This window comes from Agrobacterium radiobacter (assembly GCF_040801995.1).
GTDB lineage: Bacteria > Pseudomonadota > Alphaproteobacteria > Rhizobiales > Rhizobiaceae > Agrobacterium > Agrobacterium radiobacter.
In genome coordinates, this window is record NZ_JBEGHX010000001.1 from 112,568 (window position 1) to 551,730 (window position 439,163).

433 protein-coding genes, 6 tRNA genes, 2 pseudogenes and 2 riboswitches (2 of these 443 running past the window's edge) are annotated in these 439,163 nt (G+C 60.2%); of the genes and pseudogenes, 248 read left to right on the forward strand and 193 right to left on the reverse strand.

What is annotated here, in order from left to right:
• The 5 genes from pstC to phoB all read left to right on the forward strand — a co-directional run.
• On the forward strand, positions 1-95 hold the 3' end of the coding sequence (pstC, locus tag MRBLRC7O_RS00530) for a phosphate ABC transporter permease subunit PstC (RefSeq protein ID WP_003503565.1). Its footprint begins 1,390 nt before the window's first position; 95 of the gene's 1,485 nt are visible here — the last part of the coding sequence; its start codon lies off the left edge, out of view; the stop codon is at positions 93-95.
• The gene (gene pstA, locus MRBLRC7O_RS00535; protein WP_003503558.1) at positions 92-1,414 is read left to right on the forward strand and encodes a phosphate ABC transporter permease PstA; all 1,323 of its coding nucleotides are present in this window, start codon (positions 92-94) and stop codon (positions 1,412-1,414) included. Before pstC ends, pstA begins: the two co-directional genes overlap by 4 nt.
• 14 nt (positions 1,415-1,428) lie before the next feature.
• Positions 1,429-2,244: a phosphate ABC transporter ATP-binding protein PstB gene (gene pstB, locus MRBLRC7O_RS00540; RefSeq protein WP_003503557.1), complete on the forward strand. Its 816-nt coding sequence runs from the start codon at positions 1,429-1,431 to the stop codon at positions 2,242-2,244.
• Between the two features lie 96 nt (positions 2,245-2,340).
• Positions 2,341-3,066 (forward strand): phosphate signaling complex protein PhoU, encoded by a 726-nt coding sequence (gene phoU / locus MRBLRC7O_RS00545; RefSeq protein WP_003503555.1) that lies wholly within the window; start codon positions 2,341-2,343, stop codon positions 3,064-3,066.
• A 30-nt stretch (positions 3,067-3,096) separates the two neighbouring features.
• Positions 3,097-3,780, forward strand: a complete 684-nt coding sequence (phoB, locus tag MRBLRC7O_RS00550) for a phosphate regulon transcriptional regulator PhoB (protein ID WP_003493692.1) — start codon at positions 3,097-3,099, stop codon at positions 3,778-3,780.
• A 315-nt stretch (positions 3,781-4,095) separates the two neighbouring features.
• On the opposite strand, the gene MRBLRC7O_RS00555 is transcribed toward phoB, so the two are convergent.
• Positions 4,096-4,629 (reverse strand): GcrA family cell cycle regulator, encoded by a 534-nt coding sequence (locus tag MRBLRC7O_RS00555; RefSeq protein WP_003503553.1) that lies wholly within the window; start codon positions 4,627-4,629, stop codon positions 4,096-4,098.
• 431 nt (positions 4,630-5,060) lie between these two features.
• On the opposite strand from MRBLRC7O_RS00555, the gene MRBLRC7O_RS00560 reads away from it, so the two are divergent.
• The 3 genes from MRBLRC7O_RS00560 to MRBLRC7O_RS00570 all read left to right on the forward strand — a co-directional run bounded on the left by MRBLRC7O_RS00560 (position 5,061) and on the right by MRBLRC7O_RS00570 (position 8,463).
• Positions 5,061-6,260: an aspartate aminotransferase family protein gene (locus MRBLRC7O_RS00560; RefSeq protein ID WP_003503552.1), complete on the forward strand. Its 1,200-nt coding sequence runs from the start codon at positions 5,061-5,063 to the stop codon at positions 6,258-6,260.
• A gap of 56 nt (positions 6,261-6,316) precedes the next feature.
• Positions 6,317-7,234, forward strand: a complete 918-nt coding sequence (argF, locus tag MRBLRC7O_RS00565; protein ID WP_003503550.1) for an ornithine carbamoyltransferase — start codon at positions 6,317-6,319, stop codon at positions 7,232-7,234.
• Positions 7,235-7,473: 239 nt separating this feature from the next.
• Positions 7,474-8,463 (forward strand): Hsp33 family molecular chaperone, encoded by a 990-nt coding sequence (locus MRBLRC7O_RS00570; RefSeq protein WP_031234114.1) that lies wholly within the window; start codon positions 7,474-7,476, stop codon positions 8,461-8,463.
• A 53-nt stretch (positions 8,464-8,516) separates the two neighbouring features.
• On the opposite strand, the gene apaG is transcribed toward MRBLRC7O_RS00570, so the two are convergent.
• Both apaG and MRBLRC7O_RS00580 read right to left on the reverse strand, forming a co-directional pair.
• Positions 8,517-8,909 carry a Co2+/Mg2+ efflux facilitator ApaG/CorD gene (gene apaG / locus MRBLRC7O_RS00575; protein ID WP_003503545.1) on the reverse strand — a complete coding sequence of 131 codons (393 nt, stop codon included), beginning with the start codon at positions 8,907-8,909 and terminating at the stop codon, positions 8,517-8,519.
• A 233-nt stretch (positions 8,910-9,142) separates the two neighbouring features.
• Entirely contained in the window at positions 9,143-10,327 is a 1,185-nt protein-coding gene (locus MRBLRC7O_RS00580) for an O-succinylhomoserine sulfhydrylase (protein WP_080865796.1), read from the reverse strand.
• A 43-nt stretch (positions 10,328-10,370) separates the two neighbouring features.
• A riboswitch (SAM riboswitch) is annotated at positions 10,371-10,449 on the reverse strand.
• Positions 10,450-10,522: 73 nt separating this feature from the next.
• On the opposite strand from MRBLRC7O_RS00580, the gene MRBLRC7O_RS00585 reads away from it, so the two are divergent.
• The 5 genes from MRBLRC7O_RS00585 to MRBLRC7O_RS00605 all read left to right on the forward strand — a co-directional run bounded on the left by MRBLRC7O_RS00585 (position 10,523) and on the right by MRBLRC7O_RS00605 (position 13,581).
• Positions 10,523-11,620 (forward strand): 2'-deoxycytidine 5'-triphosphate deaminase, encoded by a 1,098-nt coding sequence (locus MRBLRC7O_RS00585; protein WP_080866518.1) that lies wholly within the window; start codon positions 10,523-10,525, stop codon positions 11,618-11,620.
• A gap of 55 nt (positions 11,621-11,675) precedes the next feature.
• Positions 11,676-11,749: transfer RNA gene (locus tag MRBLRC7O_RS00590), tRNA-Gly, on the forward strand.
• A gap of 58 nt (positions 11,750-11,807) precedes the next feature.
• A complete protein-coding gene (locus tag MRBLRC7O_RS00595) occupies positions 11,808-12,356 on the forward strand; it encodes an RNA 2'-phosphotransferase (protein WP_111820546.1) in 549 nt (182 codons plus the stop codon).
• A 153-nt stretch (positions 12,357-12,509) separates the two neighbouring features.
• Complete coding sequence (aqpZ, locus tag MRBLRC7O_RS00600) at positions 12,510-13,235, forward strand: aquaporin Z (protein WP_080865799.1); 726 nt, start codon at positions 12,510-12,512, stop codon at positions 13,233-13,235.
• A 52-nt stretch (positions 13,236-13,287) separates the two neighbouring features.
• Positions 13,288-13,581 (forward strand): hypothetical protein, encoded by a 294-nt coding sequence (locus MRBLRC7O_RS00605; RefSeq protein ID WP_035212595.1) that lies wholly within the window; start codon positions 13,288-13,290, stop codon positions 13,579-13,581.
• A gap of 212 nt (positions 13,582-13,793) precedes the next feature.
• Here the strand turns inward: MRBLRC7O_RS00605 and MRBLRC7O_RS00610 are convergent, their stop codons facing one another.
• Positions 13,794-15,725, reverse strand: coding sequence for a glycosyltransferase (locus tag MRBLRC7O_RS00610; RefSeq protein WP_162690770.1), 1,932 nt, complete (start codon positions 15,723-15,725; stop codon positions 13,794-13,796).
• Between the two features lie 170 nt (positions 15,726-15,895).
• On the opposite strand from MRBLRC7O_RS00610, the gene MRBLRC7O_RS00615 reads away from it, so the two are divergent.
• On the forward strand, positions 15,896-16,657 hold the full coding sequence (locus MRBLRC7O_RS00615) for a transporter substrate-binding domain-containing protein (protein WP_080865801.1): 762 nt from the start codon (positions 15,896-15,898) through the stop codon (positions 16,655-16,657).
• Positions 16,658-16,694: 37 nt separating this feature from the next.
• Here the strand turns inward: MRBLRC7O_RS00615 and uppX are convergent, their stop codons facing one another.
• Positions 16,695-17,987, reverse strand: coding sequence for a Wzx-type polysaccharide biosynthesis protein UppX (uppX, locus tag MRBLRC7O_RS00620; protein WP_161973993.1), 1,293 nt, complete (start codon positions 17,985-17,987; stop codon positions 16,695-16,697).
• Positions 17,988-18,273: 286 nt separating this feature from the next.
• Here uppX and uppY point away from each other — a divergent pair, with 286 nt between their 5' ends.
• Complete coding sequence (gene uppY / locus MRBLRC7O_RS00625; RefSeq protein WP_080865803.1) at positions 18,274-19,569, forward strand: Wzy-type polysaccharide biosynthesis protein UppY; 1,296 nt, start codon at positions 18,274-18,276, stop codon at positions 19,567-19,569.
• Positions 19,570-19,595: 26 nt separating this feature from the next.
• The gene (locus MRBLRC7O_RS00630; protein ID WP_003503529.1) at positions 19,596-20,348 is read left to right on the forward strand and encodes a polysaccharide deacetylase family protein; all 753 of its coding nucleotides are present in this window, start codon (positions 19,596-19,598) and stop codon (positions 20,346-20,348) included.
• Between the two features lie 68 nt (positions 20,349-20,416).
• Here MRBLRC7O_RS00630 and MRBLRC7O_RS00635 read toward each other — a convergent pair whose 3' ends face one another.
• Complete coding sequence (locus MRBLRC7O_RS00635; protein WP_003503527.1) at positions 20,417-21,067, reverse strand: S24 family peptidase; 651 nt, start codon at positions 21,065-21,067, stop codon at positions 20,417-20,419.
• 112 nt (positions 21,068-21,179) lie between these two features.
• Positions 21,180-21,830: a response regulator gene (locus MRBLRC7O_RS00640; RefSeq protein WP_003503525.1), complete on the reverse strand. Its 651-nt coding sequence runs from the start codon at positions 21,828-21,830 to the stop codon at positions 21,180-21,182.
• Between the two features lie 251 nt (positions 21,831-22,081).
• Here MRBLRC7O_RS00640 and MRBLRC7O_RS00645 point away from each other — a divergent pair, with 251 nt between their 5' ends.
• On the forward strand, positions 22,082-22,435 hold the full coding sequence (locus tag MRBLRC7O_RS00645; RefSeq protein ID WP_003503523.1) for a DUF952 domain-containing protein: 354 nt from the start codon (positions 22,082-22,084) through the stop codon (positions 22,433-22,435).
• Complete coding sequence (locus MRBLRC7O_RS00650; RefSeq protein ID WP_367727272.1) at positions 22,435-23,526, forward strand: quinone-dependent dihydroorotate dehydrogenase; 1,092 nt, start codon at positions 22,435-22,437, stop codon at positions 23,524-23,526. Before MRBLRC7O_RS00645 ends, MRBLRC7O_RS00650 begins: the two co-directional genes overlap by 1 nt.
• A gap of 173 nt (positions 23,527-23,699) precedes the next feature.
• Here the strand turns inward: MRBLRC7O_RS00650 and MRBLRC7O_RS00655 are convergent, their stop codons facing one another.
• Positions 23,700-24,197: a CAP domain-containing protein gene (locus MRBLRC7O_RS00655; protein ID WP_003503518.1), complete on the reverse strand. Its 498-nt coding sequence runs from the start codon at positions 24,195-24,197 to the stop codon at positions 23,700-23,702.
• 1 nt (position 24,198) lies between these two features.
• Positions 24,199-24,465, reverse strand: a complete 267-nt coding sequence (locus MRBLRC7O_RS00660; protein ID WP_003493739.1) for a DUF6460 domain-containing protein — start codon at positions 24,463-24,465, stop codon at positions 24,199-24,201.
• A gap of 169 nt (positions 24,466-24,634) precedes the next feature.
• Between MRBLRC7O_RS00660 and MRBLRC7O_RS00665 the strand changes: the two genes are divergently transcribed.
• From MRBLRC7O_RS00665 to MRBLRC7O_RS00675, 3 genes are all read left to right on the forward strand, one after another.
• Positions 24,635-25,576: a class I SAM-dependent DNA methyltransferase gene (locus MRBLRC7O_RS00665; protein ID WP_003503516.1), complete on the forward strand. Its 942-nt coding sequence runs from the start codon at positions 24,635-24,637 to the stop codon at positions 25,574-25,576.
• 134 nt (positions 25,577-25,710) lie between these two features.
• Positions 25,711-26,322, forward strand: coding sequence for a YitT family protein (locus MRBLRC7O_RS00670; protein ID WP_003503514.1), 612 nt, complete (start codon positions 25,711-25,713; stop codon positions 26,320-26,322).
• Positions 26,323-26,394: 72 nt separating this feature from the next.
• Positions 26,395-27,036, forward strand: coding sequence for a YitT family protein (locus tag MRBLRC7O_RS00675; protein WP_003503513.1), 642 nt, complete (start codon positions 26,395-26,397; stop codon positions 27,034-27,036).
• 26 nt (positions 27,037-27,062) lie between these two features.
• On the opposite strand, the gene MRBLRC7O_RS00680 is transcribed toward MRBLRC7O_RS00675, so the two are convergent.
• A complete protein-coding gene (locus MRBLRC7O_RS00680; RefSeq protein WP_003503512.1) occupies positions 27,063-27,524 on the reverse strand; it encodes a carboxymuconolactone decarboxylase family protein in 462 nt (153 codons plus the stop codon).
• A gap of 99 nt (positions 27,525-27,623) precedes the next feature.
• Positions 27,624-28,127 (reverse strand): RrF2 family transcriptional regulator, encoded by a 504-nt coding sequence (locus MRBLRC7O_RS00685; RefSeq protein WP_003503511.1) that lies wholly within the window; start codon positions 28,125-28,127, stop codon positions 27,624-27,626.
• A gap of 50 nt (positions 28,128-28,177) precedes the next feature.
• On the opposite strand from MRBLRC7O_RS00685, the gene MRBLRC7O_RS00690 reads away from it, so the two are divergent.
• Both MRBLRC7O_RS00690 and pdeM read left to right on the forward strand, forming a co-directional pair.
• Positions 28,178-30,769 (forward strand): ligase-associated DNA damage response DEXH box helicase, encoded by a 2,592-nt coding sequence (locus tag MRBLRC7O_RS00690; RefSeq protein WP_233284480.1) that lies wholly within the window; start codon positions 28,178-28,180, stop codon positions 30,767-30,769.
• 28 nt (positions 30,770-30,797) lie between these two features.
• Entirely contained in the window at positions 30,798-31,526 is a 729-nt protein-coding gene (pdeM, locus tag MRBLRC7O_RS00695) for a ligase-associated DNA damage response endonuclease PdeM (protein WP_003503509.1), read from the forward strand.
• A gap of 78 nt (positions 31,527-31,604) precedes the next feature.
• Here pdeM and MRBLRC7O_RS00700 read toward each other — a convergent pair whose 3' ends face one another.
• The 4 genes from MRBLRC7O_RS00700 to podJ all read right to left on the reverse strand — a co-directional run bounded on the left by MRBLRC7O_RS00700 (position 31,605) and on the right by podJ (position 37,967).
• A complete protein-coding gene (locus MRBLRC7O_RS00700; RefSeq protein WP_003503507.1) occupies positions 31,605-32,042 on the reverse strand; it encodes a universal stress protein in 438 nt (145 codons plus the stop codon).
• Positions 32,043-32,201: 159 nt separating this feature from the next.
• Entirely contained in the window at positions 32,202-33,029 is an 828-nt protein-coding gene (locus MRBLRC7O_RS00705) for a TIGR02186 family protein (RefSeq protein WP_060727028.1), read from the reverse strand.
• Positions 33,026-33,952 (reverse strand): sulfite exporter TauE/SafE family protein, encoded by a 927-nt coding sequence (locus tag MRBLRC7O_RS00710; RefSeq protein ID WP_035212569.1) that lies wholly within the window; start codon positions 33,950-33,952, stop codon positions 33,026-33,028. Before MRBLRC7O_RS00710 ends, MRBLRC7O_RS00705 begins: the two co-directional genes overlap by 4 nt.
• Positions 33,953-34,217: 265 nt before the next feature.
• Positions 34,218-37,967 carry a cell division protein PodJ gene (podJ, locus tag MRBLRC7O_RS00715; RefSeq protein WP_080865805.1) on the reverse strand — a complete coding sequence of 1,250 codons (3,750 nt, stop codon included), beginning with the start codon at positions 37,965-37,967 and terminating at the stop codon, positions 34,218-34,220.
• Between the two features lie 377 nt (positions 37,968-38,344).
• Between podJ and MRBLRC7O_RS00720 the strand changes: the two genes are divergently transcribed.
• The 10 genes from MRBLRC7O_RS00720 (at position 38,345) to MRBLRC7O_RS00765 (ending at position 46,854) form a co-directional block, all read left to right on the forward strand.
• Complete coding sequence (locus MRBLRC7O_RS00720; protein WP_080865806.1) at positions 38,345-40,141, forward strand: acyl-CoA dehydrogenase C-terminal domain-containing protein; 1,797 nt, start codon at positions 38,345-38,347, stop codon at positions 40,139-40,141.
• 15 nt (positions 40,142-40,156) lie between these two features.
• Positions 40,157-40,396, forward strand: a complete 240-nt coding sequence (locus tag MRBLRC7O_RS00725; protein WP_035212568.1) for a hypothetical protein — start codon at positions 40,157-40,159, stop codon at positions 40,394-40,396.
• A gap of 40 nt (positions 40,397-40,436) precedes the next feature.
• Entirely contained in the window at positions 40,437-41,645 is a 1,209-nt protein-coding gene (locus MRBLRC7O_RS00730; RefSeq protein ID WP_003503497.1) for an acetyl-CoA C-acetyltransferase, read from the forward strand.
• A 147-nt stretch (positions 41,646-41,792) separates the two neighbouring features.
• The gene (locus MRBLRC7O_RS00735; RefSeq protein ID WP_112540216.1) at positions 41,793-44,009 is read left to right on the forward strand and encodes a 3-hydroxyacyl-CoA dehydrogenase NAD-binding domain-containing protein; all 2,217 of its coding nucleotides are present in this window, start codon (positions 41,793-41,795) and stop codon (positions 44,007-44,009) included.
• A 157-nt stretch (positions 44,010-44,166) separates the two neighbouring features.
• Entirely contained in the window at positions 44,167-44,598 is a 432-nt protein-coding gene (locus MRBLRC7O_RS00740; protein ID WP_003503494.1) for a hypothetical protein, read from the forward strand.
• A 282-nt stretch (positions 44,599-44,880) separates the two neighbouring features.
• A tRNA-Phe gene (locus tag MRBLRC7O_RS00745) sits at positions 44,881-44,956 on the forward strand.
• 134 nt (positions 44,957-45,090) lie between these two features.
• The gene (locus MRBLRC7O_RS00750; protein WP_409338799.1) at positions 45,091-45,375 is read left to right on the forward strand and encodes a pyocin activator PrtN family protein; all 285 of its coding nucleotides are present in this window, start codon (positions 45,091-45,093) and stop codon (positions 45,373-45,375) included.
• A 44-nt stretch (positions 45,376-45,419) separates the two neighbouring features.
• Complete coding sequence (locus MRBLRC7O_RS00755) at positions 45,420-45,659, forward strand: hypothetical protein (RefSeq protein ID WP_162690768.1); 240 nt, start codon at positions 45,420-45,422, stop codon at positions 45,657-45,659.
• 85 nt (positions 45,660-45,744) lie between these two features.
• Positions 45,745-46,422 (forward strand): hypothetical protein, encoded by a 678-nt coding sequence (locus MRBLRC7O_RS00760; RefSeq protein WP_111820543.1) that lies wholly within the window; start codon positions 45,745-45,747, stop codon positions 46,420-46,422.
• A gap of 6 nt (positions 46,423-46,428) precedes the next feature.
• Positions 46,429-46,854 (forward strand): PIN-like domain-containing protein, encoded by a 426-nt coding sequence (locus MRBLRC7O_RS00765; RefSeq protein WP_367727274.1) that lies wholly within the window; start codon positions 46,429-46,431, stop codon positions 46,852-46,854.
• Between the two features lie 26 nt (positions 46,855-46,880).
• Here the strand turns inward: MRBLRC7O_RS00765 and MRBLRC7O_RS00770 are convergent, their stop codons facing one another.
• The 5 genes from MRBLRC7O_RS00770 to MRBLRC7O_RS00790 all read right to left on the reverse strand — a co-directional run bounded on the left by MRBLRC7O_RS00770 (position 46,881) and on the right by MRBLRC7O_RS00790 (position 51,344).
• Positions 46,881-48,914 carry a terminase gpA endonuclease subunit gene (locus MRBLRC7O_RS00770; protein ID WP_112540215.1) on the reverse strand — a complete coding sequence of 678 codons (2,034 nt, stop codon included), beginning with the start codon at positions 48,912-48,914 and terminating at the stop codon, positions 46,881-46,883.
• Positions 48,820-49,320, reverse strand: coding sequence for a hypothetical protein (locus MRBLRC7O_RS00775; protein ID WP_111820541.1), 501 nt, complete (start codon positions 49,318-49,320; stop codon positions 48,820-48,822). Before MRBLRC7O_RS00775 ends, MRBLRC7O_RS00770 begins: the two co-directional genes overlap by 95 nt.
• A gap of 170 nt (positions 49,321-49,490) precedes the next feature.
• Positions 49,491-49,961 carry a hypothetical protein gene (locus tag MRBLRC7O_RS00780; protein ID WP_111820540.1) on the reverse strand — a complete coding sequence of 157 codons (471 nt, stop codon included), beginning with the start codon at positions 49,959-49,961 and terminating at the stop codon, positions 49,491-49,493.
• A gap of 278 nt (positions 49,962-50,239) precedes the next feature.
• Complete coding sequence (locus tag MRBLRC7O_RS00785) at positions 50,240-51,055, reverse strand: helix-turn-helix domain-containing protein (protein WP_111820539.1); 816 nt, start codon at positions 51,053-51,055, stop codon at positions 50,240-50,242.
• A gap of 1 nt (position 51,056) precedes the next feature.
• Positions 51,057-51,344: a hypothetical protein gene (locus MRBLRC7O_RS00790; protein ID WP_111820538.1), complete on the reverse strand. Its 288-nt coding sequence runs from the start codon at positions 51,342-51,344 to the stop codon at positions 51,057-51,059.
• 181 nt (positions 51,345-51,525) lie between these two features.
• Between MRBLRC7O_RS00790 and MRBLRC7O_RS00795 the strand changes: the two genes are divergently transcribed.
• Entirely contained in the window at positions 51,526-52,113 is a 588-nt protein-coding gene (locus MRBLRC7O_RS00795) for an alpha-ketoglutarate-dependent dioxygenase AlkB (protein ID WP_080570178.1), read from the forward strand.
• Positions 52,114-52,123: 10 nt separating this feature from the next.
• Here the strand turns inward: MRBLRC7O_RS00795 and mnhG are convergent, their stop codons facing one another.
• The 7 genes from mnhG to MRBLRC7O_RS00830 form a co-directional block, all read right to left on the reverse strand.
• Positions 52,124-52,468, reverse strand: a complete 345-nt coding sequence (mnhG, locus tag MRBLRC7O_RS00800; RefSeq protein WP_003503491.1) for a monovalent cation/H(+) antiporter subunit G — start codon at positions 52,466-52,468, stop codon at positions 52,124-52,126.
• Positions 52,465-52,746, reverse strand: coding sequence for a K+/H+ antiporter subunit F (locus MRBLRC7O_RS00805; RefSeq protein ID WP_003503490.1), 282 nt, complete (start codon positions 52,744-52,746; stop codon positions 52,465-52,467). The genes mnhG and MRBLRC7O_RS00805 overlap by 4 nt, the downstream gene beginning before the upstream one ends.
• The gene (locus MRBLRC7O_RS00810) at positions 52,743-53,231 is read right to left on the reverse strand and encodes a Na+/H+ antiporter subunit E (protein ID WP_003503489.1); all 489 of its coding nucleotides are present in this window, start codon (positions 53,229-53,231) and stop codon (positions 52,743-52,745) included. The genes MRBLRC7O_RS00805 and MRBLRC7O_RS00810 overlap by 4 nt, the downstream gene beginning before the upstream one ends.
• The gene (locus MRBLRC7O_RS00815; RefSeq protein WP_003503488.1) at positions 53,228-54,874 is read right to left on the reverse strand and encodes a monovalent cation/H+ antiporter subunit D; all 1,647 of its coding nucleotides are present in this window, start codon (positions 54,872-54,874) and stop codon (positions 53,228-53,230) included. Before MRBLRC7O_RS00815 ends, MRBLRC7O_RS00810 begins: the two co-directional genes overlap by 4 nt.
• Entirely contained in the window at positions 54,871-55,206 is a 336-nt protein-coding gene (locus MRBLRC7O_RS00820) for a Na+/H+ antiporter subunit C (protein ID WP_003503487.1), read from the reverse strand. Before MRBLRC7O_RS00820 ends, MRBLRC7O_RS00815 begins: the two co-directional genes overlap by 4 nt.
• On the reverse strand, positions 55,206-58,124 hold the full coding sequence (locus tag MRBLRC7O_RS00825) for a monovalent cation/H+ antiporter subunit A (protein WP_003503486.1): 2,919 nt from the start codon (positions 58,122-58,124) through the stop codon (positions 55,206-55,208). Before MRBLRC7O_RS00825 ends, MRBLRC7O_RS00820 begins: the two co-directional genes overlap by 1 nt.
• Positions 58,125-58,230: 106 nt before the next feature.
• A complete protein-coding gene (locus MRBLRC7O_RS00830) occupies positions 58,231-58,608 on the reverse strand; it encodes a hypothetical protein (RefSeq protein ID WP_080865807.1) in 378 nt (125 codons plus the stop codon).
• A 518-nt stretch (positions 58,609-59,126) separates the two neighbouring features.
• Here MRBLRC7O_RS00830 and MRBLRC7O_RS00835 point away from each other — a divergent pair.
• The 13 genes from MRBLRC7O_RS00835 to MRBLRC7O_RS00895 all read left to right on the forward strand — a co-directional run bounded on the left by MRBLRC7O_RS00835 (position 59,127) and on the right by MRBLRC7O_RS00895 (position 72,625).
• Positions 59,127-60,722, forward strand: coding sequence for a globin-coupled sensor protein (locus MRBLRC7O_RS00835; RefSeq protein WP_223564832.1), 1,596 nt, complete (start codon positions 59,127-59,129; stop codon positions 60,720-60,722).
• Complete coding sequence (locus MRBLRC7O_RS00840; RefSeq protein WP_003503483.1) at positions 60,722-61,021, forward strand: STAS domain-containing protein; 300 nt, start codon at positions 60,722-60,724, stop codon at positions 61,019-61,021. Before MRBLRC7O_RS00835 ends, MRBLRC7O_RS00840 begins: the two co-directional genes overlap by 1 nt.
• Positions 61,018-61,383: a chemotaxis response regulator CheY1 gene (gene cheY1 / locus MRBLRC7O_RS00845; protein WP_003493773.1), complete on the forward strand. Its 366-nt coding sequence runs from the start codon at positions 61,018-61,020 to the stop codon at positions 61,381-61,383. Before MRBLRC7O_RS00840 ends, cheY1 begins: the two co-directional genes overlap by 4 nt.
• Positions 61,384-61,399: 16 nt before the next feature.
• Positions 61,400-63,661: a chemotaxis protein CheA gene (locus MRBLRC7O_RS00850; RefSeq protein WP_003503479.1), complete on the forward strand. Its 2,262-nt coding sequence runs from the start codon at positions 61,400-61,402 to the stop codon at positions 63,659-63,661.
• Positions 63,662-63,674: 13 nt separating this feature from the next.
• Complete coding sequence (cheR, locus tag MRBLRC7O_RS00855; protein WP_003503478.1) at positions 63,675-64,583, forward strand: protein-glutamate O-methyltransferase CheR; 909 nt, start codon at positions 63,675-63,677, stop codon at positions 64,581-64,583.
• Entirely contained in the window at positions 64,580-65,635 is a 1,056-nt protein-coding gene (gene cheB, locus MRBLRC7O_RS00860; RefSeq protein ID WP_003503472.1) for a protein-glutamate O-methylesterase CheB, read from the forward strand. The genes cheR and cheB overlap by 4 nt, the downstream gene beginning before the upstream one ends.
• Entirely contained in the window at positions 65,635-66,024 is a 390-nt protein-coding gene (cheY2, locus tag MRBLRC7O_RS00865) for a chemotaxis response regulator CheY2 (RefSeq protein WP_003503467.1), read from the forward strand. Before cheB ends, cheY2 begins: the two co-directional genes overlap by 1 nt.
• Entirely contained in the window at positions 66,021-66,566 is a 546-nt protein-coding gene (cheD, locus tag MRBLRC7O_RS00870) for a chemoreceptor glutamine deamidase CheD (RefSeq protein WP_003503466.1), read from the forward strand. Before cheY2 ends, cheD begins: the two co-directional genes overlap by 4 nt.
• 14 nt (positions 66,567-66,580) lie before the next feature.
• Positions 66,581-66,964, forward strand: coding sequence for a chemotaxis protein CheT (gene cheT / locus MRBLRC7O_RS00875; RefSeq protein WP_003503465.1), 384 nt, complete (start codon positions 66,581-66,583; stop codon positions 66,962-66,964).
• A gap of 128 nt (positions 66,965-67,092) precedes the next feature.
• The gene (gene fliF, locus MRBLRC7O_RS00880) at positions 67,093-68,775 is read left to right on the forward strand and encodes a flagellar basal-body MS-ring/collar protein FliF (protein WP_003503464.1); all 1,683 of its coding nucleotides are present in this window, start codon (positions 67,093-67,095) and stop codon (positions 68,773-68,775) included.
• A 370-nt stretch (positions 68,776-69,145) separates the two neighbouring features.
• The gene (gene visN / locus MRBLRC7O_RS00885) at positions 69,146-69,877 is read left to right on the forward strand and encodes a transcriptional regulator VisN (RefSeq protein ID WP_003503463.1); all 732 of its coding nucleotides are present in this window, start codon (positions 69,146-69,148) and stop codon (positions 69,875-69,877) included.
• 53 nt (positions 69,878-69,930) lie between these two features.
• Positions 69,931-70,632, forward strand: coding sequence for a transcriptional regulator VisR (gene visR, locus MRBLRC7O_RS00890; protein WP_034496317.1), 702 nt, complete (start codon positions 69,931-69,933; stop codon positions 70,630-70,632).
• A gap of 145 nt (positions 70,633-70,777) precedes the next feature.
• Positions 70,778-72,625: a methyl-accepting chemotaxis protein gene (locus MRBLRC7O_RS00895; protein WP_003503461.1), complete on the forward strand. Its 1,848-nt coding sequence runs from the start codon at positions 70,778-70,780 to the stop codon at positions 72,623-72,625.
• Between the two features lie 51 nt (positions 72,626-72,676).
• Here the strand turns inward: MRBLRC7O_RS00895 and MRBLRC7O_RS00900 are convergent, their stop codons facing one another.
• The gene (locus MRBLRC7O_RS00900; protein ID WP_003503460.1) at positions 72,677-76,186 is read right to left on the reverse strand and encodes a PAS domain-containing hybrid sensor histidine kinase/response regulator; all 3,510 of its coding nucleotides are present in this window, start codon (positions 76,184-76,186) and stop codon (positions 72,677-72,679) included.
• A 218-nt stretch (positions 76,187-76,404) separates the two neighbouring features.
• On the opposite strand from MRBLRC7O_RS00900, the gene mscL reads away from it, so the two are divergent.
• From mscL to galE, 3 genes are all read left to right on the forward strand, one after another.
• Positions 76,405-76,833 carry a large conductance mechanosensitive channel protein MscL gene (gene mscL, locus MRBLRC7O_RS00905; RefSeq protein ID WP_003503459.1) on the forward strand — a complete coding sequence of 143 codons (429 nt, stop codon included), beginning with the start codon at positions 76,405-76,407 and terminating at the stop codon, positions 76,831-76,833.
• Between the two features lie 154 nt (positions 76,834-76,987).
• Positions 76,988-78,154 carry a pyridoxal phosphate-dependent aminotransferase gene (locus MRBLRC7O_RS00910; protein ID WP_003503458.1) on the forward strand — a complete coding sequence of 389 codons (1,167 nt, stop codon included), beginning with the start codon at positions 76,988-76,990 and terminating at the stop codon, positions 78,152-78,154.
• A 328-nt stretch (positions 78,155-78,482) separates the two neighbouring features.
• Positions 78,483-79,514, forward strand: coding sequence for a UDP-glucose 4-epimerase GalE (gene galE, locus MRBLRC7O_RS00915; RefSeq protein WP_060722890.1), 1,032 nt, complete (start codon positions 78,483-78,485; stop codon positions 79,512-79,514).
• 12 nt (positions 79,515-79,526) lie between these two features.
• Here the strand turns inward: galE and MRBLRC7O_RS00920 are convergent, their stop codons facing one another.
• The 10 genes from MRBLRC7O_RS00920 to MRBLRC7O_RS00965 all read right to left on the reverse strand — a co-directional run bounded on the left by MRBLRC7O_RS00920 (position 79,527) and on the right by MRBLRC7O_RS00965 (position 86,374).
• On the reverse strand, positions 79,527-80,363 hold the full coding sequence (locus MRBLRC7O_RS00920) for a DUF6030 family protein (protein ID WP_162690767.1): 837 nt from the start codon (positions 80,361-80,363) through the stop codon (positions 79,527-79,529).
• Between the two features lie 147 nt (positions 80,364-80,510).
• A complete protein-coding gene (yacG, locus tag MRBLRC7O_RS00925) occupies positions 80,511-80,735 on the reverse strand; it encodes a DNA gyrase inhibitor YacG (RefSeq protein WP_003503455.1) in 225 nt (74 codons plus the stop codon).
• A gap of 3 nt (positions 80,736-80,738) precedes the next feature.
• Positions 80,739-81,362 carry a Maf-like protein gene (locus tag MRBLRC7O_RS00930; RefSeq protein WP_060727005.1) on the reverse strand — a complete coding sequence of 208 codons (624 nt, stop codon included), beginning with the start codon at positions 81,360-81,362 and terminating at the stop codon, positions 80,739-80,741.
• A 33-nt stretch (positions 81,363-81,395) separates the two neighbouring features.
• Positions 81,396-81,614 carry a translation initiation factor IF-1 gene (infA, locus tag MRBLRC7O_RS00935; protein WP_003503453.1) on the reverse strand — a complete coding sequence of 73 codons (219 nt, stop codon included), beginning with the start codon at positions 81,612-81,614 and terminating at the stop codon, positions 81,396-81,398.
• A 143-nt stretch (positions 81,615-81,757) separates the two neighbouring features.
• Positions 81,758-82,246 carry an arsenate-mycothiol transferase ArsC gene (locus MRBLRC7O_RS00940; RefSeq protein ID WP_003503450.1) on the reverse strand — a complete coding sequence of 163 codons (489 nt, stop codon included), beginning with the start codon at positions 82,244-82,246 and terminating at the stop codon, positions 81,758-81,760.
• Between the two features lie 2 nt (positions 82,247-82,248).
• Positions 82,249-82,722, reverse strand: a complete 474-nt coding sequence (locus tag MRBLRC7O_RS00945) for a UPF0262 family protein (protein ID WP_080865808.1) — start codon at positions 82,720-82,722, stop codon at positions 82,249-82,251.
• A 3-nt stretch (positions 82,723-82,725) separates the two neighbouring features.
• On the reverse strand, positions 82,726-84,024 hold the full coding sequence (gene hisD / locus MRBLRC7O_RS00950; protein ID WP_080865810.1) for a histidinol dehydrogenase: 1,299 nt from the start codon (positions 84,022-84,024) through the stop codon (positions 82,726-82,728).
• A gap of 133 nt (positions 84,025-84,157) precedes the next feature.
• Complete coding sequence (locus MRBLRC7O_RS00955) at positions 84,158-84,598, reverse strand: DUF2948 family protein (RefSeq protein ID WP_003503446.1); 441 nt, start codon at positions 84,596-84,598, stop codon at positions 84,158-84,160.
• Between the two features lie 114 nt (positions 84,599-84,712).
• Positions 84,713-86,005: a UDP-N-acetylglucosamine 1-carboxyvinyltransferase gene (murA, locus tag MRBLRC7O_RS00960; protein ID WP_003503445.1), complete on the reverse strand. Its 1,293-nt coding sequence runs from the start codon at positions 86,003-86,005 to the stop codon at positions 84,713-84,715.
• Between the two features lie 102 nt (positions 86,006-86,107).
• Positions 86,108-86,374: a hypothetical protein gene (locus tag MRBLRC7O_RS00965; protein WP_060722894.1), complete on the reverse strand. Its 267-nt coding sequence runs from the start codon at positions 86,372-86,374 to the stop codon at positions 86,108-86,110.
• Between the two features lie 155 nt (positions 86,375-86,529).
• Between MRBLRC7O_RS00965 and MRBLRC7O_RS00970 the strand changes: the two genes are divergently transcribed.
• Positions 86,530-86,604: transfer RNA gene (locus MRBLRC7O_RS00970), tRNA-Thr, on the forward strand.
• 186 nt (positions 86,605-86,790) lie between these two features.
• Here the strand turns inward: MRBLRC7O_RS00970 and MRBLRC7O_RS00975 are convergent.
• From MRBLRC7O_RS00975 to MRBLRC7O_RS01055, 17 genes and pseudogenes are all read right to left on the reverse strand, one after another.
• A complete protein-coding gene (locus MRBLRC7O_RS00975) occupies positions 86,791-87,732 on the reverse strand; it encodes a flagellin N-terminal helical domain-containing protein (RefSeq protein WP_003503441.1) in 942 nt (313 codons plus the stop codon).
• A gap of 238 nt (positions 87,733-87,970) precedes the next feature.
• Positions 87,971-88,936, reverse strand: a complete 966-nt coding sequence (locus MRBLRC7O_RS00980) for a flagellin N-terminal helical domain-containing protein (protein ID WP_003503440.1) — start codon at positions 88,934-88,936, stop codon at positions 87,971-87,973.
• A gap of 407 nt (positions 88,937-89,343) precedes the next feature.
• Positions 89,344-90,264, reverse strand: coding sequence for a flagellin N-terminal helical domain-containing protein (locus MRBLRC7O_RS00985; protein WP_003503439.1), 921 nt, complete (start codon positions 90,262-90,264; stop codon positions 89,344-89,346).
• 372 nt (positions 90,265-90,636) lie between these two features.
• Positions 90,637-91,374 carry a flagellar type III secretion system pore protein FliP gene (gene fliP, locus MRBLRC7O_RS00990; protein WP_003493833.1) on the reverse strand — a complete coding sequence of 246 codons (738 nt, stop codon included), beginning with the start codon at positions 91,372-91,374 and terminating at the stop codon, positions 90,637-90,639.
• Entirely contained in the window at positions 91,371-91,871 is a 501-nt protein-coding gene (locus tag MRBLRC7O_RS00995) for a flagellar basal body-associated FliL family protein (RefSeq protein ID WP_003503435.1), read from the reverse strand. Before MRBLRC7O_RS00995 ends, fliP begins: the two co-directional genes overlap by 4 nt.
• Before the next feature lie 27 nt (positions 91,872-91,898).
• Positions 91,899-92,618 carry a flagellar basal body L-ring protein FlgH gene (flgH, locus tag MRBLRC7O_RS01000; RefSeq protein WP_003503434.1) on the reverse strand — a complete coding sequence of 240 codons (720 nt, stop codon included), beginning with the start codon at positions 92,616-92,618 and terminating at the stop codon, positions 91,899-91,901.
• On the reverse strand, positions 92,615-93,151 hold the full coding sequence (locus tag MRBLRC7O_RS01005; RefSeq protein WP_003503433.1) for a MotE family protein: 537 nt from the start codon (positions 93,149-93,151) through the stop codon (positions 92,615-92,617). The genes flgH and MRBLRC7O_RS01005 overlap by 4 nt, the downstream gene beginning before the upstream one ends.
• A pseudogene (locus tag MRBLRC7O_RS01010) lies at positions 93,148-94,200 on the reverse strand (flagellar basal body P-ring protein FlgI); the annotation flags it as partial. The pseudogene MRBLRC7O_RS01010 and the gene MRBLRC7O_RS01005, both read right to left, overlap by 4 nt.
• A gap of 65 nt (positions 94,201-94,265) precedes the next feature.
• Positions 94,266-94,754, reverse strand: a complete 489-nt coding sequence (gene flgA / locus MRBLRC7O_RS01015; RefSeq protein WP_020811270.1) for a flagellar basal body P-ring formation chaperone FlgA — start codon at positions 94,752-94,754, stop codon at positions 94,266-94,268.
• A 20-nt stretch (positions 94,755-94,774) separates the two neighbouring features.
• Positions 94,775-95,563 (reverse strand): flagellar basal-body rod protein FlgG, encoded by a 789-nt coding sequence (gene flgG / locus MRBLRC7O_RS01020; RefSeq protein WP_003503427.1) that lies wholly within the window; start codon positions 95,561-95,563, stop codon positions 94,775-94,777.
• An 18-nt stretch (positions 95,564-95,581) separates the two neighbouring features.
• Entirely contained in the window at positions 95,582-95,920 is a 339-nt protein-coding gene (gene fliE / locus MRBLRC7O_RS01025; RefSeq protein ID WP_003503424.1) for a flagellar hook-basal body complex protein FliE, read from the reverse strand.
• On the reverse strand, positions 95,917-96,336 hold the full coding sequence (flgC, locus tag MRBLRC7O_RS01030; protein ID WP_003503422.1) for a flagellar basal body rod protein FlgC: 420 nt from the start codon (positions 96,334-96,336) through the stop codon (positions 95,917-95,919). Before flgC ends, fliE begins: the two co-directional genes overlap by 4 nt.
• Before the next feature lie 3 nt (positions 96,337-96,339).
• The gene (gene flgB / locus MRBLRC7O_RS01035; RefSeq protein ID WP_003503414.1) at positions 96,340-96,732 is read right to left on the reverse strand and encodes a flagellar basal body rod protein FlgB; all 393 of its coding nucleotides are present in this window, start codon (positions 96,730-96,732) and stop codon (positions 96,340-96,342) included.
• A 171-nt stretch (positions 96,733-96,903) separates the two neighbouring features.
• Positions 96,904-97,464 (reverse strand): hypothetical protein, encoded by a 561-nt coding sequence (locus MRBLRC7O_RS01040; RefSeq protein WP_003503413.1) that lies wholly within the window; start codon positions 97,462-97,464, stop codon positions 96,904-96,906.
• A 3-nt stretch (positions 97,465-97,467) separates the two neighbouring features.
• Positions 97,468-98,874, reverse strand: a complete 1,407-nt coding sequence (gene fliI, locus MRBLRC7O_RS01045) for a flagellar protein export ATPase FliI (RefSeq protein ID WP_003503412.1) — start codon at positions 98,872-98,874, stop codon at positions 97,468-97,470.
• Between the two features lie 11 nt (positions 98,875-98,885).
• Positions 98,886-99,620 carry a flagellar basal-body rod protein FlgF gene (flgF, locus tag MRBLRC7O_RS01050; RefSeq protein ID WP_003503411.1) on the reverse strand — a complete coding sequence of 245 codons (735 nt, stop codon included), beginning with the start codon at positions 99,618-99,620 and terminating at the stop codon, positions 98,886-98,888.
• Position 99,621: 1 nt separating this feature from the next.
• Positions 99,622-100,401: a DUF1217 domain-containing protein gene (locus tag MRBLRC7O_RS01055; RefSeq protein WP_060722896.1), complete on the reverse strand. Its 780-nt coding sequence runs from the start codon at positions 100,399-100,401 to the stop codon at positions 99,622-99,624.
• A gap of 185 nt (positions 100,402-100,586) precedes the next feature.
• Here MRBLRC7O_RS01055 and motA point away from each other — a divergent pair, with 185 nt between their 5' ends.
• From motA to MRBLRC7O_RS01200, 29 genes are all read left to right on the forward strand, one after another.
• Positions 100,587-101,459, forward strand: coding sequence for a flagellar motor stator protein MotA (gene motA, locus MRBLRC7O_RS01060; protein ID WP_003503407.1), 873 nt, complete (start codon positions 100,587-100,589; stop codon positions 101,457-101,459).
• The gene (locus MRBLRC7O_RS01065; RefSeq protein WP_003503405.1) at positions 101,456-102,415 is read left to right on the forward strand and encodes a FliM/FliN family flagellar motor switch protein; all 960 of its coding nucleotides are present in this window, start codon (positions 101,456-101,458) and stop codon (positions 102,413-102,415) included. The genes motA and MRBLRC7O_RS01065 overlap by 4 nt, the downstream gene beginning before the upstream one ends.
• 63 nt (positions 102,416-102,478) lie before the next feature.
• Complete coding sequence (fliN, locus tag MRBLRC7O_RS01070) at positions 102,479-103,018, forward strand: flagellar motor switch protein FliN (protein WP_003503403.1); 540 nt, start codon at positions 102,479-102,481, stop codon at positions 103,016-103,018.
• Positions 103,019-103,045: 27 nt separating this feature from the next.
• Positions 103,046-104,089 carry a flagellar motor switch protein FliG gene (gene fliG, locus MRBLRC7O_RS01075; protein WP_003503398.1) on the forward strand — a complete coding sequence of 348 codons (1,044 nt, stop codon included), beginning with the start codon at positions 103,046-103,048 and terminating at the stop codon, positions 104,087-104,089.
• 129 nt (positions 104,090-104,218) lie between these two features.
• On the forward strand, positions 104,219-105,301 hold the full coding sequence (flhB, locus tag MRBLRC7O_RS01080) for a flagellar biosynthesis protein FlhB (protein WP_003503396.1): 1,083 nt from the start codon (positions 104,219-104,221) through the stop codon (positions 105,299-105,301).
• A 5-nt stretch (positions 105,302-105,306) separates the two neighbouring features.
• Positions 105,307-105,744, forward strand: coding sequence for a BspJ family T4SS effector nucleomodulin (locus MRBLRC7O_RS01085; protein WP_003503394.1), 438 nt, complete (start codon positions 105,307-105,309; stop codon positions 105,742-105,744).
• A 309-nt stretch (positions 105,745-106,053) separates the two neighbouring features.
• A complete protein-coding gene (locus MRBLRC7O_RS01090; RefSeq protein WP_003503391.1) occupies positions 106,054-107,346 on the forward strand; it encodes a flagellin N-terminal helical domain-containing protein in 1,293 nt (430 codons plus the stop codon).
• Between the two features lie 313 nt (positions 107,347-107,659).
• Positions 107,660-108,316, forward strand: coding sequence for a hypothetical protein (locus MRBLRC7O_RS01095; protein ID WP_080865813.1), 657 nt, complete (start codon positions 107,660-107,662; stop codon positions 108,314-108,316).
• Positions 108,313-109,596, forward strand: a complete 1,284-nt coding sequence (locus tag MRBLRC7O_RS01100; RefSeq protein WP_003503388.1) for a MotB family protein — start codon at positions 108,313-108,315, stop codon at positions 109,594-109,596. Before MRBLRC7O_RS01095 ends, MRBLRC7O_RS01100 begins: the two co-directional genes overlap by 4 nt.
• Entirely contained in the window at positions 109,593-110,870 is a 1,278-nt protein-coding gene (motC, locus tag MRBLRC7O_RS01105; RefSeq protein WP_003503386.1) for a chemotaxis protein MotC, read from the forward strand. Before MRBLRC7O_RS01100 ends, motC begins: the two co-directional genes overlap by 4 nt.
• A complete protein-coding gene (gene fliK, locus MRBLRC7O_RS01110) occupies positions 110,867-112,225 on the forward strand; it encodes a flagellar hook-length control protein FliK (RefSeq protein ID WP_003503385.1) in 1,359 nt (452 codons plus the stop codon). The genes motC and fliK overlap by 4 nt, the downstream gene beginning before the upstream one ends.
• The gene (locus MRBLRC7O_RS01115; protein ID WP_003503383.1) at positions 112,173-112,739 is read left to right on the forward strand and encodes a lytic transglycosylase domain-containing protein; all 567 of its coding nucleotides are present in this window, start codon (positions 112,173-112,175) and stop codon (positions 112,737-112,739) included. The genes fliK and MRBLRC7O_RS01115 overlap by 53 nt, the downstream gene beginning before the upstream one ends.
• 282 nt (positions 112,740-113,021) lie before the next feature.
• Positions 113,022-113,693 (forward strand): response regulator transcription factor, encoded by a 672-nt coding sequence (locus MRBLRC7O_RS01120; RefSeq protein WP_003503381.1) that lies wholly within the window; start codon positions 113,022-113,024, stop codon positions 113,691-113,693.
• Between the two features lie 105 nt (positions 113,694-113,798).
• Positions 113,799-115,079: a flagellar hook protein FlgE gene (locus MRBLRC7O_RS01125; protein WP_003503378.1), complete on the forward strand. Its 1,281-nt coding sequence runs from the start codon at positions 113,799-113,801 to the stop codon at positions 115,077-115,079.
• A 22-nt stretch (positions 115,080-115,101) separates the two neighbouring features.
• On the forward strand, positions 115,102-116,580 hold the full coding sequence (gene flgK / locus MRBLRC7O_RS01130) for a flagellar hook-associated protein FlgK (protein ID WP_003503368.1): 1,479 nt from the start codon (positions 115,102-115,104) through the stop codon (positions 116,578-116,580).
• Positions 116,581-116,583: 3 nt separating this feature from the next.
• Positions 116,584-117,687, forward strand: a complete 1,104-nt coding sequence (locus tag MRBLRC7O_RS01135) for a flagellar hook-associated family protein (protein WP_020010439.1) — start codon at positions 116,584-116,586, stop codon at positions 117,685-117,687.
• A 34-nt stretch (positions 117,688-117,721) separates the two neighbouring features.
• A complete protein-coding gene (gene flaF / locus MRBLRC7O_RS01140; protein WP_003503365.1) occupies positions 117,722-118,066 on the forward strand; it encodes a flagellar biosynthesis regulator FlaF in 345 nt (114 codons plus the stop codon).
• Positions 118,063-118,512, forward strand: coding sequence for a flagellar biosynthesis repressor FlbT (gene flbT, locus MRBLRC7O_RS01145; RefSeq protein ID WP_003503362.1), 450 nt, complete (start codon positions 118,063-118,065; stop codon positions 118,510-118,512). The genes flaF and flbT overlap by 4 nt, the downstream gene beginning before the upstream one ends.
• A complete protein-coding gene (gene flgD, locus MRBLRC7O_RS01150; protein WP_003503359.1) occupies positions 118,503-118,973 on the forward strand; it encodes a flagellar hook assembly protein FlgD in 471 nt (156 codons plus the stop codon). Before flbT ends, flgD begins: the two co-directional genes overlap by 10 nt.
• Before the next feature lie 48 nt (positions 118,974-119,021).
• Positions 119,022-119,288 (forward strand): flagellar biosynthesis protein FliQ, encoded by a 267-nt coding sequence (gene fliQ, locus MRBLRC7O_RS01155; RefSeq protein WP_003503352.1) that lies wholly within the window; start codon positions 119,022-119,024, stop codon positions 119,286-119,288.
• Between the two features lie 157 nt (positions 119,289-119,445).
• Entirely contained in the window at positions 119,446-121,533 is a 2,088-nt protein-coding gene (gene flhA, locus MRBLRC7O_RS01160; RefSeq protein WP_003503351.1) for a flagellar biosynthesis protein FlhA, read from the forward strand.
• A complete protein-coding gene (fliR, locus tag MRBLRC7O_RS01165; RefSeq protein WP_003503350.1) occupies positions 121,530-122,285 on the forward strand; it encodes a flagellar biosynthetic protein FliR in 756 nt (251 codons plus the stop codon). The genes flhA and fliR overlap by 4 nt, the downstream gene beginning before the upstream one ends.
• 14 nt (positions 122,286-122,299) lie before the next feature.
• Positions 122,300-122,719, forward strand: a complete 420-nt coding sequence (locus tag MRBLRC7O_RS01170) for a hypothetical protein (RefSeq protein ID WP_003503349.1) — start codon at positions 122,300-122,302, stop codon at positions 122,717-122,719.
• A gap of 115 nt (positions 122,720-122,834) precedes the next feature.
• A complete protein-coding gene (locus MRBLRC7O_RS01175) occupies positions 122,835-123,392 on the forward strand; it encodes a rod-binding protein (protein ID WP_003503348.1) in 558 nt (185 codons plus the stop codon).
• A 29-nt stretch (positions 123,393-123,421) separates the two neighbouring features.
• Positions 123,422-123,790, forward strand: a complete 369-nt coding sequence (locus MRBLRC7O_RS01180) for a hypothetical protein (RefSeq protein ID WP_003503347.1) — start codon at positions 123,422-123,424, stop codon at positions 123,788-123,790.
• Positions 123,790-124,329 (forward strand): flagellar basal body-associated FliL family protein, encoded by a 540-nt coding sequence (locus MRBLRC7O_RS01185; protein WP_003503346.1) that lies wholly within the window; start codon positions 123,790-123,792, stop codon positions 124,327-124,329. The genes MRBLRC7O_RS01180 and MRBLRC7O_RS01185 overlap by 1 nt, the downstream gene beginning before the upstream one ends.
• A gap of 202 nt (positions 124,330-124,531) precedes the next feature.
• Positions 124,532-125,206 carry a WecB/TagA/CpsF family glycosyltransferase gene (locus MRBLRC7O_RS01190; protein WP_080865815.1) on the forward strand — a complete coding sequence of 225 codons (675 nt, stop codon included), beginning with the start codon at positions 124,532-124,534 and terminating at the stop codon, positions 125,204-125,206.
• Between the two features lie 114 nt (positions 125,207-125,320).
• Positions 125,321-127,096, forward strand: a complete 1,776-nt coding sequence (locus tag MRBLRC7O_RS01195; RefSeq protein ID WP_080866523.1) for a GumC domain-containing protein — start codon at positions 125,321-125,323, stop codon at positions 127,094-127,096.
• Positions 127,097-127,173: 77 nt separating this feature from the next.
• Positions 127,174-128,073 (forward strand): bifunctional methylenetetrahydrofolate dehydrogenase/methenyltetrahydrofolate cyclohydrolase, encoded by a 900-nt coding sequence (locus MRBLRC7O_RS01200; protein WP_003503342.1) that lies wholly within the window; start codon positions 127,174-127,176, stop codon positions 128,071-128,073.
• Between the two features lie 18 nt (positions 128,074-128,091).
• Here MRBLRC7O_RS01200 and MRBLRC7O_RS01205 read toward each other — a convergent pair whose 3' ends face one another.
• Positions 128,092-129,117: a LacI family DNA-binding transcriptional regulator gene (locus MRBLRC7O_RS01205; RefSeq protein ID WP_003503341.1), complete on the reverse strand. Its 1,026-nt coding sequence runs from the start codon at positions 129,115-129,117 to the stop codon at positions 128,092-128,094.
• A 273-nt stretch (positions 129,118-129,390) separates the two neighbouring features.
• Between MRBLRC7O_RS01205 and MRBLRC7O_RS01210 the strand changes: the two genes are divergently transcribed.
• From MRBLRC7O_RS01210 to MRBLRC7O_RS01235, 6 genes are all read left to right on the forward strand, one after another.
• Positions 129,391-130,752, forward strand: coding sequence for an ABC transporter substrate-binding protein (locus MRBLRC7O_RS01210; protein ID WP_080865816.1), 1,362 nt, complete (start codon positions 129,391-129,393; stop codon positions 130,750-130,752).
• 154 nt (positions 130,753-130,906) lie between these two features.
• On the forward strand, positions 130,907-131,920 hold the full coding sequence (locus MRBLRC7O_RS01215; RefSeq protein ID WP_080865818.1) for a carbohydrate ABC transporter permease: 1,014 nt from the start codon (positions 130,907-130,909) through the stop codon (positions 131,918-131,920).
• 1 nt (position 131,921) lies between these two features.
• Positions 131,922-133,082, forward strand: a complete 1,161-nt coding sequence (locus tag MRBLRC7O_RS01220) for a carbohydrate ABC transporter permease (RefSeq protein WP_080865820.1) — start codon at positions 131,922-131,924, stop codon at positions 133,080-133,082.
• Between the two features lie 37 nt (positions 133,083-133,119).
• Positions 133,120-134,775: a beta-galactosidase BglA gene (gene bglA, locus MRBLRC7O_RS01225; RefSeq protein WP_065703832.1), complete on the forward strand. Its 1,656-nt coding sequence runs from the start codon at positions 133,120-133,122 to the stop codon at positions 134,773-134,775.
• 21 nt (positions 134,776-134,796) lie between these two features.
• Entirely contained in the window at positions 134,797-135,885 is a 1,089-nt protein-coding gene (locus tag MRBLRC7O_RS01230; protein WP_003503332.1) for an ABC transporter ATP-binding protein, read from the forward strand.
• 238 nt (positions 135,886-136,123) lie between these two features.
• On the forward strand, positions 136,124-136,480 hold the full coding sequence (locus MRBLRC7O_RS01235) for a hypothetical protein (RefSeq protein ID WP_034501163.1): 357 nt from the start codon (positions 136,124-136,126) through the stop codon (positions 136,478-136,480).
• Between the two features lie 19 nt (positions 136,481-136,499).
• On the opposite strand, the gene MRBLRC7O_RS01240 is transcribed toward MRBLRC7O_RS01235, so the two are convergent.
• The 7 genes from MRBLRC7O_RS01240 to MRBLRC7O_RS01270 all read right to left on the reverse strand — a co-directional run bounded on the left by MRBLRC7O_RS01240 (position 136,500) and on the right by MRBLRC7O_RS01270 (position 145,453).
• Entirely contained in the window at positions 136,500-137,864 is a 1,365-nt protein-coding gene (locus tag MRBLRC7O_RS01240; RefSeq protein WP_003503328.1) for a metallophosphoesterase, read from the reverse strand.
• A gap of 196 nt (positions 137,865-138,060) precedes the next feature.
• Entirely contained in the window at positions 138,061-139,881 is a 1,821-nt protein-coding gene (edd, locus tag MRBLRC7O_RS01245) for a phosphogluconate dehydratase (protein WP_003503326.1), read from the reverse strand.
• 125 nt (positions 139,882-140,006) lie between these two features.
• On the reverse strand, positions 140,007-140,705 hold the full coding sequence (gene pgl, locus MRBLRC7O_RS01250) for a 6-phosphogluconolactonase (RefSeq protein WP_035212559.1): 699 nt from the start codon (positions 140,703-140,705) through the stop codon (positions 140,007-140,009).
• Between the two features lie 10 nt (positions 140,706-140,715).
• Complete coding sequence (zwf, locus tag MRBLRC7O_RS01255; RefSeq protein WP_003503322.1) at positions 140,716-142,191, reverse strand: glucose-6-phosphate dehydrogenase; 1,476 nt, start codon at positions 142,189-142,191, stop codon at positions 140,716-140,718.
• 113 nt (positions 142,192-142,304) lie between these two features.
• Positions 142,305-142,691, reverse strand: a complete 387-nt coding sequence (locus MRBLRC7O_RS01260; RefSeq protein ID WP_003503320.1) for a hypothetical protein — start codon at positions 142,689-142,691, stop codon at positions 142,305-142,307.
• A 26-nt stretch (positions 142,692-142,717) separates the two neighbouring features.
• On the reverse strand, positions 142,718-144,004 hold the full coding sequence (locus tag MRBLRC7O_RS01265; RefSeq protein WP_080865822.1) for an NAD(P)/FAD-dependent oxidoreductase: 1,287 nt from the start codon (positions 144,002-144,004) through the stop codon (positions 142,718-142,720).
• Between the two features lie 12 nt (positions 144,005-144,016).
• Positions 144,017-145,453 (reverse strand): glutamine synthetase family protein, encoded by a 1,437-nt coding sequence (locus MRBLRC7O_RS01270; protein WP_020010462.1) that lies wholly within the window; start codon positions 145,451-145,453, stop codon positions 144,017-144,019.
• A gap of 123 nt (positions 145,454-145,576) precedes the next feature.
• Here MRBLRC7O_RS01270 and MRBLRC7O_RS01275 point away from each other — a divergent pair, with 123 nt between their 5' ends.
• On the forward strand, positions 145,577-146,761 hold the full coding sequence (locus MRBLRC7O_RS01275; protein ID WP_080865824.1) for a BaiN/RdsA family NAD(P)/FAD-dependent oxidoreductase: 1,185 nt from the start codon (positions 145,577-145,579) through the stop codon (positions 146,759-146,761).
• A gap of 312 nt (positions 146,762-147,073) precedes the next feature.
• On the opposite strand, the gene MRBLRC7O_RS01280 is transcribed toward MRBLRC7O_RS01275, so the two are convergent.
• Positions 147,074-147,421: a hypothetical protein gene (locus MRBLRC7O_RS01280; protein WP_080865826.1), complete on the reverse strand. Its 348-nt coding sequence runs from the start codon at positions 147,419-147,421 to the stop codon at positions 147,074-147,076.
• An 85-nt stretch (positions 147,422-147,506) separates the two neighbouring features.
• Here MRBLRC7O_RS01280 and MRBLRC7O_RS01285 point away from each other — a divergent pair, with 85 nt between their 5' ends.
• On the forward strand, positions 147,507-148,379 hold the full coding sequence (locus tag MRBLRC7O_RS01285; protein WP_020812629.1) for a LysR family transcriptional regulator: 873 nt from the start codon (positions 147,507-147,509) through the stop codon (positions 148,377-148,379).
• A 16-nt stretch (positions 148,380-148,395) separates the two neighbouring features.
• Here the strand turns inward: MRBLRC7O_RS01285 and MRBLRC7O_RS01290 are convergent, their stop codons facing one another.
• Together MRBLRC7O_RS01290 and aceA are read right to left on the reverse strand one after the other, a co-directional pair.
• The gene (locus MRBLRC7O_RS01290; protein WP_004432604.1) at positions 148,396-148,653 is read right to left on the reverse strand and encodes an SMc00767 family acetate metabolism repressor; all 258 of its coding nucleotides are present in this window, start codon (positions 148,651-148,653) and stop codon (positions 148,396-148,398) included.
• An 83-nt stretch (positions 148,654-148,736) separates the two neighbouring features.
• Positions 148,737-150,026, reverse strand: coding sequence for an isocitrate lyase (gene aceA, locus MRBLRC7O_RS01295; RefSeq protein ID WP_020812628.1), 1,290 nt, complete (start codon positions 150,024-150,026; stop codon positions 148,737-148,739).
• Between the two features lie 255 nt (positions 150,027-150,281).
• Here aceA and MRBLRC7O_RS01300 point away from each other — a divergent pair, with 255 nt between their 5' ends.
• From MRBLRC7O_RS01300 to MRBLRC7O_RS01320, 5 genes are all read left to right on the forward strand, one after another.
• Complete coding sequence (locus MRBLRC7O_RS01300; protein WP_080864313.1) at positions 150,282-151,697, forward strand: helix-turn-helix domain-containing protein; 1,416 nt, start codon at positions 150,282-150,284, stop codon at positions 151,695-151,697.
• 152 nt (positions 151,698-151,849) lie between these two features.
• Positions 151,850-152,947, forward strand: coding sequence for a polyamine ABC transporter substrate-binding protein (locus MRBLRC7O_RS01305; protein ID WP_003503300.1), 1,098 nt, complete (start codon positions 151,850-151,852; stop codon positions 152,945-152,947).
• Between the two features lie 134 nt (positions 152,948-153,081).
• Positions 153,082-154,239 carry an ABC transporter ATP-binding protein gene (locus tag MRBLRC7O_RS01310; RefSeq protein WP_003503297.1) on the forward strand — a complete coding sequence of 386 codons (1,158 nt, stop codon included), beginning with the start codon at positions 153,082-153,084 and terminating at the stop codon, positions 154,237-154,239.
• An 11-nt stretch (positions 154,240-154,250) separates the two neighbouring features.
• Positions 154,251-155,159 (forward strand): ABC transporter permease subunit, encoded by a 909-nt coding sequence (locus MRBLRC7O_RS01315; protein WP_003503296.1) that lies wholly within the window; start codon positions 154,251-154,253, stop codon positions 155,157-155,159.
• A gap of 4 nt (positions 155,160-155,163) precedes the next feature.
• Positions 155,164-155,976, forward strand: coding sequence for an ABC transporter permease (locus MRBLRC7O_RS01320; RefSeq protein WP_020010469.1), 813 nt, complete (start codon positions 155,164-155,166; stop codon positions 155,974-155,976).
• Positions 155,977-156,289: 313 nt separating this feature from the next.
• Here the strand turns inward: MRBLRC7O_RS01320 and MRBLRC7O_RS01325 are convergent, their stop codons facing one another.
• A complete protein-coding gene (locus MRBLRC7O_RS01325; protein WP_162686163.1) occupies positions 156,290-157,954 on the reverse strand; it encodes an ABC transporter permease in 1,665 nt (554 codons plus the stop codon).
• Between the two features lie 79 nt (positions 157,955-158,033).
• On the reverse strand, positions 158,034-161,816 hold the full coding sequence (locus MRBLRC7O_RS01330) for an ATP-binding protein (RefSeq protein ID WP_080865828.1): 3,783 nt from the start codon (positions 161,814-161,816) through the stop codon (positions 158,034-158,036).
• Positions 161,817-162,131: 315 nt separating this feature from the next.
• On the opposite strand from MRBLRC7O_RS01330, the gene MRBLRC7O_RS01335 reads away from it, so the two are divergent.
• From MRBLRC7O_RS01335 to MRBLRC7O_RS01345, 3 genes are all read left to right on the forward strand, one after another.
• A tRNA-His gene (locus MRBLRC7O_RS01335) sits at positions 162,132-162,208 on the forward strand.
• A 271-nt stretch (positions 162,209-162,479) separates the two neighbouring features.
• On the forward strand, positions 162,480-164,108 hold the full coding sequence (locus MRBLRC7O_RS01340; RefSeq protein ID WP_003503289.1) for a Ppx/GppA phosphatase family protein: 1,629 nt from the start codon (positions 162,480-162,482) through the stop codon (positions 164,106-164,108).
• The gene (locus tag MRBLRC7O_RS01345; protein WP_003503282.1) at positions 164,105-164,845 is read left to right on the forward strand and encodes an RlmE family RNA methyltransferase; all 741 of its coding nucleotides are present in this window, start codon (positions 164,105-164,107) and stop codon (positions 164,843-164,845) included. Before MRBLRC7O_RS01340 ends, MRBLRC7O_RS01345 begins: the two co-directional genes overlap by 4 nt.
• Here the strand turns inward: MRBLRC7O_RS01345 and MRBLRC7O_RS01350 are convergent, their stop codons facing one another.
• The gene (locus tag MRBLRC7O_RS01350; RefSeq protein ID WP_003503280.1) at positions 164,846-166,243 is read right to left on the reverse strand and encodes an MDR family MFS transporter; all 1,398 of its coding nucleotides are present in this window, start codon (positions 166,241-166,243) and stop codon (positions 164,846-164,848) included. It abuts the gene before it with no gap.
• A gap of 209 nt (positions 166,244-166,452) precedes the next feature.
• On the opposite strand from MRBLRC7O_RS01350, the gene MRBLRC7O_RS01355 reads away from it, so the two are divergent.
• The 5 genes from MRBLRC7O_RS01355 to MRBLRC7O_RS01375 all read left to right on the forward strand — a co-directional run bounded on the left by MRBLRC7O_RS01355 (position 166,453) and on the right by MRBLRC7O_RS01375 (position 171,825).
• On the forward strand, positions 166,453-167,454 hold the full coding sequence (locus MRBLRC7O_RS01355) for an MBL fold metallo-hydrolase (RefSeq protein ID WP_003503278.1): 1,002 nt from the start codon (positions 166,453-166,455) through the stop codon (positions 167,452-167,454).
• A 179-nt stretch (positions 167,455-167,633) separates the two neighbouring features.
• A complete protein-coding gene (gene guaB, locus MRBLRC7O_RS01360; protein WP_020812622.1) occupies positions 167,634-169,139 on the forward strand; it encodes an IMP dehydrogenase in 1,506 nt (501 codons plus the stop codon).
• Between the two features lie 115 nt (positions 169,140-169,254).
• On the forward strand, positions 169,255-169,656 hold the full coding sequence (locus MRBLRC7O_RS01365; RefSeq protein ID WP_162690774.1) for an MAPEG family protein: 402 nt from the start codon (positions 169,255-169,257) through the stop codon (positions 169,654-169,656).
• A 149-nt stretch (positions 169,657-169,805) separates the two neighbouring features.
• A complete protein-coding gene (adhP, locus tag MRBLRC7O_RS01370; RefSeq protein ID WP_020812620.1) occupies positions 169,806-170,834 on the forward strand; it encodes an alcohol dehydrogenase AdhP in 1,029 nt (342 codons plus the stop codon).
• Positions 170,835-170,949: 115 nt separating this feature from the next.
• A complete protein-coding gene (locus tag MRBLRC7O_RS01375; RefSeq protein WP_080865839.1) occupies positions 170,950-171,825 on the forward strand; it encodes a dienelactone hydrolase family protein in 876 nt (291 codons plus the stop codon).
• 226 nt (positions 171,826-172,051) lie between these two features.
• Here the strand turns inward: MRBLRC7O_RS01375 and moaB are convergent, their stop codons facing one another.
• The 4 genes from moaB to MRBLRC7O_RS01395 form a co-directional block, all read right to left on the reverse strand.
• Positions 172,052-172,597 (reverse strand): molybdenum cofactor biosynthesis protein B, encoded by a 546-nt coding sequence (gene moaB, locus MRBLRC7O_RS01380; protein WP_031234388.1) that lies wholly within the window; start codon positions 172,595-172,597, stop codon positions 172,052-172,054.
• 10 nt (positions 172,598-172,607) lie between these two features.
• Complete coding sequence (locus MRBLRC7O_RS01385) at positions 172,608-173,492, reverse strand: 4-(cytidine 5'-diphospho)-2-C-methyl-D-erythritol kinase (protein WP_060722927.1); 885 nt, start codon at positions 173,490-173,492, stop codon at positions 172,608-172,610.
• A 6-nt stretch (positions 173,493-173,498) separates the two neighbouring features.
• Complete coding sequence (locus MRBLRC7O_RS01390; RefSeq protein ID WP_162690852.1) at positions 173,499-175,400, reverse strand: tetratricopeptide repeat protein; 1,902 nt, start codon at positions 175,398-175,400, stop codon at positions 173,499-173,501.
• 141 nt (positions 175,401-175,541) lie between these two features.
• Complete coding sequence (locus tag MRBLRC7O_RS01395; protein WP_003503263.1) at positions 175,542-176,558, reverse strand: polyprenyl synthetase family protein; 1,017 nt, start codon at positions 176,556-176,558, stop codon at positions 175,542-175,544.
• Positions 176,559-176,669: 111 nt separating this feature from the next.
• On the opposite strand from MRBLRC7O_RS01395, the gene MRBLRC7O_RS01400 reads away from it, so the two are divergent.
• The 11 genes from MRBLRC7O_RS01400 to MRBLRC7O_RS01450 all read left to right on the forward strand — a co-directional run bounded on the left by MRBLRC7O_RS01400 (position 176,670) and on the right by MRBLRC7O_RS01450 (position 187,414).
• On the forward strand, positions 176,670-176,900 hold the full coding sequence (locus MRBLRC7O_RS01400; protein ID WP_003503261.1) for a putative signal transducing protein: 231 nt from the start codon (positions 176,670-176,672) through the stop codon (positions 176,898-176,900).
• Between the two features lie 6 nt (positions 176,901-176,906).
• Positions 176,907-177,707, forward strand: a complete 801-nt coding sequence (locus tag MRBLRC7O_RS01405) for a tRNA1(Val) (adenine(37)-N6)-methyltransferase (RefSeq protein WP_003503259.1) — start codon at positions 176,907-176,909, stop codon at positions 177,705-177,707.
• Between the two features lie 88 nt (positions 177,708-177,795).
• Positions 177,796-178,665: a S49 family peptidase gene (locus MRBLRC7O_RS01410; RefSeq protein ID WP_035212555.1), complete on the forward strand. Its 870-nt coding sequence runs from the start codon at positions 177,796-177,798 to the stop codon at positions 178,663-178,665.
• Between the two features lie 20 nt (positions 178,666-178,685).
• Positions 178,686-178,880: an NfeD family protein gene (locus MRBLRC7O_RS01415; protein WP_080865841.1), complete on the forward strand. Its 195-nt coding sequence runs from the start codon at positions 178,686-178,688 to the stop codon at positions 178,878-178,880.
• Between the two features lie 101 nt (positions 178,881-178,981).
• On the forward strand, positions 178,982-179,944 hold the full coding sequence (locus MRBLRC7O_RS01420) for a glycine--tRNA ligase subunit alpha (protein WP_026372527.1): 963 nt from the start codon (positions 178,982-178,984) through the stop codon (positions 179,942-179,944).
• Positions 179,945-180,086: 142 nt separating this feature from the next.
• Positions 180,087-180,437, forward strand: coding sequence for a hypothetical protein (locus MRBLRC7O_RS01425; RefSeq protein WP_233284481.1), 351 nt, complete (start codon positions 180,087-180,089; stop codon positions 180,435-180,437).
• 120 nt (positions 180,438-180,557) lie between these two features.
• On the forward strand, positions 180,558-181,109 hold the full coding sequence (locus tag MRBLRC7O_RS01430) for a LemA family protein (protein WP_003503249.1): 552 nt from the start codon (positions 180,558-180,560) through the stop codon (positions 181,107-181,109).
• Between the two features lie 87 nt (positions 181,110-181,196).
• A complete protein-coding gene (locus MRBLRC7O_RS01435) occupies positions 181,197-182,474 on the forward strand; it encodes a 3-phosphoshikimate 1-carboxyvinyltransferase (RefSeq protein WP_003503247.1) in 1,278 nt (425 codons plus the stop codon).
• Between the two features lie 22 nt (positions 182,475-182,496).
• Positions 182,497-184,434 carry a DUF2207 domain-containing protein gene (locus MRBLRC7O_RS01440; protein ID WP_080865842.1) on the forward strand — a complete coding sequence of 646 codons (1,938 nt, stop codon included), beginning with the start codon at positions 182,497-182,499 and terminating at the stop codon, positions 184,432-184,434.
• Between the two features lie 100 nt (positions 184,435-184,534).
• Entirely contained in the window at positions 184,535-186,688 is a 2,154-nt protein-coding gene (gene glyS, locus MRBLRC7O_RS01445) for a glycine--tRNA ligase subunit beta (protein ID WP_080865844.1), read from the forward strand.
• Between the two features lie 231 nt (positions 186,689-186,919).
• Positions 186,920-187,414, forward strand: coding sequence for a 2-thiouracil desulfurase family protein (locus MRBLRC7O_RS01450; RefSeq protein ID WP_080866527.1), 495 nt, complete (start codon positions 186,920-186,922; stop codon positions 187,412-187,414).
• Between the two features lie 221 nt (positions 187,415-187,635).
• Here MRBLRC7O_RS01450 and MRBLRC7O_RS01455 read toward each other — a convergent pair whose 3' ends face one another.
• The 3 genes from MRBLRC7O_RS01455 to purD form a co-directional block, all read right to left on the reverse strand.
• Positions 187,636-189,459, reverse strand: a complete 1,824-nt coding sequence (locus tag MRBLRC7O_RS01455) for a methyl-accepting chemotaxis protein (RefSeq protein WP_003503241.1) — start codon at positions 189,457-189,459, stop codon at positions 187,636-187,638.
• 326 nt (positions 189,460-189,785) lie between these two features.
• Positions 189,786-190,295 carry a plant virulence effector HPE1-like domain-containing protein gene (locus MRBLRC7O_RS01460; RefSeq protein WP_003503240.1) on the reverse strand — a complete coding sequence of 170 codons (510 nt, stop codon included), beginning with the start codon at positions 190,293-190,295 and terminating at the stop codon, positions 189,786-189,788.
• Positions 190,296-190,451: 156 nt separating this feature from the next.
• Entirely contained in the window at positions 190,452-191,723 is a 1,272-nt protein-coding gene (purD, locus tag MRBLRC7O_RS01465) for a phosphoribosylamine--glycine ligase (protein WP_080865848.1), read from the reverse strand.
• A gap of 201 nt (positions 191,724-191,924) precedes the next feature.
• Here purD and MRBLRC7O_RS01470 point away from each other — a divergent pair, with 201 nt between their 5' ends.
• The 4 genes from MRBLRC7O_RS01470 to ubiA all read left to right on the forward strand — a co-directional run bounded on the left by MRBLRC7O_RS01470 (position 191,925) and on the right by ubiA (position 197,923).
• Positions 191,925-194,249 (forward strand): Tex family protein, encoded by a 2,325-nt coding sequence (locus tag MRBLRC7O_RS01470; protein WP_080866528.1) that lies wholly within the window; start codon positions 191,925-191,927, stop codon positions 194,247-194,249.
• Positions 194,250-194,417: 168 nt separating this feature from the next.
• The gene (locus MRBLRC7O_RS01475; protein ID WP_060722936.1) at positions 194,418-195,674 is read left to right on the forward strand and encodes a cyclopropane fatty acid synthase; all 1,257 of its coding nucleotides are present in this window, start codon (positions 194,418-194,420) and stop codon (positions 195,672-195,674) included.
• 229 nt (positions 195,675-195,903) lie between these two features.
• A complete protein-coding gene (locus MRBLRC7O_RS01480) occupies positions 195,904-196,701 on the forward strand; it encodes a MipA/OmpV family protein (protein ID WP_080866529.1) in 798 nt (265 codons plus the stop codon).
• A 268-nt stretch (positions 196,702-196,969) separates the two neighbouring features.
• Complete coding sequence (gene ubiA / locus MRBLRC7O_RS01485) at positions 196,970-197,923, forward strand: 4-hydroxybenzoate octaprenyltransferase (protein WP_080865853.1); 954 nt, start codon at positions 196,970-196,972, stop codon at positions 197,921-197,923.
• Between the two features lie 77 nt (positions 197,924-198,000).
• On the opposite strand, the gene MRBLRC7O_RS01490 is transcribed toward ubiA, so the two are convergent.
• Positions 198,001-198,567 carry a DUF6101 family protein gene (locus tag MRBLRC7O_RS01490; RefSeq protein WP_003503226.1) on the reverse strand — a complete coding sequence of 189 codons (567 nt, stop codon included), beginning with the start codon at positions 198,565-198,567 and terminating at the stop codon, positions 198,001-198,003.
• Positions 198,568-198,935: 368 nt separating this feature from the next.
• Here MRBLRC7O_RS01490 and MRBLRC7O_RS01495 point away from each other — a divergent pair, with 368 nt between their 5' ends.
• Complete coding sequence (locus MRBLRC7O_RS01495; RefSeq protein WP_060722938.1) at positions 198,936-201,374, forward strand: DUF1217 domain-containing protein; 2,439 nt, start codon at positions 198,936-198,938, stop codon at positions 201,372-201,374.
• Between the two features lie 53 nt (positions 201,375-201,427).
• Here MRBLRC7O_RS01495 and MRBLRC7O_RS01500 read toward each other — a convergent pair whose 3' ends face one another.
• Positions 201,428-202,378 carry a LysR substrate-binding domain-containing protein gene (locus MRBLRC7O_RS01500; protein ID WP_020010502.1) on the reverse strand — a complete coding sequence of 317 codons (951 nt, stop codon included), beginning with the start codon at positions 202,376-202,378 and terminating at the stop codon, positions 201,428-201,430.
• Positions 202,379-202,581: 203 nt separating this feature from the next.
• Between MRBLRC7O_RS01500 and MRBLRC7O_RS01505 the strand changes: the two genes are divergently transcribed.
• Positions 202,582-202,875 (forward strand): YjiS-like domain-containing protein, encoded by a 294-nt coding sequence (locus MRBLRC7O_RS01505; RefSeq protein ID WP_035212551.1) that lies wholly within the window; start codon positions 202,582-202,584, stop codon positions 202,873-202,875.
• Between the two features lie 164 nt (positions 202,876-203,039).
• Here the strand turns inward: MRBLRC7O_RS01505 and MRBLRC7O_RS01510 are convergent, their stop codons facing one another.
• The 7 genes from MRBLRC7O_RS01510 to MRBLRC7O_RS01540 form a co-directional block, all read right to left on the reverse strand.
• Positions 203,040-204,413 (reverse strand): glutamate--cysteine ligase, encoded by a 1,374-nt coding sequence (locus MRBLRC7O_RS01510; protein WP_080865855.1) that lies wholly within the window; start codon positions 204,411-204,413, stop codon positions 203,040-203,042.
• Positions 204,414-204,531: 118 nt separating this feature from the next.
• A complete protein-coding gene (locus MRBLRC7O_RS01515; protein ID WP_003503215.1) occupies positions 204,532-205,269 on the reverse strand; it encodes a 16S rRNA (uracil(1498)-N(3))-methyltransferase in 738 nt (245 codons plus the stop codon).
• 14 nt (positions 205,270-205,283) lie between these two features.
• Positions 205,284-206,792 (reverse strand): inorganic phosphate transporter, encoded by a 1,509-nt coding sequence (locus MRBLRC7O_RS01520; RefSeq protein ID WP_060726040.1) that lies wholly within the window; start codon positions 206,790-206,792, stop codon positions 205,284-205,286.
• 161 nt (positions 206,793-206,953) lie between these two features.
• Positions 206,954-207,394: an NUDIX hydrolase gene (locus tag MRBLRC7O_RS01525; protein WP_035212549.1), complete on the reverse strand. Its 441-nt coding sequence runs from the start codon at positions 207,392-207,394 to the stop codon at positions 206,954-206,956.
• A gap of 299 nt (positions 207,395-207,693) precedes the next feature.
• Positions 207,694-208,440, reverse strand: a complete 747-nt coding sequence (locus MRBLRC7O_RS01530) for an HAD family hydrolase (protein ID WP_080865864.1) — start codon at positions 208,438-208,440, stop codon at positions 207,694-207,696.
• A complete protein-coding gene (locus tag MRBLRC7O_RS01535) occupies positions 208,437-209,783 on the reverse strand; it encodes a glycosyltransferase family 4 protein (protein ID WP_162690853.1) in 1,347 nt (448 codons plus the stop codon). Before MRBLRC7O_RS01535 ends, MRBLRC7O_RS01530 begins: the two co-directional genes overlap by 4 nt.
• A 103-nt stretch (positions 209,784-209,886) precedes the next feature.
• Positions 209,887-210,660: a FadR/GntR family transcriptional regulator gene (locus MRBLRC7O_RS01540; protein WP_060722944.1), complete on the reverse strand. Its 774-nt coding sequence runs from the start codon at positions 210,658-210,660 to the stop codon at positions 209,887-209,889.
• A 36-nt stretch (positions 210,661-210,696) separates the two neighbouring features.
• On the opposite strand from MRBLRC7O_RS01540, the gene MRBLRC7O_RS01545 reads away from it, so the two are divergent.
• Together MRBLRC7O_RS01545 and MRBLRC7O_RS01550 are read left to right on the forward strand one after the other, a co-directional pair.
• A complete protein-coding gene (locus tag MRBLRC7O_RS01545) occupies positions 210,697-210,966 on the forward strand; it encodes a hypothetical protein (RefSeq protein ID WP_080865866.1) in 270 nt (89 codons plus the stop codon).
• Positions 210,953-212,227 (forward strand): DUF3422 family protein, encoded by a 1,275-nt coding sequence (locus MRBLRC7O_RS01550; RefSeq protein ID WP_003503204.1) that lies wholly within the window; start codon positions 210,953-210,955, stop codon positions 212,225-212,227. Before MRBLRC7O_RS01545 ends, MRBLRC7O_RS01550 begins: the two co-directional genes overlap by 14 nt.
• Positions 212,228-212,393: 166 nt before the next feature.
• Here the strand turns inward: MRBLRC7O_RS01550 and MRBLRC7O_RS01555 are convergent, their stop codons facing one another.
• Positions 212,394-213,293: a LysR family transcriptional regulator gene (locus MRBLRC7O_RS01555; protein WP_003503202.1), complete on the reverse strand. Its 900-nt coding sequence runs from the start codon at positions 213,291-213,293 to the stop codon at positions 212,394-212,396.
• A 110-nt stretch (positions 213,294-213,403) separates the two neighbouring features.
• Here MRBLRC7O_RS01555 and MRBLRC7O_RS01560 point away from each other — a divergent pair, with 110 nt between their 5' ends.
• The 3 genes from MRBLRC7O_RS01560 to glcF all read left to right on the forward strand — a co-directional run bounded on the left by MRBLRC7O_RS01560 (position 213,404) and on the right by glcF (position 217,598).
• Complete coding sequence (locus tag MRBLRC7O_RS01560; protein WP_080865868.1) at positions 213,404-214,837, forward strand: FAD-linked oxidase C-terminal domain-containing protein; 1,434 nt, start codon at positions 213,404-213,406, stop codon at positions 214,835-214,837.
• A gap of 241 nt (positions 214,838-215,078) precedes the next feature.
• Positions 215,079-216,293, forward strand: a complete 1,215-nt coding sequence (glcE, locus tag MRBLRC7O_RS01565; protein ID WP_080866531.1) for a glycolate oxidase subunit GlcE — start codon at positions 215,079-215,081, stop codon at positions 216,291-216,293.
• Positions 216,294-216,296: 3 nt separating this feature from the next.
• Entirely contained in the window at positions 216,297-217,598 is a 1,302-nt protein-coding gene (gene glcF, locus MRBLRC7O_RS01570) for a glycolate oxidase subunit GlcF (protein ID WP_080865870.1), read from the forward strand.
• Between the two features lie 224 nt (positions 217,599-217,822).
• Here glcF and MRBLRC7O_RS01575 read toward each other — a convergent pair whose 3' ends face one another.
• Positions 217,823-218,482 (reverse strand): outer membrane beta-barrel protein, encoded by a 660-nt coding sequence (locus MRBLRC7O_RS01575; protein WP_080865871.1) that lies wholly within the window; start codon positions 218,480-218,482, stop codon positions 217,823-217,825.
• A 264-nt stretch (positions 218,483-218,746) separates the two neighbouring features.
• A complete protein-coding gene (locus MRBLRC7O_RS01580) occupies positions 218,747-219,526 on the reverse strand; it encodes a L,D-transpeptidase (protein WP_080865873.1) in 780 nt (259 codons plus the stop codon).
• A 237-nt stretch (positions 219,527-219,763) separates the two neighbouring features.
• Between MRBLRC7O_RS01580 and MRBLRC7O_RS01585 the strand changes: the two genes are divergently transcribed.
• Both MRBLRC7O_RS01585 and MRBLRC7O_RS01590 read left to right on the forward strand, forming a co-directional pair.
• Positions 219,764-220,393 carry a DNA-3-methyladenine glycosylase I gene (locus tag MRBLRC7O_RS01585; RefSeq protein WP_003503196.1) on the forward strand — a complete coding sequence of 210 codons (630 nt, stop codon included), beginning with the start codon at positions 219,764-219,766 and terminating at the stop codon, positions 220,391-220,393.
• The gene (locus MRBLRC7O_RS01590) at positions 220,390-220,836 is read left to right on the forward strand and encodes a hypothetical protein (protein ID WP_080865875.1); all 447 of its coding nucleotides are present in this window, start codon (positions 220,390-220,392) and stop codon (positions 220,834-220,836) included. Before MRBLRC7O_RS01585 ends, MRBLRC7O_RS01590 begins: the two co-directional genes overlap by 4 nt.
• Before the next feature lie 15 nt (positions 220,837-220,851).
• Here MRBLRC7O_RS01590 and MRBLRC7O_RS01595 read toward each other — a convergent pair whose 3' ends face one another.
• A complete protein-coding gene (locus MRBLRC7O_RS01595) occupies positions 220,852-221,895 on the reverse strand; it encodes a YeiH family protein (RefSeq protein ID WP_065694890.1) in 1,044 nt (347 codons plus the stop codon).
• 81 nt (positions 221,896-221,976) lie between these two features.
• Here MRBLRC7O_RS01595 and MRBLRC7O_RS01600 point away from each other — a divergent pair, with 81 nt between their 5' ends.
• Positions 221,977-222,894, forward strand: a complete 918-nt coding sequence (locus MRBLRC7O_RS01600; RefSeq protein ID WP_026363679.1) for a LysR substrate-binding domain-containing protein — start codon at positions 221,977-221,979, stop codon at positions 222,892-222,894.
• A gap of 170 nt (positions 222,895-223,064) precedes the next feature.
• Here MRBLRC7O_RS01600 and copM read toward each other — a convergent pair whose 3' ends face one another.
• Genes copM through relB form a run of 5 tightly spaced genes read right to left on the reverse strand, consistent with a single transcriptional unit; the run spans position 223,065 to position 225,188 of the window.
• Positions 223,065-223,439: a CopM family metallochaperone gene (gene copM / locus MRBLRC7O_RS01605; RefSeq protein WP_080865877.1), complete on the reverse strand. Its 375-nt coding sequence runs from the start codon at positions 223,437-223,439 to the stop codon at positions 223,065-223,067.
• A gap of 57 nt (positions 223,440-223,496) precedes the next feature.
• Positions 223,497-223,889: a hypothetical protein gene (locus tag MRBLRC7O_RS01610; protein WP_233284482.1), complete on the reverse strand. Its 393-nt coding sequence runs from the start codon at positions 223,887-223,889 to the stop codon at positions 223,497-223,499.
• A gap of 41 nt (positions 223,890-223,930) precedes the next feature.
• Positions 223,931-224,695, reverse strand: coding sequence for a hypothetical protein (locus MRBLRC7O_RS01615; RefSeq protein ID WP_080865879.1), 765 nt, complete (start codon positions 224,693-224,695; stop codon positions 223,931-223,933).
• Between the two features lie 6 nt (positions 224,696-224,701).
• Positions 224,702-224,971: a type II toxin-antitoxin system RelE family toxin gene (locus MRBLRC7O_RS01620; RefSeq protein WP_003503189.1), complete on the reverse strand. Its 270-nt coding sequence runs from the start codon at positions 224,969-224,971 to the stop codon at positions 224,702-224,704.
• Positions 224,955-225,188, reverse strand: coding sequence for a type II toxin-antitoxin system RelB family antitoxin (gene relB, locus MRBLRC7O_RS01625; RefSeq protein ID WP_003503188.1), 234 nt, complete (start codon positions 225,186-225,188; stop codon positions 224,955-224,957). The genes MRBLRC7O_RS01620 and relB overlap by 17 nt, the downstream gene beginning before the upstream one ends.
• Before the next feature lie 157 nt (positions 225,189-225,345).
• Here relB and hisS point away from each other — a divergent pair, with 157 nt between their 5' ends.
• The 4 genes from hisS to hisG are packed head-to-tail and all read left to right on the forward strand — an operon-like array spanning position 225,346 to position 229,075.
• A complete protein-coding gene (gene hisS, locus MRBLRC7O_RS01630; RefSeq protein WP_080865881.1) occupies positions 225,346-226,869 on the forward strand; it encodes a histidine--tRNA ligase in 1,524 nt (507 codons plus the stop codon).
• A 4-nt stretch (positions 226,870-226,873) separates the two neighbouring features.
• Positions 226,874-227,242: a VOC family protein gene (locus MRBLRC7O_RS01635; protein ID WP_080865883.1), complete on the forward strand. Its 369-nt coding sequence runs from the start codon at positions 226,874-226,876 to the stop codon at positions 227,240-227,242.
• A 16-nt stretch (positions 227,243-227,258) separates the two neighbouring features.
• On the forward strand, positions 227,259-228,386 hold the full coding sequence (locus tag MRBLRC7O_RS01640; protein WP_003503185.1) for an ATP phosphoribosyltransferase regulatory subunit: 1,128 nt from the start codon (positions 227,259-227,261) through the stop codon (positions 228,384-228,386).
• Positions 228,383-229,075, forward strand: a complete 693-nt coding sequence (gene hisG / locus MRBLRC7O_RS01645; protein WP_003503184.1) for an ATP phosphoribosyltransferase — start codon at positions 228,383-228,385, stop codon at positions 229,073-229,075. The genes MRBLRC7O_RS01640 and hisG overlap by 4 nt, the downstream gene beginning before the upstream one ends.
• A 62-nt stretch (positions 229,076-229,137) precedes the next feature.
• Here the strand turns inward: hisG and MRBLRC7O_RS01650 are convergent, their stop codons facing one another.
• From MRBLRC7O_RS01650 to groES, 4 genes are all read right to left on the reverse strand, one after another.
• Positions 229,138-229,584: a DoxX family protein gene (locus tag MRBLRC7O_RS01650; RefSeq protein WP_003503183.1), complete on the reverse strand. Its 447-nt coding sequence runs from the start codon at positions 229,582-229,584 to the stop codon at positions 229,138-229,140.
• A 156-nt stretch (positions 229,585-229,740) separates the two neighbouring features.
• The gene (locus MRBLRC7O_RS01655; protein WP_003503182.1) at positions 229,741-230,175 is read right to left on the reverse strand and encodes a hypothetical protein; all 435 of its coding nucleotides are present in this window, start codon (positions 230,173-230,175) and stop codon (positions 229,741-229,743) included.
• A 633-nt stretch (positions 230,176-230,808) separates the two neighbouring features.
• Positions 230,809-232,443: a chaperonin GroEL gene (groL, locus tag MRBLRC7O_RS01660; RefSeq protein WP_003503181.1), complete on the reverse strand. Its 1,635-nt coding sequence runs from the start codon at positions 232,441-232,443 to the stop codon at positions 230,809-230,811.
• Between the two features lie 74 nt (positions 232,444-232,517).
• Positions 232,518-232,814: a co-chaperone GroES gene (gene groES, locus MRBLRC7O_RS01665; protein ID WP_003494080.1), complete on the reverse strand. Its 297-nt coding sequence runs from the start codon at positions 232,812-232,814 to the stop codon at positions 232,518-232,520.
• Between the two features lie 369 nt (positions 232,815-233,183).
• Here groES and MRBLRC7O_RS01670 point away from each other — a divergent pair, with 369 nt between their 5' ends.
• The 4 genes from MRBLRC7O_RS01670 (at position 233,184) to MRBLRC7O_RS01685 (ending at position 239,029) form a co-directional block, all read left to right on the forward strand.
• Entirely contained in the window at positions 233,184-234,032 is an 849-nt protein-coding gene (locus MRBLRC7O_RS01670) for a TIGR01459 family HAD-type hydrolase (RefSeq protein WP_031234240.1), read from the forward strand.
• A gap of 47 nt (positions 234,033-234,079) precedes the next feature.
• Entirely contained in the window at positions 234,080-235,060 is a 981-nt protein-coding gene (locus MRBLRC7O_RS01675) for a bifunctional riboflavin kinase/FAD synthetase (RefSeq protein ID WP_060726054.1), read from the forward strand.
• Between the two features lie 281 nt (positions 235,061-235,341).
• Entirely contained in the window at positions 235,342-238,245 is a 2,904-nt protein-coding gene (gene ileS / locus MRBLRC7O_RS01680; protein ID WP_060722956.1) for an isoleucine--tRNA ligase, read from the forward strand.
• Positions 238,246-238,387: 142 nt separating this feature from the next.
• Entirely contained in the window at positions 238,388-239,029 is a 642-nt protein-coding gene (locus MRBLRC7O_RS01685) for a hypothetical protein (protein WP_003503172.1), read from the forward strand.
• Positions 239,030-239,079: 50 nt separating this feature from the next.
• On the opposite strand, the gene MRBLRC7O_RS01690 is transcribed toward MRBLRC7O_RS01685, so the two are convergent.
• A complete protein-coding gene (locus tag MRBLRC7O_RS01690; protein WP_003503170.1) occupies positions 239,080-239,538 on the reverse strand; it encodes a nucleoside deaminase in 459 nt (152 codons plus the stop codon).
• A 71-nt stretch (positions 239,539-239,609) separates the two neighbouring features.
• On the opposite strand from MRBLRC7O_RS01690, the gene MRBLRC7O_RS01695 reads away from it, so the two are divergent.
• The 3 genes from MRBLRC7O_RS01695 to MRBLRC7O_RS01705 all read left to right on the forward strand — a co-directional run bounded on the left by MRBLRC7O_RS01695 (position 239,610) and on the right by MRBLRC7O_RS01705 (position 243,220).
• A complete protein-coding gene (locus tag MRBLRC7O_RS01695) occupies positions 239,610-241,568 on the forward strand; it encodes a pseudouridine synthase (protein WP_003503168.1) in 1,959 nt (652 codons plus the stop codon).
• Positions 241,549-242,106: a 16S rRNA (guanine(966)-N(2))-methyltransferase RsmD gene (rsmD, locus tag MRBLRC7O_RS01700; protein ID WP_003503166.1), complete on the forward strand. Its 558-nt coding sequence runs from the start codon at positions 241,549-241,551 to the stop codon at positions 242,104-242,106. The genes MRBLRC7O_RS01695 and rsmD overlap by 20 nt, the downstream gene beginning before the upstream one ends.
• A 187-nt stretch (positions 242,107-242,293) precedes the next feature.
• A complete protein-coding gene (locus MRBLRC7O_RS01705; protein WP_003503164.1) occupies positions 242,294-243,220 on the forward strand; it encodes a patatin-like phospholipase family protein in 927 nt (308 codons plus the stop codon).
• 61 nt (positions 243,221-243,281) lie between these two features.
• Here MRBLRC7O_RS01705 and MRBLRC7O_RS01710 read toward each other — a convergent pair whose 3' ends face one another.
• On the reverse strand, positions 243,282-245,111 hold the full coding sequence (locus MRBLRC7O_RS01710; RefSeq protein ID WP_003503162.1) for a monovalent cation:proton antiporter-2 (CPA2) family protein: 1,830 nt from the start codon (positions 245,109-245,111) through the stop codon (positions 243,282-243,284).
• 116 nt (positions 245,112-245,227) lie between these two features.
• On the opposite strand from MRBLRC7O_RS01710, the gene MRBLRC7O_RS01715 reads away from it, so the two are divergent.
• The 6 genes from MRBLRC7O_RS01715 (at position 245,228) to lpxK (ending at position 251,240) form a co-directional block, all read left to right on the forward strand.
• A complete protein-coding gene (locus MRBLRC7O_RS01715) occupies positions 245,228-246,574 on the forward strand; it encodes a TldD/PmbA family protein (protein WP_003503159.1) in 1,347 nt (448 codons plus the stop codon).
• 93 nt (positions 246,575-246,667) lie between these two features.
• Positions 246,668-247,474, forward strand: a complete 807-nt coding sequence (locus MRBLRC7O_RS01720) for a 3'(2'),5'-bisphosphate nucleotidase CysQ (RefSeq protein WP_080865885.1) — start codon at positions 246,668-246,670, stop codon at positions 247,472-247,474.
• A gap of 61 nt (positions 247,475-247,535) precedes the next feature.
• On the forward strand, positions 247,536-247,775 hold the full coding sequence (locus MRBLRC7O_RS01725; protein WP_003503155.1) for a DUF4170 domain-containing protein: 240 nt from the start codon (positions 247,536-247,538) through the stop codon (positions 247,773-247,775).
• 215 nt (positions 247,776-247,990) lie between these two features.
• Complete coding sequence (gene waaA / locus MRBLRC7O_RS01730) at positions 247,991-249,313, forward strand: lipid IV(A) 3-deoxy-D-manno-octulosonic acid transferase (RefSeq protein WP_080865886.1); 1,323 nt, start codon at positions 247,991-247,993, stop codon at positions 249,311-249,313.
• The gene (locus tag MRBLRC7O_RS01735; RefSeq protein ID WP_003503151.1) at positions 249,307-250,044 is read left to right on the forward strand and encodes an HAD family hydrolase; all 738 of its coding nucleotides are present in this window, start codon (positions 249,307-249,309) and stop codon (positions 250,042-250,044) included. The genes waaA and MRBLRC7O_RS01735 overlap by 7 nt, the downstream gene beginning before the upstream one ends.
• 149 nt (positions 250,045-250,193) lie before the next feature.
• Positions 250,194-251,240, forward strand: a complete 1,047-nt coding sequence (gene lpxK / locus MRBLRC7O_RS01740) for a tetraacyldisaccharide 4'-kinase (RefSeq protein ID WP_080865888.1) — start codon at positions 250,194-250,196, stop codon at positions 251,238-251,240.
• 233 nt (positions 251,241-251,473) lie between these two features.
• Here the strand turns inward: lpxK and MRBLRC7O_RS01745 are convergent, their stop codons facing one another.
• Together MRBLRC7O_RS01745 and mutL are read right to left on the reverse strand one after the other, a co-directional pair.
• Positions 251,474-251,695 carry a DUF2093 domain-containing protein gene (locus MRBLRC7O_RS01745; RefSeq protein WP_003503147.1) on the reverse strand — a complete coding sequence of 74 codons (222 nt, stop codon included), beginning with the start codon at positions 251,693-251,695 and terminating at the stop codon, positions 251,474-251,476.
• A 151-nt stretch (positions 251,696-251,846) separates the two neighbouring features.
• A complete protein-coding gene (mutL, locus tag MRBLRC7O_RS01750; protein WP_080865890.1) occupies positions 251,847-253,679 on the reverse strand; it encodes a DNA mismatch repair endonuclease MutL in 1,833 nt (610 codons plus the stop codon).
• Between the two features lie 409 nt (positions 253,680-254,088).
• Here mutL and MRBLRC7O_RS01755 point away from each other — a divergent pair, with 409 nt between their 5' ends.
• Together MRBLRC7O_RS01755 and MRBLRC7O_RS01760 are read left to right on the forward strand one after the other, a co-directional pair.
• Positions 254,089-255,708, forward strand: a complete 1,620-nt coding sequence (locus tag MRBLRC7O_RS01755) for a response regulator (protein ID WP_162690772.1) — start codon at positions 254,089-254,091, stop codon at positions 255,706-255,708.
• 86 nt (positions 255,709-255,794) lie between these two features.
• Entirely contained in the window at positions 255,795-257,147 is a 1,353-nt protein-coding gene (locus MRBLRC7O_RS01760) for a putative bifunctional diguanylate cyclase/phosphodiesterase (protein ID WP_003503140.1), read from the forward strand.
• Between the two features lie 184 nt (positions 257,148-257,331).
• On the opposite strand, the gene MRBLRC7O_RS01765 is transcribed toward MRBLRC7O_RS01760, so the two are convergent.
• The 4 genes from MRBLRC7O_RS01765 to MRBLRC7O_RS01780 are packed head-to-tail and all read right to left on the reverse strand — an operon-like array spanning position 257,332 to position 260,564.
• On the reverse strand, positions 257,332-258,219 hold the full coding sequence (locus tag MRBLRC7O_RS01765; RefSeq protein ID WP_080865894.1) for an SMP-30/gluconolactonase/LRE family protein: 888 nt from the start codon (positions 258,217-258,219) through the stop codon (positions 257,332-257,334).
• A 4-nt stretch (positions 258,220-258,223) separates the two neighbouring features.
• Complete coding sequence (locus tag MRBLRC7O_RS01770; protein ID WP_003503136.1) at positions 258,224-258,853, reverse strand: 2-dehydro-3-deoxy-6-phosphogalactonate aldolase; 630 nt, start codon at positions 258,851-258,853, stop codon at positions 258,224-258,226.
• Positions 258,854-258,867: 14 nt separating this feature from the next.
• Positions 258,868-259,782, reverse strand: coding sequence for a 2-dehydro-3-deoxygalactonokinase (locus MRBLRC7O_RS01775; protein ID WP_080865895.1), 915 nt, complete (start codon positions 259,780-259,782; stop codon positions 258,868-258,870).
• Entirely contained in the window at positions 259,782-260,564 is a 783-nt protein-coding gene (locus MRBLRC7O_RS01780) for an SDR family NAD(P)-dependent oxidoreductase (RefSeq protein WP_162690750.1), read from the reverse strand. The genes MRBLRC7O_RS01775 and MRBLRC7O_RS01780 overlap by 1 nt, the downstream gene beginning before the upstream one ends.
• Before the next feature lie 72 nt (positions 260,565-260,636).
• Between MRBLRC7O_RS01780 and MRBLRC7O_RS01785 the strand changes: the two genes are divergently transcribed.
• From MRBLRC7O_RS01785 to chrA, 14 genes are all read left to right on the forward strand, one after another.
• Positions 260,637-261,506: an IclR family transcriptional regulator gene (locus tag MRBLRC7O_RS01785; protein ID WP_060726059.1), complete on the forward strand. Its 870-nt coding sequence runs from the start codon at positions 260,637-260,639 to the stop codon at positions 261,504-261,506.
• A gap of 211 nt (positions 261,507-261,717) precedes the next feature.
• Positions 261,718-262,458: a helix-turn-helix transcriptional regulator gene (locus MRBLRC7O_RS01790; RefSeq protein ID WP_080865897.1), complete on the forward strand. Its 741-nt coding sequence runs from the start codon at positions 261,718-261,720 to the stop codon at positions 262,456-262,458.
• Positions 262,459-262,536: 78 nt separating this feature from the next.
• The gene (locus tag MRBLRC7O_RS01795; RefSeq protein ID WP_060726061.1) at positions 262,537-263,760 is read left to right on the forward strand and encodes a CmpA/NrtA family ABC transporter substrate-binding protein; all 1,224 of its coding nucleotides are present in this window, start codon (positions 262,537-262,539) and stop codon (positions 263,758-263,760) included.
• A 119-nt stretch (positions 263,761-263,879) separates the two neighbouring features.
• The gene (locus tag MRBLRC7O_RS01800; RefSeq protein ID WP_080865898.1) at positions 263,880-265,010 is read left to right on the forward strand and encodes an Mrp/NBP35 family ATP-binding protein; all 1,131 of its coding nucleotides are present in this window, start codon (positions 263,880-263,882) and stop codon (positions 265,008-265,010) included.
• Positions 265,011-265,346: 336 nt separating this feature from the next.
• Entirely contained in the window at positions 265,347-266,324 is a 978-nt protein-coding gene (locus MRBLRC7O_RS01805) for a magnesium transporter CorA family protein (protein ID WP_080865900.1), read from the forward strand.
• Between the two features lie 15 nt (positions 266,325-266,339).
• Positions 266,340-268,259 (forward strand): potassium transporter Kup, encoded by a 1,920-nt coding sequence (locus MRBLRC7O_RS01810; RefSeq protein ID WP_003503124.1) that lies wholly within the window; start codon positions 266,340-266,342, stop codon positions 268,257-268,259.
• A gap of 281 nt (positions 268,260-268,540) precedes the next feature.
• Positions 268,541-269,704 carry a cell wall hydrolase gene (locus MRBLRC7O_RS01815; protein WP_003503123.1) on the forward strand — a complete coding sequence of 388 codons (1,164 nt, stop codon included), beginning with the start codon at positions 268,541-268,543 and terminating at the stop codon, positions 269,702-269,704.
• A 270-nt stretch (positions 269,705-269,974) separates the two neighbouring features.
• Positions 269,975-270,340 (forward strand): AtpZ/AtpI family protein, encoded by a 366-nt coding sequence (locus MRBLRC7O_RS01820; protein WP_003503122.1) that lies wholly within the window; start codon positions 269,975-269,977, stop codon positions 270,338-270,340.
• A 60-nt stretch (positions 270,341-270,400) separates the two neighbouring features.
• Positions 270,401-271,150, forward strand: coding sequence for a F0F1 ATP synthase subunit A (locus MRBLRC7O_RS01825; protein ID WP_003503121.1), 750 nt, complete (start codon positions 270,401-270,403; stop codon positions 271,148-271,150).
• A gap of 72 nt (positions 271,151-271,222) precedes the next feature.
• Positions 271,223-271,450, forward strand: a complete 228-nt coding sequence (locus tag MRBLRC7O_RS01830; RefSeq protein ID WP_003494147.1) for a F0F1 ATP synthase subunit C — start codon at positions 271,223-271,225, stop codon at positions 271,448-271,450.
• Between the two features lie 80 nt (positions 271,451-271,530).
• On the forward strand, positions 271,531-272,172 hold the full coding sequence (locus tag MRBLRC7O_RS01835; RefSeq protein ID WP_003503119.1) for a F0F1 ATP synthase subunit B: 642 nt from the start codon (positions 271,531-271,533) through the stop codon (positions 272,170-272,172).
• Position 272,173: 1 nt separating this feature from the next.
• Positions 272,174-272,659: a F0F1 ATP synthase subunit B gene (locus tag MRBLRC7O_RS01840; protein ID WP_020010562.1), complete on the forward strand. Its 486-nt coding sequence runs from the start codon at positions 272,174-272,176 to the stop codon at positions 272,657-272,659.
• A gap of 391 nt (positions 272,660-273,050) precedes the next feature.
• The gene (locus MRBLRC7O_RS01845; protein WP_112540211.1) at positions 273,051-273,863 is read left to right on the forward strand and encodes a chromate resistance protein ChrB domain-containing protein; all 813 of its coding nucleotides are present in this window, start codon (positions 273,051-273,053) and stop codon (positions 273,861-273,863) included.
• Between the two features lie 4 nt (positions 273,864-273,867).
• Positions 273,868-275,265: a chromate efflux transporter gene (gene chrA, locus MRBLRC7O_RS01850; RefSeq protein WP_111820525.1), complete on the forward strand. Its 1,398-nt coding sequence runs from the start codon at positions 273,868-273,870 to the stop codon at positions 275,263-275,265.
• A gap of 56 nt (positions 275,266-275,321) precedes the next feature.
• Here the strand turns inward: chrA and MRBLRC7O_RS01855 are convergent, their stop codons facing one another.
• Both MRBLRC7O_RS01855 and MRBLRC7O_RS01860 read right to left on the reverse strand, forming a co-directional pair.
• On the reverse strand, positions 275,322-275,975 hold the full coding sequence (locus MRBLRC7O_RS01855; protein ID WP_080865904.1) for a ribonuclease HII: 654 nt from the start codon (positions 275,973-275,975) through the stop codon (positions 275,322-275,324).
• A gap of 449 nt (positions 275,976-276,424) precedes the next feature.
• Positions 276,425-277,582, reverse strand: coding sequence for a PA0069 family radical SAM protein (locus MRBLRC7O_RS01860; protein WP_162690751.1), 1,158 nt, complete (start codon positions 277,580-277,582; stop codon positions 276,425-276,427).
• A 286-nt stretch (positions 277,583-277,868) separates the two neighbouring features.
• Between MRBLRC7O_RS01860 and MRBLRC7O_RS01865 the strand changes: the two genes are divergently transcribed.
• A complete protein-coding gene (locus tag MRBLRC7O_RS01865) occupies positions 277,869-278,387 on the forward strand; it encodes a glycosyltransferase family protein (RefSeq protein WP_060726391.1) in 519 nt (172 codons plus the stop codon).
• A 10-nt stretch (positions 278,388-278,397) separates the two neighbouring features.
• Here the strand turns inward: MRBLRC7O_RS01865 and MRBLRC7O_RS01870 are convergent, their stop codons facing one another.
• The 3 genes from MRBLRC7O_RS01870 to MRBLRC7O_RS01880 form a co-directional block, all read right to left on the reverse strand.
• A complete protein-coding gene (locus MRBLRC7O_RS01870; protein ID WP_080865906.1) occupies positions 278,398-279,831 on the reverse strand; it encodes an FAD-binding oxidoreductase in 1,434 nt (477 codons plus the stop codon).
• A gap of 50 nt (positions 279,832-279,881) precedes the next feature.
• On the reverse strand, positions 279,882-280,859 hold the full coding sequence (locus tag MRBLRC7O_RS01875; protein ID WP_080866535.1) for an L-threonylcarbamoyladenylate synthase: 978 nt from the start codon (positions 280,857-280,859) through the stop codon (positions 279,882-279,884).
• 145 nt (positions 280,860-281,004) lie between these two features.
• Entirely contained in the window at positions 281,005-281,613 is a 609-nt protein-coding gene (locus MRBLRC7O_RS01880) for a DUF6656 family protein (RefSeq protein ID WP_080865909.1), read from the reverse strand.
• Between the two features lie 332 nt (positions 281,614-281,945).
• Between MRBLRC7O_RS01880 and MRBLRC7O_RS01885 the strand changes: the two genes are divergently transcribed.
• From MRBLRC7O_RS01885 to MRBLRC7O_RS01900, 4 genes are all read left to right on the forward strand, one after another.
• The gene (locus tag MRBLRC7O_RS01885) at positions 281,946-283,190 is read left to right on the forward strand and encodes an aromatic ring-hydroxylating oxygenase subunit alpha (protein ID WP_003503099.1); all 1,245 of its coding nucleotides are present in this window, start codon (positions 281,946-281,948) and stop codon (positions 283,188-283,190) included.
• Between the two features lie 7 nt (positions 283,191-283,197).
• Positions 283,198-284,280, forward strand: a complete 1,083-nt coding sequence (locus MRBLRC7O_RS01890; RefSeq protein ID WP_107675177.1) for an FAD-binding oxidoreductase — start codon at positions 283,198-283,200, stop codon at positions 284,278-284,280.
• Positions 284,281-284,465: 185 nt separating this feature from the next.
• Complete coding sequence (locus tag MRBLRC7O_RS01895) at positions 284,466-284,933, forward strand: BA14K family protein (protein ID WP_003503095.1); 468 nt, start codon at positions 284,466-284,468, stop codon at positions 284,931-284,933.
• Positions 284,934-285,158: 225 nt separating this feature from the next.
• Positions 285,159-285,677, forward strand: coding sequence for a BA14K family protein (locus MRBLRC7O_RS01900; protein ID WP_003503093.1), 519 nt, complete (start codon positions 285,159-285,161; stop codon positions 285,675-285,677).
• A gap of 58 nt (positions 285,678-285,735) precedes the next feature.
• Here MRBLRC7O_RS01900 and MRBLRC7O_RS01905 read toward each other — a convergent pair whose 3' ends face one another.
• Positions 285,736-286,731 carry a transporter gene (locus MRBLRC7O_RS01905; RefSeq protein WP_035212536.1) on the reverse strand — a complete coding sequence of 332 codons (996 nt, stop codon included), beginning with the start codon at positions 286,729-286,731 and terminating at the stop codon, positions 285,736-285,738.
• A gap of 222 nt (positions 286,732-286,953) precedes the next feature.
• On the opposite strand from MRBLRC7O_RS01905, the gene MRBLRC7O_RS01910 reads away from it, so the two are divergent.
• The 3 genes from MRBLRC7O_RS01910 (at position 286,954) to MRBLRC7O_RS01920 (ending at position 289,914) form a co-directional block, all read left to right on the forward strand.
• On the forward strand, positions 286,954-288,738 hold the full coding sequence (locus MRBLRC7O_RS01910) for an acyl-CoA dehydrogenase family protein (RefSeq protein WP_080865911.1): 1,785 nt from the start codon (positions 286,954-286,956) through the stop codon (positions 288,736-288,738).
• 10 nt (positions 288,739-288,748) lie between these two features.
• On the forward strand, positions 288,749-289,507 hold the full coding sequence (locus tag MRBLRC7O_RS01915; protein ID WP_080865913.1) for a crotonase/enoyl-CoA hydratase family protein: 759 nt from the start codon (positions 288,749-288,751) through the stop codon (positions 289,505-289,507).
• 89 nt (positions 289,508-289,596) lie between these two features.
• A complete protein-coding gene (locus tag MRBLRC7O_RS01920; protein WP_003503086.1) occupies positions 289,597-289,914 on the forward strand; it encodes a hypothetical protein in 318 nt (105 codons plus the stop codon).
• A 120-nt stretch (positions 289,915-290,034) separates the two neighbouring features.
• Here the strand turns inward: MRBLRC7O_RS01920 and MRBLRC7O_RS01925 are convergent, their stop codons facing one another.
• The gene (locus tag MRBLRC7O_RS01925) at positions 290,035-291,285 is read right to left on the reverse strand and encodes a class I SAM-dependent RNA methyltransferase (RefSeq protein WP_003503079.1); all 1,251 of its coding nucleotides are present in this window, start codon (positions 291,283-291,285) and stop codon (positions 290,035-290,037) included.
• Entirely contained in the window at positions 291,282-292,034 is a 753-nt protein-coding gene (locus MRBLRC7O_RS01930) for a TlyA family RNA methyltransferase (RefSeq protein ID WP_003503077.1), read from the reverse strand. The genes MRBLRC7O_RS01925 and MRBLRC7O_RS01930 overlap by 4 nt, the downstream gene beginning before the upstream one ends.
• Before the next feature lie 273 nt (positions 292,035-292,307).
• Between MRBLRC7O_RS01930 and MRBLRC7O_RS01935 the strand changes: the two genes are divergently transcribed.
• Positions 292,308-294,329, forward strand: coding sequence for a methyl-accepting chemotaxis protein (locus tag MRBLRC7O_RS01935; protein WP_003503074.1), 2,022 nt, complete (start codon positions 292,308-292,310; stop codon positions 294,327-294,329).
• 82 nt (positions 294,330-294,411) lie between these two features.
• Here MRBLRC7O_RS01935 and MRBLRC7O_RS01940 read toward each other — a convergent pair whose 3' ends face one another.
• Complete coding sequence (locus MRBLRC7O_RS01940; RefSeq protein ID WP_080865914.1) at positions 294,412-295,374, reverse strand: nucleoside recognition domain-containing protein; 963 nt, start codon at positions 295,372-295,374, stop codon at positions 294,412-294,414.
• A gap of 120 nt (positions 295,375-295,494) precedes the next feature.
• On the opposite strand from MRBLRC7O_RS01940, the gene MRBLRC7O_RS01945 reads away from it, so the two are divergent.
• Both MRBLRC7O_RS01945 and MRBLRC7O_RS01950 read left to right on the forward strand, forming a co-directional pair.
• A complete protein-coding gene (locus tag MRBLRC7O_RS01945; RefSeq protein ID WP_080865915.1) occupies positions 295,495-295,947 on the forward strand; it encodes an Lrp/AsnC family transcriptional regulator in 453 nt (150 codons plus the stop codon).
• A gap of 90 nt (positions 295,948-296,037) precedes the next feature.
• A complete protein-coding gene (locus tag MRBLRC7O_RS01950) occupies positions 296,038-296,208 on the forward strand; it encodes a hypothetical protein (RefSeq protein WP_162996165.1) in 171 nt (56 codons plus the stop codon).
• Here MRBLRC7O_RS01950 and MRBLRC7O_RS01955 read toward each other — a convergent pair.
• The gene (locus MRBLRC7O_RS01955; RefSeq protein WP_003503068.1) at positions 296,205-296,519 is read right to left on the reverse strand and encodes a putative quinol monooxygenase; all 315 of its coding nucleotides are present in this window, start codon (positions 296,517-296,519) and stop codon (positions 296,205-296,207) included. The two genes, MRBLRC7O_RS01950 and MRBLRC7O_RS01955, sit on opposite strands and share 4 nt — an antisense overlap.
• 5 nt (positions 296,520-296,524) lie before the next feature.
• On the reverse strand, positions 296,525-297,316 hold the full coding sequence (locus MRBLRC7O_RS01960) for a helix-turn-helix domain-containing protein (RefSeq protein ID WP_080865917.1): 792 nt from the start codon (positions 297,314-297,316) through the stop codon (positions 296,525-296,527).
• Between the two features lie 107 nt (positions 297,317-297,423).
• Between MRBLRC7O_RS01960 and MRBLRC7O_RS01965 the strand changes: the two genes are divergently transcribed.
• Entirely contained in the window at positions 297,424-297,786 is a 363-nt protein-coding gene (locus MRBLRC7O_RS01965; protein WP_003503064.1) for a nuclear transport factor 2 family protein, read from the forward strand.
• Positions 297,787-297,828: 42 nt separating this feature from the next.
• On the opposite strand, the gene dxs is transcribed toward MRBLRC7O_RS01965, so the two are convergent.
• The 7 genes from dxs to MRBLRC7O_RS02000 all read right to left on the reverse strand — a co-directional run bounded on the left by dxs (position 297,829) and on the right by MRBLRC7O_RS02000 (position 303,969).
• The gene (dxs, locus tag MRBLRC7O_RS01970; RefSeq protein WP_003503063.1) at positions 297,829-299,748 is read right to left on the reverse strand and encodes a 1-deoxy-D-xylulose-5-phosphate synthase; all 1,920 of its coding nucleotides are present in this window, start codon (positions 299,746-299,748) and stop codon (positions 297,829-297,831) included.
• 99 nt (positions 299,749-299,847) lie between these two features.
• On the reverse strand, positions 299,848-300,771 hold the full coding sequence (locus MRBLRC7O_RS01975) for a pirin family protein (RefSeq protein WP_080865918.1): 924 nt from the start codon (positions 300,769-300,771) through the stop codon (positions 299,848-299,850).
• A 101-nt stretch (positions 300,772-300,872) separates the two neighbouring features.
• Entirely contained in the window at positions 300,873-301,127 is a 255-nt protein-coding gene (locus MRBLRC7O_RS01980) for an exodeoxyribonuclease VII small subunit (protein ID WP_080865920.1), read from the reverse strand.
• Between the two features lie 2 nt (positions 301,128-301,129).
• A complete protein-coding gene (locus MRBLRC7O_RS01985) occupies positions 301,130-302,065 on the reverse strand; it encodes a histone deacetylase family protein (protein ID WP_080865922.1) in 936 nt (311 codons plus the stop codon).
• A 25-nt stretch (positions 302,066-302,090) separates the two neighbouring features.
• Positions 302,091-302,654 (reverse strand): biotin transporter BioY, encoded by a 564-nt coding sequence (locus MRBLRC7O_RS01990; RefSeq protein ID WP_080865923.1) that lies wholly within the window; start codon positions 302,652-302,654, stop codon positions 302,091-302,093.
• A 5-nt stretch (positions 302,655-302,659) separates the two neighbouring features.
• On the reverse strand, positions 302,660-303,292 hold the full coding sequence (locus MRBLRC7O_RS01995; RefSeq protein WP_111820526.1) for an energy-coupling factor transporter transmembrane component T family protein: 633 nt from the start codon (positions 303,290-303,292) through the stop codon (positions 302,660-302,662).
• On the reverse strand, positions 303,289-303,969 hold the full coding sequence (locus MRBLRC7O_RS02000) for an energy-coupling factor ABC transporter ATP-binding protein (RefSeq protein WP_080865927.1): 681 nt from the start codon (positions 303,967-303,969) through the stop codon (positions 303,289-303,291). The genes MRBLRC7O_RS01995 and MRBLRC7O_RS02000 overlap by 4 nt, the downstream gene beginning before the upstream one ends.
• A 113-nt stretch (positions 303,970-304,082) precedes the next feature.
• On the opposite strand from MRBLRC7O_RS02000, the gene MRBLRC7O_RS02005 reads away from it, so the two are divergent.
• On the forward strand, positions 304,083-305,279 hold the full coding sequence (locus MRBLRC7O_RS02005; protein WP_060722987.1) for a winged helix-turn-helix domain-containing protein: 1,197 nt from the start codon (positions 304,083-304,085) through the stop codon (positions 305,277-305,279).
• A gap of 246 nt (positions 305,280-305,525) precedes the next feature.
• Here MRBLRC7O_RS02005 and ribB read toward each other — a convergent pair whose 3' ends face one another.
• From ribB to MRBLRC7O_RS02020, 3 genes are read right to left on the reverse strand one after another with little or no spacing between them, the layout of a single operon-like run.
• Positions 305,526-306,626, reverse strand: a complete 1,101-nt coding sequence (ribB, locus tag MRBLRC7O_RS02010; RefSeq protein WP_065694894.1) for a 3,4-dihydroxy-2-butanone-4-phosphate synthase — start codon at positions 306,624-306,626, stop codon at positions 305,526-305,528.
• Between the two features lie 11 nt (positions 306,627-306,637).
• The gene (aroC, locus tag MRBLRC7O_RS02015; protein WP_003509173.1) at positions 306,638-307,735 is read right to left on the reverse strand and encodes a chorismate synthase; all 1,098 of its coding nucleotides are present in this window, start codon (positions 307,733-307,735) and stop codon (positions 306,638-306,640) included.
• Positions 307,725-308,090: a hypothetical protein gene (locus MRBLRC7O_RS02020; RefSeq protein ID WP_162690741.1), complete on the reverse strand. Its 366-nt coding sequence runs from the start codon at positions 308,088-308,090 to the stop codon at positions 307,725-307,727. The genes aroC and MRBLRC7O_RS02020 overlap by 11 nt, the downstream gene beginning before the upstream one ends.
• A gap of 83 nt (positions 308,091-308,173) precedes the next feature.
• Here MRBLRC7O_RS02020 and MRBLRC7O_RS02025 point away from each other — a divergent pair, with 83 nt between their 5' ends.
• On the forward strand, positions 308,174-308,434 hold the full coding sequence (locus MRBLRC7O_RS02025) for a DUF1344 domain-containing protein (protein WP_003509170.1): 261 nt from the start codon (positions 308,174-308,176) through the stop codon (positions 308,432-308,434).
• A 206-nt stretch (positions 308,435-308,640) separates the two neighbouring features.
• Here MRBLRC7O_RS02025 and MRBLRC7O_RS02030 read toward each other — a convergent pair whose 3' ends face one another.
• The 4 genes from MRBLRC7O_RS02030 to MRBLRC7O_RS02045 all read right to left on the reverse strand — a co-directional run bounded on the left by MRBLRC7O_RS02030 (position 308,641) and on the right by MRBLRC7O_RS02045 (position 311,988).
• On the reverse strand, positions 308,641-309,234 hold the full coding sequence (locus MRBLRC7O_RS02030) for a histidine phosphatase family protein (protein ID WP_060722990.1): 594 nt from the start codon (positions 309,232-309,234) through the stop codon (positions 308,641-308,643).
• 30 nt (positions 309,235-309,264) lie between these two features.
• On the reverse strand, positions 309,265-310,083 hold the full coding sequence (gene fabI, locus MRBLRC7O_RS02035; RefSeq protein ID WP_003509163.1) for an enoyl-ACP reductase FabI: 819 nt from the start codon (positions 310,081-310,083) through the stop codon (positions 309,265-309,267).
• A gap of 131 nt (positions 310,084-310,214) precedes the next feature.
• Positions 310,215-311,327: a DnaJ C-terminal domain-containing protein gene (locus MRBLRC7O_RS02040; protein ID WP_111820555.1), complete on the reverse strand. Its 1,113-nt coding sequence runs from the start codon at positions 311,325-311,327 to the stop codon at positions 310,215-310,217.
• Positions 311,328-311,538: 211 nt separating this feature from the next.
• Complete coding sequence (locus MRBLRC7O_RS02045; RefSeq protein WP_035213424.1) at positions 311,539-311,988, reverse strand: RT0821/Lpp0805 family surface protein; 450 nt, start codon at positions 311,986-311,988, stop codon at positions 311,539-311,541.
• 56 nt (positions 311,989-312,044) lie between these two features.
• On the opposite strand from MRBLRC7O_RS02045, the gene pdxH reads away from it, so the two are divergent.
• Positions 312,045-312,665: a pyridoxamine 5'-phosphate oxidase gene (pdxH, locus tag MRBLRC7O_RS02050; protein WP_003509156.1), complete on the forward strand. Its 621-nt coding sequence runs from the start codon at positions 312,045-312,047 to the stop codon at positions 312,663-312,665.
• 30 nt (positions 312,666-312,695) lie between these two features.
• Here the strand turns inward: pdxH and MRBLRC7O_RS02055 are convergent, their stop codons facing one another.
• Positions 312,696-313,475 (reverse strand): sulfite exporter TauE/SafE family protein, encoded by a 780-nt coding sequence (locus MRBLRC7O_RS02055; RefSeq protein WP_003509154.1) that lies wholly within the window; start codon positions 313,473-313,475, stop codon positions 312,696-312,698.
• 154 nt (positions 313,476-313,629) lie between these two features.
• Between MRBLRC7O_RS02055 and MRBLRC7O_RS02060 the strand changes: the two genes are divergently transcribed.
• Complete coding sequence (locus tag MRBLRC7O_RS02060; protein ID WP_060722994.1) at positions 313,630-313,935, forward strand: pyrophosphohydrolase domain-containing protein; 306 nt, start codon at positions 313,630-313,632, stop codon at positions 313,933-313,935.
• A 56-nt stretch (positions 313,936-313,991) separates the two neighbouring features.
• Here MRBLRC7O_RS02060 and MRBLRC7O_RS02065 read toward each other — a convergent pair whose 3' ends face one another.
• From MRBLRC7O_RS02065 to MRBLRC7O_RS02085, 5 genes are all read right to left on the reverse strand, one after another.
• Positions 313,992-314,369: a hypothetical protein gene (locus MRBLRC7O_RS02065; protein WP_060722995.1), complete on the reverse strand. Its 378-nt coding sequence runs from the start codon at positions 314,367-314,369 to the stop codon at positions 313,992-313,994.
• Between the two features lie 136 nt (positions 314,370-314,505).
• Positions 314,506-315,171: an HAD family hydrolase gene (locus tag MRBLRC7O_RS02070; RefSeq protein ID WP_080865929.1), complete on the reverse strand. Its 666-nt coding sequence runs from the start codon at positions 315,169-315,171 to the stop codon at positions 314,506-314,508.
• A gap of 3 nt (positions 315,172-315,174) precedes the next feature.
• Positions 315,175-315,612 carry a bleomycin resistance protein gene (locus tag MRBLRC7O_RS02075; protein ID WP_003509150.1) on the reverse strand — a complete coding sequence of 146 codons (438 nt, stop codon included), beginning with the start codon at positions 315,610-315,612 and terminating at the stop codon, positions 315,175-315,177.
• Positions 315,613-315,976: 364 nt separating this feature from the next.
• Complete coding sequence (tldD, locus tag MRBLRC7O_RS02080) at positions 315,977-317,392, reverse strand: metalloprotease TldD (RefSeq protein ID WP_080865930.1); 1,416 nt, start codon at positions 317,390-317,392, stop codon at positions 315,977-315,979.
• Positions 317,393-317,473: 81 nt separating this feature from the next.
• Complete coding sequence (locus tag MRBLRC7O_RS02085) at positions 317,474-317,998, reverse strand: invasion associated locus B family protein (protein WP_003521101.1); 525 nt, start codon at positions 317,996-317,998, stop codon at positions 317,474-317,476.
• Positions 317,999-318,430: 432 nt separating this feature from the next.
• Here MRBLRC7O_RS02085 and coxB point away from each other — a divergent pair, with 432 nt between their 5' ends.
• The 12 genes from coxB (at position 318,431) to MRBLRC7O_RS02145 (ending at position 328,520) form a co-directional block, all read left to right on the forward strand.
• Positions 318,431-319,294, forward strand: a complete 864-nt coding sequence (coxB, locus tag MRBLRC7O_RS02090; RefSeq protein WP_003509143.1) for a cytochrome c oxidase subunit II — start codon at positions 318,431-318,433, stop codon at positions 319,292-319,294.
• Between the two features lie 17 nt (positions 319,295-319,311).
• Positions 319,312-321,012: a cytochrome c oxidase subunit I gene (gene ctaD / locus MRBLRC7O_RS02095; protein ID WP_003509141.1), complete on the forward strand. Its 1,701-nt coding sequence runs from the start codon at positions 319,312-319,314 to the stop codon at positions 321,010-321,012.
• Between the two features lie 394 nt (positions 321,013-321,406).
• Positions 321,407-322,360: a heme o synthase gene (gene cyoE, locus MRBLRC7O_RS02100; protein WP_003509139.1), complete on the forward strand. Its 954-nt coding sequence runs from the start codon at positions 321,407-321,409 to the stop codon at positions 322,358-322,360.
• A complete protein-coding gene (locus MRBLRC7O_RS02105) occupies positions 322,360-322,491 on the forward strand; it encodes a cytochrome c oxidase system small membrane protein (RefSeq protein WP_003509137.1) in 132 nt (43 codons plus the stop codon). Before cyoE ends, MRBLRC7O_RS02105 begins: the two co-directional genes overlap by 1 nt.
• A 29-nt stretch (positions 322,492-322,520) precedes the next feature.
• Complete coding sequence (locus tag MRBLRC7O_RS02110) at positions 322,521-323,138, forward strand: cytochrome c oxidase assembly protein (protein WP_003509133.1); 618 nt, start codon at positions 322,521-322,523, stop codon at positions 323,136-323,138.
• 61 nt (positions 323,139-323,199) lie between these two features.
• On the forward strand, positions 323,200-324,075 hold the full coding sequence (locus MRBLRC7O_RS02115; RefSeq protein WP_003509131.1) for a cytochrome c oxidase subunit 3: 876 nt from the start codon (positions 323,200-323,202) through the stop codon (positions 324,073-324,075).
• A 242-nt stretch (positions 324,076-324,317) separates the two neighbouring features.
• Complete coding sequence (locus MRBLRC7O_RS02120) at positions 324,318-324,704, forward strand: DUF983 domain-containing protein (RefSeq protein WP_003509129.1); 387 nt, start codon at positions 324,318-324,320, stop codon at positions 324,702-324,704.
• A gap of 10 nt (positions 324,705-324,714) precedes the next feature.
• Positions 324,715-325,449, forward strand: coding sequence for an SURF1 family protein (locus tag MRBLRC7O_RS02125; RefSeq protein WP_080866537.1), 735 nt, complete (start codon positions 324,715-324,717; stop codon positions 325,447-325,449).
• 75 nt (positions 325,450-325,524) lie between these two features.
• Positions 325,525-326,571, forward strand: coding sequence for a 4-hydroxy-3-methylbut-2-enyl diphosphate reductase (gene ispH / locus MRBLRC7O_RS02130; protein ID WP_003509126.1), 1,047 nt, complete (start codon positions 325,525-325,527; stop codon positions 326,569-326,571).
• 89 nt (positions 326,572-326,660) lie between these two features.
• A complete protein-coding gene (locus MRBLRC7O_RS02135; RefSeq protein ID WP_060726395.1) occupies positions 326,661-327,629 on the forward strand; it encodes a homoserine kinase in 969 nt (322 codons plus the stop codon).
• The gene (gene rnhA, locus MRBLRC7O_RS02140; protein ID WP_060726089.1) at positions 327,626-328,066 is read left to right on the forward strand and encodes a ribonuclease HI; all 441 of its coding nucleotides are present in this window, start codon (positions 327,626-327,628) and stop codon (positions 328,064-328,066) included. The genes MRBLRC7O_RS02135 and rnhA overlap by 4 nt, the downstream gene beginning before the upstream one ends.
• Before the next feature lie 145 nt (positions 328,067-328,211).
• The gene (locus MRBLRC7O_RS02145; RefSeq protein WP_003494265.1) at positions 328,212-328,520 is read left to right on the forward strand and encodes a Dabb family protein; all 309 of its coding nucleotides are present in this window, start codon (positions 328,212-328,214) and stop codon (positions 328,518-328,520) included.
• Between the two features lie 228 nt (positions 328,521-328,748).
• Here the strand turns inward: MRBLRC7O_RS02145 and MRBLRC7O_RS02150 are convergent, their stop codons facing one another.
• Both MRBLRC7O_RS02150 and MRBLRC7O_RS02155 read right to left on the reverse strand, forming a co-directional pair.
• The gene (locus tag MRBLRC7O_RS02150; RefSeq protein ID WP_003509120.1) at positions 328,749-329,234 is read right to left on the reverse strand and encodes a peroxiredoxin; all 486 of its coding nucleotides are present in this window, start codon (positions 329,232-329,234) and stop codon (positions 328,749-328,751) included.
• 99 nt (positions 329,235-329,333) lie between these two features.
• Positions 329,334-330,182 carry a protein-disulfide reductase DsbD domain-containing protein gene (locus MRBLRC7O_RS02155; protein ID WP_003509118.1) on the reverse strand — a complete coding sequence of 283 codons (849 nt, stop codon included), beginning with the start codon at positions 330,180-330,182 and terminating at the stop codon, positions 329,334-329,336.
• Between the two features lie 161 nt (positions 330,183-330,343).
• Between MRBLRC7O_RS02155 and MRBLRC7O_RS02160 the strand changes: the two genes are divergently transcribed.
• From MRBLRC7O_RS02160 to MRBLRC7O_RS02170, 3 genes are all read left to right on the forward strand, one after another.
• Positions 330,344-330,949 carry a YqgE/AlgH family protein gene (locus MRBLRC7O_RS02160; RefSeq protein WP_004440387.1) on the forward strand — a complete coding sequence of 202 codons (606 nt, stop codon included), beginning with the start codon at positions 330,344-330,346 and terminating at the stop codon, positions 330,947-330,949.
• A gap of 107 nt (positions 330,950-331,056) precedes the next feature.
• Positions 331,057-331,248, forward strand: coding sequence for a CsbD family protein (locus tag MRBLRC7O_RS02165; RefSeq protein ID WP_003509115.1), 192 nt, complete (start codon positions 331,057-331,059; stop codon positions 331,246-331,248).
• 169 nt (positions 331,249-331,417) lie between these two features.
• Entirely contained in the window at positions 331,418-332,512 is a 1,095-nt protein-coding gene (locus MRBLRC7O_RS02170) for a zinc-binding metallopeptidase family protein (protein ID WP_060723004.1), read from the forward strand.
• Between the two features lie 196 nt (positions 332,513-332,708).
• Here MRBLRC7O_RS02170 and MRBLRC7O_RS02175 read toward each other — a convergent pair whose 3' ends face one another.
• From MRBLRC7O_RS02175 to thrC, 4 genes are all read right to left on the reverse strand, one after another.
• Positions 332,709-335,624 (reverse strand): EAL domain-containing protein, encoded by a 2,916-nt coding sequence (locus MRBLRC7O_RS02175; protein ID WP_003509110.1) that lies wholly within the window; start codon positions 335,622-335,624, stop codon positions 332,709-332,711.
• Positions 335,621-336,220: a GNAT family N-acetyltransferase gene (locus tag MRBLRC7O_RS02180; protein WP_003509108.1), complete on the reverse strand. Its 600-nt coding sequence runs from the start codon at positions 336,218-336,220 to the stop codon at positions 335,621-335,623. Before MRBLRC7O_RS02180 ends, MRBLRC7O_RS02175 begins: the two co-directional genes overlap by 4 nt.
• 93 nt (positions 336,221-336,313) lie before the next feature.
• Complete coding sequence (locus MRBLRC7O_RS02185; RefSeq protein WP_003509107.1) at positions 336,314-337,612, reverse strand: M16 family metallopeptidase; 1,299 nt, start codon at positions 337,610-337,612, stop codon at positions 336,314-336,316.
• A gap of 21 nt (positions 337,613-337,633) precedes the next feature.
• Positions 337,634-339,031 (reverse strand): threonine synthase, encoded by a 1,398-nt coding sequence (gene thrC, locus MRBLRC7O_RS02190; RefSeq protein ID WP_003509105.1) that lies wholly within the window; start codon positions 339,029-339,031, stop codon positions 337,634-337,636.
• A 263-nt stretch (positions 339,032-339,294) separates the two neighbouring features.
• On the opposite strand from thrC, the gene MRBLRC7O_RS02195 reads away from it, so the two are divergent.
• Positions 339,295-339,834, forward strand: coding sequence for a hypothetical protein (locus MRBLRC7O_RS02195; RefSeq protein ID WP_003509103.1), 540 nt, complete (start codon positions 339,295-339,297; stop codon positions 339,832-339,834).
• 70 nt (positions 339,835-339,904) lie between these two features.
• On the opposite strand, the gene MRBLRC7O_RS02200 is transcribed toward MRBLRC7O_RS02195, so the two are convergent.
• The 3 genes from MRBLRC7O_RS02200 to MRBLRC7O_RS02210 form a co-directional block, all read right to left on the reverse strand.
• The gene (locus MRBLRC7O_RS02200; RefSeq protein ID WP_003509102.1) at positions 339,905-340,219 is read right to left on the reverse strand and encodes a BrnA antitoxin family protein; all 315 of its coding nucleotides are present in this window, start codon (positions 340,217-340,219) and stop codon (positions 339,905-339,907) included.
• The gene (locus tag MRBLRC7O_RS02205) at positions 340,198-340,476 is read right to left on the reverse strand and encodes a BrnT family toxin (protein WP_003509100.1); all 279 of its coding nucleotides are present in this window, start codon (positions 340,474-340,476) and stop codon (positions 340,198-340,200) included. Before MRBLRC7O_RS02205 ends, MRBLRC7O_RS02200 begins: the two co-directional genes overlap by 22 nt.
• A gap of 71 nt (positions 340,477-340,547) precedes the next feature.
• A complete protein-coding gene (locus MRBLRC7O_RS02210) occupies positions 340,548-341,237 on the reverse strand; it encodes an HAD family hydrolase (RefSeq protein WP_003509098.1) in 690 nt (229 codons plus the stop codon).
• A gap of 217 nt (positions 341,238-341,454) precedes the next feature.
• On the opposite strand from MRBLRC7O_RS02210, the gene MRBLRC7O_RS02215 reads away from it, so the two are divergent.
• Positions 341,455-342,135, forward strand: a complete 681-nt coding sequence (locus MRBLRC7O_RS02215) for a GntR family transcriptional regulator (RefSeq protein WP_003509096.1) — start codon at positions 341,455-341,457, stop codon at positions 342,133-342,135.
• Positions 342,136-342,179: 44 nt separating this feature from the next.
• The gene (locus MRBLRC7O_RS02220) at positions 342,180-342,656 is read left to right on the forward strand and encodes a DUF1284 domain-containing protein (protein WP_035213437.1); all 477 of its coding nucleotides are present in this window, start codon (positions 342,180-342,182) and stop codon (positions 342,654-342,656) included.
• 174 nt (positions 342,657-342,830) lie between these two features.
• Here MRBLRC7O_RS02220 and MRBLRC7O_RS02225 read toward each other — a convergent pair whose 3' ends face one another.
• A complete protein-coding gene (locus tag MRBLRC7O_RS02225) occupies positions 342,831-343,931 on the reverse strand; it encodes a hypothetical protein (protein WP_080865935.1) in 1,101 nt (366 codons plus the stop codon).
• Positions 343,932-344,167: 236 nt separating this feature from the next.
• Here MRBLRC7O_RS02225 and MRBLRC7O_RS02230 point away from each other — a divergent pair, with 236 nt between their 5' ends.
• The 3 genes from MRBLRC7O_RS02230 to MRBLRC7O_RS02240 all read left to right on the forward strand — a co-directional run bounded on the left by MRBLRC7O_RS02230 (position 344,168) and on the right by MRBLRC7O_RS02240 (position 346,236).
• Positions 344,168-345,313 (forward strand): site-specific DNA-methyltransferase, encoded by a 1,146-nt coding sequence (locus MRBLRC7O_RS02230; RefSeq protein WP_003509086.1) that lies wholly within the window; start codon positions 344,168-344,170, stop codon positions 345,311-345,313.
• A gap of 378 nt (positions 345,314-345,691) precedes the next feature.
• Positions 345,692-345,943, forward strand: a complete 252-nt coding sequence (locus MRBLRC7O_RS02235; protein ID WP_003509084.1) for a type II toxin-antitoxin system ParD family antitoxin — start codon at positions 345,692-345,694, stop codon at positions 345,941-345,943.
• 2 nt (positions 345,944-345,945) lie between these two features.
• On the forward strand, positions 345,946-346,236 hold the full coding sequence (locus MRBLRC7O_RS02240) for a type II toxin-antitoxin system RelE/ParE family toxin (protein ID WP_026363704.1): 291 nt from the start codon (positions 345,946-345,948) through the stop codon (positions 346,234-346,236).
• A 41-nt stretch (positions 346,237-346,277) separates the two neighbouring features.
• On the opposite strand, the gene MRBLRC7O_RS02245 is transcribed toward MRBLRC7O_RS02240, so the two are convergent.
• The gene (locus MRBLRC7O_RS02245; protein ID WP_003509082.1) at positions 346,278-346,889 is read right to left on the reverse strand and encodes an HAD family hydrolase; all 612 of its coding nucleotides are present in this window, start codon (positions 346,887-346,889) and stop codon (positions 346,278-346,280) included.
• The gene (gene mutY / locus MRBLRC7O_RS02250) at positions 346,886-347,998 is read right to left on the reverse strand and encodes an A/G-specific adenine glycosylase (RefSeq protein ID WP_035213418.1); all 1,113 of its coding nucleotides are present in this window, start codon (positions 347,996-347,998) and stop codon (positions 346,886-346,888) included. Before mutY ends, MRBLRC7O_RS02245 begins: the two co-directional genes overlap by 4 nt.
• A 127-nt stretch (positions 347,999-348,125) precedes the next feature.
• Here mutY and MRBLRC7O_RS02255 point away from each other — a divergent pair, with 127 nt between their 5' ends.
• The 4 genes from MRBLRC7O_RS02255 to MRBLRC7O_RS02270 all read left to right on the forward strand — a co-directional run bounded on the left by MRBLRC7O_RS02255 (position 348,126) and on the right by MRBLRC7O_RS02270 (position 353,500).
• Positions 348,126-348,590, forward strand: a complete 465-nt coding sequence (locus MRBLRC7O_RS02255; RefSeq protein WP_003509080.1) for a hypothetical protein — start codon at positions 348,126-348,128, stop codon at positions 348,588-348,590.
• Positions 348,591-348,617: 27 nt separating this feature from the next.
• Complete coding sequence (locus MRBLRC7O_RS02260) at positions 348,618-349,139, forward strand: DUF721 domain-containing protein (protein WP_003509079.1); 522 nt, start codon at positions 348,618-348,620, stop codon at positions 349,137-349,139.
• A gap of 128 nt (positions 349,140-349,267) precedes the next feature.
• Positions 349,268-349,948, forward strand: coding sequence for a DsbA family protein (locus tag MRBLRC7O_RS02265; RefSeq protein WP_003509078.1), 681 nt, complete (start codon positions 349,268-349,270; stop codon positions 349,946-349,948).
• An 84-nt stretch (positions 349,949-350,032) separates the two neighbouring features.
• Positions 350,033-353,500 (forward strand): chromosome segregation SMC family protein, encoded by a 3,468-nt coding sequence (locus MRBLRC7O_RS02270; RefSeq protein WP_020812859.1) that lies wholly within the window; start codon positions 350,033-350,035, stop codon positions 353,498-353,500.
• Positions 353,501-353,987: 487 nt separating this feature from the next.
• Here the strand turns inward: MRBLRC7O_RS02270 and MRBLRC7O_RS02275 are convergent, their stop codons facing one another.
• Complete coding sequence (locus tag MRBLRC7O_RS02275; RefSeq protein ID WP_060723009.1) at positions 353,988-354,965, reverse strand: VOC family protein; 978 nt, start codon at positions 354,963-354,965, stop codon at positions 353,988-353,990.
• Positions 354,966-355,193: 228 nt separating this feature from the next.
• On the opposite strand from MRBLRC7O_RS02275, the gene ppdK reads away from it, so the two are divergent.
• A complete protein-coding gene (ppdK, locus tag MRBLRC7O_RS02280) occupies positions 355,194-357,920 on the forward strand; it encodes a pyruvate, phosphate dikinase (RefSeq protein WP_020812861.1) in 2,727 nt (908 codons plus the stop codon).
• Here the strand turns inward: ppdK and MRBLRC7O_RS02285 are convergent.
• From MRBLRC7O_RS02285 to MRBLRC7O_RS02295, 3 genes are all read right to left on the reverse strand, one after another.
• Positions 357,898-358,170: a hypothetical protein gene (locus MRBLRC7O_RS02285; RefSeq protein ID WP_020812862.1), complete on the reverse strand. Its 273-nt coding sequence runs from the start codon at positions 358,168-358,170 to the stop codon at positions 357,898-357,900. The genes ppdK and MRBLRC7O_RS02285 overlap by 23 nt on opposite strands.
• A gap of 184 nt (positions 358,171-358,354) precedes the next feature.
• A complete protein-coding gene (locus MRBLRC7O_RS02290; RefSeq protein WP_020812863.1) occupies positions 358,355-358,753 on the reverse strand; it encodes a hypothetical protein in 399 nt (132 codons plus the stop codon).
• A 151-nt stretch (positions 358,754-358,904) separates the two neighbouring features.
• The gene (locus tag MRBLRC7O_RS02295; RefSeq protein ID WP_031234452.1) at positions 358,905-360,269 is read right to left on the reverse strand and encodes a dicarboxylate/amino acid:cation symporter; all 1,365 of its coding nucleotides are present in this window, start codon (positions 360,267-360,269) and stop codon (positions 358,905-358,907) included.
• Positions 360,270-360,626: 357 nt separating this feature from the next.
• On the opposite strand from MRBLRC7O_RS02295, the gene MRBLRC7O_RS02300 reads away from it, so the two are divergent.
• The gene (locus tag MRBLRC7O_RS02300) at positions 360,627-361,547 is read left to right on the forward strand and encodes a DUF1499 domain-containing protein (RefSeq protein ID WP_080865937.1); all 921 of its coding nucleotides are present in this window, start codon (positions 360,627-360,629) and stop codon (positions 361,545-361,547) included.
• A 92-nt stretch (positions 361,548-361,639) separates the two neighbouring features.
• Here MRBLRC7O_RS02300 and MRBLRC7O_RS02305 read toward each other — a convergent pair whose 3' ends face one another.
• Entirely contained in the window at positions 361,640-362,548 is a 909-nt protein-coding gene (locus MRBLRC7O_RS02305; protein ID WP_020812866.1) for an MBL fold metallo-hydrolase, read from the reverse strand.
• Between the two features lie 202 nt (positions 362,549-362,750).
• Between MRBLRC7O_RS02305 and MRBLRC7O_RS02310 the strand changes: the two genes are divergently transcribed.
• Positions 362,751-362,825, forward strand: a tRNA-Gln gene (locus MRBLRC7O_RS02310).
• Positions 362,826-362,836: 11 nt separating this feature from the next.
• Here the strand turns inward: MRBLRC7O_RS02310 and MRBLRC7O_RS02315 are convergent.
• The 4 genes from MRBLRC7O_RS02315 to MRBLRC7O_RS02330 form a co-directional block, all read right to left on the reverse strand.
• A complete protein-coding gene (locus tag MRBLRC7O_RS02315) occupies positions 362,837-363,148 on the reverse strand; it encodes a type II toxin-antitoxin system RelE/ParE family toxin (RefSeq protein WP_080865938.1) in 312 nt (103 codons plus the stop codon).
• Positions 363,138-363,419, reverse strand: coding sequence for a ribbon-helix-helix domain-containing protein (locus MRBLRC7O_RS02320; RefSeq protein WP_003509025.1), 282 nt, complete (start codon positions 363,417-363,419; stop codon positions 363,138-363,140). Before MRBLRC7O_RS02320 ends, MRBLRC7O_RS02315 begins: the two co-directional genes overlap by 11 nt.
• Positions 363,420-363,712: 293 nt before the next feature.
• Positions 363,713-365,428 (reverse strand): malate dehydrogenase (quinone), encoded by a 1,716-nt coding sequence (gene mqo, locus MRBLRC7O_RS02325; RefSeq protein ID WP_162690752.1) that lies wholly within the window; start codon positions 365,426-365,428, stop codon positions 363,713-363,715.
• Positions 365,429-365,815: 387 nt separating this feature from the next.
• Positions 365,816-366,238 carry a hypothetical protein gene (locus MRBLRC7O_RS02330; RefSeq protein ID WP_003509022.1) on the reverse strand — a complete coding sequence of 141 codons (423 nt, stop codon included), beginning with the start codon at positions 366,236-366,238 and terminating at the stop codon, positions 365,816-365,818.
• Positions 366,239-366,502: 264 nt separating this feature from the next.
• Here MRBLRC7O_RS02330 and MRBLRC7O_RS02335 point away from each other — a divergent pair.
• Positions 366,503-366,579, forward strand: a tRNA-Pro gene (locus tag MRBLRC7O_RS02335).
• Positions 366,580-367,400: 821 nt separating this feature from the next.
• Here MRBLRC7O_RS02335 and cysN read toward each other — a convergent pair.
• Genes cysN through MRBLRC7O_RS02350 form a run of 3 tightly spaced genes read right to left on the reverse strand, consistent with a single transcriptional unit; the run spans position 367,401 to position 370,649 of the window.
• Positions 367,401-368,885 (reverse strand): sulfate adenylyltransferase subunit CysN, encoded by a 1,485-nt coding sequence (gene cysN, locus MRBLRC7O_RS02340; RefSeq protein ID WP_020812869.1) that lies wholly within the window; start codon positions 368,883-368,885, stop codon positions 367,401-367,403.
• Entirely contained in the window at positions 368,885-369,838 is a 954-nt protein-coding gene (gene cysD / locus MRBLRC7O_RS02345; RefSeq protein ID WP_045018182.1) for a sulfate adenylyltransferase subunit CysD, read from the reverse strand. The genes cysN and cysD overlap by 1 nt, the downstream gene beginning before the upstream one ends.
• Before the next feature lie 28 nt (positions 369,839-369,866).
• A complete protein-coding gene (locus MRBLRC7O_RS02350; protein WP_367727287.1) occupies positions 369,867-370,649 on the reverse strand; it encodes a phosphoadenylyl-sulfate reductase in 783 nt (260 codons plus the stop codon).
• 204 nt (positions 370,650-370,853) lie between these two features.
• Between MRBLRC7O_RS02350 and MRBLRC7O_RS02355 the strand changes: the two genes are divergently transcribed.
• From MRBLRC7O_RS02355 to MRBLRC7O_RS02375, 5 genes are all read left to right on the forward strand, one after another.
• Entirely contained in the window at positions 370,854-371,294 is a 441-nt protein-coding gene (locus MRBLRC7O_RS02355; RefSeq protein ID WP_003509013.1) for an RrF2 family transcriptional regulator, read from the forward strand.
• Positions 371,295-371,792: 498 nt separating this feature from the next.
• Positions 371,793-372,818, forward strand: a complete 1,026-nt coding sequence (locus tag MRBLRC7O_RS02360; RefSeq protein ID WP_003509002.1) for a sulfate ABC transporter substrate-binding protein — start codon at positions 371,793-371,795, stop codon at positions 372,816-372,818.
• Between the two features lie 198 nt (positions 372,819-373,016).
• The gene (cysT, locus tag MRBLRC7O_RS02365) at positions 373,017-373,874 is read left to right on the forward strand and encodes a sulfate ABC transporter permease subunit CysT (protein WP_003509001.1); all 858 of its coding nucleotides are present in this window, start codon (positions 373,017-373,019) and stop codon (positions 373,872-373,874) included.
• Positions 373,867-374,739: a sulfate ABC transporter permease subunit CysW gene (gene cysW / locus MRBLRC7O_RS02370; RefSeq protein ID WP_020811680.1), complete on the forward strand. Its 873-nt coding sequence runs from the start codon at positions 373,867-373,869 to the stop codon at positions 374,737-374,739. Before cysT ends, cysW begins: the two co-directional genes overlap by 8 nt.
• Positions 374,740-374,750: 11 nt before the next feature.
• A complete protein-coding gene (locus tag MRBLRC7O_RS02375) occupies positions 374,751-375,791 on the forward strand; it encodes a sulfate/molybdate ABC transporter ATP-binding protein (protein WP_003508997.1) in 1,041 nt (346 codons plus the stop codon).
• A gap of 517 nt (positions 375,792-376,308) precedes the next feature.
• Here MRBLRC7O_RS02375 and MRBLRC7O_RS02380 read toward each other — a convergent pair.
• From MRBLRC7O_RS02380 to MRBLRC7O_RS02390, 3 genes are all read right to left on the reverse strand, one after another.
• Complete coding sequence (locus tag MRBLRC7O_RS02380) at positions 376,309-377,322, reverse strand: NAD(P)H-quinone oxidoreductase (RefSeq protein ID WP_162690753.1); 1,014 nt, start codon at positions 377,320-377,322, stop codon at positions 376,309-376,311.
• A gap of 88 nt (positions 377,323-377,410) precedes the next feature.
• Positions 377,411-379,213: a GGDEF domain-containing protein gene (locus tag MRBLRC7O_RS02385; RefSeq protein WP_003508995.1), complete on the reverse strand. Its 1,803-nt coding sequence runs from the start codon at positions 379,211-379,213 to the stop codon at positions 377,411-377,413.
• A 183-nt stretch (positions 379,214-379,396) separates the two neighbouring features.
• A complete protein-coding gene (locus tag MRBLRC7O_RS02390) occupies positions 379,397-379,633 on the reverse strand; it encodes a ribbon-helix-helix domain-containing protein (protein ID WP_080865968.1) in 237 nt (78 codons plus the stop codon).
• Between the two features lie 369 nt (positions 379,634-380,002).
• On the opposite strand from MRBLRC7O_RS02390, the gene betI reads away from it, so the two are divergent.
• From betI to betA, 3 genes are all read left to right on the forward strand, one after another.
• Positions 380,003-380,638 carry a transcriptional regulator BetI gene (gene betI, locus MRBLRC7O_RS02395; protein ID WP_003508993.1) on the forward strand — a complete coding sequence of 212 codons (636 nt, stop codon included), beginning with the start codon at positions 380,003-380,005 and terminating at the stop codon, positions 380,636-380,638.
• On the forward strand, positions 380,635-382,116 hold the full coding sequence (gene betB, locus MRBLRC7O_RS02400) for a betaine-aldehyde dehydrogenase (protein ID WP_003508991.1): 1,482 nt from the start codon (positions 380,635-380,637) through the stop codon (positions 382,114-382,116). Before betI ends, betB begins: the two co-directional genes overlap by 4 nt.
• A 218-nt stretch (positions 382,117-382,334) precedes the next feature.
• The gene (gene betA / locus MRBLRC7O_RS02405) at positions 382,335-383,984 is read left to right on the forward strand and encodes a choline dehydrogenase (protein WP_080865969.1); all 1,650 of its coding nucleotides are present in this window, start codon (positions 382,335-382,337) and stop codon (positions 383,982-383,984) included.
• A 3-nt stretch (positions 383,985-383,987) separates the two neighbouring features.
• Here betA and MRBLRC7O_RS02410 read toward each other — a convergent pair whose 3' ends face one another.
• The 3 genes from MRBLRC7O_RS02410 to MRBLRC7O_RS02420 all read right to left on the reverse strand — a co-directional run bounded on the left by MRBLRC7O_RS02410 (position 383,988) and on the right by MRBLRC7O_RS02420 (position 385,408).
• The gene (locus tag MRBLRC7O_RS02410; RefSeq protein WP_003508988.1) at positions 383,988-384,287 is read right to left on the reverse strand and encodes a type II toxin-antitoxin system RelE/ParE family toxin; all 300 of its coding nucleotides are present in this window, start codon (positions 384,285-384,287) and stop codon (positions 383,988-383,990) included.
• A complete protein-coding gene (locus MRBLRC7O_RS02415; RefSeq protein ID WP_003508986.1) occupies positions 384,284-384,556 on the reverse strand; it encodes a YlcI/YnfO family protein in 273 nt (90 codons plus the stop codon). Before MRBLRC7O_RS02415 ends, MRBLRC7O_RS02410 begins: the two co-directional genes overlap by 4 nt.
• A 99-nt stretch (positions 384,557-384,655) precedes the next feature.
• Positions 384,656-385,408, reverse strand: coding sequence for a DUF3750 domain-containing protein (locus MRBLRC7O_RS02420; RefSeq protein ID WP_162690754.1), 753 nt, complete (start codon positions 385,406-385,408; stop codon positions 384,656-384,658).
• Between the two features lie 73 nt (positions 385,409-385,481).
• Here MRBLRC7O_RS02420 and MRBLRC7O_RS02425 point away from each other — a divergent pair, with 73 nt between their 5' ends.
• Both MRBLRC7O_RS02425 and MRBLRC7O_RS02430 read left to right on the forward strand, forming a co-directional pair.
• Positions 385,482-386,480 carry an asparaginase gene (locus MRBLRC7O_RS02425; RefSeq protein ID WP_060723902.1) on the forward strand — a complete coding sequence of 333 codons (999 nt, stop codon included), beginning with the start codon at positions 385,482-385,484 and terminating at the stop codon, positions 386,478-386,480.
• Between the two features lie 134 nt (positions 386,481-386,614).
• Entirely contained in the window at positions 386,615-387,235 is a 621-nt protein-coding gene (locus MRBLRC7O_RS02430) for a glutathione S-transferase family protein (RefSeq protein WP_080865971.1), read from the forward strand.
• A 93-nt stretch (positions 387,236-387,328) separates the two neighbouring features.
• Here MRBLRC7O_RS02430 and MRBLRC7O_RS02435 read toward each other — a convergent pair whose 3' ends face one another.
• Entirely contained in the window at positions 387,329-387,988 is a 660-nt protein-coding gene (locus MRBLRC7O_RS02435) for a glutathione S-transferase family protein (protein WP_003508979.1), read from the reverse strand.
• A gap of 82 nt (positions 387,989-388,070) precedes the next feature.
• Positions 388,071-388,586: a MarR family winged helix-turn-helix transcriptional regulator gene (locus tag MRBLRC7O_RS02440; protein WP_080865972.1), complete on the reverse strand. Its 516-nt coding sequence runs from the start codon at positions 388,584-388,586 to the stop codon at positions 388,071-388,073.
• Between the two features lie 141 nt (positions 388,587-388,727).
• Here MRBLRC7O_RS02440 and MRBLRC7O_RS02445 point away from each other — a divergent pair, with 141 nt between their 5' ends.
• Positions 388,728-390,257: an MDR family MFS transporter gene (locus MRBLRC7O_RS02445; protein ID WP_031234516.1), complete on the forward strand. Its 1,530-nt coding sequence runs from the start codon at positions 388,728-388,730 to the stop codon at positions 390,255-390,257.
• 36 nt (positions 390,258-390,293) lie between these two features.
• On the opposite strand, the gene MRBLRC7O_RS02450 is transcribed toward MRBLRC7O_RS02445, so the two are convergent.
• On the reverse strand, positions 390,294-390,593 hold the full coding sequence (locus tag MRBLRC7O_RS02450) for an addiction module antidote protein (RefSeq protein WP_080865973.1): 300 nt from the start codon (positions 390,591-390,593) through the stop codon (positions 390,294-390,296).
• Positions 390,574-390,888, reverse strand: a complete 315-nt coding sequence (locus MRBLRC7O_RS02455; protein ID WP_080865974.1) for a type II toxin-antitoxin system RelE/ParE family toxin — start codon at positions 390,886-390,888, stop codon at positions 390,574-390,576. Before MRBLRC7O_RS02455 ends, MRBLRC7O_RS02450 begins: the two co-directional genes overlap by 20 nt.
• Positions 390,889-391,118: 230 nt before the next feature.
• Between MRBLRC7O_RS02455 and MRBLRC7O_RS02460 the strand changes: the two genes are divergently transcribed.
• The 3 genes from MRBLRC7O_RS02460 to MRBLRC7O_RS02470 all read left to right on the forward strand — a co-directional run bounded on the left by MRBLRC7O_RS02460 (position 391,119) and on the right by MRBLRC7O_RS02470 (position 394,902).
• Positions 391,119-392,135, forward strand: a complete 1,017-nt coding sequence (locus tag MRBLRC7O_RS02460) for a ligase-associated DNA damage response exonuclease (RefSeq protein WP_162690755.1) — start codon at positions 391,119-391,121, stop codon at positions 392,133-392,135.
• 1 nt (position 392,136) lies between these two features.
• Positions 392,137-393,762, forward strand: coding sequence for a cisplatin damage response ATP-dependent DNA ligase (locus MRBLRC7O_RS02465; protein WP_367727288.1), 1,626 nt, complete (start codon positions 392,137-392,139; stop codon positions 393,760-393,762).
• 174 nt (positions 393,763-393,936) lie between these two features.
• The gene (locus MRBLRC7O_RS02470; RefSeq protein ID WP_065694899.1) at positions 393,937-394,902 is read left to right on the forward strand and encodes an alpha/beta hydrolase family protein; all 966 of its coding nucleotides are present in this window, start codon (positions 393,937-393,939) and stop codon (positions 394,900-394,902) included.
• A 38-nt stretch (positions 394,903-394,940) separates the two neighbouring features.
• Here the strand turns inward: MRBLRC7O_RS02470 and MRBLRC7O_RS02475 are convergent, their stop codons facing one another.
• Positions 394,941-395,723 carry a glycosyltransferase family 32 protein gene (locus tag MRBLRC7O_RS02475; RefSeq protein WP_003508963.1) on the reverse strand — a complete coding sequence of 261 codons (783 nt, stop codon included), beginning with the start codon at positions 395,721-395,723 and terminating at the stop codon, positions 394,941-394,943.
• Positions 395,724-395,876: 153 nt separating this feature from the next.
• Entirely contained in the window at positions 395,877-398,591 is a 2,715-nt protein-coding gene (locus MRBLRC7O_RS02480) for a heavy metal translocating P-type ATPase (protein WP_111820527.1), read from the reverse strand.
• A gap of 165 nt (positions 398,592-398,756) precedes the next feature.
• Here MRBLRC7O_RS02480 and MRBLRC7O_RS02485 point away from each other — a divergent pair, with 165 nt between their 5' ends.
• Positions 398,757-399,665 carry a L,D-transpeptidase gene (locus MRBLRC7O_RS02485; protein WP_020009596.1) on the forward strand — a complete coding sequence of 303 codons (909 nt, stop codon included), beginning with the start codon at positions 398,757-398,759 and terminating at the stop codon, positions 399,663-399,665.
• A 155-nt stretch (positions 399,666-399,820) separates the two neighbouring features.
• Entirely contained in the window at positions 399,821-400,546 is a 726-nt protein-coding gene (locus MRBLRC7O_RS02490) for a L,D-transpeptidase (protein ID WP_003509381.1), read from the forward strand.
• 55 nt (positions 400,547-400,601) lie between these two features.
• On the opposite strand, the gene MRBLRC7O_RS02495 is transcribed toward MRBLRC7O_RS02490, so the two are convergent.
• Positions 400,602-401,060 (reverse strand): MarR family winged helix-turn-helix transcriptional regulator, encoded by a 459-nt coding sequence (locus MRBLRC7O_RS02495; RefSeq protein ID WP_003509380.1) that lies wholly within the window; start codon positions 401,058-401,060, stop codon positions 400,602-400,604.
• 191 nt (positions 401,061-401,251) lie between these two features.
• Here MRBLRC7O_RS02495 and MRBLRC7O_RS02500 point away from each other — a divergent pair, with 191 nt between their 5' ends.
• The 3 genes from MRBLRC7O_RS02500 (at position 401,252) to MRBLRC7O_RS02510 (ending at position 402,888) form a co-directional block, all read left to right on the forward strand.
• Positions 401,252-401,674 (forward strand): organic hydroperoxide resistance protein, encoded by a 423-nt coding sequence (locus tag MRBLRC7O_RS02500; protein WP_003509379.1) that lies wholly within the window; start codon positions 401,252-401,254, stop codon positions 401,672-401,674.
• 109 nt (positions 401,675-401,783) lie between these two features.
• Positions 401,784-402,167, forward strand: coding sequence for an MbcA/ParS/Xre antitoxin family protein (locus MRBLRC7O_RS02505; RefSeq protein ID WP_003509376.1), 384 nt, complete (start codon positions 401,784-401,786; stop codon positions 402,165-402,167).
• Positions 402,127-402,888: an RES family NAD+ phosphorylase gene (locus MRBLRC7O_RS02510; RefSeq protein ID WP_035213464.1), complete on the forward strand. Its 762-nt coding sequence runs from the start codon at positions 402,127-402,129 to the stop codon at positions 402,886-402,888. Before MRBLRC7O_RS02505 ends, MRBLRC7O_RS02510 begins: the two co-directional genes overlap by 41 nt.
• Before the next feature lie 40 nt (positions 402,889-402,928).
• Here MRBLRC7O_RS02510 and MRBLRC7O_RS02515 read toward each other — a convergent pair whose 3' ends face one another.
• The 3 genes from MRBLRC7O_RS02515 to MRBLRC7O_RS02525 all read right to left on the reverse strand — a co-directional run bounded on the left by MRBLRC7O_RS02515 (position 402,929) and on the right by MRBLRC7O_RS02525 (position 405,797).
• Complete coding sequence (locus tag MRBLRC7O_RS02515) at positions 402,929-404,443, reverse strand: ABC-F family ATP-binding cassette domain-containing protein (protein ID WP_080865977.1); 1,515 nt, start codon at positions 404,441-404,443, stop codon at positions 402,929-402,931.
• A 385-nt stretch (positions 404,444-404,828) separates the two neighbouring features.
• Positions 404,829-405,251: a YciI family protein gene (locus MRBLRC7O_RS02520; protein WP_060723914.1), complete on the reverse strand. Its 423-nt coding sequence runs from the start codon at positions 405,249-405,251 to the stop codon at positions 404,829-404,831.
• A gap of 99 nt (positions 405,252-405,350) precedes the next feature.
• Positions 405,351-405,797, reverse strand: coding sequence for a MarR family winged helix-turn-helix transcriptional regulator (locus MRBLRC7O_RS02525; protein ID WP_003509368.1), 447 nt, complete (start codon positions 405,795-405,797; stop codon positions 405,351-405,353).
• 149 nt (positions 405,798-405,946) lie between these two features.
• Between MRBLRC7O_RS02525 and MRBLRC7O_RS02530 the strand changes: the two genes are divergently transcribed.
• From MRBLRC7O_RS02530 to MRBLRC7O_RS02540, 3 genes are all read left to right on the forward strand, one after another.
• A complete protein-coding gene (locus MRBLRC7O_RS02530) occupies positions 405,947-406,675 on the forward strand; it encodes a DUF899 domain-containing protein (RefSeq protein ID WP_003509366.1) in 729 nt (242 codons plus the stop codon).
• 27 nt (positions 406,676-406,702) lie between these two features.
• Positions 406,703-407,197: a DUF1579 domain-containing protein gene (locus tag MRBLRC7O_RS02535; protein WP_020813088.1), complete on the forward strand. Its 495-nt coding sequence runs from the start codon at positions 406,703-406,705 to the stop codon at positions 407,195-407,197.
• Positions 407,198-407,293: 96 nt separating this feature from the next.
• The gene (locus MRBLRC7O_RS02540; protein WP_003509361.1) at positions 407,294-408,073 is read left to right on the forward strand and encodes a VOC family protein; all 780 of its coding nucleotides are present in this window, start codon (positions 407,294-407,296) and stop codon (positions 408,071-408,073) included.
• A gap of 40 nt (positions 408,074-408,113) precedes the next feature.
• On the opposite strand, the gene MRBLRC7O_RS02545 is transcribed toward MRBLRC7O_RS02540, so the two are convergent.
• The gene (locus MRBLRC7O_RS02545) at positions 408,114-409,010 is read right to left on the reverse strand and encodes a LysR family transcriptional regulator (RefSeq protein ID WP_080865979.1); all 897 of its coding nucleotides are present in this window, start codon (positions 409,008-409,010) and stop codon (positions 408,114-408,116) included.
• 122 nt (positions 409,011-409,132) lie between these two features.
• Here MRBLRC7O_RS02545 and MRBLRC7O_RS02550 point away from each other — a divergent pair, with 122 nt between their 5' ends.
• From MRBLRC7O_RS02550 to MRBLRC7O_RS02560, 3 genes are read left to right on the forward strand one after another with little or no spacing between them, the layout of a single operon-like run.
• Complete coding sequence (locus MRBLRC7O_RS02550) at positions 409,133-409,855, forward strand: SDR family oxidoreductase (RefSeq protein WP_020813086.1); 723 nt, start codon at positions 409,133-409,135, stop codon at positions 409,853-409,855.
• 10 nt (positions 409,856-409,865) lie between these two features.
• Entirely contained in the window at positions 409,866-410,342 is a 477-nt protein-coding gene (locus MRBLRC7O_RS02555; RefSeq protein WP_003509356.1) for a carboxymuconolactone decarboxylase family protein, read from the forward strand.
• Positions 410,339-410,689 carry an Atu4866 domain-containing protein gene (locus tag MRBLRC7O_RS02560; protein WP_020813085.1) on the forward strand — a complete coding sequence of 117 codons (351 nt, stop codon included), beginning with the start codon at positions 410,339-410,341 and terminating at the stop codon, positions 410,687-410,689. The genes MRBLRC7O_RS02555 and MRBLRC7O_RS02560 overlap by 4 nt, the downstream gene beginning before the upstream one ends.
• A gap of 56 nt (positions 410,690-410,745) precedes the next feature.
• On the opposite strand, the gene MRBLRC7O_RS02565 is transcribed toward MRBLRC7O_RS02560, so the two are convergent.
• Entirely contained in the window at positions 410,746-412,317 is a 1,572-nt protein-coding gene (locus tag MRBLRC7O_RS02565; protein WP_080865981.1) for a helicase HerA-like C-terminal domain-containing protein, read from the reverse strand.
• A gap of 314 nt (positions 412,318-412,631) precedes the next feature.
• Between MRBLRC7O_RS02565 and MRBLRC7O_RS02570 the strand changes: the two genes are divergently transcribed.
• Positions 412,632-413,027, forward strand: coding sequence for a hypothetical protein (locus MRBLRC7O_RS02570; protein WP_003509338.1), 396 nt, complete (start codon positions 412,632-412,634; stop codon positions 413,025-413,027).
• Between the two features lie 7 nt (positions 413,028-413,034).
• On the opposite strand, the gene MRBLRC7O_RS02575 is transcribed toward MRBLRC7O_RS02570, so the two are convergent.
• Positions 413,035-413,466 (reverse strand): winged helix-turn-helix transcriptional regulator, encoded by a 432-nt coding sequence (locus MRBLRC7O_RS02575; RefSeq protein WP_020813083.1) that lies wholly within the window; start codon positions 413,464-413,466, stop codon positions 413,035-413,037.
• Positions 413,467-413,569: 103 nt separating this feature from the next.
• On the opposite strand from MRBLRC7O_RS02575, the gene MRBLRC7O_RS02580 reads away from it, so the two are divergent.
• From MRBLRC7O_RS02580 to MRBLRC7O_RS02590, 3 genes are all read left to right on the forward strand, one after another.
• Positions 413,570-414,328 (forward strand): SDR family oxidoreductase, encoded by a 759-nt coding sequence (locus MRBLRC7O_RS02580; protein WP_065694901.1) that lies wholly within the window; start codon positions 413,570-413,572, stop codon positions 414,326-414,328.
• A 70-nt stretch (positions 414,329-414,398) separates the two neighbouring features.
• Positions 414,399-415,205, forward strand: a complete 807-nt coding sequence (locus MRBLRC7O_RS02585; RefSeq protein WP_060723920.1) for a helix-turn-helix transcriptional regulator — start codon at positions 414,399-414,401, stop codon at positions 415,203-415,205.
• Between the two features lie 188 nt (positions 415,206-415,393).
• On the forward strand, positions 415,394-416,005 hold the full coding sequence (locus MRBLRC7O_RS02590) for a LysE family translocator (protein ID WP_080865982.1): 612 nt from the start codon (positions 415,394-415,396) through the stop codon (positions 416,003-416,005).
• Between the two features lie 25 nt (positions 416,006-416,030).
• On the opposite strand, the gene MRBLRC7O_RS02595 is transcribed toward MRBLRC7O_RS02590, so the two are convergent.
• Positions 416,031-416,858 (reverse strand): aldo/keto reductase, encoded by an 828-nt coding sequence (locus tag MRBLRC7O_RS02595; protein ID WP_003509331.1) that lies wholly within the window; start codon positions 416,856-416,858, stop codon positions 416,031-416,033.
• Between the two features lie 111 nt (positions 416,859-416,969).
• Positions 416,970-417,896 (reverse strand): bestrophin family protein, encoded by a 927-nt coding sequence (locus tag MRBLRC7O_RS02600; protein ID WP_080865983.1) that lies wholly within the window; start codon positions 417,894-417,896, stop codon positions 416,970-416,972.
• Positions 417,897-418,083: 187 nt separating this feature from the next.
• On the opposite strand from MRBLRC7O_RS02600, the gene MRBLRC7O_RS02605 reads away from it, so the two are divergent.
• Complete coding sequence (locus MRBLRC7O_RS02605) at positions 418,084-418,791, forward strand: helix-turn-helix transcriptional regulator (protein WP_003509329.1); 708 nt, start codon at positions 418,084-418,086, stop codon at positions 418,789-418,791.
• 48 nt (positions 418,792-418,839) lie between these two features.
• A complete protein-coding gene (locus tag MRBLRC7O_RS02610) occupies positions 418,840-419,208 on the forward strand; it encodes a VOC family protein (RefSeq protein ID WP_080865984.1) in 369 nt (122 codons plus the stop codon).
• A 234-nt stretch (positions 419,209-419,442) separates the two neighbouring features.
• On the opposite strand, the gene tam is transcribed toward MRBLRC7O_RS02610, so the two are convergent.
• Entirely contained in the window at positions 419,443-420,213 is a 771-nt protein-coding gene (tam, locus tag MRBLRC7O_RS02615) for a trans-aconitate 2-methyltransferase (RefSeq protein WP_080865985.1), read from the reverse strand.
• Between the two features lie 337 nt (positions 420,214-420,550).
• Here tam and MRBLRC7O_RS02620 point away from each other — a divergent pair, with 337 nt between their 5' ends.
• Complete coding sequence (locus tag MRBLRC7O_RS02620; protein ID WP_003509326.1) at positions 420,551-421,432, forward strand: branched-chain amino acid aminotransferase; 882 nt, start codon at positions 420,551-420,553, stop codon at positions 421,430-421,432.
• A gap of 170 nt (positions 421,433-421,602) precedes the next feature.
• Positions 421,603-423,963, forward strand: a complete 2,361-nt coding sequence (locus tag MRBLRC7O_RS02625; RefSeq protein ID WP_060723924.1) for a methyl-accepting chemotaxis protein — start codon at positions 421,603-421,605, stop codon at positions 423,961-423,963.
• Positions 423,964-424,164: 201 nt separating this feature from the next.
• Here MRBLRC7O_RS02625 and MRBLRC7O_RS02630 read toward each other — a convergent pair whose 3' ends face one another.
• Positions 424,165-425,052: a LysR family transcriptional regulator gene (locus tag MRBLRC7O_RS02630; protein WP_080865986.1), complete on the reverse strand. Its 888-nt coding sequence runs from the start codon at positions 425,050-425,052 to the stop codon at positions 424,165-424,167.
• Between the two features lie 96 nt (positions 425,053-425,148).
• Between MRBLRC7O_RS02630 and MRBLRC7O_RS02635 the strand changes: the two genes are divergently transcribed.
• Positions 425,149-425,691 (forward strand): GNAT family N-acetyltransferase, encoded by a 543-nt coding sequence (locus tag MRBLRC7O_RS02635; protein WP_080866547.1) that lies wholly within the window; start codon positions 425,149-425,151, stop codon positions 425,689-425,691.
• 53 nt (positions 425,692-425,744) lie between these two features.
• Here the strand turns inward: MRBLRC7O_RS02635 and MRBLRC7O_RS02640 are convergent, their stop codons facing one another.
• Complete coding sequence (locus MRBLRC7O_RS02640; protein ID WP_003509321.1) at positions 425,745-426,101, reverse strand: hypothetical protein; 357 nt, start codon at positions 426,099-426,101, stop codon at positions 425,745-425,747.
• Between the two features lie 220 nt (positions 426,102-426,321).
• On the opposite strand from MRBLRC7O_RS02640, the gene MRBLRC7O_RS02645 reads away from it, so the two are divergent.
• Positions 426,322-426,924: a superoxide dismutase gene (locus MRBLRC7O_RS02645; RefSeq protein WP_003509319.1), complete on the forward strand. Its 603-nt coding sequence runs from the start codon at positions 426,322-426,324 to the stop codon at positions 426,922-426,924.
• Between the two features lie 111 nt (positions 426,925-427,035).
• On the forward strand, positions 427,036-427,905 hold the full coding sequence (locus tag MRBLRC7O_RS02650; RefSeq protein WP_080865987.1) for a metallophosphoesterase: 870 nt from the start codon (positions 427,036-427,038) through the stop codon (positions 427,903-427,905).
• 146 nt (positions 427,906-428,051) lie between these two features.
• Here the strand turns inward: MRBLRC7O_RS02650 and MRBLRC7O_RS02655 are convergent, their stop codons facing one another.
• A complete protein-coding gene (locus tag MRBLRC7O_RS02655; protein WP_060723928.1) occupies positions 428,052-428,771 on the reverse strand; it encodes a helix-turn-helix transcriptional regulator in 720 nt (239 codons plus the stop codon).
• A gap of 133 nt (positions 428,772-428,904) precedes the next feature.
• Here MRBLRC7O_RS02655 and MRBLRC7O_RS02660 point away from each other — a divergent pair, with 133 nt between their 5' ends.
• From MRBLRC7O_RS02660 to MRBLRC7O_RS02685, 6 genes and pseudogenes are all read left to right on the forward strand, one after another.
• A complete protein-coding gene (locus tag MRBLRC7O_RS02660) occupies positions 428,905-429,534 on the forward strand; it encodes a LysE family translocator (protein ID WP_003522261.1) in 630 nt (209 codons plus the stop codon).
• 119 nt (positions 429,535-429,653) lie between these two features.
• Entirely contained in the window at positions 429,654-430,088 is a 435-nt protein-coding gene (locus tag MRBLRC7O_RS02665; protein ID WP_003509310.1) for a c-type cytochrome, read from the forward strand.
• 90 nt (positions 430,089-430,178) lie between these two features.
• Positions 430,179-431,099 (forward strand): c-type cytochrome, encoded by a 921-nt coding sequence (locus MRBLRC7O_RS02670; protein WP_080865988.1) that lies wholly within the window; start codon positions 430,179-430,181, stop codon positions 431,097-431,099.
• A gap of 47 nt (positions 431,100-431,146) precedes the next feature.
• A riboswitch (cobalamin riboswitch) is annotated at positions 431,147-431,380 on the forward strand.
• Between the two features lie 162 nt (positions 431,381-431,542).
• The gene (locus tag MRBLRC7O_RS02675) at positions 431,543-431,725 is read left to right on the forward strand and encodes a CbtB domain-containing protein (RefSeq protein WP_003509308.1); all 183 of its coding nucleotides are present in this window, start codon (positions 431,543-431,545) and stop codon (positions 431,723-431,725) included.
• Between the two features lie 11 nt (positions 431,726-431,736).
• Positions 431,737-432,450, forward strand: coding sequence for a CbtA family protein (locus MRBLRC7O_RS02680; RefSeq protein WP_080865989.1), 714 nt, complete (start codon positions 431,737-431,739; stop codon positions 432,448-432,450).
• Between the two features lie 4 nt (positions 432,451-432,454).
• Positions 432,455-432,768, forward strand: a pseudogene (locus MRBLRC7O_RS02685) (hypothetical protein).
• Positions 432,769-432,939: 171 nt separating this feature from the next.
• On the opposite strand, the gene MRBLRC7O_RS02690 reads toward MRBLRC7O_RS02685, so the two are convergent.
• From MRBLRC7O_RS02690 to MRBLRC7O_RS02705, 4 genes are all read right to left on the reverse strand, one after another.
• Positions 432,940-433,506 (reverse strand): type 1 glutamine amidotransferase family protein, encoded by a 567-nt coding sequence (locus tag MRBLRC7O_RS02690; protein WP_003509305.1) that lies wholly within the window; start codon positions 433,504-433,506, stop codon positions 432,940-432,942.
• 21 nt (positions 433,507-433,527) lie between these two features.
• A complete protein-coding gene (locus tag MRBLRC7O_RS02695; protein ID WP_003509304.1) occupies positions 433,528-434,016 on the reverse strand; it encodes a GNAT family N-acetyltransferase in 489 nt (162 codons plus the stop codon).
• Between the two features lie 204 nt (positions 434,017-434,220).
• Positions 434,221-434,634, reverse strand: coding sequence for a MerR family transcriptional regulator (locus MRBLRC7O_RS02700; RefSeq protein WP_003509303.1), 414 nt, complete (start codon positions 434,632-434,634; stop codon positions 434,221-434,223).
• A 110-nt stretch (positions 434,635-434,744) separates the two neighbouring features.
• On the reverse strand, positions 434,745-435,095 hold the full coding sequence (locus MRBLRC7O_RS02705) for a hypothetical protein (RefSeq protein WP_080865991.1): 351 nt from the start codon (positions 435,093-435,095) through the stop codon (positions 434,745-434,747).
• A 129-nt stretch (positions 435,096-435,224) separates the two neighbouring features.
• Between MRBLRC7O_RS02705 and dmeR the strand changes: the two genes are divergently transcribed.
• Both dmeR and dmeF read left to right on the forward strand, forming a co-directional pair.
• A complete protein-coding gene (gene dmeR / locus MRBLRC7O_RS02710) occupies positions 435,225-435,497 on the forward strand; it encodes a Ni(II)/Co(II)-sensing transcriptional repressor DmeR (protein ID WP_003509296.1) in 273 nt (90 codons plus the stop codon).
• Positions 435,498-435,550: 53 nt separating this feature from the next.
• Positions 435,551-436,570: a CDF family Co(II)/Ni(II) efflux transporter DmeF gene (dmeF, locus tag MRBLRC7O_RS02715; RefSeq protein ID WP_080865992.1), complete on the forward strand. Its 1,020-nt coding sequence runs from the start codon at positions 435,551-435,553 to the stop codon at positions 436,568-436,570.
• Positions 436,571-436,580: 10 nt separating this feature from the next.
• Here the strand turns inward: dmeF and MRBLRC7O_RS02720 are convergent, their stop codons facing one another.
• The 3 genes from MRBLRC7O_RS02720 to MRBLRC7O_RS02730 form a co-directional block, all read right to left on the reverse strand.
• Positions 436,581-436,868 (reverse strand): hypothetical protein, encoded by a 288-nt coding sequence (locus tag MRBLRC7O_RS02720; protein ID WP_020009640.1) that lies wholly within the window; start codon positions 436,866-436,868, stop codon positions 436,581-436,583.
• Positions 436,869-437,240: 372 nt separating this feature from the next.
• On the reverse strand, positions 437,241-438,347 hold the full coding sequence (locus MRBLRC7O_RS02725; protein ID WP_080865993.1) for a quaternary amine ABC transporter ATP-binding protein: 1,107 nt from the start codon (positions 438,345-438,347) through the stop codon (positions 437,241-437,243).
• Positions 438,340-439,163 carry the 3' portion of an ABC transporter permease gene (locus MRBLRC7O_RS02730; RefSeq protein ID WP_080865994.1) on the reverse strand. It continues 85 nt past the right edge of the window, so only the last 824 of its 909 coding nucleotides appear in the window; the start codon falls outside the window, past its right edge; it ends in the stop codon at positions 438,340-438,342. The genes MRBLRC7O_RS02725 and MRBLRC7O_RS02730 overlap by 8 nt, the downstream gene beginning before the upstream one ends.

The window sequence follows — 439,163 nt, forward strand, 5'->3', positions numbered from 1 at the left end:
CCTTTGCGCTCGGCATCACGCTTTTCGCCATCACGCTTTGCCTGAATATCTACGCGCTTTACATCGTGCGCAAATACCGGGAGCAATATGAATGACCGACATCGTCTCTCCCGCAGCCGGCGCGAACGCCGCGAACAGGGCCACGCGCCGTGATATCGGCATCAAGCGCCGTTATGCCGCCGAACGCCGCTTCCGTGCTTACGGCATGGCAGCGATTTCCTTCGGCCTCATCTTTCTCTTCCTGCTGCTTTTCTCGGTGGTTTCCAAGGGTTACACTGCCTTCCAGCAGACGATGATCACCGTTCCGGTCGAGTTTTCCGAACAGATCATCGATCCGAAAAATGAGCGCGCCACCAATCCGGCGAAGCTGATGACGGCCAATTATCCCGTTGTTGCCCGTGACGCGGTCGCCAAGGTCCTTGGTGTTGCGCCGACGGACCGCGCCGGTCTTCGTGCCGTCAACCTCTTGATCTCCGACAGCGTGCGCACGCAGCTTCGCGACATCGTCGTCGCCGATCCCGCCGTCATCGGCACCACGCGCACGGTCACGCTTCTGGCCTCGGGCGACGTCGACAGCGCCTTCAAGGGCCAGGTCGATATGACCGCCGATGAAGCCAATCGCCGTATCTCGAACCAGCAGCTCGGCTGGATGAACCAGCTCGCCGAAAGCGGCCAGCTCGGCAAACATTTCAACACCGGCATTTTCGTCAACGGCGCTTCGAGCCGTCCGGAAGCGGCGGGTGTCGGCGTGGCGCTGATCGGTTCCTTCTACATGATGCTGATCGTGCTGGTGCTGTCATTGCCGATCGGCGTTGCGGCCTCGATCTATCTCGAGGAATTCGCCCCGAAGAACCGTCTGACGGATCTTATCGAGGTGAATATCAACAATCTCGCGGCTGTTCCTTCGATCGTTTACGGTCTGCTCGGCCTCTCCGTCTTCATCAACTTCATGGGCTTTCCGCGCTCGGCTTCGCTGGTCGGCGGTCTTGTCCTGACGCTGATGACCCTGCCGACGATCATCATCGCGACCCGCGCTGCCCTGAAAGCCGTGCCGCCGTCTATCCGCGCCGCAGCCCTCGGCCTCGGCGCTTCCAAGATGCAGACGATCTTCCACCATGTGCTGCCGCTCGCCATGCCGGGCATTCTGACCGGCACCATCATCGGTCTCGCCCACGCGCTGGGCGAAACGGCGCCGCTGCTCCTGATCGGCATGGTGGCATTCGTTGCGAATTACCCGACGACGCCGATGGATCCGTCCACGGCCCTGCCGGTGCAGATTTACATGTGGGCGAACGAAGCCGAGCGCGCCTTTGTCGAAAGGACATCCGGCGCTATCATCATCCTGCTTTTGTTCCTCATCGTCATGAATGTTGGCGCAATCCTGTTGCGTCGCCGCTTCGAGCGGCGCTGGTAGAGGGAGATTGAGCAATGAACATGTTGTCGGAAGCAGCAGTTGAAAAGGCGCTGGACAAGAAAATGAATGAAGTCTCATACAAGATGATCGGCAAGGACGTTTCGGTTTATTACGGCGAAAAGCGCGCGCTTTACGACGTGAACCTCAACGTTCGGGAAAATACGGTGACCGCGCTTATCGGCCCGTCCGGCTGCGGTAAATCCACCTTCCTGCGCACCCTGAACCGTATGAACGACACGATCGACGGTTGCCGGGTCACCGGCAAGATCACGCTCGATACCGACGATATCTACGATCAGGCGATCGACGTTGTGGAATTGCGCGCCCGCGTCGGCATGGTGTTCCAGAAGCCGAACCCCTTCCCGAAGTCGATCTACGAGAACATCGCCTATGGCCCGCGTATCCACGGCCTTGCCCGCAACAAGGCGGATATGGACCAGATCGTCGAGCACAGCCTGCAGAAGGCGGGTCTCTGGAACGAAGTGAAGGATCGCCTGTTGGAGTCCGGCACCGGCCTTTCCGGCGGTCAGCAGCAGCGCCTGTGCATCGCGCGCGCGGTTGCCGTCAGCCCGGAAGTGATCCTGATGGACGAGCCCTGCTCGGCGCTGGACCCGATCGCGACCGCCAAGGTCGAGGAATTGATTCACGAGCTGCGTACCAATTACACGATCGTCATCGTTACGCACTCCATGCAGCAGGCGGCGCGTGTTTCCCAGCGCACGGCCATGTTCCACCTTGGTCATCTTGTCGAAGAAAACGAAACCGACAAGATGTTCACCAATCCGGACGACCAGCGCACGCAGGACTACATCATGGGCCGCTTCGGCTGATCCCGGCCGGCGCTTTATCGAAACCGAACAAGACTGGTGCCTCTGCCGTGCCCGCTTCCGGGTACGCGCATGCAGGCCAAGCCGGAGGACTAGACCATGACACAGACAACGACCCATTCGCATATCCTGTCGGCCTATGACGACGAACTGAAATTCCTGACGCGCCGCATCGCCGAAATGGGCGGTCTCGCGGAACAGATGTGTGCCGATGCCGTGCGTGCGCTCGTCAATTCCGACGCCGCGCTCGCTCAGAAGGTCATTTCCGATGACGCGATCCTCGATCATTCCGAGCGCGAGATCGGCGACAAGGCCATCGTCACCATCGCCAGACGCCAGCCGATGGCGGCCGACCTTCGCGAGATCATCGGCACGCTGCGTATCGCCGGCGACCTTGAACGCGTTGGCGACCTTGGCAAGAACACTGCCAAGCGTGTGATCGCGGTTGCCGGAACCGGTGTGCCGCGCAAGCTCGCCCGCGGCATAGAGCACCTGTCGGAGCTTGCGCTGGTGCAGCTCAAGGAAGTCCTCGACGTCTATTCCACGCGTTCCGCCGAGAAGGCCAATGCCATCCGCGAGCGCGACGAGGAAATCGACGCCATGTATACGTCGCTCTTCCGTGAGCTTCTGACCTACATGATGGAAGATCCGCGCAACATCACCACCTGCACGCATCTTCTGTTCTGCGCCAAGAACATCGAGCGTATCGGCGACCACGCCACCAATATCGCCGAGACGATCTATTACATGACCACCGGCAGCCAGCCGGAAGGTGAGCGTCCGAAGGACGACAGTTCCAACACGCTCGGTTCGGTGACCGAGTAACAGACGAGCAGCGGCTTGCGGAGTTAGCATATGGTGCCCAAGATTGCAGTTGTGGAAGACGAGGAAGCGCTGAGCGTCCTCCTTCGTTACAATCTCGAGGCTGAGGGATATGACGTCGACACGATACCCCGTGGAGACGAAGCAGAAATCAGGCTGCAGGAACGTATTCCGGACCTTCTTATCCTGGATTGGATGCTTCCCGGCGTTTCCGGTATCGAACTGTGCCGTCGGCTCAGAATGCGGCCGGAAACAGAACGCCTGCCCATCATCATGCTGACGGCGCGCGGCGAAGAAAGCGAACGGGTTCGCGGCCTTGCCACCGGCGCCGACGACTATGTCGTCAAGCCGTTTTCGACACCGGAACTCATGGCCCGGGTCAAGGCCATGCTGCGCCGGGCCCGTCCCGAGGTTCTCTCCTCGGTGCTGAAGTGCGGTGATATCGAGCTGGATCGCGAGACCCATCGCGTTCACCGCAAGAGCCGCGAAGTGCGCCTCGGCCCGACGGAGTTCCGCCTGCTGGAATTCCTGATGACCTCTCCAGGCCGGGTTTTCTCCCGCTCGCAATTGCTGGATGGCGTGTGGGGTCACGATATCTATGTGGATGAGCGCACCGTCGACGTGCATGTCGGGCGCCTGCGCAAAGCGCTCAATTTTTCGCATATGCAGGATGTCATCCGTACCGTGCGCGGCGCCGGATATTCGATGGAAGCCTGAGCAAGACTCGACCGACGAGTTACACTCGGGGCAACATCCCGCCAAAAACCGAAAGGCCCGAAACCGGAATGGTGTCGGGCCTTTCGGTTTTTGGACGTCCCCAACCACGACGGCTTCATCCTTCTTGATGGGATGACGGACAATTGGCTGAAATCCCGCCCGCTCAATCGGGATTGTGGGTCGGGTTCGACAGCGATGGAGGATAGGGTTCGGCGCTTCGCCCGTGAGTTGACCCCCGGAACCGCCTGAATTTTGTCATAAAAAAACGGGCCCGAAGGCCCGTAGTTTTTGAGTGTCGAATGCGTGCCGCAACACTCAAGCCTTGCGGCGCTCGCTTACCGGCTGATAGGCGAGTTTCGCATGGAACTTGCAATAGGGCGAAGATTCCAGCGCTTCACAACCGCAGAAATGGAAATCATCCTTCAGCGGATCGCCGACCGGCCACTTGCAGGTGCGCTCCGTCAGTTCCGTCAGCGTCAGGCGACGGGAAATCGGCGAGACCACGTTTTTGGAAGGAACGTAATCGAGAACCTGTGCGGTCTCGATGTCGATCTCCTCATTCAGCGCGGTTGCCGCGTTCGAACGGGTGAGAATCCGCGCCGGCGCTGCATTGACGCGGCCTGCAAAGGTTGTCGCGCGTGGGGCAGGTGCAGCGGTGCGCTTGGGCGCAGAGCGCGCCGAAGTGACCGGACCGCCAGCCTTGACGCGTCCCGGCAGATTGAGGCGATGGACCTTGCCGATCACGGCATTACGGCTGACGCCGCCGAGCTGCGCTGCAATCTGGCTGGCGCTAAGGCCCTCGGACCATAATTTCTTGAGTTTCTCGACTCGTTCGTCTGTCCAGTTCATGCCGCTTCTCCGCTCGTCGCGTATAATGTCGGCAGAATCCTTCTCCGTCTCGCGGGCGTGCCGCGAGCGTGGTTTCTGCCGGATTTTTGGTGACTAGTTCCGCCGCAATGCAGTCTAGTAATTAGCGATTAACCTAGTGCCACGCAGACTCCGTGGCAAGAGTCGCGGGATTCATCTCGAATCGATTTTCCGGTTTTCCCCAACTTGCTGGCGAGTTGAGTCTGAAAGGCAACACCTTGGGCCTCGCAGGCCGCCACCTACTAGGGCTTGAGAAGCCCGGGAAATACGGACTTTTGTTGACATCGGCAGGCGAAGTGACAATAGTGCCCCTGCCGCCGCGAGGCGGCATTTTTGATTTTCAGGCGAGGGATAACCCCCAGAGCCTATTGACAACCGTCTGACAGCGCATCTGCGCAAGGAGTGATACAGCCATGGCCGAAGCCGCCGCGCCATTGTTCGATACGTTTGCAAGAGCCCCCCTGCGCTTCGAGCGAGGCGAGGGCGTCTGGCTGTTCACGGAGAGCGGCGAACGATATCTGGATTTTGCGGCCGGCGTAGCGGTCAATTCGCTGGGCCACGCCCATCCGCACCTCGTGGAAGCGATCAAGACCCAGGCCGAGAAGGTCTGGCACGTCTCAAACCTTTATGAAGTGCCGGGCCAGGAAAAGCTCGCCAAGCGCCTGACGGAAGCGACCTTCGCAGACAAGGTCTTCTTCACCAATTCCGGTGCGGAAGCGCTGGAATGCGCGATCAAGACCGCGCGACGTTATCATTATTCCAAGGGGCATCCGGAAAAGTTCCGGATCATCACCTTCGAAGGCGCCTTTCATGGGCGTACGCTGGCAACGATCGCCGCCGGCGGCCAGCAGAAATATCTCGAAGGTTTCGGTCCCAAGGTCGAAGGTTTCGACCAGGTGCCCTTCGGTGACGTTGATGCGCTGAAAGCCGCCATCACGGCCGAGACGGCTGCACTTCTGATCGAGCCCATTCAGGGCGAGGGCGGCATCCGTGCGCCCAGCAAGGAATTCCTGCAGCTGCTGCGGTCGCTCTGCGATGAGCATGGCATGCTGCTGATTTTCGATGAGGTCCAGACCGGCGTCGGCCGCACGGGCAAGCTGTTTGCCTATGAGCAGACGGGTGTCGCGCCCGATATCATGGCGGTGGCCAAGGGTATCGGCGGCGGTTTCCCGCTCGGCGCATGCCTTGCGACGGCGGATGCCGCTTCCGGCATGACGGCGGGCGTGCACGGCACCACCTATGGCGGCAACCCGCTGGCCATGGCTGTGGGCAATGCCGTGCTCGATGTCGTCCTCTCCGAGGGCTTTCTGGAGAAGGTCCGTGATGTCGCGCTGGTCTTCCGCCAGGGCCTTGCTTCGCTGAAGGATCGTTATCCTGATGTCATCGAGGAAATTCGCGGCGAAGGCCTGCTTCTCGGCATCAAGGCGAAGGTCCCGTCGGGCGAACTGCTGCAGGCCATGCGCGGCGAGCATCTGCTCGGCGTGCCCGCGGGCGACAACGTCATCCGTCTCCTGCCGCCGCTCGTTACCACGGCGGAAGAAGCCCGTGAGGGGCTGGCACGCGTGGAAGCGGCCGCCGCTTCCCTGACAGCGAAACAGGCAAAAATCGCCTGAGGAAACAATAAAGGGCGGGCCTCTTCCCGGAGGCTCGCGAGCATGGGACGTTTGAAATGGCTTCACCTAAACATTTTCTTGACCTGTCGGCCGTCAGCTCGCAGGACCTGCGGGCAATTCTCGACGATGCCCGCGCGCGCAAGGCCGCAACCAAGGCCGGAACGGCGGAAAAGCCGCTTGCCGGCAAGATGCTGGCAATGATCTTCGAAAAGCCCTCCACCCGCACCCGCGTCTCCTTTGATGTCGGCATGCGCCAGCTTGGTGGCGAGACGCTTTTCCTCTCTGGTACTGAAATGCAGCTCGGTCGTGCCGAAACGATCGGCGATACGGCCAAGGTGCTGTCGCGTTATGTCGACGCCATCATGATCCGCACGACGGATCATTCGCGCCTGCTGGAGCTTGCCGAGCACGCAACCGTGCCGGTTATCAACGCCCTGACTGACGACACGCATCCCTGCCAGATCATGGCTGACATCATGACCTTCGAGGAACATCGCGGCCCGGTCAAAGGCAAGACCATTGCGTGGACGGGTGACGGCAACAACGTCCTGCATTCCTTCGTGGAAGGCTCGGCCCGCTTCGGTTACCGCATGACAATGGCGGTGCCGATGGGTTCCGAACCCCATGACAAGTTCCTGAACTGGGCCCGCAACAATGGCGGCGAAATCATGTTGTGCCACGATGCCGACAAGGCCGTGGCCGGGGCCGATTGCGTCGTCACCGATACCTGGGTTTCCATGAACCAGGAACACAAGGCGCGCGGCCACAACATCTTCCAGCCCTATCAAGTCAACGAAGCCCTGATGGCCAAGGCGGAAAAAGACGCGCTGTTCATGCATTGCCTGCCGGCCCATCGCGGTGAAGAAGTGACGGATGCCGTGATCGACGGTCCGCAATCGGTGGTCTTCGACGAGGCGGAAAACCGCCTCCACGCGCAGAAGTCCATCATCGCCTGGTGCATGGGCGCCATCTGAGCAATTCCCCCGGCCTGACACGCGTCACGCCGGGTGCTTGAACTTGCCCGCATAGATTACCATCTGTGGGACTTCGAAGAGGCTCGTCGGTTTTGCTGGCGGGCCATCATCACGATTTGCACGTTTTTCCCGGAAGCGGTTTCTCTTCCCGGGTCTCTGTGCGACAAGCGGAAAAAGCACATTTTAAAAGCCGGACTTTTGGACGGTAGCGGCGCCACGGCTGCGCCAAGGAGTATGACATGGCAAATGTAACGGTTGAACTGGACGATCTCGATTTTGCTGGCGACGACAAGGTTGTGCCCTTTCAGGTCGAAGGTCTGGATGTGCGCGGCCGCGCCGTACAGGTTGGGCCGCTGCTGAATGCCATTCTCGAGCGGCACGATTATCCTGCCGCGGTCGCCCGCCTGCTGGCGGAAGCGACTGTTCTGACGGCGCTGATCGGCACGTCGCTCAAGTTTTCCGGCAAGCTGACCCTCCAGACCAAGGGCGACGGCCCGGTCGACCTGCTGGTCGCGGATTTTACCGCGCCTGAAAGCATGCGCGCTTACGCCCGTTTCGACGAGGAGCGGCTGGCCGCGGCGATTGCGGAAGGCGCAACCTCACCGGAGCAATTGCTCGGCACCGGCATTCTGGCCTTCACGATCGATCAGGGCGTGGGCATGCAGCCTTATCAGGGCATCGTGCCGCTCGATGGCTCGTCGCTGGAAGACATTGCCGGGGTTTATTTCCGTCAGTCGGAACAGCTGCCCACCCGCGTGCGGCTGGGCGTTGCCGAGTTCTTCGACCGTGATGGCGAAGGCAAGCCGCGTCATGGCTGGCGTGCGGGCGGCGTTATCGCGCAGTTCCTGCCGCAGGCGCCCGAGCGGCTGCGTATGCGCGACCTGCATGGCGGCGACGGCGATGAAAGCGGTCACGAGGTGCAGGAGGATGATGCCTGGATGGAAGCCGTCACGCTGTTGAACACGGTGGATACCGACGAGCTGACCGATCCGCAGGTGCCGGTGGAACGCCTGCTCTTCAGGCTTTTCCATGAGAGCGGCGTGCGCATCTATGATCCGCAGGCAGTTTTCGACCGTTGCAGCTGCTCGCGGGACAAGATCAAGGGTGTGCTGTCAGGCTTCACCGCCGAAGAGATCAAGGCGAGCGAGGAAGACGGGGCCATTGCCGTGACCTGCGAGTTCTGCTCCACCACCTATCGCTACGATGTCAGCGAATTTGAAAATGCCTGAATAGAAAGCCGTGCCCCACAAAGGGTGCGGCTTTTTCATTGCCGGGCGAGTGGTTAGTTCAGAACCCGCATCAGGCCCGGTGAATCCAGCGAAAAGGCGGGTATGGTGACGTTGAACACCTCGCCATTTTCCGTTTCCATTTCATAATGCCCGAACATCAGGCCCGAGGGTGTGTCCAGCGGGCAACCCGAAGAGTATTCGTAGCTGTCGCCGGGTTTAAGATGTGGCTTCTCACCCACGACGCCAGGCCCATAGACCTCATCGACCTGTCCGTTCTGATCGGTGATGTGCCAATAGCGATTGACGAGGGTTACCGGAATATCGGAGTTGTTCGCGATCACGACTTTGTAGCCCCAGACGTAACGATCGTCATCCGGGTCGGATTGTTCCTCGAGATAATACGGGTCGACCGTTACCTCGATATCCCTTGTCAGAGCACGATACATACGCGCCACACCTCGATATTATGCCTGCCGCCACATCCTACACTATAGGTTCTGGCTATCGTCAAGAAAATGAATGACTTGACGGGCAGGGGGCATCTCCTGTTGCGCTGCTTTCCATCGTTAGGGATAACGGGAAAGGTAAATATTGGTTGCCTGATAGGGTCTTTTCGGACCGCACCGGCGAACCATGGCCCGACACGCGGTCAGGCCATGGCGATTTGCCGATTGAATTTTCAAGCCGAAACGGCCGCCAGACCCTTCACCAGATCTTCCAGCAGATCGTCGGTATCCTCGATGCCGCAGGAAAGGCGCAGGGTGCCGCCGGAAATACCGAGTTCAGCACGCGCCTCGTCGGAGAGGTTCTTGTGCGTCGTCGTGCCGGGATGGGTGATAAGGCTCTTGGCGTCGCCGAGGTTGTTGGAAATCTTCACGATCTCAAGCGCGTTCTGCAGCTTGAAGGCCGCTTCCTTGCCACCCTTCAGTTCGAAAGCCACCAGCGTCGAGCCGCCGGACATCTGCCGTGCGATGATGTCGGCCTGCGGATGGTCGGCGCGGCCGGGATAGATGACCTTGGCGACCTTGCCGTTATCGGCGAGAAAATCGGCGATTTTGCCGGCATTGGCCGTCTGCTGCTTCACACGCAGCGGCAGGGTCTCGATGCCTTTCAGAAGCGTCCAGGCATTGAACGGCGACATGGCCGGGCCGGTATGGCGGAAATAATCCTGCAGCTCTTCTTCGATCCACTTCTTGTCAGAAAGGATCACGCCGCCGAGGCAGCGGCCCTGGCCGTCAATATGTTTGGTGGCCGAATAAACAACGATATGGGCGCCGAGTTCGAGCGGCTTCTGGAAAAGCGGCGTCGCAAAGACGTTGTCGACCACTACCTTGGCGCCGATCTGGTTGGCGAGCTTCGCCACGCCGGCAATATCCACCACTTCGAGCGTCGGATTGGTCGGGCTTTCGAGGAAGAACAGCTTGGTGTTGGGCTGGATCGCCTTTTCCCAATTGCCGAGATCGCGACCGTCGATCAGCGTGCATTCGATGCCGTATTTCGGCGCGAGCGTTTCGACCACCCAGCGGCAGGAGCCGAAAAGGGCGCGGGCAGCAACGATATGGTCGCCGGCGCGCAGCTGGCACATGATGGCGGCGGTGACGGCGGCCATGCCCGACGCAAGTGCGCGGGCGTCTTCAGCGCCTTCCAGCAGGCACATGCGCTTTTCGAACATGTCGTTGGTAGGGCTCGCATAACGGGCGTAGATGAACCCGTCCGTTTCACCCTTGAAGCGCGCTTCGGCGGCTTCGGAGTTTTCGTATACGAAACCCTGGGTCAGATAGATCGCTTCCGACGTTTCACCGTAAGGGGAGCGTAGCGTACCGCCGTGAACGAGCTGGGTTGCCGGGCGCCATTTATTGCTCATGTGATCACCTTCAAAACAAAAAAACCGGCCGCAAAAGCAGACCGGTTCCTAGCACCCGGTCTTTTTAGCCACTTGTTTAACGTGGCTGCAAGCCGACCGGCCAAATCACCACGGGATAAGCTTGCCATACTGCCGTTACCGGCTTGCGTCAATGCTTTCCTTTTGGTTTTGTCGCCGTAAAAAGGAATGATGACCATGACGAGAACCACGGGCATTTTGGCGGATGGCGCGATCAAGGCGCTGTTTGCAGGCGGCAAGCTGAAGAGCGAGGCCGATCTCGATGCTGATCAGGTGCAGCCTGCCAGCCTTGATCTCAGGCTCGGCTCGAAGGCCTATCGCGTGCGCGCCAGCTTTATGCCCGGCCCCGGAACCCACGTCCTCGACAAGCTCAATCGTCTCAGCCTGCACGAGATCGACCTCACCCAGGGCGCGGTGCTAGAAACCGGTTGCGTTTATATCGTTCCCTTGATGGAAAGCCTTGCGCTGCCGGCGGACATGTCTGCCTCGGCCAATCCGAAAAGCTCGACCGGCCGTCTCGATATCTTCACCCGCGTGATGACCGATAATGCGCAGGAATTCGACAAGATACCGGCCGGTTATGTCGGCCCGCTCTATCTGGAAATCAGCCCGCGCACATTCCCCATCGTGGTGCGCCGCGGCTCACGCCTGTCGCAGATCCGCTTCCGCATTGGCCATTCGCTGCTCAATGAAAGTGAACTGCTGAAGCTGCACGAGACGGAAATGCTGGTCGCAAGCGACACGCCCAACGTGACCGGCGGCGGCATCGCGCTTTCGATCGACCTCAAGGGTTTCGGTGAAAACGGGCTGATCGGTTATCGCGGCAAACATCACACGGCGGTGGTGGATGTCGACAAGAAGGCCCAGCACGACGTTCTCGATTTCTGGGAACCGCTCTACGCACGCGGCCGCGCCGAATTGATCCTCGACCCGGATGAATTCTATATTCTCGTCTCACGCGAAGCTGTCCACGTTCCGCCGCTTTACGCGGCTGAAATGACGCCCTTCGACCCGTTGGTGGGCGAGTTCCGTGTGCATTACGCCGGCTTCTTCGATCCGGGCTTCGGCCATGCGCAGGCGGGCGGCACCGGCAGCCGCGCCGTGCTCGAAGTGCGCAGCCACGAGGTGCCCTTCATTCTGGAACACGGGCAGATCGTTGGCCGGCTTGTTTACGAGCACATGCTGCAGAAACCGGAAGGCCTCTATGGCAGCGGCCTCGGCTCCAACTATCAGGCCCAGGGGCTGAAGCTTTCCAAGCATTTTCGCACCGAATAACGAAACCGGCGGGTGCTTGACACCCGCTGCGAACTATCCGATGTCTTATGCGCGCGCGGGTGTAGCTCAATGGTAGAGCAGCAGCTTCCCAAGCTGAATACGAGGGTTCGATTCCCTTCACCCGCTCCAGCGATGCCGCGATCCATGTGCCGGAATATTAAAGGTCATAAGAGAAAGCAGCATCCCGATGGCGCAGTCCCTCAGCGAGATCAGTAAATTTCTAAGCTATGTCCTTCGTCACAAACCGGATGCGATCAGTATCGAACTCGACGCGGAAGGGTGGGCCAATATCGACGAGTTGATAGCAAGAGCCGATATTCCCCTTACGCATGAGTTGCTGCTTGAGATTGTCGATACCAGCGACAAGAAGCGGTTCGCCATTTCTGCCGATGGGCAATTCATCCGGGCCAATCAGGGCCATTCGGTGGTGGTGGATCTCGGTCTCGAGCCTGTAAAGCTACCCGTTTTGCTCTATCACGGCACAGCCACCCGTTTTCTCGGCAGCATCAGGGAAAAGGGATTGCTCCCGCAGAACCGGCAATATGTCCATCTCTCCGCTGATAAAGAAACAGCGAGAAGAGTTGGAGAAAGGCACGGAAAACCTGTTATTCTGACGATCTCCGCCCTGGCGCTGCATCAGGGAGGCCATCGTTTCTTTCAGGCCAAAAATGGTGTCTGGCTCAGGAATGAGATAGAGCCGGGCTCTCTTCCGGGGCTGCCGGAAGAGGTGGGCTGAAGCCACTATTTTCCGCGGAACAGCCTGAAATGGTGGGATACGGTCTTGGCCGGATCGTCGTGGAGCCGGCTTTTGGGAGTAGTACACAATTTAGCTTGACTACGATTAAATTGCACGTAATAGTTGATGCAGTCGTAACATAGGGAAAGTGTTATGAGTCGCAAACTTCTTTCGGAATTTCTGGGAACCTTTTGGCTCGTGTTCGGAGGATGCGGCAGCGCGGTTTTTGCCGCCGCCTTTCCCGAACTCGGCATCGGCTTCCTTGGTGTCGCTTTCGCTTTTGGTCTGACCGTTCTGACCATGGCCTACGCGGTTGGCGGCATTTCAGGCGGTCACTTCAATCCGGCTGTTTCAGTTGGCCTCACGGTTGCCGGTAAATTCCCGGCGGCAAGCCTCGTGCCTTATATCGTGGCGCAGGTTCTGGGGGCGATCGTCGCGGCTGCGGCGCTTTATGTCATCCTCACCGGCAAGGCAGGGGCTGACATTGGCGGTTTTGCCGCCAATGGTTATGGCGAACATTCGCCGGGCGGATATTCTGTCGTATCGGCGCTGCTGATCGAAGTCATTCTGACGGCATTTTTCCTTATCGTCATTCTGGGGTCGACGCATGGCAGGGTTCCGGCCGGCTTCGCGCCGATCGCCATCGGTCTTGCCCTTACCCTTATTCATCTGATTTCCATTCCGGTCACCAACACATCCGTCAATCCGGCCCGCTCGACAGGACAGGCGCTGTTCGTCGGCGGATGGGCGCTGCAGCAGCTCTGGCTGTTCTGGCTCGCTCCGATCCTTGGCGGCGCCATCGGGGCCGTGATCTGGAAAATTTTCGGCGAGGAAGAGAAGGCCGGCCACACCGGTTCGGTTCAACCTGCGCAGACATGAATAAGAGGCTTTGTTTCCTCGAATGGTCGAGGAAACGACTGAGGAGGATGACATGGATCTTGCTTCGATATTGGCCCAAATCGTTGGCGGTGCGGTAGGCGGCACGGCCGGTGGAAAGATAGTGAAGGACTCCGATCTTGGTTCGCTCGGCAACCTGATTGCCGGCGCCATTGGCGGCCTCGGCGGCGGAACCGTGCTCGGATCGCTGCTTGGCGCGGCCGGAGGTGCAGCAGCTGGCGGCGTGGATATCGGCGCTCTTGCCGGTCAGCTCGTTGGCGGCGGTGTCGGTGGTCTGATCGTGCAGATCATCGTCGGCCTGATCAAGAACAAGCTCGTTGCCAAGTAGAGCGGTTCGGTCGCCTTCAGGATGAAATGACGGACCTTGCCGAAGGAGGAGCTTCGTTCGGCAAGGCATTAGCTTCTATTATTGATGACACCGGTAATGCAAGGCCTGAAGCGGCTTTGCGGATAACAGCATGTCGCTGAAACCATGAAGCGTCGCCGCGGTTGGCCGAAAGAAGCACCAAAACTATTTTGACTGTTTTCGAAAATGCCGGGTCAGTCGGTTTTTTTGACGACCGGCGCGTGTGGTGTCTTGTTCCATGTGAAGGGTTTGGTTTTGAGCTCCACCACGGCCCGCCAGGCCGCGACTGATAATATCAGCCAATATGCGGGCATCGCCAGCCATCGCCTTCCGACATGTCGTCTTTCATAGGCGATCATTCTGCTTCGGCCCATCAGCACGAAGATCGTGTAGCTCCCGGCGATATTCAGCACATCGATAAAAAACAGCAGACCTTGCCAGGTGAGTAGCAGATCAGCACCGTTTTCCCGGATGGCGATAGTCATGAATGCCAGGGAAACGAAGAGCAGGGGATGGGCAAGCGACGACAGAAGCATGCCACCGATCAGCAGCTGAAAAACCATATAGGCAAACCATCCCATGTCGCGCGCGGTCGCAAAAGGCGCACGGGTCATCACCAGCCAGCTTTGCAGCCAACCCTTGTACCAGCGTGTTCGCTGGTTCAGCCACACGGGTAGCGAGGTCGGCGCGTCCTCCAGCGTCTGTCGTCGGATGACGCCGCAACGATAACCGAGCCGATGCAGCCTGAGTCCGAGATCGGCGTCCTCAGTTACATTATAGGGATCCCAGGCGCCGGCCCGCCGCAGCACGGCGGTCCGGAAATGATTGGAGGTGCCGCCAAGCGGCAGCGGCAAGCCGTGTGTGGCAAGCGCAGGTAACATGCAGCGGAAGAGGCCGGAATACTCCAAGGCGAAACAGGCGCTGAGCCAGGAGGAAGAGGCATTGCTGATGATAAGCGGCGCCTGCAGGCAGGCCACCTCGTCTGGCTCATTGCGGAAGGCGGTATAGGCTTCACGCAATTGCTGCGGATGGGGCCGGTCCTCGGCATCATAGACCACAACGAATGCGCCGCGCGCGCCGGAAAGCGCATAGGTGAGGGCTTTGGGTTTGGTGCGCGGCAGGGAAGGCGGCACCCTGACAACCTCTATATGTGGGCCGGGGTTTATCCGCCGGATCGCCTCGATCGTTGCGTCGTCGTCAGCCTCGCAGACAAGCTTGATGTCCAGTCGGGATCTGGGCCAGTCCAGACGTTCCAATGCGCCGATGAGCTGCCCGACGACGGCCTCTTCTCGATAAAGCGTCACCAGAACGGTATAGACAGGCAGTTCGTTTTCCTGCCGAGGAAGCGAGACAGCACCGTTTTCCGTGGGTGCATGGACGAGGGCGAACAGCCTGAAAAGCAGGGTAAAGAGGTAAAGAAGCGTCAGGGTAACATGCAGATAGGCAAATGCCGCTTCCGTATAAAACAGCAGCGATAGAATGAGCAGGGTAACGAGAACGCCACTGCAGAAACCCTGCTGGCCGTGCAGCGTGATCCTGGCGGAATGGTGTGGCGCCGTATTGAAAAGCCGCTGCTGGGTTTCCGCCAGGCGGCGGGCCTCGCCCGCTTTCCAGATTGCGTTGCGCATGGCTTGCGGTGTGGTTACGGCAAATTCGTCGAGAAGACGCGGGCGCTGATCCAGCATGTTTTTCAGAGACGCCATCCGCGCCAGTTCCGGCACGATCAGCAGCGTCGGCGTGCCGTGCAGCGGTGTCAGCCGCAGCAACCTTGGTTCGGCAAGTTGAGTGTCCAGTCGGTTCAGGTCCACCACCCGGCCCGGGCTTATTTCCGGAAGAAACGGCAACCGCAGCAATCTGGCGAAAGCGCTGAAATAGGCATCCGCCGTTACGAGACTGCTTGCCAGCAATTCGTCTTCTACAGTCGAGCCATTTTCCAGCGCCAGCTGTTCGAATGCCTCGATATAGGGCTTGCCAAATCCCAGCGAAGAGAGAAAGCGGGCTTGTTCGGCCTGGTCCTGTTCGGAAGCGGCCCAAAGCGGATCATCGCTGGTACGGGAAAATGCAATTTTTCGTGTCGCCGGCGTCGTACAAAACGAATCTCGTGTATATTGCCTAAAATAATCCATGCATCGCCGCCGCCGTCATGGTGCCGCCCCACTTTCTGTCACGGATAGTATAGATGAGAATGACGAATGTAACGCGGAATATAGGTATCGGTTTTACTTTAGCTCTCGCTTTACAATTGACTGGTTTTATTGGTGAAGTTCGTGCGGAGGGATTGTCGGACGGAAACCGGATGCCGGTGTTGTTCGATGCGCAGGAGCGATTTCCGGGCGGCGACCTTTCTTCCGTTCCCCGCATCAGATTTCTGATGGCGGTCGATTTTCCGCCGTTCAATTTTACCGATCAGGAAGGCCGGCTTGCAGGTTTCCATGTCGATCTGGTGCGTGAAATCTGCGCCCAGTTGAAGGTCGAAAGCAAATGCCAGGTGCAGGCGCTGCCGTTTGACGAGCTGGAGGCGGCGCTTGAAATGGGGGAGGGCGAAGCGGTCATTTCCGGCCTCGCCACCACTGCCGATCTGCGCAAGAGTTTCACTTTCTCGCGGCCCTATCTGTTGATGCCTGCCCGTCTTGCGGTGAACAAGGCGGCGAAATTCACCGGCTCCGGCGCTGATGCGCTTTCTGGAAAGAAGGTGGGTGTGGTTGCCGGTTCTCGGCACGAACAGATGCTGAAAGCTTTCTTTCCAAAGGCCGCGGCCGAGGGTTTCGAGGGCTATGAACCCATGTATGACGCGTTGAAGAAAGGCAAGGTGGACGCCATCTTCGCCGACGGTCTGCGCCTGCCTTTCTGGGTTTCGGGAAGCGCGTCCGAAGGTTGCTGCGCGCTCTTCGGTGGTCCCTATATGTCCGACAGGTTTCTCGGCGAAGGCCTGTCCATCATGACAGTCGATCCCGACAACGTGCTTGTTCCGGCTTTCGATCAGGCGCTGGCGGCCCTTTCCCGCAACGGCCGGCTGGAAGAAATATACCGGCGTTATTTCCCTTACGGGCTCTATTAGAGAGAGCCGGCCACCAGGTTGGTTCTGAAGCCAGCTCTTATTTGGCCGGCGCGAAAACCTCTTCGTTTCGGCGCAGGCGCAGCAGCGCGATCCACACGGCGGCGGCGATCGCGGTTTCCACCATGAAATAGCTGCCGATCGTTCCCGAAATGCTGAAGGACCAGGTGAAGAAGGCGACGACGACGGAGCCGATGAGATTGCCGCTGTTCCAGATCTTCGCGCGAATATCCTGCCGTCCGGATGCGCCCAGCGCCTCAAGCGCGGTGGCGGCAACGGCCATGGGCAGAACCGCCCAGCAAAGCACGCGGGTGATGACGGGCAGCGAGACATATTCATCGCCGAACAAAAGCGGCAGGAAGGGTGCGATGATGAAAATGACGAGCGCACTGCCGGTTGCGATGAAAAGTGCAGCCTTCAGCACATTATAGGCGCGTTCTATGGTCTTGCTGATGCCCTGCAGGGCGGCGGAGGCCGAACCCGGATAGATCAGCCGGTTGAGGGCCTCGACGGAGAGATAGGAACTGTCGAGAATGCGCCGGGCGATGGAATAACTGCCCAGCACCTCGGCGCTGGCAATGGCGCCGAGAACGAGAATATCGGCATTGCCGCGCACGGCCTTGAACAGGAACTGGGTGGAGAACAGGATGCCGATGCGGATTTCCTCACGCACGATGCGGAACACCGGGCGGCCGAGTCTTGCGATCGCCTTCACCGAAATCATGGCTGCAATCGTGTGGGCTGCGAGGTTCCACAGTGCCCAGGCCTCCACGGTTTCCACCTTGAAGATGAGGCAGGCGACCACTGCGGCAATGGTGCGGGCGACGGCAAACATCACTTCCAGCTTGTTGGCGGAGGCGAAGTCGGAATGGGCGATGAAGCTCTGCGTGGAAAGCGAGATGACTTTCAGGAGGACGAGGTTGGTGAACAGGATCAGGAAGGTGGTGATCAGCGTGTGCAGCAGGGTTTCCGAGGTCGGGAAAAATACCGGGATCGTCACCATGCCGATGATTGTCAGCACCACGCCTGTCGCGGCGCTCAGGAGATAGCTGTGGCCGAGCATGACGGGAAACATGCTGCGATCCTGCGCGACGCGGCGGATCAGTGATTCCTGCGAACCGATACCGCAAATCTGGACACCGAGATTGGTGACGGCCGTGATGGATGCGTAAAGCGCGAATTGTTCGACACCGAGATGGCGGGCAAGCAGCGCGAAGGTCAAAAGCTGGGCGGCGCTGGACATGAGGAGCGCTCCGCCTGACGCCATGTAGGTCAATCCCAGTCTGACTAGATGGCCGAGCCGCGGCGTATTGAACGACACCTCATTCTCCATGTTTTCCGGCATTGCCGGGGGAATTCAAAAATGACTGCGCTGTTTTTAAAATCTGGCGAACTGAAAAAGCCGCAACCGGCCAATAATGTGAAGGTCCGCGACCCGAATGAATGGCAGTTTATCCTGTCTTATCCCTCTTGAGGTAAGAGAGGGTTAAAGCAATTGCATAATAATGATGATAATGACTGTTTATGGTTATTTGGACATGGCCCTGTTTCAGAAGGGTTTCGTTGTTCGTCACGAGGCAGGCCAATGATCCGATCATCCATATCAGGTGCAGGCGACCATGCCGCGTTTGGCTGATACGCAGCCCATTTCTGCACAGGGCAGCGCCATATCACTTGCCGGCGGCCGGCGCGACGCGATTTTTTTCGTCGCCACCATGCTCTATATCTGGATTTCCGTCGCCCCTTTCGAAAATCTGGCAGCGCCGCCGGTGCCGCACGCCGCCGCAAACCAGCTGACCGGCCTCGTGATCACATTGATCCTCGGCGTTTTTGCGCTGCGCCACCGCCTGACGGGGCTTCTGCTGCGGCCGCGACTGCCCATTCTGCTGCTGTTCTTCTGGCTGGCGATATGCTCCGTGGTTGGAACCCAGCCCGGCACGTCGCTGCAACGTCTGGTCTTCACGGCGCTCCTGTGCTTCATCACCAGCGTTCTCGTCGTCATGCCGCGCGACCGGCGGCAGTTCGACCGGATGATGGCCATCTTCGCCATCATTCTCCTGGTGTTGTGTTATCTGGGGGTGATCTTCCTCAGTTCGCGCTCGATCCATCAGCCCTATGATCTCGATGAGAAAGCGCTCGCGGGAGACTGGCGCGGCATTTTCAACCACAAGAACGCCGCCGCTCCGGCCATGATCATTCTTTTCATGATCGGGCTTTACCTGCGCAACGCCTGGTCGACGCTGGGCGGCATCGCCATCACGCTGCTGGCCGGTTTCTTCCTGTGGAAGACCAATGGAAAAACCGCGGCCATGCTTTTGCCGGTCACCTTGGCGCTGATCTGGGTCATGGAAAGGCATGCCCACCGCACGCTGTTGATGATCGGCGGTCTTCTCGCCTTCATCAACATATCCGCGGTTGGCTCCACTTATTTCCCGAGCATACAGAATTTTGTCGAAAGCCTGGGCATCGATTCCACCTTCACCGGCCGCACGGACATATGGCGGCTGTCCTTCGACACTTTTGCGCAATCGCCGATCTTCGGGCAGGGGTTCCAGGCATTCTGGGCGAGCGACCGGCTCCTGTCGCAGGCCGATATAGCTGGCACCTGGGCCGTTACAGCCTTCCATGCCCATAATGGCTATATCGAAAGCCTGCTGAATGGCGGCTTGCCGGCCTTCATTCTCACCGTCATCTGGCTGGTCATCATCCCCGCGAACGATTTCCGCACTGCGGTGGACAAGGGTACGGATCCGGGCCTGACCCGACTTTTTGCGCGAATTTGGGTGTATGCGTTACTTTCTTCGTGTCTTGAGAGTAATTTCTTTACCGGAACCGGGCCTATCTGGTCTTCTCTGCTGATCGCAATCTATTGTTTGAGGCATCAGGCTTACGACATACTTGAACAGGGGCAGTAATTTGCAGACAGGCCGGGGGGCTTTGTATGACGCAAAAAATCGGGACTTTTGCAGACCGGATCAATAACCGGCTGGTGCGCTATTTTCCGGGACCGGCGGCACGGATCGAAACATCCGAACCGATCGTGTCCTTCACATTCGACGATGTGCCGGCAAGCGCCTGGACGGCGGGTGCGCGCATTCTGGAAAACGAGGGCGTCTGCGGGACGTTTTATATCGCCGGCGTGTTCATCGACAAATACGATGAACAGCAGCAGATGATTTCCACAAAAGGCTGTTCGGAACTGGCAGCGGCCGGCCATGAACTTGCCTGCCACACTTTTTCCCATCGCAAACTTTCGAGCTTTTCACGACGGGGGCTCGAGGCGGACCTCGATCGTAATGACACCGTGCTCGGATCATTCGATGGAGGCCGCCACGGGCGTAATTTCTCCGTTCCCTTCGGCATGGCCTCACCGGTCATGCAGCCGCTGCTGCGGCGCCGGTTCAGGACTGCGCGCGGCATCATGCCTGGCATCAACAGGGGCAGCGTCGACCCGTATAATCTTGCCGCAGTCGAGTTGCGTGCGGATCAGAACTACCTCGACGCCGCCGACCACTGGCTGGAAGATGTTTTGCAAAAAGGCGGCTGGCTCATCATCTTCACCCATGATGTTTCGCGCACACCAAGCTTTTACGGTTGTCCTGAAGACAGATTTCAGAGCCTCGTCCGCAGGGCGGTATCCGGTGGTGCGAAGATCATGACGGTCGATGCCGCGGCGACGGCGCTCGGCCTGTAGAGGAAATTCTCGGCGCGTTTCCCGAGCTGCAACGGCTGAAACGGCAGGCCCGTGTCCGCAATTGCGGGCTACTGGCTGGCCCAGATGATGCGGGCAATCCACTCCACATCGGCCATGTCGAAGCTGCGGTTGGGATGTTCCGGGTTGAGCGAAAGAAGCTCGATGTTCTTGGGGCTTTGCCGCGCCAGCACCTTGGCCATCACTTCGCCGTCGCGGCTTTTCAGCACCACGCGGTCACCGCGCCGCACCTGTGCGCCCGGCTCCACGATGAGGATGTCGCCGTCACGGTAAAGCGGCATCATGCTCTCGCCCTGTACTTCCAGCGCATAGACGCCCTGTTTGCGCTCGGGAGAGGAGGGGAATTCTACCACATCCCAGCCCTGACCGGCCGGAAAACCGCCATCATCGAAAAAGCCGCCGGAGCCTGCCTGGGCGAAACCGAGCAGGGGAATGGCGTTGTCCGCGCCCGAAGGCTGCATCGTCTGCGCCCTGCCGAAAGCATAACCGAAAAACTGGTCGACGCTTGCCCCCGTCGCTTCCAGCACCTTGGAGACGGATTCCGTCGAAGGCCAGCGTTTGCGGCCATCCGGCCCGAAACGTTTCGATTTGTTGAACGAGGTGGGATCGAGACCGGCGCGCTTCGCCAATGCCGAAGGCGTCAGCTGATGGCGTTTAGCAAGCGTATCGATGGCGCTCCAGATCGTCTCGTGTGAAAGCATGATAGAAAGCCCGCAAGTGGAGCCGATAGCGGAAAGCTCCTGTCGTATATTGACCGGAATCTAGACCATATCCGGTCAGGAGTAAAGCAAGGAAAGGAATAAAATCCTTGCTCTACGCCACCATGGCCGACGTATTTATCTTGGCCAACTGGATCACCGCCTGCGTGCGGCTGTCGACCTTGAGCTTCAGCAGGATCGCGGAGACATGCGCCTTGATGGTGGCTTCGGAAACATTGAGCTCATAGGCGATCTGCTTGTTCAGCAACCCTTCGGCCAGCATGCCCAGAACCCGGCTTTGCTGCGGCGTCAGTGTTCTGAGCCGGCCGATGAGATCGGCCACGTCAGGATCCTGTTCCTTATCGCCCTGATGACCTGACGGTATCCAGAGGTCACCTTCCAGAACCGCGCGGATGCCGTCTCTGATATCATCGATACCAGAGGACTTGGAAATGAAACCGGAAGCGCCGAGTTCGATGGATCGGCGAACGGTGGTCGCATCGTCCGTTGCTGAAACGATGACGATCGGCAGGCTGGAAAATTCCGCTCTCAGCGCCATCAGGCCTGAAAATCCGCTGACCCCCGGCATGGCGAGGTCGAGCAGCATGAGATCGGCGTCGTTGCGCGCTGCGGCTGCACTTCGGGCAGCCTCGAAATCTCCGGCTTCAACAATGGTCTGCTGCCCGTCGAGGCCGGATACGGCCTGTTTCAGGGCGCCGCGAAAAAGCGGGTGGTCATCTGCTATGATAATGACAAGTTCCGACATTCTGGCCCCCTCCCAAGGGCGTTATGCGGTTCTTTTTTGGGTACTGGCGCACTCCATTTGCCGGCGGTCGAACGCTTCCGGCTCCTTTGCCAAAGGTTGCGCCAATCGCTCCCGCATTACAAGGAAAAGCTTGTGGACAGGCGGTCTTTCAGGGCTTCCGTAATAAAAATGCCGTGGAAACTGTGGACAATTGCCATGCTTTGCGGCAAATCGCCCGGACAGGAAAGTGCTGGAAAGCCTTGGAGAGCCCCATGCAGGAAACGCCCGCGATCATCTATAAAATCGTGCCGGAGACGTTGTGGAGTGCGGCCAGGGCGAAGGGCGTCTTCGAAGGCGCAGCCATCGATCTGACCGATGGTTTCATTCATTTTTCAACGGCAAAACAGGTGGCCGAGACCGCCGCACGGCATTTTTCCGGCCAGGTCGATCTGTTTCTGATTGCAGTCGATGGCGCGGCCCTTGGCGACAAGCTGGTCTATGAACCCTCCAGAGGCGGCGATCTTTTCCCGCATCTCTACGCGTCTCTTCCCTTGACCGCCGTGCTTTGGGAAACGCCGCTTTCACTCGGCCACGACGGCCAGCACCAGTTTCCGGAGATTTTGTGATGAGCGGATTATTTTCCTCTGTCGGCCGCAAGGGCCTGTTTCTGGTCGATCCGGAAAAGGCGCATAGCCTGTCCATCGCGGCGCTGAAAAGCGGCTTTCTGCCCACCTGCATGGTGCCGCACGATCCGCGTCTGCAGCAGACCGTGGCGGGTCTCGTGTTCCCCAATCCGCTCGGCATGGCGGCGGGTTACGACAAGAATGCGGAAGTGCCGGGGCCGCTTCTCCGGCTGGGTTTCGGCTTCACCGAAATTGGCACCGTCACGCCGAAGGCGCAATCCGGCAATCCCAAGCCGCGCATCTTCCGCCTGGTCGAAGATGAAGGTGTCATCAACCGCCTCGGCTTCAACAATGAAGGTCATGCCGCTGCGCTGGAGCGTCTGAAGCAGGCGCGTCTGCGTGGCATCGTCGGCGTCAATATCGGCGCCAACAAGGATAGCGAAGACCGCATCGCCGATTATGTGCAGGGCATCGAGGCGTTTTATTCGGTTGCGTCCTATTTCACCGTCAATATTTCCTCGCCCAATACGCCCGGTCTGCGCGACCTGCAGGCGCGCGAAAGCCTTGCCGCCCTTCTCACGGCGGTGCTGGAACGCCGCAAGGCGGAAGCCGAACGTTTCGGCAAACGCATCCCGGTCTTCCTCAAGATCGCGCCCGATCTGACCGAAGAGGGGCTGGATGATGTTGCCGAAGAGGCGCTGGCCCATGATCTCGACGGACTGATTGTCTCCAACACCACGCTCTCCCGCGAAGGCCTGCGCCCCGGTCCGCATAAGGGCGAGGCCGGCGGCCTGTCCGGCAAGCCGCTATTCGAGCTTTCCACCACCGTTCTCGCCAAGATGCGCCGTCGCGTCGGCGCCAATCTGCCGATTATCGGCGTTGGCGGTATTTCCTCCGCGGAAACGGCGCTGGAAAAGGTGAGGGCAGGGGCCGATCTCGTGCAGCTTTATTCCTGCATGATCTATGAAGGTCCCGGCCTGCCATCGGCCATCGTCAAGGGACTGTCGAAGCTGGTCGCCCGCGAGGGCGTGGAGTCGATCCGTGAACTGCGCGACAGAGCGGTGGATCGCTGGGCCGACCGTAAGCTCGGTTGAGTACGACCTGGGTGGGGTTTCTCTACCCTCATCCCTGTGCTTGTCACAGGAATCCAGCCAGCCCAAGTCCTTGGGCTGAAAGAAGTCTCTCCGCCGCGCAGACGCGCTTCGACTGGATTCCTGTGACGAGCGCAGGCATGAGGGCGCGGGGGTACCCTAGTCTCCGCCCATTCTCAGGCGCAGAGCACCATGGCCCAATAGGGTCGGTTGCGGCTGGCGGCGTCATAGGCCACCGCGACGCCGAGACCATTATAGGGCCCGAGCATGTTTTCCAGATGGTGTTTGGAGCCGATCCAGGCCTTCACCACCCGCTCGACGCTGTCTTGCCCTGCAGCCACGTTTTCCGCCGCCGGAAGCGGGACATTGCCGTCCTTCATGCGGATAAGGAAACTGTCGGTCAGGCCGATCAGATGCGCCATCTTCTGCGCCTTGACCATGCGGCCGGCCTGATAGGCGGCAGCACCGCTTGCTGGACCATTGATGGAAAGCGGGGAAAGCCCCTTCGTGCGGCGCAGATCGTTGACCATGGGAAGCGCCGCCGCCGTTTCGTCGCGGGTGCCCGATGGCATGCCCTTGTTGGTGGGCATGGAAACGCAGGCGGAAAGAACGGAACCAGCGGAAAGCAGCACGAAGCCGCGCCGTGAAAGCGTTTGAAACGTGGAATCGGTCATGTCAGCGGCGATAGCTCAGGAGGCGCAGGATGATGAAAACGGGAATGACGATCGTTGCGCCAAGGATCAGATAGTCGCCGATTGCGCCGAGCGCATGGAAACCGCTGCGCCACAGATCGACCACGAAATCACGCGCGCCGTAGATGATGTTCCACGGCGTCAATCCGAAGATCGCCATCAGAAAGCCGACGAGCAATGAAACGACGAGCAGTTTCACCACGGTGCGGGCCACCGTATCACCCAGCATTTTGTTGACCTCACCGGCCATCAGCAAGTCTCCTGTTTTATCCTGACATATGGGGCGCACCGCTTCGATGCAAGTTTTCGCGCACTATATCGCGCCATATCCGTCAATTCCACGCAGGGGCCATGAAATAGGACTTGAGTTTTTTTGTGGCTTGATAAATGACAGCCGGCATCTTCTCAGGAAATAATTGATGGCCCCAAACCAGTTTTCTTCCGGTGACGTCATTGCCGACCGCCGGGCGGACTATGCCCGCATGTTGGCGGAGGGCGGTGACTATCCCGCCGCCGCCGAACTCATGGAACAGGCGCTTGAACTTGCGCCACGGTGGACGGCGGGTTGGTTTCGCTTCGGGGAATATCATGAAAAAGCGGGGGAGACGGCAAAAGCCGTGGCGGCTTACGAGAAAGTCGTTGAACTGGATACGGAAGGGCTGTTTGCAGCCGAACTGAAGCTCGCGGTTCTCGGCGCCGCGGAAACACCCGAGCAGCCGCCGAGCCGTTATGTGGAAGGGCTGTTCGACGATTATGCCGACCGTTTCGAAACCTCGCTTGTGGAGAAGCTTGACTACAGCGTGCCGCAAAAGTTGGCGGAACTGATAGGCAAGGCGGCGGATGGCGGCGGATTCGATACCATTGTCGATATCGGCTGCGGCACGGGTCTCCTCGGTGTCGAAATCCGCACCCTCGCAAAACGGCTTGAGGGTTTCGATATTTCCCAGAACATGCTGGCCAAGGCGGAGGAAAAGGGGCTTTACCATTATCTGGGTCAGGCCGATCTTTCGCTGGAAGCGGAGGCCTCGGGACTTTTCACATCCCCCCTGGCGCAATACCGCGCCGATCTCGTCGCCGCCGCCGATGTGATGATGTATCTCGGTAGCCTCGAAACCGTCATGCCGCTCGTTTCCGCCCTGCTCAGGCCTTCAGGCTTTTTTGCCTTCTCAGTGGAGGATGCGGGGGATGAGGACGGTTTTATCCTGCGGGAATCCCTTCGTTACGCCCATTCCAAAAGCTATGTGACCGACCTTCTTGAGCGGACGGGCTTTTCCCTCCTCGACATCCGCAAAACCACCATTCGCAAGGATGCCGGAAAACCCCTTTCCGGCATTCTTTTTCTTGCCCGCGCGAAAGCCTGAACATTCCGTTTCTTGCCTTTTTCACGATAGGTCAGTCTTGCTTACTTATCCATCTTGATCGGCTGTTTTTTGCAGTGCAAAATATACCTGAACAAGAGGAAAAAAGCGTGAGCATAACGAGAAGCGTTTACGGCATGTGGAGTTCCGATCCGGCCAGACATGCGCCGGTGGAAGACGTGCAGGGCATCGTCACCGGCGCCATCGTCTCGGCGCTCGGCTTTTATCTCCTCAACAAGGTCGGCCTTCTGACCGGCGGCACCGCTGGCGTCGCCTTCCTCCTTCATTATGCCTTCGGCATCAGCTTCGGCCTTCTGTTCTTCGTCGTTAATCTGCCGTTCTATTATCTTTCCTTCCGCCGTCTCGGTCTTGCCTTTTCCTTCAAGACCTTCATCGCTATCGGCCTTGTTTCGGTGCTAACGGAAGTGGAGGCGCGCTGGATGGTGATTGACAGTATCAATCCGCTCTGGGCGGCGCTGCTCGGCGGTCTGCTTCTGGGCTACGGATTGCTGGCGCTCTATCGTCACCGTGCCAGCTTGGGCGGTATCGGCATTCTCGCCATCTATATTCAGGATCGTTTCGGCATCCGCGCCGGTCTGATCCAGCTGGCCTTCGACGCCTTCGTGATGCTCTGCGCCTTCCTCGTCATCGATCCGGCCACGGTCGCCTATTCGATTGTCGGCGCTTTTGTCCTCAACATGTTTCTGGCCATCAATCACCGCTCGGACAGATATATCGTCGTGCGCTGAATAAGCATGCTTGAAATCCGTCCTGCTTGAGTGCAATAGCTCGGCAAGGGCCTGAAAATCAGGGGAAAAGGCATGGACGATACGACTGCGCGCAGGCGCCTGAACCTTTGGGCCTCCGCGCCGGATCGTCATTCGCTGCTGGAAGACGCGCAGGGCGTTCTGGCGGGCAGCATGCTGGTTTCGCTGGGCGTCACGCTGTTTTCGTCCGCGGGCCTTTTGACGGGCGGCGTGGTGGGGCTTGCCTTCCTGGCGCATTATTCCACCGGCTTCAGCTTCGGCGTGGTGTTTTTCCTTGCCAATCTGCCGTCCTATTATCTCGCCTTCCGCCGGCTCGGCCTCGCCTTCACGGTCAAGACCTTCTGCGCTATCGCGATGACGGCGCTGCTTTCCGAATATATGCCCGGCTTTTTCGCCTTTCAGAGTATCAATCCGGTTGCCGCAGCGCTTTTTGGCGGGCTGACGGTTGCGGCCGGCATGCTGGCGCTGTTTCGCCATCGCACCAGCCTCGGCGGTTTCGGCATCTTGGCGCTTTATCTGCAGGATCGTTTCGGCTGGCGCGCGGGCCTCGTGCAGCTCGCTTTTGACGGCATGGTGCTGGCCTGCTCGTTCTTCGTGGCCACACCTTTCGTCATCCTCTGCTCCATCCTTGGCGCGTTGGTCATGAACCTCACGCTTGCCATCAATCACAGGAACGACCGCTACATCGCCATGTAGCGGCCGCCCGTTCTGGGGTTAAGAGGTCAGGCCGCCTTCGCAGCCGCATCCACCGGATGCTGCGAGCGGAAACCGACGGCGATGCGGTTCCAGGTGTTGATCGCGCCGATGGCGACGGTGATCTTCACGATGTCCTCATCGGAGAAATGCGCCTTCAGCGTCTCGAAGGCGTCATCCGGAGCGCCGGTTTCAGCAATCTTCGTCACCGCGTCCACCCAGCCGAGCAACGCCCGTTCCTGTTCGGTATAGACGGGGGATTCCCGCCATACGCTCATCAGGTTGATCCATTGTTCGGAAAGGCCGTCATGACGGCTTTCCTTCACATGCATGTCCACACAGAAAGCGCAGCCGTTGATGATCGAGGCACGCAGCTTGATGAGGTGAACGAAGCGGCGCTCAAGCCCGCTGCTCTGAACGTAATTTTCCAGAGCCATAACGGCCTTGAAGGCTTCGGGGGATGCTTTGGCATAGTTCAAACGGGTTTTCATGGGTCTCTCTCCATTGGTTGGGTCTGTTTAAGGGTATGCGTCATCGTTCCGGAAAGCGGTGACGCTTCCGGTATTTCGGGTGGTTGGTTCGTTTGGGTCTTAGCGCGCCGCCGTCTTGCGCTCGTTCAGCGCCAGAAAGGCACAGCCGCGTGCGGCAATGCCACCGTCGTCATTGGCGGCAAGGTCGCCCAGAATATCGGCCATGCTGGTTTTGGCGAGTTCCGCCCGATAGGCCTTCTCCGCTTTCAGCATCGCGGCATTGATGCCGCAGGGCTTGGTGAAATAACGTCCCGGCAAGGGGTTGGGCCCCCGCTGGCGAATTTCCGCACAGCGAAAGGCAGGCTGCGGCCCCTCCACCGCAAGAACGATATCGAGCAGCGTAATCCTGTCGGTCGTCCGGGCAAGACGATAGCCGCCCTTCGGCCCCGGCACGGTGGCGACTATTCCGGCGCTCGACAGCGATTGCAGGTGTTTCAAGAGATAGCTCGTGGAAACGCCATGGAATTCCGCAAGCGCCGCCGCTGAAAGCACGCCGCCTTCGGAAAGTCCCGCCAGCATGCCTACACTGTGAATGGCCTGTTCAACGCCGTCGCCGAGTTTCATCCGTTTTGCTCTTTTGTGGTTCGCTTAATTATCATGGATATAATTTATCCATGATTATGCATTCCTGTCAAGCGGTCCTGTTCCGCTCTTCTTTTTTCAAGGTTTCTCACTACCTTGAAAGCGTGAAACACGCTGAGTCTCCCATCTCCGGCACGCATGTCGGTTCCTTGCCCCTTCCATTCCAGAAATGGTTTGCGCAAAAGGGGTGGTCTCCGCGCGCCCATCAATTGGAGCTGATGGCGCGGGCGCGGGGCGGCGAGAACATGCTGCTGATTGCGCCCACGGGCGCCGGCAAGACGCTGGGCGGCTTCATGGCCTCGCTCACCGATCTCGCGGAACGCGGCAAGGTGCCGCCGGGCTCGGGCTTTGTCGGCGTGCACACGCTCTATATCTCGCCGCTCAAGGCGCTTGCGGTCGATATCGAGCGCAACCTCACCAGGCCCGTTTCCGAAATGGGCCTGCCGATTTCCATCGAAACCCGTACAGGCGATACGCCGCAGGGCAAACGCCAGCGCCAGAAGGTCAAACCGCCGGATATTCTGCTGACGACGCCGGAACAGGTCTCGCTGCTGCTCGCCAACAAGGAGGCCGAGCGCTTTTTCCGTGACCTGAAATATGTGGTGCTCGACGAGTTACATTCACTCGTCACCTCCAAACGTGGCCACCTGCTGTCGCTGGCGCTTGCCCGTGTGCGCCGGCACGCACCCGATGTGCGCTTTATCGGCCTTTCCGCCACGGTGGCGGAGCCGATGGATTTGCGTGGTTATCTTGCATCGCAGGGGCAGGGCGAGCCACCCGCTGGCCTCATCACCGTCGAGGGCGGCGCAAAACCGGATATTTCCATCCTGAACACGGAAGAGCGCATCCCATGGTCCGGCCATTCGGCGCGTTACGCCATGAAGGATTTGTACTCTGCGCTGAAGGACCACCAGACGACGCTGATCTTCGTCAATACCCGCTCGCAGGCGGAGCTGATCTTCCAGGAACTCTGGACCATCAATGACGACAATCTGCCGATTGCCCTGCATCACGGTTCGCTGGATGCTGCTCAGCGTCGCAGGGTGGAGGCCGCCATGGCCGAAAACCGGCTGCGCGCCGTCGTCGCCACCTCCACGCTCGATCTCGGCATAGACTGGGGCGACGTCGACCTTGTCGTGCATGTCGGTGCGCCGAAGGGCGCAAGCCGCCTGGCCCAGCGCATCGGCCGCGCCAATCACCGCATGGACGAGCCGTCAAAGGCGATCCTCGTTCCCGCCAACCGTTTCGAGGTGATGGAGTGCCGGGCAGCACTGGATGCCAATTACATCGGCGCGCAGGATACGCCGCCGATTGCCGAAGGCGCGCTCGATGTTCTCGCCCAGCATATGCTCGGCATGGCCTGCGCCGAACCCTTCGATGCGGATGAACTTTATCGCGAAGTCACCAGCGCCTCGCCCTATGCCGATCTGCCGCGCACCACCTTCGACCGGGTGGTGGATTTCACCGCCACCGGCGGCTACGCGCTGCGCACCTATGAGCGTTACGCCCGCATCCGCCAGATGAAGGACGGCCGCTGGCGTGTCTCCAACCCCGCCGTCGCACAGCAATATCGGCTGAACCTCGGCACTATCGTCGAGGCGGCGGAACTCAATGTCCGCATGGTCAAGCGCAATGCCAAGGGCACGGTCGGGCGCGGCGGCATGTCGCTCGGCAAGGTCGAGGAATATTTTCTCGAGCAGCTGGTGCAGGGCGATACGTTCCTTTTTGCCGGCAAGGTGCTGCGTTTCGAAGGTATCCGCGAGAATGAATGTCTGGTCTCGCAGGCCTTTTCCATGGACCCGAAGATACCCTCCTATGCCGGCGGCAAGTTCCCGCTTTCCACCTACCTCGCGGATCAGGTGCGCTCCATGCTCTCCGATCCCGCCCGCTGGCAGACGCTGCCGGATCAGGTGCGCGACTGGCTAGCGATCCAGAAGGAGAAGTCGATCATTCCCAGGCGCGACGAGCTGCTGGTGGAAACCTTCCCCTTCCGAAAGCGCTTCTTCATGGTCATGTATCCCTTCGAGGGACGCTTGGCGCACCAGACGCTCGGCATGCTTCTGACGCGCCGGCTGGAGCGTGCGGGCGCAAAACCCATGGGCTTCGTCGCCACCGATTATTCGCTGGCCATCTGGGCGATGGAGGATATCGGCATGCGGCTGAAATCCCGCCGCCTGTCACTGGCCGACCTGCTGGACGAGGACATGCTCGGCGACGATCTGGAAGCATGGCTGGACGAATCCTTCATGCTGAAGCGCACCTTCCGCAACTGCGCCGTCATTTCCGGGCTGATCGAACGCCGTCATCCCGGCAAGGAAAAGACCGGCCGTCAGGTCACGGTGTCTGCCGATCTTATTTATGACGTTCTTCGCAGCCATGAGCCGGATCATATCCTGCTGGAAGCGACGCGGCGCGATGCCGCGGCTGGACTTTTGGACATTGGCCGTCTTGGCGATATGCTGAAGCGAATCAAGGGTCACACCACCCACCGCGCGCTGGAACATGTCTCGCCGCTCGCCGTTCCGGTCATGCTGGAAATCGGCCGTGAGACGGTGGCGGGCGAGGCGATGGACGATGTGCTGGCCGAGGCCGCCGACGAGCTTATCGCCGAGGCCATGTCCTGACATACGCAATGAAGGAACAACGATAAAAGTGCTGAGCCGGCTGACATTGAGCGACAGGTTTTCCAATGGCTTCGAATGCCTTGGCAGCGAAACCGCCATCAACGGCGTCGCCGCCTGGTGCGACCCGTTGGGCGGGCTCTACCTGCCGGACCTGTCATTGCTCGTCGTCTCTGATCTGCATCTGGAAAAGGGCGCGGCCTTCGCCCGGCGTGGCCGCATGCTGCCACCCTATGACACCATCGCCACGCTTAAAATCCTGTCCTCCCTCGTCAGCCGCTATGATCCGAAGATCGTCGTCAGTCTCGGCGATAATTTCCACGATCGCGTCGGTTCCGAGCATCTGCCGCTGCCGCTGCGCGAACTCATCCGCGAGATGGCCCGTGGCCGCGAGTGGATATGGATCAACGGCAACCACGACCCCGACGGTACGGTCGATCTGCCGGGCTCTTCGGTGGACGAGATGTTTTATGGCAATCTCGTCTTCCGCCACGAGCCGAAGCTGGGAGATGCCGCGGGCGAAATTGCGGGGCACCTGCATCCTTCTGCAACCGTGCGCCGTCGCGAGAAAACGGTGCGACGCCCCTGTTTCGCCACCGATGGTTCACGGCTTTTGATGCCGGCATTCGGGGTGATGAGCGGCGGGCTGGATTTGCGGCACAAGGCGATGCGCGGCCTGTTCGATCATGCCGCTCTTGTCGCGCATCTGATGGGGAGGGATCGCATCTATTCGGTGCGATTTTCAAATCTCATCGGCTGAGCGCATCGTCGCCGTTATCTCTTTGTTTTTACGCATTGTCCGGACGTGAAACCGCTACGCACTTTTACTGGAAATGCTCTATTGCCGGTAGACCAGCACCGGTATCTTCGAATTCTTCAGCACCTTGGCCGTGACGCTGCCGAGCAGCATTTCCAAGAAGCTCCTGCGCCGGTGCGAGGCCATGGCGATGAGATCGCAGCCGCTCCTGTTGGCGGCTTCGATGATCGCCTCGTCGGGCCTTCCCGCCCGCGCCAGCAGCGCTTCACAATCCAATCCCATGGACGTGGCCTGTGCCTGCGTATCGCGCAGCAGATGCTCCGCCTCCTCACAACGGTGAAATTCCTCTTCGGCAATGGCGGCAATGTCCTCGACATCGCTGGCAATCACATGAAAGGGTTCCGATACCGTCACCACGGTCACCTTTGCGCCTGCCTCCTTGGCGAGAGCGAACCCTTGGTCGATTGCGATCTGCGCCAGCGGCGAGCCATCGGTGGGAATGAGAATGTGCTTGAACATGACATTTCTCCTTTTCATCCCGGTCACAGCCACACTGGCCGCCAAGAGCTGTGTGCGTGGTTGTAACGCCTTGAATTTTACCGCAAACCGATGACGGAAGCGAATGCTATCTTTGACGCAGAGGGTCGCCTGCGCCCGATTTGCAGGAGGAAGAGCGGGTCAGTCCTTGCGGAAGATGATGCTGGCGCCCCAGCCGGTCACGACGGCGAGCAGAACGCAGAGCGCGCCATAGGCAAGCGGCGTCTGATGCGCCGCATCGGTGATCGCCTGCTCCATGCCGGTCTTGACGACGCGCAGTTTCAATTCGCGCTGGGCGATGAATTTGCCGCTCTTGAAGAGATAGGCGCGGGCGGTGTGCACGCCGTTCGGCACGTTGGCGGGCAGGCGAAGTGTCGCCCAGAACAGGCCGGTGCGTTCCAGCCTCACACCGGTCGTGTCATTGCGATAGATGCCGCTTGAAAGCTTGAGCCGACGGTAGGCCTCCTGAAAATCGAAGACATTGTCGGGCACGCCGGAAAACACCGCGCTTTTCAGCGACAGATGGTCGACACCGAGCCCCATGGCCCTGAGCGTGCCGGGCGAAGCGATGTCGCTGATATTGCGCGTGCTGGCCATGGAGTAGGATTCCGGCAGCGGCGTGAAGGTGATGGCGCTGGTATTGATCCAGATGCCCGCCACGCGCTCCTTCTTGCGCACGGTCATATAGTCGCTCGGCCCTTCCAGCGTCACGACGATATCATATTGCCCGATGGCGAGCAGCAGCTGATCGGTGTTGTTCAGCGCGCCGAAAAGCGTGAAATCCGCCCCGCGAAAATCCGACGCGATGGGAATTTCCGTCGTCGATGCGCCGATTTCGATATTTTCCAGCAGGGACCGCTGCTGCGGACCGGGCGGCAGGGCAAGTGGCGGCGTCTGCGCCGAAGCAGTTTGCCCGAGGGCAAGACATGAGAGCAGGGCAAGGGCGGCAAGCAGCAAATGGCGGGTCAATAACCTAACCCCCCGACGGCCACCGAAAACAGGTCTTCCGGCCGCACCACCAGCGCTACGGCAAGGCGAAGGGCGACCGCAAGCACCAGCAGCGCCAGAAGCGCGCGCAACTGTTCGCCACGCAGTTTCTGCCCGACGCGCACGCCATATTGCGCGCCGATGACGCCCGCCACCATCAAGATGAAGGCCAGCACCACGTCGACGGAATAGTTGGTCGCGGCCTGAACGACGGTCGTATAGGCGGTCACGAAAATGATCTGGAACAGCGAGGTGCCGACAACCACGCTGGTGGGGATGCGCAGCAGATAGATCATCGCCGGCACCATGATGAAGCCACCGCCGACACCCATGATCGAGGTGAGGATGCCGATGCCGAAACCCAGTGTGACAACGGGAATGATGCTGAGATAGATTTTCGATTTCTTGAACCGCATTTTCAGCGGCAGGCGATGCACCCAGTTGTGGTGGCCCGGCCGGCGCAGCGTCACGGCTTCATTGCGGGCGGCGCGGCGAAGCGCCGAAATGCTTTCCTTCAGCATCAGCACGCCAACGGTACCGAGCAGGATGACGTAGAGCAGCGAAACGATGAGATCGAGCTGGCCGATACTGCGCAGGAAGGAGAATATCCACACGCCGACCGTCGCACCCACAAGACCGCCCACAAGCAGCACGCTGCCGAGCTTCACGTCCAGCGTTCCGCGCCGGAAATGCGTGATCGAGCCTGACACGGAGGAAGCGACCACCTGGTTTGCGCCGGTCGCCACAGCCACCACGGGGGGAATATTGTAGAAAATCAGAAGCGGCGTGATCAGAAAGCCGCCGCCCACGCCGAACATGCCGGAAAGAAAACCGACGGCCGCGCCCATGCCGAGAATGATGAAAATATTCACCGACAGTTCTGCGATCGGCAGATAGACAGTCACGGCTCGGACCTCGGGCAAATGGTTCCGGGCGGCAGGGCTTGTCCGGGTGAGGGGGCCGCGCCGCGATTTACACTTTCTGTCTGAAAAGACCGGGCATGCCCGACCTTCATCCGTCATGCCCGCGAGGGCCTGACCTGTCAACATTCAACGGTAAATACGTTGATAATTTGGAAAGATAGCGGTCGTGCGTGGGCAGGCCGCCACATTCCTGCGCCGGGTTGCCCGGAAGCGACCAAGGGGGGCCGCTTCGCCAGTTCCAGAACGCTTACTTGTTGCGGGCGAGAAGCGCGGTCACCAGTTCGTTGGTGATGCGCCCGTCGGGTGTCTGACCCACGGACTTCTGGAAGTCCCTGATGGCGGTTACGGTGTTCTTGCCAAGCTTGCCGTCGGGCTGGCCGGCGTCGAAACCGTTCTTGTTCAGGATCGCCTGAATGTTGCGGATCGCCTTTTCCATGTCCACGGAGGCGGTCTTCACACCCTCCTTGCCGGCCCATTCCTCGGGCGGGTTGACGCTGTTGGCGTCTTCCGAAAGCGGCTTGACCTTCCAGGCGTCCACCTTGGCCTTCGCACTCTGAAGCTGCTGCGGGTTCAGGGCCCCTGCCACTTCGTCGCGCTTCTGGGCGGCGTCCGCGTCACCGTCTCTGGCGGCGATGGCGAACCACTTGTAGGATTCTTCGATATCCTGCTTCACGCCGCTGCCGCGGGCGTAGAGAATGGCGAGGTTGAACTGGCTGTCGCGCACACCGAGGTCAGAGGCCTTGATGAACCATTGTGCGGCGGCGGCGAAATCCGGCTGACCGGCCGCGTCAGAGGCCTGCAGGACCGCGAGATTGTGCATCGCGCCGGCATTGCCCTGTTCGGCCGCCAGCGTGTAGTAGCGCTTGGCTTCGGCAAGGTTACGTTCGACGCCGTTCGCCTTCTCGTAAAGATTGGCAAGACGATATTGCGCGGGCGCAAGACCGCGATCAGCAGCCAGCTTGTACCACTTTGCCGCTTCCGCACGGTCGGCGGCAACGCCGCGGCCGTCGGTGTAGCGCGCTGCGATCTCGAACAGCGCCTGCGTATCGCCCTTGGCGGCGGCTTCGGCAAGCGATGCGGGCTCGATGCCAGCGGGAACCGCGATGGCGTCCTGGGCAGGAGCAACCGGGGCAGCGGTTTCGGCCGGTTTCGGAGCTTCGTTCTGCGCGACGGCGCCGGAATTTGCGGGATCCACAGCGGGAACATCGGCAACCGGCGGCTCGTCCGGCAGCGGCGCACCGCCTATGGTGCGGTTATCAATGGTATTTTGCGCCGGTGCGGTATTTTCGATGCTGTCGGCCGATGCCGACTGTTCCGGATCGATGGCGAGATCGGACGGAATGGTTACGGCCTTTTCGCCGGTGTCGGGAAGTGCTGAAACCGGGCCATTGTCCATCTTCTGCTCGATGACCGGTGCGGGGGCTTCCGCGCCGCCGATCAGCGTCTTGACGAGCGGCATGGCCATCATGGCAAGAAGAATGGCGCCGATGCCAAGCAGCAGCGGGCGGCGATAGCGGGAAAGTGCCGAGGTGTCGGCCTTGCGGCTCTTCTTGCCGGTTTCAAGTTTTTCAGGCGATGTTTCCATGGCGGCGGCCTGCGCTGCGCGGCGGGCGGCGGCGATGAAATCCGTCCGTCCTTCCGCATCCGCAGCCTTGCCGCTGGCGGCCACCTGGCTAGCGCGCACGCGTTCCAGGATTTTCTTGATATCGGGCGCACCCGAACCCGGCTCCAGAAGTTCGTTCTCCTGACCTGCGGGCAGCACATCGATCGGATCGAGCGAGGGAGCGGGCTCGACCTGGGTGCGGGTGGAGGAGGCGGATATGGGCTCTTCAGCTGTTTTGGCGGTCTTCGCCGTGCCAGTCTTGAAACGCTTCGTCAGGCCTGCAAGCAGGCTTTTCTTTTCCGCTTTTGCGGGCTTTGCGGCAGCAGGTGGTACGATCGTTGCCGCGTCGTTTTCGCTGCTATCGTCGAGAATGGCCTGTTCTTCGGCAATATAGCCTTCCTCCGGGAAGATGGCGGCCGGCATGGGCGCTTCTTCGCGGGCGGGGGCGACCATCTGCTGCGCGACGTTGCGGGGAGCTTCGTTACAATAAGCGGGGGCGTTGTCGAGGCTGTCGAGTCGGCCGGCAATCTGCACCAGCGTTTCGTGCAGCGCTTCGAAGGTACGGTGCGTGCGCTCTTCGGTATTGCGGCTCAGCGCTTCGAGGTTGCGCAGGTCGGTCGCAAGATCGGTCAGCATCGTCATGTCGACGATGTTTGTGCCGGCCGAGAGATTGTTGCGGGTATAGGCATCCAGAACGGCTTCGGCAGCCTGCCGCGCCGCTTCGATGATATATTCATCGTTCGACGCCATGTAGTCTTCGATCGCCGCCATACGGGCGTCGAGTTCCGGCGACATGCCTGTCGCCTGCATCTGCACCGGCTGGCTGATCAGCGTGGAGAGATGGGCGATCTGGTTTTCGAGGCTGGCCAGCGCATGGCTGTCGGCGGGCGCGGCGTGGGCGGTCTCGTCCAGGCGGGCGGCAATATTGCCGAGCCGCTCTTCCAGACGCGAAAAGGCGCTTTCGCTGAGCCCGGATGCGGCCTGCGGCTGGCTGTAACGATAATCGAGGTCCTCGATCCGCCGCGAAAGCGTATCGAGCCGTTCGGCCAGACCGTCATTGACGACGCCGTGATCCAGCGCATCGATCTTGCGGGAAATGTCGCTCAGGAAAGATGTCAGTTCCGCCTGTTGCGAGGGGCGCTGCGAACGCTCCAGAAGCAGGGAGAGCTGGTCCAGCCGCTCGTGCAGCTGGGCGGCGTCGCGGGCGGTGCTGAGCTCATCGATCTTGCCGGCCAGCGCTTCAAGACGCGCGGTGAGATCGAGTGTCGGTTCCGGCTTGGCGGCGGCAAGGCGGTTGATGTCGCCGAGCTGTTCGGAAAGGCCATTCAGCCGGTTTTCCAGCCGCTGCGCCAGCGCATTGTCCGTTGCCTGCGCATTGGCGCGCGCGCCGGTGGCGGCTATGGCGCGGCTGATTTCGTCCAGCCGCTGGTCGAGGCCGGAAAATTGCTCGGTAAAGGCGGCCTCGTTCGGCTTCATATGTTTGCCGAGCTGCTCCACGGCGCTGGCAATCGCGATCAGCTTGTCTTCGAGCACGCGCACGGCCGGATTGTTGCTCATGCCGCCAAGCTGCGTCTTGATGTCATCAAGACGATAGGCGAGCGAAACGATCTCATCCTGCAGCGCGCCGGCGTCGAAACCACGCAGCGTGTCTTCCACATTGTTCCAGCGGCTTTCGATCCGGTGCACGCTGTCTTCGCGTGCAAGCTGGTCGATCGTCAGGCGCAGGTCCTCGAACTCATTGCGCAGCCCGTAGGCGTCAGGCGATGCCAGATTGCCGAGCTGGTCGATGCTGCCGGCCAGCCGTGCGATGTCTTCGCGCAGGTCGCCAATGAACTGCTGGTCTTCCGCTACTGCGCGAATATTGCGGATTTCGGCGCGCAGGCCCTGCGCTTCGCGCGCAACGCCCTCGGCAATATCGTGCTTCAACTCATGCCGCAGATTGACCAGCGCCTGCGCAATCTCCTGCAGTGCCGCGTCGTTGCGCTGCGGTTCCTGATAGGACGGGATGGAACGCGCACGCGGGGCGGGAGCGGCGGCGGTCTGCTGCGCGTCCCTCGGACGGTATTCCGGCGCAAGAGGTCTGGTAATCGTCCGCTCCGGGCGGGCGGCGGGTTCCTGCGGGCGCTGGAAGCTTGCTTCGAGGAGGCGCTGGCGCTGGCGGATTTCGTTCACGGGGTCGAGCTGCGGCGGGGTAACGCTGGCGCGTGGCTCGCGGGGCGCGGCATAAGCTTCGGTTTTGGGCTCGACCTGAGCGTTCGCACCCCGAGGGTCGCGCGGGAACTTCTGGCTCATCAACCCTTCGATACGGGCTTCAAGGCCTTCAATGGTGCGATTGAGAGCATCAAGAGACGATCTGTCGCTTGGCTGTTGGTTTTTCGATCGCAATCCGTTCATCTTTTCGCTCGCTTCGCTTCCGCCCGCCGTGCCCGGTTATCTGTCGCGACGTTGCCTGCCTGAACACGCCGTCGCCGCAACATGCAGCAATTCCAGAGCCGGTATTTGCCCCCGTTGAGGAAAATGCGCCGGAGTACGAAGCAGTTACCTCTTTCGGGAGAATTCACGAAACGTGGTAAAGAAGTGGTTAACTATGGTTGGAATTTTTTAACTTTTGTGGCGCGTGAGAGCCATGAGCAGCGCCGGCCATCCATTCCGCGGAAAAGGGGAGGCGATATTCCGCCGAAATTTGTTTGACGTTTACGCGCACGTCAAATATTGTCATCCCATATCGGCCGGATTATCGCCGGCGCCCACGATGCGGAGGAACATCGGTAATGCCTGTTTACAAGGCCCCAGTTAAAGACACGCTTTTTATCCTGAACGACGTTCTCGGCCTGGAGCGGTATAACAACCTGCCCGGCTTTGAGGATGCAACCCCCGACATGATCGAGGCGATCACCGGCGAGGCCGCAAAGCTTGCCGAGGAGCGGCTTTTCCCGCTCAACCTTTCCGGCGACAGCCAAGGCTGCAAGCGCGCCGATGACGGTTCGGTCTCCGTGCCCGATGGTTTCAAGGACGCTTATGACGCCTATTGTGAAGGCGGCTGGATCGGCCTTGCCGTTCCGCCGGAGTTCGGCGGGCAGGGCCTGCCCTATACGCTGCATGCAGCTATCGGCGAATATATGTCGTCGGCCAACCTGTCGCTGATGATGTATCCGGGCCTCACGCAGGGTGCGATTGCCGCCGTTCTCGTGCATGGCACGCAGGAGCAGAAGGAAACCTATCTGCCGAAGATGGTCGAAGGCTCCTGGTCCGGCACCATGAACCTCACAGAACCCCATTGCGGCACCGATCTCGGCCTGCTGCGCACCAAGGCGGTTCCGCAGAGCGACGGCAGCTATAAGATTTCCGGCCAGAAGATCTTCATCTCCGCCGGCGAACATTCCATGACTGACAATATCGTCCATCTGGTGATTGCCCGCATCGAAGGTGCGCCGGAAGGCACCAAGGGCATTTCGCTCTTCATCGTGCCGAAATTCCTCGTGAAGGAAGACGGCACGCTTGGCGAGCGTAACGGCGTCACTTGCGGCGCAATCGAACACAAGATGGGCATCCACGGCAACGCCACCTGCGTCATGAACTATGATGACGCGACGGGTTATCTGCTGGGCGCGGAGAACAAGGGCCTTTCGGCCATGTTCGTGATGATGAACGAGGCCCGCCTCGGCGTCGGCTTGCAGGGTCTCTCCGTTGGTGAAATCGCCTATCAGAACGCGGTCGAATATGCCCGTGAACGTATTCAGGGCCGCTCGCTTTCCGGCGCCAAGTTCCCGGACAAGAAGGCCGATCCGATCATCGTGCATCCCGATATCCGCCGCACGCTGATGACCATCAAGGCTTACAACGAGGCCGGCCGCGCCTTCCTTCTCTGGACGGCGCTGCAATCCGATATCGCCCACCGCGCCGCTGACGAAAAGCAGCGGCAGGCAGCAGACGACTTGCTCGGCCTCGTCACCCCGATCCTCAAGGGCGTGCTGACCGACAAGGGCTTCGACCATGCTGTCATGGCGCAGCAGGTCTTCGGTGGTCACGGCTACATCGAGGAGCATGGCATGAGCCAATATGTCCGCGATGCCCGTATCACCATGATCTATGAGGGCGCGAACGGCATTCAGGCGCTCGATCTGGTCGGCCGCAAGCTCGGCATGAATGGCGGCCGTGCCGTGATGGCGCTGTTCAAGGAAATCGGCGATTTCTGCGAGGAAAACCGCGCCGACGAAAAGCTTGCCCTTTACACCAAGGGTCTGAAGAAGGGTTTGAACGACCTGCAGGCCGCAACCATGTGGTTCATGCAGAACGCCATGGCCAAGCCCGACAATGCCGGTGCCGGTTCGACCGACTACATGCACCTCTTCGGCATCGTGGTGCTGGGTTACATGCAGGCGCGCATGGCGAAAGCCGCGAGCGAAGCGCTTGCGGCCGGCAGCGCTTCGGACGAGGATTACCTCAAGACCAAGCTTGTCACGGCGAAGTTTTATATGGAGCGCATCATGCCGGAAACGGCGCTGCGCAAGGCCCGCATCGAAACCGGCGCGGACACCATGATGGAACTGGCTGCGGAAGCATTCTGAGAATGAAGGTTGTTCATGGTTACGAAAGCAGACTTAACAGATTGGGTAGTTGAGGCGCTTGAGGCGAATAAAGGCGAAGGGTCAATTCTGTACGTAGCCAAGTACATTTGGGACCATCATGAAAAAGACCTGCGTGGGCATGATCTTTTTTACTCGTGGCAATATGACATGCGATGGGCGGCGACGGAGTTGAGGAAAAAAGGGCGTCTTGTTGCCGCTGATGATGATCGCCGCGGAAAATGGACGCTTAAATGAGTTTGATGCACTGAAAAATGCGGTGCAAGGGAGAGAGTTTATGACCGACGTTTATATCTACGACCATGTCCGCACCCCGCGCGGACGCGGCAAGAAGGATGGCAGCCTGCATGAGGTGCCCTCCGTTCGCCTTGCTGCCAAGACACTGGAAGCCATCCGCGACCGCAACGGGCTCGACACATCCGCTGTCGATGACATCATCATGGGCTGCGTCGATCCGGTCATGGATGCAGGTGCGGTGATCCCGAAAGCCGCCGCCTTCGAAGCCGGTTATTCCAACAGGGCGCCGGGCATGCAGATCTCGCGCTTCTGCGCTTCGGGTCTGGACGCCATCAACTTCGCGGCCGGCAAGGTCAAGGCCGGTTCGGACGATATCGTCATTGCCGGCGGCGTGGAAAGCATGTCGCGCGTCGGCATGGGCATGTCGGGCGGCGCCTGGTACATGGATCCCTCGGTCAACTTCCCGGCCTTCTTCATGCCGCAGGGCGTATCGGCCGATCTCATCGCCACCAAATACGGTTTTTCCCGTGACGATGTCGACGCCTATGCCGTCGAGAGTCAGAGGCGTGCGGCGCATGCCTGGGAAAAGGGCTATTTTAACAAATCAGTCATTCCGGTGAAGGACTCAAACGGCCTGACGATCCTCGACCGTGACGAGCATATGCGCCCCGGCACGGATATGCAGGCGCTGGCTTCCCTCAACCCCTCCTTCCAGATGCCGGGTGAAATGGGTGGCTTCGAAGCCGTCGGTATCATGGCCCACCCGGAAGTGGAGCGTATCAACTACGTGCACCATGCTGGCAATTCGTCCGGCATCGTCGATGGCGCTGCCGCCGTGCTGGTTGGCTCGAAGGCGGGCGGCGAGGCGATGGGCGCGAAACCGCGCGCCCGCATCAAGGCTTTCGCCAATATCGGTTCCGACCCGGCGCTGATGCTGACCGGCCCGGTGGATGTGACCGAGAAGCTCCTGAAAAAGACCGGAATGTCGCTTGCCGATATCGATCTTTTCGAGCTCAACGAAGCCTTCGCCGCTGTGGTCCTGCGTTACATGCAGGCCTTCGATATCGACCACGAGCGGATGAACGTCAATGGCGGCGCAATCGCCATGGGCCATCCGCTGGGTGCAACAGGTGCGATGATCCTCGGCACTGTGCTGGATGAGCTGGAGCGGCGCGATCTGAACACCGCGCTCGTCACGCTCTGCATCGGCGCAGGCATGGGCACCGCGACGGTTATCGAGCGGGTTTGAGAGGCTTCGGCTGATACCGCAACGGTTCCTCCGTCATCCTCGGGCTTGACCCGAGGATCTATCCCCAGTGCTTAGATCCTCGGGTCAAGCCCGAGGATGACGGAGAAAGCGAAGCGGCCATTAAGATTCAGGGAAGAGGAATCCCAAATGAGCACTTATACCAATTTCACCATCGAGACGGACGCAGACGGCATTGCCCTCGTTACCTGGGACATGCCGGAAAAATCCATGAACGTCTTCACCTCTGAAGTGATGGACGAGCTGAACGCCATTGTTGACGCGACCGTCGCCGACGCTGCCGTCAAGGGCGTCGTCTTCACCTCCGGCAAGAGCACGTTTTCCGGCGGCGCTGATCTTTCGATGATCAAGTCGATGTTCTCCTTCTATAATGACGAGAAGGCGAAGAACCCGGATGAGGCGGCGGCAAAGCTGTTCGAACTCGTCGGCCGCATGACGGGCCTGTTCCGCAAGATCGAGACCAATGGCAAGCCCTGGGTTTCCGCCATCAACGGCACCTGCATGGGCGGCGCTTTCGAGCTCTCGCTCGCCTGCCACGGCCGCGTGGCCTCCAGCGCCAAGAGCCTCAAGATCGCCCTGCCGGAAGTCAAGGTCGGCATCTTCCCCGGCGCCGGCGGCACCCAGCGCGTGCCGCGCCTGACGGATGCGCAATCGGCACTGCAGATGATGACGACGGGCCAGTCGCTGACCGGCGCGCGCGCCAAGGCCATGGGGCTGGTGCATCAGGTGGTCGAGCCGGATCAGCTGGTCGCCACCGCAAAGCAGATGATCAAGGACGGCCTGAAGCCGGTCGCACCCTGGGATGAAAAGGGCTTCAAGGCCCCTGGCGGCGGCATCTGGACGCCTGCCGCAGCCCAGCTGTGGCCTGCCGCTCCCGCCATCCTGCGTCGTGAAAGCGCCGGCAACTATCCGGCCGCGCTTGCCATCCTCAAATGTGTCTATGAAGGCCTGCAATTGCCCTTCGATACGGCGCTTAAGGTGGAGCAGCGTTATTTCACCGAAATCCTTCGCTCGAAGGAAGCCTTCGGCATGATCCGCTCGCTGTTCATTTCCATGCAGGAACTGGGCAAGGGCGCGCGCCGCCCGGCCGGCCAGCCGAAGACGGAGTTCAAGAAGGTGGGCGTCGTCGGCGCGGGCTTCATGGGCGCAGCTGTCGCTTATGTTACCGCCGCAGCCGGCATCCCCGTCACGCTGGTCGATCGCGATCAGGAAGCGGCGGACAAGGGCAAGGGCCATTGCGAGGAAAGCGTCAAGGCGGCCATCGGCAAGGGCAGGCTGACGCAGGATGAGGGCAAGGCCCTGCTCGACCTCGTTACTCCGACGGCGGATTACAAGGCGCTCGCCGATGCCGATCTCGTCATCGAGGCTGTCTTCGAAGACCGCGACGTGAAGAAGGCCGTCATCGAGGCCGTGGAAGCCGTGTTGCCCCAAGGCGCGATCTTCGCCTCCAACACCTCCACTTTGCCGATCACCGGGCTTGCGAAGAACTCGAAGCGCCCGACCGATTTCATCGGCATTCACTTCTTCTCGCCGGTCGAGAAGATGATGCTGACGGAAGTGATCCTCGGCAAGGAAACCGGTGACAAGGCGCTGGCCGTCGCGCTCGATTACGTGGCGAAGATCAGGAAGACGCCGATCGTCGTCAACGATACGCGCGGCTTCTTCGTCAATCGCTGCGTGCTGCGCTACATGGCCGAAAGCTACGACATGCTGATCGAAGGCGTACCCGCCGCCATGATTGAAAATGCCGCGAAATTCGCCGGTATGCCGGTCGGCCCGCTGGCGCTGAATGACGAGGTGGCGATCGATCTTTCCTACAAGATCCTCAAAGCCACCGTCGCCGATCTCGGCGAAAAGGCCGTCGATCCGCTCCATATGGAGCTGGTGAAGAAACTGGTGGAAGGCGAAGGCCGTTTCGGCCGCAAGAACGCCAAGGGCTTTTACGACTACCCGCCGAAGCCCGCCAAGAAGTCCCTCTGGCCCGGCCTGAAGAATCTCTATCCGCAGCAGAAGCCTGAGGACGTGGATATGGAGGTGCTGAAACAGCGCTTCCTCGTCACCGTGGCGCTGGAAGCGGCGCGCACGGTGGAAGAAGGCATCGTCACCGATCCGCGTGAGGCGGATGTCGGCTCCATCCTCGGTTTCGGCTTTGCGCCCTATACCGGCGGCGCGCTGTCCTATATCGACGGCATGGGCGTGAAGACTTTCGTCGCTCTGGCCGAAAAGCTGAGCGAGGCCTATGGCCCACGCTTCAAGCCGACGCCGCTCCTGAAGGAGATGGCCGCCAAGGGCGAAACTTTCTACGGTCGTTTCGATCCTTACGCCAGCGCTACCAAGGCGGCGTAAGGTTTCAGGAGAGATTACTGAACAGGCCCTTCGGGGCCTGTTTTTTATGCCGCTCTCCCTGCTTTCCGTGCATCCTTTGCCCGGCTGAGGCGTTGAAAGGGCGTGACCGGGCGAAAGACGCCCGCCGCCGCAATTCAGCACGCCTCAGGAGACAGCGATGAAAGCACCACTGCGATCCCACGGTTTCGACAAGCCATCCGACCTTGACGACGAACTGGCCGAACTGGACGAAGAGGCCGAGGCTGTGGCCGCCGAAGCAAAGGTGGCAAAACCCGCTGCGAGGAGAACGCGTGCCGCCAATATCATCGACCCGGCGCTACGCGCCGAACTGGACGAGCTTCGCAAACAGGTCGACAAGATCCGCCGCGATGTCAAACGGCTGGAGGCGGCCCAACATTCCCGTCACAGGCCCGCACAGCCCCACCATGAGCGCGACCGCGAGAATTCCCGACTGATGACGGTGGTGCGCTCCGTCGCCGTCACCTCGCTTGCCAGCCGCATCTTCGCGTCTTCGCCCGTCATGGCAGCGCTGGTGGCCGTGGTGCCTTTCGCGCTTGGCCTCGCCGCACGGCGCAGTGAAGGGGCATAGCCGCTCTACGCTGCGCCCTCTCGTAACCTTGCGACCCTTTCCGAACGCGTCCGCCCGTCGAATGCCGATCAGGCCCGGCTGATGGCGGAGAGTGGATTTCCAGCCAGGATCCGGCCTCGGCCGGACACGCATTCCAGCCATCCACAGGCGCCGTGAAAAAACTGTCAAAAAACTTCGCGATGGCGCTTGCCATGTCCGAACAAGATGTTATAACCCCGCTCACTTTCGGGGCACCAAACGGCCCCGCCCGCCAAAAGCGGAGGTTCTTCAAGGACCTGAAGTGCCCGGATAGCTCAGTTGGTAGAGCAGCGGATTGAAAATCCGCGTGTCGGTGGTTCAAATCCGCCTCCGGGCACCATATTTTCTCCAAGAAAGTCAATGGCGTAACGAGAAAGTTCGCTAATTTTTCCTCGATTTCATGTTGCGTCCGGTTTCCCGCGTTTTCCTTGATTTTCCGGGCTTTTTCCTGATGTCCCGGCAAATCCATGCAACATGAAACGCAACATGGAGGGGCTCTTGAAGACGGTTTTTCTTTTGATGGCTCAGTACGACGGCCGGGCGATTATCCCGGTCGAAATGGTCTGCCGTGACTATTTCCCTCATCTGACGATCAATCATTTCGTGCGTACGGCGACGCGGGGAGAGATCAAGCTCCCGCTGATCTACATCGAGCCGAGCCAGAAGGCCGCCAAGGGCATTCATGTCCACGATCTGGCCGAATACATCGACGCCCGCCGTAAGGTCGCAAAAAGCGAAATGGACGCTTTCCTCCGTTGAGCCGCCGGCGACGAAAGCCCAAGGACACGCCCGGCGCTGAGTTGTTGCGCCAGCTTCATGCCGATCCCGATTTTGCCTCGGCCCGCGATGAGCGGGGCCGGGAGCGCTTCAAGGCAAGGCGCGAGGAAATGCAGCGCCTCAGTAACGCGGCCCGTCGTGGTTACGACGTGCCGCCCGAGAGGGAGGCCGAATGGAAGGCCCTGAAAGCAAAGCGGTCATTCTCCAATAATGAAATCGGCGCCATGCTCGGATTGAAGCGCTGGCGGCGCGGACGGCTTTCGTGAAGAAATAATTTGCAGTCGTGCCGTGAGGTGCTGTTGACAGTTTGCCAGCACACTGGGACTAAATGACCTCGAACGAGGAAGTGCTATGAGTGGATTGATTGGTGTGGGGCTTTATACGCCAGCGGAAGCCGGGAGGCTTCTGCATGTCGCGCCTGCAAAAATTTCCCGATGGCTGAATGGCCATTCCATCCGAGGCCGAAATTATCCGGCCCTGTGGGAGCCTGCTGTTCAGATCGAAGGCGCAACAACAACATTGGCCTTTCGTGACTTGATGGAAATCCGCGTTGCTGACGCCTTTCTTCGGGCCGGCGTTTCCGCTATCCAAGTTCGTGCTGCGATCGTCTATGCGCGCGAGGTATTGGGCGAGGAATATCCGTTATCAACGGAACGGTTCAAGACTGACGGCAGAAGCATTCTTTTGAGGGTATTTGAGAAAGATGCAGAAGGTGTCGAGCGTGAGCGGCTCCTAAATCTTTTCCGCCGGCAATACGAGTTTAAGGAAGTGATCGAGCCCATCCTAAAAACCGTCGATTTTGACGACGATGGCTCTCCTCGTCTTTGGTATCCTGCCGGTCGGCGGGTAAATATATTGGTTGACCCACTTCGCGCATTTGGCCAGCCAATAGACGGGGCGACCAGCGTTCCAACCGCGGTTTTGGCATCAGCCGCTGGTCACTTTGGCATCGAAGAAACAGCGATCGCATATGATGTTCCAGAGGGCTCAGTTCGTCGCGCCGTTGAATTCGAACAATCGCTGAACTGACGGTGGGTGTGGTTGAAGGTCCTTTTCGATAATTGCACCTCCCCGATGTTTGCAACCACGTTGCACGGCTTTATCAGCCATTACGGACACTCGGCTGTTCATATAAGCAGTCTCGAAGGATTGCCGAACGGACGCCACTCCACTGACCTCGAATGGATCGAACATCTGCGATCGTCGGGTCTGGTATGGAGTTTTATTTCCGGCGACGGCCGAATTCTCAAAAATCCAGCGGAACGCGCCGCGCTAAGAACAGCTGGCCTTCATGGGTTCGTTCTCGCGCCCGGCTATCAGAAGACAGCATTTAATCACGTAGTGTCAAATATCTTATGGCATTGGCCTGAGATGCAGCGCCTCACTGAAATACTCAGCGCCCCTTCGATGCACGAAGTACCAATGCAGCGATCCTCAAAGCTGCGATCGTTACCGCTGTAGTTCGGGCGGTAGCGACCGAGCTCCTGTCAAGTTCTAGACCTCCCCATATTTCGAAACCGCTCGCGGATCGATGACATCTGCAACTTTCCTGCCTTTTCCACTTCGGAGACGTGCGCCTCGCGCTCCGTCTTCGGTTCTTCTGACGGCCGTTCAATTCCCTCGGGGATAGCTTGCACATTGAGCATATAAGCCGCGGCGGCCGCGAGGGCCTCGGCATCGAGAAAATGGTTGTCGCGCTGCCGCTTCACCCACTCCGGTTTAAACCTCTCCCCGAGGACGCGGACCTCGCTCACAAGCTGCCGAGCGTAATCCTCATAGGCGGCCTCATCATCCGAGAAAAGATGAAATGCGCCAGGCATTTCATCGCCGTTTTCGTCAGTCAGCGGCGTCTTGAGGCGGGAATGTACGAGCCCCTTGAAAAAGTCAGTATTGATGTGGACGAGATCGATCGAGTACGGGCTCACCTTACCGTTAGGCTTTACCTCGATTTTGCTCACAACAAACGGCTTGCCGCCGAGGGTGTCGCGCCCTTTCGTCGGCATAGCCATAAAGCTATGCCGATGCGTCCACTCGTAAACCTTATGCTCATCGCCGGCGTCTGGCTTGTTCGGCCGGAAGCCGCTATCGATGAACACTTTCTCAATGACGAGGCCGGCAATCGGGCTCATCATTTTGAGCGTGAGATCATGCCACACTTCGGGCTCGCTGGTGTTACCCAAGAGATACCCGTAATCGAGCAACCACGACGTACCGCGAGAACCGAAACCACGAATGACGTAGACGAGTGAGCGCTTTTGCACGTCAACGCCGGCAACGACGCGAAGCACTCCGAGAGGAGCCTCACCCCGCCGGTATGGTAAGCGATGTCCCACGACGGCTTTCCATTCCGGCAAATCGCCCGCGGCGCCCGGGGTGTATAGCTCGCCAAAGCCCGCATTTATCACGGTCTGGATTTTATCCTCCTCGCCGGAAAGCTGCGCCGTGAGCAGGCGCTCGGCGCGCTCTCCGAAGGTCACGAACGGGCTGCAAAGCCCGCTCGCCCATGATGACCACGTTGAATTCTCTGGCTCGTTCTGCTCGGCAAAAGCATCCTCAAGGGTCTGCCCGGGAGCGATCATAACGCCGCCCGCGATCATTTCCGCCTTGTGATGGTTCTCGATCGGGTCGGCGCAGCCCTGCGGGCATTGCAGGTAAGCGGTTCGCCGCGCTTGCACCGGCGTTGAACCTTTCTGCCAGCGCAGATGCGACCGCATAGGGATAAAATACTCGCCGCAGTGCGGGCAGGCCCACGCAAAATGATGGCGGGTTCCTTGCTGGAATAGGCGCCAGATCGGAGATAGCACCTGCTCTTTGTCGCCAACCCGCCAGAACGTGAGGCCGTTGACGGGGTCAACCTCGGTCTCAACGAGCCCCTGAGAGGGCGTCGAGACAACCGCCGTCACAAAGTCCGCATAGGTTTCCCCGCGCGCCTCTACGAGGCCGAGCGGGTCGCCCTGTCCTTGAATGTTCTTTGCCATTTCGTCGTACTCGTCCACGATACCAAGAGCGAAGGGATCAGATTTCAGGGCCGTCGATGATCGGCCGGAAGCCAGGCGAACACGAACGCCGGCAACCTGTTTGAGCTTTTTCCGCATACGCTTGCCGCGCAGCACCTTGCCGGCGAGCGGCTCAGCTTCATCGAGGAGAGCCATGAGGCGCGGCTCGAACTGGCTTTCAACGAACTCATCGCTCGGGCCGACGTAGAGGATCGGCGCCGGGCGCTGCGCGAGCCGTGCGCCGATGATATCGAGTATGTTGTCCGTCTTTCCGCTCTGAGCAGCGGTAACGCTGATGACGCGCCTATGCCGTGCGGCGTGGACGCGCCGGGAAAAAGGGATCATATAGCGCGTCAACTCCGGATCGCGTTCCCCGGGAATGCCGGCCGAGGGCGGGTATTTGCGATTGTTCGCGCCCCATATGTCAGGGTCACACCTTTTCGCCGGAGTGAGGAAGCTCGCCACCCTTTCGAGCGACATCGGCACCTGCTCGACATGCTTTGGCAATTTGTTTGAATGCGCCATCGATCTCGACCTCTATTTTTCTGCGCTGTTCGATATCTCGGGTTAGGCGGGCCGGAATGCTGTTGAATGCTACGTGGACCGCCCCCACGACGTAATCGACAACGGCGGTGTGATCCTCGATCGGGATGAGTTTTCTCATGCGCTCGTCATTGCGCATTTCGATCTCTCGGGCGCGCGCATCGCGCACCCGGCTTTCCGCTGATGTTTTCGTTTCGGCTGTGGCCTTTTCCTGCCAGTATCGGGAATAGCCCTGAGCAGCGTCGGCAATCGTGGTTGTCCCGCGCGATCGCTTTGCGATGAACCCTTCTTCGACCAACTGCGCGACGCGCCGGCGAGTGATGCCGAGTATTTTGCTCGCCGTTTCAAAGCTGATTTCGGCATCGGGAGGGAAGTCAACTTTCGTCATGCCGTCTGCTCACGTTCTGGAAATGGAAATGGAAAATTCGGAACAAAAAAAATAGCGAAAACCCGGGGCTCTCTCGATCCGCATAGGCCGGGGGGCGCATACGGTCCCTAAAGGGGGGGAGGGGGTGCGGCTGGCCCAATGCCCGCCGCCGGTACCGTTCGTTCCCGCCTTCATTTGAGAAGCCGCCCGAGCTCATGCACAACGCGCTTCTGCAACATTTCGCTGACCGTCTCTCGGAAAACGCGCTCGCTTTCGCCGCGTATCAATTCCTCGGGGATGGAAGGGCCGAATAGCTTTTCAATCGGAAACCTGTTGCCGGACGTTCTGACGTAAACATGGCCGCCCAATCTCTTGAAGTTAACGACGCCTGGCTTTGGTCCCATGAACGCCGATGGGTATCGATGCCATTGGCCGCCGTGCTTCGCTTTGACGCCGAAGGAAAACTGCCGCGCTTTAAAATACTTGAGCGATAATGGCTTCCCCGTTGCCCATATGACCCCTTCAAGAGAGCCGCCATGTTCGATGTTTGTAGAGACCGTGCGTTTTTTTACCTGCTTGCGAATTATCGACGTGGGGATGTCCGATTGTTTTCGAATGGCCTTCACGACGCGGCCGTATGCGGTGTTGGTAGTGCGGTTCACGGCCCGGGCATTCGCAAGGTCATCGCCGGATCGTTGCTAGATTTTGTCATGGCAACATCCGCGCGAATATGCGTGGAAAGAGTGGACAAACTGTCCACTTTTTCTCCGGTTCGACCCGTGCAAGCGTGCGTGCAACGTGCGTGTATGCGTGTACCGCTTTTTTGAAGTGCAACTAGCGAAATCCCGCAGTACCCCAGTCCCGTATGGTCGATTTTTCTGGAATACGGTCCCTAAATGGGGGGGCTTTCGGTGCTGTCTCGACATCTGCCGCGCCCCCATCATTGCACCATTCGCAGGTTGCCGCCGCGCATCGCCGCGACGATGAATTGAATTCCGCCACCCCTGCGGCGCATTTCAGCCAGTGTGGCCGCTTCCTGCCGATCTGCCGTCATCCAGCCCAAGACATCCGCTTCCGCGTTTTCTCCAAGCGAGTGTACTTGTGCGTACCAACGGCGCTCTGCGGCAGCACGGGCAGCATCCGCATGGCTGACAGCCCGCCCACCATCGATGGGCAAGAGCATGGATCGCTGGTCAGGCTGCTTGCTCCCTCTCCCAAGCCCATCTGACGTTTTCCGCACGTTCGGCTTGGCCGGCGTTGGAACCGGTGTTTCCACTTGCTCCGTTTCGATAGGTTCTTTCGATGGGTTCCTTCGAAGGGTTTGGGTCGCAAGCGTGCGACCTTTAACGTCGCATCCCTGCGACCTTGAACGTCGCAAGCGTGCGACGTTGGTAGCTTCATTATAGCTGTCGTCTGCCGGCGCTTTTCCTGACTTCATGCGAGCGTCCCAGTCGGCCACAATGGCTTGAAACCGCTCCCAATTGGGACGATAGCTCGCCCGGTGGGACTTGCCGCCGTGGCTGGTCTTCTGGATCAGGCCAAGTTCATCCAGTGCTTCCGTCGCACGCATGACCGTGGCGCGGTTGATGCCGAGCAACGTGGAAAGCCGGTCAATGCCGGGATCGCATTGGCCGGTGCGTTTGTTGAAGTGGTCGATGATTGCCCCGGCAACACGTTTCGTGGCGTCGGTGAGGCCAGACATGAGCGTCAGCGCTTTGTGCGCGAAAAGGATGTCGTTCTCTTCGAGGAGAGCCATTTCACGCCCCCGAGCGGGCCAGAGCGTGGGCAAGTTTGGCCGCTTCCGCCGCCTCGATAACTGTAAGGGCGAACCGGCGACGGATCGTAACGACCGGATGCAAGGTCATGGGATTGAGGCTAAGCCACAGCGCTGCCTCTTTTACGCGGGCTTGAACGGTGTCCAGCGAGTTTGACAAATACCCGCTAAGTGCTTGACTTTCACTAGCGGGTTTGACAGAAATTTCGTCATAAGGTGCTGTTTTCGGCTCGACAGGCGCGGCTTGAAAATCCGCGTGTCGGTGGTTCAAATCCGCCTCCGGGCACCATTTCTCTCAAATTAATTATCTAGTGAATTGGTTATGTGGTGGCTTGCCCCTTCACAAGGCGGGGCCTTCCGGTCATCGGCTCTCCCTATCATATGCTTTTGACAGTTCCGATGTAGCCATCTGCCGAGCTTGTTTATTTCAAGTCGATGGAGGGCGCTCGCAAATGAATCATGTCGGTGCATCCCCTTTGCCGCCAGGCGTCATGTATTTCGACGCCTTCGTCTCCCCCGAAGAGGAAGCCACCCTCGCAGCCATATTGGATAACGGTGCTTGGAGCACTGAGTTGAAGCGCCGTGTGCAGCATTTCGGTTATCGCTACGACTATAAAGCGCGCACTGTTACCCCAGATGCCTATCTCGGGCCATTGCCACAGTGGTTCGGTATCTTCGCTGAGCGATTGGTTACGGAAGGATATTGCCGAAATTTGCCGGACCAGGTGATTGCGAACGAGTATCTTCCGGGCCAGGGCATCAGCGCACACATCGACTGTGTTCCCTGTTTTGACGATACAATCGTGTCGATAAGCCTTCTATCCGCATGTGAGATGGTTTTCCACGATGTGCGCGGACCAGCCGCGTGCGGTGTTTTGCTTCAACCTCGCTCCGGCGTCTTGCTGAGAGATTCCGGCCGCTACGGCTGGACTCATGAAATTCCGGCTCGCAAATCGGATATCGTGAATGGAGTTAGGACAGACCGAAGCAGAAGAATTTCCCTCACTTTTCGCAAGGTCATCGCTCCGAAATGGTCTTGATCTGGGCGAATTACAAATGCTCCCGGTTATCCGAATTCTGCTCCGCCCGATCCCGATAAAGTGCCGCCCGGCCGAGCAGCATCAGGGAAACCGGGGTCGTCACCGTCATGAAAATGCCGATGAAGATTTCGTGGAAGGCGAAGCGGTCGCCGGACACGGAGAAATAGATGATCGATGCCATGACGATGCCGCCGGTGCCCCAGCTGGTGCCGAGGGTTGGCGCGTGCAGGCGCTCATAGAAGCTGTTGAGCCTGGCAAAGCCGATGGTGCCGATCAGCGTCAGCGAGGCGCCGAGCAGCACGAAAAAGGCTACGGCAATGGCGGCCCAGAGCGGAAATTCTGCAGCATTGTTCATTCGATCACCTCGCCGCGCATCAGGAATTTGGAGAGGGCGACGGTGGAGACGAAGCCCAGAATGGCGATCAGCAGCGATGCCTCGAAATAGATGTCGTTGCCGGTGCGCAGGCCGAAGGTCAGGAGAAGCAGCATGGCGTTGACATAAAGCGTATCCACGCCCAGCACGCGGTCCTGCGCACGCGGGCCGATGGCGATGCGATAGACTGATATCGTCATTGCGATGGCGAGCATGAACTGTGCCAGCGAAAAGGACCAGAAAAGGATAATCGAACTCATTCGAATATCTCCATCAGCAGTTTTTCATAACGGTTCTTGATGAGGCTTATCCAGGCAGCCTCATCCACATCATCGAGAACGTGAATCAGAAGCGTGCCCTGGCTGGAATTATATTCGAGCCATGCGCTTCCCGGCGTCGAGGTCAGGATCGTCGCGAGAACGGCCAGCGCCATGGGGTCGCGAATATCGAGCGGCACCGCGAGGAAGCCGGATTTGCGGTTCTTTTCGCGCTCGAACAGGATGATCCTCACGACCGAGAGGTTGGACCTGACGATATCATAAAGCACGATGAAGATCAGCTGCACCAGCCTGTGCCAGTTGCGGATGCGCGGCTTGGCTGGCCTCAGCGACGCCATCGCCCAGGAGGCGATAAGCGCGACACAGGTGCCAAGCAGCAGGTGCCCCGGCGAAAAGCTGTTGATCGTCATCCAGAAGAAGATCAGCGAGATCGTCAGCAGCGGATAAGGCAGGATACGGCTCATCATGGTTCCGCCTCCGGGTTCGTTCCCGCTCTCGGGGCGGAAATGACGCCCTGAATATAGCTTGCCGGCAGATCGAGAATACGCGCCGTTTCCTGCATGTAACGCATCACTGGTCCTGCCTGCACGGTCATGGCAAGCGTCAGGCCGAGCAGCAGCATGATCGGCGCGATTTCGATGACGAGCACGCGCGGCACGGTTCCTTCGATGGAGGCCCAGAAGGTGCGGATGCCGGCGCGCGTCATCGAGATCAGCGAGGCGAAACCGGCAAAGACGATCAGGAAGACAAGCCACCAGGAAAGCGTGGAAACGCTGTCATTGGCGCCAAGCCCGGAAGGGTTGAGAATGGCGGTCAGCATCGAGAATTTGGCGATGAAGCCTGAGAGCGGCGGCAGGCCGGCGAGAAGAATGCCGCAGGCGGCAAAACAGGCGCCGAGCACCGCCATGGTGGCGGGCATGGTCACGCCGACTTCTTCCTCCTCATCCTCGTCTTCGCCCTCGCCATAGGCTTCCATGGTCACGGCAAGAACGTTCGCGCCCGCATCCTGCCCGCGTTCCACCAGCTCGATCAGCATGAAGAAGGCGCTGATGGTGAGCGTGGAACTGACCATGTAATAGAGCGCCCCGGCCGCAACTGTCGGATTACCGGTGCCCATGGCGGCAAGAAGCGTTCCGGACGATACCAGAACCGAAAAGCCGGCGAGCCGCCCGAGCGCCTGTGACGCCAGAACGCCGATGGCCCCGAAGATGATGGTGGCGATGCCGCCGACAAGCAGGGCATCATGGCCGAAACCGGCGGATTCGCCGGCCGTCTGCCCGAAAAGAAGGAAGGACAGGCGGGCGATGACATAAATGCCCACCTTGCTCATGATCGCAAACAGCCCGCCGACCGGGGCCGACGCCGCGCCATAGGCGGAAGGCAGCCAGAAATTCAGCGGCCACATGCCGGCCTTGACCAGGAACGCGACGCCCAGAACCGCCGCTCCGGTTTCCAGCAGCATACGCTGGTCGGGGTTGAGGCCTTCGATACGATGGGCGAGGTCACCCATGTTCAGCGTGCCGGTCACACCATAGATGAGGCTGACGCCGATCAGGAAGAACAGTGCCGCAACGAGGTTGATGGCGATGTAATGCAGCCCCGCCTTGACGCGCTGCTGGCCGGAACCGTGCAGCAACAACCCATAGGAGGCCGCCAGCATCACTTCGAAGAAAACGAAGAGATTGAAGAGGTCACCGGTCAGGAACGCGCCGTTGACGCCCATCAGCATCATCTGGAACAGCGAATGGAAATGCGCACCGGACTTGTGCCACTTGGCCATGGAGTAAATCAAAGACGGAATGGCAAGCAGCGCCGTCAACAGCACCATCAGGCCGGAAAGACGGTCGGCGACAAGCACGATGCCGAAGGGCGCCGGCCAGTTGCCGAGCAGGTAGACGCCGCTCGAAACCACCGCGGCGATCTCGGTATTGACGGTCGAGTTCACCTCGCGGAACAGCAGGATGGCGACCACCAGCAACAGCACGGTGGAGGTGAGGCTGATGGCGGCTTTCGCCACGCGCTGGCGCTCGTCGAAGAACAGCAGCAGGGCTGCGGTGATCAGCGGCACCAGAATGGGGGCGATGACGATGTGGAAGGGGAACGACATCATTTCGACTCCCTCCCGTCCACATGGTCGGTGCCGGTGAGGCCGCGGGCGGCAAGCAGCACGACGAGGAACAATGCGGTGGTGGCAAAGCCGATGACGATGGCCGTCAGCACCAGCGCCTGCGGCACGGGGTCGGCCAGCGTTGAGCTGTCAACGCCGTTCACCAGCACCGGCGGCGCATTGGTCTTAATGCCGCCGACACCGAAGATGAAGAGATTGACGGCATAGGACAGCAGCGAGAGCCCGACAATGACCTGATAGGTGCGCGGGCGAAGCACCAGCCAGACGCCGGAGCCGGTCATGATGCCGATGCCGATTGCAAGAATGAGTTCCATTACACGTCCTCCGCTTTTGCGGCTTCAGGCGTGCGAACGCGGTAGTTGCGCAACGATTGGTGTGCCAGTGCTATCAGGATAAGAACGGTGGAGCCGACGACCAGCGAGAAGACGCCGAGGTCGAACAGCAAGGCCGAAGCTGTCGGCATTTTGCCGATATAGGGGATCTCCGTATATTGGAAATAGGAGGTCAGGAACGGGTAGCCGAAATACCACGAGCCGATACCCGTCGCCGCCGCCATCAGAAGGCCGAAGCCCATCCAGCGCAACGGCAGGATGCGGATGCGGTCTTCCGCCCAGCGCGCGCCGCCAGCGAGATATTGCAGCAGGAAGCCAATCGCCATGGTGATGCCGGCCGCAAAGCCGCCGCCCGGCATATCATGGCCGCGCATGAACAGGAAGATCGAGAAGGTGATGATGACAGGGAACATCCACTGCATCACGATTGATGGCACGTAGAGATAGTCGCGAACCGTGTCCCCATTGCTGCGGTCGGGTCTTTCCGCATCGAAGGCGTTCTGCATCTGCTGCTGTTCCGGCACCCCGATGCTTTCATGGGCAGGGCGGAAACGGCGAAGCAGCGCAAAGACGGTAAGCGCCACGATCGCCAGAACAGCGATTTCGCCGAATGTATCGAAGCCGCGGAAGTCGACAAGGATGACGTTGACGACATTGGTGCCGCCGCCTTCCGTATAGGCGCGCTCCAGGAAATAGGTCGCAATCGCGTTCGGCACGGGCAGGGTCATCACGGCATAGGCGATGACGGACATGCCGATACCGCTTGCGGCCGCCAGCAGGAAGTCACGGGCGCGGCGGAGCTGCGCCGGGAATTCATTGCTGCTGTCGACCTTCTCGAAGCGTTTCGGCAGCCATCTGAGGCCAAGCAGGATGAGAACCGTGGTGACGATTTCCACCAGTAGCTGGGTGATGGCGAGATCCGGTGCGGAAAGCCAGACGAAGGTAAGGCAGGTGACGAGCCCGGAGACGCCGAGCATCACGAGGGCGGCGAGGCGGTGATATTTCGCCTGCCAGGCAGCCCCCATCGCGGCGATCATGCCGATCAGCCAGAGGATGGCGAAGATCGGATCGAAGGTCGTCACGCGCGGTAGCGACAGGGAGAATTCCGAGAGGAAGAGCGGCGAGAAACCTGCAAGAAGCGCGACAAGGATCAGAAGCCTCAGCTGCGGCTGCAGACGCCGCGTGCCGAGCGTGCTTTCCAGCCACCGCGCCCATTTCCAGGACACGGTGACGAGAATGCGCTCGAAGATGCGCTGTCCCCGCAAATGCCGGAAGACTGGCGGGCCGTCGTCGCAGCGCGAGAAATAACCGCCAAGCAGGACATAGATGGTAACGCCACCGATCAGCGCCGCAATACTCATGATGAGCGGTAGGTTGAAGCCGTGCCAGATCGACAGGCTGTAGACTGGCGTCTGCGGGCCGAGAACGGAAAGCACGGCCGAATGCAGGAACGGGCCGATGGACAGGCTCGGAACGATGCCGACGATCAGGCACGCAAAAACCAGGAACTCGATCGGGAAACGCATCCAGCGCGGCGGCTCGTGCGGATTGGGGTTCGGCAGGTCAACGGGTTTGGGGCCGAAGAAGACCGTGTGGATGAAGCGCAGCGAATAGGCGACGGCGAATGCGCCGGAAAGCGTCGCGACATAGGGCAGCGCGCGGTCGAGCAGCGAGTCGGCATGGGTTTCGACGGCCTCGGCAAAGAACATTTCCTTGGAGAGGAAGCCGTTGAACAGCGGCACGCCGGCCATGGCCGCGCTCGCCGCCATGGCGAGCGTCGCGGTCGCGGGCATATAGGTATAAAGCCCGCTCAGCCGCCGCATGTCGCGGGTGCCGGTCTCATGGTCGATAATGCCGGCGGCCATGAAAAGCGAGGCCTTGAAGGTGGCGTGGTTGACCATGTGGAAGATGGCCGCAACCGCCGCAAGCGGGCTGCCGAGGCTGAGCAGCGTGGTGATGAGGCCGAGGTGGCTGATGGTGGAATAGGCCAGCAGCCCCTTCAGATCCTGCTGGAACATGGCGAAATAAGCGCCGAGCAGCAGCGTGATGATGCCGGCCGCACCCACCAGCCAGAACCATTCCGGCGTGCCTGCCAGTACCGGCCAGAACCGTGCGAGCAGAAATACCCCTGCTTTCACCATCGTGGCGGAGTGCAGGTAGGCGGAAACGGGTGTGGGCGCCGCCATGGCGTTGGGCAGCCAGAAATGGAACGGAAACTGCGCGCTCTTGGTCAGCGCGCCGCCGAGAATGAGAATAAGCGCCGGTAAATAGAGGGAATGGGCGCGAATGGCGGCGCCGGCCTCGATGATCTTGTCGAGGTCATAGCTTCCCGCCATGTGGCCGAGGATCAGCAGCCCGGCCAGAAGGCTGAAGCCGCCGATACCGGTCACTGTCAGCGCCATGCGCGCACCGTCGCGCGCGCCGGCGTTCTGATGCCAGTAGCCGATCAGCAGGAACGAGAAGATGCTCGTCATTTCCCAGAAGATCGACAGCAGGATGACGTTGCCAGAGAGGACCACGCCGAGCATTGAGCCCATGAAGGCGAGGAAGAAGGCGAAAAAACGCGGGATCGGATCTTCAGCCGACATGTAGTAACGGGCGTACAGCACCACCAGCAGGCCGATGCCGGTAATCAGCATTGAGAAAATCCAGGCGAACCCGTCCAGCCGCAGGGTAAAGTTCAGGCCGAGCTGGGGCAGCCATTCCACATCATATTTAAGAACCGCGCCGCCACTGACGCTCGTATAAAGAAAGATGCTGCTGACAAGCCCGAAAAGGGCGACTGCGCCCGCGACGGAGGCGGGGGCTGCGGCTACACCCTCGCGCGGCATGAAAGCCGTCAGGAGCGCGCCAACGAAGGGCAATGCGACAATAAATGGGAGAATGATTGCAAGTGTCATATGCGGCGGCGGTTTTCTCTCTGGAATGGGAGCCTACGGCGGGTTTCCGACGCCTCCGATCCCTCAAGGTTCGCAATGAACCCGATGATGATGACCGCCGGAATGACTAATACATAATATGCGGAGGCGCGCGTGGAACCACGCTGGCAAAGTCTCGGGAAGTTTGTGGCACGATGGCAACAGCAGCGAGCGAGACTTCGGCGTGATCCCTGATGTTCAGGGTGAATGAAGCGAACTCGCTGTAGCGAAGGCCCGAACCGGCATCGCCGGTCCTGCAGCCGACATCGTTGCCGCTATCGCAAGCTTTTTCGCGAAGAGAAATGGAACGGCCCGGATCGACGCTCTGCAATCGCTCGAGGCGGCTGGTTTTGGAAAGGGACTTTATGCCGGAGGGCGCCTGAAAGCCGATCATGACGAGCAGGCTCGCGACCACGAGACCGATCAGCACTTGCGGATGGCGCCTTGAACTGCGGCCTTTCTCCATCCATGGCAAGTTGGCATCTCCTTGATCGTAAAGGTCTCTTTAAAGCATCACCGTTGAGCGAATATCCTGTTGATTTGTTTTAGGGGAAGCTGGACATGCTTGTCCAGCGCGCAGGCGGGAAAAACCGCCCGCAGCGTCCGATTCCTTTTCGTTTTTGCCCGTTTGCGGCAAAGTGAGGGCGGCATTGGCTAAAAGCTTTTACAAATTTTACCGTTTGACGCCGACGCCTGTGTTTCTTAACTTTCAAGCAAGGAATTAACCATAAAGATTGATGGTATTTCCACGGCGGAATGGGGTTCTCTCCCCTTCCAGGCATGACGCCGCACTGCCGTACCGGTGCCGATCCGGTATTTTCGTTTCTTGGTTCAAGAAGGTCTGGCAAGCGTCGATGCCGCATCGTCCGCGATGGGTATGTTCGTTCAAAAATCCCCTTTAGGGTGCTGGCGTTCTGAACCTTGGCAAATTTGGCCGGGTTTTACCGGCCGTCATGTTATTGGGGACGTCGGTTGGGGCAGGACTTGCCATCAGATCAAGCGCGCAGGTCGGCAGGCGGAAGCCTGGCGGGACGGTTGCGTTTTGCCGGCCTCGATGAGACGCAATCCGATTTCCTGCGCAGCTATCGCAGCATGCTGGAGCCTTACGTCAAGGCCGGCCTGCGGGACGTGATGACCCGTTTCCAGTCCATGCCGGACTGTTCCCCGTCCTTCGAAAGCGAAAATCAGCTCGACCGACTGCACGATCTGCAATCCTCGCACTGGAGCGTTTTGACGGATGCGCGTTTCGATGCGCTTTATGCCGAGCGGGTGAAGGTTCTCTCTGATAATTCCAGCCGCATGGGGCTTGATCCGCGCTGGCAGATCGCCAGCCACGCGGTGGTTCTGGAACATCTTGTCGGCGGACTGGTGGCCGAACATGCGCCACGCTCCATCCTGCCCGGCAACCGCAAGAAAACCCGTGAACTGGCGGAAGCCGTGAAGAACGTCGTCCGTCTGGTGATGGTCGACACCGAAATCGCCGTCTCGCTGCGTTTTAACGAATTGCGCCTGCGCCATGGCCGGGAGCTGGCCGAGCAGCGTGACAGTGACCGCTCGGAAGCGGCGACGTTGCTGGGCACCGCATTGACGGCCTTTGCTGCAGGCGATTTGCAGGCCCGCATCGGCGGCGATGTACCTGAAGCCTATCGCGACGTTGCGGCTTCCTTCAATACGGCTCTGGAAACGATCGGCGCATCGCTGATCGCGGCGCAAAACAACATCGGCGAGGCTGAGGTGCTCGGCGCGCGGTTTGCCGATATGGGCCGCTCCATCGCGGAGCGTTCCCGCCAGCAGGCCGAAGCCCTTGCCGAGACCTCCCGTGCGATCCAGGCGATGATCGGTAACGTTGCCGAAAACGGCGCCCGCATAGCGGCGACGGAAAAGGCGGTTTCCAGCGCCCGCGATGCGGCTGTCGAAAGCGGCCGGGCGATCGGCGAGGCGATCGACGCCATGTCGGACATCGAACAATCCGCCGAGCAGATCGGCAGGATCATCGGCACGATTGACGAGATTGCTTTTCAGACAAATCTTCTGGCCCTCAATGCCGGCATCGAGGCGGCGCGCGCGGGTGATAGCGGCCGTGGTTTCGCCGTCGTCGCGCAGGAAGTCCGGGCGCTCGCCCAGCGGTCTGCAGATGCCGCAAGAGAGATCAAGAGCCTCGTCGGCACCACGAAGACGCAGGTTGAGGGCGGCGTGCGCATGGTCAACCGCACACAGGACGCAATCGGCGGCGTCGTCCGGCAGGTTTCAGGCATCAACGACATGATCGCGGAAGTCTCCCGGCATACGGCCGAGCAGGCCGGCGAACTGCAATCGGTTGCCGCCGATATTGGCGGGCAGCAACGGCAGGCGGACCGGAATGCCGTCGATATCAGTGCGAGCGCCTCCGAGGCCGACGCGCTTCAAACCGTCATTCTGGAACTCGGCCGCACCATCCGCGAATTCCGCATTGCCCGTCAGGGGCAGGCGAAGGCGGCGTCCGGTGCGGACCGGCAGGACACTTCATTTATGGCCCGTGCGGATAACCGCACGGATTACGGCCAGGATTACCAACAATTCAGACGCCAAGGAGTCATGTAATGGCAGCCAGAAAAGCAGCTGAGGCGACGCTGAAACTGTCACCGGTGCTGGATCTCAACGAAGCATCGGCCCTGCACGGCAAGCTGATGACGCTGAGAGGAGCACCGTTGTCGGTCGACGCGTCCGAGGTGGAGCGTATCGGTGCACTTTGCGCCCAGGTCCTCATGGCCGGCGCGAAGTCCTGGGAGGAGGATGGCAAGCCCTTCGGTTTTGCCAGGGTGTCCGATGCATTCGACAAGACCATGAAACTGATAGGCGTCGATATTGACCATTTGCTCCCCAAGGAGATGCAAAAGTGAAGAAAAAAGTTCTTACCGTGGATGATTCCCGGACGATCAGGAACATGCTCCTGGTCACGCTTAACAATGCCGGTTTCGAAACCATTCAGGCCGAAGACGGCATCGAGGGCCTCGAAGTGCTCGAGCAGAGCAACCCCGATGTCATCGTGACTGATATCAACATGCCCCGTCTCGATGGTTTCGGCTTCATCGAGGGTGTGCGTCGCAACGAAAAGTACCGGGCGATCCCGATCCTCGTTCTGACGACCGAAAGCGATGCAGAAAAGAAGAACCGCGCCCGTCAGGCCGGTGCGACCGGCTGGATCGTCAAGCCGTTCGACCCTGCAAAACTCATCGATGCCATTGAACGCGTAACCGCCTGATACGGGACATTTCACGATGGATATGAACGAAATCAAGGAAATCTTTTTCCAGGAATGCGAGGAGCAGCTCGCCGAACTGGAATCGGGGCTTCTTAAATTGAATGACGGCGACCGTGATCCGGAAACCGTCAACGCCGTTTTCCGTGCCGTTCATTCCATCAAGGGCGGGGCGGGTGCCTTCGGTCTCGATGATCTCGTGGCTTTCGCCCACGTTTTTGAAACGACCCTCGACTGCGTCCGCTCCAACAAGCTGGAGCCGACCCAGGATGTTCTGAAAGTCATGCTGCGCTCCGCCGACGTGCTGGCGGACCTGACCAATGCGGCAAGAGACGGCGGCAGCGTCGATGAAAGCCGCACCCGTGGCCTCGTGAAGGAACTGGAAGCGCTGGCAAACGGCGAAGCCGTTCCGGCATCCGCGCCGGCTCCCGTCGCCGTAAAGGCACCGGAACCCGTGAAGGCCAAGCCGACGGATGAGAGCGGCTTTGAGCCGATCCCGTTCTCTTTTACGGACTTTGCCGACGAAACCACGCCGCTGATGGAAGTGCCGTCCTTCCAGATCACCTTCAAGCCGCATGCGTCGCTTTATTCGAAGGGCAACGAGGCGGCACTTCTGCTGCGCGATCTCTCGCGCATCGGCGAGATGAGCATCAATTGCGACATGTCGGAGCTGCCTTCGCTCGACAAGCTCGATCCTGAAGCATCCTATCTCTCCTGGACGGTTTCGATCGCGACCGACAAGGGCGAAGAGGGTATCCGCAGCGTCTTCGAATTTGCCGAATGGGATTGCGATCTGGAAATCGTGCCTGATGTTTCGGCCGTCGCAGGCGGCGATGAAGAGCTTCCGATGATCCCGGTGCCGTTCGACCTTTCGGCTCTCGATAGCGGATCGGAAGAGCAGCCCATCGTTGAAATCGCTACGGCGGAAGCGTCTTATGCTGCAGCAGCCGTCGAAACGGCCGTCGCGACGACGCAGATCGCCCAGAGCGTCAATGCCGCCATCGAAAAGCGCGAGGCTGCGGCCGCGCCTGCGGCAACGCAGGCGAACGCTAACGCAGCGGCCAATGCCAGCGCCGGCCAGACCATCCGTGTCGATCTCGATCGCGTCGACCGCCTGATCAACCTTGTCGGCGAGCTCGTCATCAATCAGGCGATGCTGTCGCAGAGTGTCATCGAAAACGACGCAAGTGGCACGTCGGCCGTCAATATGGGCCTCGACGAGCTGCAGCAGCTGACGCGCGAAATCCAGGACAGCGTCATGGCGATCCGCGCGCAGCCGGTAAAGCCGGTGTTCCAGCGCATGTCGCGTATCGTCCGCGAAGTCGCCGACATGATCGGCAAGCAGATCCGCCTCATCACCGAAGGTGAAAACACCGAAGTCGACAAGACGGTCATCGACAAGCTGGCGGAACCTCTGACGCACATGATCCGCAATGCCGTCGACCACGGCATCGAAACGCCGGAAAAGCGCGAGGCTGCGGGCAAGAACCCGGAAGGCACCATCAAGCTTTCGGCCAAGCACCGTTCGGGTCGCATCCTGATCGAACTGCAGGACGACGGCGCCGGCATCAACCGCGAGCGTGTTCGCCAGAAGGCGATCGACAACGATCTGATCGCCGCCGATGCAAACCTGACCGACGAGGAGATCGACAATCTGATCTTCGCGCCGGGCTTCTCCACGGCAGACAAGATTTCCGACATTTCCGGCCGCGGCGTCGGCATGGATGTGGTCAAGCGCTCCATTCAGGCGCTTGGCGGCCGCATCAGCATCTCCTCGCGCCCGGGCCACGGTTCGACTTTCACCATGAGCCTGCCGCTGACGCTTGCCGTTCTCGACGGCATGGTGGTGACTGTTGCCGGCCAGACGCTGGTGGTGCCGCTGACCGCGATCGTGGAAACCCTGCAGCCGGAAGCGAAGAACATTCACTCCTTCGGCGCCAACCAGCGGCTGATCTCCATCCGCAACTCCTTCTGCCCGCTGGTGGATGTCGGTCGCGTGTTGAACTTCCGTCCGACCCAGGCCGATCCGGTCGAAGGTGTCGCCCTTCTGGTGGAATCGGAAGGCGGTGGCCAGCGTGCCCTGATGGTCGATGCGATCCAGGGCCAGCGCCAGGTCGTCATCAAATCGTTGGAGGCAAACTATACCCATGTTCAGGGCATTGCCGCCGCCACTATCCTCGGTGACGGGCGCGTCGCTCTCATTCTGGATGTCGATGCCATCGTCAGCGCCTCGCGCGGACAGCCACTGAAGCAGGAAATGTCGCTTGCGGCGACAGGTTGAAAGCGGATCATCCATGGCAGCACTTAATTTCAGCGACCAGCGCCAGTCTCCCGACGACGTCCTTGCCAGCGGTGAATATCCGCTGACGAGACGCGACCTGTCGGAAATCGCGGCGATGATCTATGCCGATGCGGGCATCTATCTCAACGACACTAAGGCGTCGCTGGTCTATTCCCGCCTCTCGAAGCATATCCGCAATCTCGGCCTGTCAGGGTTCCGCGAATATTGCGCCCTTGTATCCTCACCGGAGGGCGCGCCGGCGCGGCGCGAAATGCTGTCGCACCTGACGACGAATTTCACCCGCTTCTTCCGCGAAAACCATCATTTCGAACATCTGCGTGATGACGTCCTGCCGGGCCTCATCGCCCGGGCGAAATCCGGCGGGCGCGTCCGCATCTGGTCGGCGGCCTGTTCCGACGGGCAGGAGCCCTATTCGATTGCGCTCACCGTGCTCGCCATGTTTCCGAATGCGGCGGATTACGATTTCAAAATCCTCGCGACGGATATCGACCCGAAGATTTTGGCGCAGGCCCGCGCCGGGGTCTATGACGACAACGCGCTCGAAACCGTGTCTCCCGCCATGCGCAAGCAATGGTTCGCGGAAGTCGATGCCGGCGGTCGCCGCAAGTTCCGCATTGATGACAAGGTCAAGCGCCTCATTACGTTCAACGAGTTGAACCTGATGACGCAGTGGCCCTTCAAGGGCAATTTCGACGTGATCTTCTGCCGCAACGTCGTCATCTACTTCGACGAGCCGACGCAGATGCGCATCTGGTCGCGTTTCGCCGGGCTGCTGCCGGAAGGTGGTCATCTTTATATAGGTCATTCCGAACGTGTGTCCGGTGACGCAAAGAACCTGTTCGACAATACGGGCATCACCACCTACCGCTACATTGGTCACGCATCCGGGAGGAAGGCATGAGCGCACTCGCACGGGTACTCGTCGTCGATGATTCTCCGACGATGCGCGGCCTGATTTCGGCCGTCCTCAAGGCCGATCCCGAAGTCGAGGTGGTCGGTCAGGCCGGCAACGCCATGGAGGCGCGCGCCGCCATCAAGCAGCTCAATCCCGATGTCGTGACGCTCGACATCGAGATGCCGGAAATGAACGGGCTGGAATTTCTCGAAAAGATCATGCGCCTGCGCCCCATGCCGGTCATCATGGTCTCGTCGCTCACCCACCGCGGCGCGGACGCGTCGCTGGCCGCGCTTGAAATCGGCGCTTTCGACTGTGTCGGCAAACCGGCGCCGGGCGATGCACGCCCCTTCGGCGATCTCGCCGACAAGGTGAAGGCTGCTGCCCGCTCGCAGCATGCCGCTTACCGCGCTGCGCGCCCGGAAGCCGCTGCCGCGCCGCAGCCGGTCCCGGTCAGCGAATATCGGGCGGGTCGCAAGGTCGTCGCCATCGGCTCCTCCACGGGTGGTGTCGAAGCGCTGATCGCCGTGCTGCAGAAATTCCCGGTCAACTGCCCGCCGACCGTCATCACCCAGCACATGCCGCCGACCTTCACCAAGAGCTTCGCCGAACGGCTGAACCGCATCTGCGCCCCCGTCGTGGAAGAGGCGACTGATGGCGCGCGCCTGCAGACCGGCAAGATCTATCTTGCACCGGGCGGCGAACGCCATCTGCAGATCGCCAACCGGTCTGCACCCTGCTGCCGGCTTGTCGAGCGCGATCCCGTCAACGGCCATCGCCCCTCGGTCGATGTGCTCTTCGATTCTGTCGCCGAGCTTGCCGGCCGCAACGCCGTCGGCGTCATCTTGACGGGCATGGGCCGCGATGGTGCGGCCGGGCTCTTGAAAATGCGTCATGCCGGTGCGCGCACCGTCGGCCAGAACGAAAAAACATGTGTCGTCTATGGCATGCCCCGCGTGGCTTATGAGCTTGGCGCGGTGGAACAGCAATTGCCGTTGGCCTCCATCGGTGAAGAAATCCTGAAACTAACCACTGCCCGCAAAGAAGGTGCTGACTAATGTCTCTCGCAGAAAAGATCAAAGTTCTGATCGTCGACGATCAGGTGACCAGCCGGCTGCTCCTCAGCGATGCGCTGACACAGCTCGGCTTCAAGCAGATCACCGCCGCCGGCGACGGCGAGCAGGGAATGAAGATCATGGAGCAGCAGCCCCATCATCTCGTCATCTCCGATTTCAACATGCCGAAGATGGATGGTCTCGGTTTCCTGCACGCCGTGCGGGCCAACCCGACCACCAAGAAGGCCGCCTTCATCATCCTCACCGCGCAGGGCGACCGCGCGCTGGTGCAGAAGGCAGCCCAGCTCGGCGCCAACAACGTGCTGGCCAAGCCCTTCACGATTGACAAGATGCGCGCTGCCATCGAGGCGGTTTTCGGATCGCTGAAATGATTGAAGCTGCGGCCAAGCGCGTACATATCATTCAGGGCGAGTACAAGGTCATCAGCGATCCCGACGTGGTCATGACGACGATACTCGGTTCGTGCGTGGCCGCCTGTCTGAGAGATCCCGTTGCCGGCCTCGGAGGCATGAACCACTTCCTGCTGCCGGGAACGGGCAATGTGACCGGCGGAGATGCGACGCGTTACGGCGTGCATCTCATGGAGCTCCTGATCAACGGCCTCCTGAAGCAGGGCGCGCGGCGTGACCGGCTGGAAGCCAAGGTTTTCGGCGGCGCGAAGACGATCGCCAGCTTTTCCAATGTCGGCGAGCAGAATGCCATCTTCGCCATGCAGTTTCTGAAGGATGAGGGTATTCCGGTCATAAGCTCCTCCACGGGCGGGGAACACGGCCGCAAGATCGAATTCTGGCCGGTCTCCGGTCGTGCACGTCAGCATCCGCTCAGCGGCGCGGAAACCCAGAAGACGGTTGCCTTGGAAACGCGTCCGGTGCCGGCCCCAAAGCCCGTCGCCAACGACATCGAATTTTTCTAGTCACGGAGTTTCCAATGCAGCTTGCAGAGCACACCGCCACCACTCCGTTCGAAGAAGCCCTGCCGGATGTTCTGATGCGCGTGGTATCGGAATTGCACGATGTCGCCTACCTTATAGAGCGCATCGAACCGCAATTGCTTGAAGTGACCAACGGTCAATTGTCGAGCGACGGCGTCAAGCTCCTGCAGGGCATCGACCTTGCCGTCCAGAAGACCCGTGGCCTTGCCGAATTCATCGATACCGTCACCGGCTCCATTCCCGGAGACTGGATCGTGGATGTCTCTACCGCGCTCAGCCTCGTCAAGCTTGCGGAAATGCAGAAGGCGCTCGGCGCCGCCTTCCGCCATGGCCATTCCCAGCCGCTCGACAAGGCCTCCGGCGACTTCGACCTCTTCTAGCGGCATTTCCGCCGTTGCCTGCCTCTTCGCGGAATGCGGAGAAAGGCAACGCTCGCGCAAGCTTCGCACCCTATTGTCATTACGGGGCCAAAAGGTCTCGGACTCTATGAATGACGGTGCGGAACAGAATGAATCTGTTAAATCAAATCCCTCAGGTCTTGAAGAATGTTGCTGCGCTGGGGCAGACACGGCTTTTGATGCTGGGCGGCGTGGGCGTTTTGTCCATGGCCATTATCCTTGCAGCAGCGCTTTACGTGAACCGTCCCGCTTACGAGACCCTTTATGTGGGGCTTGAAAAAAGCGACCTCAACAAGATCAGCATTGCGCTCGCCGAATCGGGTCTGGACTTTCAGGTAGGGACCGATGGTTCCAGCCTTCAGGTTCCCGTTGGGCTCACCAGCAAGGCACGGCTGCTTCTGGCCGAGCGCGGCCTGCCGGACAGCGCCAATGCCGGTTATGAGCTTTTCGACAATGTCGGTTCTCTCGGCCTGACCTCCTTCATGCAGGAAGTGACGCGCGTTCGCGCCCTTGAGGGCGAAATCAGCCGCTCCATCCAGCAGATTGACGGCATTGCCGCTGCACGCGTCCATATCGTCATGCCTGACGTCGGCAATTTCCGCCGTGGCGAACAGAAGCCCACCGCATCGGTCATGATCCGCGCCAGCGCCACCGCAGGGCGCAAGGCATCGGCTTCCATCCGTCACCTCGTCGCCTCGGCCGTTCCCGGCCTCGAGGTCGATGATGTGACTCTCCTCGATTCGACCGGCCAGCTTCTGGCCTCCGGCGACGACGTCACCAACGCCGCCATGAACCGCTCGCTGACACTGGCGCAGAATGTTCAGCAGGAAATCACGACCAACATCGACAAGGCGCTGGCGCCTTTCCTCGGCATGGACAATTTCCGCTCCAGCGTGACGGCGCAGCTCAATACCGACAGCCGCCAGATTCAGGAAACCGTCTACGACCCGGAATCACGCGTCGAGCGCTCCATCCGCACGGTGAAGGAAGACCAGAAATCCCAGGAAACGCAGCCGGATACGGCCGCGACCGTGGAGCAGAACGTACCGCAGGCAGCGCCCCAGGGCGGCGGCAGTGGCCCGCAGTCTTCCGACCAGTCGGCCAAGAAGGAAGAGCAGACGAACTACGAGATCAATTCCAAGACGGTCGCCACGGTCAAGAACGGCTATACCGTCGAGAAGATTTCGGTCGCGGTTGTCGTCAACAAGGGTCGCATCGCCAAGATGGTCGGCGAACCCGCCGATCAGGCCAAGATCGACGCCTATCTCGCCGAGATGCAGAAGATCGTAACCTCGGCGGCCGGCATTTCTTCCGATCGCGGCGATATGGTGACGCTCACCGCTATGGACTTCCTCGAAACGCAGCTGCTTGATGAAGCCGTAAGCGGGCCGGGCATCATGGAAGTGCTGAGCCGCAATTCGGCCGGCATCATCAACTCGCTCGCCTTCGTCGCCGTCGCCTTCCTCGTCATCTGGCTCGGTGTGCGTCCTCTGGTCCGCACGGTTACCGCCAACGGTGCAGCAGCGGGTCAGCTCAGCCAGGAGACTGCCGGTCTGGAACTGCCGGACTTCTCTCCCGGCATGGATGCCGGCGCAGGTGGTCTCATGGAAGGTTTCGGGGCGGATTTCGGCTTCGACAGCACCGACGATCTTCTGGCAGGCGGCGATGGCGAGGGCACATTCAACCGCCGGGTTCGCGAAGGGCCCGAACGCAGGCTCTCCCGCATGGTGGAAATCAGCGAGGAACGAGCCGCCAAGATCCTGCGCAAATGGGCGGTGGAAAAAGCAGCATAATATCAAAAAGGCCGGTTTTACCCGGCCTTTTTTCTGTTTTCGGGCTTTTTGCTATCCTTGGCGGGCGCATCGTGGCAATCTCGTTTTAGGACAGTGTTTACAAAAAATTCAGCAACGATACAGTTTGCTGGGAATTGGCTGAGAATGCCGTTTATGGATTGAACAGCTTTTCAGTATGTTTTTTTAGCAATAGACGAACAGTGAAATACGTGGAAAGGCTGGTGTCAGGTAATGGCAAATCCCAGTCCGTTCCATAAAATGAAGTGATTCGGTCTCCGGGGGCTTGCCGTCCCATTTTGGTAAGCTTCTCGAATGGAATGATTCCATCCCGAGGTATAATCTCCCACTGGGAGCAAGAGGGCGTAGGCGATTGAAAGTCGATGTTGATATCCGCAGGCTGTCTGCCAAGCCTATGGAGGGCATGGGTAAGCCCTTGCCACGCGATCAGCTTGCTAAAAACGTCGCAGCCACGGCTGCTGCCGGTAACGTTGCAGGCGCACTGGATCTGCTCGTAACCTATGCTGGCGCCTCGCATTATCTGCTGGCGCGGGATGATCTTCTCGAAGAAACCGGACTGAAATTCATCGTCACCTCCGACTGGCCTTTTGATCTGGTCCGCAGGCTTGGCCTTGAACTGGCCAACAGCCAGAACAGATCAAGCGAAATGGAGAAATGCCTTTCGCTTCTGCAGCCACGGCTGCTTTTCCTTCCCGATGATGTTGCGGTTCCCTACGGCATAGACCGGCAATATTCGGCGCTCTCCTTCTGCGTGGGCCGCATCCGGCTTTCTCTGCTGCTGCTGTTTCCCGAAGAAGCGGTGCCTTCGCCGGAAAGACTGCGCGAAATCGCCCTGCTGACGGGTTATTGCGTCAGTTTCGGCATTGCCAGCGAAGCAAAGACCGTGCGCGATATCGATCTCACGGAGCGTGAGCTTGAGTGCCTGTTCTGGATCGCGGAAGGCAAGACAAGTGACGAAATTGCGATGATCCTTGGCATTTCACGCAATACGATCAATAATTACATCACAAGCGTGATGCGGAAAACCGCGACAAAAACCCGCTCGGAGGCAATTGCCTACGCCGTGCGCAACAACCTCGTATAATGGTCGGACGGATGGTACAGACGAAAGACAATGAGGGTACAGGTCAAATGGGCATGTTTTACCGCAGCCCTGTCGTGACGAGCCGGTCGGATCTGTTTCCGAAGCTTGTCGCCATGCAGAAGCTGGTCGGCGCGCGCAATTTCGTGGTGACGAAAGCTGCCGCTTCCGGTTTCCCGAACAAGAAGAAGTTGACCTGCGAGCTGGAAAACTGGGGCATGAATGCCGCAGAACAGAGCACGCAGTTCATCCGCGCCGTCGGCGATATTCTTCTCGATCATATCGAGACATCGCTTCTGCCGGTGATATGGCGCAACAAGAATGCCGGCGGCTTTGCCGATCTTCCCGATGTGCCCGCACTTCTGCGCCGCATCGAGAACGACACATTGCCCTATGCGGGGCTCGCCCTGCCGGTGCGGCTTGGCACTATCGGCAACGGTTATATCGTCTTCTGCGGTACCAACCTCGTTCTCGACAATGAGGTCGTGATCGAGCAGCACATCAAATGCTGCGAGATCATGGTGGACATGCTGGCGCTGGACGAGCGCAAGGCAGCACCCTCCGAAGCCCTGAGCGAGAGGGAAATCGCCTGCCTGCAACTGGCGGGGGATGGCCGTATCAGCGAAGAAATCGCGGTCAAGCTCGGGCTTTCCGTGCACACCGTCAACGCTTATCTCGGTTCGGCGACGATCAAGCTCGATTCCGTCAACCGTATCCAGGCGATCGCCAAGGCTATCAGGCTCGGTTACATCCATTGATGGCGGGCGGGTTTTCCCGCCCCTCCCAGGCCGGCGGCCCCGAACCGGCATTTGCGCGCCCCCTAAAAGGCGCTATCGGCACTTCGCGTTTTTTTAACAGTTGCCTACTAGAACTTTTATAAGTTTGGCTTTGGGGAACTGTTTCATGCACAACCGGCTCTTTAAGTCCGTTGCTGGCAAGGTCGTCGCGTTGACGATCGGCCTGATCACGCTCAGCGTGGCGGCAGTTGGTTTTTCGACCTATATTCGCTTGAAGGACAACATCATCACCACCGCGCTGCGTGATACGCACAGCGCGATGCGCGGCATGTCTATCCTTTATGAGATGAAGGTCGGCGGCGTTGCCCTCGAAATGGTGGATGGGGACCTCAAAAGTGTGGGTCGCGCCAGCATCGGAACGATGCGCGACAATGATCTCGTCGACCGCACCGCAGCCGGTAACGGCGGTATTTCTACCGTGTTTGAAGCCAAGGGCGGCGAATTCATTCGCATGACCACCAATCTGAAGAACGAAAAGGGCGAGAGAGCAGCCGGCACCAAGCTTGCTACCGATCATCCCGCTTTTGCGAAAGTCTCCAAGGGTGAGGCCTATTTTGGCACCGCCACGCTGTTCGGCACCAGCTACATGACCGGTTACATGCCTGTCACGAACAAGACCGGCGCAACCGTCGGCATCCTGTTCGTGGGTGTTCCCATGGACGTCTACGATGCGCAGATATACAGCCTGCGCGACATGATGCTCATCTGCGGCGCGCTCGCCATGCTTGGCGTCGGACTGCTCGCCTACTTTGTCATCAAGCGCACGCTTCAACCCCTTGGCAAGTTGACCGATGCGGTGAAGTCCCTTTCGGACGGCAATCTCGATACGCCGATCCCTTACGCCACCAACACCAATGAATTTGGCAACATCGCCCGCGCGCTGGTGATTTTCCGCGAAAATGCGCTTGAGAAACTGGCGATCGAGGGCAAAAGCGCCGAAGAACGCTCTGCGGCGGAGTCCGAGCGTTACCGCAACGACGCCGAGAAACAGGAACTCGACAGCCAGATCGAATTTGCGGTCGGCGAGATCGCCTCTGGTCTCGGCAGGCTGTCGCGTGGCGATCTGAGCCGCACGATCGAGACGCCTTTCGCTGGCCGTCTCGACCGTCTGCGCACGGATTTCAACGAATCCCTCCTCAACCTGCGCGATGCGCTGGGGCAGATTCGTGAGCGCACGCTCATCATCCAGCATAGCGGCTTTGAAATCGAGCAGTCGTCGGTCGATCTGTCGAAGCGCACCGAGAATCAGGCCGCCTCGCTGGAAGAGACCGCTGCCGCTGTAGACGAAATCACTGTCACCGTCAGATCCTCGGCCGAGCGTGCGCGGGAGGCCAATGAGGCCGTGCGCATCACCAAGCAGAGCGCCGACAGTTCCGGTTCGGTCGTCAGCAACGCCGTCGACGCCATGGGCCGCATCGAAGATGCCTCGCGCAAGATCGAGCAGATCATCGAGGTCATCGACGACATTGCCTTCCAGACCAATCTTCTTGCCCTGAATGCCGGCATCGAGGCGGCGCGTGCGGGCGAAGCGGGCAAGGGTTTTGCCGTCGTGGCGCAGGAAGTGCGCGAGCTTGCACAACGCTCTGCCGACGCGGCGCGTGAAATCAAGCAGCTCATCAACCAGTCGACGCAGGAAGTCAGTTCCGGATCGAAGCTGGTGCAGGAGGCGGGCACCGTACTTTCCGCCATCAGCCGGCAGATCGTCACCGTCAGCCAGCATGTCGAAACCATCGCCACGGCAACGCAGGACCAGTCCTCGGCACTTCATAACGTCAACAGTTCCGTCAACCAGATGGATCAGATGACCCAGCAGAACGCGGCCCTTGCCGAACAGTCGAGTGCGGCCAGCAGCATATTGTCCGGAGAGGTGGAAGCGCTGCTCGATCTCGTTCAGCGTTTCCAGATGGAACATGGCTCGGCGACCGGCAGGGATCGATTGAGCCGTGCGGCCTGACACGCTTATTCAGACGTAAACACCTCCCGGATCGCAACATCCGGGAGTTTTTTATTCTGCCGCCGCGCGGGCCGTGCTGGATATCTGGTTGATGTAGGCCCGCAGCGCTGCCGGTTTGACCGGCTTGTGCTGGACGGAAATCCCGTATTTTTCCGCATCGCTGCGCACTTCCGGGCTGCGGTCCGCCGTTACAAGCAGGGCAGGGATCGTCTTGCCGTAAAATGTCCTGATGAGGCGGATGGCGCTGATGCCGTCGCCATCGTCCAGATGATAATCGGCGACGATGACATCGGGCGCTGCGGCCAAGGTGAGGAAGGGCTCCTCCAGCGTCGCCACGGAACCTGCGGGCAAAACCTCGCAACCCCATCCCGTCAGCAGCAGTGTCATGCCCTCGAGGATTTTCGGCTCGTTGTCGATGCACAGGACCCGGACGCCCTGAAGGCGGTCGCTGGCTGCGGGACTGGTTATCCCGCCATCGGTTTTTGCCGGCACGAGGCGATCCGCCTCGCGCGGCAGGTGGATGCGGAAGGTCGTGCCTTTTCCGGGGGTGGAGGTCAGCTGTACCGGATGGTGCAGCATGCGCGACAGTCGGTCGACGATGGAAAGACCGAGTCCGAGGCCGGATGCCGTTCTTGCACCCTCGTCCAGCCGGGCAAATTCCTTGAAGACGGTGCGAAACTTGGATGAGGGAATGCCGATACCGGAATCCGTCACCTGAATGACGACTTCACCGCCACGCCGGCGCGCACCGACGACCACCTTGCCCCTCAGTGTATATTTGATGGCGTTGGAAACGAGATTCTGTATCAGACGCCGCAGGAGGTTGGGGTCGGAGCGGACGGTCAGCGAGGTTGGCATGACCACGAGGTCCAGGTTCTTCTCCTGCGCCATCGGTGCGAAATCGGTCTCGATGCGTTTCAGCAACTCATTCAGCGGCACGGATGTCATGCGCGCCTTCATAGAGCCGGTGTCGAGACGGGAAATATCGAGGACAGCACCAAGAATGGTCTCCACCGATTCCAGCGCCGAATCGATATTGTGGACGAGATCGCTTTCGCCAGAAGCGCCAAGCCGTTCGACCAGCGAGGAGGAATAGAGGCGGGCGGCGTTCAGGGGTTGGAGAATGTCATGGCCGGCGGCGGCGAAAAAGCGTGTCTTGCCGATATTCGCCTCGTCGGCGGAGGCTCTTGCCTCCGCCAGTTCGCGGTTGACGCGGGTAAGCTCAACGGTTCGCTCCGCCACGCGCTGCTCCAGCGTTTCGTTTGCCTGTTTCAGCGCCTGATCGCTCGCCACCCGCTGGGTGATATCGGTGAAGGTGGCGACGATGCCTTTGTCCGGCATGGTGTTGGAGCGCACTTCGATGATGCGCTCGCCGCCCGCCAGCACCAGCGAGAAGGGCAGATCCATGGTCAGGAAGCTGGTGATCAGTTCATTCGTGTCACCGGCGGGCATATCGCCGCGTTCCTGCAGCATCGAAACGATATCCGTGAGCGGTACGCCCACCTGCCCGAACTGCTCGGGTAGATCGAGAAGGGTGCGGAAACGCCGGTTCCAGATGGTCAGCTGCTGCGAACTGTCGAAAACGGCAATGCCCTGATCCATCTGGGCGAGCGCGGTCTGCAGCATGTCCTGGTTATATTGCAGGGCCTCGCTCGCCTGATCGAGCAGCCATGCCGTATCCGCACTGGTGTCTTCCGCCTTCTGTAGAATGATCGAAAGCACCAGACGGGCGGAGGAGGAGCCGATGGCGCTGCCCAGCAGCTGTTCGGAGAAATGAATCAGCGCCATGTCCGCCGGCTGGTCGTCATTGAGCTTCCTGCCTGCCGTCTTTTCATAGGTCGCGAGTGACCGCAGCATGCGCTCCTCGCCGAGATAACGGGCGACCGCGCTTTTGAGATCACCGACGCTGACGCGGGTTTTCCAGCCGCGGGTGGCGAATTGCGATTTCGAGTGGCGCTTGACGAAGATGCCGGACTGGATGCGCTCCACCGGCCTCGGATTTCGCGAAAGCGAGCCGAGCACGAAGGCGAGGCTGTTGACGAGCAGGCTGAGAATGACCGCATTCACGAATGGGTCGGCTTCCGGCCCATTGAATACTGTGCTGCCGGAAAACAGGAAACCGAGAATATTGGCTGCCACCTCGGAATTGTCAGGCCCGCCGAAGCTTGGCAGGAACAGCAGATAGGCCCAGACAAAAAAGCCGGAACTCAAGCCCGCGATCGCACCGCGGGCATTGGCGCGCCGCCAGAACAGCCCGCCGAAAAGGGCAGGGGCCATCTGCGCAATGGCGGCGAATGCCAGAAGGCCGATGGAGGCGAGGCCCGTGGCACTGTCGGCGGCGCGATAATAGCCATAACCCAGCAGCAGCACGGCAAAGATCGCCGTTCGGCGGATGTTGAGCAGCGTCTTGGCGAAGTCGTCCCGGTGCGGTGAGCGGTTCAACAGCTTCTGCCGCAGGAAGATCGGCATGACGATATCGTTGGAAATCATGATCGACAGCGCCACCGAAGCGACGATCACCATCGCGGTCGCCGCCGAAAAGCCGCCGATGAAGGTGATCAGCGACACGACCGGCATCTGATGATTGAGCGGCAATTGCAGCACGTAGAGATCGGCATCGCCATTGGCGCCGAGCGTCAGAATGCCGGCAAGCGCGATCGGCAGCACGAAGATGTTGATCGCGATGAGGTAGAGCGGCAGCAGGAACCCGGCCATACGCAGCTCTTCCGGCGTGCGGTTTTCAACCACCGTGACGTGGAACTGGCGCGGCAGCAGGATGATGGCGAAACCGGAAAGCAGCGTCATCACGATCCAGCGGCTGACGGGCGTGTGATAGGATATGGCCCGCATGGCCTGCTCATTATCCGTGGCAAGCTGCCACAGATGCGCGGGACCGTCGAAGAGGACGAAGAGTACGTAAAAACCGACGGTGCACATGGCGACGAGCTTGACCAGCGATTCCATCGAAATCGCCAGAATAAGCCCGTCCTGATGTTCGGTGGCATCGGTGTGGCGGGTGCCGAACATGACGGCAAACCCCGCCATGACGATGGTGACGACCAGTGGCAGATCGAGGAAATAAAGATTGCCGCTGCCAATGCCGTAATCGCCGGGATCGACCATTGTCGCTACCGAGCTGGAAACGGCTTTCAGCTGCAGCGCGATATAGGGAATGGCGCCGACGAGCGCGATGATGGCGACGATCATCGCCACGGTGGAATTCTTGCCGTATCGGGCGGCGATGAAATCCGCGACGGAAGTCAGTTTTTCCGTTTTCGCCAGTTCAACGATGCGGCGGATGATCGGCATGCCGATGGTGAAGGCGAGGATCGGCCCGGTATAGATGCCGAGAAATTCCAGCCCCCTGTCTGCCGCGAGCCCCACACCGCCGAAATAGGTCCAGGACGTGCAATAGATTGCCAGGCTGAGCGCATAGACGAACGGACGCCCCTTTTTCGGAGCGTTTCTGTTGCGGCTGTTCCTGTCCCCATAGCTTGCAACCGCAAACAGCAGCAGGACATAAGCGAAGGCCGAACCGAATATGATCCACCCAGGAAGCACGCATCCTCCCCGTGCAAGAGTTCCCTGATATCAGCATAGGCGAATTCCGGGCCGTTGAGAATGAGCGCGGTCTGATCATAAAGTTCAAGGCGCGCGTGCAAAAAAGCTAATAAATGCAATCCCGCGGATTCCAAATGATGCCCGGACCCTATATGGTTGAGCGCGTAGGGACAGTCACATAGCTTCAGCTCGCGAAGCAGGAGAGAGGGACAATCTGAATGCTTAACGAATTTAAAACCTTCATTGCCCGCGGCAATGTCATGGATCTGGCCGTGGGTGTTATTATCGGTGCGGCTTTCAGCAAGATCGTCGACTCCGTCGTCAACGATCTCATCATGCCGATCGTGGGGGCGATCTTCGGCGGGTTCGATTTTTCGAACTACTTCCTGCCGCTGAGCTCCAGCGTCAATGCCACCTCGCTCGCCGCCGCCCGCGATCAGGGCGCCGTCTTCGCTTATGGCAGCTTTCTGACGGTTCTCATCAACTTCCTTATCCTCGCCTGGATCATTTTCCTGATGGTCAAGGGCGTCAACAAGCTGCGCGATTCGGTTGAGCGCAAGAAGGTTGAGGAAAAGGCGGAAGCAGCTCCGCCGCCGGAAGACGTCAAGCTCCTCACCGAAATCCGCGATCTGCTGAAGACGCGTTGATTGCCGGCATTGTCCCCGGCCTGATTTGCCGGCCCGTGCGGCCGGCGATCTGCTGCCGGGGATGATCCATAAAGAAAATCCATGATCGCCTCACGGAATATCATGCACATGGCTGGTTCGATGCGATAAGAAGGCACCAAACGGAGTGTCTTTAATGTCCATTTTGAACAGTCTGAGTGCGCGCTCTCTGGCGGCTCCCGAGAGCGGCATTGTTGAAGTCGTGAATTATGCCCGGGGGCGAGACAATCTCCTGCCGCTCTGGGTCGGCGAAGGTGATCTGCCGAGCCCGGACTTCATCAATCAGGCCGCCATCGATGGGCTGAACAATGGCGAAACCTTCTACACCTGGCAGCGTGGCATTCCAGAATTGCGCCAGGCGCTGAGCCGTTATTACGAACGCCATTTCGCGGCATCGCTACCGCCGGAGCATTTTTACGCTACCGGTTCCGGTATGCAGGCGATTGTGCTTGCCGTGCAGGCGCTGACCTCGCCCGGCGACGAAATGGTCTATCTGTCTCCGACATGGCCGAATATCGTTGCCGCCATCGGTGTGGCAGGCGCGAAGGCGGTTCCGGTGGGTATCGATTTCCGCGACGGCAGCTGGGATCTCGATATCAACAGGCTGGAAAGCGCGATCACCGGCAAGACGAAGGCGCTTTTCATCAATACGCCCTCCAACCCGACCGGATGGACGGCGACGCGCGATAATCTTCGTGATGTTCTGGCACTCGCCCGCAAACATGATCTGTGGATCGTCGCCGACGAGATTTATGCGCTTTATCATTATTCCGGCAGCCGTGCGCCGTCCTTCCTCGACGTCATGGAGCCGGATGACAAGATCGTCTTCGCCAATTCCTTTTCGAAGAACTGGTCCATGACCGGCTGGCGTGTCGGCTGGCTTGTTGCCCCGCCGGCCATCGGTCAGGTCATCGAAAACCTCATTCAATATTCCACTTCAGGCGTGGCGCAGTTCATGCAGCGCGGCGCAGTCGCCGCCCTCGATCACGGTGATGGTTTCGTGCGCGAGAATTACGAACGCGCTCTGACCTCCCGCGACATTCTCTGCGATGCGCTCATCGCGACGAACCGTGTGGAAACCCTGAAGCCCGATGGCGCTCTCTATGCCTTTCTCAAGATAGACGGCGTGACGGACAGCCGGGCCACGGCGCTCGATATCGTCGACAAGACCGGGGTCGGGCTTGCGCCCGGCACGGCCTTCGGTCCGGGAGGGGAGCTGTTTCTCCGTGCCTGCTTCCTGCGCAACCCAAAGCAGATAGAAGATGCGGCCGACCGGCTGGCATCCTATATCCTCGGCAGGTAAGCGTCGCCTCTGCGTACAATGGTTTCCCCTGCCGCGCCGGGATCGCGCTACGGTAGGGAAATCGGCAACAAAATCACAGCGAATACCTAAAACTGCAACCCCACGGCGCAACCATCGACGTGGGGGATTTTCTGTGCTATGCGCTCCTTGTTCCATTTATGAGAACATTTTCATCTAATAAATAAAAAGCACCTCATTGCGCTAACCAATCGTAAGCCACCTTTTTAATGGAGCTGGGGATCGGTCGCGTATTCGCTGTGCAAGTAATCAATGATGAAGAATTATTGGCTTTGATGGGGTCAAGAAAAGCAAACAGGGAAGTATTGTCATGGCTGTTCTGGTCACGGGTGGGGCCGGCTATATAGGAAGCCACATGGTGTGGGCTTTGCTCGATGCCGGGGAAGAGGTCGTTGTTGTCGATCGGCTTTCGACGGGGTCGCGCTGGGCAGTCGCGCCGGCGGCGCGTTTTTATCTGGGCGACGCGGCGGATCGCGCCTTGCTCGACCAGATTTTCGAAGAAAACCAGATCGAGACCATCTTCCATTTCGCGGGCTCCGTCAGCGTTCCTGAATCGATCAGCCAGCCGCTCGAATATTACGAAAACAACACGGGCACGACCCGCGCCCTCGTTGCGGCGGCAGTCGGCCACGGTATTCGCAATTTCATCTTCTCGTCGACAGCCGCCGTCTATGGAAACCAGCCCTTTGATGGCCCGGTTCCTGAAACCGCGATCCTCAGCCCTGAAAACCCCTACGGCCTGTCGAAACTCGCCTCCGAAATCATGCTGCGCGATGTCGTGCAGGCGCATGATTTCAATTACGTGGCGCTGCGGTATTTCAACGTTGCCGGAGCCGACCCGCAGGGGCGCGCCGGGCCTTCTCCCACCGGTGTGGCAAACCTCATCAAGGTCGCCTGCGAAGCCGCTACCGGTCGCCGCGACCGGGTGGAAGTTTACGGAACGGACTACCCGACCGCGGATGGCACCGGCGTTCGCGATTATATTCATGTCAGCGACCTGATCGACGCGCATATGCTGGCCATGGCGCATCTGCGTGCCGGTGGCGGCACACGCACGCTCAATTGCGGTTATGGCGTTGGTTATTCGGTTCTTGATGTCCTGCAGGCCGTGCAGCAGGAATCGGGTTGCGATTTCCCGATCATCCATTGTCCGCGCCGCCCGGGCGATATTGCGGCCATGGTGGCGGATTCGGCGCGCATCCAGTCGGAGCTGGGCTGGCGTCCTCGCTTCAACGATCTGGTGACCATCGTTCGCACTGCGCTCCAGTGGGAGGCCAAACGCCAGGCCCAGCAAAGCGACAGGATTCCGCCGGTGCGGCGCAAGCTCGCGGCAATAGGCTGAGCGGACTTTGCTTTACCTAAAGCGGTCTTTCCTGACGGAAGGATAAAGGATCGGCCGATCCAGTGGAGCGGCTGGTCGAAGCCAGCGATCCCTGTCAAAGAAGCTGCGTGTCAGCTTCAACCCCGGCGATTGTTCGCTTGTGAGCAAAATCACGTTCAGGCGATGGGGTGTCGTCGGTTCCGGTTTTATGGAAACCGAAATACCGAAATGTTGTGCCTGATAGGGCTGCATCCGGCGGGCCGGCTCAAGCATGTCCGCCAGATCAGCCCAGCGGGTTTGTTCGATGATCATGGTGAGTGTTTCATCGAGTTTTGTCAGAATGGCAGCACCATCCGGCGTCTTCGGCGCAACGGCCTTCATCCTGATGGAGCGAACCTCGCCGGACGCTTCGCCCCTGATCTCGAGGAAGAGCGAGGCCCGCTCGGCCGGGCCTGCCGCGTTCGCCACCGCAAGATCGGCCATGCACTCGAAATTGCGGATGTTGACCGGGCTTGTGTGCCAGCCATGCGGGTTGGAAAAACCTGCGGCAGTAAAGCGGTCGCAAAGCTCCTTACCGGAAAGAACGAAATCGCGTGCGAAAGATGCCCTGTCACCCCCTTGCTCAAATTTCAGAAGATGGGGCGGCAGAGAGACTTTTTGGGCGACCAGTTTCTGCCGCTTGACGGGCTTCATCTTCGGCGGGGGGGCCGCGGAGCGTGTCGCGGATGCCAGATTGAGATAAATCAGCAGGCTTTTGAGATGCTTCCTGTCATTGGCCAGCAGCACCGTCGCCCCGATGGCAAGACAAACGGCCAGCACCGCAAACAGCAGCGCGCCGGAGCTCACTCTTTTCTGCAAGCCTGCGTCCATCGCAAGACCTTAAGGGGCTGGCGGAAAGGCGTCAGCCGGTTTTGATATGGCTTTTCGGACTATCGGCAGCCCGGTGAATATATGGTGTGAGCGAAGGCTCTGAAAATCTTATGCAACTCACCGCCGAAGTTTCCGGCGGTGCAGGTCTTATTCGCCGTTGTTCTTGGCCGTGTCCTGTCCAACGGCGCTGCTTTCATCGTCTGCGACCGGAATGGCGTAGGAGCCGTTCAGCCAGCGGGCGAGATCAAGCGAGCGGCAGCGATCCGAACAGAAAGGATAGTCTTCCCGTGTCGAGGGCCGCCCGCATTCAGGGCATGGCTGGGATTTGCGCAGCGGCGTGACGTTTCCGGCGCCTTCGGGAGATTTTGCCATGGCCTATCCTTCGAGCCAGCCCGAAGTCACCTCAAATCCTTCTCCGGAAAGAAGCGACATCGTCTCATAAAGCGGCAGGCCGACGACATTGGTATAAGAACCGGTCAGCTTTTGCACGAATGCGCCGGCAATGCCCTGGATGCCATAGGCTCCCGCCTTGCCGCGCCACTGGCCGGAGGCGATATAAGCCTCGATTTCGCGCGTGGAGAGGCGCTTGAAACGCACCTTTGTCTCCGCCACCTTCTGTCGGATCTTGCCGCCGGGGGTGACGAGGCAGATGCCGGTATAGACCCAGTGGCTGCGTCCCGAAAGAAGATGCAGCGCAGCCGAGGCCTCTTCCGTATATTCGGCCTTGCCGACGATGCGGCGACCAACGGCGACCACGGTATCGGACCCCAGAACATAGGAGTCTTTCCACACCTGTTCGTTCTTCAGCGCCGCCTGCGCGGCTTCCGCCTTCTGCAATGACAGACGACGGCAGAGCGTGCGCGGATGCTCAAGCTTGGCCGGGGTCTCGTCGATATCCATCGGCATCAGACGTGCCGGTTCGATACCGATCTGATGCAGCAGTTCCAGACGCCGCGGCGAGCCGGATGCCAGAACGAGCTTTTGTTTTGAATTGGTCATTGCGCTGCCCGGGCGTCCGTTGCGGAACGTGGATTACTTGAAGCGATAGGTGATGCGGCCCTTGGTGAGGTCGTAAGGCGTCATTTCGACCAGCACCTTGTCGCCGGCGAGAACGCGGATACGGTTCTTGCGCATGCGGCCCGCGGTGTGGGCGATGATTTCGTGGTCGTTCTCAAGCTTCACGCGGAATGTTGCGTTCGGCAGCAATTCGGTTACGATGCCCGGGAATTCAAGGACTTCTTCTTTTGTCATGTAAGGGTTTTCTTCCTGTTGATAGTGCCGGACGTGTCCTGTCCGGGAAAATTGCGCGGAAACTACACAATCCCGGCACATTTGTGAACCTCTAAAGCATCGGCTTGAAAATCGCGATCGATTTTAACAGGCTGAGGCGGTTTTCAGTCTTTTGAAAGCGTATCCGCCACCGGCTGCTGCCGTCCCGGCAGGCGTTCCGAGATCAGCTTTGCCAGATGGTCCCGCACCTCGCGATAGGCGTCGAGGATTTGCTCGCGCGTGCCTGTTATTACCGTCGGGTCCATGGTCGGCCAATAGACCACGTCGAGCGAATTCGAGCGCGTCAGTTCCAGTGCGGCGTGATGGGCTTCGGGTGTCAATGTAATGATCAGATCGAAAAAATCATCCTCGATCTCATCCAAAGTGCGCGGTTTGTGCTTGCCGAGCGAAAATCCCTGTTCTTCCAGTACGGCATCCACGAAAGGATCGCGCTCGCCGGCCCGCACGCCCGCCGACTGTATATAGATGCCGGGCGCCACCAGCCGTTTGGCGATGACCTCCGCCATGGGGGAGCGAATGGAGTTCATGCCGCACATGAAGAGGACCGATTTGGGCGCTCGTCCCTCGTTTGGCGCTGCGGCAGGATCGATCATCTCTAACCCCGCCAATAAAGCACGCAGACAAGGGTGAAGAGGCGGCGCGCGGTATCAAAATCCACCTTGATCTTGCCAGAAAGCCGGTCCATCAGCGTTTGCGAGCCGTCATTGTGAATACCGCGCCTGCCCATGTCGATTGCCTCGATCTGGCTCGGCGTGGAGGAGCGGATAGCCTCGTAATAGCTTTCGCAGATCAGGAAATAATCCTTGATGATGCGGCGGAACGGCGTCAGCGACAGGATATGGATCGCGACATTCTTCTCGTCTTCCGTTCTGATCGAGAAAACCAGCTTGGCGTCGACGAGCGAGATGTGCAGCCGGTATGGCCCGCCGGCATGGCCAAGCGGCTCAAAGGTGTTTTCCTCGATCAGATCGAAAATGGCGACGGCGCGTTCATGCTCCACGTCGGGCGTGGACCGGCCGATGCTATCGTCCAGTACCACGTCGCAGAGCCGGAAATCGCCTGAAGCCATCGCTTAACTTTCCGGATTGAGGCGAATGGAGACCGAACGCGCATGTGCGTCCAGCCCTTCGGAACGGGCAAGGGTGATTGCTGCCGGCGCAAGCTGGCGCAGCTGCTCGGGCCCAAGCCGCAGGATGGAGGTGCGCTTGACGAAATCCAGCACTGAAAGGCCGGAGGAGAAGCGCGCCGAGCGCGCCGTCGGAAGAACATGGTTGGAGCCGCCGACATAATCGCCGATCACCTCCGGCGTGTGGCGTCCGACGAAGATCGCACCCGCATTGCGAATGTGGGTCATCAGGGCATCCGGATCATCGACCGCAAGTTCCAGATGCTCGGCAGCGATGCGGTTGGCGAGCGGAATGGCGTCGGTGAGCTTTTCGACCAGAATGATCGCGCCGAAATCCGCCCAGCTTGCCGCCGCGGTCTCGGAACGCGACAGGCGCTTCAGCTGCCGCTCGACGGCCGCTTCAACGGCCTTGCCGAGTTCGGCATTGTTGGTGATCAGGATCGATTGCGCGCCGCGATCATGCTCCGCCTGCGCCAGAAGATCGGCGGCCAGCCAGTCCGGATCATTGTCCTTGTCGGCAATGACAAGCACTTCTGAAGGCCCGGCGATCATGTCGATGCCGACAGTGCCGAAAACCTGGCGCTTTGCGGCGGCCACATAGGCATTGCCGGGGCCGACGATCTTGGCGACCGGCGCGATGCTTTCCGTGCCATAGGCGAGTGCGGCGACGGCCTGCGCGCCGCCAATGCGGTAGATTTCCTCAACGCCCGCGATGCGCGCGGCGGCAAGCACGGCGGGGTTTATCACGCCGCCATTCGCCGGCACCACCATGACGATGCGCTCGACACCGGCAACCTTGGCCGGCACGGCGTTCATCAGAACGGAGCTTGGATAGCTGGCGGTGCCACCAGGGACATAGAGGCCGACGGCTTCGATCGCCGTCCAGCGCGAGCCGAGGCCCACGCCGATCTCATCCTCATAGATATCGTCCTTCGGCATTTGCCGCGCATGGTGTTTTTCGATGCGCCGGGCCGCGAGTTCGAGGGCTTCGATGACGCTCGCATCGACCGCTGAAAAGGCGGCGTCGATTTCGTCCACTGTCACCCGCATCGAAACCTTGGAAAAATCGATGCCGTCGAATTTCTGGGAATAATGGGCAAGGGCGGCATCGCCGCGATGGCGGACATCGTTGATGATGTCGCGAACGGTCGCGTTGACGTCTTCGGAAACTTCTCTCTTGGTTGTCAGGAAAGCCGCGAATTTCTGTTCGAAATCAGCCGATGCCCGCTCCAGCCAGATTGCCACGCCATTACCCTTTCATTGTCCCCGCGGGAAATCCCGCGAGGTGCACGAACTTGCCGCAGAAAAATTGCGGCTCTGGTATGTGGCATAAATCGAAACGGCAAGGAAAGGCAACCGTTGCGAAGGCTTGCAACGTTTATTCGCTGTCGGGATGATGCGGTTTGGTAGTGGTTTCCCAGGCGCCGCTCACATCGGTCAGCTGCGCCTCGATGCATTCGACGTCGAGTGCGATGGCGCCGCCGCCGGACAGCGTCAGTTCCACCGCGCCATCAGGCCCTTCGCCATTCTGGACGAAGCGGATGGCGAGAAGCGAAAGCACCTGTTCCTTGTCGTCGCGGTTGATGCCGTGCGAGCGGACAGCGGAGACGCGCTTCAGGAAAACCACGCTGCGGCAGCGCTCCGGCGGCAGGCTCTTTTTCTCAGTGCTTTCCCAGACGAAACGGTTGGCGGAAAGCGTGAATTGCCCGTGTTTCGGCTCGAAGGCAACGTCCTTCAGCTTGAAGACGCTGTCCTGCATATGCGTCGAAATGACGGAGAGATCTTCAGTATCCAGCGCCAGCAATTTCAGGCCGCTCATCGTTTTCTTCCTTCTTCTGCGGTGCGGACCGCTATTTCCATGACTTACAATGGAAATAGGCAGTCCGGGGCCACTCTGCAACGGGTAGAAAACGGATGAGCGGTGATGAAAGGATCAATCGCTGACGCGTTCGACCAGCGCACCGCAGCGGGTGAGCTTTTCTTCGAGGCGTTCGAAGCCGCGATCGAGGTGGTAGACCCGCGAAACCATGGTCTCACCTTCCGCCACGAGGCCGGCAATGACCAGCGAGACGGAAGCGCGCAGGTCGGTCGCCATCACTGGCGCACCCTTCAGACGGGAGACGCCTTCGATGCGGGCCATCTGGCCGGAGAGCGAAATCTTCGCGCCGAGGCGGGCCAGTTCCTGCACATGCATGAAGCGGTTTTCAAAGATGGTTTCGGTGATATGCGAGACGCCCTGCGAACGGGTCATCAGCGCCATGAACTGCGCCTGCAGGTCGGTTGGGAAGCCGGGGAAGGGCTCCGTCACGATATCGACCGGCTGGATGCCATTGCCGTTGCGCACGACGCGCAGGCCTGTCTCCGTATCGCTGATGGTAGCGCCTGCGAGCCGCAGCGTATCGAGCGCGTTGTCGAGCAGCGATGCGCGTGTGCCTTCCAGCACCACGTCACCACCGGCCATGGCGACCGCCATGGCATAGGTGCCGGTTTCGATACGATCCGGCAGAACCCGGTGGCGTGCGCCGGAAAGCGAGGTGACGCCTTCAATGGTGATGGTGGAGGTGCCGGCGCCTTCGATCTTCGCGCCCATGGCAGTCAGGCACTGGGCCAGATCGACCACTTCCGGTTCGCGCGCGGCGTTGTGGATAACGGTGGTGCCGCGGGCAAGGCTTGCCGCCATCAGCATCACATGCGTCGCGCCGACGGAAACTTTCGGGAAGGTGTAGACGGCACCGATCAGGCCGCCCTTGGGCGCAGTGGCGTTGATGTAACCGCCATCGATCTCCATCGTCGCACCGAGTGCTTCAAGGCCCTCGATGAACAGGTCGACCGGGCGTGTGCCGATGGCGCAGCCGCCGGGCAGCGAAACGCGGGCGCGGCCCTCGCGCGCCAGAAGCGGGCCGATGACCCAGAAGCTCGCGCGCATCTTGGAAACCAGCTCGTAAGGCGCTGTGGTGTCTACAATGGTGCGGCAGGTGAAATGCACGGTGCGGGAATAGGCTTCGCCCTGGCTTTCGCGGCGGCCGTTCACGGAAATATCGACGCCGTGATTGCCGAGAATGCGGATGAGCTGCTCCACGTCGGCCAGATGCGGCACGTTTTCGAGCGTCAGCGTGTCGCTGGTGAGAAGCGATGCGATCATCAACGGCAGGGCGGCATTTTTAGCGCCGGAGATGGGAATGATGCCGTTTAGCTTGTTGCCACCCGTAATTCTGATGCGATCCATGCGTCCCTACGGGCCTGTGCCCGCCTTTCTTATAGTGCCTTGCGGAAAGGCGCGTCCTTAGACGAATTTCCGCGGCGTTTCAATTTTATGCTGATGAATTCTCTAAGAGGATGATTCGTCCGTTTTTGCGGCAGGCAGGCCAATAGTATCGTCCTCTTCGCCGGCACGGCGCGCACGAACCTGCTGTTTGCGCTTCAAAAGATTTTCACGAAGCTTCTTGGCCGCCCGGGCCTTGCGCTCCACCTCGCGCTGCCGCGCCTTTTCGCCAGGCCCCGCCTGCGGCTTGCCGTCGGCCACCGGGGCGTATGCTTCTGCGGAAGCGCCGGCGGAAACCGCTGCCTTTGCCTGTTTGTCATGATGTTCGTTCATAGATTCAGCAATATCTGAAAAATGCATTTTTCAACAGGGGGCACGCTTTTTTGCCCCGCTTGATGAAGAATATCGTTTTGCGACTTGCGCTCGTCAAAAACCTATGGCAATAGGCCGCCACGCTTGATGCTGAAGCAAACGCTTCGGCACCGGATGCTGCTATAGCTCAGGGGTAGAGCACTCCCTTGGTAAGGGAGAGGCCGAGAGTTCAAATCTCTCTAGCAGCACCATTTCCACACAATTTCAAATACTTACGTAATAGCCTACACCGTTCGCATGCGGCATGTGATGTATGCCCGCGCCGCGCAGCCCGCGGCAAATGGAAAACCGCGCCCCTTGCGAAGCGCGGTTTCCATATCCGAATATTCTGTTGCTGCCAGAGCGGGACGAAACCGCCCGTAGCCATCGGGCGCCGCTTACTGACGGAATAGCGACAGGATATTTTCGGAACTGGTATTGGCGATGGAGAGCGACTGGATGCCCAGCTGCTGCTGTGTCTGCAGCGCCTTGAGGCGGGTCGATTCTTCGTTCATGTCCGCATCCACAAGGCGGCCGATGCCGCTGTCGATGGAGTCGGTGAGCTTCGACACGAAGTCTTCCTGAAGGCCGATGCGCATCTTGATCGAGCCGAGAGCGGCGGAAGCGCTGCTCAGGGATTGAAATGCGGTTTCGACATCGGTGAGAAGATTACCGATAGTGTAGGCCGGCGGCGTTGCAGAAGCGAACAGCTTGAGATCGATGTCCCATACGGAAATGCCGGAGGCTGTTCCGGGTTGTCCGATGATGCCCCTCGTGGTGTCGAGCGTCGCGGGCGAGCCGGTCAGGCCGAAAAGCACATTGGCGGTCGTCGTGCCGGCAGTGGTATCGACAAGCGTATAGTCTGTTTTCGTCACGCTGACAGTGCCGCCGCCGTCGCGAACAAAGCCGGAAACGACAGTCTTGGCGCCGGTGCCCAGCAGCCAGTTCTCGCCGCTGAAGGATGCGCCCTGCGCGATCGATTCAAGCTGCTTTTTCAGCTGGTCGATCTCTTCCTGGATCTTGGTCTTGTCCACACCTTCTTCGGTGGCGGCAACGATTTTCGATTTGATTTCCTTGATGACTTCGACCGAGCTTTCCATTGCGGAATAGGCGACATCGATCTTCGCCGCGCCGAGGCCCAGCGCATCCTGAACCGCGGAAAGGGCCATGTTGTCGGAGCGCATCGTCGTCGCGATCGACCAATAAGCGGCATTGTCGGATGCGGTCTTGACCCGCAGACCCGAAGACACTCTGGATTGGGTATCTTCGAGCTGGCCGCTGATTGCGCGCAAGGTCTGAAGCGCCGACATGGCGGCGGTGTTCGTCAGAATACTTGTCATAATTGCCCCTCTGAGCTGGCTAAATGGGAAGGGACATTCCGGGATCGCCGGAAACGACTGAGCGGCGTGATGCCTGTTAACCTCTTTTTCGTCTTGGTTAACGAGTCGTTTCGATGCGCTGATTTAGCCGTGATTTGGTTAACGAACTCTTAATCAAAAAATCTCTTAGTTTCGCAGGCGACTAAACAAAAAAACCGCGCCTTTCGGCGCGGTTGATTTTTTCGGCTGAAGCTTCCGATTAACGGAAGAGCGACAGGATGCTTTCGGAGTTGCTGTTGGCGATCGAGAGAGCCTGAACGCCGAGCTGCTGCTGGGTCTGCAGGGCCTTGAGGCGGGTGGACTCTTCGTTCATGTCGGCGTCCACGAGGCGGCCGATACCCTTTTCGACGGAGTCGGACAGCTTGGAAGCGAAATCTTCCTGCAGGCCGATACGCATGGAGAGCGAGCCGAGCTTTGCGGCAGCGCTGGTCATGGCCTTCAGGGAGTTTTCAACCAGCGTCAGGGCTTCGGCCATGTTCGTGGCGCGGTCAGCGGCTGCATACTGGGTGATATCAAGCGTGTAGACGGACTGGGCAGCGACGGTCGTGAACGTGCCGGTCGTGCCGAGAATGCCTGTCGTGTCGGGAACGCCCGTAGCGGAGTCGACCGAGCCGAACAGGGTGTTGCCGGTTGCGGTGTTGTCGAGAGCGTATTTCGTGGTCGTGACGTTAACGGCGCCACCGGTGGAGCGAACGAAGCCGGCAACGACCGACTTGTCCGGGTCTGTGCCGGGGGTCGTCGCACCGAGCGTCGAAACGCCGACGAGCCAGTTTTCACCGTAGAAGGAAGCGCCCTGTGCGATCGATGCGAGCTGCTTCTGGAGCTGGCCGATTTCTTCCTGAACCTTGGTGCGGTCGACGCCTTCTTCAGTTGCCGTGACCAGCTTTGCCTTGATTTCCTTGACGACTTCGATTGCCGATTCCATGCCGGCAGAAGCGGTGTCTACCTTGGCGGCGCCGAGGCCGAGAGCGTCGGAAACGGAGGAGAGAGCCATGTTGTCGGAGCGCATCGTGGTTGCGATCGACCAGTAAGCAGCGTTGTCAGCAGCTTCGCCAACGCGAAGGCCGGAGGAAACGCGTGCCTGAGTGGATTCCATGTTCTGGCCGATAGAGCGCAGGGTCTGGAGCGCAGACATTGCTGCGACATTCGTGATAATGCTCGTCATAGTAGTGTGCCCCTTGAATGGCTGATTAAAGAAGGGACATTCCGGTTTCACCGGGAACGGCGCACAGCATCATGCCTGCTAACTGGCTGATTTTTAACGTTAGCTCGCCGTTTCGATGAGCATTAGGTAACGCGGGTTTGGTTAATGAATTGATAAGTGGAGAAAGAAATTCAGCGTCGTCAAAATTAAAAAATGCAACCCTCGCGCGCACGCGCGCGTATCGCCAAAAGTTTAAAAAAAAGATAAGGCCGCACCCGTTTCCGGATGCGGCCTCATTGATGCATTCAGTCCGATTCAGCCTTTCGGACCTTTATGCCTTCTATCCCAGTCTGCGCTCGGTCAGCCCCCGATTGCCTGTGGGAAGAAATCTGTCCCCCAGCCCCGAAGGGCTATGAGAAGCTCAGCTCTTAACGGAAGAGCGACAGGATGTTCTGCGAGTCGCTGTTGGCGATCGACAGAGCCTGGATTGCCAGCTGCTGCTGCGTCTGGAGAGCCTTCAGCTTGGTGGACTCTTCGTTCATGTCGGCGTCAACGAGACGGCCAACGCCCTTTTCGATGGTGTCGGACAGCTTGTCGGCGAAGTCGGTCTGCAGGTCGATACGGGCAGACAGCGAACCGAGCTTGGCGCCGGCGCTGGTCATCTTCGTCAGAGCGGTTTCAACGGAGTAGAGGGCGTTGTCGAGATCGTCGGTGGTGACGTTCATGTCGAGAACGGAGATCTGGGTGTAGGTCTTGGCGCCGACAGTCGTCGTCGCACCGGTAGCGTTCAGGATACCGGAGTTTGCGTCGATCGTGCCGGGCGTAGCTTCCGTGTAAAGCATGGAGGCGGCGTCGAGAGCGTAGTCCGTCGTCTTGACGCTGACGTTGCCGCTGGCGTCACGAACGAAGCCGGAAACAACCGTCTTGGTGGCGTTGGCGCTGGAAACGAGCCAGTTTTCACCGTTGAAAGACGCGCTTGTGCCGATCGACTTCAGCTGGTCGAGCAGCTGCGTGACTTCTTCCTGAACCTTGGCCTTGTCAACGCCCTGTTCCTTGGCGGCAACGACCTTTGCCTTGATGTCGGTGACGACCTTGATGGCGGCGTCCATACCGGCAGACGCGGTGTCAACCTTGGCGGCGCCCATGCCCAGCGCGTCGGAGACGGCGCCGAGAGCCTTGTTGTCGGAACGCATGGTGGTCGCGATCGACCAGTAGGCAGCGTTGTCCGAAGCCGAGCCAACCTTCAGGCCGGAAGAAATGCGGTCCTGCGTGCTCGAAAGGTCGGAAGCGATGGAACGCAGGGTCGAGAGAGCGGCCATTGCGTTGGTGTTGGTGAGAATGCTTGCCATAATAAATGTGTCCCTTGTTTTTACGAGATACTGGAGTGGGGACATACCGGGTTTGGTATTACCGGTCGCAACGTTTCGGCTTCATGCCACTCGGTTCGGAAATACTTAGTTTCAGAAACCAAACCCGCTGCGTGTGAAAAGAAATTCGCAGCGAAAAATTGCACAATTATTAATTTGAGCGCTAAGAAAAATTGGAAGATACTTATGGTTATTTTTCGATTTATTTAAATAGTAACTTTTCTATTTAGAAAGATAGTTACCAAGTCGCCAGAAAAACTGGTAATCAAAGCGTTAAAACGCGCAAACCCCGCGGCCTTGGGCGCGCGGGGTTAAAAAAAGGGTTAACGGGTGTCAATCCGGCACGAATGCCCGTCAGTTGAACGATCTGACGAGACTGCCGACGAGCAGGTTCCAGCCGTCGATCAGCACGAAGAACAGGATCTTGAACGGCAGGGAAATGGAGGTGGGCGGCAGCATCATCATGCCCATGGCCATGGTGATGGTGGCGACGATGAGATCGATGACCAGAAACGGCAGGATGATGAGGAAACCGATCTCGAAACCGCGCCGGATTTCCGACAGCATGAAGGCCGGAACGAGCACTCGATAGTCGACGACGTTGTTGGTCATGACTTCCTGTCCGCGCTCGCGGGCAATGTCAACGAACAGTTTCAGATCCTTGTCACGCGTATTGGCGTTCATGAAGGTGCGGAAGGGTTCGGCGATGCGCTCTACGGCCTGCTGCTCGTTGATCTGGTTCTGCAGCAGCGGCTGCACGCCGTCGGTCCAGGCTTTGTCGAAGGTGGGCGACATGACATAGAAGGTCATGAACATCGCCATCGACAGAAGGATCATGTTGGAAGGTGTCGAGGCAAGCCCCATGCCGGACCGCAGGATCGAGAAGGCGATCACGAAGCGCGGAAAGCTCGTGACCATGATCAGGATGCCCGGTGCGACGGAGAGAACCGTCAGAAGACCGAAGGTGCGGATGATCCATGCCGCAACAGAGCCGTCTATCTGCGTGTTGAACAGATCGGACGGAAATTGCTGGGCATTGGCGAGGCCCGGCAAAGCAAGGAGGACGGCGATGGTTACAAGAAATCGAATCATTCGATGACAAAGGTCCGGAACATGACCTTGGATACGCGCCCTTGAGAGCGCAGGTCAACTCGTTCCTGAATGTCATCCTTAAGATATTGAAAGCCGCGCGGCCCTTCCAGCTGCTGAAGGGAAACAGTGCGGATATAGGCCATGATGTCCTGGTGGATATCTTCCGCCAGACCCACCTCGACCGGTCCCTTGAACATCAGCGCCACTTCCAGCCGCACCCAGTTCGTCGAGGGATAGGCGAGGTTGGTGGTGATGGGATCGAGCTGGACGATGCCGTTCGCCTCGGCCGAGATTTTCTCGACGCCCTCTTCCTTTTTCTCACCGTGTCCGCCGGCAGCAGCCGGCGCATGCGCCTCCGCGCCGGCGATCTTCGGCGCGATCATGCCACCCACGAGCCAGCCGCCCCCCGCACCGAGCAGGGTGAGGATCGCAACGCCTGCGATGGTCATGACCAGAGGGGAGGATTTTTTCTTGCCCTCTACCTGTTCGTTTTCCATGGGTCAGTCCGTTCCCGTGTACCGGCGTCAGAGCGGCGAGAACAGGTCGACGACCTGCTGCCCGACCGGGGGCTGCTGCACTTCCGTCAGACGTCCGCGACCGCCATAGGAGATGCGTGCTTCGGCGATGCGCTCGTAGGAGATGATGTTCTGTGCATCGACATCCTGCGGACGGACGATACCGCCGACGTTGAGGATGCGGATTTCGTGGTTCACGCGCACTTCCTGCGAGCCGCTGATGATGAGATTGCCGTTTTCCAGAATGCCGGTCACCACGGCGGCCACCAGCAGCGTCAGCTTTTCCGAACGCTTGGTCTTGCCCTTCGCCTGGGTGTCGGTGTCGGAGCCGTATTTGATGCTCGAGTCCGCTTCCGGGGTCCAGCCGAAGATTTCGGCCTTGGCCTTCCAGTTCAGGCCGCTGGCATTTGTACGGTTGCGCTCGGTCTCGTTGTCGAAATCGGCCTTGTCGTTGATCTGGATGTTGACGGTCAGGATGTCGCCGATGTTGAGCGCGCGCAGATCCTTGAACAGCGCCCCCTGGCTGTCGCTCCACAGCGAATAGCCGCTGGCCATGTGCTTCGGCTGCTTGGGATACATGCCCATCTGCGGCGTCTGGCTGAATTGCAGGCCGCTGCCGATCGGGCTCATCGCAGGGGCGTTGCCGATTTCCTTCAGGGTCTGGTTGTTCTGGCAGCCGGCAAGCAGAGCGAGCGGCAGGAGGAGGGCCGGAAGACGACGCGTGCTCATGAAGGATCCTTCGAAGTGTTTTTATCGGTTGCCTGCGACATGATGCCGGCGACAGTGGCGGCTTTCTGCGCATCCATCTCACTGAGAATGAGACCCGATTGGCGCGGCGGCAGCTGCATGATGATGGCGGCCGCAATCTCCACATGCATCTTCTCAAGCTGCGGTGCGGCGGCATCGGCCTTCATCGTCTTGTAGATGTCGACGAGATTGCTTTTCGCCTGATTGAGGAAATGCTCGCGGCGCGCCAGCCAGTCCTCATATTCCGCCTTGCGGTCTTCCAGCACGGCAATGCGCTCATTGACGTCGGACTGCAGCTTTTCCAGCTCCTGCTTCTGCATGAGATAACGCTGGTCGCGGGCGGCATCGGCGATGTTGGTGCAGAATTTCTGGATTTCATCCTGCGTGCTGAGTTCCGACACCACGTTCTGTTGGCTCTCGGCGCCAGCAGCGGGAAGCAGGAAAAGCAGCGAGGCGACAGCCGCGAAGCGGACAAGGCCATTCGGGAAAGCGTTTTTCTTCTGATTGTCCATCATTGCAGCACAAGCTCCGCTTGAAGGGCGCCGGCGGATTTGATGCCTTGCAGAATGGCGATGATACCATCCGCCTTGAGCCCGATGCTGTTGAGACCGGCAACCAGCGTGCGAAGATCAGGACCTTCGACGATGGCGACCTTGCTGCCTTCCTGCATTGCCATGATATCCGTCTGCGGCTGCACCGCCGTCTGACCGCGCGAGAAGGGTGCGGGCTGGATGACCTGCGGCGATTCCGTCACCTGCACGGTCAGCGTGCCATAGCTCACTGCCACGCGGGAAATGCGCACATCAGCACCGATGACGATCGTGCCGGTGCGTTCGTTGATCACGACCTTGGCCGGCGTATCCGTCTCCACCGTCAGGTTTTCGATTTCCGCCATCAGCCGGGTGAGATCAGCCACGCGGGGCTTCTGCACCGCGATTTCCTGCGAATCGCGCGGCTCGGCGATCGGATCGCCGTAACGGGCGCGGGCAAAAGCGTTGACGACATCGGCTACGCGCACCGCGGTCGAAAAATCGGGATTGCGCAGCTGAAGGACCAGATTGACCGAATCCTTGAATTTGGACGGCAGCTCGCGCTCGATGATCGCGCCGTTCGGCACGCGTGCCGAAGTCGTGACGCCCTGCGTCAGCGTTGCAGCGTCACCCTGGGCGGAAAAGCCGTTGACGATCAGCGCTCCCTGGGCGACCGCGTAAATCTGTCCGTCCGCGCCGGAAAGCGAGGTCATGATCAGTGTACCGCCACGAAGTGAGGTGGCATCGCCCAGCGAGCTGACCGTCACGTCGACACGGCTGCCGGGGCTGGCGAAGGGCGGCAGGTTGGCCGTCACCATGACAGCGGCGATGTTCTTGGCGTTCGACTGACCGCCCTGTGTGGTGATGCCGAGGTTCTGCAGCATTGCGCGCATGGATTGCTCGGTAAACGGCGAGGAGCGCAGGCTGTCGCCCGTGCCCTGCAGGCCGACCACGAGACCATAACCGATCAGCTGGTTGTCGCGCCCCGCCTGCAGCGATGCGATATCCTTGATGCGGGATGTATCCGCATGGGCTGCGGGGAGGGAGAGGAAAGGCTGGGCCGAAAACAGGATGGCCGCGGCCAGGATACGAATCACTCTCATTTCGCCATCACCTGAATGGTTCCGTCCTTCATGACCGTGCCGCTGACCATCACGCCGGAATCGATGTTGCGTACCCGCACGACTTCGCCGAGCGAGCCGTCGGTCATTGGCGTTCCCGAAGCCATCAGCGTCATGTTGCCGATTGTGAAGACGAGTTTGACGCTGGTGCCGCGCGTGACGAGCGACGGTTCGCGCAAGGCGGCAACGGGGATCGTGCGGCCGGGAAGCAGGGTCTGCTTGGAGATCATGCCTTCCACTTCGCTGATGTCGCTCGCATAACCCGAGGAAATATTGGGATTGGTCACTTCCACCGGCTTCACCTGTTCAGGCGTGATCGTCTCGCCCGGATAGATGGTGCGCGTCGGAACCAGCGCCATCGGCGCCTGAGCAAGCGCGGGGGCCAGAGCCCCCAGTGAAAAGGCAGACGCCAGGCACATACGGACGAGCGCCGTTCTGCAGCTGCTATTGTTCCGGACAAACCTCATGTTCGCCTGCCTTTCCGTTCTTACTTCAGGTTCTTGCTGACAATCGAAGCCATTTCGTCAGCGGTGGTGATGACCTTGGAATTCATCTCATAAGCGCGCTGCGCCGTGATCAGGTCGGTGATTTCCTTGACGGCATCGACGTTCGAGCCTTCGAGGTAGGATTGCTTGATGTAGCCGTAGCTCGGATCGTCAGGCACGCCGATGACAGCGTCGCCGGATGCCGGCGTCTGGGCAAAGAGGTTGTCGCCGAGCGGCTTCAGGCCAGCTTCGTTGGCGAAGTTGGCAATGGTCAGCTGGCCAAGCTCGGTGAAGTCGGCGGCGTTGCCGATACGGGCCGTCACCTGACCCGTGCGGGTAACGGTGATGTCCTGCGCGTCGGTCGGGATATTGATGTTGGGAATGACGTTGTAGCCATCGACCGTCACCAGATTGCCATCGGCATTCTTGTTGAAGGCGCCGGCGCGGCTGTAGAGCGTCGAACCGTCAGCTGCTTCGATCTGGAACCAGCCCTGACCGATGATCGCAACGTCCAGCTTGTTGCCGGTCTCGATCAGGTTACCCTGGGTGTGGATGTTACGCACCGCCGAGGTCTGTACGCCGAGGCCGATATTGGCGCCTTCGGGCACGATCGCCTGATTGGCGCGGTTCGGCACGCCCTGCATGCGCTCGGTCTGGTAGAGAAGATCGGTGAACTCCGCACGCGCGCGCTTGTAGCCGGTGGTGTTGATGTTGGCGATGTTGTTGGCAATGACTTCCAGATTGGTCTGCTGGGCGTCCATACCGGTGGCAGCGATGGCAAGAGCTCTCATGTCAATATTCCTGCTGGGCTAGATCTGCATCTTGGTAATGTCGAGATAGGCCGACACGATCTTGTCTCGGAGCGCGATGGCGGTTTGCAGTGACTGTTCGGCCGAAAGCATGGCATCGACCACTTCACGCGTATTCGCCTTGCCCTGAATGCCTTCGAAGGAAGCGACTTCCGCCTTCTTCAGATTGTTCATCGCATCAATCGAGACGTTGCCGAGAACGCTGGCGAAGCTTGCGCCCGTCTGCTGCGCGGGCGTCGTCTGCTGCTGATCGCCGAAAAGGCTTTCCGTCAGCGAGGAGACGCCGCTTGCGCCGCGGGTAAGCGAGAGGGAACTGACTTGCTTGATACCGTCGATCATTGCGATGCCTTCAGAAGGTCGATTGTGGAGGCGACGAGGTCGCGTGTCTGGCGGATGACCTGAAGATTGGCGTCGTAGCTGCGGTTGGCTTCGCGCATGTCAGCCATTTCGATCAGGATATTGACGTTCGGCATCTTCACCATGCCGTTGCTATCGGCGGCCGGATTGCCGGGATCGTATTCGTTGACGAAATCACCACGGTCCACGCCGAGCTTCTTCACCGTCACGCGCTCCACACCGCTGACACGGTCGAGCTCGGAGCCGAAGGTGACGGTCTTGCGGCGATAGGGGTCGGCGCCGGGGGTGTCGCCGGTGGATCTGGCGTTGGCAATGTTTTCCGAAACAATGCGCAGGCGTGTGGACTGCACTTCGAGACCGCTGCCGGCGATTTTGCTCGCCGCACTCAAGGGATCCATGGATTACCTCTTTACCGTCATCAGCATCATGCGATGGAAGGATTTGACGAGATTGGCGTTCAGGTCGTACTGCCGCTTGATCTCGCCGGTCTTGGTCATTTCTTCAGCAAGCGCGACCGAATTGCCGGACTCCTGCATGCCGATCTCGTTATTGATCGGGTTGTCGCGCACCGCGATATTTTCGCTGAGCTCGCTCGCCCCGAAATGGGCGGGATGAGTCTTCGCCATACCGACCTGCTGGCTGGTGGCCTGCATGACCGCTTCGAAGGGGTTGACATCCTTGGCGTGGAACTTGGGTGTGTTGGCGTTGGCGATGTTGGTCGCCACGACTTCCTGCCGCACGCTCAGCCATTCCGCTTGGCGGGATGCCAGTTCGAACAGTTGAATCGGTTGCATAGACTTCTCCATCTCGTATGGCCCGAACCTACGGGGCTAATCTTGCGTCAGACTTGCGGGGAGGGATGGCGCTGCATAACGACGGAGAAAGGGGCGTGCGCAGGCGGCATGCACAAAACAAAAAAGGCGCGCCGGCAGATGCGGCGCGCCCTTCCGTTGAGAGAAAAACCGTTATTTTTCGGGGTGGTAGGTCTTGCCGGAGGAGGTCTCTATCAGCCACTCGCCGTTGCGCTGCTCGATCTTTGTCAGCAATGCATTGTCCGGCAGGGTCGAACCGACTCGCACCATGTACATGCCCGAACCGTCCTCGATCAGGGCGCGGCCATTGGAAACATGCAGCAGACGGAAGGATGTCTGGCCGGGGAAGGGCTGGTCCTCGATCCCGGCTGCCAGATTGTTCTGTTTTTCCTTGCCGCCCGCGTTGACGGTTGCCGTCGTCAGCATGTCGGGCAGCTCCGCCGGCGGCGGGGTGTCTTCCTTGTTGCGGTTGGTCATGGCCATCGGCGAAACGCTGAAGACTTCCCGCGGGCCGGTATGGGGCAGATCGCGGGTGCGGTCGCCGCCCGCCACTTTCATGCCGAATTTGTCTTCGTTGAAGAACACGTACCATGGGAAAAAGGCTGCTGCAGCGGCAAGTCCGATGCCCGTCCATGCGAGAATACGGTCAGGCGTAAAGAAAACAGGCTTGGGCAGCACGTCTTCATCATGGCTATTGTCATTCCGCTTGTTCACGGGTCAGCCTCTCACTCTCGGGTTTACCTGGGGCTGGCCATTCTGTGCTCCCCCGCGCAGCGCGGTCGCCAGGTCGGCATAGGCGTCTTGCGCTGCCGGTTCGCTCGGCAGCTGTTTCAGCGTTTCATAGATGATCGGGACCTGCTTCACCGCCATGTCGAGATCGGGGTCGGTGCCGGGCCGATAACCGCCGATAAGGCGAAGATCCCGCGTTTCCTCGAAGCGGTGCACCAGCGCCTTGAGGCGTGACACCAGCTTTTCCTGATCCGGCGTCCAAGCCTTCTTGGCGAGACGGGAGATCGAGGCGAGGGGATTGATCGGCGGATAACGGCCTTCTTCCGCAAGGCTGCGGTCCAGCACGATATGGCCGTCGAGAATACCGCGGGTCGAATCGGCAATCGGATCGTTATGATTGTCGCCATCCACCAGAATGGAGACGATGGCGGTGATGGTGCCGGTGCCTTCCGCGCCCGGTCCCGCCCGTTCCAGCAGTCGCGGCAGTTCGGTAAAGACCGAGGCGGGATAGCCGCGCGCCACCGGCGGCTCGCCCGAAGCGACCGCCACTTCGCGGATCGCATGGGCAAATCGCGTCACGCTGTCGATGATGAGAAGGACATTGTCGCCCTGATCGCGGAAATGCTCGGCGATGGTAACGGCGGAAAGCGGCGCCATCTTGCGCAGCATCGGGCTTTCATCGCTCGTCGCGACGACGGCGATGGACTTGCTCATATTCTCGCCCATCGTGTCTTCGATGAATTCGCGCACTTCGCGGCCACGTTCGCCGACAAGCGCAATCACCACCTTGTCGAAGGCGTCTGCCTTGGCGAGCATGGACAGCAGCGTGGATTTACCGACGCCGGAACCCGCGAAAATGCCGAGGCGCTGGCCGAGGCAAAGCGGCGAAAAGATATCGATTGCCCGGACACCCGTCTTGAAGGGCGTCTCCACCCTTTTGCGCGTCATCGAGGGTGGCGCATTGTTGGAAATCGAACGTCGCTCAATGCCGGCGGCAAGCGGCCCCTGGCCGTCGATCGGCTCGCCGAGCGCATTGATGGTGCGTCCGCACCAGCTGTCGTCGGGCGAGACGCGGAAGGCGCCCTTGCGGATGACGGTGTCGTGAATGCCGATCGGCTCGCCGGGTTCGATGGGGCAGACATAGCAGATGTCCGGTTCCACGCGCACGACTTCGCCGAGATGAATGCCGGTCGCACTGCGATGGGCGACAAATTCCCCAAGCCGCACATGCCGCGACAGGCCGGAAACCGTATAGTGCCCGGCGGCGATGGTGCGGACATGACCGCCATGCGCCACCGAGAACTCCGGATCGGCATAATGCCCGGCAAGGCTCGCCAGCTGCGCGAGCTTCGGTGAAATGGCCCCAGCCGAGAGCATGGATTCCGGCATTGTCATCACTCAGTTCCTCAACGCGCGCCGCCAAGCGTCTTGATGCCCTCGCCGAAGGTCGATTCGGTGTCCCGCATCAGCGAGGAGATGCTTTCAAAGGCGCGGTTGACCTGGATGAGCTGCGTCATCTGGGAAATGCCGTTGACATTCGACTGCTCGAGGTAACCCTGAACGACGCCGACTTCATGATTGTTGACGACCGGAACCGGCTGCGCCACCGGCTTCACGCCGCTATTGGGATGACGCAGGAAGCCTTGCGAAAAATCCGCCTGGTAGATGCCGAGCGTGGCGACGATGTTCTCGTTCTGGCGGATAGCTCCGTCGAGACCGACGGTGATAGGACCGCCATTCGGATTGAGCTGGATCGGGCCGCCGCCGGCATCGAGAACGGGATAACCGCTCGAGGAGATGAGCGCGCCGTCCGGACGCATGGTGAAACGGCCGTCGCGGGTCAGGATCTGACCATCAGGCGTATCCAGCGAGAACCAGGCATCGCCCTTGATGGCGAAATCGAAGGAATTGCCGGTCTGCTCGAATGCACCCTGACGAGTGGAGAGATAGTCGTTGCCCTGGGAAACGAAAGCCACCCTGGCGTTCATGTCATTGTGGTTCTTGGCGACCATCTCATCGAATTTCACTTCGGAGCCGCGGAAGCCGACCGTGTTCACATTCGCCATATTGTCGGAAATGGTGGTAAGACGGCGCTCCAGCGCGATCTGCGAGGACAGGGCGACGTATAGTCCGGATTGCATATCATTTGCCTCCGAGTTTCAGGGAGTTGATGGAGATCAGCAGGTCGGGGGAAATGCCGTAGCCGCTGGAGGAGCCGAAAACGGCCAAGGGGTCATAGGTCGTAGAGGGATTTTGCATTTCCCACATGATGGTGAAACGCTCGAGCAGCTTGCCGACCTTTTCAGGATCCTGCAGATCCTTGATATCGATGCTTTTTTCGATGAGCGCGGCCTGCTTGTCGACATCGGCCGCCGCAAATGCGTCGGGCAGGTTGAACGTTGTGCGGAATACCTGCGCAAGCGCGTCGTCGGCGAGGAAATCGAGGCCGGATTTTATTGTCGGCGCCTTGCGCTCGAAATAAAGGGCAAGCCGGACGCCGTTATTGTCGTCGCCCGCTTCCTGTTCCAGCGTCTGGCGCGTGTATTTACTGACGACACCTGATTTGGCTGCCTCGGTGGAGGTCGCTGCCGCACCCAGGCCTGCGAAATCCAGGGACTTTGCAAGCTCTGCATACCGGTTGTCGGAAAGCTTGTTGGCGAAGGCGTTCTTGTCCGAGGCGCCTTCCGTCAGCACCTTGCGGATGAAGGCCTTCGCATAGGCCATATCCTCGAGCCCGTGGGCTTTCAGGGCGTAATTATAAAGGCGCGTATCGGCCATGAAGTCGTCGATGGATTTCACATCGCCGATCTTTGCACGGTAATATTCGGTCTCGCGCGCCACGTCGGGCTGCTTCGACACCCGCTCAAGCGATTTGCCGATATCCTGACTGATCAGTCTGTAGCTGGTATAGGTGGAAGTCACTGAACCGCCGCTCTCGTTTGATCCCGATCTCAAGGCGCACGTCCGCCTTTGCCGGCATATTGCCGTGGCTTGCTTGTGCGAAACTGGCTGGAGGCGGGAGCATGGGGAGGCTTTGCGGACAGGTTCACGCAAGCCACATTTTCTAGACATGGCGGCATGGAACACTGTTCGGGCGTGGTCGATCAATGAATATTGTAATTGGACTTATAATCACCTTCGGCTGCATCATCGGCGGCTATATGGCGATGGGCGGTCATCTGGACGTGCTGGTTCAGCCGTTCGAATTGATGATCATTGGCGGCGCCGGCCTCGGCGGCTTCATCATGGCAAACCCCATGAAGGTCGTGAAGGATTCGGGCAAGGCGCTCGGCGAGGCCTTCAAGCATTCGGTCCCGAAGGAGCGAAACTATCTCGACGTGCTCGGCGTGCTTTATTCGCTGATGCGCGATCTGCGCACGAAATCGCGCAACGAGATCGAGGCCCATATCGACAATCCCGAGGAATCCTCGATCTTCCAGAGCGCGCCGTCGGTCCTGAAGAACAAGGAACTGACCTCGTTCATCTGTGACTATGTCCGTCTCATCATCATCGGCAATGCCCGCAGCCACGAAATCGAGGCGCTGATGGATGAAGAAATCGAAACCATCTTGCATGACAAGCTGAAGCCCTATCACGCGATCACCACCATGGGCGATTCCTTCCCCGCCATCGGTATCGTCGCGGCGGTTCTCGGCGTCATCAAGGCCATGGGCAAGATCAACGAATCGCCTGAAGTGCTCGGCGGCCTGATCGGCGCCGCACTCGTCGGCACCATGCTCGGCATCATCCTGTCCTATTCGATCTGCAACCCGCTCGCTTCGCAGGTCAAGATCGTCCGCACCAAGCAGCACCGCCTCTACATCATCGTCAAGCAGACGCTGATCGCTTACATGAACGGCTCGGTGCCGCAGGTCGCGCTCGAATACGGCCGCAAGACCATCTCCAACTACGAGCGGCCGTCCATTGACGCCGTCGAACAGGAGATGATGAACCCCGGCGGCGAAAACAAGGCGGCATGACGATGGCAAAAGCTGCAGCGCAACAAGCACCCGCCATCGACACCGCCCTTCTCGCAAAATTGACGGGAGGGCTGTCTGACCGCAAGACGATCGCCAAGATCGGTTCCGATATCGGCCATCTCTACAGCGAATTCCTGCCGGACATCTTCCACAGCGAGACCGGCATCGCGATCGATGTGGAATATGTCAGCTCCGAATCGGGCCTGATGACCGATCTCATCGCCAATGTTGGGAGCAATGTCGCGGTTGCCGATTGTTCCCTGCGCAACTGGTGCCCCAATTTCATGATGACTGTCGGCAACGGCTTCGTCATCGCGCTCATGGAGCGCATGCTGGGCGCGTCGCCGGACATGATCGGCGAACCGGACGAGCGCAGCCTGTCCCATATCGAGCTCGACCTTGCGGCCATGGTTCTTGGCCGCATCGCCGGTGTCCTGCGCTCCGGTGTCAACGCGCCCGGCGGTTTTGAGGCGGCCATCGAGCCGCCCTTCAATTCCAACGGCAAGAGCGCCTTCGAGGAAATGATCGCCGGTCTTTACGGCGTGACCCTCCGCATGAAGATCGATATCGGCAAGGTCTCGTCGGAATTTACCCTCATCGTGCCGCAGCGTCCCCTGCTCAGAACCTCCATCGTCGCTCCCAAGGCTTCGGCCCAGGCGCTGAAGAAGCAGGAGGAATGGATGGAGATGATTTCCGAGCAGGTGAAGCGATCGCAGGTCACGCTCGAGGCGCGCATCAAGCTCGAAACGCTGACGCTCAGGACAATTTCCAAGCTGGTGGCCGGTGATGTCATTCCGTTCCAGGCTCTGAAGCAGGACGATATCGGCGTCGAGGTCAGCGCCAACGGTTCCAAGCTCTATAATTGCGAATTCGGCAAGTCCGGCGACCGCTACATGGTTCGGGTGAAGAACAATGTCAGCACGGACGACGAGATCTTACGACATTTGATGGGTTAAATCCTGCCCGGCCTTTCGGGTTCTGGGCAGGCTGACGCAAGTTTCAAAGGGAATAATCAGCGCATGGCTACGAAGAAAACACCTGTGACCGATGATGCGGCGTTGCCGTCGTTTGAAGACGGCGGCGACCTCGACCAGGCTATCGGCGATCTGCGTGGCGTCCTCAAGACGGATGCGGAAGGCTCGCTCTCCGATTTTGGCGACTTCGGCGATTTCGGAAGCACGGACGAGGTTTCGACCGAAACCGACCTTTCCGCCTTTGGTGGCGGAGCGGCCGACTTTGCGATGGACGATTTTGCCGCCGCCCCGCAGGTTGCGGGCGTGAAGGCGCCGCTCGGCAGCGGCTTGTCCGAAAACATGGAAATGATCATGGACATCCCGATCGATGTCCAGATCGTTCTCGGCACCAGCAGAATGCTCGTTTCGGGGCTGATGAGCCTCGAAGAGGGCGCAACCATCGCGCTTGATCGCAAGATCGGCGAGCCGGTCGAGATCATGGTGAATGGCCGCCGTATTGCGCGCGGTGAAATAACGGTTCTGGAAGACGACGATACGCGCTTCGGCGTAAAATTGATTGAAGTACTGAGTACGCGAAAAGCCTGATCCCTGTGGGGACGGAGAGGAAAGACCATGATGGACTTCGAGGATTTCGGTAACCCCCTTGCGGGCAAGCCGTTGTCTCAGGCCGACAAGGCGGCCGCGGTGCTTCTTGCCATGGGCAAGGGCGTCGCCGGCAAGCTGCTGAAGTTTTTCACCCAGCACGAACTGCAGATGATCATTTCCTCGGCCCAGACCCTGCGCGTCATTCCTCCCGATGAGCTTGCACAGATCGTAGCCGAGTTCGAGGACCTGTTCACCGAAGGAACGGGTCTGATGGACAATGCCAAGGCCATCGAGAGCATTCTCGAAGAGGGCCTGACCCCTGAAGAGGTGGACAGCCTTCTCGGCCGCCGCGCGGCTTTCCAGGCCTATGAAGCATCGATCTGGGACCGCCTGCAGGAAGCCGAGCCGGAATTCGTCGGCAAGTTCCTGCTGCGCGAACATCCGCAGACCATCGCTTATATTCTCTCCATGCTGCCTTCCTCCTTCGGCGCTAAGGTTCTCCTCACCATTCCGGAAGAGCAGCGCGCCGATATCATGAACCGTACCGTCAACATGAAGGAAGTCAGCCCGACGGCTGCCCAGATCATCGAGAAGCGTGTGGTCAATCTCATCAATGAAATCGAGGCCGAGCGCAATGCGGGCGGTTCCACGAAGGTTGCGGATCTGATGAACGAACTGGACAAGCCGCAGGTCGATACGCTGCTCAGCTCTCTCGAGACGCTCAGCAAGGAAGCCGCAAACAAGGTCAAGCCGAAGATATTCCTCTTCGACGACCTCATGTTCATGCCGCAGCGCAGCCGCGTCCTGCTGCTCAACGATGTTTCGGCCGATGTCATGACGATGGCGCTGCGCGGCGCCACGATGGAAATCAAGGAATGTGTGCTCTCCAGCATCAGCCCGCGCCAGCGCCGCATGATCGAATCGGACCTCGCGGTGCCGCAGGCCTCGATCAACACCCGCGAAGTGGCGATTGCCCGCCGCGCGGTGGCGCAGGAGGCGATCCGGCTGGCCAATTCCGGCCAGATCCAGCTGAAGGAAGCCTCTGCGGAGGAACAACCGGCCGCCGCTTAAGCGGAAGCCGGTTGATAACCCGCCCTTACGGCGGAACCGGCCATTGCGATGGCCGGTCACGGACGCTAGTTTCGGGATGACGGCCTGCCGGGATCGGCGGGCCCTTTTTTTTGATCCCGGGAACGTGCCTTGGCAGACGATCAGGACAAGGACAGTAAAACAGAAGCCCCGACGGAGAAAAAACTCCGCGATGCGGCGGAAAAGGGCAATCTTCCCTTTTCCCGTGAAGTGCCGATCTTTGCCTCCTCACTTGCTTTTTATTGTTACCTGGTCTTCTTCCTGCCCGATGGCGCCGGTCGCCTTGGCGTCACATTGAAGGACCTGTTCGGCCAGCCCGAACAGTGGGACCTCAGCACCCGGCCGGATGCCCTGTCGCTGTTGTATTTTCTCGGCACGTCGATCGCCTATCTGCTCATGCCGGCGATGATCATGTTCATGGTTTTCGGGCTTGCTTCGTCGTTTTTCCAGAACCTGCCGTCGCCGGTGCTTGAGCGGGTGCGTCCGCAATGGTCACGCGTCTCACCGGCGAAGGGCTTCACGCGCATCTACAGCAAGCAGGGTTTTGTGGAATTCGGCAAATCCGTATTCAAGATCATGATCGTCTCGGTCATCATGTTCTTTGCTTTGCGTGGCGATTTTTACAGCCTCATCGATCTGATGTTCTCCGATCCGCAGGTCATTTTCGTCCGGGTGGTCGAGATCGTCAAAAAAATGATGGTCGTTATTCTGCTTTCCACCGCGCTGCTTGCTGCCGTCGACGTTCTGTGGACGCGCCATCACTGGTTCAGCCAGTTGAAAATGACGAAGCATGAGGTGAAGGAAGAATACAAGCAGTCGCAGGGCGACCCCGTGGTCAAATCCCGCCAGCGTTCCATCGCCCGCGACCGTGCCCGCCGCCGGATGATCAACAATGTGCCGCGCGCAACGCTTGTCATCGCCAACCCCACACACTTTGCGGTGGCGCTGCGTTATGTTCGCGAAGAAGGCGACGCACCTGTTGTCGTGGCCAAGGGCCAGGACCTTATCGCATTGAAAATCCGCGAGATTGCGGAAGAAAACAATATCCCCGTTTTTGAGGACCCTCCGCTTGCACGCTCCATGTTTGCGCAAGTCTCGGTAGATAGTGTGATTCCACCAGTCTTTTACAAGGCTGTGGCTGAGCTCGTTCATCGGGTTTACGCCATGAAGTCATCGAAAATACGGGTTCAATAAAACCAATGAAAAAATCCGCCTATTCCGAACAGCGGGAAATGATCGTCGCAGAGGCGATCAACCCGATCGCCACCGAACTTCGATTGTTAGACCCGGCCGACCTGATTTCGCTGCTCAGATTTGAGTGCTACAGCAGTATCGCCGACCTCGTTTCGTCGGCGGCTGAGCTTTATTATCATCCCGGTACGATCAATTTCGGCGCCGGCGGCGAATACAAGCTCGAATGGGAAGGCGCGCCGGAGATCGTCCTCGATCTCGAGCTCAAGCCAAAGGGCGCCACGGTCTATGCGCGATTGACGCTCGCCAACGAACATGCGGCGGTTGAGATCAATCACGTCTCGTTTCAGAACCCTTCCGAAAACCCGGACGAAAACACCGAGTTTCTTCGGAAAAGCCTGACGGCTGCCCGATTCGTGCCCACCCGTCAGGGCGAAGCGGCTTAACCGGATCATCCGCTGAATATTGCCGTCATGTCCCGTTGCGCCCGCCGAAATCGCGGGCGCAACGGCCTCGTTCCGGTGCGTTTTGACCAGAGCTTGCCTGAAGCCTGCCGGTTTATGCGAAACCCGGCTGTGAAAGGCAGGAACGCCTTGCAAATCAGTCCTGTTGTTTGTTACCTATCGCATTAACGATTTGTTAACGAACAGCAGGTCGCGGTGGTCGGTTCAGGCCATTGCCGATTCGCATGATGCTTCTGCTCGTTGTCGGCACAGCGCCGGATTTTTTCTTAAATTTTGAGTTGGGTGGACCCCATGACCAGCATTTTGACCAATGCGGCGGCGATGGCCGCGCTGCAAACCCTGCGCATGATCGACAAGAGCCTCGAGACAACACAGGCGCGCGTGTCTTCCGGCTACCGTGTCGAGACTGCGGCGGATAACGCGGCCTACTGGTCCATTGCAACGACGATGCGCTCCGACAATAACGCGCTTTCGGCCGTGCAGGACGCTTTGGGTCTGGGAGCCGCCAAGGTCGACACCGCCTACGACGCGCTTGAAAGCACGATTGAGGTCGTCAAGCAGATCAAGGCCAAGCTCGTCGCCGCCTACGGCGTTGGCGCCGACCGCGGCAAGATCCAGGATGAAATCAAGCAGCTTCAGGAACAGCTGAAGAGCATCTCCGAATCGGCCTCCTTCTCGGGCGAAAACTGGCTGCAGGCCAGCATCAGCAACGGTGGCACGCCGCCGGTTGAAGAATCGATCACGAAAAAGGTCGTTGCATCCTTCACCCGCACGGGCGCAGGCAATGTCGGCGTTACCACCGTTGATTATGTGCTCGATGGCAGTACGGTGCTTTTCGACCTCAGTGGTGGAAAGCTCGGGATTCTCGACAAGAACGCCGTTTTCGTCAGCAAGACGGAATATGAAGTCACTCAGACCTCGACGACTGCGGGTAAGGCGACGAACGCCGGTCATGTCGTCGAGAAGCTCAGTGACGCGCAGATCGGCGCGCTGAATGCCGCGACTGCGGATACGAATACGGATCCGAATATCTATAGTGACGGGACCGCCAATTATCTCCGCCTTGCCGAAAACGTATGGGTGAAGGTGACGGCGACAGATCCGTCGAGCGGTGGCACCACTGTTTCTCCCGCCTATCGCGACACCAGCAGCAACGACTGGTTTTACGACCTCAGCGGCGGGGCGGCTTCCGCCGATCGTTCCCTCGGGTTTTCCGTATCCACCCTCAATCTCGGCAATCTCGATGTTGTCGCCGCAGCCATGGGCGGTTTTGCCGGTGGTGGCACGACCTATACGGATGCCGACGCCATCGACATGATGATGTCCTTCGTCGACGGGCAGCTTGAGGCGATGACCAGCACGGCTTCCAGCCTGGGTTCGCTGCAGAGCCGCATCAGCATGCAGGATAACTTCGTTTCCAGCCTTATGGACGTTATCGACAAGGGCATCGGCCGTCTTGTCGATGCCGACATGAACGAGGAATCGACCAGGCTGAAAGCGCTGCAGACGCAGCAGCAGCTCGGTATCCAGGCTCTCTCCATCGCCAATGCCAACGCGGAAAATATCCTCCAGCTCTTCAAGTAACGGGTTCGACCGGCGTGGGCGCGCGGGGATGGATGGGCGCAGGCTTGCCGATCACGCCCGCCTTCATCCTCGCACAAGTTTGAACACCTAACGTCGGGTCAGTATGGGGCGGATCGCATGGCGTGATCCGGCCGGGAAACGTGGAAGAGACGGGCAGGGTAGCAAGGATGACGGTGGTGCCGCCAAACGGCTTAGAGCATTTCCAGGAAAAGTGGACCCCGGTTTTCCGTCTGGAAATGCGGCGAGGCTTTTGCGATTCGCGCGGGCAACAAAACATGTCTGGCCCCTTTCTCCTGTTTTGCCGGAGGCAGGCATGAGCGCGTCCATTGCACGGTTTCTCAAGGACTTCGGTGAAGCGCAACCGCAATCGGCGGCGCCGGCCTTCGGCGACCCGTTGGCCGACAACGATTTCCTGTCCGGTTTTGCCGATGGCGCTTCCGCTTTCGACGAATTTGCCCCCGTTGACGTGGAGAGCGAGAAACAGGCGGCCTACGACCGCGGCCGCGAAGACGCCACCCGCGAGATCACCGAGAAGATGCAGGCGGAGCGGGAAGAGCTGATCGCTGCCCATGCGGCCAAGCTGGAGACCCTGCGTTCGGGCCATCTTGAAGAAATTGCGGCGTCCCTGTCCCGTGGTCTGCGCGAGGGTATCGACGCGATCGCGGCCAATCTCAGCGAACAGACAGCCAATATCCTTGCCCCCCTCCTGACGGAAAAGCTGTCGCTCAAGGCGGTTACGGCGCTGGCGGATGTGGTGCGCGCCGTCATGCCGGATGGCGAAGGGGTTACGCTTGTCGTGAAGGGTCCGAAAGATCTGTTCGAGCGGCTGAAGACGCAACCGGGCTTTGAAGAAGAAACGATGAAATTTACCGAGACCACCGATATCGATCTTTCCGTCGAGTTGGGTGAAAGCGTGTTCGTGACGCGCATGTCAGCCTGGGCGTCCAGTCTTCGCAAGGTGATGAAATGAGTGAAGGCGAGAACCACCACCACGGCAAGAACGAGATCATCATCGTCAAGCGCCACAAGGGCGGGCATGATGGCGCCCATGGCGGTGCGTGGAAAATCGCCTATGCCGACTTCATGACGGCGATGATGGCGTTCTTCCTCGTCATGTGGCTGGTCAATGCCGCCAACGAGGAAACCAAGGCCTCGGTCGCCAGCTATTTCAATCCCATCAAGCTGTCAGATGAGAAACCCTCGTCCAAGGGGCTGGAAAAGCCTGTCGATAAGGAAGAGGGCGTCCAGAAGAAAGACCAGTCCAACATCCAGGCGGAAAAGGTCACCAAAGGTTCCGCCGCGGCGACGGGCGAAGACCTGACCTCCCAGACCGGTGAGCAGTCAAATTTCTCTGAAGCGGACTTTTTCGAAAATCCCTATTCCGTGCTGGCCGAAATTGCCCAGCAGGTGGGGCAGCAGGCCAATGTCAGCGCCAAGGGCGAGGGCGGCGCTGCCGATTCCGGCCCGGCGACGGGCGCAAGCGGCGGCGAAGCCTATCGCGATCCCTTCGATCCCGATTTCTGGACCCAGCAGGTGAAAATCACCCGCGCCGATCAGCCGCAGAAACCGGTTGAACAGCAGCAACTCGCCGAGAACAAACAGGAGGATGCGGCCGAAAACGCTCAGGCGGTCGCGCTTAAGTCGTCCGAGACACCGGCCGAAAAGGCGGAAGACGGCAAGCCGATGGAAGTCGCCGCCGTGGTGCCGCAGCAGCGTCCGGATGCCGCAGAGCAGGCAGCGCTTTCTCAGCCCAAGCCGGAGCAGCAAAAGGCCAGCGATGCCGAGTGGGAAAAGGCCGATACCCTGCGCGAGGAAATCGAGAAGCAGATCTCAGGCATTACCGGCAAGCTTTCCGAAGGTCTGGTGGTGACGCCGGCCGAAGGCGGGTTGCTGCTCACCATTTCCGACCAGACGGAAACGCCGATGTTCAATATCGGATCGGCCGTTCCCCGGCGTGAAATGGTTCTGGCCATGGAAAAAATCGGCAAACTGCTTCAGGAGCGGGGCGGCAGCGTGGTGATCCGCGGCCATACCGACGGACGGCAGTTCAAGGGCGAGGCCAATGACAACTGGCGGCTCTCCATGGACCGTGCGCACAGCGCCTATTACATGCTGGTGCGCGGCGGCCTGTCGGAAGAGCGGGTAAAGCAGGTCTCGGGTTTCGCGGACCGCAGATTGCAGGTGCCGGCGGACCCTCTGGCAGATGCCAACCGCCGCATCGAAATTCTGCTTGAGGCCGATCGGGGGTGAGTGTGACGAAAACCTCGAAACGCTGGCTCCTTCTTGCGGCGACGCTTTGCGGTCTCGGCTCCGAGCCGAGCAAGGCGTTTTCGCAGTCGCAAGACAATCTGATGCCCTATGCCATGCTGCGCTCCCTGCAGTTCGTGCAGGATTCGGTGGCCATGGGCGACCATTCCGCCGCTGAAATGCAGCGGTTTCTGCTGCAGACGATCGATGAGCGGCTGAAGAGCGCGCCCTCGGCGATCTTCAAGGATCCGCGCAATGTCGATGCGGCGCTCATCTATGCGATGAGCGGCGGCAACCCGGCGACGCTGGAATTGCTGGTCGCGCGCGATGTGGATGGCAATTTCGATAGCCGCGTTGCCGATATCCTGCGCAAATACCTGTCCGGCAAGGGAACGCTGGTCGCACAGAGCATCGCGGCCATGGTGCCTGAATATCGCGGCAAGCGGATTGGCGCCTATCTGGCGCTGATCGGCGGCAATGTGACGATACCGCGCGATCCGCTGGCTGCACTCGGCTTTTACGACATAGCCCGGCTCGAAGCGCCCGGCACAATCGTTGAGGAGGCGGCATTGCGCCGCTCGCTCGCTATCGCGGTTGAAGACGGCGATGCTGCGCGCGGCGTCGACTATGCGCAGCGTTATGCGCGGCGCTTCCTGCATTCGCCCTATGCCAGCCAGTTTGCCGACCTTCTGGTCTCGCTGGTGGTCAAACGCGCCGATTCCATCGGTGAGGAGGCGATACAGGAAACCTTCGCCATGATGGATACCGAGAGGCAGAAGGAAGCCTATCTGCGCCTTTCTCGCCTCGCGGCGATCAGCGGCAAGGATTCGCTGGCGCGTATGGCGGCGTTGAAGGCGAAGGCGCTGTCTCCGTCGCTCCCGGGTGAGCCTGAAGTCCAGGCAAATCTCTATGAAAGCCTTTCCAACATCGGCACACCAGATGTGGTGAGCGCGATCGAGACAATCGGGCAAATCCCCGAAGCGCAGCTTTCGGATCGGGACAGGGCCCTGCGGGAGGCGGCAAGGGCGATTGCAGAGCAGGTGGTTCGTCCTCCTTCCCTGCAGTCCGGTGTCGGTGCAGACACTGCGGCCACGAAGGATACCGGGCGGAATGCGCCCGAAAACGAGGCGACCGCTGCTGATGCAAAGAGCATATGGCGGGTCGAAACCCAGAAGGCTGACGATGAGGGCGATAACGTCCGGCAACTCGTGACGAGCGGCCGTAGCAAGCTCGATGAAATCGACAGCCTGTTGAAGAAAGGCGAGGGGGCACCATGATCGACGCAACCATCAACGCGATAATGAATGCGCCACCATCCGATCCGCGCGCCGGCAGCGCCAGCGTCAGGGACGACGCCAAGGGCGGCAGTTTCGGCGATGCCCTTTCCACGGTCCGGGACGAGCGGCCGCCGCAGGCGCTGCATTCGCGGCATCAGCAGGACAAGAACCCGGCTGAAGAACAGCAGGCACAGGCTGATAGCGAGGCGGAAAAGATGGATGTCCCGGTCAAGCGGCCCGCAACCTTTCTGAATGCGATCGTCAACGAGCATGCCGGCGAAGGTCGTGCCCATGAGACCTTGGCCGAGTTTCAGAACGCCGTGAAAACGGCCCGCACACCCGAGAACGGCAAAACCGGCAAGAAGCTCAAGGACGACACCGACAAGGACGCCGAGACGGTAGCCGATGTGATCGATCCAAAGCTGGCGGAACTGCAGCTGGTTGTGGCCAACGCCGCCGATGTGGCGACAGCCAAGACGCCGCTTGAGGAAATTGCACAGGCGATTGCCGGCAAGACCGACACGGTGAAATCAGACCGGGCTGAACCTGTCCGGGGCAAGGCCGAGCATCTGGTCAAGGACACGCCGACAGGCATTGCACCTGCCGGTAACGAGGCGGGTTCGGCTTCCGAAAACGAAGGCGATGCCTCGGCATTCCGTTTCTCGTCTCCGCGTTCGGGCGCGGCCCGGGCTCTCGATATGAGCACGGTGCAGCGTGAGGGCCGTGTCGAGTTCGATGCACGGGAAAGCACCGGCAAAGCGGCAGATACCATCATGGTCCTCGATTCGCGGCGTTTCATCGGTCTGGCGCCTTCGACCAACGCTTCGGCCCTGACCGGCCTGATCGTCAATGATCCGGAATGGGTGAGCGCCATGCAGCCCGGCTCGTCGCTTTCCAATGCGGCGGCCCAGAGCAGCACCGGCAAGGTCGTGCATACGCTGAAGCTGCACATGACGCCGATCGAGCTCGGATCGGTGACGATGTCGCTGCGTCTTGCCGGTGACGAGCTTGCCGTTCACATGACGGTGGAGAGCGTTGCAGCCTATAAAAAGCTTCAGGACGACAGCAAGAACATCCTTGAGGGTCTCAAGGCGCAGGGTCTGACGGTCGATAACATCACCATCAGCATCGCTTCTTCCGACAAGAGTGACCAAACGGGCACACAGGGCAACAATCAGCAAAATCAGCAGGCGCAGCAGCAGGGCCAGCAGGCCGCCGCCGGGCGCAACCGTGACGAGTCCGGAGCACGGGGCAGTCGGCAAGGCAATGGCGATAATTTGGGGGTGCATAATGAAGGCATGGATGGCGCTCCTGGCTCTGCCCGTTCTTCTGCTGACAATGGCGTCTACCTCTGAAAACGCGTCGGCCTCGGCGACATCAGGCGTCTGTGAAAGAGAGATCCAGTCGGCGGCACGCAAATATGGCGTGCCGGAGGGAATTCTCTATTCGGTGGGCCTGACCGAGACGGGCCGCAAGGGGAGGCTCGACCCCAATGCCATGAATATCGAGGGAAAACCGGTATTTGCGACCTCCACTGAGGAAGCCCTGATGACTTTCGAGGCGGCGAAGCGCAACGGCGCCAAGCTGATCGACCTCGGCTGCATGCAGATAAATCATTATTTCCACGGCGAAAACTTCTCATCCCCGCGGGAAATGTTCGATCCGCGTCGCAATGTGGAATATGCCGCCATGTTCCTTCGCAACCTTCACAACAGGCATGAAACCTGGACCATGGCGGTCGCCCGTTATCACGCCGGCCCCAACAATGACCCGGCGCAGAAGAAATATGTCTGCCGCGTCATCGCCAATCTGGTGGCGACGGGCTACGGGAAATGGACTCCCAACGCGAAAAATTTCTGCGACGGATGACAACCTGAAATTGCTTTTAGGCACCGCAGGACTCGTATTTCGAAATGTGGCGATAGATTGATCGAAAAAAGGCATTTCAAGCGGTTTTTTCGGAATTTTGAAATTTCTACACAAAAATTTTGTGCCATATATGGTTAATACCCACTATATATAGATCAAATCGGCACAAAATGGTTAATCAATTATTAATAACTATCGATGATTTCCTACAGTTGTCGCTGAATCCCCCGATTCGTACCAATGCCTCATTGGAAAACACCACACTGATTCGGAGGCGGACGAATGATCGTAGTGGTTGATGAGCGCGAGCTCGTTAAAGACGGCTATACATCTCTATTTGGGCGTGAGGGCATTCCCTCGACCGGGTTCGATCCGGTCGAATTCGGGGAGTGGGTCTCGACGGCGGCGGAAAGCGATCTGGCGGCTGTGGAAGCCTTCCTGATTGGCCAGGGCGACCGGAGCTTTGCTTTGCCGAAGGCGATCAGGGATCGCACGACGGCGCCTGTCATCGCGGTCAGCGACCAACCCTCGCTGGAATCCACGCTGGCGCTGTTCGACAGCGGCGTCGACGACGTCGTGCGCAAGCCGGTTCATCCCCGTGAAATCCTTGCACGTGCGGCGGCTATCCGCCGCCGGCTGCAGGTCATCTCGAACTTCACAGATGCGGGGCCGATTCGGGTTTTCTCCGACGGCCGCGACCCCGAAGTGGGTGGCGAGGTATTTCCCTTGCCGCGCCGCGAGCGTCGTATCCTCGAATATTTGATCGCCAATCGCGGACGCCGCGTTTCCAAGGCGCAGATTTTCAATGCCATCTACGGCATCTTTGATGACGACGTCGAAGAAAACGTTGTCGAAAGCCACATCAGCAAGCTGCGCAAGAAGCTGCGCAAGAAGCTTGGCTACGATCCGGTCGATTCCAAGCGGTTCCTCGGCTACAGCATTGATTGGCAATGATTTTCATTGACCCGCGTGGTCTTTTTCAAACGCGGTATTTCCGACAGCTTCACGCAAGCCAAACGCTTTACCTTCTCCCTGAAAGATGACCACGAGGGTTTTTGAATGAGTATTTTCGGCACTATGCGAACCGGTGTGTCCGGCATGAATGCGCAGGCGAACAAGCTGGGGACCGTGGGCGACAACATCGCCAACGCAAGCACCACCGGTTACAAGCGTGCATCCACGTCGTTCTCCTCGCTCGTTCTGCCCTCCTCATCGGGCAGCTACGCCTCGGGCGGCGTACAGTCCAATGTTCGCTACAGCATTTCGGAGCAGGGAAACCTCTCCTACACCACCTCGAGCACCGACCTTGCCATTCAGGGCAACGGCTTCTTCGTGGTTCAGGATGGATCGGGCACGCCTTACCTGACGCGCGCCGGTTCGTTCCAGAAGAATTCGGAAGGGTACCTGGAAAACGCGGCCGGCTTCCAACTGATGGGTTACCCCTATGGTTCCAACCCGCCGGCGGCCGTCGTCAATGGCTTCACGGGTCTTGAAGCCATCAATGTCAATAATTTCGGCCTGACGGCATCGCCCTCCACGCAGGGCAGCTTCCCGGCCAATCTTAACCGTGGCGATACGGCTGTGGCCGCGGCATCGCTTCCGGGCACCAACTCCGCAACTGCGACGTTCGGCAACAAGACCTCGTTGACGGCATTCGATAGCGGCGGTGCGAAGGTACTTTACGATTTCTACTACACCAAGACTGACGACAATACGTGGGAAGTGGCGGTTTACCGCCAGGACCAGTCGACGAATGGCGGATTCCCCTACACGGCAACGCCAATAACTGACCTTGTTCAGGAGAAAGTCGAGCTGACATTCGATCCTGCTACCAACAAGCTCACCCCCACCTCGGATAAATCGATTACGATCAATGACCAGGTCAGCGGCGTGGCGCAGGCGATCAACATCGACCTGTCTGAAATGACGCAGTTCTCGACCAAGTTTACGCCCGGTACTGCAGTTCTCGATGGCAACGGTCCGAGCCAGATCAAGGACGTCGAAATTGGCAAGGACGGCCTGGTAACGGCGGTCTATCAGGATGGCGGTCGCCGCAATATCTACCAGCTGGCATTGGCCACGGTGCCGAGCGTCGACAACCTCAGCCCGCAGAACGGTAACGTCTATCTGCCGAGCAACGAGTCGGGTGTTGTCACCATCGGCTTCGCGCAGACGGGTAGCTTCGGTTACATCCAGAAGGGTGCGCTGGAAGGGTCGAACGTCGATATCGCCAGCGAACTCACCGACATGATTGAATCCCAGCGTATCTATACAGCGAATTCGAAAGTCTTCCAGACTGGATCGGATTTGATGGACGTCCTGATCAATCTGAAGAGATAATACTTCTCACGAGGACAGATGAATGTCGCTCACGTCAGCAATGAATACTGCGCAGTCGATTTTCAATAATACAGGTAAGCAGACGGACGTTACCTCGAAAAACATTGCCAATGTCGGCAATGCGAACTACGTCAAGCGAACCGCCATTCTCGGCACGACCATGGCTGGAGCGAGTATCGTCTCCAACGGTCGTGCCCAGAATGAAAGTCTTCTCAGGCAGACAATCTCCAGCTCTTCTCTTGCTTCCGGCCAGAGCACCGTGCTCAATGGCCTTCAGGAAATGAAGAGCGTTTTCGGCGGCAACGATTACGAGAGTTCGCCGGCCACCTATATGAAGGAACTGCTGAAAAGCCTGGACGCTTACGCGGCCAAGCCGAGCGATGCCGCTCTGGCGGCGACGGCCGTCACCTCGGCCACGGATGTCGCCAGTTCCCTGAACAAGGCTTCGAGCGAATTGCAGGCGATGCGTCTGCGCGCCGACAAGGAAATCTCCCTCCAGGTCGACAAGCTGAACGGGCTGCTCGCGAAGTTCGAGGAAGCCAATAACGAGGTCAAGGCGCAGACGGCGATCGGCGGCGATCCGAGCGACGCTCTCGATCAGCGCGAAGCGCTTCTGAAGGACATTTCCTCCATCATCGGCATCAATGTCGTCAATCGCCCCAACAACGATGTGGCGCTTTATACGACTGACGGTGCGACGCTGTTCGAGATCGTGCCGCGCAGCGTGACCTTCAAGACGCAGCCGGGCTACGATGCGACGACCACGGGCAACGCCATTTATGTCGATGGCGTAGCGCTGAAGGCGGGCAGCGGCAGCAACACAACGGCGGAAGGATCGCTTCAGGGCCTGATGCAGGTTCGTGATGATCTGGCGCCGACGATGCAGAGCCAGCTCGACGAAATCGCGCGCGGCCTCATCACCATGTTTGCGGAAAAGCCCGCGGACCCGACCAGCGGTCTGCCAGACATGCCTGGCCTCTTCACCTATGGTTCGCCGTTGGCGACGACAATTCCGCCGGACGGAACTGTCTCTCCGGGGCTCGCGGCCAGCATTACCGTCAACCCGGCGTTAATTATTTCCAAAGGTGGCAATCCGGAATTGTTGCGTGACGGCGGTATCAACGGTACCGATTACGTGATCAATACCGCAACATCGGGTGGAACCGGTTTCTCCGCCCTGATCCGCAGCTATGTCACTGCTTTTGACGCGCCCATGAATTTTGCCGCGTCGACACGTATCGATACGAATACCAGCATCCTGAAATACGGCACCAACTCGATGGGGTGGCTCGAACAGGAACGTTCCGGCGCGACTTCGGCAAACGAAGCGAAAAGCGCGCTTTATGAGCGCTCCGCCACTTCCTATTCGAACAGCACGGCGGTCAGCCTGGACGAGGAACTGTCACTGCTCATGGATATCGAGCAATCTTACAAGGCCGCGACCAAACTGGTGACGACCGTTGATGAAATGCTCAAGTCCTTGATGGACATGGTGAGGTAAACGATGAAAACGTCATTCATTTCATCGCTGGCGATGCAGAACAGCATGCGCAGCACCATCCTCAAGGCTCAGCTTGAGATGACCAATCTCAATACCGAGCTGACGACGGGCAAGCATGCCGATCTCGGCGTGACGCTGGGCGCCAATACCGCCCGTAGCCTCGATCTCAATCGCGATATCGACCGCATCACCTCGCTGGTCAGCGTCAATTCGATTGCAACGCAACGCCTCAAATCCTCGCAGACGGCGCTGGACGGCATGGCGAAGGCCGCGCAGGAGATTCAGAAGGTTCTGGTCCCCAATACCAGCAGTGAAGCACCGACGCTGTCGACGGTCGCCCAGACCATCTCGAATGCGTTCAACAACTTCACGAGCTTCGCCAATACAGCGGTCAATGGCGAGTATCTGTTCTCCGGCATCAATACGGATGTGAAGCCTGTCGATGACTATTTCGCGGATGGATCTCCGCTGAAGGAAGCCTATGAGACGGAGCTGAACGCATTCATGGCGGCGCAGACGCCGCCGGTGGGTGATTTCGCCAGCCTGTCGAAACCGCAGGTCGAAGCGTTCATGACCCATATCGAAGGCGTGTTCAACGGCACGACCACGGTCACGAACCCGCCGCATAGCAGCCTGACGGCCGGCCAGAACTATGATTTCTGGACGACCTTCGGTTCGAAGGCGAGCGACACCAACATGACGAGCCGCATCAGCCAGAACGAGGTTGTCGAAACGTCGAGCAACAGCAATTCGCAGGGCATGCGTTATTTCGCATTGACCGCGATGACGTCCATGACCTTCCTCGACGCGAAGGTGGACAGCGGCATCCGCGAAATGGTGGCGATGAAGTCGGTGACCAATATCGGCACCGCCATCAACGGTCTGAACCAGCAGCAAAGCCAGCTCGGTCTTTCCGAAAGCCGTGTCTCGAAAGCCAATGATTCGCTGGAGGCCCAGAAGAAGATCATCGAAACGCATCTGCTGGATATTGAGGGGATCGATACCTACGAGGCGAAGACCCGTCTCGATCTGCTGCAGCAGCAGATTGAAATCGCATACAGCCTCACGTCGCGTCTGCAAAAAATGAGTCTGGTAAACTACCTCTGATGAACAGAGGTGGCGGCAGATAAAGGATACATGAATGTACCAGTTTTCCTACGCCGAAATCATGGAGGATGGTGTCGCCAACGCGAAAGATCGCGAGCGGCAGGCGTTGACCAAATCGATCGACCTTCTGGTGGAGGCAAGGGACTCCTCCTCGCAGCGGCCCACGATCGAAGCACTTTTTTACACTCGACGGGTCTGGATCCGCTTCATTGAGGATCTCAAGCAACCCGACAACCAGCTGGCCATGGAACTCAGAGCCAATCTGATCTCCATCGCTATCTGGATTTTGAAAGAGTGCGAACTGATCCGGAAACGTCAGTCGACGAATTTCCAGGGCATAATTGACGTGACAACCATCATCAGGGATGGACTGAAATGAAAAGTACACTTCGAATTTCGCTGAAATCGGGCGAAAAGATTTTCATCAACGGCGCGGTTCTGCGTGTGGATCGCAAGGTGGCGCTTGAATTCCTGAACGATGTCACGTTCCTGCTTGAAAACCACGTTCTGCAGCCCGACCAGGCGACGACGCCGCTCAGACAGCTTTATTTCATCGCGCAGATGATCCTCATCAACCCGGAAGGGCGCGATCAGTCGACCAACATGTTCCGCAAGTCGGTCAGCATGCTGCTGAATTGCTTCCAGCATGACGAGGTTCTGGCGGAACTCAAGCGGATCGACGGGCTGGTTGCGTCAGGCAAGGCTTTCGAAGCGCTCAAAGCTATTCGCGGTCTTTATCCGATCGAGGAAAAAATCCTCAACAATCAGGAGATGACCCCGGCAACGATTGAACAGATTCGCAAGGAGATCGCACCATGGCGGTAGATGCAGTCAATGCGGCAGCGGCAAACCCCTGGGCGAATGCCGGGGCGAGCAGCAGTGACAAGAACGCGGCCTCGCTGAACTATGACAGCTTCCTGAAACTCCTCATCGCCCAGATGAAGAACCAGGATCCGACCAGCCCGATGGATGCGGGTCAGCAGATGTCGCAGCTGGCAAGCTTCTCGCAGGTCGAGCAGACCATCAAGACCAACACCCACCTGAAGAGCATGCTGCAGGCGGAAGCCCTGACGCGCGCGTCCGATCTCGTCGGCAAGACCGTCATGAGCTCCGACGACAAGGTCACCGGCGTGGTCAAGGAAGTGCAGGTCTATTCGGACGGCGTTGTCGCCATCACCGAAGCTGGTGACAAGGTGCTGCTGCAGGCCGGCGTGACCTTCTCGAATGGTCCAATCAAGAGTACAGCTGATGGCGGGACCGATTCGAATAAACCGGCTGGTTCCTGATATTGAAGAGGCGGCATGACGCCGCCTTTCCGGAATAAGGATGCGACGATGAACGAGGCCGATGCGCTTGATATCATGCAGGCGGCAGTCTGGACGGTTCTCGTCGCGGCCGGTCCGGCGGTTCTCGCCGCCATGATCGTCGGTGTCGTCATTGCCTTCATTCAGGCCCTGACCCAGGTTCAGGAAATGACGCTGACCTTCGTTCCCAAGATCGTCACGATCATGCTTGTCCTCGGTGTCGCCGCCCCCTTCGTGGGCGCGCAGATATCACTCTTTTCCAATCTCGTCTTTTCCCGCATTCAATCCGGCTTCTGACGCCCGTCCGCTATGGATGCCACCTTCGCGCAAGCTTCGGCGGCTAGGGATAGGTTGAAGCATCGGGCCGAATTGCGTTCGCTTTTCGAAAACCGGTGCCGCGGAACCGTGCGGCGGCTTTTCCGTCGCCCTTCTCATGAAGAGACAGGACGATTTTATGGCGCAACCACCAGTCATCTCCTTGCCCAAGGTAAGTCCGAGCATGCGAGACATCGGTTTCGCATTGGGCATTGTGGCGATCCTCTGCGTTCTCTTCCTGCCCATTCCGGTCATTCTGGTGGATATTGGCCTGGCGTTTTCGATTGCGCTTTCGGTGCTCATCCTCATGGTGGCGCTCTGGATTCAGCGGCCGCTGGATTTCTCGTCTTTCCCGACCGTGCTGCTGATCGCGACCATGATCCGCCTGTCGCTGAACATTGCGACGACGCGTGTCATCCTGTCCCACGGCAATGAAGGGCCGACGGCGGCCGGCGGCGTGATTGCGGGCTTCTCCAGCCTCGTCATGTCCGGCGACTTCGTCATCGGTCTCATCGTCTTTCTGATCCTGATCACCGTCAACTTCATCGTCATCACCAAGGGCGCAACGCGTATCGCCGAAGTCGGCGCCCGCTTCACGCTGGACGCCATCCCCGGCAAGCAGATGTCGATCGATGCGGATCTGTCCGCCGGCATCATCGACGAAAAGGAAGCGCAGCGCCGCCGCCGCGAACTGGAAGAGGAAAGCTCCTTCTTCGGTTCGATGGACGGTGCCTCGAAATTCGTGCGCGGCGACGCGATCGCCGGTCTCATCATCACGGCGATCAATATTTTCGGCGGCATCATCATCGGTTATTTCCGCCACGGCATGCCGATCGGCGAAGCGGCCGACGTCTTCGTCAAGCTTTCGGTCGGTGATGGTATCGTCTCGCAGATCCCGGCCCTGATCGTATCGCTGGCCGCCGGCCTTCTGGTATCACGCGGCGGCACCGCCGGCTCGACGGATCAGGCGGTCGTCAATCAGCTGAGCGGTTATCCGCGCGCGCTGATGGTCTCGGCCATGTTGATGGGACTGCTCGCCGTCATTCCGGGCCTTCCCTTCCTGCCCTTCATCTTCCTCGGCGGCATCATGGCCTTCGGCAGCTGGTATATTCCACGCCAGGCGGAAGCCGAAAGCGCGCTACGGCGTCAGGAAGAGGAGAACAAGGTTCTCCAGACCACCGAGGCGGAAAAGGATTCGGTCAAGCAGGTGCTGAAGACGGCCGAGATCGAATTGGCGCTCGGCAAGCAGGTTTCCACCCGTCTTCTCGGCGCGCATCAGGAGCTGGCTTTCCGCGTCGGCAAGATGCGCAAGAAATTCGCGAGCCAATACGGTTTCGTGGTGCCCGAGATCAAGGTCGCCGACGACATCATGATCCCGGAAAAGGCCTATCAGATCCGCGTCCACGGCACGACCATCGCCTCCAGCAGCCTGCGCGTCGGCGATGTTCTTGTCGTGACGGGTGCAGGGCGCAAGCCGAGCATTCCGGGCGACGAAATCCGCGAACCCGCTTTCGGCATGCCCGCCGTCTCCATCCTCGAAACCTTCACCGAGGATCTGAAGCGCGAAGGTTTCCACCCGATCGACAACGTCTCGGTGGTGCTGACGCATCTGAGCGAAGTCATCCGCAACAACCTGCCGCAGCTCCTGTCCTATAAGGACGTCAAAATCCTCATCGATAGGCTTGATCCCGAATACAAGAAGCTGGCCGACGAGATTTGCTCGTCGCATATGTCCTATTCCGGCCTGCAGGCGGTGTTGAAACTGCTGCTCGCCGAGCGCGTGTCGATCCGCAACCTGCATCTCATTCTCGAAGCCGTCGCCGAACTCGCGCCGCATGTGCGCAAGACGGAACAGATCGTCGAACATGTGCGGGTGCGCATGTCGCAGCAGCTCTGCGGCGATCTGGCCGACAATGGCGTGTTGCGTGTCCTGCGTCTCGGCAACAAGTGGGACATGGTTTTCCATCAGGCGCTCAAGCGTGACCAGAAGGGCGAAATCGTCGAATTCGACATCGATCCCCGCCATCTCGAGGAGTTTTCGGAGCAGGCCTCGAAAGTTATCCGTGAATTCATGGATCGCGGCCTGCCCTTTGTCCTTGTAACCTCACCGGAAACGCGGTCCTATGTGCGCATGATTATCGAGCGACTCTTTGCGACCCTGCCGGTTCTTTCGCATGTGGAACTTGCCAAGGGTCTCGAGATCAAGATTCTGGGCGCCATTTCATGATAACCGACCCGCAAGGGACAATTATCGCATTGTTCCTTGCTATTTGCCGTATCGGCGCCTGTTTCATGACCATGCCGGGCTTTTCCAGTTCGCGCATCTCGCCGCAGATTCGCATGCTTCTGTGCGTCGCGGTATCCATGGCGCTTCTGCCGGTGCTATGGGACACGATCTATCCGAAAGTCTCCGGCGCAAGCCAGGGCACGGTCGTCGGTCTCATCTTCACCGAGGTCGTCATCGGTTCGATGTATGGCCTGATCGCGCGGTTCTACACGCTGGGTTTTCAGTTTACCGGCGCGCTCATCGGCGCTTCCATTGGCCTCAGTGCGCCTGGCGGTGCCGATGTCATCGAAGACGTGCAGGAAAACCAGATATCCAACTTCATCACCTTGGGCGGCCTGCTGGTGCTGTTCATATTCGATTTCCATCACATCGTTCTCAAGGCGCTGGTGGATTCCTACACCGCCACACCGGTCGGCGCGCTCATCAGCGGCCAGAAGATGCTGATTACGCTGACCGATACGCTGAGAGCCTCCTTCTCGATCATGCTGCGGCTCGCCAGCCCCTTCGTGATTTACGGCCTGATGTTCAACGTCGCGGTTGGCCTCATCAACAAGCTTGCGCCGCAGATCCCGGTCTTCTTCATATCGACGCCCTTCATTCTCGCGGGCGGCATTTTCATGCTTTACCTGTCGGTCGCGGCCCTCATCCGGCAATTCGTGGATGGTTTCGGCCCGGTCTTCATCGGCTTTTGATCGGGAGAAACGCCATGGCTTCGGACAAGCGCTCGGCTAAACTCAAACGTCTGGTAACGGTTCAGCGGCACATGGAGAAAATGGCCGAGGTGGAGCTGGCCGACACCACCCGCACCCGCACCGAAGTGGCGCAATCCATGGAGAACGTGCTGGAGGCGATGAGTTCCATGGAGCCGGTGCATCAGACATTCTCCAAGCATTATTCGGACCGCTACGGCCGTCTCGTTGTCCAGGACCGCCAGCTTGAAGGCGTCCAGCAATTTCAGGAAAACAAGGTCCTGAAGGAAAAGACCAAGGCCGACAGGCTTGAGGACAGGATGCATATCGCCCGCGATCTAGAAGATCGCGAGGCCGATGATAATGCAATCTATGATTTGTTAGAAATTACGAATGTTTCCCACACACCAGCCTCCAGCAAGGTTGGCGATCCATAATCTGTCCCATTGTTGCATCGCGGGCGTTTTTGAGGACGCCTCCGGCGATGTTTCTTGATTGAGCGGATGTGCCGGCTTTCTGTGCCGCCCATTCGTCAGCTCGGGAGATCTGGACGTGGCGATATCGGTGATAAGTGATCTGGTGATGGATGTGGTTCGCGCTGCGGACCCCCAGGAAGTTCAGGTTGCCCAGGAAAAACTCAAGGCGAACAAGGCGGCTTTTGCCGCAACCAGCCTTGCCGATGCCGGCAAGGGTTTTGGCGCCGCGGTCGACATGCTGGATGGCGCTTCCTCGAAGGCTGGCCTCGGCGACACCAATATCCGCGCGGCCCGCACCGAAATCCCGGAAACCTATCGCAAATATGAAGCCTCGGTACTCCAGACCTTCGTGGCCAACATGCTGCCGAAAGACAGCGAGGAAGTTTACGGCAAGGGTAATGCCGGCGAGATCTGGAAAAGCATGATGGCCGAACAGTTTGCCGACACGATCTCCAGAAATGGCGGCGTCGGCATTGCGGAACAAGCTTACAAGGATGCGCTGCGGAAGGCCGAAAGCAAAGGCATTACCGACGTATCGATGAATGAAAAAGACCATAATGCTGCAATTCGGATGGTGGCGGAGTTCGAGCGGCAGGTCCTCGGTGTTTCCAATGAGAAAACAGACGAGGCTTGAGAATGAAAAACCTTAACGAGGAGACAAGCATGGACCTTATGTCGAACGACCACCGTATCCAATCCGTTCTCGGCCGCCTTGAGATGATCATCGACAATGAGAACGACAATATCGGTAAGGACCCACAGTTCGACTTCAAGGTCTCCAATGCCCATAAGAGCCGTTGCCTTTATGAGCTGACGATGCTGTTCCGCGATACGCCGCGCGAGGAAATCGCCGCTGGCTATATGGAACAGGTCAAGGGCATCAAGTCCAAGCTTGCGACCAATGCCAGCCGCGTCGAGGCGCATCTGAACGCGGTTCGCGCCGTTGCGGACCTCTTGAAGAGCGCGATCCAGGAGGCCGATACGGACGGCACCTATTCGCAGGAACAGTTCATGTACGGCGCTGCCTCCTGATGTTGAAGCTTCTTCTCACCGGCGTCTGGGTTTGCGCCGTCACGCTCGGCGCGGTGTATTTCTCCGTCCAGTTGGCGACGGCGCCCGCGCCGGATGAGGCGGGGGCGAAAAAAGCCAGTCTGCAACTGGTCAAGGGCGAAAGCATCACGATCCCCGTCATCAATGACGGCGGGGTGAACGGCTATTTCCTCAGCCGGATTTCGCTCCGCGTCGACAAGACCAAGATGGCGAAGATCGAGCTGCCGGCAACGCAGCTGATGACCGATGAATTGTTCACGCTGCTCGCGGGTTCTTCCATGGTCAACATTGCCAACATCTCCACCTTCGATCCCGAAGCCTTCAAGCAGCGCATCCGCGAGGGGCTGAACAAGAGGCTTGATGACGAGGTGGTCGAGGATGTGCTGATCGAACAGCTCGATTATCTGTCGAAGGCCGATATTCGCGAGCAGAACGGTAACGGTACGCCCCGCTCGGTCAAGCTCGTCGAGGGCGAGAAGGCCGAAGTCGGAAAAGAAGCGGCTGCGGCGCCAAGTCATTGATGGCCAAGGGGCGAAGGGCTTCGGCCTGCTGCAGGATGCGGAGCATCTTTCTGGTTAATTGTCTCTTGCCGTATCCCCAAGCATTCGAGAGATTGCTTTCAAGCTAAATTCAACCTGCACATGTATAAACAGACCCATGAACCACCATCCCGCAGGCCATGCTTCGGATGGGTGGCGATGGGTTTGGTATTGGGGGTTGGCAATGAGTTTCGCGTCAGGTTTCGCGCGGCCGGGATCGCAACGGAATATCCACGGACTGCGCGTCTGTGATCTCGATTGGAATGGGGCGCTGGAATTGGTCAGCGGCAGGGCTTCAGCCTGTGAAGGGCACACGATGCTGTCCTTTCTTACTCTCGAAAAAGCCAAGCTTTCGCTCAAGGACAATGCCTACCGACAGATTCTGGAAAGCTGCCTGCTTCTGCCGCAGGGCAAGGCAATGAGGGCCGCCGCGTGCAACGAGAATGGCGAGCCTCTGCCTGCCGCCATCGACGGCGTTGCCTTCACCATGGCGCTTCTGACCTATATGGCGGTGCCGAAGCGGATCGGTGTGGCGGGAGATGATGCGGCGCAGATCGGCGAGGTTCTCGCCAAGTTGCGGGCGCACGCGCCCTGGCACGATTTCGTCATGCTGAACCGCGATGCATCGGGCGTTAAGGTGGATGTTCTGCTGGCGGGAATGTTGAAGGAAAACCAGGAGACATGGCTGCACCGCACCGTCAGTCGCGAGAATGCGCGGGTCACCATCGCGGTTGGGCCCCTGTTCAAGGTCCTGTCATCGGAAGTGGCCGGCATGCCGGAAATTTTCCGCAAGCTTCACATGAGCTGGCTCTACAGCCTCTGCGCCGAACCCTGGCACATCGCGCTCGGCAAGAGCTGAGACAACGTCCGCAAGCGCCGCGTTAACCATTTGTTTGCCACGATCCTTTAACCTCTCGTAAGGTTTTGACAGTCGCCCGTGGCGGGCGGCACCGAGGGCGGCAGACGGCTTCAGATGGTTGATGACAATCCGGACATGATGGCGATCCGCCCTGACGAGGATGATGTCGCCGCGCCCGTATCGCAATGGCGCAGACATTGGCTGCGGCTCCTGACGTCCGGGTGCATCGCCGCCGCCACCGTTGCCGGGGCGGCCCTTCCGCTTCTGCTCATCGATTCCGGCTTTCGCGGTTATGTTTCGCAGGCCCGGATCGAGGTCTCCCAGACCGCTTACGATGCCCCCGACGCGGCCCGTTTTCTGGCGATGGCACGCCGCACCCTGCTTTCACCCTCCGGGCTCGACCGTATAACCGCCGATCTCAAGCTGAAGTCCGCCGATATGGTCGGCGTTCGCAATCAGGGTGAGCTTGGCCTGCTTTTCGACCTTCTGACCGGCGCGGATGCGCGTCCGCTGTCCGCGCGTGAGGCGTTGAACGGTGCGGTGGGCCAGGCGATCCGGCTGGAACTGACACCGGATGAAAATACGCTGATCGTGACCGGCAAGGCGGCGACGCCGGAAACCGCCATGCGGCTGACCGACTATCTTTCGATGCGCGTGATCGCGGATGGCAAGGCCGGCACGATGACACCAGCTATGCGCGAGACGGAGAGGGCGCGGACAAGGCTCGATGAGGCGGAAGCCGCACTGAACGGTTTCCAGATGCGTCACGGTGATGCCGTAATGTCCGAGGTGCAGCAACTTGAGCAGCAGCTGCGCGATGTAAACGACAGGCTTGCCGGAATTACCCCGCAGCAACAGTCCGTCCAGGCTGATTTGACGGCGGCTTCGGCCCTGAAGCCGAATGATGTCTTTGTGAAGCCTCTGCCGGCCGGCGTGGCTTTTTCGGCGCTTGAGGATGTCAGGCAAAAGCATGCGAGCGCCAGCATGGCGCTTGCTGCCGTTTCGGTCGATTATGGCCCGAAACATCCCCGCAGCATCGCCGCCCAGAATGCCGTGGACGCGGCACAGGCACTTGCTGCCCCCGCATTGCGACAGTTACTCGAAGGCCTGCGGGCGGATGAAAAGCGCATCGTTCAGGAGGTCGCGACCGCCAATGGCGAGCAAAGGAAATACCTAGACCGCCTGAGCGAGCTCGGTGTCGCCTCCGGCGAATTCTCGAGATTACAGGGTGAACTGGAAACAGCGCGAAATGCCTATCTGGAGGCAAGCGAACGCCGTGACCTGTCCGCATCCGCCACGCCTGCGGTCGAAACACGTTTGACCAAGAAGGCAACACCGGGAGAATTGACCCGCGACCTGACTCAGGCCGCCATGCTGGCGGGCGGCGGCGCATTAATTGGCCTGTTGGGCAGTCTCTATCTCCTGAGCTACCGTCGCCATGACGAAGAAGAAGAGGGCGCATTGATCGTCGAAGACGGCGCGCAACTTCCATCCTCCGTCGAGCCGCCGGTCCAGTTTCTGCAGATTTCGGAATTCGAACCGATCGAGCCGGCTGTGTTTGAAGATCTGCCGGATCTTGCCGCAGAGGGTAACATCGAGCCGGAGGAAGACAGCTTTGCCGATTATTATGGCGAGGCCTTCAATGACGACGACGATATGCCGCTGGACGAGCGTGTGCGGCAGGTCCTGATGGGCAGCCGCACGGTCAGGGCTGCTGATCCGGTATCCTCCGGGCTTCCTCCGCTCCTGGCGGAAGCCCTTGCCGGGCGCTTCGATCATGCTCAGGCCGAAGCCGAGGAACTGATGGAATTGCGACGTCAATTGGCGTTCCTGAGAGAGCGTCTTACCGATTACGCCGATCACCGCGAAGACTACCGCAAAACAGCCTGAAAACGCCGCATTTTAGCTTGCATTCCTGCGAAGGGGGCACCATACGGAGCCTACGTAACCCAGCAGGAGCAGGACGCATGGCAGTTGTGATTGACGGGAAGGCGAAGGCGGCTTCGGTAACGGAGGCGGTCCGCAAATCGGCAGAAGCGCTTGAGGCGGAAAAGGGCGTAAAACCCGGTCTCGCGGTTGTCATCGTCGGAAATGATCCGGCCAGCCACGCTTACGTGAACTCCAAAAGCAAGATGGCCAAGCAATGCGGTTTCAACTCCATCCAGCACACGCTGCCGGAGGAAACCACGCAAGCTGACCTTCTGAAGCTGGTCGGCGAACTGAACGCCGATGCCTCCATTCACGGCATTCTGGTGCAGCTGCCGCTGCCGAAACACTTCAATTCCGATGAAATCATCCAGTCGATCCTGCCCGAAAAGGATGTGGATGGTCTGAGCGTATTGAATGCCGGCAAGCTCGCGACCGGCGATCTCGCCACCGGTCTCATCTCCTGCACGCCCGCCGGCGCCATGCTTCTGGTGCGCGGCATTCACGGCGATGATCTCTCTGGCCTGAACGCTGTTGTCATCGGTCGCTCGAACCTGTTCGGCAAGCCCATGGGCCAGCTGCTGCTGAATGCCAACGCTACGGTGACGATGGCGCATTCGCGCACCAAGGATCTCGCCACCGTCTGCAAGACGGCCGATATTCTCGTCGCGGCGGTCGGCCGGGCGGCGATGGTGAAGGGCGACTGGGTGAAATCAGGCGCGACCGTCATCGATGTCGGCATCAACCGCATCCCCGCACCGGAAAAAGGTGAAGGCAAGTCGAAGCTGGTGGGCGATGTCGCCTATGATGAAGCAAGCGCCGTTGCCGCGGCCATCACGCCCGTTCCCGGCGGTGTCGGCCCGATGACGATCGCCATGCTGATGGCCAATACCGTCATCGCCGCCCATCGCGCAGAGGGTTTGACCGCGCCGAAGTTCTAAGCGGTTTAAAATGGCCAGCTACGCTTTCGGAGCCGGCCCCGTCGACGCGCGGACCACAAGTTCCGCCTTCCAGAGTTCCTGATGGGGTTCCGTCTGGTTGAGCTTGATCCGGTTGATCAGGCGCTGGCCCACACGCACCCCCGCAGCCCTCAGCGACGAGCGGGTGGTGGTGAGCGGCACGGAGAAATTATCGGGTTTCAGCAGCGGCAGCACGTCGTCATGGGCGATCAGCGAAATATCCTTGCCGGGTTTTAAGCCCCGCTGATTGAGCGAGCGGATCGCGCCGAGCGCAAGCGCGGTACTGGCGCAGAGGATGGCGGTCGGTTTTTCCGGGCGTGACAGCAGCGCCTCCATGCCGAGATAACCTTCCTCGTCGGTCATGCTGCCGTGCCTTACATTTTCCGCATGCAATGCCAGACCGTTTGCCGCCATCGCCTTTTCCACCCCGAGACAGCGGCGGAAGGTGAAATCATAACCCGCCGGGCCGTTCAGCAGCCCGATGCGCGTATGGCCGAGTTGGAGGAGAAGCTGGGTCGCATCGCGGAAGGCGCCCTCATTGTCCACGTCGAGATAGGGATAGTCCTCCTCCACGCCGATGGAGCGGCCATGCACGAGGAAGGGCAGGGAGAGCGACTGCATCATGGCGATGCGTGGATCGTTATTCTTCATATAGGCGAGATAGATGCCGTCGACGCTGCCGCTGGCCGCCAGACCCCGCAGGGCTTCGCGCTCCTTTTCCGGCTCGGTTGGCATGATGACAAGATGAAAGCCGCTGCGCGACGCTTCCTCACCGAGGCCGCTCAGGAATTCGCCGAAATGCACATCCGAACGATGATGCTCGCCAATCGGCATCACAAGTCCGATGGAGCCAACCTTGCCTGTCGCCAGCCGTTGCGCTGCCGCATTCGGGCGATATCCCGTCTTTTCGGCAGCCTCCATCACGCGGCGGCGCGTTTCGGCGCTGACTTCCGGATAGCCGTTGAGCGCCCTGCTGATGGTCGTCTGCGAAATGCCCAGCAGTTGCGACAACTGTTTCAGGTTCATGTCTGTCATTCCTCCATGCGCGCGCCCGAGAATACGGCAAGGCCGCTCCTCACTTCCCAAAGCGCTTTAGATTTTTACCAGCCTCCACCGCATTTCTCAATCGAAAAGGATAGCCGCCTTCCTAATTAAATATGACTATTCATAAGGTGCTGCAACGTTTCCGAATAAAGAGCCTCTTGACTCTGTCTTAATGACAATGAGATGAATAGGCAGCCAAAGCGCTTTGATTGGAGAGGACGCTTTGAGCCTTTTATGTGATGGGAGGTAAATCACATGCGGAAGACTCTTTTGGCGACGGCTGCTGTCATGGCATTGCTGTCCGGTGCGGCCTTTGCCGCCGACCTGAAATTTGCACCCGGCGGGGACGCCAAGTTCAACTGGAAAAGCTACGAAGACTTCAAGGCGGCCCATGCCGACCTGAAGGGCCAGACGCTGACGATTTTCGGCCCCTGGCGTGGTGAGGATGAGGCTCTGTTCCAGTCGGTGCTCGCCTATTTCGCTGACGCGACCGGCGTGAATGTCCGTTATTCCTCGTCGGAAAACTACGAGCAGCAGATCGTCATCGACACGCAGGCGGGTTCGCCGCCCAATATCGCCATCCTGCCGCAGCCCGGCCTTCTGGCTGATCTCGCCGCCAAGGGCTTCCTCGTGCCGCTCGGCGATGCGACCGCCAGCTGGGTCAAGGAAAATTACGGCGCGGGCCAGTCATGGGTCGATCTCGGCAGCTACAAGGGCAAGGACGGCAACAAGGCCTATTTCGCATTTCCCTTCAAGGCGGATGTGAAGTCGCTCGTCTGGTATGTGCCTGAGAACTTTGAGGAAGCGGGCTATAAGGTGCCCGAGAGCATGGAAGACCTGCTCAAGCTCACGGACCAGATCGTTGCCGATGGCGGCACGCCCTGGTGCATCGGCCTCGGTTCCGGCGGCGCCACCGGCTGGCCGGCGACCGACTGGGTGGAAGACCTGATGCTGCGTACGCAGCCGCTCGACGTCTACCAGAAATGGACGACCAACGAGGTGAAGTTCACCGATCCGGCCGTGGTCGAGGCCATCAACGAGTTCGGCAAATTCGCCAAGAACGAAAAATATGTGAGCGGCGGTGTTGCGGCCGTGGCCTCCACCGACTTCCGCGACAGCCCCAAGGGCCTCTTCGACATTCCGCCGAAGTGCTACCTGCACCATCAGGCGTCGTTCATTCCGTCCTTCTTCCCTGAGGGCACCAAGGTGGGGACGGATGCGGATTTCTTCTACATGCCGACCTATGCGTCCAAGCCTGAACTCGGCAAGCCGGTTCTCGGCGCCGGCACGCTCGTCACCATCACCAAGGAAGCGCCGGCTGCCAAGGCATTTGTCGAATTCCTGCAGACCCCGATCGCGCACGAAGTGTGGATGGCGCAGTCCAGCTTCCTGACGCCGTATAAGGGCGTGAATGTCGAGACTTATGCCAACGAGCAGATGAAGCGCCAGGGCGAAATCCTGACGACCGCGACAAGCTTCGGTTTCGACGGTTCCGACCTGATGCCCGGCAAGATCGGCGCCGGTGCATTCTGGACCGGCATGATCGATTTCGTCGGCGGCAAGTCCGCCGATCAGGTCGCTTCCGATATCCAGAAGGCCTGGGACGGCCTGAAGTAACAATCGGCCGAGCAGATTCCGGAAAAGTGTTCTGCGGTTTTCCGATCAGAATCTGCGGTAAAAAGGCCCGGCGGCTCGCTGCCGGGCCTTACCAACGGAACGGCCCGACGACCGCATAAATCAGCGCGGCGCGGAGAGGATCAAGGGAGGGAACATGGCTCAACAACTCGTGTCTGCCATCGGCGTCATGGTAGCAGGTGTTTTTGCCTGCGCTGCCTATTACTGGCTGTCCGACAAGGCGCTGCAGGCAATCTTTCCCGTCCGCTCGGGAGACGTCATTCACGCCTCCCGCAACCTCAACCGCCGCGCCGCCGTCCGGCCGTGGCTGTTCATCGGCCCGGCGCTGATCCTTCTGCTCGTTTATCTGGTCTATCCCGTTATCGCGACGCTGATCCTGTCCTTTTATGACCGCACAGGCAGTGAATTCGTCGGTCTCGCCAATTATCGCTGGGCGTTTTTTGACGCGGGTTTCCGCCAGTCGATCTTCAACAATATTCTCTGGCTGGCCGTGGTGCCGGCCGCCTGCACCTTCTTCGGCCTCGTCATCGCCGTCATGACCGACCGCATCTGGTGGGGCAACATCGCCAAATCCATCGTCTTCATGCCGATGGCGATCTCTTTCGTCGGTGCCTCCGTCATCTGGAAGTTCATCTATGAATATCGCGCCGAAGGTCAGGTGCAGATCGGCCTTTTGAACGCCGTCGTCGAGTTTTTCGGGGGCAATCCGCAGGTGTGGATTTCCATGCCCTTCTGGAACAACTTCTTTCTGATGGTCATCCTCATCTGGATTCAGACCGGCTTTGCCATGGTCATCCTGTCGGCGGCGCTGCGCGGCATTCCGGAAGAGACAATCGAGGCAGCCGTCATCGATGGTGCCAATGGCTGGCAGATTTTCTGGAAGATCATGGTTCCGCAAATCTGGGGCACCATCGCCGTTGTCTGGACCACGATCACCATTCTCGTGCTCAAGGTTTTCGACATCGTGCTGACCATGACCAACGGCCAGTGGAACACCATGGTTCTCGCCAATCTCATGTTCGACTGGATGTTCCGCGGTGGCGGTGACAGTGGCCGAAGTGCTGTCATAGCACTCATCATCATGGCGGCCGTAACCCCGATCATGGTCTGGAACATCCGTCAGGCCAACCGCGAGATGGAGGGCCGCTGAGATGAATATCGTCAAACGCCTTCGCCGCGTCGGCCTGCCGCGCCTTATCGTCCACGCCAGCGTTCTGATCGTCGTGCTTCTCTGGCTCTTGCCCACGCTCGGCATTCTCGTCAGCTCGCTGCGTGACAAGGACCAGATCACCGTATCGGGCTGGTGGACGGCCTTTTCCAGCTCCGAACAGACAGCGGCGGTTCGCCTTGCCGACGCTGCCGTGCAGAAACAGGACGGAAACCGATACGTGATATCAGGCAATGTCTTTGAAAACGGCGCGGGCGGAAAAGTCTCCGCCTTCGGCGTGCGTGTTCAGGAGCCGAGAGCCTTCAAAGCCGGTGAGGCGGCCGATATCGGCGATGGTGAAACGCTGCTGGTCAACGCGGACGGCACCTATGAGTACAGCAAGGCCTCCAGCTTCGAGGGTTCCCGTGGCAAGCGCGTCTATATTTCCGTTGGAACGCCGCCGGTCTTCACGCTCGATAATTATCGAACGGTCCTGACCTCGGAAGGTATCGGCCAGTCCTTTGTCAACTCGTTGACGGTGGCCGTGCCTGCGACCGTTATCCCCATTCTCATCGCTGCCTTTGCCGCCTATGCGCTGTCATGGATGAGCTTTTCCGGCCGCAATTTTCTGATTGCGATGGTGGTGGGCCTGATCGTCGTACCATTGCAGATGTCGCTGATACCGCTCCTGAAACTCTACAACGAAATCGGCAATATCTTCGGCGTACCGTCCAAGACCTATGCCGGCATCTGGCTGGCGCACACCGCCTTCGGTCTGCCGCTCGCCATCTACCTGTTGCGCAACTACATTTCCGGCCTGCCGAAAGAGATCATCGAAAGTGCGCGTGTCGACGGCGCGAGCGATTTCGAAATCTTCGTCAAGATCATCCTGCCGCTGTCCTTCCCGGCGCTCGCCTCCTTCGCCATCTTCCAGTTCCTGTGGACCTGGAACGACCTGCTTGTCGCCATGGTCTTCCTCGGCACGCAGAAGGATGAGCTGGTGCTGACCGGTGCGCTAAACGCGCTGCTCGGTTCGCGCGGCGGCAACTGGGAAATCCTCACCGCCTCGGCCTTCGTTACCATCGTCGTACCGCTTGGCGTCTTCTTCGCCCTTCAACGTTATCTCGTGCGTGGCCTGCTCTCAGGCTCCGTCAAGGGAGGCTGATAATTCCATGAACGCCCATACCAGACAGGATGAGACTATGACCGCTCCGGTGACTTCCGCTTTGACGCCCAACAAGGATTGGTGGCGCGGCGCCGTGATCTACCAGATTTATCCGCGCTCCTATCAGGACTCCAACGGCGACGGCATCGGCGATCTCAAGGGCATCACCGACCGGCTGGCGCATATTGCCGGCCTCGGTGCCGACGCTATCTGGATTTCGCCCTTCTTCACCTCGCCGATGAAGGATTTCGGTTACGACGTCTCGAATTATGTCGATGTCGATCCGATGTTCGGCACGCTTGCCGATTTCGACGGGCTGATCGCTGAGGCCCACCGTCTCGGCATCCGTGTGATGATCGACCTCGTCATGTCGCACACCTCGGACCAGCATCCATGGTTCGTGGAAAGCCGCGCCAGCCGCAATAACCCCAAATCAGATTGGTATGTCTGGTCGGACAGCAAGCCGGATGGCACGCCGCCCAACAACTGGCTGTCGATCTTCGGCGGCTCGGGCTGGCAGTGGGACCCGACCCGCATGCAATATTACATGCACAACTTCCTGACATCGCAGCCGGACCTCAACCTGCATAATCCGGAAGTTCAGGAAGAGCTGCTGAACATTACCCGCTTCTGGCTGAAGCGTGGCGTCGATGGTTTCCGCCTCGATACCATCAACTTCTATTTCCATGATCTGGAATTGCGCGACAACCCGGCGCTGGCGCCGGAGCGCCGCAACGCCTCCACGGCGCCTGCGGTCAATCCCTACAATTTCCAGGAACATCTCTACGACAAGAACCGCCCCGAAAACATCGCCTTCCTGAAACGCTTCCGCGCCGTGCTGGACGAGTTTCCGGATATCGCCGCCGTCGGCGAAGTGGGCGATAGCCAGCGCGGACTCGAAATCGTCGGTGAATACACCTCCGGCGACGACAAGATGCAGATGTGCTACGCCTTCGAATTCCTGGCGCCGGATGCGCTCACGCCACAGCGTGTTGCCGATGTGCAGGCGGATTTTGCCAGGGCCGCACCGGAAGGCTGGGCCTGCTGGGCTTTCTCCAATCACGATGTCGTTCGCCATGTCAGCCGCTGGGGCGAGCATGTCGAGGACAAGGACGCTTTCGCCAAGGTGCTCTCGGCGTTGTTGATGACGCAGCGCGGCTCCGTCTGCATCTATGAGGGTGAAGAGCTGGGCCTTACTGAAGCCGATATTGCTTTTGAGGATTTGCAGGACCCCTACGGCATCCAGTTCTGGCCGGAATTTAAGGGCCGCGACGGTTGTCGCACGCCGATGGTATGGGATGCGGGCCATGCGCAGGCCGGCTTCTCGACCTCGGACAAGACCTGGCTGCCCATTCCGGCCGAACACAAGCAGCGCGCCGTCAGCGCCCAGCAGGGCAATGAGGCATCCGTGCTGGAGCACTACCGCCGCTTCCTTTCTTTCCGCAAAAAGCATCCCGCTTTTGCCAAGGGCGGCATCGAATTCCAGCCAGTGGAGGGCGATGTGCTGAGCTACACCCGCACGCTCGGCAACGAAACCGTTCTGTGCCTCTTCAATCTGTCCGCGACGTCAGCAAAGGCGACGTTGCCGGAAGGGAACTGGGAGGTTCTCGAAGGCCACGGCTTTGCAAGCGGTGTGGACGGCAGAAGCGTAGAACTTCCGGCATGGGGCGCTTTCTTCGCCCGTTACGCCTGATAGAGCAGGGAGGAACAACCCATGACAAGTCTCGTTCTCAAGGATATCCGCAAATCATACGGGCAGGTAAAAGTCCTGCACGGCATCGATCTGGAGATCGAACAGGGCGAATTCATCGTTTTCGTCGGGCCGTCCGGCTGCGGGAAATCGACGTTGCTGCGCATGATTGCGGGTCTGGAGGAAATCACCGGCGGCGAAATGTTCATCGACGGCCAGCTGGTCAATGAAATCCCGCCTTCGCGCCGGGGTATTGCCATGGTGTTCCAGTCCTATGCGCTTTATCCGCATATGACTGTTTACGACAACATGGCCTTCGGCATGAAGATCGCCAAGGAAAACAAGCAGGAGATCGACCGCCGCGTCCGCGCCGCCGCTGAAATCCTGCAGCTGACGCAATATCTGGAGCGTTTGCCCAAGGCTCTTTCGGGCGGCCAGCGCCAGCGCGTCGCCATCGGCCGTGCCATTTGCCGCAATCCCAAGGTGTTCCTGTTCGATGAACCCCTGTCGAACCTCGATGCCGCGCTGCGCGTCGCAACCCGCATCGAGATCGCCAAGCTCAACGAGCAGATGGCCGATACGACGATGATCTACGTCACCCACGACCAGGTGGAGGCGATGACGCTGGCGGACCGTATCGTCGTTTTGAATGCGGGTCGCGTGGAGCAGGTCGGTGCGCCGCTCGAACTTTACGAAAACCCCGCCAACCTCTTCGTGGCGCGCTTCATCGGCTCGCCCGCCATGAACATCATCGCTGGGAAGATTGTCGGGACCGGGGAGCGGACGTCGATCGAACTGGCGGGTGGCAAGACGCTCGCCGTCAATGTTCCGACCCCCGCCACCGAGCGGGGCAAGTCCGCCAGCTTCGGCGTGCGGCCGGAAGATCTGAGCATCGTCACCGGCGATGATTATCTTTTCGAAGGGAAAGTATCGATCGTCGAGGCTCTGGGCGAGGTGACGCTTCTGTATCTCGAAGCGCCGAAGGGCCAGGAGCCCATCATCGTCAAGGCACCAGGCATTGTTTCGGTCGCCAAGGGGCAAACCCTGCGTTTCGCCGCCCCGCAGGAAAAGCTTCACCTCTTTAATGCGGAGGGCAAGACCTACCGCGTCTGATTGCCGTCGACCCCAAAAACACCCCGGAACGTCCTCGTTCCGGGGTTTTTCCTGAGCTTTTTACGGCTGTGGAAAAATGACGGAAATGTCCCGCTTCCGGTCTGTTTAAGCCTGCGCTGATATGAATTGTTAAAGACTATGGCCTAGTCTCGATCCATTGACTGAGCATGGGAGTCTGGGCGTGCAGAGCGGTACGGGTGTCATCAGGAACCATTACCTGAGCAAGGAAGAATCCTTCATGTATGACCGCGAAAACCGGTTCCGCATGGAAGATACCATGAACGCAGCACGCATCGAATATACCGAAAAGGCCGTGATGCACATGGCGGCGCGTCGCTGCGACGTCATCCGCATCTCCCAGACGGAAGCGGTGCTGGCGCTGCTGACGAAATATAACCTGCCGAACCAGTTCTATCTCGATATTCCCGACGCCCGCATCACCAAGATCGGCTGCGTGATGTTGCGCGTCAACGCCAACAACACGATCCATGTCCGTTTCCTGCGCATGCTGACGCAGAAGGAACTGGACCGCATTTTCGTGTTCAGCACACATCCGGCACACAGGGACCGGAAGCTCGATATCAGGTCGTTCTGAGACCTGATGATCTGCGGCCTTAAGAAAGCCCGCCCAGAGCCGTCTGCTTCAGCTTCACATCGGGCACCTCGGTGAAGGTAAGGTCACCGCGCCCGAAATAGGATTTCTGGTTGGTCGCGGACCAGTCGTTGCAGACCAGCTTGTAGCGCTCTTTCTTCCCGGGCTTCTCCGGCATGGCGTAGAGATAGTCGCCGGTACGTGCGGCGAGCGGAATGTCGCCATCCTGGTTGCATCGTTTGAGGATTTGCGCCAGCGCCTCGCCGTCCACTTCCGTGACCATCAGCTTGCCGTCGAAACGCAGCGAGGCGTTGAAATCATAACGGCGAATATCGCCCTCAGGTAGGCCCGCGCCGAAGGAGGTGTGGCCGACGAAACCGACATCTGCGCCGGTTTTTGCGGCGATAAGCTGCGCCACATGGCGGCCCGCCTCGTCGACGGTCATCGCCTTCGCCGATTTGCCGACAACTTCCCGTTCTTCCGCAGTCAGGTGTTTTTCAAGCGTCTGCTCGATCAGGGCCTTGAGGGCAGGGGATGCGGGAGCGCCGCGATCGATGGCGATCGTCTCGATGGCCGCAGCCTTGCCGGGAGCCGCAAAGGTCGCCACCGTCATGGAGGTGCACCATGAGCCGGTGTGGACATAGCGGGTAGCACCCTGTTCATGCACGAAGTTCAGATGGTCATGGCCGCCGACAAGCAGGGTGCCATCCGGCAGCAGCGGCAGGATATCGCGGTCTGCGACGACGCCGGCATGGCTGAGAACGATGTTGATCGCGTCCGGTTTGACGATACCGGGAAGATTGGCCTTGGCCCACTCGACAGGCTGCGGAATGTCGAGCATTTCGCGCGTGGCCTTCGGGTAGGTGTTGATCGCATTGGTGGCGAGACCCGTGAGGATGACCTTCCGCTGGCCAACGCTCACCTCGGCACTTTCGGGCGCATAGGGTTTGCCGCTGCGCTTGTCGATGATGTTGGAAAGCACGGTGATGCCGAGCGCACGGGCGCGGCTGACGAAATTGGCAAGGTCATTGTCGATATCGGGCTCATGATTGCCGATATTGATGACCGTGGGAGCGAGCTTGGCCAGCGCCGTGAGGAAGGTCCATTCGATCTCGCCGGCCGAACGTGTAGCCACCGCGTTGCCCAGTTCGAAAAGATCGCCATTCAGCAGGATGATGTGGGGCGCCTTGTCAGCGGCGATGCGCGTTTCGATGGCCGCGAGAAGCTGGCCGATGCGCTCATAGGCCGAATGCAGGTCGGAGATGACGATTGCACGCAGGGCCACGTCCTGCGCCATGACAGACGTTGCCGCCACCATCAGCGGCAGCATGGCGGTGCCGGCCATAAGCTTCAGCACATCGCGGCGTTTGCTTGAGAAAATCGTCATGTCAGGCCCCATCATCCGAAACTGCGCCGTCGTCCCACGGCTGGCTGGAGAAGGCCCTATAGGGCGATCATCACAGTCGCATGACAAGTTTGACGTTTAAGATATGGGAAATAAAGCGGTTTCTGGCGGCATCCGGGTGACACCGCAAAGTAGGGTTGAAAGGCGAAGGCCGCATCAGGCCATCGCCTCCACAAAATCAATGGAAGAGGACGCTGGCGCCCTGATCGGCCGGGCCGGCATTGCGGCGGAAGGGGGCGAAAAGTTCGCGGCCCATGCCCCATTCATTGCCGGAGAGGTCGGCGCGCGCCGGTTCGCGTTTTGCCAGCTCGGCGGCGGAAACCAGCACCTCGAGCGAGCCGGAAATGGCGTCGAGACGGATGATGTCGCCGTCGCGGATGAGCGAGATCGGCCCGCAATCGGAAGCCTCAGGCGTAACGTGGATGGCCGCCGGCACCTTGCCGGAGGCGCCGGACATGCGCCCATCGGTCACCAGCGCCACCTTGAAGCCGCGATCCTGCAGCACGCCAAGCGGCGGCGTCAGGCGGTGCAGTTCCGGCATGCCGTTGGCCTTCGGGCCCTGGAAGCGGACGACCGCAATGAAGTCGCGGTTGAGCTTGCCATCCTTGAACGCGTCCTGAAGCTCCTGCTGATCGTTAAAGACGATCGCCGGTGCCTCGATGATGTGGCGCTCCGGTTTGACGGCGGAAATCTTGATGACCGATTTGCCGAGATTGCCGGTCAGCATCTTCAGGCCGCCCGTCGGCTGGAACGGTGTTTCGACGCTGGAGAGAACCTTCGGATCATGGCTCTGCTCGGGGGAGGGCTGGCGGACAACTGCGCCCTTCTCATCAAGCATGGCATCCACGGTGTAAGCCTCTAGCCCCTGTCCGAAGACGGTGCGCACATCGTCATGCACGAAGCCCTGTTTCAGAAGCTGCTTGATGAGGAAACCCATGCCGCCGGCGGCGTGGAAATGGTTCACATCGGCAAGACCGTTGGGGTAAACGCGGGCGAGCAGCGGCACGATGTCCGAGAGATCGGAAATATCCTGCCAGGTAAGGATGATGCCGGCGGCGCGCGCCATGGCGATCAGATGCATGGTGTGGTTGGTGGAACCGCCCGTCGCATGCAGGCCGACGACGCCGTTGACAACAGACCTTTCATCGATCATCTCGCCGGCCGGGGTAAATTCATTGCCCTGCGCCGTAATCGCCAGTGCGCGCTTTGCAGCTTCACGCGTCAGCGCATCGCGCAGCGGCGTGCCGGGATTGATGAAGGAGGAACCGGGCATATGGAAGCCCATGATCTCCATCAGCATCTGGTTGGAATTGGCGGTGCCGTAGAAGGTGCAGGTGCCGGGACCGTGATAGGATTTCGATTCCGCTTCCAGGAGCTCGGCGCGGCCGACCTTGCCTTCCGCATAAAGCTGGCGGATGCGCGACTTCTCGTCATTCGGCAGGCCCGATGTCATCGGGCCGGCAGGAACGAAGACGGCGGGCAGGTGACCGAAGGCGAGTGCGGCAATGACGAGGCCGGGCACGATCTTGTCGCAGACGCCGAGATAGACGGCGGCGTCGAACATGTTATGCGACAGGCCGATGCCGGCCGCCATGGCGATGGCGTCGCGGGAAAACAGCGAAAGCTCCATGCCGGGCTGGCCCTGGGTTACACCGTCGCACATGGCGGGAACCGCGCCCGCCACCTGTGCTATGCCGCCCGCTTCTTTTGCCGCATCGCGGATGATCGCCGGGAAGGTCTCATAGGGCTGATGCGCCGAAAGCATGTCGTTATAGGCGGTGATGATGCCGAGATTGGGAACCCGGTCGCCGGCAAGGATGTCCTTGTCGGCGGGGGAACAGACGGCAAATCCATGCGCGAGATTGCCGCAGGACAGAACGGAACGGTGAACGCCTTTTGAAACCTGCAGCCGCAGCCGCTCGAGATAGGTCTCGCGGTAGGGCTTGGAACGTTCGACGATGCGGGCGGTGATGGCCTGAATGCGGGAATCGGCGGACATGGGCGTTCATCCTGTTCGTTGGTCGGCAACCGGCGTTCCGGGAGGTGAGCGGCCGGTTGTCGTGTTTCAGTCTTCATGTCTTCGGGCGCTTGTCGCGGGGCCGCAGAGGCGGCAACCGCGTTGGCTCATGGCGCCCAGTATATATCCACAGGCGTCTCGGCCCGGTTCAGCACGGCGCGGATCGGCATTTCATCCTCATTCTCGCCAGACTGCGCCTTCTCCAGCGTCGCCTTCTTGGCCGCACCTTCGATATGCAGCACGAGGAAATCGGCATCGTGCAGGCTGGAGAAGTTGAAGGTCAACCGCTCCTCTCCCGCATTCTCCGCCGCCATGGTCAGGACGCCGCGCGGTTCATCAAGGTCGAGCGCTTCGTAGAGATTGTCTCCACCGGGGAAGAACGATGCCGTATGGCCATCCGTTCCCATGCCGAGAATGACGACATCGAAGGGATCGCAGATCGCCTCGGTCTTGACGGTCGCAAGCGTCGCCGCATCCTCGGGCGAGGCCGCCGGCTGGAACAGCGGCACGAAATAGGCCGACTTCGCCTTGTCCTGCAGCAGGTTCTCCGCAACGAGACGGTGGTTCGAACGGTCGCTTTCCGGCGGCACGAAACGTTCGTCCACCAGCGTCACACTGATATTCGGCCAGTCGAGATCGTGTTTGGAAAGCGCCTGAAAGAACAGCTTGGGCGTCGAACCGCCGGATACGGCGATGCTCGCCGTACCGCGATCCTTCGTTGCCGCATCAAGGCGTTTGGCAACCTCCGCCGCAAGCGCGGTTGCCAGTTCGGCGGCGGTGTCGAAGACGTGGATCGTTTCGCTCATCGGTGCGCCCTCAATCGGCATCGTGCCAGGTGCGGCCGTCACGCTCGATCAGTGCGATCGAGCCGCTCGGGCCCCAGGTTCCGGCGGTATAACCCTGCACGCCCTGTCCCAGATCTTCCCAGCTCTTGAGAATGGGGTCGATCCAGTCCCACGCGGCCTCGACCTCGTCGCGGCGCATGAACAGCGTCTGGTTGGAGCGGATAGTGTCCATCAACAGCCGCTCATAGGCATCGGGGCTGCGTACGTTGAAGGCTTCGGCAAAGCTCATGTCCAGCGAAACCTGACGCAGGCGCATGCCGCCCGGGCCGGGGTCCTTGATGAGGAGCGACTGCTTGACGCCTTCATCCGGCTGCAGGCGAATGACCAGCTTGTTGGCCTCGATCTTGCCGGCCGCATCGTCGAAGATCGAATGCGGGATCTGCTTGAAGGTGACGACGATTTCCGAAACGCGGGTCGCAAGTCGCTTGCCGGTGCGGATGTAGAAGGGAACGCCGGCCCAGCGCCAGTTGGCGATTTCAGCTTTGATGGCGACAAAGGTTTCGGTGTTGGAAACACCGCCTTCCAGTTCTTCCAGATAACCCTTGACCGGGCCGCCTGCGGAAGCGCCGGCGCGGTACTGTCCGCGCACAGTCAGCTTTTCGACATTGCTGGTGTCGATCGGCTTCAGCGAGCGCAGGACCTTCAGCTTCTCGTCGCGCACCGCCTCCGATTTCATGGAAGCGGGCGGCTCCATGGCGACGAGGCAAAGCAATTGCAGAATGTGGTTCTGCACCATGTCGCGCAACGCGCCGGCCTTGTCGTAATAACCGGCGCGGCCTTCGAGGCCCACCGCTTCGGCAACGGTGATCTGGACGTGGTCGATATGGGCGGAATTCCACAGCGGCTCGTAAAGCGCGTTGGCGAAACGCAGCGCCATCAGGTTCTGCACCGTCTCCTTGCCGAGATAGTGGTCGATACGGAAGATCTGCTCTTCCTTGAAGACGTGGCCGATCGTGTCGTTGAGTTCCTGGGCAGAGGCCAGATCGCGGCCGATCGGCTTTTCAACGACGATGCGGGTCGAGCGGGTGATCAGCTTGTGTTCGCGGATCTTGTCGGCGATGTCGCCGAAAATGCCCGGTGCGACAGCCAGATAGAAGGCGCGCACGCGCTCCTTGCCTTCGTCCAGCAGCTTCTTCAGAACGTCCCAGCCGTTGTTGCCCTTGGCATCAACAGGCACGTAGAAAAGTCTGTTCAGGAACACGGCAACCTGTGCGTCGTCATATTCGCCGGCCTTCAGGTGCTCTTTCAGAGCGTCCTGCGCGAATTTGCGATATTCCTCATGGGTCATGACCGAACGCGACGCACCGATGATGCGGGTCGGCTCCGTGAACTGGCCTTCGACCTGCCGGTGATAAAGCGCCGGCAGAAGCTTGCGCTCGGCAAGATCGCCCGTGCCGCCGAAAACGACACAATCAAAAGGTTCAACAGGAATGATCTGACTGCTCATATCGATTCTCTCGATCTTCAAGGGTTGGGGGCATCAATAATCTAATCGATTTAAAAATGCCAGACTCAGTTATGTGAAATTATGAATTTTGCTTTTGCCGAGGTTTGAAACACTCATGCGATGATCTCGGTCATTCTGCCATGCGCGGGCAGAGCACTGTTTCTAAAGATACCTTTGGCAGGCGGTGGAACCGAAAAGAAGAAAAACACAAGGATAGCGGCAATCCCTCGCCAGAGTTGAAGGCTCTTTCTGGCATCCGTGGTTTCACTGCTTTGCTCGATGCTGTCCAGCAGCATCTGCGCTTCTTCGAGCTGCCGTGCGGCAACGCGAATCTCTATGCCACCAAAAGCCACGGTGTAGTGCCAGAATATCGAGGCGCATTGGGAGGGAATGGCGATCGTCGGAATTCCATAGGCCTGCAGAAACGAGGATGTCACCGCCGTATCAACGAGACCATAGCCCGTCGCGATCGTAACAAGCCTGTCATCCGGTTTTTCCATCGAAACCCCCTATGCATCCTGAAGGATTAAAACCTGTCTCGCAGCGCGTACCAGGAGAGCGCCAGGAAAAGCAGCGGCGCACGCAGCGATGCCCCACCGGGGAAAGACGGCACCTTCAGCCGGGCGAAGGGCTCCAGCATGTCCTTTTTGCCGAGAACCAGATCGGCATAGAGCTTGCCGCAATAATTCGACAGCATCACGCCGTGCCCGGAATAACCGCCGATGGAGGTGACGCCGGGCATGACGTCGCGCACGAAGACCTTGCGCGGCAGGGTAATGCCGACGGAGCCGCCCCAGGAATGGGTGATTTCGACAGCCTTCAGCTCGGGATAAATCTCGGCGATCTGCCGGCGGATATGGCTGGAAATATCGCGTGGCGCATCGGCCGTATAGGCCTCGCGCCCGCCGAACAGCAGCCGGTTGTCGGCCGTCTTGCGGAAATAACGCACCACGAAGCGGGAATCGGCGACGGCTTCCTTGCCGGGGATGATATCAGGATAGGCGTCGAGCGGTGCGGTGGCGCCGATGAAGGAGCGGATCGGCATGATATGGGCAGCCGTTACCGGTTCCAGATTGCCAATATAGGCATTGGTGGCGATCAGTACCCGCGGCGCGGTGATCGTGCCGAAGGGCGTCTCGATGATGGTCTTGCCGCCCGCCTGCCGGATGGACCTGGCGGGGGTCATCTCATAAATGGCGGCACCTGCCGCTTGCGCCGCCTTCGCCAGCCCGACCAGCAGCTTCAGCGGGTGAATGTGGCCGGTGCCGGTGTCGCGCGTGCCGCCGAAATAATGGGTGGAGCCGACGCGTTTGCGTGCTTCGCCACGCTCCATGTAGGAAATATGCGGATAGCCGTAACGATTGTTCATCGCATCCACGCTTCTGCGATAATCATCCTCGTAAGCCGCCTTGTGCGCCACATAGAGCTGCCCCGGCAGATATTCCATGTCGATGCCGCGGCTGCTTGCGAAATCGCGCACGTAATTCTTGGCGTCCTCGGCAATGTCGAACAGCAGCTTCGATTGCTCGAAGCCGATCTCGGCCTCCATTTCGTCCGGAAAGGAGCGCTGGCCGGTGCCGAACTGGCCGCCGTTGCGGCCGGAAGCGCCATCGCCAAAACGATGCGCCTCGATGAGGGCGACGGAGACGCCGTTTTCGGCGAGGTTACAGGCGGCCTGAAGGCCGGTATAACCGCCGCCGATGATCGCGACATCAACTTGCTTCGATCCATCGAGGGCAGGATAGTCCGGCCGCTCGCCGACGGTTGCCTGATACCAGGAAATTCCCGGCGCAATCGGGCTTTGCCATGTCATGCTCGTGGTTCCTCACACGTTGAGAAGCAGGAACTCGCGCTCCCAGGGGCTGATGACCTGCATGAAGGTCTCGAACTCCCCGCGTTTCAGGCCCGCATAAAGGCCCACGAATTCATGGCCAAACACCCGCTCGAACTGTTCTTCGCCTTCCAGCAGCGCCACGGCCTCCAGAAGCCCGCGCGGCAGGTCGATGGAGCCTTCATTGGCCGTCTCGGCGGTTGGTTCGGTCGGTTCGATATTGTTGACGATGCCGAGCCAGCCGCAGCCGAGCGAGGCGGCAAGCGCGAGGTAGGGATTGGCGTCCGAACTCGGCAGGCGGTTTTCGACGCGCCGCGCCTGCGGGCCGGAAATCGGCACGCGGAAGGCGGTCGTGCGGTTGTCGTAACCCCAGGCATTGTTGACCGGGCAGGCCATATCAGGCGTCAGGCGGCGATAGGAATTCACATATGGCGCGAGCATGACAAGCGCGTTCGGAACGTAACGCTGCATGCCGCCGACGAAGGAGAAGAACTCCTTGGAAGGGCCGCCATCCTTGTTCGAGAAAATATTGCGGCCGCTGTCGATTTCCACCACCGACTGGTGAATATGCATGGCCGAACCCGGCTGGCCCTGCATCGGCTTGGCCATGAAGGTAGCGTAGATGCCGTGCTTCAGCGCCGCCTCGCGGATGGTGCGCTTGAATAGGAAAACCTGATCGGCAAGCTCGATGGGGTCGCCGTGGCGCAGGTTGATCTCCAGCTGCGCCGGGCCTTCCTCGTGGATCAGCGTATCGATCTCGAGGCCCTGCTTTTCCGAGAAGTGATAGATATCGTCGATCAGCTCGTCGAACTCGTTGATGCCGGCGATGGAATAGCTCTGCCCGCCGACAATGGAGCGGCCGGACCGGCCCTTCGGCGGATGCAGCGGATAATCCGGGTCGTCATTCATGGCGACGAGGTAGAATTCGATTTCCGGCGCGACGACCGGCTTCCAGCCCTTTTCCGTATAAAGCGACAGCACGTTCTTCAGCACGTTGCGCGGCGTGTAGGGGACGAAATTGCCTTCCGCATCCACGACGTCGCAGATCACCTGCGCGGTCGGGTCGCTCTCCCACGGCACGACGGAGAGCGTGGAAAGATCAGGCACCAGCTTCAGGTCACTGTCGCGCGGCTCGTAACGGAAATTAGCGGTCTCATCAGGATATTCGCCTGATATCGTATGGCGGTAGAGCGCGGAGGGCAGGGCAAGCGAGGTGTCGCCCGTGAACTTTGCCGTCGGCATCATCTTGCCGCGCGCAACGCCGGCAAGATCGGGGGTGATGCATTCTATGTCTTCGATACCGCGCGCCCTCAGCCATTGCGCGGCTTCGCGCCAGGAGGAAACGCCACGGGTGGAGGAGAGGTCGAGGGGAGGTGTCTTTGCCATGGTTGCCTGTTTCTTCGGGCGGAGCATGGTTTTCTTCGGGGGCATGTATCACCGGGTCTGTGTTTCTGGTGGAGCCATCATAACCGTAGTTTGGCAATTGGCGAGGGGGAAAGCGCCATTGACAAGCGGCGGCACTTCGAAAAGAGGAAAGGAAACGGATCGGATGGAATGATGACAGAGAAATGTGACGTGCTGATTTTGGGGGCGGGCGCCGCCGGCATGATGTGCGCCATCCGCGCCGGCCAGCGCGGCCGCTCCGTCATAATTCTCGACCATGCGAAGGCGCCGGGCGAAAAGATCCGCATCTCCGGCGGCGGCCGCTGCAACTTCACCAATATCCATGCCGGGCCGAAGAATTATCTCTCCGCCAATCCGCATTTCGCCAAATCCGCTCTCGCCCGTTATACGCCGCGCGATTTCATTGCCCTTGTCGAAAAACACCGCATCGCCTGGCATGAAAAGACGCTCGGCCAGCTTTTCTGTGACGACAGCGCCAAGGATATCATCCGCATGCTGCTTGGCGAAATGCAGGCAGTCAATGCGAAGCTGCGGCTCGAAACGTCAGTCTCGGCCGTCACCCATGACGGCGGGCGGTTTCGCGTCACGACATCAGGCGGCGTCATCGAGGCGGAAAGCGTCGTTGTGGCGACGGGCGGTAAGTCGATCCCGAAAATGGGCGCGACCGGTTTCGCCTACCAGATCGCCGAGCAATTCGGCCTCAAGCTCATCGAGACGCGCCCCGGTCTCGTGCCGCTGACGCTCGATCCCGCTTTGCTGGAAAAGCTGAGCCCGCTTGCCGGCGTCGCGGTTCTGGCTGAGGTTTCCCATGGCAAGACCTCGTTTGAGGAAGCGCTGCTCTTCACCCATCGCGGTTTGAGCGGGCCCTCGATCCTGCAAATCTCATCCTACTGGCGCGAGGGTGATGTGGTCAGCCTGAAGCTTGAGCCGCATCGCGATATAGCCGCGCTTCTGAAGCAGGCGAAACAGAAGAACGGTCGGCAGTCACCCCAGACCGCTTTGTCGGAAATCCTGCCGAAGCGTCTTGCCCAGCATGTCGTCGAACAATCCGGCCTCACCGGCCATCTGGCCGATATGTCTGACAAGGTGCTGGCGAAGCTTGCGGGCGAGGTGCAGGACTGGCAGATCAAGCCCGCCGGTTCCGAAGGTTATCGCACGGCGGAAGTCACACTCGGTGGGGTGGATACGACCGGCCTCGATTCCCGCAGCATGGCGGCGAAATCCGTGGCCGGGCTTTATTTCATTGGCGAATGTGTTGATGTGACCGGCTGGCTCGGCGGTTATAATTTCCAGTGGGCCTGGGCTTCCGGTCAGGCGGCAGGCGAATTCGCTTGAGATAGTCTCGGGTTTTTCAAGTGCGGCACTTCTCTCCTCCGTTATACCGGCCTTGAGCCGGTATCCAGTCAGCTCAAGTCTTTGGGCTGAAAAGACTCTCTTGCCGCACAGACGTGCGTCGGCTAGACCCCGGATCTAGTCCGGGGTGACGGTGTGCGGATGCCACCTGTTTGCCAAAATCACTGGCTGAGTTTGTTATCAGCCTTTGCCCTTTTAATAATCTGTTAACGGGCGCGGAGTCATCCTGACCGAATGCCAGCAAAGCCGGATCGCCCTATGATCCCGCTGCACATGAAGTCCTGCTGGAGGCTCTTAACAGGGCATGGGTCGGTTGAGTTTTTCGTCAGGAACCCGCGCATGAACAGAACAGCACATCGCCGCCCTCGCGCCATTGCCATCGCCCGCGCCGAAAGCGGGAACCGGCAGCTGGCCTTTCGCCTGAGTCTTATCGCAGCCGGTGCTATGGCAGCCCTGATCGCCCTCTTTTATTGATCGGCGGCTCGTCGTCCTCGTCAAGCCGATGACTGTGCGGAAAAACCGCCACGGCCGAGATGCCTCGGCCATATCGGCATAAAATTTCTCTTCCTGCAGAATGGCTTCGCGCCGCGTGCGCGGCTGCTGGTTTTCGATGATGGCCCGTGCTGCAAAAATCGCATGCATGTCGCTCTCCTTCTAATGCGGAGGGCCATGATGCGCGCCGTTTTTTGATTTATCTGCGCAAGAAAATGCGCTACGTTTTTCATCCATGAAAAACGTCACCTGGGATTCCTACCAGCTTTTCCTCGATGTGTCACGCAGCGGCGGCCTGACCGGGGCCGCGGCGATAACGGGTTTGAGCCCCGCGACCATCGGACGGCGCATGATCGAACTGGAGGAGCGTATCGGCAAGGCTCTGTTTCTGCGCAGCCAGACGGGATACGCCCTGACGGCGGATGGCCGTGCGCTGTTCGACCGGCTTATGGCAATGGAGAATGCAGCCAGGGATATCGAGGGATGGCAGAAGGCGTCGTCCGCCTCATCCGTGGTGCGCATCGCCGTCGGCACCTGGAACGCCTGGCTGCTGACCGGCAACTTCTCCGCCATCTGCACCGACCGCGACGATTTCCGCATCGATCTTTTCATTGCCGAACAGAGGGCGTCTCTGGCGCATCGCGAGAATGACATCGGCATTCGCGCTTTCGAGCCGCAGGAAAAGAACCTCGCCGCCATCAAGACGGGAGAGGTGGCTTATGCGCCCTACAGGCTGCGCAACGCCGCCACTGCCGTCGCCGACCGCTGGCTGGCGGTGGCGGAGGAAAACGCCATTTCAACCTATCTGCGCTGGCCGCATGAGAACCGCCGCAATGATATCGCGGTAACGGTGAACCGGCCGACGGCGCTTCTCGATCTTGTGCTGGCCGGGGCAGGCGTCGCCGTGCTTCCATGCTTCGTGGGTGATGCGGATGCGCGGCTTGCTCGCGAAGGTGACGAGATGGAAACCCTTCGCCACAATCAATGGATCGTCATGAACAATGACGATCGCCACCGCCGCGATATCAGGACGGTGGCGGATCGGATGACCCGTCTGATCAAGGGGCATTCCGATCTTTATGCCGGGCGCAAGAGCCGCCCGGCATAAAAGAAAGGCTGTCGCTTCAGGCGGCGTCACGCCCTTGCGCGACGATGACGGGAATCAGAAGATCTCCCCAGTTGCCGCCGCCGCCATGGTGGCGGGCCGAGCGGACCAGCTCGACGGAAACACCGGCCTCGACGGCTTTCATGACGGCCTGGTTGAGGCGGTGCAGATCATTGGCCAGCATGCGGATGGCGGCCTGCTGATCCTGCGTCATGGCGGAGGACTGCTCCTCGGCGCGTTCCTTGACGTGGGTCTTGATGGGGTTGTGGGCATTCATGGCATTTCTCCTCTCTTTATTGGTTGGGGTTCTTGATCCGGTTTGCAAGCCCTTCCCGTCGCCGGGAAGGGCCGTTTTTCGATTTATTCTGCCGCCGGGCGGAACTGGTCGTGCTCGGTGGATTCCTTCATGGCTGTCGTCGAAGACGTGCCGCCGGAAATGGCGAGCGACACGGCGTCGAAATAGCCGGTGCCGACCTCGCGCTGATGCTTGGTGGCGGTGTAGCCGTTTACCTCGGCCGCGAATTCCGCTTCCTGAAGCTCGGAATAAGCCGCCATCTGCCGGTCCTTGTAACCGCGCGCCAGTTCGAACATGCCGAAATTCAGCTGGTGGAAACCGGCGAGCGTAATGAACTGGAACTTGTAGCCCATTGCGCCCAGTTCCCGCTGGAACTTGGCAATCGTCGCGTCGTCGAGGTTCTTTTTCCAGTTGAACGACGGCGAGCAATTGTAGGCGAGCTTCTTGCCGGGATGCACCTTGTGCACGCCTTCCGCAAACCTGCGCGCCTGCTCGAGATCCGGCTTTGATGTCTCGCACCAGATCAGGTCGCAATAGGGTGCATAGGCCACCGCGCGGGCAACACAGGGCTCAAGACCGTTCTTGACCTGATAAAAGCCCTCGACGGTGCGGCCGGCATCGTAATCCACGAAGGGACGGTCGCGCTCATCGATATCGGAGGTCAGAAGCTTGGCGGCCTCCGCATCCGTGCGGGCGATGACCAGCGTTGGCACACCCATGACGTCAGCCGCAAGCCGCGCCGCCGTCAGGTTGCGGATATGCGCCGCCGTCGGGATCAGGACCTTGCCGCCGAGATGGCCGCACTTCTTTTCCGATGCCAGCTGGTCTTCATAGTGAACACCCGCCGCACCCGCCTCGATGAAGGCCTTCATGATTTCGAAAGCGTTGAGCGGCCCGCCGAAACCGGCCTCCGCATCGGCAACGATCGGCGCGAACCAGGTATCGACCGAAAGGCCCTTGCCCTCCGCCGTCTCGATCTGGTCGGCGCGCTGCAGGGTGCGGTTGATGCGCTTTGCAAGCTCCGGCGCCGCATTGGCGGGATAAAGCGACTGGTCCGGATACATGGCCGACGCCGTATTGGCATCCGCCGCAACCTGCCAGCCCGAGAGATAGATCGCCTTCAGCCCGGCGCGAACCATCTGCATGGCCTGGTTGCCGGAAAGCGCGCCGAGCGCATTGACGAAATTTTCCTCGTTGATCAGCTTCCACAGCCGGTTCGCGCCCATTTCGGCCAGCGAATGGCGGATTTCGACGGAGCCGCGCAGCCGCTCCACATCCGCGGCGGTGTAAGTGCGCTCGATGCCGTCGAAGCGTCCCTGCGGTGCACCCGGAACAAGTTTGTAAAAATCCGTCATACTTCTCTCTCCCTTGACAAATGCCGTTTCGGAAACGCGCTGCCTTCAACTTTGTGAAGCGCCGTTCGATGTGACTACATTTACATTTTTGGAGATTTGAGCGCCAGAACAAACATAAAAACAGTGACTTGAAAGAGGTTATCCTGTAGGATGCATGACAGGGTGGAGCTGTAAAATTGTAAATTTTGTAAAAGCTATTCACCCCGAGAGTTTGTAACAGGCTTGTATGAGTCGTCGGGATGGAGAGGCAAGACGGTGTCGGAAAACAAGATTTTTGCAGGCCCGCGCGTGCGCCGCATTCGCAATGGTCTGGGGCTGACGCAGACGGCCATGGCCGAGGCGCTGGCGATTTCGCCGTCCTATCTCAATCTCATCGAGCGCAACCAGCGACCGCTGACCGTGCAGCTGCTTTTGAAGCTCGCCTCTGTCTATAAGGTCGATCTTGATGATCTGCAGGGCGAGAGCGCCGGTTCCGCCGGACAATTGCGTGAAGTCTTCGCCGATCCGCTGCTGGTGGGTGAGGTGCCGTCGCCGCAGGAGCTGATCGAGGTCGCAGATGCGGCGCCCAATGCGGCAAGCGGTGTCCTCAAGCTTTACCGGGCCTACCGGGAACAGGCGCAGCGCCTTTCCGACCTTTCCGATCTTCTGGCGCGGGAAGGGCACGAAACGGCGCTCTCCTCCACCCGCCTGCCGATCGACGAGGTGCGGCATGTCTTTGAAAACCGGTCGGCCTATTTCCACGCCATCGATGCGGCGGTGGAAGAGCTCCATAAACAATTGGCGGCGGGCGATGATCTCGCCTCCGGGCTGAGGGCATGGCTGCAGAAAAACCACGGTATCGTGGTCAGAACCTTGCCTGTACACGCCATGCCGAACCTCAGGAGGCGTTATGACCGCCATTCGATGCGGCTGTTTTTATCCGAGCGCCTGTCGCAGCCGGATCAGCTGAGGGAAATGGCCATGGAGACCTGTCTTCTGGCCCTTCGCGAAGAGATAGGCGCGGAGCTTGACGGGCTTGGTTTGAAAGGGGAGGAGGCAAAGCGCATCGCCCGCTTCGAGCTGGCGCGTTATGCCGCCCATGCCCTGATGATGCCTTATGGCGCATTCCTTGCTGCCGCCCAGCGCGCGAAATACGATCTTGATGTTTTGCGGTCGCGCTTCAACGTGTCGTTCGAGCAGGCCGCCAATCGCCTCGTCAGCCTGCAACGGCCAACGGCTGCGGCAATACCGTTTTTCCTGATGGAGATCGACAATGCCGGCAACCGGTTCCGCCTCGCAGGGGCCGGTGGTTTTCCGAGGGCGCGGTTCGGCGGCCTCTGTCCGCGGCTTAATATCCATGCCGCCTTCGCCCAGCCGGGGCAGGTGCTGGTGGAGGCGGTGGAGATGCCTGACGGTGATGCCTTCCTCACGGTTTCGCGCACACTGGAAGGCCCGCAGGCGGGTTTCGGCGAGAGGGTGCGGCGAACGGCCGTGCTTGTCGGTTGCGATCTCGCTCAGGCGGGAGAGACGGTCTATGGCCCAGCCGCCTCGGGTGCGTCGCCTGTTGCCGTCGGCCCCTCGTGCCGGCTGTGCGAAAGACAGGGCTGTCTGTCGCGCGCCGAAGCGCCACTGACACGGCCGCTGGGGCTGGATGAAATGGTGACCGGCCTTAGTGTTTTCGACTTCCAGTAGGTGTTTCCATCCGCTTTTTTGCGGCCGGAACACATTTGGTTGAAAATGCTGTGCTGCACATTTCCCGCTTGCTCCCTTTTGTTTTCCTTTCTAGTCTCTCCAAAAAAAGGGGATCACGCTTCCACCGTGAGGATGCGTTAACAGGAGACATCATGAAAAACCGTTCTCTCCGTCTGACCTTGGCTCTCACCACCGCGCTCGTTGCAGCAGGCTCGGCAATGGCCCAGGAGAAGGTCGTCCACGTCTATAACTGGTCGGATTATATCGACGAATCGATCCTTACCGATTTCACCAAGGAAACCGGTATCAAGGTCGTCTATGACGTGTTCGACAGCAACGAACTTGTGGAAACCAAGCTTCTGGCCGGCAGCTCCGGTTATGATGTCGTGGTGCCGACCGGCCCCTTCCTTGCCCGCCAGATCAATGCCGGCGTGTTCCAGAAACTCGACAAGTCCAAGTTGCCGAATCTGAAGAACCTGTGGCCCGAGGTCTCCGAGCGTCTGGCGAAATACGACCCCGGCAACGAATATGCCGTGAACTACATGTGGGGCACCACTGGCATCGGTTATAACGTCGCCAAGGTGAAGGCTGCGCTTGGCGATGTTCCCGTCGATAGCTGGGATATTCTCTTCAAGCCGGAAAATGCCGAAAAGCTGAAATCCTGCGGCATCAATATTCTCGATGCGTCGGACGAAACCTTCGCCATCGCCATGAATTATCTCGGCAAGAATCCCGACAGCAAGGAAACGGCCGACCTGGAAGCCGGCGGCGAGGTCTATTCGAAGATCCGTCCTTTCGTGAAGACCTTCAACTCCTCCGCCTATATCGACGAACTCGCGAATGGTGACAGCTGCATCACCATCGGCTGGTCGGGTGACATCCTCCAGGCGAAGAGCCGTGCCGAGGAAGCCAAGAACGGCGTCGAGGTGAACTACATCATCCCGAAGGAAGGCACCTATATGTGGTTCGACAACCTTGCCATCCCCGCGGATGCCAAGAATGTCGAGGAAGCCCACACCTTCATCAACTATCTGATGCGGCCGGAAGTCATCGCCAAGGCGTCCAACTACGTTCAGTATGCCAATGGCAACCTCGCTTCGCAGGCGCTGATGGATGAGTCCGTCGCCAAGAACCCGGCGGTCTATCCCAATGCGGAGACGATGAAGAAGCTCTTCACCATCTCGCCCTACGGACCGAAGGAACAGCGTGTGCTGAACCGCGTCTGGACGCAGATCAAGACCGGCAGCTAAGACCTCCGCCCGCTGGTTGAGGAACGGCCGGCGGGCCTGTTTCTCAAATCCTTTGCCGGCAGGTCCCACGACCTGCCGGTGTCGCCCGCCCCGAAGCATCGTTCGAAAGACCAACGGGATTTGAGGGTGGGTGAATGGCGAAAACTCTGGGGCCGGTCAAACGCAAATTTAGCCCTTGGGACAATCCCGATGCGGTGCCCTTCATCCGCTTTGAAAACGTCACCAAACGTTTCGGCGATTTCGTCGCCGTCAATAATCTGACGCTCGATATTTACGAGCGCGAGTTCTTCTCGCTGCTTGGTCCCTCCGGCTGCGGCAAGACCACGCTGATGCGCATGCTGGCCGGTTTCGAGGAACCGACTGAGGGCCGCATCCTGCTGCAGGGCAAGGATATTTCCGGCGTTCCGCCCTATAAGCGCCCCACCAACATGATGTTCCAGTCCTATGCGCTTTTCCCGCATATGTCGGTGGAAAAGAACGTCGCTTTCGGTCTGGAGCAGGATGGTCTGCCCAAGGCGGACGTCGCCGCCCGCGTCGAGGAAATGCTGCGCCTCGTCAAGCTCACGGAATTCGCCAAGCGCAAGCCCAGCCAGCTTTCCGGCGGCCAGCGGCAGCGTGTGGCGCTCGCGCGTTCGCTTGCCAAGCGGCCGAAGGTGCTTCTTCTCGATGAGCCTCTCGGCGCGCTCGACAAGAAGCTGCGCGAAGAAACGCAGTTCGAGCTGATGGATATCCAGACCAATCTCGGCCTCACCTTCCTCATCGTCACCCATGACCAGGAAGAGGCGATGACGGTTTCGGACCGGATCGCCGTCATGGACAAGGGCAACGTCGTGCAGGTGGCGACACCGGCCGAGATTTACGAGGCGCCGAACAGCCGTTACGTGGCTGACTTCATCGGCGACATCAATATTTTCGACGCGAAGGTCGTCGCCAATGCCTCGGATATCGGCAAGCCCGGCCTGGTGACGCTGGATTGCGAAGGGCTGAAAGTGGCGGTGGAGCAGGAATGTGCTGCCGCGACCGGCAGTCAGGTCGCTTACGCCATCCGCCCGGAAAAGGTCCGCATCTCGTTAGACCAGCCCGCCGACAGCAGCGTCAACTCCGCCTATGGCGAGGTCTGGGATATCGGTTATCTCGGCGACTTCTCGGTCTTCATCGTCAAGCTTGCCGATGGCCGCGTCATCCGCGCCGCGCAAGCGAATGTCTCGCGTCTCGTGGATCGCCCGATCACCTTCGGCGACATGGTGTGGCTGAACTGGAGGCCGGATTCCGGCCTTGTCCTGACGCGCTGAGGGAGGCTTTCATGGCGATCACCACTCCCGAAAACCGGCAAAGCCCCTGGCGCTGGCTGGTCGTCGCGGTTCCCTATTTCTGGCTGCTGCTGTTTTTCGCAGCACCCTTCTTAATCATCTTCAAGATCTCGCTGTCGGATACGGCGATCTCCATGCCGCCCTATACGCCGGTCTTCGAAGGGTTTTCGAAGCTCGGCGAATTCTTTTCGCAGCTGGATTTCGAGAATTACCTGTTCCTAACGGAAGACCCGCTCTACATCGACGCCTATCTGTCGTCGCTGCGCATCGCCTTCATCTCCACCTTCCTGCTGCTGCTGATCGGGTATCCCATGGCGCTGGCCATGGCGCGCGCACCGTCATCCATTCGCCCGACGCTGGTGATGCTGGTGATCCTGCCGTTCTGGACCTCGTTCCTGATCCGCGTTTACGCCTGGATCGGCATTCTGAAGCCGGAGGGCCTGCTGACGGTGCTGTTCCAGTCGATCGGCCTTCTGGGGCCCGACCAGCAGGTCAACATCTTCCGCACCGAGACGGCGATCTTCATCGGCATTGTTTATTCCTATCTGCCCTTCATGGTGCTGCCGCTTTATTCGGCGCTGGAAAAGCTCGACAATACGCTCCTGGAAGCTGCTGCCGATCTTGGTTGCCCGCCATGGAAGGCCTTCTGGAAGATCACGTTTCCGCTCTCCCTGCCGGGCGTCGTAGCCGGGTCGATGATCTGCTTCATCCCGATAACGGGCGAGTTCGTTATCCCCGATCTCCTGGGCGGCGCGCAGACGCTGATGATCGGCAAGACGCTGTGGACGGAATTCTTCGGCAACCGCGACTGGCCTTTGGCATCCGCCGTCGCCGTGCTGCTTCTGCTGTTGCTGGTGGTGCCCATCGCCATCTTCCAGAACCAGCAGAAGAAGGTGGGGTGAGGCCATGAAGCGCGGAAAATTCGATATCACCGTCCTCACCCTCGGTTTTGCCTTTCTTTATATCCCGATCATCATCCTGATCGTTTATTCCTTCAACGCCTCCAAGCTGGTCACCGTCTGGGGCGGCTTTTCGCTGCAATGGTATCGCTCCATGTGGTCGAACCAGGGGCTGATGGATGCTGCCTGGGTGACGCTGCGCGTCGGTATCCTCAGCGCCACCATCGGCACCATCCTCGGCACTCTGGCGGCGCTGTCGCTCACCCGCTTTGCCCGCTTCCCGGGTCGGGTACTGTTTTCCGGCATGATCTATGCGCCGCTCGTCATGCCGGAGGTGATTACCGGCCTGTCGCTGCTGCTGCTCTTCGTGGCGGTCGGGGTGGATCGCGGTTTCTGGACCGTGGTCATTGCGCACACCACCTTCACCATGTGTTACGTGGCGATCGTCGTGCAGTCGCGCCTTTTGACCTTCGACCGCAGTCTGGAGGAGGCGGCGCTCGATCTCGGTTGCCCGCCGGTCAAGACCTTCTTCCGCATCACCCTGCCGCTGATCTTCCCCGCCGTTATCGCCGGCTGGATGCTGGCCTTTACCCTGTCGCTTGATGATCTTGTCATCGCCAGCTTCGCCACCGGCCCCGGTGCGACGACGCTGCCGATCAAGATCTACTCGCAGGTCCGCCTTGGCGTGACACCGGAAATCAACGCCATCTGCACGATCCTCATCGGGCTTGTGACCATCGGCGTTATCGTTGCCTCCATCGCATCCAAACGCACGGAGTTGCAGCGGATGCGGGATGAACACGCCGCCGCTCGACACTGATCAAACGGACCTCTTCGATTTTCTCGTGTTACTGTTGAAATCGCGATTAATTCAGGAACTTTTAATTTAGTTTCGGCGCTTTACGGTCTCAGAATAGGAATTTTCGTCGGTAATTGCTCGATTTTGGTTTTAACCGCTTGTTAATAGGAGTTGGCGGAAAGTAAACCCAACGCAGGGCTGTCAAATTTCTGATGGCCGGGATTGATAATTTCCATATCGCGAGGTTGTCCCCCTTTCTCTCGTTGAAAAAAAGCACAACTAATACAGGCGGTCGCAAGGCCGCCTTTCTTTTTGCCGCGACGGCCGATGCCATTCAGCGATTTTCCGGATGATCCATCGATTTCGAGACCAGCAGCACAGGAACAAGCCCGGCGATAATGATGATGATCGCCGGTACGGCAGCATCCTGCACCTTTGAGCGGGATGCATCCTCATAGACCAGCGTTGCCAGCGTGTTGAAACCGAAAGGCCGGAGCAGGATGGTGGCCGGCAATTCCTTCATGGATTCGATCAGCACCAGAAGAAAAGCAGTCAGCGCGGCCGGCCGCATGTTCGGCAACAGCACCTTGAACAGCGTCTGTGCCCGGTTGCGCCCAAGCGTTCGCGAGGCCATGTCGATATGCGGCGAGAGCTTCTGGAAACCGGCATCGAGCGTGCCTTCCGCCATGGTCATGAAGCGCACGGCATGGGCATAGATGATGGCGAAGGCGGTGCCTGATAGCAGCAAGCCGCTGGAAAAGCCGAAATGGGAACGGATGAACCCGTCGACGCCGTTATCGAGGCTGGCCAGCGGAATGAGCACGCCAATGGCGAGCACGGTTCCCGGCACGCCATATCCCATTGAGCCGAAGCGGGCGGCGACCTTGGAGGTACGCGAGCGCTCGGTGCGGATGGCATAGGAAAACACAAAAGCGGCAATCAGCGTCACGAAGGCGGCGGAAAGCGAGACTTCGAGACTGTGTCCGAGCGCTTTCAGAAGCTTCGGGGAGAACAGCGCGTCGAGCCTCTTTGCTGCGTAACCGCCGAGCACGATCACCGGAATGAAGAATCCGCTCGCCACGGGTACGAAGCAGAACAGGCCGGCGCACCAGCGCCGCCAGCCGGTCAGCGCCTTCAGCCGATGGCGCTGCGCCATGCTTGTCGCCTTCGGCGCGCCGAAGCGCTGTTTTTCGCGGGCGTTGCGTTCGATGACGATCAGTGCACCGACGATGATGAGGATGACGGCGGCGATCTGGGTCGCATTGGCAAGATTGCCGCGATTGAGCCAGGTCTCGTAAATGGTGAAGGTCAGCGTCTGGACGCCAAGATATTCGACCGCGCCGATATCGTTCAGCGTCTCCATCAAGACCAGAGACAGGCCAATGGCAATCGCCGGCCGCGCCATCGGCAATTGCACGGAGAAGAACACGTTCAGAGGCCTTGCGCCAAGCGTGCGGGCCGCGTCAGCCGCAAAACGTCCCTGCATGGAAAAGGCGGCGCGCGCCGAGAGATATACATACGGATAGAGTACCGAGCTCAGAACGATGACAGCACCGCCGAGCGAGCGTATATCCGGAAACCAGTAATCGCGGATGCTGTGATAACCGAAGGCCGCGCGAAGGGTGCTCTGCACCGGGCCGGTAAAGTCGAGAAACTCACCGAACGCATAGGCTGCCAGATAGGACGGAATGGCGAGCGGCAGGACAAGTGCTGCCGACAATAGTCGTCGCAGCGGAAACTCGAATGTGGTGATGAGCCAGGCGCAGACAATACCGAAAAATGCCGTCGTCGCGGCCGTCATCCCCAGCAGCATGAAGGTGCGAAAGCCGGCGCGCGGCAGAACATTGGCGAGAAGATGCTGCCACCCCTCCGTGCTGCCGGTCAGCGCCAGCCAGAAGATCGCCAGAATGGGCATGGCGGCAATGGCTGCGACAATGATGGCCGCAATCGGCAATAGCGAAACGCGTTTTGTCGCGGGAAGGGGAGCCGTCATGGGCATGCGAGCCTGCTGTCTTGCAAAAGCCTTAACCGGCTGATCCTTCAGCCGGCGGCTTTCGCATTGCTACGCCCGCATGACGTCAGTTGGCAAGAACCCGCTGCGACGGAAAGGTGATTTCCACCAGCGTTCCTTCATTTGGCGTCGAGGTGATGGAGAAATTCGCACGGTTGGCGTCCACCATGGCCTTGGTCAGCGGCAGGCCGAGCCCGGTGCCGTCGCCGCGCACGCGCTTGCCTGACGATGCCACCTGCCGGAAGGGTTTCATGGCCTGTTCCAGTTCCGAGCGCGTCATGCCGATGCCGGTATCGCGGATGCGCAGCGACACGCTGCCATTGGCCTCATAGGCCGTGGACACGACGATCTGGCCGCCTGATGGCGTGAAACGGATGGCGTTCGACAGGATGTTCAGCACGATCTGCTTGATCGAGCGCAGGTCGGCGACGATCTGCGGCACAGATTGCGCAAGGGCCGTGCGGATAATGACACGCTGGTTATTGGCTTGCGGCTGCACCAGCGACACCGCCTCGGCCACCGTCTCGTTCAGCGGCACGGCGATGAAATCCACATCCATCTGCCCGGCCTCGATCTTCGAAATATCGAGGAGATCATTGACGATATCGAGCACATGCCGGCCGGAGCGGCCGATATCATTGGAATATTCCACATAGCGCGAATGGCCGATAGGCCCGAAGCGTTCAGTCGCCATCATGTCGGCAAAGCCGATGATGGCGTTGAGCGGCGTGCGGATTTCATGGCTGACGCGCGCGAGGAAATCGGTCTTGTGGGCATTGGCGGTTTCCGCCGCGCGCTTGGCGTTGCGCAGTTCCTCTTCCGTGCGCTTCCACTGGGTGATGTCACGGATGACAACGCAATAGCCATGCGAGGATTTAAGCCGGCCGATGGTCATGAACAGCGGCAGGAAGCCGCCGGATGCCTCGCGGCCGATCACTTCGCGGCCATCATTCAGCACGCTCGCGACACCGTTATTGGCAAGGCCGGAAAGATAGTCCAGCACGGCGCGCTGGCTCTCATGGGCAAAGAGGGTGACGAAAGGTTTGCCGGCGATTTCGCCATTATCATAATTGAACAGCGCGCTGGCGGAACGGTTGAGCGAGCGGATTTCGCCTTCGTCTCCCAGAAGCACCACGCCATCGGTGGCGGTTTCCAGAATGGAGTGCAGTTCCTCCACTTCGCCCTGCAGGAGGGAGAGGCTGCCTGCTTCCGCATTTTCGATGTCGCCGGCCGCTATGTTTTCGTTGGCGGCCGCAACCGGCGCCTGCTTTTCCTCAAGCGGCACCAGCGACAGCATCAGCGCCTTGGTTTCTTCCCAGCGGATGGATTGTAGCCGCGCCTTGACCGGAATGATGTCGTTTTCGGCGCTGACGACGACCATGCCGCCCTCATTGTCAGGCATCTGTTCCAGATCCTGCCGCTGCAGCAACGCTTCCAGCCCGCCAACATCTTGCAGTTCGGCGAGAGACCCATAGCCCGTCAAGCGCAGGAAATCCGGATTGGCGTGGATCAGCCTGTCGCCGGCATGCACCAGAAGCGCAACCGGCATCTGGTCCAGCGTTTCGGCCGTCAACGCATTTGCGGGGCGAACGGACGGGCTGACCATGGAGGCGGCAATATCGGCAGTCGGCTGCTCGTCAATTGCAGTCTCCTGCTTTTCTTCAGAGCCGCTTTCACCCGCCGCTGCGCGAATAGCCGCGGGCTGCTCGCCACGAACGTAGTCCGCAAAAAGATCGTCTTCATCAGGCGGTTCGGTCGTCTTTTCGTCGGTTTCCGTGTCTGAGGGTGCGCTTTCCGGCGCATCCGCAACGATATCCTGCTGGATATCCTGTCCTGCCGGTTCGGCGGAAATGATCCCCGCATCCGCGTCCGAATTTTCCTCCGAAGCAGAATCCGCAGGCGCCAGGGCCCGGCCGATTTCGCGGAAGGCGGCCTGCTCGCCTGCGGTCAGGCCCTCGCGGGAGCGGGAACGGCGCTCCTCCAGATGGACGACCTTGTCGGAATAGGTTGGCTCCAGCGCCGGCGCTATGACAGGCGCTTCGAATTCCGGCGGGGTATAATCAAGGTGCGGTTCTTCGACAGGGACCGCATCCGATGCGCCGTCTGCCGCATCGAGGTCCGTTGCCGGGGCCTCATCCTCACCGGAATCGCCGCCTTCGTCGTCATCCTCATCGATAAAGGCCAGCAATTCGTGGCTTTCATCCTCGATAGACGGCTGCGGTAGTGCTTCTGCCGGATCGGCCTCTTCGCCATCGAGGAAGGTCAGGCCCGTGGCATGCGGGTCTTCGGTGGCATCGGCAAGCCGCACGATACCGAAACCGCGGAAACCGTCGAATTCGCGTGAGCGCGTATAGGTGGGCAGGGCGGCGAGATCGATCGGCACCATCAGCGATGTGCCTTCCACCGGCCAATGGATCGTCTTGCCCGACCAGGTGTCGCGACGGCCGAGAAGCTCGCGGATCTTGCCGTCGGGATCGAGATTGAACAGGGTCGCGACATCGGCAAAGCCCATGCCTTCCACGGCAGCAGCCTTCGCGCCCACGGCTTCCGCAAACTCATGCGAGATCGAGCTGAAGCGTCCTTCGGCGTCGATTTTCCAGACGAAACGGGAAGCGCGTGCACCAGCATTGAAGACAAAAGGCTGTGCTTCTTCGCCAGCGCCGTTGTCTGTCTCCTCGGTCTCCGTCGTTATCTCCTCATCCGCCGCAGGAGCAGCTTCTGACGGCGCGGTTTCGACGATTTCATCGTCCGCGGCTGCATTGTCTTCGGCCCGGGCCTCTTCGGCAGGGGCGTCGGCGTCGGCGATTGCTCGCTCGGTTAAGGGAGCCTCTGCTTCATCCTCATCAAGTTCGAAAAGATCGGCGATGTCGTCAGTCATCGCCATATCAGCAGCGGCGTCGGCCTCCTGCGCGGAAAGCTCCGCCGGGGTCTCCACTCCGTTTTCCGACAACGACAGAAGGCTGTTCTCATCCTGCTGCGCTGCCACTTCCTCTTCGGGATCGGCCGGCAGTTCCTGCACCTCTTCCACATCTTCGATGCCAGCGACGGCATCGAGCACGGAATCGAAGGAGGCGGCTGTTGCGACAGCAGGCGCGGCCTCCGCAACCGGCAAGGCGGGTTCGGCGGCGGTGGGCGTTTCCTGCGGCTTGTCTTCCGCAAAACCATTAACGGGGTCGAGTGTGCCCAGCGCGGTTTCGACCACGAACATCAGGTTCAGTTCAGGCGATGCCGCGATCTGGCCGGTAGCGGCGGGCAGATAGCCCTTGCCGGTCGGCACCGGCCGCTTGACGAGATGGCCGGACTGGCCGGCTGCCATCTTCACCAGCGTGCGCGCCGTGTGCGGCGTGATGCCGAGCGACGAAAAGCCGGGCGAGGCGGCGATAATTTCGTTCTCGCCGTTCAGAACCGCCATATGAATATCGGGGTCGTCAAAACCTTCGATCATGCGCCGGGCGCATTCTGCCGTGTCGGGTGCGGCCTGATCGGTAAGGGCCGAAAACAGGATGGCCGGCTGACCGGGCTCGGCCTCGATGATTTCCGCGCGCGCGGTGACGGCAAGGCTGCGGAAACCCGATGTGATGCGAATGGTAAACGGCAGGCTGTCGCCCGCTTTGGAAAGCCGCGCCGCCGTGGCCGCCAATTGCCGGAAGGTCACGTCCTGTGGCTTCGGGCCCTGTTCCAGAAAATCATAGACAATCGGCGTGTCGAACAGCGCCGCACCCCGGCCATTGGCCCAAAGGGCATTTTTAAGGTCCAGCGAGAACAGCGCCATGGCCGCGCCACGCCCGAAACCTTCACGCACCCGTTCATGTACTGCGATATCGATAAAGGGATACTGGACGGCGGGCATGTCGAAACCTATTCTGGCACTACCGGACCTTGCGGGCTTTCGGCTTCCTCATGAAGCGCAAAACGTAAACCCGCCGAGGCATCACGTTAACAGAATTTTAAATAACTTCACAGCGCTGCCGGGTCCACCATCTGCGGGATGAATCGCCAAATAGAGTTAACATCAACAGGCCGCTGCGGCTTCTCCATGTCAGCCCGGCCCATTGAAAAGAACTTGCCTTTCGACGCCTTTTTTCGCAAAATTCGAAGAGGCACTTGCAAATGGGGGAAACACCTTTTATGTCACCCCCCGTGACGCCGCTTCGGCGTTTCATGTGCGGTTGTAGCTCAGTTGGTTAGAGCGCAGGTTTGTGGCACCTGAGGTCGGTGGTTCGACCCCACTCAACCGTACCATTCCCCTCTCCCGATAAGTCTATATGTCACAGTGACTTACCGGGAGAGGGGAGTATTCTCTTCCGTCGATGCTATTCATGCCTGCGGATCCCTGCTGAAGCCCTGACGCCGCGCAGGCTGCTTCCGATTTCCGAAAATCCCCAAAACCATTGCGTGACTGTGTCGTTCCCATGCAGCGTGGGTAACGCATGAACCCTGGGCCATACGCAGCCCGGCAAAAACCATTTGGCTAAAATCTCTTGCGCTGGTATTGTCCGCCCAACGAAACCTTATGAAAGCCAGCAGCATAGCGTCTACGCTTGTGCGCGGCGAAATGGACAAGACAGTGATCGACCCCGGAAACGGCCCAAAGCCGTCGGAACAAGGGGCGTCGGTGGCGAACAAAGGGAAAGCGAAGCGATCCCGTCGTGGCAAGAAACACAAGCGTGACGGTCAGCCCCGTGACGCTGTTGTGCTGTCGCATGATGTTGCCGCGGATGTTCCGGCCGGTTCCTCCTACGTATCGGCTCTCGAGCCGGATGCCGAGCCGCGCAAGAGAAAGCGCCGCAGGCGCTCCCGCGGCAAGGGTACGTCTCAACAGGCTGCCCCAGCTTCCAGCGCGCAGACGCAGGCTCCAGCCGCAACAGATGCGGCCAATCCATCCTCCGTGCCGCCGGGCGGCGGGCGAAAGTCGCGCCACCGCAAGCGTGGGCATCGCGATCCGCGTAGCCGTGATCCACAGGGTCGTCCGCTGGTTCCTACCCATGCGCCGAAACATGTCGGCAAGCAGAATGGCCGGGCCAACGGGGCTGGACAGGAACCGCACCGGCAATCCGAAATATCCGCCCGCCACGCAGGCCGCCAGCACGAGCATGGCCAGGAGCCGCCGGCGGATATGTATGCCGCGCTCGATCTCGGCACCAATAATTGCCGCCTCCTGATTGCGCAGCCGACGCGGCCCGGTCAGTTCCGGGTCGTCGATGCCTTTTCGCGTATCGTCCGGCTGGGTGAGGGGCTGGTGTCGAGTGGGCGGCTGTCCGACGATGCCATGGATCGTGCTGTCGAGGCGCTGAAAGTCTGCTCCGCGAAACTCTCGGGCCGCCCGATCAGGCGCATGCGTCTCATCGCCACCGAGGCCTGCCGCGCTGCGTCGAATGGCGAAGAGTTTCTGGCGCGTGTCACGCGGGAAACGGGACTGAAGCTTGAAATCATCAGCCGCGAGACGGAAGCCCGCCTTGCGGTGTCTGGCTGCGCCTCGCTCGTCGGGCGTGAAGCACGCTCCGTCGTGCTGTTCGATATCGGTGGCGGATCCTCGGAAATCGCCGTTATCAAGGTCGGGGAAAATCGCTCGAACCGGCTCGCCAATCACATCACCCACTGGACCTCGCTGCCGGTTGGCGTCGTCACGCTTTCGGAACGCCATGGCGGCCGCGATGTGACGCCGGATGTCTTTGCCGCCATGGTGCGGGAAGTCGAAGGGTTGCTCGATGCCTTCCATTGCCCGCCTCTGGCGCCGCAGATGCATCACGAGGATTTTCACCTGATCGGAACGTCGGGCACGGTGACGACGCTTGCCGGCGTCCATCTCGATCTGCCACGATACGATCGCCGCAAGGTGGATGGCCTCTGGCTTTCCGACGCCGAGGTGACGGCGATGCAGGACAAGCTTCTGGCCTGGGATTTCGCCGGCCGCGCCGCCAATGCCTGCATCGGGCCTGACAGGGCCGATCTGGTTCTGGCCGGCTGCGCCATTCTCGAGGCCATTCGCCGCCGCTGGCCGGCGCGGCGTATGCGGGTGGCCGATCGCGGTCTGCGCGAAGGCCTCTTGACGGATATGATGGCGGATGACGGCGCATGGCGGCGTAACCGCATAAGGCGCATGCAGATGACACGGCAGGACAGGACGGAAGGTTTGACATGAGCAAGGCGCCGACAAGCACCAATCGCACCGGCCGAAAGATCGGCCAGAAGGTCAAGAAGACCAAGCTCAAGGCCTCATCGCGCCGTTGGCTTGAACGTCATATCAATGACCCCTATGTGCAGCGCGCCAAGCTTGAAGGCTATCGCGCCCGCGCCGCCTTCAAGCTGCTGGAAATCAACGACAAGCATCAGATATTGAAGGGCGCGACCCGCATCATCGACCTTGGCGCCGCACCCGGAAGCTGGTCGCAGATCGCTTCGAAGGTGACGGATTCCACCGAGGACGATATCCGCGTCGCGGCGATCGATTTTCTCGAAATCGATCCCATTCCCGGCGTAAAAATCCTGCAGCTCGACTTCCTTGATCCGACAGCACCCGAAAAGCTGATGGAGGCCGTTGGCGGCACGCCTGATCTGGTATTGTCGGATATGGCGGCGCCCACCACCGGGCACCAGAAGACCGACCATATCCGCACCATGCATCTGTGCGAAGTCGCTGCTGATTTCGCCGTTCAGGTGCTGGCGGAAGGCGGCCATTTCCTTGCCAAGACCTTCCAGGGCGGCACGGAAAAGCAGTTGCTGGACATGCTGAAGAAGAACTTCAAGCAGGTGTTGCACGTCAAGCCGGCGTCCTCACGCTCGGAATCGGTGGAAATGTTCCTGCTTGCCAAGCACTTCAAGGGCCGCAAGAACGAGCCGGTTGACGCATCCGAAGCCGACGAGGCGGCGGAAGACTGATTACTCCGCCGGTTGCGAGACCTTGCCGCGGTGGCCGGAGACGGCCGCCCCGGCATTGCCGTCCATGCGGATGATCGGCACGATGGCGAACAGCGATACCAGCGCCACGATGGTGAAGGCGACGTGGAAATCGGCAAGCTGCAGATGCGAGCCTGACATCATGCTGCTGACTTCCAGAATGGAGGCGGCGAAAGCCACGCCCAGCGCCAGGCTGATCTGCTGCAGTACAGACGCCATCGAGGTCGCCTGACTGGCCTGGCTGTCCTCGATATCGGAATAGCTGAGCGCGTTCGACCCGGTGAAGAAGAAGGAACGGGCAAACCCCGCCGTGACAAGGAAGATCATGATCAGCGGATAGGGCGTTTCCGGCGTGAAGAAGCTGTTGGCAAGCGTTGTGAAGGCGCCGACGATGCCGGCCCCAATCAGCGTTGATCGGAAGCCTGTCGCCGCAAAGACCCGCTTGGCCATGAATTTCGTGGTGATCGCACCGATCGCGCCTGCAAAGGTGATCATGCCTGACTGGAACGGGTTCAACCCGAAACCGATCTGCAGCATCAGTGGCATCAGGAAGGGAATGGCGCCCGTGGAAATGCGGAAAACGGTGCCGCCAACAGAAGCCGCCCGGAAGGTGGCGTTCTGGAATATGTGGAAATCCAGAATGGGGGCAGGGTGGCGTGCGGCGTGGCGCATGTAAAGAAAACCGCAGATGAAACCGATGATCGTCGAGGCGATGCCGATGGCGGGCGGCAGGGCCGGAAGGCTGACGACCGACAGACCGAATACGACGCCGGAGGCGGCGATGCCTGAGAGCACGAACCCTTTGCCGTCCATCGGCGGTGGGTTGGTGGTTTCGATTTCCGGCAGGAAGATCGTCGAGAGCCAGATGCCGATGACGCCGATGGGCACGTTGATGAGGAAAATCCAGTGCCATGAAAAATAGGTGGTGATGAAGCCGCCGATGGGCGGGCCGGTCAGTGGCCCTACAAGCCCCGGTATCGTCAGCAGCGCCATGGCGGAGACGAGTTCGCTGCGCTTGGTCGTGCGCAGCAGCACGAGGCGGCCGACGGGCGTCATCATCGCACCGCCCATGCCCTGCAGGAAACGCGAAAGCACGAATTCGAACACCGACGAGGACACCGCGCAGCAGATCGACCCCACGACGAAGACGCCGATGGCGAAACGGAAGATTTTCTTCGCACCGTATTTGTCGGCCATCCAGCCGCTGATGGGAATGAAGATCGCCAGCGCCACCATATAGGCGGTCAGCGCGAGCTTCAGCGTGATCGGCCCAACATTAAGGTCGGCTGCAATCGCCGGAAGCGAGGTGGCGATGACGGTGGAGTCCATCTGCTCCATGAAGAGAGCGACTGCCAGGATGAGGGGAATGATGCGGTTCATGAGGCTGCCTGCGGCTTTCCGCTGCGACAAAGGATATCGCCGTTCCTCCTACGCCTGATGAGCGGGCTTGCCAACACGTTAATTATCAATTTCTCAAGTTCTGATCAAACCTGCGTGAGGCCGGTTTTCTTGCAACTTTCTCGCTCTATTGTCCGTTGGGTGAGTTCAGTTGGCGATCACGGCCAGTTGGCGATATCGGGAGAAAGATGATGACCCAATCCTTGAGCATGAGCAGACGCGGCCTCATCGGTGCGGCCGGTGCAAGCGTTCTTGGCGCGCCGCTTTTGATGGCGCGCAGCGCAAATGCCCAGACCAACCAGCCGCAGACTTCCATGGAGATCAAACACGCCATGCCGCCGGAAACCAACCGCTTCAAGCTCGGCAATTTCGAAGTGCTCGTGGTGAAGGACGGCTCGCGCGCCGCACCCAATCCCGGCGAGACCTTCGGCACGGATCAGTCTGCGGAAACGGTCGGCAAATTGCTGGAAGACAATTTTCTGCCGAAGGAGCAATTCGTCAATTCCTTCTCGCCGGTTCTCATCAATACAGGCACGGACCTCGTGCTGTTCGACACCGGTTTTGGTGAGGCCGGTCGCGGCGCCGGCAACGGCCGCCTGACCGAGGGCATGGCGGCGGCCGGTTATTCGCCTGAAGATGTAACCGTGGTGGTGCTGACCCATATGCATGGCGATCACATAGGCGGGCTGATGGAAAAGGGCGCGCCTGCGTTCTCCAAGGCGCGTTATGTTTTCGGCCAGGCGGAATATGATTTCTGGGCGGACGAGAAGCGTGTCGGCACGCCGGCCGAGGGCGGCCATAAGGGTGTTCTGGCCAGCGTCAAGCCGCTGGCGGAAAAGGCGACCTTCATCGGTGATGGTGGCAATGTCGTGTCCGGCATCACCGGCATTGCGGCTTTCGGTCATTCGCCTGGCCATATGATCTTCCGTGTCGAATCGGAAGGCAAGCAGCTGATCCTGACGGCGGACACGGCCAATCATTTCGTCCTGTCACTGCAAAGGCCGGACTGGGAGGTCAAATTCGACATGGACAAGGCGGCGGCGGCCGCGACCCGCAAGAAAGTCTATGACATGATCGCTACCGACCGGCTGCCCTTCCTCGGGTATCACATGCCTTTTCCGGCTGTCGGTTACGCGGAAAAGCTGGAGACGGGTTACCGTTTCGTGCCGAAATCCTATCAGTTCGATATCTGATATCTGCTGCAATGCAGCAACAGAGGGGACCCGGAAGGCAATTCCGGGTTTTTTCTATTCCCTTCCTGTCATGAACGTGTTACCAGCCCTCGCCAACTTCCAAGCAATCCTTGCAGGGCGCCGGGGTGAACTTTTCGTTCCGGAACGGCCACGCATTTTCATTATGAAGGAATTTGGTCATGGCACGCATCATTCAAACACCCACTGGTTTGGACGCTCTCACATTTGACGATGTGTTGCTGCAACCCGGACATTCCGAGGTTATGCCGGGACAGACGAATATCGCCACCCGCATCGCCCGCGATATCGATCTCAACCTTCCAATCCTCTCTTCCGCCATGGACACGGTGACCGAAGGCCGTCTCGCTATCGCCATGGCCCAGGCCGGCGGCATCGGCGTTATCCACCGCAACCTCACCCCCATCGAACAGGCTGAAGAAGTTCGGCAGGTGAAGAAGTTCGAAAGCGGCATGGTCGTCAACCCGGTCACGATAGGCCCGGATGCGACGCTTGCAGAAGCGCAGGCGCTGATGAAGGCGCATGGCATTTCCGGTATTCCGGTGGTTGAAAATGGCGGCTCCGGCGGCCACAAGAACGGCCGCCTCGTCGGCATTCTGACGAACCGCGACGTGCGCTTCGCTTCCGATCCGCAGCAGAAAATCTATGAACTGATGACCCGCGAAAATCTGGTCACGGTCAAGGAAAGCAGCGTCGATCAGCAGGAAGCGCGCCGCCTGCTGCACAAGCACCGCATTGAAAAGCTGCTGGTTGTGGACGGAAAGGGCAATTGCGTCGGCCTCATCACCGTCAAGGATATCGAAAAATCGCAGCTTAATCCCAATGCCACCAAGGATGCGCAGGGCCGTCTTCGCGCCGCCGCCGCCATCAGCGTTGGTGCCGATGCCATCGAGCGCGCCGAGCGCCTCATCGATGCTGGTGTAGACCTTCTGGTCGTCGATACCGCACACGGCCATTCGCAGCGCGTGCTCGATGCCGTTTCGGTGGTCAAGAAGATGTCGAACTCGGTTCGCATCATCGCCGGCAATGTCGCAACCGCTGACGGCACCAAGGCGCTGATCGATGCCGGCGCCGATGGCGTCAAGGTCGGTATCGGCCCCGGTTCCATCTGCACCACCCGCATCGTCGCCGGCGTCGGCGTTCCGCAGCTTGCCGCGATCATGTCGTCGGTCGAGGTGGCCAATGCGGCTGACATTCCTGTCATCGCCGATGGCGGCATCAAGTTCTCGGGCGATCTGGCCAAGGCAATCGCCGCCGGTGCTTCCGCCGTCATGATCGGCTCGCTTTTGGCCGGTACGGATGAAAGCCCGGGCGAGGTGTTCCTCTACCAGGGCCGTTCCTTCAAGGCCTATCGCGGCATGGGTTCCGTTGGCGCCATGGCGCGCGGCTCGGCAGACCGTTATTTCCAGGCGGAAGTGCGCGATACGCTGAAGCTCGTTCCCGAGGGCATCGAAGGCCAGGTTCCCTATAAGGGTCCGGTTTCCGGCGTGCTGCACCAGCTGGCTGGTGGCCTCAAGGCCGCCATGGGTTATGTCGGCGGCAGCAACATCAAGGAATTCCAGGAGCGCGCCACCTTCGTTCGCATCTCCAGCGCGGGCCTGCGCGAAAGCCATGCTCATGACGTGACGATCACCCGCGAAAGCCCGAACTATCCCGGCGCGGTTTGATCTTTCGAGCCGAATCCGTAAAAAGATAGGCTAGTTATTTGGCGCTCCCCGATCTCAAGCCGGATCGGGGAGCGTTTTCACGATTGGGGGAGAAAGCATGTCACCAACGACCGCAATGTTCTGGCCGATGATCGCCCATGTCTTTCTCGTCTTCTTGCTTTACGGCCTGCTGATCATCCGGCGCAACAAATACACCTTCAAGGATCGCGAATCGGCGATCAAGCTGCGTGATCACGGCGAGGAGGCGCACGAAAGCCGTTTGGTGAACCGCAATATCGCCAACCAGTTCGAGCTGCCGCTCCTGTTCCACATCGCCTGCCTGCTGCTTTACATCACGGATGCGGATAATGTCGTCACCGTTGTTCTGGCGTGGCTGTTCGTGCTCTCGCGCTACGTCCATTCCTATGTCCACGTCACCAGCAATCGCCTGCGTCAGCGCGGGGCATTGTTCGGCATCGGCTTTGCACTGGTCGTCTGCCTGTGGGCATGGCTCGCCATATGGTTGGCGCTGGAATAAATCAGCACCGTGAGGTTGCCTCATAAGTGAGACAATCCCGCCTTGCAAAATACTCCGATTTGCGATGGGTCAATTCCATGACGCCGCATCCCCGTTAATCTCTGCCTGCCGTCGAGAATTTCAGGCGAGCAGAGATTAGGGAGTATGTCATGGCTAAGACAATGAAGGCGGCGGTTGTCCGCGCATTTGGAAAACCGCTGACCATCGAGGAAGTGGCGATACCGGATCCCGGTCCCGGTGAAATTCTCATCAACTACAAGGCGACGGGCATTTGCCACACCGACCTGCACGCAGCAACGGGCGACTGGCCGGTCAAGCCCAACCCGCCCTTCATTCCCGGCCATGAAGGTGTCGGTTATGTCGCCAAGATCGGCGCAGGCGTCACCGGTATCAAGGAAGGCGACCGCGCTGGCACACCGTGGCTCTACACCGCCTGCGGATGCTGCATTCCCTGCCGTACCGGCTGGGAGACCCTTTGCCCAAGCCAGAAGAATTCGGGTTATTCTGTCAACGGCAGCTTTGCCGAATATGGCCTTGCCGATCCGAAATTCGTCGGCCGCCTGCCGGATAATCTAGAATTCGGTCCCGCCGCACCCGTGCTCTGCGCCGGTGTCACCGTCTACAAGGGTCTGAAGGAAACCGAAGTCAGGCCCGGCGAGTGGGTGGTCATTTCAGGCATTGGCGGGCTTGGCCACATGGCCGTGCAATATGCCAAGGCCATGGGCATGCATGTCGTTGCTGCCGATATTTTCGACGAAAAGCTGGCGCTTGCGAAAAAACTCGGAGCCGATGTCACCGTCAATGGCCGCGCGCCTGACGCAGTTGAGCAGGTGCAGAAGGCAACCGGCGGTGTCCATGGCGCGCTGGTGACGGCGGTTTCGCCCAAGGCCATGGAGCAGGCCTACGGTTTCCTCCGCTCCAAGGGGACGATGGCGCTTGTCGGCCTGCCGCCGGGCTTTATCTCCATTCCGGTTTTCGACACGGTGCTGAAGCGCATCACGGTGCGCGGCTCCATCGTCGGCACACGGCAGGATCTGGAGGAGGCGCTGACCTTTGCTGGAGAAGGCAAGGTCGCCGCCCACTTCTCGTGGGACAAGCTCGAAAACATCAACGATATCTTCCACCGCATGGAAGAGGGCAAGATCGACGGCCGTATTGTCGTGGACCTCGCCGCCTGATGTGAAAATGCGGCGGCGCTCACGCAAATGTGTGACGCCGCTTCCGCCCGCATCGTTCCCCGCAGGGCGATCTGCGCTATCCTTCCGCATCCGTGCGTTCAAGGAGGATAGAGCGATGGACAAGCCCAAGATTACGCAGGCCATGATCGACGCTTACGATGAATATACCCATCTTAGCCTCGACCGCCGCAAATTCATGGAAAAGCTCACCGTGCTGGCCGGGTCGGGCGCGGCGGCAGCGGCAATCGCTCCGCTGCTTTCCGCCAACAGCGCCCATGCGGCAATCGTAGCACCCGATGATGCGGGGATCGTCGCGGAAGAGGTGACATATCCCGGCCCCGCCGGCGAGATGAAGGGTTACCTCGTTACACCGAAATCGGCGTCCGGCCCCATCGGCTCGGTCATTGTCATCCATGAGAACCGCGGTCTGAACGACCATATCCGTGACGTGGCCAGACGGGTGGCGCTTGCCGGTTTCCGGGCGCTTGCGGTCGATTTCCTCTCCCCGCAGGGCGGCACGCCCGCTGACGAGGAGAAGGCACGGCAGATGTTCAGCGGTCTCGACATGGATGCGACTGTCGCCAATGCCGAAGCGGGCCGGGTGTGGCTGTCGGCTCGGCAGGGGGCGAATGGCAAGGTCGGTGCAGTCGGTTTCTGCTGGGGCGGCGGGCTGGTCAATCGTTTCGCGACCAAGTCGGCAGGTTTGAATGCCGGCGTCGCGTATTACGGCCAGCAGGCCCCGGCGGCCGATGTGCCTGCCATCAAAGCGCCGCTGCTTTTGCATTATGCGGGTCTCGACGAGCGCATCAATGCCGGCATCGACGCCTACAAGAAGGCGCTGGAGGAAAACGGCAAGACCTTCGAAATCTTCGTTTATGACGGCGTCAACCACGCCTTCAATAATGACACGTCCTCGGCGCGTTACGACAAGGCGGCGGCCGATCTCGCCTGGGGCCGGACGACGGAGTTCTTCAAGAAATATCTGGCGTGATGGGGTTTTGGCCACGCAGCGGACCGAAGATGCGTGGGGCTTACCCCCTCTGCCCTGCCGGGCATCTCCCCCTCAAGGGGGGAGATCGATCTGCGGCTATGTTTCGTCCATCTTGAAGCTTGAGAGTGAAGCGACAAGCGGGCCTCTTGCCGATCTCCCCCCTTGAGGGGGAGATGCCCGGCAGGGCAGAGGGGGGGTAAGCCCCACGCCCCTCCGGTCCGCTGATCTAAACGCCCCCAGCCCCGCGCTTCAAATGCTCGTCAAGCCTTGGCATTATCTCCACGAAATTGCAGGGCAGGTGGCGATAATCGAGCTGAGCCTTGAGGATGCCGTCCCACGCATCCTTGCACGCCCCCGGAGAGCCGGGCAGCACAAAGATGAAGGTCGCGTTCGCCACGCCGCCGGTCGCGCGTGACTGGATGGTGGCGGTGCCGATCTTGTCATAGGAGATACGGTGAAAGAGGGCGGAAAACCCGTCCATGCGCTTTTCGAACAGCGGTTCCAGCGCTTCTGGCGTCACATCGCGGCCGGTAAAGCCGGTGCCGCCCGTCGTGATGACCACATCCACGCCTTCAGAGAGCGTCCACTCGCGCACGGTGCCGGCAATCGCTTCCTTGTCATCAGGCACGATGGCGCGGGCGGCAAGCCTGTGGCCTGCTTCTTCCAGCCTTGCGACGAGCGTATCGCCGGATTTGTCATTCTCCAGCGTGCGGCTGTCCGAAACGGTCAAAACCGCAATGCCCAAGGGGATGAAGGGTCGTTCGCCTGCCATAGCCTAATCCTCAAATGGTCCGAGTCGCCTGAAAGTACCAGCCGGGGCGTTTCTTTCGAAGCGATGTTTGCGCTATCAGGGCCGCTTCAAGGGAATGAAAAATCCCGAAACAGGTTGCACCCGAACCGGACATGCGGACAAGCGCAGCACCTTCCTGCGAGAGTAACCCGGCAATCTCCCCAATTTCCGGAAGCAGCGCCTGTGCTGGTGGTTGCAGATCGTTACGGCTCCGGGCGAGAAAATCCATCCAGCCAATTGTCGCATGGGCGGGCAGGGGCGGATTGGCCTTGTTCCGCAATCGCCGGAAAATCTCCGGTGTAGAGACGGCCTTCAGCGGATTGGCCAGAACCAGGAACAGTTCCGGCAAATTGGTGACCGGTTCAATGTCCTCGCCAATGCCGCGCGCGATCAGGGGTCGGCTCTCAAGGCACATCGGCACATCCGCTCCAAGCTTCAGGGCCATGGAGGAAAGCGCATCCGGTGCCACCCCGGCGCGCCAGTGCCGCAAAAGCCCTCGCAGCGTCGCCGCCGCGTCCGCCGAACCGCCGCCGATGCCCGATGCCACCGGCAGGTTCTTTTCAAGGTGAATGGCGACCGGGCGTGCTGGCTGACCCGTCGACGCAAGTCTATCGCGCAACAAATCTCTGGCGCGGGTGACGAGATTGTCGCCGCCATCCCCGGCGCGCAGAAGATCGCCGAAGGGGCCTGAGATGGAGAAACTATCGGCATCGGCGTCGCGGATGCGGATCGTATCGCCGGCTTCGGTGAAGGTCACCAGCGTTTCAAGCAGATGATAACCATCCGCTCTCTGGCCGGTCACATGCAGCGCCAGATTGATCTTGGCCGGGGCCGCCTCGATTGTCTCAGCCGCCCCGGTGATGCCCTGCGTCGGCATGTGGCGTCAGGATTTCTTGTCCGGAGCAGGGGCCGTCGGGGCAGGAGGGGCCGGCGGTTGCGGCGGTTGCGGCGCTGCATCCTTCTTGGCGGTATTTTCGGCGTCCTTCTCCACCGGCGGCAGGCCGTTGGCGATCTTTTCCTTCACCTTGGCCTTGTCCACATCATCATTGTCGCCGATCAGGGCGCGGTTCCATTGATAGACCGCCTCGATCTTGCGACCAACGCGCCAATAGGCGTCACCCAGATGGTCGTTAATGGTCGGGTCGCCTGCCTTGAGCTCGATTGCCCGTTCAAGTTCGGTTACCGCCTCATCGAAAGCGCCGAGGCGATAATGCGCCCAGCCGAGCGAATCGACGATATAGCCGTCATTCGGCCGAAGCTCGACCGCGCGGCTGATCATCTTCATGGCTTCATCGAGATTGATGCCCTTGTCCACCCAGGAATACCCCAGATAGTTCAGAACCTGCGGCTGCTCGGGGTTCAGCTCCAGCGCCCGCTTGAAATTCGGTTCGGCCTTGTCCCATTCTTTCAGCCGCTCATAGGCGATGCCGCGCTGGAAGAAGACGGTCCAGTCGGATTTCTGCGGCACGGTGCCGATCACCTCGATGGCCTTGTCGTAGTTTTCGGCCATTGCCCTGTAGTCCTTGGCATCGGAAAGCACGCTGCCATAGGCGAGATAGGAACGGATGTCCTTCGGATCGGATTCGAGGAGGGATTTGAGATGCTTGCGCGCCTCATCCACCTTGCCCGTCTGCGCAAGCGTCAATCCGAGCTGCAGCTCGGAGATGCGATACATCGGGGAATCTTTCGGCACCTCGCGGTAGAACGCAATGGCGCGGTCAGGCTGTTTCAGGGCTTCAGAAAGGCCGCCGAGAAGGATGAGCGTATCCGGGCTCTTGGGATCGAGCGCGCGCGACGTCTGCAGATAAAGCGTCACTATCTCTTCGGCGCCTTCGCGGTTCAACGCGCCGGCGATGGAGAACATGACGCTGGCCGCACCTTCCACGGCATTGGTGATCTGCTGCTCCGGCTTTTCACCATTTTCGATGGACTGGCGAAGTGCTTTCAGCGGCGCGTAGTTCGGCGCGAAAGTGTCGCCGACCGCAATCGCGTCCAGCGCCTTCTGCTTGTTGCCGGCGGAAGCTTCGAGCCGGGCAAGCGCCATGACCGCCCGCATATAGGTGTCGGAGGCGGTTGCCCCGCCTTCGCGGTCCGTCACCGCTTCGTTCAGGCTCTTGCGGGCGGCTTCAGTATTGCCGGAAACAAGGGCGATGGCCGCCGCATTGTATTTCTGGAAGATCGAAATCCAGCCCGGGCCCTTCATATTGTTGACCAGCGCCAGCGCTTCCTTCGGCTTGCCGGAACCGGCACGCGCCCAGGCGGTCAAAAGCGTATTGACCATGCGGTCGAGATCGTTCGGACCGGTATATTTCAGGATCTTCTCGGCCTTGGCGAATTCCTTGTCCTTGATGGCGTCCAGACCGCGCACGATGGTCGTGACACGCTCCACCGAGGTATCGTCCTTCATCGAATCGGCGATCTTGGCGCCGGCTTCGAAATTGCCGCTCAGAAGTTCGGCGATCATCAGCCGCTGGCGGATTTCCGTATTGGCCGGATCGAATTCAAGCGCCTTCTTGTAGAGCGAAATCGCGGTCGGATAGTCCTGATCGACATCGGCATTGCGCCCGGCGAGGAAGGCGCCGGAGAAGGTATTTACCTTGCCGGGATCGAACGTAACGGCTTTGTCTTCCGGTTTCGCCTTCGTCTCCGCAAAGCCGGGGCTTGCACCCGCGCCGATTGCGAGAGCAGCGGCGAGAGCCGCGCTGCAGAGAAAACGGAGTGCTGGTTTACGCCGCATGAGGGAACCTTTGCCTTTGTGCAGAAGCACGGAAAAATCAGTTTCCATTGTTGGTCACGATAGAATGGCTTTTTTGAAGCAACGCCGCAAGAAATTATGGCCCCGGCCACAATCACACCTTGCGGAGAAGCTGGCCCGGAGCCTCGGGCGGATGGTCTTTTCCATCCGCCGTTCGCCCGGCCTCTAGCGTCAGTTCAGACGCTCGATGCAGAAGTCGATCACTTCCAGAAGCGCGTCTTTCCACGGGCTCTGCGGCAGCGGCGCGAGCGCGTCACGGGCAATGGTGCCATAATGCGTGGCGCGGCCGATCGTATCGCCAAGACCGTTATATTTGGTGATCAGGCCAAGCGCCTTTTCGAGGTTCTCGTCGCTGCTTTCGCCCTTTTCAATGGCGGTGCGCCAGAAGGCGCGCTCATCCTGCGTGCCGCGGCGATAGGACAGGATGACCGGCAGCGTGATCTTGCCTTCGCGGAAATCGTCGCCGGTATTCTTGCCGAGATCAGCGGACTTTCCACCGTAATCAAGCACATCGTCGACAAGCTGGAAGGCGAGGCCGAGATTCATGCCGTAGGATTTCAGCGCGCTGCGGGTCGCCTTGTCGGTCTTGGCGACGATGGGGCCGACTTCCGCCGCCGCCGCGAAAAGGGCGGCCGTCTTGGCGCGAATCACCTGCAGATAATCGTCTTCGGTCGTTTCCATGTTCTTGGCGACCGAAAGCTGCAGCACTTCGCCCTCGGCGATGACGGAGGCGGCGGTGGACAGCACGTCGAGCGCATCGAGAGAGCCGACATCCACCATCATGCGAAACGCCTGGCCGAGCAGGAAGTCGCCGACGAGAACGCTCGCCTGGTTGCCCCAGATAGTGCGGGCTGTGGATTTGCCGCGGCGCAGATCGCTCTCATCGACCACATCGTCATGCAGAAGCGTCGCCGTATGCATGAATTCCACGCTGGTGGCGAGCTTGATGTGGTTGTCGCCCTCGTAACCGAACATCGAGGCCGAGGCGAGCGTCAGCATCGGCCTCAGGCGCTTGCCGCCGGAGGAGATGAGATGATTGGCCACTTCGGGTATCATCTGGACATCGGAACCGGCCTTGGAAAGGATAAGCTGGTTCACCCGTTCCATGTCGGGGCGGGTCAGGTCGACAAGCGGCTTGACGGATGCGAGTTTGTTTTTGCTTTCTTCAAGCGGTATGACGACGCCCAAGGGACAGGACTCCAGTTCGAATTTGAATTCGACAATAAAAACTGACACCTTGCGCGGCAAGGGGCGAATTGCCGCTAGCCATTCAAAAAGATGGGAATTTAGGGCTTATCCATGCGTGAACTGATCCGTACCAACGATGCAGTGCTTCTGTCCTTCGCGGAAAGCCTGATGAAGGATGCCGGCATCCACTGCCTCATTGCCGATCAGGCGATGAGTATTCTGGAGGGATCGCTCGGCCTTTTGCCCCGTCGGTTTCTGGTGGAGGAAGATCGGGCGGACCAGGCCCGCCGCATTCTCATCGATGCCGGGCTGGGCGACGAGTTGCGCAACGAAGAGGCTTGAACGGCGGTGGGCGGCGGCATTTCCGAAACGATCGATGCCTTTCACCGGGGCCGGTTTCACATCATCCAGCCGAAGGGCAGGGGGCACCGGGCCGGAATGGACGCCATGCTTCTGGCGTCACTGGTGGCGGACGATCGCGCCTGCCGGATCGCCGATCTCGGCGCGGGTGCGGGAGCTGCCGGCATGGCAGTTGCGGCGCGGCTCGAAAAGGCCGAGGTGACGCTCTACGAACGCGCGCCGGAAATGGCGCAATTTGCCCGCCGCAGCCTCGATCTGCCTGAGAATGCTGCCTTTGCCGCCCGGGTGGATGTGCGTGAGGCAGATGTGACCCTGCGGGCGAAAGCGCGTGTAGAAGCGGGGTTGCCCGATGACTATTTCCATCACGTCATCATGAACCCGCCCTATAATGACGCAGGCGACCGCCGCACGCCGGATGCCCTGAAGGCCGAGGCCCACGCCATGACGGAGGGTCTGTTTGAAGACTGGATCAGGACCGCGGGCGCGATCATGGTTTCGGGTGGGCAGCTTTCCCTGATTTCAAGGCCGCAATCGGTGGCGGAGATCATCGCCGCCTGCGGCAGCCGTTTCGGCGGCATCGAAATCACCCTCATCCATCCGCGTGCCCGTGAGGACGCGGTGCGCATGCTCGTCACCGCCATCAAGGGTTCGCGCGCGCGGCTGTCCTTCCGCGCACCGCTCATCATGCATGAAAACGGCAGTCACGCCTTCACCCCCTTCGTGGATGACCTGAACAATGGCCGCGCCGCCTATTCGCGTAATGTAAGGGCAATCCGGCCGGCGCCATAAATATCGCGGTTCCGCCAGCCGCAAACCATTGTGTTTTGCGGGGCGATACATACATCCGTGACGAACGGATAAATGCTGCGAGGATTGAATAGTGGGTTTTTTGAAGTATCTGGTGCCGAAACGCTTTCGTAAAAAAGAGCTCGTCATCCCGGTGGTGCGCATGCATGGCGCGATCATGGCCGGCGGCAACCAGTTCCGCCCCGCGCTCAATCTCGCTTCCTACGCCCCCCTTCTGGAGAAGGCCTTCGCCGTCAAGGATGCGCCGGCCGTCGCCATTTCGCTCAACTCGCCCGGCGGTTCGCCGGTGCAGGCAAGGATGATCTATAACCGCATCCGCCAGCTTGCCGAGGAGAAGGAAAAGAAGGTTCTGATCTTCGTGGAGGACGTTGCAGCCTCCGGCGGTTACATGATCGCGCTTGCCGGCGACGAGATCATCGCCGATCCCACCTCCATCGTCGGTTCGATCGGTGTCGTTTCCGGTGGCTTCGGTTTTCCGGAAATGCTGAAGAAGCTCGGCGTGGAGCGCCGTGTCTATACGGCCGGCGAGAACAAGGTCATCCTTGATCCCTTCCAGCCGGAAAAGGAAGGCGATATCGACTACCTGAAGTCGCTTCAGGTCGAAATCCACAATGTTTTCATCGACATGGTCAAGATGCGCCGCGGCTCGAAGCTGAAGGACGATGAGGCGATCTTCTCCGGCCTGTTCTGGACCGGCATGCGTGGTCTCGACCTCGGGCTGATCGACGGGCTGGGCGACATGCGCGAGATTCTGCGCCGCCGTTACGGTGAAAAGGTCAAGCTCCAGCTCGTTAGCGGCGGGCGCAGCCTGTTCGGCAAAAAAGTGCCGGGCGTGAATACGGCCCTCGGCCTCAATGCCGAAAGGCTTGCGGCAGGCGCCGTCTCGGGGCTTGCGGAAGTTGCCGAAGAAAAGGCATTGTGGTCGCGTTTCGGTCTATGATGTCGCGGGAATAGAGCCTTATGGCGCAACTTATTATAATCATTCTTCTGGTGGTGGGATCCGTCATCCTTTACCGCCGCTTCGTCCGCGATGCGGAAAAGCTTTCCGCGAAATCGAAACAGCGCGAGAAGGAACGAGAAACCGGCGCGATCGGCACGCTGATCAAGGACCCCGAAACCGGCGAATACCGCGTGAAGCGCGAGGATGAGACGTAAGGCGGCGTCTCCACGCATAAAACCTTGACCCTTACGCCATGCCGTGGCACCAGTCCGCATCCGAAGTAAGTCAAATGCTTACTTGTCCTCCTAACGCCGCGATGACTGCAATGACCGATATTCCAGACCATATGAACCCCAAGCGTTCCTTTCAGGCGCTTATCCTGACGCTGCATAACTACTGGGCCGACAAGGGCTGCGCGGTGCTGCAGCCCTACGATATGGAAGTGGGCGCGGGCACGTTTCATCCGGCCACGACGCTGCGCGCACTTGGGCCGAAGCCGTGGAAGGCTGCTTATGTGCAGCCGTCGCGCCGCCCGTCCGACGGCCGTTACGGCGAAAACCCCAACCGCCTGCAGCACTATTACCAGTATCAGGTCATCCTGAAGCCCAACCCGTCCAATCTGCAGGAACTCTATCTCGGTTCGCTGAAGGCGATCGGCCTCGATCCGCTGCTGCATGACGTGCGCTTTGTCGAAGACGACTGGGAAAGCCCGACGCTCGGCGCCTGGGGTCTCGGTTGGGAATGCTGGTGCGACGGCATGGAAGTGTCGCAGTTCACCTACTTCCAGCAGGTCTGCGGCATCGAATGCTCGCCGGTTGCGGGCGAGCTGACCTATGGTCTGGAACGCCTCGCCATGTATGTTCAGGGCGTCGACAATGTCTACGACCTGAATTTTAACGGCCGCGAGGGTGAAGAGAAGATTTCCTATGGCGATGTCTTCCTGCAGGCCGAGCAGGAATATTCCCGCCATAATTTCGAATTTGCCGATACGGCCATGCTGCATCGCCATTTCATCGACGCCGAAAAGGAGTGCCTGGCGCTTCTCGCCGCCGGTGCGCCCGGTGATAACGACAATCAGCGCCTGCATAAATGCGTGTTCCCGGCCTATGACCAGTGCATCAAGGCAAGCCATGTCTTCAACCTTCTGGATGCGCGCGGCGTAATTTCGGTCACGGAACGCCAGAGCTATATCCTGCGCGTGCGCACGCTGGCGAAATCCTGCGGCGAGGCCTTCCTGCTGACGGATGCGGGCGGGCTGAACTGGAACCGGGCTGCCTGATTTTTGGTGGTAAGCTGTTGTCCAAAGTTTTGATGAATTTGAAAGGCCGTTCTTGACGGCCTTTTATTTTGTGTGGATTGGTATGCTGAATATAACGATGGGTTTAACCGTGAATAATATTAGAAATTTCTGTTTTTTATTTGTGCTTACACTCGGATCCATTCTCGGCAACAGCGCGGCTGCGGAAACGACGGACTGGATGAGCGGCAACGATGCCTTTGCCCGCGCCGACAAGCTGCGCTCTTTCGGAATGATCGTCACCCGCATGGATTGCAAGGACAGCGGTCAGCGCTCTCTCGATGTGGGCAGCGCGCTCGTCCGCATGCACTACACGCGCAATACGAAAATGCTCGACTGGGTCATAGACGGCTGGAACCATCTGGAGGGAAACAAGGAATATTGGGCCGAGCGAGGCTACAGGCTTGCCTCCTATACTCTTTTTGTACGCAAGGTATCCGGTCTGAAATTATATTGTACCGTCTTTTATAAATAACGGGTGTTTGCTTACCGCAGCGTGTCCGTTCCGGCAAAAACGGACAGAATGAGCGAAGCCCCATGACTTTGCGGTAATGAGCGGCTATCGTGCGCGCAACGAAGCTGGGAATCGCAATTCATGTTCATCACGCTGGCAATCATCGCGGCAATCGCGCTTTATGTCGTCTTCATCTATAACGGTCTGGTCAAGGCGCGGCAGATGAAGGAAGAGGCGTGGTCGGGCATCGACGTGCAGCTGAAGCGCCGAGCCGATCTCATTCCCAACCTCATCGAGACCGTGAAGGGTTACGCGGCGCATGAAAAAAGCACCTTCGAAGAGGTGATCGCCATGCGCAACCGGGCGCAGGCCGTGCCGGCGGGGGATGTTGAAGGTCGTGCCCAGGCCGAAGGGCTGCTGTCGCAGGCGCTCGGCAAGCTCTTTGCGCTGGCCGAAGCCTATCCCGATCTCAAGGCCAATGCGAACTTTCTGGAATTGCAGCGGTCGCTGGAAACCATCGAAGGTGAACTCCAGATGTCGCGCCGTTATTACAATGGCGCTGCCCGCGATCTCAACGTCAAGGTGGAAAGCTTCCCGTCCAATCTGGTTGCAGGCCAGTTCGGATTTTCCAAGGCGCCCTATTTCGAGATCGAGAACCCGGCCGACCGCGCCGTGCCGACCGTGAAATTCTAAGCGCATTGCTTCTTCGGCGGCTTAAAACCTCCCGTTCAAATTCCGATAATCCGGCTCTTCGCCGCATTCTTTGACAAGACGACAATCATGATCGAACTGACCATTACACCGCCCGGCCACCCGCTTTCCGGCAAGGTCGAGCCGCCCGGCTCCAAATCCATCACCAACCGCGCGCTTCTGCTGGCTGGCCTCGCCAAGGGCAAAAGCCGGCTGACCGGTGCGCTGAAAAGCGATGACACGCTTTATATGGCCGAAGCCCTGCGCGAGATGGGCGTCAAGGTAACCGAACCGGATGCCACCACCTTCGTGGTGGAAGGCACCGGTGTTTTGCAGCAGCCGGAAAAGCCGCTTTTCCTTGGCAATGCCGGCACCGCCACGCGGTTCCTCACTGCGGCGGCAGCACTTGTGGATGGCGCCGTCATCATCGATGGCGACGAGCACATGCGCAAACGCCCGATCATGCCGCTGGTGGAAGCCCTGCGCTCCCTCGGCGTCGAAGCGGAAGCGCCGACCGGCTGCCCGCCCGTCACCGTCTGCGGCAAGGGCACAGGGTTCCCGAAAGGCAGCGTCACCATCGACGCCAACCTCTCCAGCCAGTATGTGTCGGCACTTCTGATGGCTGCTGCCTGCGGCGACAAGCCTGTCGATATCATTCTCAAAGGCGAGGAAATCGGCGCGAAGGGTTATATCGATCTCACCACATCCGCCATGGAAGCTTTCGGCGCGAAGATTGAGCGGGTCAGCAACGCCATCTGGCGCGTGCATCCGACGGGTTACACGGCAACCGATTTCCACATCGAGCCGGATGCCTCGGCCGCCACCTATCTCTGGGGCGCGGAACTTCTGACCGGCGGTGCCATCGATATCGGCACGCCCGCCGACAAATTCACCCAGCCGGACGCTAAGGCCTATGAAGTCATGGCAAAGTTTCCGCATCTGCCCGCCGAAATCGACGGCTCGCAGATGCAGGACGCCATTCCGACCATCGCGGTTCTGGCCGCCTTCAACGAGACGCCGGTGCGTTTCGTCGGTATCGCCAATCTGCGCGTCAAGGAATGTGACCGCATCCGCGCCGTCTCGCTCGGCCTCAATGAAATCCGCGACGGTCTGGCGCATGAAGAAGGCGACGATCTGATCGTGCATTCCGATCCGGCTCTCGCGGGCCAGACGGTCGATGCTTCCATCGATACCTTTGCCGACCACCGCATCGCCATGAGCTTTGCACTCGCGGCGCTGAAGATCGGTGGTATCGCTATCCAGAACCCCGCCTGCGTGGGCAAAACCTATCCCGCCTACTGGAAAGCGCTCGCCTCGCTGGGCGTCGACTATACCGAAAAGGAAAGCGCTGCCGAGCCGCAGCACTGAAGCCATTGAGGAGGGACCGCCCGTGAAGACCATCGCCGCAAGACTTCTCGCGTTGTTCGTCTTCCTGGGCGCGGCCTTCCCGGCTTTTGCGGAGGAATTCATCCGCTCCTACCATTCCGTCATCGAGGTGGCGGCGGATGGCAAGCTGGCGGTGACGGAAACCATCACCGCCCGCGCCGAGGGCCGGAACATCAAGCGCGGCATCTTCCGCGATTTCCCACTTTATGCGTTGGATGCGAACAACCGCCGCACCAAGGTGGATTTCAACGTCGTTTCGGTGGAGCGCGATGGCGCGCCTGAAAATTGGCGCACCGAAAATATCGATGGCGGCATCCGCATCTATACCGGCAGCGCCGACCGCTTTCTGCCGACTGGTGAGCATATCTTCCAGATCACCTATACCACCGCCCGGCAGATCCGTTATTTCAGCGATTATGACGAGCTGACCTGGAACGTCACCGGTAATGGCTGGCAATTCCCCATGGGCGAGATTTCCGCGACCATCACTCTGCCGCAGGGGGTCAAGGCCACGGATACCGCCGTCTTCACCGGCCCGCTTGGCGCCAAGGGCAAGGATGCGCGGATTCTGAACGAAGGCAACGAGGTGTTCTTCGCCTCCACCCGACCGTTTTCGGTGGGCGAGGGCATGACGGTTGCCGTCAAGCTGCCCAAGGGCGCCATCGCCGCACCTGATACCTCGCAGGAGGCAGGCTGGTGGCTGCGGGATAATCTCGCCATTCTGCTTTCGGGCGGCGGGCTTTTCGCCGTGCTCCTCTATTATCTGAGGGCCTGGTTCGCCGTCGGCCGTGATCCCGCAAAAGGCGTAGTCGTGCCGCGCTGGGATGCGCCGGAGGGGCTTTCCCCGGCTCTGGTCAACTATGTCGATAACCGCGGTTTTTCCGGCGCGGGCTGGACGGCGCTCTCCGCCTCGGCCCTTGATCTTGCGGTGAAGGGTTTTGTCGTTCTGGAAGACCTGAAGAACGCCATCGTCATCAGGCGCACGGAAAAGGCAACCGCTGCCGATCTGCCGACCGGGCAGAAGACGCTGCTTGCCTCCATCGGCGGTGCGGGGGAGACGCTGACCATCGACAAGGCCCATGGTGCGGAGGTCGAAAAGGTCGGAACGCAGTTCCGCGCGGCGATAGAGAAAGAACATCGCGGCAAATATTACCGCAGCAACGCCGGTTACACCGTGTTCGGCATCTTCTTCAGCATCGCCATCATCGTTGCGACGCTGGTGTTCGGCGATCTCGATGAAAGCGCCATTGCCGCCGTTCTGGTCTTCGGCTTTTTCGCATTCTTCTTCAGCATCCTGTCGATCGGCATCGGCCGGCAGTTCTCGCGTGGCGCACCGCTGCGCAAACGCATCGGCGGCATCGTCATGCTGGCCTTTGCCGGTTTTGTGGCCTTTTCCGCCATTGGCGGCATCGCCACGCAAATCCTGCTGGATGTGACACATGACACCAAGTCGCTGGCGCTGGCCGCCATCGGCGGCATCGTACTCACAAATGCGCTTTTCCTGTTCCTGATGGGTGCGCCGACGCCGCTTGGCCGCAAGCTGATGGATGGCATCGAAGGTCTCCGAACCTATCTGACGCTGGCGGAAAAGGACCGGATGAACACCGCTGGCGCCCCCGCCATGTCGCCGCAGCATTTCGAGAAATTGCTGCCCTATGCGGTGGCGCTCGGCGTCGAAAAACCGTGGAGCCGCACTTTCGAGACCTGGCTTGCGACAGCCGCTGCCGGTGCCGTTGCTGCAAGTTATGCGCCCGGCTGGTATTTGGGCGGCAATTACGGCAGCTTTGGCGACAGGATCGGCGGCTTCTCCACCTCCATGGCAAATACCATCGCCTCCACCATTCCCCAGCCCGTCAGTTCCTCCGGTTCCAGCTTTTCCGGCGGTGGCGGTGGTGGTTTCTCCGGCTCGGGCGGCGGCGGCGGTGGCGGCGGCGGCTGGTAACGCCCGCCGGCGGTAATTTAACCGAATGCCTTGGTGACTTTTGCCGCGTTGCTTGCTAAGCCGACCGCAATCGTCCGACAACAGATAAAGTCCTGATCCCATGCCTGATCTTCTGCTTGAACTCCGCTCCGAGGAAATCCCCGCCCGCATGCAGCGCAAGGCGGCTGGCGATCTGAAGAAACTCGTCACCGACGCGCTTGTGGAGAGAGGGCTGACCTATGAGGGTGCGCGCGAATATTGGACGCCGCGCCGTCTGACACTGGATATTCGCGGCCTCAACGCCCGCTCCGCCGATGTGCGCGAGGAAAAGAAGGGGCCGCGCACCGATGCCAATGAAAAGGCCATCGAGGGCTTTCTGCGCGGCGCTGGCCTCAACGATATCTCGGAAGCGCAGGTCGTTTCCGATCCGAAGAAGGGCGATTTCTATATCGCCATCATCAACAAACCCGGCCGCCCGGCGGAAGAGATCATCGCCGAGGTGATGCCCGGCATCATCCGCTCTTTCCCCTGGCCGAAATCCATGCGCTCCGGCCCGGCCTCCATGCCGAAGGGCTCGAGCTATGCTGGCATTGAAGGCAAGGGTTCGGAGAGCCTGCGCTGGGTGCGCCCGCTGCAATCCATCGTCTGCCTGTTCGGCCCCGAACATGACGAAACACAGGTCATTCCCTTTGTGATCGACGGCATCGTTGCCGGCAACGTCACCTATGGCCATCGTTTCCATGCGCCCGGCCCGATCACCGTGCGCCGTTTCGAGGATTATGTCTCGAGCCTTGAAAAGGCGAAGGTCATTCTCGATGCCGAGCGCCGCAAGGATATCATCCTGCACGACGCCAAGGACCTTGCTTTCGCCAATGGTCTCGACCTGGTGGAAGACGAAGGCCTGCTGGAAGAAGTTTCCGGCCTCGTCGAATGGCCACAGGTGCTGATGGGCACCTTCGAGGAAGACTATCTGCAAATCCCGGCGGAAATCATCCGGCTTACCATCAAGACCAACCAGAAGTGTTTCGTCACCCGTAATCAGGGTGCGGAAGAGGGGCTTTCCAACCGCTTCATCCTGATCTCGAATATCGAGGCAAGCGACGGCGGTAAGGAAATCATCCATGGCAATGGCAAGGTCGTGCGCGCCCGCCTTTCGGATGCCCGCCATTTCTGGAACCGCGACCAGGGCGATCTGCCCGATCTGGAAACGCTGAAGGAATCGGCTGCGAAGTTCGGCCTCGATCTCAAGAAGCCGCTCGACCAGCGCATGGCGAAGCTCGATGCGCTCAATGTCACCTTCCATGCCAAACTTGGATCGCAGGGCGAGCGTGTAACGCGAATTCGCGAACTGGCGAAGGCGCTGGCCCCGGTCGTCGGCGCCGATGCCGCTCTGGTGGACCGCGCTGTGGTGCTGGCGAAAGCCGACCTGCGTACCGAAGCTGTCGGCGAATTCCCCGAGCTTCAGGGCCTGATGGGCCGCAAATATGCGACGCTGCAGGGTGAAAACGAGAGCGTGGCCGCCGCGATCGAAGACCATTACAAGCCGCAGGGTCCCTCCGACCGCCTGCCGGCCGATAAGGTGGCGATTACGGTCGCTCTGGCCGACAAGCTCGACACGCTCGTCGGTTTCTGGGCCATTGATGAAAAGCCGACGGGTTCGAAGGACCCCTTCGCGCTGCGCCGTGCGGCGCTCGGCGTCGTGCGCATTCTGCTCGAGAAAAACGTGCGCCTTTCGCTGCTGAGCGTTGCGAAGGATCCGGACCTTCTCTCCTTCTTCCATGATCGCCTGAAAGTCTACCTGCGCGACCTTGGCGCGCGTTACGATCTGATTGACGCCGTTCTGACGCCGGAATCCGACGATCTGCTGATGATCGCTCGCCGTGTCGAGGCGCTCACCGCCTTCATCACCGGCGAGGACGGCCGCAACCTTCTGGCAGGCGCCAAGCGGGCCACCCAGCTTCTGGCCGCCGAGGAAAAGAAGGGCACCGTGGTGGCCGATGGCGTTTCGGAAGAATTGTTGAAACTCGATGCCGAAAAGGCGCTCTATGCGGCGATCAGGACCGCGTCTGCAGATGCTGCGAAGGCTGTTGCGGGCGAAGATTTCCGCTCGGCCATGCAGGCGCTTTCGACGTTGCGCGCGCCCGTGGACAAGTTCTTCGAGGATGTGCTCGTCAATGACGAGGATGCGGCCATCCGTGCAAACCGTCTGGCGTTGCTGAAGGCCATCCGCGAAGCCACCGGAACGGTTGCGGATTTTTCGAAGATCACGGGGTGAGGGAGCTTGGGGTAGCCGTACATGTCAGTGTGCGCGGCTCACCCCCCTCTGTCCTGCCGGACATCTCCCCCACAAGGGGGGAGATCGAATCGTGGCGACCTCTCGACTATCTTTATGTTACGGCTTTGGCGGGGAGTGTCCCACTTGCCGATCTCCCCCCTTGTGGGGGAGATGTCCGGCAGGACAGAGGAGGGTACTTTGAGGCTTGCGCTTTCGCAGGATGATTTCCCATTGACCCACACGCCTCCTAAAATCCTCATCAGCGCCTGCCTCCTCGGCCAGCCCGTACGCTATGACGGCAAAGGCAAACCCTTCTCCCACCCGGCGATAGACCGCTGGCGAAGTGAGGGCAGGCTGGTGACAATCTGTCCGGAAATGGCGGGCGGCATGCCCGTGCCGCGCCCGCCGGCGGAAATCGAGAAAGGGGCCTCCGGCCTCGATGTGCTCGAAGGCCGCGCCCGTGTGCTGGAAGTAACCGGTGGAGATGTCACGGCTGAGTTCATCGCCGGTGCGGAAAAGGCGCTCGCCTTCGCCAGGGCCAATGGCTGCACTCACGCGCTTCTGATCGACGGCAGCCCGTCATGCGGGTCGCTTGCGATTTACGATGGTTCGTTTTCGGGTATCAAGCACGCAGGCAATGGCGTGACGGCCGCCCTGCTCGAAAAGGCCGGTATTGCCGTATTTTCACCTGCCGATATCGACCGGCTGGATGCGCTCTCTCGTTGAGACGAGGCCACGCAGACACGGCATGGCTCGTTTCCGAACGTGCTGATACTCTCCTCCGTCATTCTCGCCCTTGAGGTGAGGATCCATTCCCGTTGAAGATGTGGGTCCTCGGGTCGAGCCCGAGGATGACGCCGAATGTGTGGGGAACATGTTGGAGAGCACGCAAAAATGCCGGGTCTGTGCCCGGCATTTTTGTTTCAATCGCATGAGACCGTTCGTGGTCACCCCGCCATGCGCATCTCGTGCGCCATGCCATGAAGCTGATGGCCGGAGGAGACGCGGAAGCCGCGGATGAGGTTCAGCAGCTCTTCGGTATCCACCGCCAGCGCTTCCGCCGAAGCCGTGGTTTCTTCCGCCATGGCGGCATTGTGCTGGGTGGCAACATCGAGCTGGTTGAGCGACGAAGAGATCGATCGTAGCGTCGTATCCTGTTCGGCAGCCGAGTGGGCGATCTTGCTGACGATCTCGTTGGCGGATTTGATCTGGTCCGAGATGCGCTTCAGCGCATCGCCGGCCTCGCCGACAAGCCGCACGCCATTTTCCACCTGGGCGGAAGAGCGGGCGATCTGGTCCTTGATCTCCTTGGCGGCGGCGGCGGATTTCTGCGCCAATTCGCGCACTTCCTGCGCCACCACGGCAAAGCCCTTGCCAGCCTCACCGGCACGCGCCGCTTCAACACCGGCATTCAGCGCCAGAAGGTTGGTCTGGAAGGCGATGTCGTCGATCACGCCGATGATGTTCGAAATCTGGTCGGAGGATTGTTCGATACCGCTCATCGCGGTAATTGCTTCTTCCACCACCCGGTCGCTGCGCATGGCCTCCGAGCTGACGGTGGTAACGCGCTTGGCCGCATCGGCCGCCCCTTCCGCCGTCTGGCGCACCGCGACCGTCAGCTCGTCGAGCGCTGCGGACGTTTCTTCCAGATTGGCAGCCTGCCGTTCGGTGCGCTGCGAAAGCTCGTTGGAGGCCTTGCGGATTTCCTCCTTGGAGCCGCCAATATCGATGCTCTTGGAGTTCACCTTGGCCATGGCGGCGTCAAGATGGGTCAGGGCCTCGTTGAAATTGTCGCGCAGCGCCGCGTAACGGCTGCCAAGATCGCCGCAACGCACGGTCAGATCGCCGCCAGCGAGCTTCTCGAGGGACTCGCCGATGGTGGCGACGACGCGTGCCTGCAATTCGGCTTCGTCGCGTTGCATGTCGAGATTGTTCTGGCGCTCGGCATTGAGCTGCCGCTGCTGTTCTTCCTCACGGCGCTGCATGGCGTGGCGCTCACGCACCTTGTCCTGAAGCGAGGCGGTGGCCTTCGCCATCATGCCCACTTCGTTGGTGAGGCCGGTATGGGGAATGGCAAGCGAGACGTTCTCATTGGCCACTTCGCCAAGCGCGCGGTGGATGTCGCCGAGCGGCTTCGAAATGCCACGGATGACGTAGAAAGCGGCGGCAAGCGCCAGCACGAAGATCAGCGCGCCGATCGACAACGCCTTCATCACATCGCCGCGAACCTGCGCGTTCAGATCATCGATGTAAACGCCGGTCACGACCACCACCTGCCAGGGCTCAAAGGCAAGGGCATAGGAGCTCTTGGCGTAATCATTGCCTTCCATACCGGGCTTCGGGCCGTAGAAATCCGTTTGGCCGCCGCCATTGCGGCCAAGCCGCACCAATTCGTCACGATAGGCGAAACCCTTGCTGTCAGGCTTGCCCTTGAAGCTTTCGCCGACGCGCTTGGCATCGGGGTGGAACTTCATCGTCACGTCGTAGTCGTAACCGAAGAGATAGCCGTCGGGAGTGAAGCGCATGGCGCTGACAGTCGCGTAAGCCTGCTTCATGGCCTCGTCGCGCGAAAGCGTTCCGGCCTTTTCCTTGTCGTGGAAGGATTGCAGGATGGAGATCGCCGATTGCACCTGCGTCCGCAGCATGCCGTAGCGTTCCTCATAGATAGCATCGGTGGCGGATTTCAGCTGGTAAAACGTCGCCACGGCGAAGGCGGCCATCAGGGCCACCACGAGAACGATCAGTTGACGGGAAATGGAAAGGTTCTTCATGGGCGCTCACAAGCGTTTGGAATCGCGCGCCTGAAAATGCCGCGCGGTACCGATGTTTCAGAGAAGGGAGAGGCGCATGATGCGCGATAAAAGGCCAGAAAAGCGCGTGTCCCCGCCGTGGCCTCATCCTGTGCTGCATCGCACTATAAACCCACTTAGCGGCTAAAAATTTGAATAAATATTTAATTAGCGAAGGCTTTATCAGGCCTTATAGGCAGAATACGCGGCGGAGAAAGCAACATTCCCCGCATGGTTGCAGCGTCATTTCGGGAATACAGCGATGACGCGATTATTTGACGTTCGTCATCAAAAACGTCTTCGGCCGGTCAGTTGCCGCGCAATTTGAAATCCGGGAACTGGGGCGCGCCGATCACCGAGGCGCTGGCAGGCTCGGCTGCATTTTCGGTGGAAAGTTCCTTGACGGCTGCCGTGGTCGTCGTCACGTCGATGCCGGCCGGTGTCGAAACCGTCTCAACCGGATGTGCCGCGGGTTCCGACTCGTCATAGGTCGCGATGGCGGTGCTGGAGGTTTCCGTCATCCATGCGGGATTGGTGCTGACGAAGGTGACGGGCGCACCGCCAAGCCAGGCTTCGGTGCGCACCAGGGTGCGCTTGCCGTCGACTTCGCGCATTTCCGTGTGCTGCGTGCCAGGCTCAATGGAGGGAACCGCATAACCCTGCGTTACGGCTTTGCCCTTCACGGGCTGGCAACCCGCGCAATCGCGGCGAACGAAGCTGCCATTGGCCACGTGCACGCCGTTTATATATTCGATCGAAGATGCCATCGCCGACCCGCCGGTCAGCGCGATAACAGCTGTCAGAAAAAGACGATGCATCGAAAACCCCCGAAATGACGGCGCGGCCTCGTGATCGAGGCACAGTGCGCCATTCAATATTCCGGCAAGTATTACCGATGTTTCGTTTCCATCGGGTCAGCAAACTTGGTAAAAATTGAACGAAATATTCGCTCCCAACCCCGTTTTCCTTAAGGATCAGGCCTTTTCGCGCGCGACAGCCTGCCAGCCGATATCGCGGCGGCAAAAGCCGTTTTCCCACTCCACCTTGTCCGCCAGCGCATAGGCTCGGGCCTGCGCTTCCGTCACTGTCTTCCCAAGGGCGGTGACGTTCAGCACGCGTCCACCCGTCGCCACCAGACTGCCGTCCTTCAGCGCGGTTCCGGCGTGGAAGACCTTCGCCTCTTCGCTCGCCTCGGGAATATGGGCGATCGGCGTATTCTTGTCGTAAGCGCCGGGATAACCCTTCGAGGCAAGAACGACAGTCAGCGCAGCGTCGTCGCGCCATTCCGCCTCAACCTTGTCCAGCGTGCCGGTGGCGGTGGCGTAGAGGATCGGCAGCAGATCGCTTTTCAGGCGCATCATCAGCACCTGGCATTCGGGATCGCCGAAACGGACGTTATATTCGATGAGTTCCGGGCCCTTGGCGGTAATCATCAGGCCGGCGAAGAACACGCCGGAGAAGGGATTACCATCCTTGGCCATGCCCGAGATCGTCGGCTCGATGATTTCCTTCATGGTGCGCTCCACCATGGCCGATGTCATGACGGGGGCGGGAGAATAGGCGCCCATGCCGCCGGTATTCGGGCCGGTATCGCCATCGCCGACACGCTTGTGATCCTGCGCGGTGGCGAGCGCGAGAGCGGTCTTGCCGTCGGAAAGGCAGAAGAAGCTGGCTTCTTCGCCGTCGAGGAAGGCCTCCACCACCACTTCGGCGCCAGCTGCGCCGAAAGCGCCGTCGAAACAGTCGTCGATCGCGGCAAGTGCTTCCGCTTCCGTCATGGCCACGGTTACGCCCTTGCCGGCGGCAAGTCCGTCCGCCTTGATGACGATCGGCGCACCCTGTGCACGAACATAGTCCTTGGCCGGTTCGGCAGTCTTGAAACGCTGGTAAGCGCCGGTCGGAATATCGTAGCGCGCACAGAGATCCTTGGTGAAGCCCTTGGAGCCTTCAAGCTGGGCCGCCGCTTTCGACGGTCCGAAGGTGGCGATGCCGGCGGCACGCAGATCATCCGCCAGACCCGCAACCAGCGGCGCTTCCGGGCCGACGACAACGAAGTCGATTGCCTTTTCTTTCGTAAAGGCGATGACGGCCGCGTGGTCTTCCACATCAAGCGAAACGAGTGTCGCGTGGTCGGCGATGCCGGGATTGCCGGGGGCGGCATAAAACTCATCGAGCAGGGGAGACTGGGCGATTTTCCACGCCAGCGCATGTTCGCGTCCGCCGGAACCGATCAACAGAACTTTCATGGTCAATACCCCTGCAAATTCGCCAGTAACCTTGTGTCAGGGGCGTTAAGGGCAGGGGGGCGAAAGGTCAAGGAGAAAGCGCCGCAAATGCCCGTCTTTCCCTTGAAGTCAGCCTTTCCTGTGGAATCGTTCCCGCCTCTTGTTGTCACGCCACAATCAGACATTATGTTCGCCGCTCCAGATGTGACATCAGAGAACCTCATGACCGCAGATAATGCCCGCCTCACCACGCTCATCGCCTCCGAAATCAACGCCCGCCCCGATCAGGTGAAGGCGGCGGTGGCCTTGCTGGACGAGGGCGCGACCGTTCCCTTCATCGCCCGTTACCGCAAGGAAGTGACCGGAGGACTTGATGATACCCAGCTGCGCACGCTTTCGGAACGTCTCGTCTATCTGCGCGAACTCAATGCGCGCCGCGCCTCCATCGTCGATTCCATCACCGGTCAGGGCAAGATGACCGACGAGCTGATGGTCAAGATCATGCAGGCCGGGACCAAGGCGGAGCTGGAAGACCTCTATCTGCCTTACAAGCCGAAACGCCGCACCCGAGCGGAAATCGCCCGCGAACGTGGTCTCGGCCCGCTTGCCGAAGCGATCTGGGAAAACCGCGCTGCCGATCCGGCGAAATTGGCGGAAGCTTATGTGCAGGGCGAGGTGGCCGATGTGAAGGCGGCGCTTGAGGGCGCGCGCGACATCGTGGCTGAAACCATGACGGAAAATGCCGATCTGCTAGGCCGCCTGCGTGATTACATGCGCCAGAACGCCACCTTCCGCGCCAAGGTCGTGGACGGCAAACAGGCGACGGGCGAAAAATTCTCCGATTATTTCGATCATTTCGAGCGCTGGGCGACGGTGCCCGGCCACCGCGCGCTGGCCATGCTGCGCGGCTGGAACGAAGAAATCCTAACGCTGACGATTGATGTCGATGCGGATGATCCCTCACCGGTGAAACCCGCGCAGCGCTCCATCGCCGCCGCCTTCGATATCCGCAATGCGGGGCCTGCCGATCAATGGCTGATGGAGGTCGCTGGCTGGACCTGGCGGGTGAAGCTTTCCATGTCGCTGTCGCTTGATCTGATGCGCGAGTTGCGCGAGCGGGCGGAAGAGGAGGCGATCAATGTCTTCGCCCGCAATCTGAAGGATCTGCTGCTTGCAGCCCCCGCCGGCTCCCGCGCCACCATGGGGCTTGATCCCGGCATCCGTACCGGCGTGAAGGTCGCGATCGTGGATGGCACCGGCAAGCTCCTGGACACCAGCACGGTCTATCCCTTCCCGCCGAAGAATGACGTGCGCGGTACGCAGGCGGAACTCGCTTTGCTCATTCGCAAACACAATGTCGAGTTGATTGCCATCGGCAACGGCACGGGCAGCCGCGAGACGGAAAAGCTGGTGGCCGATCTTTTGGCGCAGATGCCGGCTTCCGCTTCCGGCGCAAAGCCCACCAAGGTCATCGTCTCGGAAGCGGGCGCATCCGTTTATTCCGCTTCGGAGCGGGCGGCAGCGGAGTTCCCCAATCTCGACGTTTCGTTGCGCGGCGCCGTCTCCATTGCCCGCCGTCTTCAGGATCCGCTGGCGGAACTGGTGAAGATCGAACCGAAATCCATCGGTGTCGGCCAGTACCAGCATGATGTCGATCAGGGCCGTCTCAGCCGCTCACTCGATGCTGTGGTGGAAGATGCGGTGAACGCCGTCGGCGTCGATCTCAACACGGCCTCGTCGCCGCTTCTGGCGCGGGTCTCCGGTCTCGGCAGCTCGATTGCCGATGCCATCGTCGCCCATCGTGACCAGACCGGGCCGTTTGCCAGCCGCAAGGAATTGCTGAAGGTGCCGCGCCTCGGCCAGCGCACCTTCGAGCAATGCGCGGGCTTCCTGCGCATCCCGAACGGCAAGGAGCCGCTGGATGCTTCCTCGGTTCACCCGGAGGCCTATGGCGTGGCGAAAAAGATCGTTGCCGCCTGCGGCCGCGATCTGCGTTCGCTGATGGGCGACAGCGCCGCGCTGAAGGCGCTTGATCCGAAGACGTTCATCGACGAGCAATTCGGTCTGCCGACCGTAAAAGACATCATCGCCGAACTGGAAAAGCCCGGCCGCGACCCGCGCCCGAGCTTCAAGACCGCGACCTTTGCCGAGGGTGTGGACGAGATCACCGATCTGAAACCGGGCATGCTGCTCGAAGGCACCGTCACCAATGTCGCTGCGTTTGGCGCTTTCGTTGACATTGGCGTGCATCAGGACGGGCTTGTGCATGTGTCGCAGCTTGCCGATCGTTTCGTGAAGGACCCGCATGAGGTCGTCAAGGCGGGCGACGTCGTCAAGGTGCGAGTCGTGGAAGTGGATGTGAAGCGCAAGCGCATCGGCCTCACCATGCGTAAGGATGGCGGTGAGGCAGCTCCGAAGCCGGTGCGTGAAAAGGGCAATGCCAGCGCCATGCGCCACGCGACATCAAAACCGAAAGATCGCAACGAGGGGTCGCAAACCGGTGGTGCGCTTGCCGCCGCGCTGGCTGAAGCCATGAAGCGGCGCTGACCCTGGGTTGAAATGATTTTTTACCAAAAAGCCTCGCCGTATACCCCGGCGGGGCTTTTTCCTTGATGAAATCGTTCAATTTTTTTGAAATAAGACTATCTTGAAACTTGTGCCGAAAGGAATACGGTCTGCAAAATTGATAAGTGAGACTTAGCAATTGGGGGTGCCATGGCGTCGTCTCTGCATGTTCTTCTCGAAAAGATAATCAAGATCGGTGATCTCACCGTCAACAGCCCGGGCGGCAGCCGCACTTTCGGCAACGGCACGGGAAAAAAGGTGGTTCTGAACTTCACCGATGAAGCCGCCATGCAGGAGATAGCCGCCGATCCGGCGCTGAAGCTCGCTGAAATGTACATGGAGGGCCGGGCGAAGGTCGCAGAAGGCGACATCTACGATTTCCTCGCACTGGTCAAAGGCAACACGCTGAGCGAGGCGCTGTCCTTCGGCATGGTCTGGCGCGGCATGGCGCGCATCATCGCCGCCCGCATCAAGATGCATCTGCCGGTCAATCACAACAAGAGCAATGTCGCCCATCATTATGACCTGAGCGCCAAGCTGTTCGATCTCTTCCTTGATGAGGACTGGCAATATTCCTGCGCCTATTTCAATCCGCCCGGCATCAGCCTTTATGAGGCGCAGGTCGCCAAGAAACGGCATATAGCGGCCAAGCTGATGACCGAGCCGGGCCAGAGCGTGCTGGAAATCGGCTCCGGCTGGGGCGGCATGGCGATGTATATCGCCGAAAGCGCCGGTGCCGACGTGACCGGCATCACGCTCAGCGAGGAACAGCTGCGCGTTTCCCGCGACCGAGCGGCAAAACGCGGGCTTGCCGGTAATGTCCGCTTCGAATTGCAGGATTACCGCTATCTGCCGGCCTCGAAGAAATATGACCGCATCGTTTCCGTCGGCATGTTCGAACATGTCGGGCCGACGCATTATCGCGATTATTTCGACAAGGTGGCGGAGGTGCTGGACGACAGGGGCGTGATGGTGCTGCATTCCATCGGCCAGCCCAGCCCTGCACTGGCGACCAATCCCTTCATCGAAAAATATATTTTCCCCGGTGGGTACATACCCTCGCTTGCCGAGGTGCTGCCGTCGATCCAGAAATCCGGGCTGCTGGTGAAGGATATCGAAATCCTGCCCATGCATTATGCGCATACGCTCAGGCATTGGCGTGAGCGTTTCGTGGCGCGCAAGGCGGAAGCGATAGCGCTTTACGACGAACGTTTCTTCCGCATGTGGGAATTTTATCTGGCGGGGTCGGAAATGGCCTTTACCCACGAAAATTTCCATATCTTCCAGATCCAGCTCGCCAAGGACCGCGATGCCGTTCCGCATAATCGCGACTACATTGCGCAGAACGAGGCGAAGCTGCTGGAGTTCGAGAAGACCCGTGCGCCACTCGAGAAGGTGACGTTCTAAGGTGTTTCTCCGTCATGCCGGACCTGATCCGGCATCCAGCCAGCCCAGGTCCTTGGGCTGAAAAGAGTCCTCCCGCCGCGCAGACGCGCGTCGGCTGGATTCCGGCTCAGGGCCGGAATGATGGGGAAGTAGCCGCCGGTTTGCTTTCCCGCTCTGGTTAATGAAATGGAAAGACAATCCCTCTAATTCTACGGGCACCTTGTCTGTATTGCGTTTCTGGGGTTCTTTCATGTTCAAGCCATCAGCGGCCGCCGCCTGTGTCCTGTCGCTTTTTGCCGTGGGTAATGCCCATGCGGAAGGCTGGTTTTCGGGCGACTGGTATCTGAAGCTCGGTGGTGCGGGTTTCACCGCGCCGAAATATCAGGGCGACAACAAGAATGAATTCGGCTTTTCGCCCATCATTTCGCTCGGCCGCCAGGGGCAGGGCGCACGTTTTACCTCGCGCAACGACAGCGCCTCGATTTCGCTTCTGGACAATGGCCCGATCAGCATGGGTCTGGCCGGCAAGCTGGTTTCCCCACGTGACGAGGGCGATTCCGCCGATCTCAAGGGCATGACCCGCATCAAGCGCGGCGGCGAGCTTGGTGGTTTCGCCGAGGCTTATCCGACCGACTGGCTGCGCGTTCGCGGCGAAGTCCGTCAGGGTATCCGCAGCCATAGCGGCGTGGTCGGCGATGTTGCCGTCGATGCCTTCACCGATATCGCCCCCGGTATCCAGATTTCCGCCGGCCCGCGCGCCACGTGGGTGAGCAGCAAGTACAATGAGCGTTATTACGGCGTCAGTGCCGCACAGACGGCCGCCGGTGCGCCATCGCCCTATAGCCCGGGCGGCGGCCTGCATTCCGCCGGCATCGGCGCCGCCATCACCTGGAAGGTCACCGAGAACGCCGAAGTCGGGTCGTTTGCGGAATATCGCCGCCTGACCGGTGATGCCGCCGATAGCTCGCTGGTGCGCGAGCGCGGCTCGAAAAACCAGTTCATCATCGGTGTTCAGGCAAGCTATAAATTCAATTTTTCGCTGCCCTGAGACAAGAAACCGAATGTCTGAGGTTGATGGCCCGCAGGAAACCGTTGCGGGCCTTGATGTTTCTGCCAATCCGCGTTCGACGTCATCCTCGGGCTTAACCCGAGGATCCATTGATTTCAACGGGTTGTGGATTCTCGGGTCAAGCCCGAGGATGACGTCGGTGAGGTTTTCGCTTTGCCGGTGGCATGTTGCAATCCGCCAAGAACCGCGCATCTTTGCACTTTGAAATCCATTCCGATTTTCCCGCCGATGCTGTAGAACCATCCCTATGGTTCACCACAGCGATTTGTCAGACCGCGTTTCCGACGCGCCATCCAACAACTGGGTCTATCGGATTTTGCCGAGGTCCCTCTGGCCCTATGCGCAGCTTGCACGATGGGATCGCCCCATCGGCTGGCAATTGTTGATGTGGCCGTGTTTCTGGTCCGCGGCCCTTGCGGCCAATGTGGCGGTGGCAAGCGGCGGCTTTTCCTGGGCGACACTGATCTGGCATCTGGCGTTGTTCTTCATCGGGTCGGTGGCGATGCGTGGTGCGGGCTGCACCTATAATGATCTGGCCGACCACAAGATCGACATGGCCGTGGCGCGCACCCGTTCGCGGCCGCTGCCTTCCGGCCGCGTGAGCCGGATGCAGGCCAAGGTCTTCATCGTCCTGCAGGCGCTTGCCGGGCTCGTCGTGCTTTTGCAGTTCAACAGTTTCGCAATCGCGACCGGCATATTCTCGCTGGTCTTCGTGGCGATCTATCCCTTCGCCAAGCGCTTCACCAATTGGCCGCAATTTTTCCTCGGCCTTGCCTTTTCCTGGGGCGCGCTGATGGGCTGGGCGGGACAGTTCGGATCGCTCGCCTGGCCGGCTGTCCTGCTTTATGTCGGCTCCATCGCCTGGACGATCGGTTATGATACAATCTACGCCCATCAGGACAAGGAAGATGACACCGCGGTGGGCATCGGTTCGACCGCCCTGCTGTTTGGCGAGAACACACATCGCTGGCTGGTTTTCCTTTATGGCACAGCCCTTGCCATGATGTTCCTGTCGTTCTGGATGGCGGACGTTAACATCATTGCCTATAGCGGCCTTGCCGCTGCCGCGCTCATGCTGTTCCGCCAGGTCTGGGTGCTCGATATCGATGACGTGGACCAGTGCCTCGTGCTGTTCAAATCCAACAACCGCGTCGGCGTGCTGATTTTCGCAGGCCTGATCCTGCCGCTCCTGCTGGCGTAAGCCGTGAAAATACGGAATGGAAAAAGCCCGGCCGCGTCATCCGCGCCGGGCTTTTTGATTTGTCTGGCTGAAGATTATCAGCTGCGGGCGATGATTTCCTTGCCCTCGATCTTCATGCTCATGCCGAGCGAACCGGTGGAGCGGCGAACGAGGAAGCGGGGACGGCGTTCCGCGAAATAGGAATGGCGGCGGCGCGGACGGGTATTCTGGGTGCGCACCTTGCCGAGATGTTCTTCCAGCGGACGGGCAACGCCATCGGCTTCCACCATCAGCATGGGAATACGGTAGGCTTCAGACCAGCTGCGCCAGTCGGCGGCGATATCGCAGAGATCGTGAGCGACGAGAAGCGGAACGCAGAGATCCGGATCGTCATGGTGCAGTTCCAGGGTCACCGTCACCTGTCCGTCGCCATGGTCGATGGCGCGGGCGGCAACACCCTTGAAAGCGCGGGCAGGCAGGGCGAAGGACAGAGGCAGGCCGGAAGAGGACAGAACCTTTCGCAGAACGGCGCCCCGTTCATCGAGAGTGACGGCGACATCGGTCGCGCCATTGCCTTTTCCATAGGTGACCTGTTGCGGAAAACGTGCCGGGTCGAGTCTGAGAGTGGCGACGGCCCAGTCGGGCTTCAGAACGGTCTTGGTCATGTTTATTCTACCCTTGTTTTACCTGAGAGCCGGTTTCCGGTCTTCTCATCGGGACTTTTCGTCCTCTGATGTCGGGAGAATATCCGCCGCATGTTCGAGACTGCTTAAAAATCGCGGTTAAGAAAACTTTGCATTCCCAAATGGTTAGCAAAACACACTGTGGCATGGTTTCGCTTAGGTAAAGCAGATCGAGACAATGCGGTTTTTATCCCGATCGGAATTGTGCTCTTTCAAGCTACGGGCAAGGCGCGTCATGCATAGTCACGCCAAGGCTTGCCGTGCGTCCGGATGGGCGCGCGATGGGTGGTTCAAAACCGGAGCTTTTGGTGTCCCCCGAGGGGATGCGCTGTGCTCCAGGGGGCATACGGATGGTATCGACTTATCTCAGCTACGACCTCATCAACCGCGATATGAAGGCAAGCATCTCGCGCGTGTCGCAGCAGGGGCTCGTGGAGCGGCAGACGAAATATTACAAGGAAAACATCGGCAATGTGAAAAGCGTCGATGAATTCCTCGATAACTACCAGCTTTATTCCTATGCCATGGATGCCTTCGGTCTGGGCGAGATGACCTATGCCAAGGCCTTCATGAAAAAGGTGCTCGACAGCGACCTGAACGACCAGAACAGCTTCGCCAACAAGCTGACCGACGAGCGTTATCGGGAATTCGCCGCCGCCTTTAATTTCAGCTCTTCGACAAAGACCGTGCAGACAGACGCACAGCTCGACAAGATGATCGGGCTTTATGATACGTCGATCACCAATCTGAACAGCAGCCTTGCGGAAGAGACACGTTATTACAAGGCAATCATCGGCACGGTGACGAATGCCGACCAGCTGCTGCGCAACGACCGCACCCGCGCCTATATCTTCCAGGTCTTCGGCGTCGATGAGAAGACCTATTCCTATGCCCATATCAAGGGATTGATGACGAGCGACGTCAACGATCCCAATAGCTACATCAACCAGAAATACGGCGCGGCCTATAATGACGCGGTCGAAAAACTGACGATGAAGGGTAATATCGAACTGCATGCGCAGGTCACCACCCGGATTACGGCCATCGATACCGAACTTGCGGGCACGGGTCTGACAAACGAAGAGCGCACGAAGCTCGAGGCGGAAAAGGTGACCCGCCAGGACCAGCTGACCCAGCTTGAGGCCGTTTTGCCACCGAAGGATGAGTGGGAGGCGAAGCTTGCGGCGATCAAGGCGGAACAGACGACGCTGTCGAACACCGTCACCCAATATAACAAGATGGCGCAGATCGCTAACGCCTTCGAGTTCAAGAATGACGGCACGGTAACTGCTGGCGGGGCACAGACGGCGGACAATCTGAAAGCCATCACGGACTCCTATATCGGCAGCGCAGCGCGTGTGACGCCGACCGTCGCGACGCTGAACCGCGATTACTTCGAATCGAAGATTGGTTCCATCACGACAGTAGAGGAACTGATGTCGGATGCGCGGCTTGTCAATTACATCAGAACGGCCTTCGACCTGAACGACCTGACCATCGTGCCGGCAACGATCAAGAACATCCTCACAAGCGATCTCAGCGATCCGAACAATTACATCGCGACCATGGGCAAGAACGACAAGCGTTACCTCGCCCTGAAAAACGCGTTCAATTTCCTGCCCGACGGTACGCTCGCGGCCGGCACGACGCCGCAGACGACGACACAGACCGCGACGACCACCAGCGGTTACATGACCCATTACAATGATGCGGACGAGGCCGCTGACGCAAAGGCGCTCACGCTGTTCAAGAGCAGCATTGGCAAGGTCACAAGCGTCAATGATTTCCTCGGAACCAATGCGGTCTATACCTATGCGCTGAAGGCTGTCGGCCTCGATCCCGCCAAGGTGAACATCTCCGATATCCAGAGGGTGCTGACCAGCGACCTGCAGGACAAGAAGAGCTACGTTTATACGCTGAAGGATGATCGGTATGTGAAGCTTGCCGAACTCTTCAACTTCACCAAGGACGGTTCGGTCGGTGCACCCATTCTCGCGCAGTCGGAAATCGAGCTGCAGACCATGTCGGCCGACTACATCAAGAAGAAATCGGCTTTCGGTACAGCTAAGGACAAGGAGGCCGCCACGGCCGAGGCGAAATATTTCTCGGGCGAAATGCAGAAGATCAAGACGCTCAGTGAATTCCTGGCCAATGACCGCCTGACCAAATTCGCGATGGAATCGCTCGGCATTGACCCCACGAGCGTGACGAAAGAACAGCTGCAGAAGATATTCACGTCAAATCTTGATGACAAGGACAGCTACGTCAACAAGGAGATGGATCCGGTCTTCCGCCGCCTCGTCACCGCCTTCAATTTCGACACGGACGGCAAGCTCCTTCATGAAGACCGCAGCCTGATCCAGACCCGGCGCGGACTTTATGAAACGCTCGACAATTATCTGACCCAGACGCTGGAAACGCAGGCGGGCGAAGAAAACGCCGGCGTGCGACTGGCGCTCTATTTCAAGCGCATGGCGGCCGGGACGACATCCTATTATTCGATCCTTGCCGATACCGCGATCCAGAACTTCATCAAGACTACCTTTGGCATTCCCGATGAACTCGGTAATGCCGGCGTCGATACCCAGGTGGCGATGATGAAGAAATATTTCGACATCAAGGATTTTCAGGACCCGGATAAGGTCAAGAAGCTGATCGCCCGTTTCACCATCATGTACGACAATCAGCAGAACGTCGCCGATCCCATCATGACCCTGTTCAATGGCAGCGGCTCGGTGGGTATCAGCGGCGATACGTTGCTGGCGGTCGCGACGCTACGGGCACGATAGCTCGAAAAGAGGAAGGCCGGACATGTCCGGCCTTTGCCATACCCACTATCCCCTCACCACCCCGGCAGCATATGCCCGGCGCGCAGGCGCGGCATCTTGGGGTAGGTCTTCACATCATTGTCCATCTCGTCGGCAACGCTCATCGGCGAGATATTGTCGAGGCAGGCGGTGATGTGGTCGGTAATGGCATTCACCAGCGAAGGCGAGAGACCGGGGCGTTTCATCAGGCCGATCTGCACCGGCGGCAGCGGCGGGAAACCATCGGCGGCGGTCAGAACCTTCATGCCGGTGCGCAGCGCCGATTCCGGCAGTACCGAGACGGCCATGCCCGCCAGCACGGCGGCGGCGACCACGGTGGAAGACCAGCTGGTAAACAGTACCTGATAATCCCGCCCATCGGCATCGAGGGCCGAACAGGCGAGCTGACGCCAGTGGCAGTCGCGCCGGCCCACGGCGAGCGGCACCGGCGCGTCATCCTTCAGCGGATGGTTGGCGGAGGCCACCCAGCAGAGCGGTTCAGTGCGCACCACATCCGAAGAGCGCGCGCGTGGATTATGGGTGACGAGGGCAATATCCAGTTCCCCGCGCGCCATTTTTTCGGCCAGGCTGACCGAGGGTTCGCAGACGATATAGAGCTCGACATTGGGGTGAGTCTTGGCAAAACGCCCGATGATCTCAGGCATGTAGCGGTCGGCATAGTCATCAGGTGTGCCGATGCGCAGCGTCCCTTCCAGCCTGTTGTCGTCGAAGGCGGCGATTGCCTCGTTATTAAGGCGGATGATGCGGCGGGCGTAATTCATCAGCTTTTCGCCCTCCGCCGTCAGGCGGTTGCCGCGCCCGTCCTTGGCGAAAAGCTGTTTGCCGATGCGTTCCTCAAGCCGGCGCATCTGCATGGAGACGGCGGATTGCGTCTTGAAGACGCGATCTGCGGCCTTGGTGAAGCTGCCCGTATCAACGATGGCGATGAAGGTGTGCAGCTGGTCTATGTCGAGAGGTGCGGACATGGATGGTCATCCATCAGAATGATTGATGTCTCACATTAGAAACATTCGTTGGACTGATCAATAGTCTTGCGACATTTTGACACCAAGCAAATCAATATCAACCCCGGGCCGACGAGATGTCGAGCCCTTAACCCGAGGCAGCTTCTCGCGCGTGGTGCGCCGGGAGCGGTGCCGCATCGTGCCGTTACGGAAGGATAAGTGTCATGCGCACGGCAGAACGGAGAATGGAACTGGAACTCGCAACCGGCAGGGAAAGCGATGCGCTTCGTCGCCTCGTTGTCGGTGTTGCTTCGACCGTGAAAACCTTTCTGCAGCGCATCTATAACCGTATCTGCGCCAATGAGCTGACGGAACTCGACGACCGCCTGCTTGCGGATGTCGGTCTGGTGCGATCGGATGTGACGAATGCGCTCAATACCGGCCTTTTCGAGGACCCGACCGCCCATCTGACCCGGGCCGCACAGCTACGCTCGGTCACGCGGTTTGAGGCGCTCTAAGTTTTGTTCGCGCAACTCCGGCAGACCTCCAGCTGCCGGAACTGCTCCGAGCTGAAAAGTTTTCCCCGCAGGGTGATTTGCCAATAGCCCTGCCTTTGCCCGGTGTCAGGCCCCTCGGCCGCGCCGGGCTTTTTTAATGGCGGTGCAGCTTTAGTGCCAATGCCTCAATATTGATATTCCTCGAAGACCGGCAGCACCGAACCGCCCCAGCGGCCATTATAAAGCGCAAGCAGGTCTTCGGCGAGGGTGGTCTTCTTGGCCAGAACCTCATCCAGCGAGGACAGGAACACGGTCTCATCCTGGCCTTCGCCATTCAGGCGTTTGCGGTTTTTCAGGCCGGTGCGGGAAATGTCGAGCACCTCACGGGCGATGCCGAGGAGTGGCTTGCCGGCGATCTCTGCGGCCAGACCCTTAGCCGGTACGGCGTCGCGTAGCGCAATGACCTCATCGAAACTCCAGCCGGCCGTCAGTGCATCGGCAGCATCAAGCGCTTCCTGATCATAGAGAAGTCCGACCCAGAACGCCGGCAGGGCGCAGATGCGCCTCCACGGGCCGCCATCCGCACCGCGCATTTCGAGGAAGCGCTTCAGGCGCACATCCGGGAACAGGGTGGAAAGATGGTTCGTCCAGTCGCCCATTGTCGGCTGCCACTCGGCGATTTCGCCCTTTAGCGCGCCATTCATGAACTGACGGAAGGTGACATGGGTGCAATCGTGATATTTGCCGTCGCGCACGATGAAATACATCGGCACATCAAGCGCCCATTCCACATAGTCCTTGAAGCCGAAGTCATCTTTGAAGGTGAAGGGCAGCACGCCCGAGCGGCGATTGTCGGTGTCGCGCCAGATATCGCCGCGCCAGGAGAGCAGACCGTTCGGCTTGCCTTCGGTGAAGGGCGAAGAGGCAAAGAGCGCGGTTGCCAGCGACTGCAGCTTCATGGAAACACGCATCTTCTGGCGCATGTCAGCTTCGGAGGAGAAATCGAGATTAACCTGAATGGTGCAGGTGCGGTACATCATGTCGAGACCCTTGGTCCCGACCTTCGGCATATAGCGCGTCATAATCGCGTAACGCGATTTCGGCATATGCGGGGTTTCGTCATAGCTCCACAACGGGCTGCCGCCGATGCCGAGGAAACGAATGCCCATCGGCTCGGCCACTTCGCGCACGGTCGCCAGATGCTGGTTGGATTCCTTGCAGGTCTGATGCAGGTTCTCGAGCGGCGCGCCTGACAGTTCGAACTGGCCGCCCGGCTCGATGGAGATGGCCCCCATGCCGTGCTGTTCGCCAAGGCCGATGATGTTCTCGCCGTCCATGATCGGCTCCCAGCCGAGCTTTTCCTGCATGCCCTTCAAAAGGGCCGAAATGCTGGCTTCGCCGAAATAGGGAACGGGACTGTTATCCTTGCGGAAAAAGGCGAATTTTTCGTGTTCGGTGCCGATGCGGAAATCGGCTTCAGCTTTGCAACCGCCTGCCAGATAATCTGTAAGCTCCGTGACGGAGGAGAGGGGTGTCTGGTCGGTCGTGTCGCGTGCCATGGCTTACCTTGTTATGACGTCTCTGTTGCGGCGAGGCATATGATTGGCAGATAGGGCCGGATCGTATCCGGAGGCAAATGAATTTCTTTTAAAGATGCATGAAGCGCAATGGTGCCTCTCAGTTCCAGTCGCCGATAACAGCCTGAATGACTGCAAGTGCGGCGACGGCGGCCGTGTCGGCCCTCAGGATTCGCGGCCCGAGCGGAATGGGGGTAACGAAGGAAAGGCCGCGCAGAAGCTCCCGCTCCTCTTCGGAAAATCCGCCTTCCGGGCCGACCAGCAGGGCAATTTTGCGTTCCGTGACGGATTGCAGGATCGGCAACGGATTTTGCCCCGCATCGCCTTCGTCGCAATAGATGATGCGCCGGTCGTGAGGCCAGGACTCGAGCATGTCCTTCAGTTTCACAGGTTCGGCCACGTCGGGCAGGGACAGTATGCCGCACTGCTCGGCGGCCTCGATGGCGTTGGCGCGCAGTTTTTCGGTGTTGTGAATCTTGCCCTGGACGTGCTGCGTCATCACCGGCTGCAACAGGCCGGCGCCCATTTCCACCGCCTTCTGCACCACATAATCCATGCGCCCGACTTTCAGCGGTGCGAAAAGATAATGCAGGTCAGGTGCATCCGGCTGCGGACGTGTCTGCTCGAGGGGTACGAGAATGATCTTCTTGCGGCTCGGAAAGGAAAGTCTCGTTTTCCATTCGCCGTCACGCCCGTTGAACAGCAGGATTTCCGCGCCGTCGGTCATGCGTAGCACATTGGCGAGATAGTTGAACTGTTCGGTTGTTGCCTCCTGCGCGACGCCTTCGGCAAGATTGGCTTCGATGTACAGGCGTTGCATCCGGAAATTAGCGCGCATGGGATTTTTCGGTTTCAGAGAAAGAGGAAGGACATGAGCCAATAGAGCAGCGCCGCAAGCGTTGCACTTAAGGGAACGGTGACCAGCCAGGCGGCGATGATCGTCATGAAGTGGGAGCGCCGGACAAGATAACGGCGGCGCACCTCGGAGGGATTGTCGGCATATTTTTGGGCGCGGCGGATTGTCTGGCCGGCTCCCGCCTGAACGAGCTCCTGCCGCCGCCGTGACGATTGCGTATACCATTCACGGAAGAAGCCAACGCCGAACACCGCGCCGATGGCGGTGTGGGTGGTGCTGACCGGCAGGCCGAAGCGCGATGCAACGAGGACAGTGAGCGCCGTGGCCACGGAAACGCAAAACGCGCGCATCGGATTGAGCTTGGTGATCTGTTCACCGACGAGGCGGATGAGGCGCGGGCCATAAAGAAGAATACCGCAGGAAAGCCCGAAGGCGCCGACCAGCATCACCCACAGCGGTGCGCGGGCGGAGGTGCTCACCGCCTCATCATGCAGGGCGCGCACGATGGCCACGACAGGGCCGATGGCGTTCGAAACGTCATTTGCCCCATGCGCGAAGGACATCAAGGCGGCGGCGAGAACGAGCGGCCATTGGAACAGGATTCGAAGCGACTGGTTGCGGTTCTCCAGCCCTTCCGATTGTTTGTGGATGATCGGCACACAAAGCCGCCACGCCACAAGCCCGGTCACCAGCCCTATGAGGCTGGCATGGCCAAGCGACACATGCATGAGCTGCCGCAATCCGACCCAGATGAGATAGGCCATGAAGACGCCCGCCATCAGGCCGATGAGAACCGGAACCCACAGCCGGGCCGAGCCGATCTTGTCCTCGCGGTAAATGATGAATTCCTTGATGAAAGCAAGGATGGCGACGGCGATGAAGGCGCTGATGAAGGGTGCGAGTACCCATGCGAAGGCGATGCTGCCGAGCGAAAGCCAGTCGACCGCTTTCGCCCCATAGGCGGCCATTCCGGCGCCCGCAACCCCGCCGACCACCGTATGGGTGGTGGAGATCGGCGCTCTTGTCCAGGTCGAGATATTGACGAGAAGGCCGGCGGCGAGAAGCGCCGACAGCATCGCCCAGGAAAAGGCGGTCCTGTCGGGGATGGTCTCGACGTTGATGATGCCGCTGGAAATGGTCTCCACGACATTGCCGCCGGTGATCAATGCCCCGGCAATCTCGCAGATGGCGGCGACGATGAGCGCAACGGCAAGCGGCATGGCCTTGGCGCCGACCGCCGGGCCGACATTGTTCGTCACGTCGTTCGCGCCGATATTGATGGCCATATAGGCGCCGATGGCGACGGCGGCGATGATGATGACGGCACCCGCGGTGCCCGTGACGAAAGCGCCTGCGAAGACAGCCGCGAGAACAACGAACATGAACCCCGCGCCAAGGCCGGCAAGCTGCTGCGTGACGTGCAGCGTCGCCTCCTCGACACGGGTGAACTTGTCGAGATCCTTGTCGAGCGTCGGCTTCATGTTTGATGGCGGCTTCGTTGCCATTCACACCTCGTTTGCCAGCATTCCCTTTCGTCCGGCAGCGTCGCAGGTTGAAGGCAATTTACAGAAAGACTGTTACATCTCGCACATCTTTCCAAAAGGAAAGACGATAAAAGCCATGTTGGAAAAACAAACTGCACATTGCCACATCAGGGGCGGGCGCGCTATTTCGAATGCGCCATCCGCTTGTCGAAAGCGAGCATAAGCGCCTTCAGTTCCGGCTCGTTGACGCGCTTGCCGGCTTCTTGCGGACTGACCCATTCCAAACGTCTCGATTCCTTCTCGGGAAAGCTTTCCTGCATTTCCGAAACTTCGAGCAGATGCACCTGCACCCTGCATGGCACGTTGACGCCGCTGTTCAGCTTTTTCTCGTAGTCGTAATAACCGAAGGGCGCCTTTTCCACCGTGCCTTTGACACCGGCTTCCTCATAGGCTTCCTGCTCGGCCACCGCATGGGCCTTCTTGTTGGCCATCGGCCAGCCCTTGGGAATGACCCATCGGCCCGTATCCCTGCTGGTCAGCAGCAAGACTTCCGGCCCCGGATTTTTTTTCGACAATCGATAGCACAGCGCCGCATATTGCTGTCGCGGCGGTCTGCGCAACATCAAGCCAACATCTGTCGCCAATCGATTCAAAATCTTCAATCCGAATAAATCCTCTTTGCCGGGTAGTGATAATTGCTAATATAGAGATGCCGCAGATTCCGCCAATCCCCCTTTACCCATAACCCACTACTGTCTTCATGCTGATGAAGCCTTTGGGCGCAGGGGATGTGGTAGATTTGCGAACAAAGTTCTGACCGGGCGGTTCCCCGCGGCCGGACAGCCGATGCGGTAATACTCTCTCTGCCTGCCTTCAAGCCATTCAGAATGCAAAGCCGCTATGAATTGTGGCCGGGGCTGCTTTAATCAGGGGTTATACCCCAGTGCCGGAGGCCCTCGACCACACCGTCCGCTTCTCTCGCAGCCGCGTGAAAAAAGCGTGTTTCCTGATGTGCCAGCGAGACAAGCTCCGGCAGGGCATTGCCGACGATCACGCCGCGAATATTCTTCAACTCGAACATCGCCCGATCATTGCCAGTATCGCCCGCAACCACTGATTCGTCGAGGCCGATGCGTAATTGTCCACATAACCATGTGAGCGCTGCGCCCTTGTCCGCGGCTTTCGGCAAGATGTCGAGGTCGCGATCGCTGGAGTAGACGAGACGGGCGTCGATATCAGCCGCTACAAGCGCTGCTTCGATCTCCCCGAGCGTGGCGTCATCGGCGTCATGCAGGAACCAGCTCGATTTCAAGCCGTGCTGGTAACGCTCCTCCTGCATCGTCACACCGGGAATTCCGGCCATGACCTCGGCAATCTTCCGCGGGTCGAAACCGGTGCCGAGGGACTGTGTGTAGGCGCTTTCCAGTTCGCTTCGCTTTTTGGCGTGCAGCATCGTGCCGACGCCGCCGATGATGTAGTCCGGCTGCGGCAGCGGCACCTCTTCCAGGAGGGCGAGCTGGTCGTCGATCAGCCTGCCGCTGTTGAAAACGAGGAGGGGACGCTTTGCCTCCGGCAATGAGTGCCAGAAATCGCGAAACCGCCGCGTGGCGTCATTGTCGCCGACAACGGTTCCGTCGAGATCGGTGGAAAAAAGACGAAGCGGTTTCAATCGCCGTCATTCCATGGTTCGGCCCAGTCGGCTTCTTCCAGAACCGGCATCATGGTCCTGCCTTCCACAAGGGCGAGCAACTGCTGGGCAATGCCGGTCCAGGTGAACAGGCTGCGCGCCTTGTGTGCCCCCATGCGGGAAAGCCGCCCGTAAAGCCGCTCGTGCTTGAACGGCTTCATCATGGTGATGCCGAGGTCTTCCTTGTCGAAAGGGTCGGCAAACAGCGCGTGGCGGCCATAGCTCACGGCCCGGAACAACCCGCCATGGATGGTGACGACGGTTGGCGTGCCGCTCGCCATCGCCTCGATCGCGGTCATGCCGAACGGCTCGTAGCGGCTGGAAAGCACGAAAAGATCGGCAGCGCGATAGATATCCGGCAGGTCCTCGTCCGCGACATAGCCGGAAAAGGCCACCTTGTTTTCCAGACCGAGCGCTTTCACCCGCTCCTTCAGCTGGTTGAGGATCGTGGTTTCCTGTTCGTCCATATTCTCACCGCCAACGGCGAGATGCAGACGGGCTTCCGGTTCGCGCTCCGCAAGAACGGAGAAGCCGTCTATCAGCAGATCATAACCCTTGTTGGTGGCAAGCCGCCCAAGGGCCAGAACCGTCTTTCCCTCGAAGCCGAAACGCTGCCGGATCATCTGCCGCGTCGCATCCGAAACCGGGAAGAAACGGTTGTCGTCATAACCCGGCGGGATCATGTGGATATGCTTGCGTTTTTGCCCGTAATCCTCAATCAGCACGTCGAGCTGTACCGGAGTGGTTGCGATCACCATGTCGCAGCTTCGATAGATGATCAGTTCGTGCTGGATGCGCTCCCTGAAGTTGAACTCCAGTTCGAACGTGTCGGCCTTTTCCGGATAGTCCGTCTCCATCTGGCGCTTCTTCCAGATGCCAAGCGAATGCGGCGTGTGCAGATGCGGGATTTTGAGCGCTTCGGAGAGCCTCTGGCCTGCCACGCCGGCGTCCCAGTAATGGCTGTTGATGAAAGAATAATTCAGGTCGTTCTTCTTGATGAAACGCAGCGCGTTTTCGCACCATTCCATCAGGTGCCGGTGCAGATATTCCTTGGGAATGAAATCGCGTCCGCCGCAGGGAATGCGCACCACACGGACGCGCTCGTCAACCTCGTCGAATTCCGGCTGGTCTTCGAAGCGGCGGGTATAAAGATCGACGGTGTAACCGAGCTGGCCGAGTTTGCGTGCAAGCTCAAGCACATAAACCACCTGTCCCCCGGTATCGGCCGCGCCCAGTGGCGGATGCGCGGCGACATAGCCATGCGTCGATATGAGAGCTATCCGCGGATAGCGTTCAGTTTCGCTCGTGGTTGTCATGGGTCCCATCTTGGTAAATTTTTCCAATTAACCCGATAAAAAGACCGAAGAGCACAAAAGGTTCCATCAAAAACCGAATAAAATGGATGGCGCATTTCACCAGACGGTGTTTTCAGCCGCTGCGCTGCTGCTGTCGCAAACGGGAAATCCGGTCCCATTCCCGCGCCTGATGGGCCTTGGAGGTTGTCTCCACGATGAAGTCGATATGGGCTTCCGCCGCCGCCCTCGCTGCTGCCGGATTGCCGGCGGCGATGGCATCGTGGATGGCGATATGTTGCCTCAACACCTCGTCATGGGCGCCCGCGACGGTGAAGATGAGATGGCGATTATAGAAGATGTCGTCGCTCAGAAGCTTGTAGCAGGAGCGCAGCGTGTGCATCAGCACGATATTATGCGCTGCCTCGCCGATGGCATTGTGAAATTCCACATCGCCTGACAGTTCCTCTTCGAAGCGGCCCGCCTCATGCGCCTCACGCATTCGGTCGACGATGGCGGCAAGGTTGCGCCTGTCCGGTTCCGTCGCCCGCTGTGCGGCAAGTTCGGCGGTCATGCCTTCGATATAACGGCGATATTCGAGGAAATCCCGCGTCGCCCGGCTGTGGCGGGTAATCAGTGCGCTCAACGGGTCTGAAAAGACCGCGCCGACGATATCGGCGACATAGGTGCCGCCGCCATGCCTGCTCACGAGAAGGCCGCGGGTCTCAAGCTCTTTCAGTGCTTCCCGCAGGATCGGGCGCGAGACATCGAGCTTCTGCGCCAGTTCCCGTTCGCCCGGCAGCCGGTCGCCATCCCGCAAGATGCCGTCGAGGATCAGTTCCTCGAACCGCAGCACGACCTCCTGCGATGTGCGGCTGTGCTCGATGCGCGCAAAAAGCGTTTCGTCCATCGCAGAAGTCTCCGGCGAGATGCCGCCCCGTATTTGATGCCGGGCAAAGTACCAGCGAAGCGTCGCACTGGTCAAATATTCTATCCAGTTCTCCGCCTGGCCGTGTCATGCCTGCGGCAACACGGCATCTGCCTTTTGAAACTGGCTTTTGTTAAAGCAGCAGCTGGACAGGGTGATGATGGCGGATTTTTCCGCCAGATGGATCAAAACAATTACATCGGCTTCGATTGCGGTGTTTTCATTGTGATCGATGGCTTAGAAATCCGGGACAAGAAGCGGGGACGATATCGCAATGGCCAAGGGTAGATTTGCATTCGCAAGCGCGCCGGAAAGGTCGCTGGCTCTGGGTGAGGTGCATGCGCGGCCGACCGTGCTGCTTGCCCCATCGCGCATCATCATCCAGCTCGCCTTCATGATGGATGGCGGCTCGGCCGTGCATCACTCGGTCATCGCGGAAATGTCGCGCAGCCGTGGTGTCGCACCACCGGAACGAGATGCCCGCCACCATGCAATGCCCTGGGGGCAGGGGACGCTTCGCTGGGAGCGGCATACCGAGTTCTCGACCTGGTTCTGGGATGGCCCCGCACCGGAAAAATTTGGCGGCGAAATCGCGGGCGATCCCTTCGGCGACGGCTTTTCGCCACCCGGCTCGCTAATCTCGGGCGTGCGGCTGGAAATCCGTCCTGAGAACGGTGTCACCTCCCAGGCGGAAGCGATGTTCGAACCGACCAGCCTCTGTCACAGCGATGTGCGCGACGGGCAGGCCGCTATCCTCACCGATTTCCGCCAGGATCGCGATGGGCTGACGCAGATATTGGTGATCGACCGGGGCCTCACCGATTACAGCCGCGGCGCGCTGGTGCAGCGGCTGCTGGATATCGAGACCTACCGCACGCTCGCCATGCTGGGCCTGCCGATGGCGCAGACGCTGTCGCCGGAAATCCGCCGCATCGAGGATGGTCTGACCGGCATCACCCAGCGCATGAAAAACGGTGCGCGCGACGAGGCCGATGCGCTGCTGGCGGAGATGACCCGGCTTGCGGCGGAACTCGAAGCCAATGCCGCGCTCAGCCTCTATCGTTTCGGCGCCAGCCGCGCCTATGACGGCATCGTGCGCGAACGCATCCGGGCGCTGGCGGAAACGCCGGTGCAGGGCCATGAGACCATGGGCAGCTTTCTGGAACGGCGCATGGCGCCCGCCATGCGCACCTGCCAGTCGGTGGAGGAGCGGCAGGCCAACCTGTCGCGCAAGCTCTATCGCGCCACGGCTCTGGTTCGAAGCTGGATCGATGTGGAACTGGAGCGGCAGAACACGGTGTTGCTCAACACCATGAACAAGCGCGCCGCCATGCAGCTTCGCCTGCAGCAGACGGTCGAAGGCCTCTCGGTCGCTGCCATCTCCTATTATGTCGTCGGCCTCATCGGTTATCTCACCAAGGCGATCAGCCATGATGTGCTTCCGGTTGATCCGGCCGTGGTCACCGGTATCTCCGTTCCCTTCGCCGTGCTTGGCGTGTGGTGGGTCGTGCGCCGCATCCGCCGGTCCCATGCAGAGGGCGGGCATTAAGGGGCAACCCAGTCTCCCTCATTACTGTGCCCGTCACAGGAATCCAGCCAACGCGCGTCTGCGCGGCGGAGAGAATCCTTTCAGCCCAAGGACTTGGGCTGGGTGGATCCCTGTGACGAGCACAGGCGTGAGGGAGGAGAGGTGGTGCTGATACGGCCTCGCCGCCTTAGCCTTGTTCCCAGTAGGGTGAAGGCCCATAAAGCCCGGCCAGATAATCGATGAACAGCCGCACCTTCGCGGGTAGGAACTGCCGGCTCGGATAAACCGCCGACAGCGTGACATTGCGCGATCCCTCATAACCGGGCAGCACTTGTACCAGCTTCCCGCTGCGCAATTCATGGCCGATATCCCAGGTGGAACGCAGCGCAATGCCAAGTCCTGATATCACCGCCTCGCGGATCACTTCGCTCGAATTGGTGACCAGCATTCCCTCCGGCCGGATGCTGAGCGCACCGCCCGGCCCCTCCAGTCGCCACACGTCGTTATTGTGCGCCGGCAGGCAGCGGTGTTTCTTCAGATCCTCGATTGTCGCCGGCATGCCGTGGGCCGCCACATAGTCCGCCGAGGCGCAGAGCACGCGGCGCACCGGCGCCAGACGGCGGGCGACGAGGCTGGAGGAGTTGAGATCGGCAATACGGATAGCCAGGTCGTAACCACCCTCGATGATATCGATGAACTCGTCGCTGAGCACCAGATGGACCGAGAGGTCCGGATGCCGCTCCATGAATGTCTTCAGATGCGGCGCGATATGCATGCGCCCGAAGGAGGTGGGTGCGGAAACCTTCAGTGTGCCGTTGACGGTGTTGGCGCGGCCGGAGACGAAATCCTCCGCTTCCTCCAGCCCTTCCAGTACGGCCAGCACTCGCTCGTAAAAGCCCTGTCCCGCTTCGGTCAAAGAAATCTGCCGCGTGGTGCGCTGGAAAAGTCGTGCGCCGAGCTTTTCTTCCAGCCGCTTGATGCGCTTGGAAATGACGGCGGGCGAATAGCCAAGCTCCTTGGCGGCGAGCGACATGCTGCCGGAGGCGGCAACGCTTGCGAAGACTTCCAGATCGCCCAGATTTGTCATAGTTGCCCTTGATTATTTCCAGAATGGAAAAAATCCATATCATTTGATTGCGCCGTTTCAAAGTGGTAAAGAAACAATACCAGTTGGTGAAATGGCATGGAGGAGGGGCGGTGACACAGCCGATAAAGTTTCTGGAGCCGCGCGCGAAGGTGGTCGCAGATCGCGACCGCATCATAGCTGATCTCAAGGATATTCTGCCGGCGGACTGTCTTGTGCACGAGCCGCGCGAACTCGTGCCTTTCGAAACCGATGCCTTTGTCTCTTATCGCCGCCTGCCGCTTGCCGTGGCGCTGCCGAAGACGACCGAGGACGTGGCGGCGGTGATGAAATATTGTCATCGCTACGGCATTCCGGTCGTGCCGCGCGGCGCCGGCACCTCGCTCTCCGGCGGGGCGATCCCGCAGGAGGATGCGGTGGTGATCGGCCTTTCGAAGATGAGCGCGATCCTTGAGCTTGATTTTTACAATCGCACGGCGCGGGTGCAGGCGGGCGTCACCAATCTCTCCATTTCCGATGCGGCCGGCGCTGAAGGCTTCTTTTATGCGCCTGATCCCAGTTCGCAGCTGGCCTGCACCATCGGCGGCAATATCGGCATGAATTCCGGCGGCGCGCATTGCCTGAAATATGGCGTCACCACCAATAATCTGCTCGGCGTGAAAATGGTGCTGGTGGATGGCACTGTTCTCGAACTGGGCGGTAAATATCTCGACGCCGGCGGTTACGACCTGCTCGCCCTCGTCTGCGGCTCGGAAGGCCAGCTCGGCATCGTCACCGAGGCGACGGTACGGCTGATCGCCAAGCCGGAAGGCGCGCGCCCGGTGCTGTTCGGTTTTGAAACCTCGGAAGAAGCGGGTTCATGCGTGGCCGATATCATCGGTGCGGGCATCATCCCTGTTGCCATTGAGTTCATGGACAAGCCGGCCATCGAGATCTGCGAGGCCTTCGCCAAAGCGGGATATCCGCTGGATGTCGGGGCGCTTCTGATCGTGGAAGTCGAAGGCTCCGAGGCGGAAATGGACGCCATGCTTGCCGATATCGTCACCATTGCCCGAAAACATGGCGTGAAGACGGTGAAGGAATGCCAGTCGGCCATGGAGGCTGCGGCGATCTGGAAAGGCCGCAAATCCGCCTTCGGCGCAACGGGCCGCATCGCGGATTATATCTGCATGGATGGCACGGTGCCGCTTTCCCAGCTTTCTTATGTGCTGAAAAAGACGAGCGAGATCACCGACCGTCTCGGCCTGCGCGTCGCAAACGTCTTCCATGCCGGTGATGGCAACATGCATCCGCTCATCCTGTTCAATGCCAATGATCCTGAAGACGCGGCCCGCGCGGAAGAGGCAGGCAATGAAATATTGAAGCTCTGTGTGGATGCGGGTGGCTGTTTGACCGGCGAGCATGGTGTGGGCATCGAAAAACGCGATCTGATGCGCCACCAATATGGTGAGGCCGATCTTGCCCAGCAGATGGCGGTGCGCGCGGCTTTTGACGAGGGTTGGTTGATGAATCCTTCCAAGGTGTTTCCGCTGGAGGGGAGGGAGTGATGGGTGTGAGTTTTATGGTCTCTGTGGGTACGGCTCACCCCCCTCTGCCCTGCCGGGCATCTCCCCCTCAAGGGGGGAGATCGGCAAGACGCCCGCGCATCGCTTCATTCGCAGCGTTCGAGAGTGGAGTGAGAGATCGCCTCGATTCGATCTCCCCCCTTGAGGGGGAGATGCCCGGCAGGGAAGAGGGGGGTATCCCTTGCGCAAACTTCGCTGTCCCATGCCCGGAGCCCGCAACCCCATGCTGACGCCGTACGCAGAAACCCAGGTCGCCGATATCATCCGCGACCACGCGACCCGAAGAATCCCGTTGAAAATCTTCGGCGGCAATACCCGCTCCGGTTTCGGCAATGCCGTGGCGGCGGAAACCGGGCTGAGCTCCCGCGCAATGGCTGGCATCGTTTCCTACGTCCCCGCCGAAATGGTCATGACCGTCAGGGCAGGCACCCCGCTCGCCACCATCGAAGCCGCCCTTGCACAAAACCGGCAGATGATGGCCTTCGAGCCGATGGACCACCGCCCGATCATGGGCACAGAAGGTGAGCCGACCATCGGCGGCGTCTTTGCCGCCAATGTCTCCGGCCCGCGCCGTTATGTGGCGGGTGCCGCCCGCGACAGCCTGCTCGGCATCCGTTTCGTCAATGGCAGCGGCGAGATCATCAAGGCCGGCGGCCGGGTGATGAAGAATGTCACCGGGCTCGACCTGTCGAAGTTCCTTGCCGGATCTTTCGGCACGCTCGGTTTTCTCACGGAGGTGACTTTCCGCGTATTGCCGAAACCGCCTGCGGAAAAAACCGTGGTCGTTTCCGGTCTCGACGATGAGGCGGCGACACGCATCATGGCCGCGGCGATGGCGCTGAGCGTCGAGGTCTCCGGAGCGGCGCATCTGCCGGAAAGCGTGCGTTCCCGCTTCATCGATGGCAACCTGCCGGAAGGTCCGGCGACAATTCTGCGGCTGGAAGGGCTCTCCGCCTCGGTGGAAGCGCGCGCCCGCAAGCTCCTCTCCGTCATGGACCGGGTCGGTCCATGGGCGCTGCTGGAGGGCGAGGAAAGCGGGCTTTTATGGCGGCAGGTGCGTGATGTCGCGCCCTATGCCGGTCAGAATACCAAGCCGCTGTGGAAAGTCTCCGTTGCACCTGCCGCCGGCCACCGGCTCGTCGCTGCGCTGCGCATGGAAGCGGGCATCGATGCCTTTTATGACTGGCAGGGTGGTCTTGTCTGGATGCAGATGGAGGCGGACCCGGAGGCCGCTTTGCTGCGCGGCGCTATCAAGGCGCTGGGCGGCGGCCATGCCACGCTGGTGAGGGCAAGCGATGCCGTGCGCGCCGCTGTGGCGGCCTTCGAACCGCGCCCGGCGGCGGAGGCCATCCTGTCTGCACGTATCAGGGAAAAACTCGATCCGGCGGGCATCTTTAATCCCGGCAAGATGGCCGTAACGATGCAAAGGGCGGTCTGAACCATGCAAACATCCTTCACGCCGCAGCAACTGGCCGATCCGCATGTGGCGGAATCCGAAAAAATCCTGCGCAAATGCGTGCATTGCGGTTTCTGCACTGCCACCTGTCCCACCTATGTGACACTCGGCAACGAGCTGGACAGCCCGCGCGGCCGTATTTACCTCATCAAGGACATGCTGGAAAACAGCCGCCCAGCCGACCGTGAGGTCGTCACCCATATCGACCGCTGTCTTTCCTGTCTTGCCTGCACCACCACCTGTCCCTCCGGCGTGGATTACATGCATCTGGTTGATCATGCCCGCGCCCATATCGAACAGACGTACAAGCGCCCCTTCATGGATCGGCTGATCCGCAATCTTCTGGTCGCGGTTCTGCCCCATCCCACCCGTTTCCGGCTGGCCTTGCAGCTGGCAAGGCTGGCGCGGCCTTTCGCGGGCCTGCTTGCCAAAGCCCCGGCGCTGAAACCGCTGCAATCCATGCTCGCACTCGCCCCTGCTGCCGTGCCTCCTGCCTCCGCCTCCACCCGTCCGGGAGAAAGACCGGCGGAGGGCGAAAAGCGCGGGCGCGTCGCCATCCTCACCGGTTGCGCCCAGCCGGTGCTCGACCCCGGTATCAATGAGGCAACGCTGCGGCTTCTCGCGCGGCTCGGCATTGAGGTTGTGGTGCCGAAGGGCGAGGGCTGCTGCGGCTCGCTGGTGCATCATATGGGCCGGGAGGAAGAGGCGCTCGCTCAAGCAAGGCGTAATGTCGATGTCTGGACCCGGGAGATGGAAAATGGCGGCCTTGACGCTATCATCATCACCGCGTCGGGTTGCGGCACCACCATCAAGGATTACGGCCATATGCTGCGGCTTGATCCCGCCTATGCGGAAAAAGCCGCGCGGGTTTCGGCGCTGGCGAAGGACATCACCGAATATCTCGCCCGTCTCGATCTGCCGCAAAGGCAGAGCCAGGGCCTGACGGTTGCCTATCATTCCGCCTGCTCCATGCAGCACGGCCAGAAGATAACGCTCGCACCGAAACAGCTGCTGAAGGCGGCGGGTTTCATAGTGCGTGATCCGGCGGAGGGGCATCTGTGCTGCGGCTCAGCAGGGACCTACAACATCCTGCAGCCGGAGATTTCCGGCAAGCTGAAGGCCCGCAAGGTGAAGAACATCGAGGCCACACGGGCGGATGTCATCGCCACCGGCAATATCGGCTGCATCATGCAGATCGGAACCGGCACTGATATGCCGATCCTGCACACGGTGGAGCTGCTGGACTGGGCTTATGGCGGGCCGAAACCGGCGAGGCTTTCGGTTTAGAGCGCCGTTTGCCGATAAGGCAGCGATCCGGAATGACGGCGCGTGACGATAGGTTGGGGCCGGTGCGCCTTTCGGAGGCTTCTCCTCATCCCTGTGCTTGTCACAGGGATCCAGCCAGCCCAAGGACTTGGGCTGAAAGGACTCTCCCCGCCGCGCAGACGCGCGCGACGGCTGGATTCCTGTGACGAGCACAGGAATGAGGGAAGAGGGTGGTTACTCCGATACTAGAACTTATACGCCACGCCGAAATTCACCGCATTGGTAATGATATCGGTCTTCAACGAGCCGCCATTGTCGATATCGACGTCGACGAAGGAATAAGTGCCCTTATATTCCACGAAGGTCGACCAATTGTCGGTGATGCGGTAGCTGAGGCCGGCCTGCGCCTGCAGGGTTGCGCCGCCGAACTGGTATTCGAAGGTCTTGCCCGAGGGACGATATACTTCCACATGCGGCACATTGATGCCGACGCCGGCGCCGACGTAAGGGGTGATCGGCAGGGATTCCAGCGGAAAGCGGTAGAGCGCGTTCAGCGTCAAAAGGTTCAGGCCGTCGGTGAATTCGAAATGCGACCAGCCGGAGCGGGCTAGCGTCTGATCGTCGGCATAGACCTTGTCATGGGTGAAATCGAGCGAAATACCGAAATTCCGGAGCTGGCCCTCATCGAACCAGTAGGTGCCGCGCACGCCCCAATAGGGCGGGTTGGAAAAGGACTTTCCTTCCCATCCGGCCCGGAAATCCGGCCCGTCGGAAACCTTCACATCGCTGTGCGGCGCGCTTTGCCAGCCGCCGTAACCGGAAATTTCAAGTTCGCCCGCTATTGCGGCAGAGAAGGAAACGCCGCTGCAGAGCAGGGCGCAAACAAATAAAGTATGGCGCGACATGAAGTGAATCCAGATTGATATCAGTAATTCACCAAAGCGTTTTTTGATAACATTTGAATGACAGAAACGAAAAACGGGCGGTCTATTGACCACCCGTTTTAAGGCCGTTCCGTCATCCCCCTGAGAGAGGTCCGGCGCCTGGCGTCCCCCGCCAAGTCTCAATTTCATTGAAGTGAGCCGGATTGTACCGCTGCAAAGCGGCAATTCAAGCGGATACGCCGCCATTCCGGCCCTGCAGCGGCCGGAATGACTGAACCGTTGCCATCATATCACTATGACCCTGGTTCCCACATTCACGCGCTCGTAAAGATCGGTGACATCCTCGTTGCGCATGCGGATGCAGCCGGAGGAATTGTTGCTGCCGATCGTCCAGGGCTGATTGGTGCCGTGAATGCGGTAAAGAGTCGAGCCGAGATACATGGCGCGCGCGCCCATCGGGTTGGCCGGGCCGCCTTCCATGAAGGCCGGCAGGTAATGTCCCTTGGCCGCCTCGCGGGTGATCATTTCCTTCGGCGGGGTCCAGCTCGGCCACTCTGCCTTGCGGGTCACCTTGTGGGTTCCGGCCCATTCGAAACCGGGCTTGCCGACGCCGACGCCGTAACGCCGGGCCTTGCCATCGGCGAGCACGAGATAGAGGAAGCGGTTCGGCGTATCGATGACGATGGTGCCGGGCTTCTCAACGGTGCCATAGTTCACGATCTGCGGCAGGAATTGCGGCGCGATCTGGGTGCGCACCGGTGCGTTCGGGCGGACGGCGGCATTCTGCACCCGTGCCGGGCGCTGCGATGTGACGCCGGAGCTGGGTCGCTGCGGCATGGCGGCCGCCTGGCGCTGCTGGAACAGCGGCTGGCGTGCGGCAGGCGCGCGCGGATAGACCACGGGTCGAACATTGCCGCGGCCACCGAGCTGGGTTACCCAAGGGGCAGAAAGGTCCGGGCTGACGACGACGGGCGGACGCTCGCGATAACGCTCATTGGCCATGGCGGCCGGGACGGCGAGGGTGGAAACGAGGCTCAGCGCCAGAAAAACGGACTTCATCGGCATCGGGTGGACTCTCTCTGCGGGATGTCGCAACTATGAATTTGCGGGACTGTTCGTCCGCTTTGCCGGACACGTTCGCACCTCGACGCCAGCGAATCGTAAATGGCTGTTCATTAAAAAGCGCTTGATTAGGGAAAGCTGGATTTAAGGTTAGCGCCCGGTTTTGAAACGTGGTGAATGAGTGGTAAGCGCGCAGGTTCACACCGCTTGCGAGCGGTAGCGAAAGGGATTGTCGGCACAATGAGCGAAGCGGGACTTGAAACGGGCGCGGATGGCCTTGTGCGGTGTTTCTGGCAGCAGGGGCTGGAAGATTACAGCCGTTATCACGACGAGGAATGGGGTTATCCCGTCACCGATGATCGCCGCCTGTTCGAGAAGATCTGTCTGGAAGGTTTTCAGTCCGGCCTTTCCTGGCTGACGGTTCTGCGCAAGCGCGAGGCTTTCCGTCTTGCCTTCGCCAATTTCGAATTCGAAAAGGTGGCTGAGTTCGGCGAGGCCGATATCGAGCGCTGCCTTGCCGACAAGGGCATTATCCGCCATCGCGGCAAGATCGTTTCGACCATCAACAATGCCCGCCGCGCCGTGGCGCTGCGCGACGAATTCGGTTCGCTCGCGCGTTATTTCTGGGGTTTCGAACCCGCTGCCGCAGAAAGGCCGCAAAGGCTCGACTATGCGACGTTAAGGGCTAACCCCACCAGCGCCGCCTCCACTCGTCTTTCCAGGGATCTGAAGAAGCGGGGCTGGACTTTCGTCGGCCCGACGACCGTCTATGCATTCATGCAGGCCATGGGTATGGTCAACGATCATATCGAAGGCTGTCATTGCCGCCAGCCGATAGAGGTCATGCGGCGGGAGTTTGTACGTCCATGAAGGTAACCTCCCTTCTCCTGGCTCTCACCATGGCCGTGGCCGCCGTGCCGCATTCCTCCTTCGCCGAAGAAGGCCGCAATGTCGACGGCATCTGGCTGGATGACGGCGAAAGGCTGAAGGAAGTGGCGCTGCCGCCGGCCGGCCCGCTGAAGCTTGACGGCTGGACGCGGCGCGGGCGCGGCGATGTCTATCGCCTGAAGGTGAAGGCCGGGCAGACGGTGAAGATCGAGCTTGCCGCCTCCAGCGAATTCGTCCTGATGGCGGTCTTCGATTTTTCGACGCCGGATGAGGATGCGATCTTCTTCAGCGATTCCGAAGGCAAGGTCGCGACGCTGACGCCGAAGGCGGATACGGAATGGCTGATCCGCCCGACGCTTATTCTGGGATCACCGCGCCGTGGGCTGGGCGCGCACTACACGTTGACGGTCAGCACCGGAAAATAACGGCCCGCCTTTTGCTCAGGCCGCCTGGGTCAGCACAATCAGTCCGAAACTCAGAACACAGAGCAGCACGAGCGACAGGCTGGCGGCGATGATGACCTTGCCGCCGGCATGGCGCAGGCTGCGGATATCGACCGAAAGGCCCAAAGCCGCCATCGACATGATGGTGAGGATGTTGGAGAGCGAGGCAACGGGGCCGATAAGAGCCTCGGGAATGAGTCCGAAGGACCGGGCCATGATCATCAGCACGAAGCCGATGATGAACCACGGAACCATCTGCTGCAGTTTCAGGCGTCCCTTGTCGGACCGGCCGTGGATGACTGACAGGGCGGCGATCACGGGCCCCAGCATCAAAACGCGGATGAGCTTGACGATGGTGCCGGTCTGCACGGCGATCGCGCCGAGCGGGGCGGTGGCCGCCAGAACCTGCGGCACGGCATAGACCGTCAGGCCGGCGAAAATGCCGTATTGGGTGGCATCGAGACCCAAAAGCTGCGGCAGGAACGGCATCAGCAGAACGGCGGCGACACCGAGAACCGCGGTAAAGGCAATCGAGGCGGCAACATCTTCCGGTTTGGCGCCAATGGCGGGCGCTGCGGCGGCAATGGCGGAATTGCCGCAGATGGAGTTGCCGCAGGCAATCAGCGTCGCGAGCTTGGGTGGCAGGCCCAGCATTCGTCCGGCCGCGTAGCTCACGACCAGCGACAGCGCGACGATCAGCGCAATGCCGCCGATCAGCAAGCCGCCCGCGCCTTTGAGGATGGAAAGGCTCAGGGATGCGCCAAGAAGCGCCACCGCGATTTCGAGCAGCGTCTTGGCGCTGAACTTTATGCCGGCCGAAGCGACGGCAGGCAGAGACACCAGCGAACGCAGCAGCGTGCCGATCAGAATGGCGAGCACAAGATCGCCAAGCCATGCGTGGCCCGCAAGCCGCACCTGAAAGCGTTCCGCCAGAATGGCGGCGCAGCTGACCGCCGCGCAGATGAGAATTCCCGGCAGAAGCGGGGTAAGCCAGCGAAGCGAAAACTGAAAGGGATGAGCGAGGGTGCGATGTTGTGCCATGGCCAGACAATGCCGCAGCCGCCTGTTTTATTCTATCAAATAATATGGCATATATCATTCGATAAAATCGAATGAATGATCATGACCTTTGAACAACTCCGCATCTTCATCGCCGTTGCCGAACGCGAACACCTCACAAGGGCCGCAGAAGCTATCGGTTTGACGGCCTCCGCTGTCAGCTCCGCTATCAAGAATCTCGAAGCTTTTTATAATGTCGAGCTGTTCCATCGCGTCGGCCGCAACATTGAATTGACCGAAAGCGGTCGGGTTTTTCTGGGTGAAGCCAAGGCGACGCTGGCGCGTGTGCGCAATGCGGAATTGATTCTCTCCGAAATGGGCGGGCTGACGCGTGGTGAAATTACCGTCTGCGCCAGCCAGACCATTGCAAGCTACTGGCTGCCGCCGATCCTGATGCAGTTCAAGAAACTCTATCCCGGCGTGACCGTGCGGCTTGATATCGGCAATACCAAGACGGTGACGCAGGCGGTGCTTGATGGTCTGGCGGAGGTCGGTTTCATCGAAGGCAGGATTGATGAGCCGGCTTTGATGGTGCAGCCCGTCGTCTCCGACAAGCTGCTGGTCGTCACCGGTTCGGCCCACCCCTTTGCCGATGGTCGTTACCTCACCGCGCTCGATATGCTCTATGGCACCTCCTGGGTGCTGCGCGAACAGGGCTCCGGCACCCGCTCCGCCTTCGAAGCGGCCGTGCGGCAGATGGGGGTGGACCCCGCGGAACTGTCCGTCATGCTGGAACTGCCGTCCAATGAGGCGGTGGTGATGGCGGCGCGTTCCGGCGGCGCCGCCACGGCGGTGTCCGCCTCAGTGGCATCCCTGTTTCTGCGGCAGGGATTGCTTGTCCGCGCCGGCATCGATCTGCCTGCCCGCAACTTCGCCCTGCTGCGCCACAAGGAACGCCATACCAGCCGGGCGGCGATGGAACTGGAGCGCCTCAGCCGGGCGGCGTCGGAGGATTACAAGGCCGGCCTCGCGGGTCTTTAGGCTGTGAGTGTGCCAAACATTCCCTAAATCCGGCATCGTCTCACCCTTGCGTAACGCCGTCGCCGATGAAGCGAAGGGGTGCCGCTTGCTTCTCTCCCCGGCGGGGAGAAGAAGAAAGTCGCAACGTCGGAGAAGCGCCATAACCGGCGCTCCTCGTTTAACAGTGTCAATCACTTACCCCTGGACTTCAGCCAGGCCTTCATCATGGCGATCTCGCCTTCCTGGGCCTTGATGACCTCTTCGGCCAACTTCCGGATTTCCGGATCCTTGCCGTATTCCAGCTGGACCCTGGCCATATCGATCGCGCCCTGATGATGCGGGATCATGCCGCGAACGAAATCGACATCGGCATCGCCGCTGTAATCGATGGCCATATCGCCATGCATTTTCTTGCTGGCTTCCATGAAGGCCTTGGTGGAAGCGCTGTCGCTCGCGGTGCCTTTTGACATGCTGTGCCCGGCATGGCCGCTCGCCTCCTGTGCGAAAACGGGCATGGTGAGGGAGGCTGCGAAAGCGGCGGCCAGCGTGAAGGTCTTGATAGACATGGATTATCCTTCCTGTGTCTGACGGATTTTTCGATGGGTGGTCTGAAAAATCTGCAGTCAGGCGCGGGGAGGCGGCAGCGGCGGTGCGAAAGCCTTGCCGTCAAAGACAATGCCGCGCTGCGGTTTCGGATAGGCAAACGTCATCCGACCGCCATCGGCGAAGGTCGTGCGCGGAACCACGATCAGGCAGGCGGCACAGGAACCGGGATGTGCGGCATGGTCACCATGCGGGCAGCAGCCGACCGTGCCCGCTTTATGAGCCTTATTCTCTGCATGCGCCTGAAAAGCATCGTCCCGATCGGCAGCATGATGCGAATGGGCATCGTCGTGTTTCATCGGCGATTGTGAGGAAGCCGCCATGCCCGTCGGCATGCTCATCGCCATCTGCGCCGGCATTGCGCCGTAAAGCAGGCAGGCAAGGAACATCAATGTGCGGACCACCTGGGACATGGCGTGAATTTACCGCGGAAATTATGGAATAAGCATGACGATCAGGTGAGTTCGCGCGCAATGACGTGATGCACGATGCGGTAATCCCTGCTTTCCTCGCCAAACGGGGCAAGCGGCCATTCCCATGCGGCGGCGGGCGCAGGAAGCTCGATGCCATGCAGCAGGTCTTCGTGCTGGTGCAGATTACCATCCTTGCCGATGACGTCGAAGGAGGTGTCGGTTATCAGGCAGGCCTTGCAGGGCAGGCCAGCCAGCGCTTCCAGATGGGTGTGAATGAGCTTCGGCAGAAGATCGTCCGGGGCATCTGCGATCTTTTCCCGCTCCAGCCGGTGGCGCGCACCGGTGCCGATCTGTGACAGGAGATTGGCCGATACCAGGAGATCGAGATAGGGCACCCGCCGCAGGAAATCGAGCGGTTCGGCCGGCCGGCCGGCGAGAACATCGTCAAAACCGGAAAGATCGCGACTGGCGATGCGGACATTCTTTTTGGCATTGAGGCGCAGCTTTGCCTGCACGCTGGCGAGATGCACCAGATCGACCAGCACGACGGTATCGAACATCGCCACCAGCGCATCATAGGGCACATCGCGCAACAGGCCCGAGCCCAGCACCACCACCGTTCGCCGCTGCTTCAGCTTTCCGGCCGATTGCAGCACGAATTGCCGGCTGTTGTTTTCATGCTCTGCCCAGGCGTTGGCGCAGCGGTTGGCGCGCGCCCAGAGGTTGACGGAATAGCGTATATGCGGCCGGAATTCTTTCGGCGTGACCGCGCGTGTGGCGGCATATTGCAGGGCTTCGAGGATCATGAATGCCTATCGGTAGATTTCACGGCGATGGCCGATTTCGACCACCAGCACGACGAGCTTGTGATCCTGTATATCGCAGATGATGCGGTAATCGCCCACCCGGTAGCGCCAGAAATTTCCGAGTTCGGAGCCTTGAAGGGCGGCGCCGGTCCTTCGAGGGTTGCCATCTCTGGCAATGCGGTCCGTCAGAAAAGAAACGATGCGATTGGCATCGCTTTTCGTCAAAGCGCCCAGTTGCTTGACGGCAGCGCGCTGAAACTCAATTTTCCAGATCAAGATCACGCATCACTTCTTCCAGAGTATAGGTGCGTTCTTTATTGGCGATGCGCTGCCGCGTCGCCTCCTCCGCGAGATAGAGATCTTCCATATCCTCGATATGTTTCTCGATCGCCTCGCGGATGTAATAGGCGGATGTGCGGCCGGTGCGCTCGGACAGCGCTTTCAGCCGCTCATAGGTCTCATCAGGCAGGCGGATGGCCGTCTGTTTGCTCATGGGTCGCGTCCTTCCCGATCCGGATTGGGATACATGTATCCCATATAACACCGCTTGGCTGCAACGGCCAGCAAAACCGGAGCCTTTGCGGCTTGCCGCACCGGGCTTCATCCTCTAATACACCGGCTTGATTTCAGGAAAATATCGGATCGGCATCATGAGCGAAAAAGCAAAAAAGCCTCAGAAACTGAAAGCCCGCCTGCCGCGCGGCTTCGTGGATCGAACGGCTGCCGATATTCATGCCGTGAATGAGATGATCGAGAAGATCCGCAAGGTCTATGAGCTCTACGGCTTCGATCCGGTGGAAACCCCGCTGTTCGAATATACCGATGCGCTCGGCAAATTCCTGCCCGATAGCGACCGTCCGAACGAAGGCGTGTTTTCGCTGCAGGATGACGACGATCAGTGGATGAGCCTGCGCTACGATCTGACCGCGCCGCTCGCCCGTCATGTCGCGGAAAACTTCAACGAAATCCAGCTGCCATACCGCACCTATCGCGCTGGCTACGTGTTCCGCAATGAAAAGCCCGGCCCCGGCCGCTTCCGGCAGTTCATGCAGTTCGATGCCGATACGGTGGGCGCCGCCGGCGTGCAGGCCGATGCCGAAATGTGCATGATGATGGCCGATACGCTGGAAGCGCTCGGAATCAAGCGCGGCGATTACGTCATTCGCGTCAACAACCGCAAGGTGCTTGATGGCGTCATGGAAGCCATCGGCCTCGGCGGCGAGGAAAATGCCGGCCGTCGTCTGAATGTGCTGCGCGCCATCGACAAGCTCGACAAGTTCGGTCCTGAAGGGGTGAGGTTGCTGCTCGGTCCCGGTCGCAAGGACGAGTCCGGTGATTTCACCAAGGGCGCGGGCCTTGGCGAGGAGCAGATCGAAAAGGTCCTGTTTTTCGTCGGCATCAAGGACTATACGGCAAGCGCCGATGATCTGGCGAAACTGGTTGCGGGCACCTCGAAAGGCGCGGAAGGCGTTGAGGAGCTGAACATCATTGGCGCTCTGGTCACCAGTGCCGGTTACGATGCGACGCGCATCAAGATCGACCCCTCCGTCGTTCGCGGCCTCGAATATTATACCGGCCCGGTCTACGAGGCCGAACTGTCTTTCGACGTCACCAATGAAAAGGGCGAAAAGGTCGTGTTCGGCTCGGTCGGCGGCGGCGGCCGTTATGACGGCCTCGTTTCGCGCTTCATGGGCCAGCCGGTGCCGGCGACGGGTTTCTCCATCGGCGTTTCGCGTCTGATGACCGCGCTCAAGAACCTCGGCAAGCTCGGTCAGGTCAAGCCGCTCGCTCCCGTTCTGATCACCGTCATGGATGGCGATGTGGAGAGCATGGGCCGTTACCAGCGCTTCACCCAGGCGCTGCGCGCCGAGGGCATCCGTGCTGAAATGTACCAGGGCAACTGGAAGAAATTCGGCAACCAGCTGAAATATGCCGACCGTCTCGGCTCCCCCATCGCCATCATCCAGGGCGGTGACGAGCGCGCCGAAGGCGTGGTGCAGATCAAGGATCTGATCGAAGGCAAGCGCCTGTCCGGCGAGATCGAGGACAATGCCAGCTGGCGCGAGGCGCGTGTGGCGCAGGTCAGCGTGCCGGAGGCCGAGCTGGTGGCGAAGGTCCGCGAGATTCTGGAGCATCAGGCAGAGGACGTTCGCCGCGCCGCCGAAGGGCGCTGAAGCCATGGCGATCCTTGCGCTCGACCATGTTCAGCTGGCGATGCCGGCGGGCCGCGAAGATGAAGCGCGTGCCTTTTATGGCGGCCTGCTCGGCTTTGCGGAGGAGATCAAGCCCGCTAATCTGGCCGCGCGCGGCGGGTGCTGGTTCAGCCGGGGTTCGATAAAACTGCATCTCGGCGTCGAGCAGGATTTCCGCCCGGCGCGCAAAGCCCATCCGGCCTTTCTGGTCGATGATATGGCAACCTTGCGAAAAACACTTGAAACAGCAGGCCGCCATGTGGTTGAGGATGAGCTGCTTGAAGGATATCACCGGTTTTATGTCCATGATCCCTTCGGAAACCGCATCGAATTGATGCAACCGCTCGAACCGTGACGAAAAGTACCGTTTCATGCCCCTGATCGACATGCCGGAATTTTCCGGAGAGCTACTGGAAGAATTCTCCGCGCGCCGCACGAGCCGTGTGAACACGCCCGTCATCCAGCCCGCCGAACCGTTTCTGGATATGGCGGGTGAGGATTTGCGCCGCCGCATCTTCATGACGGAAAGCGAAACGGGGACGAGCCTTTGCCTGCGCCCGGAATTCACCATTCCCGTCTGCCTGCGCCATATCGAAACGGCGACAGGCACGCCGAAGCGTTATTCCTATCTCGGCGAGGTCTTCCGCCAGCGTCGTGAAGGTGCGAACGAGTTTTATCAGGCCGGCATCGAAGACCTTGGCGATACCGATATTGCCGCTGCCGATGCCCGTGCCGTCATCGATGCCACCGGCATTCTGCAGCGCCTGCTGCCGGGCCGGGCGCTTGCCGTTACGCTGGGGGATCAGCAGGTGTTCGAGGCGGTGGTTGCCGCCCTTGGCCTGCCGCTCGGCTGGCAGAAGCGGCTGGTGCAGGCCTTTGGCGATATGGCGCAGCTCGACGCGCTGCTGGAAAGCCTCGTGCATCCCAAGCCGATGACCGGTCTTGATGCCCGGGTCGCGGGCCTGCTGGCGACTGGCGACGAGGCGGTGCTGGTCGATTATCTCGATACGGTGATGCAGGAGACCGGCTATTCCACCAATGCCAGCCGTTCGCCGCAGGAAATCGCCCGCCGTCTGCGGGAGAAACTGGCGCTTGCGGCGACCCGCCTGCCGGATGATAGCTTCGCGTTGCTCAAGCAGTTTCTGGCCCTGAAGGCGCCGCTGCCGCAGGCCTCGCAGGTTCTGGCTGATTTTGCCGCAAAGGCGAAGCTGAAGCTGGATGGTGCGCTTTCCGCTTTCGACAAACGTGTCGCAGCCCTTGCCAATGCCGGTGTCGATCTTGAGACCGTCACCTATGGCGCGGCCTTCGGCCGTCCGCTCGATTATTATACCGGCCTTGTTTTCGAGGTGGTGGAAGCGGGTGGAGACAGCGTTCTGGCCGGTGGCGGCCGTTTCGACCGGCTGCTGACGCTGCTCGGCGCACAGGAAAAAATACCGGCTGTGGGTTTTTCGCTCTGGCTGGATCGCATCGAAGCGGTGCGGGGGAGCGACAAGCCATGATCACCATCGCATTGCCCTCCAAGGGCCGGATGAAGGAAGACGCTTCCGCCGTTCTGGAACGCGCCGGATTGAAGGTCGCGGCCGTCGGCAACGACCGCTCCTATCGCGGCCGTATCGAAGGACGGGACGATATTGAGATCGCCTATCTGTCGGCCTCCGAGATCGCCCGCGAGATCGGCGCCGGCACGGTGGATTTCGGCGTGACGGGTGAGGACCTTGTGCGCGAGGGACTGACCAATGCCGATGCGCAGGTGGAATTTTGCGCCCGCCTCGGTTTCGGTCATGCCGACGTCGTGGTCGCCGTGCCGGAAATCTGGCTGGATGTGGACAGCATGGCCGATCTCGGCGATGTCGCTTCGGAATTCCGTGCCCGTCATGGCCGCAGGCTGGCGATCGCCACCAAATACTGGCGGCTGACGCAGCAGTTCTTTTCGCGCCAGCACGGCATCCAGCTTTACCGTATCGTCGAAAGCCTTGGCGCGACCGAGGGTGCGCCGGCGGCGGGGCAGGCGGATATCATCGTCGATATCACCTCAACGGGTTCGACGCTGAAAGCCAATCATCTGAAAATCCTCTCCGACGGCATCATCGTCCGTTCGGAGGCCTGCTTTGTCCGCGCCCGCAAGCCGGAGCACGATGGCGATGCGAGGGTTGAGGAGATCGCTTCGCGCATAAGGGCGGCGGTCTGACACCAGACAAAAAAAGCCGCCGGAGCGATCCGGCGGCTGTTTTGTTGGTCGATCTATCTGGCTCAGGCGTGGGCCACAGCCGCGCCGCGCTTTGCGTCGACGGAGTAGGCGCCAGCGCCGAAGGCGGCAAGCAGGATGTAAGCGCCGGCAAGCGTGATGTTCTTCACCATCATGATGCCGTTCAGCGTGTTGATCCAGCCAAGAGCCGGCTCAGGCCAGCCGGGAACGGCAACGGTGCCGCTGTGGAAAACCAGACCGGTGAAGACGCAGAAGACGGCAAGCGCCCAGGCGGCGATTTTGGTCTGGAAACCAGCAAGAATGGCAAGACCGGCAACGAGTTCGAACAGGCCTGCGACATAGGCAAGCGCGGTTGCGGCGGGCAGGCCGGCGCCGGTGATCATGCCGGCCGTGCCGGCCGGATCGACGAGCTTGCTGAAGCCCGAAGTGATGAAGATGAAGGAAAGCAGAATGCGGGCGATGAGAACGAGAACGTTCTGGCTGCTGGACATGGATATCTCCGGTAATTGATCGGCGTGTTGCCGGTTGATCTGCAGGGCAATGTCTGGAGACATCAATGTCGGAAAATCACTCATCCATAAAGATGAACAACAGAAGACAAATTGTCTTCATTTTGTGAACGGTGGATGGCATCGCTGCAAAAAGCCTTAGGCGGCGAAGCGAATATCCTCAAGACGCGGAAACAGGAAAAGCCCTGATATGCGCCCTTGCTGGCCGTCTTCGAAGCCGGAAGATTCACCCATGCAGATGACCGGCTGCCGCATTGCCGGCAAGATGGAGAGGCCGGTTGAAAAACAGAAACGTGAGGGCGCCGTGGAAACCTGCTCGAAAAGTTCCAGCACGCGGGCGTGGTCAGCGCGGTCGTAACAGCGGACAAGGCTCAGCAACCCGCACTCGCCCGGCGGCAGGCCGTGCATGAATGATGCGTGTTCGCCGAGCCGGATGACGCCGCTCGAAAGATCGCTGCTCCACTCCTCCGAAATGAAGAAATGCGACATGGTCCGGGGATCGGGCGTGGTCGTCACCGCCGTTGGCAGAGCATCGTTGCGTCTTGATATTTCAAACAAATCGCGCCCCCGCATGAACACGTGCCAGCGCCGCCATTTCTAGCGCCACTGCCAGGTTGAACCTTTACCGCCACCCGCAGTCGAACGTGTTTGCCAAGCATCGAAACCCCTTCAATGCTCGCCGCCCAGTCGCGGAACCCTTACGGGGGCTGACTTATAGTTTATTTTCCCCTACCTACAACAACCAGTCAGTGAGAAAATCAAAAATATTATGTATTTCTTCTTCAAAATCGCGAGACTTGCGAAAAAGCACAACTAAATAGCGCACTTATAAGCCGGTCCGAGTGAAAACCGAGCACCTTTGGGGTGGTGATTCGCTCATGGCGCTGCGGCATTATTGCATGGGATGGCAAAAAATAGCCGGATAAAATCACGGCTGTTCCAAAACAGGACAATATTTGAGCACTTCCGCTTTCGGCCTTCAGAATTATGCAACCGGTTGATTTTATGAGGCATCTCTCGCGAGAGCGTCGACTTCATCCCCGGCTTCGCGCCGAGGATCTAATCTAATCACGTCACGGGAAATCAATCGGTTGCAGATGCTCGGGACAGCCCCGAAGATGACGCTCCTTTCGTCAAACGCGCAGGGACTGCAAAGAAAAAGGGCGATCCGAAGACCGCCCTTTCTTATTCCAGTGACAGGACTGATTAGAAGTCCATGCCGCCCATGCCGCCGCCGGGCATCTGCGGCATTGCCGATTCCTTCTTCGGAAGCTCGGCGATCATGGCTTCGGTGGTGATCAGCAGCGAAGCAACCGAAGCTGCGTTCTGCAGAGCCGTACGTACAACCTTGACCGGGTCGACGATGCCGAGCTGGATCAGGTCGCCATATTCGCCGGTCTGGGCGTTGTAGCCGTAGTTGTCTTCGTTCTTGTCGAGGATCTTGCCGACAACGATGGAAGCTTCGTCACCTGCGTTTTCTGCGATCTGGCGAACCAGAGACTGCAGAGCCTTACGCACGATGTTGATGCCGGCTTCCTGGTCGTCGTTTGCACCCTTGACGGTGATCTTCGTGGAAGAACGCAGCAGGGCAACGCCGCCGCCCGGTACGATACCTTCCTGAACAGCAGCGCGCGTCGCGTTGAGAGCGTCGTCAATGCGGTCCTTCTTTTCCTTCACTTCAACTTCCGTCGAACCGCCAACGCGGATCACGGCAACGCCGCCAGCGAGCTTGGCAAGACGTTCCTGCAGCTTTTCGCGGTCGTAATCGGAAGTGGTTTCTTCGATCTGCGCCTTGATCTGGGCAACGCGGCCTTCGATGTCGGACTTCTGGCCTGCGCCGTCAACGATCGTGGTGTTTTCCTTGGAGATCGAAACCTTCTTCGACTTGCCGAGCATGTCGAGGGTAACGCTTTCGAGCTTGATGCCGAGGTCTTCGGAAATGACGGTACCACCGGTCAGGATGGCGATGTCTTCCAGCATGGCCTTGCGGCGGTCGCCGAAGCCCGGAGCCTTGACGGCAGCGATCTTGAGGCCGCCACGCAGCTTGTTGACGACGAGCGTTGCAAGAGCTTCGCCTTCTACGTCTTCAGCGATGATGACGAGCGGCTTGCCGGTCTGAACGACAGCTTCGAGAACCGGCAGCATAGCCTGGAGGTTCGAAAGCTTCTTTTCGTGCAGAAGGATGTATGCGTCTTCGAGGTCAGCAACCATCTTTTCCGGGTTGGTCACGAAGTAAGGCGACAGGTAGCCGCGGTCGAACTGCATGCCTTCGACGACTTCGAGTTCGGTTTCAGCGGTCTTGGCTTCTTCAACGGTGATGACGCCTTCGTTGCCGACGCGCTGCATTGCTTCAGCGATGTCGAGACCGATCTGACGCTCGCCGTTTGCGGAGATCGTGCCGACCTGTGCAACTTCTTCCGAAGTGTTGATCTTCTTGGCCTTGGCCTGAAGGTCCTTGACGACTTCTGCAACAGCAAGATCGATGCCGCGCTTGAGGTCCATCGGGTTCATGCCGGCAGCAACTGCCTTTGCACCTTCGCGAACGATGGCCTGGGCCAGAACCGTTGCGGTGGTGGTGCCGTCACCGGCGATGTCGTTGGTCTTGGAGGCAACTTCGCGAACGAGCTGTGCGCCCATGTTCTCGAACTTGTCTTCCAGTTCGATTTCCTTGGCGACCGAAACGCCGTCCTTGGTGATGCGCGGAGCGCCGAAGGACTTGTCGATAACGACGTTACGACCCTTCGGGCCGAGGGTTACCTTCACTGCATCAGCGAGAATGTCGACGCCCTTGAGCATCTTTTCGCGCGCTGAGCGGCCGAATTTGACTTCTTTGGCTGCCATTTTCAAAACTCCTGGTTTCGAACGGCCGGAATGGATCCGGCTTGAAATTTAAGGAAACGATGGGTTCGGCGAAATCAGCCGATGATACCCATGATGTCGGCTTCCTTCATGATCAGAAGGTCTTCGCCGTCGAGCTTGACTTCAGTGCCCGACCACTTGCCGAACAGGACGCGATCGCCAACCTTGACGTCGAGAGCGACGACCTTGCCGGCCTCATCGCGAGCGCCGGAACCGACGGCGACGATTTCGCCTTCCTGCGGCTTTTCCTTGGCGGTATCGGGAATGATGATGCCGCCCTTGGTCTTTGCTTCGGATTCAACGCGACGAACCACGACGCGATCGTGAAGCGGGCGGAAATTGGTGCTTGTCATTGCCTAATCCCTCGATCAAATGACTGCGCGAGCTTTTGGAGCTCGCCTGATGGGTGTTAGCACTCTCCTTTATCGAGTGCCAGCGGAACCGAGATAAGGAGGGCGTCCGCCGGAGTCAAGAACGCCCTGTCTGAAAAATTTCATGGCTTATGGTTATCAGCGTTCCATGACAGAAATTTCCCATGTGCGGATGCGCGCCATGACGACATTCTTTTCGCGCGATGCGCGTCGCATCCATCTACGGGACATTTGTGTTCATGCTGCGTCAGGCGGGGCCGAAGACCGGTCACGCGCCGCTTTTTTCCTTGCCATCGGCGTCCCGCTTTGCGATGTGAGGCTCACCCTCTTCTCCCATCCGGAAAGCATCTCATGGCCCACCGCATTCTCACTCTCGGCGAAATCACTGATGGGTTCGACGTTATTCTTTCGGATGTCTGGGGTGTGCTGCACAATGGGGTCAGCGCCTTTCCGGATGCGGCGGTTGCGCTGCGGGAAGCGCGCAAGGCTGGCAAGACGGTGGTGCTCATCACCAATTCGCCGCGTCCCGCCCCCGGCGTCATCGCCCAGTTGCGCGTTCTCGGCGTGCCTGATGAGGCCTATGACCGTATCATCACCTCGGGCGACGTTACCCGTGGTCTGATCGCGGAAGGCCCAAAAAAGGTCTTCCTGCTCGGCCCGGAGCGGGACATGCCGCTGCTGGAAGGTCTCGATGTCGAATGTGTCGGCGAGGCGGAAACGGAATCCGTGGTCTGCACCGGCTTCTTCGACGACGAGACGGAGACGCCCGAAGACTATACCGAAATGCTCAAGGGCTTCATTGCCCGCAAGGTGCCGATGATCTGCGCCAACCCCGATCTGGTGGTGGAACGCGGCGAGCGCATCATTCCCTGCGCCGGCGCCATGGCCGCCTACTACGAACAGCTCGGCGGCGAAGTCCGCATTGCCGGCAAGCCGCATGCGCCGATCTATGAAGCCTGCTTAGCTGCGGCCAGGGAAGTGCGCGGCGCCTTCGCCAAGGATCGCGTGCTCGCCATCGGTGACGGCATGCCGACGGATGTGAAGGGCGCGATTGCGAGCGGTCTCAACCTTCTCTATATCAGCGGCGGCATTCACGCTGCCGAATATACGCTGAACGGCCAGACGGACGAGGCGCTTCTCAACGCCTATCTCAAGGGGCAGGGTGCTGCTCCCGGCTGGTGGATGCCCCGTCTCGCCTGAGGATATCTCGCCTGAGGAATAGCTGGCGCAGGAATGGATCGATTGCCATGACCGTCTTTCACCGCAATGAAAAAAAGGAGCCGCTGCCGGAAGCTCTTCGTGGCGGCGTCATCGCCATCGGCAATTTCGACGGCGTGCATCGCGGCCACCGGGCTGTGCTGGATCGTGCTCTGGAACTGGCGGAAGCCCGTGGCGTTCCCGCGCTGGTGCTGACCTTCGAGCCGCATCCCCGTTCCGTCTTCCGTCCCGACACGCCGGTGTTTCGCCTCACGCCCGCGCCTTTGAAGGCGCGTATCCTTGAGGCCATCGGTTTCCGCTCCGTCATCGAATATCCCTTCGACCGGGAATTTTCGCAGCGCTCGGCGGAGGAATTCGTTCAATCCATCCTGGTCGACTGGCTTCATGCCAGCGCCGTCGTCACCGGCTTCGATTTCCATTTCGGCAAGGGCCGGGAAGGTGGCCCGGCATTCCTGATGGAGGCCGGCAAACGCCATGGTTTTGACGTGACGCTGGTGGATGCCTTCCGCGACGAGGGTGCGGATGTCGTCTCCTCCAGCCGTATCCGCTCGCTTCTGTGCGAGGGTGATGTGGCGGGCGCCGCAGGCCTGCTCGGATACCGCTTCACGGTGGAAAGCGAGGTCATTGGCGGCCAGAAGCTGGGGCGCACGCTGGGTTATCCTACCGCCAACATGGCGCTCGCCCCGGAAACGGAACTGAAGGCCGGCATCTATGCCGTGCGGTTCCGTCGCCCCGATGGTTCTATCCACGATGGCGTGGCAAGCTTCGGTTATCGTCCGACCGTCACAGAAAACGGCGCGGCGCTGCTCGAAACATTCGTCTTCGATTTCTCCGGCGATCTCTACGGCGAGGTCTGTTCGGTCTCCTTCTTCGGGCACCTGCGCGATGAACTGAAATTCGATGGCCTCGATCCGCTCGTCGCCCAGATCAGGCGCGATGAAGAAGAGGCGAGAGCGATGTTATCGGGCGTGCGCCCGCTCAGCGCGTTGGATGCGAAGATTGCGTTTTGATCTGATGAGACCTGTCAGCCCATATTCCGGGCTATATTGCCGTCGCTTTTCTCTTCCTTTTTGCCGGAAAACCGCATAAACAACCGGCCATGTCCCAATACCGGTTGAAGTTTACAGTTCAGATTGGCCGAATTATTGGCCCGGCCTTCCGCCCGCTCTGACGAGCCGGAAGGTCCGGGATTTTGGCGCTTGTCATGGCATTTGTCATGGCGCTTTCCGTATTTGCCCCTCTTTGAAATTGAGACGGCGCGACCGACACGGCGCGCAACAACGGTACGATTATGAGCGACACCGCAGAAAAACTGGACTACTCCTCCACCCTCTATCTGCCGCAGACGGATTTTCCGATGCGCGCTGGCCTGCCGCAGAAGGAACCGGAAACGGTGAAGCGCTGGCAGGAGATGGGCCTCTACAAGCGCCTGCGCGCCTCCGCCGCCGGCCGCGAAAAATTCGTGCTGCATGACGGCCCGCCCTATGCCAACGGCAACATCCATATCGGCCATGCACTGAACAAGATCCTGAAGGACGTCATCACCCGCTCTTTCCAGATGCGCGGCTACGACGCCAATTACGTTCCGGGCTGGGATTGCCACGGCCTTCCGATCGAATGGAAGATCGAGGAAGCCTATCGCGCCAGGGGCAAGAACAAGGACGAAGTTCCGGTCAACGAATTCCGCAAGGAATGCCGTGACTTCGCGGCCGGCTGGATCAAGGTCCAGTCGGAAGAGTTCAAGCGTCTCGGCATCGAGGGCGACTTCGAAAATCCCTACACGACGATGAACTTCCACGCCGAAGCCCGCATCGCCGGCGAACTCCTGAAGATCGCCAAGAGCGGCCAGCTCTATCGCGGCTCCAAGCCGATCATGTGGTCGGTCGTCGAGCGCACGGCGCTGGCGGAAGCCGAAGTCGAATATGCCGATGTCGAGAGCGACATGATCTGGGTGAAATTCCCGGTGAAGGATGCTGCGCCCGCTCTTTCCGGCGTCTCCGTCGTCATCTGGACGACCACGCCGTGGACCATCCCCGGCAACCGCGCCATCGCGTTTTCTTCGCGGGTCGAATATGGTCTTTTCGAAGTTGAAAGCGCGCAGAATGATTTTGGCCCGCAGCCGGGCGAAAAGCTGATCTTCGCCAAGAAGCTGGCCGATGAGGCCGCAGCCAAGGCGAAGCTGACCTTCAAGCTCGTTCGCGACGTGAAAACCGAAGAACTGGCCGCCATCACCTGCGCCCACCCTTTGGCTTCGCTCGGTTACGATTTCCCGGTTCCGCTTCTCGAAGGCGATCACGTCACCGACGATGCCGGTACGGGCTTCGTGCACACCGCGCCGAGCCACGGTCGTGAGGACTTTGACGTCTGGACCGCGCATCAGCGCGAGCTGGAAGCGCGCGGTGTTTCGTCGGCCATCCCGTTCCCGGTCGGTGACGATGGTTTCTACACCGAAGACGCTCCCGGTTTCGGCCCGTCCGCCGAAGGCGGCGCTGCCCGCGTCATGGATGATAACGGCAAGAAGGGCGACGCCAACGACCGCGTCATCAAGGCGCTGATCGCTGCCAATAACCTGTTTGCCCGCGGCCGCCTGAAGCACAGCTATCCGCATAGCTGGCGCTCCAAGAAGCCGGTCATCTTCCGCAACACGCCGCAATGGTTCGTCTATATGGACAAGGAACTGGGCGACGGCACGACGCTGCGTTCGCGCTCCTTGAACGCCATCGATCAGACCCGCTTCGTTCCGGCCTCCGGCCAGAACCGCCTGCGCGCCATGATCGAAGGCCGTCCCGACTGGGTTCTGTCGCGCCAGCGCAGCTGGGGCGTGCCGATCGCCGTTTTCGCCGACGAGCATGGTGAGGTTCTGGTCGACGAGGCCGTCAACGCCCGTATCATCGAGGCTTTCGAAGCTGAAGGTGCGGATGCCTGGTTTGCCGAAGGCGCCAAGGAACGTTTCCTCGGCAATGACCACGACCACGCCAAATGGCAGCAGGTCATGGACATCCTCGATGTGTGGTTCGACAGCGGTTGCACGCACACCTTCACGCTTGAAGACCGCCCGGACATGAAGTGGCCGGCGGATGTCTATCTCGAAGGTTCCGACCAGCATCGCGGCTGGTTCCATTCGTCGCTGCTCGAAAGCTGCGCGACGCGCGGCCGCGCGCCCTATAACGCCGTTGTCACCCATGGTTTCACCATGGATGAGAAGGGCGAGAAGATGTCCAAGTCCAAGGGCAACGTCGTCTCGCCGCAGGAAGTCATGAAGGACGCCGGCGCCGATATCCTGCGCCTGTGGGTCATGACGACGGATTATTGGGAAGACCAGCGTCTCGGCAAGGCCATCATCCAGACCAATGTCGATGCCTATCGCAAGCTGCGCAACACCATCCGCTGGATGCTCGGTACGCTCGCCCATTATAAGGGCGAAGAGATCGCCTATGACGATCTGCCGGAGCTGGAAAAGCTGGTGCTGCATCGCCTGTCCGATCTGGATAAGGTCGTGCGCGAGGGTTATGACGGCTTCGAGTTCAAGAAGATCGCCCGCGCGCTGGTGGATTTCGCCAATGTCGAGCTTTCGGCCTTCTATTTCGATATCCGCAAGGACACGCTTTATTGCGACGCGCCGTCGTCGCTGAAGCGCCGGGCATCGCTGTCGGTCATCGCCAAGCTGTTCGATTGCCTTGTTTCCTGGCTCGCGCCCATGCTGCCCTTCACCACCGAAGAAGCGTGGCTATCGCGTTATCCGGATGCGGAATCGGTGCATCTTGCCCAGTTCCCGGAAATCCCGGCGGAATGGAAGAACGACGCGCTGGAAGCGAAGTGGGAGAAAATCCGCAAGGTCCGCACGGTCGTGACAGGCGCGCTGGAAGTCGAACGCCGCGAAAAGCGTATCGGCTCCTCGCTCGAAGCCGCGCCCGTCGTGCACATTGCCGACGCCGATCTTCTGGCGGCGCTGAAGGGGCAGGATTTCGCCGAAATCTGCATCACCTCGGCCATCTCGGTGGTTGGTGACGAAGGCCCCGCCGATGGCTTCCGCCTGCCGGAAGTGGCAAAGGTCGTGGTCGAGCAGAAGCTGGCGGAGGGCGTAAAATGCGCTCGCTCCTGGCGCATCACCACCGATGTCGGTTCCGATCCGGACTATCCGGAGGTTTCCGCCCGCGATGCGGCCGCGCTGCGCGAGCTTGCAGCCCTGGCATAATGAAAATGGCCGGATGAATTGCGCTTTGCCTCTTCATCCGGTACACCTGCCTGAAAATGGCCGGATTTGCACGGCAATGCGGGCTGCCGCCTGCCGAAAGACGATGTCTGGCGCAGTGGGACGGACGGCTGGAAGGGTTTCGATGAAGACGATGCAGGGTAATGCGCAGGGTTTGGGCATGTTTCGCACGGTTGCAGGCATCACGGCGATAGGCGTGCTGCTCGGCGCCTGCACGAGCCCGACCTACGGTACGGGCAAGACGGCGGCTGAACAGCTTGTCGACGATCTTGGCAACGCGACCTCGATCACCGGTGACCAGAGCAAGCGCAACCTGAAATACAGCCCCCGCCCGGGTCTCGTCGTTCCCGCCCAGACCCGTGCCGAACAGCTGGCCACGCCGCAGCAGAACATGGCAAGCCGCGAAAACAACCCGCAATGGGTGGAATCGCCGGAAGAGACCCGCGAACGTCTGCGCGACGAGGCGGATGCCAACAAGAACAACCCGCATTACCGCTCGCCGTTGCTCGCCGGTAACGGCACTGCCGGCCAGATGACCGAAAGCCAGAAATGGGAAGCCTTCCGCAAGGCGAAGGCCGAAGCCCAGGGCGGCTCCGTCGTTAATGCCCAGCGCAAGTTCCTCACCGACCCGCCGGCTGAATATCGCAGCGTCCCGCAGGATCAGCTGACCGATCTCGGCGAGCCGGAGCAGAAGAAAGAAAAGCGCCGCAAGAAAGAAGCGGCAGTCGCCGGCACCGGCAAGAGCTGGTGGAACCCCTTCCAGTAAAAACGAATGGCTGATGGCCTGCGGGAAAGCATGAGCCTCCCGCCGGCCGCTCAATCGTCGAGGCGTTTCTCGCGAAAGAATTGCCGCAGGATGTCGGCACTTTCGCTTTCCGCCAGCCCGGAATAGACATCCGGCGCGTGGTGGCAGGTCGGCTGGCTGAAGAAGCGCACGCCATTATGCACCGCGCCGCCCTTCGGGTCTTCCGCACCGTAATAGAGCCGGCGGATACGGGCGAATGAAATCGCCGCAGCACACATGGTGCAGGGCTCCAGTGTCACGTAGAGATCAGCGCCGGGCAGGCGTTCCTGCTCCAGCGCTTCGCAGGCCATGCGGATCACGGCGATTTCGGCGTGCGCCGTCACATCATTCAATTCACGGGTGCGGTTGCCGGAACGGGCGATGACGCGGCCGTCCAGAACCAGTACGGCGCCGATCGGAACCTCCTGCCGCTCGCCGGCGGCACGGGCTTCCGCCAGCGCCAGTTCCATGAAATGCGTCCTTTCGGCCATTGCGTTTCAATTTCCTCTTAACCCTTGTGCTTGGACCTGATAGGACAGCCCAAACAACAGGCAAACAGCAAATGACTTTTAAAGACAAGCCGAAGCGTGACGGCGGCAAGACAATTAGCCGCGACAAGAAGCCGAAAGGCCCCGGCAAGCCCGCCGCAGAGCGCGAAAAGAAACCGACCGAGGCAAAGGCCGCCCCGGCGCCGGAAACCGTTGGCGGCTCCAAGCCCGAGCGCATTTCCAAGATCATGGCGCGCGCAGGTGTGGCCTCGCGCCGCGATGTCGAACGCATGATCATGGAAGGCCGCGTGTCGCTGAACGGCGTCAAGCTGGATACACCGGTGGTCAACGCCACGCTGTCGGACAAGATCGAAGTCGACGGCATGCCGATTCGCGGTGCCGAGCGCACGCGCCTGTGGCTCTATCACAAGCCCGCCGGTCTGGTGACGACCAACTCCGACCCGGAAGGCCGCCCGACCGTTTTCGACAATCTGCCGAGCGAACTACCGCGCGTTCTGTCCATCGGCCGCCTCGATATCAATACCGAAGGCCTGCTGCTGCTCACCAATGATGGCGGTCTTTCCCGCGTGCTGGAACTGCCGACCACCGGCTGGCTGCGCCGTTACCGCGTCCGCGCCCATGGCGAGGTCGATCAGGCAGCGCTCGACAAGCTGAAGGAAGGCATTGCCGTCGATGGCGTGCTTTATGGCGCAATCGACGCGACGCTCGACCGTACCCAGGGTCACAACGTCTGGATCAGCATGGGCCTGCGTGAAGGCAAGAACCGCGAGATCAAGAACGTGCTCGGCGCACTCGGCCTCGAGGTCAACCGCCTGATCCGCGTTTCCTACGGTCCGTTCCAGCTCGGCGATCTCGCCGAAGGCAAGGTGCTGGAAGTGCGCGGCCGCATGCTGCGCGACCAGCTCGGACCGCGTCTGATCGAACAGGCCGGCGCCAATTTTGACGCGCCGATCTATAATGCGCCCGTTGAAGACGAGGAAGACAACACGCCGAAGCGGGCGGTGAAGTCCGAATGGGCAAAGAGCGATGCGCCGGAAGGCAAGCCGCGTTTCGACAAGGCTGCCGGCAAGCCGGAAGACCGTCGCGAAAAGGCGCTCGGACGGCTGGATACCAAGCGCGGCGACAAGCCGGCTGGCAAGTTCGGCTCCAAGCCCGCCGGGAAATTTGGCGCAAAGGGCCGCAGCGAGGATGATGGCGACGACCGCCGCCCACGCCAGCCCGCCGGCACCAGCCGCACGGCCAATGTCTGGATGGCACCCGGTGCAAGGCCCACCCGTGATGGCAAGGAGCGCAAGTCTTCCGCCCGCGCGGAAGCCGAAAACCTCTTCAAGAAGCCTTCCGCCCAGGACGAGGCGCGCCGCAACGTTGTGCGGCATGCGGATGCCGAGGGCGAGTGGATCCGCTCAGATTCCCCCCGCGAAGAAGAAGGTGGCCGCGGACGCGGCGACCGTCCGCGCGGCGAAAAGAGCTTTGGCGATCGTGGTGGCCGCGGCGGAAAGCCGTTCGGCGACCGGCCATTCCGCGACAAGCCGCGTGAAGAAGGTGATCGCCCGCGTGGCGACCGTCCGCGCGGCGAAAAGAGCTTCGGTGACCGCCCGGCGCGCGGCGGCAAACCTTTCGGCGACCGGCCGTTCCGTGACAAGCCGCGTGAAGAGGGTGATCGTCCGCGCAGTGACCGTCCACGCGGCGAAAAGAGTTTCGGTGATCGCACCGCCCGCGGTGAAAAACCTTTCGGTGACCGTCCGTTCCGCGACAGGCCCCGTGAAGACGGTGAGCGCCCACGCGGCGAGCGCCCGGCGGGAGACAAGCCTCGTGGCGGCAAGCCGGGCGGTAAACCCGGATTCGGCAAACCGTCCTTCGGAAAATCGGGCGAGCGTGGCGAACGTTCGGGTTTCTCAGGCAAGAGCAAAGGCCCCGGTGGTCCCGGCGGCGGCAAGCCGGGCGGCAAAGGCCCGGGTGGCAAACCTTCTGGAGGCAGGGGAATGACACGTAATGCGGATCGTAGGCGGTGAGTTCCGCGGCCGGACACTGGCCGCGCCGAAATCGAATTCCATTCGTCCGACCATCGACAGGACGCGGGAAAGCCTCTTCAACATTTTAAGCCACGCCTATCCGGAAAGTCTGGACGGCACGCGCGTTCTGGACGTTTTTGCCGGAACGGGCGCGGTTGGTCTGGAGGCGCTTTCGCGCGGCTGTCGTGTGGCGCTCTTCGTCGAAAACGGCGTCGAGGGCAGGGGGCTGCTCTGGGAAAATATCGATGCGCTGGGTCTGCATGGCCGCGCCCGCATTTTGCGGCGTGACGCCACCAAGCTCGGTGGTGTCAATAATATCGAGCCCTTCGATCTTCTCTTCGCCGACCCGCCCTATGGCCATGGCCATGGTGAGAAGGCTTTCTCTGCAGCCCATGGCGGCGGCTGGCTGACACCTGGCGCGCTTGCCATTCTGGAAGAGCGCGGCGATGTGGCGGTGAAGGTCGATCCGGTATTCAAGCCGCTCGAAAGCCGCATCTTCGGCGACACGAAAATGCATTTCTACCGCTACGAGCCCTAGAACCTTTCCAGGAAAAGTGGAGCCCGGTTTTCCGTCCGGAAATGCAACAGAACAAAGAGTTGGAGTGTTTTCGCGATTCGAAGAAAAGCGAAAACACTCTAATAGGAACACCTCCCGTCACGCCACGGTCTTGTCTTGTTTGCCAAATAGGCAGAGTCTTTGCCGCGGAAAGAATTTGGGTGTTCGCATGGAGCAGGGTGTAAACGAAAGCGTCACGATCGTCCGCGCCGGGGAAGAGGTTCTCCAAGTTGACGGCGCGGGTGGCCACGAGCCGACATTCGGACTGGCGCTCGGCGGCGGCGGGGCGCGGGGCATCTGCCACATCAACGTCATCGAGGCGCTGGACGAACTCGGCATCCGGCCGGTGGCGATTTCCGGTTCTTCCATCGGCTCCATCATCGGCGCGGGCATGGCAGCCGGCATGACCGGCCGCGAAATCCGCGAATACACGCTTGAACTCATGGGACGAAAGGGCTCGGTCGCCAACCGGCTCTGGAGCCTCGGCCCGGCATCGATGCGACACGCGGTGGACGGTTTTCGCCTTGGGCAGTTCAACCTCGAACTCATTCTGCACGCGCTGATGCCGCAGGCTCTGCCGAAGGATTTTTCGGAGCTTGCCATTCCGCTCAAAGTGATAACCACAGACTATTACGCGCAGACCGAAGTGGTGGTGGAACGCGGGGAGATCATCCAGGCGCTGGCGGCATCCGCGGCCATTCCGGCACTGTTCATGCCTGTTCGTATCGATGGCCGCATCATGATCGATGGCGGCATCTTCAACCCCGTGCCCTACGAACATCTGCTGGATCGGGCCGATATCGTCATCGGCGTCGATGTCGTCGGCGGCCCCGAAGGCGACGGCACCACCATGCCGAACCGGCTGGACAGCCTGTTCGGCGCCAGCCAGCTGATGATGCAGGCGGCAATCGCCCTGAAACTGAGGCTACGCCCGCCGCATATTTTCCTGCGCCCGCCGGTGCACCGTTTCGGCGTGCTGGATTTCCTGAAGTCCGAGGAGGTGCTGAACGCGTCGGCTAGCATCAAGGACGACCTGAAACGGCAGATCGACATGCAGGTGGAGCTGTTTCATCGCGGGCAGGGTGTGGAGGCTTGAGCGGTACGTCCTGGATATTCGCTGGGAAACAAGTGGCGCTCTTCCAGCCATCGCCTTTGAATCACAGCGAAACTTCCGTCTCGCTCTCCTCCGAACCCTCTTCCTCCTCCCACTTTTCCGCCTTGGTCTTCGGCTTCATCAGCGGTTCCGGCTTCACCTCGCGCACCGGCTTGTTGTGCAGCATCTGCCGACCGGCGGCGAGGCCTTCGACGGCCTGAAGCTCCAGCCGCTGCTCGTCGCGTTCGCGAATATCGTCGGCGATTGCCAACGCCCTTTCGCCGTCCATGTCCAGCCCCTCCAGAATGCGCCTGCCGAACAGCAGGCCGGATTCCAGCGTCTCGCGGATTTCATATTCCACGCCCTTTTTCCTGAGGTCGAGGGAATGCACGCGGTCATAGGAGCGGGCATAGATGCGCACGCTTGGAAATTCTGACTGGATCATATCGATGATACGGTCGGTGACCTCCTTTTTATGGGTGCAGACCGCCACGAGATCGGCCCTTTCTATGCCGGCGGCGATCAGCACGTCCTTGCGGGTGCCGTCACCGAAAAAGATGCGAAAGCCGAACCGGGCGGCCTGACGCACGCGGTCGGCGGAACTGTCGATGACGGTTACGTCGCGCCCGCCGGCGAGAAGAATCTGTGAGGCGATCTGGCCGAAACGGGAAAAGCCGATCATCAGCACATCCGCGCCCGCCCCGTCGAAATCCTCTTCCAGCTTGTCCTCTTCCGCATCCTCCGCCGTCAGCCGCCGCGAAATCACAGCCAGCAGCGGCGTCAGCGCCATGGAAAGCGTGACAACGGCAACGAGGATCGAGGCGGTTGCCTGCGGAAACAGCCCGGAGGCCGCCGCCGTGGTGAAAAGCACGAAACCGAATTCGCCGCCCTGCGCCAGAAGCAGCGCAATCCGGCTCGATGCATAACGCGAGGAGCCGGCGATGCGGCAGAGGCCATAGATCATGGCAGCCTTCACCGCCATCATCGCCGGCACGGCGATCAGGATGAGGACGATGTGCTCATAAACGATATGGATGTGCAGTGACATGCCGACGGCCATGAAGAACAGCGCCAGAAACAGCCCGCGAAACGGCTCGATATCCGCCTCCAGCTCATGGCGATAGGAAGATTCCGACAGCATCAGCCCCGCCAGCAGCGCACCCATGCCCATGGAAAGCCCGACCATCTCCATGATGGCGGCAGCACCGATGACGACAAAAAGGGCGGCCGCGATCATCACTTCACGCGCACCCGTGCGGGCGATGATCTGGAACATCGGCGTGAGCAGGTAACGCCCGGCCAGCACCATGCCCGCCACAGCAACGACGGAGGCGATGAGATCGGACACCATCGAATCCGTCGGCACATCCGGGCGGTTGGAAAGAATGGTGACGAGGGCAAGAAGCGGCACGATGGCAAGGTCCTGAAACAGCAGGATAGAGAAGGACCGGTTGCCATGCCGCGTATTCATGTCGCCGTCATCGGCAAGGATTTGTAGCGCAAAGGCGGTGGAGGAAAGCGCAAGACCGAAACCCGCAACCACGCTTCCCCGCCAGTCGATCAGCCCCGCCCACCATGCAATGGCCGCCAGCACGCTGCCGGTCACCAGCACCTGCGCCAGCCCGAGGCCTAAAATATCGCGCCGCATCTGCCAGATGCGTGAAGGCTTGAGTTCAAGGCCGATGATGAAGAGCAGAAAAACGACGCCCAGTTCCGAGACGTTGAAGATGTCCTTCGCATCCGTGACCAGATGCAGGAACGGGCCGATGATGATGCCGGCGACCAGATAACCGAGCACGGTGCCAAGCCCGAGCTTGCGGAAAACGGAGGCCGCGATGACTGCGCCGGCCAGAAGCAGCAATGGTTCGGAAAAGAGAGCGTCGTGCTCGGTCATGCGGGCGGACTTTCGAATAGGGTGGCGACAAAACCGTCCGAATGGAGAAAGCGGCGTTTCGCCCTTGATGCGGGGTTGCTGGCACAATAAATGGAACAGGAATGAAAGGCCAACTCATGTCCTCAGAAATAGATTCTTCCAAACTTCTCGATCGCGCCAGCGAACTTGTCGATCTTGCCCGTGCCGCCGGTGCGGATGAGGCGGATGCCGTTGTCGTCCGCTCGCGCTCGCAGTCGGTCGGCGTGCGGCTCGGCAAGGTGGAAAGCACCGAATCCTCCGAAAGCGACGATTTTTCCCTGCGCGTCTTCGTTGGCCGCCGGGTGGCGAGCGTGTCCGCCAATCCCGGCTTCGATCTGAAGACGCTGGCGGAACGGGCCGTCGCCATGGCCAAGGTCTCGCCGGAAGATCCCTTTGCCTGCCTGGCGGACAAGGAGCGGCTTGCGACGTCGTATGACGATCTCCAGCTTTTCGATGCGACTGAGGTCTCGGCCGATCAGCTGCGTGAGGCAGCCCTTGCTTCTGAAGAAGCAGCACTCGGCGTCAAGGGCGTCAGCAATTCCTCCGGTGCCGGCGCATCGAGCGGCATGGGCGGTCTCGTCCTCGCTACGTCACACGGTTTTTCCGGCAGCTATATGGGCAGCCGTTTCAGCCGCTCCGTCAGCGTCATCGCCGGCCAAGGCACGAAGATGGAGCGCGACTACGATTTCGACAGCCGCCTTTATTATGCCGATCTCGATGAGGCCGAGGAAATCGGTCGCCGCGCCGGTGAAAAAGTCGTGCGGCGTGTCGGCCCGCGCCAGGTCGATACCGGCAGCAACATCACTGTGGTTTTCGATCCACGCATCGCCCGCGGCTTCGTCGGTGCAATTGCCGGCGCGATCAACGGCGCTTCGGTTGCCCGCAAGACCAGCTTCCTGCGCGATAAAATGGGTCAGCAGGTTCTGAAAAAGGGCCTTTATCTCACCGACGACCCGCAGATCGTGCGCGGCCCGTCCTCGCGTCCCTTCGATGGCGAGGGTGTTCGCGGCGAGAAGATGACGATGATCGAGGATGGTGTCTTGAAGCATTGGTTCCTTTCCACTTCGGCGGCGCGGGAACTTGGCCTTGAAACCAACGGGCGCGGCGTGCGCGGCGGCACGGCGGTTTCGCCGGCCTCTACCAATCTCGCGCTGGAGCCGGGCGATCTCTCGCCGGAGGACTTGCTGAGGCAGGTCGGAACCGGCTTTTACGTCACCGAGCTGATCGGCCACGGCGCCAATATGATCACGGGTGAATATAGCTGCGGCGCCAGCGGTTTCTGGATCGAGAATGGCGAAAAGACCTTCGCGGTTTCCGAGGTCACCATTGCCTCGAACCTGAAGGACATGTTCATGCGGGTCACGCCGGCCAATGATATCGATCGCAAATACGGCGTCGCGGCCCCGACGCTCGCCATTGAAGGCATGACGATCGCGGGCAAGTGAGGCGGCCTGCGGGTTGTTTTCGCCGACACTTTATGTGCAAGTGCGAAGAGAAAAACGGGCGCGCCGTTTGAGGCGCGCGGAAAAGACGGCAAAATGAACGATATGGCTGAAGCCCGCTGGGCCTCCGATCTGCGGCTGGTCCTTAAAGCCGCCCGCAAGGCGGGTGAGACGGCCCTCGGTTTCTTCCGCAAGGATCCCGAGGTCTGGTGGAAAAATGGCGGGCTTTCGCCGGTCAGCGCGGCCGATTACGCCGCCAATGAAATCCTCGAAACCATCCTGCGCTCCGCCCGGCCGGATTATGGCTGGCTTTCCGAAGAGACGGATGACGATACGGACAGGCTGTCCCGCTCCACCGTCTTCGTCGTCGACCCCATTGACGGTACCCGCGCCTTCATCGGCGGCCGGGATACATGGTGCGTCAGCGTCGCCGTGGTGCATGAGGGCCGGCCGGTGGTCGCGGCGCTTGTCGCCCCGGCGCTTGCGGAGGAGTTTACCGCATTTGAAGGTGGTGAAGCTCTGAAGAACGGGTCACCCGTTTTTGCCGCGCGCGAAAATGCCGGCATCTTCCATCTGGCAGCGCCCGAAGACGTGATCACGCATCTGCCGGAAGAGGTGCGCAGCACCGTCAAACGCATTCCACACGTGCCCTCGCTCGCCTACCGGCTGGCCATGGTGGCGGATGGCCGCATCGACGGAACGCTGGTCAAGGCCAACTCGCATGAGTGGGATCTGGCCGCCGCCGACCTCATTCTGGAGACGGCCGGCGGTCGTCTGGTCGGGCTCGATGGAAAACCTCTGATGTATAATCGCCGGCAGGTTAACCACCCCGCATTGTGCGCTGCAGCAGATTATGCGCTGCCTGCACTTTTGAAAGCGTTTTCACATCTGTCTGACAGTTGACGTTTGCCGGGAAATCCCGCAGATGAAGGCCTCTCTCAGCGTTTAAGAAAGAGACTAAGAAATGACGGAATCTGGCAAACCGAAACAGCTGCTGCACCTCGTCTTCGGCGGCGAACTTGAAAACCTTCAGGATGTTCAGTTCCGGGATTTGAACGCGCTCGATATCGTCGGCATCTATCCGGACTATGCTTCCGCGCTCACCGCATGGAAGTCCAAGGCGCAAATGACTGTTGATAACGCCCATATGCGTTATTTTATCGTGCATATGCACCGTCTTCTCAATCCGGACGATAAAATTTGAGTCCTTTTGCCCTTGCGTTGTAATACTATTGGGTGAAAGCGAGCTTTCCCGTGATTCCTGCGCGAGCGGCGCAGGCCGGGAATGCCGGAGCGAGAAAATGTGATCGCGCTTTCGTTTCCGATGACAAAAAATGACGCAATTTAAGAAGAAGTAGGCGGCGATAACAACCAGAACAGGGGCAGGGCATTGCGCGGAATGATCAAGGGCAGAATGTCATGAGCAGCCGTCTCGCACGTTTCGCTCTTTCCGGTTACCGCATTGCCGGTATCGCCGCGTACCCGTTCGCCAAGCCCTATCTTTCCTATCGGGCCGCGAAGGGCAAGGAAGACAAGCGCCGCCGGCTCGAACGTTTCGGTTATGCGAGCGCAGAGCGCCCGCGCGGCCCGCTCGTCTGGTTCCACGCCGCAAGTGTCGGCGAAACGCTTGCCCTCATCCCGCTGATCCGTGAAATCCGCAAGCGCGATATCTTCGTGCTTCTGACCACCGGCACGGTCACCTCGGCCGAACTGACCCGCACCCGGCTCGGCGATGACGTGATCCACCAATATGTGCCGCTCGACATCAAGATCGCGGTCAATCGCTTCCTCACCTACTGGGCGCCGGATGCCGCCATCACAGCGGAATCGGAAATCTGGCCGGTGACGATGATGGAGCTGGAGCGCCGGCACATTCCGCAGATCCGGGTCAATGCCCGTCTCTCCGACCGTTCCTTCGACCGCTGGAAAGCCCGGCATGATATTGCGGAATCGCTGTTTTCAAAGCTGGCGCTGGTGGTTGCGCAGTCCGATCTCGATGCCGAACGTTTCCGTGATCTCGGCTCCTGGCCGGTGGTGATTTCGGGTAACCTCAAAGGTGACACCGACCCGCCGCCCTGTGACGAGGCGCTTCTGGAGCACTATCGCAAGCAGGTCGGCAATCGCAAGACATGGGCCGCCATCTCCACTTTCGACGGCGAGGAGAAGGCTGCCGCCACCGCGCATGCGGCGATCAAGTCCCGCAATGGCCAGTTGACCATCATCGTGCCGCGCCATCCCGAGCGCGGCGATGATGTGGAGGGCATGCTGAAAGGCATGGGGCTCACCGTCGCGCGTCGCAGCCGCAATGACGTGATAACGCCGGAAACCGATATTTTCCTTGGCGATTCCATCGGCGAAATGGGGCTTTACCTGCGGCTGACCGAACTTGCCTTTGTTGGCCGCTCGCTGACGGCCGAAGGCGGGCAGAACCCGCTGGAGCCTGCGATGCTCGGCTGCGCCGTCCTGTCAGGCGCGCATGTGCAGAATTTCCGCGAGGCCTATCAGAAGCTCATCCGCGCCGGCGGCGGTCGTATCATTCGGGATGTCGAGATGCTGGCCAAGGCGGTGCATTACCTCCTGGTCAATGACAATGAGCGTTACAAGATGATCGATGCGGGCAACCGGGTCATTCAGGATATGCGCGGCGCTCTTTCTTCCACCGTCAAGGCGCTGGAGCCCTATATCAACCCGCTCACCGTTTCCGCCAAGCTGCAACCACGGAGCGCCATCGGCTCATGGTAGCGGATATCGAACTCAACGCGGCGCAATCGATCGCCGCAGTCCTTTTCGACAAGGACGGAACGCTTTTAGGCTATGACGCCAGCTGGGGACCGGTGAACCGCGAACTTGCGGCCATCGCGGCCAAGGGAGATCCCGTTCTCGCCGACCGGCTTCTCTCCGCCTGCGGAATGGACCCCGTTACCGGTCATGTGGTGCCGGACAGCCTGCTGGCCGCCGGCAACACGGCGGAAATCGCCGCCGGTCTGGTAGCCGCGGGCTCTCCCTGCGATGTCGGAGAACTGACTGCCCGCCTTGACCGGTTGTTCACCGAGGCTGCGGATAAATCCGTGCCGGTGACCGATCTCAAGGCATTTTTCGCAAGGCTGAAGGCGCGCGGCTACAAGCTCGGCATCGCCTCCAGCGACAATGAAAACTCCATTCGACAGACGGCCATCCGCTTCGGTTTCGAAAACGACGTCGATTTCGTCGCGGGATATGACAGCGGTTACGGCACCAAGCCGCAGCCCGGCATGGTTCTGGGCTTCTGCGAGGCGATCGGCTTCCCGCCGGAACGCGTGGCCGTTGTCGGCGACAATAACCACGATCTGCACATGGCGAAAAATGCCGGAGCCGGTCTGCGTATCGCCGTTCTGACGGGAACAGGCTCGCGCGAAAGCCTGGGTGCGGATGCCGATTATTGTTTCGAGGACATTACCGCTCTCGAAGCGCTTTTGCCGGAACGGGCTCTCTGAACCCGGTTAGATTTCCGCCGGGCCCGGCATGGCCCCGTGGAACCGTCTAATCCATTTTTGCAATTTACGGTTTTTTCTGGCAAACAACCTCCCTGACATGTGACAAGCGAACGGAATGCCGTGGGCGACGCGGCCGGGAGCGGGAATAGATGGTTTCTGAAGCGCCGCCGTTCTGGTGGCAGAAAGCGGGCTGGCAGGCGTGGCTCCTGTCTCCTTTCTCGCTTCTTTACGGGAAGGTTGCCGGCCGGCGGATGCGGACGGCAAAAAGGGCAAGTGTTCCCGTTCCGGTCATCTGCATCGGCAACTTCACCGTGGGCGGCGCCGGCAAGACGCCGACAGCGATGGCAATTGCGAGAGCCGCCGTTGCAAAAGGCCTGAAGCCCGGATTCCTCAGCCGCGGTTATGGCGGCACGCTTGACGTTACCACCCTTGTCGATCCCGGACAGCACCGCTCCGCCGATGTCGGCGATGAACCCCTGCTCCTGGCGCGCGAGGCGATCACGGTCATTTCCCGCAAGCGGGTGGAAGGTGCGCACCGGCTGGTGAAGGAAGGCGTCGATCTCATCATCATGGATGATGGTTTCCAGAGCGCGCGCCTGACGCTGGATTATGCGCTTGTTGTCATCGATACGGTGCGCGGCATCGGCAACGGCCATCTCGTGCCGGGCGGTCCGGTAAGAGCGCCGCTTGCCGAACAGATGCGGCATATGACCGGGCTCCTGAAGGTCGGCAAAGGCCATGCGGCCGATGCGCTGGTCAGGCAGGCGGCAAAGGCTGCCAAACCCGTCTTCGTTGCGGCGATCACGCCGCAGGAGCCGCAGGACTTCAGGGGAAGGCGCGTGCTGGCCTATGCGGGCATTGCCGACCCGGCCAAATTCTTCAGAACCGTCGAGGCGCTCGGCGGCGAGATCGTGCTGCAGCGCTCTTTCCCGGATCATCACCACTTCAGCGACGACGAGATCGCCGATCTTCTGCAGGACGCCGGCAAGCAAAATTTGCAGCTGGTGACGACGGCCAAGGATGCGGTGCGGCTCAACGGCCACCACGGCCGGGCGGAAGAATTACTGTGGAACAGCCTGGTGATCGAAATCGACATGGTGTTCGATGACCCCAACGCGGCCACGACGATCATCGAGACGGCGGTAGGGAACTGCCGCGCGCGTTTGCTGCGGGAAAATGCGCGGACGTCGCTTTAAGCTTTTTCCGAATGTAAGCCGCCCGCCACCTTACCTCTCCTCATTCCTGTGCTTGTCACAGGAATCCAGCCGACACGCGTCTGCGTGCCGGGAAGAGCCTTGTCAGCCCAAGGACTTGGGCTGGCTGGATCCCTGTGACGAGCACAGGGATGAGGGTGGAGAGTTGAGCAGTCTCAGCGTGAAAAGAAGCGTTCTCACGCATGGCTCTTTATGGGCGTGCTTCCGCGCCCTTATCAGGCGGGCAAATTACCAGCCTTCTTTTCGGCCTCCAGCGAAGCCGCCGCATCCACATAGGCTTCCTGCCGCGCCACGCTCCAGTAGCGCAGCTCATCAACCGGGATTGTCTTGCCTGTCATGGCGCAGATGACATGCGAGCCGGTCTGGACGATGCGGAAGTCACCGTCGAGATATTCGATGACGGCGAGGCGGTTGCCGCCTCCTTCAAATCTGTTCATCCGTTTTCGTCTCCTGCTCTGTCCTGTCAGGGCACCCAGTCCGAAACGGCGTAGCGTTTTCCTGAACAATCCGGATGCTCCAGTATCCTGAATTTATATAGCCCGGCGCGGCGCAAGGCCAGCCCCGCCTGCTTGCGGCTGGATGAAGGTGTCAGCTGCGGCCGAAGAGCCGTTCTATATCGGAAAGTTTCAGTTCGATATAGGTCGGTCGGCCATGATTGCATTGACCGGAACCCGGCGTGTTTTCCATCTGCCGTAGAAGCGCGTTCATCTCTTCCGGCCGCATACGCCGGCCGGAACGCACCGAGCCGTGGCAGGCCATGGTGGCCGCGACATATTCCAGCTTGTTGGCAAGCGTGGAGGCGGCGTCCCATTCGGCGATCTCGTCGGCAAGCTGACGCACCAGCCCCTGCACATTGACCTCACCCAGCATGGCAGGCGTTTCCCGGACGGCGACCGCGCCCGGCCCGAAACGTTCGATGACGAGCCCCAGCGCATCGAACCCGGCGGAGTGATCCATCAGCCGGTCGCAATCCTCTTCCGGCAAATCGATGATTTCAGGGATGAGCAGCACCTGCGACGGCGGACGCCGGGAATGCAGTGCATTGCGCATTTCCTCAAACACCAGCCGCTCATGCGCGGCATGCTGGTCGACGATGACAAGGCCGTTTTCCGTCTGGGCGATGATGTAGTTCTCGTGCAGCTGCGCCCGCGCAGCGCCGAGCGGGTAAAGCACGGGTTCCGGCGAGGGGCTCGTGGCGGTCTCGTAGATCTCCCGAGGCTCGGCCCGCGCCGTCGGCATGGTGATGTCGGAAAAGCGCGATTGCACCGCCTCGGCAAATTGCATGTCCCCGGAAACCGCAAGCGGCCGCGACGGTGAGGTGGCGGCGGACCACGGCGCGGGGGCTGCCATGGAAGGCGAGGGCCTGATGCCGGACGGGCTATAGCCGGGGCGGAACGCATTCATCATCTGGCTCGCGCCCGTCGTCGCGGCCCTATCGCCGTCGCGCGTCAACGCCTGACGGATCGCGCCGACGATCAGCCCGCGAATGAGGCCGGGATCGCGAAAACGCACGTCGGATTTCGCCGGATGCACGTTCACATCCACAAAGGCGGGGTCAAGCGTGATGGACAGCACCGCGACCGGATATCGCCCATGCGGCACGGTTTCGGCATAAGCGCCGCGAATGGCGGATAAAAGCAGCTTGTCCTGCACCGGGCGGCCGTTGACGAAGACATATTGATGCGCCGAGTTGCCGCGATTGAAGGTCGGAACACCGGCAAAACCGGTCAGCGTCACATCCTCGCGCCCTGCATCGATCTCGATGGCGTTGTCCTTGAACTCGGCACCCAGAATCTGCGCCATGCGGGCCAGATGATCGTCGCCGGTCGAAGGAATTTCGAGCGTCGAACGGTCGGTGCCTGATAGCACGAAACGGATATGCGGGAAGGCGATCGCCATACGCTTGACGACTTCGGTAATCGCGGCCGCCTCGGCCCGTTCCGTCTTCAGGAATTTCAGCCGCGCGGGGGTGGCGAAAAACAGGTCGCGCACCTCGACGATTGTACCGGCATTCGAGGCGGCGGGCCGGACATCGGAAACCTTGCCGCCGGTGACGGAAATCACCGAACCCTGTTCTGCGCCCTGTTGGCGGCTGGTAATCGTCAGCTTGGCGACAGAGCCGATGGAGGGCAGCGCCTCCCCACGAAACCCGAGCGTGCGGATATCATCCAGCGTATCGGAAATTTTCGAGGTGCAGTGACGCCTGACCGCAAGCTCCAGGTCGGCAGGTGACATGCCGGAACCGTTATCGGTAATCCGCACCAGCCCCTTGCCGCCGCCCGCCGTGGCGATCTCGATCCTGGTCGCGCCAGCGTCGATGGCGTTTTCCACCAGTTCCTTCGTGGCGCTGGAGGGTCTCTCGATGACCTCGCCGGCGGCGATCTGGTTGATAAGGGTTTCTGAAAGCTGCTTGATGGCCATGATTGTCATTTTCGCGGATTCGCTACGGCTTCGAAAGCAAAAAACTCGGGCTGTGGAAATTTGCACATGTTTTACGGTCCCTTGGGCATTTGATCATTTCGGTCAACATGGCGTTAAGCGTTAATCCGCCTTTAATCGGCCTTGATTATGGTGAGGCGGCTTGAAATGACCGCAGGAACGGGGCCGCCTTCGCCGGGCGGCGTGTGACGTCGACTATGGGTGAGCGTCATCTTCCCCTCAAGACTGCTTCAAGTTGCAAACCCTGATGTCTCTTTTTCGGAATTTTTCGTTTCATCCCGGCATTTGCCCTGGACGATTCCACTAGAAACATAAGCCTGACCCCTGAAAAACAGGCGGGAGTTTGCAGTTGAGTGATTTGGCGTCCTCTGGCGCGGGCGTTCATACGGTGATGCTTGATGCCCTTTGCGACGCGCTTGGCGCGGCGATCGTCGTTTACGACCGTAATGATCACATTATTTTTGCAAGCCGGAAACTCCTCAGCTTTTTTCCGCTGGAAGAGGCCGTTATCGGCTCGGGCGCGCGGCTGCGCGACTATCTGAGCGCGCTATATGATTGTTATCTGCTCGAGGCGGAAAGCCTCTCCGCCAATGCCCGCCCGCTCGGCCGGGAGGAATGGATCGGCGAGCGGCTGGCGCTGCACTGGAAGGAAAGATCGGAAAAAACCGAACGGCTGAAGGGAGAGCGCTTCCTGCGCTTCGTCATGAACCGCCTGCCGTCCGGCCTCGGCATCAGCGTGGTTGCCGATATTTCCGAACAGAAGAAACGCGAAGAGCAATGGCGCATCGACCTTGAGCGCGTACAGCTCGTTGAGGAAATTCTCGACAATCTGCCATTTCCCGTCTTCGTCAAGGATCGGAACATGGCCTATGTCGCCCTCAACAAATCCGCCAGCGCCCTGGTCGAAACCAGTCCCGAGAGCATTCTCGGCCGTACCGTTTTCGATCTCCACTCGCGCAAGGTCGCCGGACGGATCGATGCCGCCGATCGTATAGTGCTGGATAGCGGTACGCCGGCTGTCATTCCCGAAAGGGTGCGACGCCTGAATGGCGAAGAGGTGCTGACAATCACCCGCAAGCAGCGTGTGGGCCGGCCCGGCCGATATTTCCTGGTGACGACGATGGAGGACGTGACCGCTCTTGCCACCATCGATGCCAATGGCACGCCCGTCATCCCCTCGCTCGAACATGTTCCCTTCGTGGCCTCAATTTATGGCAGGGACGAGGAAACGGACAATCGCGGCGGGGTTTTAAAGAGCAAGGCGGTGTTGGTCGTCTCTGAAAACGGGCGCTTTGCGGAAGCCGCCGGTCGTCTTCTGACCGCGGGCGGCATGGACCATGCGGCGGTGACGAGCGAGGGCGAGCAGCGCGCATTCATCGATGTCGCGGCTTCCGCCGGTGTGAGCATCGATGTGGTCGTTGTCGACGCCCAGATGAGCGTCGCATGCCTCGATATTGCCGCCGCGCATGATCTGCCCGTCGTCACCATCGAGGAGGAGGAAATAGATGCTTCCCTGCTGCATTATCTTGCCGCTGGGTTGAAATCCTCCCCAAATGAGAAAACCGCTGACGAGGACTGGGAGATCATGACGGAGGATCTGCCCGAAATACTCAAGACCGGCGGCGTCTGCGAGATACTTCTCGTCGAGGATAACAGGGTTAACCAGATCGTCTTCTCGCAGATACTCGAAGGTCTGGGGCTTTCCTGGCGGCTCGCCACCTCGGGCGAGGAAGCCTTGCGTCTCTTTGTGGAACAACCGCCTTCCGCCGTCCTGCTCGACACGACGCTGGGCGATATCGACGGCTTCGAGGTCGCCCGCCGCATGCGCGGCCTGGGCGGCGAGAAACATATTCCCATCGTCGGCGTCATCACCCACGCATTCGAGGGCGATCTCGACAAGTGCCGGGCCTCCGGCATGGATGACATGCTGCTGAAACCCGTCAGTCCTGACATGGTCGAGGCGGTTTTCCTGCGGCTTTTCGGCAAGGACGCCCTGCGGCTACAGGCCTGAAATTGCCATTGCCGGGAGGCTATGGCTTTTTTAATACTTGCCCTGCATTGTGAGCGCGGTCGACACAGGATTCACGAGATGCAGGAATGAAACGGGCAGAGCCGCAATCGTTGCAGGTCAGCCAGAACGAGTTGCAGGCGATGGCCTACAGCGACCCGCTGACGGGGCTGGGCAACCGCTACCGTTTGCGGGACAAGATCCGGATGCTTGCCAGCGAGCGCTCCAGCGATCCCGCCCCCTTCACGGTCGGCATTGCCAATATAGACGGCTTCAAACCCATCAACGATCTTTTCGGCGTGCAGGCGGGCGATGAAATCCTCTGCCAGGTCGCGCACCGGCTGAAGGCCTGCATTCCCGATGGCGCGGTCGTGACGCGCCATGACGGTGACGAATTCGCCTTCGTGCTGCCGCTGGTGTTCGAGCGTACTGGCGCCGAGCGTATCGGCAACATGATCAAGGACGTGCTTTCTGCCCCTTATGATCTCGGCGACCGCAACGTCCGGCTTTCCTCCTCCTTCGGTTTCGCCATCTATCCCTTCGCCGGCGATGAATTCGAGGATTTGCTGAAAAGCGCCGAGACGGCGCTCTATCGCTCCAAGAGACGTGGCCGCGGCCAGATCACGGTTTATTCGCGCGAGATCGCGCAGGAGATGAAGCGCGCCACGCAGCTGGAACAGGCGCTCAGAAACGCCATCATTACAGATGCCATCGATGTGCATTTCCAGCCCATCGTCAGGCTGGAAGAGGCGAAGGTCATCGGTTTCGAGGCGCTGGCCCGCTGGAACGATCCAGACCTCGGTTTCGTATCGCCCGCGGTTTTTGTGCCGCTCGCCGAAGAGCGCGGTTTCATCGATGCGCTGTCGGAAGCCCTGCTCAGAAAGGCGGCGGAAGCGGCTCTGTTCTGGCCGCGTGAACTCTTCCTGTCCTTCAACCTCTCTTCCGCGCAATTGATGGACCCCAGCACGGCGGACAATATTCTGTCCATTCTCTCGCGTGTCGGCCTCGATCCGCATCGGCTGGAACTTGAGATCACCGAAACGGCTGTCATGACATCAGCCGATACCGCGCAACGCATCATCAGCGAATTGCAGAGCGCCGGCGTTCGCATTTCGCTTGACGATTTCGGCACCGGCCAGTCTAGCCTTGGCCGCCTGCGGGATTTCACCTTCGACAAGGTAAAGATCGACCGCGCCTTCGTGTCACGCATCAGCAGCGATCGTCCTTCCGAACATATCATCAAGGCCATCGTCGCCATGTGCGAAGGGCTCGATCTCGAAGTTGTGGCCGAGGGGATAGAAGAGCGGGCGGAAGAAGAAAAGCTGCGCGCGCTCGGTTGCGCCATGGGGCAGGGCTATTTCTACGGCCGCCCCGCCGATGCCGCCGCGACCCAGCGGTATCTGCACGAGAATTACCGCGAGATATTGTCGGATATTTCCTGAGAACGGAATGGCCTTGGACGAGGCGGTGGGGACTTCCCCAACGGCCCTCATTCCTGTGCTTGTCACAGGAATCCAGCCGACGCGCGTCTGCGTGGCGAAGAGAACCCTTTCAGCCCAAGGACTTGGGCTGGCTAGATTCCTGTGACAAGCACAGGAATGAGGAGAGTGCGGTGCGTGCCGCGTCTCAGAGCCTGTAAAGCGGCTCAAACCGGCCCTTGACGTCAACCCCGAGCTCGAACGTCAACCCATGCTGCGGATTGGCGGCAATGGCGTCGTCGTCTAGATGTTCGCGCGCCGAGGTGACAAGAAGGCGCGACGCGTCGGGGCCGATGAAGGCCGGGCAGGTCGTCTGTTTGCCGGGCACCTCATATCGGGCGATGTGATTGCCGTCCGTATCGTAACGATCCACCGCACCCTCACCCCAGCGGGCGTTCCAGATATGCCCTTCGGCATCGCAGACGGATCCGTCCACGCCGCCTTTGATACCGGTGGAATCGATGAAGACTTCCGCCTTGCCGGAGGGCAGGCCGGTCTCGGCATCAAGCGGCACCCGCATCAGCTTGTTCACCTTGGTATCGACGTAATATCCCGTCGCGCCATCGGGCGAGAAGCAGATCGAATTCGGAATGCTGATCTCGCCAAACAGCTTCGTCACGGTGCCTTTGGAAACATGATAGATGCTGCCCGCGCCTGTCTCCGCCTTGCGACCCATGGTGCCGATCCACAGCGCGCCGGAGGGGTGCATGCGCCCGTCATTGGAGCGGTTGCCGGGCAAATCCTTTTCCAGCTCCGCATGCAGCGTCAGCACGCCGGTTGCCGTGTCTCGCAGGAAAAGTCCGTCATCGGAGGCGATCAGCTGTTTGCTGTCGCTGACCTTGGCGAGCGCACTGCCCATGAAGGGCAGGGCATGCACGGTCTTGCGGCCGGAGGCGAGATGCAGCTCGTGCAGTTCCCGCTCGAGAATATTGAACCACCAGGCGGTGCCGGTCGCAGGGTCGAAGGTCGGGCCTTCGCCGAGTAGCATCGGCGTCTCGTCCAGAACACGTCCGGCAAAGGGAAAAACAGTCGCCAAGCTCTTATCCTCCGATGGCTGCATCATAGGCTGAAAGTGTGACAGTGGCGCGTTCGCGCACCTCCGCCGCCGTCATGCCCGGCTTATAAAGGCTGGTGCCAAGCCCGAAAGCCGTAATGCCGGCGTTGGTATATTCCGCGAAGTTCCTGTCCGAGACGCCGCCGACGGCGGCGATGACCAGATCCTTCGGCAGGATGGTCCGGATCGCATTGATACCCGCGGGGCCGATGATGCTGGCGGGGAAAAATTTGAGCCCGGTCGCCCCGGCCTTTGCGGCCACCAGCGCCTCGGTGGGGGTGAGAACGCCCGGCATCGTCACCATGCCCTTGACGCGGGCGGCGACGATAACGTCGGCATCGGCATTGGGGCTGACCATCAGCTTGCCGCCGGCCGCATCCAGCGATTCCACCTCTTCCACGCTAAGCACGGTGCCGGCGCCGATCAGGCAATCGGCGGGCGCCATCTTTGCGGCGATCTCGATCGAGCGGAACGGATCGGGCGAATTGAGCGGGATTTCGATGGCGCGGAAGCCGGTCTCGATCAACGCGCCGACAACGCCTTCGGTTTCCTCGGGCTTCAGGCCGCGCAGGATGGCGATCAGCGGATATTTGATGGAAGGGAAGGGAATACGCATGATGTCTCTTTATCCTATGGCCAGATGGCATTTGCAGCGGCGAGCAATCCGCGCCGCACGGCCTCGTCGGCGTCGATGACCGTATATTGAATCTCGAGGGCTGCGAAGGCACCCTCGTAAAGCGCGCCGAGCGCACCGGAGCCGATCAGCACCACGGGCGTCTCCCGCCGTGCCGTCGAATGCGCACCGGCGATTTCCAGCCCGATCATGATGCCGGAGAGCTTGGCCTTGGCGTCGGTCGCGGTAAGCCCATGCAGCAATTGCCCGGAGCGCAGGGTGAAAAGGCGATTGGTCGCAAGCGCGGGATGGGCGTAAATATCGCGCACGGCCGCCGTGAAAGCTTCATGCTCGCCGGTAAAGGCTTCGGCCTCTGCCACCGCATGGGAAAGGATCGTCTGCTTCGAGATGACTTCGAAGAGTTCGCCGGTCATGAAAGTGGCAAAACCCGTCACGCCGCCATCCTTGACGGTCACCCATTTGGAATGGGTGCCGGGCATGCAGACGAGTTTTTCACCGGCGTCCGAAGAAGCGAGAGCGCCAAGCAATTGCGTTTCTTCGCCGCGCATCACGTCGGGCGCGTTTTTATCCCGCTGCGCCAGTCCCGGCAGAATGCGCACATCCCGCACCTGGCCCGGCACGCGAACCGCGCCATCGAGAACCGCCGAAAGCGATGCCGGCACGTCGATATAACCCGCTTCGACCCAGCCCTGCCGCGCTCCCGCCATGCCGCAGACGAGAACCGGCAGATCTTCCGGTGCGCCGATAGCGTCGAGATGCGATTGCAGCACCTCGGCAAAACCGGTCCGCATGGCGGTGGTCATGCCTTCCGTGCTTCTGCGCTCCGCCAGCACCGCGCCCGATCGGCTCATGAGCCAGAGCCGGAAACTGGTCGTACCCCAGTCGACGGCGATGAAAGCGGGTTCAGACATTATAGGAGGCCTCCGTCTACGATTATGGATTGCGCCGTGATGGCGCTCGATGCCGATGATGCGAGAAACAGGCACGGACCCGCCAGGTCGGCGGCGACGAGCGTGCGCTTCAGACATTGCCGCGCCGTGGTGGCGGTAATGCCCTCATCCGTCAGCCATAGTTCCTTCTGCCGCTCCGTCACGATCATGCCGGGCAGCAGCGTGTTGACGCGGATGTTTTCCGGCCCCAGCCGGCCGGCGAGGCTCTTCGTCAAGCCGATAATGCCGGCCTTGGCCGCCGCATAGGAGGGCAGCTCGCCCATGTTGAGCAGAAACGAGATGGACGAAAAGTTGACGATGGACGCGTCCTTCGCCTGCCGGAGATAGGGCAGGGCTGCCTGAACCGTGAAGAACATCTGCTTGAGATTGACCGCCTGATTGGCGTCCCAATAGGCTTCGGTCACCGTTTCTATGTCGTGGCGGTCGTCCCAGGCGGCATTGTTGACGAGTACCCTGATGCCGCCGGTGGCCAAGGCCGCCGCCTCCACCGTCTTTCCGATCGCCGCGATATTGCGAAGGTCGGTTTTGAAGAAGTGGACCGGATGCTGCGCCGTTGTCGCAAGCCGCTTTACGAGCGCCAGGCTTGGCTCCTCGGCGATGTCGATGAACGAAACCCTCGCTCCCTGCATCGCGAAGGCTTCCACCAGCGATGCCCCGATGCCGGAACCGCCGCCGGTGACGAGCACGCCCGCGTCCTTGAGGTCCGGAAATTGGGCTTGCGTCATCGGCGTCATCTCATCCATTGAAAGGCTTGATTGTTCCATTATTTGGAACTAGATTTTACTAAATGGAATTATTCTCTTGGCGTCACGCTTATGTCAAGACAGATGACGGTGGATGTTGCCATGGCCGATAATAAAAAGCCCAATGGGCAAAAGCCTGATGCGGTTCCGATGGTGCAACGGAAAACCGGGAGTGACACGGGCACGCTCGGCAAGGCCGTCTCGCTGCTGGAGTTGATCGCCTTTGCCGACAAGCCGATGCGCTTTACCGATGTGGTCGAAGCCTGCGGTCAGCCGCGCGGCTCGGTTCACCGCCAGCTCGCCCATCTCGTCGCCGAGGGCCTTATCGATCACGCTGCCGATCAGACCTATGCCGTGGGGCTGAGACTGCTGCAACTGGCAGCGAAAGCCTGGAGCGGCAATGACCTGCGCAGCGTCGCGGCCCCGCATCTGGCAGCGTTGCAGGAGGTGACGCAGGAGTCCGTGCATCTCGCCGTGTTGAACGGCAGGCAGGTGACCTATCTCGACAAGATGGAGGGGCAGCACACATTGCGCATGCATTCGCAGGTCGGCAAAACCTCACCGGTCTATTGCACGGGGGTGGGCAAGGCGGCGCTGTCGCTGCTCGCCGGTGATGAACTGGCGGCGCTGACTGCGGAACTCGATTTTCATCGCTTCACGGAAAACACGATCACGACGACGGACGCGCTGATGGCTGACGTGGCGACCATTCGCGACAATGGCTACGGTTTCGACCTTCAGGAGCACGAGATCGGGATTCATTGCGTTGCCGCACCGGTCCGGGCGCCCGGGCGCAATTTTCGCGCGGCGATCTCCGTCACCGGTCCGGCCTATCGTGTCGATGTGGAACAGCTTCGCAAATGGGCCCCTCTGGTGCGCGAGACCGCCGATAGAATTTCCGATGATCTTGCCTGCAGATTATCCCCGGTTGCGGATGGTTGAGAAAAAACGGGGCGTTAGCCGGTGGATTTTCCCTTATGGAAAGCGCGGGGACGCGTCCATTCAGGTGCATTTGATATTATTTTCGACTATTCTGAATTAAGTTTTCAACTTTTGTTTGCATGAATCGTTTTGGTGAGTAACATCCGCAACAATTTCCGGGCAAAGGCGGGCCTTTGCGGCGGCATTTTCTCATTCTCGAAGAACAGCTTTGATGCAGAAAACAGAGACGGCCGCCGTTCAGTCGATTGGTGTTGATTGCGTTCGCGAGATCGCTGATCTCAACACGCAATTCGATATATTCCGGTTTCTGAAGCGGCTGACGGAGGCCTGGGAATTCAGGGCTTTCATGGTGCTCGACCTGTCCTCGGAAGTGGCGAGCGAACTGTCGCAATATACTGTTATCACCAGCTGGCCGGCCGAGCTTTTGCAGCGCTACGATGAAGAGGGCATGCTGCAGACCAGCCGGGTGATGGCGCAGTTGAAAAAATCGACCGTCCCCTTTTCCGTCTCGATGGATTTTCTGGTCAGAGGCGACGGAGAAATCGCCAAGAAAACCGTGATCAACCTTTTCGAACGTTTCGAGATGATCAATTCGGTGTGGTTTCCCGTTCACGACATCACCATGCGACGCGGCGCGGTCTCGTTTTCCGGCAACAAGACGTCTCTGCCCGCCAGCCGGCTTGCCGAGCTTTTCTACATTTCCAGCCATGTCTTTGCCCGGCTATCTGAAATACGACGCCTCGATTTGAGGGTTCCCGAAACATTGAGCGAGCGGGAGATCGACTGTCTGAACTGGACCGCCGCCGGCAAGACCAGCGCTGAAATTGCTGAAATCATGATGCTGTCGGAACACACCATCAATCATTACCTGAACCGCGCAACGAAAAAACTCGACACGGTCAACCGCACCCAGGCTGTCGCCAAAGCGCTGCGGGTCGGCCTGATAAAATAGCGAAACCGTAATTTTATCATTGTGATAAAGCGCTTCCTGGGCGATCCTCCTTTCGAATCACCGGAAAGGAGAAATCGTTTGCCGGAACGGCATAGGGTAAAAGCAGGATTTTCTCCGACTATCGACTGCGCCGTGCTGATAGCCGCTGCCGAAAAAGGCTTTGCTGCCGATGAGGGCATAGAACTCGAACTTTTCCGAAAACAGTCCGCGCGCGCCGTGCTTGCGGCGCTTGGCGAGGATGGCGTTCATGTCGCGCATCTGCCCGCTCCGGTTCCTGTTGGTTCCGCTGTTGGCCTGGATGATCTGCCGGGCGATATTGTCGGCGTCTTCACACTTTCCCTTGGCGGATCGGCAACGACCGTTTCGCACGGATTTTATGACGAACTTTACCGCGAAGGCCTGAAGCTGCCGGATCCGGCGGCTTTTGGGCGGGCCATGGCCCGCGTCTGCGCCGCGCGCCGCGCAGCAGGTGAAAACCCGCCGGTCTTTGCGGTTGAGGATATTGTCTCCACGCCATTTTATGCCCTGCGTTATCTACTCGGAAGCTGCGGCGTGCTGCTCGGCCGGGACATGGAAATCGTCGAAGCCCTGCCGAAGGCGATGCCGTCTCTGCTGGAAAGCGGCAAGGTCGATGCGCTCTGTACCGCCGAACCGGCGGGCAGCGCCGTGGTGCTGGGCGGCGCCGGCCGTATCGTCACCACGGGCGCGCTGATCTGGCACAATGCGCCGGAAAAGATACTGGCCGTGAAGACGCGCTGGGCAGAGGAAAACGCCGCCCTTCTGGAAGGGCTGCTGCGGGCGCTTTACCGTGCCGGTGAATGGTGCGCCAATGCCGCCAACATAGAGGAACTGGCCGGCATCCTCGCCGCGCCTCAATATCTGGATGAGAACGGCGAATTCCTGCTGCCGGCGCTGACGGGCTATATTTCCACCTCGCAGCGGGACATGCAGCGGTTTCAGGAGTTTTTCGTGACGAGCGCCAAGGCCGCCAATTTCCCATGGCAGAGCCAGGCCCTGTGGTTCTTCAGCCAGATGTTGCGCTGGGGCGAGGTTTCCGCCGATTACCGGCTCGATGCCGCCGTGGTGGAGGCCGCCCGCAACGCCTACCGGCCGGATATTTTCCGCAAGGCCATGAAGCCGCTTTTCGTGCCGGTGCCGGGTGCCAATCTGAAACTCGAAGGCACGTTGCGCGAGCCTGTTCATGTCGGCGCGTCGCGCACGGGTCTGGTGCTCGGCCCCGACTGTTTTTTCGACGGCCATGTTTTCGATCCGGAAACGCTGGCGATGGACGACGAAATCTGAAACGGCAGCGTTAAATCGTCGCGAATGCCTGACTGTCGCGCTTTGGCATTGGCGAAGCGCTCCGGCTTGTCTATGGATGGCACGCAATACCCGGTCGGACGATGTAGCGGAGCAGGAATATGGCAGAGGTCAGCAAGAGCCAGGTGGAAAAGGCGCTGGAAGCGGTGATCTATCCCGGCAGCGGTAAGAGCATCATCACACTCGGCATGGTCTCGGAAATCTTCATCGCCGATGCGAAAGCCTATTTCTCGATCACCGTACCGGCCGACAAGGCTGCGGAGATGGAGCCGCTGCGGCTTGCCGCGGAACAGGCGGCCAAAAGCGCTGAGGGTATCGTCGGTGCGGTCGTCGCGCTGACGGCCGATCGCAAGCCCGGCCAGCAGCAACCGGCGCCGGCGCGCCCTGCCGCTGCACCCGGCCGGCCGGCCACACAGCCCGGCTCGTCAAAGGTGGGCGTACCGGGCGTGCGGGCCATCATCGCCGTGGCCTCGGGCAAGGGCGGGGTAGGCAAGTCGACGACTGCGGTCAATCTGGCGCTGGGTCTCCAGTCGCTCGGCCTGAAGGTCGGCATGCTCGATGCCGATATTTACGGCCCTTCGCTGCCGCGGTTGCTGAAAATTTCCGGCCGTCCGAAGCAGCAGGAAGACCGCATCATCCTTCCCATGGAAAATTATGGACTGAAGGTCATGTCCATGGGCTTTCTGGTGGATGAGGAAGCGGCGATGATCTGGCGCGGGCCGATGGTGCAGTCCGCCCTGATGCAGATGCTGCGCGAAGTGGCCTGGGGCGAGTTGGATGTGCTGGTGCTGGACATGCCGCCCGGCACCGGCGACGCGCAGCTTACCATCGCCCAGCAGGTGCCGCTCGCCGGCGCCGTCATTGTCTCCACACCGCAGGATCTGGCGCTGATCGACGCGCGCAAGGGCATCACCATGTTCCGCAAGGTGGAGGTGCCGCTGCTCGGCGTCATCGAGAATATGAGCTATTTCATCGCGCCCGATACCGGCGCTCGTTATGATATTTTCGGCCATGGCGGTGCGAAGGCGGAAGCGGAAAGGATCGGCGTGCCCTTCCTCGGCGAAGTGCCGCTCACCATCTCCATCCGCGAAATGTCGGATGCCGGAACGCCTGTTGTCGCCGCCGAGCCTGATGGCCCGCAGGCCGCGATCTACCGCGATATCGCGCAAAAAGTCTGGGCGCGCATTGGTGCGAGCGAGCAAAAAGCCGCGCCGAGGATCGTTTTCGAATAATGCGCCAGTCGCGGACGCAAAGCGGGCAGGCATCTGCCCGCTTTGAATAATCCTTTGAAAACAGAAGATTAACCGAAAGTATCTGGTAGCATTTCCGGATTTGAACTCCAGAGATGCTTCGCCTGCAATGCTGTCGCGAAAAAATATTGCTTGATTGCATCTCGCTTTGGGCGCATACGCCTGCGCCGTTTGGCTCTTGGTCCATCGGGCTGGCGAGATTGTGAAATCCCGCCTGGTCCGGCGCTCCCTGAAGTGTCGTCCAAAGGTTTGCCGACGGCAAACAGGATATGTTAAGCAGCATTGCGGCAAGCCCGCGATGTGGAGCGGAGAAGCGGATTGATAAAAGCCTATCGCGCCAATTGCGAGGCGATCAGCCTGTCGGCAGTCGACGGCTCCGGACCGATTCCCGACGACATCGTCTGGATCGATCTCGTCAATCCAGACAGGGCGGAAGAGCAGCATGTGGAAAAGCTGCTGGGCGTGGAACTGCCGACGCGCGAAGACCTGAAGGATATCGAGCCTTCCAGTCGTCTCTATATGGAAGACGCCAATGTCTTCATGACCGCGTCTCTGGTGTGGAAGGCGGATTCGGATGATCCGCGCCTCACCGATGTCGCTTTCGTTCTGGTTGGCAAGCGTCTGGTGACAATCCGTTATGCCGAGCCGAAATCATTCCACCTTTTCATTGCCGCCATTACCCGCGCGCCGCACGAAATGCGCAGCGGCACGGCGCTGCTTTTGAAACTGCTCGAAACAATCGTCGACCGCACGGCGGAAATTCTCGAAAACTCGGTCACTGGCATCGATAATCTCGCCGCCGACATTCTCGGCAGCCAGGCCCGTTCCAAACGCAAGGCGCCGCGCTATCTCGAAGACCGCCTGACCAATATCGCCGCCTATCACCGGCTGATCTCGAAGGTCCGCGTCAGCCTCGCATCGCTGGCGCGGCTGCAGACCTTCCTCTCCACCAGCGATCAGGCTCGCGAGGACAAGGGAGCGAGGGAACAGGGCAAGTCGATCGGGCGCGATATTCAGTCGCTGAACGAACATGCCTCCTTCGTTTCCGGCAATCTGACCTTCCTGCTTGACGCCTCGCTCGGCATCATCAACATCGAGCAGAACGGCATCATCAAGATATTCTCGATTGCCTCGGTGGTGTTTTTGCCGCCCACGCTGGTGGCCTCGGTTTACGGAATGAACTTTCAACTCATGCCGGAGTTGAACTGGACGTTCGGTTATCCCCTGGCGCTTGTTATCATGCTGATGTCCGCAATCATCCCGTTTCTCTTTTTTCGTTGGAAGGGCTGGCTCTGAGGAGCCAGGATCATCATGTCCCAGATCGTTGACAAGGACGTTGCCGAGAAACCGGATGCCGATGACGAGCACAAGAACAAGGGGCTTTACGCCGCGATCCTTGGTTCGATCGGCGTCGTCTATGGCGATATCGGCACCAGCCCGCTCTATGCCTTTCGCGAAGCCCTGCGGCCCATCGCCTATGACGGGGTGACTCAGGAAGAAGTCATCGGCCTGACATCACTGATGATCTGGTCTTTGACGATCATCGTCACCTTCAAATATATCACGCTGCTGCTGCGCGCCGACAATGACGGCGAAGGCGGCACGCTTTCGCTGCTGGCGCTGCTGATGAAGACGGCGGGCACCCATCGCGGCGTGCTCATCGTGCTCGGCCTCATCGGTGCTGCCCTGTTTCTCGGCGATGCGATGATCACCCCGGCACTATCGGTGCTTTCGGCGGTGGAAGGCCTGAAACTCGTCACGCCGGAGATGGACGAATTCATCATTCCGATTTCCGTCGGCATCCTCATTGGCCTCTTCGCCATTCAGTCTCACGGCACGGGCACGGTGGCGAAGTTCTTCGGGCCGATCACCGCGGTCTGGTTCATCGTCATGGGGCTTGCGGGCCTCATCCATATTGCCGACGATTTCAGCATTCTCTTTGCCTTCAACCCGTGGCATGCGGTCGAGTTTCTGGCGAATGAAGGTTTTTACGGCATCGTCGTGCTGGGCGCGGTCTTCCTGACGATAACAGGGGCGGAAGCGCTTTACGCCGATCTCGGCCATTTCGGTCGCCGTCCCATCCAGTGGGCGTGGTTCTGTCTGGTTTTCCCGGCATTGACGCTGAACTATCTCGGTCAGGGCGCGCTGGTGCTGAAAGACCCGGCGGCGATGTCCAATCCGTTCTATCTGATGTTCCCGCAATGGGCGATCCTGCCGGCCGTCATTCTGGCGACTGCCGCCACCATCATCGCCAGCCAGGCGGTCATAACAGGTGCGTTTTCGCTCGTGCGTCAGGCGATCCATCTCGGCTACCTGCCGCGCATGGAAATCCTCTTCACCTCGGAAACCAATACGGGGCAGATCTACCTGCCCGCCGTCAACACCATCCTGCTGTTCGGCGTCGTCGCGCTGGTGCTCACCTTCAAGAGTTCGGATGCGCTGGCCACCGCCTACGGTATTTCCGTCACCGGCGCGATGGTCGTCACCAGCCTGATGTTCTTCGAATTCGTGCGCAAGCGCTGGCAATGGTCGGTCTGGCTGGCAATCGCCGTGCTGGCCCCGCTTCTGGCGCTGGAACTGATCTTCCTCGGCGCGAACCTGCTCAAGATTCACGATGGTGGCTACGTGCCGGTGCTCTTGGCAATTGCCTTCACCGTCATCATGACCACCTGGCAGCGCGGCTCGAAAATCCTCTTCGCCAAGACCCGCCGCGGTGATGTGCCGTTGAAGGCTTTCGTCGCTTCGGTGGAAAAGGAAAGCGCCCATGCGCCGGTGCGTGTGCCCGGCACCGCGATTTTCTTGACCGGCGATCCGGAGGCCGCGCCGGCGGCACTGCTGCACAATCTCAAGCATAACCACGTTCTGCACGACAAGAACGTCATCCTGACGATCCGCACCGAAGACCAGCCGCGCGTTCACCCCGAGGATCGTTATACGCTGACGAAACTGAGTGATCGTTTTGCCGTGGTCGAACTGCATTTCGGCTTCATGGAAACGCAGAACGTCACCCAGGCACTCGGCTATCTGCGCCGTACCGGCTACAAGTTCGACATCATGTCCACTTCGTTTTATCTCGGCCGTCGCAAGCTGGTGCCGGATCCGAAATCGGGCATGCCGGGCTGGCAGAACCGCCTGTTCATCGCGCTTGCCGAAACGGCCGCCGATCCCTCGGACTACTTCCGCTTGCCCGCCAACCGCGTGGTGGAACTCGGCTCGCACGTCGTCGTCTGACGACGGGAGCATGCCTCTCGGCAATCTGAGAGGCTCCTTCCTTCCGTCATTCCGGCTCAAGACCGGAATGACGGCGGTGGGGATGCCGTGCATGAAGCTGTGTCCGATACTATGGAATCTAAAGCAGCGCGACGCGCATTAGAATATGTTCACACATTAACGTGAAACCGCGTCCGTCACCGGCGTTAACCAAGCATCAAGGTTAATAAGAGATTCTCGAACACCTGTAGCAAATATGGTTGTCGGTGTTCGGAGTGCTGGTTTTGCGTTCGAAAAGAGTAATGCGTCGTCGGTCCCCCGTGTCCCTTCAGGGGTGGGCGTCAAAATGGACCTCGCCCGTCGTCTTCGGCCTTGCCGCCTGGCTCGTTTTTCCATCCCTCGCCGCCCGTGCCGATCTGGCCTCGCTTCTGGCCGGGCTGGACAAGGGCGGGGAGCAATGGCGCATGGTGCTGACGGCATCTCCGGCAGGCTCCGTTCACAATGCCTCGCTGACTTTCGACGATGCCGCAGGGGAGGCCGCATTGCATGGCGGCGGCATGACCCTGCCCAATGGCAGCAAGGTCGCCTTTGTCACCAACAAGAAGGGTGAGGCAACGACGCCGGACAGCGAGCGCGTCAACCGCGCCGCCAAGAAGGGCCGCATCGTCGCAACCGAAATCATGCAGCCGCCCAAGGCCTTCACCGCCGGTTCCGTCCTGCAGCGCACCAGCATGCTGGATATCGAGCCGCTGAAGCGCAAGGACCGCACGGCTTTCGTCAAGCCGAAGCGCGGCAAGGACGTGGAACTCGCCTCCTTCTATTTCCGCCGTGAGGAAAAGAAGGCGGACAAAAGCGTCTCGCCGATGCTGGCCGAACTCATCACCAACAGGACGCCGGATATTCTCGCCACGGCTTACGCGCCGGCCGAGCCGGATTTCGCCCGCGAGTCGCCCTTCGACGCCATTCTCAAAAAGCCCGAGGCCGGTCGTTTCGTGCCGCAGATCAGCCAGGACGATCACGCCTGGGCAGCCACCCCGCTGCCGGCCGCCGTGTTTTCCGCAGCCGAACAGCAATGCCTGGCTTCAGGCATCTATTTCGAGGCGCGCGGAGAATCGGTGAAGGGACAGGCGGCCGTGGCACAGGTCATCCTCAACCGCGTGCGCAACCCCGCTTATCCGAAAACCATCTGCGGCGTCGTTTATCAGAACAAGGACTGGCGCAACCGCTGCCAGTTTTCTTTCGCCTGCGACAATATCAAGGACCGGGTGAACTCCGAACGCCACTGGAAGATGGCGCGTGAAGTGGCCATGGCCACCACCGCCGGCAAAATCTGGTTGAACGAAGTGGGCTCCGCTACCCATTATCACGCCGTTTATGTGCGTCCCGCCTGGGGCAAGTCCATGAAGAAGGTCGGCAGGATCGGCCTGCACGTCTTTTACCGTACCTATGGTGGCGGCTGGAGCTGATACCACCGCCGATTTGTCGCATTTTGCGTGTCAAAAATGCCGATTCCCTGGGGAAACATCGCCGCTAAACCGCGATTTGATGTCAAGCTGTTGTTTTTGCATGATTAATTTGTGCCAAAACAACCGCTCGCAGTGCCTTGACTAGAGAAGCCCCTAAAACTATGTTGCGCGCGACTTCAGAGCGGGCTGGAACAGGCTTAATCCGTCACCGTTTACAACTCCAAAGGGTTCTGGCATGGCTGGAACGGAGAAAATGGGTGGGATTTTAAGATGACTGGCAACCGTGACGATAGTCTGGACGAGCGCCGCAAGCGCCTTGCCGAAGAGCTGGCAAAGGTGAAGGCGGAGGATGAGGCGGAAGTGAGGGCGGAGACCAACGCTGCGGAAAACCGGAAAGGTTTTGCGATGGCGGTTAAGCTCTCATCGGAGTTCATTTCGGCCATCGTGGTCGGCGCTATGCTGGGTTATCTTCTGGACTATTTTGTCGGCACGACGCCGTGGGGGATGATCGTTCTTCTTCTTCTCGGTTTCTGCGCAGGCGTATTGAATGTGTTGCGCTCGACCGGCGCGGTGGCCAAGCCGCCGCTGCTGGAAAAGGCGGACAGACAGGACGAGGGTGGAAAAGACGGCGTTTAAGCTGTTTTTTCTTGCAGTTGAGATGCCGCGACAGGCGGCGACAGGTAAAGAGGGCAGCCGGTGGCAAACGATCCGACCCATCAGTTCTTGGTGCAGCCGATCATTCCGATCGAAATTGGCGGCGTCGATTTTTCCTTCACCAATGCGTCGCTTTTCATGGTCGCGACCGTGGCTGCCGCTTCCGGTTTCCTTTATTTCGCAACGTCGAACCGCGGTCTGATCCCGACCCGCATGCAGTCCGTTGCTGAAATGTCCTACGAGTTCATCGCCTCCATGCTGCGCGAAGGCGCCGGCAAGAAGGGCATGGTGTTCTTCCCATTCGTGTTCTCGCTGTTCATGTTCGTGCTGACGGCAAACCTGCTTGGCATGTTCCCGTATTTCTTCACGGTCACCAGCCAGATCATCGTCACCTTCGCGCTTGCCTGCCTCGTCATCGGCACGGTCATCGTTTACGGTTTCTACAAGCACGGCCTGCACTTCTTCGGCATTTTCGCCCCCTCGGGCGTGCCGAAGGCGCTTTTGCCGCTTGTCGCGTCAATTGAAATGATTTCGTTCCTGTCGCGCCCGATCAGCCTTTCCGTTCGTCTTTTCGCGAACATGCTGGCCGGCCACATCACGCTCAAGGTTTTCGCAGGCTTCGTTGCCTCCATGGGCGCGCTCGGCGCGCTCGGCATCGGTGGCGCAGTTCTGCCTCTCATCATGACGGTCGCCATGACCGCTCTCGAATTTCTCGTTGCCTTCCTGCAGGCTTACGTCTTCGCGGTACTGACTTGCATGTACCTGAACGACGCCGTGCATGGTGGTCACTGAGAAGTAAAGTCGCTGGCCCCGGCAACGGGCGTCAAAAACAGCCGCAACAACCAATATCTCAAGGAGTCTCACATGGAAGCGGAAGCAGCAAAGTACATCGGCGCAGGTCTCGCATGCCTCGGCATGGCTGGTACGTCCCTCGCACTCGGCCGTATCTTCGGTGATTACCTGTCCGGCGCACTGCGCAACCCCTCTGCTGCCGACAGCCAGTTCGGCCGTCTGGTATTCGGCTTTGCCGTTACGGAAGCTCTGGGCATCTTCTCGCTGCTCGTTGCTCTCCTTCTCCTGTTCGCTGTTTAATATCAGCATCAGGTCTGGATCACGGCCCGCAACATAGCGTGCCGTGATCCTTCGCATTTGCAGTCCCCCTGGAGGTGAGCATGTTCGTGACCGAGGCTTATGCCCAGTCAGCACCGACCGTAGGTGAAACGCATACGGAAACTCCGGCTGTCGGCCAGCCGCAACCGGAAGCCACGCACACGGAAACCGGTGTGGCGCACGGCGCTGAACACGGTGCTTCCGGCGTATTCCCGCCGTTCGACCAGTCTACTTATGCATCGCAGGTTCTCTGGCTGGCGATTACGTTCGGCCTTTTCTACCTGCTCATGCAGAAGGTCATCGTTCCGCGCGTCGGCGGCATTCTCGAAAACCGTCATGGACGCATCGCACAGGATCTCGATGAAGCGGCACGCCTGAAAAGCGAAGCCGACGCTGCCGTCGAAACCTATGAAAAAGAACTCGCGGCAGCCCGCGCCAAGGCAAGCTCTATCGGCGCCGCGGCACGTGACTCCGCTAAAGCGAAGGCCGATGCCGACCGCGCCGCCATCGAGGCGGGACTTGCTGAAAAGCTTGCCGCCGCCGAAAAGCGCATCGCTGGTATCAAGGAACAGGCTTTCGCCGATGTCGGCGCCATTGCTGAGGAAACCGCGACCGCGATCGTTGACCAGCTGGTCGGCACTAAGGTCAAGGATACCGACGTCAAGGCCGCCATTGCAGCCGCTTCGACTGTGAAGGGAGCCTGATATGGCGTTTGATGCATCATTTTTCGCTCTCGTCGGTCTTGTTCTCTTTTTCGTCCTGATCGCCTATCTCAAGGTTCCGGGCATGCTCTCCAAGTCTCTGGACGAGCGCGCGCAGAACATTCAGGACGAGCTGGCCGAAGCCAAGCGCCTGCGCGAAGAGGCCCAGCACCTGCTGGCCGAATATCAGCGCAAGCGCAAGGAAGCCGAAGCTGAAGCCGCCGGCATCGTTGCTGCCGCCGAGCGTGAAGCCGCAGCGCTCACCGAAGAAGCCAAGCAGAAGACGGAAGAATTCGTCGCCCGCCGCACGGCCCTTTCGGAACAGAAGATCAAGCAGGCCGAAGAAGACGCCATCGGCGCCGTCCGCGCCGCCGCAGTCGATATCGCCATTGCCGCTTCCGAGAAGCTGCTGGCCGAAAAGACCACGGCTGCCACTAAGGCCAAGCTTTTCACCGCCACGATTGGCGAAGTGAAGTCCAAGCTGAACTGAGATTTATCTCGGACTGATAAGAACCCCTCCGGCGAGAGCTGCGAGGGGTTTTTTGTTGTCAAATCCGGTTGGAGTTATAGCGCCAAAGGTGGGTGATCGACCCGCTTTGGCCAAAGTCTTCTTAATGGTGGATATCGGATTGCTCTTCCGCTTTGCACCAACAGCGGACATGCTGTGCATTTTCTGACGCAACCAACTTATCGTCGGGAAGGCTTATTCGATAGCGAGGCACAGAAGCGCCATGCTGGTGTGGTCCGATAGGACGCCCGGTCACCTGCTTGACATATTCCAATTCCGGTGCGAATTTTTACCTATGGGGTAGCGATCGCCCCATGAGGCCACGGCCGAAGAATCGCGTCCTTTGAACCCGAAAAAAACGGAGGGACGCGCGATGCCGTCATTTCTTGAAATCACACCCGAAAAGCTCAATCGCATTATCGGCACGCCCAACGCGCCGACGATTATCGACGTCCGCACTGACGAGGACTTTGCTGCTGATCCCCGCCTCATACCGGGAGCGATTCGGCGCGATTACCGCCAGGTGATGGACTGGGCCGAAGGGCTTACCGGGCCATTGGTCGTCCTCTGTCAGAAAGGCCAGAAGCTCGGTCACGGTGTTGCCGCTCACCTTCGTGCGGTTGGCAGTGCCGCCGAGGTTCTCGAAGGCGGCTTCGAAGCCTGGCGTGCGTCGAAAGCGGCCCTGGTCCCCGACGATAGGCTGCCGCCCCGCGACAGCCGTGGCCGGACGGTCTGGGTAACCCGCTCGCGTCCGAAAATCGAACGCGTCGCCTGCCCGTGGCTGATCCGGCGCTTCGTCGATCCTTCGGCGGTCTTCCTGTTTGTAGCGGCGGCGGAAGTATCAGCGGTCGCCGATCGCTTCAACGCCACGCCCTTCGACATTGAAGAGGTCTACTGGAGCCACCGTGGCGAGCTTTGCACCTTCGACGTCATGGTCGAGGAATTCGGCCTTGCGACGGAACCCATGCTCCGCCTCGCGACAATCGTCCGGGGAGCAGATACGTCCAGACCCGAACTCGCCCCCGAAGTGCCGGGACTGCTTGCCGCCTCACTCGGCTTATCCCGGATGTTCAACGACGACCTCGAACAACTCGCGGCCGGCATGACGCTCTACGATGCGTTTTACAGATGGTGCCGTGATGCAACCGAGGAGACCCACAACTGGCCCAACCCGAGGAAGGCATGAGACCATGACCGACCTTGCAAAGACCAGTGTCCGCCTGGATGCGGGCGAAGACGACATCGTTCCGCTTTCCGAAGCCGTGAAGGTATGGGCGCGCGTGGCAGCGCTCAGCTTCGGCGGCCCAGCAGGCCAGATAGCAGTGATGCACCGCATCGTCGTTGACGAGAAGCGCTGGGTGGGTGAACACCGTTTCCTGCATGCCCTCAACTACTGCATGCTGCTGCCGGGGCCGGAGGCTCACCAGCTTGCCATCTATATCGGCTGGCTGCTGAACAAGACCAGGGGCGGCATGATCGCCGGCCTGCTGTTCGTCTTGCCGGGATTTCTATCCATTCTGGCGCTCAGTTACATCTACGTTATCTTCGGCGACGTCACCGCGATCGAGGGCATGTTCTTCGGGTTGAAATGCGCGGTCCTCGCCGTTGTCGTTCAGGCGGTCTTTCGGATCGGCAGCAAGGCGCTAAAAAACAATGTGATGGTCGCCATGGCGGCCGCCGCCTTCGTCGCGATCTTCTTCCTTCACGTGCCCTTTCCACTGATCATCCTCGCGGCCGCAATCATCGGCTGCTTCGGGGGGCGGACAGGGCTTCACGCTTTCAAGGCAAACGGCGGACACAAGTCGGGATCGGGCAAGATACTCGAAGACAGGGATTCCATCCTCGGCGAGGACATTCCCCTTCACGCCAGGCCCAACCTTGCCTGGTCGCTCAAAACCTCTGGCACTCTTGCAGCGCTCTGGCTCATTCCCGTCGCGACGCTGATCCTGGTGCTCGGTTGGGACAATGTGTTCTCGAAGATGGGTCTGTTCTTTAGCCAGATGGCCGTCGTCACCTTCGGCGGCGCCTATGCCGTGCTCGCCTACGTCGCTCAGGCTGCGGTGGAAAACTATGGATGGCTTCGTCCGGGAGAAATGCTTGATGGTCTCGGTATGGCCGAGACGACGCCCGGTCCTCTCATTATGGTAACGCAGTTCGTCGGCTTTCTCGCGGGCTATCGCGATCCGGGGGCGTTGTCGCCGCTGGCGGCGGCAACTCTCGGAGCGATCCTGACGACCTGGGTAACTTTCCTGCCGAGTTTCCTTTGGATATTCGCTGGTGCGCCCTTCATCGAGAAGATGCGCGGTAACGCGGCGCTTGGCGGGGCGATGTCGGCCATCACTGCGGCCGTCGTCGGGGTGATCCTCAACCTGGCGGTCTGGTTTGGACTTCACGTGCTGTTCGAGGAAGTCCGACCCGTGGCCCTCGGCCCGCTGGCATTGGATGTTCCAGTCTTCTCATCACTCCTGCTGCCGTCGCTCGCCCTGACATTGCTCGCGGCATTCGCCATTTTCCGGCTCAAGCTGTCTGTGATAGTCACGCTGGCCCTGTCTGCAGCGCTTGGGATTGCCTGGCGGTCGATAGTTTGAAACCCGGGGTCCGCTTTGGCCTATCGCGGAAGTGATTGCCGGACCTTCATTCACGATCAGTCCCGCTTCAGCGGCCGAAAGCTCATCCTGTGCAACGGGCAGGGGCCGTGGCTTTCGATGGCGCGCAGGTGGGCGGGCGTGCCGTAGCCGGCATGGCCTTCGAAGCCGTAGGATGTGTGCACCACACCGGCGCGTTCCATCATCCGGTCGCGCGTCACCTTGGCGATGATCGAGGCTGCGGCGATGGAGAGGGAGCGGGAATCGCCCTTGATGACGGCCTTGGCTTCGCAGGTGATACCCGGCGGCCGGTCGCGGCCGTCGGCGAGAACGAGGGCAGGGGAGATTTCGAGACCGAGCACGGCGCGGCGCATGGCGTCCAGGCTGGCGCGCAGGATATTCATGCTGTCGATCAGGCCGGGGCCGGAGGAGGCGACGGATACGATCGAGGTTTCCATGATCTGTATGAACAGGCTTTCCCGCTTCTGCTTGGTCAGCTTCTTGGAATCGTCCATCCCCTTGGGAATATTGTCCGGATCAAGAATGACGGCTGCCGCAACCACGGGTCCGGCCAAAGGCCCCCGGCCTGCCTCATCCGTGCCGGCGACGGGCCAGAGGCCCTTCTTTTTCGCCTCCAGCTCGAAGGAGAAGTCAGGGCCGGTATCGGCAAGATCAAAAAGGGCAGGAGAATCGGGTGTGGCCGTGCGTTTCATGCGGCGAAACTGGCACACACACCCGATCTCCTGCAAGCCCCCGGAAGCGGGCGATGACAGGCATGGTGAGCCGGGGTCAAGGGGCGTGGCTCACCGTGCCCCGAAGGTCATCATGACCTTTGATCCTCCAGCGGGGCGGCGGAGGAAAACGATCGCACGCGAGGCGGCGGCTCCGGGGGGCGATGTCCGGCGGGCCAGGGAAAACCCGCCGGGCATTTCGTCGAGAGCAACAAGATGAGAAGGTTGCTCCTTATCGTTTTGAATTTCGTTTAATATAGGCTCACAGAGCCTCCGACTGTCGGCGAGTTATCCTTCATGCTCGACGTCATCCTCGGGCTTGACCCGAGGATCCATTATCGCGCTCGGTTTAGATCCTCGGCTCAAGCCCGCGGATGACGTCGAGTTCAGTTCGGGCATTCATCATCTCAGTCATTTTCAGCGTTTGCTTCTCAAAGCAGCGACAATTGCACGCCTGCACCGCCCGGCGGCACGAAGAGATCGTCACGCAGGTGGATGCCGCGGCGGATGAGGCCAAGCCGCTTCGTGGCCATCTCGAAACGCCTGCCGATCTGCCAGGCATAGGGGCCGGCGCCCTTCATGCGTTTTCCGAATTCCGCGTCATAATCCTTGCCGTCACGCATGGAGCGCACCAGCGACATGACATGGCGGTAACGGTCCGGATAGTTACGCAGCAGCCAGTCGCGGAACAGCGGGCTCACCTCCAGCGGCAGGCGCAAAAGCACATAAGACGCTTCGGTGGCGCCAGCGGCCTTGCCGGCCTCGAGAATGCGCTCGATTTCATGATCGTTGAGTGCCGGAATGACAGGCGCCATCATCACGGCCACGGGAATGCCCGCCTCGGTCAGCGCCTTCACCGCGTCCAGCCGCTTCTCCGGCGTGGCGGCGCGCGGCTCCATGTTGCGCGCGAGCTTGCGGTCCAGCGTCGTCACGGAAATGCCGACCTTGGCGAGCCCCTTTTTGGCCATGGGCGCCAGAATGTCGATATCCCGCTTGATCAGCGCCGATTTGGTGACGATGGCGACGGGATGATCGGCCTTGGCCAGCACTTCCAGTATCTGCCGCATGATGCGCCATTCGCGCTCAATCGGCTGATAAGGGTCGGTATTGGTGCCAATGGCGATCACCCTTGGCTTGTAGCCCGGTTTCGCCAGTTCCCTTTCCAGAAGCTTTGCCGCATCCGGCTTGGCGAAGAGTTTCGATTCGAAATCCAGACCGGCCGAAAGTCCCATATAGCTGTGTGTCGGCCTTGCGAAACAATAGATGCAGCCATGTTCACAGCCGCGATAGGGATTGATGGAGCGGTCGAACGGGATGTCGGGCGATTCATTGCGGGTGATGATGCTGCGTGGCTTCTCCACCTGCACCTCGGTGCGGAACTCCGGCATGTCCTCGAGCGTCTGCCAGCCATCGTCGAAAACCTCGTGCTGCAAGGTCTCGAAACATCCATCCGGATTGAGCCCGGCGCCACGGCCGCGACGGCGGTCGATCTCGATGCGCAGGCCAGATGCATCGGCCAGCGCATTGGCAATGTCAGGCATATGGCTCGGCTGGAAGGCAGCCTGCCCCGAAAGCGTATGGTTTCTCATCTGGATGCTCCCAGGACGCCGCACGCCTTTCGAGGCACGCTCAACGCCCTAAACCGTTTCCGTCCGGACAGGCGTTTATCGCCTTCCGAATGATTAAATTCCTACATCAGGAATGAGAACATTACAAGAACAAAATTGCAGATTCAGCTCGCGTATCAGACAGGGGCGTGACCGCGATATGTCTGACCGCGTGCGGAGGCCGTGTGACGTTCGGCATAAGCAGCCACGGATTTTACCGCGATCAGCCCAGTGGCAATTTATTGTGCGATGCGTTAGAGCTATGCAGATGTTGACAGTCATAATGGAATGCCGGGATCACGAACCGGAGCTTGCGCATACGCTGTCTGCGCTTGTCACCGGGGCCGTGGAAGGGCTTGTAAGTGATGTTGTGATTCTTGATCACGGTTCGCGCGATGGGTCGTCGCGCGTCGCCGATGCCGCCGGTTGCCGTTTTTATGGGCAATGGGACATCGAGGATGTCGTGAAGTCCGCGCGCGGCGGCTGGCTGCTTCTGATCGAGCCCGGCGCGCGCCCGCAGGCGGGCTGGATCGACGAGATTCTCGAATATGTGGCGATCTGCGCGCAGCCGGCCCGCTTCTCGCCCTCGCGCTATCACCGGCGCAATGTCTTCAGCCGCGTGCTGCGCCGTATTCCGCCATTGGAACACGGATATCTTCTGCCAAAGAAGCATGCCCTGTCGATCGCCAGATCGGGCATGAGCCTGACGCAATTTGTCGGCGCGCAGAAACCGCGCCGGCTGAATGCGGAAATAGTGCCCGCCTGGGCGCTGCGGGCTTCGGCTTAACGGGCGCGTCTTACCCGGCCAGAACCTTGCCGGGATTCATGATGCCGGCGGGGTCGAAAGCATGTTTGATGCGTCGCATCAGTTCCATTTCGATGCCGGGGCGAATGGCGGCCAGTTCATCGCGCTTCAATTGCCCGATGCCGTGTTCGGCCGAAATGGAACCACCGAGCGACAGCACGATGCCATGCACGATCTCGTTCATATCCCGCCAGCGGCCGAGGAATTCGGCCTTGTCGGCACCGACAGGCTGGGAAATATTGTAGTGGATATTGCCGTCACCCAGATGGCCGAAGGCACAGACACGCGCGCCCGGGATGGCGGCGAGAACCGCCTTTTCCGCCGTCGCCATGAATTCCGGTATTTTTGAAACCGGAACGGAAACATCGTGCTTGATCGACCCGCCTTCGGGCTTCTGCGCATCCGACATGCTCTCGCGCATATGCCAGAGCGCCTGTCGCTGCGCCTCCGATGCGGCGATCACGGCGTCCTGAACCAGCCCGGCCTCAAAACCGCGCTCTAGCAGCGATTGCATCATCGTATCAGCCGTTTCCGCCGAATCGGAGGTGGAGATATCGATGAGCGCGTACCAGTCGTGCGGTTGCTCCAGGGGATCGCGCACGCCGGGAATATGTCTGGCGGTGAATTCGACGCCGATTCGCGGCATGAGTTCGAAGCCGGTCAGCGCCGTGCCGCAGAGGTTGGAGGCCATTTCAAACAGCTTCAGCGCATCTTCGGTGGAGGTCAGCCCCGCAAAGGCCACCTGATGGCCGAGCGGCTTCGGGAAGAGCTTCAACACCGCGCCGGTGATGACGCCAAGCGTGCCTTCCGAGCCGATGAAGAGATCACGCAGATCGTAACCGGTGTTGTCCTTCTTCAGCCGGCGCAGCCCGTTCCAGATTTCGCCTGTCGGCAGCACCACTTCGAGCCCGAGGCACAGCTGGCGCATATTGCCATAGGCCAGAACCGCTGTGCCGCCGGCATTGGTGGCGAGATTGCCGCCGATGCGGCAGGACCCTTGAGAGCCGAGCGACAGCGGGAACATGCGCTCCACCGTGTCGGCGGCCTTGTGGATGTCGTCGAGAATGCAGCCGGCATCGGCGACGATGATATTGGCGACCGGATCGATATCGCGGATGCGGTTCATGCGTTCCAGCGACAGGATGATGTCGGTGCCATCGGCACGCGGCGTCTGACCGCCCACAAGGCCGGTATTGCCGGTCTGCGGCACGATGGCAGTGCCGGTCTCGCTGGCGAGCTGCAGAATGGCCGAGACCTCTTCGACCGAACCGGGCTTGAGCAGCAACGGCGAGGCGCCGCGATAAAGCCCGCGATTTTCCACCAGACGCGGCGCCATTTCCGCCGGGTCACGCACCGCGTTCTTTTCGCCGACAATGGTGGCAAAGCGGTCAAGGATGTCGGAGGAGGGGATGGCGGTGGTCGTCATGGGCGGCGTCTCGCTGTCTTTTGAAACATGGGCGAAAGGATTGGGTGCCGTCAGCCTCGCGGCGCGGCGGCGCGGGAAAGGCGGTCGTTGATCGCCTCTCCGAGGCCATGGGTGGGAATGGCGGTGATGGCGATGGTGTCCGCACCGCTCGCATCGGCGGCTTTCAGATAATCGAACAGATTGGCGGCGGCCTCGGCAAGATCGCCGATGGGGCTAAGGTCGAGAACGGTGCGCGCGGCCTCTTCGCCTGATATGGCGATGCCGCCGAAGCGGATCAGCGCTTCGCCCGGCAGAACCGAGGTGGCGTGAAGGCGCACGGCGGCGCCCGGCGCATAATGCGACGCCAGCATTCCCGGCGCTTCAATGGCGGCGGAGGCTTTTTTCGGCCGTTCGAGGCTTTTGCCCGCAAGACGTTCTATGTCTTCGGTAACGATGCCGCCGGGACGAAGCAGCCGCACCCGGCCATCCTCTTCCACCTTGACGATGGTGGATTCGACGCCGACGGAGGCTGCGCCGCCGTCGAGAATGAGATTGATCTTCTGGCCGAGATCCGCTTCCACATGGGCGGCACTTGTCGGGCTGATCTTGCCGGAACTATTGGCGCTGGGGGCGGCGAGCGGCCTGCCGAAGCGGCGGATGAGATCGCCGGCAAAACCTTGGGGCACACGAATGCCGACCGTATCGAGCCCGGCCGTCGCCAGCGAATGAATATCGCTTGCCGGGTTCAGCGGTAGCACCAGTGTCAGCGGGCCGGGCCAGAAGGCCTCCGCGAGTTTCCGCGATATGGGATCGAAGACGGCGTAACGTTCGGCCATGGCGATATCGGCCATGTGGCAGATCAAGGGGTTGAACTGCGGCCGGCCCTTCGTCTCGTAAATGCGGGTAATCGCCGCCGGGTTGGTGGCGTCGGCGGCAAGGCCGTAGACCGTTTCCGTGGGCAGGGCGATGGGCTGGCCGGCGGCAAGCTCGGTTGCTGCTGCCTGCAGGGCTGTTTCCCGCTCGTTGTCTATATTGATATGACGCGCCATGATGCTGCCTTTCAGGGCGGTCAATAGCGTATTTCAGGGCGGAGTGGGAAGCGCTAATGCATGTCGTCCGAAAGTGGTCCGCGGTTTCGGGATAACGACATGCATAAAACAAATAAAGATAAAGCGCCGGGGCGCTCTATCGCTTCTATATCGCCTTGATGACCTTGCGCATCTCCTCGGACCGCGCGCCGAGCATGAGCACATTTTTCAGCGCCACGCGCGGATCATGGGTCTGGAACAGCAGGCCGCCGCGATGGATGGAGGTGTCGACGGCGATTTCCTGATCCGGAAGCGCGCTGATGGCGACGGCGAAATACATCCGCGAATAACGCGCATCTATATTTTCGAAGAAGTTCCCGGCCCCGCTCAGCTCGGCGAAGAAATTCGCGAAATAGAACGACCAGAGCACATGGCGCTCGGCATCGAAGCTCGTTTTCGCCGCCGTGACGTGACAATAGCCGAGATGCGGCCGGTCATTGAGCAGATGGTGAAAAACCATCTTCGGGAAACGGATGGACTGGTGAAAGGCGTTGAGACGGTTGTGGGTGGCATCAGCGGCGGCTTCCAGCTTTCGCCCGGTCAGCGCAGCCACTTCATCATGACTGTAATAGACGCGTTCCCTCGGCAGCCAGCGCTCTTCATAACGGCTGATGCGCCCCGTCCGCAGGAAATCCGAATGCGCGGTCTTCGATCTTATCGGTGTGACCGAATGCCTGCTCGCATCGAAATAGCGTATGCGTGTCGCCTTCTCCACCGGAAGCGCCCTCGTTGCTGTCGATCCGGCAAGATAGTTTAGGGCGCGTTAATACTCCGTTGCGTCGCGCCTCCCGTTTTTTAACGGGTGGGGAGTAAAGCGCGCGACATCATGCGTCATATTGCGACGTGATTTCCGACATTGAATAGCTGTCGGATTTCCCAGCGGAATGGGCTGCGACGGCGAATTGCGCATGTCGCAATTTGTCGCCAATGCGGAAGCCGATGTCGCTGTTTGTGCTGCCGCAAATGACCGCCGGTGTTTAGATGAGTACATGCTTCCGCAACCCCGCAAATGGTGTCGGGCAGGGCGGTTTGATCGAGGATTTGGCCATGGAATTGCGTGATACCGTATTGCGCCAGCTGAAAAACCGCCGCGAAGGCTTCAGCCTGGAACAGCCCTTCTACACGGACCCGGATTATTTCAAGCTGGATATGGAAACGATCTGGTATCGCGACTGGCTGTTTGTCGGCCATGATTGCGAAGTGCAGAAGTCCGGCAGCTATTTCACCGTTCAGGTCGGCGCCTATTCCGTCGTCATCGTTCGCGGTCGCGATGGGCAGATCCGCGCCTTCCACAATTCCTGTCGCCACCGCGGCTCCCGCGTCTGCACCACGCAGAAGGGCCAGTCGGCGCGCCTTGTCTGTCCTTACCACCAGTGGACCTACGATCTCGACGGCAAGCTGCTCTTCGCACGTCACATGGGTGAAGAGTTCGACAAGGGCGATTTCGGCCTGAAGCCTGTCGCCTGCGAAACCGTCGCCGGTTACGTCTTCATCTGCCTTGCCGATCAGCCGGCGGATTTCGAGCCCATGCGCAAGGAAGTCGAGAGCTACATGGCTCCGCACCGCATCTGGGAAGCGAAGGTCGCGCATGAAAGCACGATCATCGAAAAGGGCAACTGGAAGCTCGTCTGGGAAAACAACCGCGAGTGCTACCATTGCGCCGCCAACCACCCGGAACTCTGCCGCACCTATCCCGAAAACCCGAGCGTGACGGGAACGGATGGCGGTGCCAGCGACCCCGAAATCGGCGGCCACTGGGCGCGCTGCGAGGCCGCCGGCCTGCCGAGCCGCTTCAAGATCGACCCGAAGGGCCAGTTCCGCGTCGCCCGCATGCCGCTGATTGGTGAAGCGGAAAGCTACACCATGTCTGGCAAGCGCGCCGTGCGCCGGCCGCTTTCGGAGGATGTCAGCATCAGCCATATCGGCGCGCTGCTCCTGTTCCATTACCCGACGACCTGGAATCATTTCCTCGGCGACCACACCATTTCCTTCCGCGTGCTGCCGCTCAGCGCCACGGAAACCATGGTCACCACCAAATGGCTGGTGCACAAGGATGCGGTCGAAGGCGTGGATTACGATCTCGAAGATCTCACCCACGTCTGGAACGAAACCAACGACCAGGACCGCCGCATCGTCGAGGAAAATGCTTTTGGCATTCGCTCGCCCGCCTATGAGCCCGGCCCCTATTCCATGGAGGACGAGGGCGGCGTGATGCAGTTCGTCAACTGGTATTCCGATTTCATGGTCGACCGGCTCTCCGGCGATAAGGCCCGGCTCTCTGCTGTAGCGTGATGCGAAGATGAATATGGTTGTGACCTACAAGCACATAGACGAGATGAAGCCGTGGAGCGACAAGCTCCAGCTGCTGGAATGCATTTCAGTGACGCCCGAGACCCCGGACGTCATGACGTTTCTGTTCCGCTCGGAGGACCAGAACTGGTTCCGTTATCTGCCGGGCCAGTTCGTCACGCTGGAATTGCCCGTGGGTGCGGAGCCGCTTTACCGCACCTACACCTTGTCCTCCAGCCCGTCGCGGCCCTATGCGCTGTCGGTCACGGTCAAAGCGCAGGCCAACAGCATCGGCACGCGCTGGATGTTCGACAATCTCAAGCCCGGCATGAAAATCCGGGCGCTGGGCCCGCTCGGCGACTTTTCCTACGTCAAGCATCCCGGCGACAAATATCTCTTCATTTCGGCAGGCTCCGGCGTCACGCCGATGATGTCGATGGTGCGCGACATGAGTGACCGCGCGCCGCAGAGCGACATTGCCTTCGTCAATTGTTCGCGCACACCCGGCGATATCGTCTTCCGTCACGAACTGGAATATCTCGCCCGTTTCATGCCGAACCTGTCGCTCGGCTTCATTGTCGAGAAATGCGGTCGCACCGACCTGTGGTCTGGCCTGAAAGGCATGGTCGACAAGGCCAAGATCGCGCTTCTGGCGCCAGATTTCATGGAGCGCACCGTCTTCTGTTGCGGGCCGGAGCCGTTCATGGCCGCCGTCCGCTCGATGCTCGACGCATCCGGCTTCGATATGAGTCGCTACCATCAGGAAAGCTTCGCGCCGGCTGCCCCGGTCACCGTTGGTGAAAACGTCCTCACCGGTGCGGATGGCGAGGCACTGTCGATGGTGGGTTTCACCCTTTCCGGCAAGGAAATGCCCTGCCAGCCCGGCCAGACGGTTCTGATGACGGCGCGTGCCGCCGGCGTCCGTATCGGCGCTGCCTGCGAATCCGGCATCTGCGGCACCTGCCGGGTGCTGAAGCTTTCGGGTGAGGTGGAGATGAACCACAATGGCGGCATTCTCGATGAGGAAATCGAGGAAGGCTATATTCTTGCCTGCTGCTCGCGGCCTCTGACTGACGTGAAGGTGGAAGCCTGACACGAGCAGGCGTTTCATCTCATTCGTCTTTCACCGGATAGTTGTCTTGGAACTAAATTTCTCTAAACTCGTTTGCACGTCATCGAATTCTTTTCGGGCGTAGAACGGGGCTGTCCCATATCTCCGACAAGAGCGAGTGGGTGAAAAGGCGTGGTCCAACGCGCTGAAGCAAACGGAGGAAGATCATGATGAATTTCCGGACAACGAGTGTCGCCACGGCGATAGTCGTGTTCCTCACCAGCTTTACGCCATCGCAGGCGTTCCAGGCGCCCGTGCCGATGCCGAAGCCGGCGATCACGGCCGACAATAATGTTGTGCCGGTGCAGTACCGCGAATGGGACCGCAGAGGCGACCGCAGGTACGGCGACCGCATGTATCGCCCGCGCCCGCCGCGTGATGGATATTACAATGGTCACCGCGGTTATCGCGATCGCCGTCCGGGCTACCGTTATCACAACGGTTACTGGTTCCCGCTTGCAGCCTTTGCCGCAGGCGCGATCATCGGCGGCGCCATGTCGCAGCCGCGCCCGGCCTATGGCGGCAGCCATGTCGAATGGTGCCAGAACCGCTGGCGCTCGTATCGCGCTTACGACAACAGCTACCAGCCAAATAGCGGTCCGCGCCGCATATGCGTATCGCCTTACAGCCGCTGATAGTGGTTTTCGAAAGCCCGGATTTTGATCCGGGCTTTTGCTTTCAGGCGGCCGGGCCGGGTAACCGAAGCGTGAATGGATCGTTAATGCTGGGTTCAGGCGAAAACGCCTAGCCTGCAACCGGTAATGTTCCGGCCAGAACCGACAAACTGGCTGAGTAAGAAGAAAAAGGTGTTATTATTCACGTCCAACGGCCTGTCGACCGTCGTGAATGGAGGAAGTCAGATGAGAGACTATATGAAGAATATCTTGGCTGTCGGTCTTTCTGCGATCGTGGTAGCAGGAGCGATTGTTCCGGCAGAAGCAGCGATGCCACTACCAATGGCGCCGAAGAGTGTCGAGACGGTGGGCAACGACGCCAGCAAGAATATCGTGAATGTGCAGTACTGGCGCGACCGTCGCGACTGGGATGGCGGACGTCGAGGCTGGTATGGCGGCCATCGCGGCTATCGTGATTACCGCCCGGGTTATCGTCATCATGACGGTTACTGGTTCCCGCTCGCAGCCTTTGCGACGGGTGCGATCATCGGCGGCGCGCTGTCGCAGCCGCGTGAAGTCTACCGTCCGGTTCCTGAATATCGTCCGCGTCCGGTCTATCGCGAATATCGTCCGGTCCGCCGTGGCGGTATGAGCCAGGCGCATGTGAACTGGTGCTATGGCCGCTATCGTTCCTACGATGCCTATAGCAACACGTTCCAGCCTTACCATGGCCCGCGTCAGCCCTGCTATTCGCCTTACAGCTGATAGAATGTCAGGCTGAAATTGACAGAGCCGTCCGGTTACGACCGGGCGGCTTTTTACGTTACAGGATTCGTGCGCGCTTCAGTACGAACCAGGCGAGTGCAACCGAAATCACGATGAAGATGCTGGCCGACAGCGTGCCGCCGGTGCCGACGGTAAACGGCAGTTCATCCGTATTCATGCCGAAGAAACCGGTCACCAGCGATGGCGGCAGCAGGAATGCCGTCATCAGCGACAGGATATAAAGGTGCCGGTTGGTTTCGGACGAGAGTTTGGAATCGATTTCTTCGTGCAGCAGCCTTGCACGCTCCTGCAGGGCATAGACGTCATGATCGACAGCCTCAAGGCGGCCCATCAGGCGTGAGGCGACATCCTCGAAACCGTCAGGCATTTCGTCATCATCGGCGGCCGAAGCCCGCCGCATCAGCGTCAGCACGGTGCGCAGATGCCGATGCAGGCGAACCACCGTGCGGCGCAGCGGGGCGAGCCGCCGCCGTTCGTCGCGTGTCTCGCTGTCATAGACCAGATCCTCGATGGCGTTCAGTTCCTCCGTCGTCTCCATCACCAGATTGATGAGCGAGCGCTGGAATTCGGCGACGAGGCCTTCGAACACATGTGACGGTGTGAGATAGCGGTTGGAATTCTTGTCGACCGCCGCCTTCAGCCGGTCCACCGAATGCAGCGGCTGCAGGCGGGTGGTGATGATGAAGCGGTCACTTACCGCAAAATGCAGCCAGCCGAAATCGCGCGTTTCCTTGTCGAATTCCCGCTGGAAATCGACAAGCGTGCCATAGAGCGATTTTTCATCGACCACGATGGACGGATGTGTCTCATGGGTGGTGAGGCTTGCGCGCGCTGCCGGATCGAGACCGTCGATGGTCTCGAGAAAACCCGCTACGCGCTGATCGGCGAGATTGAGATGCAGCCAGAAGAAGCCTTCGCACTCGGCCATTTCGTGAAAGCCGGCATCGGGTGCAAGCCGGCGGCACGGGGCTGTGCCGGGGTGGAATTGATAGGCCCAGACAAGGCCTGGAATAACTGGCGTTATGAGATCCATCGTGGCAGTCCTGACCGGCTGGATGGGAGGAGGGAGGCGCCCGTCGTTCCGGTGTGGGAGCAGCGGCGTCGTCGGGCGACTTTCAGCGCATGCTGAGCAAATTCATATGACAGTTTTATAACAATCCCGTCGAAATGACGGGAATTTTCAAATTGACGTTTACGTAAAAATCATTTAGCCCGAAGCCAGTAGCAAGATGCCAGAGCTTCGGGAGGAGGCAGCATGTATAGCGCGCCGGTGGATGATATCGCCTTTACACTCAAACATGTAGCGGGTCTTGGAGACGCGCTTTCAAAGGGTGTGCTTGGCGATCTCGGTGAAGACCTCGTGGATGCCATCCTGCAGGAAGCTGGCCGTTTCGCCACCGAACAGGTCGCACCGCTCGCCGATATTGGCGACCGTCAGGGCGCGAAGCTCGCCGACGGCAAGGTGACGACGCCTGACGGTTGGGCCGATCTTTACCGCCGCTGGGCGGAAGCGGGCTGGAACAGCCTGACCGCGCCGGAGGAGTTCGGCGGCCAGAACCTGCCGCATATGCTGAATGTCGCTGCACTCGAAATGTGGAATTCCGGCTCCATGGCCTTCGCGCTGGCGCCGACGCTGACCATGGGCGCGGTGGAAGCCATCGTCGCCCACGGCAGCAATGATCTCAAGCGCATCTATCTGCCGAAACTCGTTTCCGGTGAATGGACCGGCACCATGAACCTGACCGAGCCGCATGCGGGTTCGGATCTCGGGGTTCTGAAGACCCGGGCGGAGCGCAATGGTGACGGCACCTACCGCATCTTCGGCCAGAAGATTTTCATCACCTGGGGCGAACACGACGCGGCTGACAACATCATCCACCTCGTTCTCGCCCGCCTTCCGGATGCACCGGCCGGCACGCGCGGCATCTCGCTGTTCCTCGTTCCGAAATTCCTGCCTGATGAAAACGGTGCGCCGGGTGGCCGCAATGACCTTTTCTGCCATTCGCTGGAGCACAAGCTCGGCATTCATGGTTCGCCCACCTGCACGATGATCTTCGGCGATGGCAAATTCGGAGATGAAAAGGGCGCTCTCGGCTGGCTGGTCGGCGAAGAGAACAAGGGTCTCGCCTGCATGTTCACCATGATGAACAACGCCCGCCTTGCCGTCGGCATGCAGGGTGTTGCGATCTGCGAAGCGGCGACCCAGAAGGCGATCGAATACGCCAGGGAGCGCACGCAGGGCAAGGCGCCCGGCTGGCAGGGCTCCGGCATGAGCCCGATTATCGAACATCCTGATATCGCCAGAACGCTTCTGACGATGAAGGCGCTGACTCAAGGGTCGCGGGCGATTTCCTTCAGCTGCGCGCATGCCATCGATATGGCGCATGCGAGCGAAGACGCCCGGCAGCGCGCTCACTGGCAGGAGCGCGCTGCCCTTCTGACCCCGATCGCCAAATCCTTCTCCACCGATGCCGGTGTGGATGTCGCCTCCATGGGCATTCAGGTGCATGGCGGCATGGGCTTCATCGAGGAAACCGGCGCGGCGCGTTATCTGCGTGATGCCCGCATCGCCCCGATCTACGAAGGCACAAACGGCATTCAGGCCATCGATCTGGTGCTGCGCAAACTGCCGCTCTCCGAGGGCGCGCAGGTGCGCGGTTTCATCGCCGAACTGCGCGAGATCGCCGCCCGGACAGCCGCATCGAACCGCGATGATCTCGGTGAGACGGCCCCTTATCTTGAAGCCAGCCTCAACGATCTGGAAACGGCGACCGACTGGCTGCTGGACCGCATCAAGGCGGGCGAAACCGAAACGGCACTCGCCGGCGCGACACCCTATCAGCGCCTCTTCGGTCTGGCGCTGACAGGCGCCTATCTCGCCAAGGGCGCATTGGTCTCTGTCGATGATGGCAGGGGTGGGCATCGCGCCGCACTTTGCCGCTTCGCAGCGGAAAACCTGCTGGCGGAAACGGCGGCGCTGAAGGATCGCGTTATATCAGGCGCGGCAAGCCTTGCCGCCGCCCGCACCGTACTGGCTTGAGGAGGCTCAGATGTCGAACGATCATATTCTCGTCGAGCGGGTGGGTCATGCGCCGGAGGTTCTGACCATCCGCTTCAACCGGCCGGACAAGAAAAACGCCATCACCGATGCCATGTATCTGCGCATGGCCGAGGCCCTGCATGCCGCCAATGCGGATCCGGACATCCGCGTCGTTGCGTTTCTCGGTACGGAAGGCTGCTTTTCCGCCGGTAACGACATGGCCGATTTTCTCGCCTTCGCCATGTCGGGCGGTAAGGGCAAACTCGCCGCATTGGAACTTCTGAAAGCGCTCGTCGCCTTCGACAAGCCAATGGTATCAGGCGTGGACGGGCTCGCCATCGGCATCGGCACGACGCTGAACCTGCATTGTGACCTGACGGTCGCTTCCAGCCGTAGCCTGTTCAAGACGCCCTTCGTGGATCTGGCGCTGGTGCCGGAAGCGGCCTCCAGCCTGCTTGTGCCGAAGCTCATGGGCCACCAGCGCGCCTTTGCGCTGCTTGCCATGGGCGAGGGTTTTTCCGCCGAGCAGGCATTGCAGGCCGGGATGATCTGGAAAGTCGTCGCCCCCGAACATGTCGAAATCGAAACGCTGGCGCTTGCCACCCGCCTTGCCGCCAAACCTCAGCAGGCGCTGAAGATCGCCCGCGATCTGGTTCGCGGCAACCCGGCCGATATTCTCGCCCGCATCGAAGAGGAAGGCCGCCATTTCATCGCGCAGCTGCAAAGTGCGGAAGCGCGAGCCGCCTTCGAGGCATTCATGCGTCGTTAAGTGTGCGGGCAGGAATTCCTTGCGGTTAAGCAACCGGGCAATATGGCTTGGGTTAGATAACGCAACGTCATTGTCCGAAGGCCACCCACATGCGTCACTTCGTTTTCGCCCTGACTGTCTTCCTATCCGCCGCGACGATTGCCGAAGCGGCGGCGATAACACGCGCTCCAGCGGCTTCCACCAACGACGTCATTCTGGCGCAGTCCACGGACGACGATAGCCCGAACTTCTATTCCGGCAATAACCGCGACCGCCAGCGCCGCGCGCGTTTCGTCTGCGTCATCACCCCGCCGGACAGCGCCAACCGCCGCCGGCCCTATATCTGCCCGCTGGAACGGGGCCGTGTGGGCGGTGCCTGCCGCTGCTCGGGCGTGGTCGGCAACGGCACGGTCGATACGGCCTGGTAAGACTCCCAGGCTTCCTCTCCATCCTCATTCCTGTGACAAGCACAGGAATGAGGGCCGTTGGGATTGCGGGCATATGAATCGTTGCGTCAGCTTCGCTGAGCGGCTCTGCGCCCGGATTGCTTATTTCTCCAGCGTCGCCACCGCTTCCACATGCGGTGACCACAGGAACTGGTCAACCGGCGTGACGCGGGTGATGCGATAGCCGCCCTCGGTCAAGATGGCGAGATCGCGCGCAAGCGTCAGCGGGTTGCAGCTCACGGCAACGATCTTCTTCACCGTGCTGCGGGCCAGTTCCTTGCACTGGAATTCCGCACCGGCGCGCGGTGGATCGAATACGACAGCATCGTAATTCTTCAATTCGCTTGTCATCAGCGGCCGGCGGAAGAGATCGCGTTTCTCGACGCTGACCGGCTTCAGGCCCTGCGTGTTGCGGGCGGCGAAATCCAGTGCCTTCAACGGCTTGTCTTCCGCTTCCACCGCATGAACTCTGCCGACGCGCGCAAGCCGCAGCGCAAAGGTGCCGGAACCGCAGAACAGATCGGCAATGCGTTTGGATTTGCCGATATGGGCAAGCACCAGCTCGGCCATGGCGTCTTCCGCCTGCTTCGTCGCCTGCGTGAAACCGCCGGCCGGCGGCGAAACGGGAACACCGCCGAATTCGATGATCGGCTTCTGCGGTTCGATCAGGATTTCGCCGGCAAGCGAGACGCGGGCAATGCCGCGCATGGCCAGCACTGTTTCCGTGAGCGTGCGCCGCTGCTTGTCATTGACCGACTTGATGCCCTCGACGGAAATATCGAGACCGGAGAGCGTTTCGAGAACGGTGATGCGGAACGGCTCGGCGTTCGCCACCATGGAAAGGCCGATGGCGCGGATGGCGTCCAGCCGCGAGACGATGCCCGGCGAGGTGACGGGACATTCCTCGATGGCGACGATGTGATGGCTGTTTGCCTGGCTGAAGCCGAGCAGCAGGCCCTTTTCCGTCTTGCGGGCGGCGAACACCGCGCGGCGGCGTTCGCCGGGGCGACAGATGACAAGATCGTCCACATCAGGCGTCAGGCCCTTCGATTTCAGCGCCGAAACCACCAGCTCCCGCTTGTAGGCATGGTAAGGCTGATCGGAAAGATGCTGCAGCGAACAGCCGCCGCAGGTGCCGTTCTTGCCATCGGGACCGAAGTGGCGGCAGGCGGGTTCACGGCGCTGCGCCGAGGCTTCCGTTATCGACATGACGGTGCCGTGATCCTTGACCTTGGCGATGGCGACCGTTTCACCGGGCAGCGCGAAGGGCACATAGACCGGGCCGTCGGGACAGTGCGCGATGCCGTCGCCCTGCGCGCCGAGGCTCTTGATGGTGACGGTCTGTGTACTCATGGCTTTTCGCCTCCGAGAAGAAATTCGATATTGCCGTCACCGCCGGAAATCGGCGAGGGAATGAGGCCAAGGCTTTTCCAGCCCATGTCCTCCGTCAGCCAGCGTTCCAGTTCGGCGGCCACGGCAGGCGCGGTTTCCGGCTCCTTCAAAAGCCCGGCCTTGCTGATGGCGTCGCGGCCCGCCTCGAATTGCGGCTTCACCAGCAGGACAGCCAGAGCGCCCGATCCAGCAAGCTCAAGTGCCGGGGCAAGTGCGAGCTTCAGCGAAATGAAGGACACGTCGGAGACGATGAAACCGATGGCCCGGTCATCGATATCCTCTGCCGTCAGGTAGCGCGCATTCAGCCCTTCCAGATTGGTCACACGCGGATCGTTCTCGATCCTTGGATGCATCTGCCCGTGCCCGACATCGATGGCGGTGACGTGTTTAGCACCACGATGAAGCAGCACCTCGGTAAAACCACCAGTCGAAGCGCCGACATCAAGACAGTCATGGCCCTTCGGGTCGAGCCGGAAATGATCGAGCGCGGCTGTCAGCTTGAGGGCGGCGCGGGAGACGTAAGCCTGCGCGGGATCGCTGATGGCGATCTCGGCATTGCCGGCGACGGTCTGGCTCGGTTTGGTGACGGTCTTGCCGTTGACGCTCACGGTGCCGCGCGCAATCGCGTCGCGTGCACGCGAGCGGCTGGCAAAGTGGCCGAGCGACACAAGAAGCTGGTCAAGCCGTTCATTTTCAGATGTTTTGGACATGGTTCCGTGTCAATGACCGCCAAACTCCGCCGATGCAAGCGATTTATCGCCGGGACGGGCCGGCAATGCCCGCTGCCGGCCATAATGGCGATGTTGCACCGCAAAGTCAGAATGTTCGATTAATCCAATATAAAGGCTTGTATAGCACTTTGTGCGCAAGGCCCGTGCGGCCACCGGAACCTGCCATGACGGCGTCTCCTCCCATCCACAAAATTGCGACCGTTGCAGCGCAGACGCTTGCTTCGAGGCATCAGGTCGCCGAGAGAGTTTGCGATGTCGCTGAAAAATCTCCCCATTAACCTGAAGCTCATAGCCACCTTCTGCGCCCTGATGAGTGTGTGTCTGCTCGCGTCTGCGGTCGTATTCTGGCAGACGCTGGGGAGCGAGCGTGTCACGATCGAAAACAACCGCACCAAGGATATCATCCAGGCAGTGGATGGCGCGACGGCCGCCATGCTGGAACAGGCCGTCAACCAGCGCGGCTTCCTGCTGTTCCGCAGCGACAGCACCTATAATGATGTGTTCGCCCAGCGCGACCTGATGCTGAAGAAGCTCGATGAAGCCCGCACGCTGGCCGTCGGCCGCCCGGACATCCTGAAATCCATCGACGACATGCAGAAATCCGCCACCGTGTTCTTCAAGGAACTGGCGGAACCGCAGATCGCTGCGCGAAAGACGACGGAAGCGCCGATTTCCGAAATCATCGAGATCGGCCGCAATCAGGCGAAGGGCCAGCTCGATGGCTTCCGCACCTCCGCCGCCAAGATCAAGGAACAGCTGAACGGCCTGTCCACCGCTTACGCGGCGGAACAGCAGGCAGCGGCATTGAACCTTAAATATGCGCTTCTGGGTGGCGGCGCGGTTGCCGGTCTTCTGGCCGTTGCCCTCATCTGGGCTCTGTCGCGCTCCATTGTCACGCCGATCGTTGGCATGACAGCGGCCATGAGCCGTCTCGCCGATGGCGATCTGGCGACGGAAGTGCCTGCCACGGATCGTGGCGACGAAGTCGGCAAGATGGCGAAGGCCGTTCTCGTCTTCAAGGAAGCCGGGCTGGAAAAATCCCGCCTTGCCGGCGAGACCGAGCGCATGCGCTCCGCCACCGAGACCGAACGTCGCCGCAACGAGGAGGAAAAGGCGCGGGACGAAGCCGCCAGCGCCTTCGCCAGCGCCGAGCTTGGCAAGGGCCTTGCCGCTCTTGCGGATGGCGATCTTTCCTATCGCATTGAAACGCCTTTTGTGCCTGCCATCGATCCGGTGCGCCTCAATTTCAACAGCGCTGTCGACAAGCTGCAGCAGGCGCTCAAAACCGTTGGCGAGAACGCTGCCGCCATCAATTCCGGCGCTTCGGAAATGCTCTCCGCTGCCGACGATCTGTCGCGCCGCACCGAGCAGCAGGCTGCCTCCATCGAGGAAACCGCTGCAGCCCTGGAAGAAGTCACCACCACCGTGCGCGATAGCGCCCGCGGTGCGGAAGATGCCGGTAATCTGGTCCAGCGCGCCCGCGCCGGTGCGGAAAAGTCCGGCGTCGTGGTCCGCAGGGCGGTTGCCGCCATGCGCGAAATCGAGAAGTCCTCAGGCGAAATCGGCAACATCATCGGTGTCATCGACGATATCGCCTTCCAGACCAACCTGCTGGCGTTGAACGCCGGCGTGGAAGCCGCCCGCGCCGGTGATGCCGGCAAGGGTTTTGCGGTGGTTGCGCAGGAAGTCCGCGAACTCGCCCAGCGTTCCGCCAATGCCGCCAAGGAAATCAAGACGCTTATCGGCGCTTCCAGCCAGCAGGTGGAAAACGGCGTCAATCTTGTCGATGAAACCGGCAAGGCGCTGGAACTCATCGTGGCGGAAGTCGAAGAGATCAATGCTCATGTCAGCGCCATCGTCGTTGCTTCCCGCGAACAGGCAACCGGCCTGCAGGAAATCAACACGGCCGTGAACACCATGGATCAGGGCACGCAGCAGAATGCCGCCATGGTGGAACAGCAGACCGCCGCCAGCCATTCGCTGGCCCGCGAAGCGGAAGCGCTGAACAGCCTGCTCGGCCAGTTCAGGATGGGTGGCGCGCGCGCTGCCGTTGCGAGCGCCGGCGGCTATTCCGCGCCGCGCCAGTCTTCGGCAAAGCCTGCCTTCCAGTCAGCACCGGCCGCGCCGGTTCGCAAGGCTCCGGTAAAATCGGCCTCCACAACCGCAAGGCCCGTCGCTTCGCCGGCCCGTGCGCTCGGCCAGAGCCTCGCCCGCGCCTTCGGTGGCGCTGCCGAAGCACCGGCCGCGAAGGATCAGGACTGGACGGAGTTCTGAGCCTGGCTTTCAGAGTGAACCTATGAATTGGGGGCCGAAAGGCCCCCTTTTTGCATCGGCGTTTTCAGGCGGGTAACGCCGCTTATGTGCCCTGTAGCCGGAACATCCGCGTAAAGAACAGCTCATCCGACAGGCGGTGAAGCAGGGCGGCAATGACGGCGGTTGCGGCAACAGCGAAAACGAGGCGTCCGGCCAGAACGCTGTAGACATCCGCGCCCAGCGACATCACCACGAGCGTGTCTTCAATCACGCTATGGGCAAAACCCATGAACACACAGGACAGAAACACCTGACGCGGTGATATCGTCCCCGATTGCGCCTCGCGGATCAGGAAACCCGCGCCGTAGGAAATGCCGAGGAACAATCCGATGGCGGTGAGATGTTCGGCCTCGCCGCGAATGCCCGCAAGACGCAGCAGGGGCGAAAGCGCTTTCATCATCAGCGCCAGCAGGCCTGTCAGCCTGAGAATCTCAAGGCAAAAGGAAAGGGCAAGCAGGATGACAAGCATCCAGACCATGGTTTCACCGAGACCGAGGAAATAGGCGGTCCATTCAGGCGTAGCGCCCATCGCAATCCAGGCAGGGTTTACCGGGCCTGACAACCATCCCGTCGCTTCCAGAAGCTGGTGCAGGAGAAAGGCATAGAGCAATCCGCCGCCGACGCGCAGCGCCGTGGTGACAATCATGCCCGGTCCCGCCTTTTCAATGATCTTCTGTTCGATGGGCAGGCCATGGGCGAACAGGATGAGCGCCGAAAAAACGGTGATATCAGCAACGGTGAGCGACGACGCGGGTACAAGTGTGAAGATGAGCGGCACCGCGCCCCAAATGCCGACCAGCATTGCGGTCAGCCAGGCAAGACCGAGTTCCGGCGGCAGTCCGATGAGGTTCATGATCGGCGCAAAGGCAGGCGCAACCGCCTCGATCGCACCCATTCTCGACAATAGCTCGGTTAGAATGGCGATTGGAACCGTGATCCGCACAAGCACCCAGTAGATTGCTAGCGTTTCCCGCGTTTTTTGCCAGACGGGCAGGAAAAGTGACATGTGAAGGCTCCCTGAAGATTGTTCCCATTCACTAATCCCGGCCCGTTCGCATTTGTGGTCAAGGATTGCAGTTTTGTGCAATTTTATTGCAAATATAGTGGTGGGCGATATGCTGCCGGCATGGATCGGATCGACCGGAAACTTCTGAACCTTTTGCAGAACGATGCCTCGCGCACCAATGTGGATATGGCCGAGGAGGTCGGGCTGTCTCCGTCCAGTTGCCTGCGCCGTCTGCAGCGGCTGCGCAAGTCGGGCGTGATCGATCGCATCGTGGCGATCCTCAATCCCGCAAAGGCGGGGCGCGTGATCAAGGCTCTGGTGACGGTGGAGCTGAAATTGCACGGCGAGCAGCATATGCGGCGCTTTCTGGATATTGCGAGCGCCGAAGAGGCCGTGTCGCAGGCCTATGCCGTCACCGGCGCATCCGATGTCGTGCTGATGCTGCGCCTGCGGGATATGGAAGAGTTCGATGCCCTGTGCGACCGGTTGTTCCGCGACCAGCACAATGTGGCGCGCTTTTTTACCATGGTCGTTATCAAGACGGCGAAAGAAGAAACGGCCATCAGGCTTTGAAACTGATGGCATTGCATCAGGGGGAAGCGTTTAATCATTCCCTTTAACCCAAAGAAAGCCGTGTCTGGCTTTCGGGAAGGCAGTTTTCAGATGACGCCTCGCGTTAAGTTAAGACTTCTGGATGGCGCCTATGGCGTGGCCCGGCTCCATGCCGATGCATCCATTCCAGCCTGGGTCGATGGCGATCACCTGCTGGTGAAATCGAAGGATCTGGAGAAAGCGCGCGAGCTGCTGGCAAATGCAGGACATTCACTCGTCTAGGATTTGTGAGCATGATCCGCGCGCATGGGGTGCCAGACGGAAATATCGCGCGGGGCATCCAGAAGATCGGGCAGGGCGTCGTGCCATGCCTGCCGATAGGGCCGGTGAATCTGAACGTCGATGACATCCTGATGGTCGCTCCAGGTCTCATGCAGCAGGAAGCGGTTCTCGTTTTCACCATCCCGGTGCAGGGTTGCGTTCACGAAGGTCTTTTCGTGCCGCATGGCATCAAGCAGCGCATTCAGCAATTCGAGAAAGCGGTCGCGCTGGCCGGGACGGACCTGAAATCCGATGAGATAGGTGGTGTGCACGGGTGTTACTCCTTGGCGCCTTGCATCAGTGCTTCGCGGGTTGCCGCGTCGGCGGGGTAAAAACACTCCAGCACGAGTTCGGCCAGTGTGACGTCTGTCGCCGTTCCGAAAACCGTGGTGGTTGAAATGAAGCTCAATATGCTGCCCGAAGAGGGATCACGGAGCTGGAGCGGTATGGCCAGAGGATCGGCTCCGGCATGGGACGAGGCCTTTGGCGCGGGATAGGCCGCGAGCTCCGCATGCAGCCGAGAAAGCACCTCGTCTCCCGTTTCCTCGACCTGACGGCGCAGGCGTTCCAGCAGGTGATGACGCCACTCGGCGAGATTGACGATGCGCGAACTCAAACCCTGCGGATGCAGGCTCAGCCTCAAGGCGTTAAGCGGCGGGCGAAGCAGTTCCTCGGAAACACCGGCCAGAAGCGATGTGATCGCCCCATTGGCGAGAACGACGTTCCAGTGCCGGTCGACGGCAAGGGCGGGGAAGGGCATATGCCCATGCATCACGGTTTCGACGGCCTGCCGGGCCGCCGTCATATCAGGCGCATCCATCGGCCGTTCGGAATGGATAGGCGCATAACCCGCTGCCAGCATCAGCCGGTTGGCGGCGCGGGCGGGCATCGAAAGCTGCTCCGCCAGTTTCGCGAGCATGTCGCGGCTGGGGGATGATCGCCCACTTTCCACAAAGCTCAGATGGCGCGCCGATATTTCCGCCTCAATCGCCAGATCGAGCTGGCTCATCCTGCGGCGGGCACGCCATTCCTTCAGCACTTGGCCGACATGTTCTCGATGATGCGTCATGCCCCGCAGCCTAGCAGAAGATATCGGCAATGCGATTACCTCCGAGGTAATTGTTCCGCTTCCCGACACCCGTCATGTTTGGGCCGTCAACCACAAGGAGCGCAATCATGACGCAGCATCTCGCAATCGCCGAAACCTATCTCGCGGTCTGGAACGAGGAGGACAATGAACGCCGCAGGCATCTCGTCGGTCAGGCGTGGTCGGAAAATACGCGTTACGTCGATCCGCTGATGCAGGGCGAGGGGCAGCAGGGAATTGCCGCGATGATCGAGGCGGCGCGGCAGAAATTTCCGGGATATCGTTTCGTTCTTGCCGGCACTCCGGATGGCCACGGCGACTTCACCCGTTTCTCATGGCGTCTCATTTCGCCTGACGGGGACGATGTGGCCGGCGGTACCGATGTCGTCAGCCGTGATGCCGAGGGGAGGATCGAAAACGTCGTCGGTTTTCTCGATGGCGCGGCATCCTGAGGCAGAGGCGGGATAGTCCCGCCTCCCGTCCCGGCAATCTTGTCAGCCGGCGAAACCGACGCCGGCCTGACGCTGGCCGAGCGCATTGAACACGGTGGACACGATGCCGGCCCGGTCGAGGCCGGCATTGGCATACATGGTCTCGGGCTTGGCCTGCTCCACCCACTGGTCGGGCAGGGTCAGCGTCCGGACCTTGGGGCCGTGGTCGAGCAATCCGGCGCTTGCCATGAAATGCAGCACATGCGCGCCAAAACCGCCGACTGAGCCTTCCTCGATCGTCACCAGCACTTCGTGATGGGCCGCAAGCTGGCGGATGAGATCGAGATCGAGCGGCTTGGCAAAGCGCGCATCGGCAACGGTCGTCGAAAGTCCGGCGGCATCAAGATCTTCGGCGGCTGCAAGGCATTCCGCAAGCCGGGTACCGAAGGAGAGCAGCGCAACCTTGGTGCCTTCCTTGATGATGCGGCCCTTGCCGATCTCAAGGATTTCACCGCGTGCAGGCATCTCGACGCCCACACCTTCGCCGCGCGGGTAGCGGAAGGAAATCGGGCCTTCATCATAGGCCGCTGCCGTGCGTACCATATGTTTCAGTTCGGCCTCGTCGGCCGCCGCCATCACCACCATACCGGGCAGGGTGGCGAGGAAAGTGGTGTCGAAGGAGCCGGCATGGGTCGGTCCGTCAGCGCCGACGAACCCGGCGCGGTCGATCGGGAAACGTACGGGCAGGCTCTGGATCGCCACGTCATGCACCAGCTGGTCGTAACCACGCTGCAGGAAGGTGGAATAAAGCGCGCAGAACGGCTTGTAGCCGTCAGCCGCAAGCCCCGCCGCGAAGGTGACAGCGTGCTGTTCGGCAATTCCGACATCGAAGGTGCGGGACGGGAAAAGCTCAGCCATCTTGTCGAGGCCGGTACCATTCGGCATGGCGGCGGTGACGCCGATGATCTTGTCGTCGAGGGTCGCTTCCTGGATCAGCGCTTCGGCAAAGACGCTGGTATAGCTCGGCGCATTCGGTTTGGCTTTCGCCTGTGCGCCGGTGATGACGTCGAACTTGTTGACGCCGTGATATTTGTCCGCAGCCGCTTCCGCCGGCGCATAACCCTTGCCTTTCTGCGTCACCACATGGATGAGGACAGGGCCTTTCTGGTTGTCGCGCACATTGCGCAGCACCGGTAGCAGGTGGTCGAAGGAATGGCCGTCGATCGGGCCGATGTGATAGAAACCGAGCTCCTCGAATAGCGTACCGCCGGTCACATAACCACGCGCATGGGTCACGGCGCGGGTAATGGCGCGGTCGATGGTCTTGCCGAGATAGGCTGTGAGCTTCTTGCCGAAATCACGGAAGCCCATATAGGTGCGGCCGGAGGCAAGGCGGGCGAGATAAGCGCTCATCGCGCCCGTCGGCGGTGCAATCGACATGTCGTTGTCGTTGAGGATGACGATCAGCCGCGCGTCGAGCGCGCCTGCATTGTTGAGCGCCTCGAACGCCATGCCGGCAGACATGGAACCGTCGCCGATGACGGCGATCACCTTGCGGTCGCTTTCGTCGAGACCCGCTGCCACCGCCATGCCGAGACCGGCGGAAATGGAGGTGGAGGAATGGCCGGCGCCGAAATCGTCATATTCGCTTTCGGCCCGCCGGGTGAAACCGGAAAGGCCGCCTTCCTGGCGCAGCGTGCGGATGCGCTCGCGACGGCCGGTCAGGATTTTGTGCGGGTAACATTGGTGGCCGACATCGAAGATCAGCCGGTCCTCGGGCGTGTTGAAGACCTTGTGGATGGCAATCGTCAATTCCACCACGCCAAGGCCGGCACCCAGATGGCCACCGGTCTTCGACACGGCGTCAATCATCTCGTCGCGCAGTTCCCGTGCCAGTTCCGGCAGGTCGCGATCGTCGATCTCCTTGAGATCGGAAGGAAAATTCACCCGGTCGAGCAATGGGGTCTGGGGCATTCCGGTCAATCGTTCGGCCTTTTCTCGTGGTCAGCAGGGGGCGCCAGAGCGTCTTTCATAGGGAAAGCCGACGGTCCATTCCTGCATGTCGTACACTTCTATAGAATTTCAACCTTCCGGCAAAGGGACAAACTCTTCTTCGTCGCCGGGAACGATATCGAAGCGTCCGGTTCTCCACTCCTGTTTGGCCTGTTCTATGCGTTCTTTTGATGACGAAACGAAGTTCCACCAGATGTAGCGGCGCTGATTGAGCGCGGCCCCGCCAAAGATCATGATGTGACAGCCATTGCTGCCGGCCTGAAGCGTGATGTCGTCACCCGGCCGGAAGACGAGCAACTGGTCGGCGGCGAAGATATCGCCTGCCACATCGAGCGAACCGGAGAGAATATAGATCGCCCGTTCCTCATGATAGGCGGAAAAGGGAAATTTCACTCCCGGCTCCAGCGTCAGATCGACATAAAGTGTATCGGTAAAGGCCGAAACGGGGGAGGTAAGGCCCTCGAATTCGCCGATCACCACCCTACCGGAAGCGCCTTTGATATCGATCAGCGGCATGTCTTCCTTGGCGGTATGGGCAAAGGCCGGGGCGATTTCTTCCATATGGTCGGGCAGGGCAAGCCAGGTCTGCAGGCCGGACATGGAAAGCGGATGGCCGCGCAGGTTTTCCGGCGTGCGTTCCGAATGCACGATGCCGCGCCCGGCGGTCATCAGGTTAATGTCTCCGGGGCGAATGACGAGTTCGGTGCCGAGACTGTCGCGATGCTTGATTTCGCCGTCGAACAGATAGGTGACGGTGGAAAGCCCGATATGCGGATGCGGCTTGACGTCCAGCGCCTCACCAGCCTTCAGGATCGCCGGTCCCATGCGGTCAAAAAAGATAAAGGGGCCGACGAGACGACGCTGTCGGGTCGGCAAGGCGCGGCGCACCGCAAAGCCGCCAATATCGCTGGTGCGCGGAATGATGAGGTTTTCGATGGCGTCGCAGGCAAAGGCATCACCCGCGACGGGATCGTTACCGGGAAAAAAGGACATCGCAAGCTCCTCGTATCGTTACACGAAAGCTTAGCACGAACGGAACGGGGTGGGAGCGCCGTAATGGTGAACGCAGCGTCACACCGTTCAACAGGACGTGTTTACTCGCCGTCGAGAGGCTCGACGTCCTGCGGTTTTCCGGCGCGATCGAGACGGATTTTCTCGATTCGCTTTTCCGCAGCGTTCAACAGCGTTTCGCAGTGCTTCTTCAGGGCTTCGCCACGCTCGTAGATGGCGATGGATTCGTCCAGCGCCACGTCTCCGCGCTCCAGGCGTGCGACAATGCTTTCCAGCTCGGCAACGGCTTTTTCGAAGGAATAACCGCTGACATCGGCTGTGTTGGCATTTTCCGTCATGTTCAACCCTTCATCATTCTCAATATGTGCATGGCTGCCGATTCCGCCAGCCCTTCCAGATCATAACCGCCTTCAAGCAGGCTGACGACCCGGTTCGATGCGTATTTATCGGCCATTTCCAGAAGCCGGCCCGTCGCCCAGTCGAAATCCTCGCCCACCAGATTGATCTGCGCCAGCGGATCGCGGTGATGCGCGTCGAAACCGGCGGAGATGAGGATGAGGTCAGGCGAAAAATCGGCAATGGCCGGCAGGACGCGGGATTTGAACGCCTCGCGAAAATATTCGCTGCCGGTATTGGGCGAAAGCGGGGCGTTGACGACGTTGTTCTTCACGCCGGTTTCGTTTTTGTCGCCGCTCCACGGATAAAGCGGCATCTGGTGGGTGGAACAGAACAGCACTGATGTGTCGTTCCAGAAAATATCCTGCGTACCGTTGCCGTGATGCACGTCCCAGTCGATGATGGCGACGCGCTCTGCCCCGTGCGCCTTCTGCGCATGGCGGGCGGCAATTGCCACATTGTTGAAAAGACAGAAACCCATGGCCTTGGCTGTTTCGGCGTGGTGGCCGGGCGGGCGGGCCGCGACGAAGACATTGTCGGCAGCGCCGGTAAACACGTCGTCCACCGCCGCCATCGCCGCACCGATGCCGGTCAGCGCCGCCTGCAGGCTTTTGCGTGATACATAAGTGTCGGCCTCGACGCGGTTGATCTCGCCATCCTCTTCAGGGATCTGCCGCATGACGGCAAGCAGGTGCTCCTCCGGATGCGCCAGCAACACCGCGTCTTCATTGGCCTGAGGCGCTTCTCTGCGGATCAGACGCTCGAAATTCGGATGTTCGAGCGCGATGTTCAGAGATCGCAGGCGATCCGGCCGCTCGGGGTGGCCTTCGGGCGTGATATGCTCCAGGAAGATCGGATGTTCGTATAAACGCGTCGCCATTCTTTTCCTCCCGAAGAAAGTGTGTTCAGGCGCGCTGCGGCAGAAGCGGATAACCCGCCATCACGGCGCGGCCGGCCAGCGCTGCAAGCACAGCCTTCAGCGCATCGCCCGGAATGAAGGCGAGCGAACCCATGAAGGCCTTTTCGAAACCAAGACCGACGACCAGCGCCAGATAGGTGATGCCGAAAGCATAAAGCACGACCACGCCGCCGATCAGGCTGGCGATGAAAAAGCCGATGCCCTGTGTAAGGGCAGACTGGCTGCGATTGACGAGTTTTTCCGAGAGCGTGCCGGTGACGAAAACCGCCGCCATCCAGCCGATCAGGAAGCCCGTCGTCGGCGTGGTGAAGATGGAAAGGCCGCCGCGTCCGCCCGAAAGCACCGGCAGGCCGATGGCGGCAATCAGGATTGTCAGGAGAACCGCGAGCGTACCGCGCTTTGCGCCGAGGACGACGCCCGCCAGCATGACGCCGAGCGACTGCGCGGTGATCGGCACCGGAATGAAACCGAGCGTGATCGGCGGCAGAAGCCCGAGTGCGATGATGATGGCGGAAAACAGCGAAATCAGCACAAGGTCGCGGGTCGTCATGACACTCAAAACTCCGGATGGTTATCTGGCCGCAAGCTTTGGCCTCTGAAGCCGCGCGCGTCAATGGCGTCGGCGATGGCATCGGCATCCTTCAACGTCATAATGACGAGCGGCACGATGATGGTGGCCATGCGCACGGGCAGGCCGCGCGCCCGGTGCGCATCGCGCACCGCATGGTAACGGTTGACGATCTCAGGCACGAACCGCACCACCAGCCCGGCGGCAAGTCCGATATCGGCGGCCTTGACCAGCCCCAGCCGTTCCAGAGGGGCTGCGGCACGCGTAATCTCGTCCATGAATTGCGAAATGCTGACGGTGATGGTGACGGCGGTGGCAAGCAGCGCCAGCGCCGTCAGCCGCAGAAGATTGACACTCGCATCATGGGCCGGAAGCAGGAGATAGCTGAAGGCCGCGACGAGGAAGATGGTCAGCATCACCGGCCGCAGCCGAAGGCCGATCTCGTGGAAGGGCAGGCGTGTCTCGCGCAGGATGGCGGCGGCGAGAACCACGGCGCATCCCAGAAGCGGCAGATCGCGGGTGAGGAACAGCGCGATGCTGAAGCCCATAAGCGTCAGGAGCTTGACGGGCGGCGAGACGCGGTAGAGCCAGCCGGTGCCTTCGACATGCAGCGATTTCATCGCGATGCCACCTCCAGATAATGCGCCACCGCCTCTTCGGGGCCGGCATCGGCAACCAGCGCGCCTTCATGGAAAACCAGCACGCGGTCGAAGCCTGCAACCAGCGACAGGTCATGGGTGATGACAACAAGCGCCTGCGACAGCGCCGCCATGGTTTTTTCAACGATAGTACGGTTTTTCAGATCAAGCTGGTTGGTCGGTTCATCGAGAATTAGGATTTGCGGATCGGTGACCAGAAGGGCGGCAAGCGCTGCAAGCTGCAGTTCTCCGCCGGAAAGCTCATGCGCGCGCCGCTCTTCCAGATGGGGAATGCCGAGCCGCGCAAGAACGGCCTTCACCCGGTTTTCGGTTTCCGCCCTGCCGATGCCGAGCCGCTTGAGGCCGAAGGCGACATCGTCGCGCACGATCGGCAGGATGATCTGGTTCTGCGGATTCTGGAAGATGAAGCCGACCGTCTGCAATACCGCTTTGGCGTCGCTCACGGTGTCGAGACCGTTTACCGAAACCTTGCCCGCACTCGGCTTGTTCAGCCCGTTGATCAGCCGGGCAAAGGTGGTCTTGCCGGAACCATTGAGGCCGATCACGCCGATGCGCCGTTCCGTCAATGTCACAGACAGCGGCTGCAGGGCCTGCCGGCCCTCGAAAGCGACACCGGCGGCATCGAAACGGATTTCCAAGCTTACATCCTCGCGCTCGTTTTCCGGTTCTATACCCCGTCATCAACAGAAGTGAAACAAGGAACAAAAAAAGAACATTGCAATCCTGAAAAAGCCGTCATACCTTTTGCGCCATGACGATCAAGGTTTCGAACGAAGCGGCAAGGCGGATTTTTCTGGCGCGGCAGGGGCTTTGCTCCCCGCCCGGCAAGGCGCTTTCCAAGGATGGCCTGCTGCAGCTCATCACCGATATCGGTTTTGTGCAGGTGGACAGCATCGGCACCGTGGAGCGCGCCCACCACCAGATTATCTTCTCACGCAACCAGACCTACAGGCGTGACCATCTGACCACGCTGCTGGAAAAGGACCGCGCGCTTTTCGAGCACTGGACGCATGACGCTTCCATCGTACCGACGGAGTTTTACCCCTATTGGAAACACCGCTTCCGCCGCCGCGAGCCGATCATTCAGGAGCGCTGGCGCAAATGGCATGGAGAGGGCTTCGATGCCGCTTTCGGCGAAACGCTGGAGCGCATCGCCGCCACCGGCCCGGTTCTGGCGCGGGAGCTGAAGGAGGAGGGGCATCAGTCCGGCGGCTGGTGGAACTGGCATCCCTCCAAGACGGCGCTCGAATATTTATGGCACACCGGCAAGCTCGCCATATCCGGCCGCGTGAATTTCCAGAAGGTCTATGATCTCGCCGAGCGTGTCATTCCCGGCGAGCACCACGAAACCGAGGTGGAGCACGCCGAATTTGTCGACTGGGCCTGCCGCGAAGCGCTGAAGCGGCTGGGTTTCGCCACCCATGGCGAAATCGCCGCCTTTTTCGATCTCGTCACCCCGCAGGAGGCGAGGGACTGGGTCAAGAGCCATCGCGATGAACTCTGCGAGGTTTCGCTTCTCTCCAGCGACGGAGACACCGCCCGCCCGTCTTTTGCCTTTGCCGATTTCACCGCCGACCTGACGGATGTACCGGAACCCTCCGCCCGCGTCCGTGTCCTCAGCCCCTTCGATCCGCTGTTGCGCGACCGAAACCGCACGGAACGGCTGTTCGGCTTTTATTACCGCATCGAGGTCTTCGTGCCCGAGCCGAAACGGCAATATGGCTATTATGTCTTCCCGCTTCTGGAGGGCGACCGGATGATCGGCCGCATCGACATGAAGGCGGATCGCAAGCGCGGCACGCTGGATGTGCGCCGCCTGTGGCTGGAGCCTGGCGTGCGCGCCTCAGCAGGACGGCTTGAAAAGCTCGACGCGGAACTATCGCGGCTTGCGAAGTTTACCGGGGTTGAGAGCGTGAATTATCTGGAGGGCTGGCGGGAGGACAAATGAAGGTGTCTTTTCGCGGTGCCTGAATGTAGTGGCGAGCGCCGCCACACTCGACGTCATCCTCGCCCTTGAGGCGAGGATCCACAAGCCGCGGAGACAATGGCTTCCGGGATCATGACTTCACGTGTCCGGAACATCTCAAGCGTGTCACGTCGGGAACTGCGGGATGGATCCTCGGCACAAGGCCGAGGATGACGCCGAACGGGCGAAGAGCGCGCCAAGCCGAAGCGCTCTCGCGAAGCCCCTAAATCACCCGATATCCGTCGCCGAAATTTTGATGCCAAAGCCTTCCAGGCCGACATAATGACGCTCGCGTGTCGTCATCAGCTTGATCGAGCTGATGCCGAGGTCTTTGAGGATCTGCGCACCGAGACCGATTTCCAGCCATTCGTTTTCACGTGAGCGGGCCTGCGCATGCGCCTCGTCGGGATCACGCGCCTTGCGACGGCCGGCCACCTGGCCGACGCCGACGGAGCCCTCACGCAGATAGACGATGACGCCGCGGCCTTCCTCGGCAATCTTCTGCATATAGTGCTGCACCGGCTGGCGGTCGCCGAACACGTCGTCGGCGACATTTTCCGGGTGCAGGCGAACGGGAATGTCGACACCGTCTCTGATATCGCCGAAAATCACCGCCATATGCTGCATCCGGTCCCAGGGCAGGGAATAGGTTTGCGCCTTGGCCGGTCCGAACGGCGTTTCGATGGTGAAGGAGGATTCCATCTCCACCAGCGTTTCCTTGCGCTGGCGATAGGCGATGAGGTCGGCGACGGAAACCTGCTTCAGCTTGTGTTTTTCCGCAAAGGCGGTGACCTGCGGTCCGCGCGTCACGGTGCCGTCATCATTGACGAGTTCGCAGATGACACCGATGGGCGGCAGGCCCGCAAGCTTGCAGAGATCGACCGCCGCTTCGGTATGGCCGGAGCGCATCAGGACGCCACCTTCACGGGCAATCAGCGGGAAGATGTGGCCCGGCCGGGTAAAATCGGCAGCCCCGACATTGGGATTGGCGAGATTGCGCACGGTTAGCGTCCGGTCATCGGCGGAAATGCCCGTCGTGGTGCCGTGCTTGAAATCGACGCTGACGGTGAAGGCCGTCGTGTGCGCGCTATCATTTTCCGCCACCATGGCGTTGAGGTTCAGCCGCTTGGCTTCTTCGCGCGGCATGGGCGCGCAGACGATGCCGGAGGTGTGGCGCACGATGAAAGCCATCTTTTCCGCCGTGCAATGCACCGCCGAAATGATCAGATCGCCTTCATTCTCTCGGTCGTCATCATCGGTCACGACGACGATTTCGCCTGCTTCGAAAGCGCGAATGGCGTCGACAACGCGTTTCTGGTCATAGGCCATGGCGGTCCCCCTTACTTCAGCCGGCCGGTCTGGCCGCGGTCTCGCAGATAATGGTCGGCAACGGTGCAGGCGATCATCGCTTCGCCGATCGGCACGGCGCGGATGCCGACGCAGGGGTCATGGCGCCCCTTGGTGCGCACATCGACATTATTGCCGTCGGTATCGATGGACAGGCGCTCCGTCAGAATGGAGGAGGTGGGCTTGATGGCAAAGCGCGCGATGACAGGTTCACCGGTCGCGATGCCGCCCAGAATGCCGCCGGCGTGGTTGGAGAGGAAGATCGGCTTGCCGTCATTGCCCATGCGCATCTCATCGGCATTTTCCTCGCCGGAAAGCTCGGCGGAGGCGAAACCTTCGCCGATCTCTACACCCTTGACGGCGTTGATCGACATCAGGTTTGAGGCGATATCCTGGTCGAGCTTGGCATAAATGGGGGCGCCAATACCGGCCGGAACGCCCTCCGCCACCACTTCGACAACGGCCCCGATGGAGGAGCCGGCCTTGCGGATGCCGTCGAGATAGTCTTCCCACACCGGCACCATGGCTGCATCCGGGCAGAAGAACGGGTTCTGATCGACCTGATCCCAATCCCAGTTGTCGCGGTTGATCCTGTGCTTGCCGATCTGCACCAGCGCGCCGCGCACATTGAGGCTCGGCACCACCTTGCGGGCGATTGCGCCGGCGGCGACACGCGCCGCCGTTTCGCGGGCGGAGGAGCGTCCACCGCCGCGATAATCGCGAATGCCGTATTTCAGGTCATAGGTGAAGTCGGCATGGCCGGGACGGAAACGCTTGGCGATCTCGCCGTAATCCTTGGAACGCTGGTCGGTATTCTCGATCAGCATCGAAATCGGCGTGCCTGTTGTTATCATCGTCTCGCCGTCCTCATCCAGCATCACGCCGGAGAGAACCTTGACGATGTCATCTTCGCGCCGCTGGGTCACGAAGCGGCTCTGGCCGGGTTTGCGCTTGTCCATCCAGTGCTGCACCTCGGCAAGGGTGAAGCGGATGCCGGGCGGGCAGCCATCCACCACGCAGCCAAGTGCCGGCCCATGGCTTTCTCCCCAGGTGGTAACACGGAAAAGATGACCGAAACTGTTATGCGACATAGTTCTCAAAACCGGAAAACAGGGCGCCTGTGGACAGCGCCGTTTGAAACAAGCGGATTTGTCTTAGTGGAAAATCCGGGCAAGGCAAAAGCCTTTCTTTCGCTGGGACGGGATAAGTGCGGTGCACGCTACCGCAGGTCTCTGCCTTCATTCCTGTGACAAGCACAGGTGATGAGGGGGAGGCGGCGATTCGCGCCGGCCGGCGAGGATTTGGGAGATGACGAAAATGTAAAAGCGCCATCGTTTTCCACGCTAATCCGGAGTTTTCCAATATTGCCGGGAAATGCGGTGTAAAAATCACTAACGGCTTGAACGCGATCCCAAATCCGTTCATCAATTGGGCCGAAAATGTCATGGTTGCGGGCAATTTCCGCCACATTCGAAAGGCAATTCTTCATGCATGTAAGGTTTTCACGCAAATCCACGAAAGCTAGATCGATGCGTATGATGATTGCCGCCCTTCTGGCCGCCACCAACCTTTTGATGCCCATCAACAGCTTCGCGCAGAGCGTCGACGTGGAAGGCACGATCAGCAAGATCGATGCCAATGGGCTGAGCATTACGCTCAACGACGGCAAGACCTATCGCGTGCCGGAAGAGTTCAATTTCGAAGGCCTGAAAGCAGGCGTGAAGGTCGTGGTTTTCTACACGGAAGTGGATGGGAAACGCGTGGTCGACGATCTTCAGGTCGTTGAGTAAGGCTGCGGTTGCGGCTTTGCCTGTGACGGGGCGAACCTCTGTAAACTTGTTCGGGAAGCACCAACATTTCCGTCATGCCGGACTTGATCCGGCATCCAGCCGACGCGTGTCTGCGCGGCGGGATGAATCTTTTCAGCCCAAGGACTTGGGCTGGCTGGATTCCGGCTCAGGGCCGGAATGACGGGAGAGGGGGTGACCCATACCCCTCACGAAATCCACTCCGCACTGTTCCTGTTGATCTCGACCTTCAAAATCCGGTCCTGCGGAATCTGCGTTCGCGACGCCTCATCCTTGTCCATGCCTGATACCAGCCGGAAGATCGAGCGGATCACGCCGCCATGGCAGACGCAGATCGTTGGAACCTCAACGGAGGAAAGCCATGCGCCGATGCGCCAGGAGAGGATTTCATAACTTTCGGCATCCTGGCCGGGGGGAATGAAATCCCACTTGTTGGCCTTGCGCGCCTTCACCCGGTCCGGGAATTCTTTTTTCAGCTCCGGCAGGGTCTGGCCCTCCCAGTCGCCGAAGGAAACTTCGATCAGGCGATCGTCGGTGCGATAGGCGAGCGGATCGAGGCCCATCGCGGCGCGCATCAGTTCCATGGTTTCGCGTGTGCGCCCGAGCGGGCTTGCCACATAATCGAAGTCCGTGGCCTGTTCTCCCAGCAGATGCGCAAGGAGTTTGCCGTTACCGACCGCCTGCTGGCGGCCGAAATCGTTGAGCGGAATGTCTTTCTGGCCCTGAAGCCGGCGTATCGCATTCCAGTCCGTTTGTCCGTGCCGGATCACATAGACGAGCAAGGCGATACCCCGTTTTCAAACTTCGCAGGCTTAGTCCTTCACCACCGAAATGTCAGGCGCATCCACGGCCTTCATGCCGATGGTGTGGTAACCGGAATCGACATGGTGGATTTCTCCGGTCACGCCGGTGGAAAGGTCGGACAGCAGGTAAAGCGCCGACTTGCCGACTTCCTCGATGGAAACGGTGCGCTTCAGCGGCGCATTATATTCGTTCCACTTCAGAATATAACGGAAGTCGCCGATGCCGGAAGCCGCAAGCGTCTTGATCGGGCCGGCGGAAACGGCGTTGACGCGGATGCCGCGGTTGCCGAGGTCGACGGCGAGATAACGCACGCTGGCCTCGAGAGCAGCCTTGGCCACGCCCATCACGTTGTAATTCGGCATGACCTTCTCGGCGCCGTAATAGGTCAGCGTGATGATCGAGCCGCCGTCATTCATGATCGGTTCCGCGCGCTTGGCCACAGCCGCCAGCGAGAAGACGGAAATGTCCATGGTGCGGTTGAAGTTGTCGCGGCTGGTGTCGAGGTAACGGCCGGTCAGCTCATCCTTGTCGGAAAAGGCGATGGCGTGCACGACGAAGTCGATCTTGCCCCAGTGCTTTTCCAGCCCGGCAAAAACCGCATCGATCGTCTCGAGATCGGTCACGTCACAGTGCCCGGCCATGAAGGCGCCAAGTTCCTGCGCCAGCGGCTCGACGCGCTTCTTCAATGCGTCGCCCTGCCAGGTGAGTGCGATTTCCGCGCCTGCGTCTGCGCAAGCCTTGGCAATGCCCCAAGCGATGGAACGATTATTGGCGACACCCATGATGAGGCCGCGTTTGCCAGCCATAAGACCGGATGCCTGAGCCATTTTGTGCTCCCTAATACTTTTGATCGGTCCTGCCTATGGCATAGGCTGCAATCCTGTTCAAGATTGCCAAAGATCATCAACTGTTAGGGAGCGTAACAAAGGGTGCGTTGTCCCGGCTATTCGCAAAACTTTCACAAATAAAGGCCTTCGCGCATGTGCCGCATCAGGTCGGTCACTTTCTCATCCGGCTTTTCGAGCAGGACGATGCGCAATTCGATGACGAGATCGCCCTGTCCACCCTTGCCGTCGGCAAGGCCCTTGCCGGCGAGGCGCAGCACGCGGTCCGAACCGGACCAGGCAGGAATGGTGATGTTTTCCTCGCCGAGCGGTGTCGCGACGTTCGTTTCACAACCCAGAACCGCGTCGCTGAGCGATATCGGCAGCGTTGTGTGAATATCGAAACCACGAAGGGAAAACGCGTCCTCGCGTGCGGTCAGCAATGTCACGGCAAGATCGCCGCGGGCCATGTTGGGAAGCTTCAGCCCCTGTCCCTTCAGCCGCACCACATGCCCGTCCGTCATGCCGGCTTCGAGCTGGAAGCGAGCGTCGCGTTCGTCGGCAAGCGGCACGGTAATCCACTTGTGCTCCAGCAGATCGGCGACCGTGACGGTGGCTTCCGCGGTAATATCAGGCGCCTTTTCGGGGGCCGGCTGCGGGGTGCGGAACCGGCGCACGAGAGCATTGAAGAGATTGACGGCAAGTGAGGCGGGCGCGGTCCGGTCATCGCCAGCGCCGGGCGTGGTCTCGCCGGCCGCAGGCATATCGCCTTTTGCGGCGCTCGCGGCAGCCTTTGCCGCTTCCGCAGCCTGCTGCACCTTGGGATCGTTCTGCGCCTCGGCGCCAAAAATCCGCTCGACGATGTCTTCGGCGGTTTCCGCTTTGCCGTCGGTTTTCTGGCCGGTCTGCGCCCGGTTGCGGGCATCGGCGCGGGCCAGTTCCTCCATCAGCTTTTCGGCCGCCTTGGCGCGCTCCGCGGCCTCGCGCGCGGCTTCCCGCTGCTGCATGATGGTTTCGCCGCGCTGTTTCTTTTCGGCGGCCCTGCGGGCCTGGTCGTAGAGATCGCGCTTTTTGGGATCTTTGAGGAGATCATAGGCCTGGCCGATCTCGGCGAATCGCGCCGAGGCATCGGGATCGTCGCGATTGGCGTCCGGATGGACGGTTTTCGCCTTCGTGCGCCAGGCGGCCTTGATTTCCTCGTGGCGGGCGTCACGTTTTACGCCGAGGATCGAATATGGATCGCGCATGCGAAACACCAGTTACGTTGGCTCAGGCGCTGCCGCCCTTCATGGCGCAATCCTGAAACTAACCCCTCCGAAAAGGGCTGCCCGCGATCATTCGCCTGCACGCCCTCGGTTTAATCAACGTCGACTGTTGCAATAAGTTGCTAATCACTCCTTTACGGAGGAAGCGCGCCGCACGCAGGCCGGCTCTATTCCCTGTGGCAGGGTAAACAGATTATTTCTGTTCGAAGCGGGTCAGCAGCCATTCGCCGGTTTCCGACAGGCAGGCCTGTCCGGCATAGCTCGCAACACCCTCGAAGGAGTGACGCGTCGTTTTGAAAGCGCGGCAGACGAAACCGCTCGATTTGTCTTCGTGAATGGCGGTGACGACACCGGCGCTGCCGGTGGCCGCATTGGCCCAGGGCAGCGGCTGGTCGGCGAGCTTGGCGAGATCGGCCGAGGTTACCGCATTGCGGATCGTCGCATCGTCCGTCTGCGGCGCATTGTTCGGCTGGTTGGGAACGGAGGCCGTGGAAAGCGAGCGGTCGACCTTGTCGCCGCCGAACAGATCGAGGCTGACGCAGCCGCTCAGCACCACGAGCATTGACACGACAGCGGAAACTTCCGCTACCGACGAAAGGAGGCCCTTTGTTCGACTGTTCGACTTTGCTATGACGGTCACCATCTTTCACCAGAGATCATCTCTGGGGTCCAAATCAGCTCGGGAGCATTTTAGTCAATATGTCGGAAACGGGGTTAACATCCAGTGACTTCACGGAAGAAAATGAACCGTTCACGCTTTTTGCCGAATGGCTGAAGGACGCGACGGCTTCCGAAATCAACGATCCGAACGCGGTTGCGCTTGCCACCGTGGACGAAAATGGCCTGCCGAATGTGCGCATGGTGCTGCTGAAAGGCGTCGACGATCGCGGCTTTGTTTTCTACACGAATTTTGAAAGCCAGAAGGGACAGGAGATCCTTGGCCAGAAAAAAGCGGCCATGTGTTTCCACTGGAAAAGTCTCCGCCGACAGGTGCGCCTGCGCGGCGAGGTGGAGATCGTCAGCGACGAGGAGGCGGATGTCTATTACGCCTCGCGCCCGCGCGGCAGCCGCATCGGCGCCTGGGCTTCCAAACAGTCTCGGCCGCTGGAGGGCCGTTTCGCGCTGGAGAAGGCGGTCGCCGAATATACCGCCAGATATGCCATCGGCGAGATTCCGCGCCCGTCCCATTGGTCCGGTTTCCGCATTCGTCCGCTCAGCATCGAATTCTGGCACGACCGCAAGTTCCGCCTGCACGACCGCATCGAATTCCGTCGCGAGACGCCTGACGGTGCATGGTCCAAGGTCCGCATGTATCCGTAATCGCCTTCGGGGCAGGCCATCGCGGCCTGCCTATTTCAGCAGCGAATCAAACAGCGGCAGGCCGATGATCGCGGAAATGGCGATCAGCCCATAGCAGATGCGCCGGAACGACGCTTCGTCCGCAAGCCCGTGCAGTCGCGCGCCGGCATAAAGACCCGCGCCGTAAAAAGGCAATGCCAGCAGGAAAAACACGAAGACATCGACGGTAAACAGGCCACTGACGAAATAGCTGGCGATGGAAAACACCGTCGAAACCGCGAAATAAAGAATGACATTGGCGCGCACGAAAGCGCCTTTCAGCGCTCCGCCCAGCCAATAGGCGACGACGGGCGGACCGCCCAGTTGCGCAGCGCCCGAAAACAGCCCGGCCAGAAGCCCGGTGAAGAGGGTGAGCGGCGTTTTCGGCCGGCCGCTGTAACGCCAGCCGGACACCAGAAATAAGAGCAGCACCACGACCACGCCGGAGATGAGCCAGCGCAGGGTCAATGGATCACCCTTGGAAAGCAGCAGGGTGCCGACCGGTATGCCGACAAAGGCGCCGGCCGCCATGATGAAAACCTCGCGCCGGTCCGCCATGCGAAAGGCGGGCGGTATCATGCCGAGCGTCAGGACGCCGTCCACCACCAGCAGTACCGCCGAGGCGACGCGCGGCCCGACGATGGCGCTGGCAAGCGGGATGAAAATCAGCGCTGCGCCGAAGCCGGAAAAGCCGCGGGCGAGACCGGCGAGAAACGCCGCACCCGCAAACATCGCCAGCAGCGTCGGACTATGGGCGGTGATGAGGGATGAGAAAAAATCGAGGTGGGACATGGGCGATGGCACGGTTGTTCGAATATCTTTTTTCTATCTCGCTTGCACGCACAGGTCGCGGAAATTTCCGTTCATGGCTGCATGACGCCCTGACGGGTCGACGCCGTCAAAGAATCGTGATTAGAGTTATAGCGCATGAACAAAGGATGAACAAATGTTTGCTGACATGATGCCTCGGTTTGAAGAGGCCTCGCAAAAATATGCCGCTGAAAACGGAATATTCCGCGACCCGGACTGGTACATGCTGAAGCTTCAGGAAGAGGTTGGCGAGGTCACACAGGCCTGGAACCGGCTGACAGGACGGGGGCGCATTAAGGGCAGGAGCAAAGAGGAGATGAAGCGGGATCTGGCCGACGAAACCGCCGATCTCCTCGGCCATGTGCTGTTGCTGGCCCATTATAACGGTCTCGATATTGAAGGAGCGATCGAGCGTAAGTGGCGTTTCAGGCCAGGGGCCTGACGAACCACCGAACGGCGGCTTGATCCTTGCGGTATCGCGCCTCTAGTGGGGTGCGACTAGGAGAAGGCGATGATAAAGAACAGGATCGCAAGAGCGGCAGCCACAGGCGTCATCACCAGCCGCTCAGGGCGGCTTTTCGACATTGCGTTCAATCCAACGCTCACCGCGAGATAACAGGCGATGATCCAGATGCCGGGTTCGATCCAGCCGGATGGCAAGACGTCCACATAGCCCGTCTTTTGCAGCGGAAAGGACGCGAAAAAGGCATAAATGAGCGGCGAAGCCGCGCTGGCAATTCTTTGTCGGACAGGCAATATCCGGTGCGTGCCGCCCCAGGCAAGGCGTCCGAAAGGCGCGCCGGCTGCAAGCGCAATCTGGAATAAGGACAGAATCAGCAGGATCAGCGTCGCGAGCGACAGGGCAACAGGCGGCATGATCACCCCGGTTATGGATGCGCCGACAAAGGCGCTCGGCCAATAGCGGCGTTTGAGCCTGCATGCGCCTCATCATGACGCCAAATGGCTAAGGACATGTGACGGCTCCGCGCTTTCAGCCCGCTCTTCATCTCGCTCAGGCCCGTGCCTTTTGCAGAAGGCTTGCCACGGCGTGAAGGTCGCTCGAAACGGCTATGCACTTCTCCCGCATTTCCTCGGTCGGCGGCGCGACATCGGGCACCATGATCGTCAACATGCCCGCCGATGTGGCTGAGCGTACGCCTGAATAGGAATCCTCCAGCGCAAGGCAGCGGCCCGGGTCGAGGGAAAGCCGTCGGGCTGCGGTCAGATAGGGCATGGGCGCGGGTTTCGGTTCGCTATAGTCGCCGCGTGTGACGATGGTGTCGAAACGTCTGAGAAGATCGTAAGGGCCGAGATGGCGGGTCACCGAATCGTGCCGCGACGAGGTGGCGATGGCGCGGCGGATATCGAGTCGATCGAGAAGATCGAGAATTTCGATGACGCCGGGTTTCAGCGCCACGCCATCAGCCATCATCACACCAAGGTGCCGGAGCCAGGCGTCGCGAAAGCTGTCGATCGGAAAATCCGCGCCATAATCGGCAAAGATGGTGCCGGTAATGACATCCCACGGGCTGCCGCAGACCTTCTGGTAGGTCTCGACCTTCATGCCATGGCCGCCTTCATCCGAGGCTGCCAGAAATGAATCGCGATAAAGCCTCTCGCTCTCGATCAGCAATCCGTCCATGTCGAAAACCACGGCCTGCGGAAGAAAAGGCAACATGGCTTAACCGAACCGGAAAGGGCGTTCGCCGAGGCTCTCAAACGGGCGGATCAGGTAACCATCGGGATCGGCGACGATGAATTGCCGGTTGCCCACTTCGACCGTGCCGCGCCTGTACCATTTTTCCTCCAGCGGCATGACGAGGTCGATCGAGGATCGCTCCAGCCGGGAAAGAATGGGTTGCAGGGAGGGAACGGCGAGCTGCAGGTTCATGCCGCGGCCAAGCGGAAATTCAAGCGCGGCATTTTCAGTCACGAATGTCCGGGTCGCGCCGATCTGGTCGATCATCAGCTGGGCATCTCCCAGCGCCAGATAGGTAAAGCCCTCTTCGGGGCGCTCATAGACCACATGAAAACCGATCAGATCGCAATAAAAGGCGCGGCTTTTCTGCCAGTCGCTGACGGCAATTTCAGGAACGAGGGCATTTCGTATGATGGTCATGGTCTCCTTTGCCGCGCAGGCCCGGGATGGGAGATGGCCTGCGGCAGGGGCTGATCTTACCGTCTTCCCGGCTACACGCCAGAGGAAACGTCATCATGGCAGCCATGTGTGAGGCTGCGGGCTGAGATTGTCGCGGCAGGTTCAGCCTCTGGTGTCCCGCAATTTTCCTCCCGTCATTCCTGTGCCTGTCACAGGAATCCTTGCAGCCCAAATCCTTGGGCTGAAAGGACCCTCTCGCCGCGCGGATGCGCGTCGGCTGGATTCCGGCTCAAGGCCGGAATGACGGATGTGGGGATGCACCGCTACATCACTTTGTCTGCGCTACAGATACGCATTGGCCGTCGTTACCGGCAGGTCGTGAGATTTACGCTTTCGTACCGCCGACGGTGATCTGATCCATGCGCAGATGCGGCTGACCGACGCCGACAGGCACCCATTGACCGGCCTTGCCGCAATTGCCGATGCCGGTATCGAGTTTGGAATCATTGCCGATCATCGAGACGCGCTTCATGGCGTCCGGCCCATTGCCGATCAGCATCGCGCCCTTGAGCGGCGCGCCGATCCTGCCGTTCTCGATGAGATAGGCCTCGGTGCAGCCGAACACGAATTTGCCTGAGGTAATATCCACCTGGCCGCCGCCGAAGGAAACGGCATAGATGCCCTTCTTGACGGAGGCGATGATTTCTTCCGGCGTTTTGTCGCCTGACAGCATGTAGGTATTGGTCATGCGCGGCATCGGCACATAGGCATAACCCTGCCGGCGGCCGTTGCCGGTGGGCGTCGCGCCCATCAGCCGGGCGTTCTGCCGGTCCTGCATGTAGCCGACCAGCCTGCCGTTCTCGATCAGCACATTATATCCCGATGGCGTGCCTTCGTCGTCGATCGTCAACGAGCCGCGGCGGCTGTCGATGGTGCCGTCATCCACCACGGTCACGCCGGGCGCGGCGACCATTTCTCCCATCAGGCCGGCAAAGGCCGAGGTCTTCTTGCGGTTGAAGTCGCCTTCGAGGCCATGGCCCACCGCCTCGTGCAGCATCACGCCCGGCCAGCCGGAGCCAAGCACCACATCCATGGTGCCGGCCGGCGCATCGATGGCGGTGAGATTGACGAGCGCCTGACGCAGTGCCTCATCCGCGCCGCGCTGCCAGTTTTCCGTGGTGATGAAATCGCCAAAGCCGACGCGGCCGCCAATGCCGTAGGAGCCGCTTTCCTGCCGGTCGCCTTCACCCGCAACGACGGAGATGTTGATGCGCGTCATCGGCCTGATATCGCTGACGCGATGACCATCGGCGCGCAGGATGTCCACCACCTGCCAGCTCGCGGAAATGGTCGCCGTCACCTGCCGGACATTCGGGTCCTTGTCGCGCAGATAAGCGTCGATATCGGTGAGAAGTTTCACCTTCTCCTCGAAACTCGGGCTGCCGATCGGGTTCTCGTCGCCATAGAGCTTCTTGTTGGTGCGCTGCGGTGCTGCGGCGTAGGAGCCGGAATACCCTCTGGTAACCGCACCCACCGCATCCGAAGCGCGTTTCAGTGCGCTTTGCGAAAGCTCGCCCGCATGGGCATAGCCCACCGTTTCACCGGCAACGGCGCGCAGGCCAAAACCCTGATCGGTGTTGAAGGAGCCGCCCTTCAGCCGGCCATTGTCGAAGGTCAGCGATTCGGCCTGGGCATGTTCGATGAAGAGTTCGCCATCGTCAGCGCCGGCGAGCGCCTCGCCGACGAGCTTGCGCAATTGCGTTTCGTCGCAATCGAAGAGTTTTACAAGATCGTCGGTCATGGGAGGCTCCAGTCATTATCGTTCATGACCGATTTAGGCACTGGAGCCGGCGGACGCAAGGCTGTCCCGTAGTGGCAGGCGTCAGGGAAGCGCGTCGTAGCCCTCGGCAAAGCCGGAAAGCTCGATCGGAATACCCACGCGATCCTGATCAACGGCTTCGCGCAGCGCAAAAACCGCATTCTTGCCGGCGCGCAGAACCTTCAAGAGCTCGTCGTCAATATCCACTTCCACGTAGCAGCCTTCGGAGAAGCAGCGGGTGAAATAGGCGCGGCCGATATTATTATTGTCAATATAGAGCTCCATGCCGTCCTTCAAAAGCACGCCAAGCGGCGCGAGGATGCGCAGGATTCGCGACTTGCGGTCGGCGGTTTTCAGCACCACCACCGAAAGGCCGACTTCCGGGCGGTCATCGGCAATCACGTTCTGCATGAGGGCGCATTGTTCTTCGGATGCACCCGCCGGCTTGTCGCAGATGACAGACCATGCGCCATGCGTCGACTTCGGCGTGCCGGGCGGCTGCTGTTGCGCCAGCGCTGCGGCAGCGGGGGCGATGATGGCAAGACCGGCGGCGGCAAGAAAAGTGCGCGCGAGCGGGGAAAGACGCATGGATACCTCTGGGATTCGAATCAGTGCGGCTATTTTGACGCCATAATCCGGAAAAAAAAGCCTCAGGGCTTCAATTCCAGCGGAGTTGGGCGGAAATAGGACCTGACCGCCTGTATGGGCGTCTGATTTGCCCGGCACGTCATTCGTTATCCGGCGGTGGAACCGACTGGAAGTCGGGGCTTTGTCGCATTTGGGCTGTTCGAAATCGCGTTCGGCGGGGCAGCTCAGACACAGGGTGCGGGAAAGTCGCCCGTGGATTGACCAATGGCAAAATTGGGGCATATCCGTGTCCCGACGCATATTGCGGCAGAGGACAAACTGTGGTTTGAAGTTAGTACCATTAGCATGGATTCTGCGTCTGTGATTGATCTAGATCAGACGCGTGAGGGAGAGGGTACCGTGAGGAATAGGATTTACGCAGCACTGGCGGGGATGACCTGTCTGCTCACGGCTGTCGGCGCCCACGCCGATCAGCCGGTGCATTGGCAAATGGGCATGCAGGAGGCCGCCACGCCGATCATGCACGAAATACGCTGGTTTGAACAATATACACTGTGGTTCATTGTTCCGGTTACGCTTTTCGTTCTTGCGCTGCTCATCATCGTTGCCTTGAAATTCCGCGCCGCGAAAAATCCGGTGGCTTCCAAGACCAGCCATAACACGGCGATCGAGGTTGTCTGGACGCTGGCGCCGGTTCTCATTCTCCTGTTCCTCGCTTTCCCCTCGTTCAATCTTCTGAACGCGCAGCTGACGCAGCCGGAAAACCCGGACCTGACGCTGAAGGCGACCGCCACGCAATGGCTGTGGAGCTATGAATATGCCGCCGCCGAGGGCGCCGAGCCGCTCTCCTTCGACAGCTATCTGCTGAAAGAGCAGGATCGCGCTGCTGCGGGCAAGGAGGACAAGGCCCGCTATCCGCGTCTTCTTGCGGTAGACAATGAAATGGTCGTTCCTGTCGGCAAGACCGTTCGCCTTCTGGTGACGGCGGCTCCGACGGATGTCATCCACGCCTTCGCCATGCCCGCTTTCGGCGTCAAGATCGACGCCGTTCCGGGCCGCCTCAACGAAACATGGTTCAAGCCGGAGAAGGAAGGCCTCTATTATGGCCAATGTTCCGAGCTTTGCGGCAAGGACCACGCCTTCATGCCGATCGCCATTCGGGTGGTTTCCGAACAGCAGTACAACGCCTGGCACGCCGCCGCCGCTTCAGACCTGAACGGCGCGAACCGGGCGCTGATGGCCTCCGTCGACGGCGCTCCGCGCACCGTTGACGTTGCCGCCAACGAAGCCAACTGAGACCTGGAGTGACGACAATGGCTGGACCTTCCGCACACGACGATCATCACTCGCATGGTCAATCCGCACATGACGATCATTCGCATGATGCGCATCATTCCCATACGCCGGGCTTTTTCGCCCGCTGGTTCCTGTCCACCAACCATAAGGACATCGGCACGCTCTACCTGATCTTCGCCATCATGGCGGGCATCATCGGCGGCGGTCTGTCGGTCGTCATGCGCATGGAGCTGCAGGAGCCTGGCATTCAGATCTTCCACGGTCTGGCTTCCATGGTTTACGGCTTCGAGGGCGACGCCGCCATCGACGGCGGCAAGCACATGTTCAACGTGTTTACGACAGCGCACGCGCTCATCATGATCTTCTTCATGGTCATGCCGGCGATGATCGGCGGCTTTGCCAACTGGATGATCCCGATCATGATCGGCGCTCCTGACATGGCTTTCCCGCGCCTCAACAATATTTCCTTCTGGCTGATCGTTCCCGCCTTCATCCTGCTGCTCCTGTCGCTCTTCGTCGAAGGCCCGGCGGGCGCTTATGGTGTCGGCGGCGGCTGGACCATGTATCCGCCGCTATCGACCAGTGGCATGCCCGGACCGGCGGTGGATCTTGCGATCTTCTCGCTGCACGTTGCCGGCGCATCCTCGATCCTCGGCGCGATCAACTTCATCACCACCATCCTGAACATGCGCGCTCCGGGCATGACGCTGCACAAGATGCCGCTGTTTGCCTGGTCGGTTCTGGTCACCGCATTCCTGCTGCTGCTTTCCCTGCCGGTTCTGGCGGGTGGCATCACCATGCTTCTGACGGACCGCAATTTCGGCACGGCATTCTTCTCGCCGGAAGGCGGCGGTGATCCGATCCTCTACCAGCACCTGTTCTGGTTCTTCGGCCATCCGGAAGTGTATATCCTGATCCTGCCCGGCTTCGGCATCATCAGCCACATCGTGTCCACCTTCTCCAAGAAGCCGGTCTTCGGTTATCTCGGCATGGCCTATGCCATGGTGGCCATCGGCGCAGTCGGCTTCATCGTCTGGGCCCACCACATGTATACGGTCGGCCTGTCGCTCGAAGCGCAACGTTATTTCGTCTTCGCCACCATGGTCATCGCGGTGCCGACGGGTATCAAGATCTTCTCGTGGATCGCGACCATGTGGGGCGGTTCGCTGACCTTCTCGACCCCGATGGTCTGGGCGATCGGCTTCATCTTCCTGTTCACCGTTGGTGGCGTCACCGGCGTGCAGCTCGCCAATGCCGGTCTCGACCGTTCGCTGCACGACACCTATTACGTCGTCGCCCACTTCCACTACGTGCTGTCGCTCGGTGCGGTCTTCGCGATCTTCGCCGGCTGGTATTACTGGTTCCCGAAGATCACCGGCTACATGTACAGCGAGTTCATCGGCAAGCTGCATTTCTGGGTCATGTTCGTCGGCGTGAACCTGATCTTCTTCCCGCAGCACTTCCTTGGTCTCGCCGGCATGCCGCGCCGCTATATCGATTATCCCGATGCCTATGCCGGCTGGAACCTGGTGTCTTCTTACGGTTCCTATATCTCGGCCGTTGCCGTGGGTATCTTCCTCTTCGGCGTCTGGGAAGCCTTCGCCAAGAAGCGGATCGCCGGCAACAATCCCTGGGGTGAGGGTGCGACCACGCTCGAATGGCAGCTGTCTTCGCCGCCGCCTTACCACCAGTGGGAACAGCTGCCGCGCATTCGCTGATGCGCGGCCCCGGAAGGCGCGGGCAGGACTCGCAAATTCCGGACGCTCAAAAACAAGGGACGGTACGGCCTTGGTCAGCGCCGTTTCCTTGAGGCGGGAATGCCCGTTGCCGCGTGACATTTTGTCCAAGCGAAGCATATCGTCCGACATGATACATGCCCCGGACGTGATAAATGCCAAGTCTGGCCTTTATGAATGAGCAGCGCAGACGAATGGCGGGATGGGCGCGGTCACAGGGCCGGGCAAATGGTATCGGTTCTTCCGGATGCCGCCCATGCCGGAACGTTCAGACCAATGAATTGACGCATCGCGCATGCCGGAAATCACATTCGTTTTTCGGGCCGGTGCAGGGGATGTCGCGACAGGCGGCGCCTGAAGGAAAACAGGACAGGAAATGAGCATTATCGACAATCGCGACATGCTGGGCGTGAAGGGCTCCGAACTTTCGGAAGCCGGCGCGCGCGATTATTTCGAGTTGCTGAAGCCGCGCGTCATGTCGCTCGTCGTCTTCACGGCCTTTGCGGGCCTCGTGCTGGCGCCGGGCGAAATAAACCCGGTGCTCGGCATCATCGCCATTCTCTGCATCGCTGTCGGCGCCGGCGCGTCCGGCGCGCTCAACATGTGGTATGATGCCGATATCGACGCCGTGATGAGCCGCACCGCAAAGCGGCCGATCCCGTCGGGCCGTATCGCGCCGCGCGAGGCCTTGGCCTTCGGTTTGACGCTGTCGGCCTTTTCGGTGGTCATTCTCGGTCTTGCGGTCAACTGGTTCTCGGCCGGACTGCTTGCCTTCACCATCTTCTTTTACGCTGTCGTCTATACGATGTGGCTGAAGCGCTCGACGCCGCAGAACATCGTCATCGGCGGTGCCGCCGGCGCTTTCCCGCCCATGCTCGGCTGGGCCTGCGTCACCGGCGGCGTTTCGCTTGATAGCATCATCCTGTTCCTCATCATCTTCCTGTGGACACCGGCGCATTTCTGGGCTCTGGCGCTCTTCAAGATGCGCGATTACGGCGCCGTCGGCATTCCGATGATGCCGAATGTGGCGGGCGAACGCTCTACCAAGAACCAGATGATCGTTTATGCGGTGCTGACCGCGGCTGCGGCTGTTGCGCCTTATTTCACGGGTCTGGCGAGCGCCGGTTACGGCATTTTCGCAGCCGTGCTGAGCGCAATCTTCGTCTACTGTTCGTTCGATGTCCGGCGCATGCCTGAGGGCGACGAGAAAATGCTGCCGGCCAAGAAGATGTTCGCCTATTCGGTGCTTTATCTCTTCGCCATCTTCTCCGGCCTTCTGGCCGATCATTTCGCGCCGGCCCTCAAGGCCGTCATGTCGGGAGTCCTGTGATGGAAACGGTGGAACTGAGCGCGGCTCAGAAAAAATCGAGACGCGGGCGCAACATTGCGCTCGGCGTTTTGCTCGCCGGCCTGGTGGTGCTGTTCTACGTCATCACCATCATCAAGATCGGCTCGCACTGACGGGCTGATTGAGGGGAGAGGAGGAGGAGATGGCAAATATGGAAACGCAGACGGCAGCGACCGGCAGGCAGAAGGTGAGCAATCGCTCCATTCTCGTGCTCTGTCTGGTGTTTTTCTGCGCCATGATCGGCATGGCCTATGCCGCCGTACCGCTCTACACCCTGTTCTGCCGCGTCACCGGCTATAACGGCACGACCCAGCGCGTCGAGCAATATTCCGACGTCATTCTCGACAAGACCATCAACGTCACCTTCGACGCGAATACGTCGAACGGCCTCAACTGGGATTTCCAGCCGGTCGACAGGAAGGTCACGCCGAAGATCGGCGAAACGGTGCAGGTGACTTTCAAGGCGACGAACCGTTCACCCGTGGCAACCACGGGCACGGCGGTCTTCAACGTCACGCCGATGGAAGCAGGGGCCTATTTCAACAAGGTGGAATGTTTCTGCTTCACCGAAACGACGCTGCAGCCGGGTGAAACGCTGGAAATGCCGGTGGTATTTTTTGTCGATCCTGACATCGCCACGGCGCGCGAGACCAAGAGCATTCATACTTTAACGCTGTCCTACACGTTTTATCCGGCCAAAACCGAAAAACCGGTTGCGTCCTTGCCGGTAAAGAATGAGTCTGGCGAAAGCAAATTGTGAGAGGAGATCTGGCCTTTTGCTTAAGGCCGGATCAGGGAAGAGATACCAGGGGATTGTCGCAATGGCAGATACGCATCAGAAGAACCACGATTACCACATCATCGATCCAAGCCCCTGGCCGCTTCTGGCCTCAATCGGCGCCTTCATCCTGACATTTGGCGGCGTCTGCTACATGCGTTACCTGTCGGGCGGCTCCTTCAAGCTGTTCGGTGCGGAACTCGCCAATCCCTGGCTGTTCTATATCGGTCTCGTTATCGTGCTCTACACCATGTATGCGTGGTGGGCGGATACGATCAAGGAAGCCAATGAGGGCAGCCACACCCGCGTCGTTTCGCTGCACCTGCGTTACGGCATGATCATGTTCATCGCCTCAGAAGTGATGTTCTTCGTCGCGTGGTTCTGGGCCTATTTCGATGCCAGCCTCTTCCCGCACGAGGCCATTCAGGCGTCCCGCCTCGAATATACCGGCGGGCAATGGCCGCCAAAGGGCATCGAGGTCATCGATCCCTGGCATCTGCCGCTCTACAACACCGTCATCCTGCTTCTGTCGGGCACCTGCGTCACCTGGGCCCACCATTCCCTGCTGCACAATGACCGCAAGGGCCTGATCACCGGTCTGGTGCTCACCGTCGCGCTCGGCATCCTGTTCTCCACCGTGCAGGTTTACGAATACATGCACGCGCCGTTCGACTTCAAGAATTCGATCTATGGCGCGACCTTCTTTATGGCCACCGGATTCCACGGTTTCCACGTCTTCGTCGGCACGGTCTTCCTGCTTGTCTGCCTGTTCCGCGCCATTGCCGGCGGTTTCACGCCCAAGCAGCATTTCGGTTTCGAAGCCGCCGCCTGGTACTGGCATTTCGTTGACGTCGTCTGGCTGTTCCTGTTCTTCGCCATCTATATCTGGGGTGGCTGGGGCGCGCCGGTGCACGGCTGATCGCACCGATAATGGAGGGGCGGCAAATCGCCGCCCTGATGTCCAGGGCGAGCTTCCCGCACGCCCGGCGCCATTCTCGGGTTCGAGCCGAGAGTCCAGATCGGTGGTGTGCAAATCCTCGGGTCACGCCCGGGGATGACGGAGGAGGGAGCCTCCGTCGACACTTCACGGGCAGCGGTTGCTGCCCTCGTGCCTGAACCCCTCTCCAGCAGGGCGGTTTGCAGGCGGAAGCGGGAGGTCATATGTCAGAACCCGGAAACGGCAATTTTGCGCCGGTCGATCCCATCAAGGTCGGGCTTAAAGGCTGCTGCCCGCGTTGCGGCAACGGCAGGCTGTTCGATGGTTTTCTGACCATAAAGCCCGCCTGCAGCGCCTGCGGGCTGGATTACGGTTTTGCCGATGCGGGTGATGGCCCGGCCGTCTTTGTCATGCTGATCGTCGGTTTTCTGGTCGTCGGGCTGGCGCTCTGGGTCGATCAGCGTTTTGCGCCGCCCGTCTGGGTGCATGTCATGCTGTGGTTGCCGTTTACGGTAATTGTCTCCCTGGTGCTGCTGCGCAAGCTGAAGGGGATCATGATTGCGCTGCAATACAAGAACAATGCAAGCGAAGGCAGGCTTGATCGTGAATGACGTTTCCCACATGAAGGCCGCAGAAAGGCGCGTCTGGTTCGCCGCGCCGCTGGTGCTGCTGGCGCTTGCCATCCTTCTCGGGCTTGGCACCTGGCAGGTGAAGCGGCTCTACTGGAAAGAGGCGTTGATGGCCGATATCGAGGAGCGGCGCAGTGCAAATCCGGTGACGCTTGCCGATATCGAGGCGATCGCAAAAAGCGGCGGCGATATCGAATATCGCAGGGTCAGCCTTTCCGGCACCTTCGATCATGCCCATGAGCGGCATTTCTTCGCCACCCATCAGGGCCGGACCGGTTATTACATCTATACGCCGCTGACGCTTGCGGACGGCCGCATTCTCTTCGTCAATCGCGGCTTCGTGCCTTTCGAGATGAAAGAGCCCGCCAAACGGCCCGACGGGCAGGTAACCGGCGAAGTGACAATAACGGGGCTGGCGCGCGCGCCGCTCGTGGCAAAGCCATCATCGCTGCTGCCTGACAATGATATCGCCAAGAATATCTTCTACTGGAAAGATCTGGCGGCCATGGCTTCCAGCGCCGAAATTCCGTCCGAGCGGTTGGTCAATCTCTTCGTGGATGCCGATGCCACGCCCAATCCGGGTGGCTGGCCTGAAGGCGGCGTGACGCTGATAGATTTGCCCAACAATCACCTGCAATATGCGATAACGTGGTATGGCTTGGCGGCGGCCCTTGTCATCGTCGCCGGTTTTGCCTATTTCCGGAACGGTAAGGCGCAGGGTGAATAAAGCGCGCCGCGTCCGGTAGGGCAGTTTATCGGGCAAGACCACGGTGCTGGCCAAGGAGCTGGCCAAGGAGCTGGAATGAACATCGCCGTTTCCAAACCCCCTTTGACGATAAGGCTGTGCGGACCGCGCGGCTTTTGCGCGGGCGTGGACCGGGCGATCCAGATCGTCGTGCTGGCGCTGAAAGCCTATGGCGCGCCGGTCTATGTCCGTCACGAAATCGTGCATAACCGCTATGTGGTGGAGGGGCTGGAAGCCAAGGGTGCGGTCTTCGTCGAGGAGCTGCACGAAATCCCCACCGAGCATCGTGAGCAGCCGGTGGTTTTCTCCGCCCATGGCGTGCCGAAATCAGTGCCGGAGGATGCGCAGGCTCGTAACCTGTTTTATCTCGATGCCACTTGCCCGCTGGTCTCCAAGGTCCACAAGCAGGCCATGCGCCACCAGCGGCTTGGCCGTCATGTGGTGCTGATCGGCCATGCCGGCCACCCCGAGGTCATCGGCACCATGGGCCAGCTTCCCGAAGGCACTGTCTCGCTGATCGAGACGGTGGAGGATGCCGGCCGTTATGAACCGCTGGACCGTGAAAATCTCGGCTTCGTTACCCAGACGACATTGTCGGTTGATGACACCGCAGGCGTTATCGCCAGGCTGCAGGAACGTTTCCCGGCCATTCAGGCGCCCGCCGCCGACAGCATCTGTTACGCAACCACCAACCGTCAGGATGCGGTGAAGCAGGCAGCCCCCGGCTGTGACCTGTTCATCGTTGTCGGTGCGCCCAATTCCTCCAATTCCAAGCGGCTGGTGGAAGTGGCGCTGCGCGCCGGCGCCAAGCGCTCCGTGCTGGTGCAGCGGGCCTCGGAAATCGACTGGGATGAAATCGGCGATATCAGCACCGTCGGCCTCTCGGCCGGTGCTTCCGCACCTGAGGTTATCGTTGACGAGATCATCGAGGCCTTCAAGGCGCGCTTCGACACCACGCTCGATCTTGCCGTAACGGTTGAGGAAACGGAACATTTCCTCGTCAATCGCGAGCTGCGCAGCATCGAGCTGACGACGGATGATATGGCCTTCGTCAACGGCAATGCCAGCAATGCGCTGCCGCCGAAAACCGCCGCCGGCATTTAAAGCTGGATGATGCTGACTGTGGGCGGTTTCCGTCTCACAGGCGTCATCCATCGAGATTTCCACTCCGTCCTTCATCAAGAGATTTGAAATTGGCAGTTTATACTGATATCACCGAAGATGATCTGAGGAATTTCCTCACGCAGTACGACGTCGGCAGCCTCACCTCTTACAAGGGCATTGCCGAGGGCGTCGAAAACTCCAATTTCCTGCTGCATACCACCAAGGACCCGCTGATCCTGACGCTTTATGAAAAGCGCGTGGAGAAAAACGATCTGCCCTTCTTCCTCGGCCTCATGCAGCATCTGGCAGCCAAGGGCCTGTCCTGCCCCTTGCCGCTGCCGCGCAAGGATGGCGAATTGCTGGGAGAATTGTCGGGCCGGCCGGCGGCGCTGATTTCCTTCCTCGAAGGCATGTGGCTGAGAAAGCCGGAGGCTAAACATTGCCGGGAAGTCGGCAAGGCACTCGCCGCCATGCATCTGGCCGGTGAAGGCTTCGAGATCAAGCGGCCGAATGCGCTCTCCGTCGAAGGCTGGAAGGTGCTTTGGGACAAGTCCGAAGCGCGCGCTGATGAGGTGGAGAAGGGCCTGAAAGACGAGATTCGCCCTGAGATCGATTATCTCGCCGCCCATTGGCCGAAAGATCTGCCGGCCGGCGTCATCCATGCCGATCTGTTTCAGGACAATGTGTTTTTCCTCGGCGACGAACTTTCCGGCCTGATCGACTTTTATTTCGCCTGCAATGACCTGCTCGCTTATGACGTGTCGATCTGCCTCAATGCCTGGTGCTTCGAGAAGGATGGCGCTTACAACGTCACCAAGGGCAAGGCGCTGCTGGAAGGCTACCAGTCGGTGCGTCCGCTGAGCGAAGCGGAGCTGGAAGCGCTGCCGCTTCTGGCGCGCGGTTCGGCGCTGCGTTTCTTCCTGACGCGACTTTACGACTGGCTGACGACGCCCGAGGGTGCACTGGTGGTGAAGAAGGATCCGCTGGAATATCTGCGCAAGCTGCGGTTCCACCGCTCCATCGCCAATGTCGCCGAATATGGGTTGGCTGGCGAATGAAACATGTCGATATTTTCACCGATGGCGCCTGCTCCGGCAATCCCGGTCCGGGCGGATGGGGTGCCGTGCTGCGCTATGGCGAGGTGGAGAAGGAACTCTCCGGCGGCGAGGCCGAGACCACCAATAACCGCATGGAATTGATGGGGGCGATTTCGGCGCTCAATGCGCTGAAGAGCCCCTGCGAGGTCGATCTTTATACCGACAGCGCCTATGTCAAGGACGGCATCACCAAGTGGATTTTCGGCTGGAAAAAGAAGGGCTGGAAGACGGCCGATAACAAGCCAGTCAAGAATGTCGAGCTGTGGCAGGCGCTGGAAGCGGCACAGCAACGCCACAAGGTCACCCTGCATTGGGTCAAGGGCCATGCCGGTCATCCTGAAAACGAGCGCGCCGACGAACTGGCGCGAAAGGGCATGGAGCCCTTCAAACGGCGGTAATGGAAGCCTGCTCTATCTTGGGTCGGCGAAAATAGAGCCGACTTGATCTCGGGCCCCATTATCCGGGGTTGTGAAAACCGAAACCCGACCTATCTTGTCGTCAAGGGGGTGCTCCAGTGGCGCCCAACGGAGGAGAGAAATCCGGATGATCCTGCATTGTGTATTTTTACGCTTCAAGGCCGCAACGGCGTCTTCTGAAAAACAGGCAATATTCGAGGCGATCGCTGCCCTGAAGGATGTCATCCCCGGCATCATTGATGTGAAATACGGCCAGAATGTCTCGCCTGAGGGGCTGAATGGCGGTTTTGTCGATGGTTTCATCGTGACGCTGGAAAGCCCTGAAGCCCGCGACGACTATCTCGCCCATCCGCAGCACATGGAAGTGGGGGAGCGTCTCGTGTCGCTCACCGATGGCGGTCTCGCCGGGCTTCTGGTATTCGATATGAATGTTTGAGAGGGCGGCGGAGCCGCCCTTTATCCTTCAATGCGAATGCCTGTCGTGAGATCGTATCACTAAGTGTGCCGTCACCCCCGGACTTGATCCGGGGTCCAGTGCGATCAAGTCCTTGATCGCGAAAGACTTTTCTCACGGCGCAGACGCGCCGTGGCTGGATGCCGGATCAAGTCCGGCATGACGGAAAGTTGGAGCCTTTACATTTACAAGGAGAGACCAAGCTCGCCCTCAAAGCTGCTCGATCATCGCCGCAGCGGCAGAGACCGTTGCCTGACCGGGGTTCTCTTCCACGTTGAGCGACTTCACCACGCCGTCTTCCACCAGCATCGAATAACGCTTGGAGCGCACGCCAAGGCCGCCGCCGGACAGATCGGCATCGAGGCCGAGCGCCTTGGTGAAGGACGCATCCCAGTCGGCGAGGAAATGAATCTTGCCCTGACCGCCTGACGATTGCGCCCATGCGCCCATGACGTGCCAGTCATTGACGGCGACGACGGCGATATCGTCCACGCCCTTGGAAAGAATGGCGTCACGGTTTTCGAGATAACCCGGCAGGTGGTTCAGCGAGCAGGTGGGGGTGAAAGCGCCGGGAACGGCAAAGAGAACCACCTTCTTGCCGCCGAAAAGCGCGTCCGTGGTGGTTTCCACCGGGCCGTCGGCCGTCTTTTCCTTGAAGGTTGCGGAAGGCAGTTTTTCGCCGATCTTGATGGTCATATCCGTGCTCCTGTAGCCGTTCGGTTCGCGCGACTATAGAGCACGGAAATGAAAGCTGTCATGCGGTTTTCGAGATAATTTCCCCCGCAGAAGCACCGCTTACGGCTTCGGGAAATTCAGCATGGTCTCCATGGCCCGGTCGCCTGACTTGACCAGAATGGGCCAGCTGTTGCCCTGCACCTGATAGGTTTTCGGCAGGCCCTTGATGTTCATGTAAAAGGAGAGCTTGCGCTTGTCGCGCACCAGGTTCTGCGGCTCGTAATAGGCAAAACCGGAGGGACCCGCGATGAATATTTCGGTCTCCTTGGGTGCGTTTTCCGGAAGCTGCAGCTGCACGCCGAGCATGGTCTTGTCGGGCGTGATGTGGAAATCGATCACCTTGAAATCGTCGGAGGCCGCCTCGGGCAGCGTTTCGCGCGCCTCTTCGAGAAGACGGCGTTCCTCGCTGTCATCATCACCCGCATTGCCGCGGTCGATGGAAAACTTCGCTTCGAAGGGAATGCAGATATTCTGGCACACGCCGATAAAGGCGGTGAGGTCTATCTTCCCGCTTGCTGCCGGGTCGGCGGCTTTCAGCTGAAACGGAAGGCTGACGGCGTGGTCATAGCCGATATCGGTGATGTCGCCGTTTTCGATCAGCTTCGGAACCGGATAGGCCATGGTGGTAAGTGCCACGCCGCTTGCCGGATCGGGCGTTATCTGCGGCGGTATGCCTGCTTCGCCCGGTTCGCGCCAATAGGTGATCCAGCCGTCCTTCGGCTCGATCTGCAGCACGCCGCGCACCACGCCGTCCGCGTCCATGGCAAGGCTTGCCACGCGCATCAGGCCGCCCTCGCTTCTGGCCCAGTCGGTAATTTCGGCCTGGGCGGCTTGCATGCCGCCGAGGAGGGCGGCAAATGCGGCCGCGAGACGAAGATGTGAAAATCGAAAGAATATCCTGACGCTCATGCTTCCCGTCTAACCCAACATCGCCCGACGGACCAGTTACGAATTCGTGCGGTTCATCATTTTCGGTTGATTGATCGGGCGCGATGCCGCATCCTGTCCTCTGTCGAAGTGCGAACGCCGTTTTCCGTTGAGCGACGGAATTCGGTCTGCTGGAGGCGCCGGTGAGCTTTTCAACCCTGATGGACAAACGCGAACGTGGCTTTCTCGATGGCCAGTTCCTCATCGCGATGCCCGGGCTGGACGACGGCAATTTTGCCCGTGCGGTGATCTATATCTGCGCCCATTCGGATGCCGGGGCCATGGGCTTCATCATCAACCGGCCGCAGCAGATCACGTTTACGGATATTCTGCTGCATCTGAAGCTGGTGGATAGCAACGACGCCATCATGCTGCCCAACCGGACCCGCGAATTTCCAATCCAGTGCGGCGGCCCGGTGGAATCCGGCCGCGGTTTCGTGCTGCATTCGGATGACTATTTAAGCGAATCCAGCATTCCGGTCAGCGATGACATTTCGCTGACTGCAACGCTTGATATCGTCCGCGCCATTTCCAACGGCCGCGGCCCGCAAAGGGCGACCATGATGCTCGGTTATGCCGGCTGGGGTCCGGGCCAGCTGGAAAACGAGATCGCCAATAATGGCTGGCTGAATTGCCCCGCTGCGGAAGAGCTGATCTTCGACCGTGGGCTGGACAATAAATACGAGCGGGCGCTGGCCCTGATGGGCGTCGATGCGCGCATGCTCTCCACGGATGCCGGGCACGCCTGAGCCCCAGCAGAATTCCTGCCCCTTTCGGCTGGAACCAAATCCTGACCCCTGACGTTACCCACCCGGAAAGCCGGACAGACAGTACGGCTAAACTAGGGAGCAGTAATATGGGTAGCACATCTGACAAGATCGCCGGTAAAGCCAATGAAGTTGCTGGCAAGGTGAAGAAGAGCGTCGGCGAAGCGACGGGCAATAATGAATTGCGTGCTAAGGGTGCCGCCCAGGAAACCAAGGGCAAGGTTCAGAGCTCCGTCGGCAAGGCGAAGGACGCCGTCAAGGGCGCCGTCGACCGCATGTAATTCTGCATGAAACATTGCGCCTCTCCCACGATGCGGCGCATGGAGCGCATGTGTTATCGCACATGCGCTCTTGTCATGTGAGGGCCATGACGGACCGGGCCGCTACGCCTGCGCCTTCACATCTTATCTCTGCTTTTCTTTCACCCGTCCCATCGCAAGGGTTTCATACATGAAGCTTTTCTCCTGCGCATCCTGCGGCCAGCCTGTCCATTTCGACAATCGCTTCTGTGTCTCCTGCGGCCATCGTCTGGCTTTCGTGCCGGAACGGCTTTCCATGGAAGCGCTGGCGCCTGCGGGTGAACCGAACTGGCAGATCGTGGCCCAGCCGGAAAAGCAGGTGCGGTTTTGCGCCAATGAGGTGAATGATATCTGCAACTGGTCTGTGCCGGCGGAAAGCGCCAATGCCTTTTGCCCGGCCTGCAGCCACAATCGCCTGGTGCCTGATATGGCCACAGAGCAGGGGATTGAACAATGGCACCGCATCAGTCAGGCGCAGCGGCACCTGTTTTATTCGATCCTGCGGCTTGGCCTGCCGCATCCCAATCGTGATGCTGACCCCGCAGGCGGCCTCGTCTTCGACTTTCTGGTGGATGAGGTGGCGCTCGATGGTTCCGTCATTCCCGCCATGACCGGCCACGACGAAGGCCTGATCGCCATCCGCGCGGCCGAGGCCGATGACGCGACGCGCGAACAGGTGCGCGCCAACATGAACGAGCCATACCGCACCATGCTTGGCCACTTCCGCCACGAGGTCGGGCACTTCATCTGGAACAAGCTGGTGCGGGACGAAAACCGGCTGGAGGCCTGCCGCGCCGTCTTTGGTGACGAGCGCGAGGATTATGGCGCCGCCCTGCAACGCAATTATGATGGCGGGCCGCGCCCCGACTGGCAGGAGAATTTCATCAGTTCCTATGCCTCGGTCCACCCCTGGGAGGATTTCGCCGAATGTTTCGCCCATTATCTGCATATCGTCGATACGCTCGAAACCGCACGCGCCTTCGGTGTGGCGATCGATCCTGACGGGCACGAGGAAATGGCGGCGGAAGTGACGTTCGATCCCTATAAGGCCCGCAGCGCCGCGCAGCTGGTGAAAGCCTGGATCCCGCTCAGCGTCGCCATCAATTCCATCCAGCGCAGCATGGGGGAGGCGGACCTTTATCCCTTCGTGCTGACGCCGCCGGTGGTGGCGAAGATGGAGTTCATCCACGACCTGTTACATGGGAGCGTGGCGGCGGATGCGCAGCCGGTGATGATGGTTCAGTAAATATTCGGCGTGCAGGTTGAAAATCCGAGACGTTCCGGGGAGCATTAGCCCTCTCCGTCGTCATCCTCGGGCTTGTCCCGAGGATCTGCCGTCGGTAGTTTTAGCATGCGTGATTAGATCCTCGGGACAAGCCCGAGGATGACGTGGAATTTGAGGAGGAGACTGCGCCCCCTCGCTTCCATGTACGCAATATCCCTTACGAAGCCCGCTTCGTCGGCTGGAACCGCTCCCGTAGAAGCTTCAGCGCCGCATCGCCGGAGACCGGCGTGCCGAACAGGAAGCTCTGGCCGAAATGGCAGTTCATGCGGGCCAGTTCGGCCGCATCTTCAGGCGTTTCGATGCCTTCCGCCACCACCTGCATGTCGAGTGCGCGCGCCATGGCGATGACGGAGCGCAGCAGAACGTTGCGCTTGTCGCTGGTATTGGCCACCAGCGCCTTGTCGAGCTTGATCGTGTCGAAGGGGAAGCGGGTGAGGTAGGCGAGTGACGAATAGCCGGTGCCGAAATCATCCATGGCGAGGCTGAGGCCGGTTTCCTTGAGCTTGGAAAGCACCAGCCGCGCCTGTTCCGGGTTTTCCATGACAACCGATTCCGTCAGCTCCAGCTTCAGCTGCTGCGGATTGCAGCGCGTGCGGGTCAGCATGCCGCGCACGTCGTTGTACAATTCGTTGTTCAGCAATTGCGCGCTGGAAATATTGACGGAGATGAAGATCGGCATCTTTTCGATGGCGTGCTGCCAGTCCATCAGATCGGTGGCAGCCCGTTCCAGGGCGAACATGCCGAGAGGCTCGATCAGGCCGGAGGCCTCCGCAATCGGAATGAATTCGCTCGGAGGGATATTGCCGCGCTTGGGGTGCTCCCATCGCATCAGCGCCTCAAAACCGGCCAGCTCGCCATCGTCAAGCTTGACGATGGGCTGGTAGGCCAGCGACAGCTCCTTGCGCTCGATGGCGCGGCGAAGATCGCTTTCCATCTGCAGGCGGTCGGTGCCCGAGGTGCGGAAGGCGGGGCGGAACGGCTCGACGCGGTTGCCGCCAGCCCGTTTGGCGCGATACATGGCGAGTTCCGCATCGCTGAGCAGTCCGGCCGCACTTTCCTGCTGGTCGATCCATGAGACGAGGCCGATGGAGGCGGTGAGGATGATTTCGCGATTGGCGAAATTGATCGGCACCATGATCGCCTTGTTCACCGCATCGGCGAAATCGGCCACACGCTGCGGATCGCGCTCGGAGGTGAGGATAAGGCCGAACTCATCACCACCGAGACGCGCCAGGGTATCCTGCGGTTTCAGCAGGCGGCGCAGACGCCGTGTCAGCGCGATAAGGATATTATCACCCGCGGCAATGCCGAGCGTATCGTTGACCAGCTTGTAACGGTCGATATCGATCGCCATCACGGTCGGGCGCACGCCTTCGCTGTCGGGCGACAGGTTGAGGATCGATTGCAGGCGGTCGAGGAACACCTGCCGGTTCGGAAGCCCGGTCAGATTGTCGTTCATCGCATCCTGCAGCAACCGTTCCACCGAGTTCTTCTGCTCGGTAATATCGGTGATGGTGCCGACGCAGCGGATGATTTCGCCGTTGGAGCCGAGAACCGGACGGGCGCGGATTTGCAGCCAGTGGAAATGCCCGTCTTCGGCGCGAATGCGGAATTCGTGGTTGAGGCGGCCCTTGCGATGGTCGAGCAGCACGTCGAGCGTCGCCTTGAACCGGTCGCGATCGTCAGGATGCAGGCGCGGCAGCCAGTTGCGCGCAGCGCCGTGCATGGCGCCGGGTTCCAGCCCCAGCCGGTTGGAAATATCGGGCGTGGTGACGATGCGGTCGCGCGTCACGTCCCAGTCCCACACGGTATCGCCGCTGCCCGTCAGCGCCAGAGATTGCCGTTCGAGGTCGGAGAACAGGCCCTGCTGATAGGCGCTGCCGGCGAAGGCGTGCTGGATGACGGTAAAGCCGATCAGAAGCACGATCAGCACCAGCCCGCCGCCGAGTGCGGGCTGCACGATGTCGTTGTCCAGCTGCCCCGTCACCGTCAGCCAGCTGCCGAACAGCCAGACGAGGATGAGCGCCCAGGAGGGAACGAGCAGGATCGCCCGGTCGTAACGGTTGAAACCGAGATAGATGATGAGTGCGATGCCGGCCGTTGCGGTGAGCGCGAAGGACACGCGCGCGATGCCTGACGCGACCGACGGATCATAGATCGCCACGCCGAACAGCAGCGCCAGACCCACCACCCAGGCAAAGGTCGCATAACCCAGATGCGCGTGCCAGCGATTGAGATTGAGATAGGTGAAGAGGAAGACCACGAAGCTGGAGGCGAGCGCCACTTCCGCGCCCGCCCTCCATATTCGCTGATCGCTTGAGGTGACGGTTATGAGCTTTTCAAGGAAGCCGAAATCGACGCAGATATAGGCAAGCACCGCCCAGGCGAGTGCGGCCGAGGCCGGCAGGACGGAGGTTCCCTTGACCACGAAGAGAATGGTCAGAAGCACGGCCAGCAGGCCGGCAATGCCGAGCACGATGCCGCGATAGAGCGTAAACGCGTTGATCGTGTCCTTGTAGGCCTCCGGCTCCCACAGATAAAGCTGCGGTAGCTGCGGCGTGGAAAGCTCGGCGACGAAGGTGATGACGGAGCCGGGGTTGAGCGTGATGCGGAAGACGTCGGCATCCGGGCTCGGCTGCCGGTCAAGCGCAAAGCCTTCACTCGGCGTAATCGCCATGATGCGCTGCGAGCCGAGATCGGGCCAGAACAGCTTGGAATTGACGAGGCGGAAATGCGGCGCGACGATCACGCGCTCCAGCTGTTCTTCGGAGACGTTGGCGAGCGCAAAGACCGCCCAGTCGCCCTGGTGATCGTTGGAACTGGCGCGCACCTCGATACGGCGGCGGATGCCATCAGGGCCCGGCGCGGTCGAGACCTGAAAGGCTTCGCCCTGATTGGCGTAGATATCGGTGGTGGCCGTCAGGTCGAGCGCCGTGTCGTCACGGGAAATCTTTACCGGCTCAAAAGCAAAGGAATGGGAAGCAAAAAGCAGGAACAGCAGGAAAAACGGCGCAGCCAGCGCGATTGCCGCCAGACGTTTCGCAAGGCACGGCGCAGAGTGATTGTAGGTCATGTATCGTACTTCGTTCCGCCGGAGCTTTGCTTGTCGGCAAGAAGGGAAAACATCATATGATCCCGCCATTGGCCATTGATTTTCAGATATTCCCGCAAGAGACCTTCCCGCTGGAACCCGGCGTTTTCGAGAAGCCGGATGCTTTTGAAGTTTTCCGGAATACAGGCTGCCTCGATACGGTGCAACTGAAGTCCGTTAAAGATGTATGGTATTACCAATTTTAATGCGGCAGACATATGGCCTTGCGCGGCGTGGCGCTCGCCGATCCAGTATCCGATCATGCAGCTTTGCGCCGCACCCCGGCGGATGTATCCGATGGTGATACCGCCCACCAGGAGCGTCTCTTTTTCAAACAGCAGGAAGGAGACGGCGGTGCCGGAGGAAAACTCCTGGCCATTGCGCACCACGCGCATGCGGAAGGCGCCCTCCGTCAGTTCGTCCGGGCGCCAGGTCGGCTCCCAGGGCTGAAGAAACTGTCGGCTTTCCGAACGCAGCACATGCCATTGCTTGAAATCGCCGTAGCGCGGCAGTCTGAGAAGGTGATTGGCGCTGCGCAGTTCGGGCGTGTCGCTATGTCGGGAAAGAAAACGCAGCATTCACGATCCCTGTGCGGCAGACATCGCCATCCGCAAGCGGGATGGCGAAAAAGGTGAGCGGACTTCGCCTTTAAATCCCGCCCTCATATCGGTTTATCCGTTCGCCTTTATCCTTGCGGGCTGCTGCGCGGAAAGCGCGGCAGTGATGTCGGAAAGAGGCGGCAGATGTTCGAGCGGGCCAATTGCAGACAATGTCGGAACTGTATCGAAAAACAGCCGTCCTGCAAGATCGGTCAGGCGCGCGCGGGTGATGTCGCCCAGCCGCTCCATCATTTCCTCATTGGGGATGGGCCGGCCGTAAAGCATCATCTGCCGGGCGATCTGTCCGGCGCGGGCGGCCGGGCTTTCCTGGCCCATCAGCAGTTGGGCGCGGATCTGCGCGCGAGCACGGTCGATTTCCTCCTGATGGATGACCTGCGAGGACTTGCGCAGCTCCTCGACAATGACCGGCACCAGTTCCGGCAGGTCGTTGCCGCCAGTGGCCGCATGCACGCCGAAGATGCCGGTATCGGAAAAACCCCAATGAAAGGCGTAGACCGAATAGCACAGGCCGCGATATTCGCGCACTTCCTGGAACAGGCGGGAAGACATGCCGCCGCCCAGGATATTGGCGAGGATCTGCGAGCAATAGAAGTCGCGGGCGTGATAGGCCTTGCCCTCGAAGCCGAGAAGCACCTGCGCGTCCATGAGGTCGCGGGTCTCGCGGATTTCGCCGCCGGTATAGATTGCCTTTTCCATAACCGGTGTTGCCACCGGCAGCTGCGGCAGTGAGGCGAAACGTTCTTCCACCTGCTTCACGAAGCTTTCGTGGTCGACAGCACCGGCCGCCACGACGAAAATGCGGTCCGTCGTGTAGTTGCGGGCGAGATAATGCCTGATCTGGCCTGTCGTGAAGGATTGAACGGTTTCCGGCGTGCCGAGGATCGGGCGGCCGATGGTCTGGTCGCGATAGGCGACACCGGAGAAATTGTCGAAGATCACGTCGTCGGGCGTATCTGTGGCTGCACCGATCTCCTGCAGGATGACGTTTTTCTCCCGCTCCAGCTCTTCTTCGTCGAACAGCGATTCCGTCAGGATGTCGGCAAGGATATCGACGGCGAGGGGGACGTGGTCTTTCAGGACGCGGGCGTAGTAGGAGGTTGTTTCCGTCGATGTCGCGGCGTTGACTTCACCGCCGACATTTTCGATCTCTTCGGCGATCTGGCGGGCGGTGCGGCGCGCCGTACCCTTGAAAGCCATATGTTCGAGAAGATGGGCGATGCCGTGTTCGGCAGTCGTCTCGTTGCGGGATCCGGATTTGATCCACACCCCAAGAGCAACGCTTTCGAGATGCGGCATTTTTTCCGTGACAACGGTCAACCCGGACGAAAGCCGGGTCACATTAACTCTCATACTCAACGTCTTTCCGCGTCTCTATTTGCCGGCGCGTGCATGGCTGCCGATGAAGGTTTCCACGGCTTTCAGCTCTGCATCCAGAATGTCGAAACGCTCCTCCCGGTTCATAATGTCAGCTAACCATACTGGAAGCGCAGGCTCGATTGCGCAAGCGGATTTTACAGCGGCCGGGAATTTAGCCGGGTGAGCGGTCGACAGGACAACCATCGGGCTTCCCGCTTTTTCGTGCTTTTCCGCCACGAAAACACCGGTCGCCGTATGCGGATCGATGAGGTAGCCGGTTTTCTCAAGCGTGTCGCGGATCGTTGCCGCCACCTGCTTTTCGGTGGCGCGGCCGGCGCGGAAATCCTTCTTGATGAATTTCAGCGCATGCGGCGGAATTTCAAATGCGCCGGACTGCTTCAGCCCGTCCATCGATGCCTTCACCGCGGCGGAATCACGGCCATAGGCTTCAAACAGCAGCCGCTCGAAATTCGAGGAAATCTGGATGTCCATCGAAGGCGAGGTGGTGGGCTTGACGCCGCGCATCTCGTAACGGCCGGTCTTCAGCGTGCGCGCCAGAATGTCGTTGTCATTGGTGGCGATGACGAGCTTGTCGATCGGCAGGCCCATCTTCTTGGCGACGTAACCCGCGAAAATATCACCGAAATTGCCTGTTGGGACGGTGAAGGAAACCTTCCTGTCGGGACCGCCGAGCGAAAGCGATGCGGTGAAGTAATAAACCACCTGCGCCATGATGCGCGCCCAGTTGATGGAATTGACGCCGGAAAGCTTCACGCCGTCACGGAACTTCACGTCGTTGAACATTTCTTTGACCAGCGTCTGGCAATCGTCGAAATTGCCATTGATCGCCAGCGCATGCACGTTGGAGGCGGTGGAGGTCGTCATCTGGCGCTGCTGCACCGGGGAGACCTTGCCGTTCGGGAAAAGGATGAAAATGTCGGTGCGCTCACGCCCGGCAAAGGCGTCGATTGCCGCACCGCCCGTGTCGCCTGATGTGGCGCCGACAATGGTCGCGCGCTCGCCGCGTTCGGAAAGCGTATAATCCATCAGGCGGGCGAGAAGCTGCATCGCCACATCCTTGAAGGCGAGCGTGGTGCCGTGGAAAAGCTCCAGCACGAAGGTGTTCGGGCCGGTCTGCGTCAGCGGCACGACGGCCGGATGGCGGAAGGTCGCATAGGCGTCGTCGATCATCGCCTTGAACTTGTCGGCCGGAATTTCGCCGCCGGTGAAACGGTAGAGAACCTCGAAGGCGACATCCTGATAGGACTTGCCGCGCAGGTTGCGGATTTCCTTCTTCGACATGGAAGGCCATTTGCGCGGAACATAAAGCCCGCCGTCACGGCCAAGGCCCGCCAGAAGCGCGTCGCAAAAACCAAGCGAAGGGGCCGCACCCCTGGTCGATACATATTCCACGAGATAGTCCCTTATCCGTTACCGATTGATCGGCATCTTTTCCGCAGCGTCTTACCGGAATGAGGCGGTTGGGCAGCTAATGAAGGGCTTTTTTGAAAATTCAAGCAAAACCGAACATGCCAATCGATTTTTTCCGGCGTCGCTGCTATAGACCATCGCCAACCTGCGTGAAAGGTCAATAAACAGCGTCTCCGGTTCTGTTCCGGGACAATGGAGAGGGAATTAGAAGAGTGTCAGGGAATTTCTTGCGTTTGTCCGCCGCGATGTCGCTTCTCGCCGTTGTTGCAGGATGCAATTCCTCCAACCCGTCGGACTCGCTTGCCGTCAACCCGCCGGCCGCGCAGGCCAATGCGGTCACCCCGGTGGTGCAGGCCAACTGCCCGACGGTCACGGTTCTAGACGCCAACGCCGTGCACCGCGTCTATGCCGGCGGCGCCAAGGATGACCCGCAGAAACTCGCCTATCAGGTCTCGCTGTCAGACACGACGCGCTCCTGCACCGCCAATGAGTCGACGCTGACGGTGAACGTGCTGGCCCAGGGCCGCCTGGTTCCCGGCCCGATGGCCAAGCCCGGTCGCGTCACCGTGCCGATCCGCGTGACGGTGAAGGACGGCGACGGCGAGATTTTCGGCGAAACGACCAACTTCGCCATCGATCTGCCCGCAGGCGGGGCCGGCACCCAGTTCATCTTCAACAACGACCATGTCGCCATCCCCAACGGACCGGGCGGCGCGCCGCGGTCTGTCAGTGTTTATATCGGCTTTGCCGAGCAGGGCGCGAAGGCCAAGACCAAGCGCCGGTGATCTGACGGGCGAAATGTAAAAACCGGAGGCTGCTCTGCCGTCTCCGGTTTCTTGTTGCATGGCAACGAGTTCAAATGCCTGCGGCCTTCCGCAAAGCATCATTGATGCGGCTCTGCCACCCTTTGCCACCCTCGCGGAAACGTTCCACGACATCCTCATCAAGGCGCAACGTTACCTGTTTCTTAGGCTTATCTACCGGTGGGCGGCCACGCGTCTTTCTGTATTCATCAATTGCTTCGAAAAAAGCAGGTGGCAAAACGTCTCGGGCGGGGCGCGCATTTTCGAGTTCTTGATCCGTCATTTCCGGGAAATCAACGGCGTTCCAGTCCGCTTCGGTGTAGCCGCGTCCGGGTTTGAATTTTTTTAGTTTTGCAGCTTTGGCCATGGCAACCTCCTTCTTTCCTTGGAACTCGCCCTTCGGAAACTGATAATGGATATCGCTTCTGTTCCGACAGTCGCAAAAACGATAGCCATCGTTCCGTCCCGAAAATATCCGATCGCTTTGAAGCGCGAATTTCCCGGTCCGGTCAGGCTTTTCTCGATGATGGCGTTCTCCCAGTCGAAGCCATCAATATCCGCGAAGTCGAAGCCGTGCTTCTCGATATTGGCGAGCCGCTTGGGCTCGTCCCATATGATTTTCATGAATTAATGTAGCTACATTTATTAAAATATCAATGCTGCCACTCAGATCACGAAAGAAGTCCCATCACAACTTAAAAAGCGCCTTCCCACTCCGCCATTGCCGCAATCACGGCCGGCAGGTCCTGCATGCGCGAAATCACCGTTTCGGCACCCGCATCCGTCAGCCGGTCGGCGTGGCTCGGATAGGTGTGGGATGCGCCGGTAAAGCCCACGACCCGCATGCCGGCCGCTCTTGCGCCATGGATGCCGTGCACGGAATCCTCGACCACGACCACGCGGTCAGGGGAAACGCCGAACTGGGCCGCGCCATGCAGGAAGATATCCGGTTTCGGCTTCACGCGGTCGGCCCCGAGGTCCTTGGCGGAATAGATATGCGGCGCGAAATAGGGCTTGAGGCCCACCTTCGTCAGCATCATGTCGAGGCGGTGGCTGGAGGAGTTCGAGCAGATGCAGCGGGGCGTGGTCAGGCGGGACAGCGCGAATTTCACGCCCTCGATGATCTTCACGTCGCGTTCCAGACGCATGTCGAGCAGCTTTTCGGACTTGTCGAGCAGCGAGGCGGAGAGCGGAATGCTGGCTTCGCTTTCCACCTGCAGAAGAATGTTCTTCCAGGTCATGCCGGCGAAACGCTCGCCCATTTCCTCGACGGAGATCGGATAACCGGCCTCGGTCAAAAGGCGGGATTCCACCTGCGCCGCGATGATTTCGGAATCGACCAGAACGCCGTCGCAGTCGAAAATAATGAGGTCGAAGCCGCTCATGGGCGCTCCCTGTATCGGATTTGCTGGAAGAAAATGATGCCGGGCTTTTAGACCATGTCTGCGCCAAGCTCAACCGGTTCACCCGCAAGGGTCGGTCCCATCAGGCTCATGGCTGGCAGGGATGCGGCAAGTGAGCGGCTTCGAATATTCGGCGTTGCGCCATGTGATGGCGCAAAAACCGCTACACACGGCCGCGCCATATGCGTTATGGGATGTTATGCCCAAGACAGTGAAAAACGCGCCCGAAGACACCATTGCAGCACGCATCAGCCGCACGCTTGCCGACCGTATCGTTCGCGGGGAGCTGTCGCCGGGCGAACGCCTGAGGCAGGATCACATCGCAGCCGAATTCGGTGCATCGCATGTGCCGGTGCGCGAGGCGTTCCGCCGGCTGGAGGCGCAGGGGCTGGCGGCCAGCATCCCGCGCCGGGGTGTCCGGGTAGCGGATTTCGGCCTTGACGATGTGCGAGAAGTGGCGGAAATGCGCGCCGCCCTTGAAGTTCTGGCGCTACGCCACGCCATTCCAAACATGACGCCTGCCATTCTCGATCAGGCGGAGGCCGCAACGCTCGAAGGCGATAGCGCCGTCGATGTGCAGCATTGGGAGGAGGCCAATCGCCGCTTCCATCGCCTCATCACCGCGCCCTGCAACATGCCGCGCCTGATGGAGGCGATCGACGGCCTGCATGCGGCAAGCGCCCGCTTCCTGTTTTCCGCCTGGCGCGCCGGCTGGGAGCGCCGCACCGATACCGATCACCGGGCGATCATCGATGCGCTGCGCGGCGGCCGCGCCGAGGAGGCGGTGCGTATTCTGGACGGACATGTGCAATGGATCGGCCGCAAGGCGATCCGCACCTCGTCCGGCTCGGTGCGCGACGCCTTCGCCATCGTCGGATAGGGTGGCCCTTGACCGTCCGTCTCCGGCCCCACCATCTTCTCTGCATGCTCACCTATGTGGGCAAGGGTTATACATCAGGCTTCGTTGAAAATTACGACCGCGTCGCCACCCGGCTGAATGCCGGCGAGGAAGATATCGAGCTGGTGGATGGCCCGGACGATATTTGCGAGGGCCTGCTTTGTGAAAGCCATGCCCACTGTTTCAACGAAGGCGTGGTGCAGCGGGATGAGATGGCCCGCCTTTCGGTTTCAGCACTTTTGGGCGAGACGCTGACCGCCGGCAAGCGGCTGCAGGCGACACCGGACTTTCTTGTAAAGATGCGTGTGGCTTTCGCTGCCGGCGAGATCAGGCAGGCCTGTCGCGGCTGCCAGTGGATAAGGCTGTGCGACCGCATCGCGGCGTCAGGCTTTGCGGGTGTGAAAATCGGCGAGCCGTTACCAACCGTGGCGAAGGATGCGGCGCGTTTTTCGAAGCATCCGATGCTCAGGCCCAAATATGGGTCGTCTGGCCGGAAACACTGATGACGTTTTCTCCATCCTCATTCCTGTGCTTGTCACAGGAATCCAGCCAGCCCAAGTCTTTGGGCTGAAAGAACTCTTCCGTCGCGCAGACGCGCGTCGGCTGGATCCCTGTGACAAGCACAGGGATGAGGGAGGGAGGCAAGCGGAATGAGGAGAGGGGCCGCGCCGCGCCGATTACTCTGGCACACTCGTCTCGGTTCTCTCGGCGGCCTTGACCGTCGCCTTGATCTCCTTTGGCTCGCGGCCGGATTTCTTGTCGTAGCTCACCTTCACCGAATATTCGCCGGGATGCAGGGTTTCCTGATGCTGCGTGCCGTAACGGCCGGAAATTTCCTTCTGCGTGCCCTGAATATCCCTGGTCGTTTCGACGATATCGATCCGTTCGGCACCGGGGGCCTTGATTGCGAGAACACCCGCATCGAGATCGATTGTAATTTCGGTTCGTTTTCCGGCCGTCACGGTGAATGGCTGTTCCACCGTCACCTTGCCGAGACGGGCACGCATGACGAAATCACCAGCCGGCATTTCCATCATCTTGCCGGTGCCGTAAATGCCGTTGATGGTCTCACGCGTGCCATCCAGCGTTTCCTTGGCTGACATGGCTTCGAAGCGGATATCATCCGTTTCCACCGCCCTGCCGCCTTCCGCATAAACGGCCTTGGCGATCACCACGCCGCTCGGAATGACAAGCTCGTGGCTGATCTTCTCGCCTGCCTTGATGGCCAGTTTCTCCTCAGCCCGCGCCGGGCCGATGCGGCCGGTGAGGAGGACTTCGCCCGCGGGCACGAAGACAGTGTTCTGGCCGTAGACGCTATCCTTGAAATCATCCCTGGTGATTTCGGTTTTCGCCTGTGTTTCCACATCGCCGCCGGGGCTGCGTTTCGGTACGATCGTCAATTCCGCCGCATCGAAATTCACCTTCGGCCTCGCAACGTTTCCATCCCTCACCTCGAAGGGCACTTCGCGGGTCACATTGCCCAGCGCCGCCACGCCGACATATTTGCCCGCCGGCAGCTTCGCCTCGAAGGTGGCGTCATAGGAGCCGCCGGCATTGTCGTCGGTGCGCCCGCCGGCGCGGTCGGCCTTGTAGAAATCCCACCGCACCCGGTCGCTGTTGCCGAGCGAGGGGCCGCCATCGAACAAAACCGCGTCGGTGATGACGTTATATTGCGGGGCCGGTTGCTGCGCCTGCGACGGCGCCGGCAGCGCCGTTGCGAAAAGCGCGGCGCAAACGACATTCATGGAAAAAGAAGCCATTTTCATCACGGACCCCATTGCGGATTACCCCCTGCCAGAATGGCTCTTCCTGCCGCGCCGATATGCGGCGACAGGAGAACCCGTTGTGCACAACGTTTTTGCCGGACTTCGGGTTCCCCGCCGGCCGCCGCAAATCGCTCCTGCGCGCCGCAACAGCCATTTATTTCGCATTTTCCGTGACTTGTTCAGGCTTTGATAACCATCTTCGGTAACCATAAGCCTCAGTAGAGAGTAAGCGTATGGAGCGAGTACCAATGGCAGCAGTTTTTCCGCTGGCCGATTTTCGGCGTGCCGGTTTTGATCGTGCGGGCGAGAGTGACGCCTGGAAAGACAGCATCATCAAAGGTGATTGTGTCGCTGCCTTGGATGCCCTCCCGAGCCAGTCGGTGGATGCGATTTTCGCTGACCCGCCCTATAACCTCCAGCTTGGCGGCACGCTGCATCGTCCCGATCAGTCGCTGGTCGATGCCGTCGATGACGAGTGGGACCAGTTCGCCTCCTTCGAGGCCTATGACGCCTTCACCCGCGCCTGGCTGCTCGCCTGCCGCCGCGTGCTGAAACCGAACGGCACCATCTGGGTCATCGGCTCCTACCACAACATCTTCCGCGTTGGCTCCATGCTCCAGAACCTCGATTTCTGGATCCTCAACGATATCGTCTGGCGCAAGACCAACCCCATGCCCAATTTCAAGGGCCGCCGGTTCCAGAACGCCCATGAGACCATGATCTGGGCCAGCCGCGATCCGAAAGCCAAGAACTACACCTTCAACTACGATGCGCTGAAGGCCTCCAATGACGACGTGCAGATGCGCTCCGACTGGCTGTTCCCGATCTGCAGCGGCCATGAGCGCCTGAAGGGCGACGACGGCAAGAAGGTGCATCCGACCCAGAAGCCGGAAGCTCTGCTGGCCCGCATCATCATGGCCTCCACCAAGCCGGGCGATATCGTGCTCGACCCGTTCTTCGGCTCCGGCACTACGGGTGCAGTTGCAAAACGCCTCGGCCGTCACTTCGTCGGCATTGAGCGCGAACAGGATTACATCGACGCGGCATCGGCCCGCATCGCCGCCGTTGAGCCGCTCGGCAAGGCGGAACTGACCGTCATGACCGGCAAGAAGGCCGAGCCGCGCGTTGCCTTCAACACGCTGGTGGAAAGCGGTCTCGTCCGTCCCGGCCAGGTGCTGACCGATGCAAAGCGCCGTTATAGCGCCATTATTCGTGCCGATGGTACGATTGCATCCGGCGGGACGGCCGGCTCCATTCACCGCCTCGGCGCGAAGGTGCAGGGTCTCGACGCATGCAACGGATGGACGTTCTGGCATTTCGAGGACGGCGACGCGCTGAAGCCGATCGACGATCTCCGGACGATCATCCGCAGTGAAATGGCAAAGGCCGAATAGTCGAAAGCCCAAAAAGCCGAAGACGGACGATCCACCGCCCGCCCTTGTCAGAATACGTCTCTGTCCGGTTTAGTACCTTCAGTCCCGGATGGAGAACGACCAACGCCCGGCACTTCGGTGTCGGGCGTTGGTATTTTCGAGTATCTTATTTTAGCCAGACAAGTTTCGCGCAAGAGACGAGCAATACTGTCTCAAATCAGAGCAGTGGTTGTGAAAATCCAGTCAGGACAAATCACAAAAAACATTGCGTCCGATGCCGCTTGCGGCAGGACTGGCGCAGGCCGGAGACCGCCATTTCCGCCTGCGCCAATTTCTTTTCCCGATATGTTTTGACAAACTTTGCCAAATTCTTCACTCTCCCATCAAAGGGAGATGAATATGGCGACCATGAACATATCGCTGCCTGCACCCATGAAAGAATGGGTTGAGGCCCAATCCAGGACAGGCCGTTATTCGAATGCGAGCGACTACGTGCGAGACCTGATCCGCAAGGATCAGGAGCGAGGCGAAAAAATCGCGGCGATGCAGCATTTTGTGGATGAGGGATTGCAGAGCGGTGCCGGGCATCGCTCGCAACAGGCCTTGTTCGCCGAGGCTGAAGCTCGTTCCATGAAACGCAAGATCGGTTGATCGTGGGCTTTCGCCTGTCTCTGCTCGCGGAAGAAGACGTCATTCGCATAGCCGAAGAAGGCATCGCGATATTCGGGCTGGCGCAGGCGCAAAAATATCACCGGGAACTCTATGAGATATTTGAGCTGATATCTCTCAACCCACGCATGGCACGCGAGCGGCACGAGTTGTTACCGCCGCTGCGTATCCATCGGTTCAGGGCACACCTGGTTGTTTATGGCGTGGGAGCGGACGATGATGTCTTGATCGTCCGCGTCCGTCACGCACATGAGGACTGGGTCAACGAGTCGTAGCAGGCGGGGCACGCACGTCACCATTTTGCACGGCAGCTCGCTTACGCTTCCACCCCATAGGCCCGCAAATCCTGCTTCAGCTTTTCCGCACCGGTGAAGTGCACGGCCTGCCAGCCGGCTGCTTTCGCGCCTTCGACATTGGCGAGTGTATCGTCGATGAAGATGCTTGCGGCGGGGTTGAGGCCGAATTCTTTGGCGTGCAGATCGTAGATTGCCACATCAGGCTTCAACAGCTTCACATCACCGGAAACGGTGACGCCGCGCGGCAAAGTGAGGAAGGGGAACATTTTCTGCGCCTCGCGGAAGGTGTCGGAGGCGAAGTTGGTCAGCATCGTCACGTCGTGGCCGCCGTCGATCAGGGCAACCATGATCGCGACGCTGTCATCGTAGGAATGCGAGACCATTTCGTGCCAGAACTTACGGAAGGCGCGAATGTGTTCTTCCCGCTCGGGGAAGCGTTCCACCAGCAGCGCTTCGGCATCCTCCCAGCGGCGGCCGCGATCCTGTTCGAGGTTCCAGTCATGGGTGCAGACATTCTCGAAGAACCATTGGCGCTCGTCGGCATCGGGAATGAGACGGCTATAGGGAATATGCGGATCGTAATGGATCAGCACCTTGCCGATGTCGAATACGATATGCTCAATCTTGGTCATCGAAATTTCCTGCGTTCATCGAATGCGGATGGAATAGCTTGGGCGATGACTTTTTTCATCACCGTTGGCAGCGCCTGCGCGTCAAGATTTGTAACCGGCTCCCACCATCCGTCATCCGGGCGGGTTTGAAGGCCGTCCGGCGCCTGCGCGCGATAGACGGTGAGCCGCAGTTCGAAATGGGTGAAGACATGCACGATGACGCCCGCCGCCTGCCAGCCGGCGGCAAAGGGCGCATGGCTCGCCTCCGTGCCGCCATCCATGCGCGCGGTCCACGCCGTTGTCGGCACCTCGGTCATGCCGCCGAGAAGCCCGCTTTCGATGCGCCGCCGGAGCAGGATTTCGCCGCTCGCATTCACCGCGACGAAGGCGGCCCCGAGCCGCACCGGCTTTGCCTTCTTTGCGGCCTTGACCGGAAACCGCTCCGGCTCGTCATGGGCAAGCGCAAGACAGTGGCCGTTGAACGGACAGAGCGCGCAGGCCGGCCGTTTCGGCGTGCAGATCGTCGCGCCAAGGTCCATCATCGCCTGGGCAAAATCGCCGGGCCGATCAGGGGGCGTAAGCTCGGCCACCTTCGCTTTCATCGCCGGTTTGGAGCCGGGCAGGGGAGCATCGATGGCGAAAAGGCGGGAGATGACGCGCTCGACATTGCCGTCCATGACAGCCGCCTGCCGGTTAAACGCGATGGCAGCGACAGCCGCGGAGGTATAATCGCCGATGCCGGGAAGCTTCTTCAGGCCTTCTTCCGTATCCGGAAAGACGCCGCCATGTTCATTCGCCACGGCTTCCGCGCATTTTTTAAGGTTGCGGGCGCGGGCATAATAACCGAGCCCGGCCCATGCCGCCATGACATCCTCGACCGGCGCTGCCGCCAGATCGCTGACGCTTGGCCAGGCGGCGAGGAATTTCAGGAAATAGGGTTTTACCGCCTGCACCGTCGTCTGCTGCAGCATGACCTCGGACAGCCAGACATGATAGGGATCGGCGCGGTTTCCCTGTCTCGCCTTGGCGGGAGACGTGCGCCATGGGAGCTCGCGATGGTGCCGGTCATACCATGCGAGAAGTTGTTCCGCTGTCGGACGTGATATTTGTTGCCGCGTATGTGTGTTCATCGCCACTGAACATAGACACGGTACGGCAATCTGCAACAGGAGACCCGTTGCTGTGACGTGGAAAACCGTGTCCGGTGACGAACGCCCGACATCGAAACCCATGATCCGATTTTGGAGGAAGAGCCCCATGCCGAATGCGCTGCTGGATAATATACCCCAACCGCTGCTTTATGTTATCGGCGTTCTGTTGGCCCTGTGCCTGATTGGAAGCCTGCTGAATCATATTGGCCGGCTGTGTTTCGGGCGGCAGAACAGCGTGGCGTTTGTGGTTTCCCGCCTCATCGGCGAAGTCCGTGAACTGGAGAAGATGAGAGGCAAGCCCTCGCGCCGCTTTCGAATTATCGAATCCGGTTTCTGGGCAATTTTCTGCCATGGCCTGTGGATATACCTCTCCGTCATCCTGACCTGCATGTTGGTGATTGCCGTTATCTCGGATAAGCCGGGAGTACCACATCTGAAGTTTTTGGCTGGGGCTTATTTCCTCTTTGGATGTTTGGTGGCGGGAGTGATACGCTTGGGCGCCTGCCGGGACTGGCGACGATTCCGCGCATTGTTGCGCGGAGAAGAAGATGACGATGGCGCGACCGCTTGAGGTCGCTTGGCCTCTGTCGAGGAGAGTATGAAGAAACCCGCAGATTCATTCCGGAAAGGCGTCGTGCAGATCGCCGAAGTCGCCAATGGCATCATGGACCCCGTGTTATCGAAACGGGCGGGTATCAACACCGCGCTGCTCGGTTCCTGGGACGAGATCGCCGGTGAGGATTTTGCCGATTGCACGCGGCCGGAAAAGATCACCTGGCCGCGCCGCGACGAGGGCCCGGATCGCGGCGGTTATCAGCCGGGCGTGCTGACCATCGCCTGCGAAGGCGCGCGCGCTTTGTTCCTCACCCATGCGCAGGGCGAACTTATTGCCCGCATCAACGGCTTTTTCGGCTTTCCGGCGGTGCGCCAGATCAGGATCGTACAGAAACCGGTCTCCCAAACCATTCACCGTCGGGGCAAACCGCAGCCCCTGCGCGGCGATGCGGCAAAACGTCTCGACGACATGATGGAGGGTATCGAGAGTGAGGCGCTGCGCAAGGCGGTGGAGAGGCTCGGCACGGCGGTCTTGCAGAAGAAGCCGAGGGGCCGGGCGATTTGATCGGTCCGGTTGTCCTTGACTGGTCACAATTCTTTGACAAGAAGAGTCCAAAACCCCGCTTGTGATGAACAGGCCGTCGCTATATCGGAATCAACGGACAATAGAGTCTATTACCAACAGGTGCTTTCATGCATTTTCCCGAACTGACCATTTCCCGTCGCAGCCTTCTCGGCGGCGTTGCCCTTGCTGCCGTTGCCACGGCCCTGCCGTTTGCCTTCATGCCCGGTATCGCCGAGGCGCAGGAATTGCCTGAATCCACCGGTGACGTGGATATGGCTGCGGTGATGAAGCCCGGCCCGCTGCCGGAAGCCGCACTCGGCGATGCCAACGCACCCGTCAAGATCGTCGAATATATGTCGATGACCTGCCCGCACTGCGCCAACTTCCACAACAAGACCTTCGAAGAGATCAAGAAGAAGTACATCGATACCGGCAAGGTTTATTTCGTGCTGCGCGAATTCCCGTTCGATCCGCGCGCCGCTGCCGCCTTCATGCTGGCGCGCTGCGCACCGGAAGGACAGTATTTCCCCTTCGTTTCCATGCTGTTCAAGCAGCAGCAGAGCTGGGCTGTCGCACAGGATGCACGCGCCGCCCTGCTGCAAATGTCGAAAATGGCCGGTTTCTCACAGGAGTCTTTCGAGGCCTGCTTGACGAACCAGAAACTTCTGGATGATGTGAACGCAACGATGCAACGCGGTGCGACGGAATTCGGCGTCAACTCCACGCCGACTTTCATCATCAACGGCAAGAAATACGCAGGAGACATGTCGGTTGAATCCATGTCGGCTGTCATCGACAAGCTGCTCTGATTGCCGAAGCCTTAAAGGAACGGGCGGCGGGTATTTCCGTTCGCCCGTTTTTTATTGCCGTTTTTCTGTCTGGAGCATGGCGGCATGAAGTTTAACAAGCTCCGCGTCGTCGGTTTCAAGTCCTTCGTCGAACCCTCCGAATTCATCATCGAGCCGGGCCTGACCGGCGTTGTCGGTCCCAACGGCTGCGGCAAGTCCAATCTGGTGGAGGCGCTTCGTTGGGTGATGGGCGAAAACTCCTACAAAAACATGCGCGCATCCGGCATGGATGATGTCATTTTCTCCGGTTCCGGCAACCGCCCGGCCCGCAACACCGCCGAAGTCGGCCTCTATCTCGACAATTCCGACCGTACCGCGCCTGCCGCCTTCAACGATGCCGATGAAATTCAGGTGACACGCCGCATCGAGCGCGAAAACGGCTCGGTCTACCGCATCAATGGCAAGGAGGCGCGCGCCAAGGACGTGCAGCTTTTGTTTGCTGATGCCTCCACCGGCGCGCGCTCGCCCTCCATGGTGGGGCAGGGGCGTATCGGCGAGCTCATCAACGCCAAACCGCAGGCCCGCCGCCAGCTTCTGGAAGAGGCGGCCGGCATCTCCGGCCTGCATTCGCGCCGCCACGAGGCCGAGCTCCGCCTGCGCGCCGCCGAGACCAATCTGGAGCGGCTGGAGGATGTGACCGCCCAGCTGGAAAGCCAGATCGAAAGCCTGAAACGGCAGGCGCGGCAGGCCAACCGCTTCAAGATGCTGTCAGCCGATATCCGCGCCCGCGAAGCGACCCTGTTGCATATTCGCTGGGTAGAGGCGAAGGAAGCCGAGGGCGAGGCAGAAAGCGCGCTCAATCAGGCCACCAACATCGTCGCCGAAAAGGCTCAAGGCCAGATGGAAGCGGCCAAGCAGCAAGGCATCGCCAGCCTGAAGCTGCCGGAACTGCGCGAAGATGAAGCGCGGGTGGCCGCCGCCCTGCAACGCCTGCAGATTGCCCGCACCCAGCTGGATGACGAGGCGAACCGCCTGCTGCGCCGCCGCGACGAGCTGGCGCGCCGTCTCTCGCAGCTTGGCGAGGATATCGTCCGCGAGGAACGTCTTGTTTCGGACAATGCGCAAATCCTTGCACGGCTCGATGAGGAAGAGGCCGAACTCCTCGAAATCCTCTCCGATTCCGGCCGCCATGCCGAGGAGATGCGCGAAGCTTTCGAAACCGCCGCTATCAAACTGGCGGAAAGCGAAGCCGTCTTTACCGCAATCACCGCCGAGCGGGCCGAAGCGTCCGCCGCCCGTCAGCAATTGGAGCGGACGATCCGCGATCTTTCCGATCGTAAGCTGAGGCTGGAACGGCAGTCGCAGGAGGCCTCCGCCGAGATCGAGGCCATCGATGAAAAACTCTCCGGCCTTCCCGATCCTTCGGAACGGCGGGAAGCTGTCGAGGCGGCAGAGATTGCGGTCGAGGATGCCCTGATCGTCGCTGACGAAGCCGAGGCCGCTGTCGCCGAGGCGCGTTCCGCCGAAGCGCTGGCGCGCGGGCCTCTGGAAACGGCGAAAAACCGGCTGAACGCGCTCGATACGGAAGCACGCACCATCACCAAAATCCTTGCCTCCAGCGCCGCCGCCAATGGCAGCTTCACGCCGGTGGCGGAAGAAATGACGGTGGAGCGTGGCTTTGAAGCGGCGTTGGGTGCCGCCCTCGGCGACGATCTCGAAAGCCCGCTTGACGCCGCCGCCCCCGCCTATTGGGCCGGCAATGGCGACGGGGCGGGTGATCCCGCCTTGCCGCAGGGCGTGACGCCGCTGCTCGATTACGCCCAGGCGCCAGCGGCTCTCCGGCGCGCGCTTGCACAGATCGGCGTCGTCTCCGGCACGGCGGAAGCCCAGAGACTACTGCCATCACTCAAGGTCGGCCAGCGGCTGGTGACGCGCGAAGGCGCGCTGTTCCGCTGGGACGGCCATATCGCCAGCGCCGATGCGCCGGGTGCTGCAGCACTTCGCCTGTCGCAGAAGAACCGTCTCGCGGAAATCGAAGCCGAACTGGATGAGGCCCGCTCCATTCTGGAAGAGGCCGAAGACCAGCTTGCCTCCAGAACCGAGGACATAAGAAGCAGCGAGTTGCGGCTTTCGGAAGTGCGTGACAGAAGCCGGCTTGCGACCCGCCAGCTTGCCGAGGCGCGCGAGGCGCTGACATCAGCCGAAAGGGCTTCCGGCGATCTTCTGCGCCGCCGGGATATCGTCTCGGAAGCGCTGAACCAGATCGGCGCGCAGATCGACGAGATCGCCGTTCAGGAAGAAAATGCCCGCATCGAAATGGAGGACGCGCCTGATCTTTCCGTGCTCGATCTACGCCTGCGCGAAAGCCAGCTGGAAGTCGCGACCGACCGCGGCCTTCTGGCGGAAGCTCGTGCCCGCCACGAAGGCGTGAGCCGCGAGGCGGAAAGCCGTCAGCGCAGAATTCAGGCGATAGGGCAGGAGCGTTCCACCTGGCAGTCGCGTGCGGCAAGCGCCGCCGACCATATCGCCACGCTGCGCGAGCGCGAGGAAGAGGCGCGCGAGGAAATCGCCGAGCTGGACATAGCGCCCGAGGAATTCGACGAGAAACGCCGCAACCTCCTCAACGAATTGCAGAAGACGGAAGACGCCCGCCGCGAGGCTGCCGATCGGCTCGCCGAGGCGGAAAACCTGCAGCGCGCCGCCGACCGGGTGGCTGCAACGGCGCTTTCGGAACTGGCCGAAGCCCGCGAAAAGCGTGGCCGTGCCGAGGAGCGGCTGGTCTCCGCCCGCGAGAAGCGGCAGGAAACCGAACACCGCATCCGTGAAACGCTGAATACCGAGCCGCATATGGCGTTTCGCCTGACGGGCCTTGGTCCTGACCAGCCGAAGCCTGACATTCGTGATGTCGAACGCGATCTCGACCGGCTGAAGATCGAACGCGAGCGGCTGGGCGCTGTCAATCTGCGTGCCGAGGAAGAGCAGGCCGAGCTCTCGGCCAAGCTTGCGGCGCTCATCAAGGAACGAGACGACATCATCGATGCCGTTCGCAAGCTGCGCGCCGGCATCCAGAACCTCAACCGAGAAGGCCGCGAACGGCTGATCGCCGCCTTCGATGTGGTCAATTCGCAGTTCCAGCGGCTGTTCACCCATCTTTTCGGCGGCGGCACGGCGGAATTGCAGCTGATCGAATCCGATGATCCGCTGGAAGCGGGGCTGGAAATCCTCGCCCGTCCGCCCGGCAAGAAACCGCAGACCATGACGCTATTGTCAGGCGGCGAACAGGCGCTGACGGCGATGGCGCTGATCTTCGCGGTTTTCCTCACCAATCCCGCACCGATCTGCGTGCTGGACGAAGTGGATGCGCCGCTCGACGACCACAATGTCGAGCGTTACTGCAACCTGATGGACGAGATGGTGGCTTCCACGGAAACCCGCTTCGTCATCATCACCCACAATCCCATCACCATGGCGCGCATGAACCGCCTGTTCGGCGTCACCATGGCCGAACAGGGCGTGTCCCAACTGGTGTCTGTTGATTTGCAGACTGCCGAACAGCTGCGCGAAGCCGTCTGAGGCGGCTTTTCCGGGAGCCAGCCCCGACTTTTGCTCAATGTGAATTTATCTTGCCGTATCACCCATTCGGGTGAGCGACATCACGCAGCATTTTGATATGTTTTCCCCAAGAGCCAAAGGGTTCTCTCCAGACCCCACCATCCGGTTTCCTGTACCGGATGGAATGCCTTGCGAGGCCGCTGCCGTGGCCTCGCAAGGCTTTCTTTTCCGGGTTCACAGAGTGAGATGGCTGTATGGCGGTAATCGTTTCCGGGGAACAAACCTCCTCCGTCATACCGGCCTTGAGCCGGTATCTAGCCAGCCCAAGTCCTTGGGCTGAAAAGACTCTTCCCGTTGCGCAGACGCATGTCGGCTGGATTCCGGCTCAGGGCCGGAATGACGGAAGGAGGAGACGCAGCGAATCCCTGTAAACACTTGGCCTGCTGCAACCGCCAATGGCGCAGTTTGCGAATTTCTCCACGCATGATGCACGGAGGCCTACCATCACTCACCCCGGCACCAGCCGCAGCCGCGTGCCCCAGGGGTCGATCGCTTCCACGACATTGTTCTCCATCTCCACCAGCACGTAACCGGCGGCCCGCAGCCGCGTTTTCTGCGCCTCGAGATCGGCGGGATTGCGAATGGTGAGAGAAAACCAGTCGAGGCCGGTTTCCATGGCGTTGCGTTCCTTCGCGCCGCGGCTGTTCCATGTATTCACCGCCAGATGATGGTGATAGCCGCCGGAAGAGAGGAAAGACGCGTCCGAGCGCGCATCCTGCGTCGGTCGCAGGCCGATGGCCTCTTCGTAGAAGGCGCGGGCGGTGGCGATTTCGCCGACCCGCAGGTGAACGTGTCCGATGCGCATCCCCGCTGGGGCTGTCTCATAATCGCTTCTTTTGGTGTCGGTCAGCTTCACGAGATCATCAATATCGAGTTGTTCGGTGCCCATTTTCACCACGCTGCCGCTCCAGACCCAGGTGTCCTTCGGCCGGTCGCTGTAAACCTCGATGCCGTTGCCTTCGGGATCGTTGAGATAGATCGCCTCACTGACATTGTGATCGGCAAAACCTGACAGCGGCACCTGCTTCAGCGCCGCATGCACCAGCCAGCGCGCCAGATCCTTGCGGGAGGGCATCAGATAGGCGATGTGGAACAGGCCGGCGGAGGTGGGGCTTTCGAAATCCGCGGCCGGCTTGTGGACGAGATCGAGCAGCGGAACAGTGCCAACGCCGAGCGTCACGCCTCTGGCCGTGCGTTCCACCTCGTTCATGCCGAGAACCGAACGGTAATAATCGATCATTGGATCGAGTTCGCGCACCCGAATTGCGGCCTGGCCGATATGCATCGGCGTCGTCAGCGCAAAGGGAAGGGCAGAGGCGGCCCCTGCGACGGATACTGCGCCTTCGGCTCTGAGCGCCCCGGCAAGCGCGCTGGCGGCGCAGGAAATTCCGGCAAATTTAAGCGTATGGCGGCGGGTAAATTGCATGAATAATCTCTTTGTCGGCGATTTGAATGGCTTAGGCAACACTCCGTTTCAGCGCACTACACGAATGCGTCAATCATGGCGTTATTCGGCCTTTACGGCAATTCTGGCGCGCAATTTGCCGCAATTATGCTGCACTGCGATGTAAACTGCACGTTGCGGCGTTCCCAACATGCCGGCAATGCTGTAGATGATAGAAAAATGACAACGCTTCTGGGTGGAGAGCGTGGAATGAAAAAATGGGTTTATACCTTCGGCAACGGTGCTGCCGAAGGCAGGGCAGGTGACGTTGCGATATTGGGCGGCAAGGGCGCGAACCTTGCCGAAATGGCAAGTCTCGGCCTTCCCGTCCCCCCCGGCCTCACCATCATAACCGATGCCTGCGCCCTTTATCACAAGAATGGCCACGATCTTCCCGAGGACCTGAAGCTGCAGGTCATGGCCGGCCTGCACGGCATGGAAACCGTGACCGGCAAGACCTTCGGCGGCAGCCAGTCGCCGCTGCTCATCTCCGTCCGTTCCGGCGCGCGCGCTTCAATGCCCGGCATGATGGATACGGTTCTCAATCTCGGTCTCAACGACCGCACCGTCGAGGCGCTGGGCCACGATGCGGGCGACGCCCGTTTTGCCTGGGATAGCTACCGCCGCTTCATCCAGATGTATGGCGATGTCGTCATGGGCCTCGACCATGAAATGTTCGAGGAAATTCTCGAAGACGAAAAAGGCCGCCTCGGCCATGAATATGATACCGACATGTCGGCGGTCGAATGGCAGCACGTCGTTTCGCTCTACAAAAAGCTGATCGAGGATGAGCTGGGCGAAGCCTTCCCGCAGGACTGTCACGTCCAGCTATGGGGCGCGATCGGCGCGGTTTTCGCCAGCTGGACCAACCACCGCGCCGTGACCTACCGGCACCTGCACAATATTCCGGGCGACTGGGGCACGGCCGTCAACGTTCAGGCCATGGTCTTCGGCAATCTCGGCTCGTCCTCGGCAACGGGCGTCGCCTTCACCCGCAACCCTTCGACGGGCGAGGCGGAGCTTTACGGCGAGTTCCTCGTCAATGCTCAAGGGGAGGACGTGGTGGCGGGCATCCGCACGCCGCAATCCATCACCGAAGCCGCACGTCTTGCCTCCGGCTCCGACAAGCCTTCGATGGAAAAGCTGATGCCGGAGGCTTTCGGCGAATTCCTGGCGATCTGCAAGCGGCTGGAAAACCACTATCGCGACATGCAGGATCTGGAATTCACCATCGAGCGCGGCAAGCTCTGGATGCTGCAGACCCGTTCCGGCAAGCGTACCACCCGTGCCGCCATGAAGATCGCCGTCGATATGGTCGAAGAAGGGTCGATCTCGCAGGAGGAAGCCGTCTGCCGTATCGAGCCCTCATCGCTCGACCAGTTGCTTCATCCCACTATCGATCCCGGCACATCCCGCCCCATCATCGGCTCCGGCCTGCCGGCCTCGCCGGGGGCGGCGACGGGTGAAATCGTCTTCACCGCGGAAGAGGCGGTTGCGGCGGAAGCCGAAGGCCGCCGCGTCATTCTGGTGCGCATCGAAACCAGCCCGGAAGATATTCACGGCATGCACGCCGCCGAAGGCATTCTGACGACGCGCGGCGGCATGACCAGCCACGCCGCCGTGGTGGCGCGCGGCATGGGCATTCCCTGCGTCACCGGCGCCGGCTCCATGCGCGTCGACATGCGCAACAAGGTGCTGATCGGCGTCGGCTGCATGCTGAAACGCGGCGATGTCATCACCATCGACGGTTCGTCAGGCCGGGTGCTGAAGGGCGAGGTGCCGATGACGCAGCCGGAACTCTCAGGTGATTTCGGCAAGCTGATGCAATGGGCCGATGGCCTGCGCCGCATGACGGTGCGCACCAATGCCGATACGCCGGCTGACGCCCGCGCCGCCCGCGCCTTTGGCGCTGAGGGTATTGGGCTGTGCCGCACCGAACATATGTTCTTCGAGGGCGACCGCATCCATGTGATGCGTGAGATGATCCTTGCGGAAAGTGAAAAGGGCAGACGGGCAGCGCTCGACCAGCTTTTGCCGATGCAGCGTTCGGATTTCACCGAACTGTTCCAGATCATGCACGGCTTGCCGGTGACGATCCGCCTGCTCGATCCGCCGCTGCACGAATTCCTGCCGAAGACCGATGGCGAGATCGTCGAGGTGGCCGCCGCCATGGGCATGCCGCAGACGGTGTTCCGCCAGCGGCTGGATGCGCTGCACGAATTCAACCCCATGCTCGGCCATCGCGGCTGCCGGTTGGCGATTTCCTATCCCGAAATCGCTGAAATGCAGGCGCGCGCCATTTTCGAGGCCGCCGTTGCGGCGGCGCGCATCACCGGGGCTCCTGTTGTGCCAGAGATCATGGTGCCGCTGGTCGGCCTCCGGTCAGAGCTTGATTACGTCAAGGCCGTCATCGACACGGTGGCGGCCGAGGTGGCGGAAGAGACCGGCATGACGCTGGAATATCTGACCGGCACGATGATCGAGCTGCCGCGTGCGGCCCTGCGCGCCCATGTCATTGCGGAAGCCGCGGAGTTCTTCTCTTTCGGCACCAACGACCTGACGCAGACCACCTTCGGCATTTCCCGCGATGACGCGGCGCGCTTCATCAATACCTATCAGCGCAAAGGCATCATCGAACGAGACCCGTTCATCTCGCTCGATTTCGACGGTGTGGGCGAACTGATCCGCATTGCCGCCGAACGCGGCCGCCAGACGCGGCCGGAGCTGAAGCTAGGCATTTGCGGTGAACATGGCGGCGACCCGGCCTCGATCCATTTCTGCGAGGATGCGGATCTTGACTACGTCTCCTGCTCGCCTTTCCGCGTGCCCATCGCGCGCCTTGCGGCGGCGCAGGCGACGCTGGCCGCAAGGTCGAAACAGGGGGAAACCCCAAGCAATGTCGCCTTCATCCCCGTCAGGGGTTCTGTTGGACGATGATGCGCCGCTCCACCACCACGGGGCGGTAGAACATGTCGCGGTTCATCTGCGCCTGCCAGGCGCGGTTGTCGGCGCGGCGGTCCATTTCCAGATCGAGAAGGCAGCCTGCCATCGGGTCCGTGCCGGGGCGGAACCCATACCCCCGGCATGTCGCCTCATCCCGCGCCCGGCGCTCTTCCGGCGTCAGCGTCTGGCAAGCGGTGAGCGCCAGCATAGTGGCAAGCGCACCGAAGACGATGGAAACGCGCATTTTGTTTCTCCCTTAACATGACAGCCGTACGGCACTTTTATTGCCGCGATTGATACGCCTGTTTTGATATGGGGAAAAGCCGCGTTGGGGTGGAAAGTTGCATCAATCCGCCATGGGGAAAGGCCCCGCAAGCGGCGATAGCCGGATCGGTTCAGACAGGGCAGCGCGACGTTGCAAAACCTGTTCAGGAAACGCGCAAGAAAGACGGCGGGAACAAACCCTGTTGAATAAGCCAGTCACCGACCAGAACCGTGAGGATGGCGATGAGGACAATACCACCGATAAATGCGAAGAGGCCGAGCGTGGCGTGCGTCCACCGGCGGGTTTGATAGAGATAGATCGCAAGCCCGATGGGTGCGAGCAGAATGGTCGCGAGTTTGGCGGCAGAACTGCGCCGAAGGTCCCGCTTTTCGGCATCCTCTATCTGCCACCAGGCAAACAGCGTGATGATGCCGACCATCTGCACCAGATCATTTGCGGTAAAGGAACTTGGAGGTCCGGCAGGCCAGACGGCCGCGTCGATGAGAAGCCCGAGGGATATGAAGGCGAGCAGGCCGACATAGATCCAGTTACGTTTCACCATGCACAGGTTCCGCCGAAAGATGCGTTGTTGTCTGTGCCGTTATCGCTATCGATCGAACCATCTCCGTCAACCCCAAACTCTCATGGAGCAACGGACATGGCCCTCGTTGGGGCGTCTCCGTTTTACCGGAAACGCCCCATGATGATCGCAGTCAGGCCGCCACGACTTCCCGGTCATCGAGTGCATCGATGTCCTTGGCGTTGTTATAGACGGCCTCGTTGAGGATGCCCTCGCGCTTGGCGACGATGGTGGGCACCAGCGCCTGACCGGCGACGTTGACCGCCGTGCGGCCCATGTCGAGGATAGGGTCGATGGCGAGCAGCAGCCCCACACCTTCCAGCGGCAGGCCGAGCGTGGAGAGTGTCAGCGTCAGCATCACCACCGCGCCCGTGAGGCCCGCCGTTGCGGCAGAGCCGAGCACCGAGACGAAGACGATCAGCACATATTCCTGAATGCCGAGCGGCACCTGGAAGAACTGCGCAATGAATATCGCCGAAATCGCCGGATAGATCGCAGCGCAGCCGTCCATCTTGGTGGTGGCGCCGAGCGGCACGGAGAAGGCGGCATATTCGCGCGGCACGCCGAGGCTCTTTTCCGTCACGGTTTCGGTGACGGGAAGCGTGCCGATGGAGGAGCGCGAGACGAAGGCGAGCTGGATGGCCGGCCATGCGCCAGCAAAGAAGCGAGACGGCTTCAGGCCATGGGCGATCAGCAGGGTCGGATAGACCACGAACAGCACCAGCGCCAGACCGATATAGACGGCCGCCGCATACCAGCCGAGCTGCGAAAGCGTCGTCCAGCCATATTGGTCAACCGCACGGCCAAGCAGGCCGATGGTGCCGATGGGGGTGAGGCGGATGACCCACCACAGGATTTTGCGCACGATGGCAAGCAGCGACTGGTTGAAGGCGAGGAACGGCTCCGCCGCCTTGCCCGCTTTCAGCGCGGCAACGCCGAAGGCGATCGACACCACGAGAAGCTGCAGCACGTTGAAGTTCAGCGAGGTGCTGCCGGCGCCGTTGTTGATTTTGGTCGAGGCTTCGAGGCCGAAGACGTTGGCCGGGACGAGGCCCTTCAGGAAGTCGAGCCAGGAGCCGGTGGAGGAGGGTGCCGCCGCTGCCGTATTGGCAATCGCCGTATTGACGCCCGGCTGGATGACGAGGCCGAGCACGATACCGATAACCACCGCGATCAGCGCGGTGATGGCAAACCACAAAAGCGTCTGCCAGACGAGCTTTGCCGCGTTGGAGAGGTTCTTGAGATTGGCGATGGAGGCGACGATGGCCGTGAAGATCAGCGGCGGAACCAGAGCGCGCAAAAGCTGTACGAAAATGCTGCCGATGGTCTGCAGCGTCACCGAAAGCCAGTTCGGACTGCCGGCGGCATCGGGACCGATGTTGCGCGCGACGAGCCCGAGCAGCAGGCCGATGACCATGGCGATCAGAACCTGAAAGCCGAAATTGCGATAAAAGGGTTTAGGCCCGGAGGGGCCGGCGGACGTCGTTGCCTGTGACATGACATGTCTCTTTATTGTGCAAGAAAACGAGAATGTTGCACTTTTTACACGCATTCTCGAGGGAGGTCGCTGAGGATACGCCGATTTCCTCAGCAATTAAGGGATGAACGTGCGTATTTGTTGCGTTGTCGGGGAATTATTCTCGCAAATGGCGAATTCTCAGAAAAATGTTTCGCCCCATCGCGCTTCCGTTCCCGGCCCCTGACGTGAGGTTTTCGCATTTTGGCTTGCGGATCAAACCCGTCCTTTGTTTTCCTCGCCGTAAATCCGGTCTATGACATCATATGCAGGTGATTCCCTGCCAGAATTCGGGTGCAACGCTTTTTAGCCAATGCGATCTAACGGATATCCGCTTTCATGACTGTGCGTTTCGTCCGGCCTTTTTCGGTTGCAGCCTATCTTTCCCGGTATCTGGGTCTTGCGGCGCTTGTGCTGTTTCTCATCGCCGCCGGCATCCATCGTTTCGGGCCGCTGACGACGCCTGACCTCGTCGGTCTGCTCGTCGTTGCCGCCGGCATCGCTCTTGCGGCCGTACTTCTGGCGCTGATCGGCCTAGAGCGGCTGTGGACCAAGGGTGCGCGCGGCGGCCTTTCGGCGCTGGCGGCGTTGCTTCTTTCGGCGCTGCCGCTCGGCGTGGTCGGTTATGGCTCCTATCTTTATTGGCAGCAGCCGAAGATTTACGACATTTCCACCGACCTGAGCGATGTGCCGGAATGGCTGGTGACGCCCACGGCCAATCAGCAATGGCTGGTGCGGCCCGCTGTCATCACCAAGGCCGACCGCGATGCGCAGATGGAGGCCTATGCCAGCCTCGCCGGCCGCCGTTATGAAGGCGCGATCGACCGCATCTATGCCGCCGCGAAGAAAATGGCCGCCGCCCAGACTATCCGCATCACCCACACAAAGGGGGTGATCGGGGCGGAAGACGCGCCCTCTGCCGGCATTCCCGAGCAGGACAGGACACAGCCCGCGGAAGAGGGGCCGGTGGAGGACCTGCCCTCCATCGTGCCGGTGCCCATGGCCCGCCCGACTGACGCGCCATTGCCCACCTTTTTCAATGGCAGCGGTGTTGTGCTGATGCAGGGTGAAACCCGCACCCGCATCTGGGGCCTGCGTTTCGATATCCTCATTCGCCTGAAAGAAGAGGCGGAAACCACCATCGTCGATGTCCGCGTCGCTTCCCGCTACGGCCCACACGATCTCGGCATGGGGGCGGCGATTGCGGAAGCCTATCTCGATGCGCTGGATGCGGAGATGCAGGGGCTGAACGACAACTGAGGCTATTTGTCTTGTTGTGGCACCCGCTCGTTCCCCGTCGAACGGGCGGCGAGCGACGAAAGCATCGTGAGAATTCGCGCGTCAAAACCTCATCACGCCGGAAAATATTCGCCCAGCAGCGAAGGCGCACCATCTGTCCGCACTTCGCCCTTTTCGATCAGGTCCTCTATATGCGCCAGCACGGAAAGGGCGGCCGCGCCGTGCAGGCGCTTGTCGGTGCTGGCATAGATCACCTTCACCATATCGGCGATCAGCCGGTCGCCTTCGCGGATGCGCTTCAGAACCGCCTTTTCCCGCATACGTCGATGAGCGCGTAGCCCGCGCATGAAGGCCGAGGGATCGGTGACCGGGCCGCCGTGGCCGGGCAGGAACAGCCGGTCGTCGCGGGTGAGCAGCCTCTCCAGCGAGGCCATGTAATCGCTCATCGCCCCGTCAGGAGGTGCGACGATGGTGGTAGCCCAGGCCATCACATGATCGGCGGAAAAGACGATGCCACTGCCATCAAGCGCGAAGGCGGCGTGGTTGGCCGTGTGCCCCGGCGTATGCAGCGCGGTCAGCGTCCAGCCGTCGCCGGAAAGGCTCTGCCCATCGCCAAGCGCGATATCGGGCACAAAAGCCGTATCGGAACTTTCGGCAAAGGGATTGGTCTCGCCCACATGCAGCGGCCGGGCGGCGCGATGCGGACCTTCCGCCACCGTCAGCGCGCCGGTCGCCGCCTTCAGCCGCCGGGCGAGCGGCGAGTGATCGCGATGGGTGTGGCTGACGAAGATATGGGTGACCTCGCGGCCATCAAGCGCCGCCAACAGCGCCTGAAAATGTGCCTCATCCTCCGGGCCGGGATCGATGACGGCAACAGAGCGGTCGCCGACGATGTAGCTGTTGGTGCCGTGAAAGGTGAAGGCGGAAGGATTGTTAACGGTGATGCGCTGGATGAGCGGGGCGACAGGAACCGCCTCGCCATAGGCCGGCCTGAAATCGAGATCGAATGCCGGGTCCGCCATCGAGACCTCCTGAAAAATGCCATGCCAGCTTGAGCCACGGCCTCAACCGCGCCACCGCCCAAGCCCTAACATGCGAACTTCGCCACGGCACCCAAAAAGCTTGGGTTTTGTGAAAAAATTGGTCGCCGGGTCATTGCCGGGCCGGGCAGGCTTTGATAATCAGGCCCGGTTCGGGCAGCGGCGTTTCGCTTCACTGCCCTGTTGGGGCGTCGCCAAGCGGTAAGGCACCGGTTTTTGGTACCGGCATTCCCAGGTTCGAATCCTGGCGCCCCAGCCATCTATTCCAAGTCAGAACAACGTTCTCAAGTCCCTGCGGCCATCGATCACGCGAACGATTTCGACGGAACGTATTTCGTCGCCATTGGTATCCGGCACGGTTTCGTAGAGAATGACGTAAGGTGCCTCGATGAGCATGCGGGCAGATGGAAAAATTTCCGGGTGGCGTTCGCCCAGATGAGGATGGTCAATCAGACTCTCCGCTCTAGCGCGGAATCGAGCAAAATATCGCTCCGCGGCCAAGGGCTGCGACTTGCCGATATCGACATATATTTTCTTCACATCGCTGCGTGCGCGGGGCGTCCAGACAAGCTTAATGGTCACGATTTTTCAATGAAGCCAGTTCTGCACGCGCTTCATTGAGCATCTCGTCAAAATCCACTTCGGTTGAACCGCCACTGGCTTTGCCCTCGCTCCACAACGCGCGCAGCTTGGCGATGTCGTCGCGTCGTTGAACCCATTTTGCCGACCAGTCTCGCATCGCTTCACGGATAACTTCGCTGCTGCTGGCATAAGCACCGCTTTCCACGGCGTCGCGCAATATTTCGGCGTGCTGGGACGTCACCGAAACGCTGATCTTTTCAACGTTGGCCATGTCATTTCTCCATGGATATTTGGTAGGAATTATTACTACCAAATGGTTTTTGACGCGAGATATTTTTCGACGCCTTCAATGGCAATGGATTGGTGTGCACCGGATGCCGGGAGGCCGGAAAACCTCTCCTTCGTCATGCTCGGGCTTGTGCCGAGCATCTGCGAGGGATTGATTTTATTGAGCGTGGCAGATTCTCGGCACAAGGCCGAGGATGAGGGGGCGGGCGGAGTAGAACAAAAACGCCGCATATCCGGAGATACGCGGCGTTCTAATTCGAAAATCGCAGCTAAGCCTTAAAGCGCGATATCCGGCACCTTCTTCACCGGCGCACCCGCAGGTGCTGCACCGGCGCCCTTCAGCGCCTCAAGGTCAATCTGCGGCGGGGTCGGCAGCTGCAGGTGTTCGGCGGTGTAAGCCCATTCCTGATGCACCTTTTCCGGGTCGTCATTGAGCTTGGTGCCGTAGCTCGGCACGATCTGGCGAAGCTTCGTCTGCCATTCCGGCGTTGCAACCTTGTCCTTGAAGACCTTTTCGAGAACGCTGAGCATGATCGGTGCTGCGGTGGAAGCGCCCGGCGAAGCGCCGAGCAGGCCGGCGATGCTGCCATCCCCTGCGGCGACGACTTCGGTGCCGAGCCTCAGCACGCCGCCCTTTTCTTCGTCGCGCTTGATGATCTGCACGCGCTGGCCTGCCTGCCACAGGCGCCATTCGCCCTGCTTGGCATTCGGGAAATATTCCTTCAGCGCGGCAAAACGGTCGTCATCCGACATCATCAGCTGGCCGGCGAGATACTCCACCAGCGGATATTCGTCGATGCCCACCCGCACCATCGGCCAGGCATTGCTTGTGGTGACCGAGGAGACGAGGTCGAAATAGGAGCCTTCCTTCAGGAACTTGGTGGAGAAGGTGGCGAAAGGTCCGAACAGGATAACGCGCTTGCCACCCAGCACACGGGTATCGAGATGCGGCACCGACATGGGCGGCGAGCCGACCGAAGCCTTGCCATAGGCCTTGGCCAGATGCTGCATCGTCACGTCAGGGTTTTCGTTGATGAGGAACGAGCCGCCCACCGGGAAACCGGCATAATCGTCCGCTTCGGGAATGCCGGACATCTGCAACAGATGCAGCGCGCCGCCGCCGGCGCCGATGAATACGAATTTCGCGTCCACCACCTGTTCGGCATCGGTCTTGGTGTTGGTGTAGGTCACGCGCCAGCTGCCATCGGCATTGCGCTGAATGTCGGAAACCTCGCTATTGACCTGAAGGTCGAAATTCTGGTCGCTCTGCAGATGCGATACGAACTGGCGGGTGATTTCGCCGAATTCCATGTCGGTGCCGAGCGGCGACCAGGTCGCGCCGATCTTCTGGGAAGGATCGCGGCCTTCCATCATCAGCGGCACCCACTTCTTGATCTGCTCGGGATCGGTGGAAAATTCCATGCCGGCGAAAAGCGGGCTGGCTTTGAGAGCCTGATAACGCTTTTCCAGATAGGCGACGTTCTCGTCACCCCAGACGAAGCTCATATGCGGCGTGTGGTTGATGAAGGAGCGCGGGTTCTTCAAGACGCCGTTGCGCACCTGCCAGGCCCAGAACTGCCGGGAAATCTGGAAGGATTCGTTGATGTTGACGGCCTGGGTGATCTTGATGTTGCCGTTGTCGTCTTCCGGCGTGTAGTTGAGCTCGGCAAGCGCGGAGTGGCCGGTGCCGGCATTGTTCCAGCCGTTCGAGCTTTCAAGCGCCACGCCGTCCAGCCGTTCCAGCATCTGCATCGACCAGGTGGGCTCCAGTTCGCGCAGCCAAACACCGAGCGTCGCGCTCATGATGCCGCCGCCGATCAAAAGCACATCGACCTTCTTGGCGGCCGTATTGGCGAGAAGCGGAGAAGAGGGCAGCGCCGCTGCGGCAATTCCGGCGAGCGCACCGCCCAGAACCTGTCGGCGGTTCAGCGGAAATGCATTGGAGAGATCAGTGAGCTGGGATTTGTCTTGATCGATGGGAGTCACGGCCATACCTGATTCTTGTTTTGTGTTAAAAACATTCCTCCCGATCGCCCCGTTACAGCAAAGCGCAAATCGGCACAACCCGGACTCATTCACTCCAGTTCAAGCGTTTTTGCAGGGATCTGGCCGGGACATATGGTCGCGCCGGCGAATTTTGCACATTTGCGGATCGTCATTTTTAGGGCGGTGAAGATTAGGCGATGCTTTCAAACGGTTGAAAGGGTTCTCTGCGCCCGATATCGCAAAAAGCCCGCCCGGCTGCACCTTGCCGGCCATCACGGCTGGCGCAATGCCGCTGCGGGCCGATTTTTTTCAGAAAAATGACAAAAATCCCGAAAAAGTGAAAAGGCCCGCCGGTTCGGGCGGGCCTTGGTGCGTTCGGTTTATGACCGAAGATCAGTTTGCGGCGAGGAATTCCGCGCAATAGCTTGGGCCGTTGACGCCGGGGCGGTCGGAGACGGTGCGCACGGCGGTGATCTTGTAGTCGCTGGAAACGACGAGCTGCACGGTGCAGGAGAGCGACGCGGTGCGGGCCGGCGAGATCTGACGACCCTTCTTGCCATCCTTGCCCTCTTCGAACCTGGCCGGAATGGTGGCCTTCTTGTAGCCGCCGCGCCAGTTATAGACCGTGGAGCTGCCGGTTTCCGTGTCGCTCAGCGGTGGGCCGAATTTTGCGAAGAAAATACCTGCGGACTGGCCGACCCAGCGGGTCTCAACGGGGCTCTTCTGGGTGAAGGAGGGAGTGGAGCCGCCCGTGGAGGTGGTGCAGGCCGAGAGCGCAATGGCAAACGCTGCGAGCGTTACGCTGCGAGATAGCATGGTGAAATGTCCTTTGTGCCGTGTCCGGCTTCCCGCCGGTCATTCCGTTCCCCTAGCAGATTTGGCGACGGGGGGCAGGGGAGGTGGGCGGCTTGACGAAAATTTCCTGCCACAATTGCTTTTTTGTAACGTTTTGAGGCCTTCCAGCCGGTGCCGCAGGCGCTTGGCAGGGCTGTTTCAACGGATGGGAAAAACTTGTCATAAAAAATGCAATAAGCCGCTTGTCGAATGCCGGAGGCTGGTCTATAGAAGCGCCGCTGGTCACGGAGTGTAGCGCAGTCTGGTAGCGCACGTCGTTCGGGACGACGGGGTCGGAGGTTCGAATCCTCTCACTCCGACCAGCTTGAAGCCCAATAGATACAGCGGCTTGCAACTCATCCCGATACTTCCTGAAAATCTCAAGGTCAAAGCCTTGCACCGAAACCGTCGCTGTTAAATCAGAACCGGTTGGAATGCATCCGTCGCTCTTGCCTGAAAATCAGGGCACAGATGCGGATAGGCGCCTTCAAACTCCCGTTCTTCAATTGGTGTCTGCTTAGGGGCGGAGAGCGTTTCCTGCTCGCAGATGTGAAACCGCACCGTCGCCTCAGCCGCGCGCCCGAACAAAAGAGGCCCGTCGCTCCGCCAAGCGCCAGGCCTCAATGTCGCGGCCTTGTTTCAGGGGACGCGCGACACGGACCGTCTTAGAAGCGTCAATTCTCGTCCACAATCCAAGAAGTTATCCATGACAGTCACGAGCCCTGAATTTCGGGGCCATCGACATGATCAACTTATCGCGATCAAAAAAGAGGCCCGCTGTTTTTTCAAACAACGAGCCTCTGTTGGGCCGCTTGGCGGAGCGACCGCATGCAAATTCGCCTTTTGCGCATGAACGTCGAATGAACAAACGGCTTTCTGCGTGGCCGAGAAACAACCCGTAAAAATCAGGATAGCAACATGGATCGGAAAGCCGCCTCAGCCGTTATCTAACCATACAACAATGGAGGATAACATGCTGAAGGGTATTGCACTGTGGGCTATGGGCGTTCCGGTCGTGGTGATTATTCTGCTTTATATGTTCGTGTTTTAAACTGATCCCAAGTCTTTTACACGGAAGAACCTCTCAAACTAAAAAGGCGACCGTTCTGACGGTCGCCTTTTTGTTTGTCCATGCCCGTGCCTGTCAGCTGAGGTCGCCGATCAGCCGCGAGGCTGTGGCAGCGTCCGTGCGGCGGATGTCGATTTCGTCGCGGTGTCTTGCCAGGAGTTCGCTCGCCAGCAGCTTTTCCGCGAGATCGGCGGGCAGCGAGAGAATCACGCGGTCACCCTGTTCTTCCGTCGCGCCGACGCTCCGCTTGCCGGCAATCATGCCGCCCGCCACCGTGTTGTTGGTGTCGGGGTCGATCAGGATGAACGAGCCGGTTGAGCGGTTCTGTTCGTAGGCATCGAAGATCGCCGTCTCGTCGAAGGAAAGCCGCACCTTGCCGATGGCGTTCATCGGCAGCGAGGTCTCATGCGCCTGCCATTCGCCTTCCTTGAGGTTGAGCTGGCTGACGGGCTGGACGCTGACACGCTGGCGGCGGCTGCCGCTTTTCAGCCAGTAGCGCTTGCCCGCTTCGATGCCGCCCGGCTGCAACGCGACGATCTGCGCGTCGAAGGCAAGACCCGTCTGCGGCTGCGCCTCGATGGAGACGATCATGTCGCCGCGCGACACGTCCACCTGACGGTCGAGCACGAGCGTGACGGCGTCACCGGCGACGGCCGCATTGCGCACCAGATCGAAAGTCACGATCTGCTTGACGTTCGCGACCATGCCTGACGGCAGGATGACGACGCTGTCGCCCGGCTTCACCGAGCCGCCGGCAACCGTGCCCTGATAACCGCGGAAGCTCTCGCCGGGGCGCGACACGCGCTGTACGGGCAGACGGAAGCCGCCCGACTGCGCGGAGCGAACGGTTGCAAGTTCCAGCGTTTCCACCAGCGTCGGGCCTTCATACCAGGGCATGGCGGCCTTGCCTGACAGAACGACATTTTCGCCCTTCAGCGCTGACATCGGTATTGCCGTGATCTGCTTGATGCCGAGGTTGGAAGCGAACTCGCGGAATTCGTGGGCGATCAGCTCGAAACCGGCCTTGTCGTAATGTGTCAGGTCGATCTTGTTGACGGCCAGCACGAACTGCCGGATGCCCATCAGCGCCGCGATGGTGGCGTGGCGGCGTGTCTGTTCCAGAATGCCGGTGCGCGCATCGACCAGCAGCACGGCGAGATCGGCCGTGGAAGCGCCGGTTGCCATGTTGCGGGTATATTGCTCGTGGCCGGGCGTGTCGGCCACGATGAAGGCGCGCCGGTCGGTGGCGAAATAACGATAGGCGACATCGATGGTGATGCCCTGTTCGCGCTCCGCCTGAAGACCGTCCAGCAGCAGCGCGAAATCGGGCAGGCCGAGATCGTTCTGCTTGCCGCTGTCGCGGTGCAGGGTGGCGGCCTGATCTTCCTTGACGGCCTTGGTGTCCCAGAGAAGACGGCCGATCAGGGTCGACTTGCCGTCATCCACGCTGCCGCAGGTGATGAGCCGCAGCGGGCGCGTATCGCGCGCCGCCTTCGAATGTTCTGCAAAGGGCAGGATGGTAGCGGAAGAGGAGGGGGTGTTGGCGGCTGCGGCGCTCATCAGAAATACCCCTCGCGCTTCTTTTTCTCCATGGAACCGGACTGGTCGCGGTCGATCGCGCGGCCCTGCCGTTCGGAAACCGTGGCGATTTCCAGCTCGGCGATAACCTCCTGAAGCGTTGCGGCTTCGGAACGGATCGCGCCGGTCAGCGGGAAGCAGCCGAGCGTGCGGAAGCGGATCGAGCCGTGCTGAACCTCTTCGCCGGGCAGCAGTTCAAGGCGCTCGTCTTCGGCGAGGATCATCATGCCGTCGCGCTCGATGTAAGGACGCTCGGCAGCGTAATAGAGCGGCACCAGCGGAATGTTTTCCGCTTCGATGTAACGCCAGATATCGACCTCGGTCCAGTTGGAGAGCGGGAAGGCGCGAACGCTCTCGCCCTTGCGGACCATGCCGTTATAGATGTTCCACAGTTCCGGGCGCTGGTTGCGCGGGTCCCATTTGTGGTCGGGCGTGCGGAAGGAATAGATGCGCTCCTTGGCGCGGCTTGCTTCCTCGTCGCGGCGTGCGCCACCGAAGGCCGCGTCGAACTGGCCGGCATCGAGTGCCTGACGCAGCGCTTCGGTCTTCATGATGTCGGTGTAGAGCGCCGATCCGTGGGAGAAGGGCGTCACGTTTTCCGTCTCGCCGCGCGGATTGGTGTAGGAGATCAGGTCGAGATCATATTCCTTGACGATCTTGTCGCGGAATTCGATCATTTCCTTGAACTTCCAGCCCGTATTGACGTGCAGCAGCGGGAAGGGCACGCGGCCGGGGAAGAAGGCCTTGCGCGCCAGGTGCAGCAGCACGGAACTATCCTTGCCGATGGAATACAGCATCACGGGATTGTCGAATTCGGCGGCAACTTCGCGGAAGATGTGAATGGCTTCGTTTTCAAGCGCCTTCAGATGGGGATCGAGCGGCGGCTTGGATGCGACAGTATTCTTGCTGTCCGTCTCGTGGACTGCGTTGGACATTGTGAACTCCGGAAAATGTACTGAATGATTATCGTTGCGGGATGGCGGAAACGGCGGGTGTCTGTTCCGCACCGGCGACGTGAAGACCGCATTCGCGCTTCTCGTCGTTTTCCCACCACCATCGACCGGCGCGCTCAGGCTCACCGGGCTTGATGGCGCGTGTACACGGCTCGCAGCCGATGGAGGGGTAACCACGCGCATGCAACGGATTGACGGGAATGTTTTCGGACGCGACATAGGCGTTAATCTGGTCGATGTCCCAGTCCGCCAACGCATTGATCTTGATGAGATTACGCTCGGCGTCGAACTCGGCGAAAGGCGTGGTCGCACGGTTGCCCGACTGGCCGCGCCTGAGACCGGTGATCCAGAAGGCAGCGCCATCAAGCGCCTTGCCAAGCGGGATCAGCTTTCTGACATGACAGCAGGCGTGACGCGCCTCGATGCTTTCGTAAAAGCCATTGAGGCCGTATTTTGCGGCATAGGCGTCGATGTCATCCTGCTCGGGCCGGAAGCGACGGATTTCAATGCCGAAACGTTCCTCGGATTCATCGATGAGATCGACGGTTTCCTTGAACAGACGGCCGGTTTCCAGCGTCACGACATCGATTGGCAACCGGTGTGTACCGATGGCGGCGGTGATGACCTGATCTTCGATGCCGAGGCTGGTGGTGAAGACCGCACGGCCGCCGAGACCAGCGATGAAGGAAAGTCGTCCCGCAAGATCGAGCCCGGCAAGCGTGGCGTCGAGGGATGCGGTATCGGCAGAGGCATTTGCTGAATTGATCGTCATTGTCACGTCCGGGATTTCCATGGCCGATTATTGTTGAAATCAGGCCTCCGGAACAGAAATGACAGTCTTTGTGCGCTGCACTTGAGAGCAAAAATGCCTCACGCGCGCTTTGTATGAGCAAAAGATGCCCGTTCACCTTCTTTGCAGCTTGGATTTGAATTGTGACAACTTCTGCGCTAAGCCGGAATTGCCGGGTTTCCGGGCTTGTGGTCTACTGGTTTTACGATGATTTCGCAGAAGGCAAAATATGCGCTGAGGGCGCTTCTCTCGCTGGCAAAGGCCGACGGCGGCTGTCCTGTGCAGATTTCCGATATTGCCCGTGAACAGGCCATTCCGAAAAAATTCCTGGAACAGATCCTTCTCGAAATGAAGAAGGAACGCATCGTCGAAAGCAGACGTGGCAAGCAGGGCGGTTATCTCCTGGCACGCCCGGCCTCTGATATCACCTTCGGCGAGGTGCTGCGCCTGATCGACGGGCCGCTTGCCCCCTTGCCCTGCCTCTCGCAGACCGCCTATCGCCGCTGCGAGGATTGCGATGGCGAGAAGCAGTGCGAGATACGCCACGTCTTCGCCCGTGTGGCCGATGCCACCCGCAACATCCTTTTCAACACCACTGTTGCCGATGCCGTGGCCGGTGTTGAAGTGCCCGAGCTTTTGACGGCTTAGCCATCGGCGCAATAGGTGTGCAGTACGGTCCCTCCACCCTCATTCCTGTGCTTGTCACAGGAAACCAGTCGATGCGCGTCTGCGCGGCGAAAAGACTCTTCTCAGCCCAAGGACTTGGGCTGGCTGGATTCCTGTGACAAGCACAGGAATGAGGGTGGGAGGGGTGCGTCGCGACCGCCGGGAGCTTGAGCCTGCCATGCCGATGGACTGGTGGACGCTGCATGTCCCCCCCCATCCCCTCATACCGCTCAGACGAAAAAATCGTCTAAAACCCCATAATATTTTTCGCTATCGCGGCAAAAAATCGTCAAAAATGTGAAATGCTTTTGCATTCAGAAAAGTTTTACACGACGCTTGTTGCGCCTTTCGCTTATGCTGCGCTGTATTTGTTGCCCGGGGAAACGCTCTCGGGAAACACTTTTTCGATCGTATTCGGCCTCATTGACCAACTCTACTCAACCGGTAGAGTTAAGCCATCGCAATCAGGAGGGAATACCGATGTCCAAGCTTCTGTCCGGTTTGAGCGTTGTTGCGCTTAGCCTTTCACTGGCACTTGGCGGCGCTGGCTCGGCCGCCGCGCAGACCAAGCTGCTCAACGTGTCCTACGACCCGACCCGTGAACTCTACAAGGATTTCAACGAAGCCTTCGCCAAGAAGTGGAAAGCGGATACGGGTGAGGACGTCACCATCCAGCAGTCGCATGGTGGTTCCGGCAAGCAGGCGCGCTCGGTTATCGACGGCCTTGAGGCCGACGTGGTGACGTTGGCGCTGCAGAGCGATATCGACGCCATCGTCCAGAACTCCGGCAAGATCAACAAGGACTGGCGCACCCGCCTGCCGCATAATTCCTCGCCTTATACCTCGACCATCGTGTTCCTGGTGCGCAAGGGAAACCCCAAAGGCATCCATAACTGGGGCGATCTGGTGAAGGGCGACATCCAGATCGTCACGCCGAACCCGAAGACCTCGGGCGGCGCCCGCTGGAACTATCTCGCAGCCTGGGCCTGGGCCAATGAGGAATTCAAGGGCGACAAGGACAAGATAAAGGCCTATGTCGGCGAGCTCTACAAGCGCGCTCCCGTTCTCGATACCGGCGCCCGCGGCTCCACCGTAACCTTTGCACAGCGCCAGATCGGTGACGTGCTGCTGGCCTGGGAAAACGAAGCCTATCTTGCCGGCCAGGAATTCGGTGCTGACGCATTCGATATCGTCGTGCCGCCGATCTCGATCCTTGCCGAACCGCCGGTCGCCGTGGTTGACGCCAATGTCGACGCCAAGGGAACACGCAAGGCAGCGGAAGCCTATCTGCAATATCTCTATTCCGACGAGGGCCAGAATATTGCGGCGAAACACTTCTACCGTCCGTCCAACCCCGCCGTGGTCTCCAAGGATCTGCTGAAGCAGCTGCCCGACATCAAGCTCGTCACCATTGACGACCCGCAGTTTGGCGGTTGGGCCAAGGCGCAGCCGGAACATTTCGGTGACGGCGGCATCTTCGACCAGATTTACAAGCCCGCAAAGTAAGCGGATGATGGGCTGAGGAGAAACAGCCCGCCCGCAAGGGACGTTGAAAAACAGCAGCTGGATCGACCGGACACCGTGCCGGTCGATCCTTTATAATAAACGCCGGGGAACACCGGCTCCCAGAGAGCATTTCCAGGAAAAGTGGACCCCGGTTTTCTCTCCGGAAATGCGCCAAAACAAAGATTATCCGGAGCCTTGATGAGCAATAATACATCCGGAAACAGGTGGAAATGGCGGCAGTCGAGCGTCATACCGGGCTTCGGCCTGACGCTTGGTTACACAGTGACCTATCTGTTTCTCATCATTCTTATTCCGCTGGGCGGCCTTATCTGGTCCACGGCGAAACTGGGTTTTTCAGATTTCATTGCGATTGCCACCGATAGCCGCACGCTGAATGCACTGCGCGTCAGCTTCGGTACGGCGTTTCTGGCGGCACTGGTCAACGCGGTTTTCGGCGTCATCGTCGCCTGGGTCCTGACCCGTTACCGTTTTCCCGGCCGCCGATTTGTCGATGCCATCGTCGATCTGCCCTTTGCCCTGCCGACGGCAGTGGCCGGTATCGCGCTCACCACGCTTTATGCCAATCGCGGCTGGGTCGGTTCGCTGTTCGAACCCTTCGGCATCAAGATCGCCTTTACGCCGACCGGCATCGTCATTGCGCTGATCTTCATCGGCCTGCCTTTCGTGGTCCGCACCGTGCAGCCGGTCATGGAAGAGATCGACCGTCAGGTGGAGGAAGTGGCGGCCACGCTTGGCGCCAACCGTTTCCAGACCATTACCCGCGTTCTGCTGCCGAGCCTCACGCCCGCGATCCTTACGGGTTTTGCGCTCGCCTTCGCGCGCGGTGTCGGGGAATATGGTTCGGTCATCTTCATCGCCGGCAATATTCCTTACGTGTCGGAAATCGCGCCGCTCCTCATCGTCATCCGGCTGGAGGAGTTCAATTATGCGGCCGCGACCGGCATCGCCACCATCATGCTGATCATCTCGTTTGCCATGCTGTTCCTCATCAATCTCATTCAGGCCTGGAGCCGCAAGAGGTACGGCTATGTCTGAGACCGCTCCCCGCACGTCCCCCCGGCCGTTCCGCGACCCCGCCAGCGAGAGTTTTCCCGCCCGGCTGGCATTGATCGCGATAGCCTTTGTGTTCCTCGCTGCATTTCTGGTCCTGCCGCTGATATCGGTTTTCTTCGAAGCCTTCCGCAAGGGTGCGGAAAGCTTCTGGGAGGCGATCGTCGAACCGGATGCGCTCTCCGCCATCCGCCTGACACTGCTCGTCGCCGCCATTTCGGTGCCGCTCAACCTGATCTTCGGGGTTGCCGCCGCCTGGGCGATTGCGAAATTCGAATTCAAAGGCAAGGCGTTCCTGATCACGCTCATCGACCTGCCGTTTTCGATCTCGCCGGTCATATCGGGCCTTGTCTATGTCATCCTGTTTTCCTCGCACAGCGTGCTGGGGCCATGGCTGAAGAGTTACGGCATCGAGATCCTCTTTGCGGTGCCGGGCATCGTGCTGGCCACCATCTTCGTCACCTTTCCTTTCGTCGCGCGCGAATTGATCCCGCTGATGCAGGAGCAGGGCAATGGCGACGAGGAGGCGGCGATTTCGCTCGGCGCAACCGGCTGGCAGACCTTCTGGTATGTCACGCTGCCGAACATGAAATGGGGCCTGCTCTACGGGGTGCTGCTCTGCAACGCCCGCGCCATGGGCGAGTTCGGCGCCGTCTCGGTGGTATCGGGCCATATTCGCGGCGAGACCAACACCATGCCGCTGCATGTCGAGATACTCTATAATGAGTACAATATGGGTGCGGCCTTTGCGGTGGCGACGCTGCTGGCTGGTCTGGCGCTCGTGACGCTCGTTCTCAAAACCATTCTCGAAATACGCTTTGGCGCGGGCAACGCAGCCGGCAAGCATTGAAAGGCATATTCATGGAAGTGAAAGTTTCCGGCATCACCAAGCAGTTCGATCGCTTTCCCGCACTGAACGACGTGTCGCTCGATATTCGTTCCGGCGAGCTGATCGCTCTGCTCGGTCCCTCCGGTTCCGGCAAGACGACGCTGCTGCGTCTCATCGCTGGCCTGGAGCAGCCGACCAAAGGCCACATCTTCTTCGGTGACGAGGACGCCTCGCACCGCACGGTGCAGGAGCGTAATGTCGGTTTCGTCTTTCAGCATTACGCGCTGTTCCGCCATATGACGGTGGCGGAGAACATCGCCTTCGGCCTGAAGGTGCGTCCTTCCGCCAAGCGCCCGCCGAAAGCGGAAATCCGCAGGCGCGTGTCCGAGCTTCTCGACATGGTGCATCTCTCCGGTCTCGAAAAACGTTACCCCACCCAGCTTTCCGGCGGTCAGCGCCAGCGCGTGGCGCTTGCCCGCGCCGTCGCCATCGAGCCGAAGGTCCTGCTTCTCGATGAACCTTTCGGCGCGCTCGACGCCAAGGTTCGCAAGGAGCTGCGCCGCTGGCTGCGTGAATTCCACGACCGCACCGGCCACACCACCGTTTTCGTGACCCACGATCAGGAAGAGGCGCTGGAACTGGCCGACCGCGTCGTCGTCATGAGCCAGGGCAAGATCGAACAGGTCGGCACGGCGGACGATGTTTATGACACGCCCAATTCCCCCTTCGTCTTCTCCTTCATCGGCGAATCCTCCAGCCTGCCGATTACGATCCGCGACGGCCATGTACTGTTTCAGGGAGAGAGCATCGGCATCGATGAGAGCGGCACGGGCGAGGGTGAGCTTTTCTTCCGTCCGGAAGATGTGGTGCTGACGCAGGAGAAGGACGCGCTTTACGGCAAGGTCACCACCTGTCGCCGCCTCGCCGGCACCCGCATCGCCGAAATCGACATCGCCAATAACGGCCACGAGCCCTATCACCTCGAAATCGAGGTGCCGCTCAACGCCGCCGTGGCCGTGGGCGCGGAACTGCGCTTCCGTCCGACGCGGTGGAAGGTGTTCGGGAAGAAGTAGGGGAGGTATCGCGGAGGCAGTTGACGGTTTGTTGCGACCTGCAGTTCCTCCGTCATACCGGCCTTGAGCCGGTATCCAGCCAGCCCAAGTCCTTGGGCTGAAATGACTCTTCCCCGCCGCGCAGACGCGCGTCGACTGGATTCCGGCTCAAGGCCGGAATGACGGGGAGAGTGAGGCTACCGCGAACGCCATCAAATGCCGCTTTTGCCGCGTTAGTTCACGCCCGGATTTCCACGCTGACCCGTCTCAATCCAGAAACGGAAAAGGGCCGCCGAAGCGACCCTTCCATGAGCTTGGTCCTGTTTACAGACCCGGGACTGTTTCTCAACGTTCCGAAGGCAAGATGTCTTACGCCGAGGGCTGCCCCGTCGAAAACACACCCTTTCCATTGCCTGCACCAGAGACCGAAATCTCATTAGACATTGGATCACCTCCTTCCGATACGTTGAACATAACTAGAAGGTAGTACGATTCGTCAGTAATGCAAGAGGGGTTACTTATAACGGGCGCCCGGGCATTACGACACCCGCATCACGATCTTGCCGATATGATTGCTGCTCTCCATCAGCCGGTGCGCTTCCACAACCTCGTCCAGCGTGAAGACCCGGTTGATAACAGGCGCGACCTGACCGCTTTCGATGAGCGGCCAGACCTCTCCGATGAGGTCGTCGCGGATGGCGCGTTTTTCGTCCGCCGTGCGGGGACGCATGGTGGAGCCGGTGACGGTGAGGCGTTTGACCATGATCGGGGTTAGATTGACCTTCTCGGCCATGGCACCACCCAGAAAGGCGATGATCGACAGGCAGCCATCCTTGGCGAGTGCCGCAAGGTTCTTTTCGAAATAGGCTGCGCCGATCATGTCGAGAACGACATCGACGCCCTTGCCGCCGGTTTCGGATTTAACGATCTCGGCGAAATCCTCCTCGCGGTAATTGATCGCGCGCTTGGCGCCGAGCTTCACGCAGGCCTCGCATTTTTCCGCCGAGCCCGCCGTGGCATAGACTTCGGCGCCAAAGGCTTTCGCAAGCTGGATGGCAGTCGTGCCGATACCGCTGGTGCCGCCGTGGATGAGCACGCTTTCCCCTTCGGTAAGGCCTGCCATCTGGAAGAGATTGGCCCAGACAGTGAAGAAGGTTTCCGGCAATGCGGCCGCTTTGACGGCGTCGTAACCTTTGGGGAAGGGCAGGGCCTGTCCGGCGGGCACGGTGCAATATTCGGCATAAGCGCCGCCATTGGCGAGCGCGCAGACCTTGTCGCCCAGCGCGAATTCATCGACGCCTTCACCGAGAGCGACCACCTCGCCGGCGATTTCGAGGCCGAGGATCGGGCTTGCATCCTTCGGCGGCGGATAGGTGCCCTGCCGCTGCGCGACATCGGGGCGGTTGACGCCCGCCGCCTCGACCTTCACCAGAATTTCGCCTTTTGCGGGCTTCGGCAAAGGCGCTTGTGAAAGCTGCATCACCTCCGGGCCGCCATGGGAGGGAAGGTCGATGAAGCGCATTTTTTCGGGCAGGGTCATAGTGTCGGGCATGGCCAGGGGCAACTCCTCACTTGTCGGCGTCACCTGAAGATGTAGGTCAGATGCGCCGTCGAGGGAAGGTGGCCCTTTGCCGCTGATGTCAATTTGTCTCGCCGAACACCCGGACGACGAAGCCGCTTTCATTTTCCTTCGCAGCGGCCTTCACACCCGCGATCTCGCTGCCGATACGCTCGGGATTGGCGATGATCAGCCCCTTCGGCAAGGTTAGGACGCCGATCGAGCAGCGCAGCAGCGCGAAGTCACGCTCGTTGCCGTGGCGGTCCTGGCCTTTCATGCAGCCGGCGGCGCGGTCTTCGTCCGAATAGAGTTCGGCGACATCGTCGTGAAAATCGCTGAGCAGCCGCTCTAGGATTTCCGTCAGTTCTCCTACCGACCAGTCACGCACGCCGATGAAGAAGTCGTCGCCGCCGATATGGCCGAGGAAACAATCACCGGCAAAAAAGTAGCGGCGCATCAGAGCCGAAAACAGGGTGATGGCGTGGTCGCCGGCGTTGAAGCCGTATTTGTCGTTGAAGGGTTTGAAATTATCGAAGTCGCAATAGCAGAAGAAACGCGACTCGTCGCCGTCGCTGCAGCGGTCGGCAATGAAGCCGCCAATCGCGCGGTTGCCGGGCAGCGCCGTCAGCGGGTTCTGGTCCTGCGCCATCTTCAGCTGTTTTTCGTTGATGACCTTGATGAGCGAGGCCGCGGAAACAATGCCGGCGTAACGCATGTTTTCGGTGAGGATGATGCAGGCGCTGCCGCCCATGCTGGCGAACATGTTCATCAGCTGGTCGGCATCCGCATCGAGGCCGACGATCGGCGCGGGATCGACGAAATGGGAAATGGTGCGCTCATAGATCTTGTTCTTGAGCAGGTCGCGGCCGAAGGGCCGGTAGATATATTCCTTGAGGTGATATTCGTTGATGACGCCGCGCGGTTCGCCATTGGCGTTGAGAACCGGGAAGAAGGCCTGCTGCGGATTTCTGCGGAACAGTTCGAAGACGCTGTCGACGCTGTCATGCTCGAAGACGGTGGGAAGGCGCTCTATTTCCCGGCGGATGAGAATTTCATCCAGCGTCTGGCTGCTGCGTCGCGCCACGCCGATGCGGTTGATGTGGGGAAAACTTTCAGGCAATTCGCTGGTGAAGACCGTTGGCCTGGCGATCAGCCAGCCCTGCACCAGATCGACGCCGAATTCGCGGCAGGTCAGAAATTCCGCTTCGGTCTCGATGCCTTCCGCAATGACCCTGACGCCGAGAACATGGGCGATGTTGACGATGTTGCGCACAAGGTGCTGCTTGCGCGGCAATTGGTCGACGCCGGTGATGAAATGCCGGTCGATCTTCAGGTAATCCAGCGGGAAGTCGCAGAGCAGCTTCATCTCGCCGTGACCGGCGCCGAAATCGTCAATCGCCAGCTTGAAACCTTCCTTGCGCATACGGGCGATCAGCGCCGTGAACTCCGGCACGCTGGTATTGTCGAAACGTTCGGAAAGTTCAAAGCAGATGGAGGAGGCCGGAATGCCCGCCCGCGCCAGATGGCCGACGAGCTTGTCCAGAATGGCGTCGCCATGCGGGATCAGCCGTACGTCGAGATTGAGGAACAGGGTGGCGGAGGAAAAATCGGGCAGGGTGGAGAATTTTGCGAGCGCCCGGCTTGCCAGCATCTGCTCGAAGGCCTTCAGCTCGCCATCCGCAGCAGCCTGGTCGAGAAGCGCCAGCGGATTGGAAAAACCGAGCCGATCATGGCCGCGCATCAGCGATTCATAACCGAAGATCGTGCCCGTCGTCGCCTCGACAATCGGCTGGAACGCCGTTTCGAGCACCAGCTTGGCCATGGGAAACATGTGCCCGGAGGCAAAACGCCTGATGACATCGTTCTCCAGCGTGACGGCCTGCATTTTATTCTCCGCTGTTGCCGGTCCCCATGTGGCTAACGTAAGGGGAGCCTGTCTCTTTTGCGGCGAACAATCGCAGATTACAGGTCAACAAAAGCTTTCACGACTGTGAAGCTTTGATGAACGTTTTGTTACAACCCCATAAGCATGTGGGCCCATGAGCATGTGGGGTTGTTGCGTCGGGCCTCATGCGCGGCGGACGTGCCCGGTGTGAGCGGCGTAGAGATCCGCGACGTTCATGCGCTCCCGGTCTGCCTCGACAGACTCTGCGGACTTCGCGCCGACGCCATGTTCGGCGGAGGCCGCCCATAGTCTCAGCGCTGCCCTGACGACCTCGCTGCCGGATGCGTAAGCGCCGCAATTCACGGCCTCGCGCATTCTTGCTGCCTGTTCCGGGGAAATCGATACTGTTACCATTGGCATGATATCACTCCCTTCTTTAAACACTGCGAGCGGTCCTTCGATGTCCGGTTTGCGGATCGGGTGCCGTCGTGGTCTAGGCGGGCGTTTTTATCGTCTTTCGTCTGGCGCCGCTTCCAGCGAAATTTGTATCATCAGCGATATTAGCACGAAACGCGTTCCATTCCCAATTCGCAGTATATCACGGTTTAGTTTTTCCCCCGTGAACCGGGCGGCAGCATGGGGTTCGCCGCACCGGCCGATGCCTGCGAAACTATCACTGTCCGGCCAAGGAAAATATGATCCATCGCAAATCAGCGACATAAAATGGCGCGTTTTTTATTGATTGATTGATCAATCAAGAATAATTTGCCATCCGTCAAGGAGACCCCTATGCCCAAGATCGGAATGGAGCCTTTGCGCCGCAAGGCGCTTGTGGATGCGGCGCTTCGCACCATAGGCCACCATGGTTCGCTGAATGTGACAATGTCTGATATCGCCCGGGAAGCGGGCGTGTCGGCAGCGCTCGCGCATCATTATTTCGGCAGCAAGCAGCAGCTTCTTCTGGAAACCATCCGCAGCCTGCTGCGTGACCTCAGGCGCGATGCCGTGGCGGCGCTGACACGCGCTTCCGGCCCGCGCGAAAGGCTGAGCGCCATCGTGCATGTCTCCTTTCAGAGCGACCAGTTCACGCCCGAAACCGTGGCGGCATGGCTCGCCTTTTATGTCGAGGCGCAGCGTTCGGAGGAAACGCGCCGCCTGCTGGTGCTTTATTCCCGCCGCCTGCGCTCCAATCTCATGGCCAGCCTCAACCGGCTTTGTCCGCCCGACGATGCCGCGCGCATCGCGGAAGGGGCGGCGGCCCTGATCGACGGGCTTTATATCAGGCACAGCCTGCGTTCCGCCCCGCTTGGCCTCGCCTCCGCGCCGGCGCTGGTCGAGGATTATTTCGACATGCAGCTCAAATCTTTTCCCGATGGACAGCGCCCGAAGCCGTCCATCCGCGTTCTCAAGGAGACTTCGACATGACCATCGCGACGCCGCTCAAGGCGCAGCCGAAAGCCTCGCATTTCATCGACGGGGACTATGTCGAGGATAATACCGGTACGCCGTTCGAGAGCATCTTTCCGGCCACCGGCGAAGTGATCGCAAGGCTGCATGCGGCAACACCTGCCATCGTCGAGCGCGCCATCGCCTCGGCCAAACGCGCGCAGAAGGAATGGGCGGTGATGAGCCCCACGGCGCGCGGCCGCATCCTCAAACGCGCCGCCGATATCATGCGCGAACGCAACGATGCGCTTTCCACGCTGGAAACGCTGGATACGGGCAAGCCCATTCAGGAAACCATCGTCGCCGACCCAACCTCCGGCGCCGATGCTTTCGAATTCTTCGGCGGCATCGCGCCGTCCGCCCTGAATGGCGATTATATCCCGCTCGGCGGTGATTTCGCCTATACCAAGCGTGTGCCGCTCGGTGTCTGCGTTGGCATCGGCGCCTGGAACTATCCGCAGCAGATCGCCTGCTGGAAGGCCGCGCCCGCGCTGGTCGCCGGCAATGCCATGGTCTTCAAGCCCTCGGAAAACACCCCGCTCGGCGCGTTGAAGATTGCCGAAATCCTCATCGAAGCCGGCCTGCCAAAGGGCCTGTTCAACGTCATCCAGGGCGACCGCGACACCGGCCCGCTTCTGGTCAACCACCCCGAAGTGGCCAAGGTCTCGCTCACCGGCTCCGTGCCGACCGGCCGCAAGGTGGCCGCCGCCGCCGCCGGGCATCTGAAGCATGTGACCATGGAACTCGGCGGCAAGTCGCCGATGATTGTCTTCGATGATGCCGATATCGAAAGCGCCGTCGGCGGCGCGATGCTCGGCAACTTCTATTCCTCCGGCCAGGTCTGCTCGAACGGCACGCGCGTTTTCGTGCAGAAAAAGGCGAAGGAGCGTTTCCTCGACAACCTGAAAAGCCGCACCGAGGCGATGATCCTCGGCGATCCCCTCGATTACGCCACCCATCTCGGCCCGCTGGTCTCCAAGGCCCAGCAGGAGAAGGTTCTTTCCTATATCGAAAAGGGCAAGGCGGAAGGAGCGACGCTCATCACCGGCGGCGGCATTCCCAACAATGTCTCGGGCGAGGGCGCTTATGTGCAACCGACCGTGTTCGCCGATGTGACCGACGATATGACCATCGCCCGCGAGGAAATCTTCGGGCCGGTCATGTGCGTGCTGGATTTCGACGATGAGGACGAGGTTATCGCCCGCGCCAACGCAACCGAATTCGGGCTGGCCGGCGGCGTCTTCACCGCCGATCTCGCCCGCGCCCACCGTGTGGTGGATCAGCTGGAGGCGGGCACGCTGTGGATCAATACCTATAATCTCTGCCCGGTGGAAATGCCCTTCGGCGGCTCCAAGCAGTCCGGGTTCGGGCGGGAGAATTCGGCGGCGGCGCTGGAGCATTATAGCGAGCTGAAGACGGTTTATGTGAGCACGGGGAAGGTGGACGCGCCTTATTAAGGCAGCGTTGCGGATTGGGGCTTACCCCCCTCTGTCCTGCCGGACATCTCCCCCTCAAGGGGGAGATCGGCAAGACGAGCCGTATCACTTCACCCGCGAAATTTGAGAAGGGCGAAACCTGGCCTCAGATCGATCTCCCCCCTTGAGGGGGAGATGTCCGGCAGGACAGAGGGGGGTAAGCCCACCCGCACATGAGCCATTGAGAGAGAGCACAAATCATGCAGGCAGATTACGTCATCGTCGGTTCGGGCTCCGCAGGCTCCGCCATCGCCTATCGCCTGTCGGAAGACGGTCGTTATTCTGTCATCGTCATCGAGGCAGGCGGTTCCGATTTCGGCCCCTTTATCCAGATGCCCGCCGCACTCGCGTGGCCGATGAGCATGAAGCGCTACAATTGGGGTTATCTCTCCGAGCCCGAACCCAATCTCGACAACCGCCGCATCACAGCCCCGCGCGGCAAGGTCATCGGCGGCTCGTCCTCCATCAACGGCCTCGTTTACGTGCGCGGCCACGCGGAGGATTTCAACCGCTGGGAAGAGCTTGGCGCGCATGGCTGGGCCTATGCGGATGTGCTGCCTTACTTCAAGCGCATGGAGCACAGCCATGGCGGCGAGGAAGGCTGGCGCGGCACGGATGGGCCGCTGCATGTGCAGCGTGGCCCCGTCAGCAATCCGCTGTTCCACGCCTTCATTCAGGCGGGCGCGCAGGCGGGCTTTGAACTGACGGACGATTATAACGGCTCCAAGCAGGAGGGTTTCGGCCTGATGGAGCAGACCATCCACAATGGCCGCCGCTGGTCCGCCGCCAATGCCTATCTGAAGCCGGCGCTGAAGCGCGGCAACGTCACGCTGGTCAATGGTTTCGCCCGCAAGATCGTCATCGAGAACGGCCGCGCCGTGGGTGTCGAGATCGAACGCAAGGGCGTGGTGGAAACCGTCACGGCCAATCGCGAGGTCATCCTTTCTGCCTCCTCCTTCAACTCGCCGAAACTGCTGATGCTTTCGGGCGTCGGTCCTGCTGCCCATCTGAAAGACATGGGCATCGAAGTGAAGGCGGATCGTCCGGGCGTCGGCGCAAATCTTCAGGACCATATGGAGTTTTATTTCCAGCAGGTCTCCACCAAGCCGGTCTCGCTTTACTCCTGGCTTCCATGGTTTTGGCAGGGCGTGGCGGGCGCGCAATGGCTGCTGTCGAAAGGCGGGCTTGGCGCCTCCAACCAGTTCGAGGCCTGCGCCTTCCTGCGCTCCGCGCCCGGTCTGAAACAGCCTGATATCCAGTATCATTTCCTGCCCGTGGCCATTTCCTATGACGGCAAGGCCGCCGCAAAAAGCCACGGCTTTCAGGTGCATGTGGGCTACAACCTGTCGAAATCGCGCGGCAACGTCACCCTGCGCTCCGCCGATCCGCATGACGACCCGGTCATCCGCTTCAACTATATGAGCCATCAGGAAGACTGGGAAAAATTCCGCCATTGTGTGCGCCTGACGCGCGAAATCTTCAGCCAGAAAGCCTTTGACGATTTTCGCGGGCCGGAAATCCAGCCGGGCGAAAATGTCGGGACGGATGAGGAAATTGACGCCTTTTTGCGGGAGCATCTGGAAAGCGCCTATCACCCCTGCGGCACCTGCCGGATGGGCGACAAGGACGACCCGATGGCCGTCGTCGATCCCGAATGCCGGGTCATCGGAGTGGAGGGCCTGAGGGTTGCCGATAGCTCGATCTTCCCGCATGTGACCTATGGCAACCTGAACGGCCCGTCGATCATGACCGGCGAAAAGGCGGCGGACCACATTCTCGGCAAGACCCCGCTGCCGCGTTCCAATCAGGAACCATGGGTGAACCCGCGCGCGGCCGTCAACGACCGGTGAGGATCAATGGTAGTCGTCCTCGCGCTGGTGGCGAACGGCGGCGATGGTGACAGTTTCCGGGCCGTCGATACGGAACAACACGATATAGCCGGACGAGCCGAAAGGGACGAGTAATTCACGCATCAGGCCATTTTCTTGAGATGCTTTGCGGCAGCTGAAAGGAAAATCGGTCAGAAGCTGCAAGCCCGTTCTGATCGCGTGGATCGCCTTTTCTGCCACATCGATGTCATAGGCGATCAGAAAGTCGTAGATTCGGTCGAAATCACCGAACGCTTCTTCGGTGTAGCGAAGCGAATATGTCATTTTCGCTTCGCTGCTTTCGCGGCATCCAGCTTTCTTTGCATCATCGAAAGAACGTCATCGGTGGTATAATAAACCCCCGTACGTTCCGCCTCTTCGAGTGATGCTAACCCGCGCGCAATGAATTCCGCCTGCGACTTGCGGATTTCAACCTGCCTGCGCACAGAGTCTTCAATAAAGGACGAAAGTGTTTCGCCGTCCTTAAGCACGCTTTCTGCTGCCTCGCGAAAATCCGCCGTCACCCGCAGCGAAGGGATCGTTGCCGTTTTCATGGGTTGCCTCTTTTGCATTGCAATTGCGATGCGCAGATTGAGTTAATTACTAGATGGAGTCAAATTAAAATGGGTGGAAACGTCGGGAGGGCAGCCACGTCATACATCCGGACCGGCCACCCCGAAATAACCAAGCCCCGGTATCTTCACACCGGGCCGGCCAAAATCGATGCCGGCGACAAGACCGAGAAAGTTGACCTCAAAACCGCTGCGGGCACCTGCCGAAATACCGAACAACCCGCCCAGCGAAACGCTCGCATCCTTCCAGTCGTCGGCGATGTGGTAAAACGCACCGTCCGGCAGGTAGTCGCGGCCCACCGCGTCCGGCGGCAGCACGACGCCCAGTTCCGGCACGCTGCGCAGCACATGGGCGACGAAGGTGTTGGAGTTGGGGCCGGGATAGATGCGATAGCCGCCCGGCCGACCATAGGGGTAATCGGCAATCGCCTTTTCGATTTTCGGGATCAGCTTTTCCGCTTCCGCGCCGTGAATGGCCACCACCTGGCGCGGCATGTTGGAATACCAGTAGGCGTCCGCTGCATAACCATTATGGCGGATCGGCGTGCCCCAGCCCACCTTGTCGTAACGGTCATAGGTCGCAGCACCGGGCTTTTTCAGCACGACCCAGGCATGGCTGGCGACGGACCCCTTGAAGCCACCGGTCATGGCGGAAAAGACGTAGACCGCGGCTTCTCTGTCGCTCGACGCCACCGGCAGCATGCCGGAGGACGACCATCTTGCGGCGTTCCAGCCGCGCGGATGGTCCTTCATGGCCCATAGCCCCGCCGATGCCAGTGCCGGCAGCAGATAGATAATGGCAATCGCCAGCAGCAGACGTTTTGCAAATTTCACTGACAGCCCCGTGCATCGAAAAATCAATTGCGGTATCAACGACATAAAATCAGAATTTTTTGAGGCTGAGAGAATGAACAATTCCGTTACCGTCGAAGTCACCAGGGGCAATCTCGTCGAAAGCCGCCATCAGGGTCTTGTCGTGGTGGTGGATGGTGATGGCGGCGTGCTGTTTTCGTCTGGTGATATCGAGCGCGGCATCTTCCCGCGTTCCGCCTGCAAGGCCATGCAGGCGCTGCCGCTGGTGGAAAGTGGTGCTGCGGATGCCTATGGTTTCGGCAACCGCGAACTCGCATTCGCCTGTTCGTCCCATTCCGGGGAGGACGCGCATGTGGAACTCGCCGCTTCGATGCTTGCGAAGGCGGGCAGGGATGTGGATACGCTGGAATGTGGCGCACACTGGTCTTCGGACCAGAAAACCATCATCCACCAGGCTCGCACACTGGAAAAGCCGACAGCGCTGCATAATAATTGCTCCGGCAAACATTCCGGTTTCATCTGCGCCTGTTGCCACACCGGCACCGATCCCAGGGGCTATGTCGGTTACGATCACCCGCTGCAGCGGGAAATCCGCGCCACGATGGAAAGCCTGACGGGTGCTGCTCTCGGCCAGGACAATTGCGGCGTGGATGGCTGCTCCATCCCCACCTATGCCGTACCGCTCAAAGGGCTGGCGCATGGTTTCGCGAAGATGGCGACGGGCAGGGGGCTGGAAGCGGGTCGTGCGACAGCGTCGCGCCGTCTCATCGAGGCCTGCATGGCAGAACCCTTTTATGTGGCGGGCACCGGCCGCGCCTGCACGAGGCTGATGCAGATCGCGCCGGGAAAAATCTTCGCAAAGACCGGCGCGGAGGGCGTTTTCGTCGCCGCCCTGCCGGAAAAGGGTATCGCCATGGCGGTGAAATGCGAAGACGGTACGACACGCGCGGCCGAAGCCGTGGTATCCGCACTGCTCGCCCGCTATTTCGATGAAGGCAGCGCCGAGCAGCAGGCGCTGAGCAGCATGGCGAACCGGCAGATGCGCAACTGGAACGGCATCCACGTCGGCGATGTCAGAGTCGTCGGGCTCTAAATAACCTTTGACGCGGCCGGTTGCCGGCACGATGATGACGTGCCCTGTATGTGACGGCCATCCCACGGCCGCCGCGGGCCGGCGTCCGCATGAGGAAGAAACGGGCGCTTCATTGCTTTGGAGGTCGCATATCCATGTTCACACTGTTCTTCTCCCCCGGTTCCTGTTCTCGCGCCAGCCATATCGTGCTTGAGGAATCCGGCCTGCCTTACAAGGCCCATCGCGTCAATTTCGCGGAGGGCGAGCAACGCTCCGAGGCATTTTTAAAGGTCAATCCCAAGGGCCGCGTGCCGGCGCTGGCCACCGCAAGCGGCGTGCTGACGGAGACGCCCGCCATTCTCGCCTTTATCGCCCAGATGGCGCCTGAAAAGAAGCTCGCGCCGCTCGATGATCCCTTCGAATTCGCGTTGATGCAGTCCTTCAACGCCTTCATTTCTTCGACCGTGCATGTCGCCCATGCGCATGGCCGGCGCGGCAGCCGCTGGGCGAATGAGGATAGCTCGCTGGCCGATATGAAGGCGAAAGTGCCGCAGACCATGGGCGAGTGCTTCGAACTGATCGAGCACGGCATGCTGCACGGCCCATGGGTTCTTGGTACGGCCTATTCGGTTGCCGATCCCTATCTTTTCGTCATGTCCGGCTGGCTGGAAAGCGATGGCGTGGATATTGCCCGTTTCCCGAAGGTGCATGACCACTTCCGCCGCATGAACGACCGCCCGGCGGTGCAGCGGGCGCTTGCGGGGGAGAGGGGCTGAGAGGCCCCAGCTCGGTCTTGTGGTTGCTCCCTCATTTCTGTGACAAGCACAGGAATGAGGGCAGAGAGACACGCTGGCGGAGTGTTCTCCCGCTCAGGCCGCCTCGGCCGCGCGGGTATCCCACATCGTCTTGAACGCCGTGCGGGTCTGGCAGCGGTCCAGCCAGGCTTTCAGCGCCGGATGGGCATCGAACAGCGGCTTGTGGCCCTGTGCGTAACGAACGATTTCCGCGGCGTTGAGATCGGCCACGGTGAAACGGTCGCCCACCAGGTATTCGTGGCTGGAAAGGTGCTGCTCCAGCACCCGGAAGGGGCGCTTCAGCAGGCGGGCGGCGACATCGATCACCGCCTTGCCGCTATCGCTTTCCGACAGGCCCTCGGCGATCGCAGAGGAAATCTTTAGCGAATTGGTTTCGATTTCGGTCGCGGCAAAGAAGGACCATTGCAGCATCGCCGCATCTTCCTTCAAATCGACCGGCGCAAGCGGTCCGCCATATTTGCGGGCGAGATAGAGGTTGATGGCCATGGATTCGTAAAGCACCATGCCGTCATCCTCGATGCAGGGAATGGTGCCCATCGGGTTGACGGCCAGAAAATCCGGGGACAGCGTGTTGAGCGGCGCATCCGCAGCCAGCGGATCGGCAAGACGGCGGGCCTGTATGACCGGCACATGTTTGAATTCTATGCCGAGTTCCCCTGCCAGCCACAATGTGCGCGTGGCACGGGAACGGTAGACACCGTAAATCGTCAACATCGAAATTACCCCTTTAACCTGTCAGATGGCGGCACGTTACGGTCTAGCCATTTTAAAGTGAAGCTGCGGATCGCAGGGTCAACTATGATTTTTTCTGATCCGTCAGGAGGTCCGTATCCGGCGAGAGCCGGCATTCGAAGCGGTCGATGAACCGTTCGAACAGGCGGGCGAAAGTCTCCACATCCTCCGCCGGCCATCCGTCCATGACGTCCTCGATGACGCTCATCTTGGTCCGGCGCATTTCCTGCAAAAGGCTGGTGCCGAGCGGGGTGATCTCGACAATGCTGCGGCGGCCGTCTTCCTGGGAAACGCCGCGTTTCAGCAGGCCGCGCCCCACCATATCCGCCACGACCCTGCTGCCACGCGAGGGATCGATGCGCATGCCCTCGGCAATCGCACCCACGGTAACGTCGCCTTCCGCCCGGCGCAGAATGTCGAGCACGTCGATATGGGAAAGTTCCAGACCCGGAGCGAGCTTGGCAAGCGCCATGCGGCCGATGATGCGGCGGCCGATCATGATGCGCATGCGCGTCATCGTGTTGCCGATCCGCTTGATGTCCTCAGGCAGATCCTCGCTCCAGTTTTCCTCAGTCGCCACGCTTCATCGTCCCTTTCGATGCAGTTTCCCGATCACATTTAGCGGCATTAGCATAAATGTCAAAAACTTGCCATTGACATATATATGCTGATAGCACACAAATTGCCGCAGCAAAACCGCCGTAAGCCAACGAGATTTTTCATGGATATGTCCACCGCCCCCGTGGCGCCGCTTGTGTCGGATCATCGGCGCAGGCTCATCGTCTTTCTGTTTCTGATGCTGGCCATGTTCATGGCGACCCTCGACAACCAGATCGTATCCACAGCACTGCCCACCATCGTCGGTGAATTCGGCGCGCTGGAGCGTTTCGGCTGGATCGGCTCGGCCTATCTTCTGGCGACCAGCGCGGTCATGCCGGTTTATGGCAAGCTCGGTGATCTGTTCGGCCGCAAATATGTGATGATCGCAGCGGTTGTCATCTTCACGCTCGGCTCGCTGGCCTGCGGGCTGGCCTGGTCGATGGATTCGCTGATTGCGGCCCGCGTGCTGCAGGGGCTTGGCGGCGGCGGCATCATGGTATCGATCTTTTCCGTCAATGCGGATCTGTTCGAACCGCGCGAGCGCGCCCGTTACCAGAGCTATTCCAGCCTCACCATCATGGCGTCTGGCAGTGTCGGCCCGATCCTCGGCGGCACGATGAGCGACCTGTTCGGTTGGCGGTCGATCTTCCTCATCAACCTGCCGCTCGGCATTATCGTCATTGCAGGTCTGGCGCTGATGCTGCCCTATCGCCGTCCGGCCCGCCAGCCGAAGATCGATTATCTCGGCGCGGTCCTCTTGGCGGCCACCATTGCCAGCGTGGTCTTCTGGGCAGACAGCAGCGAATTGTTCGGCTCGCTGATCGCAGGCCCCAGTCTCGGCATCATCGCTTTCGCCGTCATCGCCGCTTTCCTCTGGGTGCAGGTGGAACGCCGCGCGCCGGAACCCGTCGTGCCGCTCAGGCTCTTCAAGGACAGCACCTTTCCGCTCTTGATGATCGTTTCGCTGACCAGCGGCGGCATCGGTATCGGCATGGTCAATTATTACGCCCTGTTCCTGCAGACCACGACCGGCCTTTCGCCTTCCCATGCCGGCCTGTTCTTCATCGCCGTCACCGGCGGCATCGTCATGGGTTCGCTTTCAGCCGGGCGGCTGATTTCGATCACCGGCGTCTACAAGCCCTTCTCGGTGGCGGGTCTCACCATCAACCTCATCGCCATGCTGCTCTTCACGCAGATGCATGCAGGAACGCCGCTTCCCCTGATCGCCGCGTTGATGCTGGTGCAGGGTTTCGCCGTTGGCCTCGGCCAGCAGGCGCCGATCATCGGCGTGCAGAATTCCGCGCCCAAGGCGGATATAGGTGCGGCGAGCGGCGCGGTGACGCTGACCCGCATGGGCGGCGCGGCCATCGCCATCTCGGTCTATGGCGCCATCGTATCATCGAGCCTCAGGGGCGTGGCCGTCGATATTCCCGGTGTCGGCAAGATCGAGGAGCTGACGCCGAAAATCCTCTCCGAACTTCCCGCCGCCTCACAGGCCGCAGTCGCCTCGCTTTATTCGGATGCCTTCACTCCACTCTTTTTCGCAGCGGCCGCGACCGCCGCCATCGGCCTTGCGGCGGCGCTGATGCTGAAGCCGGTGCGGTTGCCAGCAGCGGTGCAGGCAAAGCCGGCGGAAGAGGCGGCGGAGTAGCATAGCGAAGTTAACCGATGGTCGTTGAACGCCGTCTCACGCGGCGTTCAATGACTTTTCAACGGCCAGCCGAAAGCCCAGCGCATGCAGGACCCTCTGCACGGTTTCATAGCGAAGCTTCGAACCGGGCCTAAGCGCCTTATAGAGGCTTTCGCGGCCGAGACCCGAAGCATCCGCAATGTGCGACATTCCGCGAGCCTTGGCGACCGCGCCAAGGGCGCCAATGAAGACGTCGGGGTTCTCGTCTTCCATCGCGATTGCCAGAAATTCGATCATGGCTTCGTCGCTATCCAGGTAGTCTGACACATCGAATTTGCTAAATTCCGTCACGGCCATCCCTTCCGATTGTCTGTGCCATCTCGATTGCGCGCTTTATGTCCCGCCGCTGCGAAGACTTATCCCCGCCGACCAGAAGGAAATAAACCCTCTTGCCAACGCGAGTGAAATAGACCCGATAACCGGGACCGAAGTGGATGCGCATTTCTGAAACGCCTTCACCCACCGGCGCGCAATCGCCGAAGTTCCCATGCTCGGCTGCCGTGAGACGATGAAGAATCCGCACTTTTCCGGCACGATCTTTCAACACCTTCAGCCATTCGTCGAACTCTGCCGATTTCTGGAAACTGTTCATGATAGCATGTATCCGATTAGATACATTTCTGCAAGCGTAAATCCCATGGCTACCCTGTGAGCCGATTGTGCGCTGGCATTGCGCCTGCGAACTTCGTACCAAAACTCCATACAGGCCCGGCTCAAAGCCGAAATGACGCACGCAAAACAAAAACACCGCCACTGGAAATTTAACGCCCGTTTCGCGTTATTCTCGCAGCACTTTACATTCGCGCGGGCGGCCCTATCTCAATGAATATGAAGCCGGAACAGCTGTTGAACTCCACGCCCAAGGGTCTTTATTGCCCGGCGGGCGATTTTTATGTCGATCCCGTCCGCCCGGTGGCGCGGGCGCTCATCACTCATGGCCATTCCGATCACGCCCGCGCCGGCCATGGCGCGGTGCTGGCCACGCGCCAGACGCTCGATATCATGCGCATCCGTTATGGCGAGGACTTCTGCGGCAAAGAGCAGGCGGTCGCTTTCGGTGAAACGGTGGATGTCAATGGCGTGACGGTGGGTTTCCATCCGGCGGGCCATGTTCTCGGCTCCGCACAGATCTCCGTGGAAATGAACGGCCTGCGCATCGTCGCCTCGGGCGATTACAAGCGCGGCATCGACCCTACCTGCGCGCCCTTCGAGACGGTGCCATGCGATGTCTTCATCACAGAGGCCACCTTCGGCCTGCCGGTGTTCCATCATCCGCTGCCGCGGGTGGAAATCGGCAAGCTGCTCACCTCCATCAAACAGTTTCCCGAACGCACCCATCTGGTCGGGGCCTATTCACTGGGCAAGGCGCAGCGCGTCATTCGGCTGCTCCGCGACAACGGTTATTCCGATCCCATCTATATTCACGGCGCGCTGGCCAGACTTTGCGATTATTATGTCTCTGAGGGTATCGATCTCGGCGATCTGCGCCCCGCGACGCTCGAAAAAAGCGATCCTTCCGCCTTCAAGGGCGCGATTGTCGTCGGTCCGCCCTCGGCGTTTCAGGAGCGCTGGGCGCGCCGTTTCAACGAGCCGCTGATTGCCTTTGCGTCTGGCTGGATGATGGTGCGGCAGAGGGCAAAGCAGGGCGGCGTGGAGCTGCCGCTGGTCATATCAGACCATTGCGACTGGCCGGAACTTCTGGAGACGATCAAGGAAATTTCTCCGCAGGCCATCTGGGTCACCCATGGCCGTGAGGAGGCGCTGGTGCGCTGGTGCGAATTGCAGGGCATTGCCGCCAAGCCGCTGCATCTTGTCGGTTACGAGGATGAGGGGGATTGAGATGAAAGCCTTCGCCACCCTTCTCGATCGCCTCGTTCTCACCCCCTCGCGCAACGGCAAGCTGAAGCTGCTGACCGATTATTTCCGCGATACGCCCGATCCTGACCGGGGTTACGGGCTGGCGGCGATTGCCGGCACGCTGGACCTCAAAAGCGTCAAACCGGCCCTGCTGCGCGAGCTGGTGCTGGAGCGAATGGATGAAGTGCTGTTCCGCTATTCCTATGATTATGTCGGCGATCTGGCCGAGACCATATCGCTGGTCTGGGGCAATATCGGCGGCGTGGATGACGCCGAGGCTCAGGACCCGCGTCTCGGCGAAGTCGTCACACTGATGAATTCACTCGGCCGCAGGGAGGTGCGCGGCGCGGTGCGCGATCTGCTCGACCGGCTCGATACGTCCTCGCGTTTCGCTTTCCTCAAACTCGCAACCGGCAGCCTGCGCATCGGCGTTTCGGCGCGGCTGGCGCGTCAGGCGCTGGCGGATTTTGCCGGGAAAGACATCACCGAGATCGAGACCCTCTGGCACGGGCTGACGCCGCCCTATACGTCGCTTTTCGCATGGCTTGAGGGCAGGTCGGACCGGCCGGTGCTGGCGACACCAGCCATCTTCCACTCGGTGATGCTGGCGACGCCGGTGGCCGATGGCGATCTCGATGGGCTGGACCCGGCCGACTATGCCGCCGAATGGAAATGGGACGGCATTCGCGTGCAGCTGTCCCGCGCCGGTGGGACGCGAAAACTCTATTCCCGTTCCGGCGACGATATTTCCGGCGCCTTTCCAGACGTTCTGGAGGCGATCGATTTCGAAGGTGTGATGGATGGCGAGTTGCTGATTGGCGGGACAGTGCGGTCCAACAATCTCACCCGCACCTTTTCCGACCTGCAGCAGCGGCTGAACCGCAAGACGGTGACGGCAAAGATGCTGGACGACTATCCCGCCTTCATCCGCGCCTATGACCTGCTGTTCGATGGCGAGAGCGATATCCGCGCGCAGACCTATCTGGAGCGCCGCGGCAGGCTTTCTGACATCATCGAACATGCGCCGCATGACCGTTTCGACCTATCGCCGCTGATCGGCTTTTCCAGCTGGACGGAGCTCGACACGCTGCGTGCCGCGCCGCCTGATCCTGTCATCGAGGGTGTGATGATCAAGCGCCGCGACAGCACCTATCAGGCAGGCCGCGCCAAGGGGCCGTGGTTCAAGTGGAAACGCGATCCCTATAATATCGACGCTGTCATGATGTATGCCCAGCGCGGCCACGGCAAAAGGTCGAGCTATTATTCCGATTTCACCTTCGGTGTCTGGGCAGAAGGCGAGGATGGCGAACAGCTCGTGCCCGTCGGAAAGGCCTATTTCGGCTTCACCGATGCGGAGCTGGAGGTGCTGGACAAGTTCGTGCGTGACAATACGGTCGAGCGTTTCGGCCCGGTGCGGGCGGTGCGCGCCACGCCGGATTTCGGTTTTGTGCTTGAAGTGGCCTTCGAAGGTATCAACCGCTCCACCCGCCACAAATCCGGCGTCGCCATGCGTTTCCCGCGCATTGCGCGGCTGCGCGCCGACAAGCTGCCCGCGGAAGCAGACAGGCTTTCGACGCTGGTGGCGATGATCGATGGTGTGGAGGGGTAGGGGGCTGCGCCGCTTCCCTCATTCCCGTGACTAGTGCAGGAGCAAGGAAAGTATTTTGTCCAGAAATTGCCATGATGGCTGCGAATACATTGTTGTCATTCGCGAATCCGTGATTGGACAGCCTCCCGCCGCAGTGTTGAACTGCTGTTACAACCATCCTCGTCAGGTGAACATATGGCAGACAAACGCTTTCTTTCCTCACCCTTCGGACAGGAAGAGAGCGGCCCGATCTCGCCGGGCATGACGCGGCGCAGAGTGCTGGCCGGCGCCATGGGGCTGTCAGCGGCGGTTATCCTGCCGCCCGCCGTGAAAGCGGGCATTCCCACACCCGAAGTTCTGCCGCTGGAAAGGCAGGATTATGCGGAGGCCCGCCGACGTTTCCACACGCATCTGCTGCGCAAGATGGCCGCGCCGGAAAAATCCTCGGTGCTTGGCACGCCGCCCGGGGCGGAGCGTGTCACCTATCCCGGCGGGCCGGATGGTTCCATCGAACTGGTCGCTTGGCTCTCCCATTATCAGCCGTCAAAAACGCTGAAACCCGCTGTGCTTTTCCTCCACGGCGGCAACGCCACCGGTGACGGCCACTGGGCGCTGATGAAGCCCTATTGGGAAGCGGGCTTCGTTGTGCTGCTTCCGTCCTTTCGCGGCGAAAACGGCCAGAATGGCAATTATTCCGGCTTCTACGACGAAACGGCGGATGCGCTGGCGGCGGCGGCCTATCTGGAAAATCTTCCCGGCATCGACAGAAAGCGGTTCTTCATCGCCGGCCATTCCAATGGCGGCACGCTGACGCTTCTGGCCGCCATGAGCCGTAAATTCCGCGCCGCCGCGCCCATATCCGCCGGTGTCAATTCATGGCGTTATTTCAACCGCTATACCGACGAGATCTGTTTCGACGAAACCGACGAGCGCGAATTCATCATGCGCTCTTCCGTCTGTTTCGGCCCCAGCCTCAAATGCCCGGCGCTGCTTTTGCGTGGCACGGAGGAGCGGCCCTTCGACGGCGACCACCAGCTTTTCGTGGATCGCGCCCTGACATCCGGCTTCAAGGTCGACAAAAAACTGCTGCCCGGCAACCATAATGGCGTGGTTCCGGGCGCGGTGGAAGAAAGCATCCGCTTTTTCAACGGTTTCGTCTAAACGCGATATTGCGCCGCTGCTTGCCGGCGCATGGCGTCCTAGTTTTTGACGATGGACGTCTTGGCCTGCTCGGCCCACCATGCGCCGTCTTTTTTGTCGGCATATTGCGCGCGTTTGTTGGTGAATTGCCCCTGGGTGCACATCTCGCGGTAATTGCGAACCGGCAGCCCGAGTTCCTTGACGACGGCATGCACCACCGTCGGGCCGGTCATGTCATAGACGCTGACGAGCGTTCCCTCTTCAATATTCTGGGCAATACGATCGGCCATCAGCCTCAGCGCCGGGTGACCGGGTTTCGATGCCATGAAGTAATTTGTGATTTCGCCATTTTTCATGGCGATGAAAACGGCGTCTTCATCCGCGCCGATCACATCTTCCGGGCGCGCCGCAAAATTGGAATCGATATCCAGATAGATGCCGCCTTCCTGCAGAAGAACCAGAATACGCCAGAAATCCGCCTTGGCGGCGCCAACCTGCAGTCGCCGGAAGGCGTCGGCATAACGTCCGGGAAAATGCCGGTCGATATAGGCCTGGCACGCCTCGTCATCATGGTAGCGATATTCGAATTCCGGCGTCAGCCAGCGGTTGAACAGGAAATTCGCATAGATCGGCGTCGTTACCCGGTTGGAATAATTCGTCTGCCAGATGATGCGCGGAATGGCTTTTTCCGATTTCGGGCTGCGTCTGGCAGGCTGATACTCCGGAAGCGTCTTTCTTCTGCCGGGGCGGATGAAGAGATCGATGGAGAAAATAACCTTGACGATGTTGCCGCCGATCTTGATCGCGCGGTACGCAATGCGGTTATAGCCAGTTTTAGCCAAGTTCAGCGCTCCTGCGCGTGGAATCGTTTGTCACGCGCGTGGAAAACGGCGGCACGCGGTATTTATTGGACGCAATTAGTTTGTCAATACGCTGAAAATGAGACCGGCCGAGCCCGGATTAACGAGGCTCGGCCGGTTTGGGAGGGGCTGCAATCAGGCTTTGTTGCGGTTGAAATATCCAAGCAGCCGCATGGCGTTTGCGGTGACCAGAACCGTAGCGCCCGTATCGGCGAAAACGGCGAGCCACAGGCCGGAAAGGCCGGTGACGGTCGTGACCAGAAATACCGCCTTCAGGCCGAGCGCGATCGTCACGTTCTGACGGATATTGCTCATGGTGGCGCGCGACAGGCCGATGAGGCGGGCGGCATCGCCGACATTGTTGCGCATCAGCGCCGCATCCGCCGCTTCCATTGCCACATCGGTGCCCGAGCCGATGGCGACACCGACGCTGGCCGCCGCAAGGGCAGGCGCATCGTTGATGCCGTCACCCACCATCACCACGGTCTTCTTTTCGGCAAGCTTGCGGATTTCCTCGACCTTGTTCTGCGGCAGGAGTTCGCCGCGTGCCTCAAGGCCCAGCTTGTTGCCTATGGCCTTTGCCGTGCGGGCATTGTCACCCGACAGCATCAGCGAAGAAATGCCCATCTCCTTCAGCGCTTTCACGCCTTCGGCAGCATCCTTGCGCGGTTCGTCGCGCATGGCGAAGAGGCCGCTTGCCGCCCCGCCGACTATCACGACGGCCACCGTCTTGCCTTCGCTTTCGAGTGCGGAGATGCGATCGGCGAGGTCCTTCGAAAGGGTGCCGACCTCCGTTGCAAAGCGCGGTGCCCCGATGAACAGGTCTTTTCCGCCGACATTGCCCTGCATGCCGCGACCGGAAATCGCCTTGATGTTGGAACCGGGCAGGGGCTTCACGCCCAGCTTTTCGGCGTGATTGACGATGGCGCGGGCGAGCGGATGGCTCGATTCATGCTCGATGGTTGCGGCTTGCGCAATCAGGCTGGCCTCGTTGCCGTCGAGCGCCACCACGTCAGTCACGACGGGTTCGCCAAGCGTCAGCGTGCCGGTCTTGTCGAAAGCGACGGTTTCGGTGCGCGCCAGCATTTCGATGACCGCGCCGCCCTTCACCAGCATGCCGTGGCGTGCCGCAGCCGAAAGGCTGGAGGCTATGGCCGCGGGAACCGAAATGACCAGCGCGCAGGGGCAACCGATCAGCAGCAGGGCGAGACCGCGATAAATCCACGTATCCCAGTCACCGAGGCCGGCGAGCGGCGGCACGATGATGGTGAGCACGGAGATCGCCACGATCAGCGGCATATAATAACGCGAGAAGCTCTGGATGAAGCGCTCGGTCGGGGCACGCGCATCCTGCGCTTCTTCGACAAGCGTGATGATGCGGGCAATGGTATTGTCTTCCGGCGCGCGGTCGACGCGGATGCGCAGCGAGCCGTCATGGTTGATGGAACCGGCAAAAACGCGTGCGCCCTTTTCCTTGGCGACGGGAATGCTCTCTCCGGTCATCGGCGATTCGTCGACGCTGGACTGGCCTTCCATGACAACGCCATCGGCGGCGATACGGTCGCCGGGACGCGCCACGACCACCTGGCCGATGCGCACGTGATCGGCGGCAACCTGCCGAAGCGCACCGTTTTCTTCCACCAGCGCCGTCTTCGGCAAGAGCGAACCGAGCGCCTTGATGCCAGAGCGCGCACGTGCGGCGGCAAAGCCTTCCAGCAATTCGCCGACGGAGAAGAGCAGCACGACAATGGCCGCCTCTTCCGCCTCGCCGATGATGATCGCGCCGATGGCGGCAATCGTCATCAGCATCTCGATGGTGAAGACCGCGCCGAAACGGGCGGCATTGAAGGCATTCTTCGCGATCGGGAAGAGCGTGACCAGCGTGGCGATGATGAAGGCATAACCGCCCCATGCGGGGAAGGTCAGTTCCGCCGCATAGGCAATGGCGACCAGAATGGTGCCGGTGAAGGTGTTGCGCGCCTTTGCGGTGCGCCACCAGACGCCCTTTTCATCCGCGCCATGGGCATGCCCCACTTCCGCGGCCTGCGCTGCAGACACCGGAGCGGAACCATGCGAATGGCCTGCATGGTCGTGGCCGGAATGATCGTGACCAGAATGGTCATGTTTGGAGTGGTCATGATCATGCCCGCTGCAGGACGCGTGATCGTGCCCGGAATGGTCATGATCTGAATGGTCATGATCCGAATGGTCGTGGTCGTGGTGATGCCCGCCGCACGACCCGTGGTCATGGTCGTGATCCGCCACTTTTTCACGCGCGGTCTTTTCCTGCGGCAGCAGGGCCGGTTTAAATCCGAGCTTGCGCAGCGTGTCCTCGATTTTTTCGACCGGGGTTTTGTTCTCGGCCAGCGAAAGGTTCAGCCGTTCGCGGGCAACCGAGACCTTGACGTCGCCAACGCCGGGCAGGCGGGAAAGCGCGGTTTCAATCTTCGCGGCGCAGCTGCCGCAATCCATGCCGCCGACCGAAAAAGTCAGCGCATTGTTCTTTTCAGCGGCCGTTTCGGCCTCGTCATGGTGGTGACCGCCGCAGGAGGAATGGTCGTGATGATCGGCCTCGACCGTTGCCTGGGGAGCCTTTTCGCGCGGCAGCAAAGCGGGTTTGAAGCCAAGCTTGCGCAGCGTATCCTCGATTTTTTCGACCGAGGTTTTCTGTTCGGCCACCGAGAGGTTCAGCCTTTCGCGGGCAACCGACACCTTGACGTCGCCAACGCCGGGCAGGCGGGAAAGCGCGGTTTCAATCTTCGCCGCACAGCTGCCGCAATCCATCCCGCCGACCGTGAAGGTCAGTTCCTCCGATTCCCTGTTCAAACTGCCGCGTGTCGAAATATTCATGGTTTCGCTCCTGAATTCCAGTCGACAGTCAATCTGGCACCTCTAGCAACTAGAGCTTCAAGAGGAAAAATGCAGTTTTTCGATTTTTTTGAAAAGCCGACGCCAGCTTCGCGCCAGCCGCACGGTTCATCATGCCGGTAGATTGGATTCCATGAAGCGGTTCAGATGATAGCACTCCTTTTGAAAAATGGTCGCCGGGCGGCCTCTCTGGTCGGGCTTGCGCTGCTGCCTCTGATGAGCGGCTGCCTTTTCGTGACGGATACGACCCGGATGGACCCTGACGTCTTCGTCAGGGAAACGGCGCCGGTGTTCAACTTCAATTCCGTCAGCTCCAATCGCCAGCCGGAACTGCCGCCGCAGCCGGGCCAGCTTTCGACGCGCCCGCCGGATCTGTTCAGAACCCGCTTCCATCAGGAATACGGCCCGCCGGTGCGCGGGCAGGGGCTTAATGCGCCGCAGGTGCAGGGTTTTAACGCGCAGCAGCCGCAGGGCCAGACGATGGCCTATGGCCTGCCTGTCTCCAATCCGCTGCATCGGGTCATGTATGGCCCTATCCGCGACGAGGACCGCTCGCTGCCCGCCATTCCCTATGGGCGCATCGATCCGCGGTATCTCCGGCAGGAAGTCAGTTACCAGACGGCGGAAGCGCCGGGCACCATCGTCGTCGATACCAGGCAGCATTTCCTTTACCTCGTGCAGTCCGGCGGCAAGGCGATCCGTTACGGTGTTGGCCTCGGGCGTGACGGTTATGCCTGGTCGGGCCGCGGCAAGATCCAGTGGAAGGCGAAATGGCCGCGCTGGACGCCGCCCGATGAAATGGTCAAGCGCCAGCCGGAACTCGCCTCCATCTCCGCCGCCAATGGCGGCATGACGCCTGGTCTCAACAACCCGCTCGGTGCGCGCGCGCTTTATATTTTCAAGGACGGCAAGGACACGCTTTACCGCGTGCATGGCACGCCGGACTGGCAGTCCGTCGGCAAGGCAACGTCCTCCGGCTGCGTGCGCATGCTCAATCAGGATGTGATCGATCTTTACGAGCGCGTGCCCCAAGGGGCGCAGATTGTGGTTATCTGAACACGTTCTAAAAGAAAGAGATATGGGACCCATTCCGCCAGCACCTTGTGACTGGCTTTTAGCGGTCGGTTAACTATTTTCGCAATACGCATGACACGGAACAAATGACGTACAACGGCGATATAGCCGTTCGAAATGTGGGACAAACCGGCCTTATGACAAGCACCGACACAGATCTTTCCAGACGCACCTTCCTTTCCCTTCTCGGCCTTTCCTCCGCTTCGCTTCTCGCAGGCTGCGCCTCATCGGGCACGGGAGACGCCATCCGCCAGCAGGCGAGCGCCATCGGCAGCGATTTCCGGCAGATGTTTTCGCCGGGCGTCAGCGATGCGGAACTGGCCGTCATGTACGGCTCGGTTGAAGATGGCGGTTACGTCATTCCCGCCGTACCCTATCAGAAAATCGACCGGCGTTATTACCGCCAGCGGGTTGTCGATCCGACCGGCGAGCGCCCGGGCACCGTTGTCGTCGATACACGCTCGCGCTTCCTTTATGTCGTGGAGCAGGGCGGCAGCGCCATGCGTTACGGCGTCGGCATCGGCCGCGATGGTTTCGCCTGGTCGGGCGAGGGCGTCATCCAGTGGCGTCAGAAATGGCCGAAATGGACCCCGCCGGATGAGATGGTCGCCCGCCAGCCGGAACTGGTCAAATATTCTTCCAAGAATGGCGGCATGCCGCCGGGCCTGAAGAACCCGCTTGGCGCGCGCGCCCTTTATATCTTCCAGAACGGCAAGGACACGCTCTACCGTCTGCACGGCTCGCCGGAATGGAACTCCATCGGCAAGGCAGTCTCTTCCGGCTGCGTGCGCCTGATGAACCAGGACGTCATCGACCTCTACGACCGCGTGCCGCAGAAGGCCCGTGTGGTGGTCTGGCAATAAGCCGAAAACGCTTCGAATAAAAAGGCGGCCCCGTGCCGCCTTTTTCTTTTTTGGGTTAGGGCCGGGTGAGGCTGTCCTTCAGCGCATTCACCCGGTCGCGAATCTGCACCAGTTCCTCCAGCCCGCAGCCGGTGGCGCTGCCGATCGCCGCCATGATCTTCACGCCCTCTTTTTTGAGGTTCGCGCCCTTGGGCGTCAGGGCCACCAGCACTTGCCGCTCATCCACGGTGCCGCGCTTGCGGGTGATTAGCCCGGCATGTTCCAGCCTTTTCAGCAATGGCGACAGCGTGCCGGAATCAAGACCCAGCATTTCGCCAAGCGCCTTGACGGTGGACGTCTCCTTTTCCCATAGCGCCATCATGACCAGATATTGCGGATAGGTCAGCCCGATCGGGTCGAGCAGCGGCTTATAGGCGCGTGTGAAGGCGTGTGCCGCGCCATAAAGGGCAAAACATATCTGCTGGTCCAGCCTCAACAGGCTTTCCATCTTCTTCTCGTCGCCCTCTGCGTCCATTTTCGTGCTCCAAAATCAACCGGGGAGGGAACAATCAGCCCCCGCTTTCGGTTCCTGCCGCATGGATGCGCGGCGAAATTTCGTGAAAATTATCGCAAAAAACGATTTCGTATTCAATGTGCAAAATTATATTGCGCGCAATTCAATTGTTCGCTATAAGAACTCAACACCAACCCGAAGGAGTAAATGTCATGCCCATTCTTTACACGACCAAAGCATCTGCCACCGGTGGCCGCGCCGGCAACGCCAAGTCGGAAGACGGCGTTCTCGACGTTACGCTGACCGTTCCGAAGGAACTGGGCGGCGATGGCGCCCGTGGCACCAATCCGGAACAGCTTTTCGCAGCCGGTTATTCCGCCTGCTTCCTGGGCGCGCTGAAATTTGTCGCCGGCAAGGAAAAGGTAAAGATTCCTGAAGACACCACTGTGACGGCAACCGTCGGTATCGGCCCGCGCGAAGATGGCGGCGGTTTCGGCATCGAAGTGTCGCTGAAGGCAAATATTCCGGGCGTCGAGCGCGAAGTCGCCGAAAAGCTGGTTGCTGCCGCTCACATCGTCTGCCCTTACAGCCACGCCATGCGCACCTCCACGGAAGTGCCGGTCTCGGTGGCCTGATCCAATCCGCGTGAGCAATTCCATGTGAGCAATGAGGCCGGGTTTATCCCGGCCTTCTTGTTTGTGGAAATAAATATGCTATATTCTTTCCAAGGAAAGGATGTGCGCCATGAATATTCACGCCAAGACTGCCATGGAACCTGCTTCGCAGGGCAGGGTCGTCACCAAGGCCGTTATGACGGCTGCCGAGCGGCTGGGCCTGAATGCTGCCCGCACCGCGGATATTCTCGGTGTTTCCGCGCCGACGGTGTCGCGCATGAAGCGGCTGGATTTCCTGCTGGAGCCGGGCGCCAAGTCCTTTGAACTTGCGGTGCTGCTGATCCGGGTTTTCCGCTCGCTGGATGCGATTACCGGCGGCGATGAGGCGGTGGCTAAAAACTGGCTGCGCAATCACAATACGGCGCTTGATGCCGTGCCTGCCGAGAGGCTCACCACCATTACCGGATTGATCGATGTCCTCTCCTATCTGGACGCCCGACGCGCTCCTGTCTGAAAAACGCACCGCATCGGGAAAATACTGGCGGCTGGTGGAAGCGCAGCATCAGGTATCCACCATGAAACTGGTGGATACGGTGGAGGAGCAATCGCTGCTGGAAGATATTCTGGAGGCGAGTAAACGGCCCTTTCCGCCGGAATGTGCAGGTTTCGACTATCTTCTTGCGACGCCCTTCCGTTATGGCGCCGCCTATCCGCACGGCTCGCGGTTCCGCCGGGCGGGCTTTACCGAGGGCGTTTATTACGCCGCCGCGAAGGTGGAAACCGCGCTTGCCGAAATGGCCTTCTACCGGCTGCTGTTTTATGCGGAATCCCCCGGCACGCCGCTGCCCGCCAATCCCGCCGATTATTCCGCCTTCGCCGCCCGTATCGCCACCGATGCGGCGCTGGACCTGACGAAACCGGAACTGAGCCGGGACGAGGCGCTGTGGACCGATCTGCAAAATTACGAGCCATGCCAGGCGCTGGCCGAGCAGGCGCGTCTGGCGAAGATCGAGACGATCCTTTACCGCTCGGTGCGCGATCCCGCTGGCGGCCTCAATATTGCGGTCCTGTCGCCAAAGGCCTTTGCCGAAAAAATGCCGGTGGAGCGGATGAGCTGGCGCATCCGCCTGTCGAAAACCGGGGTGCAGGCGCTGTGCGAATTTCCGATGCGCAGGACGGGGTTTGCGGTCTCGGATTTCGCCGGTGATCCACGCCTCGCCAGCCTGTTGGGCTGACGGGCGTTTTGCTTGTTTTACCTCGGCCCTTTGAGGACCATCAAGCCGAAGCGAAAAACGCTTCGGGATCGTCGACTTCCACCAGCCTGCGCTTGTCGATCAGCCAGAAACGGGTTCCGACCGCCCGCACGAAACTCCTGTCATGCGAGACGAACACGCAGCTGGCCTCACGGCTGATGATTTCCGCCTCCAGCGCTTCCTGCCCGTCTATATCCAGATGGTTGGTGGGCTCGTCCAGCAGGTAGAAATTCGGCTCCGCCAGCCGCAGCGCCAGCATGGCAAGCCGCGCCTTCTGCCCGCCGGAAAGCGTTGCGATACGGCGTTTCTGCATTTCCATGTCGATGCCGGCGCCGGCAAGCAGGCCATGAATGCGCTGATCGCCAATATCGAAGCGGCGGGTCATGAACGCCGCCGGCGTGCTGTCGTCGTCGATTTCGGCAAGCGACTGATCGACATATCCGGCCACCAGCGAGGGCGTGGCCTTGACGCCCTCCAGTATCTGGCCAGCGTCCGATACCGCCGCCTGCAGAAGCGACATCAGCCGCGTCTTGCCGACGCCGTTGCGGCCGAGAATGACGATGCGGTCACCCTGGCGGACAAATTGCCGGCCGGTGCGGAACAGCAATGTTCCGTCCGGCGTCGAAACGGGCACATCTTCCAGCGTCACCAGAACCTTGGCATGGGTACCGCGATTGGCGAGCTGGATCTTGCCGGCGGAGCGCTCGGCATGGGCGGGTCGCGCCTTCTCCTCCAGCTTTTCGGCGCGCTGGCGCAATTGCTTGGTCTTGACGGTCAGAAGATCGCTGCCAGAATTGATGCCGATGTTGTTGAGCTTGGCGGCCTGTCGGCGCAATTGCTGCGCGGTTTTCATGTCGCGCTGGAAACGCCGCTCATCGGCGGCATCTTCCTCTTCCAGTGCCATCCGCGCGTGGCCGTAGGGCAAGCGGAACAGTGCCGAATTTTCCGGCCGCAGGAACAGCGTGGTTCTCGTGACATTGTCGAGAAAGGCGCGATCATGGCTGACGATGATAACTGCGGTATCGCGCGGCAGCTCAGCGAGCCAGTTTTCCAGCACGTTGATTTTTTCGAGATCGAGATGGTTGGTCGGCTCATCGAGCAGCAGGACATCCGGCTCGGTGATCCATGCCCGCGCCAGCATGGCTAGCCTCTGCCAGCCACCGCTCAATTCTTTCAGGCGGCGCTCACGGAACGGCTCCGGCACCAGCATCGCGTCGAAAATAATGTCGGCGCGCCAGCTTTCGCTGTCGATCGTTTCCGCCGGAAGGGCGGAAAGCACGGCGTCCCGCATCGTCTGTTCCATCAGCGGGGAGGGCAGGTGCTGGTGGACGATGGACTGCGTCAGTCCGCGCAGCCGGGTGATATCGCCACTGGTCGCGTCCAGCTCACCGGCAAGGCAATTGAGCAGGGTGGATTTGCCGCAGCCATTGGCGGCGACGATGCCGATGCGGTCTCCCGCATTCACGGTGAGGCTGAGATTGGAAAAAAGCGGCTTTCCCAGAATGATTCCGAGGTTTCGAAGCGTGATGATGGTCATAATTTGTCTCTGGCGAAACGGACCCGCGACGAACCGTGGTCTGCGGCAATGCAGTACGGGGTTTCGGTTCGGGATGATCCGTCGTGAAAACATGCGCAACGGCAGACAAGCTGCATTCTGCGCGGCCTTTTGGGCAAACCAGAGTTTTGGTGTTCCGGTCAGCCCTGCAAACGCGTCTGCAGGGCAAAAAGGTGGCAGAGCTGACGATTGCGCCAGAAGCAGGAAATATCCATGCGAAGCCTCCTTTCTTGAAACGGGTTGAACCGCTCCACCATTAACAGCGGTGGTTGTTCGAGGCAATGGTTTTTGGAGTAGGACGCCGTGCGGGAGAATGCGGCAGGCCCGCACTCTCCCGTTTCAATCAGCTCTCGACCTTGAGCGGCTTTTATTGCTTCGCGACACGCGCGCGCAGCTCTTCGACATGGGCGGCGATTTCAGGCGTCACTACATCGCCGAAATCCTCCATTTCGAACATCGGGCGGATTTCGATCTCGCTGCGCTCCAGCATCGGGTTCGGGCAGCGTTTCACCCATTCCACGGCCTCGTCCATGTCCTTCACATTCCAGATCCAGAAACCGGCGACCAGCTCGTTGGTGTGCGGGAAGGGGCCATTGACGACGGTGCGGCTGTCGCCGTCAAAAATGACTCTCTTGCCCTTGGACGACGGGTGCAGGCCGTCGCCGGATTGCATGATGCCGGCGTTGACCAGTTCCTCGTTGAATTTCCCCATTGCCTCCATCAGCTCAGTCGTGGGCATGACGCCATCTTCGCTGCTCTTGGTGGCTTTTACAAAAACGATAACACGCATGATCTTTCCTCCTTGATCGCGTTTTCCGTAGTTTCGCTCCCCGGCACGACGGCCAGATGACATTCTTGTCGACAAAAGTGGCGCTATGCCGGCTTCCCGTCAGCCGAGATCGATAAGATCGCGGCGCAGGCGGTCGGGGTCGCCGCTGCCGATGCGGGCCTCGATTTCGGCATGGGTCTGTTGCCAGATGGGGAAGGCGGCGGTGAGCACGGCCATGCCTGCGGCCGTCAGCCGCAGCCGCTTGCCGCGCTTGTCCTTCGGATCCTGCTCGATGCTGACCAGCCCGCGCCGTTCCAAAGGCTTCAGCGCCGCCGTCAGCGTCGTGCGGTCCATGGCCAGAAGATTGGCGACCGGCCCCATCGGCGGCGGCTCCGGCCGGTTGAGCGACATCAGCAGCGAAAATTGCCCATTGGTGATGCCGACCGGCTTCAGCGCATTGTCGAAAAGCCGCGCCAAAGCCCGCGCCGCACGCTGCGCATGCAGGCAGAGACAGGCGTCCCGCACGAAAAGAGTTGTCGAAAAAGGAATCACGCTGGCGTTTGACATGGGATAAATATGTTGATATCAACCTAATTAGTCAAGCGGAACTTGATGCTCCGCAGACTGTTAATTGCCTTTCAGCACAGAAATAGGCGGTGCCCTCCGTAAAAGCGGAGCGGTGCCGTGGTGAAAGACGGATCCAAGGAGGAAAGATCATGTCTCATCCCGTCGTTTCGAAGGAGGAGTGGCTTGCGGCCCGCCGCGATCTGCTGGTGAAGGAAAAGGAACTGACCCGAGCCCGTGACAGGCTGAACGAGGCCCGGCGCTCGCTGCCCTGGGAAGAGGTGACGAAGGACTATATCTTCGACGCGCCTTCCGGCCCCAAATCGCTACAGGAACTGTTCGGCACCTGCAGCCAGCTGATCGTCTACCACTTCATGCTGGCGCCGGACTGGGAGGAGGGCTGTGTCGGCTGCTCTTTCTTTGCCGATCACGTCGATGGCGCGCTGATCCACCTCAAACATGGCGATGCGGGTTTCGTCGCGGTGTCGCGCGCGCCGCTTGAAAAGATCGAAAGCTACAGAAACCGCATGGGCTGGAAATTCCCGTGGGTTTCCGCCGAAGGCAGCGATTTCAACTATGATTATCAGGCCTCGTTCCGCGACGAGGATATGACCAAAGGCGAAATCACCTATAATTACCGTGACATGGCGCCCTATGGCGACCTGAAGGACCTGCATGGCATCAGCGTTTTCGCCAAGGGCGATGACGGCAAGATCTACCACACCTACTCCACTTACGCCCGCGGCGCGGAGCAGACGCTCGGCACGCTGATGCTGCTCGATCTGGTGCCAAAAGGCCGTAACGAAGAGGAGGTAATGGATTGGGTGCGCCGCCACGACCAGTATGAGGACGCACCGAAGGCGGCAGCCTGCTGCCACTGAAAACTGACGGACGAGGAGGAAACGAAAATGGAAATGGAAATCGCCAAGCCGCAGAAGGAACATGAATTCCTGAAGAGGATCGTCGGAGACTGGGTCATGACCTCCAGTTCCGGTCATGAGGACTACAATGCCGACGACCCGTCGCAGCAATTCACCGAGACCGTCCGCTCCGTCGGCGGTTTGTGGATCATCGGCAACGGCACCGGCAAGATGCCTGACGGCACGGATATGACAGCCGTGATCACGGTCGGTTTCGATCCGGCCAAGGGCAATTTCGTCGGCACCTGGGTGGGGTCGATGATGACCAATCTCTGGGTCTACAAGGGCTGGCTGGAAGAGGACGGCAAGACCCTGACGCTGGAAGCGGAAGGCCCCGCCTTCGACGGCTCCGGCAGCACCGCTACCTATCACGACGTGCTGGTGCTGCATGATGATAATCACCGCAGCTTTTCCGGCAGCGTCAAGCAGCCGGACGGCACATTCAAGACCTTCATGACATCGGAATTCCGACGCAAGGCCTGAAGCCCTGCCGGAATTTCACCTGAGCACCAGCGCCGCCGCGTCCTGCGGCGGGCAATGGCCGACACACACCCGCCAAAACCTCCATAGGAGACGACAATGTCCGATACACATGGAAAATTCATCTGGGTCGAGCTGATGACGCCCGACATGGAAGCGGCAGCCCGCTTTTATGGTCATGTCGTCGGCTGGCAGACCAAGGATTTCGGCTCGCCGGAAATGCCCTATCTGGTGCTGGAGGCCGATGGCAAAGGCATGGGCGGCGTCATGGAACTGACCGACGAGCACAAGGGCCAGGGCATTCCCCCGAACTGGACCGCCTATGTCGATGTCGACGATGTGGACGCCACGGCGAAACAATTCGCCGAAAAGGGCGGCGCGATCAGACGCCCCCCGCAGGATATTCCCGAAATCGGCCGCTTTGCCGTGGTCGCCGATCCCTTTGGTGCGGTGCTCTGTATCATGACGCCGCTGCCGATGGAAACCGGCGGTTTTCCCGAGGATATGCAGGAAAAGCAGGGCCATGTCGGCTGGCATGAACTCTTCACCGATAATGTTGATGAGGCCATGGCCTTTTACGGCGATGTATTCGGCTGGACCAAGGACCATGATTTCGACATGGGCGACATGGGCCCTTACCGCATCTTCGCCTATAAGGGCAAAGCCGTCGGCGGCATAATGAAACGCATGCCGCAGGTCCCCGTCTGCCATTGGGGTTATTACTTCAATGTGGATGGCATCGATGAAGCCATCACCCGCGTCAGCACCGGCGGCGGCAAGGTCGTCAACGGCCCGATGGAGGTTCCCGGCGGAAGCTGGATCGTCAATTGCGTCGACCCGCAGGGCGCCTATTTCTCGCTGGTTTCGCAGAAGAAATAATCCTGTTTTCTGATGATCTGCCGGGGTTTGATCCGGCAGATCACCGCTCTCTCGACAGGCGGACGTGATCGATAAAGGCTCGCAGTTTCGGCGCAAGGTTACGACGGCTGGGGTAATAGAGATAAAATCCCGCAAAGGTCGGGGAATGGTCTTCCAGCATGGAAACGAGTTGCCCGCTCTCCAGATAGGGGCGGAACGTTTCTTCCATGCCGAAGGTGATGCCCGCGCCGGCGCAGGCCAGCTTGATCATCAGCTGCATGTCGTTGGTGGTGAAATCAGGCTCCACCGCTACCGCGAATTCGCGGTCGTTTTCGGCAAATTCCCACCTGTATGGCGCGACACCCGGACGGGCTCGCCAGCCGATACACCTGTGCTCTATCAACTCGCGGGGCTGCACTGGCAGACCGAAGCGGTCCCGATAGCCAGGGGAGCAGACGGCGAGCTGCCGCTGCGGAGCGGAAACCGGAACGGCAATCATGTCCTGCGCGATCAGTTCTCCAAGACGCACGCCGGCATCGTAATGTTCGGCGACGATATCGAATTCCTCGTCCGTCACGACGATATCAAGCTGCACTTCGGGATGCATGTCCGCAAAGCTTGCAAGCAATGGCCCGGATAAAAAACGCTCGGCAATCGAGGAAACGGCAAGGCGCAACTGCCCGCGCACGGCGCCGCTCAGGGAAGATGCAGCATTGGCTGCCTGGACGAGATTGCCGATGGATGGCGACACATCCGCATAAAGCTGCTGCCCCGCTTCCGTCAGGCTGACGCTGCGCGTCGTGCGCTGTACCAGCGCTATTCCCATTGTCTCTTCAAGCTTGCGGATGGTCTGGCTCACGGCGGACCGGGTTATGCCGAGCCTGTCCGCGACAGCCCGGAAGTTGCGCTCGTCGGCAACCATGCAGAATGTGGAAAGCGCGTTGAGATCGATGTTCATTGGTTAGAAATTCTATCCATTGAGGTTATGATTGAGGCGGTTATCACGACAATGCCCAAGCTTTATCTTGTCCGCAACGGTCGCTTTCAGAAAAAGCGGGCCGTAACACCAAGGAGAAAGCCATGACATTGAACAAAGTCGTTCTCATCACAGGTGCATCGAGCGGGATCGGTGAGGGTATCGCAAGGGAACTGGCGGCCGCCGGGGCGAGGCTGGTGCTGGGCGCGCGCCGCATGGACCGCTTGCAGGTGCTGGCCGAAGAATTGCGCGGGAAGGGTGCCGAGGTCGTCGCCCATCCGCTTGATGTTACGGACAGACAGAGCGTCGAGGCTTTTGCGGAGGCCGGACGCAAGGCTTTCGGGCAGGTCGACGTCATCGTCAACAATGCCGGTATCATGCCGCTATCGCTGATGTCGTCGCTCAAGGTCGATGAATGGGACCGGATGATCGACGTCAACATCAAGGGCGTGCTTTATGGCGTCGCCGCCGTTCTGCCCGAGATGACCGCCCGCGCATCCGGCCATATCATCAACATCGCTTCCATCGGTGCGCTCGCCGTTTCACCCACGGCGGCCGTTTATTGCGCGACGAAATTTGCGGTGCGGGCGATTTCGGACGGGCTGCGGCAGGAAAACCGCGACCTGCGCGTCACCTGCATTCACCCCGGCGTGGTGGAAAGCGAACTTGCCCACACCATCACCGATCCGGCCGCTGCGGAGCTGATGCAGACCTATCGGGCCATCGCCTTGAAACCCGACGCCATCGGCCGCGCGGTGCGCTACGCCATCGAGCAGCCAGATGATGTCGACGTCAATGAAATCGTCATCCGACCCACCGCTGCCTGAGGAGGCCGACATGAAAGCGATTTTTCCAACCGTGCTTGCGATTACAATGCTTGCGGGAAGTGCCGCCGCCATCGCCAATCCGCAGCGTCTGGATGACAGGCTGCGGCGTGGTGACGACGTCATCCGCAGCCTCAACAATGGTCGGCCCCAGGCCAATCTGGAACGTTTGCGGCAGGAGTTTCCTTTCCTCGCTGAAGCGACCGAAGGTTACGCCCTGGGGGAGGTGTGGTCGCGGCCGGGACTGGATAACCGGACCCGCCAGCTGGCCGCCGTTGCGGTCATGGCGGCCCTTGGCGAGCGGGATCTGATGAAGGTCCACGCCGGTTATGCACTCAATGTGGGCGCAACCGACGAGGAGCTGAAGGAAATGATCTATCTGATCACGGTTCCCGCAGGTTTTCCCAAAGCCATCGCCGCATCCCGGACGCTGGCTGAGCTGTTCGAGGAGCGCCGCGATAACGCCGCATCGGGAGGGCAAAGGCAATGAACATTGTTTCGACATCCGTCGCGCTTCTGCTCGCAACGGCGTCCGCCGATACGGGTTCCCGCAAAACGAGTAACGCCATGGACGTGAACATGACCGAAACGGCTCAAATCCAGAACCACCCTTATATCGGCATGTGGGTCACCGGTGATGGCCATGTTCGTCAGGAGCTTTTGCCTGATGGTCGTTATGACGAGGCGCGGGGCAACCGCAAAAGCGCCTATCAGGGGCGATATGAGGTGAAGGGAAACCATATCGACTATTGGGACGATACCGGTTTTACGGCCGACGGCGAATTCGTCGACGACATTCTCTATCACGGCGGCATGATCTTCTATCGCCAGAAGTAACCGCTGTGCCAATCAAGCGCCGCCCGCCCCATCGGGAGCGGGCGGCGTGCTTGTTTCTATCGCTTCAAACTACCCAAAATCCCGCGCACGATGGCGCGGCCGACGGATGTGGCGACCGAACGGGCGGCACTTTTCATCGCCGCCTCGATTACCGTTTCGCGCTGGTAACCCGTGCGGCGGGCGCCACCATTGCGCGAGCCGGTGGATGCCGGTGCGGCTTCTTCATCGCCGAAGCCGGGCAGACGCCAGCGGCCGGAAGCGCTTTCGGACTGGCTGGAGGCGTTTTCCTCCTCCGCGCGCCTGGCGGCTTCCGCGTCCGCTGCCTTCTGGGCACGGGCAGCGAGAATTTCGAAGGCCGATTCCCGGTCGATATCCTTGTCATATTGGCCGGCGACGGGGCTGACATCGATCAGCGACCTGCGCTCCGCATCCGTCAGCGGTCCGACACGGCCGGAAGGCGGGCGCACGAGGGTGCGCTCGACGATGGAGGGCGCGCCCTTGTCATGCAGGGTCGAGATCAGCGCCTCACCGGTGCCGAGCGTGGTGATGGTGTCGGCGGTGTTGAAGGCCGGGTTCTGGCGGAAGGTGTCGGCCGCCGTGCGCACCGCTTTCTGCTCGCGCGGCGTATAGGCGCGAAGCGCATGCTGCACGCGGTTGCCGAGCTGGGCAAGAACGGTTTCCGGCACGTCGAGCGGGTTCTGCGTCACGAAATAGACGCCGACGCCCTTGGAGCGGATAAGGCGCACGACCTGTTCCACGCGTTCCACCAACACCCGTGGCGCATCGTTGAAGAGCAGATGCGCCTCATCGAAGAAGAACACCAGGCGCGGCTTTTCCGGGTCGCCCACCTCAGGCAGTTCTTCGAAGAGTTCCGAGAGCATCCAGAGCAGGAAGGTGGCGTAAAGGCGCGGGTTCATCATCAGCCGGTCGGCGGCGAGAACCGAAATGGTGCCGCGCCCGTCCGTGCCCACGCGCATGATGTCGGCGATCTTCAGCGCCGGTTCGCCAAAGAAATTGGCCGCGCCCTGCTGTTCGAGAACCAGCAGCCCGCGCTGCAGCGAACCGACCGAGGACTTGGAAATCAGGCCGAACTGGTTGGAAAGCTCCGATGCGTTTTCGCCCATATAGTTCAGGAGCGATTGCAGGTCTTTGAGATCGAGCAGCGGCAGCCCGCCCTGATCGGCGATCTTGAAGGCGATGTTGAGCACGCCTTCCTGCGCTTCCGAGGCATCCATCAGCCGGGCAAGCAGCAGCGGCCCCATTTCGGCGATGGTGGCGCGCACGCGATGGCCTTTTTCGCCGTAGAGATCCCAGAAGATGACGGAGGATTTACCGTAGGAAAAATCGGTGAAGCCGATCTGTTCGACGCGTTTCTGCACCCAGTCCTTGGCTTCGCCTTCCGCCGCGATGCCGGAAAGGTCGCCCTTGATATCGGCGCAGAAAACCGGCACGCCGGCCTTGGAGAAACCTTCGGCAAGAACCTGCAACGTCACGGTCTTGCCCGTTCCCGTCGCGCCGGTGATGAGGCCGTGGCGGTTGCCGAATTTCAGTTCCAGATATTCGCCCTTGTTCAGGCTGTCGTCCGGATTGCGGCTGGTCCCGATATAGAGCTGTCCGTCCTGCAACATCGACCATTTTCTCCTGCGGCTGATGCATGACCCTTAAAATCGCGCCGGATTTTGTAAAAGTCATGTCCGAATTAAAAGCGTAGCTGGCATGCGGTGACCGTTCCTCGCGAAAGCGGCCTTTTCATAGTTTGGTTGTGATGATCTTATAAGGACAGTTTCAAGGCGCAACAACTGCTTGATGCCGATGAGGAAAAACCGCTTGATGAAAGTTGCCGCACCTGTTCGTGGCCGCTTGAATGCAGCATGAGATTGTTTTACGTTGACGTTAACGTCAGTTATTCGATGTTGGCGTCGTTTTTCAACAGGAGGCAAGAATGAACGAAGTCGTGGATCAGATCGCCGTAAAGGCGGGGATCGACCCTGAACTGGCTGAAAAGGCCGTTGGCATGATTCTTGGTTTTCTCCAGCGCGAGGCCGCAGACGGCCCGATCGCGCGGATGATCGAAGCCATTCCCGGCGCCAGCGATCTGGTGGCGCAGTATAATGGCGAGGGTGCCGGCGGCGGCGGCGGTCTGCTCGGCGGCCTGATGAGCGCCATCGGCGGCGGCGGCATCATGGGTCTCGGCCAGCAGCTGATGAGCCAGGGCCTCGGCATGAGCGAGATTTCCACGCTCGCCAAGGAAACCATCTCCGTTGCCCGCCAGCATGCGGGCGATGAGGTTGTCGATCAGGTGATCGCCTCGGTTCCGGGTCTCAGCCAGTTCGCCTGAGGCGAAGCTACTCCATCGCGGGGCGCGGCGGCTGTTCATTGAACAGGCGGCGCGCCTCTTCTATTTCGGCATGGTGCGTTTCCGCCCATATCCAAACGCCGCAAAAGGCGCTGCCCAGCGTGCGGCCGAGGTTCGTCAGAGCGTAATCCACATGCGGCGGAATGACGGGGTGCACGGTGCGGCGCACCAGCCCGTCGCTTTCCATCTGCCGCAGTGTTTTCGTCAACATCTTCTGGCTGATATTGCCCACCAGCCTGCCGATCTGCGTGAAGCGCAGCGTGCCGTGCTCTTCCAGCACTTCCAGAATGAGCATCGTCCATTTGTCAGCCACTTTCGCAATGATGTCCTGAACCAGCGCCTCTATCGCCGGATCGGTATCCGTGGGCGGCGGAATCTTGCGCCGGTTCTCGATGGCCGGGTCGGCCGCGTGCCGTTTCATCTAACACTCTCCATTGGGTAAGTATAAATCTTTTGGGTGCCTACTTTCGATTGGAGAGTATCATAGCTAACTTCCTTTCAGCCAACAAGCAAAGGATGTTCCAATGAAAATCACGGGCAATACCATTCTCATCACCGGCGGTGGTTCGGGCATCGGCCGGGCGCTGGCGGAAGCGTTTCATCAGGCAGGCAACAGGGTCATCATTTCCGGCCGCCGCCAGGCTGTGCTCGACGAGGTGACGGCCGCCAACCCGGGCATGGCCTCGATGGTGATGGATGCGGCGGACGCCGTGGGCATTCGCGCATTTGCCGACGCGCTGGTGAAGGCCCATCCGACCCTCAACGCCGTCATCAACAATGCCGGCATCATGCGGCCGGAAGACATTGCCGCCGCACCGGATTATCTCGATACGGCCGAAGAAACCATCGCCACCAATCTCCTCGCGCCCATCCGCCTGACGGCTGCGCTTCTGCCGCATTTCCTAAAGCAGCCCGCCGCCACGGTGCTGACTGTCTCGTCGGGCCTCGCCTTCGTGCCCATGGTGCTGACCCCCACCTACAGCGCCACCAAATCCGCCATCCATGCCTATTCGGTTGCGCTGCGTGAGCAGCTGAAGGAGACGCCGGTGGAAGTCATCGAAATCGTACCGCCCTATGTGCAGACGACGCTGATGGGCGAGGGGCAGGCGAGCGACGAAAGGGCGATGCCGCTCGACGCCTTCATTTCCGAGGTGATGGATATTCTTGAAAATCGTCCGGATGAGAATGAAGTGGTGGTGGAACGCTGCAAGCCGCTGCGTTTTGCCGCGCAGAACGGCAATTTCGATCAGGTCTTTGCCATGATCAACCATATGCATCCGTAAGCGGCAACGTCTGTCGCATGGGGGCATCCTGTGATAGCGTCGCGCTCTTTTCTGCGGAGCGCGCGCTTTCATGGGCCAAGGCCAGTTCCTGATGCCGAAAACCAGCATGCCCGGCGTCGTCGCCGTGGTGGCGGACAGCGATCGTTCTTTCCCGCGCCACATGCATGATCAGTTTGGCATCGGCCTCATCGAACGCGGCGCGCAGAAATCGCTTTCCGGTCGTGGCATGGTGGAGGCCGGCGCCGGCCATGTCATCACCGTCAATCCGGGCGAGGTGCATGACGGCATTCCGCTCGGGGCGGGCGGCCGCGCCTGGCGGATGCTTTATCTCGACATCGATATCGTCCGCGACGCCATTGCCGATGTCTGCGAGAAGGATCGAGGTTCTTTCGAATTTGCCTATCCCGTCGATGCAAGGCCGCTAGCAGCCCGGTTCTGCGCTGTCTTTTCTGCGATGACCGCAAGGCAGCGGCCGGGCGAAACCCTGCATGGCGACGAGGCCCTGCTGATGCTTCTGGCGGGTGCGATGGAGGTGGCTGCCAAACCGCGCGAAACTACCGCACTCGACAGCATAAGACGGGCGAAAAGCAGCATCGACGATGATCCCGCCCGGCCGTTCCGCCTCGCCGATCTGGCGAGCGAGGCCGGCATGAGCCAGTTCCGCTTCCTGCGTGCTTTCGCCAAGGCGACGGGGCTGACGCCGCACAGCTATCTTCTCCAGCGGCGCATGCATCTGGCCCGGCATGCGCTGGCCAGCGGTACGCGGCCTGCCGAGGCGGCCTTTGCCGCCGGTTTTACCGACCAGAGCCATCTGAACCGGTTTTTCGTGCGGCAATTCGGCGTGACGCCGGCGGTTTATCGGGCGGCGTTTTCGTAGATGCTTTCTCCACCCTCATTCCTGTGACAAGCACAGGAATGAGGGAGAGTGGGTTGGCCCAGCCCCTCAGCCCGCTGTTACCGCGCGAGCCTCCGAGCCTCCGAGCATCAGCTCTGCAATTTCGTCCAAGACACCCACCCCACGCGCCATCATGCTCCTGTCCTCCACCCACAGGACATACCCGCACCATGACACCCGAATTCCTCATCACATCCTTCATCGTCGCCGCTTCTCCGGGAACCGGCGTGGTCTACACGCTGGCCGCCGGTCTCTCGCAGGGGGCGAGGGCGAGCGTGATTGCGGCCTTCGGCTGCACGCTCGGCATCGTGCCGCATCTGCTCGCCGCCATCACCGGCCTTGCCGCCATTCTGCACACCAGCGCGCTGGCCTTCGGCATCGTCAAATATCTGGGGGTCGCCTACCTCATCTACATGGCGTGGAATACGCTGCGGGAAGACGGTGCGCTGAAGATCGATGATACCGGGGAGCCGCAGAAGGCCGCCCGCGTCATCGGCGAGGCGATCCTCATCAATCTCCTGAACCCGAAACTGTCGATCTTCTTTTTCGCCTTCCTGCCGCAGTTCATCGCGCCGGATGAGGCTTTGCCGACATGGCGCATGATCGATCTCGGGCTGATCTTCATGGCCATGACGTTTCTGGTCTTTGCGCTTTACGGCTGTTTTGCCGCCTCAGTCCGGCGGCAGGTGATGTCACGCCCGGCGGTTCTCGCCTGGCTGCGGCGCAGCTTCGCCGCCGCCTTTGTGGCGCTGGGTGCGAAGCTGGCCCTGACCGAGCGATGAAACCGAACCGGACTGCCCCGCCGGCTTAGTCGTCCCAATCGGGTGCGAGGTGGCCGGGGCTGACGATGCGGCCGTTCGGTTTGGCCAGCGCGTGGATGGCCTGCATTTCCTCTTCCGTCAGCGCGAAATCGAAAATGTCGAAATTCTCCTTGAGGCGGCTTTCAGTCGCCGTCTTGGAAAGCGCCACGATATCCGGCTGCTGCACGGCCCAGCGCAGGGTCACCTGCGCGGCGGTCTTGCCATGCTTTGCGCCGATGTCCTGCAGCACGGGATCGTTCGGCACCCTGCCATCGGCCATCAGATAATAGGCCGTCACCGACATCCCGTGTTTGCGCGCGGCCGAAATCACCTTCGTCTGGTCGAGATAGGGGTGATATTCGATCTGGTTGGTGGCAAGCGGCGTGTCGGAAAGTTTCACTGCTTCTTCGGTCAGCGCCACGTTGAAGTTGGAAATGCCGATATTGCGCACCTTTCCGGCCTTGCGCACCGCGTTCAGCGCGCCCATGCGCTCGGCAAGCGGCACATCGCTCTTCGGCCAGTGCAGCAGCAGGAGATCAACATAGTCAGTCTTCAGTTTTGCAAGGCTTTCATCGACGGAGGCGAGAAAATCGTCGTGACGAAAGCGATCCACCCAGACCTTGGTGGTGAGAAATATATCGTGGCGGGAAATGCCTGACTGAGCGAGGACCTCGCCGACGGCACCCTCGTTCTTGTAGATCTGCGCGGTATCGACATGGCGGAAACCGAGTTTCAGCGCCTCCGGCAGAATGCGCCTGACATCGTCTTCCGGAATGCGGAAGGTGCCGAAACCGAGGGCGGGAATATTCGCGCCATTGGCGTTGACGTGATACATGGATGTCTCTCCTGTTTGCTGAAAACATGGTCGGCGGCAGATGCCGGGCGGGGAAGCCGTCTTTCATTAACTGGTGTCCGCGCGATCGGTTTCAACCCGGCGGCGACGATATCACATCAGCACATAATCCACCGGGCGCGGGTCGGCCGGCAGATCGGTCTCGCCCATCGCCTCGCGCAGATTGATCTCGATGGTGGTGGCAAGCGCATTGATCGGCAGGGCATTGAGGCCGGTGCCGAATGGGTCTTCCAGCTCGTCGGACAACGCGTCGAGACCGAAAAACGTATAGGCGATCAGCGTGCTGGTAAAAGGCGTGGCCCAGCCGAGCAGATCCGTGAAACCGAACGGCAGCAACAGGCAGAAGAGATGCGCGGTGCGGTGAAGCAGCAGCGAATAACCGAAGGGAACCGGCGTCTGGCGGATGCGCTCGCACGAAGCCTGCGAGGCCCCCATCTGCTGCACGGTGGCGTCCAGCATCTGCAGCTGGATATCGCTGATCTGCCCCTTGCCATGAGCGGAGACGACAGCGCCGGATATTTCGCGCAGCAGCATGTCCGGTTTGTTGCGGCTGCGGGCATAGATCTCCGAAAGGTCATCCGGAATGAGGTTGGCGGCAGTGGCGGTCGCATCCCCGGGGCGCAGGTGCGAGACCAGCGCGTGGCAGAAGGCGATTACAAGATCGGTGATCCGCCTGCGGGTTACGGGATCGGCTACATCCTGCCGGCTTTCCAGCATGGCGGTCTGGCGCGAAAGCGTGCGGGCGACGGTGATCAGCGCGCCCCATTGCTTGCGGGCTTCCCACCAGCGGTCGTAACAGGCATTGGCGCGAAAGCCGAGGAACACCGAAAGCGCGATGCCGAGCAGCGAAAAGGGCGCGCCGTTCAACGCCTGTACCAGATCCGGCCGGTCCTTGTGCGCCCAGACAACCAGCGTCGACAGCAGGAACACCGCAAGCACCTGCGGAAAGATGCGGACGATGATGGAACCGCGCACGATGAGGAAAAGCTGCAGCAGGTTCGGTTTTGGACGAACGATCATGGCGGAAACTCGAAATGCCTGTGGCGGGTGAGGGGGCGTGAATATCCCTGACCATATCTACATGATGGCGGCGCGGCCTTGTCCACCCTTTTTTGCGTGGTTGCACCAGGCGGCTGGCGGCGTTACGCGTCTATCGCCGGGATCGTCAACGGTACGATCCAACTATGCGGGTGGAAGGAAATGTCGCGTGTCGCGCTCACAACGGCTTCTTGATCTGTTGCAGATCCTGCGCTCCCACCGCATGCCGGTCAGCGGTACGGCTCTTGCCGCGCAGACCGGCGTCAGCCTGCGCACGCTTTACCGCGATATTGCAACGCTTCAGGCGCAGGGTGCTGACATCGAGGGCGAAGCGGGGGTGGGTTATGTGCTGCGACCCGGTTTCCTGTTGCCGCCGCTGATGTTTTCGCAGCAGGAGATCGAGGCGCTGGTGCTCGGCTCCCGCTGGGTGGCGGGCCGCGCCGATGCGGGTTTGGCCGAGGCCGCCCGCGCCGCACTCGTCAAGATCGGTGCCGTGCTTCCCGATGCCCTGCGCGAGGAACTCGATAATTCCACCCTGCTTGTCGGGCCGGGGCAGGGCCTCGCCGCCATCCATGTCGATCTGGCGGCCATTCGCGATACGATCCGCAAGGAAAGCAAGGTCGTCATCACCTATCGCGATGAAAAGGGAGACGTGACGGAGCGGGTGATCTGGCCCTTCGCACTCGCTTTTTTCGATCTGGTGCGGGTGGTGCTGGGCTGGTGCGAGACACGGCAGGACTACCGCAGTTTCCGGGCCGACCGCATCGAAGATTTCCGTCCCCTCGACAGCCGTTATCCGCGCCGCCGCCAGGCCCTGTTGAAAGAATGGCGCGAAAGGGAAAAACAGCGGCGGCGGCATCATGCTGACAAAAACTGACAACAGCGGGGTCTAGAGACTGTTCATTCGCAACACAGGAGAACAGCCATGATCCACCCCGATTTCACCATTCTCTACGTCGACAACCCGCCGGCCAGCACCGAATTTTACAAGGCTCTGCTGGGTGCGGAGCCGGTGGAATCCTCACCGACATTTCCCCTCTTTGTCCTTGCCAACGGCATGAAGCTCGGCCTGTGGTCGCAGCATACCGTGGAGCCGAAGGCATCGGTCGCGGGCGGCGGCGGCGAGCTCGCCTTCCGTGTCGAAAACGACGCAGAGGTGGATGAGACTTTCGCCAGCTGGAAGGCAAGAGGCTTCGCCATGCTGCAGCAGCCCGCCAAAATGGAGTTCGGCTACACCTTTACCGCTGCCGACCCCGACAACCACCGTCTCCGGGTCTATGCCTTTGCAGGTTAAACATTGGCGTTTAGCCCGCTTGGCAAGATAAGCCAGCGGCCGTCCACGCTTTCTGCATTCCGCGCTCTCCTCATCCCTGTGCTTGTCACAGGGATCCAGCCGACGCGCGTCTGCGCGGCGGAAAGGGTCCAGTCAGCCCAAGGACTTGGGCTGACTGGATTCCTGTGACAAACACAGGAATGAGGGCGGTGGGGATGCGTCCACGTGCGACAATCTCACGTCGCATTTTATGCCTTATTTCTTCACCGCCACCACGAAGAGGCGTGGAAAACGCAGCAGCAACCGGCCGTCCGCCATCGGCGGATAGGCCTCCTTGATGCGCCGCGTGTAGTCGGCGAGGAAGGCTTCGCGGTTTTCCTCGCCGGCGGCGGCGAGATAGGGGCGCAGGCCCGTGCCCTTGACCCATTCGACGATGCTTTCCGCATCCTTCATCGGATGATTATAGACGGTGTGCCACACATCCACCCGCGCGGATTTCGGCGTCAGCGCATCGAAATAGTCCGAAGGGGCAGGCAGGGGTTTGCGGCGCAGCCTGCCATCTGCAAAGCTGTCCTTCCAGGCACCGTTCGCGCCGGTCTCCTCCATGGCGCGATGCGTCGGCTCCTGCAGATTGTCAGGCATCTGCACGGCCAGAACGCCGCCGCTTTCCAGCTGGTCCATCAGTTGCGAAAGAACGACGAGATGATCCGGCACCCACTGAAAAACGGCATTGGCGTAAAGCAGGTCTGCCTTCTGCGCCGGCTTCCATTTTGCAAGGTCGGCCTTGCCGAAGCGGGTGGTCGGCAGCCGGTCCGCCGCCTTTTCCAGCATGTCGTCGTCACTGTCGATGCCGGTAATGACGTTGACGCCGTAACGGTCAGTCAGAAGCTCGGTGGAATTGCCGGGGCCACAGCCAAGGTCATAGCCATTCAGCACCCGCTCCAGCGGCACATGGGCCAGGAGATCCCGGGCGGGGCGTGTCCGTTCGTCTTCGAATTTCAGATATTGGTGGGCGGACCATGCCATGGTTTTCCTCCTGCGGACTGCCGTCAGATCGTCAGCATCGCATGGGTGAAATCGCCCCGCCATCATCGGATCGATGAATTATTGTGATGAATCTATTCATCAACCTTTTGTTTCACCTCATAAAACATCTTTGTCGGGCCGTCGCTTTGTTATTTTCCATCAAAATCAGAAATCGCGGCAATTAAAACTTGACCTCGTCAGGGGAGAGGCATTCACTCCGGCCGATTTCCAGCACATCCCAGGTTGAGCGCGCGTAGCGTTCCTCATCCGGAAATGCATCAGAACAAAAAGACGGAGCGTTTTCGTTTAACGGAAACGCTTGAGACAGGAGACCATCATGAGCGTCGATACCGCACCCCGATCAACCACCTGGACCTATGTTGACGGTCAATGGCTGCCCGGCAATCCGCCGCTCATCGGCCCGACCTCGCACGCCATGTGGCTGGCGTCGACGGTGTTTGACGGCGCGCGCTGGTTTGATGGCGTCGCTCCCGATCTCGATCTGCACTGCCAGCGCGTCAACCGCTCTGCCGCCAATATGGGCATGAAGCCGACGATGACGGCGGAGGAGATCGAGGCGCTGGCGCTGGAAGGCGTCAACAGGTTCGACGGCAAGATGGCGATCTATATCAAACCGATGTACTGGGCCGAACACGGCATGCCCGGCAGCGTTGTCGCGCCGGATGCCAGTTCCACCCGTTTTGCGCTGTGCCTTTTCGAAGCGCCGATGGATGCCGGCAAGCCGCTGACGCTCACCGTCTCGCCGCTGCGCCGTCCTTCGCCGGAAACCGCGATGACCGACGCCAAGGCCGGCAGCCTTTACCCCAATAGCGGCCGCGCCATTCTGGAAGCCCGCTCGCGCGGCTTCGACAATGCCCTGATGCGCGACATGAACGGCAATGTCGCCGAATCCGCTTCGGCCAACATCTTCATGGTCAAGGACGGCGTCGTCTTCACCCCTGTTCCGAACCGCACCTTCCTGGCCGGCATCACCCGTTCGCGGGTGATCGGCCTTCTGCGGCAGGCCGGTTTCGATGTCCGTGAGGCGACCCTGTCGGTCGAGGATTTCCGCGAGGCCGATGAAATCTTCTGCTCGGGCAATTATTCCAAGGTTTCGCCTGTCGTGAAGCTGGATGACCGCGAGTTGCAGGCAGGCCCGGTCGCCCGCAAGGCGCTCGATCTTTACATGGACTGGGCGCGTCTCGGCGCAGACGTCTGAGATCGGCAATCATCTCGTAAAGAGGCCACGGCGGGCATTCGGCCTGCCGTGGCCATTGCTTTTCTGCGGTGCAATATTTTCCCCAAAAAGACGGGGGGAATTTAATCCAATTTTAGACAAACGACCTGTAGTTTCCGGCATCTTCACCTCCGGCTAACGAGGGCCGCCAGATGTCTTTCAGCATTCGTAATATACTTGTGGGATTTTTCCTTACCATCAGCCTTGCGCTGGCCGGTTTGGTCGGCAACGAATTGTGGCGCTCGGTCAATCGCGCAGGCACCTTTTCCGAGGTCGCGCAACTCGCCTCGCTCGACAAGCTTCTTTTCAATGCGCTTTTGAATTTCCGCAGTGAACGTGGCGACAGCGCCACGGCGTTGACGCTCGATCCGTCAAAGTCGGCCGGCAGCATCGCCAGCGTGCAGGCGGCACGCCAGAAGGTGGATGCCGCCATGACGGCATTCCTCACACAGTCTTCATCGCTCGAAAACACGCAGCTGCAAGCGCCGCTCAAGCGTGTGAAAGATGTTTACGCGCAGTTCGTCGAGCTCAGAAAAAAGGTTGACGCCAATGTTTCGCAGCCGCTCGACCGGCGCGAAAGCGGGCTCGACAAGACGGTCATGACGCTCGGCGGCGATTTCCTCGCCTCGCTTGAAGCCGGTTCGACGGCACTTGAAGGCACTGTCCGCTCCCTCGATCAGGGTCAGACCGGTTTGATCCAGCTGCGCTCCTATGGCTGGTCCGCCCGCGCACTTGGCGGCAGCGCCACCGTCATTCTCAACGGCGCCGTCGCCCAGAACCGGCCGCTCACCGCGCAGGAAATGCAGCAGCTCGGCGCAGCCGATGCCGGTGCGGCTTTCGCGTGGAAAGCGACCGGCGATCTGGTCGCGCATGAATCGACGCCGCAGTCGCTCAAGGACATCTACGCCACCGCGGACAAGACCTATTTCAAGGGTGATTTCAGCACCCAGCGCACCAAGCTCATCGACGACCTGAACAACGGCCGCACGCCTGCCTTCACCATGGATAGCTGGCGCACCACCGTCACCGAAAATCTCGGCACGATTGCGAAAATCGCGTCCGCCGCCATGGATGTTCTGGATGCCAATGCCGAAAAGGCAAAACAGGGTGCCTTTATCGATGCGATGATCTATCTCGCCGTCTTCGTCGTCACGCTGGCGCTCTGCATTCTCTCGCTTGCTGTCATCGTCGGCCGCGTCACCCGGCCGATCAGCCGCCTGACCAACGCGATGATGGAGCTTTCGGGTGGTAATCTTGCAATCGATGTCGCCGGCGCAAAGCGCTCCGACGAGATCGGCGAGATGGCCCGCGCCGTGGAAATCTTCCGCGAGGCGGCAATCCGCAACAAGCAGCTGGAGGCGGAAGCCGTCGCCAACCGCGAGCGGGCCGAGCGGGACCGTATCGAGCTGCAGCAGCGTGCCGAGGCCGAGGCCGAAGAACGGCTCAATCAGGCCACGGGTTCGCTGGCGGGCGGTCTTCGCCGCCTTGCCTCCGGCGACATGGTCTGCGAGATCGCCACGCCGTTCGCCCCGCAATTCGAGGCGCTGCGGCACGATTTCAACAGCTCCGTGCATCAGCTGCGCGAAGCGCTGACGAGCGTCGGCCAGTCCGTACAGACAGTGAATGGCGGCGCTCACGAGGTGTCGTCGGCATCCGACGATCTTTCCCGCCGCACCGAGCAGCAGGCCGCTTCTCTGGAAGAGACCGCCGCTGCGCTGGAAGAGATCACCGCCAACGTTTCCGCCACCTCCAAGCGAGCAGGCGAGGCGCGCGACACGGTGCGTGAAGCACGGTCAAAGGCCGATCTTTCCGGCAAGGTGGTGCGCGATGCCGTCTCCGCCATGGAGCGCATCGAACATTCCTCGCGCCAGATCGGCCAGATCATCGGCGTCATCGACGAAATCGCCTTCCAGACCAACCTTCTGGCGCTGAATGCGGGCGTCGAGGCGGCACGGGCGGGTGATGCGGGCAAGGGTTTTGCCGTCGTCGCACAGGAAGTGCGCGAACTGGCGCAGCGCTCCGCCAATGCCGCCAAGGAAATCAAGCAGCTCATCAACACATCTGCCGTTGCGGTGGGTGAGGGCGTGAAGCTGGTCGCCGACACCGGCGTCGGGCTTTCCGAAATCGAGCAGCTGGTGCTTTCCGTCAACACCCATATGGATGCCATCGCCACTGCGGCGCAGGAACAGTCGGCTGGCCTTTCCGAGGTCAACACCGCCGTCAACCACATGGATCAGGCCACGCAGCAGAACGCCGCCATGGTCGAGGAAATGAACGCGGCCGGTGCGGGTCTCGCGCAGGAATGCGCCAACCTCCACGCCCTGCTTGCGCAATTCCAGCTCGGCCAGCAGACCTCCGCATTGCGGGAGACGGCAAGGCACATGCAGCGGGCCGCAAGCCCCGCCCGCGCGCCTGCCGCACCCGTCGCGGCACCTTCCAGGGCCCGCCCGGTCGCTGCCTCACGCGGCAATGCGGCGCTGGCCGTGAAGGGCGACGACTGGACGGAGTTCTGAAGACAATCCAGGTTGGATATGGTGAGGAGCCAGCATCCGCACTCCGTCACCCCGGACTAGATCCGGGGTCCAGGGCGATCAAGTCCTTGATCGCGAGAGACTCTACTCACGGCGCAGACGCGCCGTGGCTGGATGCCGGATCAAGTCCGGCATGACGGAAGAAAAGTGTCATAAAGCCCGCGCCCGAAACCGGCGCGGGCTTTATCGTTTCTGCAAGCTCGGCAGCGCAGCGGCAAGCGCCCGCAGCGGCGCGGTCATATGTTTGTCTCGCCGCATCGCCAGCGCGATCCGGCGCTCCAGCGGCGGCTCCAGCGAGCGCCATTCAAGCCCCGACGTTGCGCTTTCATGCTCCATCGCCATGCGCGGCACGATGGCGAGGCCAAGGCCCGCACCCGCGAGCTTCTTGATGGCCTCGACGCTGCCCAGTTCCATGGCGGGCTGCACGGTGCGGCCGCTCGCCGAAAACCATTGATCCACCAGCCTGCGCGTATTGCCGCCCTCGTAAAGCAGCAGCGGCCGCGTCGAAAGCGTTTCGGCGTTCAGTACCGTTCTGTCGGTGACGGCGCCATGCGGGAAAACTGCAACCAGTTCATCGAGATGGATATCGCTGATATCGAGGCTGCGGCCACTGGCGGGCAGGGCCACCACCGCCGCATCGATCGTGTTGGCCTCCAGAAGCCGCAAAATATCGTGCGTATTGCCGGTCTGCACGACGATTTCGATACCCGGCATGGCTTGGCGGATTTTGGCCAGCACCGGCGGCAGCAGATAGATGCAGGCGGTTGCGCCCGTGCCGATGCGCAGGCGTCCCGTCACCCCGCTGCGATGAGGTGCTACGGTATCGATCGCATGCGCCACTTCTTCCGCGATCCGTCTTGCATGGATGAGAAAATCCCGGCCCGCCGCCGTCGGCTGCGCGCGCCTGCCGACCCTTTCGATCAACCTAACGCCGAGTTGTTTTTCGAGAAGCCGGATATGCAGGCTGATGGCCGGCTGGGTCAGCCCCGCCTTGTCGGCGGCGGCGGAAAAGCTGCCGAGATCGGCGACATCCATGAAGCTGCGCACCTGCCGCAGATCGAGGTCCATCATCAAAGAAAACCTTATTGTTTGTATAAGACAGATAATCTTTATTTTGGCTGCGCCGCAATGCACAATGATGGCGTGAATGATCCGCAGGACAAGAGAATGACCCTTTCCACCGTTTCCAGCCTTTTGATCCGCCCCTGTGAAGAGGCCGATATTCCAGCCATTACCGAAATCTACCGGGATGCCGTGCTCCATGGCCGCGCCAGCTTCGAGATCGATCCGCCGAGCGCGGAGACGATGCTTGAGCGCCGTCGCCTCATGGTGGAGGGTAATTATCCCTATCTCGTCGCCGAATGCGATGGAAAGATAGCCGGATATGCCTATGCCGGTGCTTATCGTCCGCGCCCGGCCTATGGCGCGGCGGTGGAGAATTCCGTTTATATCGATCCGGCCATGAAGGGCATGGGCATCGGCCGCAAGCTGCTCGATGCACTGATCGAGGAGGCGACCGCACGCGGCTTCCGGCAGATGATCGCCGTTATCGGCGACAGCGCCAACGCCGCGTCGATCGGCGTACACCGCGCCGCCGGTTTCGAGCATGTCGGCACCTTCAAATCCATCGGCTGGAAACATGGCCAATGGCTGGATACGGTGCTGATGCAGCGCGCGCTGGGCGAGGGTGACACCACGCCACGTTTCTGAGGCGTCAGAGCGGGACGGCGAAAAGTGCGAGCGGTCCCGCTCTCAATATAGAATCAGGGCTTGGTGGAGCCGGGAATTTCCACCTTCAGCGTATCCCCGGCAAGCTCGCTGCCCAGTTCCACCGCCTTGGTCTTCTTGTCGTAGACGCAGATATGGCTGACCGTCGCATCCGCGCCCTTGGCCTTGCCGGTCAGGATGGCGAGGCCGTAATTTTCGCTGCCGACGGGATCGACCACAGCCTTGGCGTCCTCGATCATGTCCTTGGCTCCGGCAAGGCAGGCCGTCTGCACATCCGCCACGAATTCTTTCCAGGCATCGTCCGAGGATGCGGCGGCGGGGAGTGCCAGCGATGACAGGGCGGTGAAGAGGAGGATGGAGCGGATCAAGGAGCGGGAGTTGGGGCGGGTCATGGAATTTCCTTCCTGCAATCTCGGCAAAACCGAACCGATAGGGTGGAAAACGGTACGCCAGGGTTGTGAAACAAATGTGGTGGTGGCCGGCGCGAGACGAATTTTCTCTTTTGGCGGAACATTTTGATATTTCACAGGTTGCCCAAACAGAGCTTCGCTCCTATGGTCCGCTCACACGGTTTCTAGGAGCGGTAACCCGCTGCAAAAAGGAGTAAAAACCATGGCCTTTGAACTTCCTGAACTCCCCTACGACTACGACGCGCTTGCACCCTACATGTCGCGCGAGACGCTCGAGTTCCATCACGACAAGCACCACAAGGCATATGTCGACAACGGCAACAAGCTGGCGGCGGAAGCAGGTCTTTCTGACCTGTCGCTCGAAGAAGTCGTGAAGAAGTCCTTTGGCACCAATGCCGGTCTCTTCAACAATGCTGCCCAGCATTACAACCACGTCCATTTCTGGAAGTGGCTGAAGAAGGACGGCGGCGGCAACAAGCTGCCGGGCAAGCTCGAACAGGCATTTGCCTCCGATCTCGGCGGTTACGACAAGTTCAAGGCTGATTTCATCGCTGCCGGCACCACGCAGTTCGGCTCCGGCTGGGCATGGGTTTCCGTCAAGAACGGCAAGCTCGAAATCTCCAAGACCCCGAACGGCGAAAACCCGCTGGTTCATGGCGCAGAACCGATCCTCGGCGTCGACGTATGGGAACACTCCTACTACATCGATTACCGCAACCTGCGTCCGAAGTACCTCGAAGCCTTCGTTGATAATCTCATCAACTGGGACTACGTCCTGGAGCGTTACGAAGCCGCCGCCAAGTAAGGCTTGCGGAACGGAATTTTCGAACACCCGGCCCTCGCGCCGGGTGTTCTGCTTTTGGGATGTCGTTCTCTGTCACAAGCCTGTCATCCGCCGGGTTTATCGCGGCGCATCATGACTGAAAAAACCACGCCTCTCTTCTCCTTCGGCATTGTCGCCGATCCCCAATACGCCGATGCCGATCCGCGCCCCGAGATGGGCCGATATTACGCTGAAAGCCCGAAAAAGCTCGCAGACGCGATCGACGCCTTCAACCGCGAAGATCTGGCCTTCGTGGTGACGCTGGGCGATATCATCGACCGCGGCTTTGAAAATTTCGATGCGATCCTTGCCGTTTACGACAAGCTTCGCCACCGGTCAGTCCTGCTGCCAGGCAATCACGATTTCGCCGTCGCCGCTGAGCATTTGCCCGATATCCATAACCGCCTCGGCATGTCCGCCCCCTGGCATGATTTTTCCATCGGCGACGTTCGCTTCGTCGTGCTTGACGGCAACGAGGTCAGCCTTTTCGCCCCGCCGCCCGGCGATCCGCGTCGCGCGCTTGCTGCAGAGCGGCTGAAGCGTCTGGCGGATGCGGGCGCAATCAATGCGCAGGACTGGAACGCCTCGTTCAGCGATGAACAGTTCGAATGGCTGCAGACGGTTCTGCAAAAGGCGGATGCGGCAGGCGAAAAAGTGATCGTTCTCTGCCACTACCCTGTCTATCCGGAAAACGCCCACAACATGTGGGACGCGCCGCGCATCCTCGAGCTTCTCGGCGCGCATCCTTCGGTCGTCGCGTGGTTCAACGGCCATAATCACGAGGGCAATTACGGCGTGCTGGGCCATACCCACTTCGTGAATTTCAAGGGCATGGTGGATACGCCCGACCAGAACACGTTTGCCATCGCCGATGTCTTTGCCGACCGAATCGCCATTCGCGGTTTCGGGCGCGAGGAGGACCGGGTGCTGGGGTATTTGCTGCAAAACGCTGCCGTGCTTTGAGGCCAGACTCCCCTCCGCCGCTCAAACGCGTGTCGACTGGATTCCTGTGACGAGCACAGGAATGAGGGTGGAGAGGGGTGCTCCGGCTCCGACAGAGAACAAAGGCTGCGAGCTGCACTATCTCGTGCTCGTCGCACAACGCCAGCTTAATCTGTCGCGCGTTCCGGAGTTCTGTTTCCCGGCTGGTTGCTCTGCCAGCCGCTCATCCACAATTGCCGCAGCTTCTCGCCTTCGAGCTTGAAGAAGCTGCCCGTGGTGTCGCAGCTCAGCACCCGGTCCGAGCGGAAATTGCGGATCGCCTGCCGTAGTTCGCACCAGGCGACGATATTCACCGTTTCGGAATAATAGATCACCGCAATCGGCCCAATCCGTCGTTGCGTTTCCGCGCCGGCTTCATCGCGATAGGTGATCTCCAGTTTCTCCTCGTCGCGCACCGCGCGCCTGACCGTGGCAAGATCGACGCCTGCTGGCGCCGGCGCGATGCTGCCCCAGGCGTGCAGGGCATTAGCGGAGAGGGTTTTCGACAGGGGGTCGGGCAGGGAGGCGGCGATCTTGTCGCTGACCTGCCTGGCCGCCTGCCGCAATTCGGCATCGCCGGTGCGGGCGACCATGGCGAGCGCCAGCACGATCGCCTCCGTCTCTTCTATGGAAAACATCAGCGGCGGCAGGTTGAAGCCGGGACGCAGGATATAACCGACGCCGCGTTCCCCTTCGATCGGCACGCGCATGGTCTGAAGCGCTGCTATGTCGCGATAGACCGAGCGCACCGTCACCTCCAGCGCCTCGGCAATCGTCTGCGCGGTGACCGGCCTGCGCGCCACCCGCAGGATCTGGATGATCTCGAACAGTCTCGACGCCTTGCGCATTGCCGTTTTTCCCGGTTGCTTCGCCACGCAACTGACACAACGCTGTCAGTTGGTCTTTCCTATAAATGGAGAAACACATTGAGAAACATGGGCTTTCCCGAATGTGTCATGAACCGTTTTGGGAGATACTGACATGAGTTACGCCGAAAATCTCTGGCTTTTCTTTCTGGTCCTGTTCGGCATCATCATTCTGCCGGGCATGGACATGCTGTTTGTGCTGGCAAGCGCGCTGACGGGCGGCAAAAGAACCGGCCTTTCCGCCGCAAGCGGCATGAGCGCCGGCGGCATCGTGCATTCGCTTTACGGCGCGTTGGGCGTCGGCATGCTCGCCGCCTGGATGCCGTCGCTGTTCCTGCCGCTTCTGGTCTTTGGCGCCGCCTATATGATCTGGATCGGCATCGGCCTGATGCGCAGCGCGATTGTCGTGAACGGCGACGAGGCCCAGGCGAGCGCTTCGGTCAGAAAAGCCTTCTGGCGGGCGGTGCTGACCTGCCTTTCCAATCCGAAGGCCTATCTGTTCATGATGGCGATCTATCCGCAATTTCTCAAACCCGCCTATGGCCCGATCTGGATGCAGGGGCTGGTGATGGGCGCGATGGTGGCGGTGACGCAGTTCACCGTCTACGGCGCGCTGGCGCTGACGGCGGATAAAAGCCGGGCATGGCTTGTTTCCTCGCCCGCCGCCACGATCTTCATCGGTCGCGCCGCCGGTTTCATGCTGATTGCCGCAGCGCTTCTCACGCTCTGGGAGGCCTTGTCTTAGGCTTCTGTTTTCACGATGGAATTCACCGCAATGTGACTTCTTTTCGCCATCCGGAAAGGGCATCCTCGCGCCGTTCCATCTAGCGCCCGGTGTCCCAGCCGGAATCAAGGAGAGTGTGCATGAAACTGAAAACCATCACGGCGGCCATGCTTTTCGGCTGTCTTTGCGCCGGAGCGGTCTACGCTGCCGGCGAAGTCGAAAAACGTGAAGGCATGATGAAGCAGATCGGCGGCGCCATGGGTTCACTCGCCGCCATCTCCAAGGGCGAGAAGCCCTTTGATGCTGATACCGTCAAGGCCGCCGTGACGACCATCGGCACCAATGCCAAGGCCTTCCCGGAGCAGTTCCCCGCCGGCACCGAGACCGGCAGCGCGGCTGCTCCCGCCATCTGGGAAAATTTCGAGGACTTCAAGGCCAAGGCCGCCAAGCTTGGCACGGATGCGGACATCGTTCTCGCCAATCTCCCCGGCGATCAGGCGGGCGTTGCCACCGCCATGAAGACGCTCGGGGCCGATTGCGGCACCTGCCACCAGACCTACCGTCTGAAGAAATAATCGAATGATTCTGGAAACGCCGCTTCCCGGCGGCGTTTTCTCACGCTCGAAAGGCATCTGACCGGGTCAGGTGAGAATGGGGAGAGGGGTATGTCCTCCATCTGGACGAAACTCGCTGGCGGGGCCGTGGTCGCGGCGATTGCCGGCTACGGCATATTCGCCTGGGTCACCGCGCCGGAACGTCAGGCGCCAAGCCATTGGGTCAGCCTTGGCGAACCGGATCTGGCCAATGGCGAAACGCTGTTCTGGGCGGGCGGCTGTGCAAGCTGTCATGCCGCACCCGATGCGAAGGGTGAGGCGCTGTTGACGCTTGCGGGCGGGCAGGCGCTGAAAAGCCCCTTCGGCACCTTTCATGTGCCCAATATTTCTTCCGATCCGCAGCATGGTATCGGCGGCTGGACGCTGGCGGAATTCGGCGATGCGATGACGCGTGGTGTGGGCAGGAACGGTGAGCACCTTTACCCGTCCTTTCCCTATGCCTCCTATGCCCGCATGACGCAGAAGGACATCAACGATCTCTTCGGTTATCTGAAAGCCCTGCCGGCCAGCCAGAACGATGCGCCGGATCACAAACTGCCGTTCCCGTTCAACCTGCGCATGGCGCTGGGCGGCTGGAAGTTCCTTTATTTCGACCCCTCCGCACCGCCGCGCGTCGAGCTTGCCAATGCCAATGCCGAATTGCTGCGCGGTCAATATCTGGTGGAAGGGCCGGGCCATTGCGGCGAGTGCCATACGCCGCGCAATGCGCTCGGCGGTTTCCTTGCCGATAAGTGGCTGGCTGGCGGCCCCAATCCGGAAGGCGAAGGCCGCATTCCTGACATTACCCCCGGCTCGCAAAGCATCGGAAGCTGGGCCAAGGTCGATATTGCGAGCTATCTGGAAACCGGCTTCACCCCGGAATTCGACAGCGTCGGCGGTTCCATGGTCAAGGTGCAGCAGAACATGGCGCATCTGACGGCGGATGACCGCGATGCGATCGCCGCCTATCTGAAGGCCATTCCGGCGCGGTAGGGTGCCCTGGGCGCATGCGCGCCCATTGACTCCCGCCGCCACCCATCGGATAACAATCCTGTGATGGTTCCTTCCGGGCGTTCCGGAAGGTGAAAAGGGAACACGATAGGGAGAAATCCTCATTCGTGGCTGCCCCCGCAACTGTGAGCGGAGAGCCTGAAACGAAGTGCCACTGGCAAGCCATTTTCCGGGAACCGAGGTTTCCAGGGAGGGCGATGCCGGGAAGGTGTTTCAGGTTTTGACCCGTAAGCCAGGAGACCTGCCATCACGGAAATGTCCATGCCGGCGGGGTGTCCGGAAGAGCGGAATTTCAGGGTGGCGAGATCAATGCCTCCCTGTGTCAGTCTCGTATCCCCGTGGTGAAGTGTATCGCATGCGGTCTTGCGGCTCCCGCCGTTCGGCCGTGTCTAAAGGCGCGGGGTCGCGCCGGGAGAGGGGTCACCATGTCCATCCAGCAGAATACGGCCAATTCAGCCGTTTCCGCAAAAACGGGCAGCTTCGCGCAATCGCTGACGGCGATCGTGCTTGGCCTGTTTGTTGTCGGTTTTGTCGGCTTTTCCCATGTGGAAGCCGTTCACAATGCCGCGCATGACACGCGTCATGCCAATGCCTTCCCCTGCCATTGAGGGGAAACGGCATGTCATCTTTTCGCAATATCGTCTTTACCGCGGTTCTCGTCGGCATTCTCGGCGGCTTTGCCGTGTCTGCCATGCAGGCTTTCGGCACCACGCCGCTCATCCTTCAGGCGGAAACCTATGAGAGCGCCGGTGGCGAGGCGCCTCACAGCCATGATGCGACGGCGCCCGGTGCTGCGGTTCCCGCCCATGAGCACAATGACGAGGCCTGGGTTCCGGCCGATGGCTTCGAGCGCACCGCCTATACTGTCGCCGCCAATGTCCTGACCGCCATCGGTTATGCGCTTGTCCTGACCGGCCTTATTTCGCTGCGCGGCACGAATGGCGGCTGGCGCGAAGGCCTTCTCTGGGGCGTTGCCGGTTTTGCCGCCGTCATGCTGGCCCCGATGATCGGCCTGCCGCCGGAACTGCCGGGCAGCCCGGCCGCCGCACTTGAGGCGCGGCAGATCTGGTGGCTCTCGACGGTTGCCGCAACCGCGGGCGGCATTGCGCTGATCGCATTCCGCCGCGAACCCTGGGCCATCGTTCTGGCGCTGGTGTTGATCGTCGCGCCGCATGTGGTGGGCGCACCCCTGCCGCCGGAAGGTGAACATGCGCTGGCGCCGCTGCCGCTGGAGCGTCAGTTCATCGTCGCCGCCACCATCACGAGCTTCGTTTTCTGGGCTTTGCTCGGAACATTGAGCGCGTTTTTCCTGAAGCGCTTCCAGCAGGCGTAAATCCATGCAGGACGCAGCGGAATGGAGTGAGGAACTCGATGCGCTGCGTTTTGCCGTTCCCGGTCACGGCGCTTTCTGCGCCGTGCACCGCCTTGCCTTCAAGGCGGTGCTGGGGCCGAGCCCTACAGAAGAGGGGGCTCTTGCCTTTTCCACGACCATGAGGTCGCCTTTGTGGCGGCGGCACTTGCCAAGATAAAACATGCAAATTCACCTGCCGGCCGTAGCCTGCATTTGAACAGCCGCGATATTCGCCGGGCGATTGCCGGGGAGGGCGGCGATCACGCAGCACGTGTTTGCCGGGTGCTGGATCAGCGATAATCATCGCTGTTCTCACCTCCGTCATCCCGGCCTCGAGCCGGGATCCAGCCAGCCCAAGTCCTTGGGCTGAGAGGAGTCTTTCCGCCGCGCAGACGCGCGTCGGCTGGATTCCGGCCCAAGGCGGGAATGACGGGGAGTAGAGGGAGTGCAAACAACCGAGACGGCTGCGCCTCAGCGATGCTCCGCCGCAAAAACCTGAAGTTCCGCCTCGGCTTCCGGACCAAAGAGGCCGAGGTGTTTCAGGATTTCCACCGCAAAACTCACCGGCGCGCTGCCGGCGGCCGTGATGATGCCGCGATCGCTGACTGCTTTCGGCTGGTCGCGATAAAGCGCCTCGCCGCTATAGACGGCATAGGCCTTGTGCGATGCCAGCGAATTGCCGGTATGGGCGACATCGTTCAGAACGCCCGTGCCGCCGAGCGCGCTCGCCGCCGCACAGATGCCGGCCACCAGCCGGTCCCTGTCGCGAAACCGGTGCACCAGCCCGCCAAGATCGACAGCCGTTCCCTTTTCCCAGCTGAGACCGCCGGGAATGACAAGCGCATCGATGCCAACAGGATCAAGCGCGTCATAGGATGTGTCAGGCGTTACATTCAGCCCGCCCATGGACGTTACCGGCCGGCCATCAGGCGTGGCATAGATGATTTCGACGCCGAGATAGCCGCGCGCTGCGGCAGCAAGCAGCGCCGGTTCCCAGTCAGCAAAATCCTGCGCGAGCGCAATGGCGATCCGTGTCATGGTCGTCTCCGTTGATGCCAATCAGGCAATTGACTGCATGTAGCGCATGCCGGTAACCGGCCGGGGCGCGAAATCCATGTTTTCGTAGAAGCGATGCGCCGCGACATTGCCTGTTGTGGCGCTGACGGAAAGATAGTCGCAGCCGAGACGCTTGGCGATATCGCGGGCGCGGGAAACCAGATGCTGACCGGTGCCATGGCCGCGATGGCCGTCACGCACGAAGAGATGATGCAGCTCAAGCCCGCGCCGGCCTTCCTGCGCCCTGTAGAGCGGCAGAAGCAGGGCGTAACCGATCAGCGCGCCATCGGCTTCGGCCACGAGGCCATGCACCCAGGGCAGCGGGCCGAACAGGTCGCGTTCCAGTTTCGCCGGCGTGATCGCCGCCGCATCGCCGTGGTAGGAGGCAAGCAGCGTGATCATCTCGTTGAGTTCGGGCAAGTCCGTCTTGCGTGCGCCACGAATGATGACGACGGGCGGTCTTTCGAGTGTAAGGGAGCTATCTTCGGTCATTTTTTCGGTCCTTTGGTCTTATCGGTGCCGTCAGGACGCTTGAGAAACAACAAAGCCGCCTGACGGCGGCTTGTTGACAACATGATCTGTCGAGCCGCCCTTAGAGGTAGGCCCAAAAGTACGAGCAGGAGATGGGTGCGCGTTCGTTGATCATGGAAAATGCAATGCGCCCGAATCCGTAATCTGTCAAGCCCGGTTTTCCGTTCAGTGCTCACCCTCGCACATGTCATGATTGGAAAGCGCGCGGATGACGTAACAATCCTCGATCGAATGGCCGTGGCAGTGGGAGACGATACGCTCCAGCTCATGCTCCAGCTTCTTGAGGCTGGCGATCTTTTCTCGCACATGGGCGAGATGTTCGGCAGCGATGCGGTCCGCGCCCTCGCATGGCATCTGCCGGTGCTGGCTAAGCGCGATCAGTTCGCGGATGGCGTCGATGTTCAGCCCGAGATCCCGCGCATGGCGGATGAAGGCCAGCCGGTCGAGGTCGGCCTTTTCGTAACGGCGCTGATTGCCCTCCGAACGGTCGGCCTCGCGGATGAGGCCCATCTGCTCGTAATAGCGGATCGTCGGCACCTTGACGCCGGTACGTTTGGACAATTCACCGATGGACAGCATGACTTTCTCCATATCTCGGGCAAAGACGGGAGAACGGGGTGGCTCCGCCGTTCATGGTCTATGCTCTAGTCTCTAGAGATATTGCTTTTCAGCCCGCCATTCAATGGGTTTCAGGCGGCGTCATCCACGCCAAGCGCCTGGGCGAGCGCTTTGAGGACATCATTCTCGATGCCGGATGCGGCTTCTGGCTGTGCCGATGCGGCCATGTCCAGGGCGGGCGTTGTCGTGGAGGTGCCGCTGTCGAGATTCCAGAGTGCTGTGGCGAGGCCGAAGGAAGCACTGGCGGCGGCCGGCGCGATGGCCGTGGCAGCGGTTTCGACGCTCGAAATGGTGCGATGCGCGGCGCGGGTCAGCTCCAGCAGGGCTTCGGTGGTGGAATGGGTTTCCTTGCCTCTCGCCGGCTCAAGGCTCCGGAGCGGAGTGGGATGATAGCTGCTGATGGTTGCTGCGATAGTCGTCATGACTGAGTCCCCTAAGTTTCATGGGGAGATCTCTTAAGGGTCGAAACATTCGCGAAGATTGCGTCAAGCGGGGCTTGAACGGAAAATCTCGCTCATATAGTATACCCCCCTATAGTATATGAGGTCCCCATGTCCCATACGATCCGCAACAAGGAGAAGCTTCTCGCCCGCATCCGCCGCCTGAAAGGGCAGATGGAAGCGGTGGAGCGTGCGCTTGATGATGCCAAGCCCTGCGGCGAGGTGCTGCAATTGCTCGCTTCCGTGCGCGGCGCGCTTTCCGGACTGACGGGGGAGGTGATGCAGGAGCATCTGCATGAGCATGTGGTGCATGCCGAAAACGAAGACGAACGGGCCCGGGCGGCGGAAGAGCTGGCCCAGGTGCTGAAGACCTACATCCGGTGAAATCGAACGGGCCAGCAGATCAGACAGGCCAGTAGCAAACAGGATTGAGCGACATGATGACGACATCCGAACACCGCGCAGCAGCCGGTCACGACCATGTTTTCCTCGGCCAGAACCACGAGCGCAATGAGAGGCGCGTCTGGATGGTCATTGCGCTGACTGCGGCCATGATGGTGGCGGAAATCGTTGCCGGCCACTGGTACGGCTCCATGGCGCTGACGGCGGATGGCTGGCACATGTCCACCCATGCGGGCGCGATGCTGATTTCGGCTTTGGCTTATCTTTATGCCCGTCGTGAGGCGCGCAACCCGCGCTTCACCTTCGGCACCGGCAAGTTCGGCGATCTCGCGGGTTTTGCCAGCGCGATCGTGCTGGCGGTGGTGGCGCTGCTGATTGCCGTGGAAAGCGCTATGCGCCTATTCAATCCCGTCGAAATCGATTTCAACCAGGCTATCCTCGTCGCCATCATCGGCCTTGCCGTCAATCTTCTCAGCGCCGTGCTGCTGAAGGATGATCATCACCACGATCATGGGCATGGACATGGCCACACCCACGGTTCGCATGCCCATCACGGCCATGGCAGCCACGCCCATCATGATCATGGCTCGCATGCCGGTCACCATGCTGACCCCGGCGCAAAGGGCGGCAGGGACAATAATCTGCGCGCGGCCTATCTGCATGTGCTGGCGGATGCGCTGACCTCGGTTCTCGCCATCGTCGCGCTGTTGCTTGGCAAATGGAACGGATGGTCGTTCCTTGATCCGGCCATGGGTATCGTAGGCGGTCTGGTCATTGCCCGCTGGTCATGGGGGCTGATCCGCTCCACGGCGACGACCCTGCTTGACGCGCTGCCGCCGGCGGAGGATTTGCCGCAGGAAATCCGTGAAAGCGTGGAGACGGAAGAGGATCGCATCACCGACCTGCATGTCTGGCAGGTGGGGCCGGGGCATCACGCCGCCATCGTGGCGATCCATTCGCAGGCGCCGAAGGCGCCGGCTTTCTACAAGCAGAAACTTGCCGCCATACATGAACTGTCCCATGTGACGGTGGAAGTGAGCCCGGCAAGGGCCTGATTGGAATCGTTTATTCGGTATATTCCGAATAGGCGCTGCGCACCCATTCCGCCTGTGCTTCCGCCTTGTCCTCGGCGGAGGCCGCCGCCGGATCCTGATAGGCAGGTGCGCTGCCATTGCCGACGGCCCACAGCACGTTGGCCAGCGACTGGGAAAGAATGGTGCTGGAAACGGTCGGGTTGCCGGGGCTGCGTTTGACGGCCTGTTCTTCAGCCGCATTCTGCGCGCCGCCGGCTTTTTCAAGCTCGCGAACACGCCCCTGGTAATTATATCCGCCGATATTGCTTTCAATCTGCATGTCGGTGATTCCGCGTTCAAAAGTTAACGAATAGTTAACGGCGGGGACTTGTCCGAAACTTGCGCTTGCTGCGCTGCAGCGATCGCCGAGGGTTGACAGCCGGCGAAGTAGTGCTTCGTTTTTACATGACTGAAGGCGGTACCCTGATTTCGCACGGCGGCGAGGGAGAGCATGTGGGCGCTGGCACTTGGACGCTGACACCTGGGCTCAAGGCTGGCACTGAAATACGCCTTGCCGCACACTCCACGTCATCCTCGCCCTTGAGGCGAGGATCCATAACCGGGGACTTACTGGCGCAAAATGGATCCTCGCCTCAAGGGCGAGGATGACGTGGAGTGTGCGGCAAGGCTAGTCAGCTCCCGGAATGCCGGATCAAGCCGTTTCTTTCTCCACCGGAACAACCGTTTCCTCAGGCTTCTCCGGCTCCTCCGCCGCTTCCACCTTAACCTCCGCCTCCTGCGGCGCGGGCGTCACCATCGCGGCCACCAGCGTGTCGAGACCGATGCTGCCGACGGGCTTGCCGTCCTCGTCCACCACATGGGCGGTCGTTTCGTTGGCTTCCGACATGTCGCGGGCGATTGTTTCCAGCGTCGCGTTTTCCGGCACGGCCATGCCTTCGGGGCGGCTTTCGAGCGGTTCCATGACAGTGGTTGCCTGCAGCACACGGCCGCGATTGACGTCGCGCACGAAGTCGGTGACGTAACCATCCGCCGGTGAGAGGATGATGCTCTGGCCGTCGCCCTGCTGCACGACTTCGCCGTCTTTGAGAATGGCGATATGGTCGCCGAGCCGCAAAGCTTCGTCCAGATCGTGGGTGATGAACACCACGGTCTTTTGCAGCTCCTGCTGAAGATCGAGCAGCATGGTCTGCATATCGACACGGATCAGCGGATCGAGCGCCGAATAGGCCTCGTCCATCAGCAGAATATCGGCGTCATTGGCAAGCGCGCGGGCAAGGCCCACACGCTGCTGCATGCCGCCGGAAAGCTGGTTCGGATAATAATCCTCATACCCCTCCAGGCCGACACGATTCAGCCAATAACGGCCTTTCTCCTCGCTCTCCTTGCGCGGCACGCCCTGAATATCGAGGCCGTAAACGCTGTTTTCCAGCACGGTGCGATGCGGCAGAAGGCCGAATTTCTGGAATACCATCGCCGTTTTGTGGCGGCGGAATTGCCGCAGCGCCGAGGTGCTCATGCCGCAGATATCCTCGCCGTCATAGAGAACTTCACCCGCGGTCGGGTCGATCAGCCGGTTGATGTGGCGGATCAGCGTCGACTTGCCGGAGCCGGAAAGCCCCATGACGACGGTGATCTTGCCGCCCGGCATGGTGATGTTGATGTTGTTGAGGCCGAGGACGTGGTTGTGTCTGTCGTTCAGTTCGACCTTGTCCATGCCTGATCGCACAGCTTGGAGGTATTTCGCGGGATGCCTGCCGAAGATCTTGTAAAGATTCCTGATTTCGATGCTTTTAGCCATGGGAGACCTCGCGGTATTTCTGCAGGCGCTTGCCGAAAGCCTGGCTCGCCCGGTCGAACATGATGGCGATGGCGACCAGAGCGAAACCGTTCAGGAAGCCCACCGTGAAGAACTGGTTGTTGATGGCCTGCAGCACGTTCTTGCCGAGCCCACCGACACCGACCATGGAGGCGACGACGACCATGGCGAGCGCCATCATGATGGTCTGGTTGATGCCGGTCATGATGGTCGGCAGCGCCAGCGGCAGCTGCACGTTGAAAAGCTTCTGGCCATTGGAGGAGCCGAAGGCGTCGGCCGCCTCAAGCACTTCCCGGTCAACGAGCCGAATGCCGAGGCTGGTGAGGCGGATGACGGGCGGAATGGCGTAGATCACCACTGCGATCAGGCCCGGAACCTTGCCGATGCCGAAAATCACCACCACGGGGATGAGATATACGAAGCTCGGCAGGGTCTGCATCACGTCGAGCACGGGATTGATGAGGCGTTGCAGGCGTTCCGAACGTCCCATCAGGATGCCGAGCGGCAGGCCGATGACGATGGCGATCAGCGTGGCGATGGCGACGATGGAGAGCGTCGTCATGGCGTCGCGCCAGAGGCCGACGGCGCCGATCATGAGCAGGGAAATGGCGGTGCCGCCGGTGATCTTCAGGCTGCGCCCGGCCAGATGCACGATGGCCAGAATGACCAGCATCGTGATGATCCACGGCGTTTGGATGAACAGCCGCTCCGAGGCATTGAGGAACAGCTGCAGCGGATGCACGACCACGTCGATCGCATCGCCGTAATTGCGCACGATGTCGCGAAAACCGTCATCGA

What these genes read in the sequence shown, in the direction of transcription:
- hisS (WP_080865881.1), top strand. Translation starts at nt 225,346, where the DNA reads ATGAGCGAAAAAGCAAAAAAGCCTCAGAAACTGAAAGCCCGCCTGCCG.
- MRBLRC7O_RS01935 (WP_003503074.1), top strand. Translation starts at nt 292,308, where the DNA reads ATGTCGCTGAAAAATCTCCCCATTAACCTGAAGCTCATAGCCACCTTC.
- MRBLRC7O_RS02570 (WP_003509338.1), top strand. Translation starts at nt 412,632, where the DNA reads ATGAACGAAGTCGTGGATCAGATCGCCGTAAAGGCGGGGATCGACCCT.
- MRBLRC7O_RS01910 (WP_080865911.1), top strand. Translation starts at nt 286,954, where the DNA reads ATGTATAGCGCGCCGGTGGATGATATCGCCTTTACACTCAAACATGTA.
- betA (WP_080865969.1), top strand. Translation starts at nt 382,335, where the DNA reads ATGCAGGCAGATTACGTCATCGTCGGTTCGGGCTCCGCAGGCTCCGCC.
- MRBLRC7O_RS01240 (WP_003503328.1), bottom strand. Translation starts at nt 137,864, where the DNA reads ATGACGATTTTCTCAAGCAAACGCCGCGATGTGCTGAAGCTTATGGCC.
- MRBLRC7O_RS02170 (WP_060723004.1), top strand. Translation starts at nt 331,418, where the DNA reads ATGAAGCTTTTCTCCTGCGCATCCTGCGGCCAGCCTGTCCATTTCGAC.
- MRBLRC7O_RS02510 (WP_035213464.1), top strand. Translation starts at nt 402,127, where the DNA reads ATGTCCTCTCCTATCTGGACGCCCGACGCGCTCCTGTCTGAAAAACGC.
- MRBLRC7O_RS02700 (WP_003509303.1), bottom strand. Translation starts at nt 434,634, where the DNA reads ATGCTGTCCATCGGTGAATTGTCCAAACGTACCGGCGTCAAGGTGCCG.
- ubiA (WP_080865853.1), top strand. Translation starts at nt 196,970, where the DNA reads ATGGTTCACCACAGCGATTTGTCAGACCGCGTTTCCGACGCGCCATCC.
- MRBLRC7O_RS01090 (WP_003503391.1), top strand. Translation starts at nt 106,054, where the DNA reads ATGACCAGCATTTTGACCAATGCGGCGGCGATGGCCGCGCTGCAAACC.
- MRBLRC7O_RS02265 (WP_003509078.1), top strand. Translation starts at nt 349,268, where the DNA reads ATGCATTTTCCCGAACTGACCATTTCCCGTCGCAGCCTTCTCGGCGGC.
- MRBLRC7O_RS01540 (WP_060722944.1), bottom strand. Translation starts at nt 210,660, where the DNA reads ATGGACGAAACGCTTTTTGCGCGCATCGAGCACAGCCGCACATCGCAG.
- MRBLRC7O_RS01545 (WP_080865866.1), top strand. Translation starts at nt 210,697, where the DNA reads ATGCCGGGCAAAGTACCAGCGAAGCGTCGCACTGGTCAAATATTCTAT.
- fliR (WP_003503350.1), top strand. Translation starts at nt 121,530, where the DNA reads ATGATAACCGACCCGCAAGGGACAATTATCGCATTGTTCCTTGCTATT.
- MRBLRC7O_RS01710 (WP_003503162.1), bottom strand. Translation starts at nt 245,111, where the DNA reads ATGACCGAGCACGACGCTCTCTTTTCCGAACCATTGCTGCTTCTGGCC.
- MRBLRC7O_RS00840 (WP_003503483.1), top strand. Translation starts at nt 60,722, where the DNA reads ATGGCAGCCAGAAAAGCAGCTGAGGCGACGCTGAAACTGTCACCGGTG.
- MRBLRC7O_RS01125 (WP_003503378.1), top strand. Translation starts at nt 113,799, where the DNA reads ATGAGTATTTTCGGCACTATGCGAACCGGTGTGTCCGGCATGAATGCG.
- MRBLRC7O_RS01550 (WP_003503204.1), top strand. Translation starts at nt 210,953, where the DNA reads ATGGCCAAGGGTAGATTTGCATTCGCAAGCGCGCCGGAAAGGTCGCTG.
- MRBLRC7O_RS01065 (WP_003503405.1), top strand. Translation starts at nt 101,456, where the DNA reads ATGACGATGGCAAAAGCTGCAGCGCAACAAGCACCCGCCATCGACACC.
- MRBLRC7O_RS02350 (WP_367727287.1), bottom strand. Translation starts at nt 370,649, where the DNA reads ATGGAAATCCCGGACGTGACAATGACGATCAATTCAGCAAATGCCTCT.
- ileS (WP_060722956.1), top strand. Translation starts at nt 235,342, where the DNA reads ATGAGCGACACCGCAGAAAAACTGGACTACTCCTCCACCCTCTATCTG.
- MRBLRC7O_RS02300 (WP_080865937.1), top strand. Translation starts at nt 360,627, where the DNA reads ATGACTGTGCGTTTCGTCCGGCCTTTTTCGGTTGCAGCCTATCTTTCC.
- MRBLRC7O_RS01180 (WP_003503347.1), top strand. Translation starts at nt 123,422, where the DNA reads ATGGACCTTATGTCGAACGACCACCGTATCCAATCCGTTCTCGGCCGC.
- MRBLRC7O_RS00750 (WP_409338799.1), top strand. Translation starts at nt 45,091, where the DNA reads ATGAAACGCAACATGGAGGGGCTCTTGAAGACGGTTTTTCTTTTGATG.
- MRBLRC7O_RS02005 (WP_060722987.1), top strand. Translation starts at nt 304,083, where the DNA reads ATGACGATCAAGGTTTCGAACGAAGCGGCAAGGCGGATTTTTCTGGCG.
- cheB (WP_003503472.1), top strand. Translation starts at nt 64,580, where the DNA reads ATGAGCGCACTCGCACGGGTACTCGTCGTCGATGATTCTCCGACGATG.
- MRBLRC7O_RS01500 (WP_020010502.1), bottom strand. Translation starts at nt 202,378, where the DNA reads ATGTCCGCACCTCTCGACATAGACCAGCTGCACACCTTCATCGCCATC.
- MRBLRC7O_RS02215 (WP_003509096.1), top strand. Translation starts at nt 341,455, where the DNA reads ATGCCCAAGACAGTGAAAAACGCGCCCGAAGACACCATTGCAGCACGC.
- MRBLRC7O_RS00560 (WP_003503552.1), top strand. Translation starts at nt 5,061, where the DNA reads ATGGCCGAAGCCGCCGCGCCATTGTTCGATACGTTTGCAAGAGCCCCC.
- MRBLRC7O_RS01590 (WP_080865875.1), top strand. Translation starts at nt 220,390, where the DNA reads ATGAAGGTAACCTCCCTTCTCCTGGCTCTCACCATGGCCGTGGCCGCC.
- MRBLRC7O_RS01455 (WP_003503241.1), bottom strand. Translation starts at nt 189,459, where the DNA reads ATGAAGAACCTTTCCATTTCCCGTCAACTGATCGTTCTCGTGGTGGCC.
- MRBLRC7O_RS01515 (WP_003503215.1), bottom strand. Translation starts at nt 205,269, where the DNA reads ATGCGCGCTAATTTCCGGATGCAACGCCTGTACATCGAAGCCAATCTT.
- MRBLRC7O_RS02115 (WP_003509131.1), top strand. Translation starts at nt 323,200, where the DNA reads ATGGCAGATACGCATCAGAAGAACCACGATTACCACATCATCGATCCA.
- MRBLRC7O_RS00815 (WP_003503488.1), bottom strand. Translation starts at nt 54,874, where the DNA reads ATGATGTCGTTCCCCTTCCACATCGTCATCGCCCCCATTCTGGTGCCG.
- MRBLRC7O_RS02635 (WP_080866547.1), top strand. Translation starts at nt 425,149, where the DNA reads ATGACCCTTTCCACCGTTTCCAGCCTTTTGATCCGCCCCTGTGAAGAG.
- MRBLRC7O_RS01275 (WP_080865824.1), top strand. Translation starts at nt 145,577, where the DNA reads ATGATGACAGAGAAATGTGACGTGCTGATTTTGGGGGCGGGCGCCGCC.
- murA (WP_003503445.1), bottom strand. Translation starts at nt 86,005, where the DNA reads ATGGATCGCATCAGAATTACGGGTGGCAACAAGCTAAACGGCATCATT.
- tldD (WP_080865930.1), bottom strand. Translation starts at nt 317,392, where the DNA reads ATGACCGACGATCTTGTAAAACTCTTCGATTGCGACGAAACGCAATTG.
- MRBLRC7O_RS00630 (WP_003503529.1), top strand. Translation starts at nt 19,596, where the DNA reads ATGACGCAAAAAATCGGGACTTTTGCAGACCGGATCAATAACCGGCTG.
- pdxH (WP_003509156.1), top strand. Translation starts at nt 312,045, where the DNA reads ATGTCGGAAACGGGGTTAACATCCAGTGACTTCACGGAAGAAAATGAA.
- MRBLRC7O_RS02085 (WP_003521101.1), bottom strand. Translation starts at nt 317,998, where the DNA reads ATGCGTCTTTCCCCGCTCGCGCGCACTTTTCTTGCCGCCGCCGGTCTT.
- fliE (WP_003503424.1), bottom strand. Translation starts at nt 95,920, where the DNA reads ATGATCGACGGTATCAAGCAAGTCAGTTCCCTCTCGCTTACCCGCGGC.
- MRBLRC7O_RS00690 (WP_233284480.1), top strand. Translation starts at nt 28,178, where the DNA reads ATGATTATGCATTCCTGTCAAGCGGTCCTGTTCCGCTCTTCTTTTTTC.
- MRBLRC7O_RS01635 (WP_080865883.1), top strand. Translation starts at nt 226,874, where the DNA reads ATGGCGATCCTTGCGCTCGACCATGTTCAGCTGGCGATGCCGGCGGGC.
- MRBLRC7O_RS00920 (WP_162690767.1), bottom strand. Translation starts at nt 80,363, where the DNA reads ATGGACGCAGGCTTGCAGAAAAGAGTGAGCTCCGGCGCGCTGCTGTTT.
- mnhG (WP_003503491.1), bottom strand. Translation starts at nt 52,468, where the DNA reads ATGAACAATGCTGCAGAATTTCCGCTCTGGGCCGCCATTGCCGTAGCC.
- MRBLRC7O_RS00700 (WP_003503507.1), bottom strand. Translation starts at nt 32,042, where the DNA reads ATGTTCAAGCACATTCTCATTCCCACCGATGGCTCGCCGCTGGCGCAG.
- MRBLRC7O_RS01760 (WP_003503140.1), top strand. Translation starts at nt 255,795, where the DNA reads ATGAAACGGGCAGAGCCGCAATCGTTGCAGGTCAGCCAGAACGAGTTG.
- MRBLRC7O_RS02695 (WP_003509304.1), bottom strand. Translation starts at nt 434,016, where the DNA reads ATGACCGAAGATAGCTCCCTTACACTCGAAAGACCGCCCGTCGTCATC.
- MRBLRC7O_RS01755 (WP_162690772.1), top strand. Translation starts at nt 254,089, where the DNA reads ATGCTTGATGCCCTTTGCGACGCGCTTGGCGCGGCGATCGTCGTTTAC.
- MRBLRC7O_RS01490 (WP_003503226.1), bottom strand. Translation starts at nt 198,567, where the DNA reads ATGACCAAGACCGTTCTGAAGCCCGACTGGGCCGTCGCCACTCTCAGA.
- ispH (WP_003509126.1), top strand. Translation starts at nt 325,525, where the DNA reads ATGAACATCGCCGTTTCCAAACCCCCTTTGACGATAAGGCTGTGCGGA.
- fliI (WP_003503412.1), bottom strand. Translation starts at nt 98,874, where the DNA reads ATGACAATGCCGGAATCCATGCTCTCGGCTGGGGCCATTTCACCGAAG.
- MRBLRC7O_RS01520 (WP_060726040.1), bottom strand. Translation starts at nt 206,792, where the DNA reads ATGGCAACGAAGCCGCCATCAAACATGAAGCCGACGCTCGACAAGGAT.
- MRBLRC7O_RS01790 (WP_080865897.1), top strand. Translation starts at nt 261,718, where the DNA reads ATGCAGAAAACAGAGACGGCCGCCGTTCAGTCGATTGGTGTTGATTGC.
- MRBLRC7O_RS00830 (WP_080865807.1), bottom strand. Translation starts at nt 58,608, where the DNA reads ATGGAGAAAGGCCGCAGTTCAAGGCGCCATCCGCAAGTGCTGATCGGT.
- MRBLRC7O_RS00805 (WP_003503490.1), bottom strand. Translation starts at nt 52,746, where the DNA reads ATGAGTTCGATTATCCTTTTCTGGTCCTTTTCGCTGGCACAGTTCATG.
- phoB (WP_003493692.1), top strand. Translation starts at nt 3,097, where the DNA reads ATGGTGCCCAAGATTGCAGTTGTGGAAGACGAGGAAGCGCTGAGCGTC.
- ctaD (WP_003509141.1), top strand. Translation starts at nt 319,312, where the DNA reads ATGGCTGGACCTTCCGCACACGACGATCATCACTCGCATGGTCAATCC.
- MRBLRC7O_RS01855 (WP_080865904.1), bottom strand. Translation starts at nt 275,975, where the DNA reads ATGAAACGCACGGCCACACCCGATTCTCCTGCCCTTTTTGATCTTGCC.
- groL (WP_003503181.1), bottom strand. Translation starts at nt 232,443, where the DNA reads ATGGCAGCCAAAGAAGTCAAATTCGGCCGCTCAGCGCGCGAAAAGATG.
- MRBLRC7O_RS01930 (WP_003503077.1), bottom strand. Translation starts at nt 292,034, where the DNA reads ATGTCCAAAACATCTGAAAATGAACGGCTTGACCAGCTTCTTGTGTCG.
- MRBLRC7O_RS02600 (WP_080865983.1), bottom strand. Translation starts at nt 417,896, where the DNA reads ATGATCGTTCGTCCAAAACCGAACCTGCTGCAGCTTTTCCTCATCGTG.
- MRBLRC7O_RS01435 (WP_003503247.1), top strand. Translation starts at nt 181,197, where the DNA reads ATGATCGAACTGACCATTACACCGCCCGGCCACCCGCTTTCCGGCAAG.
- MRBLRC7O_RS01845 (WP_112540211.1), top strand. Translation starts at nt 273,051, where the DNA reads ATGCCGTCATTTCTTGAAATCACACCCGAAAAGCTCAATCGCATTATC.
- dmeF (WP_080865992.1), top strand. Translation starts at nt 435,551, where the DNA reads ATGATGACGACATCCGAACACCGCGCAGCAGCCGGTCACGACCATGTT.
- MRBLRC7O_RS02645 (WP_003509319.1), top strand. Translation starts at nt 426,322, where the DNA reads ATGGCCTTTGAACTTCCTGAACTCCCCTACGACTACGACGCGCTTGCA.
- MRBLRC7O_RS02065 (WP_060722995.1), bottom strand. Translation starts at nt 314,369, where the DNA reads ATGCCGCCTGTTGCCCTGTCGCTCGCGACGCTGATCCTGCTGATTCTG.
- MRBLRC7O_RS02480 (WP_111820527.1), bottom strand. Translation starts at nt 398,591, where the DNA reads ATGAATATTTCGACACGCGGCAGTTTGAACAGGGAATCGGAGGAACTG.
- MRBLRC7O_RS01600 (WP_026363679.1), top strand. Translation starts at nt 221,977, where the DNA reads ATGACCTTTGAACAACTCCGCATCTTCATCGCCGTTGCCGAACGCGAA.
- MRBLRC7O_RS01610 (WP_233284482.1), bottom strand. Translation starts at nt 223,889, where the DNA reads ATGTCCCAGGTGGTCCGCACATTGATGTTCCTTGCCTGCCTGCTTTAC.
- podJ (WP_080865805.1), bottom strand. Translation starts at nt 37,967, where the DNA reads ATGAACGGATTGCGATCGAAAAACCAACAGCCAAGCGACAGATCGTCT.
- fliP (WP_003493833.1), bottom strand. Translation starts at nt 91,374, where the DNA reads ATGATTCGATTTCTTGTAACCATCGCCGTCCTCCTTGCTTTGCCGGGC.
- MRBLRC7O_RS01860 (WP_162690751.1), bottom strand. Translation starts at nt 277,582, where the DNA reads ATGAGAAACCATACGCTTTCGGGGCAGGCTGCCTTCCAGCCGAGCCAT.
- MRBLRC7O_RS00595 (WP_111820546.1), top strand. Translation starts at nt 11,808, where the DNA reads ATGGCGCAGTCCCTCAGCGAGATCAGTAAATTTCTAAGCTATGTCCTT.
- MRBLRC7O_RS01325 (WP_162686163.1), bottom strand. Translation starts at nt 157,954, where the DNA reads ATGCCCATGACGGCTCCCCTTCCCGCGACAAAACGCGTTTCGCTATTG.
- MRBLRC7O_RS01920 (WP_003503086.1), top strand. Translation starts at nt 289,597, where the DNA reads ATGCGTCACTTCGTTTTCGCCCTGACTGTCTTCCTATCCGCCGCGACG.
- MRBLRC7O_RS01525 (WP_035212549.1), bottom strand. Translation starts at nt 207,394, where the DNA reads ATGTTGCGCAGACCGCCGCGACAGCAATATGCGGCGCTGTGCTATCGA.
- MRBLRC7O_RS01820 (WP_003503122.1), top strand. Translation starts at nt 269,975, where the DNA reads ATGACTGGCAACCGTGACGATAGTCTGGACGAGCGCCGCAAGCGCCTT.
- MRBLRC7O_RS02590 (WP_080865982.1), top strand. Translation starts at nt 415,394, where the DNA reads ATGACACCCGAATTCCTCATCACATCCTTCATCGTCGCCGCTTCTCCG.
- MRBLRC7O_RS02445 (WP_031234516.1), top strand. Translation starts at nt 388,728, where the DNA reads ATGGATATGTCCACCGCCCCCGTGGCGCCGCTTGTGTCGGATCATCGG.
- MRBLRC7O_RS01775 (WP_080865895.1), bottom strand. Translation starts at nt 259,782, where the DNA reads ATGTCTGAACCCGCTTTCATCGCCGTCGACTGGGGTACGACCAGTTTC.
- MRBLRC7O_RS02555 (WP_003509356.1), top strand. Translation starts at nt 409,866, where the DNA reads ATGAAAGCGATTTTTCCAACCGTGCTTGCGATTACAATGCTTGCGGGA.
- MRBLRC7O_RS02515 (WP_080865977.1), bottom strand. Translation starts at nt 404,443, where the DNA reads ATGACCATCATCACGCTTCGAAACCTCGGAATCATTCTGGGAAAGCCG.
- infA (WP_003503453.1), bottom strand. Translation starts at nt 81,614, where the DNA reads ATGACAAAAGAAGAAGTCCTTGAATTCCCGGGCATCGTAACCGAATTG.
- MRBLRC7O_RS00985 (WP_003503439.1), bottom strand. Translation starts at nt 90,264, where the DNA reads ATGGCAAGCATTCTCACCAACACCAACGCAATGGCCGCTCTCTCGACC.
- MRBLRC7O_RS01495 (WP_060722938.1), top strand. Translation starts at nt 198,936, where the DNA reads ATGGTATCGACTTATCTCAGCTACGACCTCATCAACCGCGATATGAAG.
- MRBLRC7O_RS01280 (WP_080865826.1), bottom strand. Translation starts at nt 147,421, where the DNA reads ATGCATGCGATTTTTGCAGCACGGGCCATCATCGAAAACCAGCAGCCG.
- MRBLRC7O_RS02650 (WP_080865987.1), top strand. Translation starts at nt 427,036, where the DNA reads ATGACTGAAAAAACCACGCCTCTCTTCTCCTTCGGCATTGTCGCCGAT.
- edd (WP_003503326.1), bottom strand. Translation starts at nt 139,881, where the DNA reads ATGTCCGCCGATTCCCGCATTCAGGCCATCACCGCCCGCATCGTCGAA.
- MRBLRC7O_RS01575 (WP_080865871.1), bottom strand. Translation starts at nt 218,482, where the DNA reads ATGTCGCGCCATACTTTATTTGTTTGCGCCCTGCTCTGCAGCGGCGTT.
- MRBLRC7O_RS02290 (WP_020812863.1), bottom strand. Translation starts at nt 358,753, where the DNA reads ATGGTGAAACGTAACTGGATCTATGTCGGCCTGCTCGCCTTCATATCC.
- MRBLRC7O_RS00675 (WP_003503513.1), top strand. Translation starts at nt 26,395, where the DNA reads ATGGACGATACGACTGCGCGCAGGCGCCTGAACCTTTGGGCCTCCGCG.
- MRBLRC7O_RS02540 (WP_003509361.1), top strand. Translation starts at nt 407,294, where the DNA reads ATGTCCGATACACATGGAAAATTCATCTGGGTCGAGCTGATGACGCCC.
- copM (WP_080865877.1), bottom strand. Translation starts at nt 223,439, where the DNA reads ATGTCTATCAAGACCTTCACGCTGGCCGCCGCTTTCGCAGCCTCCCTC.
- MRBLRC7O_RS01265 (WP_080865822.1), bottom strand. Translation starts at nt 144,004, where the DNA reads ATGACATGGCAAAGCCCGATTGCGCCGGGAATTTCCTGGTATCAGGCA.
- MRBLRC7O_RS00685 (WP_003503511.1), bottom strand. Translation starts at nt 28,127, where the DNA reads ATGAAACTCGGCGACGGCGTTGAACAGGCCATTCACAGTGTAGGCATG.
- galE (WP_060722890.1), top strand. Translation starts at nt 78,483, where the DNA reads ATGGCTGTTCTGGTCACGGGTGGGGCCGGCTATATAGGAAGCCACATG.
- MRBLRC7O_RS02640 (WP_003509321.1), bottom strand. Translation starts at nt 426,101, where the DNA reads ATGACCCGCCCCAACTCCCGCTCCTTGATCCGCTCCATCCTCCTCTTC.
- MRBLRC7O_RS01210 (WP_080865816.1), top strand. Translation starts at nt 129,391, where the DNA reads ATGCGGAAGACTCTTTTGGCGACGGCTGCTGTCATGGCATTGCTGTCC.
- MRBLRC7O_RS01685 (WP_003503172.1), top strand. Translation starts at nt 238,388, where the DNA reads ATGAAGACGATGCAGGGTAATGCGCAGGGTTTGGGCATGTTTCGCACG.
- MRBLRC7O_RS02630 (WP_080865986.1), bottom strand. Translation starts at nt 425,052, where the DNA reads ATGATGGACCTCGATCTGCGGCAGGTGCGCAGCTTCATGGATGTCGCC.
- MRBLRC7O_RS01310 (WP_003503297.1), top strand. Translation starts at nt 153,082, where the DNA reads ATGGCGAAAACTCTGGGGCCGGTCAAACGCAAATTTAGCCCTTGGGAC.
- MRBLRC7O_RS02385 (WP_003508995.1), bottom strand. Translation starts at nt 379,213, where the DNA reads ATGCAGGCCGTCACGCTGGAGAACGATGTCATCAGGCGTTTTGCCTCC.
- MRBLRC7O_RS01270 (WP_020010462.1), bottom strand. Translation starts at nt 145,453, where the DNA reads ATGCCCCCGAAGAAAACCATGCTCCGCCCGAAGAAACAGGCAACCATG.
- MRBLRC7O_RS01770 (WP_003503136.1), bottom strand. Translation starts at nt 258,853, where the DNA reads ATGCGTATTCCCTTCCCTTCCATCAAATATCCGCTGATCGCCATCCTG.
- MRBLRC7O_RS01870 (WP_080865906.1), bottom strand. Translation starts at nt 279,831, where the DNA reads ATGACGACCACCGCCATCCCCTCCTCCGACATCCTTGACCGCTTTGCC.
- MRBLRC7O_RS01695 (WP_003503168.1), top strand. Translation starts at nt 239,610, where the DNA reads ATGACTTTTAAAGACAAGCCGAAGCGTGACGGCGGCAAGACAATTAGC.
- MRBLRC7O_RS01815 (WP_003503123.1), top strand. Translation starts at nt 268,541, where the DNA reads ATGCGTCGTCGGTCCCCCGTGTCCCTTCAGGGGTGGGCGTCAAAATGG.
- MRBLRC7O_RS01120 (WP_003503381.1), top strand. Translation starts at nt 113,022, where the DNA reads ATGATCGTAGTGGTTGATGAGCGCGAGCTCGTTAAAGACGGCTATACA.
- MRBLRC7O_RS02285 (WP_020812862.1), bottom strand. Translation starts at nt 358,170, where the DNA reads ATGCGCGTTTCCATCGTCTTCGGTGCGCTTGCCACTATGCTGGCGCTC.
- MRBLRC7O_RS02425 (WP_060723902.1), top strand. Translation starts at nt 385,482, where the DNA reads ATGAACAATTCCGTTACCGTCGAAGTCACCAGGGGCAATCTCGTCGAA.
- MRBLRC7O_RS00570 (WP_031234114.1), top strand. Translation starts at nt 7,474, where the DNA reads ATGGCAAATGTAACGGTTGAACTGGACGATCTCGATTTTGCTGGCGAC.
- fliG (WP_003503398.1), top strand. Translation starts at nt 103,046, where the DNA reads ATGATGGACTTCGAGGATTTCGGTAACCCCCTTGCGGGCAAGCCGTTG.
- MRBLRC7O_RS01725 (WP_003503155.1), top strand. Translation starts at nt 247,536, where the DNA reads ATGACGGAATCTGGCAAACCGAAACAGCTGCTGCACCTCGTCTTCGGC.
- MRBLRC7O_RS02585 (WP_060723920.1), top strand. Translation starts at nt 414,399, where the DNA reads ATGGGCCAAGGCCAGTTCCTGATGCCGAAAACCAGCATGCCCGGCGTC.
- cheR (WP_003503478.1), top strand. Translation starts at nt 63,675, where the DNA reads ATGGCAGCACTTAATTTCAGCGACCAGCGCCAGTCTCCCGACGACGTC.
- MRBLRC7O_RS02235 (WP_003509084.1), top strand. Translation starts at nt 345,692, where the DNA reads ATGGCGACCATGAACATATCGCTGCCTGCACCCATGAAAGAATGGGTT.
- ppdK (WP_020812861.1), top strand. Translation starts at nt 355,194, where the DNA reads ATGAAAAAATGGGTTTATACCTTCGGCAACGGTGCTGCCGAAGGCAGG.
- MRBLRC7O_RS01470 (WP_080866528.1), top strand. Translation starts at nt 191,925, where the DNA reads ATGACCGCAGATAATGCCCGCCTCACCACGCTCATCGCCTCCGAAATC.
- MRBLRC7O_RS01315 (WP_003503296.1), top strand. Translation starts at nt 154,251, where the DNA reads ATGGCGATCACCACTCCCGAAAACCGGCAAAGCCCCTGGCGCTGGCTG.
- MRBLRC7O_RS02470 (WP_065694899.1), top strand. Translation starts at nt 393,937, where the DNA reads ATGGCAGACAAACGCTTTCTTTCCTCACCCTTCGGACAGGAAGAGAGC.
- fliF (WP_003503464.1), top strand. Translation starts at nt 67,093, where the DNA reads ATGAATCTGTTAAATCAAATCCCTCAGGTCTTGAAGAATGTTGCTGCG.
- MRBLRC7O_RS01865 (WP_060726391.1), top strand. Translation starts at nt 277,869, where the DNA reads ATGTTGACAGTCATAATGGAATGCCGGGATCACGAACCGGAGCTTGCG.
- MRBLRC7O_RS00730 (WP_003503497.1), top strand. Translation starts at nt 40,437, where the DNA reads ATGACCGACGTTTATATCTACGACCATGTCCGCACCCCGCGCGGACGC.
- rnhA (WP_060726089.1), top strand. Translation starts at nt 327,626, where the DNA reads ATGAAACATGTCGATATTTTCACCGATGGCGCCTGCTCCGGCAATCCC.
- MRBLRC7O_RS01190 (WP_080865815.1), top strand. Translation starts at nt 124,532, where the DNA reads ATGAGTTTCGCGTCAGGTTTCGCGCGGCCGGGATCGCAACGGAATATC.
- MRBLRC7O_RS02045 (WP_035213424.1), bottom strand. Translation starts at nt 311,988, where the DNA reads ATGGTGACCGTCATAGCAAAGTCGAACAGTCGAACAAAGGGCCTCCTT.
- MRBLRC7O_RS01690 (WP_003503170.1), bottom strand. Translation starts at nt 239,538, where the DNA reads ATGGCCGAAAGGACGCATTTCATGGAACTGGCGCTGGCGGAAGCCCGT.
- betI (WP_003508993.1), top strand. Translation starts at nt 380,003, where the DNA reads ATGCCCAAGATCGGAATGGAGCCTTTGCGCCGCAAGGCGCTTGTGGAT.
- MRBLRC7O_RS00650 (WP_367727272.1), top strand. Translation starts at nt 22,435, where the DNA reads ATGAGCGGATTATTTTCCTCTGTCGGCCGCAAGGGCCTGTTTCTGGTC.
- MRBLRC7O_RS02205 (WP_003509100.1), bottom strand. Translation starts at nt 340,476, where the DNA reads ATGAAAATCATATGGGACGAGCCCAAGCGGCTCGCCAATATCGAGAAG.
- aceA (WP_020812628.1), bottom strand. Translation starts at nt 150,026, where the DNA reads ATGACGGATTTTTACAAACTTGTTCCGGGTGCACCGCAGGGACGCTTC.
- hisG (WP_003503184.1), top strand. Translation starts at nt 228,383, where the DNA reads ATGATCACCATCGCATTGCCCTCCAAGGGCCGGATGAAGGAAGACGCT.
- flhA (WP_003503351.1), top strand. Translation starts at nt 119,446, where the DNA reads ATGGCGCAACCACCAGTCATCTCCTTGCCCAAGGTAAGTCCGAGCATG.
- MRBLRC7O_RS01480 (WP_080866529.1), top strand. Translation starts at nt 195,904, where the DNA reads ATGTTCAAGCCATCAGCGGCCGCCGCCTGTGTCCTGTCGCTTTTTGCC.
- aroC (WP_003509173.1), bottom strand. Translation starts at nt 307,735, where the DNA reads ATGTCGCATAACAGTTTCGGTCATCTTTTCCGTGTTACCACCTGGGGA.
- MRBLRC7O_RS02410 (WP_003508988.1), bottom strand. Translation starts at nt 384,287, where the DNA reads ATGACATATTCGCTTCGCTACACCGAAGAAGCGTTCGGTGATTTCGAC.
- fliK (WP_003503385.1), top strand. Translation starts at nt 110,867, where the DNA reads ATGATCGACGCAACCATCAACGCGATAATGAATGCGCCACCATCCGAT.
- MRBLRC7O_RS01100 (WP_003503388.1), top strand. Translation starts at nt 108,313, where the DNA reads ATGAGTGAAGGCGAGAACCACCACCACGGCAAGAACGAGATCATCATC.
- MRBLRC7O_RS02040 (WP_111820555.1), bottom strand. Translation starts at nt 311,327, where the DNA reads ATGCGCGATCCATATTCGATCCTCGGCGTAAAACGTGACGCCCGCCAC.
- MRBLRC7O_RS02575 (WP_020813083.1), bottom strand. Translation starts at nt 413,466, where the DNA reads ATGAAACGGCACGCGGCCGACCCGGCCATCGAGAACCGGCGCAAGATT.
- MRBLRC7O_RS01715 (WP_003503159.1), top strand. Translation starts at nt 245,228, where the DNA reads ATGTCCTCAGAAATAGATTCTTCCAAACTTCTCGATCGCGCCAGCGAA.
- tam (WP_080865985.1), bottom strand. Translation starts at nt 420,213, where the DNA reads ATGGCATGGTCCGCCCACCAATATCTGAAATTCGAAGACGAACGGACA.
- lpxK (WP_080865888.1), top strand. Translation starts at nt 250,194, where the DNA reads ATGGTTTCTGAAGCGCCGCCGTTCTGGTGGCAGAAAGCGGGCTGGCAG.
- MRBLRC7O_RS02110 (WP_003509133.1), top strand. Translation starts at nt 322,521, where the DNA reads ATGGCAAATATGGAAACGCAGACGGCAGCGACCGGCAGGCAGAAGGTG.
- MRBLRC7O_RS01950 (WP_162996165.1), top strand. Translation starts at nt 296,038, where the DNA reads ATGACGCCTCGCGTTAAGTTAAGACTTCTGGATGGCGCCTATGGCGTG.
- cysN (WP_020812869.1), bottom strand. Translation starts at nt 368,885, where the DNA reads ATGAGCGCCGCAGCCGCCAACACCCCCTCCTCTTCCGCTACCATCCTG.
- MRBLRC7O_RS02505 (WP_003509376.1), top strand. Translation starts at nt 401,784, where the DNA reads ATGAATATTCACGCCAAGACTGCCATGGAACCTGCTTCGCAGGGCAGG.
- MRBLRC7O_RS00795 (WP_080570178.1), top strand. Translation starts at nt 51,526, where the DNA reads ATGAATCATGTCGGTGCATCCCCTTTGCCGCCAGGCGTCATGTATTTC.
- MRBLRC7O_RS00770 (WP_112540215.1), bottom strand. Translation starts at nt 48,914, where the DNA reads ATGGCGCATTCAAACAAATTGCCAAAGCATGTCGAGCAGGTGCCGATG.
- MRBLRC7O_RS01785 (WP_060726059.1), top strand. Translation starts at nt 260,637, where the DNA reads ATGTCAAGACAGATGACGGTGGATGTTGCCATGGCCGATAATAAAAAG.
- MRBLRC7O_RS01400 (WP_003503261.1), top strand. Translation starts at nt 176,670, where the DNA reads ATGCGTGAACTGATCCGTACCAACGATGCAGTGCTTCTGTCCTTCGCG.
- MRBLRC7O_RS02060 (WP_060722994.1), top strand. Translation starts at nt 313,630, where the DNA reads ATGTTTGCTGACATGATGCCTCGGTTTGAAGAGGCCTCGCAAAAATAT.
- MRBLRC7O_RS02185 (WP_003509107.1), bottom strand. Translation starts at nt 337,612, where the DNA reads ATGAGAGTTAATGTGACCCGGCTTTCGTCCGGGTTGACCGTTGTCACG.
- adhP (WP_020812620.1), top strand. Translation starts at nt 169,806, where the DNA reads ATGGCTAAGACAATGAAGGCGGCGGTTGTCCGCGCATTTGGAAAACCG.
- MRBLRC7O_RS01975 (WP_080865918.1), bottom strand. Translation starts at nt 300,771, where the DNA reads ATGTCCTTTTTTCCCGGTAACGATCCCGTCGCGGGTGATGCCTTTGCC.
- MRBLRC7O_RS00810 (WP_003503489.1), bottom strand. Translation starts at nt 53,231, where the DNA reads ATGATGAGCCGTATCCTGCCTTATCCGCTGCTGACGATCTCGCTGATC.
- cheD (WP_003503466.1), top strand. Translation starts at nt 66,021, where the DNA reads ATGATTGAAGCTGCGGCCAAGCGCGTACATATCATTCAGGGCGAGTAC.
- MRBLRC7O_RS01670 (WP_031234240.1), top strand. Translation starts at nt 233,184, where the DNA reads ATGGCCCACCGCATTCTCACTCTCGGCGAAATCACTGATGGGTTCGAC.
- MRBLRC7O_RS00635 (WP_003503527.1), bottom strand. Translation starts at nt 21,067, where the DNA reads ATGCTTTCACACGAGACGATCTGGAGCGCCATCGATACGCTTGCTAAA.
- MRBLRC7O_RS01340 (WP_003503289.1), top strand. Translation starts at nt 162,480, where the DNA reads ATGAAAGCCAGCAGCATAGCGTCTACGCTTGTGCGCGGCGAAATGGAC.
- MRBLRC7O_RS01890 (WP_107675177.1), top strand. Translation starts at nt 283,198, where the DNA reads ATGAATATGGTTGTGACCTACAAGCACATAGACGAGATGAAGCCGTGG.
- MRBLRC7O_RS02225 (WP_080865935.1), bottom strand. Translation starts at nt 343,931, where the DNA reads ATGGGGTCCGTGATGAAAATGGCTTCTTTTTCCATGAATGTCGTTTGC.
- MRBLRC7O_RS01420 (WP_026372527.1), top strand. Translation starts at nt 178,982, where the DNA reads ATGACTGCAATGACCGATATTCCAGACCATATGAACCCCAAGCGTTCC.
- MRBLRC7O_RS01230 (WP_003503332.1), top strand. Translation starts at nt 134,797, where the DNA reads ATGACAAGTCTCGTTCTCAAGGATATCCGCAAATCATACGGGCAGGTA.
- MRBLRC7O_RS01260 (WP_003503320.1), bottom strand. Translation starts at nt 142,691, where the DNA reads ATGGAAAAACCGGATGACAGGCTTGTTACGATCGCGACGGGCTATGGT.
- MRBLRC7O_RS02305 (WP_020812866.1), bottom strand. Translation starts at nt 362,548, where the DNA reads ATGGCGGACCCGGCATTCGATCTCGATTTCAGGCCGGCCTATGGCGAG.
- MRBLRC7O_RS01895 (WP_003503095.1), top strand. Translation starts at nt 284,466, where the DNA reads ATGATGAATTTCCGGACAACGAGTGTCGCCACGGCGATAGTCGTGTTC.
- MRBLRC7O_RS02545 (WP_080865979.1), bottom strand. Translation starts at nt 409,010, where the DNA reads ATGAACATCGATCTCAACGCGCTTTCCACATTCTGCATGGTTGCCGAC.
- MRBLRC7O_RS00820 (WP_003503487.1), bottom strand. Translation starts at nt 55,206, where the DNA reads ATGGAACTCATTCTTGCAATCGGCATCGGCATCATGACCGGCTCCGGC.
- MRBLRC7O_RS02450 (WP_080865973.1), bottom strand. Translation starts at nt 390,593, where the DNA reads ATGGCCGTGACGGAATTTAGCAAATTCGATGTGTCAGACTACCTGGAT.
- MRBLRC7O_RS01215 (WP_080865818.1), top strand. Translation starts at nt 130,907, where the DNA reads ATGGCTCAACAACTCGTGTCTGCCATCGGCGTCATGGTAGCAGGTGTT.
- MRBLRC7O_RS01615 (WP_080865879.1), bottom strand. Translation starts at nt 224,695, where the DNA reads ATGATCCTCGAAGCCCTGCAATATGCCGCCACACGCGCGGTCACGCCG.
- MRBLRC7O_RS00775 (WP_111820541.1), bottom strand. Translation starts at nt 49,320, where the DNA reads ATGACGAAAGTTGACTTCCCTCCCGATGCCGAAATCAGCTTTGAAACG.
- MRBLRC7O_RS01510 (WP_080865855.1), bottom strand. Translation starts at nt 204,413, where the DNA reads ATGGCACGCGACACGACCGACCAGACACCCCTCTCCTCCGTCACGGAG.
- MRBLRC7O_RS02680 (WP_080865989.1), top strand. Translation starts at nt 431,737, where the DNA reads ATGTCATCTTTTCGCAATATCGTCTTTACCGCGGTTCTCGTCGGCATT.
- MRBLRC7O_RS02665 (WP_003509310.1), top strand. Translation starts at nt 429,654, where the DNA reads ATGAAACTGAAAACCATCACGGCGGCCATGCTTTTCGGCTGTCTTTGC.
- MRBLRC7O_RS01585 (WP_003503196.1), top strand. Translation starts at nt 219,764, where the DNA reads ATGAGCGAAGCGGGACTTGAAACGGGCGCGGATGGCCTTGTGCGGTGT.
- MRBLRC7O_RS01655 (WP_003503182.1), bottom strand. Translation starts at nt 230,175, where the DNA reads ATGCGGGGGCGCGATTTGTTTGAAATATCAAGACGCAACGATGCTCTG.
- MRBLRC7O_RS01925 (WP_003503079.1), bottom strand. Translation starts at nt 291,285, where the DNA reads ATGAGTACACAGACCGTCACCATCAAGAGCCTCGGCGCGCAGGGCGAC.
- flgB (WP_003503414.1), bottom strand. Translation starts at nt 96,732, where the DNA reads ATGCAACCGATTCAACTGTTCGAACTGGCATCCCGCCAAGCGGAATGG.
- MRBLRC7O_RS01115 (WP_003503383.1), top strand. Translation starts at nt 112,173, where the DNA reads ATGGCGCTCCTGGCTCTGCCCGTTCTTCTGCTGACAATGGCGTCTACC.
- MRBLRC7O_RS02055 (WP_003509154.1), bottom strand. Translation starts at nt 313,475, where the DNA reads ATGTCCCACCTCGATTTTTTCTCATCCCTCATCACCGCCCATAGTCCG.
- MRBLRC7O_RS02295 (WP_031234452.1), bottom strand. Translation starts at nt 360,269, where the DNA reads ATGTCACAGGCAACGACGTCCGCCGGCCCCTCCGGGCCTAAACCCTTT.
- MRBLRC7O_RS02330 (WP_003509022.1), bottom strand. Translation starts at nt 366,238, where the DNA reads ATGCTATCTCGCAGCGTAACGCTCGCAGCGTTTGCCATTGCGCTCTCG.
- MRBLRC7O_RS01705 (WP_003503164.1), top strand. Translation starts at nt 242,294, where the DNA reads ATGGAGCAGGGTGTAAACGAAAGCGTCACGATCGTCCGCGCCGGGGAA.
- MRBLRC7O_RS02120 (WP_003509129.1), top strand. Translation starts at nt 324,318, where the DNA reads ATGTCAGAACCCGGAAACGGCAATTTTGCGCCGGTCGATCCCATCAAG.
- MRBLRC7O_RS02275 (WP_060723009.1), bottom strand. Translation starts at nt 354,965, where the DNA reads ATGCAATTTACCCGCCGCCATACGCTTAAATTTGCCGGAATTTCCTGC.
- flgK (WP_003503368.1), top strand. Translation starts at nt 115,102, where the DNA reads ATGTCGCTCACGTCAGCAATGAATACTGCGCAGTCGATTTTCAATAAT.
- MRBLRC7O_RS00555 (WP_003503553.1), bottom strand. Translation starts at nt 4,629, where the DNA reads ATGAACTGGACAGACGAACGAGTCGAGAAACTCAAGAAATTATGGTCC.
- MRBLRC7O_RS00605 (WP_035212595.1), top strand. Translation starts at nt 13,288, where the DNA reads ATGGATCTTGCTTCGATATTGGCCCAAATCGTTGGCGGTGCGGTAGGC.
- MRBLRC7O_RS02660 (WP_003522261.1), top strand. Translation starts at nt 428,905, where the DNA reads ATGAGTTACGCCGAAAATCTCTGGCTTTTCTTTCTGGTCCTGTTCGGC.
- dmeR (WP_003509296.1), top strand. Translation starts at nt 435,225, where the DNA reads ATGTCCCATACGATCCGCAACAAGGAGAAGCTTCTCGCCCGCATCCGC.
- MRBLRC7O_RS02675 (WP_003509308.1), top strand. Translation starts at nt 431,543, where the DNA reads ATGTCCATCCAGCAGAATACGGCCAATTCAGCCGTTTCCGCAAAAACG.
- fabI (WP_003509163.1), bottom strand. Translation starts at nt 310,083, where the DNA reads ATGGCTCAGGCATCCGGTCTTATGGCTGGCAAACGCGGCCTCATCATG.
- MRBLRC7O_RS01940 (WP_080865914.1), bottom strand. Translation starts at nt 295,374, where the DNA reads ATGTCACTTTTCCTGCCCGTCTGGCAAAAAACGCGGGAAACGCTAGCA.
- flgC (WP_003503422.1), bottom strand. Translation starts at nt 96,336, where the DNA reads ATGGATCCCTTGAGTGCGGCGAGCAAAATCGCCGGCAGCGGTCTCGAA.
- visR (WP_034496317.1), top strand. Translation starts at nt 69,931, where the DNA reads ATGTTTTACCGCAGCCCTGTCGTGACGAGCCGGTCGGATCTGTTTCCG.
- MRBLRC7O_RS02210 (WP_003509098.1), bottom strand. Translation starts at nt 341,237, where the DNA reads ATGAGCGGCTTCGACCTCATTATTTTCGACTGCGACGGCGTTCTGGTC.
- apaG (WP_003503545.1), bottom strand. Translation starts at nt 8,909, where the DNA reads ATGTATCGTGCTCTGACAAGGGATATCGAGGTAACGGTCGACCCGTAT.
- MRBLRC7O_RS01915 (WP_080865913.1), top strand. Translation starts at nt 288,749, where the DNA reads ATGTCGAACGATCATATTCTCGTCGAGCGGGTGGGTCATGCGCCGGAG.
- MRBLRC7O_RS02580 (WP_065694901.1), top strand. Translation starts at nt 413,570, where the DNA reads ATGAAAATCACGGGCAATACCATTCTCATCACCGGCGGTGGTTCGGGC.
- MRBLRC7O_RS02430 (WP_080865971.1), top strand. Translation starts at nt 386,615, where the DNA reads ATGTTCACACTGTTCTTCTCCCCCGGTTCCTGTTCTCGCGCCAGCCAT.
- rsmD (WP_003503166.1), top strand. Translation starts at nt 241,549, where the DNA reads ATGCGGATCGTAGGCGGTGAGTTCCGCGGCCGGACACTGGCCGCGCCG.
- MRBLRC7O_RS02500 (WP_003509379.1), top strand. Translation starts at nt 401,252, where the DNA reads ATGCCCATTCTTTACACGACCAAAGCATCTGCCACCGGTGGCCGCGCC.
- MRBLRC7O_RS01735 (WP_003503151.1), top strand. Translation starts at nt 249,307, where the DNA reads ATGGTAGCGGATATCGAACTCAACGCGGCGCAATCGATCGCCGCAGTC.
- MRBLRC7O_RS02195 (WP_003509103.1), top strand. Translation starts at nt 339,295, where the DNA reads ATGTCGCTTCTCGCCGTTGTTGCAGGATGCAATTCCTCCAACCCGTCG.
- MRBLRC7O_RS01200 (WP_003503342.1), top strand. Translation starts at nt 127,174, where the DNA reads ATGGCAGTTGTGATTGACGGGAAGGCGAAGGCGGCTTCGGTAACGGAG.
- MRBLRC7O_RS00660 (WP_003493739.1), bottom strand. Translation starts at nt 24,465, where the DNA reads ATGGCCGGTGAGGTCAACAAAATGCTGGGTGATACGGTGGCCCGCACC.
- MRBLRC7O_RS02485 (WP_020009596.1), top strand. Translation starts at nt 398,757, where the DNA reads ATGATAGCACTCCTTTTGAAAAATGGTCGCCGGGCGGCCTCTCTGGTC.
- MRBLRC7O_RS01330 (WP_080865828.1), bottom strand. Translation starts at nt 161,816, where the DNA reads ATGCCCGCCGTCCAGTATCCCTTTATCGATATCGCAGTACATGAACGG.
- uppY (WP_080865803.1), top strand. Translation starts at nt 18,274, where the DNA reads ATGCCGCGTTTGGCTGATACGCAGCCCATTTCTGCACAGGGCAGCGCC.
- MRBLRC7O_RS00615 (WP_080865801.1), top strand. Translation starts at nt 15,896, where the DNA reads ATGCCGGTGTTGTTCGATGCGCAGGAGCGATTTCCGGGCGGCGACCTT.
- MRBLRC7O_RS01005 (WP_003503433.1), bottom strand. Translation starts at nt 93,151, where the DNA reads ATGATGGACAATCAGAAGAAAAACGCTTTCCCGAATGGCCTTGTCCGC.
- MRBLRC7O_RS02530 (WP_003509366.1), top strand. Translation starts at nt 405,947, where the DNA reads ATGTCTCATCCCGTCGTTTCGAAGGAGGAGTGGCTTGCGGCCCGCCGC.
- MRBLRC7O_RS02620 (WP_003509326.1), top strand. Translation starts at nt 420,551, where the DNA reads ATGAGCGTCGATACCGCACCCCGATCAACCACCTGGACCTATGTTGAC.
- motA (WP_003503407.1), top strand. Translation starts at nt 100,587, where the DNA reads ATGAATATTGTAATTGGACTTATAATCACCTTCGGCTGCATCATCGGC.
- MRBLRC7O_RS01135 (WP_020010439.1), top strand. Translation starts at nt 116,584, where the DNA reads ATGAAAACGTCATTCATTTCATCGCTGGCGATGCAGAACAGCATGCGC.
- mqo (WP_162690752.1), bottom strand. Translation starts at nt 365,428, where the DNA reads ATGGCCGTGACTCCCATCGATCAAGACAAATCCCAGCTCACTGATCTC.
- MRBLRC7O_RS00580 (WP_080865796.1), bottom strand. Translation starts at nt 10,327, where the DNA reads ATGAGCAATAAATGGCGCCCGGCAACCCAGCTCGTTCACGGCGGTACG.
- glcE (WP_080866531.1), top strand. Translation starts at nt 215,079, where the DNA reads ATGCTGACGCCGTACGCAGAAACCCAGGTCGCCGATATCATCCGCGAC.
- MRBLRC7O_RS01305 (WP_003503300.1), top strand. Translation starts at nt 151,850, where the DNA reads ATGAAAAACCGTTCTCTCCGTCTGACCTTGGCTCTCACCACCGCGCTC.
- MRBLRC7O_RS02200 (WP_003509102.1), bottom strand. Translation starts at nt 340,219, where the DNA reads ATGGCCAAAGCTGCAAAACTAAAAAAATTCAAACCCGGACGCGGCTAC.
- MRBLRC7O_RS00850 (WP_003503479.1), top strand. Translation starts at nt 61,400, where the DNA reads ATGGATATGAACGAAATCAAGGAAATCTTTTTCCAGGAATGCGAGGAG.
- betB (WP_003508991.1), top strand. Translation starts at nt 380,635, where the DNA reads ATGACCATCGCGACGCCGCTCAAGGCGCAGCCGAAAGCCTCGCATTTC.
- argF (WP_003503550.1), top strand. Translation starts at nt 6,317, where the DNA reads ATGGCTTCACCTAAACATTTTCTTGACCTGTCGGCCGTCAGCTCGCAG.
- flgH (WP_003503434.1), bottom strand. Translation starts at nt 92,618, where the DNA reads ATGAGCACGCGTCGTCTTCCGGCCCTCCTCCTGCCGCTCGCTCTGCTT.
- MRBLRC7O_RS00740 (WP_003503494.1), top strand. Translation starts at nt 44,167, where the DNA reads ATGAAAGCACCACTGCGATCCCACGGTTTCGACAAGCCATCCGACCTT.
- MRBLRC7O_RS01285 (WP_020812629.1), top strand. Translation starts at nt 147,507, where the DNA reads ATGAAAAACGTCACCTGGGATTCCTACCAGCTTTTCCTCGATGTGTCA.
- MRBLRC7O_RS01390 (WP_162690852.1), bottom strand. Translation starts at nt 175,400, where the DNA reads ATGGAAACTGATTTTTCCGTGCTTCTGCACAAAGGCAAAGGTTCCCTC.
- MRBLRC7O_RS02655 (WP_060723928.1), bottom strand. Translation starts at nt 428,771, where the DNA reads ATGCGCAAGGCGTCGAGACTGTTCGAGATCATCCAGATCCTGCGGGTG.
- MRBLRC7O_RS02125 (WP_080866537.1), top strand. Translation starts at nt 324,715, where the DNA reads ATGAAGGCCGCAGAAAGGCGCGTCTGGTTCGCCGCGCCGCTGGTGCTG.
- MRBLRC7O_RS02725 (WP_080865993.1), bottom strand. Translation starts at nt 438,347, where the DNA reads ATGGCTAAAAGCATCGAAATCAGGAATCTTTACAAGATCTTCGGCAGG.
- bglA (WP_065703832.1), top strand. Translation starts at nt 133,120, where the DNA reads ATGACCGCTCCGGTGACTTCCGCTTTGACGCCCAACAAGGATTGGTGG.
- MRBLRC7O_RS02070 (WP_080865929.1), bottom strand. Translation starts at nt 315,171, where the DNA reads ATGTTGCCTTTTCTTCCGCAGGCCGTGGTTTTCGACATGGACGGATTG.
- cheY2 (WP_003503467.1), top strand. Translation starts at nt 65,635, where the DNA reads ATGTCTCTCGCAGAAAAGATCAAAGTTCTGATCGTCGACGATCAGGTG.
- flgA (WP_020811270.1), bottom strand. Translation starts at nt 94,754, where the DNA reads ATGAGGTTTGTCCGGAACAATAGCAGCTGCAGAACGGCGCTCGTCCGT.
- cysW (WP_020811680.1), top strand. Translation starts at nt 373,867, where the DNA reads ATGTCTGAGACCGCTCCCCGCACGTCCCCCCGGCCGTTCCGCGACCCC.
- MRBLRC7O_RS02245 (WP_003509082.1), bottom strand. Translation starts at nt 346,889, where the DNA reads ATGACCAAGATTGAGCATATCGTATTCGACATCGGCAAGGTGCTGATC.
- MRBLRC7O_RS02390 (WP_080865968.1), bottom strand. Translation starts at nt 379,633, where the DNA reads ATGCCAATGGTAACAGTATCGATTTCCCCGGAACAGGCAGCAAGAATG.
- MRBLRC7O_RS01555 (WP_003503202.1), bottom strand. Translation starts at nt 213,293, where the DNA reads ATGACAAATCTGGGCGATCTGGAAGTCTTCGCAAGCGTTGCCGCCTCC.
- MRBLRC7O_RS01085 (WP_003503394.1), top strand. Translation starts at nt 105,307, where the DNA reads ATGAAAAAATCCGCCTATTCCGAACAGCGGGAAATGATCGTCGCAGAG.
- MRBLRC7O_RS00940 (WP_003503450.1), bottom strand. Translation starts at nt 82,246, where the DNA reads ATGATCGATCCTGCCGCAGCGCCAAACGAGGGACGAGCGCCCAAATCG.
- MRBLRC7O_RS02360 (WP_003509002.1), top strand. Translation starts at nt 371,793, where the DNA reads ATGTCCAAGCTTCTGTCCGGTTTGAGCGTTGTTGCGCTTAGCCTTTCA.
- phoU (WP_003503555.1), top strand. Translation starts at nt 2,341, where the DNA reads ATGACACAGACAACGACCCATTCGCATATCCTGTCGGCCTATGACGAC.
- MRBLRC7O_RS00720 (WP_080865806.1), top strand. Translation starts at nt 38,345, where the DNA reads ATGCCTGTTTACAAGGCCCCAGTTAAAGACACGCTTTTTATCCTGAAC.
- MRBLRC7O_RS01900 (WP_003503093.1), top strand. Translation starts at nt 285,159, where the DNA reads ATGAGAGACTATATGAAGAATATCTTGGCTGTCGGTCTTTCTGCGATC.
- fliQ (WP_003503352.1), top strand. Translation starts at nt 119,022, where the DNA reads ATGAACGAGGCCGATGCGCTTGATATCATGCAGGCGGCAGTCTGGACG.
- MRBLRC7O_RS00965 (WP_060722894.1), bottom strand. Translation starts at nt 86,374, where the DNA reads ATGAACGAACATCATGACAAACAGGCAAAGGCAGCGGTTTCCGCCGGC.
- MRBLRC7O_RS02550 (WP_020813086.1), top strand. Translation starts at nt 409,133, where the DNA reads ATGACATTGAACAAAGTCGTTCTCATCACAGGTGCATCGAGCGGGATC.
- MRBLRC7O_RS02175 (WP_003509110.1), bottom strand. Translation starts at nt 335,624, where the DNA reads ATGACCTACAATCACTCTGCGCCGTGCCTTGCGAAACGTCTGGCGGCA.
- MRBLRC7O_RS01885 (WP_003503099.1), top strand. Translation starts at nt 281,946, where the DNA reads ATGGAATTGCGTGATACCGTATTGCGCCAGCTGAAAAACCGCCGCGAA.
- MRBLRC7O_RS02075 (WP_003509150.1), bottom strand. Translation starts at nt 315,612, where the DNA reads ATGACCATCATACGAAATGCCCTCGTTCCTGAAATTGCCGTCAGCGAC.
- moaB (WP_031234388.1), bottom strand. Translation starts at nt 172,597, where the DNA reads ATGGCAGGCGAACGACCCTTCATCCCCTTGGGCATTGCGGTTTTGACC.
- MRBLRC7O_RS00995 (WP_003503435.1), bottom strand. Translation starts at nt 91,871, where the DNA reads ATGGAAAACGAACAGGTAGAGGGCAAGAAAAAATCCTCCCCTCTGGTC.
- MRBLRC7O_RS01980 (WP_080865920.1), bottom strand. Translation starts at nt 301,127, where the DNA reads ATGACGGAAAATGCCAACACAGCCGATGTCAGCGGTTATTCCTTCGAA.
- flaF (WP_003503365.1), top strand. Translation starts at nt 117,722, where the DNA reads ATGTACCAGTTTTCCTACGCCGAAATCATGGAGGATGGTGTCGCCAAC.
- pstA (WP_003503558.1), top strand. Translation starts at nt 92, where the DNA reads ATGACCGACATCGTCTCTCCCGCAGCCGGCGCGAACGCCGCGAACAGG.
- MRBLRC7O_RS01580 (WP_080865873.1), bottom strand. Translation starts at nt 219,526, where the DNA reads ATGCCGATGAAGTCCGTTTTTCTGGCGCTGAGCCTCGTTTCCACCCTC.
- MRBLRC7O_RS02155 (WP_003509118.1), bottom strand. Translation starts at nt 330,182, where the DNA reads ATGAGCGTCAGGATATTCTTTCGATTTTCACATCTTCGTCTCGCGGCC.
- MRBLRC7O_RS02270 (WP_020812859.1), top strand. Translation starts at nt 350,033, where the DNA reads ATGAAGTTTAACAAGCTCCGCGTCGTCGGTTTCAAGTCCTTCGTCGAA.
- MRBLRC7O_RS01960 (WP_080865917.1), bottom strand. Translation starts at nt 297,316, where the DNA reads ATGACGCATCATCGAGAACATGTCGGCCAAGTGCTGAAGGAATGGCGT.
- MRBLRC7O_RS01320 (WP_020010469.1), top strand. Translation starts at nt 155,164, where the DNA reads ATGAAGCGCGGAAAATTCGATATCACCGTCCTCACCCTCGGTTTTGCC.
- MRBLRC7O_RS01720 (WP_080865885.1), top strand. Translation starts at nt 246,668, where the DNA reads ATGAACGATATGGCTGAAGCCCGCTGGGCCTCCGATCTGCGGCTGGTC.
- MRBLRC7O_RS00680 (WP_003503512.1), bottom strand. Translation starts at nt 27,524, where the DNA reads ATGAAAACCCGTTTGAACTATGCCAAAGCATCCCCCGAAGCCTTCAAG.
- MRBLRC7O_RS02415 (WP_003508986.1), bottom strand. Translation starts at nt 384,556, where the DNA reads ATGAAAACGGCAACGATCCCTTCGCTGCGGGTGACGGCGGATTTTCGC.
- MRBLRC7O_RS01345 (WP_003503282.1), top strand. Translation starts at nt 164,105, where the DNA reads ATGAGCAAGGCGCCGACAAGCACCAATCGCACCGGCCGAAAGATCGGC.
- MRBLRC7O_RS01830 (WP_003494147.1), top strand. Translation starts at nt 271,223, where the DNA reads ATGGAAGCGGAAGCAGCAAAGTACATCGGCGCAGGTCTCGCATGCCTC.
- MRBLRC7O_RS00895 (WP_003503461.1), top strand. Translation starts at nt 70,778, where the DNA reads ATGCACAACCGGCTCTTTAAGTCCGTTGCTGGCAAGGTCGTCGCGTTG.
- cysD (WP_045018182.1), bottom strand. Translation starts at nt 369,838, where the DNA reads ATGTCCAACGCAGTCCACGAGACGGACAGCAAGAATACTGTCGCATCC.
- cyoE (WP_003509139.1), top strand. Translation starts at nt 321,407, where the DNA reads ATGAGCATTATCGACAATCGCGACATGCTGGGCGTGAAGGGCTCCGAA.
- uppX (WP_161973993.1), bottom strand. Translation starts at nt 17,987, where the DNA reads ATGGAGAATGAGGTGTCGTTCAATACGCCGCGGCTCGGCCATCTAGTC.
- MRBLRC7O_RS01835 (WP_003503119.1), top strand. Translation starts at nt 271,531, where the DNA reads ATGTTCGTGACCGAGGCTTATGCCCAGTCAGCACCGACCGTAGGTGAA.
- MRBLRC7O_RS01365 (WP_162690774.1), top strand. Translation starts at nt 169,255, where the DNA reads ATGTTCTGGCCGATGATCGCCCATGTCTTTCTCGTCTTCTTGCTTTAC.
- MRBLRC7O_RS02705 (WP_080865991.1), bottom strand. Translation starts at nt 435,095, where the DNA reads ATGACGACTATCGCAGCAACCATCAGCAGCTATCATCCCACTCCGCTC.
- MRBLRC7O_RS01185 (WP_003503346.1), top strand. Translation starts at nt 123,790, where the DNA reads ATGTTGAAGCTTCTTCTCACCGGCGTCTGGGTTTGCGCCGTCACGCTC.
- chrA (WP_111820525.1), top strand. Translation starts at nt 273,868, where the DNA reads ATGACCGACCTTGCAAAGACCAGTGTCCGCCTGGATGCGGGCGAAGAC.
- MRBLRC7O_RS01385 (WP_060722927.1), bottom strand. Translation starts at nt 173,492, where the DNA reads ATGCCGACGCAGGGCATCACCGGGGCGGCTGAGACAATCGAGGCGGCC.
- MRBLRC7O_RS02145 (WP_003494265.1), top strand. Translation starts at nt 328,212, where the DNA reads ATGATCCTGCATTGTGTATTTTTACGCTTCAAGGCCGCAACGGCGTCT.
- MRBLRC7O_RS00785 (WP_111820539.1), bottom strand. Translation starts at nt 51,055, where the DNA reads ATGGCTCTCCTCGAAGAGAACGACATCCTTTTCGCGCACAAAGCGCTG.
- MRBLRC7O_RS02230 (WP_003509086.1), top strand. Translation starts at nt 344,168, where the DNA reads ATGGCAGCAGTTTTTCCGCTGGCCGATTTTCGGCGTGCCGGTTTTGAT.
- ribB (WP_065694894.1), bottom strand. Translation starts at nt 306,626, where the DNA reads ATGGCCTATGACCAGAAACGCGTTGTCGACGCCATTCGCGCTTTCGAA.
- MRBLRC7O_RS01355 (WP_003503278.1), top strand. Translation starts at nt 166,453, where the DNA reads ATGACCCAATCCTTGAGCATGAGCAGACGCGGCCTCATCGGTGCGGCC.
- waaA (WP_080865886.1), top strand. Translation starts at nt 247,991, where the DNA reads ATGAGCAGCCGTCTCGCACGTTTCGCTCTTTCCGGTTACCGCATTGCC.
- glcF (WP_080865870.1), top strand. Translation starts at nt 216,297, where the DNA reads ATGCAAACATCCTTCACGCCGCAGCAACTGGCCGATCCGCATGTGGCG.
- MRBLRC7O_RS01375 (WP_080865839.1), top strand. Translation starts at nt 170,950, where the DNA reads ATGGACAAGCCCAAGATTACGCAGGCCATGATCGACGCTTACGATGAA.
- MRBLRC7O_RS01990 (WP_080865923.1), bottom strand. Translation starts at nt 302,654, where the DNA reads ATGACGACCCGCGACCTTGTGCTGATTTCGCTGTTTTCCGCCATCATC.
- relB (WP_003503188.1), bottom strand. Translation starts at nt 225,188, where the DNA reads ATGAGCAAACAGACGGCCATCCGCCTGCCTGATGAGACCTATGAGCGG.
- MRBLRC7O_RS02610 (WP_080865984.1), top strand. Translation starts at nt 418,840, where the DNA reads ATGATCCACCCCGATTTCACCATTCTCTACGTCGACAACCCGCCGGCC.
- MRBLRC7O_RS00640 (WP_003503525.1), bottom strand. Translation starts at nt 21,830, where the DNA reads ATGTCGGAACTTGTCATTATCATAGCAGATGACCACCCGCTTTTTCGC.
- MRBLRC7O_RS01290 (WP_004432604.1), bottom strand. Translation starts at nt 148,653, where the DNA reads ATGAATGCCCACAACCCCATCAAGACCCACGTCAAGGAACGCGCCGAG.
- MRBLRC7O_RS02520 (WP_060723914.1), bottom strand. Translation starts at nt 405,251, where the DNA reads ATGCGTGTTATCGTTTTTGTAAAAGCCACCAAGAGCAGCGAAGATGGC.
- MRBLRC7O_RS00655 (WP_003503518.1), bottom strand. Translation starts at nt 24,197, where the DNA reads ATGACCGATTCCACGTTTCAAACGCTTTCACGGCGCGGCTTCGTGCTG.
- MRBLRC7O_RS01995 (WP_111820526.1), bottom strand. Translation starts at nt 303,292, where the DNA reads ATGAAATCGCTGCATGTCGAAGGCACCGGCTGGCTCTACCGCGTCTCG.
- MRBLRC7O_RS02320 (WP_003509025.1), bottom strand. Translation starts at nt 363,419, where the DNA reads ATGGCCAACGTTGAAAAGATCAGCGTTTCGGTGACGTCCCAGCACGCC.
- MRBLRC7O_RS02150 (WP_003509120.1), bottom strand. Translation starts at nt 329,234, where the DNA reads ATGACCATCAAGATCGGCGAAAAACTGCCTTCCGCAACCTTCAAGGAA.
- MRBLRC7O_RS01460 (WP_003503240.1), bottom strand. Translation starts at nt 190,295, where the DNA reads ATGCATCGTCTTTTTCTGACAGCTGTTATCGCGCTGACCGGCGGGTCG.
- MRBLRC7O_RS02255 (WP_003509080.1), top strand. Translation starts at nt 348,126, where the DNA reads ATGCCGAATGCGCTGCTGGATAATATACCCCAACCGCTGCTTTATGTT.
- MRBLRC7O_RS02435 (WP_003508979.1), bottom strand. Translation starts at nt 387,988, where the DNA reads ATGTTGACGATTTACGGTGTCTACCGTTCCCGTGCCACGCGCACATTG.
- MRBLRC7O_RS00645 (WP_003503523.1), top strand. Translation starts at nt 22,082, where the DNA reads ATGCAGGAAACGCCCGCGATCATCTATAAAATCGTGCCGGAGACGTTG.
- cheT (WP_003503465.1), top strand. Translation starts at nt 66,581, where the DNA reads ATGCAGCTTGCAGAGCACACCGCCACCACTCCGTTCGAAGAAGCCCTG.
- MRBLRC7O_RS02355 (WP_003509013.1), top strand. Translation starts at nt 370,854, where the DNA reads ATGATTTCGCAGAAGGCAAAATATGCGCTGAGGGCGCTTCTCTCGCTG.
- MRBLRC7O_RS02180 (WP_003509108.1), bottom strand. Translation starts at nt 336,220, where the DNA reads ATGCTGCGTTTTCTTTCCCGACATAGCGACACGCCCGAACTGCGCAGC.
- fliN (WP_003503403.1), top strand. Translation starts at nt 102,479, where the DNA reads ATGGCTACGAAGAAAACACCTGTGACCGATGATGCGGCGTTGCCGTCG.
- flgG (WP_003503427.1), bottom strand. Translation starts at nt 95,563, where the DNA reads ATGAGAGCTCTTGCCATCGCTGCCACCGGTATGGACGCCCAGCAGACC.
- MRBLRC7O_RS02165 (WP_003509115.1), top strand. Translation starts at nt 331,057, where the DNA reads ATGGGTAGCACATCTGACAAGATCGCCGGTAAAGCCAATGAAGTTGCT.
- coxB (WP_003509143.1), top strand. Translation starts at nt 318,431, where the DNA reads ATGACCTGTCTGCTCACGGCTGTCGGCGCCCACGCCGATCAGCCGGTG.
- MRBLRC7O_RS02495 (WP_003509380.1), bottom strand. Translation starts at nt 401,060, where the DNA reads ATGGACGCAGAGGGCGACGAGAAGAAGATGGAAAGCCTGTTGAGGCTG.
- MRBLRC7O_RS02260 (WP_003509079.1), top strand. Translation starts at nt 348,618, where the DNA reads ATGAAGAAACCCGCAGATTCATTCCGGAAAGGCGTCGTGCAGATCGCC.
- MRBLRC7O_RS01205 (WP_003503341.1), bottom strand. Translation starts at nt 129,117, where the DNA reads ATGAACCTGAAACAGTTGTCGCAACTGCTGGGCATTTCGCAGACGACC.
- MRBLRC7O_RS01810 (WP_003503124.1), top strand. Translation starts at nt 266,340, where the DNA reads ATGTCCCAGATCGTTGACAAGGACGTTGCCGAGAAACCGGATGCCGAT.
- MRBLRC7O_RS01475 (WP_060722936.1), top strand. Translation starts at nt 194,418, where the DNA reads ATGGCGTCGTCTCTGCATGTTCTTCTCGAAAAGATAATCAAGATCGGT.
- MRBLRC7O_RS01905 (WP_035212536.1), bottom strand. Translation starts at nt 286,731, where the DNA reads ATGGATCTCATAACGCCAGTTATTCCAGGCCTTGTCTGGGCCTATCAA.
- MRBLRC7O_RS02595 (WP_003509331.1), bottom strand. Translation starts at nt 416,858, where the DNA reads ATGTATCACGTCAACGCCAATGGCGCGAATATTCCCGCCCTCGGTTTC.
- MRBLRC7O_RS00585 (WP_080866518.1), top strand. Translation starts at nt 10,523, where the DNA reads ATGACGAGAACCACGGGCATTTTGGCGGATGGCGCGATCAAGGCGCTG.
- MRBLRC7O_RS01985 (WP_080865922.1), bottom strand. Translation starts at nt 302,065, where the DNA reads ATGGCGACGCGTTTATACGAACATCCGATCTTCCTGGAGCATATCACG.
- MRBLRC7O_RS01875 (WP_080866535.1), bottom strand. Translation starts at nt 280,859, where the DNA reads ATGGCGCGTCATATCAATATAGACAACGAGCGGGAAACAGCCCTGCAG.
- pstB (WP_003503557.1), top strand. Translation starts at nt 1,429, where the DNA reads ATGAACATGTTGTCGGAAGCAGCAGTTGAAAAGGCGCTGGACAAGAAA.
- MRBLRC7O_RS02455 (WP_080865974.1), bottom strand. Translation starts at nt 390,888, where the DNA reads ATGAACAGTTTCCAGAAATCGGCAGAGTTCGACGAATGGCTGAAGGTG.
- MRBLRC7O_RS00910 (WP_003503458.1), top strand. Translation starts at nt 76,988, where the DNA reads ATGTCCATTTTGAACAGTCTGAGTGCGCGCTCTCTGGCGGCTCCCGAG.
- MRBLRC7O_RS01430 (WP_003503249.1), top strand. Translation starts at nt 180,558, where the DNA reads ATGTTCATCACGCTGGCAATCATCGCGGCAATCGCGCTTTATGTCGTC.
- mutL (WP_080865890.1), bottom strand. Translation starts at nt 253,679, where the DNA reads ATGGCCATCAAGCAGCTTTCAGAAACCCTTATCAACCAGATCGCCGCC.
- mutY (WP_035213418.1), bottom strand. Translation starts at nt 347,998, where the DNA reads ATGAACACACATACGCGGCAACAAATATCACGTCCGACAGCGGAACAA.
- MRBLRC7O_RS02565 (WP_080865981.1), bottom strand. Translation starts at nt 412,317, where the DNA reads ATGTTGCAGGACGGACAGCTCTATATCGGGACCAGCCGCAATCCGGAC.
- MRBLRC7O_RS02380 (WP_162690753.1), bottom strand. Translation starts at nt 377,322, where the DNA reads ATGCCCGACACTATGACCCTGCCCGAAAAAATGCGCTTCATCGACCTT.
- MRBLRC7O_RS01535 (WP_162690853.1), bottom strand. Translation starts at nt 209,783, where the DNA reads ATGGGACCCATGACAACCACGAGCGAAACTGAACGCTATCCGCGGATA.
- MRBLRC7O_RS00665 (WP_003503516.1), top strand. Translation starts at nt 24,635, where the DNA reads ATGGCCCCAAACCAGTTTTCTTCCGGTGACGTCATTGCCGACCGCCGG.
- MRBLRC7O_RS02220 (WP_035213437.1), top strand. Translation starts at nt 342,180, where the DNA reads ATGCTCACCTATGTGGGCAAGGGTTATACATCAGGCTTCGTTGAAAAT.
- cysT (WP_003509001.1), top strand. Translation starts at nt 373,017, where the DNA reads ATGAGCAATAATACATCCGGAAACAGGTGGAAATGGCGGCAGTCGAGC.
- MRBLRC7O_RS00930 (WP_060727005.1), bottom strand. Translation starts at nt 81,362, where the DNA reads ATGACCAATTCAAAACAAAAGCTCGTTCTGGCATCCGGCTCGCCGCGG.
- MRBLRC7O_RS02020 (WP_162690741.1), bottom strand. Translation starts at nt 308,090, where the DNA reads ATGACATTTTCGGCCCAATTGATGAACGGATTTGGGATCGCGTTCAAG.
- purD (WP_080865848.1), bottom strand. Translation starts at nt 191,723, where the DNA reads ATGAAAGTTCTGTTGATCGGTTCCGGCGGACGCGAACATGCGCTGGCG.
- MRBLRC7O_RS00760 (WP_111820543.1), top strand. Translation starts at nt 45,745, where the DNA reads ATGAGTGGATTGATTGGTGTGGGGCTTTATACGCCAGCGGAAGCCGGG.
- flgD (WP_003503359.1), top strand. Translation starts at nt 118,503, where the DNA reads ATGGCGGTAGATGCAGTCAATGCGGCAGCGGCAAACCCCTGGGCGAAT.
- MRBLRC7O_RS01095 (WP_080865813.1), top strand. Translation starts at nt 107,660, where the DNA reads ATGAGCGCGTCCATTGCACGGTTTCTCAAGGACTTCGGTGAAGCGCAA.
- MRBLRC7O_RS00980 (WP_003503440.1), bottom strand. Translation starts at nt 88,936, where the DNA reads ATGACGAGCATTATCACGAATGTCGCAGCAATGTCTGCGCTCCAGACC.
- MRBLRC7O_RS01220 (WP_080865820.1), top strand. Translation starts at nt 131,922, where the DNA reads ATGAATATCGTCAAACGCCTTCGCCGCGTCGGCCTGCCGCGCCTTATC.
- MRBLRC7O_RS00975 (WP_003503441.1), bottom strand. Translation starts at nt 87,732, where the DNA reads ATGACAAGTATTCTGACGAACACCGCCGCCATGTCGGCGCTTCAGACC.
- MRBLRC7O_RS00725 (WP_035212568.1), top strand. Translation starts at nt 40,157, where the DNA reads ATGGTTACGAAAGCAGACTTAACAGATTGGGTAGTTGAGGCGCTTGAG.
- MRBLRC7O_RS02535 (WP_020813088.1), top strand. Translation starts at nt 406,703, where the DNA reads ATGGAAATGGAAATCGCCAAGCCGCAGAAGGAACATGAATTCCTGAAG.
- mscL (WP_003503459.1), top strand. Translation starts at nt 76,405, where the DNA reads ATGCTTAACGAATTTAAAACCTTCATTGCCCGCGGCAATGTCATGGAT.
- MRBLRC7O_RS00610 (WP_162690770.1), bottom strand. Translation starts at nt 15,725, where the DNA reads ATGGATTATTTTAGGCAATATACACGAGATTCGTTTTGTACGACGCCG.
- MRBLRC7O_RS02690 (WP_003509305.1), bottom strand. Translation starts at nt 433,506, where the DNA reads ATGACACGGATCGCCATTGCGCTCGCGCAGGATTTTGCTGACTGGGAA.
- MRBLRC7O_RS01965 (WP_003503064.1), top strand. Translation starts at nt 297,424, where the DNA reads ATGACGCAGCATCTCGCAATCGCCGAAACCTATCTCGCGGTCTGGAAC.
- MRBLRC7O_RS02460 (WP_162690755.1), top strand. Translation starts at nt 391,119, where the DNA reads ATGAATATGAAGCCGGAACAGCTGTTGAACTCCACGCCCAAGGGTCTT.
- groES (WP_003494080.1), bottom strand. Translation starts at nt 232,814, where the DNA reads ATGACAAGCACCAATTTCCGCCCGCTTCACGATCGCGTCGTGGTTCGT.
- zwf (WP_003503322.1), bottom strand. Translation starts at nt 142,191, where the DNA reads ATGAGCAGTCAGATCATTCCTGTTGAACCTTTTGATTGTGTCGTTTTC.
- flbT (WP_003503362.1), top strand. Translation starts at nt 118,063, where the DNA reads ATGAAAAGTACACTTCGAATTTCGCTGAAATCGGGCGAAAAGATTTTC.
- MRBLRC7O_RS01745 (WP_003503147.1), bottom strand. Translation starts at nt 251,695, where the DNA reads ATGAACAGATTTGAAGGAGGCGGCAACCGCCTCGCCGTCATCGAATAT.
- MRBLRC7O_RS01195 (WP_080866523.1), top strand. Translation starts at nt 125,321, where the DNA reads ATGGTTGATGACAATCCGGACATGATGGCGATCCGCCCTGACGAGGAT.
- MRBLRC7O_RS02375 (WP_003508997.1), top strand. Translation starts at nt 374,751, where the DNA reads ATGGAAGTGAAAGTTTCCGGCATCACCAAGCAGTTCGATCGCTTTCCC.
- MRBLRC7O_RS02465 (WP_367727288.1), top strand. Translation starts at nt 392,137, where the DNA reads ATGAAAGCCTTCGCCACCCTTCTCGATCGCCTCGTTCTCACCCCCTCG.
- MRBLRC7O_RS01945 (WP_080865915.1), top strand. Translation starts at nt 295,495, where the DNA reads ATGGATCGGATCGACCGGAAACTTCTGAACCTTTTGCAGAACGATGCC.
- MRBLRC7O_RS00735 (WP_112540216.1), top strand. Translation starts at nt 41,793, where the DNA reads ATGAGCACTTATACCAATTTCACCATCGAGACGGACGCAGACGGCATT.
- MRBLRC7O_RS00945 (WP_080865808.1), bottom strand. Translation starts at nt 82,722, where the DNA reads ATGGCTTCAGGCGATTTCCGGCTCTGCGACGTGGTACTGGACGATAGC.
- flgF (WP_003503411.1), bottom strand. Translation starts at nt 99,620, where the DNA reads ATGCAATCCGGACTATACGTCGCCCTGTCCTCGCAGATCGCGCTGGAG.
- MRBLRC7O_RS01595 (WP_065694890.1), bottom strand. Translation starts at nt 221,895, where the DNA reads ATGGCACAACATCGCACCCTCGCTCATCCCTTTCAGTTTTCGCTTCGC.
- MRBLRC7O_RS02025 (WP_003509170.1), top strand. Translation starts at nt 308,174, where the DNA reads ATGCGTATGATGATTGCCGCCCTTCTGGCCGCCACCAACCTTTTGATG.
- MRBLRC7O_RS00825 (WP_003503486.1), bottom strand. Translation starts at nt 58,124, where the DNA reads ATGACACTTGCAATCATTCTCCCATTTATTGTCGCATTGCCCTTCGTT.
- MRBLRC7O_RS00670 (WP_003503514.1), top strand. Translation starts at nt 25,711, where the DNA reads ATGTGGAGTTCCGATCCGGCCAGACATGCGCCGGTGGAAGACGTGCAG.
- pgl (WP_035212559.1), bottom strand. Translation starts at nt 140,705, where the DNA reads ATGAGCGAAACGATCCACGTCTTCGACACCGCCGCCGAACTGGCAACC.
- MRBLRC7O_RS00955 (WP_003503446.1), bottom strand. Translation starts at nt 84,598, where the DNA reads ATGAGCGGCCTGAAATTGCTGGCGCTGGATACTGAAGATCTCTCCGTC.
- MRBLRC7O_RS01840 (WP_020010562.1), top strand. Translation starts at nt 272,174, where the DNA reads ATGGCGTTTGATGCATCATTTTTCGCTCTCGTCGGTCTTGTTCTCTTT.
- guaB (WP_020812622.1), top strand. Translation starts at nt 167,634, where the DNA reads ATGGCACGCATCATTCAAACACCCACTGGTTTGGACGCTCTCACATTT.
- MRBLRC7O_RS01415 (WP_080865841.1), top strand. Translation starts at nt 178,686, where the DNA reads ATGGCGCAACTTATTATAATCATTCTTCTGGTGGTGGGATCCGTCATC.
- MRBLRC7O_RS01650 (WP_003503183.1), bottom strand. Translation starts at nt 229,584, where the DNA reads ATGTCCAGCAGCCAGAACGTTCTCGTTCTCATCGCCCGCATTCTGCTT.
- MRBLRC7O_RS01800 (WP_080865898.1), top strand. Translation starts at nt 263,880, where the DNA reads ATGGCAGAGGTCAGCAAGAGCCAGGTGGAAAAGGCGCTGGAAGCGGTG.
- MRBLRC7O_RS02625 (WP_060723924.1), top strand. Translation starts at nt 421,603, where the DNA reads ATGTCTTTCAGCATTCGTAATATACTTGTGGGATTTTTCCTTACCATC.
- yacG (WP_003503455.1), bottom strand. Translation starts at nt 80,735, where the DNA reads ATGGCAAAATCTCCCGAAGGCGCCGGAAACGTCACGCCGCTGCGCAAA.
- MRBLRC7O_RS02490 (WP_003509381.1), top strand. Translation starts at nt 399,821, where the DNA reads ATGACAAGCACCGACACAGATCTTTCCAGACGCACCTTCCTTTCCCTT.
- MRBLRC7O_RS01170 (WP_003503349.1), top strand. Translation starts at nt 122,300, where the DNA reads ATGGCTTCGGACAAGCGCTCGGCTAAACTCAAACGTCTGGTAACGGTT.
- MRBLRC7O_RS01675 (WP_060726054.1), top strand. Translation starts at nt 234,080, where the DNA reads ATGACCGTCTTTCACCGCAATGAAAAAAAGGAGCCGCTGCCGGAAGCT.
- MRBLRC7O_RS02525 (WP_003509368.1), bottom strand. Translation starts at nt 405,797, where the DNA reads ATGTCAAACGCCAGCGTGATTCCTTTTTCGACAACTCTTTTCGTGCGG.
- MRBLRC7O_RS01235 (WP_034501163.1), top strand. Translation starts at nt 136,124, where the DNA reads ATGTATGACCGCGAAAACCGGTTCCGCATGGAAGATACCATGAACGCA.
- aqpZ (WP_080865799.1), top strand. Translation starts at nt 12,510, where the DNA reads ATGAGTCGCAAACTTCTTTCGGAATTTCTGGGAACCTTTTGGCTCGTG.
- MRBLRC7O_RS02670 (WP_080865988.1), top strand. Translation starts at nt 430,179, where the DNA reads ATGTCCTCCATCTGGACGAAACTCGCTGGCGGGGCCGTGGTCGCGGCG.
- MRBLRC7O_RS01640 (WP_003503185.1), top strand. Translation starts at nt 227,259, where the DNA reads ATGCCCCTGATCGACATGCCGGAATTTTCCGGAGAGCTACTGGAAGAA.
- glyS (WP_080865844.1), top strand. Translation starts at nt 184,535, where the DNA reads ATGCCTGATCTTCTGCTTGAACTCCGCTCCGAGGAAATCCCCGCCCGC.
- MRBLRC7O_RS01780 (WP_162690750.1), bottom strand. Translation starts at nt 260,564, where the DNA reads ATGGATGAGATGACGCCGATGACGCAAGCCCAATTTCCGGACCTCAAG.
- MRBLRC7O_RS02720 (WP_020009640.1), bottom strand. Translation starts at nt 436,868, where the DNA reads ATGCAGATTGAAAGCAATATCGGCGGATATAATTACCAGGGGCGTGTT.
- MRBLRC7O_RS02105 (WP_003509137.1), top strand. Translation starts at nt 322,360, where the DNA reads ATGGAAACGGTGGAACTGAGCGCGGCTCAGAAAAAATCGAGACGCGGG.
- MRBLRC7O_RS01505 (WP_035212551.1), top strand. Translation starts at nt 202,582, where the DNA reads ATGCGCACGGCAGAACGGAGAATGGAACTGGAACTCGCAACCGGCAGG.
- MRBLRC7O_RS01350 (WP_003503280.1), bottom strand. Translation starts at nt 166,243, where the DNA reads ATGAACCGCATCATTCCCCTCATCCTGGCAGTCGCTCTCTTCATGGAG.
- MRBLRC7O_RS02560 (WP_020813085.1), top strand. Translation starts at nt 410,339, where the DNA reads ATGAACATTGTTTCGACATCCGTCGCGCTTCTGCTCGCAACGGCGTCC.